General features: G+C 68.0%; 407 protein-coding genes, 7 tRNA genes and 1 pseudogene (2 of these 415 cut by a window edge). 218 read left to right on the forward strand and 197 right to left on the reverse strand.

Annotated elements, in window-relative coordinates:
- From RXV79_RS07155 to RXV79_RS07205, 11 genes are all read right to left on the reverse strand, one after another.
- Nucleotides 1-2,609, reverse strand: partial view of a protein kinase domain-containing protein gene (locus RXV79_RS07155; RefSeq protein WP_316702710.1) — the start only. The gene continues 3,364 nt to the left of window position 1, outside the view; only the first 2,609 of its 5,973 coding nucleotides appear in the window; it begins with the start codon at nt 2,607-2,609; the stop codon falls past the left edge of the window.
- A gap of 212 nt (nt 2,610-2,821) precedes the next feature.
- Nucleotides 2,822-3,670: a glycoside hydrolase family 16 protein gene (locus tag RXV79_RS07160; RefSeq protein ID WP_316702711.1), complete on the reverse strand. Its 849-nt coding sequence runs from the start codon at nt 3,668-3,670 to the stop codon at nt 2,822-2,824.
- A 28-nt stretch (nt 3,671-3,698) separates the two neighbouring features.
- Entirely contained in the window at nt 3,699-4,397 is a 699-nt protein-coding gene (locus RXV79_RS07165; protein WP_316702712.1) for a family 16 glycosylhydrolase, read from the reverse strand.
- 67 nt (nt 4,398-4,464) lie between these two features.
- Entirely contained in the window at nt 4,465-5,139 is a 675-nt protein-coding gene (locus RXV79_RS07170) for a hypothetical protein (protein WP_316702713.1), read from the reverse strand.
- Between the two features lie 113 nt (nt 5,140-5,252).
- Nucleotides 5,253-6,068, reverse strand: coding sequence for a hypothetical protein (locus RXV79_RS07175; protein WP_316702714.1), 816 nt, complete (start codon nt 6,066-6,068; stop codon nt 5,253-5,255).
- Between the two features lies 1 nt (nt 6,069).
- Entirely contained in the window at nt 6,070-6,996 is a 927-nt protein-coding gene (locus RXV79_RS07180) for an AraC family transcriptional regulator (protein WP_316702716.1), read from the reverse strand.
- Between the two features lie 39 nt (nt 6,997-7,035).
- Complete coding sequence (locus RXV79_RS07185) at nt 7,036-8,124, reverse strand: ABC transporter ATP-binding protein (protein WP_316702717.1); 1,089 nt, start codon at nt 8,122-8,124, stop codon at nt 7,036-7,038.
- A 25-nt stretch (nt 8,125-8,149) separates the two neighbouring features.
- Nucleotides 8,150-9,046, reverse strand: a complete 897-nt coding sequence (locus RXV79_RS07190) for a carbohydrate ABC transporter permease (RefSeq protein WP_316702718.1) — start codon at nt 9,044-9,046, stop codon at nt 8,150-8,152.
- Between the two features lie 6 nt (nt 9,047-9,052).
- Nucleotides 9,053-10,081, reverse strand: coding sequence for a carbohydrate ABC transporter permease (locus tag RXV79_RS07195; RefSeq protein ID WP_316702719.1), 1,029 nt, complete (start codon nt 10,079-10,081; stop codon nt 9,053-9,055).
- A 43-nt stretch (nt 10,082-10,124) separates the two neighbouring features.
- On the reverse strand, nt 10,125-11,369 hold the full coding sequence (locus RXV79_RS07200; RefSeq protein ID WP_316702720.1) for an ABC transporter substrate-binding protein: 1,245 nt from the start codon (nt 11,367-11,369) through the stop codon (nt 10,125-10,127).
- 160 nt (nt 11,370-11,529) lie between these two features.
- Nucleotides 11,530-12,597: a LacI family DNA-binding transcriptional regulator gene (locus RXV79_RS07205; protein WP_316702721.1), complete on the reverse strand. Its 1,068-nt coding sequence runs from the start codon at nt 12,595-12,597 to the stop codon at nt 11,530-11,532.
- A gap of 158 nt (nt 12,598-12,755) precedes the next feature.
- On the opposite strand from RXV79_RS07205, the gene RXV79_RS07210 reads away from it, so the two are divergent.
- From RXV79_RS07210 to RXV79_RS07245, 8 genes are all read left to right on the forward strand, one after another.
- A complete protein-coding gene (locus tag RXV79_RS07210) occupies nt 12,756-14,147 on the forward strand; it encodes a GH1 family beta-glucosidase (RefSeq protein ID WP_316702722.1) in 1,392 nt (463 codons plus the stop codon).
- Between the two features lie 11 nt (nt 14,148-14,158).
- Nucleotides 14,159-15,463 carry a GH39 family glycosyl hydrolase gene (locus RXV79_RS07215; RefSeq protein WP_316702723.1) on the forward strand — a complete coding sequence of 435 codons (1,305 nt, stop codon included), beginning with the start codon at nt 14,159-14,161 and terminating at the stop codon, nt 15,461-15,463.
- A 41-nt stretch (nt 15,464-15,504) separates the two neighbouring features.
- A complete protein-coding gene (locus RXV79_RS07220; RefSeq protein WP_316702724.1) occupies nt 15,505-16,197 on the forward strand; it encodes a hypothetical protein in 693 nt (230 codons plus the stop codon).
- Nucleotides 16,198-16,608: 411 nt separating this feature from the next.
- Nucleotides 16,609-18,327, forward strand: coding sequence for a flagellar biosynthesis GTPase FlhF (gene flhF, locus RXV79_RS07225; RefSeq protein ID WP_316702725.1), 1,719 nt, complete (start codon nt 16,609-16,611; stop codon nt 18,325-18,327).
- Between the two features lie 17 nt (nt 18,328-18,344).
- Entirely contained in the window at nt 18,345-19,130 is a 786-nt protein-coding gene (locus RXV79_RS07230; RefSeq protein ID WP_316702726.1) for a MinD/ParA family ATP-binding protein, read from the forward strand.
- A 19-nt stretch (nt 19,131-19,149) separates the two neighbouring features.
- Nucleotides 19,150-19,863, forward strand: a complete 714-nt coding sequence (locus RXV79_RS07235; RefSeq protein ID WP_296721832.1) for an RNA polymerase sigma factor FliA — start codon at nt 19,150-19,152, stop codon at nt 19,861-19,863.
- 11 nt (nt 19,864-19,874) lie between these two features.
- Nucleotides 19,875-21,245 (forward strand): methyl-accepting chemotaxis protein, encoded by a 1,371-nt coding sequence (locus tag RXV79_RS07240; RefSeq protein ID WP_316702727.1) that lies wholly within the window; start codon nt 19,875-19,877, stop codon nt 21,243-21,245.
- A gap of 94 nt (nt 21,246-21,339) precedes the next feature.
- Entirely contained in the window at nt 21,340-22,086 is a 747-nt protein-coding gene (locus tag RXV79_RS07245) for a class I SAM-dependent methyltransferase (protein WP_316702728.1), read from the forward strand.
- 13 nt (nt 22,087-22,099) lie between these two features.
- Here the strand turns inward: RXV79_RS07245 and RXV79_RS07250 are convergent, their stop codons facing one another.
- Both RXV79_RS07250 and RXV79_RS07255 read right to left on the reverse strand, forming a co-directional pair.
- Complete coding sequence (locus RXV79_RS07250) at nt 22,100-24,004, reverse strand: hypothetical protein (RefSeq protein WP_316702729.1); 1,905 nt, start codon at nt 24,002-24,004, stop codon at nt 22,100-22,102.
- A 96-nt stretch (nt 24,005-24,100) separates the two neighbouring features.
- Nucleotides 24,101-24,226 carry a hypothetical protein gene (locus tag RXV79_RS07255; protein ID WP_316702730.1) on the reverse strand — a complete coding sequence of 42 codons (126 nt, stop codon included), beginning with the start codon at nt 24,224-24,226 and terminating at the stop codon, nt 24,101-24,103.
- Between the two features lie 407 nt (nt 24,227-24,633).
- On the opposite strand from RXV79_RS07255, the gene RXV79_RS07260 reads away from it, so the two are divergent.
- The gene (locus RXV79_RS07260) at nt 24,634-25,284 is read left to right on the forward strand and encodes a YdeI/OmpD-associated family protein (protein WP_316702731.1); all 651 of its coding nucleotides are present in this window, start codon (nt 24,634-24,636) and stop codon (nt 25,282-25,284) included.
- On the opposite strand, the gene RXV79_RS07265 is transcribed toward RXV79_RS07260, so the two are convergent.
- Nucleotides 25,217-25,585 (reverse strand): MerR family transcriptional regulator, encoded by a 369-nt coding sequence (locus tag RXV79_RS07265; RefSeq protein WP_316702732.1) that lies wholly within the window; start codon nt 25,583-25,585, stop codon nt 25,217-25,219. The genes RXV79_RS07260 and RXV79_RS07265 overlap by 68 nt on opposite strands.
- Before the next feature lie 66 nt (nt 25,586-25,651).
- On the opposite strand from RXV79_RS07265, the gene RXV79_RS07270 reads away from it, so the two are divergent.
- Nucleotides 25,652-26,107, forward strand: a complete 456-nt coding sequence (locus tag RXV79_RS07270) for an SRPBCC family protein (RefSeq protein WP_316702733.1) — start codon at nt 25,652-25,654, stop codon at nt 26,105-26,107.
- 65 nt (nt 26,108-26,172) lie between these two features.
- Nucleotides 26,173-27,102 carry a GGDEF domain-containing protein gene (locus RXV79_RS07275; protein WP_316702734.1) on the forward strand — a complete coding sequence of 310 codons (930 nt, stop codon included), beginning with the start codon at nt 26,173-26,175 and terminating at the stop codon, nt 27,100-27,102.
- 19 nt (nt 27,103-27,121) lie between these two features.
- Here RXV79_RS07275 and RXV79_RS07280 read toward each other — a convergent pair whose 3' ends face one another.
- From RXV79_RS07280 to RXV79_RS07320, 9 genes are all read right to left on the reverse strand, one after another.
- Nucleotides 27,122-28,102: a Bug family tripartite tricarboxylate transporter substrate binding protein gene (locus RXV79_RS07280; protein ID WP_316702735.1), complete on the reverse strand. Its 981-nt coding sequence runs from the start codon at nt 28,100-28,102 to the stop codon at nt 27,122-27,124.
- Between the two features lie 66 nt (nt 28,103-28,168).
- Nucleotides 28,169-28,657: a nucleoside deaminase gene (locus tag RXV79_RS07285; RefSeq protein WP_316702736.1), complete on the reverse strand. Its 489-nt coding sequence runs from the start codon at nt 28,655-28,657 to the stop codon at nt 28,169-28,171.
- A gap of 15 nt (nt 28,658-28,672) precedes the next feature.
- Nucleotides 28,673-29,758, reverse strand: a complete 1,086-nt coding sequence (locus tag RXV79_RS07290; protein ID WP_316702737.1) for an ABC transporter ATP-binding protein — start codon at nt 29,756-29,758, stop codon at nt 28,673-28,675.
- Nucleotides 29,755-30,555 (reverse strand): ABC transporter permease, encoded by an 801-nt coding sequence (locus RXV79_RS07295; RefSeq protein ID WP_316702738.1) that lies wholly within the window; start codon nt 30,553-30,555, stop codon nt 29,755-29,757. The genes RXV79_RS07290 and RXV79_RS07295 overlap by 4 nt, the downstream gene beginning before the upstream one ends.
- Nucleotides 30,555-31,472 (reverse strand): ABC transporter permease, encoded by a 918-nt coding sequence (locus tag RXV79_RS07300; RefSeq protein WP_316702739.1) that lies wholly within the window; start codon nt 31,470-31,472, stop codon nt 30,555-30,557. The genes RXV79_RS07295 and RXV79_RS07300 overlap by 1 nt, the downstream gene beginning before the upstream one ends.
- A 15-nt stretch (nt 31,473-31,487) precedes the next feature.
- Nucleotides 31,488-32,642, reverse strand: a complete 1,155-nt coding sequence (locus RXV79_RS07305; protein ID WP_316702740.1) for an ABC transporter substrate-binding protein — start codon at nt 32,640-32,642, stop codon at nt 31,488-31,490.
- A 76-nt stretch (nt 32,643-32,718) separates the two neighbouring features.
- On the reverse strand, nt 32,719-34,212 hold the full coding sequence (locus tag RXV79_RS07310) for an amidohydrolase family protein (RefSeq protein WP_316702741.1): 1,494 nt from the start codon (nt 34,210-34,212) through the stop codon (nt 32,719-32,721).
- Between the two features lie 4 nt (nt 34,213-34,216).
- Nucleotides 34,217-35,326: a BMP family ABC transporter substrate-binding protein gene (locus RXV79_RS07315; RefSeq protein ID WP_316702742.1), complete on the reverse strand. Its 1,110-nt coding sequence runs from the start codon at nt 35,324-35,326 to the stop codon at nt 34,217-34,219.
- 97 nt (nt 35,327-35,423) lie between these two features.
- Complete coding sequence (locus RXV79_RS07320) at nt 35,424-36,146, reverse strand: GntR family transcriptional regulator (protein ID WP_316702743.1); 723 nt, start codon at nt 36,144-36,146, stop codon at nt 35,424-35,426.
- A gap of 203 nt (nt 36,147-36,349) precedes the next feature.
- On the opposite strand from RXV79_RS07320, the gene RXV79_RS07325 reads away from it, so the two are divergent.
- The gene (locus RXV79_RS07325) at nt 36,350-37,450 is read left to right on the forward strand and encodes an urea carboxylase-associated family protein (RefSeq protein WP_316702744.1); all 1,101 of its coding nucleotides are present in this window, start codon (nt 36,350-36,352) and stop codon (nt 37,448-37,450) included.
- Nucleotides 37,451-37,459: 9 nt separating this feature from the next.
- Here RXV79_RS07325 and RXV79_RS07330 read toward each other — a convergent pair whose 3' ends face one another.
- The 3 genes from RXV79_RS07330 to RXV79_RS07340 are packed head-to-tail and all read right to left on the reverse strand — an operon-like array spanning nt 37,460 to nt 39,623.
- Nucleotides 37,460-38,110 carry a flavin reductase family protein gene (locus tag RXV79_RS07330; RefSeq protein ID WP_316702745.1) on the reverse strand — a complete coding sequence of 217 codons (651 nt, stop codon included), beginning with the start codon at nt 38,108-38,110 and terminating at the stop codon, nt 37,460-37,462.
- A complete protein-coding gene (locus tag RXV79_RS07335) occupies nt 38,107-39,048 on the reverse strand; it encodes a polysaccharide deacetylase family protein (protein WP_316702746.1) in 942 nt (313 codons plus the stop codon). The genes RXV79_RS07330 and RXV79_RS07335 overlap by 4 nt, the downstream gene beginning before the upstream one ends.
- A gap of 53 nt (nt 39,049-39,101) precedes the next feature.
- Nucleotides 39,102-39,623, reverse strand: a complete 522-nt coding sequence (locus RXV79_RS07340; protein ID WP_316702747.1) for a DUF1993 domain-containing protein — start codon at nt 39,621-39,623, stop codon at nt 39,102-39,104.
- A gap of 127 nt (nt 39,624-39,750) precedes the next feature.
- On the opposite strand from RXV79_RS07340, the gene RXV79_RS07345 reads away from it, so the two are divergent.
- Nucleotides 39,751-40,218 carry a hypothetical protein gene (locus tag RXV79_RS07345; RefSeq protein ID WP_316702748.1) on the forward strand — a complete coding sequence of 156 codons (468 nt, stop codon included), beginning with the start codon at nt 39,751-39,753 and terminating at the stop codon, nt 40,216-40,218.
- 25 nt (nt 40,219-40,243) lie between these two features.
- On the opposite strand, the gene RXV79_RS07350 is transcribed toward RXV79_RS07345, so the two are convergent.
- Nucleotides 40,244-41,350 carry a DUF2855 family protein gene (locus RXV79_RS07350; RefSeq protein WP_316702749.1) on the reverse strand — a complete coding sequence of 369 codons (1,107 nt, stop codon included), beginning with the start codon at nt 41,348-41,350 and terminating at the stop codon, nt 40,244-40,246.
- Nucleotides 41,351-41,429: 79 nt separating this feature from the next.
- On the opposite strand from RXV79_RS07350, the gene RXV79_RS07355 reads away from it, so the two are divergent.
- From RXV79_RS07355 to RXV79_RS07365, 3 genes are all read left to right on the forward strand, one after another.
- Nucleotides 41,430-42,080 (forward strand): TetR/AcrR family transcriptional regulator, encoded by a 651-nt coding sequence (locus RXV79_RS07355; RefSeq protein ID WP_316702750.1) that lies wholly within the window; start codon nt 41,430-41,432, stop codon nt 42,078-42,080.
- Nucleotides 42,077-42,385, forward strand: coding sequence for an NIPSNAP family protein (locus RXV79_RS07360; RefSeq protein ID WP_316702751.1), 309 nt, complete (start codon nt 42,077-42,079; stop codon nt 42,383-42,385). The genes RXV79_RS07355 and RXV79_RS07360 overlap by 4 nt, the downstream gene beginning before the upstream one ends.
- Before the next feature lie 117 nt (nt 42,386-42,502).
- Nucleotides 42,503-42,799 (forward strand): hypothetical protein, encoded by a 297-nt coding sequence (locus tag RXV79_RS07365; protein ID WP_316702752.1) that lies wholly within the window; start codon nt 42,503-42,505, stop codon nt 42,797-42,799.
- Between the two features lie 56 nt (nt 42,800-42,855).
- On the opposite strand, the gene RXV79_RS07370 is transcribed toward RXV79_RS07365, so the two are convergent.
- The 3 genes from RXV79_RS07370 to RXV79_RS07380 form a co-directional block, all read right to left on the reverse strand.
- Nucleotides 42,856-43,983 (reverse strand): GGDEF domain-containing protein, encoded by a 1,128-nt coding sequence (locus tag RXV79_RS07370; RefSeq protein WP_316702753.1) that lies wholly within the window; start codon nt 43,981-43,983, stop codon nt 42,856-42,858.
- 148 nt (nt 43,984-44,131) lie between these two features.
- The gene (locus RXV79_RS07375; RefSeq protein ID WP_316702754.1) at nt 44,132-45,604 is read right to left on the reverse strand and encodes an ATP-binding protein; all 1,473 of its coding nucleotides are present in this window, start codon (nt 45,602-45,604) and stop codon (nt 44,132-44,134) included.
- Entirely contained in the window at nt 45,601-46,263 is a 663-nt protein-coding gene (locus RXV79_RS07380) for a response regulator transcription factor (RefSeq protein ID WP_257825397.1), read from the reverse strand. The genes RXV79_RS07375 and RXV79_RS07380 overlap by 4 nt, the downstream gene beginning before the upstream one ends.
- Before the next feature lie 113 nt (nt 46,264-46,376).
- Here RXV79_RS07380 and RXV79_RS07385 point away from each other — a divergent pair, with 113 nt between their 5' ends.
- Entirely contained in the window at nt 46,377-46,817 is a 441-nt protein-coding gene (locus RXV79_RS07385) for a hypothetical protein (protein ID WP_316702755.1), read from the forward strand.
- A complete protein-coding gene (locus RXV79_RS07390) occupies nt 46,814-47,002 on the forward strand; it encodes a hypothetical protein (protein ID WP_316702756.1) in 189 nt (62 codons plus the stop codon). The genes RXV79_RS07385 and RXV79_RS07390 overlap by 4 nt, the downstream gene beginning before the upstream one ends.
- Here RXV79_RS07390 and RXV79_RS07395 read toward each other — a convergent pair.
- From RXV79_RS07395 to flgA, 4 genes are all read right to left on the reverse strand, one after another.
- The gene (locus RXV79_RS07395) at nt 46,951-47,499 is read right to left on the reverse strand and encodes a methyltransferase family protein (protein WP_316702757.1); all 549 of its coding nucleotides are present in this window, start codon (nt 47,497-47,499) and stop codon (nt 46,951-46,953) included. The genes RXV79_RS07390 and RXV79_RS07395 overlap by 52 nt on opposite strands.
- Before the next feature lie 60 nt (nt 47,500-47,559).
- Complete coding sequence (locus tag RXV79_RS07400) at nt 47,560-47,946, reverse strand: hypothetical protein (RefSeq protein ID WP_316702758.1); 387 nt, start codon at nt 47,944-47,946, stop codon at nt 47,560-47,562.
- Between the two features lie 62 nt (nt 47,947-48,008).
- Nucleotides 48,009-48,320 carry a flagellar biosynthesis anti-sigma factor FlgM gene (flgM, locus tag RXV79_RS07405; protein WP_316702759.1) on the reverse strand — a complete coding sequence of 104 codons (312 nt, stop codon included), beginning with the start codon at nt 48,318-48,320 and terminating at the stop codon, nt 48,009-48,011.
- Between the two features lie 114 nt (nt 48,321-48,434).
- The gene (flgA, locus tag RXV79_RS07410) at nt 48,435-49,145 is read right to left on the reverse strand and encodes a flagellar basal body P-ring formation chaperone FlgA (RefSeq protein WP_316702760.1); all 711 of its coding nucleotides are present in this window, start codon (nt 49,143-49,145) and stop codon (nt 48,435-48,437) included.
- A gap of 137 nt (nt 49,146-49,282) precedes the next feature.
- Here flgA and flgB point away from each other — a divergent pair, with 137 nt between their 5' ends.
- The 14 genes from flgB (at nt 49,283) to RXV79_RS07480 (ending at nt 65,820) form a co-directional block, all read left to right on the forward strand.
- Complete coding sequence (flgB, locus tag RXV79_RS07415; RefSeq protein WP_316702761.1) at nt 49,283-49,690, forward strand: flagellar basal body rod protein FlgB; 408 nt, start codon at nt 49,283-49,285, stop codon at nt 49,688-49,690.
- An 18-nt stretch (nt 49,691-49,708) separates the two neighbouring features.
- Entirely contained in the window at nt 49,709-50,131 is a 423-nt protein-coding gene (flgC, locus tag RXV79_RS07420) for a flagellar basal body rod protein FlgC (protein WP_316702762.1), read from the forward strand.
- A 32-nt stretch (nt 50,132-50,163) separates the two neighbouring features.
- The gene (locus RXV79_RS07425; RefSeq protein WP_316702763.1) at nt 50,164-50,811 is read left to right on the forward strand and encodes a flagellar hook assembly protein FlgD; all 648 of its coding nucleotides are present in this window, start codon (nt 50,164-50,166) and stop codon (nt 50,809-50,811) included.
- Nucleotides 50,812-50,820: 9 nt separating this feature from the next.
- On the forward strand, nt 50,821-52,080 hold the full coding sequence (flgE, locus tag RXV79_RS07430; RefSeq protein ID WP_316702764.1) for a flagellar hook protein FlgE: 1,260 nt from the start codon (nt 50,821-50,823) through the stop codon (nt 52,078-52,080).
- Between the two features lie 25 nt (nt 52,081-52,105).
- Entirely contained in the window at nt 52,106-52,840 is a 735-nt protein-coding gene (flgF, locus tag RXV79_RS07435; protein ID WP_316702765.1) for a flagellar basal-body rod protein FlgF, read from the forward strand.
- Nucleotides 52,841-52,855: 15 nt separating this feature from the next.
- Nucleotides 52,856-53,638 carry a flagellar basal-body rod protein FlgG gene (flgG, locus tag RXV79_RS07440; RefSeq protein WP_316702766.1) on the forward strand — a complete coding sequence of 261 codons (783 nt, stop codon included), beginning with the start codon at nt 52,856-52,858 and terminating at the stop codon, nt 53,636-53,638.
- Nucleotides 53,639-53,643: 5 nt separating this feature from the next.
- The gene (locus RXV79_RS07445; protein ID WP_316702767.1) at nt 53,644-54,318 is read left to right on the forward strand and encodes a flagellar basal body L-ring protein FlgH; all 675 of its coding nucleotides are present in this window, start codon (nt 53,644-53,646) and stop codon (nt 54,316-54,318) included.
- A gap of 114 nt (nt 54,319-54,432) precedes the next feature.
- The gene (locus RXV79_RS07450) at nt 54,433-55,512 is read left to right on the forward strand and encodes a flagellar basal body P-ring protein FlgI (RefSeq protein WP_316704012.1); all 1,080 of its coding nucleotides are present in this window, start codon (nt 54,433-54,435) and stop codon (nt 55,510-55,512) included.
- A gap of 1 nt (nt 55,513) precedes the next feature.
- Nucleotides 55,514-56,395 carry a flagellar assembly peptidoglycan hydrolase FlgJ gene (gene flgJ, locus RXV79_RS07455; protein ID WP_316702768.1) on the forward strand — a complete coding sequence of 294 codons (882 nt, stop codon included), beginning with the start codon at nt 55,514-55,516 and terminating at the stop codon, nt 56,393-56,395.
- Nucleotides 56,396-56,408: 13 nt separating this feature from the next.
- The gene (flgK, locus tag RXV79_RS07460; RefSeq protein ID WP_316702769.1) at nt 56,409-58,376 is read left to right on the forward strand and encodes a flagellar hook-associated protein FlgK; all 1,968 of its coding nucleotides are present in this window, start codon (nt 56,409-56,411) and stop codon (nt 58,374-58,376) included.
- A 31-nt stretch (nt 58,377-58,407) separates the two neighbouring features.
- Complete coding sequence (flgL, locus tag RXV79_RS07465) at nt 58,408-59,604, forward strand: flagellar hook-associated protein FlgL (protein WP_316702770.1); 1,197 nt, start codon at nt 58,408-58,410, stop codon at nt 59,602-59,604.
- Nucleotides 59,605-59,619: 15 nt separating this feature from the next.
- Nucleotides 59,620-60,828, forward strand: a complete 1,209-nt coding sequence (locus RXV79_RS07470) for an EAL and HDOD domain-containing protein (RefSeq protein WP_316702771.1) — start codon at nt 59,620-59,622, stop codon at nt 60,826-60,828.
- 676 nt (nt 60,829-61,504) lie between these two features.
- Nucleotides 61,505-65,125 carry a PAS domain S-box protein gene (locus RXV79_RS07475; RefSeq protein WP_316702772.1) on the forward strand — a complete coding sequence of 1,207 codons (3,621 nt, stop codon included), beginning with the start codon at nt 61,505-61,507 and terminating at the stop codon, nt 65,123-65,125.
- A gap of 122 nt (nt 65,126-65,247) precedes the next feature.
- Complete coding sequence (locus tag RXV79_RS07480; protein WP_316702773.1) at nt 65,248-65,820, forward strand: response regulator; 573 nt, start codon at nt 65,248-65,250, stop codon at nt 65,818-65,820.
- Nucleotides 65,821-65,936: 116 nt separating this feature from the next.
- On the opposite strand, the gene RXV79_RS07485 is transcribed toward RXV79_RS07480, so the two are convergent.
- The gene (locus RXV79_RS07485; protein WP_316702774.1) at nt 65,937-67,085 is read right to left on the reverse strand and encodes a sensor histidine kinase; all 1,149 of its coding nucleotides are present in this window, start codon (nt 67,083-67,085) and stop codon (nt 65,937-65,939) included.
- Between the two features lie 136 nt (nt 67,086-67,221).
- On the opposite strand from RXV79_RS07485, the gene RXV79_RS07490 reads away from it, so the two are divergent.
- From RXV79_RS07490 to RXV79_RS07505, 4 genes are read left to right on the forward strand one after another with little or no spacing between them, the layout of a single operon-like run.
- Nucleotides 67,222-69,822: a PAS domain-containing hybrid sensor histidine kinase/response regulator gene (locus RXV79_RS07490; protein WP_316702775.1), complete on the forward strand. Its 2,601-nt coding sequence runs from the start codon at nt 67,222-67,224 to the stop codon at nt 69,820-69,822.
- A 4-nt stretch (nt 69,823-69,826) separates the two neighbouring features.
- Nucleotides 69,827-72,103, forward strand: coding sequence for a putative bifunctional diguanylate cyclase/phosphodiesterase (locus tag RXV79_RS07495; RefSeq protein ID WP_316702776.1), 2,277 nt, complete (start codon nt 69,827-69,829; stop codon nt 72,101-72,103).
- A 25-nt stretch (nt 72,104-72,128) separates the two neighbouring features.
- Nucleotides 72,129-73,820 (forward strand): sensor domain-containing diguanylate cyclase, encoded by a 1,692-nt coding sequence (locus RXV79_RS07500; protein ID WP_316702777.1) that lies wholly within the window; start codon nt 72,129-72,131, stop codon nt 73,818-73,820.
- A 52-nt stretch (nt 73,821-73,872) separates the two neighbouring features.
- A complete protein-coding gene (locus RXV79_RS07505) occupies nt 73,873-74,475 on the forward strand; it encodes a hypothetical protein (protein WP_316702778.1) in 603 nt (200 codons plus the stop codon).
- A 6-nt stretch (nt 74,476-74,481) separates the two neighbouring features.
- Here the strand turns inward: RXV79_RS07505 and RXV79_RS07510 are convergent.
- A tRNA-Ser gene (locus RXV79_RS07510) sits at nt 74,482-74,571 on the reverse strand.
- 22 nt (nt 74,572-74,593) lie between these two features.
- Complete coding sequence (locus RXV79_RS07515) at nt 74,594-75,415, reverse strand: symmetrical bis(5'-nucleosyl)-tetraphosphatase (RefSeq protein ID WP_316702779.1); 822 nt, start codon at nt 75,413-75,415, stop codon at nt 74,594-74,596.
- 84 nt (nt 75,416-75,499) lie between these two features.
- Between RXV79_RS07515 and RXV79_RS07520 the strand changes: the two genes are divergently transcribed.
- The 3 genes from RXV79_RS07520 (at nt 75,500) to RXV79_RS07530 (ending at nt 78,939) form a co-directional block, all read left to right on the forward strand.
- Nucleotides 75,500-76,801: a hemolysin family protein gene (locus RXV79_RS07520; RefSeq protein ID WP_316702780.1), complete on the forward strand. Its 1,302-nt coding sequence runs from the start codon at nt 75,500-75,502 to the stop codon at nt 76,799-76,801.
- Between the two features lie 33 nt (nt 76,802-76,834).
- A complete protein-coding gene (locus RXV79_RS07525; RefSeq protein ID WP_316702781.1) occupies nt 76,835-78,556 on the forward strand; it encodes a tetratricopeptide repeat-containing diguanylate cyclase in 1,722 nt (573 codons plus the stop codon).
- A gap of 107 nt (nt 78,557-78,663) precedes the next feature.
- On the forward strand, nt 78,664-78,939 hold the full coding sequence (locus RXV79_RS07530) for a hypothetical protein (protein ID WP_316702782.1): 276 nt from the start codon (nt 78,664-78,666) through the stop codon (nt 78,937-78,939).
- Between the two features lie 9 nt (nt 78,940-78,948).
- On the opposite strand, the gene RXV79_RS07535 is transcribed toward RXV79_RS07530, so the two are convergent.
- Both RXV79_RS07535 and RXV79_RS07540 read right to left on the reverse strand, forming a co-directional pair.
- A complete protein-coding gene (locus tag RXV79_RS07535; protein WP_316702783.1) occupies nt 78,949-79,350 on the reverse strand; it encodes a VanZ family protein in 402 nt (133 codons plus the stop codon).
- Nucleotides 79,351-79,409: 59 nt separating this feature from the next.
- A tRNA-Thr gene (locus RXV79_RS07540) sits at nt 79,410-79,485 on the reverse strand.
- 44 nt (nt 79,486-79,529) lie between these two features.
- Here RXV79_RS07540 and RXV79_RS07545 point away from each other — a divergent pair.
- The gene (locus RXV79_RS07545; RefSeq protein WP_316702785.1) at nt 79,530-79,811 is read left to right on the forward strand and encodes a DUF4212 domain-containing protein; all 282 of its coding nucleotides are present in this window, start codon (nt 79,530-79,532) and stop codon (nt 79,809-79,811) included.
- Between the two features lie 19 nt (nt 79,812-79,830).
- Here RXV79_RS07545 and RXV79_RS07550 read toward each other — a convergent pair whose 3' ends face one another.
- The 5 genes from RXV79_RS07550 to RXV79_RS07570 all read right to left on the reverse strand — a co-directional run bounded on the left by RXV79_RS07550 (nt 79,831) and on the right by RXV79_RS07570 (nt 86,341).
- A complete protein-coding gene (locus tag RXV79_RS07550) occupies nt 79,831-80,502 on the reverse strand; it encodes a histidine phosphatase family protein (protein ID WP_316702786.1) in 672 nt (223 codons plus the stop codon).
- A 2-nt stretch (nt 80,503-80,504) separates the two neighbouring features.
- Nucleotides 80,505-81,524 (reverse strand): class 1 fructose-bisphosphatase, encoded by a 1,020-nt coding sequence (locus RXV79_RS07555; protein ID WP_316702787.1) that lies wholly within the window; start codon nt 81,522-81,524, stop codon nt 80,505-80,507.
- Nucleotides 81,521-84,220, reverse strand: a complete 2,700-nt coding sequence (pepN, locus tag RXV79_RS07560; RefSeq protein WP_316702788.1) for an aminopeptidase N — start codon at nt 84,218-84,220, stop codon at nt 81,521-81,523. Before pepN ends, RXV79_RS07555 begins: the two co-directional genes overlap by 4 nt.
- A 35-nt stretch (nt 84,221-84,255) precedes the next feature.
- Nucleotides 84,256-85,360 (reverse strand): peptide chain release factor 2 gene (gene prfB, locus RXV79_RS07565; RefSeq protein ID WP_316702789.1). Its coding sequence is split into 2 segments (ribosomal slippage): nt 84,256-85,278 and nt 85,280-85,360, totalling 1,104 coding nucleotides; the frame shifts between segments, so codons are not numbered across the junction.
- 51 nt (nt 85,361-85,411) lie between these two features.
- Nucleotides 85,412-86,341 carry an alpha/beta fold hydrolase gene (locus RXV79_RS07570; protein WP_316702790.1) on the reverse strand — a complete coding sequence of 310 codons (930 nt, stop codon included), beginning with the start codon at nt 86,339-86,341 and terminating at the stop codon, nt 85,412-85,414.
- A 154-nt stretch (nt 86,342-86,495) separates the two neighbouring features.
- Between RXV79_RS07570 and RXV79_RS07575 the strand changes: the two genes are divergently transcribed.
- The 4 genes from RXV79_RS07575 to RXV79_RS07590 all read left to right on the forward strand — a co-directional run bounded on the left by RXV79_RS07575 (nt 86,496) and on the right by RXV79_RS07590 (nt 89,997).
- Nucleotides 86,496-86,735, forward strand: coding sequence for a hypothetical protein (locus tag RXV79_RS07575; protein WP_316702792.1), 240 nt, complete (start codon nt 86,496-86,498; stop codon nt 86,733-86,735).
- A gap of 72 nt (nt 86,736-86,807) precedes the next feature.
- Nucleotides 86,808-87,419, forward strand: a complete 612-nt coding sequence (locus RXV79_RS07580; RefSeq protein ID WP_316702793.1) for a hypothetical protein — start codon at nt 86,808-86,810, stop codon at nt 87,417-87,419.
- Nucleotides 87,416-89,620: a toll/interleukin-1 receptor domain-containing protein gene (locus tag RXV79_RS07585; RefSeq protein WP_316702794.1), complete on the forward strand. Its 2,205-nt coding sequence runs from the start codon at nt 87,416-87,418 to the stop codon at nt 89,618-89,620. The genes RXV79_RS07580 and RXV79_RS07585 overlap by 4 nt, the downstream gene beginning before the upstream one ends.
- Nucleotides 89,617-89,997: a hypothetical protein gene (locus tag RXV79_RS07590; RefSeq protein ID WP_316702795.1), complete on the forward strand. Its 381-nt coding sequence runs from the start codon at nt 89,617-89,619 to the stop codon at nt 89,995-89,997. The genes RXV79_RS07585 and RXV79_RS07590 overlap by 4 nt, the downstream gene beginning before the upstream one ends.
- Before the next feature lie 24 nt (nt 89,998-90,021).
- Here the strand turns inward: RXV79_RS07590 and RXV79_RS07595 are convergent, their stop codons facing one another.
- Nucleotides 90,022-92,307, reverse strand: a complete 2,286-nt coding sequence (locus RXV79_RS07595) for an ATP-binding protein (protein WP_316702796.1) — start codon at nt 92,305-92,307, stop codon at nt 90,022-90,024.
- A gap of 57 nt (nt 92,308-92,364) precedes the next feature.
- Between RXV79_RS07595 and RXV79_RS07600 the strand changes: the two genes are divergently transcribed.
- Nucleotides 92,365-93,252, forward strand: a complete 888-nt coding sequence (locus RXV79_RS07600) for an alpha/beta hydrolase (protein ID WP_316702797.1) — start codon at nt 92,365-92,367, stop codon at nt 93,250-93,252.
- A 51-nt stretch (nt 93,253-93,303) separates the two neighbouring features.
- On the forward strand, nt 93,304-93,819 hold the full coding sequence (locus tag RXV79_RS07605; protein WP_316702798.1) for a GNAT family N-acetyltransferase: 516 nt from the start codon (nt 93,304-93,306) through the stop codon (nt 93,817-93,819).
- Nucleotides 93,820-93,821: 2 nt separating this feature from the next.
- Here RXV79_RS07605 and RXV79_RS07610 read toward each other — a convergent pair whose 3' ends face one another.
- The gene (locus tag RXV79_RS07610; RefSeq protein ID WP_316702799.1) at nt 93,822-95,525 is read right to left on the reverse strand and encodes an acetate--CoA ligase; all 1,704 of its coding nucleotides are present in this window, start codon (nt 95,523-95,525) and stop codon (nt 93,822-93,824) included.
- A gap of 117 nt (nt 95,526-95,642) precedes the next feature.
- Between RXV79_RS07610 and RXV79_RS07615 the strand changes: the two genes are divergently transcribed.
- The 5 genes from RXV79_RS07615 to RXV79_RS07635 all read left to right on the forward strand — a co-directional run bounded on the left by RXV79_RS07615 (nt 95,643) and on the right by RXV79_RS07635 (nt 99,503).
- Nucleotides 95,643-96,764 carry an HD-GYP domain-containing protein gene (locus tag RXV79_RS07615; protein ID WP_316702800.1) on the forward strand — a complete coding sequence of 374 codons (1,122 nt, stop codon included), beginning with the start codon at nt 95,643-95,645 and terminating at the stop codon, nt 96,762-96,764.
- Nucleotides 96,765-96,837: 73 nt separating this feature from the next.
- Entirely contained in the window at nt 96,838-97,896 is a 1,059-nt protein-coding gene (locus RXV79_RS07620; RefSeq protein WP_316702801.1) for an aldo/keto reductase, read from the forward strand.
- Nucleotides 97,897-97,951: 55 nt separating this feature from the next.
- Nucleotides 97,952-98,443 (forward strand): Cys-tRNA(Pro) deacylase, encoded by a 492-nt coding sequence (ybaK, locus tag RXV79_RS07625; RefSeq protein ID WP_316702803.1) that lies wholly within the window; start codon nt 97,952-97,954, stop codon nt 98,441-98,443.
- Nucleotides 98,444-98,487: 44 nt separating this feature from the next.
- The gene (gene plsY / locus RXV79_RS07630; protein ID WP_316702804.1) at nt 98,488-99,147 is read left to right on the forward strand and encodes a glycerol-3-phosphate 1-O-acyltransferase PlsY; all 660 of its coding nucleotides are present in this window, start codon (nt 98,488-98,490) and stop codon (nt 99,145-99,147) included.
- A complete protein-coding gene (locus RXV79_RS07635) occupies nt 99,144-99,503 on the forward strand; it encodes a RidA family protein (RefSeq protein ID WP_316702806.1) in 360 nt (119 codons plus the stop codon). Before plsY ends, RXV79_RS07635 begins: the two co-directional genes overlap by 4 nt.
- Here RXV79_RS07635 and RXV79_RS07640 read toward each other — a convergent pair.
- The 6 genes from RXV79_RS07640 to RXV79_RS07665 all read right to left on the reverse strand — a co-directional run bounded on the left by RXV79_RS07640 (nt 99,500) and on the right by RXV79_RS07665 (nt 106,183).
- Nucleotides 99,500-100,129, reverse strand: a complete 630-nt coding sequence (locus tag RXV79_RS07640) for an L-threonylcarbamoyladenylate synthase (RefSeq protein ID WP_316702807.1) — start codon at nt 100,127-100,129, stop codon at nt 99,500-99,502. The genes RXV79_RS07635 and RXV79_RS07640 overlap by 4 nt on opposite strands.
- Before the next feature lie 84 nt (nt 100,130-100,213).
- Complete coding sequence (locus tag RXV79_RS07645) at nt 100,214-101,179, reverse strand: DMT family transporter (protein WP_316702808.1); 966 nt, start codon at nt 101,177-101,179, stop codon at nt 100,214-100,216.
- Nucleotides 101,176-102,030 carry a 3',5'-nucleoside bisphosphate phosphatase gene (locus tag RXV79_RS07650; RefSeq protein ID WP_316702809.1) on the reverse strand — a complete coding sequence of 285 codons (855 nt, stop codon included), beginning with the start codon at nt 102,028-102,030 and terminating at the stop codon, nt 101,176-101,178. Before RXV79_RS07650 ends, RXV79_RS07645 begins: the two co-directional genes overlap by 4 nt.
- Nucleotides 102,031-102,106: 76 nt before the next feature.
- On the reverse strand, nt 102,107-103,414 hold the full coding sequence (locus tag RXV79_RS07655; protein ID WP_316702810.1) for a PQQ-dependent sugar dehydrogenase: 1,308 nt from the start codon (nt 103,412-103,414) through the stop codon (nt 102,107-102,109).
- 124 nt (nt 103,415-103,538) lie between these two features.
- On the reverse strand, nt 103,539-105,263 hold the full coding sequence (recJ, locus tag RXV79_RS07660) for a single-stranded-DNA-specific exonuclease RecJ (protein WP_316702811.1): 1,725 nt from the start codon (nt 105,261-105,263) through the stop codon (nt 103,539-103,541).
- Entirely contained in the window at nt 105,260-106,183 is a 924-nt protein-coding gene (locus tag RXV79_RS07665) for a hypothetical protein (protein WP_316702812.1), read from the reverse strand. The genes recJ and RXV79_RS07665 overlap by 4 nt, the downstream gene beginning before the upstream one ends.
- An 86-nt stretch (nt 106,184-106,269) precedes the next feature.
- Here RXV79_RS07665 and RXV79_RS07670 point away from each other — a divergent pair, with 86 nt between their 5' ends.
- Genes RXV79_RS07670 through sixA form a run of 4 tightly spaced genes read left to right on the forward strand, consistent with a single transcriptional unit; the run spans nt 106,270 to nt 110,721 of the window.
- Nucleotides 106,270-107,133, forward strand: a complete 864-nt coding sequence (locus RXV79_RS07670; RefSeq protein ID WP_316702814.1) for a UDP-2,3-diacylglucosamine diphosphatase — start codon at nt 106,270-106,272, stop codon at nt 107,131-107,133.
- On the forward strand, nt 107,130-108,197 hold the full coding sequence (locus tag RXV79_RS07675) for a glycosyltransferase family 4 protein (RefSeq protein WP_316702815.1): 1,068 nt from the start codon (nt 107,130-107,132) through the stop codon (nt 108,195-108,197). The genes RXV79_RS07670 and RXV79_RS07675 overlap by 4 nt, the downstream gene beginning before the upstream one ends.
- Nucleotides 108,194-110,254, forward strand: coding sequence for a polyphosphate kinase 1 (gene ppk1, locus RXV79_RS07680; RefSeq protein ID WP_316702816.1), 2,061 nt, complete (start codon nt 108,194-108,196; stop codon nt 110,252-110,254). Before RXV79_RS07675 ends, ppk1 begins: the two co-directional genes overlap by 4 nt.
- 5 nt (nt 110,255-110,259) lie before the next feature.
- Nucleotides 110,260-110,721 (forward strand): phosphohistidine phosphatase SixA, encoded by a 462-nt coding sequence (sixA, locus tag RXV79_RS07685; protein WP_316702817.1) that lies wholly within the window; start codon nt 110,260-110,262, stop codon nt 110,719-110,721.
- A 4-nt stretch (nt 110,722-110,725) separates the two neighbouring features.
- On the opposite strand, the gene RXV79_RS07690 is transcribed toward sixA, so the two are convergent.
- The 3 genes from RXV79_RS07690 to RXV79_RS07700 form a co-directional block, all read right to left on the reverse strand.
- Nucleotides 110,726-111,097 carry a hypothetical protein gene (locus RXV79_RS07690; RefSeq protein WP_316702818.1) on the reverse strand — a complete coding sequence of 124 codons (372 nt, stop codon included), beginning with the start codon at nt 111,095-111,097 and terminating at the stop codon, nt 110,726-110,728.
- 69 nt (nt 111,098-111,166) lie between these two features.
- Nucleotides 111,167-112,675, reverse strand: a complete 1,509-nt coding sequence (locus tag RXV79_RS07695; protein ID WP_316702819.1) for a Ppx/GppA phosphatase family protein — start codon at nt 112,673-112,675, stop codon at nt 111,167-111,169.
- Between the two features lie 31 nt (nt 112,676-112,706).
- Nucleotides 112,707-115,103, reverse strand: coding sequence for a putative bifunctional diguanylate cyclase/phosphodiesterase (locus tag RXV79_RS07700; protein WP_316702820.1), 2,397 nt, complete (start codon nt 115,101-115,103; stop codon nt 112,707-112,709).
- A gap of 221 nt (nt 115,104-115,324) precedes the next feature.
- Here RXV79_RS07700 and RXV79_RS07705 point away from each other — a divergent pair, with 221 nt between their 5' ends.
- Both RXV79_RS07705 and RXV79_RS07710 read left to right on the forward strand, forming a co-directional pair.
- Nucleotides 115,325-116,197 carry a dienelactone hydrolase family protein gene (locus tag RXV79_RS07705; protein ID WP_316702821.1) on the forward strand — a complete coding sequence of 291 codons (873 nt, stop codon included), beginning with the start codon at nt 115,325-115,327 and terminating at the stop codon, nt 116,195-116,197.
- A 58-nt stretch (nt 116,198-116,255) separates the two neighbouring features.
- The gene (locus RXV79_RS07710) at nt 116,256-117,032 is read left to right on the forward strand and encodes a ZIP family metal transporter (RefSeq protein WP_316702822.1); all 777 of its coding nucleotides are present in this window, start codon (nt 116,256-116,258) and stop codon (nt 117,030-117,032) included.
- A 13-nt stretch (nt 117,033-117,045) separates the two neighbouring features.
- On the opposite strand, the gene RXV79_RS07715 is transcribed toward RXV79_RS07710, so the two are convergent.
- From RXV79_RS07715 to RXV79_RS07730, 4 genes are all read right to left on the reverse strand, one after another.
- Nucleotides 117,046-117,480: a universal stress protein gene (locus RXV79_RS07715; protein ID WP_296721546.1), complete on the reverse strand. Its 435-nt coding sequence runs from the start codon at nt 117,478-117,480 to the stop codon at nt 117,046-117,048.
- Between the two features lie 99 nt (nt 117,481-117,579).
- The gene (locus tag RXV79_RS07720) at nt 117,580-118,422 is read right to left on the reverse strand and encodes a sulfurtransferase (RefSeq protein ID WP_316702823.1); all 843 of its coding nucleotides are present in this window, start codon (nt 118,420-118,422) and stop codon (nt 117,580-117,582) included.
- A 4-nt stretch (nt 118,423-118,426) separates the two neighbouring features.
- Entirely contained in the window at nt 118,427-119,329 is a 903-nt protein-coding gene (locus RXV79_RS07725; RefSeq protein ID WP_316702824.1) for a DMT family transporter, read from the reverse strand.
- Entirely contained in the window at nt 119,329-120,456 is a 1,128-nt protein-coding gene (locus tag RXV79_RS07730) for an aromatic ring-hydroxylating oxygenase subunit alpha (protein ID WP_316702825.1), read from the reverse strand. Before RXV79_RS07730 ends, RXV79_RS07725 begins: the two co-directional genes overlap by 1 nt.
- 262 nt (nt 120,457-120,718) lie before the next feature.
- Here RXV79_RS07730 and RXV79_RS07735 point away from each other — a divergent pair, with 262 nt between their 5' ends.
- From RXV79_RS07735 to RXV79_RS07770, 8 genes are all read left to right on the forward strand, one after another.
- Nucleotides 120,719-120,961, forward strand: a complete 243-nt coding sequence (locus RXV79_RS07735; RefSeq protein WP_316704014.1) for an exodeoxyribonuclease VII small subunit — start codon at nt 120,719-120,721, stop codon at nt 120,959-120,961.
- Entirely contained in the window at nt 120,958-121,848 is an 891-nt protein-coding gene (locus RXV79_RS07740) for a polyprenyl synthetase family protein (RefSeq protein ID WP_316702827.1), read from the forward strand. Before RXV79_RS07735 ends, RXV79_RS07740 begins: the two co-directional genes overlap by 4 nt.
- Nucleotide 121,849: 1 nt before the next feature.
- On the forward strand, nt 121,850-123,739 hold the full coding sequence (gene dxs / locus RXV79_RS07745; protein WP_316702828.1) for a 1-deoxy-D-xylulose-5-phosphate synthase: 1,890 nt from the start codon (nt 121,850-121,852) through the stop codon (nt 123,737-123,739).
- 112 nt (nt 123,740-123,851) lie between these two features.
- Complete coding sequence (folE2, locus tag RXV79_RS07750; RefSeq protein ID WP_316702829.1) at nt 123,852-124,664, forward strand: GTP cyclohydrolase FolE2; 813 nt, start codon at nt 123,852-123,854, stop codon at nt 124,662-124,664.
- A 122-nt stretch (nt 124,665-124,786) separates the two neighbouring features.
- Nucleotides 124,787-126,043 (forward strand): lipoprotein-releasing ABC transporter permease subunit, encoded by a 1,257-nt coding sequence (locus tag RXV79_RS07755; protein WP_316702830.1) that lies wholly within the window; start codon nt 124,787-124,789, stop codon nt 126,041-126,043.
- Nucleotides 126,036-126,713 (forward strand): ABC transporter ATP-binding protein, encoded by a 678-nt coding sequence (locus tag RXV79_RS07760; RefSeq protein ID WP_316702831.1) that lies wholly within the window; start codon nt 126,036-126,038, stop codon nt 126,711-126,713. Before RXV79_RS07755 ends, RXV79_RS07760 begins: the two co-directional genes overlap by 8 nt.
- 91 nt (nt 126,714-126,804) lie before the next feature.
- Nucleotides 126,805-129,027 carry an ATP-binding protein gene (locus RXV79_RS07765; RefSeq protein WP_316702832.1) on the forward strand — a complete coding sequence of 741 codons (2,223 nt, stop codon included), beginning with the start codon at nt 126,805-126,807 and terminating at the stop codon, nt 129,025-129,027.
- Nucleotides 129,024-129,392, forward strand: coding sequence for a response regulator (locus RXV79_RS07770; protein WP_316702833.1), 369 nt, complete (start codon nt 129,024-129,026; stop codon nt 129,390-129,392). Before RXV79_RS07765 ends, RXV79_RS07770 begins: the two co-directional genes overlap by 4 nt.
- Nucleotides 129,393-129,401: 9 nt before the next feature.
- Here RXV79_RS07770 and RXV79_RS07775 read toward each other — a convergent pair whose 3' ends face one another.
- From RXV79_RS07775 to RXV79_RS07790, 4 genes are read right to left on the reverse strand one after another with little or no spacing between them, the layout of a single operon-like run.
- Nucleotides 129,402-130,430 (reverse strand): VWA domain-containing protein, encoded by a 1,029-nt coding sequence (locus RXV79_RS07775; protein ID WP_316702834.1) that lies wholly within the window; start codon nt 130,428-130,430, stop codon nt 129,402-129,404.
- Nucleotides 130,411-131,388: a DUF58 domain-containing protein gene (locus tag RXV79_RS07780; protein WP_316702835.1), complete on the reverse strand. Its 978-nt coding sequence runs from the start codon at nt 131,386-131,388 to the stop codon at nt 130,411-130,413. Before RXV79_RS07780 ends, RXV79_RS07775 begins: the two co-directional genes overlap by 20 nt.
- Nucleotides 131,351-132,361, reverse strand: coding sequence for an AAA family ATPase (locus RXV79_RS07785; protein ID WP_316702836.1), 1,011 nt, complete (start codon nt 132,359-132,361; stop codon nt 131,351-131,353). The genes RXV79_RS07780 and RXV79_RS07785 overlap by 38 nt, the downstream gene beginning before the upstream one ends.
- A gap of 12 nt (nt 132,362-132,373) precedes the next feature.
- Nucleotides 132,374-133,342, reverse strand: a complete 969-nt coding sequence (locus RXV79_RS07790) for a S1C family serine protease (RefSeq protein WP_316702837.1) — start codon at nt 133,340-133,342, stop codon at nt 132,374-132,376.
- Nucleotides 133,343-133,484: 142 nt separating this feature from the next.
- On the opposite strand from RXV79_RS07790, the gene RXV79_RS07795 reads away from it, so the two are divergent.
- From RXV79_RS07795 to RXV79_RS07835, 9 genes are all read left to right on the forward strand, one after another.
- Complete coding sequence (locus tag RXV79_RS07795; protein WP_316702839.1) at nt 133,485-134,300, forward strand: TatD family hydrolase; 816 nt, start codon at nt 133,485-133,487, stop codon at nt 134,298-134,300.
- A gap of 7 nt (nt 134,301-134,307) precedes the next feature.
- Nucleotides 134,308-134,826: a DNA-deoxyinosine glycosylase gene (locus RXV79_RS07800; protein WP_316702840.1), complete on the forward strand. Its 519-nt coding sequence runs from the start codon at nt 134,308-134,310 to the stop codon at nt 134,824-134,826.
- 2 nt (nt 134,827-134,828) lie between these two features.
- Nucleotides 134,829-135,608: a spermine/spermidine synthase domain-containing protein gene (locus tag RXV79_RS07805; RefSeq protein ID WP_316702841.1), complete on the forward strand. Its 780-nt coding sequence runs from the start codon at nt 134,829-134,831 to the stop codon at nt 135,606-135,608.
- Entirely contained in the window at nt 135,605-137,416 is a 1,812-nt protein-coding gene (locus RXV79_RS07810; RefSeq protein WP_316702842.1) for a type IV pilus assembly ATPase TfpB, read from the forward strand. The genes RXV79_RS07805 and RXV79_RS07810 overlap by 4 nt, the downstream gene beginning before the upstream one ends.
- 140 nt (nt 137,417-137,556) lie before the next feature.
- Nucleotides 137,557-138,021: a tripartite tricarboxylate transporter TctB family protein gene (locus RXV79_RS07815; RefSeq protein WP_316702843.1), complete on the forward strand. Its 465-nt coding sequence runs from the start codon at nt 137,557-137,559 to the stop codon at nt 138,019-138,021.
- Between the two features lie 37 nt (nt 138,022-138,058).
- Nucleotides 138,059-139,564: a tripartite tricarboxylate transporter permease gene (locus RXV79_RS07820; RefSeq protein WP_316702844.1), complete on the forward strand. Its 1,506-nt coding sequence runs from the start codon at nt 138,059-138,061 to the stop codon at nt 139,562-139,564.
- Nucleotides 139,565-139,678: 114 nt separating this feature from the next.
- The gene (locus RXV79_RS07825) at nt 139,679-141,298 is read left to right on the forward strand and encodes a gamma-glutamyltransferase family protein (RefSeq protein WP_316702845.1); all 1,620 of its coding nucleotides are present in this window, start codon (nt 139,679-139,681) and stop codon (nt 141,296-141,298) included.
- A gap of 2 nt (nt 141,299-141,300) precedes the next feature.
- Nucleotides 141,301-142,212: a DMT family transporter gene (locus RXV79_RS07830; protein ID WP_316702846.1), complete on the forward strand. Its 912-nt coding sequence runs from the start codon at nt 141,301-141,303 to the stop codon at nt 142,210-142,212.
- 4 nt (nt 142,213-142,216) lie between these two features.
- A complete protein-coding gene (locus RXV79_RS07835) occupies nt 142,217-142,996 on the forward strand; it encodes an SDR family oxidoreductase (RefSeq protein ID WP_316702847.1) in 780 nt (259 codons plus the stop codon).
- 288 nt (nt 142,997-143,284) lie between these two features.
- Here the strand turns inward: RXV79_RS07835 and RXV79_RS07840 are convergent, their stop codons facing one another.
- Nucleotides 143,285-144,208, reverse strand: a complete 924-nt coding sequence (locus tag RXV79_RS07840) for a DMT family transporter (RefSeq protein WP_316702849.1) — start codon at nt 144,206-144,208, stop codon at nt 143,285-143,287.
- A gap of 150 nt (nt 144,209-144,358) precedes the next feature.
- On the opposite strand from RXV79_RS07840, the gene RXV79_RS07845 reads away from it, so the two are divergent.
- On the forward strand, nt 144,359-144,769 hold the full coding sequence (locus RXV79_RS07845; RefSeq protein WP_316702851.1) for a BLUF domain-containing protein: 411 nt from the start codon (nt 144,359-144,361) through the stop codon (nt 144,767-144,769).
- A gap of 25 nt (nt 144,770-144,794) precedes the next feature.
- Here RXV79_RS07845 and RXV79_RS07850 read toward each other — a convergent pair whose 3' ends face one another.
- Nucleotides 144,795-145,412 (reverse strand): winged helix-turn-helix domain-containing protein, encoded by a 618-nt coding sequence (locus RXV79_RS07850; RefSeq protein WP_316702853.1) that lies wholly within the window; start codon nt 145,410-145,412, stop codon nt 144,795-144,797.
- Nucleotides 145,413-145,689: 277 nt separating this feature from the next.
- Between RXV79_RS07850 and RXV79_RS07855 the strand changes: the two genes are divergently transcribed.
- Complete coding sequence (locus RXV79_RS07855) at nt 145,690-147,261, forward strand: methyl-accepting chemotaxis protein (RefSeq protein WP_316702855.1); 1,572 nt, start codon at nt 145,690-145,692, stop codon at nt 147,259-147,261.
- Nucleotides 147,262-147,278: 17 nt separating this feature from the next.
- On the opposite strand, the gene RXV79_RS07860 is transcribed toward RXV79_RS07855, so the two are convergent.
- The 12 genes from RXV79_RS07860 to RXV79_RS07915 all read right to left on the reverse strand — a co-directional run bounded on the left by RXV79_RS07860 (nt 147,279) and on the right by RXV79_RS07915 (nt 160,759).
- Nucleotides 147,279-148,388, reverse strand: a complete 1,110-nt coding sequence (locus RXV79_RS07860) for a BMP family ABC transporter substrate-binding protein (RefSeq protein ID WP_316702858.1) — start codon at nt 148,386-148,388, stop codon at nt 147,279-147,281.
- A 133-nt stretch (nt 148,389-148,521) separates the two neighbouring features.
- Nucleotides 148,522-149,145 carry a serine O-acetyltransferase gene (locus tag RXV79_RS07865; RefSeq protein ID WP_316702859.1) on the reverse strand — a complete coding sequence of 208 codons (624 nt, stop codon included), beginning with the start codon at nt 149,143-149,145 and terminating at the stop codon, nt 148,522-148,524.
- A gap of 70 nt (nt 149,146-149,215) precedes the next feature.
- Nucleotides 149,216-150,262 carry an adenosine deaminase gene (locus RXV79_RS07870; protein ID WP_316702860.1) on the reverse strand — a complete coding sequence of 349 codons (1,047 nt, stop codon included), beginning with the start codon at nt 150,260-150,262 and terminating at the stop codon, nt 149,216-149,218.
- The gene (locus RXV79_RS07875) at nt 150,262-151,254 is read right to left on the reverse strand and encodes an aromatic ring-hydroxylating dioxygenase subunit alpha (protein WP_316704017.1); all 993 of its coding nucleotides are present in this window, start codon (nt 151,252-151,254) and stop codon (nt 150,262-150,264) included. Before RXV79_RS07875 ends, RXV79_RS07870 begins: the two co-directional genes overlap by 1 nt.
- 55 nt (nt 151,255-151,309) lie before the next feature.
- A complete protein-coding gene (locus tag RXV79_RS07880; protein WP_316702861.1) occupies nt 151,310-152,470 on the reverse strand; it encodes a BMP family ABC transporter substrate-binding protein in 1,161 nt (386 codons plus the stop codon).
- 70 nt (nt 152,471-152,540) lie between these two features.
- Nucleotides 152,541-153,461, reverse strand: coding sequence for an ABC transporter permease (locus RXV79_RS07885; RefSeq protein ID WP_316702862.1), 921 nt, complete (start codon nt 153,459-153,461; stop codon nt 152,541-152,543).
- A complete protein-coding gene (locus RXV79_RS07890; protein WP_316702863.1) occupies nt 153,461-154,540 on the reverse strand; it encodes an ABC transporter permease in 1,080 nt (359 codons plus the stop codon). The genes RXV79_RS07885 and RXV79_RS07890 overlap by 1 nt, the downstream gene beginning before the upstream one ends.
- A complete protein-coding gene (locus RXV79_RS07895) occupies nt 154,527-156,053 on the reverse strand; it encodes an ABC transporter ATP-binding protein (protein WP_316702864.1) in 1,527 nt (508 codons plus the stop codon). Before RXV79_RS07895 ends, RXV79_RS07890 begins: the two co-directional genes overlap by 14 nt.
- A gap of 2 nt (nt 156,054-156,055) precedes the next feature.
- Nucleotides 156,056-157,282, reverse strand: coding sequence for a M20 family metallopeptidase (locus RXV79_RS07900; RefSeq protein WP_316702865.1), 1,227 nt, complete (start codon nt 157,280-157,282; stop codon nt 156,056-156,058).
- Nucleotides 157,279-159,042, reverse strand: a complete 1,764-nt coding sequence (gene uraD / locus RXV79_RS07905) for a 2-oxo-4-hydroxy-4-carboxy-5-ureidoimidazoline decarboxylase (protein WP_316702866.1) — start codon at nt 159,040-159,042, stop codon at nt 157,279-157,281. The genes RXV79_RS07900 and uraD overlap by 4 nt, the downstream gene beginning before the upstream one ends.
- Nucleotides 159,039-159,971: an allantoinase PuuE gene (gene puuE, locus RXV79_RS07910; RefSeq protein WP_316702867.1), complete on the reverse strand. Its 933-nt coding sequence runs from the start codon at nt 159,969-159,971 to the stop codon at nt 159,039-159,041. Before puuE ends, uraD begins: the two co-directional genes overlap by 4 nt.
- Nucleotides 159,968-160,759 (reverse strand): GntR family transcriptional regulator, encoded by a 792-nt coding sequence (locus RXV79_RS07915; RefSeq protein ID WP_316702868.1) that lies wholly within the window; start codon nt 160,757-160,759, stop codon nt 159,968-159,970. Before RXV79_RS07915 ends, puuE begins: the two co-directional genes overlap by 4 nt.
- An 80-nt stretch (nt 160,760-160,839) precedes the next feature.
- Between RXV79_RS07915 and uraH the strand changes: the two genes are divergently transcribed.
- Both uraH and RXV79_RS07925 read left to right on the forward strand, forming a co-directional pair.
- The gene (gene uraH, locus RXV79_RS07920; protein WP_316704020.1) at nt 160,840-161,193 is read left to right on the forward strand and encodes a hydroxyisourate hydrolase; all 354 of its coding nucleotides are present in this window, start codon (nt 160,840-160,842) and stop codon (nt 161,191-161,193) included.
- A gap of 3 nt (nt 161,194-161,196) precedes the next feature.
- On the forward strand, nt 161,197-162,393 hold the full coding sequence (locus RXV79_RS07925; protein ID WP_316702869.1) for a urate hydroxylase PuuD: 1,197 nt from the start codon (nt 161,197-161,199) through the stop codon (nt 162,391-162,393).
- On the opposite strand, the gene murB is transcribed toward RXV79_RS07925, so the two are convergent.
- Entirely contained in the window at nt 162,390-163,406 is a 1,017-nt protein-coding gene (gene murB / locus RXV79_RS07930; protein WP_316702870.1) for a UDP-N-acetylmuramate dehydrogenase, read from the reverse strand. The two genes, RXV79_RS07925 and murB, sit on opposite strands and share 4 nt — an antisense overlap.
- A 40-nt stretch (nt 163,407-163,446) precedes the next feature.
- Between murB and RXV79_RS07935 the strand changes: the two genes are divergently transcribed.
- Both RXV79_RS07935 and RXV79_RS07940 read left to right on the forward strand, forming a co-directional pair.
- Complete coding sequence (locus RXV79_RS07935; protein WP_316702871.1) at nt 163,447-163,935, forward strand: YajQ family cyclic di-GMP-binding protein; 489 nt, start codon at nt 163,447-163,449, stop codon at nt 163,933-163,935.
- A 1-nt stretch (nt 163,936) separates the two neighbouring features.
- Entirely contained in the window at nt 163,937-164,578 is a 642-nt protein-coding gene (locus tag RXV79_RS07940; RefSeq protein ID WP_316704023.1) for a retropepsin-like aspartic protease family protein, read from the forward strand.
- Between the two features lie 15 nt (nt 164,579-164,593).
- Here RXV79_RS07940 and xth read toward each other — a convergent pair whose 3' ends face one another.
- Nucleotides 164,594-165,370 carry an exodeoxyribonuclease III gene (gene xth / locus RXV79_RS07945; protein ID WP_316702872.1) on the reverse strand — a complete coding sequence of 259 codons (777 nt, stop codon included), beginning with the start codon at nt 165,368-165,370 and terminating at the stop codon, nt 164,594-164,596.
- Nucleotides 165,371-165,450: 80 nt separating this feature from the next.
- Between xth and RXV79_RS07950 the strand changes: the two genes are divergently transcribed.
- From RXV79_RS07950 to lspA, 6 genes are all read left to right on the forward strand, one after another.
- Nucleotides 165,451-165,771, forward strand: a complete 321-nt coding sequence (locus RXV79_RS07950) for a hypothetical protein (RefSeq protein WP_316702875.1) — start codon at nt 165,451-165,453, stop codon at nt 165,769-165,771.
- 81 nt (nt 165,772-165,852) lie between these two features.
- A complete protein-coding gene (locus RXV79_RS07955) occupies nt 165,853-167,235 on the forward strand; it encodes an alpha/beta fold hydrolase (RefSeq protein ID WP_316702877.1) in 1,383 nt (460 codons plus the stop codon).
- Nucleotides 167,236-167,237: 2 nt separating this feature from the next.
- Nucleotides 167,238-167,927, forward strand: a complete 690-nt coding sequence (locus tag RXV79_RS07960; RefSeq protein ID WP_316702878.1) for a pseudouridine synthase — start codon at nt 167,238-167,240, stop codon at nt 167,925-167,927.
- A gap of 65 nt (nt 167,928-167,992) precedes the next feature.
- Nucleotides 167,993-168,988 carry a bifunctional riboflavin kinase/FAD synthetase gene (locus RXV79_RS07965; RefSeq protein ID WP_316702879.1) on the forward strand — a complete coding sequence of 332 codons (996 nt, stop codon included), beginning with the start codon at nt 167,993-167,995 and terminating at the stop codon, nt 168,986-168,988.
- An 88-nt stretch (nt 168,989-169,076) separates the two neighbouring features.
- Entirely contained in the window at nt 169,077-171,920 is a 2,844-nt protein-coding gene (gene ileS, locus RXV79_RS07970; RefSeq protein ID WP_316702880.1) for an isoleucine--tRNA ligase, read from the forward strand.
- 2 nt (nt 171,921-171,922) lie between these two features.
- A complete protein-coding gene (gene lspA, locus RXV79_RS07975) occupies nt 171,923-172,411 on the forward strand; it encodes a signal peptidase II (protein ID WP_316702881.1) in 489 nt (162 codons plus the stop codon).
- A gap of 6 nt (nt 172,412-172,417) precedes the next feature.
- Here lspA and RXV79_RS07980 read toward each other — a convergent pair whose 3' ends face one another.
- The 5 genes from RXV79_RS07980 to RXV79_RS08000 are packed head-to-tail and all read right to left on the reverse strand — an operon-like array spanning nt 172,418 to nt 178,072.
- Nucleotides 172,418-172,729 (reverse strand): pyrimidine/purine nucleoside phosphorylase, encoded by a 312-nt coding sequence (locus RXV79_RS07980; protein ID WP_316702882.1) that lies wholly within the window; start codon nt 172,727-172,729, stop codon nt 172,418-172,420.
- 56 nt (nt 172,730-172,785) lie between these two features.
- The gene (locus tag RXV79_RS07985) at nt 172,786-174,555 is read right to left on the reverse strand and encodes a carboxylesterase/lipase family protein (protein ID WP_316702883.1); all 1,770 of its coding nucleotides are present in this window, start codon (nt 174,553-174,555) and stop codon (nt 172,786-172,788) included.
- Nucleotides 174,552-175,526 (reverse strand): Bug family tripartite tricarboxylate transporter substrate binding protein, encoded by a 975-nt coding sequence (locus tag RXV79_RS07990; RefSeq protein WP_316702884.1) that lies wholly within the window; start codon nt 175,524-175,526, stop codon nt 174,552-174,554. The genes RXV79_RS07985 and RXV79_RS07990 overlap by 4 nt, the downstream gene beginning before the upstream one ends.
- A 54-nt stretch (nt 175,527-175,580) precedes the next feature.
- Nucleotides 175,581-176,837: a DUF1254 domain-containing protein gene (locus RXV79_RS07995; protein WP_316702885.1), complete on the reverse strand. Its 1,257-nt coding sequence runs from the start codon at nt 176,835-176,837 to the stop codon at nt 175,581-175,583.
- A gap of 29 nt (nt 176,838-176,866) precedes the next feature.
- Nucleotides 176,867-178,072, reverse strand: coding sequence for a CaiB/BaiF CoA transferase family protein (locus tag RXV79_RS08000; RefSeq protein ID WP_316702886.1), 1,206 nt, complete (start codon nt 178,070-178,072; stop codon nt 176,867-176,869).
- Nucleotides 178,073-178,224: 152 nt separating this feature from the next.
- On the opposite strand from RXV79_RS08000, the gene RXV79_RS08005 reads away from it, so the two are divergent.
- A complete protein-coding gene (locus RXV79_RS08005; protein ID WP_316702887.1) occupies nt 178,225-179,193 on the forward strand; it encodes a LysR family transcriptional regulator in 969 nt (322 codons plus the stop codon).
- On the opposite strand, the gene RXV79_RS08010 is transcribed toward RXV79_RS08005, so the two are convergent.
- On the reverse strand, nt 179,185-181,503 hold the full coding sequence (locus RXV79_RS08010) for a PQQ-dependent sugar dehydrogenase (protein WP_316702888.1): 2,319 nt from the start codon (nt 181,501-181,503) through the stop codon (nt 179,185-179,187). The genes RXV79_RS08005 and RXV79_RS08010 overlap by 9 nt on opposite strands.
- Before the next feature lie 167 nt (nt 181,504-181,670).
- Here RXV79_RS08010 and RXV79_RS08015 point away from each other — a divergent pair, with 167 nt between their 5' ends.
- Nucleotides 181,671-183,380 (forward strand): long-chain fatty acid--CoA ligase, encoded by a 1,710-nt coding sequence (locus RXV79_RS08015; protein ID WP_316702889.1) that lies wholly within the window; start codon nt 181,671-181,673, stop codon nt 183,378-183,380.
- A 79-nt stretch (nt 183,381-183,459) separates the two neighbouring features.
- On the opposite strand, the gene RXV79_RS08020 is transcribed toward RXV79_RS08015, so the two are convergent.
- The 5 genes from RXV79_RS08020 to RXV79_RS08040 all read right to left on the reverse strand — a co-directional run bounded on the left by RXV79_RS08020 (nt 183,460) and on the right by RXV79_RS08040 (nt 188,951).
- Nucleotides 183,460-185,112: a carboxylesterase/lipase family protein gene (locus RXV79_RS08020; protein WP_316702891.1), complete on the reverse strand. Its 1,653-nt coding sequence runs from the start codon at nt 185,110-185,112 to the stop codon at nt 183,460-183,462.
- A 280-nt stretch (nt 185,113-185,392) separates the two neighbouring features.
- The gene (locus RXV79_RS08025) at nt 185,393-185,968 is read right to left on the reverse strand and encodes a DUF924 family protein (protein WP_316702892.1); all 576 of its coding nucleotides are present in this window, start codon (nt 185,966-185,968) and stop codon (nt 185,393-185,395) included.
- Between the two features lie 2 nt (nt 185,969-185,970).
- Nucleotides 185,971-188,091, reverse strand: a complete 2,121-nt coding sequence (locus tag RXV79_RS08030; RefSeq protein ID WP_413816669.1) for a prolyl oligopeptidase family serine peptidase — start codon at nt 188,089-188,091, stop codon at nt 185,971-185,973.
- Nucleotides 188,088-188,375, reverse strand: a complete 288-nt coding sequence (locus tag RXV79_RS08035) for a GNAT family N-acetyltransferase (RefSeq protein ID WP_316702894.1) — start codon at nt 188,373-188,375, stop codon at nt 188,088-188,090. Before RXV79_RS08035 ends, RXV79_RS08030 begins: the two co-directional genes overlap by 4 nt.
- Nucleotides 188,376-188,399: 24 nt before the next feature.
- On the reverse strand, nt 188,400-188,951 hold the full coding sequence (locus tag RXV79_RS08040) for a YaeQ family protein (protein ID WP_316702895.1): 552 nt from the start codon (nt 188,949-188,951) through the stop codon (nt 188,400-188,402).
- Nucleotides 188,952-189,050: 99 nt separating this feature from the next.
- Here RXV79_RS08040 and RXV79_RS08045 point away from each other — a divergent pair, with 99 nt between their 5' ends.
- Nucleotides 189,051-189,422, forward strand: a complete 372-nt coding sequence (locus tag RXV79_RS08045; RefSeq protein ID WP_413816670.1) for a hypothetical protein — start codon at nt 189,051-189,053, stop codon at nt 189,420-189,422.
- On the opposite strand, the gene RXV79_RS08050 is transcribed toward RXV79_RS08045, so the two are convergent.
- On the reverse strand, nt 189,413-190,234 hold the full coding sequence (locus RXV79_RS08050) for an acyl-CoA thioesterase (protein ID WP_316702897.1): 822 nt from the start codon (nt 190,232-190,234) through the stop codon (nt 189,413-189,415). The genes RXV79_RS08045 and RXV79_RS08050 overlap by 10 nt on opposite strands.
- A gap of 159 nt (nt 190,235-190,393) precedes the next feature.
- Here RXV79_RS08050 and RXV79_RS08055 point away from each other — a divergent pair, with 159 nt between their 5' ends.
- A complete protein-coding gene (locus RXV79_RS08055; protein ID WP_316702898.1) occupies nt 190,394-192,466 on the forward strand; it encodes a M3 family metallopeptidase in 2,073 nt (690 codons plus the stop codon).
- On the opposite strand, the gene RXV79_RS08060 is transcribed toward RXV79_RS08055, so the two are convergent.
- From RXV79_RS08060 to RXV79_RS08080, 5 genes are all read right to left on the reverse strand, one after another.
- Nucleotides 192,467-192,979, reverse strand: coding sequence for a protease complex subunit PrcB family protein (locus RXV79_RS08060; RefSeq protein WP_316702899.1), 513 nt, complete (start codon nt 192,977-192,979; stop codon nt 192,467-192,469).
- Entirely contained in the window at nt 192,976-195,606 is a 2,631-nt protein-coding gene (locus RXV79_RS08065; RefSeq protein ID WP_316702901.1) for a S8 family serine peptidase, read from the reverse strand. The genes RXV79_RS08060 and RXV79_RS08065 overlap by 4 nt, the downstream gene beginning before the upstream one ends.
- A gap of 88 nt (nt 195,607-195,694) precedes the next feature.
- Entirely contained in the window at nt 195,695-198,736 is a 3,042-nt protein-coding gene (locus tag RXV79_RS08070; protein WP_316702902.1) for a PAS domain-containing protein, read from the reverse strand.
- A 78-nt stretch (nt 198,737-198,814) separates the two neighbouring features.
- Entirely contained in the window at nt 198,815-199,855 is a 1,041-nt protein-coding gene (locus tag RXV79_RS08075) for an NADP-dependent oxidoreductase (protein WP_316702904.1), read from the reverse strand.
- 142 nt (nt 199,856-199,997) lie between these two features.
- Nucleotides 199,998-200,210 (reverse strand): cold-shock protein, encoded by a 213-nt coding sequence (locus tag RXV79_RS08080; protein ID WP_296721360.1) that lies wholly within the window; start codon nt 200,208-200,210, stop codon nt 199,998-200,000.
- A gap of 200 nt (nt 200,211-200,410) precedes the next feature.
- On the opposite strand from RXV79_RS08080, the gene RXV79_RS08085 reads away from it, so the two are divergent.
- Both RXV79_RS08085 and RXV79_RS08090 read left to right on the forward strand, forming a co-directional pair.
- Nucleotides 200,411-201,412, forward strand: a complete 1,002-nt coding sequence (locus RXV79_RS08085) for an LLM class flavin-dependent oxidoreductase (protein ID WP_316702907.1) — start codon at nt 200,411-200,413, stop codon at nt 201,410-201,412.
- A gap of 34 nt (nt 201,413-201,446) precedes the next feature.
- Nucleotides 201,447-201,728, forward strand: coding sequence for an RNA-binding S4 domain-containing protein (locus RXV79_RS08090; protein WP_316702908.1), 282 nt, complete (start codon nt 201,447-201,449; stop codon nt 201,726-201,728).
- 33 nt (nt 201,729-201,761) lie between these two features.
- Here RXV79_RS08090 and RXV79_RS08095 read toward each other — a convergent pair whose 3' ends face one another.
- The 5 genes from RXV79_RS08095 to RXV79_RS08115 form a co-directional block, all read right to left on the reverse strand.
- Nucleotides 201,762-202,280: an outer membrane beta-barrel protein gene (locus RXV79_RS08095; protein WP_296721353.1), complete on the reverse strand. Its 519-nt coding sequence runs from the start codon at nt 202,278-202,280 to the stop codon at nt 201,762-201,764.
- Nucleotides 202,281-202,441: 161 nt separating this feature from the next.
- Nucleotides 202,442-202,696: a VF530 family protein gene (locus tag RXV79_RS08100; RefSeq protein ID WP_316702909.1), complete on the reverse strand. Its 255-nt coding sequence runs from the start codon at nt 202,694-202,696 to the stop codon at nt 202,442-202,444.
- Nucleotides 202,693-203,187 carry a cupin domain-containing protein gene (locus RXV79_RS08105; RefSeq protein WP_316702910.1) on the reverse strand — a complete coding sequence of 165 codons (495 nt, stop codon included), beginning with the start codon at nt 203,185-203,187 and terminating at the stop codon, nt 202,693-202,695. Before RXV79_RS08105 ends, RXV79_RS08100 begins: the two co-directional genes overlap by 4 nt.
- 5 nt (nt 203,188-203,192) lie before the next feature.
- Nucleotides 203,193-203,807: a PAQR family membrane homeostasis protein TrhA gene (trhA, locus tag RXV79_RS08110; RefSeq protein WP_316702911.1), complete on the reverse strand. Its 615-nt coding sequence runs from the start codon at nt 203,805-203,807 to the stop codon at nt 203,193-203,195.
- 18 nt (nt 203,808-203,825) lie between these two features.
- Nucleotides 203,826-205,127, reverse strand: a complete 1,302-nt coding sequence (locus tag RXV79_RS08115) for a GNAT family N-acetyltransferase (RefSeq protein ID WP_316702912.1) — start codon at nt 205,125-205,127, stop codon at nt 203,826-203,828.
- Between the two features lie 38 nt (nt 205,128-205,165).
- On the opposite strand from RXV79_RS08115, the gene RXV79_RS08120 reads away from it, so the two are divergent.
- The 3 genes from RXV79_RS08120 (at nt 205,166) to rsgA (ending at nt 207,588) form a co-directional block, all read left to right on the forward strand.
- Nucleotides 205,166-205,903 (forward strand): 2OG-Fe dioxygenase family protein, encoded by a 738-nt coding sequence (locus tag RXV79_RS08120; RefSeq protein WP_413816671.1) that lies wholly within the window; start codon nt 205,166-205,168, stop codon nt 205,901-205,903.
- A 37-nt stretch (nt 205,904-205,940) separates the two neighbouring features.
- The gene (locus RXV79_RS08125) at nt 205,941-206,225 is read left to right on the forward strand and encodes a hypothetical protein (protein WP_316702913.1); all 285 of its coding nucleotides are present in this window, start codon (nt 205,941-205,943) and stop codon (nt 206,223-206,225) included.
- A gap of 274 nt (nt 206,226-206,499) precedes the next feature.
- Nucleotides 206,500-207,588: a ribosome small subunit-dependent GTPase A gene (gene rsgA, locus RXV79_RS08130; RefSeq protein ID WP_316702914.1), complete on the forward strand. Its 1,089-nt coding sequence runs from the start codon at nt 206,500-206,502 to the stop codon at nt 207,586-207,588.
- A gap of 108 nt (nt 207,589-207,696) precedes the next feature.
- On the opposite strand, the gene RXV79_RS08135 is transcribed toward rsgA, so the two are convergent.
- The 7 genes from RXV79_RS08135 to RXV79_RS08165 all read right to left on the reverse strand — a co-directional run bounded on the left by RXV79_RS08135 (nt 207,697) and on the right by RXV79_RS08165 (nt 218,287).
- Nucleotides 207,697-209,382 (reverse strand): sensor domain-containing diguanylate cyclase, encoded by a 1,686-nt coding sequence (locus tag RXV79_RS08135; RefSeq protein ID WP_316702915.1) that lies wholly within the window; start codon nt 209,380-209,382, stop codon nt 207,697-207,699.
- 122 nt (nt 209,383-209,504) lie between these two features.
- Nucleotides 209,505-212,672, reverse strand: a complete 3,168-nt coding sequence (locus tag RXV79_RS08140) for an NAD(P)-binding protein (protein WP_316702916.1) — start codon at nt 212,670-212,672, stop codon at nt 209,505-209,507.
- Nucleotides 212,673-212,775: 103 nt separating this feature from the next.
- Nucleotides 212,776-214,008, reverse strand: coding sequence for an MFS transporter (locus RXV79_RS08145; protein ID WP_316702918.1), 1,233 nt, complete (start codon nt 214,006-214,008; stop codon nt 212,776-212,778).
- The gene (locus RXV79_RS08150; protein WP_316702919.1) at nt 214,008-214,631 is read right to left on the reverse strand and encodes an RluA family pseudouridine synthase; all 624 of its coding nucleotides are present in this window, start codon (nt 214,629-214,631) and stop codon (nt 214,008-214,010) included. The genes RXV79_RS08145 and RXV79_RS08150 overlap by 1 nt, the downstream gene beginning before the upstream one ends.
- A 58-nt stretch (nt 214,632-214,689) precedes the next feature.
- On the reverse strand, nt 214,690-216,144 hold the full coding sequence (locus RXV79_RS08155; RefSeq protein WP_316702922.1) for a cytochrome P450: 1,455 nt from the start codon (nt 216,142-216,144) through the stop codon (nt 214,690-214,692).
- Between the two features lie 78 nt (nt 216,145-216,222).
- Nucleotides 216,223-216,405 (reverse strand): hypothetical protein, encoded by a 183-nt coding sequence (locus RXV79_RS08160; RefSeq protein ID WP_316702923.1) that lies wholly within the window; start codon nt 216,403-216,405, stop codon nt 216,223-216,225.
- A 109-nt stretch (nt 216,406-216,514) separates the two neighbouring features.
- Nucleotides 216,515-218,287 carry a serine/threonine protein kinase gene (locus RXV79_RS08165; RefSeq protein ID WP_316702924.1) on the reverse strand — a complete coding sequence of 591 codons (1,773 nt, stop codon included), beginning with the start codon at nt 218,285-218,287 and terminating at the stop codon, nt 216,515-216,517.
- 160 nt (nt 218,288-218,447) lie between these two features.
- Between RXV79_RS08165 and RXV79_RS08170 the strand changes: the two genes are divergently transcribed.
- The 3 genes from RXV79_RS08170 to RXV79_RS08180 all read left to right on the forward strand — a co-directional run bounded on the left by RXV79_RS08170 (nt 218,448) and on the right by RXV79_RS08180 (nt 220,227).
- Nucleotides 218,448-218,846 (forward strand): VOC family protein, encoded by a 399-nt coding sequence (locus tag RXV79_RS08170; RefSeq protein ID WP_296721325.1) that lies wholly within the window; start codon nt 218,448-218,450, stop codon nt 218,844-218,846.
- A 50-nt stretch (nt 218,847-218,896) separates the two neighbouring features.
- Nucleotides 218,897-219,196: a flagellar basal body rod protein FlgC gene (locus RXV79_RS08175; protein ID WP_316702925.1), complete on the forward strand. Its 300-nt coding sequence runs from the start codon at nt 218,897-218,899 to the stop codon at nt 219,194-219,196.
- A 113-nt stretch (nt 219,197-219,309) separates the two neighbouring features.
- Nucleotides 219,310-220,227: a DUF808 domain-containing protein gene (locus tag RXV79_RS08180; RefSeq protein ID WP_316702926.1), complete on the forward strand. Its 918-nt coding sequence runs from the start codon at nt 219,310-219,312 to the stop codon at nt 220,225-220,227.
- Between the two features lie 13 nt (nt 220,228-220,240).
- Here RXV79_RS08180 and RXV79_RS08185 read toward each other — a convergent pair whose 3' ends face one another.
- Nucleotides 220,241-222,586 (reverse strand): penicillin-binding protein 1A, encoded by a 2,346-nt coding sequence (locus RXV79_RS08185; protein ID WP_316702927.1) that lies wholly within the window; start codon nt 222,584-222,586, stop codon nt 220,241-220,243.
- A gap of 70 nt (nt 222,587-222,656) precedes the next feature.
- Here RXV79_RS08185 and RXV79_RS08190 point away from each other — a divergent pair, with 70 nt between their 5' ends.
- Complete coding sequence (locus tag RXV79_RS08190; RefSeq protein WP_316702928.1) at nt 222,657-224,531, forward strand: ABC transporter ATP-binding protein; 1,875 nt, start codon at nt 222,657-222,659, stop codon at nt 224,529-224,531.
- A gap of 15 nt (nt 224,532-224,546) precedes the next feature.
- On the opposite strand, the gene RXV79_RS08195 is transcribed toward RXV79_RS08190, so the two are convergent.
- The 3 genes from RXV79_RS08195 to RXV79_RS08205 form a co-directional block, all read right to left on the reverse strand.
- Nucleotides 224,547-224,933 carry a response regulator gene (locus RXV79_RS08195; protein WP_316702929.1) on the reverse strand — a complete coding sequence of 129 codons (387 nt, stop codon included), beginning with the start codon at nt 224,931-224,933 and terminating at the stop codon, nt 224,547-224,549.
- A 13-nt stretch (nt 224,934-224,946) separates the two neighbouring features.
- Complete coding sequence (locus tag RXV79_RS08200) at nt 224,947-227,718, reverse strand: PAS domain S-box protein (protein ID WP_316702930.1); 2,772 nt, start codon at nt 227,716-227,718, stop codon at nt 224,947-224,949.
- 229 nt (nt 227,719-227,947) lie between these two features.
- The gene (locus RXV79_RS08205) at nt 227,948-228,484 is read right to left on the reverse strand and encodes a methylated-DNA--[protein]-cysteine S-methyltransferase (RefSeq protein WP_316702931.1); all 537 of its coding nucleotides are present in this window, start codon (nt 228,482-228,484) and stop codon (nt 227,948-227,950) included.
- 58 nt (nt 228,485-228,542) lie between these two features.
- Here RXV79_RS08205 and RXV79_RS08210 point away from each other — a divergent pair, with 58 nt between their 5' ends.
- A complete protein-coding gene (locus RXV79_RS08210; RefSeq protein ID WP_413816691.1) occupies nt 228,543-229,511 on the forward strand; it encodes a tRNA dihydrouridine synthase in 969 nt (322 codons plus the stop codon).
- A 23-nt stretch (nt 229,512-229,534) separates the two neighbouring features.
- Complete coding sequence (locus RXV79_RS08215) at nt 229,535-231,229, forward strand: ankyrin repeat domain-containing protein (RefSeq protein ID WP_316702933.1); 1,695 nt, start codon at nt 229,535-229,537, stop codon at nt 231,227-231,229.
- 12 nt (nt 231,230-231,241) lie between these two features.
- Here the strand turns inward: RXV79_RS08215 and RXV79_RS08220 are convergent, their stop codons facing one another.
- Genes RXV79_RS08220 through RXV79_RS08230 form a run of 3 tightly spaced genes read right to left on the reverse strand, consistent with a single transcriptional unit; the run spans nt 231,242 to nt 234,422 of the window.
- Nucleotides 231,242-231,877, reverse strand: coding sequence for a DsbA family protein (locus RXV79_RS08220; protein WP_316702934.1), 636 nt, complete (start codon nt 231,875-231,877; stop codon nt 231,242-231,244).
- A gap of 29 nt (nt 231,878-231,906) precedes the next feature.
- Complete coding sequence (locus RXV79_RS08225; RefSeq protein ID WP_316702935.1) at nt 231,907-233,442, reverse strand: hypothetical protein; 1,536 nt, start codon at nt 233,440-233,442, stop codon at nt 231,907-231,909.
- On the reverse strand, nt 233,427-234,422 hold the full coding sequence (locus RXV79_RS08230) for a hypothetical protein (protein WP_316702936.1): 996 nt from the start codon (nt 234,420-234,422) through the stop codon (nt 233,427-233,429). Before RXV79_RS08230 ends, RXV79_RS08225 begins: the two co-directional genes overlap by 16 nt.
- A gap of 140 nt (nt 234,423-234,562) precedes the next feature.
- On the opposite strand from RXV79_RS08230, the gene RXV79_RS08235 reads away from it, so the two are divergent.
- From RXV79_RS08235 to RXV79_RS08255, 5 genes are all read left to right on the forward strand, one after another.
- A complete protein-coding gene (locus RXV79_RS08235) occupies nt 234,563-235,552 on the forward strand; it encodes a Bug family tripartite tricarboxylate transporter substrate binding protein (protein ID WP_316702937.1) in 990 nt (329 codons plus the stop codon).
- Between the two features lie 82 nt (nt 235,553-235,634).
- Nucleotides 235,635-236,795 (forward strand): MFS transporter, encoded by a 1,161-nt coding sequence (locus tag RXV79_RS08240; protein WP_316702938.1) that lies wholly within the window; start codon nt 235,635-235,637, stop codon nt 236,793-236,795.
- A gap of 50 nt (nt 236,796-236,845) precedes the next feature.
- Entirely contained in the window at nt 236,846-237,076 is a 231-nt protein-coding gene (locus tag RXV79_RS08245; RefSeq protein ID WP_316702939.1) for a hypothetical protein, read from the forward strand.
- Between the two features lie 32 nt (nt 237,077-237,108).
- On the forward strand, nt 237,109-238,446 hold the full coding sequence (locus RXV79_RS08250; RefSeq protein WP_316702940.1) for a CaiB/BaiF CoA transferase family protein: 1,338 nt from the start codon (nt 237,109-237,111) through the stop codon (nt 238,444-238,446).
- An 89-nt stretch (nt 238,447-238,535) separates the two neighbouring features.
- Nucleotides 238,536-239,495, forward strand: a complete 960-nt coding sequence (locus tag RXV79_RS08255) for a hypothetical protein (RefSeq protein ID WP_316702941.1) — start codon at nt 238,536-238,538, stop codon at nt 239,493-239,495.
- Nucleotides 239,496-239,498: 3 nt separating this feature from the next.
- Here the strand turns inward: RXV79_RS08255 and aqpZ are convergent, their stop codons facing one another.
- The gene (gene aqpZ / locus RXV79_RS08260) at nt 239,499-240,224 is read right to left on the reverse strand and encodes an aquaporin Z (RefSeq protein WP_316702942.1); all 726 of its coding nucleotides are present in this window, start codon (nt 240,222-240,224) and stop codon (nt 239,499-239,501) included.
- A gap of 311 nt (nt 240,225-240,535) precedes the next feature.
- Between aqpZ and RXV79_RS08265 the strand changes: the two genes are divergently transcribed.
- Nucleotides 240,536-240,745 (forward strand): hypothetical protein, encoded by a 210-nt coding sequence (locus RXV79_RS08265; protein WP_316702943.1) that lies wholly within the window; start codon nt 240,536-240,538, stop codon nt 240,743-240,745.
- Nucleotides 240,746-240,781: 36 nt separating this feature from the next.
- Here RXV79_RS08265 and RXV79_RS08270 read toward each other — a convergent pair whose 3' ends face one another.
- Nucleotides 240,782-241,267, reverse strand: a complete 486-nt coding sequence (locus RXV79_RS08270; protein ID WP_316702944.1) for a hemerythrin domain-containing protein — start codon at nt 241,265-241,267, stop codon at nt 240,782-240,784.
- A 93-nt stretch (nt 241,268-241,360) separates the two neighbouring features.
- Between RXV79_RS08270 and ylqF the strand changes: the two genes are divergently transcribed.
- On the forward strand, nt 241,361-242,299 hold the full coding sequence (gene ylqF / locus RXV79_RS08275; RefSeq protein ID WP_316702945.1) for a ribosome biogenesis GTPase YlqF: 939 nt from the start codon (nt 241,361-241,363) through the stop codon (nt 242,297-242,299).
- Here ylqF and RXV79_RS08280 read toward each other — a convergent pair.
- Both RXV79_RS08280 and RXV79_RS08285 read right to left on the reverse strand, forming a co-directional pair.
- Nucleotides 242,296-242,823 (reverse strand): hypothetical protein, encoded by a 528-nt coding sequence (locus tag RXV79_RS08280; RefSeq protein ID WP_316702946.1) that lies wholly within the window; start codon nt 242,821-242,823, stop codon nt 242,296-242,298. The genes ylqF and RXV79_RS08280 overlap by 4 nt on opposite strands.
- Nucleotides 242,820-244,613: a glutamine--tRNA ligase/YqeY domain fusion protein gene (locus RXV79_RS08285; protein ID WP_316702947.1), complete on the reverse strand. Its 1,794-nt coding sequence runs from the start codon at nt 244,611-244,613 to the stop codon at nt 242,820-242,822. Before RXV79_RS08285 ends, RXV79_RS08280 begins: the two co-directional genes overlap by 4 nt.
- 192 nt (nt 244,614-244,805) lie before the next feature.
- Between RXV79_RS08285 and RXV79_RS08290 the strand changes: the two genes are divergently transcribed.
- On the forward strand, nt 244,806-245,126 hold the full coding sequence (locus RXV79_RS08290) for a hypothetical protein (protein ID WP_316702948.1): 321 nt from the start codon (nt 244,806-244,808) through the stop codon (nt 245,124-245,126).
- Nucleotides 245,127-245,252: 126 nt separating this feature from the next.
- Nucleotides 245,253-245,660: a hypothetical protein gene (locus RXV79_RS08295; protein WP_316702949.1), complete on the forward strand. Its 408-nt coding sequence runs from the start codon at nt 245,253-245,255 to the stop codon at nt 245,658-245,660.
- A gap of 47 nt (nt 245,661-245,707) precedes the next feature.
- Here RXV79_RS08295 and RXV79_RS08300 read toward each other — a convergent pair whose 3' ends face one another.
- From RXV79_RS08300 to RXV79_RS08315, 4 genes are read right to left on the reverse strand one after another with little or no spacing between them, the layout of a single operon-like run.
- On the reverse strand, nt 245,708-246,007 hold the full coding sequence (locus RXV79_RS08300) for a 2TM domain-containing protein (protein ID WP_316702950.1): 300 nt from the start codon (nt 246,005-246,007) through the stop codon (nt 245,708-245,710).
- Between the two features lies 1 nt (nt 246,008).
- Nucleotides 246,009-246,812 carry a LytR/AlgR family response regulator transcription factor gene (locus RXV79_RS08305; protein WP_316702951.1) on the reverse strand — a complete coding sequence of 268 codons (804 nt, stop codon included), beginning with the start codon at nt 246,810-246,812 and terminating at the stop codon, nt 246,009-246,011.
- A 5-nt stretch (nt 246,813-246,817) separates the two neighbouring features.
- On the reverse strand, nt 246,818-247,876 hold the full coding sequence (locus RXV79_RS08310) for a sensor histidine kinase (protein ID WP_316702952.1): 1,059 nt from the start codon (nt 247,874-247,876) through the stop codon (nt 246,818-246,820).
- 25 nt (nt 247,877-247,901) lie between these two features.
- A complete protein-coding gene (locus RXV79_RS08315) occupies nt 247,902-248,423 on the reverse strand; it encodes a DUF6622 family protein (RefSeq protein ID WP_316702953.1) in 522 nt (173 codons plus the stop codon).
- Between the two features lie 169 nt (nt 248,424-248,592).
- Between RXV79_RS08315 and RXV79_RS08320 the strand changes: the two genes are divergently transcribed.
- Nucleotides 248,593-250,224, forward strand: a complete 1,632-nt coding sequence (locus tag RXV79_RS08320; RefSeq protein WP_316702954.1) for a M14 family metallopeptidase — start codon at nt 248,593-248,595, stop codon at nt 250,222-250,224.
- Nucleotides 250,225-250,251: 27 nt separating this feature from the next.
- Here RXV79_RS08320 and RXV79_RS08325 read toward each other — a convergent pair whose 3' ends face one another.
- On the reverse strand, nt 250,252-251,814 hold the full coding sequence (locus RXV79_RS08325) for a helicase HerA-like domain-containing protein (RefSeq protein ID WP_316702955.1): 1,563 nt from the start codon (nt 251,812-251,814) through the stop codon (nt 250,252-250,254).
- A gap of 110 nt (nt 251,815-251,924) precedes the next feature.
- On the opposite strand from RXV79_RS08325, the gene RXV79_RS08330 reads away from it, so the two are divergent.
- The 15 genes and pseudogenes from RXV79_RS08330 to RXV79_RS08400 all read left to right on the forward strand — a co-directional run bounded on the left by RXV79_RS08330 (nt 251,925) and on the right by RXV79_RS08400 (nt 263,403).
- Entirely contained in the window at nt 251,925-252,650 is a 726-nt protein-coding gene (locus RXV79_RS08330; protein WP_316702956.1) for a YebC/PmpR family DNA-binding transcriptional regulator, read from the forward strand.
- Entirely contained in the window at nt 252,647-253,927 is a 1,281-nt protein-coding gene (gene purD, locus RXV79_RS08335) for a phosphoribosylamine--glycine ligase (RefSeq protein WP_316702957.1), read from the forward strand. Before RXV79_RS08330 ends, purD begins: the two co-directional genes overlap by 4 nt.
- Entirely contained in the window at nt 253,927-254,529 is a 603-nt protein-coding gene (locus RXV79_RS08340) for a 1-acyl-sn-glycerol-3-phosphate acyltransferase (RefSeq protein ID WP_316702958.1), read from the forward strand. The genes purD and RXV79_RS08340 overlap by 1 nt, the downstream gene beginning before the upstream one ends.
- Nucleotides 254,526-255,440, forward strand: a complete 915-nt coding sequence (gene hemF, locus RXV79_RS08345) for an oxygen-dependent coproporphyrinogen oxidase (RefSeq protein ID WP_316702959.1) — start codon at nt 254,526-254,528, stop codon at nt 255,438-255,440. The genes RXV79_RS08340 and hemF overlap by 4 nt, the downstream gene beginning before the upstream one ends.
- Before the next feature lie 85 nt (nt 255,441-255,525).
- Nucleotides 255,526-256,119: a nicotinate-nucleotide adenylyltransferase gene (nadD, locus tag RXV79_RS08350; protein WP_316702960.1), complete on the forward strand. Its 594-nt coding sequence runs from the start codon at nt 255,526-255,528 to the stop codon at nt 256,117-256,119.
- Nucleotides 256,079-256,785, forward strand: a pseudogene (gene rsfS / locus RXV79_RS08355) (ribosome silencing factor). Before nadD ends, rsfS begins: the two are co-directional and overlap by 41 nt.
- Nucleotides 256,782-257,249, forward strand: coding sequence for a 23S rRNA (pseudouridine(1915)-N(3))-methyltransferase RlmH (gene rlmH, locus RXV79_RS08360; RefSeq protein WP_316702962.1), 468 nt, complete (start codon nt 256,782-256,784; stop codon nt 257,247-257,249). Before rsfS ends, rlmH begins: the two are co-directional and overlap by 4 nt.
- Nucleotides 257,246-257,851 carry a Maf family protein gene (locus RXV79_RS08365; protein WP_316702964.1) on the forward strand — a complete coding sequence of 202 codons (606 nt, stop codon included), beginning with the start codon at nt 257,246-257,248 and terminating at the stop codon, nt 257,849-257,851. The genes rlmH and RXV79_RS08365 overlap by 4 nt, the downstream gene beginning before the upstream one ends.
- A 38-nt stretch (nt 257,852-257,889) precedes the next feature.
- The gene (rng, locus tag RXV79_RS08370) at nt 257,890-259,374 is read left to right on the forward strand and encodes a ribonuclease G (protein WP_316702965.1); all 1,485 of its coding nucleotides are present in this window, start codon (nt 257,890-257,892) and stop codon (nt 259,372-259,374) included.
- Between the two features lie 53 nt (nt 259,375-259,427).
- Complete coding sequence (locus RXV79_RS08375; RefSeq protein WP_316702966.1) at nt 259,428-260,345, forward strand: glycosyltransferase family 2 protein; 918 nt, start codon at nt 259,428-259,430, stop codon at nt 260,343-260,345.
- Nucleotides 260,346-260,348: 3 nt separating this feature from the next.
- Nucleotides 260,349-260,987: a PI-PLC domain-containing protein gene (locus RXV79_RS08380; RefSeq protein ID WP_316702967.1), complete on the forward strand. Its 639-nt coding sequence runs from the start codon at nt 260,349-260,351 to the stop codon at nt 260,985-260,987.
- Nucleotides 260,974-261,609 (forward strand): HAD family hydrolase, encoded by a 636-nt coding sequence (locus RXV79_RS08385; protein ID WP_316702968.1) that lies wholly within the window; start codon nt 260,974-260,976, stop codon nt 261,607-261,609. The genes RXV79_RS08380 and RXV79_RS08385 overlap by 14 nt, the downstream gene beginning before the upstream one ends.
- Nucleotides 261,606-262,349, forward strand: coding sequence for a glycosyltransferase family 2 protein (locus RXV79_RS08390; RefSeq protein ID WP_316702969.1), 744 nt, complete (start codon nt 261,606-261,608; stop codon nt 262,347-262,349). The genes RXV79_RS08385 and RXV79_RS08390 overlap by 4 nt, the downstream gene beginning before the upstream one ends.
- On the forward strand, nt 262,346-262,675 hold the full coding sequence (locus RXV79_RS08395; RefSeq protein WP_316702970.1) for a hypothetical protein: 330 nt from the start codon (nt 262,346-262,348) through the stop codon (nt 262,673-262,675). Before RXV79_RS08390 ends, RXV79_RS08395 begins: the two co-directional genes overlap by 4 nt.
- Nucleotides 262,672-263,403 (forward strand): glycosyltransferase family 2 protein, encoded by a 732-nt coding sequence (locus tag RXV79_RS08400; RefSeq protein ID WP_316702971.1) that lies wholly within the window; start codon nt 262,672-262,674, stop codon nt 263,401-263,403. Before RXV79_RS08395 ends, RXV79_RS08400 begins: the two co-directional genes overlap by 4 nt.
- Here the strand turns inward: RXV79_RS08400 and RXV79_RS08405 are convergent.
- From RXV79_RS08405 to RXV79_RS08420, 4 genes are all read right to left on the reverse strand, one after another.
- The gene (locus RXV79_RS08405) at nt 263,383-264,345 is read right to left on the reverse strand and encodes a hypothetical protein (RefSeq protein WP_316702972.1); all 963 of its coding nucleotides are present in this window, start codon (nt 264,343-264,345) and stop codon (nt 263,383-263,385) included. The two genes, RXV79_RS08400 and RXV79_RS08405, sit on opposite strands and share 21 nt — an antisense overlap.
- A complete protein-coding gene (locus tag RXV79_RS08410; protein WP_316702973.1) occupies nt 264,345-264,980 on the reverse strand; it encodes an SGNH/GDSL hydrolase family protein in 636 nt (211 codons plus the stop codon). The genes RXV79_RS08405 and RXV79_RS08410 overlap by 1 nt, the downstream gene beginning before the upstream one ends.
- Before the next feature lie 146 nt (nt 264,981-265,126).
- Entirely contained in the window at nt 265,127-266,104 is a 978-nt protein-coding gene (locus tag RXV79_RS08415) for a glycosyltransferase family 10 domain-containing protein (protein ID WP_316702974.1), read from the reverse strand.
- A 75-nt stretch (nt 266,105-266,179) separates the two neighbouring features.
- Nucleotides 266,180-267,073 (reverse strand): alpha-1,2-fucosyltransferase, encoded by an 894-nt coding sequence (locus RXV79_RS08420; protein WP_316702975.1) that lies wholly within the window; start codon nt 267,071-267,073, stop codon nt 266,180-266,182.
- Between the two features lie 158 nt (nt 267,074-267,231).
- Here RXV79_RS08420 and RXV79_RS08425 point away from each other — a divergent pair, with 158 nt between their 5' ends.
- Entirely contained in the window at nt 267,232-268,356 is a 1,125-nt protein-coding gene (locus tag RXV79_RS08425) for a glycosyltransferase family 9 protein (protein WP_316702976.1), read from the forward strand.
- A gap of 23 nt (nt 268,357-268,379) precedes the next feature.
- Nucleotides 268,380-269,144, forward strand: a complete 765-nt coding sequence (locus tag RXV79_RS08430) for a DUF268 domain-containing protein (protein ID WP_316702977.1) — start codon at nt 268,380-268,382, stop codon at nt 269,142-269,144.
- On the opposite strand, the gene RXV79_RS08435 is transcribed toward RXV79_RS08430, so the two are convergent.
- A complete protein-coding gene (locus tag RXV79_RS08435; RefSeq protein ID WP_316702979.1) occupies nt 269,134-270,039 on the reverse strand; it encodes a DUF6492 family protein in 906 nt (301 codons plus the stop codon). The genes RXV79_RS08430 and RXV79_RS08435 overlap by 11 nt on opposite strands.
- 86 nt (nt 270,040-270,125) lie before the next feature.
- On the opposite strand from RXV79_RS08435, the gene RXV79_RS08440 reads away from it, so the two are divergent.
- Entirely contained in the window at nt 270,126-271,487 is a 1,362-nt protein-coding gene (locus RXV79_RS08440; protein ID WP_316702980.1) for a glycosyltransferase family A protein, read from the forward strand.
- Nucleotides 271,488-271,497: 10 nt separating this feature from the next.
- Here RXV79_RS08440 and RXV79_RS08445 read toward each other — a convergent pair whose 3' ends face one another.
- Nucleotides 271,498-272,805: a glycosyltransferase family protein gene (locus RXV79_RS08445; protein ID WP_316702981.1), complete on the reverse strand. Its 1,308-nt coding sequence runs from the start codon at nt 272,803-272,805 to the stop codon at nt 271,498-271,500.
- Nucleotides 272,806-272,807: 2 nt separating this feature from the next.
- Entirely contained in the window at nt 272,808-274,547 is a 1,740-nt protein-coding gene (gene msbA, locus RXV79_RS08450; protein WP_316702983.1) for a lipid A export permease/ATP-binding protein MsbA, read from the reverse strand.
- Between the two features lie 76 nt (nt 274,548-274,623).
- On the opposite strand from msbA, the gene RXV79_RS08455 reads away from it, so the two are divergent.
- The 7 genes from RXV79_RS08455 (at nt 274,624) to RXV79_RS08485 (ending at nt 279,189) form a co-directional block, all read left to right on the forward strand.
- Nucleotides 274,624-275,394: a glycosyltransferase family 2 protein gene (locus RXV79_RS08455; protein WP_316704029.1), complete on the forward strand. Its 771-nt coding sequence runs from the start codon at nt 274,624-274,626 to the stop codon at nt 275,392-275,394.
- 28 nt (nt 275,395-275,422) lie between these two features.
- Nucleotides 275,423-276,706 (forward strand): Tol-Pal system beta propeller repeat protein TolB, encoded by a 1,284-nt coding sequence (tolB, locus tag RXV79_RS08460; protein ID WP_316702984.1) that lies wholly within the window; start codon nt 275,423-275,425, stop codon nt 276,704-276,706.
- Between the two features lie 78 nt (nt 276,707-276,784).
- Entirely contained in the window at nt 276,785-277,327 is a 543-nt protein-coding gene (pal, locus tag RXV79_RS08465; RefSeq protein WP_316702985.1) for a peptidoglycan-associated lipoprotein Pal, read from the forward strand.
- Nucleotides 277,328-277,335: 8 nt separating this feature from the next.
- Nucleotides 277,336-278,148 (forward strand): tol-pal system protein YbgF, encoded by an 813-nt coding sequence (gene ybgF, locus RXV79_RS08470; protein WP_316702986.1) that lies wholly within the window; start codon nt 277,336-277,338, stop codon nt 278,146-278,148.
- A 25-nt stretch (nt 278,149-278,173) separates the two neighbouring features.
- The gene (locus RXV79_RS08475; RefSeq protein ID WP_316702987.1) at nt 278,174-278,974 is read left to right on the forward strand and encodes a tRNA threonylcarbamoyladenosine dehydratase; all 801 of its coding nucleotides are present in this window, start codon (nt 278,174-278,176) and stop codon (nt 278,972-278,974) included.
- A gap of 38 nt (nt 278,975-279,012) precedes the next feature.
- Nucleotides 279,013-279,088 (forward strand) — tRNA-Lys (locus tag RXV79_RS08480).
- A gap of 25 nt (nt 279,089-279,113) precedes the next feature.
- A tRNA-Lys gene (locus RXV79_RS08485) sits at nt 279,114-279,189 on the forward strand.
- A 62-nt stretch (nt 279,190-279,251) separates the two neighbouring features.
- Here RXV79_RS08485 and RXV79_RS08490 read toward each other — a convergent pair.
- Nucleotides 279,252-280,214 (reverse strand): sodium-dependent bicarbonate transport family permease, encoded by a 963-nt coding sequence (locus RXV79_RS08490; RefSeq protein WP_316704032.1) that lies wholly within the window; start codon nt 280,212-280,214, stop codon nt 279,252-279,254.
- 87 nt (nt 280,215-280,301) lie between these two features.
- Between RXV79_RS08490 and RXV79_RS08495 the strand changes: the two genes are divergently transcribed.
- Together RXV79_RS08495 and RXV79_RS08500 are read left to right on the forward strand one after the other, a co-directional pair.
- Nucleotides 280,302-281,237 (forward strand): LysR family transcriptional regulator, encoded by a 936-nt coding sequence (locus tag RXV79_RS08495; protein ID WP_316702988.1) that lies wholly within the window; start codon nt 280,302-280,304, stop codon nt 281,235-281,237.
- Nucleotides 281,234-282,781 carry a cryptochrome/photolyase family protein gene (locus tag RXV79_RS08500; RefSeq protein WP_316702989.1) on the forward strand — a complete coding sequence of 516 codons (1,548 nt, stop codon included), beginning with the start codon at nt 281,234-281,236 and terminating at the stop codon, nt 282,779-282,781. Before RXV79_RS08495 ends, RXV79_RS08500 begins: the two co-directional genes overlap by 4 nt.
- On the opposite strand, the gene RXV79_RS08505 is transcribed toward RXV79_RS08500, so the two are convergent.
- On the reverse strand, nt 282,765-283,172 hold the full coding sequence (locus RXV79_RS08505; protein ID WP_316702990.1) for a BLUF domain-containing protein: 408 nt from the start codon (nt 283,170-283,172) through the stop codon (nt 282,765-282,767). The genes RXV79_RS08500 and RXV79_RS08505 overlap by 17 nt on opposite strands.
- Nucleotides 283,173-283,334: 162 nt before the next feature.
- Between RXV79_RS08505 and ppsA the strand changes: the two genes are divergently transcribed.
- On the forward strand, nt 283,335-285,752 hold the full coding sequence (ppsA, locus tag RXV79_RS08510; protein WP_316702991.1) for a phosphoenolpyruvate synthase: 2,418 nt from the start codon (nt 283,335-283,337) through the stop codon (nt 285,750-285,752).
- On the opposite strand, the gene RXV79_RS08515 is transcribed toward ppsA, so the two are convergent.
- Nucleotides 285,730-286,716 carry a GlxA family transcriptional regulator gene (locus RXV79_RS08515; RefSeq protein ID WP_316702992.1) on the reverse strand — a complete coding sequence of 329 codons (987 nt, stop codon included), beginning with the start codon at nt 286,714-286,716 and terminating at the stop codon, nt 285,730-285,732. The two genes, ppsA and RXV79_RS08515, sit on opposite strands and share 23 nt — an antisense overlap.
- A gap of 85 nt (nt 286,717-286,801) precedes the next feature.
- Here RXV79_RS08515 and RXV79_RS08520 point away from each other — a divergent pair, with 85 nt between their 5' ends.
- A complete protein-coding gene (locus tag RXV79_RS08520; RefSeq protein ID WP_316702993.1) occupies nt 286,802-287,596 on the forward strand; it encodes an MBL fold metallo-hydrolase in 795 nt (264 codons plus the stop codon).
- On the opposite strand, the gene RXV79_RS08525 is transcribed toward RXV79_RS08520, so the two are convergent.
- The 9 genes from RXV79_RS08525 to RXV79_RS08565 form a co-directional block, all read right to left on the reverse strand.
- Nucleotides 287,574-288,341: a LuxR C-terminal-related transcriptional regulator gene (locus RXV79_RS08525; protein WP_316702994.1), complete on the reverse strand. Its 768-nt coding sequence runs from the start codon at nt 288,339-288,341 to the stop codon at nt 287,574-287,576. The genes RXV79_RS08520 and RXV79_RS08525 overlap by 23 nt on opposite strands.
- Before the next feature lie 52 nt (nt 288,342-288,393).
- Nucleotides 288,394-289,593, reverse strand: coding sequence for an ABC transporter substrate-binding protein (locus tag RXV79_RS08530; RefSeq protein ID WP_316702995.1), 1,200 nt, complete (start codon nt 289,591-289,593; stop codon nt 288,394-288,396).
- Nucleotides 289,594-289,846: 253 nt separating this feature from the next.
- A complete protein-coding gene (locus RXV79_RS08535) occupies nt 289,847-290,470 on the reverse strand; it encodes a response regulator transcription factor (RefSeq protein ID WP_316702996.1) in 624 nt (207 codons plus the stop codon).
- Nucleotides 290,471-290,472: 2 nt separating this feature from the next.
- Nucleotides 290,473-291,858, reverse strand: a complete 1,386-nt coding sequence (locus tag RXV79_RS08540; RefSeq protein WP_316702997.1) for a cache domain-containing protein — start codon at nt 291,856-291,858, stop codon at nt 290,473-290,475.
- Nucleotides 291,859-291,931: 73 nt separating this feature from the next.
- Entirely contained in the window at nt 291,932-293,578 is a 1,647-nt protein-coding gene (locus RXV79_RS08545; RefSeq protein ID WP_316702998.1) for a methyl-accepting chemotaxis protein, read from the reverse strand.
- Between the two features lie 35 nt (nt 293,579-293,613).
- Nucleotides 293,614-294,075, reverse strand: a complete 462-nt coding sequence (locus tag RXV79_RS08550) for a cache domain-containing protein (protein WP_316702999.1) — start codon at nt 294,073-294,075, stop codon at nt 293,614-293,616.
- 159 nt (nt 294,076-294,234) lie between these two features.
- Complete coding sequence (locus tag RXV79_RS08555) at nt 294,235-294,777, reverse strand: RBBP9/YdeN family alpha/beta hydrolase (protein ID WP_316703000.1); 543 nt, start codon at nt 294,775-294,777, stop codon at nt 294,235-294,237.
- Nucleotides 294,778-294,848: 71 nt separating this feature from the next.
- Nucleotides 294,849-295,523 carry a response regulator transcription factor gene (locus RXV79_RS08560; protein WP_316703001.1) on the reverse strand — a complete coding sequence of 225 codons (675 nt, stop codon included), beginning with the start codon at nt 295,521-295,523 and terminating at the stop codon, nt 294,849-294,851.
- Between the two features lie 76 nt (nt 295,524-295,599).
- The gene (locus RXV79_RS08565) at nt 295,600-295,983 is read right to left on the reverse strand and encodes a tautomerase family protein (RefSeq protein ID WP_316703002.1); all 384 of its coding nucleotides are present in this window, start codon (nt 295,981-295,983) and stop codon (nt 295,600-295,602) included.
- 101 nt (nt 295,984-296,084) lie between these two features.
- Here RXV79_RS08565 and RXV79_RS08570 point away from each other — a divergent pair, with 101 nt between their 5' ends.
- Nucleotides 296,085-296,945, forward strand: coding sequence for a LysR family transcriptional regulator (locus tag RXV79_RS08570; RefSeq protein ID WP_316703003.1), 861 nt, complete (start codon nt 296,085-296,087; stop codon nt 296,943-296,945).
- Between the two features lie 33 nt (nt 296,946-296,978).
- Here RXV79_RS08570 and ppc read toward each other — a convergent pair whose 3' ends face one another.
- The 4 genes from ppc to RXV79_RS08590 form a co-directional block, all read right to left on the reverse strand.
- Nucleotides 296,979-299,741: a phosphoenolpyruvate carboxylase gene (ppc, locus tag RXV79_RS08575; protein ID WP_316703004.1), complete on the reverse strand. Its 2,763-nt coding sequence runs from the start codon at nt 299,739-299,741 to the stop codon at nt 296,979-296,981.
- Nucleotides 299,742-299,993: 252 nt separating this feature from the next.
- On the reverse strand, nt 299,994-300,404 hold the full coding sequence (locus RXV79_RS08580) for a response regulator (RefSeq protein WP_316703006.1): 411 nt from the start codon (nt 300,402-300,404) through the stop codon (nt 299,994-299,996).
- 100 nt (nt 300,405-300,504) lie between these two features.
- On the reverse strand, nt 300,505-300,972 hold the full coding sequence (locus RXV79_RS08585) for a cache domain-containing protein (protein WP_316703007.1): 468 nt from the start codon (nt 300,970-300,972) through the stop codon (nt 300,505-300,507).
- Nucleotides 300,969-301,448: a cache domain-containing protein gene (locus RXV79_RS08590; RefSeq protein ID WP_316703009.1), complete on the reverse strand. Its 480-nt coding sequence runs from the start codon at nt 301,446-301,448 to the stop codon at nt 300,969-300,971. Before RXV79_RS08590 ends, RXV79_RS08585 begins: the two co-directional genes overlap by 4 nt.
- A 140-nt stretch (nt 301,449-301,588) precedes the next feature.
- On the opposite strand from RXV79_RS08590, the gene RXV79_RS08595 reads away from it, so the two are divergent.
- The 5 genes from RXV79_RS08595 to RXV79_RS08615 all read left to right on the forward strand — a co-directional run bounded on the left by RXV79_RS08595 (nt 301,589) and on the right by RXV79_RS08615 (nt 306,982).
- Nucleotides 301,589-302,992 carry a GGDEF domain-containing protein gene (locus RXV79_RS08595; protein ID WP_316703010.1) on the forward strand — a complete coding sequence of 468 codons (1,404 nt, stop codon included), beginning with the start codon at nt 301,589-301,591 and terminating at the stop codon, nt 302,990-302,992.
- A 200-nt stretch (nt 302,993-303,192) separates the two neighbouring features.
- Nucleotides 303,193-304,275, forward strand: a complete 1,083-nt coding sequence (locus RXV79_RS08600; protein ID WP_316703011.1) for a TRAP transporter substrate-binding protein — start codon at nt 303,193-303,195, stop codon at nt 304,273-304,275.
- A gap of 85 nt (nt 304,276-304,360) precedes the next feature.
- Nucleotides 304,361-304,900: a TRAP transporter small permease subunit gene (locus RXV79_RS08605; protein ID WP_316703012.1), complete on the forward strand. Its 540-nt coding sequence runs from the start codon at nt 304,361-304,363 to the stop codon at nt 304,898-304,900.
- Between the two features lie 42 nt (nt 304,901-304,942).
- Entirely contained in the window at nt 304,943-306,424 is a 1,482-nt protein-coding gene (locus RXV79_RS08610) for a TRAP transporter large permease (protein ID WP_316703013.1), read from the forward strand.
- A gap of 39 nt (nt 306,425-306,463) precedes the next feature.
- Nucleotides 306,464-306,982, forward strand: coding sequence for a hypothetical protein (locus RXV79_RS08615; protein ID WP_316703014.1), 519 nt, complete (start codon nt 306,464-306,466; stop codon nt 306,980-306,982).
- A 27-nt stretch (nt 306,983-307,009) separates the two neighbouring features.
- On the opposite strand, the gene RXV79_RS08620 is transcribed toward RXV79_RS08615, so the two are convergent.
- The gene (locus RXV79_RS08620; RefSeq protein WP_316703015.1) at nt 307,010-307,486 is read right to left on the reverse strand and encodes a hypothetical protein; all 477 of its coding nucleotides are present in this window, start codon (nt 307,484-307,486) and stop codon (nt 307,010-307,012) included.
- 448 nt (nt 307,487-307,934) lie between these two features.
- Here RXV79_RS08620 and RXV79_RS08625 point away from each other — a divergent pair, with 448 nt between their 5' ends.
- The 4 genes from RXV79_RS08625 to RXV79_RS08640 all read left to right on the forward strand — a co-directional run bounded on the left by RXV79_RS08625 (nt 307,935) and on the right by RXV79_RS08640 (nt 309,728).
- Nucleotides 307,935-308,345 carry a DUF4279 domain-containing protein gene (locus tag RXV79_RS08625; protein ID WP_316703016.1) on the forward strand — a complete coding sequence of 137 codons (411 nt, stop codon included), beginning with the start codon at nt 307,935-307,937 and terminating at the stop codon, nt 308,343-308,345.
- Entirely contained in the window at nt 308,338-308,847 is a 510-nt protein-coding gene (locus RXV79_RS08630; RefSeq protein WP_316703017.1) for a hypothetical protein, read from the forward strand. The genes RXV79_RS08625 and RXV79_RS08630 overlap by 8 nt, the downstream gene beginning before the upstream one ends.
- Nucleotides 308,840-309,112, forward strand: a complete 273-nt coding sequence (locus RXV79_RS08635; RefSeq protein WP_316703018.1) for a hypothetical protein — start codon at nt 308,840-308,842, stop codon at nt 309,110-309,112. Before RXV79_RS08630 ends, RXV79_RS08635 begins: the two co-directional genes overlap by 8 nt.
- Nucleotides 309,113-309,257: 145 nt before the next feature.
- The gene (locus RXV79_RS08640; RefSeq protein WP_316703019.1) at nt 309,258-309,728 is read left to right on the forward strand and encodes a DUF3592 domain-containing protein; all 471 of its coding nucleotides are present in this window, start codon (nt 309,258-309,260) and stop codon (nt 309,726-309,728) included.
- 12 nt (nt 309,729-309,740) lie between these two features.
- Here RXV79_RS08640 and RXV79_RS08645 read toward each other — a convergent pair whose 3' ends face one another.
- Nucleotides 309,741-310,301, reverse strand: coding sequence for a DUF4865 family protein (locus RXV79_RS08645; RefSeq protein WP_316703020.1), 561 nt, complete (start codon nt 310,299-310,301; stop codon nt 309,741-309,743).
- Between the two features lie 116 nt (nt 310,302-310,417).
- Between RXV79_RS08645 and RXV79_RS08650 the strand changes: the two genes are divergently transcribed.
- Nucleotides 310,418-311,314, forward strand: a complete 897-nt coding sequence (locus tag RXV79_RS08650) for a LysR substrate-binding domain-containing protein (RefSeq protein ID WP_316703021.1) — start codon at nt 310,418-310,420, stop codon at nt 311,312-311,314.
- Nucleotides 311,315-311,349: 35 nt separating this feature from the next.
- Here the strand turns inward: RXV79_RS08650 and RXV79_RS08655 are convergent, their stop codons facing one another.
- Both RXV79_RS08655 and RXV79_RS08660 read right to left on the reverse strand, forming a co-directional pair.
- A complete protein-coding gene (locus RXV79_RS08655; protein WP_316703022.1) occupies nt 311,350-312,138 on the reverse strand; it encodes an SDR family NAD(P)-dependent oxidoreductase in 789 nt (262 codons plus the stop codon).
- Between the two features lie 17 nt (nt 312,139-312,155).
- Nucleotides 312,156-312,668, reverse strand: coding sequence for a DUF4142 domain-containing protein (locus RXV79_RS08660; RefSeq protein WP_316703023.1), 513 nt, complete (start codon nt 312,666-312,668; stop codon nt 312,156-312,158).
- 276 nt (nt 312,669-312,944) lie between these two features.
- Here RXV79_RS08660 and RXV79_RS08665 point away from each other — a divergent pair, with 276 nt between their 5' ends.
- The gene (locus RXV79_RS08665) at nt 312,945-313,886 is read left to right on the forward strand and encodes a hypothetical protein (protein WP_316703024.1); all 942 of its coding nucleotides are present in this window, start codon (nt 312,945-312,947) and stop codon (nt 313,884-313,886) included.
- Nucleotides 313,887-313,936: 50 nt separating this feature from the next.
- On the opposite strand, the gene RXV79_RS08670 is transcribed toward RXV79_RS08665, so the two are convergent.
- Nucleotides 313,937-315,103 (reverse strand): MFS transporter, encoded by a 1,167-nt coding sequence (locus RXV79_RS08670; RefSeq protein ID WP_316703025.1) that lies wholly within the window; start codon nt 315,101-315,103, stop codon nt 313,937-313,939.
- 94 nt (nt 315,104-315,197) lie between these two features.
- Between RXV79_RS08670 and RXV79_RS08675 the strand changes: the two genes are divergently transcribed.
- Complete coding sequence (locus tag RXV79_RS08675; RefSeq protein ID WP_316703026.1) at nt 315,198-316,229, forward strand: endonuclease/exonuclease/phosphatase family protein; 1,032 nt, start codon at nt 315,198-315,200, stop codon at nt 316,227-316,229.
- 6 nt (nt 316,230-316,235) lie between these two features.
- Here the strand turns inward: RXV79_RS08675 and RXV79_RS08680 are convergent, their stop codons facing one another.
- Nucleotides 316,236-318,662, reverse strand: a complete 2,427-nt coding sequence (locus RXV79_RS08680) for a catalase (RefSeq protein WP_413816692.1) — start codon at nt 318,660-318,662, stop codon at nt 316,236-316,238.
- A gap of 196 nt (nt 318,663-318,858) precedes the next feature.
- On the opposite strand from RXV79_RS08680, the gene RXV79_RS08685 reads away from it, so the two are divergent.
- The 4 genes from RXV79_RS08685 (at nt 318,859) to RXV79_RS08700 (ending at nt 322,622) form a co-directional block, all read left to right on the forward strand.
- Entirely contained in the window at nt 318,859-319,821 is a 963-nt protein-coding gene (locus tag RXV79_RS08685) for a UDP-glucuronic acid decarboxylase family protein (protein ID WP_316703028.1), read from the forward strand.
- A 251-nt stretch (nt 319,822-320,072) separates the two neighbouring features.
- The gene (locus tag RXV79_RS08690; protein ID WP_316703029.1) at nt 320,073-321,671 is read left to right on the forward strand and encodes a methyl-accepting chemotaxis protein; all 1,599 of its coding nucleotides are present in this window, start codon (nt 320,073-320,075) and stop codon (nt 321,669-321,671) included.
- Between the two features lie 92 nt (nt 321,672-321,763).
- Complete coding sequence (locus RXV79_RS08695; protein WP_316703031.1) at nt 321,764-322,258, forward strand: hypothetical protein; 495 nt, start codon at nt 321,764-321,766, stop codon at nt 322,256-322,258.
- A gap of 7 nt (nt 322,259-322,265) precedes the next feature.
- Nucleotides 322,266-322,622, forward strand: a complete 357-nt coding sequence (locus tag RXV79_RS08700; protein WP_316703032.1) for an ArsC family reductase — start codon at nt 322,266-322,268, stop codon at nt 322,620-322,622.
- Between the two features lie 204 nt (nt 322,623-322,826).
- Here the strand turns inward: RXV79_RS08700 and RXV79_RS08705 are convergent, their stop codons facing one another.
- The gene (locus RXV79_RS08705) at nt 322,827-323,978 is read right to left on the reverse strand and encodes a DNA alkylation repair protein (protein WP_316703033.1); all 1,152 of its coding nucleotides are present in this window, start codon (nt 323,976-323,978) and stop codon (nt 322,827-322,829) included.
- Between the two features lie 13 nt (nt 323,979-323,991).
- Nucleotides 323,992-326,715, reverse strand: a complete 2,724-nt coding sequence (acnA, locus tag RXV79_RS08710; RefSeq protein ID WP_316703034.1) for an aconitate hydratase AcnA — start codon at nt 326,713-326,715, stop codon at nt 323,992-323,994.
- Between the two features lie 152 nt (nt 326,716-326,867).
- On the opposite strand from acnA, the gene RXV79_RS08715 reads away from it, so the two are divergent.
- Nucleotides 326,868-327,347 (forward strand): helix-turn-helix domain-containing protein, encoded by a 480-nt coding sequence (locus tag RXV79_RS08715; RefSeq protein WP_316703035.1) that lies wholly within the window; start codon nt 326,868-326,870, stop codon nt 327,345-327,347.
- Nucleotides 327,340-328,044 (forward strand): nucleotidyl transferase AbiEii/AbiGii toxin family protein, encoded by a 705-nt coding sequence (locus RXV79_RS08720; protein WP_316703036.1) that lies wholly within the window; start codon nt 327,340-327,342, stop codon nt 328,042-328,044. Before RXV79_RS08715 ends, RXV79_RS08720 begins: the two co-directional genes overlap by 8 nt.
- On the opposite strand, the gene RXV79_RS08725 is transcribed toward RXV79_RS08720, so the two are convergent.
- Genes RXV79_RS08725 through RXV79_RS08735 form a run of 3 tightly spaced genes read right to left on the reverse strand, consistent with a single transcriptional unit; the run spans nt 328,013 to nt 330,986 of the window.
- Nucleotides 328,013-329,515, reverse strand: a complete 1,503-nt coding sequence (locus RXV79_RS08725; RefSeq protein ID WP_316703037.1) for a tripartite tricarboxylate transporter permease — start codon at nt 329,513-329,515, stop codon at nt 328,013-328,015. The two genes, RXV79_RS08720 and RXV79_RS08725, sit on opposite strands and share 32 nt — an antisense overlap.
- The gene (locus tag RXV79_RS08730) at nt 329,515-330,027 is read right to left on the reverse strand and encodes a tripartite tricarboxylate transporter TctB family protein (RefSeq protein WP_316703038.1); all 513 of its coding nucleotides are present in this window, start codon (nt 330,025-330,027) and stop codon (nt 329,515-329,517) included. Before RXV79_RS08730 ends, RXV79_RS08725 begins: the two co-directional genes overlap by 1 nt.
- A complete protein-coding gene (locus RXV79_RS08735; RefSeq protein ID WP_316703039.1) occupies nt 330,024-330,986 on the reverse strand; it encodes a Bug family tripartite tricarboxylate transporter substrate binding protein in 963 nt (320 codons plus the stop codon). Before RXV79_RS08735 ends, RXV79_RS08730 begins: the two co-directional genes overlap by 4 nt.
- A gap of 193 nt (nt 330,987-331,179) precedes the next feature.
- Between RXV79_RS08735 and RXV79_RS08740 the strand changes: the two genes are divergently transcribed.
- From RXV79_RS08740 to RXV79_RS08790, 11 genes are all read left to right on the forward strand, one after another.
- On the forward strand, nt 331,180-333,051 hold the full coding sequence (locus tag RXV79_RS08740; protein WP_316703040.1) for an O-linked N-acetylglucosamine transferase, SPINDLY family protein: 1,872 nt from the start codon (nt 331,180-331,182) through the stop codon (nt 333,049-333,051).
- A gap of 138 nt (nt 333,052-333,189) precedes the next feature.
- A complete protein-coding gene (locus RXV79_RS08745) occupies nt 333,190-335,457 on the forward strand; it encodes a type I secretion system permease/ATPase (RefSeq protein ID WP_316703041.1) in 2,268 nt (755 codons plus the stop codon).
- Nucleotides 335,458-335,472: 15 nt separating this feature from the next.
- Nucleotides 335,473-336,699 (forward strand): HlyD family type I secretion periplasmic adaptor subunit, encoded by a 1,227-nt coding sequence (locus tag RXV79_RS08750; protein WP_316703042.1) that lies wholly within the window; start codon nt 335,473-335,475, stop codon nt 336,697-336,699.
- Nucleotides 336,700-336,813: 114 nt separating this feature from the next.
- Nucleotides 336,814-338,160: a TolC family protein gene (locus tag RXV79_RS08755; protein WP_316703043.1), complete on the forward strand. Its 1,347-nt coding sequence runs from the start codon at nt 336,814-336,816 to the stop codon at nt 338,158-338,160.
- A 37-nt stretch (nt 338,161-338,197) separates the two neighbouring features.
- Nucleotides 338,198-339,121, forward strand: coding sequence for a WxcM-like domain-containing protein (locus tag RXV79_RS08760; protein ID WP_316703044.1), 924 nt, complete (start codon nt 338,198-338,200; stop codon nt 339,119-339,121).
- 75 nt (nt 339,122-339,196) lie between these two features.
- Nucleotides 339,197-339,691: an N-acetyltransferase gene (locus RXV79_RS08765; RefSeq protein ID WP_316703045.1), complete on the forward strand. Its 495-nt coding sequence runs from the start codon at nt 339,197-339,199 to the stop codon at nt 339,689-339,691.
- Nucleotides 339,692-339,698: 7 nt separating this feature from the next.
- A complete protein-coding gene (locus tag RXV79_RS08770; protein ID WP_316703046.1) occupies nt 339,699-340,829 on the forward strand; it encodes a DegT/DnrJ/EryC1/StrS family aminotransferase in 1,131 nt (376 codons plus the stop codon).
- A 14-nt stretch (nt 340,830-340,843) separates the two neighbouring features.
- The gene (locus RXV79_RS08775; protein WP_316703047.1) at nt 340,844-341,806 is read left to right on the forward strand and encodes a glycosyltransferase; all 963 of its coding nucleotides are present in this window, start codon (nt 340,844-340,846) and stop codon (nt 341,804-341,806) included.
- A 5-nt stretch (nt 341,807-341,811) separates the two neighbouring features.
- The gene (locus RXV79_RS08780) at nt 341,812-342,492 is read left to right on the forward strand and encodes an acyltransferase (RefSeq protein ID WP_316703048.1); all 681 of its coding nucleotides are present in this window, start codon (nt 341,812-341,814) and stop codon (nt 342,490-342,492) included.
- A complete protein-coding gene (locus tag RXV79_RS08785) occupies nt 342,489-343,844 on the forward strand; it encodes a methyltransferase domain-containing protein (RefSeq protein ID WP_316703049.1) in 1,356 nt (451 codons plus the stop codon). The genes RXV79_RS08780 and RXV79_RS08785 overlap by 4 nt, the downstream gene beginning before the upstream one ends.
- Before the next feature lie 63 nt (nt 343,845-343,907).
- Nucleotides 343,908-345,062, forward strand: a complete 1,155-nt coding sequence (locus RXV79_RS08790) for a sensor histidine kinase (protein WP_316703050.1) — start codon at nt 343,908-343,910, stop codon at nt 345,060-345,062.
- 6 nt (nt 345,063-345,068) lie between these two features.
- On the opposite strand, the gene RXV79_RS08795 is transcribed toward RXV79_RS08790, so the two are convergent.
- The 4 genes from RXV79_RS08795 to RXV79_RS08810 all read right to left on the reverse strand — a co-directional run bounded on the left by RXV79_RS08795 (nt 345,069) and on the right by RXV79_RS08810 (nt 347,941).
- Nucleotides 345,069-345,338 carry a CrpP-related protein gene (locus RXV79_RS08795; RefSeq protein WP_316703051.1) on the reverse strand — a complete coding sequence of 90 codons (270 nt, stop codon included), beginning with the start codon at nt 345,336-345,338 and terminating at the stop codon, nt 345,069-345,071.
- A 134-nt stretch (nt 345,339-345,472) separates the two neighbouring features.
- Complete coding sequence (locus tag RXV79_RS08800; protein ID WP_316703053.1) at nt 345,473-346,039, reverse strand: hypothetical protein; 567 nt, start codon at nt 346,037-346,039, stop codon at nt 345,473-345,475.
- A gap of 226 nt (nt 346,040-346,265) precedes the next feature.
- The gene (locus RXV79_RS08805) at nt 346,266-347,582 is read right to left on the reverse strand and encodes a type II toxin-antitoxin system HipA family toxin (RefSeq protein WP_316703054.1); all 1,317 of its coding nucleotides are present in this window, start codon (nt 347,580-347,582) and stop codon (nt 346,266-346,268) included.
- Nucleotides 347,579-347,941 (reverse strand): XRE family transcriptional regulator, encoded by a 363-nt coding sequence (locus RXV79_RS08810; RefSeq protein ID WP_316703055.1) that lies wholly within the window; start codon nt 347,939-347,941, stop codon nt 347,579-347,581. Before RXV79_RS08810 ends, RXV79_RS08805 begins: the two co-directional genes overlap by 4 nt.
- A gap of 120 nt (nt 347,942-348,061) precedes the next feature.
- Between RXV79_RS08810 and arsA the strand changes: the two genes are divergently transcribed.
- Nucleotides 348,062-350,095 carry an arsenical pump-driving ATPase gene (arsA, locus tag RXV79_RS08815; protein WP_316703056.1) on the forward strand — a complete coding sequence of 678 codons (2,034 nt, stop codon included), beginning with the start codon at nt 348,062-348,064 and terminating at the stop codon, nt 350,093-350,095.
- Here the strand turns inward: arsA and RXV79_RS08820 are convergent.
- The 5 genes from RXV79_RS08820 to serC form a co-directional block, all read right to left on the reverse strand.
- The gene (locus RXV79_RS08820; protein ID WP_316703057.1) at nt 350,079-350,804 is read right to left on the reverse strand and encodes a hypothetical protein; all 726 of its coding nucleotides are present in this window, start codon (nt 350,802-350,804) and stop codon (nt 350,079-350,081) included. The genes arsA and RXV79_RS08820 overlap by 17 nt on opposite strands.
- A gap of 1 nt (nt 350,805) precedes the next feature.
- A complete protein-coding gene (locus RXV79_RS08825) occupies nt 350,806-351,615 on the reverse strand; it encodes a glycosyltransferase family 2 protein (protein ID WP_316703058.1) in 810 nt (269 codons plus the stop codon).
- A gap of 133 nt (nt 351,616-351,748) precedes the next feature.
- On the reverse strand, nt 351,749-357,532 hold the full coding sequence (locus tag RXV79_RS08830) for a heme utilization protein (protein ID WP_316703059.1): 5,784 nt from the start codon (nt 357,530-357,532) through the stop codon (nt 351,749-351,751).
- A 147-nt stretch (nt 357,533-357,679) separates the two neighbouring features.
- Complete coding sequence (locus RXV79_RS08835) at nt 357,680-365,983, reverse strand: hypothetical protein (protein WP_316703060.1); 8,304 nt, start codon at nt 365,981-365,983, stop codon at nt 357,680-357,682.
- A 361-nt stretch (nt 365,984-366,344) separates the two neighbouring features.
- On the reverse strand, nt 366,345-367,427 hold the full coding sequence (serC, locus tag RXV79_RS08840) for a 3-phosphoserine/phosphohydroxythreonine transaminase (RefSeq protein ID WP_316703061.1): 1,083 nt from the start codon (nt 367,425-367,427) through the stop codon (nt 366,345-366,347).
- Nucleotides 367,428-367,834: 407 nt separating this feature from the next.
- Between serC and sbcB the strand changes: the two genes are divergently transcribed.
- From sbcB to RXV79_RS08855, 3 genes are all read left to right on the forward strand, one after another.
- A complete protein-coding gene (sbcB, locus tag RXV79_RS08845; protein ID WP_316703062.1) occupies nt 367,835-369,268 on the forward strand; it encodes an exodeoxyribonuclease I in 1,434 nt (477 codons plus the stop codon).
- An 18-nt stretch (nt 369,269-369,286) separates the two neighbouring features.
- The gene (locus RXV79_RS08850; RefSeq protein ID WP_316703063.1) at nt 369,287-369,985 is read left to right on the forward strand and encodes a porin family protein; all 699 of its coding nucleotides are present in this window, start codon (nt 369,287-369,289) and stop codon (nt 369,983-369,985) included.
- Between the two features lie 144 nt (nt 369,986-370,129).
- A complete protein-coding gene (locus tag RXV79_RS08855; RefSeq protein ID WP_316703064.1) occupies nt 370,130-371,884 on the forward strand; it encodes a S8 family serine peptidase in 1,755 nt (584 codons plus the stop codon).
- A 73-nt stretch (nt 371,885-371,957) separates the two neighbouring features.
- Here RXV79_RS08855 and acnB read toward each other — a convergent pair whose 3' ends face one another.
- From acnB to RXV79_RS08875, 4 genes are all read right to left on the reverse strand, one after another.
- Complete coding sequence (acnB, locus tag RXV79_RS08860; protein ID WP_316703065.1) at nt 371,958-374,552, reverse strand: bifunctional aconitate hydratase 2/2-methylisocitrate dehydratase; 2,595 nt, start codon at nt 374,550-374,552, stop codon at nt 371,958-371,960.
- Nucleotides 374,553-374,672: 120 nt separating this feature from the next.
- The gene (locus tag RXV79_RS08865) at nt 374,673-375,116 is read right to left on the reverse strand and encodes a hypothetical protein (protein WP_316703066.1); all 444 of its coding nucleotides are present in this window, start codon (nt 375,114-375,116) and stop codon (nt 374,673-374,675) included.
- A gap of 310 nt (nt 375,117-375,426) precedes the next feature.
- Nucleotides 375,427-376,434 (reverse strand): HpcH/HpaI aldolase/citrate lyase family protein, encoded by a 1,008-nt coding sequence (locus RXV79_RS08870; RefSeq protein WP_316703067.1) that lies wholly within the window; start codon nt 376,432-376,434, stop codon nt 375,427-375,429.
- A gap of 67 nt (nt 376,435-376,501) precedes the next feature.
- Nucleotides 376,502-377,488 carry a malate dehydrogenase gene (locus RXV79_RS08875; protein ID WP_316703068.1) on the reverse strand — a complete coding sequence of 329 codons (987 nt, stop codon included), beginning with the start codon at nt 377,486-377,488 and terminating at the stop codon, nt 376,502-376,504.
- Between the two features lie 187 nt (nt 377,489-377,675).
- On the opposite strand from RXV79_RS08875, the gene RXV79_RS08880 reads away from it, so the two are divergent.
- The 25 genes from RXV79_RS08880 (at nt 377,676) to RXV79_RS09000 (ending at nt 401,421) form a co-directional block, all read left to right on the forward strand.
- Nucleotides 377,676-378,449, forward strand: a complete 774-nt coding sequence (locus RXV79_RS08880) for a GntR family transcriptional regulator (protein ID WP_316703069.1) — start codon at nt 377,676-377,678, stop codon at nt 378,447-378,449.
- A gap of 104 nt (nt 378,450-378,553) precedes the next feature.
- Entirely contained in the window at nt 378,554-378,976 is a 423-nt protein-coding gene (gene sdhC, locus RXV79_RS08885; protein ID WP_316703070.1) for a succinate dehydrogenase, cytochrome b556 subunit, read from the forward strand.
- Between the two features lie 8 nt (nt 378,977-378,984).
- Nucleotides 378,985-379,350, forward strand: coding sequence for a succinate dehydrogenase, hydrophobic membrane anchor protein (gene sdhD / locus RXV79_RS08890; RefSeq protein ID WP_316703071.1), 366 nt, complete (start codon nt 378,985-378,987; stop codon nt 379,348-379,350).
- 65 nt (nt 379,351-379,415) lie between these two features.
- Nucleotides 379,416-381,143: a succinate dehydrogenase flavoprotein subunit gene (gene sdhA / locus RXV79_RS08895; protein ID WP_316704034.1), complete on the forward strand. Its 1,728-nt coding sequence runs from the start codon at nt 379,416-379,418 to the stop codon at nt 381,141-381,143.
- Between the two features lie 19 nt (nt 381,144-381,162).
- Nucleotides 381,163-381,867 (forward strand): succinate dehydrogenase iron-sulfur subunit, encoded by a 705-nt coding sequence (locus RXV79_RS08900; protein ID WP_316703072.1) that lies wholly within the window; start codon nt 381,163-381,165, stop codon nt 381,865-381,867.
- Nucleotides 381,868-381,883: 16 nt separating this feature from the next.
- Nucleotides 381,884-382,168: an FAD assembly factor SdhE gene (locus RXV79_RS08905; RefSeq protein WP_316703073.1), complete on the forward strand. Its 285-nt coding sequence runs from the start codon at nt 381,884-381,886 to the stop codon at nt 382,166-382,168.
- Nucleotides 382,169-382,205: 37 nt separating this feature from the next.
- A complete protein-coding gene (gene gltA, locus RXV79_RS08910) occupies nt 382,206-383,519 on the forward strand; it encodes a citrate synthase (protein ID WP_316703074.1) in 1,314 nt (437 codons plus the stop codon).
- Nucleotides 383,520-383,628: 109 nt separating this feature from the next.
- A complete protein-coding gene (gene leuC, locus RXV79_RS08915; RefSeq protein ID WP_316703075.1) occupies nt 383,629-385,038 on the forward strand; it encodes a 3-isopropylmalate dehydratase large subunit in 1,410 nt (469 codons plus the stop codon).
- Nucleotides 385,039-385,049: 11 nt separating this feature from the next.
- Nucleotides 385,050-385,694: a 3-isopropylmalate dehydratase small subunit gene (gene leuD / locus RXV79_RS08920; protein ID WP_316703076.1), complete on the forward strand. Its 645-nt coding sequence runs from the start codon at nt 385,050-385,052 to the stop codon at nt 385,692-385,694.
- 16 nt (nt 385,695-385,710) lie between these two features.
- Nucleotides 385,711-386,790: a 3-isopropylmalate dehydrogenase gene (gene leuB, locus RXV79_RS08925; protein ID WP_316703077.1), complete on the forward strand. Its 1,080-nt coding sequence runs from the start codon at nt 385,711-385,713 to the stop codon at nt 386,788-386,790.
- 52 nt (nt 386,791-386,842) lie between these two features.
- Nucleotides 386,843-387,976: an aspartate-semialdehyde dehydrogenase gene (gene asd / locus RXV79_RS08930; RefSeq protein WP_316703078.1), complete on the forward strand. Its 1,134-nt coding sequence runs from the start codon at nt 386,843-386,845 to the stop codon at nt 387,974-387,976.
- Nucleotides 387,977-388,282: 306 nt separating this feature from the next.
- On the forward strand, nt 388,283-390,919 hold the full coding sequence (locus RXV79_RS08935) for a motility hub landmark protein FimV (protein ID WP_316703079.1): 2,637 nt from the start codon (nt 388,283-388,285) through the stop codon (nt 390,917-390,919).
- A 46-nt stretch (nt 390,920-390,965) separates the two neighbouring features.
- On the forward strand, nt 390,966-391,754 hold the full coding sequence (truA, locus tag RXV79_RS08940) for a tRNA pseudouridine(38-40) synthase TruA (RefSeq protein ID WP_316703080.1): 789 nt from the start codon (nt 390,966-390,968) through the stop codon (nt 391,752-391,754).
- A gap of 7 nt (nt 391,755-391,761) precedes the next feature.
- Nucleotides 391,762-392,409 carry a phosphoribosylanthranilate isomerase gene (locus RXV79_RS08945; RefSeq protein WP_316703081.1) on the forward strand — a complete coding sequence of 216 codons (648 nt, stop codon included), beginning with the start codon at nt 391,762-391,764 and terminating at the stop codon, nt 392,407-392,409.
- A gap of 14 nt (nt 392,410-392,423) precedes the next feature.
- Nucleotides 392,424-393,668 carry a tryptophan synthase subunit beta gene (gene trpB, locus RXV79_RS08950; RefSeq protein WP_316703083.1) on the forward strand — a complete coding sequence of 415 codons (1,245 nt, stop codon included), beginning with the start codon at nt 392,424-392,426 and terminating at the stop codon, nt 393,666-393,668.
- The gene (gene trpA, locus RXV79_RS08955; RefSeq protein WP_316703085.1) at nt 393,665-394,492 is read left to right on the forward strand and encodes a tryptophan synthase subunit alpha; all 828 of its coding nucleotides are present in this window, start codon (nt 393,665-393,667) and stop codon (nt 394,490-394,492) included. Before trpB ends, trpA begins: the two co-directional genes overlap by 4 nt.
- Nucleotides 394,489-395,361, forward strand: a complete 873-nt coding sequence (gene accD / locus RXV79_RS08960; RefSeq protein WP_316703087.1) for an acetyl-CoA carboxylase, carboxyltransferase subunit beta — start codon at nt 394,489-394,491, stop codon at nt 395,359-395,361. The genes trpA and accD overlap by 4 nt, the downstream gene beginning before the upstream one ends.
- Nucleotides 395,362-395,430: 69 nt before the next feature.
- Nucleotides 395,431-396,732: a bifunctional tetrahydrofolate synthase/dihydrofolate synthase gene (gene folC, locus RXV79_RS08965; protein WP_316703089.1), complete on the forward strand. Its 1,302-nt coding sequence runs from the start codon at nt 395,431-395,433 to the stop codon at nt 396,730-396,732.
- A gap of 69 nt (nt 396,733-396,801) precedes the next feature.
- The gene (locus RXV79_RS08970; protein ID WP_316703091.1) at nt 396,802-397,566 is read left to right on the forward strand and encodes an SPOR domain-containing protein; all 765 of its coding nucleotides are present in this window, start codon (nt 396,802-396,804) and stop codon (nt 397,564-397,566) included.
- Between the two features lie 11 nt (nt 397,567-397,577).
- Nucleotides 397,578-398,096, forward strand: coding sequence for a CvpA family protein (locus tag RXV79_RS08975; protein WP_316703092.1), 519 nt, complete (start codon nt 397,578-397,580; stop codon nt 398,094-398,096).
- 19 nt (nt 398,097-398,115) lie between these two features.
- Complete coding sequence (gene purF / locus RXV79_RS08980; RefSeq protein ID WP_316703093.1) at nt 398,116-399,639, forward strand: amidophosphoribosyltransferase; 1,524 nt, start codon at nt 398,116-398,118, stop codon at nt 399,637-399,639.
- A gap of 7 nt (nt 399,640-399,646) precedes the next feature.
- Nucleotides 399,647-401,038 (forward strand): glutamate--tRNA ligase, encoded by a 1,392-nt coding sequence (gltX, locus tag RXV79_RS08985; RefSeq protein ID WP_316703094.1) that lies wholly within the window; start codon nt 399,647-399,649, stop codon nt 401,036-401,038.
- Nucleotides 401,039-401,100: 62 nt separating this feature from the next.
- Nucleotides 401,101-401,176, forward strand: a tRNA-Ala gene (locus RXV79_RS08990).
- A 54-nt stretch (nt 401,177-401,230) separates the two neighbouring features.
- A tRNA-Glu gene (locus RXV79_RS08995) sits at nt 401,231-401,306 on the forward strand.
- Between the two features lie 38 nt (nt 401,307-401,344).
- Nucleotides 401,345-401,421, forward strand: a tRNA-Asp gene (locus RXV79_RS09000).
- Between the two features lie 339 nt (nt 401,422-401,760).
- Here the strand turns inward: RXV79_RS09000 and RXV79_RS09005 are convergent.
- The 7 genes from RXV79_RS09005 to RXV79_RS09035 form a co-directional block, all read right to left on the reverse strand.
- A complete protein-coding gene (locus tag RXV79_RS09005) occupies nt 401,761-402,843 on the reverse strand; it encodes a TRAP transporter substrate-binding protein (RefSeq protein ID WP_316703095.1) in 1,083 nt (360 codons plus the stop codon).
- Between the two features lie 529 nt (nt 402,844-403,372).
- Nucleotides 403,373-404,599, reverse strand: coding sequence for an NAD(P)-binding domain-containing protein (locus tag RXV79_RS09010; RefSeq protein WP_316703096.1), 1,227 nt, complete (start codon nt 404,597-404,599; stop codon nt 403,373-403,375).
- 32 nt (nt 404,600-404,631) lie between these two features.
- A complete protein-coding gene (locus RXV79_RS09015) occupies nt 404,632-405,582 on the reverse strand; it encodes a Bug family tripartite tricarboxylate transporter substrate binding protein (RefSeq protein ID WP_316703097.1) in 951 nt (316 codons plus the stop codon).
- 147 nt (nt 405,583-405,729) lie between these two features.
- The gene (locus RXV79_RS09020) at nt 405,730-406,803 is read right to left on the reverse strand and encodes an alpha/beta fold hydrolase (protein WP_316703098.1); all 1,074 of its coding nucleotides are present in this window, start codon (nt 406,801-406,803) and stop codon (nt 405,730-405,732) included.
- A 113-nt stretch (nt 406,804-406,916) separates the two neighbouring features.
- A complete protein-coding gene (locus tag RXV79_RS09025; protein WP_316703099.1) occupies nt 406,917-408,425 on the reverse strand; it encodes a carotenoid oxygenase family protein in 1,509 nt (502 codons plus the stop codon).
- A 15-nt stretch (nt 408,426-408,440) separates the two neighbouring features.
- Entirely contained in the window at nt 408,441-408,890 is a 450-nt protein-coding gene (locus tag RXV79_RS09030; protein WP_316703100.1) for a DUF2141 domain-containing protein, read from the reverse strand.
- Nucleotides 408,891-409,084: 194 nt separating this feature from the next.
- A complete protein-coding gene (locus RXV79_RS09035) occupies nt 409,085-409,933 on the reverse strand; it encodes a LysR family transcriptional regulator (protein WP_316703101.1) in 849 nt (282 codons plus the stop codon).
- 102 nt (nt 409,934-410,035) lie between these two features.
- Here RXV79_RS09035 and RXV79_RS09040 point away from each other — a divergent pair, with 102 nt between their 5' ends.
- Nucleotides 410,036-410,323 (forward strand): DUF1330 domain-containing protein, encoded by a 288-nt coding sequence (locus RXV79_RS09040; RefSeq protein ID WP_316703102.1) that lies wholly within the window; start codon nt 410,036-410,038, stop codon nt 410,321-410,323.
- 138 nt (nt 410,324-410,461) lie between these two features.
- On the opposite strand, the gene RXV79_RS09045 is transcribed toward RXV79_RS09040, so the two are convergent.
- Complete coding sequence (locus RXV79_RS09045) at nt 410,462-412,426, reverse strand: helix-turn-helix domain-containing protein (protein ID WP_316703103.1); 1,965 nt, start codon at nt 412,424-412,426, stop codon at nt 410,462-410,464.
- A gap of 252 nt (nt 412,427-412,678) precedes the next feature.
- Here RXV79_RS09045 and RXV79_RS09050 point away from each other — a divergent pair, with 252 nt between their 5' ends.
- Genes RXV79_RS09050 through RXV79_RS09095 form a run of 10 tightly spaced genes read left to right on the forward strand, consistent with a single transcriptional unit; the run spans nt 412,679 to nt 424,507 of the window.
- Entirely contained in the window at nt 412,679-416,053 is a 3,375-nt protein-coding gene (locus RXV79_RS09050; protein WP_316703104.1) for a tannase/feruloyl esterase family alpha/beta hydrolase, read from the forward strand.
- A gap of 18 nt (nt 416,054-416,071) precedes the next feature.
- Nucleotides 416,072-416,860, forward strand: coding sequence for an SDR family oxidoreductase (locus RXV79_RS09055; RefSeq protein WP_316703105.1), 789 nt, complete (start codon nt 416,072-416,074; stop codon nt 416,858-416,860).
- Nucleotides 416,861-416,906: 46 nt separating this feature from the next.
- Nucleotides 416,907-418,163: a branched-chain amino acid ABC transporter substrate-binding protein gene (locus RXV79_RS09060; RefSeq protein ID WP_316703106.1), complete on the forward strand. Its 1,257-nt coding sequence runs from the start codon at nt 416,907-416,909 to the stop codon at nt 418,161-418,163.
- Nucleotides 418,163-419,104: a branched-chain amino acid ABC transporter permease gene (locus RXV79_RS09065; RefSeq protein ID WP_316703107.1), complete on the forward strand. Its 942-nt coding sequence runs from the start codon at nt 418,163-418,165 to the stop codon at nt 419,102-419,104. The genes RXV79_RS09060 and RXV79_RS09065 overlap by 1 nt, the downstream gene beginning before the upstream one ends.
- Nucleotides 419,101-420,372, forward strand: a complete 1,272-nt coding sequence (locus RXV79_RS09070; RefSeq protein ID WP_316703108.1) for a branched-chain amino acid ABC transporter permease — start codon at nt 419,101-419,103, stop codon at nt 420,370-420,372. The genes RXV79_RS09065 and RXV79_RS09070 overlap by 4 nt, the downstream gene beginning before the upstream one ends.
- Nucleotides 420,369-421,124 (forward strand): ABC transporter ATP-binding protein, encoded by a 756-nt coding sequence (locus tag RXV79_RS09075; protein ID WP_316703109.1) that lies wholly within the window; start codon nt 420,369-420,371, stop codon nt 421,122-421,124. Before RXV79_RS09070 ends, RXV79_RS09075 begins: the two co-directional genes overlap by 4 nt.
- Entirely contained in the window at nt 421,121-421,843 is a 723-nt protein-coding gene (locus tag RXV79_RS09080; protein WP_316703110.1) for an ABC transporter ATP-binding protein, read from the forward strand. Before RXV79_RS09075 ends, RXV79_RS09080 begins: the two co-directional genes overlap by 4 nt.
- A gap of 24 nt (nt 421,844-421,867) precedes the next feature.
- Nucleotides 421,868-422,800, forward strand: coding sequence for a 3,5-dioxohexanoate:acetyl-CoA acetone transferase (locus RXV79_RS09085; protein WP_316703111.1), 933 nt, complete (start codon nt 421,868-421,870; stop codon nt 422,798-422,800).
- A gap of 34 nt (nt 422,801-422,834) precedes the next feature.
- Nucleotides 422,835-423,737 carry an SDR family NAD(P)-dependent oxidoreductase gene (locus tag RXV79_RS09090; RefSeq protein ID WP_316703112.1) on the forward strand — a complete coding sequence of 301 codons (903 nt, stop codon included), beginning with the start codon at nt 422,835-422,837 and terminating at the stop codon, nt 423,735-423,737.
- On the forward strand, nt 423,734-424,507 hold the full coding sequence (locus RXV79_RS09095; protein ID WP_316703113.1) for an SDR family NAD(P)-dependent oxidoreductase: 774 nt from the start codon (nt 423,734-423,736) through the stop codon (nt 424,505-424,507). Before RXV79_RS09090 ends, RXV79_RS09095 begins: the two co-directional genes overlap by 4 nt.
- Before the next feature lie 53 nt (nt 424,508-424,560).
- Here the strand turns inward: RXV79_RS09095 and RXV79_RS09100 are convergent, their stop codons facing one another.
- Together RXV79_RS09100 and RXV79_RS09105 are read right to left on the reverse strand one after the other, a co-directional pair.
- On the reverse strand, nt 424,561-425,529 hold the full coding sequence (locus RXV79_RS09100) for a ProQ/FINO family protein (RefSeq protein WP_316703114.1): 969 nt from the start codon (nt 425,527-425,529) through the stop codon (nt 424,561-424,563).
- Between the two features lie 80 nt (nt 425,530-425,609).
- Nucleotides 425,610-426,521, reverse strand: a complete 912-nt coding sequence (locus tag RXV79_RS09105) for a LysR family transcriptional regulator (RefSeq protein WP_316703115.1) — start codon at nt 426,519-426,521, stop codon at nt 425,610-425,612.
- A 133-nt stretch (nt 426,522-426,654) separates the two neighbouring features.
- Between RXV79_RS09105 and RXV79_RS09110 the strand changes: the two genes are divergently transcribed.
- Complete coding sequence (locus RXV79_RS09110) at nt 426,655-427,329, forward strand: type 1 glutamine amidotransferase domain-containing protein (RefSeq protein WP_316703116.1); 675 nt, start codon at nt 426,655-426,657, stop codon at nt 427,327-427,329.
- Nucleotides 427,330-427,360: 31 nt separating this feature from the next.
- Here the strand turns inward: RXV79_RS09110 and RXV79_RS09115 are convergent, their stop codons facing one another.
- The 5 genes from RXV79_RS09115 to RXV79_RS09135 all read right to left on the reverse strand — a co-directional run bounded on the left by RXV79_RS09115 (nt 427,361) and on the right by RXV79_RS09135 (nt 432,975).
- On the reverse strand, nt 427,361-427,690 hold the full coding sequence (locus RXV79_RS09115) for a hypothetical protein (RefSeq protein WP_316703117.1): 330 nt from the start codon (nt 427,688-427,690) through the stop codon (nt 427,361-427,363).
- A gap of 170 nt (nt 427,691-427,860) precedes the next feature.
- On the reverse strand, nt 427,861-428,925 hold the full coding sequence (locus tag RXV79_RS09120) for a hypothetical protein (protein WP_316703118.1): 1,065 nt from the start codon (nt 428,923-428,925) through the stop codon (nt 427,861-427,863).
- 90 nt (nt 428,926-429,015) lie between these two features.
- Entirely contained in the window at nt 429,016-431,082 is a 2,067-nt protein-coding gene (locus RXV79_RS09125; protein WP_316703119.1) for a MalT transcriptional regulator family protein, read from the reverse strand.
- Between the two features lie 82 nt (nt 431,083-431,164).
- Complete coding sequence (gene aac(3), locus RXV79_RS09130) at nt 431,165-431,992, reverse strand: aminoglycoside 3-N-acetyltransferase (protein WP_316704037.1); 828 nt, start codon at nt 431,990-431,992, stop codon at nt 431,165-431,167.
- A 68-nt stretch (nt 431,993-432,060) separates the two neighbouring features.
- A complete protein-coding gene (locus RXV79_RS09135; RefSeq protein ID WP_316703120.1) occupies nt 432,061-432,975 on the reverse strand; it encodes a c-type cytochrome in 915 nt (304 codons plus the stop codon).
- Nucleotides 432,976-433,398: 423 nt separating this feature from the next.
- Between RXV79_RS09135 and RXV79_RS09140 the strand changes: the two genes are divergently transcribed.
- The 4 genes from RXV79_RS09140 (at nt 433,399) to RXV79_RS09155 (ending at nt 436,641) form a co-directional block, all read left to right on the forward strand.
- Nucleotides 433,399-434,403, forward strand: coding sequence for a sensor histidine kinase (locus RXV79_RS09140; RefSeq protein WP_316703121.1), 1,005 nt, complete (start codon nt 433,399-433,401; stop codon nt 434,401-434,403).
- Entirely contained in the window at nt 434,400-435,152 is a 753-nt protein-coding gene (locus RXV79_RS09145) for a LytR/AlgR family response regulator transcription factor (RefSeq protein ID WP_316703122.1), read from the forward strand. Before RXV79_RS09140 ends, RXV79_RS09145 begins: the two co-directional genes overlap by 4 nt.
- 112 nt (nt 435,153-435,264) lie before the next feature.
- Nucleotides 435,265-436,041: an aspartate/glutamate racemase family protein gene (locus RXV79_RS09150; protein WP_316703123.1), complete on the forward strand. Its 777-nt coding sequence runs from the start codon at nt 435,265-435,267 to the stop codon at nt 436,039-436,041.
- Nucleotides 436,042-436,053: 12 nt separating this feature from the next.
- Nucleotides 436,054-436,641: a DinB family protein gene (locus tag RXV79_RS09155; protein ID WP_316703124.1), complete on the forward strand. Its 588-nt coding sequence runs from the start codon at nt 436,054-436,056 to the stop codon at nt 436,639-436,641.
- 26 nt (nt 436,642-436,667) lie between these two features.
- On the opposite strand, the gene RXV79_RS09160 is transcribed toward RXV79_RS09155, so the two are convergent.
- The 6 genes from RXV79_RS09160 to RXV79_RS09185 form a co-directional block, all read right to left on the reverse strand.
- Complete coding sequence (locus RXV79_RS09160; protein ID WP_316703125.1) at nt 436,668-437,210, reverse strand: GFA family protein; 543 nt, start codon at nt 437,208-437,210, stop codon at nt 436,668-436,670.
- Nucleotides 437,210-438,889, reverse strand: a complete 1,680-nt coding sequence (locus RXV79_RS09165) for an AMP-binding protein (protein ID WP_316703126.1) — start codon at nt 438,887-438,889, stop codon at nt 437,210-437,212. Before RXV79_RS09165 ends, RXV79_RS09160 begins: the two co-directional genes overlap by 1 nt.
- 68 nt (nt 438,890-438,957) lie before the next feature.
- Nucleotides 438,958-439,395: an ester cyclase gene (locus RXV79_RS09170; RefSeq protein ID WP_316703127.1), complete on the reverse strand. Its 438-nt coding sequence runs from the start codon at nt 439,393-439,395 to the stop codon at nt 438,958-438,960.
- Between the two features lie 139 nt (nt 439,396-439,534).
- The gene (locus RXV79_RS09175; protein ID WP_316703128.1) at nt 439,535-440,194 is read right to left on the reverse strand and encodes a TetR/AcrR family transcriptional regulator; all 660 of its coding nucleotides are present in this window, start codon (nt 440,192-440,194) and stop codon (nt 439,535-439,537) included.
- Between the two features lie 108 nt (nt 440,195-440,302).
- Nucleotides 440,303-441,202, reverse strand: coding sequence for a YihY/virulence factor BrkB family protein (locus RXV79_RS09180; RefSeq protein ID WP_316703129.1), 900 nt, complete (start codon nt 441,200-441,202; stop codon nt 440,303-440,305).
- 48 nt (nt 441,203-441,250) lie between these two features.
- Entirely contained in the window at nt 441,251-441,961 is a 711-nt protein-coding gene (locus RXV79_RS09185; protein ID WP_413816672.1) for an SOS response-associated peptidase, read from the reverse strand.
- A gap of 75 nt (nt 441,962-442,036) precedes the next feature.
- Here RXV79_RS09185 and RXV79_RS09190 point away from each other — a divergent pair, with 75 nt between their 5' ends.
- Entirely contained in the window at nt 442,037-442,264 is a 228-nt protein-coding gene (locus RXV79_RS09190; RefSeq protein WP_316703131.1) for a hypothetical protein, read from the forward strand.
- Between the two features lie 8 nt (nt 442,265-442,272).
- Here RXV79_RS09190 and RXV79_RS09195 read toward each other — a convergent pair whose 3' ends face one another.
- Together RXV79_RS09195 and RXV79_RS09200 are read right to left on the reverse strand one after the other, a co-directional pair.
- Nucleotides 442,273-442,728 (reverse strand): MerR family transcriptional regulator, encoded by a 456-nt coding sequence (locus RXV79_RS09195; protein WP_316703132.1) that lies wholly within the window; start codon nt 442,726-442,728, stop codon nt 442,273-442,275.
- Nucleotides 442,729-442,741: 13 nt separating this feature from the next.
- Nucleotides 442,742-443,053 carry an LPXTG cell wall anchor domain-containing protein gene (locus RXV79_RS09200; protein WP_316703133.1) on the reverse strand — a complete coding sequence of 104 codons (312 nt, stop codon included), beginning with the start codon at nt 443,051-443,053 and terminating at the stop codon, nt 442,742-442,744.
- A gap of 120 nt (nt 443,054-443,173) precedes the next feature.
- Between RXV79_RS09200 and RXV79_RS09205 the strand changes: the two genes are divergently transcribed.
- The gene (locus RXV79_RS09205) at nt 443,174-444,541 is read left to right on the forward strand and encodes an MBL fold metallo-hydrolase (RefSeq protein WP_316703134.1); all 1,368 of its coding nucleotides are present in this window, start codon (nt 443,174-443,176) and stop codon (nt 444,539-444,541) included.
- 85 nt (nt 444,542-444,626) lie between these two features.
- Here RXV79_RS09205 and RXV79_RS09210 read toward each other — a convergent pair whose 3' ends face one another.
- The 3 genes from RXV79_RS09210 to RXV79_RS09220 are packed head-to-tail and all read right to left on the reverse strand — an operon-like array spanning nt 444,627 to nt 448,961.
- On the reverse strand, nt 444,627-445,841 hold the full coding sequence (locus RXV79_RS09210) for an efflux RND transporter periplasmic adaptor subunit (protein WP_316703135.1): 1,215 nt from the start codon (nt 445,839-445,841) through the stop codon (nt 444,627-444,629).
- A 2-nt stretch (nt 445,842-445,843) separates the two neighbouring features.
- On the reverse strand, nt 445,844-448,219 hold the full coding sequence (locus RXV79_RS09215) for an ABC transporter permease (protein ID WP_316703136.1): 2,376 nt from the start codon (nt 448,217-448,219) through the stop codon (nt 445,844-445,846).
- 7 nt (nt 448,220-448,226) lie between these two features.
- Nucleotides 448,227-448,961 (reverse strand): ABC transporter ATP-binding protein, encoded by a 735-nt coding sequence (locus RXV79_RS09220; RefSeq protein ID WP_316703137.1) that lies wholly within the window; start codon nt 448,959-448,961, stop codon nt 448,227-448,229.
- A gap of 103 nt (nt 448,962-449,064) precedes the next feature.
- Here RXV79_RS09220 and RXV79_RS09225 point away from each other — a divergent pair, with 103 nt between their 5' ends.
- Nucleotides 449,065-451,571 carry the 5' portion of a cation-translocating P-type ATPase gene (locus RXV79_RS09225; protein ID WP_316703138.1) on the forward strand. The gene runs 16 nt beyond the window's last position, so the window shows 2,507 of its 2,523 coding nt (coding positions 1-2,507); its start codon is at nt 449,065-449,067; the stop codon falls past the right edge of the window.

Here is a 451,571-nt window from a genome sequence, read left to right on the forward strand (position 1 = left end):
ATCAGCTTGGTCCACGCGACGATGCGCGGGTCGCTGATCTCGGGCTTCTCGAAATCGTGCGCCTTGTCTTCGCTGCGGTACCACATCGTCAGGCGCTTCACGCCTTCGCCGATGTCGGGGCGCACGTCGTCGGGCTTGGGCAAGCCCAGGCGTGCGAGCAGGTCCAGGCTGAGCATCAGCCCGTCCTTGTTGCGCAGGCGGTTCATGAGGCCGTAGGACTGGATGCGCACCGGCTCCAGCAGCTCCACCGGGTCGGGCGCGGTGGCGCTCAGCTCGGCATACACCGCATCGGTGTCGTCCAGGCGGCCTTGTTCGAAGAGCGCGCGGTGGTGCTCGCGTTTCAGGTGGAACATCTGGCCCGCATCGGTGGGCGTGGCGAAGGGGCCGAGCGCGGCGATGGCCGCGGCGAGGTAGCGCTCGGCCATCGGGCTCTTGTCGCTGCGCACACGCTCGGCGGCGTGATCGAAGAGTCGCGCGACGTCGCGTGCTTCGACTTCGTTCGTGAAGCGGGCCTCGGCGGCAAGGTACTGCTCGGCCACGCGTGCTTCCAGCTCGGGGTGGGCATCGCGCTTCGCGGCGAGCCGGCGTGCGATCTGCAGGTGCAGGGTGCGCACGGCCTCGGCCGAAAGGGCGGCAAGCGTGGCCTGGCGCACGGCGTCGCTCGCCAGGCGCAGGCGCGGCGGCTCCATGCCGTCGCCGATGAGAACGCCGTCGTCGAGCGCGGCGACCACGCGGGACGCGAGCGCGGCAGGGGGCAGGTCGGCGGCCCAGGCCAGCACGTGGCCGGCGGTGTCGCTGCCGAGGCAGGCGAGGGTCTGCAGCAGCGAGAGCGTGTCGGCCGGCATCGCGTGCAGGCGGCGCTTGAGCTCGGCTGCGCTGGCACCGCCCACGTGGCGGCGCAGGGCTTTCGCGTCCCAGCGCCAGGAGCCGCGCGACTGCTGCAGCAGGCCGTCGTGGCGCAGGGAGTTGAGCACGGCGAGCGTGTCGCCGGGGTTGTTGAGCGTGCGCTCGCCGATCACGGCGGCGAGGCGGCTGGCCTCGTCTTTTGGCAGGCGCAGCACCGCGCCCACGAACTCGGTGGCGGCGCTCTTGTTGAGCCCGTCGAGCTGCAGCCGCTCGGGCGAGCTGCGCAGCTTGCCGAAGCGTTGCAGCAGGCCGTGCAACGCGTGCGCGTCGTCGAGCTCGGCTTCGTTGAAGGCGCACACCACCATCAGGCCGGCGATCGGCTGCTGCGCGGAGACCACCGCATCGAGGATGCGGCCCGAGCCGCGCGGCGACCACTGCACGTCGTCGTACACCAGCACCAGCGGGCGCTCGGGGCGGGCCACGGCGCGCAGCAGGGCGAGGGCGGCGTCGATGCCGCGCGATTCGGCTTCGGCCGTGTCGGCGATATCGAGGGCCGGGTGTTCGCCCAGCAGCATCTGGAATTCGGGCAGCTGCGTGAGCGCCACGCCCAGGTTGGCGCCGAGCGCTTCGAGGATGCGCGCCTTGTGCTGCGCCAGGCGCTCGGCCGGCTCGGCCAGCAGCTGGCGGCCTAGGGCCTGGAAGCCATCGAACAGGGCGCCAGGTGCATCGCGGCGTGACGCGTCGGACGCGCTGAACACCGCCCAGCCATGCGCCGCCGCGACGAGCGGGCGCAGCTCGGCCAGCAGCGCCGTCTTGCCGCTGCCGGCCGGGCCCGAGACCATCACACAGGCGCTGCCGCCGCGGCCCACGCGCGCCACGGCATTGCGCAGCGATTCGATCTGCGAATCGCGGCCGAGCAGCCTGGCCGGTGCCTTGAGGCGGGTGCCGAAGTCGGACTGGCCGAGGGCGAACGTGGCCGACGGTTCGTCGACGATGCGCTCCAGGTCCTGCAGCAGGCCTTCGGCGCTCTGGTAGCGGCGGTCGGGTTCCTTTTCCAGCAGGCGCATCACGAGGTCGGACACGATCTTCGGCACGGCGGCGTTCACCACGGCCGGCGCCTCGGGCACCACCACCAGGTGGGCGTGCACCAGCTCCAGCAGGTCGCTGCTCTCGAAAGGCTTGCGGCCGGCGAGCAGCTCGTAGAGCGTGATGCCGAGGGAATAGAGGTCGGAGCGCTGGTCGGGCCGGTTGGCGGTGCGGCCGGTCTGCTCGGGCGACATATAAGAGAGCGTGCCGGCGATGCCGCCTTGTGCATCGTCGGCCTCCTGCTCGTCGCCGACGCCAGCGGCGATGTTGAAGTCGATCAGCGTGGGCTGATGCGTCTGCGGGTGGATCAGCAGGTTGGCCGGGCCGATGTCGCGGTGGATCACGCCCGCCTTGTGCACCTCCGCCAGCGTGCGCACCACGCCCACCGCATACGCCAGCACCTGCGGCACGGCCAGTGGGTGCTCACGGAGGTGTTCCGCCAGCGAGACCCCGCCCTTGTCTTCCAGCACCAGCGTGTGCGCCTCGGCGCTCACCGGCGCGATCTTCGCGACACCGGCCACGTGGGCCAGGCGCTTGAGCATGCCGATCTCGTGCGCCAGGCGTTTGATGGCCTGGGTGCCGATCGCCTGCTTGACGACGACGGCATGGCCGTCGATGGTGCGCCGGGTGACGCGCGCGTGGTCGTTGCTGTAGAGAACCGGGTCTGAGTGCGTCATGTCGCGTCCTGGGGTTCCGTGAAATTCGTCGCAGCGCATGCAGGGAGCAGCGTGCGCGCGGGTGTTCGGCCTCAGGAGCTATCGACGGTTGTGCCGGTTTGTTGAGTAAGGGAAGGACCTGAGCGCCCATCGAGCGGGGCTCGATGTGCGCAGTAATGGGCAGGGGCGTGGTACGCCGCCGAGGCGGGACATGCGGCGCGGGGCCGCAGGGGTCAGCGCTGGTACACGCGGACGTAGTCGATTTCCATGCGCACCGGGAAGGCCGCGTCGTCGGGTGTGCCCCCCAGGATGCCGCCGACCGCGACGTTGAGCAGCAGGTGCTGCGGGTGGTCGAACGGCCAGCTGCCGTAGCCGGCCCCGATGGGCTTGGCGTAGGTGAAGTAGGCAACGTCGTCGACACCCCAGGTGACGGCCTCGGGCGTCCAGCGCACCTGGTAGCGGTGGAAGGTGTTGCAGGTGTCAGCCACGTTGGTGTGCGAGCCGCGGCCGTTCGGCCCGTTGAAGTCGCGCATGTGGGCGGTGCCGAGGATGCGGCCGGGCTGCCAGCCGGTCTGCTCCATGATGTCGATCTCGCCGTCGTCAGGCCAGGTGCCGCGATCGCCGAGCATCCAGATCGCCGGCCACGCGCCCATCGCGCAGGGCAGTTTGGCGCGCACCTCGAAGAAGCCGTAGGTCCACGAGGCGAGGCCGCGGGTGAGCAGCCGCGCCGAGGTGTAGTTCTGCCCGCCGAAGTCGGGTGCCGACGAGAGCCGCTCGCGCCGCGCGGTGATGATCAGCGAGCCGCCCTCCACGCGGGCGTTCTCGGCACGGGCCGCCGAGTAGTACTGCAGCTCGTTGTTGTACCAGCCGTCGCGGTTGCGGTGGGTGTCGTAGCCCCACTTCGCCGGGTCGGGCAGGCCGGGGGTGTCGAACTCGTCGCTCCACACGAGGCGGTAGCCCTCGGGCAGGCCACCGGCGACTGGCGCGGGTGCGGGCGCGGCGGAGACCGAGCCCGTCCCACCGCCACAACCCGCCGCCGCGACGGCCGACAACCAGATGCCCGAGGCGAGCGCTGCTTTCATCTTGATCCTTTGCACGGTGGGAACGGGTTCAGTCGCTCACGCGCACCCAGTCGTAGTAGGCCGCGCCGCCGCCGCCGTAGTACGTGCCGACGAAGTTGACCGCCCCGGCCGAGTTGTTGCCCACCCAGTGGTTCATCATGAGCCGCATCGGCGTGCTGATGCTCGTGTTGACACGGCGGAACTCGCGCTCGGTGCCGTTGGCCTCGACATGGAACCAGCGCACGTAGCTCGGGCGCCATTCGAAGCCGATGGTGCGCCAGCCGGTGGCCACCGAGAACTGCTGGTAGTTCTGGCGACCGTTGGTCCACACGTTGGTGTGCAGCGTGCGCCCGCTGTTGATGAACTCGATGTCGATCTCGAAGTGGCTCGAGGTGCCGGCCGTGCCGGTGTAGAGGAAGAACGAGGTGTTGGACCCGGCGATGGTGCTCGGCTGCAGGCGCGTCACGAACTTGCCGTAGGTGAACGATTGCCAGGTGCGCACCTCGGCGCACTTCACGTTCGAGCGGTTGCTGCTGTTGACGTTGGCCACGAGCGAACCCCCGCTGCGCCACACCTCGCTGTAGGCGAAGGTGCAGCCGAAGATGTCGCCGTTGGCCCAGCTCGCGGTTTCCCACGCGCCGCCGGCACCACCGCTGCCGTCGAAGCCCTCGAAGAAGTTGGCGGCGAAGGCTGGGGCGGTGGTGCTGGCCGCAACGACGAGCGCCACGGTGCGCAAAAGTTTGTTCATGGGTTTGTCTCCTGTCTGGAATGGAAGCCGGGGCTGTGTCGCCCCGTGCTGAGGTGCCCGCGTGGGATCAGGGCTCCAACGAGATCGAGCCGACGGCGAGGTCGTGGGCGCCGGCCGTCGAGGCCGCGTTGACCACGTCGACCGCCAGCAGGCCCGCGCGCACCGTGTTGAGCGTGGTGCCGCTGCTGCAATGGCCGGGCAGCGGGAAGCGGGTGCTGTTGAGGTCGATCACGAGCTCGCTTAGCGTCGAGCTGACCACCGCTTCGGCGGTGGCGGTGCAGCCGTCGGCCGAGACCGGTGTGGGTTGCAGCTTGATGAGCAGCAGCGCATCGGTGCTGCTTCGCAGCTGGATGCGCATGCGCGAATAGCCGCTGGCGTTGAACGCGGTGTTGTTGGGCGCGTAGAGGCGCAGCGCTGCGCCGGCATAACTCTGTGCGGAGGCAAGCGTAGCGCCGTAGCTCACGGCGCTGGCGGCGAAGGCTGGCGTCCCGGCGGTCTGCGCCGCGCCGTTCTCGGCGTACTGGTAGGTTTCGATGCCACCGGCCTGCGCCGTGGTGGTGGCGTCGGTGGGGGTGGCGAAGGCGGTGGCCGGTGTGGGGGCCGGCGCGGGGCCGGGTGCCGGTGCGGGCGCGGGGGCCGAGGCGGGCGCGTCGTCGTCACCGCCACCGCAGGCCGCCAGCAGCGCGGCGCTGAAGAGCACCGCCATCGTTCGCGAAGCCCGGCGTTTCGAGATCATGTCCACGGTCGTCTCCTGTGTTGTCGTGACGTGTCCATGGTGGGCTGCGCGTGGCCCTCGTGCCGGTGGCGGCTTGCGGCGGTGCTGACCGATCTTGCGATCCTGAGGCCGCGGCGGCCTCAGTGGCACATCATCAAGCCGTAGCGTGGATTGCGCTCGCAGACGACCTGGACCGCGCGGCTGGCGGGCGCCGGGGGCGAGGGCTTGCGCGCTGCGGCGGGTGGCGCATTACGCAGCGTGGGGGTCGATCCCGCAGTCGCAGTCGCAGCCACGACGGGAGCGGGGGCAGGCGGCGGGGCGGTGGTCACCGGTTCGGACGCGGTCGCCGCGATGAACTCCATGCGCCCCACCTGGAAGCGCACGGGCTCGACCGAGGGTTCGTTGGCCGTGACCTCCACCCGCGCGACGGCCGGCAGGGTCTGCGCGATGCTGGCGCCCCGTTCGCCGCAGAAGGACTCGGGGCCGAAGGCCGAGAGCGGAATGAGGTAGTCGCTGAGCTGCGTGCCCACGCGCATCATCATCACCGGGTAGCAGCCCGCGTTCTGGATCTTGAGATCGGTGCCCTTGAGCCGGATGCGCAGCACGCGCGGCGTGGCCGAGGCGAGGCGGATGCGCAGGTGCTCGTAGGCCGACAGGTCGACCGGCACGCCGCGCGCATCGCCGCCCACCTCGATGCCGAGCGTGGCCCACTGGCTGGCGTTCGCCGTGGAGAGCCGGCCTTCGACCTGCACCACCGCATCGGCCACTTGCACCGACGCGATCGAGGCATCACCGCTCCGCTCGGACATTGCGAGTTGCTGCACCGGCGCCCCCAGGTGGCTCTGCATCGGCTCCTTGAAGTCGGCCCACAGGAGGGGCGTGTCGGGCGCGGCATGGGCGGCGTGCGCGAAGGCGACGGCACACGCCGCCAGCTTGGCGGCAGTCAGGCGTCTCATGTCAGAGCGGGCGCGGTTGCACCGGCATGCACAGCTCGCAGCGCACGAACGGGATGCCCGGCACGCCCGCGCGCGGCTCGTAGCGCTCGAAGAAGTGGCCTTCGCCCATGCTGAAGGGTGAGTGCGGCAGCCATTCGTCGAGCAGCGTGCGCCAGCCCAGCGCGATGTCGCTGGAGGGGCCGTCGAAGGGCAGGGTCGCGATCCAGCGTTCGCCGACACGGTGGCGCGGCAGGCGAACACCCGGGTCGCGCCAGCCCGGCGGAAGCTCCACGCAGGCGTCCATGCGGCAGTTCTGCGTGCCGGCGATGGCCGGGTCGTCCAGGCCGATGAAGGCGAGGGGCTGGTCACCGAGCCCCAGGCTGTGCACGACCGGAAGGAAACGCTCCCAGAGTTCGTAGGCGGCGCGGCGGTAGTCACCCCGGGCGCGCATGAAGAGGTAATCGGCGGGCTCCTGCCGGCGCACTTCGACCGCCGGCGGCGGCGCGGTGCCGCGGTCGTGGACCGGGGTGTGCCAGTTGAGCCACCCGCCGCTGCGCCACGCGCTGGGCGTCATGCCGAAGTGCTCGCGGAAGGCGCGTGCGAAGGCTTCGGGCGAGGCGAAGCCGCAGTTGAGCGCGATGAAGGTGATCTTCTCGTCGGGGCAGTGGCGCAGGCGGCCGGCGGCGCTCTCGAGCCGGCGGCGGCGCACGAAGGCCTTGAGCGTCTCGCCCGTCCACGAGAGGAAGAGGCGGTGGAAGTGGAAGGGCGAGATGGCCGCCAGCCGAGCGAGCGTCTCGAGCCGCAGGTCGTCGGCCAGGTGGGCATCGACGTGGTCGAGCACGGCCTCGATGCGGTGCACGTGGTGGCCGGGCACCGGTGGCATGGGCGCCGTGCCGCCGTGCGGCGGGCGGGGTGCTGAGGTCAGAGGGGCTGATGCAAGGGTGGACATCGACATTCCTCCTGTGGCGGAAACGGTTCGGCAGGCGGGTCAGCGTGCGTTGACCACCCGCCCCTGCGGATCGAACACATGGCACTGCTCGGGGTCGGCCTGCAGCCAGACGGCATCGCCCGCCGACAGCGCCGCATGCGAGGCGGGCAGCTTGACGGTGGCGATGTCTTCGCGGCCGGCGAGGCGGGCGTAGGCGATGTCGCAGTCGCCCAGGTGCTCGACCTGGTCGACCGTGGCGCGCAGGCCGGCATCGCGCGGGGCAAGGCGGAAGTGCTCGGGCCGCACGCCCAGCGTCACCTCGCGCGGGTTGCCGGTGAGCGAGGTGCCGGGCAGGTGCAGCGAACCGGCTTCGCCGAGCGACAGGTGCACGCCGTCGTTCATCGCCGTGGCGGTGGCGGCGATGAGGCTCATGCGCGGCGAGCCGAGGAAGCTGGCGACGAACTGCGTGGCCGGGTCGCGGTAGAGGTCCATCGGACGGCCGACCTGCTCGATGCGCCCGCCGTTGAAGACCGCAATGCGTGTGCCGAGCGTCATCGCCTCGACCTGGTCGTGCGTCACGTAGACCATGGTCGTGCCGAGCTCGCGGTGCAGGCGCGCGAGCTCCATGCGCATCTGCACGCGCAGGGCTGCGTCGAGGTTGGACAGCGGCTCGTCAAAGAGAAACACCTTCGGGTGCCGCACGATGGCGCGGCCGATCGCCACACGCTGGCGCTGGCCGCCCGAGAGCTCCTTGGGCTTGCGCTGCAGCAGCGGCACGATCTGCAGGATCTCGGCCGCACGCTGCACCGCCTGCGCGCGCTCGGCCTTGCCGAGCTTCGTGAACTTGAGCGCGAAGCCGATGTTCTCGGCCACCGTCATGTGCGGGTAGAGCGCGTAGTTCTGGAACACCATTGCCACGCCACGGTGCACGGGCGAGAGGTCCTGCGCCTCCTGGTCACCCACGAGGATGCGGCCGGCGTCGATCTCTTCCAGCCCGGCGATACAGCGCAAGAGGGTGGTCTTGCCGCAGCCCGAGGGGCCGACGAAGACCATGAATTCGCCGGAGGCGATCTCGAGGTCGATGCCGTGGAGGACGCGAGGGCCCGAGGCGTACTGCTTCTCGATGCCGATGAGGCTCATGGAGGTCATGGTGACGACTTCTTTTCTGTGGTGGTCAGCCCTTGACGGCGCCTGCGGTCAGGCCCTCGATCAAACGGCGGGAATAGAGGATGAAGAGCACCAAGAGCGGCAGCACGGTCACCGCCGAGCCGGCGCTGATGGCACCCCAGGGCGTCTGCCCAGTGCCCTGCAGCGAGCGCAGCACGAGCGGCGCGGTGAACATCTCCATGTCGCTCATCACCAGCAGCGCACCGACGAAGTTGTTGTACGAGCCGATGAAGGTCACGAGGCCCAGCGTGCCCATGGCCGGGCCGATGAGCGGCAGCACCACGCGCCAGTAGATGCCGAACTCGCCGCAGCCGTCCATGCGCGCCGCTTCCACCAGCTCGCGCGGCACGGCCGAGCCGATGTACTGGCGCATGAGGAAGATGCCGAAGGCCGAGCAGGCGCCGGGGATGATGAGGGCGCGCGTGCTGTTGAGCCAGCCCAGCTCCTTCATCATCAGCACGTAGGGAATCATGCCCACGAAGGCCGGCAGCAGCATGGTGGCCATGAGCGCGGCGAAGAGCTTGTCGCGCCCGCGGAACTCGTACATCGAGAAGCCGTAGCCACCAAGCGAGCAGAGGAAGAGGTTGAGCACGGTGGACGCGGTGGCGATCCACAGCGACAGCCCCACGCTGCGCCAGAACATCGGGCGCTGCGCGACGAGCTCGTTCAGGTTGTCGAAGAGCGCATCGCCGAACCAGAGGGGCGGCGGCACCGAGAGGATGTCGGTGTTGGTGTGCGTCGCGAAGACGAACATGAAATAGAACGGCGCCAGCATGATCAGCGCGCCGACGAGCACCAGCGCGTGCGGCAGCCACTGCGACGGCGCAAAGCGGCCCGGCTTGCGGCGCTGCCGCGGAGCCGGCGCGACGCTGGCCGCGGGAAGGGAAGAGGCGAGGGTGGACATACCTTTTCAGTCCTTGCGGCCGAGGTAGCGGTTGTTGAGCCAGGTGAGCGCGGCGATCACCATGAACATGAGCCAGGCGACGGCCGAGGCGGTGCCGAAGTCACCGTCGGTGAGACCGACCTTGTACATCTGCATCGCCACCGTCTCGGCCACCTGGCCGACGCCACCGCTGCCGCCGGTGAGCACGAAGGGCTCTTCGAAGAGCTGCAGGTTGCCGATGATGGTGAGCGTGATGGCGAAGAGCATCATGGGTCGCAGGAGCGGCAGCGTGATGTAGCGGAACTGCTGCCAGGTGCCCGCGCCATCGACGGTCGCGGCTTCATAAAGATCCTTCGGGATCGTCTGCAGCGCCGACAGGTACAGCACCGTGTTCCAGCCGACGAAGCGCCACCACACGATGAAGGCGACGATAGGGCGGGTGTACTCCGGCCGGCCCCAGTCGATGTTCTCGGTGGGGAAGAGCCAGGCGAGCGGGTGCACGCCCATCACCTGCCACTGGCCGAGGCCGGTGAGCACCTGGTTGATCACACCGAAGTCGCGCGAGAAGAGCGATGAGAAGACGAGCGTGATCGCCACCGTGTTGGTGATGTACGGCAGGAAGTACATCGAGATCACCGGGTTGCGCACCCGGCGGAACTGCGTGTGGATGAAGTAGGCGAGCGGGATCGCCACCAGGTGCTGCGGCACGCCAGCGGCGATGCCGAGCCAGAAGGTGTTGGCCATCGCGCGCCAGAAGTCGCGCGCGTAGAGCTCGGCCCAGAAGCCCGTGCTGAAGACGCTGCCCCAGGGCAGGCCATCGAGCTGCAGCACGAAGAGGTAGTTGCCCCATCCTTCCCACTTCATGCCCGACAGGCCCGCCGCGATCTCCCAGCGGAAGAACGAGGCGTAGGCCGAGAACAGCAGCGGAAAGAGCCCGAAGCCCAGGAAGAGGATGAAGAACGGCGCGACGAAGACGTAGGGCATCCAGTGCCACGGCTTGAGGCGCCGCCTGCGGCGAGGCGCCGGCGGTGGTGCGACGGGGAGGACGGCGGACATGGGAAGGACGCGGGGCCTGCTGAGGGGTTGGAGCCTCGCCACCTCAGCGGCGGATGCGGCGCTCGATGGCCTTGCGGGCATCGGCCAGCGCGAGCTTCACGTCCTTGCCCTGTTCGAGCACCTTGTCGAACTCGGCGGTGATGACCTCGGCGGCCACCGGGTCCAGGCGGTCCACATCGACGGCGGGGATCTTCTGGGCGGTGGCCTTCCACTGCTGGCGGGCGCGGGTGTTGCCGAGGAATTCGACCGGCTGGTCGACGAAGGGGTCGTTGGTGGCTTCGATCAGCGCGGGGAAGGCGTCGAGGTCACGGAAGGCGGCGATCTGCACCTCGCGGTTGGTCGTCATGAACTTCACGAACTCCCAGGCCAGCGCCTTGTTCTTCGCACCCTTGGGAATGGCGTAGTACGAGCCGCCCCACGAGGCGTTCACGCCACCGGGCAGGCTGGCCGAGCGCCAGTTGCCGCGCGTGTCGGGCGCGATCCAGTTCTTCAGGTGGCCAGCGAGCCAGGCGCCCATCATCTCGGTGGCCACGGTGCCGCGGCGGAAGCCTTCGCTCCACTCGTTGCTCCAGGCGCCGATCTTGGCGTCGATGCCGGCAGCGCGGGCGCGCTTGGCGGTCTCGAAGGCCGTCACGAAGCGCGGCGACTCGACCAGCACCGCACCCTTGTCGTCGAAGTAGATGCCTTCGCCGTCCTTCAGGCCCGAGCGCAGGATGATGTCCTTGATGGCCGCGGCGTGCGGGATGAGGTAGGTGCCGCTCTTGGCCTTGAGCTTCTGGCCGGCGTCGATGAAGGAGTCCCACGACTTGGTGAGGTCGGCCTCGGTGATGCCGGCCTTGTCCATGAGGTCCTTGCGGTAGAAAAGTGCGCCCGGGCCGATGTCGGCCGGCAAGGCTGCACGCACGCCGCTGCGGCTCGTGCCCTGCGCGGCGGCGAACTTGAAGAAGCGGTCGGTGAGGGCGTTGGCGTTGTAGGGCGGCTTGGCGAGGTCTTCGAGCCCGCCGCCCTCGGCGAACTTGGCCACGAAGCCGATCTCCAGGCCCATCACGTCGGGCAGGTTGGCGCCGGTGGCGAGCGCGGTCGTCATCGCGTTGTGGTGGTCGCCGTAGCCGAGCGAGATCAGCTTCACCTCCACGTCGGGCCGGGCCTTCTTGAAGAGGGGGATGGCGGCCTGCACCGAGCGGTCGAGGTCCTTGAACGACGAGACGGTGAGCACCGTCTGGGCATGAAGGGCCAGCGAGGCCAGGCCGAGGGTGGCCGCGAGGCCGAGGCGTGTGACGAATTTCATGGGGTCTCCGAGTCGTTGCGAGGCGCGCAGGTGCAGCATTCATGCAAGCGCTTGCACAGCAGTGTAGAAGTCGCCTTCGCGGCATGTCACTGCGGACGAACCCCGTGCGAAACCGCAAGATTTGGCAGGCGGCGCTGGCTCGGGCCGGGTAGGGCCGGCGTCAGGTCGAACGGCGGGAGGTGGCCTTCTGACGCGTGGCGGCCGAAGTGGCCTTGGCCGACTGCATCGGCAGCGCACGTGTGGACTCACGCACCACCAGCTCGAGCCGCGCCATCGGGCCACGGGGTGGCTTGCGCCCGTCGATGAGGGCGACCACTGCATTGGCCGCTTCGCGCCCCAGCTCGCGCAGCGGCTGCTTCACCGAGGTGAGCGGCGGCACGCAGTAGGCCGAGTGGGCCACGTCGTCGAAGCCAACCACCGACACGTCGTCGGGCACGCGCAACTGGCGGCGATGCAACGCGAGCATCGCGCCGTAGGCCGAGTCGTCGTTGGCGCAGAAGACGGCCGAGAAGGGCAGGCCGCGGTCGAGCAGCAGCGTCATCGCGCTCAGGCCGCCCGCCTCGACGTAGTTGCCCGGCGCCACGAGCCGCGGGTCGAAGGCGATGCCGGCCGACTGGAGGGCGTGGCGATAGGTGGTGAAACGCTGGTCGGCGTCGGCGCGCCCCGTGGGGCCGCCGATGTAGGCGATGCGCCGGTGGCCGAGTTCCAGCAAATGCTCCATGGCCAGCTGCGCGCCCAGGCCATGGTCGAAGGCCAGCGAATGCACGAAGCGCGAATTCACCTGGCGGCCCACCACCACCATGGGCACGGTCTGCGCGTGGCGGTCGAGGGTGGCGTCGTCGATGCCGGGGTGGATGAGGATGAGCCCGTCCACACGCCGCCCCTCCATCGAAGCCAGGCGCTTGGCCTCGTCGTCGCGCTCCCAGTGGGTGCTCGCGAAGATGGCGTCGTACTCGTGGCCGATGAGGCCGTCTTCCACGCCGCGCATGGCCTCGTTGAAGAACGAGCTCACGATCTCCTGCGTGAGCACGCCCACGGTGAGGGTGCGGCCACGGGCGAGCCCGCGCGCCACCAGGTTGGGCCGGTAGTTGAGGCGCTGGATGCTCTGCTCGATGGCGGCGGCCTTCTCGTCGGCCACGAAGTGCGTGCCGTTCAGGTGGCGCGAGACGGTGCTCGTGGAGACGCCGGCCAGGCGTGCCACTTCTTCCAGCGTGATCTTGGAGGCCATGGTTGCCGCGTGTGGAGGACGTTTTCATGATAGCGCTTGCTTGAGCACTCGTAGAACGGGTGTTCTACCTGGGCCACATCGCTTCCCCTGATACGGTTCGCAAGAATGGCAAGGTGGCGGCGTTGCAAGCGCTTGCACGGCTGGGTATCGTCACGGGCATGCAACCCGACCATTTCAGATTCCCGCCAGGCTTCCTGTGGGGGGCCGCCACCTCCGCCTACCAGATCGAAGGCAGCCCCGATGCCGACGGCCGCACGCCCAGCATCTGGGACACCTTCGCCAAGACCGCCGGCCGCGTCGCCAACGGCGACACCGGCGACCGTGCCTGCGACTCCTACCGCCGCGTCGAGGAAGACGTGGCCCTGCTGAGCCAGCTCGGCGTGCAGGCGTATCGCTTCTCGATCTCGTGGTCGCGCGTCATGCCCACGGGGCGCGGGCCGCTCAACCCGGCCGGCGTCGACTACTACCGCCGCCTCGTGCGCTTGCTGCGCGAGGCCGGTATCCAGCCCATGGCCACGCTCTACCACTGGGACCTGCCGCAGGCCCTGCAGGACGAGGGCGGCTGGACCTCGCGCCGCTGCGCACACGACTTCGCGAGCTACGCCCGCGCGATGTTCGAGGCGCTCGGAGACGAGGTGCCCGTGTGGTTCACCATCAACGAGCCGTGGTGCGCGTCGTTCCTGTCTTACGCCTTCGGTCTGCACGCCCCAGGCGAGCGCGATCTCGCGCGCGCCGTGACGGTGGCCCACCACCTGCTGCTCGCGCACGGCCTGGCGGTGAAGGAGTTCCGGCGCGGCGAGTTCGCCGGCCGCATCGGCATTGCCCCCAACGTGGAATGGCACGAGCCCTACACCAGCCACCCAGCCGACGTGGCCGCGTGCGAACGGGGCCTCGCCTGGTTCAACCGCTGGTTCCTCGACCCGCTGTACCGCGGGCGCTACCCCGCCGAGATGCTCGCGGGCTACGCCGCGCTCGGCATCCACCCGCCGGTGGAAGACGGCGACATGGCCACCATCGCCCAGCCGACCGACCTGCTCGGCATCAACTACTACTCGGGCTGCTACTCGCGCGAAGCGCTGCCCGCCGAGCCGCCGCACGAGGAGGTGGCGCGCCAGATCCACCAGTTGCGCCGCCTCGAGTCGGTCGACGTGCCCGGCTTCAAGAAGACGGACATCGACTGGAACGTCTACGCCGACGGCTTCTACAAGGTGCTCTCGTGGATCCGCGAGGAATACGGCAACCCGCCGATCGTGATCACCGAAAACGGCGCCTGCGACAACACCGGCCCCGATGCCAACGGCGTGGTCGACGACGCCGCGCGCATCGAGTACTTCCGCCGCCACGTCATCGCGCTCGACCGCGCAGTGCGCGCCGGCAGCGACCTGCGCGGCTACATGGCCTGGTCGCTGATGGACAACTTCGAGTGGGCCTACGGCTACGACATGCGCTTCGGCCTCGTGCACGTCGACTTCGACACGCTGGCGCGCACGCCGAAGGAGAGTTTCCATTGGTACCGCCGGCTGATCCAGGAAGGCGGGTGCGTCGCATGAAGGCGAAAGACATGATGAAACGAATGGTGGTGTGGGCGGCCGGTGCGGCACTCCTGTGCGGATGTGCGGCGCCCCCGCCGCAGGCGGCCAAGGTGGACGCGCGCGTCACCGTGAACGCTGACCAGGCCGGCCCCGCGGTCAACCCGGCCGTGACCCGCGGCTACAACTTCGGCAACTGGATGTCGATGGTCGACCACGGCGAGGCGCTCGCGCTCACGCCGGCGGCGTCGCTGCGCTTCCCGGGCGGCAACATCGGCGACGAGCAGGACATGGACGCCGCGACGCTGGACGCCTTCCGCTCGCTGCTCACGCTGGTGAAGGGCTCGCCCGAGCTCGTGATCCAGACGCGTGTGTTCGCCGGGCGCGTGGACCGTGTGCCCGCCAACCGCCCCGAAGACGCGGCCTCGGCGGTGCGCATGGCCCGCGAGCGCGGGCTCCAGGTGCGGCACTGGGAGATCGGCAACGAGCCCGATCTCTACGCCGTCACGCGCGGCGACAAGAGCTGGACGCCCGATCGCTACTGCGAGGTCTTCCGCGCGCAGGCCAAGGCGGTGAAGGTGGTGGATCCGCAGATCAAGGTGGTGGGGCCGGCCGTCTCGGGCATCCACGCGGCGCCGATGCGCTTCCTCGAGCGCTTCGTCGAGCTGTGCGGCGACGTGGTCGACGTGGTCTCGTATCACATCTACCCGACCGAAGGCGACGGCAGCGAAGACGCGGCGCTCGCAAGCGTGGCGCAGGTCGATGCGACCCTTCGCTCGGTGCGCGCCACGCTGCGCGACCCGCGCCGCAACCCGCTCGGCCACACCCGCGAGCTGCCGATCGCGGTGACCGAATACGGCCTGTCGTGGAAGACCGACCGGCCGCGTTTCCTGGCCGACATGCCCGCGGGCCTGTGGGCCGCCGAAACCGCGCTGCGCCTGGCCCGGCAAGGCGTGGACATGGCGCACTACTTCGCCTACCAGGGCACCGGCTTCCACGGCCTGCTCGACAACGCGGGCGTGCCGAGGCCCACCTACTACGCCTTCCGCCTGCTCAATGGCCTGGAGGGGCGCTTCGTGCAGGCCGAGTCGAACGACAGCCGGCTCTGGTCGCACGGCGTGCGCGACGGCAACACGATGCAGGTGCTGCTCCTCAACACCCAGACCGCGCCGCTGCGCGTGGGGCTCGACGTGAGCGGCTGGCAGGTGCAGCAGGCGAAGTACTTCGATGCCGCCATCGTGGAAGGCGAGGCCGACTTCGGCACCTTGCCAGCCGGCCGCGAGCTCACGCTGCCGGCCCGCTCGATGACGGTGGTGAAGCTGCAACGCGCGCCTTGAGGCCCCCACACACTAGATACAACCAGAAGGAGACAAACGACATGAGCACCTCCAGCACGCGCCTTCGCGCGCGTGGCAGCATCGCCCTGGCCGCGATCGCCCTCGTCACCGGCTGTGCCACCGCAGACGCCCCAGGTTCCGGCACCGGCGCCAAGGCCGCCAAGCCCGCTTCTGCCGACGCGACAGCGGCCATGCTGGTGTTCGCCGTGCCGGCGCCCGCCGGCGCCACGGCGCAGGGCGGCCTGCACGAGACCTTCGCCTATTCGGAAAAGGAAGGCGATGCCCGCGTCGACGATGTGAAGGTCACGGACGGCGTGGCCCGCATCACCGGCACGGTATGGCCGCAGAAGGGCAGCACCTGGGCCGGCATCGGCTTCCTCGCCACGCCGGGGCCGGCCGGCAAGACGAGCGACCTCACCGCGCAGCGCCAGCTGCGGCTGCAGCTCGCCTCGCCCACGGCCACCCAGCTGCGCTTGCGCGTGCTCGGCGATGACCCGGCCACGCGTGCGTCGGGCTGCTACCCGGTGGCCACCGTGGCCGTCGGCGCGGCGCTGCGCGAAGTGGCGGTGCCACTGTCGGCCTTCCGCCCCGAAGGTTATTGCGAAGCCCGCGGCAAGCTGATCGCGAGCGTGCTGCCCGCCGTGGCCGCCATCGAGGTCAGCGACCCCACGCTGAGCGGCAGCGCGCGCCGCACGGTCGACTTCAGCGTCGGCCGCATCGCGATCGGGCCCTGAGAGGCTTTTCCGTTTCACCCGCTCTGTTTCCAGAGCGTTCCGGCCGCCCAGGCTGGAAAAGTGTGCCGTAGTGCGCATCGCGTGATGCGCACCCGGCCGGTCGCCCGACCGGCCGTTGGCGAAGGGGGCATTCACCCCCGTTTCGTGTGACCCCGGTCTGGCCGGAATTGGGCGGCTTCCGCCCCTTTCATTCCGCTCAAGTCCGAGAGGCGTCCCGGAACAATGGCTTGGCGAATAACCAGGTCGCGCCGTGCACATGACTGTCTTTCAACGCTCCTTCCGATTGCCCTCCGGATCACCCCAAATGACCGGGTTTCGGTGCGCTGATCGCCAGACCACCACGGCACACCCTCTTACACACTTGATGCAATGCCAGGCCCCTTGTTCGGGCCCGGCGAAGCGGAGCAACCCATGAACGTCAAACGCTTTACTGCGCGGACCTCGCGCGACGCCCTGACCCTGGTGCGCCAGGCTTTCGGCGAAGACGCCGTGGTGTTGTCGACCAAGCCCTGCCCCGAAGGCGTGGAAGTGCTGGCCATGGCGCCGGAGAGCGTGCAGCAGATCGAGCGCCTGTCGGCCACGTCGGTCGCCGCCCGCACGGCCGCTGCGCAGCAGCCCGCCGCCCGCCCCGCCGCCAAGCCCACGCCGAAGGCCACACCGGCCCAGGCCGCCGCGCCGAAGCAACAAGCCCCCGTGATGAACGACGACGTGCAGGACGATGTGGCCCGCCTGTCGATGAGCACGCTCTCGTTCCAGGACTACGTGCGCGAGCGCATGCTCAAGCGCCGCCAGGCCGCGATCAATGCACAAGGCCGTGGCCAGGAGCCCGGCTTCGAAGACTCGCGCCAGGACTTCGCCGATTCCCGCCAGGATTTCGCGAACTCTCGCCAGGGCTTCATGGATTCGCGGCAGGACATCGAGCCCGACCTGCCGAGCGCGCTCGAGCAGCGCCTGGCCGCCCGCAGCAGCGTGCCGCAGCCGCCCAAGGCTGCGCCCAACCTCGCCATCGTCACCCCGCCCGCCCAGCCGCGCAGCCAGATGCGCGAGCCGCCGGTGCTGCGTGAAGAAGTGCGTGCCGCGCAACAACAGCAAGCCATGCCCCAGCCGGTGATGCAGCAGCCGGTGGCCGTGCCGTCGCTCGCCGACACGCAAAGCGCCGTCAACCTGGCTGCCGCCCGCCGCGAGCAGCAGGACATGATGAACGAGCTGCGCTCGATGAAGGGCCTGATCGAAGACCGCTTCGGCGCGCTCGCCTTCATGGAGAAGATGCAGCGCCACCCGCAGCAGGCCCAACTGATCCAGAAGCTGCTCGACTGCGGCTTCTCGCCCGCACTCACCCGCAAGCTCGTCGAGAGCCTGCCCACCGACGTGGCCGACGAGACCTCCTGGGCCGCCAACGTGCTGGAGCGCAACCTCATCACCGGCGAAGCCGAGCACGCGCTCGAAGACCAGGGCGGCGTGTTCGCCCTCATCGGCTCCACCGGCGTCGGCAAGACCACGAGTGCCGCCAAGATCGCTGCCGCCTTCGCCTCCAAGCACGGCGCCAACAACCTCGGCCTGATCACGCTCGACGCGTATCGCGTGGGCGCCCATGAACAACTGCGCGCCTACGGCCGCATCCTCGGCGTGCCGGTGCACACCGCCCACGACCGCGCTTCGCTCGAAGACCTGTTGGAACTCCTCGCCTCCAAGAAGATGGTGCTGATCGACACCGCCGGCATGGCCCAGCGCGACACCCGCACCCGCGAGCTGCTCGAGATGCTGGCGCACCGCTCCATCCAGAAGCTGCTCGTCATCAACGCCGCCGCGCAGGGCGAGACGATCGAAGACGTGATGATTTCGTACCACGCGGCCACCTGCCGCGGTCTGATCCTGTCGAAGATGGACGAAGCCGTGAAGCTCGCCCCCGCGCTCGACGCACTGATCCGCCACAAGTTGAAGGTGGTGGGCGTGGCCAACGGCCAGCGTGTGCCCGAAGACTGGCACCGCCTCTCGGCCCATGCGCTCGTGCACCGCGCGCTGCGCGCCAACGTGAACCCGGCCTACCGCGTGGAAGCGTCAGACGTGAACCTGATCTTCACCGCCCGCCAGCAGGCACAGCGCCCGCGCCCCTCTTCTCTCCACGCCTGATCTTCTCGCGCCGCCTCATGTACGACGCCTACGATTCTTCCTTCCCCACCGACCAGGCCGCCGGCCTGCGGCAGATGTTTGCGCATGCCCGCGTGCGCTTCGTGCCGGTGGTGGCCAACCCGCACGTCGCCTTCGGCGGCGTGATGCTCGAGCGGCTGTGCACCGCCTTCGGCGAACACGGCGCGCACGTGCTGGTGATCGATGCCTCCGACCGCGCCCCGGCGCCGAAGGAGCTGGCGGCACTGCTCGACCTCGCCGAATGCGTGGAGACGCTGTCGACGCAGGTCTCGTACCTCGCGGCCCGCGGCCTGCCGGTGCGTTGTGTCGACGCCACCGGCTCCACCGCGAGCTTCCTGCATGCCGTGGCCGACGCCGCGCCCCACGCCGACGTGGTGCTGGTGCACGCCACCGAAGCCGACCTCTGCCGCATGTTCGCCCGCAGCGAAGCGCGTCCGCTGCTGCTGGCCGACGACCGGCCCTCGGCCGTGACCCACGCCTACGCCGCGATGAAGCTGCTCAACCAGCGCGCGGGCCTCGTGGTGTTCGACCTGCTGCTGAGCGCCTCGCCCAACTCGCCGCGCGCCGAGCGCATCGCCATCCAGCTGGCGACCTGTGCCGATGACTTCCTCGGGGCCGTGCTGCGCGACTGGCTGCAGATCGACCCCGCCTCAGATGCCCGCGAAGCGCCCACCAGTGCGCTGCGCCGCTGGGCCCGCGACGTGCTGATGCAGGCGCCCGGCGCCCACGTCGGTGCCCGTGGCCTGCATACCGCGCAACACCAAGCGCAACACGTCCTGAATTGACCGCTCGGAGCCGAGAACCATGTACACCGCCAAAGGCCAACTCGACGTCAACTCGATGCTCAAGCAGTACAGCCCGCTGGTGCGCCGCCTGGCCCACCAGATGATTGCCAAGCTGCCGGCCAACGTCGAGCTCGACGACCTGATCCAGGTCGGCATGATCGGGCTCACCGACGCACTCAGCCGCTTCGACGCGGCGCAGGGCGTGCAGTTCGAAACCTTCGCCACGCAGCGCATCCGCGGCGCCATGCTCGACGAGCTGCGCGGCAACGACTACCTCTCTCGCGGCGTGCGCAAGCAGCAGCGCAGCATCGAAAGCGCCGTGCACAAGCTCGAGCAGAAGCTCGGCCGTGCGCCGGCCGAGAGCGAGATCGCCCGCGAGATGGGTGTCACGCTCACCGAATACCAGGAGCTGCTCGGCAAGGTGCGCGGCACCCAGCTCGTGTACCTGGAAGACATGTCGGGCGACGACGGCGACAACGACTACCTCGACCGCCACGTGGCCGACGAGAGCTTCAACCCGCTCGCCCAGTTGCAAGACCAGCGCATGCGCGAAGCCCTGGTCGAAGGCATCAAGAACCTGCCCGAGCGCGAGCAGTACGTGATGAGCATGTACTACGAGCACGACATGAACCTGAAGGAAATCGCGGCGGTGCTCAAGGTCACCGAGTCGCGTGTGTGCCAACTGCACAGCCAGTCGATCGCACGGCTGCGCGTGAAACTGCGCGAGTGGTGAGCGGGGTGTAGATGTTCCAGGTCTTCAGGTCGGCGCGCGCCGACAAGCCAATGGCGGCACCCACCGCCGAGCCCGCCGTCGACACCACGGGTGTCGACCTGCGGGCTGCGGTGCATTCGATCAGCAAGCAGGCGTCGAGCATGGGCCGCGAGGCGGCCGAAGTGCGCGGCCAGCTCGACGACACCACCAAGGGCGCCGAGCGCCAGGCCAAGGCCGTGGCGGCGCTGGCCGAGCAGGTGAGAAGCGTCACCCAGGCCCAGGAACAGATCGGCGGCGTGGCCGCCGGCAGCCGAGATGCGATGGCGCGTGCGCGCCAGGCCGTCGAAGGCGTGGGCGAAGAAGTGGTCGGCATCGTCGACACGCTGCGCCAGGTGGCCAATGCCGCCGGCGAGATCACCCAGATCGCCTTGCAGACGCGGCTGGTGGCGTTCAACGCCTCGGTCGAGGCCAAGCGGGCCGGCGATGCGGGCCGTGGCTTCGGCGTGGTGGCCGACGCGGTGCGCGAGCTGGCGGGCAAGGTGGAGAGTTCGTCGAAGGCGATCATGAGCACGGTGGGCGAGCTCGACTCGCGCATCGACGCGCTGGCACGCGAGATCCGTTCGCAGGCGTCCGCCAAGGCGGGCTCGGCAGACGAGGGTGCTTTCCAGCGCGCCCTGGCCGACCTGGAGACGGGTGTGGGCAGCATCACCACCGCCGCCCAGCACAGCCGCGAGGTCTGCACCGGACTCAATGCGCAGATGGCCGAGATCGAGGGCGAGATGCGCAAGAGCGTCACCGCCCTGCAGTCGACGCTCGTGCGCAGCGAGTCCTTCCTCAAGGTCTCGGAGCACATGATCGAGGTCGTGGCCGAGTGCGGCATCGAGACCGAAGACACGCCCTTCATCGCACTCGCGAAAGAAGCCGCCGGCCAGGTCTCGAAGCTGCTCGAAGACGCGGTGCGCACCGGCACCATCGGCGAGGCCGACCTCTTCGACGAGCACTACCAAGCGATCCCCAACACCAACCCGCAGCAGCACACCACGCGCTTCATCGCGCTGGCCGACCGGCTCTTCCCGCAGGTGCAGGAGCGCGTGCTGCAGGCCGACAAGAAGATCGTCTTCTGCATCTCGGTCGACCGCAACGGCTACGTGGCCACGCACAACAAGGTCTACTGCAACCCGCAGCGCGGCGACCTGGTGTGGGACACCGCCAACAGCCGCTACCGCCGCATCTTCAACGACCGCACCGGCCTCGCGTCGGCGCGCAATCAGCGCCCGTTCCTCCTGCAGACCTACCGGCGCGACATGGGCGGCGGCAAGTTCGTGCTGCTGAAGGAATGCGCGGCGCCGATCACGGTGAACGGCAAGCACTGGGGCGGCTTGCGCCTCGCCTTCAACTTCTAGAGATGGAGCCCCTCGTCCGCCGGGTACGTCGACCGATCCCCCACGGGGATGCGGGCCGGCTTGGGAGCGGCCCGGCGCTCGGCCCGCTCTGACCATGTGGCCGCTGCCTGCACTGCTCGTCTGGGCGCTGTGCTGGGGCCTCTTCCTCGGCCTGCGCGCGCTCGATGCGCGTGACTGGGCCGCGCTTCTCCTCGCGACCGCCGCAGGCGCCGTCTTGAGCCTGCTGAGCGTGCGCCGCTGGCGGCGTGTCTTCATCGCGCTCGGCTTCCCGCTCTCGGTGCTGGCCTCGGGCATTGCAGGCAGCATTCCCGCCTGGGGCTGGCTGCTGCCGCTGCTGGCACTCTTCGCGCTGTACCCCCTGCACACCTGGCGCGATGCGCCGATGTTCCCCACGCCCAGCGGCGCGCTGCAGGGCCTCTCGCGCACCGTGTGGCTCGATGGCGAAACACCGCGTGTCGTGGATGCCGGCTGCGGCATGGGCGATGCGCTGCGCGAGCTGCACACGCAGTTCCCGCAAGCCCGGCTCGAAGGCCTGGAGTGGAGCTGGGCGCTGCGCCTGGCCTGCGCCCTGCGCTGCAAGTGGCTGCGCGTGCCGGCGCGCGTGAAGCGCGCCGACATCTGGAAGGCCGACTGGACACCCTACGCGATGGTCTACCTCTTCCAGCGCCCCGAGAGCATGCCGCGCGCGGTGCGCAAGGCGGCGCGCGAGCTGCGCTGCGGGGCCTGGATGGCAAGCCTCGAGTTCGAGGCGTCCGACCTGCAGCCGACCGCGGTGCACGAGTGCGCCGATGGGCGCAAGCTGTGGCTCTACCAGGCGCCGTTCAAGGAACGCGTGGCCTGACGAGCCGCATGTGTCACCTCCCGGCGTTGAGGTCGCGGTGCAGCCTCGCCGGATCGACACGGCTCAAGCCGTGGCCCTTCAAGGTGTACGACACTGCATGCGACTCCCGCTGCATCGGCGCGATCGGCGCGGGCTCCCACCGATAGTCGAAAGCGCTCGGCGCGTATCCATGTTCGAGCCGGTCGGGGTTGGCCGCCGGAAACGAGAAGTAGGCCTTGATGGCGCCATCGTTTCCATTCTTCGGGTTCGACTGCAACCAGGCCGAGCGGTTGGAGTGGAAGACGATGTAGAAGCCGAAGAGGCGGTCTGCTTCGAGCTTCTTCGAGGTCTCCCGCTGCTGATATGAACCGACGCGCGGGCCGTCGCCGCCCACCGGCTCGAAGACCGGCGCCACACGCTCTGGCGCTAATGCCGCCGCGGCGTAACCCGCGTCGCCGGGCAGCAGCCCGTTGACACGCCCCAGCGCGTCGTCCACGGCGTAAAGGCCCAGCTCGCTGTCGAGGCTGGCGCGTTGGCTCGCATCCGGCGCGCTCACGGCCACCGAGAACCGCATGCGGGTCTGCGTCCCGGCGCGCCCCGGCACACGCACGGCGAAGTCGTAGCCGACCACGCCGGTGCGCATCAGGAACAAGTCGCCGCGCGTGTTCACTAGCGCAGAGAAGTGGTCGGAGGTGTAGATGTGCTGGATGTCGCTCACGCCAGACATGGGGAAGGGCGGGACGTACTCCTGCCGCGTGGCCTGGGGCGCAGCGTCGCGCGGAGGCGGCCGGCTCTTGTCCGGGATCCCGAGCTGCCCGGATTGGTTGTCGCCCCAGCCCCACACGGTGCCGTCGCGCTTCAGCGCAATCGAGTGGTAGCCCGCGGCGGCAATGTCCACGATCTGCTCGACGCCAGGCACCTGCACCGGCTCGGTCACGAAAGTGCCGACCTTGAGCGTCTCACTTGGGCGCAAGGCCTCGGCCGAGAACCGAAGCGGGACCCCGAGGCGGCCGCCAGACGAGTCCCCCCATGCCCAGACCGCACCTTCCTTGTCGAGCGCGATGCTGTGGTTCTTGCCGGCGGCAATCTTGACGATGTTGACCAGGCCGGGCACGCGCGACGGCTCCGGGTTGAAGAAGTCCGGCTGGCGAGGCAACTGGCTGGACCATTCCCACACCCCCCCGTCCTGCACCTGCTTGCGAAAGAGAAGTGCGGTGTTGTTCGCCCCCCATTGCCACACCGTGCCGTCGCGTGTCAGTGCCAATGCGTGACGCATGCCGGCCGCGATGGCCGTCACCTCCGTCAGGCCCGCCACAGGCCGCGTCAATGGTAACCACTGGTTGTTCAGGTTGTCGTCCTGCGTGCCCAACTGGCCGAAGTCATTGCCGCCGTAGCCCCACACCGAGCCATCGCGGCGCAACACCAACCGGAAGTTGCTGCCGCTGGCGAGCGCGACGCCGTCGTCGATCTGCACGCGGTCTGGGGTGTCTTCCGACCATCGCCCTGGACTGGCAGTGCCCGTCACCGGGTCGAAATGCTGGTTGCGCGTCAAGCGGCCGTCGGACCAGAGGATGTCCTGCTGATGCGAGCTGCGGGGCGACGCCACCAGCGCAACAGCCGTTGCCGGCAACGCGGGCCCCTGCAGGTCGGCGCTGAGCCCCATGCGCAGGCCGAGCGCTTCCTTGGGGGACAGCAGCCGGCCGTTCTCGAGCAGAAAAGCAGACCCGAACAGGCCGCGGATCATGGGCAGACGGGCGTAGGGAGCCACGGCTTCGACCTGCGGCGGGTCACGGCGCTCCATCGACTCGCGGTTGAAAGCGGCCAGGCCGTCTTCGCAGACCAGGCCTAGCCAGCATTCATTCCGGGCCTTGAATGATGCGGCGCCGACGAGGACCGCCAGGGCCACGAATGCCGCAGCCCACCAGGGCCACCTCTTCACGCGCTTTGCAATGAGTTTCGCCTCGGTGCTCATCATGCCTCCCTGTCGTCTTTTGAATGGTGAACATGATGGCAGAGCGGCGAGGCGCGGCCGTCGTCAGGCAAACGCGATGAGCAACAGCGTGGCGAGGACGTAGGGCATCAGCGCGCTGCAGGCACCGAAGGCGAGGTTCGAGAAGAGGGTGCGCTCGGTGGCGCGAGGGGTGTTCGGAAGTGAGTTCATGGTTCGTGCTTCAGTGGATCGTGAAAACATCACGCGAACGCCGCAGCCTCGGCACAGGGCCGATGGACGACAGGGCTCGCAGGAAGGGCGACGCGAATGCGCCTGGGGTCGAAACGACCCTAACGATCGGGAACGCTGAAGCACAGGCGCCGGGCGAAACGACGGCGCAGGACGTCGATGCGATCGAGCGGCAGCTCGGCACCGAGGAGATGACAGCGGGGAACGGAAGGCTGGAGTTGCCTTGCGTCTCGCCCGCCGTGAAGGGCGGGTGTCAACATGGGGTTTCTCCGTTCAAGAGAGGCCCGCATCGCGCGGGCTGACAGCACTCTAACCCGACGGCGAAAACGCTGCTGGCGTGGGGACTTCCTGACGCCCGCTGACAAGCTGTCTCGCGGCAAACTCGCCGGATGAGCGCCACCAGAACCGCCCCTTCGTCCGCTTCATCCGCCACCTTGTTCAAGACTGCCAAAGCCTTCGAGCTTTGGCTCAAGAAGAACCACGCGTCCTCCGACGGCCTCTGGCTCAAGATCGCCAAACGCGGTGCCAGCCAACCCAGCGTGAGCTACGCCGAAGCGGTGGAGATCGCGCTGTGCTGGGGCTGGATCGACGGCCAGAAGAAGGGCTTCGACGACCAGCACTTCCTGCAGCGCTTCACCCCACGGCGCGCGCGTAGCGTCTGGTCGAAGATCAACGTCGACAAGGTCGCGGCGCTCATCGAGGCGGGCCGCATGCAGGCACCTGGCTTGGCCCAGGTCGAGGCCGCCAAGGCCGATGGACGCTGGGCAAGAGCCTATGACGGGGCGCGCACGTCCGAGGTGCCCGCGGACCTCTTGTCAGCGCTGAAAGCTGCGCCGAAGGCCAAGGCGTTCTTCGCCACGATCGACGCCGCCAATCGCTACGCGGTGCTGTGGCGCATCCAGACGGCGCTGAAGCCCGAGACGCGTGCCAAGCGCATTGCCCAGCTGGTGGAGATGCTGGAGCGCGGAGAGACTATCCACGCCCGTGCTTCCTCGCACGCTCCTCGAGCCGCGCCTGCTCCACCCGGAGCAAGCGGCTGACCTGGCGCAGCTCGCGGATCTGCCTTTCCACGTCTTCGCGCTTGGCGGCGAGCAGCTTCGCGCCGCCCCGGCAATCGATGCCCTGCGACCGCATGCCTTCGAGCACGCTGCTGATCTCGTCGAGCGAGAAGCCCAGCGCCTGCATGGCGCTCAGCAGCTTGAGTTCCCGCACCAGCGACGACGGGTAGTCGCGGTAGTTGTTGGGGCCGCGTGGCACGAAGCCCAGCAGCCCCCGGCGCTCGTAGTAGCGGATCGCGTCGCGGCCGAGGCCGGTCTGGGCTTCGAGTTCCTTGATTTCCAAGATAGTGCTTGACTGTGGACCTGGGTCCACACTTTAGCCTTCGGCTCACTTTCACAGGAGCCGTGCATGTACCTTCTCGCCCAAGCCGCTGTCGTCGTCGAGTGCCCGCAACGTGTCGCATTCGACTACGCCGCGAATCTTGTGAACTTCCCGGCGTGGTTTCCGGGCGTGCTGCGTATGACCACCACCGACGGGTTGCCGTTTGACACCGTCGGCAAGCAGTACCGCGAAGAGTTCGCGCAACCGATGCGCGGGCGCGGCGTCGTCGCCATACGGGTGGTGGAGGTTGAGCCGGGCACGAGGATCGTGACGGAGGGCACGCTCGCGAGCGTGCTGCCGCGCATGGAGATCGTGTGTCGGCAGACGGCGCCTGGGGCGTGCGAGGTGGTCTGGCGGATGTTCAGCCGGCGCACCACCGGCTGGTCGCGCTTCATCGTGCTGCCGCTGGCGCGGCGCCTGATGACGCGGCGCGCACGCCAGGGTTTGCAGGTGCTCAAGCAACACCTGGAAGATGCCCGCTAAACGCACGCGTGTTCAGCGAGGGAGGGCCGCTATGCTTGTGGCGTCGTACCTCCGGGCCCTTCACCATGCTTCCCAGCGAACCCGATAGCGCCGTCTACCGGACCTTGCTCGAATCCACCCGCGCCATTCCGTGGAAGATCGATTGGGCGACCATGACCTTCGCCTACATCGGCCCGCAGATCGAGCCGCTGCTCGGCTGGGCACCGTCGAGCTGGGTGAGCGTGGACGATTGGGCCTCGCGCATGCACCCCGACGACCGCGACCGTGTCGTCAACTTCTGCGTCTCGCAGTCGCAGGCCGGCGTGGACCACGAGGCCGACTACCGCGCGCTCACCGCCACCGGCGACTACGTGTGGATCCGCGACGTGGTGCACGTGGTGCGCAAGGAGACGGGCGAGGTCGACTCGCTCATCGGCTTCATGTTCGACATCACCGAGCGCAAGAAGACCGAGGAGAAGCTCCTGAGCCTGCAGCGCGAGCTGGAGGCACTCTCGTTCCTCGACAGCCTCACCGGTGTGGCCAACCGCCGCAAGTTCGACGCGGTGCTCGCCATCGAATGGGAAGAAGCCCGCCGCAACACGCAGCCGCTCTCGCTGATCATGTTCGACGTCGACTTCTTCAAGCGCTACAACGACCACCACGGCCACATGGAGGGCGACGAGTGCCTGCGGCGCATCGCGCAGGCGCTGTCCACGGCCGCCAACCGGCCGCGCGATTTTCTGGCGCGCTACGGCGGCGAAGAGTTCGTGCTGGTGCTGCCCGCGAGCGACGAAGCCGCGGCCGCAGCCGTGGCCGAGCGTTGCCGGCAGGCGATCTTCAAGGCGCAGATCCCGCACGGCAACTCGCCGCTCGGCCAGCTGGTGACGGTGAGCATGGGCGTGGGCACGGTGATCCCCGCGGCCGGGCAGGAGTCGCCGCCCTTCGTCGACCTGGTGGACCGGCGGCTCTACCGCGCCAAGCAGGGCGGGCGCAACCGGATCGTCTCGACGGCCTGAGGCCGCGGCCCCGCGCCCGTCAGGCGATCACCTCGACCTTGGCGCGCCGGGCCACGCGGGTCCAGGTGTCGATCTGCGAGCGGATGAGCGTGGTGAAGTCATCGCCGAGCACCGGCGTCTTGCGCGGCAGCGTTTGCAGCTCTTCCAGGCGGGCCATCACGTCGGGCTTGGCCAGGATCTCGGGCATGAGCGCCTTGAGGCGCTGCGCGATCGGCGCGGGCAGGTTCTTCGGCGCCGAGAGTCCCAGCCACTGCGAGCCGGTCATCGAGGGGTAGCCCAGTTCGGCAAACGTGGGGATGCTCGGCAGTGCCGGCAGGCGCGCGGGGGTCGAGACAGCCAGCGCGCGAAGCGAGCCGGCTTTGAGCTGCGCCACGTTGGTGGTGATGGGGTCGAAGAGGCCGTCGATCTGGCCGCTCAACAGGTCTTGCATCGCGGGGGCGCTGCCCTGGTAGGGCACGTGGTCGTGCTCGGGCGCCTGCCCGTCGATCTTGAGCAACTCGCCGAAGAGGTGGTTGGCCGAGCCCACGCCCGAGGTGCCGTAGCGCACAGGCTTGGTCTTGGCCATCGTCACGTATTGCCCGAGGCTTTGCACGGGCGAAGCGCCACGCACCAGTAGCACCATCGGCGCCTCCACCAGCATGGCGAGGTGGGAGAAATCGGCCACCGGGTCGAAGGGCATCACGTTGCGTGTGGCGGCGGCGTAGATGTGCACCGAGGCGTGGCTCACGAGCAGGGTGTAGCCATCGGCTGGCTGCTTGGCCACGTAGTCGGTGCCGATGAGGCCGCCGGCACCGGGCCGGTTCTCGACGACCACCGATTGCCCGAGGGCCTGAGACAGGTGCGGCGCCATCAGCCGGGCCACCGTGTCGACCAGCCCGCCCGGCGGGAACTGCGCGATGAGCCGCACCGGCCCGCGCGCGGGCCATGCGCTCTGGGCACCCACCCAGGCCGGTGACGACAGGGCCGCGGCACCGGCGGCGAGAACGAGACGACGCTTCATGGAGAGGCTCCTATTCGAGTGACCAGACGCGCGGGTCGCTCGCAGGGAGCGTGCCAATCTGCGCGCTCAGCTGCGGCGCGCGGCCCACTGCTTGAGGATGTCGATGGCCTCGGCGTCGAGCGCCTGCGTGGCGGGCATGCGCCGCGCCTCGATCGTGGCGCCAGCCTCGCGGCGCAATGCGTCGGTGTCGATGGGCGGGCGGGCACTCGCGGGCAGCGCGCCGATGGCGGCGTGCGACTGTTCGAGCGATGCACCGTAGTAAAGAGCCGAGATGCCAACGATGCCCATGGCGCACACGCACAGTGCGCAGGGCTCGCACGAGGTGTAGAGCTCGCAGCCGTCGAGCTGCAGGGTGCCCAGGCGCTGGCAGGCGTCGCGGATGGCTTCGACCTCGCCGTGAGCGGTCGGGTCCCACTTGGCGCGGGCGTGGTTGAAGCCTTCGCCGACGACCTGGCCGTCTTTCACGATCACCGCGCCGAAGGGCTCGGTGCCGGGCTGGTCGAGCGCCTGGGCCGAGAGCGCCAGCGCGCGTTGCATGAAGGCTTCGGTGTACATCGTGTGGTGCTCCGGTCAGGTGGCCTGGGGCAGCAGCCAGGTCTGTTGAGGGTCCCAGCTGAGGTTGACCCGCTGGCCGGGGGCGAGGTTGAGCGACTCGATCTCGTGCTGCTGCTTCTGCACGCGAAACTCCTGGCCATCGCCCAGCTCGATGAAGACGGTCTGCGTGGAGCCCACGAACTCCAGACCGAGCACGGTGCCGGCGATGCCCGCCGCGCCCGGTGCTTCGCCCGGCTGCAAGGCCACACGGTCGGCCGCGATCACGAAGCTCGCGGGCGTGCCGAGTGGCCAGCCTTGCGGCGCTTTGACCGGGAATCGGCCGAGTGGCCCCTCCACGGTGATGAACTCGCCGTCGTGGGCCTTCGCCTGCCCCGTCACCAGGTTGTTGGTGCCGATGAAGTTGGCGACGAAGGCATTGGCGGGCGCGCGGTACACGTCCTGCGGCTTGCCGGCCTGCTGGATGAGCCCGTCGGCCATCACCACGATGCGGTCGGCCAGCGCGAAGGCTTCGGACTGTGCATGCGTCACGTAGACGAAGGTGATGCGCAGCTCGCGGTGCAGCCGCGCCAGCTCGGTCTGCATGCGCACGCGCAGGTGGGCGTCGAGCGCGCTGAGTGGCTCGTCGAGCAGCAGGATGGAGGGCTCGGTGACGAGCGCACGGGCGATGGCCACACGCTGGCGCTGGCCGCCCGAGAGCTGCGACACGTGTCGGTCGGCCATGCCCGCGAGGCCCAGGCGGTCGAGCCATTCGAGGGCGCGCTTCTTGCGCACGTCGGCCCCCATCTTCTTCATGCGCAGCGGGAAGGCTACGTTCTCGGCCACGGTGAGGAAGGGAAAGAGCGCGAGGCTCTGCCACACCATCGGCGTGTCGCGCTGGAAGGCGGGGATGCCGCGCATGCTCTTGCCGCCGATGAAGATCTCGCCGGCGCTCGGCTCGTCGAGGCCGGCGATCATGCGCAGCGTGGTCGACTTGCCGCAACCCGACGGGCCCATGATGGCGATGAACTCGCCGGCCGCGATGTCGAGGTCGATGCCGCGCACCGCGTGGTGGCCGGGAAACTTCTTCTCCACGCCCTGGAGCGAAACGAAGGCAAAGCTCATGCAGCGTTTTCCTTGGCGACCTTGACGCCCACGAAGCGCTGAGCCACCAGCACCAGCGTGATGCTGATGACCAGCACCACGGTGCCGATCGCGTTGATCTTCGGGTTCACCTGGCCTTGCAGCAGGTTCAAGATGCGCACCGGCAGCGTCTCATGCACGCCGCCGACGAACCAGGCGATGAGGAACTCGTCGAACGACACCGCCGCCGACAGGAAGAACGAGGCGATGAGCGCCGGCCGGCAGAAGGGCACCACGATGCGCAGCAAGGCGGTGGCGGGCGAGGCGCCCAGGTTCCACGCCGCCTGCTCGAGATCCTTGCCCATCTCGCCGAGCCGCAGCCCGATGATGGCCATCGAGAACGAGGTGGCCAGCGCCACATGGCAGGCGGTGATGGTCTCGATGCGGCCGAAGAGGCCGATACGCGAGAGAAACGCGAGCATCGCCATGCCGAGGATGGTGGCCGGCACCGCCGGGGGCAGGGCGACGAGCAGCGCGAAGCCGGTCTTGCCGCGGAAGCGGTAGCGGTGGTCGACGTAGGCCGCCGCGAAGCCGAGCACGGTCGACAGCACCGCCGTGCCGAGGCCCACCCACAGGCTGTTGAGGAAGGCGTCGCGCACCATCTCGTCTTCGAAGATGGCGCGGTGCCATTCGAGGCTGAAGCCGCCCCACGGGATGGCCGGGAAGCGGTTGGCGTCGAACGAGAAGATGACGATGACGAGCATCGGCGCCGCGATGAAGGCGAAGAGTGCGGCGACGAAGGCGTACTGCAGCGTGCGCGAGAGTCGGGTCAGGTTCATCAATGGCCTTTTCCTGTTCCCCGTGATCCCAGCCAGCGGCCCAGCCCGAACACTGCGGCCAGCACCCCCAGCATCGCCACGCCCACCACCGACGCACGTGGCCACTGCGAGCCCGACTTCACCGTGTCGACCACCAGGATCGACAGCGTGGGCGGCTTGCTGCCCGTCATGAAGAGCGGGCTGATGTAGTCGCCGAAGGCCAGCAGGAAGGTCGTGGTGGCGGCCAGCAGCAGGGCGGGGCGGATGGCGGGCAGCATCACGTGCGCGATCACGCGGCTGCGGCGGCAACCGAGGTTCTCGGCGGCCTCGATCAGCGTGCGGTCGATGCCCGACAAGGCGAAGACGAGGATCAGCACCGCGATCGGCAGCGTGAGCGTGAGCAGGCCGATCTGCAGCGAGAAGGCGCCGCCCAGCATCGGCAGCGCCTCGATGCCCACCCGGCCCAGCAGGTTGTTGATGAGCCCCTCGGGGCTGAGCACGATCTGCCAGGCGTAGATGCGCAGCATGTAGCTCGAGAAGATGGGCACGATGAGCGCGGCCACTGCCAAGTCGCGCAGCCGGGCTGGCAGGCGGAAGGCGATGGTGTAGGCGGCCGGAAAGGCGATCACGAGCGCGAGCAGCGTGGTCACGCACGAGAGCGTCAGCGTGTGCACCAGGGCCCGCTGGAACGGGCTCGACAGCAGCACACGCTCCCAGTTGTCGAGCACGAAAGCCGGTTCCAGCCGGAACGACTTCACCTGCCAGAAGGTGATGACGATGAGGAAGACGAGCGGCGCCGCGAAGAAGACCGCCTGCCACAGGAAGATCGGCAGGCCGAGCACCGCGGGCAGCACACGCTGTGATCCGGCGGTGCGGGCGCGGTGCGATGCCGGCTCGGCCGCTGCCGTGGGCACGTTCTGCAAGACGATGTCGTTCACGGTGCGCGGCTCACGTCACAGGCTCTTGAACTGGCTCCACAGGTCGTTCCAGTCCTCGATGGACTGCTGCTTGGGCAGCTGGCGCAACTGGATCTTCTTGGCCTTGTACTCGTCCATCACGTTGGGGCCCTTGAGCTCCATGCGCAGCAACTTGGCTTCTTGCGGCTTGGTGTCGTTGAGCAGCTTCCACGCGGGCATCGACGGGATGCTCTTGCGGTTGTCGACCTTGGTCGCCATGGCCACCTGCGCGCGCGGGGTCAGCGAGTACTGGATGAACTTGCGCGCGAGGTCGCGTTTGCTCGTGCCCTTCACGATGGAGAGCGATTCGGTGTACTGCAGGCCGCCTTCTTCCGGGATGATGGTGTCGACCGGCACGCCGCTCGTGCGAAGCCCCAGCGTGATCCACTCGCCGATGCCCGGGATGAGCTGCGCGCGGCCGTTGGTCATCGACGAGAAGATGTCGGCGATGGTGTAGAAGCCCGAGGCCTGCGGCTTGAGCGAGAACATCTTCTTCTTCAGCGCCTCGAACTTGGCCTTGTCCAGGTCGAAGGGCGGACGGTTGCCATTCGACAGGCTGATGCAGCCCATCGACGGCAGGTACCAGTCGAAGAAGCCGACCTTGCCCTTGGCCTTCTCGCTCCACATCACCGAGTACGACGAGACTTCCTTCGGCGTGAAGGCTTTGGTGTTGTACGACAGGCCGAGGTAACCGAAGTCGAGCATCACGCCGTAGAGCTTGCCGTCGAACCAGTGCAGCGGGAACTTCTGGAACTCGGGCCAGAGGTCCTTCAGCGGGTAGTCGGCCGGGTCGAGCGGCTCGATGAAGTCGGCCGCCTTGAGCAGGTGCATGTACTCGGCATCGGCGAGCACCACGTCGAAGGTGCCCGGAGGCGACTGGTTCACCACCGCCATCATCTGGTCGCCGCCCACGTACTCCTTGATGCGGATCTTCACGCCGTACTGCTTCTCGAACTCGCCGACGATGGACGGGTCGGCATTGCCCGGCCACGAGAGGTAGTTCAGCACCTTGGGGTCGGCGGCGTCGGCGCTGTTCCAGAGGGCGGCGGTGCCGAGCGTGCTGGCGGCGAGGCCGGCCTTCAGGACGCCACGGCGGCTGAGGTCGGTGGCGGGGGGCATCACGATGGGCTTGTGATCGGCGGGCTTCGACATGGGCGGTCCTTGCAGTGGTGCATGCAATGGCATGCGGGTTTGAAAACGCATCAACCGTGCCAAGGCACGGCGTGAATCAGAGCCCCAGGGGCCCGCCATAACGGTGCAGGTGGAAGGGCTCGCGGCACAGGCCCATGCAGAAGCTCCCCACCGCACGCTCGAGCGCCTGTGCGAGGTGCTTGCCTTCGGCGTTGGCCTCGGCCACCTCGTCACGCGCCACCTGGGCGTCTCGCGCGAGCTTCGCCATGTCGCAGTCGGCATGCCGCCCGCCGCGCACCACGAGCTTCCCGCCCACCATCACGTCGCGCACGCCGGTGGCGTCTTCCGTCAGCACGACCTGGTTCACCGGGTCGTTCATCGGGATCCAGTTGATCGAGTGAAGGTCGAGGAACACGATGTCGGCGAGACAGCCCACGGCAATGCGCCCGGCCTTCTCGAATCCCGTCGCACGCGCGCCGCCTTGCGTGGCCGCGGTGAAGACCTCGGGCGCGCTCAGCCACCGTTCGTAGTCGGGTGTGCGCACGTTCGACACCATCGAGGCATAGCGCATCGCCTCGTACATGTTCTGGTTGTCGGCGCACAGGGCGCCGTCGGTGCCGAGCGCGAGGTTCACGCCGAGCTCGAGCATGCGGCGCGAGTCGGCGATGCCGGCACCCAGCCGCATGTTGCTGCCGGCGTTGTGCGAGACGGACGCGCCCTTGGCGGCCAGGCGGCGCATGTCGTCGTCGTCGAGCCACACACCGTGCGCCACGGTGAAGTTGGGGCCCAGCATGCCGAGCTCGTCGAAGTGCGCGGTGAGCGACTTGCCCCAGCGCTTCAGCGCGGCCACCGCCTGCACCTTCGATTCGGCGACGTGCGATTGCGTCTGCGCGCCGTATTCGGTGGCGAGCTTCACGCAGCCGAGCGTCAGCTCGTCGGAGCAGTGCAGCGGGATGGTCGGCGCGATGCCGAGCTTCACCTGCGCCGGGTCGTGCGGCCAGTGCTTGAGCGCCTCTTCCATGCTGCGCAGGATGGCGCCGGTGTCGCCGCCGCTCGCGTCGACCTGTGCCTTGTGCGAGGCGGGCAGCGCGTCGTAGAGGCCGGGGATGGCCTTGTAGAACGACACGTCCTGCAGCATCGGGGCCACCACCGCGCGCATGCCGGCGTCGACATAGGCCTGGCCGATGGCGTAGAGATCGTCGACGGTTGCGAGCGGGAAGCCGAAGGTGAGGTCGTAGGCGGTGGTGCAGCCCTTCTGCAGCATCTCGACCGCACCGATGTAGGTGTTGAGGTACTTGTGGTGGCGCGTCTGGTTGGCCGCCCATTCGCCCGAGCCGCTGAGCAGCAGCTCCAGCGTCCAGCGGTCGTGCGTGGCCTTGCTGAGGTTGGTGCTGCCGTGCGTGTGGCCGTTGACGAGGCCGGCGTGCATCAGCGTGCCGCTGGCGTCGAACACCTCGGCCTCGGCCGGTGCGGCCATGCCGGGCGCACCGAGGCTCGTGATGACGCCGCCGGTGACCAGCAGGTCGGTGAGTGGAGCGCTGCGTGAGGTGGCGTCGAGCAGGCGCCCGCCGCGGATGACGGTGGTCGTCATGGCGTCAGGTCAGCGAGCCCACCACACCCTCGACCAGGAAGTCCATGCGGTCGAGGAAGGGGTCGTAGTTGCCGTAGGCCTTGTCGATGACGAGCTTGCCGGTGTTGCTCTTGATCGGCCCGGCGAAGATCGGCTTGCCGGCCTTCATGTCGGCCATGGCGGCGGTGGCCGCATTGCGCGCCTTGTCGGTCGCGCCTGCGCCGAAGGGGGTGCTCGCGACCATGTCCTTGTCATAACCGCCGAAGAAGGTGTTGGGCAGCTTCTCACCCTTGGCGATGGCGGCGGCAAAGGCCTTGTAGACCGTCTCCCACTTGTTCTCGGCGCCGGTGATGAAACCCTTGGGCGCGAGGTTGGCCTGCGAGGCGTTGTGGCCGAGCGTCTTGGCCCCCAGCTTCTCGGCAGCCTCGACGATGATCTTCGGGCTGTCGACGTGGCAGGCGATCACGTCGCAGCCGCTGCCCACGAGCGAGTTGGTGGCCTCGGCTTCGCGCACGGGCATCGACCAGTCGCCCGTCATCACGAGTTGCACCGTGGCATTGGGGTTGACCTTGCGCACCCCCATCGTGAAGGCGTTGATGTTGCGCAGCACGATGGGGATGGGCTTCGCGGCCACGTAGCCGATCTTGTTGGACTTGGTCGAGAGACCGGCGGCGATGCCGTTGACGTAGTGCGCCTGGTCCAGGAAGCAGAAGTAGCCGCCGAGGTTCATCGGGTGCTTGTCGGCCGACCACAGCGAGGTGGGGTGGCGGAACTCCACCTTCGGGTTGCGCTTGGCCATGTCGATCATGAAGGGGTCGAAGTAGCCGAACGAGGTGCCGAAGACAAGCGAGGCGCCGTCGGACTTGACCATCGCTTCGAGCGTCTTGCGCACAGCCACGGTCTCGGGCACGTTCTCTTCTTCCACCACCTTCACGCCGGGCACGGCCTTCAAGGCCTTGGCCGCGACGGCGTGCGCCTGGTTCCAGCCGTAGTCGTCGCGTGGGCCGACGTAGATCAGGCCGACGGTGACGGGCTTCTGCGCCAGGGCCTGCGGCGCCAGCGCGGCCAACGTTGCGCCTGCGGTGGTGGTGGACAGGAACCGGCGGCGGTTCCAGGAAGTCGAGAACGCGGACATGGAGGGCTCCTTCGCCAGATGCGGGCTGCGCCGGTTGCGCGAGCCGCATGAATGCAAAGGCCATGCCGCGTTTGCGGCGGGTGCTTCTGGCGCTTGGTCAGGCCTTGCGGCGCGAGGGGCGCACGGCGGGCTTGGCGCCCGGTGCGTAGCGGCCGAGGATCTGGCCGAGGTCGGCGTCGTCCGTCACGGGGGTGCTGTTGAGCACACGCGCTTCGAGCTCGCCGAGGTGCGAGGCCATCAGCCGTCTTGCTGCGCGCAGGTCGCCCTTGCGGAAGGCGTCGATCAGCGCGCGGTGCTCGGTGATGCCGCACTCGGGCGAATGCGGCCGGCCATGCACGGCTAGGATGAGTGAGCAGCGCGACACCACCTCGTCGACGTAACGCTCCAGCACCGGGTTGCCCACCAGCTGCGCCAGTCGCACGTGGAACTCGCCCGCCAGCCGCGCGCAGGCCGGCGCCTGCTGCTCGCGCGCGGCCTGCTCTTCGAGCCGCACGTGTTCTTCCAGTGCCTGCCCGATGAAGGGCGACCAGCGTTCGATGACGAGCCGCACCACCTCCTGCTCCAGGCAGCGCCGCACCTCGAAGACGCTGCGCGCCTCTTCCAGGCTGGGCCGCGCCACCGTGGCCGTGCGGTTGTGCTGCGCATCGACCAGCCCCTCGGCCGCCAGCCGCGCCAGCGCCTCGCGGACCAGCGTGCGGCTCACCTGGAAGTGCGTGCCGAGCGCGTCTTCCGGGAGCTTGGTGCCGGGCTGGAGCGCCTGCTCGATGATGGCCTGCTTCAGCGCGGTGTAGGCAACGTCGGCCTTGTTGGGTGTCGTCATATCTGTATACGGGACAGTTTTAGGAAGTATACGAAGGGGCCTGATCAGGAGGGCGATCTTGACAATTGCGCCCTCACCAACCGGGAGCGCTCCACCCCAGATTGGCGCATCTTCGCACCAGTCGGCAGCAAGCATGTGAAGCGCTTGCGTATGCGAAACGTCTTGCGTATCGTATACAGATTGCATCTATCGAGAGATCGTCAATGACGGCCCGCACGGTCACGATGACCCTGAACCAGCAGCAGCTCGAGCTGCTGCTGCGCACGATCGACCAGGGCGCCGCGCCCGACCTTGCGGCGCTGGCCAAGCGCGCCTTGCGCGAGCACGGCCTGCCGGCAGCACCCAAGGCGGCTCCGGCTGCATGGCAGCCATTGAGCGAGACCCGTGAGTTGCTCCACGAGCTGGTGCTGGAGCCCGGCACCGGCAAGGCGCTGGAGGTGCTGAAGGGCCAGGTGATCCGCATCGAGCAGGTCGAGGGCAACCAGTGCGCCGACTTCAACTGCTTCAACCTGCACGACTACCGCGAGTTCATGCACACCGGCCGTACGCGCACCGTCCACGGCCTCAACCCCGGGCCGGGTGACCTGCTGTGGTCGGCCCCGCCGCGCGAGCGCGCGATGATGCTGATCCTGGAAGACACCGTGCGCTGCAACGACGTGATGTTCCCCCGCTGCAGCGCCTACCTCTACGAGTCGGCCTACGGCTTTGCGGCCCACACCAACTGCCACGACATCCAGGCCGAGGCGCAGCGCGAATACGGCCTCACGCCCGACGACGTGCACGATTCCTTCAACCTCTTCATGCGCACTGAAGTCCACAGCGGCCGTGGCCACATCCACCGGCAGGACTCGAAGCCCGGCGACCATGTGGACCTGCTGGCGCTGATGGACGTGCTGGCCGTGCCCAACGTGTGCGGCGCCGACATCATGCGCACGAGCAACTTCGCGCTGAAGCCGCTGAAGGTGTCGATTTTCCAGGCCACGCCGGCCGACCTGGCGAGGGTGCCCCACATCCCGCAGCTGAAGAGCCAGCGCACGCCGGCCGACTTTCGTCAGCCGCAGATCAAGGCCGATCGCGAGCTCAAGCGTGACCCGGCGTACCGGCCGATGTTCACCAACGTGCCGCTGCGTTCGCAATGCTGGGACATCCCGCTCGATGCCGACGACTGCGACCGCCTGCAGGCGACCGGCCTGCACACGATCTATGGCGAAGGCAACGACGGCGACGTGTTGCGCGACGTGATCTTCAGCTGGTGGGAGTCGCGCTTCCTCGGCGCGGCCGGGGCGGGTGCACCAGCCATCTGAGCTGCGCGTTCAAAGCGTGTCGATTGGGCCGCCGTGCGCGTCGCCGCCGGCCTCGGGCGCCGGCTGGTTGAGCGCGAAGCGCTCGCGCGTGCCGGTGTAGAAGCTCGCGCCGAAGCGGCCCACGGGGAAGTACTCGGAGAGTTGCACGCGCCAGCGCTCGGTGTCGATCAGCCCCTCGCGGGCGTGCAGCCACAGCACGCGGCCGATGAAGATCTGCCGGCTCTCGGTTTCCAAGGTCTCCCACAGCTTGCACTCGAAGGCCACCGGCGCTTCGGCGATGCGCGGCGGCGCCACGCTGCGCGACGGCAGCGTCGTGAGGCCGACCTTTTCGAGCTCGCTCACGTTGCGCGGGTGGCGCTCGCCGCAGTGGTGCATCTGCCCGGCGATGGCCTCGTCGGCGATGTGCACCACGAACTCTCCGCTGCGCGCGATGTGCGCGGCGGTGTCCTTCAGCTCGCCGTCGCTCAGGCGGTTGATGCTCACCATCACGATCGGGGGCTCCTCGCCCAGCATGTTGAACATGCTGAAGGGCGCCGCGTTGACCACGCCGTCTTCGCTGAGGGTGGTGATGAGCGCGATCGGCCGCGGCACGATCAGGCTGGCCATCAGCTTGTAGCGCTCGTAGGCGCCGATGGCGGAGAAATCGACTTCGGTGGTCATGGCATGGCTTTCGGGAACATCTCGCCCATGGCATCGGCCGCATCGCAGATGGCACCTGGCGTCGTGAACCACACATCGCCGTCATCGCGGGAGGCCACGAGGTGCTGCAAGGCGCGGCGCAGGTGGCGCAGGCGGTAGGGCTGGCCGACCAGGTAGGGGTGCAAGGCGATGCCCATCACCAGTGGCTGCGTGGCCGCCTGCTCGCGCATCTCGTCGAAGTTGTCGACGATCATCTGCGCGAAGTCCTTCGCGTCGAGGTGGCGGCCGACGATCATCGGGATGTCGTTCAGCTCTTGCGGATACGGAATGGACCACAGCGGCCCGTGCGTCGTGCGCAGGCGGGTCGGCTGGTCGTCGTGGCACCAGTTGAGCGTGTAGCGGTAGCCGTGTTCGGCCATCAGGTCCGGTGTGTGAAGGCTCTCCGAGATCCAGGGCGAGAGCCAGCCTGCCGGTGCAGCGCCTGACTTCTCTCGCATCTCATCGCGGCAATGCGCGATGAGCCGAGATTCCTCGTCACGCGCCATGCCACCTTGCCGCTCGCTGTTGGTGTGCCCGTGGGCGACCAGCTCATCGCCGCGGGCCACGCAGGCAGCGACCAGTTCCGGCGCGTGCGCGTAGAGCGAGGTGTTGATGAGCGCGGCGGCAGGCAGCGCCAGGCTGTCGAAGAGGTCGAGGCAGCGCCACGCGCCGACGCGATTGCCATAGTCGCGCCAGCTGTGGTTCAGCACGTCGGGGTGCGGCAGGGGCAGCCCGATGCAGGCGCCGGGGCCGTCGGCGAAGGCGAAGTGCTCGATGTTGAGCGCGAGGTACACCGCCAGGCGGCTGCCGTTGGGCCAGCGGCCGGCGGGGCGCTGGCGGATGCCGCTGTAGTCGAAGCGCTCGTGGCTTGGCACAGGCCGCGGCTCGGCTGCGGCGGGTGGGCTTGTCGTATCGGTCATGGGCGCTTCGTCCGCAAGGCCTGTGCCAAGCCGGCGCGGCGCGCCTGCCGATGTCAGCCCTTGACCCGCAACTCGCCCAGGAAGTCTTTCTTGCCGATGGCGAGCCCACGGGCGCGCAGCAGGTCGTAGGCCGTGACGGCGTGGAAGTAGAAGTTGGGCAGGGCGTAGGACATCAGGTAGCCCTCGGCCAGGAACTCGCGGTGCACGCCCTTGAACTCGAAGTGCACGTCCTTGCCGACGAGGCTGTCGACCTCGGCGGGCGTGAGCGCGGCCAGGCCCTGGCGTGCCGCGTCGAGCTTCTCGAGCAGGCCGGCGAAGGTCTTGGGCGGCGCTTCGAGGCTCGGCGTGGCAAACCCTTCCCGCACCGCGTTGAGGGCACCCCACGAATGCTCGGCGGCCGATTTGACCTGGTAGGTGAAGGGCAGCATGTCGGGCGCGAGGCGCGCCGCGATGATCTCGCGCTCGGCCACGCCGTGCTCGGCGCAGTGGGCCTCGGCCTTGCGCACGAGGTGGGTCACGGAGCCGAGCACCTGGAGCATGGGTTGCACGGTGGCGGCGTGGAGCGAGAAGGTCATCGAGGACTCCGGTGGTCTGGAAGGAGCCGCGAGTCTGCCGGCCGGCGGTGCGCCCAGCAATCGTGGAGGCGACACGGGGAGCGCCGTTTGCTGGTGGCGAAAGGTCATCCCCAAGAGGAGAAGCCCGATGAAGTTGCCGAGCCTGTTGTCTTCCGCCCTGATCGGCGCCGTCGCCAGCGCCCGATCCATGACACCCATGGGCACGCTCGCGGCGGCGCGGCTGGCCGGTCGCCAGACGCCCGGGCAGCTCTACCTGCTGGACCATCCCGTGGTCAAGCTCGGCGGCCTTGCCCTCGGCGCGGGCGAGCTGCTCGGCGACAAGATGAAGACCGCGCCCGACCGCACCGTGTTCCTCGGCCTGCTCGCCCGCGTGATGAGTGCCGGCATCGCCGGCGCGGCGTTGGCTCCGCGGGGGCGCGAGCGCGCCGGCGCGGCCGTGGCGGTGGCCACTGCCGTGCCGCTCGCCTACCTGACGCTCGGTGTGCGCAAGCGCGCGATGGCGCGCATCGGCCAGACGCGCAGCGGCCTCATCGAAGACGCGCTCATCGTCGCGGCGGGCGCCGCGATGGTGGCGCTGTCGACCCGGCAGCGTTGACGGGCCTCGCAGGTGCCTGCGGGCGTCAGCCCAGCACCACCACGTGCCCGTCCTTCGGGTCGATGTGGCCGGCCACCAGGGCGTCGACCAGGTCCTGCCCGGCGCCGAAGCCCTTGTGTTCCTTCACGCCCATCCACGGCTTGCTCGCATCGCTCACGCGGCGGATGAAGGCGAGCTGCGCTTCGTTGAACTTGCGCGTGACCTCGGCAGCGCCCCAATCGGCGTTGCGCTTCTTGATCTGGTAGGGCGCGAAGTAGGGCTGCGGTTTTGGGCCCGGCACTTCGGGGGCGTTGCCCAGGTGGTCGTGCGACTGGGCCGAGCCGGCGTAGCAGCTGTAGGTGAGCGAGGCGCCGAAGTGCTCGTGCATGCGGCGGCGCAGCTCGTTGTCGCCGGCGAAGTCGACATAGATCGTGGGGATCGTCTTGTCGAGCGATTCAAGCGCCTTGTAGTCCACCGTGCGGTGGTAGCAGCCGAGGCCCTCGACGAAGCCGGTGTTGCCGCTGGAGGTGAGGCCGACGAGGCTCAGGTTCTTCAGGTCCTGGAAGCAGAACACGGTGCCGTAGGCCGTCTTGCTGGAGGCGCTGGAGACGACGATCTGCTTCGCGCCGAAGAAGCTGTTGTCTTCGAGGAAGTCGGCCAGCATGAACGACGTGATGAAGAGCGGGCGCGTCAGCATCTGGTAGTTCTCGTCGGCGGCGCGGTAGGCGGCGTCGGTCGTCACGCGCTGGTACTGGTTGTAGGCCGAGGTGAGCTCCAGGCGGTGCGGCGCGCCGTCGTAGAAGCCGCGCTCGCTCACGCGCACGGGCTGCATGACGACGTGGCTCGCGATGGGCCAGAAGCCATAGAAGCGCTCGCCGACGGCGAGGCCCTCGACGGTCGTCTCCACGATCTCGGCGAAGCCCCAGGCCGGCATGTGGAACCAGGCATCGTCGCCGGTGGGGTAGAAGCTCCAGTAGCGCAGGTGCGGCACCTCGCCGAAGGCGGCGTAGGTGATGTTGTTCGACGTCACGGCCACGCGGTCGATCTTGAGCAGCGCTTCGCCGGGCTGGAGGGTGGGAATGGGCTTCTCGACCACGCGGGTGCGGCCGAGGTTCTTCTTGTCGCTTTGCAGCTGGGTGAGGGTGCTGGTCATGGCCGTCTCCTGGCGTCTCGTATGGGATAGCCAAAACTGTAGGAGGGCTCGACACTGTGCGGGTTCGGAAACCGCCCGCATGAGCTCACCCCGCGCCACGCCCCCCGCCGACCCCAAGGCCAAGCCCCTGAAACGGCCGACGCAAGCCCGCGCCAAGGTCACGGTGCAGGCCATCTTCGATGCCTTTGTTCGGATTTGGCAGCGCGATGGCTGGGCCCGGCTCACCACCCGCGCGGTGGCGCTGGAGGCCGGCATTGCAGTGGGCACGCTGTACGACTACTTCCCGAGCAAGGCGGCGCTGCAATCGGGCTACGTGCGCCACTGCATCGAGGCGCTGATCCACGCCGTCGACGCGCAGGCGGTGCAGCCGTCATCGCTCACCTGGCGCGAGCGCCTGCACGTGCTGGTGGAGCTTGCCTGCGGCGTGAGCGCCGAGCCGCCGTCATGGTTCCACCCCGACATGCTGGCCATCGAGCCGCAGGTGGCCGAACCCAAGCACCAGCGGCGCGCGCACGAGGAGCTGTGCGCGATGTGGCAGCGTGTGTTCGACGCCTGCGCCGACCTGCCGCGGCGCCCCTCGCCCGAGACGGTGCAGGCGCTGCACCTCGCGGTGTGGGGCGGGCGCCGCTATGCCATGCTCGTGCGGCTCGACGACGCGCAAATGCGCCACTGGGCCGCCGAGATGGAGCATCTGTGCCAGCTCGCCGTTCTCAACCAGGAAACGCCATGATCACCGTCTACCTGCGCTACGTCATCGACCCGTACAAGCTCAAGGAGTTCGAGCACTACAGCAAGCTCTGGATTCCACTGATCGAGAAGTTCGGCGGCACCTACCACGGCTGTTTCCTGCCCTCGGAAGGGGCCAACAACATCGCGGTAACGCTGTTCTCCTTCCCCTCGCTGGCCGAATACGAGCAGTACCGCAAGAAGTCGTTCAAGGATGCGGATTGCCAGGTGGCCTTCCAGTACGCCAACGACACGCGCTGCTTCCTGAGCTACGAGCGCAGCTTCATGCGCCCCGTGTTCAAGGCCTGAGCGCCAGCCCGGCAGCAGCTTGCGGTGCAGGCCTACACGCGCTGTTGGCCGCTTCTGATCGAAGGCCCGCGCGGTGCTGCCCAGAATGCGATCACCCTAGCTCGTAAGGAGACTCGCATGAACGCAAACACCTTGTTGGCCGGTCTTGTGGCGGCTGCTTCCGTCGGCCTCGCTGGCTGCGATGTGCAGAAGACCCAGGAAGGCGATGTGACGCTTCCGAAGTACGAAGTGGCCAAGAAGCAGGACGGCGACGTCACGCTGCCGAAGTACGACGTGACCGCGCCCGACGTGAAGGTCACGCAGAAGGAAACCGAGGTCACCGTGCCCAAGATCAAGACCGAGAAGGAAACGATCACGGTGCCGTCTGTCGATGTGAAGACCGGCCAAGAGAAGGCCGCTGAGCAAGGCAAGTAATCCACCGCACACCGTGCGGCCACCACCGGTCGGCCGCATGGTGTGAGCGTGACGCGTTACTTCTCGATCCGGTTGCGCCCGTTTCGCTTCGCGGCGTAACAGAGCTGGTCAGCCAGCTCCAGCGTGTGCGCGACCGCATCGTCTTTCGCGTGCTGCGCAACACCGGCCGAGAAGGTGATGGTGAGCCCCTCCGGCGGGGGCGATGAAGGCTGAGCCTCCAGCATCGCTTTCAGCCGCTGCAGGCCATTCACGCCGTCGGGTAGGGAGGTGGCGGGCATGAGCACCACGAACTCCTCGCCGCCCCATCGTCCGACGATGTCGGACGCGCGCATGAAGGTTTTCGCCTGCGTCGCAAACCACTTGAGCACTGCATCGCCCGTGGCGTGGCCGTGGGTGTCGTTGATCCGCTTGAAGTTGTCGAGGTCGATCAGTGCCACGCACCAGGGCACTTGCGATCGCTGAGAGCGCAGGCCTTCGGCGTCGAGTGCCTGTTGCAGGAATCGGCGGTTGGGCAGGCCGGTCAGCTCGTCCAGCGTCGCCAGTTGCTCGATGCGCGCGAGGGCCTGCTGAAGGTCCTGCTTCTGGGTCCGGATGCGCTCGCGCATCCGGTTCACTCGCATGGTGTTGATGACGATGCCCACGACGATCAGCACGAGGAAGATGAAAAGCAGCAGATCGTCGGCGGCCTGGTAGCGGACAGGGTCGACCAGGCATTGCCGGACCATCGTCACCGCGAAGACCAGGATGGAGTACGCCGCGCAATAGACGGCAGGGCGGGAGTCGATGCCGAAGATGCCGAACGAGAGGGCCAGCGCCTGCATCAAGGTGACCACCGCGTGCGAGGTGCCGGCCAGCGTGTAGGCCCAGGCCGCGACGGTGCTGGCGAGCAGCATCTGCGGCAAGGTCAGCGAGGGGTCGTGCAACTTCTCGGTGACGCGTGTCTGGATCAGCACGAGCGGAATCGAAAAGCCGATCACCGAGACGATCGTCCAGGCCCAGAGCCCATCGCGGTCGACGGTGCCCAGCCACGCCCCCGTGTGCATGGCGGCCACGCCTGCGAGCAGCAGGGACAGTGCCAGCAGCGCCTGGGCGACTCGGGCGCGTTGGGAATGGGAAGTAGACGTGGGCGTGTTGTCGCCAGCGTCGCCGGGCGGCTCATCGCGCCAGGCGTGGTCGTTTGCCATGGGTACTGCCGGGGTGGACAAACGAAAGCGTCTGACCGTGTATGCCTGAGGGGGCGTTCAGTCTACGTCGCACACCTCTCGCATGGGGGTGTGGTCCTGCGGATTTGTCCTCAAACCGAAGCCTGCCGCCGCGTCCGGAGCGTGGCCCTCAGGACGGCTGGGCCGGCGGAACGACCGCCGGGAACGGACCGGCCTTCGCACCCGCTGCGGCCACACCCGGCTGCGCCGCGCTCGTCGCATCATTGGCCGCCGCACCGAAGCGCAGCGTGACGCCGAAGCCGCGGCCGTCGAGGCCGGTGCCGGTTTCCAGCGCTGCGTCGTGCAGGCTCGCGATGCGCGACACCAGCGACAGGCCGATGCCGCTGCCGCGGCCGGGCGTGCCGGGCACGCGGTAGAAGCGGTCGAAGATGCGGCCGTGCTCTTGCTCGGGCACGCCGGGGCCGTCGTCGCGCACGCTCAGCACGACATGGCGCTGGCCGTGCATCTCCTGCTCGCGGCACACCACTTCCACGCGGGCCCCCGCGCCGGCATAGCGCAGCGCGTTGTCGATCAGGTTGCGCATCAGCACGCCCACCGTGTCGACGTCGACCCGCGCGTGGCAGGGTTCGGCGCGCAACTGCAGGCGCTGGCTGGCGGCCTGTGCGGTGCCGTCGTAGTCGCGCACCACCAGCGAGACGATCTCGTGCAGCGGCACCGGCGGGCGCCCGCCCGGGTGTTCGATGGCATCGAGGCGGGCCAGGTCGAGCAGCTGCTCGGTGAGGCGCGCGGTGCGCTCGATGCCGCTGATGAGCGGCGCGAGCGAGGCGTGGCTTTCTTCGAGCGTGCTGGCCGACTTCACCAGCTGCGCCTGCGCCATCAGCGCCGCCAGCGGCGTGCGCAGTTCGTGCGCTGCATCGGCGAGGAAGCGGCGTTCGCCCTGCAGCGCGGTTTCGAGCCGCAGCAGCTGCGCGTTGAAGGCTTCGACCAGCGGTTTCACCTCGGTGGGCAGGTCGTGCACTTCGAGCGGGGTGAGGTCGAGCGGGCCGCGCTCCTCGATCGCCTGGCGGGCCGCCTGCACCGGCGCGACCGACCAGCAGATGATGGTCCACGTCACGCCCGCGAGCAGTGCCATCAGCAGGAGGATGGTGCCGATGCTGTAGCCCAGCCACAACTTGATGAGGCTCAGCAGCTGCGGCTGCGACTTGCCCACCTGCACCTGCAGGCGGCCGCTCGCGTCGTTGATGGTGTACACGCGCCATTCCACGCCTTTGACCTCCACGCCGTGGAAGGCCTCGGGCTGGTCGAAGCTGAGAGGCGCCCACGGTTCGAGCGGGGAATTGGACGAGCGCAGCACCGAGCGGCCGTCGCGTGTCCACACCTGGAAGCTCAGCAGCTGCGGCTGCACGTGCACCTGCGAAGGCAGCTGGAACGCGGGCTCGCTGGAGCCGCCCGGGTGAAGCGCCGGCATCGACATCAGGATCTGCTGGCCCACGGCCTGCATCGACGCGTCCCAGCGGTTGTTCTGCTGGCTCGACATCAGCATCGCCTGCACCGCGAACCACGCGCCCCAGAAGCCCAGGCTTGCGACCATCAGGCCGATGAGCAGGCGCACGCGCATGGAGCTGGTCTTGAAGATCTTCATGGCGCGGAGTTGAGTTTGTAGCCGTGGCCGTGCACGGTGACGATGAGGTCGTCGCCGAGCTTCTTGCGCAGCTGGTGCACGTAGACGGCAACGGTGTTGCTTTCGATCGAGCTCTCGCCGCCGTAGACGGCTTCTTCGAGCTGCTGGCGGGTGACGATGCGGCCCTGCCGCTCCATCATCGCGAGCAGCGTGCGGTACTCATGCAGGCTCAGGCTCACCGGCTCGTCGTCGCGCGTGACGCTGCGGGTGGCCGGGTCGAGGCGGATGTTGCGGGCGGTCAGCACCGGGGCCACGCGGCCTTGCGCACGGCGCAGCACGGCACGCAGGCGGGCGGCCAGCTCGTCGGGCTGGAACGGCTTGACGAGGTAGTCGTCGGCCCCGGCGTCGAGGCCGGCGATGCGGTCGCTCAACTGATCGCGCGCGGTGAGGATGATCACCGGCGTGGTGTCGTAGCGCTCGCGCACGCCGCGCAGCACGGTCAGGCCCGAGCCACCGGGCAGGTTGAGGTCGAGCAGCACGGCGGAATAGGCATGGTCGGACAGCGCGAGGCGCGCGGCCGGCGTGTCGGGTGCGTGGTCCACCTTGTAGCCGGCGCGGGTGAGCCCCGTGACCAGGGCCTCGGCCAGCATGGCGTCGTCTTCGACCAGGAGGAGTTGCATGACCCGGGAATATGAAGGCTTGTTTAAGCGAGACCGCAGTGTGCCTGGGGTGGCATTAACAACTTTTTAAACCGTGACGTCCAGCATGAGGGGTATCGACACGGGAGATCCACATGAACGCCACGAGCACCACCAGCGAGCTTGCCCCACAAGGGACGTATGCGCCGGTTCATTTCCGCGAATGTTTCATCGACGAACTGGCCCGAGCCGCCTGGCGCGACCCGGTGCAGTACCGGCGCGAGATGCTGCCGGCTGGCTCGAAGCTGCGCACCGTGCTCGACGAGGCCGCCAAGGTCTCGGGCTGGAGCCGGCCGCAGTCGCCCGACATGGCGCACGGCGTGGCCCTGTCGGCTGCACGCGGTGCGGTGGCGGCGCATGTGGCCGAGGTGCGGGTCGACGAGGCCGGCGAATGTCACCTGGAGCGGGTGGTGATCGTGCTCGATGGCCGCCCCGAGGCCGCCGCCGAGCTGGCCCGCGACGGCGTGGCGCCCGCCGTGGCCAACGCGCTCGCGGTGCTCAGGGCACGAGCCATCGACGACGAGGTGCCGGCATGACGACGGCTGCACGCAAGGTGTTCTCGTTCGCCACCATGATGGTGCTGGCCCAGCGCCGGCACGAGGCGCGCATGGCAGGTGAAGCGCCGCCGACCGACCCCGCGCAACGCGAGCGGGCGATGCGGCACACGCTTCAGAAGATGAACGGCACGAAGCGCTTGCTCGTGCGCATGTACCCGGCGTAAGCCTCGCCGAAGTGCGCGAGGCACTCGGCCTCGTCGCGCAGCGCGGTGATGAAGAGCGCGATGCTGGCCACCGCCGTGAGGATCGCCGTCGCCGCGTTGACGTCCTTCAGGAACGCGCCCCAGGCGAGGTAGAGCAGTGCGGCGTACATCGGGTGTCGGATGTAGCGGAAGACGCCGCTCGTGACGAGCGAAGACGTCTTCTCGAACGCGAAGAGCTCGGCGTCGGCGCGCTGCTCGCTCGGCCGGCCGATGCGTTTGAGCATCTGCACCGCATGGATGGCAAGCGTGATCGACGCGGCGAGCAGCGCCCACGAGACGAGCTGGCGCGGCGAGAACGGGTCGACCGTCCACATCGGGAAGTTGAGGATCACCAGGCCCAGCATGCATTCCCACGCGATGAAGCGCCAGAAGCCGTGCGAGCGCGGGTTGCGCAGCGCGTGGCGCGAGACGTAGGTGAAAAACGCGGTGCCTGCGATGAAGAGGATCAGTTCGGTCATGCCAGAAATGCAAAGCGGCCCTCGAGGGGCCGCAGTGTCGCATTGAGCGCCTTGCCCGAATCAGGCTTGGATCGCGCCCCCGCGCAGTGCACTGGCGGTGCCGGAGGCGGAGTACACCCCGGCCGAGCGGTCGCGCGGCATCAGCACGTCCATCGCGCGGTCGAGCGCGGCGGTGGCGCGGGCCAGCGATTCGCGCTGCGAGGCGACGAGGCCGCTTGCCAGCTTCAGGCGCTCGCGCAGCGGTGAGGGCACCGGGCCGCTGCGGGCGGCGCGGGCGAAGTGGTCGACCGCGCGAGCGAGCGCGCGGTGCAGCTCGGTGGCGTGATGGTCGATGCCCACGCTGTCGTGGGCGCGCAGCGATTCACCCAGGGCGGCGAGGTGGGTTTCCACCGCGGCCAGCGTGGTTTCGAGTTCGTCAGGGCCCGCTTGGTGGGCCGTCGTGTTCATGGTCGTGTTCACCGGATCGTGTGGACCGATTGCAGGCGCGCTCTTGTGGAGCGCGGGGTTCGTCAGTGTTGGGCCTTGCCCAGCACTTCGTGTGCGTTGGCGATCAGCCGGTCGGCGATCTTCTCGGCGTTGATCTCGAACTTGCCGTCGCTGATGGCCTGCGCGATGCGGGCCACCTTGTCGGCATCGAAATCGGCCGTGGCGCCGCCTTGCAGCAGCGACGATGCGGCGTTCGACAGTTCGACCTTGGCGCTCGGGTCGGCGGCGGCGTTGTGCGCGCCGGCTTCCTGGGCCTTGGTCTCGGCAGGCTGGTTGCGCACCGGGGCGACTGGGGCGGTCGAGCCGGGTTTGTCTGCGGGATTGCCGATCTTCATCTTGGACTCCTTGGGCCTGTCAAAGACCCAAACCTTTCAACATGGACGGTGTATCGGCCCGCCCGCCGCTGACTTTAGGTTTTTCTTCGCGATTCTGAGTGCCCGCTCGAATTTTCACAATGTGATCTCCAGCAGGCGGTCTGCCACGGGAAAACCTGACACCACCCGCCCGTTATCGGTACGAACACGCGCCGGTTGACCCTCCATTCCGGCGGTGATCGCTTCACCGGCGCCGGCCACGGAGAAGTCGCTCCCGACCACGCGGATGCGCACCTTGTCGCCGGCCGTGAACCACTGCCGCGGCTTGAGGCTCGTCTGCCGCAGGCTCTGGCCAGGGGTGACGGCCTTCGCGAGCGTGCGGCCGAGCAGCTGGGCCGCATCGGTGATCGCGGGTTGGAACAGGTCTTCAGCCAGGTTGACCTCGGCTTGACGGAAATCTTCTGCGGCCAGCACATGGCCCACCGGCAGCATGGCGGTTGAGACCAGCCCGGGGCCATAGACGTTCACCATGAGCGGCAGGTAGACGTTCCAGTTCGTGACGCCTTTCACGCAACGCAGGCCCACGCGCGTCTTGCCGAAGAGGCGGGCGCCTTGCGGCAGGTAGGGCTGCACCTCGTCGCAGGCGGCCAGGCGCAGGCGCGGGTCGAGCTGGCCGGCCACGACCTCATGGCGGCCGACGCCGGCCTTCTTCAATTCAGCGAGGGCGAAACGCTGCCCCACGGCCACCCAGGCTTCGGTGGACGACTGGGCGTGCGCCACCGCCCCGCCGGCGATCAGCCAGGCGAAGACGAAAAGGCGCAGCAGAGGCAAGAGGGTCTTGTCCACGCTGCCAATGTAGGCCGCGATGGGCCCGGGCGAGAGTCGGAATTGAAGGCCAAACGACGGTCTATTCGCGCTTATGTTTTGAAACACGCTGCCCACAATCCCTTCACATCGCCCACATGGGTTTGCGGGACAGCACCATGCTGAACAAACTGACGAGCACGCTCGATTTCCACGGCCAGGCGCTGACCCTGCGCTCGGAGCGCCAGCGCCTGATCGCCAGCAACATCGCCAACGCCGACACGCCCAACTACGTGGCGCGTGACCTCGACTTCGCCTCGGCGCTGAAGCAGGCCACCGGCGCGCAGCAGGGTGCAGCGCTCAACGCCACGCAACCGGGCCACCTCGCGCTCGGCGGCACTGACGCCGCCGTGCAGGGCAACCTGGTGTACGCCACCCCCAGCCAGACCAACCTCGACCGCAACACGGTCGACATGGACCGCGAACGCGCCAATTTCGCCGACAACTCGGTGCGCTACGAAGCCACGCTGCGCTTCATCAACGGCAACGTGCGCACGATGCTCGACGCGATCCGCGGCGGGCAGTGAGCCAGTTAAGGAGCTGACATGAGCATGTTCCAGATCTTCAATGTGAGTGGCAGCGCGGTGAGCGCGCAGTCGCAGCGCCTGAACGTCGTCGCCTCCAACCTCGCCAACGCCGACACCGTGGCCGGCCCCGATGGCCAGGCCTACAAGGCGCGCCAGGTCACCTTCCAGACCGAGCTGATGGGCCAGCCCGGCATGCCCGGCGCGGGTGCCGCGGCCGGCGTCAAGGTGAGCACCATCAGCGAAGACCAGACCCCCGGCCGCCGCGTGCACGACCCCAAGCACCCGAGCGCCGATGCCGAGGGCTATGTGACCTACAGCAACGTGAACGCGGTGGAGGAGATGGTCAACATGATCTCGGCCTCGCGCTCGTACCAGAACAACGTCGAAGTCATGAACACGGCCAAGACGCTGCTGCTCAAGACGCTGCAGATGGGCCAGTGACGGCTCCCTGAAACGAGACAAAAGGAACCCCCATGGCCGTCTCCAACGTCCAGTCCGCCTACGACAAGCTCAACGCCAAGAGCGGCGTGCAGACCGCCAACGAGGCGGGGGCTGCAGACCGCTTCCTCAAGCTGCTCGTGGCGCAGATGCAGAACCAGGACCCGCTGTCGCCGATGGACAACGCGCAGGTCACGAGCCAGATGGCGCAGATCCAGTCGGTCACCGGCATCGAGAACCTCAACAAGACCGTGCAGGGCCTGTCGGGCCAGTTCATGCAGATGCAGGCGCTGCAGGGCACGCAGCTCATCGGCCGCGACGTCATCGTGCCGGGCAACAAGCTCCTGATCGAGAACGGCAAGGCCGAAGCGGGCTTCGAGCTCAACACCGCGGCCGACAGCGTGAAGGTCGAGGTGCTCGGCCCGAGCGGCCATGTGCTCGATACGCTGAACCTCGGCGCCCAGTCGGCCGGCGCCCATGAATTCACCTGGAACGCCGGCACCAACGCCACCGCGACTGGCGTCACCTTCCGCGTGACCGCGATGAGCGGCAGCACCAAGCTCGACACCACCCCCTTGATGCACGACACCGTGTCGGCCATCAACACCTCGGGCGACAGCCTCACCCTCGAACTGAAGAACTTCGGCAACGTGGCCTACAACCAGGTCAAGGCCTTCAACTAAGGAATCACCATGAGCTTCCAGCAAGGACTTTCCGGCCTGAACGCCGCGAGCAAGAACCTCGAGGTCATCGGCAACAACGTCGCCAACGCCAACACCTTCGGTGCCAAGGCCTCGCGTGCCGAGTTCGGCGACATGTACGCCTCGGCGCTGGCCGGCAGCGGCAACGCCATCGGCATCGGCGTGAACCTGCAGGCGGTCACGCAGCAGTTCAGCCAGGGCAACATCACCACCACCGCCAACGCGCTGGACCTGGCCATCAACGGCAGCGGCTTCTTCGAGGTGCGCTCCAACGGCCAGACGCAGTACACCCGCAACGGCCAGTTCCAGATCAACAAGGACGGCTTCATCGTCACCAACCAGGGCGCCCAGCTGCTCGGCTACCCGGCCGACGGCAATGGCGTGATCCAGCCGGGCGTGGCTGGCCCGCTGCAGCTGCCCACCGCCGGCATCGAGCCGCAGGCGACGACCGAGATCAACATGGAGTTCAACCTCGACTCGCGCGCCGGCACCACGCTGCCCGCCACGACGCCGATGATCAACTTCAGCGATGCGCAGACCTACAACAACGCAACCTCGCTGCAGGTCTTCGACCAGCGCGGCCAGGACGTGGCGCTGACCTACTACTTCCAGAAGGCCGGCACCGACACCTGGAACGTCTTCGTGACGGCCAACGGCACCTCGGTCTCGGTCGACGGCGCGGGCGACCCGGCACCCGTCACCACCATGACCTTCCCGACGAGCGGCGGGGCCCCCACCGCGCCCACCGGCCCAATCACGCTCGACATTCCTGCCTCGACCAACGCGGCCGGCGCGCAGACGCTTGCCATCTCCGGCATCCAGCTCGACCTGACGAGCGCCACGCAATACGGCGCCGGTTTCGGCGTCACCAACCTCACGCAGGACGGCTACGCGCCGGGCCAGCTCTCGGGCCTGTCGATCGAGTCCGACGGCATCGTGATGGCCACCTATTCCAACGGCCAGTCGAAGCCCGCTGGCCAGATCGAGATCTCGACCTTCCGCAACACGCAAGGCCTGCGCCCCCTGGGCGGCAACCTCTGGGCGCGCACCTACGAGTCGGGCGACCCGATCGTGGGCACGCCTGGCCAGGGCAACCTGGGCGTGCTGCAGGCCGGCGCGCTGGAAGACTCGAACGTCGACCTGACCGCCGAGCTCGTGAACATGATCACCGCGCAGCGCGTGTACCAGGCGAATGCACAGTCCATCAAGACGACGGACCAGATCCTGCAGACGCTGGTGAACCTGCGCTGATCGTTAACCTGATCCGGGGGCCGTCATGGACCGCATGATTTACCTGTCGATGTCTGGCGCCAAAGCCATGATGCAGCGCCAGGACACGCTGGCGAACAACCTCGCCAACGTCTCCACGCCGGGCTTTCGCGCCGAGCTGCAGGCCTTCCGCGCCGTGCCGGTGCAAGGCAGCGGCGCGAGCACGCGGGTCTACACGCTGGAGACGACACCCGGCTTCGACGCCACCCCCGGCGTCATCACCAACACCGGCCGCAACCTCGATGTGGCGGTCAAGGGCAACAGCTGGTTGAGCGTGCAAGCGCTCGACGGCACCGAGGCCTACACCCGCGGCGGCGCGCTCGATCTCACGTCCGAAGGCGCGCTCGTCACCCGCAGCGGCCTGCCGGTGATGGGCGACGGCGGCCCGATCCAGGTGCCGGCCAACAGCGAGATCAGCATCGCGCCCGACGGCACGATCAGCGCCAAGAACGGCGCCACCGGCAAGACCACCGCGGTGGGCAAGCTCAAGCTCGTGACGCCCACCGACGAGACGCCGCTCGAGCGCGGGGCCGATGGCCTCTTCCGCGCCCCCGAAGGCGACCTGCCGGCCGATGCCACAGCCCGCGTGCAAGACGGCGCGCTCGAGGGGTCGAACGTGAGCGCGGTCGAGACGATGGTCTCGATGATCACCGCCGCCCGCCAGTTCGAGGCCCAGATGAAGATGTTGCAGACCGCCGAGGGCGACGAGAAAGCCGCCGCTCAGTTGCTCTCGATGAGCTGATAGGAGTACCCAGCCATGATGCGTTCCCTGTGGATTTCGAAGACCGGCATGGAGGCCCAGCAGACCCAGCTGGACCACATCTCGCACAACCTCGCCAACAGCGCGACCAACGGCTACAAGAAGTCGCACGCGGTGTTCGAAGACCTGATGTACCAGAACCTGCGCCAGGCGGGCGCCAACAGCAGCGAGCAGACCACGCTGCCCACCGGCCTGCAGGTCGGCCTCGGCACCCGCGCGGTTGCCAGCAGCCGCAGCTTCAGCCAGGGCAACCTGCAGCAGAGCAGCAACCCGCTCGACGTGGCGGTGCGCGGCGCCGGCTTCTTCGAAGTGCAGATGCCCGACGGCACCACCGGCTACACGCGCGATGGCTCGTTCCAGGTCAACGCGCAGGGCCAGCTCGTCACCAACAACGGCTACCTCGTGCAGCCCGGTATCACCGTGCCGCAAAACGCCCTGAGCGTGTCGATCGCGGCCGACGGCACCGTGACCGCGAGCATCCCCAACCAGACGCAGCCGCAGAGCCTCGGCACGCTGCAGCTCGTGAACTTCGTGAACCCGGCCGGCCTCGAGCCCAAGGGCCAGAACCTCTACACCGAGACCGCGGCGTCGGGCACACCCACCGCCGGCACGCCGGGCCAGAACGGCCTGGGCGCGCTGCAGCAGGGCTTCGTCGAGACCTCGAACGTGAACGTCGTGGAAGAGCTGATCGGCATGATCCAGACGCAGCGTGCCTACGAGCTCAACTCCAAGGCCATCCAGACCTCCGACCAGATGCTGCAGCGTCTCGCGCAGCTGTGAACCTCATGAGACTCGCCCTCATTGCCGCAACCGCCTGCCTCGTGCTCGCCGGCTGCGAAACCCCGTACCTGCTGCCCAAGGTCGAGGTGGCCGGCTCGGCCACCCGCCTGCGCCCGCAGCCGGTGCCCACGCCGCCGCCCAACAACGGCTCGATCTACCAGGCGGCGGCCTACCGGCCGCTGTTCGAAGACCACCGCGCGCGCCTGGTGGGCGACACGCTCACCGTGCAGATCGTGGAAAAAGTCGCGGCCAGCCAGAAGAGCACCAGCTCCATCGACAAGACCGGGAGCATCGGCGGCGGTGTCTCGGCCCTTCCGGGCGTGCATGCCAAGGCCTTTGCGCGTGCCGCCGTCGAAGGAAGCTCCACCAACACCTTCGAAGGCAAGGGCAGCACCGAGAACACCAACGATTTCTCGGGCGTGATCACGAGCACCGTGATCGATGTCATGCCCAACGGCCACCTCGTGGTGGCGGGCGAGAAGCAGATTGGCGTGAACCAGAACGTCGACGTGCTGCGCTTCTCGGGCCAGGTCGACCCGCGTTCCATCCAGCCGGGCAACAGCGTGCAGTCGACGCAGATCGCCAACGTGCGCATCGAGCACCGGGGCCGCGGCGCGCAGGCCGACGTCAACGGAATAGGGTGGCTCGGGCGCTTCTTTTTGAACGTTATGCCGTTCTAAAGAATTTCAGAATCGGTGACAGGAGTTCCTGTCACCATGCCTACCACCCGCGAACAACTTCCGAAATCGCCGTTTGAGGCGCTGATCAAGGCCCTGATCGGCCTGACGGTCCTCATGGCCAGCGCGGCGCTCTGGTGGCCCGCCACGGCCCACGCCACCCGCATCAAGGAAGTCGCGTCCATCCAGGGCGTGCGTAGCAACCAGCTGGTCGGCTACGGCCTCGTCGTCGGCCTCGACGGCACCGGCGACCAGACCACCTCCGCCCCTTTCACCGCGCAAAGCCTTTCGGCGATGCTGCAGCAGATGGGCGTGACGATTCCCGCGGGCACGAGCCTGCAGGTGAAGAACGTGGCGGCCGTGATGGTCACCGCACAACTCCCCGCCTTCGCACAACCCGGCCAGACGCTCGACGTGGCCGTCTCCTCGCTCGGCAACGCCAAGTCGCTGCGCGGCGGCACGCTCATCATCACGCCGCTCAAGGGTGCCGACGGCCAGGTCTACGCGCTCGCGCAAGGCAACCTCATCGTCGGTGGGGCCGGTGCGTCGGCGGCGGGCTCCAAGGTGCAGATCAACCACCTGAGCGCCGGCCGCATTCCCGAAGGCGCGACGGTGGAACGCTCGGTGCCCACGCCGCTCAACCAGGGCCGCTCGCTGCAGCTCGACCTCAACGCGAGCGACTTCACCACCGCCCGCGAAGTCGCCCGCGCCATCAACGCGAAGATGGGCGACGGCACCGCGCAGGCGGTGAACGGCCGCGTGGTCAAGGTCAACATGCCCGAGTCGCAGGACATGCGCGTGGGCTTTCTCGCCGACATCGAGAACTTGCCGCTCGAACTCGCGGCCCCCTCGGCCAAGATCGTGATCAACGCCCGCACCGGCTCGGTGGTGATGAACCAGGCCGTGTCGCTCGGTGCCTGCGCGGTCGCGCACGGCAACCTGTCGGTGACCATCAACACCACGCCGGTGGTGAGCCAGCCGGCGCCGTTTTCCAAGGGCGAGACGGTCAAGGCCGAGAAGGCCGACATCACCATCAAGCAGGAGCCGGGCGCGCTGATCCAGATGCCCGCGAGCGCCAAGCTCGCCGATGTGGTGAAGGCGCTGAGTGCGCTGGGTGCCACGCCTCAGGATCTGCTCGCGATTCTTCAGGCGATGAAGACCGCCGGCGCACTTCAAGCCGAAATCGAAGTGATCTGACATGGGCGTCAACAACAACCTCCAGATCGGCGATGCCCGCGGCATCGCCAACCTGCGCAACACCGCCAACACCGACCCCAAGGCGGCGATCCGTGAAGCGGCCAAGCAGTTCGAAGGCATCTTCATGCAGCAGCTCATGAAGAGCATGCGCGATGCCCAGATGAGTTCAGGGATGCTCGACAACTCGGGCACCAAGCTCGGCACCGAAATGCTCGACCAGCAGTTCGCCACCCAGATGACGGGCGTGCGCGGGGGGCTGTCCGACATCATCGCCCGGCAGCTCGAGCGCCAGCTCGGCGAGCCGCTGGCCAACATCGCGGCCGATGCGGCCAAGGCCTCGGTCGAGCGCAGCAACGCCACCAAGGAAGCGCCTGCCACTTCGGCCTCGCTGCAGGGACTGCAGGGCAAGGAGCGGCAGATGGGTTTCCTCAAGCTGCACGGCGACGCCGCCAAGGCCGCCGAAGCGGCCACCGGCATCCCCGCGAACTTCATGGTGGCGCAGGCCGCGCACGAGTCGGGCTGGGGCCGCCACGAGATCAAGCATGGCGACGGCTCCACCTCGTTCAACGTATTCGGCATCAAGGCCGGCGCCAACTGGAAGGGCCCCGTCGCCGAGGTGACGACCACCGAATACATCAACGGGCAGCCGCACAAGGTGAAGGCGAAATTCCGCGCCTACGGCAGCTACGAAGAGGCCTTCACCGACTACGCGAAGCTGATGAAGAACAACCCCCGCTACTCGAAGGTGGTGGACAAGGCTTCATCGGCGCAAGGCTTCGCCCAGGGCTTGCAGAAGGCCGGCTACGCCACCGACCCCGCGTATGCCGACAAGCTGACCCGCATGATCAACACCACGCTGCGACTGCAGCGTGCGATGGCCTGAAGGAGAGAGCGACATGGGCGCATCAACCTTGATGGGCATCGGCACCCGCGCAATGGCGGCGAACTTCGCCGCGCTGCAGACCGTCGGCAACAACATTGCGAATGCCAACACGCAGGGCTATTCGCGGCAGGAAGTCCAGCTCGAGACCGCCAAGGGCCAGTACACCGGCGCCGGCTTCTTCGGCCAGGGCGTGAACGTGGCGACCGTGGTGCGCTCGTACGACCGCTTCCTCACCACGCAGGCCGCCACCACCAATTCGATCGCCGAAGCCGATGCGGCCCGGCTCGACCAGCTCACCCAGCTGGAGAACGTGATGCCCCTCGGCGAGGCCGGTCTCGGCCACGCCGCGCGCCAGATGCTCGACGCCTTCGTCGACGTGGCCAACAACCCGCAGGACGCCTCGGCCCGCCAGGTCGTCGTGACCCGCGCACGCGAACTCGCGGCGCGTTTCCAGTCGGCCGGCGACCAGCTCAACACGCTGCAGACCGGCGTGTCGCAAGACCTGCGCTCCAACATCGACTCGGTCAACTCGCTTGCCCGGCGCGTGGCCGACCTCAACCGCCAGATCTCCGCGCTCAACGGCGCCGGCCACACGCCGAACGACCTGCTCGACCAGCGCGACCAGCTCGTGAGCGAGATCAGCGGCTACATCAACGTGACCACCATCGAGGCCAACGACGGCTCGATGGGCCTCTTCATCGGTGGCGGCCAGTCGTTGGTACTGGGCAGCAACACCAACACCCTCATCGCCGCGCCCGACCAGTTCGACCCGGCCAAGACCCAGCTCGCCCTGCAGGAGGGCGGCGTCTCGCGTCTGGTGCCCAACAACGCCATCGCCGGCGGGCGCATCGCCGGGCTGGTGCGCTTCCAGAACGAAGACCTCACCGCCGCGCGCAACCTGCTCGGGCAGATGGCGGTGGCGATCAGCGGCGCGGTCAACCAGCAGCAGTCGCTCGGCCTCGACGGCGGCCAGCCCGCGCGTGCCGGCGACCCGCTCTTCTCGGTGGGCGCGCCGCGCACGCTCGCGTCGACCGAAAACGTGGGCGACGCGACCTTCAGCCTCGCGGTGAGCGATTTCACCCACGTGCAGGCGAGCGACTACGAGCTGCGCTTCGACGGCACCAACTACTCGCTCACGCGCCTGTCCGACGGCTCGGCCGTGCAGGGCAGCCCCTTCGATGCGGCCACGCTCGCCGCCGGGGTGCAGGTCGAAGGCATGACGCTGCAGATGACCGCCGGCACCGCCTCGGCGGGCGACCGTTTCCTGCTGCAAGCCGTGGGCACCGCTGCGCCCAACATGCGCTCGGTGATGACCGACCCGCGCGGCATCGCTGCCGCCTCGGCGGTGACGAGCAGCTTCTCGACCAACAACACCGGCACCGCCCGCATGGCCGCGCTCGGTGTGGTGGATGCCGCGGCGTACGACGCGACGCAGTCGGTGCGCATCACCTTCAACAACGACACCGGCGACTACAACTACGACATGCTCGATGCGAGCAATGCCGTGGTCGCGAGCGGCACCGGCACCTGGACGGCCGGCAACCCCATCCTGCTCAACGGCTTCTCGCTCTCGCTGAGCGGCGTGCCGCGCTCGGGCGACGTGATCGACGTCGGCCCGACCACCGCGCCGGGCGCCAACAACGGCAATGCCAACGCCTTCGTGGCGCTCGGCAGCTCGGCCTTCATCGGCGCAACGACGCTCTCCAACGGCACGCTGGTGCCGGGGCGCAACATCACCGATGCGTATGCCAGCGCGCTCTCCGACATCGGCGTGCGCGTGCAGAGCGCGCGCTCGTCGGTCAACGTCTCCAGCGCGATGGCGCAGACCGCCGAAGCCGCGCGCGCCAACAAGGCCGGCGTCAACCTCGACGAAGAGGCCGCGCGACTGATCCAGTTCCAGCAGAGCTACCAGGCCGCCGCCAAGATGCTGCAGGTGGCCACGTCCGTCTTCGACACGCTGCTCGAGATGACGGGTGGCTGAACGATTTCGACTTGACTGAGGCACCCCCACCATGCGCGTCAGCACTGCCAACTCCTTCGATGCATCCGTCGACTCGCTGGTCAAGCGACAGACGGCGCTTGCCACCGCGCAGGAGCAGCTCACCACCGGCAAGCGTGTCAACCGCGCGAGCGACGACCCGGCCGCGGCCGCCCGCGCCGAGCGCGCGCTGGCCGCCGAGGTGCACACCGACGCCGTGCAACGCGCGGTGAACGCCAGCCAGAACGCGATGCAGCTCTCGGAAAGCGCGCTCGGCGATGCCGGTGACCTGCTGCAGCAGATCCGCGAGGCGATGGTGGCGGCCGGCAACGGCAGCTACAGCGACCAGGAGCGCCGCGCCCAGGCCGACAAGATCGCCGGCCTGCGCACCCAACTGCTGGCCGTGGCCAACCGGCAGGACGGCTCGGGCTCCTATCTCTTTGGCGGCCAGTCCCCCGACCACGCGCCGTTTCTCGACGGTGCCGGTGGCGTGACCTACCAGGGCACCTCGGGCCAGCTCGACGCCGCCTCCGGTGACCCGCTGCCGCTGAGCGTGGACGGCCGCGCCGCATGGATCAGCGGGCGCACCGGCAACGGCGTCTTCACCACCGCCCCGGCCACCGCCAACACCGGCCAGGCCTGGGTCGACACCGGCCGTGTCACCGACCCGAGCCAGCTCACTGGCGACAGCTACAGCATCGTCTTCGCGGTGTCGGGTGGCGTGACGACGTATTCGGTCTTGCAGAACGGCGGCCCCACTGCCCTCGCGGGGGTGCCCTACGTGTCGGGCCGCGCGATCGAGATCGACGGCCTGTCGGCCACCGTGACCGGCGTGCCGGCCGACACCGACACCTTCGACCTCGCGCCGGCCACCTCCGACCTCAACATCTTCGACCAGATCGATGCGGCCGTGGCGGCGCTCAACACGCCGCTGCGCACGCCCGCGCAGATCGCCCAGACGAACTCGACCTACCTCGCCGCCGTGGATTCGGCGATGGCGCAGATGCAATCGGTGCGCGCGCAGGTGGGCGAGACGCTTGGCCGCATCGACAGCGCGACCGGCCGGCTCGACGATCTGCGACTTGCTGCACAGACCGACCGTTCCAATGCCGAAGGTCTTGACATGGTGAGGGCGATTTCAGACTTCCAGAACAAGCAAACGGGCTACGATGCAGCGCTCAAGAGCTACTCGCTGGTGCAGAAGATGTCGCTCTTCAACTACATCACCTGATCGCAGGACAGCCGCGTGAACGACTCCACCATCCTGGGCCAGGTGGCCCTCGGCTACTCCCCCTTCATCGACCGCAGCCGCGCCGTCTCGGCCACGCGCCTGACCATCGTGCCGCTGAAGCCCGATGCGACGCCCGACGTGGCGCAGCTGCTGCACGCCGTGGGCGGCGTGTGGCCGGCCGATGGCGGCAAGGCCACGCTCAACGTGGTGAGCGAGAGCCTGCTGCAAGACCTGCTGCGCGCCTCGCCTTCACCCAACCTGATGGTCGAGGTGCCGGCCTTCATGGCCGTCGACCCGACCAACATCGTCGCCCTGCAGAACCTGCACGCCGCCGGCACCACGCTGCTCATCAAGGGCCGCCCTTTGAGCGAGCTGCCGCGCGAGGTGCTGCCTTGCTTCACCTACTCGATCATCGACCTGGCCGACGACCGCCGTATCAATGAAGCCGGGTCCGCGCCGCCGGTCGGCGTGATTCGCAACATTCCCCACGTGCAGTCGGGCGTGCGCACGCTCGCCGAGATGGAAGCGAGCTTCACGCGCGGCGCCGCCGCGGTGCTGGGCTGGCCCATCGACGACGCCATCGAGCAGGCGCAGGCCAAGGGCGGCAAGCAGCCGGCCACCGAGATGCAGGTGATCGTCGAGCTGATCCAGCGTGTCGACAAGCAGGAGCCCATCGAGAAGCTCGAAGGCACGCTCAAGCGCGACCCCTCCCTCGCCTTCAAGCTGATGCGCTACATCAACTCGCCGGCCTTCGGGCTGCGGGTGGAGATCAGCTCGTTCCGGCACGCGATCATGATGCTCGGGTATCAGCGGCTGAAGCGCTGGCTGGCGCTCTTGCTCGCCACCGCCGGTCAAGACTCGAACATGAAGCCGGTGATGTTTGCGGCGGTGCGGCGCGGGCTCCTGATGGAAGAGCTGGTGCGTTCGTCGGGTGACGAGGAGATGCGCAATGAGATGTTCATCTGCGGCGTGTTTTCTTTGCTCGATCGGATGTTCAAGCAGCCGTTCTCGGAGTTGTTGAAGACGATTCCGGTGCCGGAGCGCGTGTATCAGGCTCTGGTGGATGGGTCGGGGCCGTATCAGCCTTACTTTGCGTTGGTGCAGGCGGTGGAGAACGAGTCGCTGTATGACTTCCGGTCTTCTGCTGAGACCTTGATGCTCAGTGTTTCTGAGATCAATCGGTGTGTGTTGTCGGCGTTGACGGCGGCTTCGCAGGTCGAGTAGTTCTCGCTGCGTAGGCAGCTTGCCGGGATTTCGCCCCGGCGGGCGACCTTCTTTTCTTTGCTTGCCCAAAGAAAAGAAGGCAAAAGAAAGGGCACCCCGTTCGCTCGGTCCGCCTAGGGCGGACTGCTCTGCGCTGCTCGGTCTTGGGGTGTCGGGCAGAACTCGCTACGCGCTCTGCGAGCGCTGCGCTCAGACAGCTGCCCGAAGTCAGATGACGAAGCGTGCTTCGCACGCCACCCCAAGCCCTGCGCTGCTCGACGGCTTTCAAGGGCCCCGGGATACCCTCGCCAGCTTCGCTGGCCTCGTACTCTCGGCTCGCTTCGCCTCGTGCTTGAGGGTGGGGCGCAAGGCGCTCCCACCTTGGAGGCGATGCGAAGCGAGCCGTAGGGCTACCCGTGGGTGGTGTCGAGGAGCGCAGGGCTTGAGGGGGCGCGCGTCAGCGCGCTTCGTCATCTGACTTCGGGCAGCTGTTTGAGCGCAGCGGCCACCGGCCGCGTAGCGAGTTCTGCCCGACCCCTCAAGACCGAGCACCGCAGAGCAGTCCGGCCTTCGGCCGGACCGCCACCGTCGGGTCGCCTTTCTTTGCCTACTTTCTTTGGCGAAGCAAAGAAAGTAGGTCGGCCGCCGGGCCGAGACCCGGCATGCCGCCACGCAGTGCATGCGTAAACTGCATCGCATGTTCGACCCCAAGGCCCTGCGTCACTTCCTGGATTCCCTGCCCGACGCAGTCCTCGTCGTCGACCGAAGCGCCCGCATCTACCACGCCAACGCCGCCGCGCAGCGTTGGCTCCACATCAACGCCGGCAGCCCCCTCCAATCCACCCAGGCGCACCTGGGCGCAGCACTCGTCCAGTCGACGCTGCAGGTCTTGAGCAAAGGCGTGCCGCGGCTCCACGCTTCAGCCCCGGCTTTCCCCGACCACGTCACCCTGGCCGACGGCACCCGCTGCGCCGTGTCGCTCACGCCGCTCGAAAGCGAACGCTGGGCGCTGCGGATCGCACGCGAAACGCCTGCTCGGGCCGATGACGACACACAGCACGCATCGATGCCGCTGGAGCTGATGCAACTCTTCTGGGAGTCGCCATTCCCGGCCGCCGTGCAAGACGAGAACTTCCGCCTGCTGCAGGTGAACCAGGCCTATGCCGACTTCCTCGGCTACACCCCCGAGCAGCTCGTCGGCCGCGACCCGGTCGACCTGCAGCCGCAGGAAGACCGCGAGCTCAACCTCGCCTACCGCGCGCAGGCCGACTTCTTCTCCGAACCCGGCAAGCCCGCGCAACTCGTGGAGCGCCGGCTCCTGCACGCCGACGGGCGCGAGCGCTGGTGCCGCGCCACCTGGCGCCGCTGGGTCGATGAAGCGGGGCGCACACGCTACCTCTCGATCCTCCAGGACAACACCGCCGAACACGTGGCGCGCGAGCGGGCCGACCGGACGAGCCGCGAGCTTGATGACTGGTTCGACCTGAGCCCGGTGGGCATGGTGCTCTTCGACGAGCAAGGGCTGCTGGTGCGCACGAACCCCGCCTTCGAAGCGCTGGCCGTGCAGGTGCCGGTGCTGATGTCGGAGGCCGAGCCGGCGGTGCAGCAACTGCTGTGCTGGGTGGGCGGGCAGCCGCTCGCGTCGCTGCAGCCGGGTGCGAGCCCCGTCGAGTCGCAGGCCGTCCTCGCGCAGCCTGACGGCAGCGTGCGAACCCTGCGCTCCGCCGTGCGCTGCTATCGCACGGCGAGCGGCCAGCTGCGCTTCATGGCGGTGGTGGAAGACCGCAGCGCCGAAGAGGAACGCGACCTCGCGCAGATGCAGATCGGGGCGCTGATGGACACGGCCGGCGTCGGCCTCGCCACCTTTCAGGAGTCGGGCGGCTGGGTGCAGCACGGCAGCGCCCTGGCGCCATCGGGCGGTGGCGATTCGGCGGCGGCTGCGTTGCAGTCGATCCGCCGCGAGGTGGTACTGCCCGAGTCGCTGCCCGAATACGAGCGGCTGCAGCACGCGCTGCGTCACGGCGAGCGCACCGAGGTGCGTTATGCGATCCGCCACCCCGAGCTCGGGTTGCGCTGGCTGCAGACGCGGGTGGAGCCGGCGACGCTCGCCTCGGGCAAGCGCACCACCTCGGTCGTGACGCTCGACGTCACCGAGCAGCACCAGTCGCACCAGCGCAGCGACACGCTGCTGCGCGAGATGACCACCATCCTCGAGAACACCACGGCCGGCATGGCCTACCTGCGCAGCGGCGTGCTGGTGCGTTGCAACAGCCGCTTCGAGGCGCTGCTCGGCGTGCGCGCGGGGCAGGTGGTGGGCTTCGGGCTGACCGAGCTCTTCGCGAGCCAGCCCGATGCGCCGCGGCTCGTGCACGAGATCGAGGCGGCACTGGCCGCCGACAGCGTGTACGAGGCCGAACTCTCGTTCCAACTGCATGGACAACCCACGCAGTGGTGCGCGTTGACCGTGCGCCGCGCGGGCCCCGCGGGCGATGCGTCGGAGGCGATCGCGGTGCTGTCCGACATCACCCGTCTCAAGGCGCAGCAGATCGAGCTGGAGGCGCTGGCGCGCGACCGCGAGCTGATGTTCAGCCTGTCGGAGGTGGGCATCGCATTCATTCGCGATGACCGGGTGCAGCGCGCCAACCAGGCGATGTGCCAGCTCATGGGGCTCGATGCGAGCACGATGAACGGCCTGCCGACCTCGGCGCTGTATCCCAACGAAGAAGAGTTCCTGCGCCTGCGCGCCATCACCCGCGCATCGATGGCCAAGACCGGCCGGTGGAAGGGCGAGCGCCAGCTGCGGCGGCATGACGGCAGCCTGGTGTGGGTGCAGGTCAGCACCCGCCAGATCAACGACGACAACCCTGACGAGGGCCTGATCGCGTCGTATGTCAACGTCGACGACCGGCACCGCGCGCAGCAGGCGGTGGCGCTGCAGGCCGAGCGCACGCGCGCCATCCTCGACTCCGTGCTGGTGGGCATCGTCACCGTGGGGCCGGGCGGCATCGAGTGGATGAACCGCTCGGCGCGCCGCATGTTTGGTGGCGATCTGGCGGATTTCATCGGGCAGCCGATGAGCACCGTGGCGATGCCGGGCGACGAGCACCCGTTCCGCCAGACGCAGTACCTGCACGAGCTGGTGGAAGGCCAGGCCGAGACCTTCGAATGCAAGGTCAAGGCGCGCGACGGCCGCGAGTTCTGGGTGGTGGGCAACGCAGTGGTGACGGGCCGCGAGTCGACCGGCCGGCAGCTCACCTACGCGCTGCTCGACATCGAGCGGCGCCGACAGGCCGAGGCGCGCACGGCCGAAGTGCAGGCCTCGCTGCAGCGGGTGATCGAAGCGGCACCCTTGGCCATCTCGCTCTTCGACGCGCAGACGCTGCGCATCGTGCAGGTCAACCAGACCGCGGCGCAGAGCATCGGCCTCGCGCCCGACCAGCTGATCGGCCGCACGCCGGAAGAGCTCTTCGAGCCCACGCTGGCCGAGCGCTACCGCGCCGACATGACGCTCGCGTTGTCCACACGCGCGCTCACGCAGCGCGAGTACCGCATCGAGACCGATGGCGAAGCGCGCCTGTGGGATGCCCGCTACCTGCCGATGGCCTCGGCCGATGCGTCGACAGACCAGTTGCTGCTCGTGGCCACCGACGTGACCGAGCAGCGTGCCGCGCAGGAAGCGAGGCTCGAGGCCGCCATCGCGCAGCGCGAGATGCTGGTGAAGGAAGTGCACCACCGCATCAAGAACAACCTGCAGGGCGTGGCTGGCCTCTTGCAGCAGATCGGCGCGCGCAAGCCCGAGATGGCCCCGGCCATCAGCGAGGTCGTGGGCCAGGTGCAGGCTATCGCGCAGGTCTACGGCCTGCAGGTGGGGGCGACCGGGCCGCTGCGGGTGAAGAGCGTGCTGGAGGCGATCACGGGCTCGGTGCAGCGCACCTTCGGCCGCACGATCCGCCTCACGGTGGACGGCCCGGCCCATCTGTGGGCGTTGCCCGAGGCCGAGAGCATCCCGATCGCGCTCACGATCAACGAGCTGCTGACCAACGCGGTGAAGCACAGCATGGCGATCGACGACCCCTCGGCCGTGCACTGCAGCCTGGTCTGCAGCGAGGCCCGGGTGCAGATCGGCATTGCGAACCGCGGGCAGTTGCCCGCGGGCTTCAACCTCGCGCGCTTTCCGGGCGGCGTGTCGGGCCTCGGCCTCGTGCGTGCGCTGCTGCCGCGGCGCAGTGCCACGCTCACGGTGGAGCAGCAAGGCGATGATGTGCTCGCGACCATCGTGCTCGTGCCGCCCGGCGTGACGCGCATCGAGCCGGCCTGAGCCTGCGCCCGGGTGCCGGCTTCAGCTGCTTACACCGTGTGCCCCGCGGCGCAGGGCTTTCAGCCACAATTCACGCCAGTCGTGTGGGGCTTGGCGTGACGGCAAAAAAAGGAAAAATTCTCGTGGTCGACGACGACCGGCTCGTGCTGGCGACGCTCACCCACGGCCTCGCAGAAGCCGGCTACGAGATCATCGACGCCGACAACGGCGACGACGCCATCCTCCTCGCACGCGAGCACCGGCCCGATCTCGCGCTGCTCGACATCCGCATGGAAGGCAAGAGCGGCTTCGACGTGGCCGCCTACCTGCGCGAGTACTGCCAGATCCCGTTCATGTTCCTCTCGGCCTTCTCCGACGAGCAGACGGTCGCGCAGGTGAAGGCACTCGGTGCGGTGGCCTACCTCGTGAAGCCGCTCGACATCCACCAGATCGTGCCGGCCGTCGAAGCGGCGTTCCACCAGCTGGCCAAGCGCTCGCCCGAAGGCGGCGCGGGGCACAAGCCGAATGCGGATGAAGCCTTGTCGCAGCCCATCGCCATGGCGGTGGGCGTGCTGATGCACCGCTATTCGCTCTCGCGCAGCGCGGCGCTCGAGCGTTTGCAAAAGCTCGCCGCGAGCGAGTCGCGGCCGCTGCAGGTGCAGGCCGAGCGTCTGCTCGATGCGGTCGAGTTGCTTTCCAAGCCTGCGGAAGGCTGAGCCGCAACGACCGCGCGAAAGCGAAGCGCTTCGCAAATCTAGCAACGCCCGCGGATCCGGCTGTGCCGGTCCGCTGGGTGGCGCCCCTTGGGGGCAGGAGCGAAGCGACTGGGGGGCTAACCCCCAATCCAGAACACGAAGCGCGCGCCGCGGTCGACTTCACCTTCGGCCCAGATGTCGCCGCCATGCCGGCGCATGATGCGCCGCACCGAGGCCAACCCGACGCCGGTGCCCTGGAAATCCGTCGCGCTGTGCAGGCGCTGGAACACACCGAAGAGCCGGTCCGCGAAGCGCATGTCGAAGCCCGCGCCGTTGTCGCGCACCGCAAACGCCGGCCGGCCTTCGTGCTCGGTGCGCTCGACCCAGATGCGCGGCTCGCGGCACTTGGCGGTGTATTTCCACGCATTGCCGAGCAGGTTCTCGAGCGCCACGCGCAGCAGCGTGGCGTCGCCCTGCACCTGCAGGCCGGGCTCGACCATCACCACCACCTGCCGCTCGGGCGACTGGCGGCGCAGGTCGTCGACGATGTAGCCGATGAGCTGCGACAGGTTGACCGGCTGGCGCGTGAGCGGGCGTGTCGACAGCTGCGACAGCGCCAGCAGCGCGTCGATCATGCTGTTCATGCGCGCCGCGGCGCCGAGCACGCGGTCGAGGTGGTCGTTGCCGATGCGGTCGAGCAGGCGGCCGTAGTCTTCCTTCAGGATCTTGGTGAAACCCTCGACCACGCGAATCGGCGCGCGCAGGTCGTGAGAGACGGTGTAGCTGAAGGATTCCTGGTCTTGCAGGTCTTGCGCGCTCGGGGTGGCGGGGGGCGCGGTGGCGTCTGCGGGCAGGCTCGCGGTGCCCACATGGCCGGCGTACTGGCCCTCGGCATCGAGCATCGGCACGCCGCGCAGCACCAGGCCGGCGTGGCTGGCGAGCGAGGCCGTCACGCCCTCGAAGGCAGCGTGCGACATCAGGCGCGGGCGCAGGCTGCCGTCGTTCGACTGGAACACGTCCCACAGCAGCGGGCGGTCGTCGAGGGAAGGCCAGTTGGCCGGCTTGGCCGAGGCCGGCGGGCGCAGTTGCGTCACGCGGTGTTGTGGGTCGGTGCGCCACTGCCAGAGGTCGAGCGACTGCACCAGTGCGTGCTCGCGTGCACGGGCGGCCTGCAACTCACGCTCGAGGGCCCGTTGCCGTTGCTGCGCCTTGACCGACCAACCCACGGCCGCCGCGGCAGCCACCAGGGCGAGCAAGGCCAACACGGCGAGCAGCACGGAGGTCATCGCAAAGATTGTAAGGACTGACCTAGCGGCCGGGCTCGGTGTGAACACGAGTCCGTCGTGCGGTTCAAGTCGACTCACGCCTTGCCGAAAACACGTCAATCCCTGAAAAGGCCTTGAAGTCTCCGTTCCCCGACCCATGCCCCCGCTGAATGCTCGTTGGTTGCTGCTGGGCCTGGCCGCGTTTGCCGCCGCGGTCTCGCTCGCCGAAGCGGCGGAGCTTGCGCGCTGGTTCGCGCTGTTTTCGGTGGCGTCGCTGGGCGCGGCCATGCTGTTGCCGCGGGTGCCGGTGGGCTCGGCCGAGGGGTTCGCCGATTCGGTGGTGCGCGACAGCAGCTTTGCGCCGACGACCACGCTGCCCGACATCGAGCCCGGCCGTGACTACTTCCACACTTTGGTGGAAAACATGCCGGCGAGCCTCTACGTCTTCAGCGTCGACGCCGACCGCCGGGTGCTGAACATCAACACCCACGCCGAGCGCGAGTTCGACGTGCGCCGCAGCGACGTGGTGGGCAAGACGCTCAAGGAAGCGCTCGGCCGCCGCGTGGCGGCGCTCGCCGAGCCGGCGATGGCCGAGGCGCTCGCACGCCAGGGCGCCGTCGAGCATTCCTTCGTGTTGACCGACAAGCAGCACGGCGGCCGGCGGGTGGTCGGGGCGCGCTACTTCGCGCTGCGCGATGCGCAGGGCCAGCCCACGCTGCTCATCGCCCTCGCACGCGACGTGACGCAGGCCCGCGAGGCCGAAACCGAGTTGCAGCGCGCGCGTGATGCCGCGGAGCACGCGAGTCAGGCCAAGAGCCAGTTCCTGGCCAGCATGAGCCACGAGATCCGCACGCCGATGAACGGCATCCTGGGCATGACCGAGCTGCTGCTGGGCACGAAGCTCTCGGACAAGCAGCGCCGCTTCGTGCAGTCGGTGTACCGCTCGGGCGAGTCGCTGCTGGAGATCATCAACGACATCCTCGACTTCTCGAAGATCGAGGCCGGCAAGCTGGAACTGGCCGAGATCGACTTTTCGCTGCGCGGCGTGGTCGAGGACACGCTGGAGCTCCTGGCCCCGCGTGCCCACGAGAAAGGCCTGGAGCTGAGCTTCCGCGAGGAACCCGGCCTGCCGCAGGTGGTGCGCGGCGACCCGCTGCGGCTGCGCCAGATCCTCACCAACCTGGTGGCCAATGCCATCAAGTTCACCGAGCACGGCGAGGTGGTCGTCACGCTGGCGGTCGCACCGGGCCAGCCTGCGGGGCGCCTCGTCTTCGGCGTGCACGACACCGGCATCGGCATCGAGGCCGAGGCCATTCCCAAGCTCTTCAACTCCTTCACGCAGGGCAGCGTGGGCATGGCCCGCCGCTATGGCGGCACGGGCCTGGGCCTGTCGATCTCGCGCCAGCTGGTCGAGCTGATGGGTGGCCAGATCGAAGTGCGCAGCCAGCCGGGGCTGGGCTCGCATTTCACCTTCGTGCTGCCGCTGCCCGAGGTGCAGGCCGACCCGGCCACGCTGGGGCAAGACCTGCTCACGATGCCGCGCCTGCGCATCCTGGTGGTCGAAGACAACGAGACCAACCGCATCGTGCTCGACAACATGCTCACCGCCTGGGGCATGGAAGTGGTGCTGGCCGGAGACGGCCGCCACGGGCTCGACATCCTGCAGGGCAAGACCGGCATCGACCCGAATTTCGACCTGGCGCTCGTGGACATGCAGATGCCCCGGCTCGACGGCATGGGCATGGCGCTGGCGCTGCAGGCCTCGGGGCTCCACCCGCACATGAAGATGGTCATGCTCTCGTCGGTGTCTACCCCGGACGATGTGCGGGCCGCGCATCAGGCGGGTTTTCACCGATTCGTGCCCAAGCCCGTGCGTAAAGCCGAACTCCGCCAGGCCATTCTGGGGATTTCTGCCACGATTTCAGACGCCGACCGATTGACGCCGCGTCTTTCCGCACACATCCTTGTGGTGGAAGACAACGTGGTGAACCAGGAAGTGATCGGGCAGATGCTGCGGTCACTCGGGTGCCGGGTGCACTTGAGCTCCGGCGCCTTGGCCGGGCTGCGCGCAATGTGCGAAAAGCAGTTCGACCTGGTGCTGATGGACATCCAGATGCCGGGCATGGACGGCGTGGAGGCGCTCAACTGGTTTCGGCGCGGGACGGCCGGGCGATTCAATTTCCTCACATCAGCGGATACTCCGATCATTGCAGTCACGGCCAATGCCCTGGGTGGCGACGAAGAACGCTTCCTCGGGCTAGGCTTCGATGACTACCTGTCCAAACCCTTTCGCCAGAGCCAACTGCTTGCCATGCTGACTCGACACCTGCGCCCCGCGGCACCTGCTGGATCCAGCGACGGTGGCATGCCTGCTCCGTCAGCCTCAACCAGTGCGGCGGCGAGCGAGGGCGGCGTGCTTGACGCCGGAGCCCTGGAGCGCCTGCGCGAACTCGACCCGAGCGGTGAAAACCACCTGATGGAGCGGGTGGTCAGCGCCTTCGAAAGCTCGGTCGGCCGCCTGATGCCGCAGCTCGAAGACGCGCTCAATGGCAACGAGCTCGGGGGTATTCGGCACGTGGCCCACACGCTAAAGTCGTCTTCCGCCAGCATCGGAGCGATGAAGCTTTCCAGAATGTGCTCGGACCTCGAAACCAGGGCCCGCAACGAACAATCCGACGGCATGGCCGAACGCATCGCGCAGCTGCAGGCGGAGGTCGAGATCGTCCGCGTGGCGCTGAAAAGCGTGCTGGGTGCCTGAGCCCATGACGACACTGCCCAGCTCCGCCCTGGCCGATGACGACATGCTCGTCCAGCCCAAGGTGCTGCTGGTCGACGACGACGAAGTCAATCTTCTGCTCACCGCCATCGCCCTGCGCGAGCGCGGCTTCTCCATCACCGAGGCCACGAGCGGCGAGCGTGCCATCCAGCTCTTGGCCGACTGGCTGCCCGACGTGGTGGTGCTCGATGCCCTGATGCCCGGGCTCGACGGCTTCCAGACCTGCGCCGAGTTGCGCAACCTGCCGGGCTTCGAATCGCTGCCGGTGCTGATGCTCACCGGCCTCGACGACGACGCCTCCATCACCCGCGCCTACGAGGCGGGCGCCACCGACTTCTTCGTCAAATCCACCCAGTGGAGCCTGCTCGCAGGCCGCCTGCGCTATTTGCTGCGCTCCTCGCGCACGCGGCTGGAGCTGGAGCGATCCAAGGCCAAGCTGGCCCGCGCCCAGGACCTGGCCCGCATGGGCAGCTTCGACTGGCGCGTGGGGCAGGGCAGCCCGGTGTTCTCGATCGAGGGCCTGCGCGTCTTCGGCATGGGTCCGGGTGACCAGGTGAGCATGCGCGGCTTGCTGCGCATGATCCCGAACGAAAACCGCGAAGGCTTCATGCTCGTGCTGCACGACGTCTTCCGTCACAGCTCGGTGCTGGCCACCGACCTGCCGGTGGTGCTGCCCGACGGGCGCCAGCAGCGCATCATCCACATCGAAGCAGAGCCTGAGTTCAACGAGCACGGCAACCTGTCGGGCTACACCGGCATCGTGCAGGACGTGACCGACCGGCGCATGGCCGAAGACAAGATCCGGCACCTGGCGAACTTCGACGCGCTCACCGGCCTGCCCAATCGCCGCCAGCTGATCTGGCGCGCCGAACGGGCGCTGGAGCACGCACGCCGCCTCAACCACCCCGTCGCGCTGCTGCTGATTGACCTTGACCGCTTCAAGGTCATCAACGACACCCTGGGCCACGGCGCGGGCGACGAGCTGCTGATGGAAGTCTCGCGCCGGCTGCGCTCGTGCGTGCGCCACTCCGACCAGGTGATGGAAACCTCGGTCGAGTCGATGGGTTCACGCTCGCACCGTTCGCTCGAAGCCGTGGGACGCCTGGGTGGCGATGAATTCGTGGCGCTTTTGCCCGAGGTGTCTGACGAGGCCGACGCCGAGCGTGTGGCCGACCGCATCCTCGACGTGATGCGCGAGCCCATCTTCGTGGGCGGCCAGGAGTGTTTCGTCACCGCCTCGGTGGGGATTGCGATGTTCCCGCGCGATGGCGCGACGGTCGCCGACCTCATGCGCAACTCCGACGTGGCGATGTACTCGGTCAAGGCGCAGGGCCGCAACGCCGCGCTGCTCTATCGCCCGGCGCTGGCCGGCAAGGGCCGCGAGAAGCTGGAGCTGGAGAGCGCGCTGCACAAGGCCATCGAGCGCAACGAGCTGGTGCTGCACTACCAGCCCAAGGTCGACGTTCGCGGCGCCAAGATGGTGGGCGTGGAAGCGCTGATGCGCTGGCAGCGCGGCAGCATGCTGGTGCCGCCGGGCGACTTCATCCCGCTGGCTGAAGAAACCGGCCTCATCATTCCGCTCAGCGAATGGGCAATCCGCGAGGCAGCACGCCAGGCGCGGCTGTGGCAAGACAGCTTCGGCTTCGCCGACTCCATCGCGGTCAACCTGCCCAACCGCTTGTTCGAGCGCACCGACCTCGTGGAACACATCCACCAGGCCGTCACCAGCTACGGCGTGCCGCACCACGCGATCGAACTCGAGATCACCGAGACGGGCCTGATGAAGGACCTGCAGAACGTGATCCCGTCGTTGCACCGGCTCAACGAGATCGGCGTCGAGATCTCGATCGACGATTTCGGCACCGGCTACTCGTCGCTTGCGTACCTCACCACATTGCCGATCAGCGAGCTGAAGATCGACCGCTCCTTCGTGCGCGATCTCGGCATGACGCCGCAAAGCTCGGCCGTGGTCACCGCCATCATCGCGCTGGCCCGCTCGCTCGGCCTGCGCGTGATTGCCGAGGGCGTGGAAAACATGCGCCAGATGGAAGTGCTGCACCGCCTCGGCTGCGTGGTGATGCAGGGCTTCCTTTTCAGCAAGGCCCAGCCGCCCGACGTGCTGGAGCAGTGGCTCGAGCAGACCGTGCTGCCGCGCAAGGCGCCGTGGATCGTCAACGCCGACGAATCCACCGCGGCCGAGTCGCTGCGGGCGGCGATCGAGGCACGTTCGCGCTTCGGCACGCCGCAGGGCGGCAACGTCTGAGCTTTCTCTTTCCCGTTTGATGGACATGACCAATCCGCCGCGCGCCGAGGCCGTGCCGGCCGCGCTCGCCAAAGCGGCGCTGCGCCGGCTGGTGATGGACAAGCAGGAGCCCACGCCCGAGAACTACGCGCGTGCCTACCACCAGGAAGCTGGCACCACGCCGCCCGCCGGGCCGCCGGCCGCGGGCACCGTGGGCGAGAAGGAAGAGTCGGCCGCGCAGGCCGATGCGCTCGCCAAGCTCATCGAGCGGGTGGTGCGCGGTGTGCAGCGCGGCGGCCGCCAGTGGACCACCGCCCGCAAGAAAGACAGCCTGCAGCGTGTGCTCTCCAGCTCGCGCAGCGACGTCAACCGCCTGCAGCAGCGCCTGAACCAGCTGATCAACGGCTGGGAGAGCGACACCATCGATGGTGCCGTCGACCCCGAAGCGGCGGCGATGGAGGTCGAACAGCCGTGGTCTGACCCGACGCAGCCCGCGCCGCTGGTGGAGCTGCCAAGCGGTGCACCGGCCGCGGCGTCCGACAGCACGCCCATCTGGCACGACGTGATGCAGGCCCTGAGTGGCACCTTGCAGCAGGCGCTGCCGGCGCCCCCCGCGCCGAGCGCAGAGCTGTCGGATGAACTCGCCGCCCTCGTGCGGCGCATCCGCGAGCGTGGCCCGACCGTCGGGCAGAGCGACGAGCTCGACCAGCTCTGCAAGCGCGCCACGCGCGCCCTGGCCCACCGTCAGCACCTGATCGAGCAGCTCGGCACCTTGTGCGGCGAGCTCACCGCGAGCCTCGTCGAGCTGGCCGAAGACCAGAGCTGGGCCCAAGGCCAGAGCGAAGCCATGCGCGACGAGATCGGCCAGGGCCTCACCTCGCGCAGCGTGAAGTCGGTGAGCGAGCTGCTGCACCACACGCGCGAGCACCAGAAGCAGCTGCGCATAGAGCGGACCAAGGCGCAAGACCAGCTCAAGCAGCTCATCACCCGCATGCTGGCCGAGCTGGGTGAACTCGGCTCGCAGACCGGCCGCTTCCACGAGAACATCGGCCGCTATGCCGACGTGATCGAGCGCGCCGACTCGCTGGAAAGCCTGGCCGGCGTGGTGCGCGAGATGGTGGAGGAAAGCCGCACCGTGCAGTCGCTGGTGAAGGTCGCGCAAGGCAAGCTGCAATACGAACACGAGCGGGCCACCGATCTTTCGGAGCGTGTGGTCGAGCTCGAGACCGAGCTGCGCCGCCTGTCGGAAGAAGTGTCGACCGACCAGCTCACCAAGATCGCCAACCGGCGCGGCCTCTTGCAGGCGTTCGACGCCGAGCGTGCGCGCCAGGGCCGCGATGGCTCCACGCTGTCGATCGGCCTGCTCGACATCGACAACTTCAAGAAGCTCAATGACGAACTCGGCCACAACGCGGGTGACGTGGCGCTCAAGTCGCTCGCCGAGGTGGTGAGCAAGACCCTGCGCCCCACCGACATGGTGGCCCGCTACGGCGGCGAGGAGTTCGTGGTGCTGCTGCCCAACACGCCGGTGAACGAAGGCGAGCAGATCCTGACGCGTTTGCAGCGTTCCTTGTCCGGTGGGCTCTTCATGCACGAAGACAAGCGCATCTTCGTCACCTTCTCGGCGGGCGTGACGGCCTATCGGCCGGGCGAGCGCATCGAGGTGGCGCTCGAGCGCGCCGACGAGGCCTTGTACGAGGCCAAGCGCACCGGCAAGAACCGCACCTGCATCAACTAGAGGGCTTTGGCAGCCACGGCATGATCGAGTCTCCGACCCGAAGGAGAACATCATGCGTGCTGTCCTGATTCCGCTTGCGGGCCTTGCGGTCCTCGCAGGCTGCGCGACCAACCCGCTCGACGCGCAGTGGGCCGACCCGCAGCTCACCGCCAATGCGCCGTTGAAAGGCGCCCGCGTGCTCGTGGTCTGCGAAGCGCAGGACGAGGTGCTGCGCCGCATCTGCCAGGACAGCGTGGGGGCCGAGCTGACCAAAGTCGGCGTGTCGCCCGTGGCGGCGCCCGACGTGGGGGCCAGCACCTCGGCACCCGGTGGGCCCGCGCCCTATGTGAGCGCGGCGCGGGCGGCCAATGCGAAGGCAGTGCTCGTGACCTCGATCGCGCCGGGCGCAAGCGTCGCGCGGTCCGGCTTCACGGTCGGGCTGGGCGTGGGTGGTTTCGGCGGCGGCGTGGGGGGCGGGGTCGGCGTCTCGGCCCCGATCGGCGGCACGCGGGTGGCCACCAGCTACGCCGCCAACGCCTCGCTCACGGATGTGGCGAGCGGCCGGCTCATGTGGACGGCCCGCGCCAGCGAGCCTGCTTCGGAGGTCACGAGCGCCCAGGTGGCGAACTTGGCGAAGAAGGTGGTGGAGGGGGCGGGCCAGTCGAAGTTGTACTGAACTGACTGGCGGAAGCGGTGAGATTCGAACTCACGGATGGGTTCCCCCATCGCTGGTTTTCAAGACCAGTGCCTTAAACCGCTCGGCCACGCTTCCCGAAAGAAGACCGCGATTGTAGTCAGCCAGGCTTCTGTGCCTGCTCGCACTCGACCTGAATCACCTCGCGCGTGTCGCCATCGAGCCGCACCGCGGTGAGTTGTCCGCCCCACACGCAGCCGGTGTCGAGCGCCAGCAGGTCGGGCCGGTTGACGAGGCCGAGCGTGGACCAATGGCCGAAGGCGATGGGCACGCCCTCGGTCTGGCGGCCTGGGGCGTCGAACCAGGGGTAGAGCCCGGGCGGGGCATCGGCCGAGCCGTCCTTGGTGTCGAAGTCGAGCGTGCCGTCGGCTTCGACGAAGCGGATGCGCGTGAGCGTGTTGACGGCGAAGCGCAAGCGGTCGTCGCCCTGCAGTGCGTCGTCCCAGCGGGCGGGCCGGTTGCCGTACATGACCTGCAGGAAGTCGTGCAGGTCTTGTGACCGCAGGCGGGCCTCGACTTCGCCGGCAAGCTGCAGCGTGGTGGCAAGGCTCCACTGCGGCACGACGCCGGCGTGCACCATCAGCCAGCCGCGGGCGTGCGCCGCCATGCGTTGCTGGCGCAACCAGGTGACGAGGGCGTCGCGGTCGGGGGCGGCCAGCAGGTCGTCGAGCGTGTCCTGGCGGCCGGTGCGCCGCACGCCGTGTGCCACCGCGAGGAAGTGGAGGTCATGATTTCCTAGCAGGCAGGTGGCCGAGGGGCCCAAGGCCTGCAGTCGGCGCAGCGTCTGCAGGGAGGCTGGCCCCCGGTTGACGAGATCGCCCAGCACATAGGCGTGGTCGCGGGAGGGGGTGAAGCCGACTTCGGCGAGCAGCCGGTCGAGGGCGTCGCAGCAGCCTTGCAGGTCGCCAATCAGGTAGTCCATGTCGGCATTTTCGCCGGGGAGAAGAACGACTCTGCTACGCTTTGCCGCTTGTTCAACAGCCGCGTTCCGGGTGAGGCCCGGTGCATGGACATCGCGCTACTCGTCTTCCTGATCCTTCTCAACGGGTTGTTTGCCATGTCGGAAATGGCGCTCACTGCCAGCCGGCGGGCGCGCTTGCAGGTGATGGTGGAAACCGGCGACAAGGGCGCCCAGGTGGCGATGGACCTCCACGAGAACCCGACGAAATTCCTGTCGACCGTGCAGATCGGCATCACCTCCATCGGCGTGCTGAACGGCATCGTGGGCGAGGGGGCGTTCTCCGAGCCGCTGGGCCGCTGGCTGACCGAAAGCTTCAGCGTGAGCCCGCGCGCGGCCGGCTTGTCGGCCACGGCGCTGGTGGTGGTCATCATCACCTTCCTCACCATCATCTTCGGCGAGCTCGTGCCCAAGCGCCTGGGGCAGATGTACCCCGAGGCCGTGGCGCGGCTGGTGGCCTACCCGATGGAGTGGCTCTCGCTGATCGCGCGGCCGTTCGTGAAGGTGCTGTCGTGGTGCACCGAGGCCACGCTGCGCCTGCTGGGCATTCGAGGGGGGCCTGCCCGCTCCGTCACGGAAGAAGAGATCGCGGCCCAGCTCGAAGAGGGGCTGGATGCCGGCGTGATCGAAGCGCAGGAGCACCAGATGGTGCGCAACGTGTTCCGCCTCGACGACCGCACCGTCGGCTCGATGATGATCCCGCGCACCGACATCGCCTGGCTCGACGCCACCGCCTCGGCCGACGAGGTGCGCCGCGCCATCGAGACGCAGGAACACTCGCGCTACCCGGTATGCCGCGGCGGGCTGACCGACGTGCTGGGCGTGGTGTCGGCGCAGACGCTCCTTCAGCAGCAGTTGCTCGGCCAGCCGCTGACGCTCACCGACAAGCTGCAGCCGCCCGTCTTCGTGCCCGAGACGCTGACCGGCATGGAGCTCCTGGAGCAGTTCCGCGTGTCGAGCGCGCAGCTGGTGTTCGTCGTCGACGAATACGGCGAGGTGCAGGGCGTGATCACCGTGCGCGACGTGCTGGAGGCCATCACCGGCGAGTTCACCACCCCCGCGGCCGACAATGCCTGGGCGGTGAGGCGCCATGACGGCAGCTGGCTCTTCGACGGTCTGATCCCCGTGCCCGAGCTGAAAGACCGGCTCGACCTGAAAGAGCTGCCGGAAGAAGACCGTGGCCGCTACAACACCCTGGCCGGCATGGTGATGCTGCTCCTGGGCCGCCTGCCGCAGACGGCCGATGCGGTGGAATGGGAGGGCTGGCGCTTCGAGGTGGTCGACCTCGATGGCAAACGGGTCGACAAGGTGCTGGCCACCGCACTGCAGGCCAGCGACGTGTCGGCCTGAAGCTGGTGGCCGACGCTTGCAGCATTGCCCGGCATGAAGAACCCGCAATCGCCTTACGCGACGCCGCCGCTCGACGAGCTGCTGCGCCAGGCTGAAGACGCCGCCGGGCGCGACGAGCACGCCCGCGGCATCGAGCTGGCGCTGCGGGCCGAGGCGCTTGCGCGCGAAGCGCACGACAAGGTCAGCCTCACCCGCGCGCTGCGCCTCCTGGTGATGTTCAACAGCCGCGAAGGCCTGGCCGAGCAGGCCATCGCGGCGGGCCAGGCGGTGCTGCCCATGCTGCGCGAGGCCGGCGACGACGCTGCGCGCGCCGACGTGCTGTGCGACATGGCCATGGCCTTCCTCGACCTCGGCCTCAACCAGGAAGCGCTCGACCATGTGAGCGAAAGCGTGGAGGCAGCGCGAGCCTGTGGCGACGCCCGGCTGCTGTGCCTCGCCTACAACCGCATCGGCCTCGCCAAGGCGCACCTGGGGCGCTTCGAGGAGGCCGAGCGCTTCCTTGCCGAATCGCTCGCGATGGCGCGCGAGATGGGCAGCGAGGAGGAAACCTACCGCGCGCTCACCAACCTCGGCGTGGTGGCCTCCGATGCGTTCGATGCCTGCGAGTCGCGCGCCGACGTCGCCGGCGCCCGCGAGGCCATCGACCGCGCCAAGCGCCATGGCGAAGAGGCGCTGATCCTCGCGCGCACCTCGGGCAACGCCTATCGAGAGGCGCTGACGCTGTCCAACCTCGGCCGCTACCTCGGCGTGAGCGGGCAGGACAAGGCGGCGTTCGTGCTGCTCGACCGCGCCCGCGCGCTGGCGCTGGAGCACGGCCACCGTTCGCTGGGCCTGGCCTGCGAGGGCAACCGGGCCGAGCTGCTGGTGCGGCTGGGGCGGCATGACGACGCCATCGCCATCCTCAACGAAGCGCTGGGTGGCGCGCAGGAGCTGTACGCCAACTCGATGGTGCAGGACATGCACCGCCACCTCTACCTCGCACACAAGGCGCGGGGCGACTTCGCCGAAGCGCTGGCGCACCACGAGCGCTACCACGCGCTCACGCGCGAGCAGCTCGAGCAGCGCAACGACGCGCAGTCGCGCCTCATGATGAACCGGCTCGAGCTCGACCAAGCCCGCTTCGGCGCCGAGCGCTCGCGCATGGAGGCCGAGTTGCAGCGCGTGCGCGCCGAGCAGATGGCCGCCGAAGCCGAACGCCTGCAGGCGCAGACCCGCGAGCTTCGCCGCTACGTGCTGGCCGACCCGCTCACCGGCCTCGGCAACCGGCGCCAGGTCGAGCGCGAGCTGCCCCGCCTGTTGCAGCACAGCGCCCGCACCGGCGAGCCGATCGCCGCCGCGATGCTCGACCTCGACCACTTCAAGCGCGTGAACGACCAACACGGCCACGCGGTCGGCGACGCGGTGCTCACGGCCACTGCCGATCTTTTCCGTGCCCGCGTGCGCGGTGGCGACCTCATCGCCCGCATGGGCGGCGAGGAGTTCCTCATCGTATTCGCCCACGCCTCTGCCGCCTGGGCCCGCGAGGCCTGCGAGCGGCTGCGCCAGGCGGTGCAAGACCACGACTGGGCCGGGGTGTCACCGGGTCTTGCAGTCACCGTCAGCATCGGCCTGTGCGTGCGCGCAGCGCCGGTCGAAGCGACCCAGCTCATCGAGCAGGCCGATGCGGCCTTGTACGAGGCCAAGAAGGGCGGCCGCAACCGGGTCGTGGTGGCCGACTCCTACGACCCCGGCGCGCCGCAGCAGAGGCTTCTTTGAACGACGGGAATGCGGTCGGCGTGAATTGAGCCGCATCCAGCCCGTTACTTGGTGTCAAGCCGGCGCCGATTGGGACGAAAAATCGGGTTCAGCCTGGAGAGCCCCACATGTCCGCCCACACCGCCGCCGAAATGAACGCCATCACCTTCCGCGAAGGGCTGCTGGCGCCCGAGCCCATGCCGCGCTTCGTCGCCTTGCATGCGCTGGAAGAGGAGATCGAGCACTCGCAGGGCAGCGATGCCGCTCTGGCGAGCGCCGCAGCCCGTTTCGTCGAGCGCGGCATCCCGTACTACAACGTGCAGGACCCGCACTACCAGGCGTGGGTCAGCAAGGCCGTGTCGTACTGGGAAAAGCTGCACGGCGGCGCGGCGCGCGCCAGCTGAGGCGCAGGCTCAGCGCCGTGAGGTCACGGCGCTGCGCAGCGGCAGCGTGACCAGCACGCCCGCCGCGATGCCGACACTGTCGGCCAGAAGATCCGCCCACTCGCAGCTGCGCCCTGGCACGAAGGCCTGCACCACCTCGATGCCCGCGCCGAAGGCGAGCAGGCCCACGATGACGAGCCACACGCCGCGCCCGGGCCGCGGGAACGCCAGGCAGGCGGTGAAGGTCAGCGCGAGAAACGCCAGCGAGTGATTCGCCTTGTCCCACCACGCAGTCGCCAGTTGTGGCGGTGTGGGGGTGAACGCGAGATAGCACACCACGCCCACCAGCAGCGCAAGCAGCAGCTGCCAGCCACGGTTCGCCTGGAGGATGCGGGTCAGGGCCCGAAGGCGAAGGGGAGCAAGTGAACTCATGGGCCAGAAACCAGAAAGCCAACGGCCGCTGGCGCGGGACGTTGGCTTCAGGGAAAAGATGGTGCCGGTGAAGAGAGTCGAACTCCCGACCTTCGCATTACGAATGCGCTGCTCTACCAACTGAGCTACACCGGCGTGAAGCGCGCGATTATAGCGGGCTCTCGTGCCATCATCGGGCCGTGTGCGCACAAGAGGGCCGCCCGATGGAGCCGAGCGACAAACATCACGCCTACTGGCGAGCCAACCTGCGGGTCACCGGCCTGCTGGTGTTCGTGTGGTTCTTCGTGACCTTCGTGATCGGCTGGTTCGCGCGCGACCTCGACTTCAACTTCTTCGGCTGGCCGTTCAGCTTCTGGGTAGCGGCGCAGGGCGCGCTCGTCGTCTACGTGCTGATCATCGGCTTCTACGCCTGGTACATGGGCCGGCTCGACCGCCGGCACGGCGTGGCTGACGAGGAGTAGCCACGACGAGTGGCCTGCCTCAGGCGTAGGTGATCCAGGACTGGTGCTCGGCGCTGTCGAGGTGCGGCAGCGTGTTGTAGGTCACCAGCGAATGCCGCTTCGGCGTGAAGGTGAGTTCGCTGACCGAGCTGTTGCGGATGCGCAGGTTGATTTCGATCATCGCGTTCAGCGGCGCACCCAGTGTGTGGGCGACGATGGTCGAGATCGGCCCGCCGCTCGACACCACCAGCACGTTCTTGCCGTAGTGCGTGGCGCGCACGTGGTCGAGCGCGCTCGTGATGCCGCTCACGAAATCGGCATGGCTGATCATGCCCTCGGGCTTGGTCTTGCCCTCGATCCACGCCGCCAGGCCTTCGCGCAACAGGCGGAAGTGCTCGCGCACCAGTTCGGGGGTGGTGGGGCGCTCCAGGGGCTCCGGGTGGATCGCCTGCACCACCGCTTTGCTGTCGTACTCGTTGAGGCCAGGCCAGGAGAGCGGGTCGATGGGCGTCTGCAGGCCCTCGGCGATGCAGGCGAGCGACTGCTTCTGCCGCTCCAGCGTGCCGACCAGCGCCGCATCGAACTTGACGCCCTTGTTCCGGAAGTACTCCCCCAGCCGCACGCACTGGCGCATGCCGAGGTCGCTCAGCTGGTCGTAGTTGTCGGCGCCGAATGAGGCCTGGCCGTGGCGAACGAGGTAGACGGTCCCCATGTTCAGGCGCTCGCGCCTTCGTTGTGGTACGACGTGATGCGCTCGACCTCGTTCTTCGAGCCCAGCACCACGCTCACGCGCTCGTGCAGCTTGCCCGGCTCGATGTCGAGGATGCGCTGCTTGCAGTTCGTGGCCGCCCCACCCGCCTGTTCCACCAGGAAGCCCATCGGGTTCGCTTCGTACATCAGGCGCAGCTTGCCCGGCTTCTCGGGCTCGCGCTGGTCCCACGGGTACATGAAGACGCCACCGCGGGTGAGGATGCGGTGCACGTCGGCCACCATGCTGGCGATCCAGCGCATGTTGAAGTCCTTGCCACGCGGGCCGGTCTTGCCGGCCAGGCATTCGTCGATGTAGCGCTTCATGGGCGGCGCCCAGTGGCGCATGTTGCTCATGTTGATCGCGAATTCCTTGGTGTCTTCCGGGATCTTCACGTCTTCGGCGGTCAGCACCCACGAGCCCTGCTCGCGGTCGAGCGTGAACATCGCCACGCCATCGCCCACGGTGAGCACGAGCGTGGTCTGCGGGCCGTACACGCAGTAGCCGGCGGCGACCTGCTGCTTGCCGGCCTGCAGGAAATCTTTCTCGCTCACGCCTTCATGGTCGCCGGGCTTCTTGAGCACCGAGAAGATGGTGCCGATGCTCACGTTGACGTCGATGTTCGACGAGCCGTCGAGCGGATCGAACAGCAGCAGGTATTCGCCCTGCGGGTAGCGGTTGGGCACCACGTAGATGCCTTCCATCTCTTCGCTGGCCATCGCGGCGAGCGCGCCGCCCCATTCGTTGGCCTCGATCAGCACCTCGTTGGCGATGATGTCGAGCTTCTTCTGCACCTCGCCCTGCACGTTCTCGCTCGTGGCCGAGCCGAGCACGTCGCCAAGCGCGCCCTTGTTGACGCTGATGCTGATGCGCTTGCAGGCGCGGGCCACGACCTCGAGCAGCAGGCGCAGCTCGCCCGGAATGTGGCCGTGCTGGCGCTGCTGCTCGACGAGGTATTGCGTGAGGCTGACTCGCTTCTGGCTCATGGTGTCGTGGTTTCCTGTTGAAGGGCGCGATTGACGATCTCGGCGACGTCGCTCGACAGATCGGGTTTGGCGGCCACGCGGCGCAGCGCTTCGGCGGCGGCCGAGCGGTAGGGCTCGGCCAGCTGCGTCCAGCGGTCCATCACGCGCGCGAGGCGGGCGGCGAGCTGCGGGTTGATGCTGTCGAGTTCCAGGATGCGCTCGGCCCAGAACACGTAGCCCGCCGCATCGGCGCGGTGGAAGGCGGCCGGGTTGTTCATGCACAGCGCGGCGATCAGGCTGCGGGCGCGATTCGGGTTCTTGAGCGAGAAATCGGGGTGCTTGAGCAGGATCTTGGCGCGCTCGAACACGCGGCCATCCTTCTCCGGCGCCGTGACTTGCAGCGCGAACCACTTGTCGATGACGAGGGCCTCGTCCTTGAACAGGGTGTGGAAGCGCTGCAGCGCCAGCTCGGCCAGCTCCGAGTGCGCGTGCACGAGGGCGACGAGGGAACCGAGGCGGTCGGTCATGTTGCCGGCGTCCTTGAAGCGCTCGTAGGCGCGGCCCGGCCACACGGCGTCGTGGCGGGCCACCGCATCGCGGCACAGCATCGCGAGCGACAGGTTGGCGAGCGCACGGCGGCCCGAGGAGACCGGGTCGGGCGAGTAGCCACCCTTGACCTGGTGCGCCTCGTAGGCCCACTCCCAATCGGCGCGCAAGGCCTGCGCCAGTTGCAGCAGCATGCCTTCGCGCACGGCATGGATGCGCTGCGGGTCGACGGTCGTCAACTGCTCGGCCACATAGCCTTCGCTCGGCAGCGTGAGCGCCAGGTCCTTGAAGGCGGCGTCGAGCCCGGGGTGGCGCAGCACCGAGCGCATGGCCTCGATGAAGGCGTCGTCGAGCTGCGCCGGGCCGGTGCCGTTCACGCCGGCCAGCAGGCGATTGAGCGCGAGGCGCTGGCCGGCTTCCCAGCGATTGAAGGCGTCGGAGTCGTGCTGAAGCAGCGTCAGCAGGTCGGCGTCCGCCAGATGGTCGTTGAGCACCACGGGCGCCGAGAACCCGCGCAGCAGCGAAGGCACCGGCTCCTGGTCGACGTTGACGAAGGTGAAGAAGCTGCGTGCTTCGTTGAGGACCAGCACGCGCTCGGTGCCGACCGGGGCGGCTTCGCCTTCCAGTTGCAGCGGCAGCGCGCTGCCGTCGCGGCCCACGAGGCCCATTGCGAGCGGGATCACATAGGCCTGCTTCACCGGCTGTCTGGGCGAGGGCAGGGCGGTTTGCTCGATGCCGAGGGTGTAGGTGCGGGTCGGTGCGTCGTAGCGGCCCCGTGCGGTGACCCGCGGCGTGCCGGCCTGGCTGTACCAGCGCTTGAACTGCGGCAGGAGCGTGGCGAGCGGGCTGTCGGGGTTGGCATCGGCGATGGCCTGGGCGAAGTCGTCGCAGGTCACGGCCTGGCCGTCGTGGCGCTCGAAGTATTTCGTGATGCCACGGGCGAAGCCGTCACGGCCCACCAGGGTCTGCATCATGCGCACCACCTCCGAGCCCTTCTCGTAGACAGTGGCGGTGTAGAAGTTGTTGATCTCGACGTAGCTGTCGGGCCGCACGGGGTGGGCCATGCTGCCGGCGTCTTCTGGGAACTGCACCTGGCGCAGCGTGCGCACGTCCTCGATGCGCTTCACCGCGCGCGCGGTGGGCGTGCCGGCCATGTCCATGCTGAACTCCTGGTCGCGGAAGACCGTGAGGCCCTCCTTCAGGCTCAGCTGGAACCAGTCGCGGCAGGTGATCCGGTTGCCGGTCCAGTTGTGGAAGTACTCGTGGCCGACCACGCTCTCGATGCCGGCGTAGTCCACATCGGTAGCAGTCGCCGGGTTGGCCAGAACGTACTTCGTGTTGAAGATGTTCAGGCCCTTGTTCTCCATCGCGCCCATGTTGAAGTCGCCCACGGCGACGATCATGAAGCGCTCCAGATCCAGGGGCAGGCCGAAGCGGGCTTCGTCCCACACGACAGACGCGATCAGCGAGTTCATCGCGTGCTCGGTCTTCTCGAGATCGCCGCGGCGCACGTGCACTTGCAGCAGGTGCTCCTTGCCCGAGCGCGTGCGGATCAGCTGCTCGCGTGTAACGAGGTCGGCCGCGACCAGCGCGAAGAGGTAGCTCGGCTTCGGGAACGGGTCGTGCCACTTCGCGTAGTGCCGCGGGCCATACACGCCGGCCATCATCTCGCCCTGCTCGACGAGGTTGCCGTTGGAGAGCAGCACGGGGTACTGCTTCTTCGCGGCGCGCAGCGTCACCGTGTAGACCGCCATCACGTCCGGCCGGTCGAGGAAATAGGTGATGCGGCGGAAGCCCTCCGCCTCGCATTGTGTGAAGAACCCGCCACCCGAGGTGTAGAGGCCCGAGAGCTGCGTGTTCTTCTCCGGGCAGCAGGTGTTGCGGATCTCCAGCGTGAAGGGCGCGTCGGGCAGCGAGTCGATCACCAGCATGCCGTCTTCGTGCCGGAACGACACCGACTCGTTGTTGACGAGCACCCGCGTGAGCGTGATGTCTTCGCCGTGCAGGCGCAGCGGCTGCGGCGGCAGGGCCGCGTTGCGCTCGACCTGCATGCGGTTGATGACCATCGTCTTGACCGGGTCGAGGTCGAAGGTCAGGTCGACCGTGCGGATCCAGTACGCGGGTGGCGCGTAGTCTTCGCGGCGGATCAGGGGGGCGGTGCCTTCACGCATTCGGTGGTCTCCGTTGTTCTGTCAAACGCCTTGCGTCACACGCCCTGTTTCAGGCTCGCTTCGATGAACGCGTCGAGGTCACCGTCCAGCACCTTCTGGGTGTTGGAGATCTCGACGTTGGTGCGCAGGTCCTTGATGCGGCTCTGGTCGAGCACGTAAGAGCGGATCTGGTGGCCCCAGCCCACGTCGGTCTTGGTGTCTTCGAGCTTCTGCTGCTCTTCCTGGCGCTTGCGCATCTCGTGGTCGTACAGGCGCGAGCGCAGGCGCTTCCACGCCACGTCGCGGTTGCTGTGCTGGCTGCGGCCGTCCTGGCACTGCACCACGATGCCGGTCGGGATGTGCGTGAGCCGCACCGCCGAGTCGGTCTTGTTGATGTGCTGGCCGCCGGCGCCGCTGGCGCGGAAGGTGTCGGTGCGCACGTCGGACGGGTTGATCTCGATCTCGATCGAGTCGTCGATCTCGGGGTAGACGAAGAGCGACGCGAAGCTCGTGTGCCGGCCGCCGGCCGAGTCGAACGGGCTCTTGCGCACCAGGCGGTGCACGCCGGTCTCGGTGCGCAGCAGGCCGAAGGCGTAGTCGCCCTCCACCTTGATGGTGGCGCTCTTGATGCCGGCGATGTCGCCCGGCGTCTCGTCTTCCATCGTCGTCTTGAAACCCTTGCGCTCGCAGTACTTCAAGTACTGGCGCAGCAGCATGCTCGCCCAGTCGCAGGCCTCGGTGCCGCCGGCGCCGGCCTGGATGTCGATGAAGCAGTTGCTCGGGTCGGCCGGGTTGTTGAACATCCGGCGGAATTCAAGCTGCTTGACGGTCTCTTCGAGCTTGGCCGTCTCGGCTTCGATGGCCTGAAGCGAGCCTTCGTCGCCCTCGGCCTTGGCCATGTCGTACAGCTCGGTGTTGTCGGCCAGGTTGGTGGTGAGGTGGTTGATCGTCTCGACCACCTGCTCCAGCGTGCGCTTCTCGCGCCCCAGCTCCTGCGCGCGCTTGGGGTCGTCCCAGACCTTGGGGTTCTCCAGTGCGGCGTTGACTTCGTTCAGTCGCAGTGCTTTGCGATCGTAGTCAAAGATACCCCCGAAGGTCGACCGTGCGGCGGCTCAGGTCGGCCAGGGAGTTGCCAATGGCATTGATGTGTTCGACGTCCATGATTCGGGCCTTATTTTCTGAAGCCCGCAATTGTGTCACGCCAGGAAATGCTTACCCTGCGAGGAAGGCCTCCAGATGTCGGGCCAATGCCTCGGGCTGGTCGTGGTGAAGCATGTGGCCGGCGGGGGAGAGCACGGCCTTGGTGACGGGTGAGGGCACCACTTTCAGCCGCTCGTGGAACTCGTCCTTCGTGTAGCGGCCGTTCCACCATTTGCCGGCGTCCGTCTGGTCGCCTTCCACCCACAGCAGCGGGGCGCTGATCTGCGCCCAGCAGGCCACGACCTCGTCGCGCTGATACAGCAGCGGGTTGCTGCGCTTGTGCGCCGGGTCGCCGAGGATCTGCCAGAGGCCATTCTCATCCTGCTTCGACCAGTGGCCGGCCAGCCAGTGCGCGCGGTCGCTGCGCAGCAGCGGGTTGGTCTTCTGCAGCCGGGCCGCGACGGCCGCCTGGCTGGCGTAGGGGCGGATCTCGACCGGCTGCTTCAGCTCGTCTAGCCAGGCCGCGTAGCGCTTGGGCGCCATCTTGGGCACGGTGGCCGGCATGCCGAAGCCTTCAAGGTTGACCAGCCGGCGGATGCGCGCGGGGCGCACGCCGCCATAGAGCATGACCACGTTGCCACCCATGCTGTGGCCCACGAGGTCGATCTGCTCCAGCCCGGGGAAGGGCTTGAGCACCGCGTCGACGATGCCGTCGAGGTCGCCCAGGTAGTCGGCGAACCAGTAGCTGTCTTCGTTCGGTGTCTCGGTGAGGCCGAAGCCGCGCCAGTCGGCGGCCACGATGTAGCGGTCGTCCGAGAGCGCGTCGACCACGAACTGGAACGAGGCGCCCACGTCCATCCAGCCATGCATCATCACCAGTGGCGGGCGCTCGGGGCTGACGGTCTTGGGGTCGCCCCAGTGGCGCAGGTGGTACTTCAGGCCCCGGATGGGGAGGAACTCGCTGCGGCTCGCACGCCGCGCCACATAGGCGGTATCGGTCATGCGGTTCATCTTAGGCCGCGGCCCTGGTGGGCGCTGTCGAAGCCGTGACAGACACGGCCGCGGAGGCTTTTCAGGACTTTTCAGGCCGGCTTCAAGACGCCGTGCCCGCCACGGCCGACAGTGCGGGCATCTCACCCAAGCCCCAGAGGTTGCGATGTTCAACACCCAGTACGAGCGCCCGGCCGTGGTGCTGCTGTCGGCCATGTGGGGCCTGGCGGCGGTGCTTGCGATCGCGGCCTTCACCGTTTCGGCCTTCGCCGCCACCGAGGCCTTGCCTGTGGCGCCGACCTTGCACATCGTGCGCCTGGCCCATGCCGAAAGTGTGGAAAGCGTCACAAGACCCTCTATGCTTCGGGAGCCGCGGCACGCCATCAGCAAACACAAGCTCGACTGACTGCGGCAGGGAGGCTCCTTGTTGCCGCAACACGCGACCCGGGGTTTGAACATCGGTGTGACGGGGCATCGCTTGAACCGCATTTCGCAACGCCAGCTCGACCGGCTCACGCCGCAGGTGCAGCCCTTGCTCGCGCATGTCGCGCAAAAGGCGCGGGCCTCGGGTGCCGCCTCGCTGACGCTGGTGTGCGGTCTGGCCGAAGGCGCCGACCGGCACGTGGCGCGGCTGGCGCTCGACGAAGGCTACGGTCTGCATGCGGTGTTGCCCTTCGACCGGGACCTGTACGCGCGTGACTTCCCCGCGGCGGCGTCCCGTCGTGAATTCGACGCCTTGCTGCGCAGCGCCGAGCATGTCACCGAGTTGCCCGGCCGGCCGGGGTTCAACGCGCAGGCGTATCACCGCGCAGCGCAGGCCCTGCTCGACCGTTCCGACCTGCTGATTGCCTTGTGGGACGGCCGCCCCGCCCAGGGCCGCGGCGGCACCGCCGAGGTGGTGAACGGGGCCTGCGCGCGCCGCATGCCCGTCGTCCACGTGTCGACACGGGAGCACGCCGCGCCGATGCTGATCTGGCAACGCCAAGGCCGCCCTGCGCGCGGGCGCAATGCGTATGACGCCGCGCCGTCCCGTCGCTGCGGGCCGGTGCAGGTGGCCGCGGCGGTGTCTCACGTCATGAGAGCGCCGTGAGCCTCAAGCTCGTATCGCCCGCCGAACCGGCAACGCCAGGCGCTGCCGAGCCAACGAGCGAGTACCGCTATTGGGCTTTCCTTAGCTACAGCCACCACGACAAGGCGATCGCGAAGCGGCTGCAGAAGCAGCTCGAGACCTACCGTGTGCCCAAGCGCTTGGTCGGGCGCGAGACCTCGCACGGTGTTGTGCCACCGCGTGTGTCGCCGGTGTTCCGTGACCGCGATGAGTTGCACGCGGGCAGCGACCTCAAGGCGAGCGTGCATGAGGCCTTGTCGCACAGCCGCTGGTTGATCGTTGTCTGCACTCCCGACTCGGCGCGTTCGCCCTGGGTCAACCGGGAAATCGTCGAGTTCAAGAAGCTGCACGGCGAGCGGCGTGTGCTCGCGCTGATTGCGCGCGGCGAACCGTTTACAAGCGACATGGCCGGGCGGGAGGCGGAGGAGTGTTTTCCACCGGCGCTGCGGCGGGCGTTGACGGACGAAGGCAAGGCCGAGGGTGAGCCGCTGGAGCCGATTGCGGCGGACATGCGCAAGCACGGGGATGGCCCGCATCGATCGATGCTGAAGCTGCTGGCCGGCATGCTGGGCGTGCCGTTCGACGACCTGGTGCGGCGGGACCTGCAGCGCCGTGTGCGTTGGCTCTCGGTTCTGGCTGCGTCTTCGGCCCTGGGCGTTGTCGTGTTCGCCTGCCTCGCAGTGGTTGCCGTGCAGGCGCGCAACGAGGCGCAGTATCAGCGCCAGCAGGCCGAGGGCTTGATCGAGTTCATGCTGGGCGATTTGCGCAAGAAGCTTGAGCCCGTGGGCCGTCTCGAAGTGCTTGACTCGGTCGGCGAGAAGACCCTTGGGTATTACGGCGGACAGGACGCCGCTGCATTGGACGCAAACGCACTTGGGCACAGGTCGAGGGCGATGCACCTCATCGGTGAGATCCGGGACCTGCGTGGGCAGCCGGCGGAGGCACAGAGGGCCTTTGAGCAAGCCGCAGAGACAACCGCGTTGCTGCTGAACAAGGCCCCTAACGACGGGCAACGCATCTTCGATCACGCGCAGAGCGTCTACTGGGTGGGTTACGCAGCGTGGAAGCGCGCGGACGGACGCAATGCTGAAGCGCGATTTCTAGAGTATCTGGGGCTTGCGCAGCGGTTGACGCAGATCGATCCGGCCAATCCGGCGTGGCTGGCGGAGGGCGCGCATGCCCGGATCAATCTGGGCGTGGTCCAGCTCGGGATGGGGCGCGCCAACGCAGCGGTGACAACATTCCAAGAGGCCGGCGAACTCTTTGGCGCACTCCTGCCGCGCAGACCCGAACTCGGGCTGGACTTGGCCAACAGCCATGGTTGGTTGGCGAAGTCATACGCCGCTCAGGGGGCACACGACAAGGCACTCGAGTGGCTTCGCCGGCGGATCGATGTGCTGCGCGCGGTGCCCGACTCCGGCCGGAGCAGGACGGTTCAACGCGAGATCATGCTCGCGCATCTCGAAATTGCGCATCAGGAGCTGTCGCTCGGTCGCCTGTCCCAATCCGCTGCCAACGTGGCCTTGGCGGTTGGCATGGCGGATGAGTTGGTGAAGACCGATGCCGACAACTTCAGCTGGCAGCTCGATGCCTGTGTCGCCAAGCTGCATCAAGTGGAGATTGCACTCCTTCAGCGTCAGCTGGACCAAGCGGTGCGCGAGTCCCCCACGATCAGTGGCTGCATCGAAAAGGTTGGAGCAGGTGACTCCACAGGCGTTTGGGACACTGTGCTACTCAAGGCGAGAGCGTTTACTGTTCTGCTAGCCCTGCCTGAAGACCGGCGCCGCGCGGAGTCTGCTGCTCGTCTGCGTGAGTTCCTGGCCACGTCCGCCGTGACCGTGCAGAAAGACATGTTGGATCGGGCCAGTTTGGACGCCGGCTTGGCCGCCGCCTACATTGCGCTTGGCGATCACGACTTGAAGGTCTCGGGCAGCGACGCACGTGCCTCTTGGAACGCAGCGGTCCGGCTGTTGGAGCCTCACGCTGCTACCGGCGACGGTTTCGTGCTCACGACTTTGGCCCAAGCCAGATTGAGGCTGAACGATGCGGAAGGTGCGCGCCGGTTGGTCGCACGCATCGAGCCCACGATTTATCGTCACCCCGCCTTTGCCGAACTTCTCAATCAACTGCACGCCGCGCGGGGGACGGGCGGCTTGTCAGTACCACTCGGAGCTAAGAAATGATCAGGAACAAGTACTCGAACAAATCGGTTGTCGTGCGCGTCATTGCGTTCAGAAAGAAGGAGGGCTCGCCGGTGGAGGTCAAGGTCACGCCGGATGTGCTGGACATGGAGTTGTTCGACAAGGGGCCAAAGGTCATCACGTGGAAACTCGACACCGTTGGCTTCCGCTTTGCGCCCGAGGGCGCAATCGAGATCACGTCACCCGGTGCGGAGAAAGTGTTCGGGCGGCCGGTCGTCTCCAAGGAAGGCCGGGTTGTCAAGGTGACCAATGAGAACAACGATGGTCGCGCCTATGCCTACAACGTCCGCGTTCTCGATGAAGAGACTCAAGAGGTGACGGTCCTCGATCCGTCCATCGGCAACCGTCGGCCGTACTGAAAAAGAGAAGCGCGAGGGGCTGTCTCAGGTGAACGCCGAGAGCTCTTTCTCCACCACGTCAGCCTGAGTCGTGTCGCCTTTGGTGCGAAGCGCGGCCAGCAGCGCCGTCAGCGCGCTTCTCAATGCGCCGGGTGACCGCCTGTGGCGCAAGAGGTCGATGGCTTGTTGCGCCCGCGCTTGCGCCTCGTCAACCAAGCCCAGTTCCAGATCCAGCGAAGACAGTAGCAGCATGGCCCGAACGCGGCCGCGTTCGTCGCCGGCCTGCGTGCGAAGGGCCAACTCTGCCTCGCGGGCGCTTCGGCTCGCCTGCAGGTTGCCGTGGGCTCGGGCCACATCGGCGCGTGCCCGCTGGCCCCACGCGCGTTCGCGTGCTGGCCATTCGGGGCTTTCGATCGACATGGCCTCGGCGAGCGCCGCATCGGCTGCTGGGTCGGCCTCTCGGTACATCCCTGCGAGCCCGGTGAGCTCGGCGTAGAGACCGTGCATGTCGCCCAGTTGCCGATACAACGCTTGGGCGCGAGCCGCTGCCATGCGAGCGCGCTCAGGGTCGGTGGCGTTCCATGCCCACTGCGCGGCTCTCCACCACTGAGCCGCAACAGGTGCAGGGATATCGTCCGACACGAGCTGTTCACTTTCCTCGTGCCAACGGCGTGCCTCGTCGTAGAGCGATAGGTGATGCCACAGCGGCGCTGCGGCTCCGACGAGCGACACCAGCGTCAAAGCGTCGCGCTGTGAGCTGGCGAAAACAAGGGCCGCACGCAGGTTGTCCAACTCGGGTTCATAGACTCTCAACCAGTCGGCATCTGTCATCTGCAGCCAGTCGGTCGACGCAGTATTGAAGAAGCGTCGCATGGCATCGGCATGGCGCTGGTGCGGTAAGCGTGCTGCGGCCGATGGTGTCGACATCGCATAGGCGCGTGCGGTTTCACTCAACTGATAGCGGGGCGTTTGACCTCCGCTCACGCTGAGGAGCGAGTGCTCCGCCAACGTGGCCAGCGCATCGATCAGAGTCCACTCGTCGAGTTGGTCGCCTGTGAGTACTTGAATGGCAAGTGGGAGTGTGAATCCTCCTGCGAACACGCCTAGCTGCTGGAAGAGCCGCTGTTCACCCTCGGGCAGCAAGGCCAGGCTCCACTCCAGCGCCGCCTGCAGCGTCTGCTGCCGCGTGGGGGCCGAGCGGCTGCCGCCGGCGAGCAGCTTGAAGCGGTCATCGAGACGCTCTGCCACACCGCCTGCGCCCAGCAGCGGCACGCGCGAGGCCGCCAGCTCCAGCGCGAGTGGCAATCCGTCGAGCCGGCGGCAGATCTCGATCACATGCGCAACGTTGTCGCCACCGAGCACGAAGCGCCGGTCGGCGGCGCGGGCGCGTTCGGTGAAGAGGGCGATGGCGCCGAAGGAGGCCGCGGTTTCTGCATCGGTGCCCGGCGGTGGCACGGCAAGAGCTTCGAGTCTGAGGATCTGTTCGCCGTGCACCCGCAGCGGACTCTGGCTCGTCACCAGCAGGCGAAGGCCCGGCGCGTGGGTCAGCAGGGCCTGGACGACGGGGGCGAGGGACTCCACCAGATGCTCGGCGTTGTCGATCACCAGCAGCAGCTGCATGGGTTTGAGCGCTGACACGAGCGCGGCGTGTGGGTCGCCGCCGGGTGCCAGTTGCAGGTCGAGGGCTTGCGCGATGCTGCCAGCGATCAGCCGCCCGTCGGTCAGCGACGCCAGCTCCACCCACGCGCAGCCGTCGGCCCACGCCTGAGCGCGGGCCTGGGCGGCGCAGCGGGCGAGTGTGGTCTTGCCGATGCCGCCGGGGCCAACCACCGTCACGAGAGGGTGGTGGTCGAGCAGCTCGAGCAGGGCATCGAGGTCGGCCTCGCGCCCGAGCAGTGCGGGGGGGCGCGGCGTAAGGGGGGCTCGCACCGAGGGCGCAGAGGGTGTTGTGGGCTCATCCCCCACCAACGTGAACCGATACCCCCGCCCCGGCACCGTCGAAATCGCCTTCGGCCCCAGCACCTTGCGCAGCGTCGACACCTGTACCTGCAGGTTGTTCTCTTCCACCACCAGCCCGGGCCACACCAGATCGAGCAGCTCGTTCTTCGACACCACCCGGTCTCGATGCTCGATGAGAGCCAGCAGCAGATCGAACGCCCGTGCGCCCAATGCCGCGGGCTGCCCGTCGACGAGCAACTCGCGCTGTGCGGGTCGCACTTCGATGCGGTCAAAGCGGTGTACGGCAGAAGGCTGATGTGCCACGTGGGTCTCCTGCCCGGAATTTAAGCGATGAACCCCAAATTCAGAACGCTTCAGATCCTTCAATGACATGAGGCGGCGGCGAGTCCAACACTGGACACTCCATCACCGCTGTTCCAGGGGCTCGACATGAACACCACCACCTTGCTGCATGGATCGATGGCCGCTGCGGCGGCCGAGGGCTTGCGCTGGTGGAAACGGGTGCATCGCGAGTCGGTGCCGGCGCCCGCGCTGTTGGGCGCGCTGCAGTGCCGCGAGGTCGATTTCCCTTCGCGCGACGGGCGGGCGCGCATCGCCGCCACGCTCTTGCACGGCGGGGCCGACGCCTGCGCGGCGGTGGTGCTGGTGGTGGGCCAGGTCGGCTCGTGGGGCAGCGACGCCCGCGTCGAAGGCCGCAGCCTGCATGTGCGCACGCTGGCGCAGGCGCTGCGCTCGCGCGGCATCACGGTGCTCGTCACGCGGCTGCGTGGGCACGGCGAGTCGGAGCGGCACGACGTGCTGGGTGCCGTCGATTACCTCCTGGCGCAGGGCCATGAACCGGGGAACATCGGGGTCATCGGCGCCTCGCTCGGCGCCTGCGCCGCGCTGATGGCGGCGGCCGAAGAGCCGGCGATCGCCGCGGTGGTGGCCGACAGCCCGAGGCGCGACCTGCGCGGCGAAGCGCGCTGCCCGGCCGAGGTGCTGATGCCGCTCGCCCGCTGGGTCGGCCGGCTGCTCTCGGGGGTCGATCTCGGGCGCCGGCCGTGGCTGGGCGACCTCGCCTCCCTGCGCAACCGCGCCGTGATGGTGGTGCACGGCCGGGGTGACCGCCAAGTGCCCGCCACGATGGGGCAGGCGGTGGCCGAGGCCTGCGCCGCGCAGCTGTGGCTCACCGCGAGCGGCTCGCACGCCGGCACGCTGCACGAGGCGCTGCCGCTCTACATCACTCGCGTGGTCGACTTCTTCTGCCAGCACCTGCCGGTGCAGCCGCGCGAGCCTTTGCTGGTGCCGGCGCAACCCCTCGAAGCAACGGCCTGATCAGGCCCTTATGCGATGTGGGGGCGTGCGCGGGCTGACAGAATCGGCGGCATGTCCTCCCAACCTGCTTCTGAAACCGTCGGCTCTCCCAACGTGGTGCTGCGCGCCGCCGAGCTCCGCGACGTGCAATCCATCGTGGGCCTGATCCGCGAACTGGCCGAATTCGAACAACTCACCCACCTGCTGCAGGTCACGCCCGAGAAACTGCGCCCGCACCTCTTCGGCGAGAAGCCGGTGGCCGAGGCGATGGTGGCCGAACTCGGCGGCGAGGTGGTGGCCTTCGCGCTCTACTTCACCAACTTCTCGACCTTCCTCGCGCAGCCGGGGCTCTACCTCGAAGACCTGTACGTGCGGCCGGTGCACCGAGGCAATGGCATCGGCGAAGCCATGCTCACACGGCTGGCCAAGCTGGCGGTCGACCGCGGATATGGCCGCTTCGAGTGGTGCGTGCTCGACTGGAACGAAAACGCCATCCGCTTCTACGAACGCATGGGCGCCACCGTGATGCCCGACTGGCGACTGTCCCGTGTCACGGGCGAGGCGCTCGCCGCACTGGCCTCACGCTGACGTCACGCTGCGCCGGCTTTCACGCTGGCGGCCTCACGCTCCCGCAGCACCTTGCGCTGCACCTTGCCGGTGGTCGTCATCGGCAGGGCGTCGATGAACTCGATCTCCTTCGGGTACTCATAGGGCGCGAGCTTGCCGCGCACGTGGGCCTGCAGCTGCTCGATGAGGGCATCGGTGCCGGCGTGGCCCGCGGCGAGCACGACGAAGGCCTTCACCACCGCCCCTCGCTCGGCATCGGGCTTGGGCACCACCGCTGCATTGGCCACGGCCGGGTGCTTGACCAGGCAGTTCTCGATCTCGCTCGGCCCGATGCGGTAGCCCGCGGCCTTGAAGACGTCGTCGCTGCGGCCCTGGTACCAGAGGTGGCCGTCTTCATCCATCACCGCGGTGTCGCCGGTGCGGCACCATGAGTCGGCCGGGTCGCCGGTGAATTTGGCGCGGGTGGCCTCGTCGTTGCGCCAATAGCCGAGGAAGAAGATGGGGTCGGGCTGGCCGTGCACGTCGTGCCGGTGGATCGCCACGTCGCCCGGCGTGCCGCGCGGGCATTCGCGGCCCTCGTCGTCGATCACTGCGATGCGGTGGCCGGGGTAGGGCCGGCCCATGCTGCCGGGCTTGGCCGGCCAGGCGCTGTGCGGCGCGCCGGTCGTGTCGACGAACCACCCGCAGTTGCCCACCACGTAGTTCATCTCGGTCTGGCCGAACATCTCGTTGACGGTGATGCCGAGCTGCTGCTCGCAGTAACCGAACACCGCATCGCCCACCGCCTCGCCGGCGCTCATGATCGCGCGCAGCCTGAGCGTGTAGCGCTCGCGTGGCGCGGGCACCGCCTTCATCATCGCCTTCAGTGCAGTGGGGAAGAGGAAGGTGTTGGTCACGCCGTAGCGCGCCATCAGCTCGAAGGCTTTCTCGGGCGAGAAGCGGCCTTGATACGCCACGATGGGGTGGCCGAAGTAGAGCGTGGGCAAGAGCGCATCCATGAGCCCGCCGGTCCAGGCCCAGTCGGCGGGCGACCAGAACACGTCGCCCCGCTGCGGAAACCAGTTCTGGCTGCAGACGAAGCCCGGCAGGTTGCCGATCAGCGCGCGGTGCGGGATGAGCGCGCCCTTGGGTGGCCCGGTGGTGCCGCTGGTGTAGATGAGCACGGCCGCGTCGTCGGCCTTCGTCACCACCGGCTGGAAGTGCGCGGGCTCGCGGGCGAGCAGCATCGTCCAGTCGTGATCGCCCTGGCCTTGGGCGCCGCCGACCGCCACCACGTTCTGTAACTGCGGGCACTCTGCGCGGGCCGCCAGCAGGTTGGCGATGGCGCTCTCGTCCACCAGCGCGAGCTTGGCCTCGCTGTGCTGCAGACGGTAGGCGAGCGCCTCGGGGCCGAAGAGCATCGACAGCGGCATTGCCACGGCGCCCAATTGATAGATTGCGATGTGCGCCACCGCTGTCTCCACGCGCTGCGGCATCACGATCGCGACCCGGTCACCGGCCTCCACCCCCAGGCGTTGCAGTGCGTGGCTCAGGCGGTTGGCTTGGGCCTGCAAGCTGCCGTAGGTGCAGGCGAGCGTCTGCCCGTTCTCGTGCTCGTAGAGGATTGCGGTGGCCTCGGGCGTTTCGCGGGCCCAGCGGCCGCAGCACACGTCGGCGATGTTGAAGTGCGGCGGCACCTTCCAGCGGAAGCCGGCGTGCAGGCGGTCGTAAGCCGAGGCCAGGGTCATGCGGTGTCCTTGATGGGTGACGGGCCAGCATAGAGCGTGAGGTCCGGCACGAAAGCCCGAGCGCGCTCAGGGATTTCCCCCGGGAGATGCTGCACCGCACCCGCCGAAAACGAAGAAATGCCGTACCAGCCTTTGTCCGCCGTCAAGAACCGCATCCGCCTCGGTGGGCCGGTGCCGTTCAACATCCGCGGGCAGGACCATCGCCTGTTGCTGGCGCGCGGGCAGATCATCCGCGACGAAGAGCAGCTCGAGGCGCTGTTCGAGCGCGAGGCGCTGGTCGACACCGACGAGCTGAAGAGCGTGCGCTCCGAGGTGCTCGAAGCGCCCGTCGAGACGCTGCCCGGCCTGTGGAGGGGCTGCATTGACCGTGTGGGCCGCACGCTCAAGACCCCCACGCTGCCCGAGTTTGCGAAGGCGCTGGAAGAGGCCGCCGAGCCGGTGCTGGCGCTCGTCGAGCGCGACCCCGACCTCGCCATCTTCCAGGTGGTGCGGCAGGAGGCCGCGGGCAAGAACCCCTACGGCGTCTCGCACTCGGTGCACACCGCGATCGCCAGCTACCTGGTGGCGCAGCGGCTGGGCTGGGACAAGGCCGCCGTCGAGCGTGTCTTCAAGGCCGCGCTGACGATGAACCTCGCGATGCTCGAGCTGCAGGGCCGCCTGGCCACGCAGGTCACGCCGCCCACGGCCGCGCAGCGCGAGCTCATCCACGACCACCCGACGCGCAGTGCCGAGATGCTCGAAGCCTCGGGCGTGGCCGACGCCGACTGGCTCGCCGCCGTGCGCAACCACCATGAAATCGCCGGAGGGCACGGCTACCCGCGCGCCTGCCAGGAGGTCGACGACATGGCCTCGCTGCTGCGCCGCGTCGACATGTACACCGCCAAGCTGAGCCCGCGCATCACGCGCAAGGCGATGCCGGCCAACCAAGCCGGGCGCGACCTCTTCATCAAGGACGCGCAGCACCCCATGGCGGCAGCGGTCATCAAGGAGTTCGGCGTCTACCCGCCGGGCTGCTTCGTGCAGCTCGAGTGCGGCGAAGTCGGCGTGGTCATCAAGCGGGGCGCCAATGCCAACACGCCGGTCGTCGCATCGCTCACCGGGCGCAACGGCGATGCGCTGCTGGAGCCGGCCCGCCGATTGACCGACCACCGCGGCTTCGCCGTCGTGGGCGTGGTGCCCGAGAGCGCGCTGCGCGTGCGGGTGTCGCCCGAGAAACTGGTGGTGCTGGCCACACGTTGAACGCAGGCGCTGGCCTGCAGGAACCACGTGATTGCGGCACACTGCCGGGCTCCACCGGCAGCCCCTCTCTTCCATGCAGCGCATTCCCCTCGGTCGCAGCGACTTGCTCGTCACCCCCATCTGCCTCGGCACCATGACCTTCGGTCAGCAGGTCGACGAAGCACTCGCCCATTCCCTGCTCGACCAGGCCATCGGCCGCGGCATCAATTTCATCGACACCGCCGAGATGTACGCCGTGCCCGCGCGGCGCGAGACCTACGGCGCCACCGAACGCATCATCGGCACCTGGCTCGCCTCGCGCCCCGGCATGCGCGAGAAGATCGTGCTGGCCACCAAGGTCGCCGGCCCGGCGCGCGGCATGGACTGGATCCGCAACGGCTCGCCCGACCTGAGCCCGGCCGACATCACGCAGGCCTGCGACGACAGCCTGAAGCGACTGCAGACGGAGGTGATCGACCTCTACCAGATCCACTGGCCCAACCGCAACACGCCGATGTTCGGCGGCCTCTACTTCGACCCGAAGCACGACAAGCCGCAGACCTCCATCCACGACCAGCTCGAAGCGCTGGGCAAGCTGGTGAAGGCGGGCAAGGTGAGGCACATTGGCCTCTCGAACGAGACGCCCTGGGGTGTGGCCGAGTTCGTGCGGCTCGCGGAGCGGCACAACCTGCCGCGCGTGGTGACGGTGCAGAACCCGTACGCGCTCACCAGCCGCGCGCTCGACAACGGGCTCGATGAGACGCTCTACCGCTACGGTGTCTCGCTGCTCGCCTACTCACCGCTCGCCTTCGGCGCGCTCACCGGCAAGTACGACGCGTCCGGCTTCACCGGGCCGGTAGAGAAGGGCCGTCTGGCCGCGTTCGAGTCCTCGCGCAAGCAGCGCTGGGGGCGGCCCGAGGCGCTGGAGGCGGCGCGTCTCTACAACGCGCTGGCGAAGGCGCATGGCCTCACGCCGACGCAACTCGCACTGGCCTTCTGCTACCGCTCGCGCCGCGTCGCGAGCACGATCATCGGCGTGACGAACTCGCAGCAGCTGGTGGAAGACCTCGACGCGTGGGATGTGCAGCTGTCACCCGAGCTGCTGGCCGAGATCGACGCCATCCGCTGGAAGCACCGTGACCCGGCCCAATAGGCCTGCGCAATAAGAGACAAGACACGCGCTGCGCCAGCGGGACAATCCGCCCACCATGGCCAAGAAAGATCACGTCTCCGAAACCCCCGCCACCCAGCTGCTCAAGCAGCACAAGGTGGCCTACACCGAGCACGTCTACGACTACGTGGACCACGGCGGCACCACCGAGTCGGCCCGACAGCTCGGTGTGGACGAGCACCACGTCGTGAAGACGCTGGTGATGGAAGACGAGGCCGCCAAGCCACTCATCGTGCTGATGCACGGCGACCGCCAGGTCAGCACCAAGAACCTCGCGCGCCAGATCGGCACCAAGAAGGTCAGCCCCTGCAAGCCCGAAGTGGCGCAGCGCCACAGCGGCTACATGGTGGGCGGCACCTCGCCCTTCGGCACCAAGAAGGCGATGCCGATCTACGTGGAAAGCACGGTGCTCGCGCTGCCGCGCATCTACATCAACGGTGGGCGGCGTGGGTACCTTGTCGGCCTTTCGCCACAGGTGCTGACCGAGGTGCTGAACGCGAAGCCGGTGCAGTGCGCGGGTGCAGAATAGCCGCTGCAATCCCGCCACAACCCAGCACTACAACAGCTCGCTCGATGGAGACTCTGTATTCCGCCGCCGCGGTGGTCGCGGCCTATTTGATCGGCTCGCTCTCGTTCGCCGTGATCGTCAGCAAATTGATGGGCCTGTCGGACCCGCGCAGCTACGGCTCGGGCAACCCCGGCGCCACCAACGTGCTGCGCTCGGGCAACAAGGCGGCGGCGATCCTCACGCTGGTGTTCGACGTGCTCAAGGGCTATGTGCCGGTGCTGCTGGTGCTGATCTATGGCGCGCGATTCGGCCTCGGCAATGGCACGGTGGCGATGGTGGGCCTGGCGGCCTTTGTCGGGCACCTGTGGCCGGTGTTCTTCAAGTTCAAAGGCGGCAAGGGCGTGGCGACCGCCGCGGGCGTGCTGCTCGCCTTCAACCCCTGGCTCGGTGCGGCCACGCTGCTCACCTTCGTCATCATCGTGGCCTTCTTCCGCTACGTGTCGCTCGGCTCCATCGTCGCGGCGGTGTTCGCACCGTTCTACCAGTTGCTGATCTGGGACGCGGGTGTGATCGCCGGCGCCATCACCGTGATGAGTCTGCTGCTCGTGTGGCGCCACAGCGCCAACATCCAGAAGCTGCTCGCCGGCAAGGAAAGCAAGCTCGGGCAGAAGGCCGCCGGGGCCACGCCAAACGCCAAGCCTCACTCCACAGGACACAAGACATGACCCACGCTGTACGCCGCTTCCACGTGGGCGACCGTCTCTCCGAGATGGCCATCCACAACGGCACCGTCTACCTCGCCGGCCAGGTGCCCGACGACGCGACGCAAGACATCAAGGGCCAGACGCGCCAGGTGCTCGCGATGGTCGACAAGCTGCTCGCCGAGGCGCGCACCGACAGCGCCCACATCCTGATGGCGCAGATCTTCCTCGCCGACATGGCCGACTTCGCCGGCATGAACGAGGTATGGGACGACTGGGTGGCCCCCGGCGACGCCCCACCGCGCGCCACGGTCCAGGCGAAGCTCGCCAAGCCCGAGTGGAAGATCGAAATCGTGGTGACCGCGGCGCTCAAGGTCTAGGCCGACAAACCCAGCTTCGCCGGGTCGCCGCGCCCGAGGCGCACCAATACCGGCTCGTCGCCCGTCAGGTCGACCACCGTCGTCGGCGCCATCGGGCAGGCGCCCGCATCCAGCACGATCTCGACCTGGCCGCGGAAGCGCTCGCGGATCTCTTCCGGGTCGTTCAACGGCTCGGTCTCGCCGGGCGGGATGAGTGTGGTCGACAGCAGCGGCTGGCCGAAGACGTCGAGCAGCTCCTGGAGCATCTTGTGCTCCGGCACGCGCAGGCCGATGGTGCGGCGCGAGGGGTGTGACACACGGCGTGGCACTTCCTTCGTCGCTTCCAGCAGGAAGGTGTAGGGCCCGGGCGTGGCGTGCTTGAGCAGGCGGTACTGCTTGTTGTCGACGCGGGCGTAGCTCGCCAGCTCCGAGAGGTCGCGGCACAGCAGCGTGAGATGGTGCTTGTCGTCGACCTCGCGAATGCGACGCAGCTTCTCGGCCGCGGCCTTGTCGTCGAGGTGGCAGACGAGCGCGTAGCTCGAATCGGTGGGCACTGCGGCCACGCCGCCGCCATGCAGGATGTCGGCGGCCTGCTTCAGGAGCCGCGCCTGCGGGTTCTCGGGGTGGACTTCGATGACGCGGGGCATGGCGGTCAGTGGCGCACGGCCGCCCGAAGCGACTGAGCGCCCCCTCGGGGGGCAGGAGCGAAGCGACGTGGGGGCTTGTTCATGTCAATCGGGGGTGAGCGCCGAATCGGCCGGCGCGATGCGCTGAGCTGCGGCGCTCTCGCGCAGGTTGAGCCACACCGAGGTGGCGCCGCACACACCCACCACCGCGATGCCCACGAAGGCCCAGCCATCGGGCACGTGGTTGAACACGAGATAGCCCGCGACGCTCGCAAAGCCGAGCTGCAGGAAGGTGAAGGGCATGAGCGTGGCCATCGGCGCCATGCCCACTGCGAGGATGAGGCACAGGTGCCCCACCGTGCCCGCCACGCCCACGAGCATCAGCAGAGCCCAGATCGACGGTGGCGCGTTGCGCACGGCGTCCCAGGCGCTGGCGGGTTGGAAGGCGAGGATCGCGCCCACCACGAGCGCGCCCACGAGGCCGGTGTAGAAGTGCGTGGTCAGCGGGTGTTCCAGGTTCGACAGGCGGCGCGTGAGCAGCTGGAAGCCGGCGTAGACGAGCGCCATCGTCAGCGGAATGAGCGCCACCCAGCCGAAGATCCCGGCGCCAGGCCGCACCACGATCAGCGCGCCGGCAAAGCCGCCGGCCACCAGCGCCAGGCGCAGCGGCGACACCTTCTCGTGCAGGAAGATCGCCGCCAGCACCGTCACCAGCACCGGCGACAGCATGCCCACCGCGGTGAATTCGGCCACCGGCATGTTGCGGATGCCGAGAAAGAGCAGCGCACTCGTCGCCAGCAGCAGCGTGCCGCGCAAGAGCTGGAAGCGTGGGTGCGCGGTGCGAAAGAGGTTGCTGCCGCCGCGCAGCAGGCGCAGCGCCAGCCAGCCGCCCATCAGCAGCGCCTGCACGGCATAACGCGCGAAGAGACCCACGATGATCGGCAGCACCTGCCCGAGGTACTTGGCGGTGGTGTCGAGCGTGACGAACCACAGGCCCATCACGAGGATGAGGCCGATGCCCGCCAGCGGACGGTGACGCACCGCGGGCAGATGCGCGGCGACGGCGCTCACGGGTATTGCACGCGCGAGCCGAGCGCGTCCCACACCGGGGTCAGACGGGCCGGCAAGGCGGGCAGCGTGCCGAGGTCGATGTGGCTCTCATCGGGGCTGTGGAAATCGGAGCCCCGCGAGGCGAGCAGGCCGTGCGCCAGCGCGAGGTCGGCGTAGATGCCGTACTCGGCCGGCGTGTGGCTACCGGTCACGACTTCGAGCGCCTGGCCGCCGTGCTGCTTGAATTCATGGAAGAGCGCGTCTTCCTGGACTGGCGTGAGCTTGTAGCGGCCCGGGTGCGCGATGACGGCGATGCCGCCCGCCTGCGTGATCCAGCGCACGGCGTCGGAGAGCGAGGCCCAGCGGTGCGGCACGAAGCCGGGTTTGTCTTCGACGAGAAAGCGGCGGAACACCTCGCTGGTGTCGGCGCACACACCGGTCTCGACGAGGAAGCGGGCGAAGTGCGTGCGCGAGATCAGCTCAGGGTTGCCGACGTATTTCAGCGCACCCTCGAAGGCATCGGCGATGCCGACCGCTGCCAGGCCGGCGGCCATCTCGCGGGCTCGCTCTTCGCGGCCGCCACGCGTGGCACGCAGGCCGGCGGCGAGCGCCGGGTCGTCTGCATCGAAGCCGAGGCCGACGATGTGGACGGTGGTCTCGGCGAAGGTGATCGAGATCTCGGTGCCGGTGAGGTAGGCCATGCCGTTGGCATGGGCGGCGGCACGGGCTCGCTGCTGGCCGGCGATTTCATCGTGGTCGGTGAGAGCCCAGAGGTCGACCCCGTTGGCCGCGGCCCGAGCGGCGAGCGCCTCGGGCTCGAGCGTGCCGTCGGACACGATGGAATGGCAGTGCAGGTCGGCGTTGCGGATCACCTGCGAATTGTAGGGAGGCCCTCCCGGCGTCGCGCCGGCAGGGGCTTGGCAGTGCGCGTCAGCGGGCGATCAGCGGTCAGCGGCTGATGCGGTACAGCCAGCCGTCGTCGGTGGTGAAGTAGATCCAGCCGTCGGGGCCCTGCCGCACGCAGCGTACTCGCTCACCCTCCCAGATGCGCTCGCGGGCGGTGACGGTGTTGCCGCTGAGGGTCATGCGCCAGAGTGCCTGGCCGGCTTGTGAAGCGACGAGCAGGTTGCCCTGCCATTCCGGGAAGCCCGCACCGTCGTAGAACGCCATCGCGCTCCACGCAATGGAGTTGTACGGCGGCGTGTTGCCGGGGCCCGGCCACCAGGTCACCGGCTCGGTGTAGCTGGGCGCGTGGGTGCCGCCGCCGATCATGCAGGTGGAGGTGGTGGCGCCGTAGTCGCAGCCATAGCTGACGTTGGGCCAGCCGTAGTTCTGGCCGGCGCGCGCGATGTTGATCTCGTCGCCCCCCTGCGGGCCGTGCTCGCTGATCCACAGCTCGCCGGTGCCCGGGTGGATGGCCGCGCCCTGCGGGTTGCGGTGGCCGTAGCTCCAGATGCCCGGGCGAGCGCCGGCGCCCATGTCGGGGTTGTTGCCGGGGATGCTGCCGTCGCGGTTGATGCGCACCACCTTGCCAAGTGTGGTGGTGAGGTCTTGCGCGAGGTTGGACGACTGCTTCTCGCCGAGCGTGATGAAGAGCGTCTTGTCGCGTCCGAAGGCGAGGCGCGAGCCGTAGTGGGCCGGAACGCCGGTCTTCGGGAACTGGCGGAAGAGCGGGGTGGGAGGCTTGTCGAGGAACTGGTTGTTCACCAGGTCGAGGCGGCCCCGCGTGACCGCCGTGCCGAGCATGTTGCGGTCGGGCTCGGCGTAGGAGATGTAGACCCAGTCGGACCCAGGCGTCGTGTAATCGGGGTCGAGTGCGATGTCGAGCAAGCCCCCCTGGCTCTCGGTGTCGACCGTGGGAATGCCCGAGAAGCCGGTGACGAAGCTTCGGTAGTCGGCGCTGAACACCGCGAGCTGGCCGGCCTTGAGCGTGACGACCATGCGCCCGTTGGGGAGGAAGACGAAGCCCCACGGGGTGGCCGGGAGCTGGGCGCCGGCGTTGAGTCGGGTGACCTGCACGCCCGGTGCGGGCGGTGGCGGTGGGGGCGGCGGAGGGGGCGTGTTCCCGCCGCCACCGCTTCCACCGCCGGGGGGAGGTGCCGGTGGCACGTTGGGCGGGGCCGGCGAGTCGCCCCCACCGCAACTCACCAGCGGCACGCTGATGGCGGCGCACAGGGCGGTCAGTCTGGCCAGGCTGGCGCGGCGCTGCAGGTCGATGGCGCTTGCCGAGTTTTCCTGAGAAGGTGGGCGTTTCATGTTTGGATCCCGTGCCGTTTTCCGAGGCACCAAACAGGTTAGTCCGCCCGGCGCCGCCTTGCCGGCAACCGAATGCAACCTTGTGACGCGAGTGGTAATCGGTGGCGGCAAACCCGAGCGGCAATCAGCGTGCCGCTTCCACGATCATCTGCAGACGCTGCTGGCCGTTGTATTCGTCGATGCGCAGCTGGTAGGCCAGCGTCACGCGGTCGGGCAGGGGCTCGCTGTGGCCGAACCAGATCGCATCGCGTAGCGCGCCGGCATGCCGCACGGCCAGTTTCAAGTGCTTCTCGCCGACGAGGCGCTGCGAGACGATCTCGACCTCGTCGCTGAAGAGCGGCGCCTCGAAGGCCTGGCCCCAGACCTGCGCGTCGAGCGATCGCACGGTGTCGAGGTTGAAGTATTCGACCGGCAAGGGGCCGTCGGTCATCAGCGTGCGCGAGAGCGTGGCGGCGTCGAGCCACTCGGTGGCCACGCGCTGGAAGGCGTCGACGAAGGTCGTGAAGTCTTGCTCGGCGAGCGTCGCCCCCGCGGCCATCGCGTGGCCGCCGAACTTCTTCAGCACGCCGGGGTGGCGCTTGCTGACGAGGTCGAGCGCGTCGCGCAGGTGAAAGCCGTTGATCGAGCGGCCCGAGCCCTTGAGCAGCCCGTCCTGCCCCATCGCGAAGACGAAGGTGGGGCGGTGCACGCGGTCTTTCAGGCGCGAGGCCACGATCCCCACCACGCCTTCGTGGAAGTCGGGGTCGTAGATCGCAAGCGCCGGTGGTGCATCGCCTGCGGGCATCAGCCGCGCGAGCATCGCCTCGGCCTGTTCGCGCATGCCGGCTTCCACGTCGCGACGCTCGCGGTTGATGGTGTCGAGCAGCTGGGCCAGCTCGGTGGCTCGGGCCGGGTCGTCGGTGAGCAGGCATTCGATGCCGAGCGACATGTCGGACAGGCGCCCCGCCGCGTTGATGCGCGGCCCGAGTGCAAAGCCGAAATCGAAGCCGGTGGCGCGGGAGGCGTCGCGCCCCGCGGCCTTGAAGAGCGCGGCCACGCCGGGCTGCATGCGGCCCGCGCGGATGCGCTTTAAGCCCTGGGCGACGAGCCGCCGGTTGTTCGCGTCGAGCTTCACCACATCGGCCACGGTGCCGAGGGCCACGAGGTCGAGCAGCGCATCGAGCCGCGGCTGCGTCTCGGCGGTGAACGCGCCGCGCGCACGCAGTTCGCTGCGAAGCGCCAGCAGCACGTAGAACATCACGCCCACGCCCGCGAGGTTCTTGCTCGGGAAGCCGCAGTCGGGCTGGTTGGGGTTCACGATCACCGTGGCTGGCGGCAGCTGCACCTGGCCGTCGGCATCCTTGGCGGGCAGGTGGTGGTCGGTCACCACCACGTCGAGGCCCAGGCGGCGCGCGTGCTCCACGCCCGCGAGGCTGGCAATGCCGTTGTCGACCGTCAGCAGCACCTGCGGCTGCTTCTGCAGGGCCAGGTCGACGATGGCCGGCGTGAGGCCGTAGCCGTGCACGGCCCGATCGGGCACCACGTGGCACAGCGTGCCGGGCTCGGCGCCGAGGAGCGCGAGGCCACGCAGGGCCACGGCGCAGGCGGTGGCGCCGTCGCAGTCGTAGTCGGCCACGATGCAGATGCGGCGCCGTGCGGCGATGGCATCGGCGAGAAAACTTGCCGCCGCCTGCGTGCCCAGGAGCTGGGTGGGCGCCACGAGGCTGGCCAGCGCATCGTCGATCTCGTCGGGGCTGCGCACGCCACGCGCGGCGTACAGGCGCGCGAGCAGCGGGTGCACACCCGCCTGTTCGAGGGCCCACACGGTGCGGGGCGGCACCTCGCGCAGGCGCAGGGTGGGCGTGCTCACAGGGCCTCCAGCAGGGGCCCCACGGCGGGCGTGGGCGACTTCAGGCGCGACCAGAGCGTCAGCGGCTGCGGCTCGAAGCGCTGGGCGCGGCGTTCGCCACAGAGCGTGAGCGTGACCGGCTGGCCATCGCGTGCGGCCGCGAGGGCTTCCTGCACGGGGCCTTGGTCGAGTGCGCGCCAGGCGTCGGCCCAGGCGGCCCAGTCGGACCCGAGCGCCGGGCCGCGCAGGCCGTCGGCCACCTGCGGCACGGGCGAGGTTTCCGCCTGCGCCCGCCCACAACCGCTGAGCCAGAACGAATTGACCGGCAATGCGCCGAGGCCCACGCGGTGGTCGTTCAGCGGGTGCTGGTACAGCAGCATCTGCACTTCGTTCTGCAGACGGCGGATGAACCGGGCCTGTGGCGACGTGGGCAGCCACAGGTCGATGTTGCGGCCGATCACGCGGTCGAGGCTGGCGCTGGGCAGTGCAGCGAGCGACTCGTGCGCTGCGTACCAGCGCATCGGCGCACCCCAGGCCATCTCCCAGCCTTCGGTCTCGAAGAGCGGCTTCACCGCTTCGAAGAGCGTGTGCGACTCCTGGGCGCTCAGGTGCAGGTTGGCCGGGTCGGGCAGCGTGACGTGATCGGTGCCCACATGCCAGTGCACCGGCGTGAGCAGGCCCCAGGCCTTGTTGCCGATGGTGACACCGTCGCGAGCGGCCTGGCGTGCCGCCCAGGGGAAGCTGCCGTCGTCGGCCGCCCAGCCCAACGCCTGCGCGTGGGCCAGTTCGTGGGGCGGGGTGAGGCTGTATTCGTCGCTGCCGAGGCTTTCGGTGGGGCGCAGGCGGCCCAGCAGGCGGCTCAGATGGGGCAGCTTCAGGCTGCGCAGCGCCGCGATGCCGCGCTCGGAATGCGGCGCGGCGTAAGGGATCAGCAAATGCATCCGCGGATTATCCGGCGCGGGGCGGTCATGCATTCTTCACAGCCACGCCACGGCACGGTCATTCATCACGCGGACCATGTGGGTCCATGCAACGTGACGCAGCATTCCTTCAAGCATGGGCCCCGGCCGCCGCCGACCTCCCGGGGGATGACGCTCCCCGCGAGCACAAGCGCCACTACCGCAGCGTGTGGATCTCCGACCTGCACCTGGGCACGCCCGGCTGCCAGGCCATGGCGCTGCTCGACTTCCTGAAGCATGTGGAGTGCGAGACGCTCTTTCTCGTGGGCGACATCGTCGACGGCTGGCAGCTGCGCCGCAGCTGGTACTGGCCGCAGGCCCACAACGACGTGGTGCAAAAGCTCCTGCGCAAGGCCCGCAAGGGCACACGGGTGATCTTCATCCCCGGCAACCACGACGAATTCGCGCGCAAGTACGTCGGCCACAACTTTGGCGGCATCGACGTGGCCGAGGAGTGGGTGCACGAGACGGCCGACGGCCGGAAGCTCTGGGTCATGCACGGCGACTACTTCGACGGCGTGATCCAGTGCGCCAAGTGGCTGGCGCATGTGGGCGATTCGCTCTACGAATTCACGCTCAAGCTCAACCGCCACCTCAACTCGCTGCGGGCGCGCATGGGGCTGCCGTACTGGAGCCTGTCGAAGTACCTGAAGCTCAAGGTCAAACGCGCGGTGAGCTTCATCGGCGACTTCGAGAACGCCGTGGCACGCGAGGCGAGGCGGCGAGGCGTGCAGGGTGTCGTGTGCGGGCACATCCACCATGCCGAGCTGCGCGAGATCGATGGCATCACCTACGCCAACGATGGCGACTGGGTCGAGAGCCTCACCGCGCTGGCCGAGCAGGCCGACGGCCGGCTGGAGATCGTCGACTGGGCCGAGCAGATGCGCTCGCGCCACTTGGCGCCGGTGGTGGTGGCCGAGGTCGCCGCATGAAGATCGCCCTCGTCACCGACGCCTGGCGGCCGCAGGTCAATGGCGTGGTGACCACGCTGGTCGAGCTGGAAGAGGGCTTGTCTGCCCTGGGGCACGAGGTGGTGCTGGTCGAGCCCACGGGGTTCAAGCGCTTCCCCTGCCCGGGTTATCGCGAGATCGAGCTGGCCTGGCGGCCGGGCCGCAAGGTGGCGCAGATGCTCGATGAAGCGCAGGCCGATGCCATCCACATCGCGACCGAAGGGCCGCTCGGCTCGGCGGCACGGGCGCATTGCCTGAAGCGCGGCTGGGCGTTCACGACCGCCTTCCACACCCGCTTTCCCGACATCCTCGCGAAGGCACTGCACATCCCCGAGCGCTGGGGCTACGCCTGGTTCCGCCGCTTCCACGCGCCGTCCAGCGGGATCATGGTGCCCACCGCCGGCATGCTCGACATCCTGCGCGGGCATGGGTTCTCGCCGCTCAAGGCGTGGTCGCACGGAGTGGACCTGAGCCTCTTCAAGCCGCTCGAGGGGGCCGACCTCGGCCTGCCGCGGCCGGTCTTTCTCTACGTGGGCCGGGTCAGCTACGAGAAGAACCTCGAGGCCTTCCTGAAGCTCGACCTGCCGGGTTCGAAGCTCGTCTACGGCGTCGGCCCGCTCGAAGAAGCGCTCAAGCGCAAGTACTCCGATGTCCACTGGCGCGGAGTGGTGCCCCGGCCCGAGCTGGTGAAGATCTACAGCGCCGCCGATGCGTTCGTGTTCCCGAGCTGCTCGGAGACCTTCGGTTTGGTGATGCTGGAGGCGATGGCCTGCGGCACGCCGGTGGCCGCCTTCCCGGTGCCCGGCCCGCTCGACGTGGTCGACCCGCAGCACGACGAACACGATGGTGGCGTGTTGCACGACGATCTGCGCGTGGCGGCGCTTGCCGCGCTCCAGATCCCGCGCGAGGCGGCCCGCCGGCGGGCGATGCAATTCGACTGGGCCGAGGTGTGTCATCAATTCGTCAGCCATCTCGTGCCGAGCTGTCATGCGAGCGCCGAGGCTGTCACCAAATCGTCGCAAAACCTTCATAGACTGGTCTCATGACCCCGGTGCCCACGACAAGAACGCTTGCACTGCTCAACCGCGAAAGCTCCATCCTCGCCTTCAACCGCCGGGTGCTGGCCCAGGCGCGGCGGGACGACGTGCCGCTGCTGGAGCGGCTGCGCTACATCTGCATCGTGTCGTCCAACATGGACGAGTTCTTCGAGGTGCGTTTCGCCGACTACATCGAGGCGGCGCGCCAGCCGGGGGCCGGGGTGTCCAACCGCGACCTCGAGGTGGTGGCCATGGATGCGCACCGCCTGATCGACGACCAGTACCGCTGCTTCAACGACGAGGTCATGCCGGCGCTGGAGCGCGAGGGCATCCGCATCCTGAACCACGGTGACCGCAACGAGGCGCAGCGCCGCTGGGTCGACAACTTCTTCCAGCGCCAGGTGCGCCCGCTGCTCGTGCCGGTGGGGCTCGACCCGTCGCACCCCTTTCCACAGGTGGCCAACAAGTCGCTCAACTTCATCGTGCGCCTGGGTGGCCAGGACGCCTTCGGCCGCGAGAACAGCATCGCCATCGTCAAGGTGCCGCGCGTGCTGCCGCGGGTGATCCGACTGCCCGACGAGATCGCCGGCGGCGGCCAGAGCTTCGTGCTGCTCACGAGCGTGATCCGTGCGCACCTGGCCGAGCTCTTCCCGGGTCGCGAGGTGGAGGCGTTTTCGCAGTTCCGGCTCACGCGAGATTCCGACCTCGCGGTCGACGAGGAAGACGTGGTCAACCTGCGCCAGGCCCTGCGCTCGGGCCTCACCACCCGCCACTTCGGCCAGGCCATCCGGCTGGAGGTGGTCAACACCTGCCCGCCGGAGCTGTCGGCGTTCTTGCTCGCGCAGTTCGCCTTGCCCGAGGCCGCGCTGTACCACGTGAACGGCCCGGTGAACCTGGTGCGGCTCAACGCGCTGATCGACGCGGCCGACGCGCCGCACCTGCGTTTCCCGCCGCATGAGGCCTCGTGGCCGCGGCGGCTGTCGCGTGACGAATCCATCTTCAAGCACCTGAGCGAAGTTGGCGACGTGCTGATGCACCACCCCTACCAGTCCTTCGAGCCGGTGGTGCAGTTCCTGCGCGAGGCGGTCGAAGACCCCGACGTGCTCGCCATCAAGCAGACCATCTACCGCACCGGCAGCGAGTCGCCGCTGATGGACCTCTTGATCGAAGCTGCACGCCGCGGCAAGGAAGTGATGGCGGTGGTGGAGCTGAAGGCCCGCTTCGACGAAGAGGCCAACATCAACTGGGCCGAGCGGCTGGAGGCCGTGGGCGCGCAGGTGGTCTACGGCATCGTGGGCCTCAAGACCCACGCCAAGCTGCTGCTCGTGACGCGCCGCGAAGGCAACCGCCTGCGCCGCTACACGCACCTGTCGACCGGCAACTACAACCCCAAGACCGCGCGGCTCTACACCGACGTGGGCTACCTCACGGCCGACCCGGAGTTGACGTCGGACGCCGACGCCGTCTTCCAGCAGCTCGCAAGCCTCGGCAAGACCCGCCCGATGAAGCAGCTGCTGCAGGCGCCGTTCACCTTGCACAAGCAGATGCTCAGGCTGGTGGAGCAGGTGGCGCAGGCGGCGCGCGAGGGCAAGCCGGCACGCATCGTCGCCAAGGTCAATGCGCTCACCGACGTGCCGTTGATCGACGCGCTCATCACGGCCGGCCAGGCTGGGGCGAGCATCGACCTCATCGTGCGCGGCGCCTGCATGCTGCCGCCGGGCATTCCGGGTGTCACCGACCGCATCCGCGTGCGCTCGGTGGTGGGCCGGCTGCTGGAGCATTCACGGGTCCTGTACTTCCGCTGGGGCACGGGCGACGACGATGAAGCGCTCTACCTGTCGAGCGCCGACTGGATGAGCCGCAACATGTTCCGCCGCATCGAGGTGGCGTGGCCGGTGCGCGACGCCAAGATGCGCCAGCGCGTCATCGACGAGTGCCTGGTGCCCTACCTGCATGATCGGCAAGACGCCTGGGAACTCCGCGCAGACGGTGAGTACGAACGGGTGGGCCCCGACGGCCCGAGCGCCCAGCGCGCCCTGATGGAACGTTACGCAGCGGGAGGCTGAGACCGATGGACCTGATCTTGTGGCGGCATGCCGAAGCGGTGCCCGAGCGCGAAGGCCTGGCCGACGTTGATCGCCCACTCACACCGAAAGGCGAGCGCCAGGCCCAGCGCATGGCCGAGTGGCTGAACCACCGGCTGGCGCATTCCACACGCATCCTCGTGAGCCCGGCCCTGCGCACGCAGCAGACGGCCAAGGCGCTCGACCGCAGCTTCAAGACGGTGAAGGCCATCGCACCCGATGCCTCGGCCACCGCGGTGCTCTCCGCCGCACGCTGGCCCGAGTCCAACGAGCCGGTGCTGATCGTCGGCCATCAGCCGACGCTGGGCCACGTGGCGGCCCTGCTGCTGGGCGAAGTCGCGCAGACTTGGGTCATCAAGAAGGGCGCCGTCTGGTGGCTGCGCAGCCGCGAGCGCGAGACGGGCAGCCAGGTGGTGCTGCAGGCGGTGCAGTCACCCGACTGCCTTTGAGCTGTCACGACGGCTCGAACATCACGAGCCTGCAGTCGCTGGAGCCCGTGTTCTCGACGACGTGGCCTGGGATGGGCGACTGCACCAGCGCGAACCCGGCAGCCGGCAGTGCGTCGCGGTAGCTGCCGTCGGGTGCGTGCACGCGCAGGCGGCAATCGGTGAGGTAGTACACGGCGCTCGCCGGGTGGGCGTGCAGAACGTCCTTCTGCCCAGGCTTCCAGGTGACGGCGATCACCTTGTACTGCTCGTTCTGGGCGATGACCTTGTAGACGTCGGGTGAAGCCTCGAACGAACGCGGGAGTTGCTGCGCGCTTGCGGCGGCGGCCAGGCACAGGCCGGCGCAGATGGCGGCGAGGCACTTGATCGAATGCGGCATGGTTCCTGCCCTCTGTGTGGTGGAGGGCCCCAGGCTAGGCCGGGCCGGCCGCAAAGGCCTTGCGTTAGCTCAAGCCCGGATCTGCAGCCGTATCGCCCCGCTGCGCTCCCACACCGCCGCTTCTTCATGGAGCAGGAACAGGGTGCGCGGGTGTGCCGCCGCCCACTCGGGCTTAACCGCGACTTCGGCCTGCGTGCCGTGTCGCTGCAGGTGCAGGGCCTCCAGTTCCACGCCCACGCGGGCATGGCACAGGATGATCGCCAGGCGCAGGCACAGGGCCTGCCATGCAAAGCTCTCCTGCCCGAGTTGCGTTTCCACTTTGCGCAAGCCGCCACGTTGCGCCAGCACCAGGTCGGCGAGGCGGCGCTGCTGAGATTGCGAGAAGCCGGCCGCGTCGACGTGGCCCAGCAGGTAGGCGCTGTGGCGGTGGTGGTCATGGTGCGAGACCACCATGCCCAGCTCGTGCAGAGCGGCAGCCCACCCGAGTTCGCGGGCCAGTGCCGGGTCGGCGCTCGGGGCCACCGCCGCGTGCAGGGCGAGCGCCACGTCTGCCACGCGCCGCGCCTGCGGCACGTCGACCTCGAAGCGCCGCTGCAGTTCGGCCACCGAAACGTCGCGCACGTCATGGCCGAGCGTGGGGCCGGCCGTGGCGCCCAGCCGCTCGTCGAGGTCGTAGATCACGCCTTGCCGCAGGGCGCCGCGGGCGGGCTGCAGCTCTGCAATGTCGAAGTGGGTGGCGAGGGTGTAGAGGATGGACAGCCCGCCGCCGATGACGGCGCGGCGGTCTTCCTTCATGCCGGGCAGGTTGAGCTTGTCGACGCGGCCGGCGCGCAGGCATTGCTCCATGCACCAGCGCAGGCCATAGGGCGTGATCACGCCATCGGTGATGCCGTTGGCCTCGAGCAGCTGCGACACGGCCCCTGCGGTGCCCGAGGAGCCGAGGGCTTCCTTCCAGTGCCGCGAGGCGAAGGGCACGAGCGCTTCTTCCAGCTCGGCCCCAGCCGCCACCTGCGCGGCGCGGAAGGCGCTTTCGGTGAAGCGCCCGTCGCCGAAGTAGCGCATCGACAGGCTCACGCTGCCGACCTGGAATGACTCGGCGCGCAAGGGTGCGCGGCCCTGGCCGAGGATCATCTCGGTGGAGCGCCCGCCGATGTCGATGACGAGCCGCCAGTCGTCCGACGGTTGCAGCCGTGCCACGCCGGCGAAGATGAGGCGGGCTTCTTCGCGGCCCGAGATCACCTCGATCGGCTGGCCGAGCGCCGCATGGGCCCGCACGAGGAAGGCATCGCGGTTGCGTGCTTCACGCAAGGTCTGCGTGGCAACGGCCCGGATGCGCTCGGCCGGGATGCCGGCAAGCCGCTTCGCAAAACGCTGCAGGCACGCGAGGCCGCGCTGCATAGCGTCTTCGGTCAGCAGGCCGTTTTCGTCGAGCCCGGCGCCCAGGCGCACGGTCTCCTTCAGGTAGTCGATGCGCTTGTAGCGGCCGGGGCTCACCTGGGCCAGCTCCAGGCGGAAGCTGTTGGAGCCCATGTCGATGGCCGCGAGCACGCCGGGTTGCGGCGGGAGCGAGTCAGTCATGCCCGCGATTGTGCGGGCACCGGTGTGACATTCAGGCCACGTGGCGATCGCTTTGTGCGGCAGGTGCGGGCTCGGGTGCCTCGCTGCGGGCGCGCAGGAAATCGAGCACGTCGTCGTTGCGGATCGGCGGCGAGATCAGGAAGCCCTGCACCGAGCCGCAGTGGTGCTCGCGCAGCACCTCGACGGCGCGTTCGTCTTCCACGCCTTCGGCGAGGGTCTCCATGCGCAGCGCGTTGGCCATCTCGATGGTGGCGCGCACGATGGCGCGCGCGTCGGGGCGGGTGACGATCTCGCGCACGAAGCTGCGGTCGATCTTCAGCTGGTCGAACGGGAAGCGGCGCAGGTAGGCGAGCGAGGAGTAGCCGGTGCCGAAGTCGTCGAGCGCGATGCGCACGCCCAGCTCGCGCAAGGCATGCAGCTTGGCGAGGGTGATGTGGCTGTCGCCCATCAGCACCGACTCGGTGATCTCGATCTCCAGGCGCTCGGGCGGCAGGCCGCTCGTGGCCAGCGCGTGGGCCACGTCGGCTCGCAGGTCGCGGGCCATCACCTGCAGCGGCGAGAGGTTGACGGCCACGCGCACCCGGTCGGGCCAGGCGCGCGCCTCCTTGCAGGCCTGGTGCAGCACCCACTTGCCGATGTCGTGGATCATCCCGGCCTCTTCGGCCACGGGGATGAACTCCTGCGGCGGCACTTCGCCCAGCTCGGGGTGCGTCCAGCGTACGAGGGCCTCGAAGGCGCTCACGCGGTTGTCGTCGAGACGGATCTGCGGCTGGAAGACAAGGCGCAGCTGCTGGCCGGGGATGGCCTGTCGCAACGCGCGCTCCAGCCCGAGTCGCTTGACCACGCGCGCTTCCATGCTCTCGGTGTAGAAGCTGAACTGGCCACGCCCGGCGGCCTTGGCGGCGTAGAGGGCGAGGTCGGCGTGCTTGAGCAGCACATCGGCCTCGAGCCCGTCGCGCGGGGCGAGGGCGATGCCCAGGCTCGCACCGAGCGGCACGGTCACGCCGCCGATCTCGCAGGGTTTGCTCAGCGCATACAGCACGCGGCCGGCGACCAGCGCCACCTCGTCGGGCGAGTTGATCTCGCGCACGATGAGGCCGAACTCGTCGCCCCCCAGGCGCGCCACGATGTCGCCGGTGCGGCGCGAGGCTTCGAGGCGCTGGCCGACCACGCGCAGCAGCATGTCGCCCATGTCGTGGCCGAGGGCGTCGTTCACGGTCTTGAAGCCGTCGAGGTCGAGGCACAGCACCGCGCATTGCTCGCCGGTCTGGCGCACGCTGTCGAGCGCGTTGTCGAGTTCGATGCGGAAGCGGTGGCGGTTGCTGAGGTTGGTGACGGCGTCGAAGTGGGCCAGCTGCCACACGTGTTGCTGCGCCTCGCGTGCCGCGGTGACGTTGGCGACCACGCCGCGCCAGCCGCCGCCGTCCACTGGCTTGGCGGTGAGGGACCACCACACCGTGCGCTGCGCGAGCCACACCGGCAGCTCGATGTGGCCGAAGGGCGTGCCGTCTTCCAGGTGCTTGGCGAGCTTCTTGAGCGCGGCGGCGCCTTCGGCCGCGCTGCCGATGGGCAGGCGGCGCTGGCGGCGCGCCAGCACGTCGACCAGCAGCCGGCCTTCGAGGGCGCTCTGCGAGCGGCTGAAAAGCCGCGCCATGCGGCGCGAGACGCGCACGAGGCGGCCCTCGGCGTCGACTTCCCACAGCACGTCGGCTGCGTTCTGCTCGAAGTCGCGCAGCAGCAGGCCGATGGTCTCGCGGTGCTCTTCGGCGCGCAGCTCGGCCACCATGCGGGCCTTGAACATGCGCGACCACGACAGCACGCCGTAGAGCATCACCAGCAGATAGGCCAGCAGCAGCACGGCCAGCGTGCCGGCCGCGTCGGAGCGCAGCTGGCCGAGCGCCACCCCGGCGCCCACCGCCACCAGCAGCGGGAAGGCCGTGCCGGCGCGGCGGATCGGTGCGAGCGCCGTGGCGCCCGCGCAGACGATGCCGACCGTGATGGCGGTGAGCACGAGGAACTGCGAGGGCGACGCCACCGTGGTGAAGAAGGGCAGGGGCACGCCCCACAGCAGGCCCAGCACCGTGGCGTGAAGCGTGACGCGGTCGGTGGCCCGGCGCGACGCCTGCGCGGGCGTCGGTGACGCACGACCGCGCCACCACGCGCGTGCGCCCCAGCACACCGCGAGCAGCACCAGGGCGGCCCAGCCGAGCAGGGCCGGGAGCGGGGCGGTGTCGCGGAAGGTCCAGCACAGGGTGCTCGCGCCGACGAGGTTGGACACCACCACCACCGGCGTGAGTGTGAGCACCGCCTGCACCTGCATCGCGCGCAGGCGGCCGCGCAGGTCCTTTGCCGGCGAGCCGGCCAGCTCGGACGCCTCCGCCTCGGTCGGAGGCGCGCTGTCGACGACGGAGACCAGGGTTTCTCGCACGGTGTGACGGGCAGGGCAATGCAGCGAATGGGCGAGGATTGCCGCTGCCGCGGGCCCGCGCAAGGGCGCGGGCGCACGAGCCACAGCCGCCGCGCGAAAAGTGCCGCATTTCGAGGCGGGGCGCGGCGCCCCCGCAGACGCGGGGTGTGACCCTCGCTGTGCACTGTTTCACGCCGCTTCCTAGAATCGCGCGCTCCTTCCACCCCCCTTCGGAGACCCGCATGCTCAGCAAGGACCTGGACAGCCTCACCCCCAGCCGCGACTTCAACCGCCGCGGCTTCATGCAGACGGCCGTGGGCAGCGGCTTCGCCGCCGCCGTGCTGCCGGTGACCGCACAGACGATCAAGACCGACACCGCCGGCCTGACCGCAGGCGAGGTGACCATCCCCGTGGGCGACTTCAAGATGCCCGCCTACCGCGCAGCGCCGGCCGGCAAGACGGGGTTGCCGGTGATCCTCGTGGTGTCGGAGATCTTCGGCGTGCACGAGCACATCGCCGACGTGGCGCGCCGCTTCGCCAAGCTCGGCTACCTCGCCATCGCACCGGAACTCTTCGTGCGCCAGGGCGATGCCAAGTCGTACACCGAGATCGCCAGGCTGATGAGCGAGGTGATCGCCAAGACACCCGACGAGCAGGTGATGCGCGACCTCGACGCCACCGTCGCCTGGGCCCAGGGCCAAGGCGGCGACACGGCGAAGCTTGGCATCACCGGCTTCTGCTGGGGCGGGCGCATCACCTGGCTCTACACCGCGCACAACCCCGCCGTGAAGGCCGGCGTGGCCTGGTATGGCCGCCTCGTGGGCAACAGCACGCCGCTCACGCCCACGCACCCGATCGAGGTGGCGGGCAAGCTCCACGGCCCGGTGCTGGGCCTCTATGGCGGCGCCGACACGGGCATCCCGGTTGACACGGTTGATAAGATGAAAACCGCCTTGAGCCAGGGCAGTGCTGCGGCGAAGAAGTCGGAGTTCGTGGTCTACCCCGACACGCCGCATGCTTTCCACGCCGACTACCGGCCGAGCTACCGCAAGGAAGCCGCCGAAGACGGATGGAAGCGCGCGGTGGCGTGGTTCAAGGCAAACGGGGTGGCCTGAAACCCGCTTTGCTCCAGACCGCAAGCCGCGCACGGTGCGCGGCTTTTTTTGTGATCCGATGACGCTCCTCTACATCCTCGCGGCCACGCTCGCCGGCGGCCTGCTCTCGGTGCTGATCGCCGCCAGCCTCACGGTGGGCGTGCTCAGCCGCGTGGTGCACCACCTGGTGAGCCTGTCGGCGGGCGTGCTGCTGGCCACCGCCCTGCTCAACGTGCTGCCCGAGGCCTTCGAGAGCAAGGCGAGCCCGCAGGCGCTCTTTGCCACGCTGCTGGCGGGCCTGATCTTCTTCTTCCTGCTGGAGAAGGCCGAGCTCTACCGCCACAGCCACCACCACGAGGGCGACGGGCACCACCACCATCACCACTTCGACCAACAGCAGGCCGGCCGCGGCGGCTGGAGCGTGCTGCTGGGCGACAGCATCCACAACTTCTGCGACGGCGTGATCATCGCGGCCGCCTTCCTCACCGACACACAGGTGGGCATCGTCACCGCGCTGGCGATCATCGCCCACGAGATTCCTCAGGAGGTCGGCGACTACATCGTGCTGCTCAATGCGGGCCTGAGCCGCTCGAAGGCGCTGCTCTACAACGCGATGTCAGGCCTCGCGGCGGTGGCGGGCGGGGTGCTCGGCTACTTCATCGTCGGCCCGTGGGTCGACCTGTTCCCGTATCTGCTCGTGGTGGCGTCGAGCAGCTTCATCTACGTGGCGGTGGCCGACCTCATCCCGCAACTGCAGCACCGCCTGTCGATGCGCGACACCCTCGCCCAGCTGGCGTGGCTGGCGGTGGGCATGGTGACGATCGCGCTGGTGGTGAAGGGGCTGCATCACCACTGACGCCCAAGGGAACTCAGCGCACCACCAAGACGGGGATGTTGGTGTGTGTCAGTACCTTCTGTGTCTCGCTGCCCAGCAGCAACGCCGTCACGCCGCGGCGGCCGTGCGAGGCCATCACGATCAGGTCGCACTCGTGGCGCTTGGCGTGGTCGATGATGGCTTCCCAGGGGTGCAGGGCTTCAACCGTCTGTGCGTCGCACTGCAGGCCACTCAGCTCGGCGGTGTCTCGCACTTCCTTCACCCGCGCGGCGGCGATGCGCTCCTGCGCGTCGAAGAACTCCTGCGGTGGCGTGGGCTGCATCTCGGAGATCGCGCTGTAGGGGAAGGGTTCCTTCACGCTCAGGGTGTACAGCTTCGCGTTGACGGACTTGGCCAGCGCCACCGCGGAGGCCAGGGCCTTCTTGGTGATGTCCGAGCCGTCGGTGGGAACCAGGATGCGCTTGAACATGATCAGCTCCAGTGGCGAACGGAGGCGTTCGGCGCGAACTTATCCCCGCCGCGGAGGGCGGTCAACCGTGCTGAGCTGCGAGCTGGCGTAGGTCAACGCCTACGGGGCGGCGCCTTGCACCATCGGGCGGGACGGGTCGCTGCACCACTCGCTCCACGAGCCGGCGTACAGGCGTGAACGGCCGAAGCCGGCCACTTCCATCGCGAGCAGGTTGTGGCAGGCGGTGACGCCGGAGCCGCACAGGTGCACCACCGGGCGGTCGTCGGTGACGAGGGCGTCGAACTCGCGCCGGAGCTGGTCGGCGGGCTTGAAGCGGCCGTCGGGCTGGAGGTTGTCCTTGAAGAAGCGGTTCAGCGCGCCGGGGATGTGGCCGGCGACGGGGTCGAGCGGCTCCACGTCGCCGCGGTATCGCTCGGGCGCGCGGGCATCGAGCATCAGCACCTCGCCGAGGCGGGGTTGCAGCTGGGCGGCGTCGATGCGGGGCATTGCCGGAGGGAGGTCGGGGTACGGGGCTGCGGGCTGCGCGGCGTTGGTGTCGGCCGTCACCGCGCCACCGGCGGCTTGCCACGCCGGCAGGCCGCCATCGAGCACCGCCATCTCGTCATGGCCCATCCAGCGCAGCACCCACCAGGCGCGCACGGCGAACATGCCGCCCTGGCGGTCGTAGGCGACGACCGGGGTACCGGGGGTGATGCCCACGCTGCCCATCCACCCGGCATAGGCCGTGCGGTCGCGCAGCGGGTGGCGGCCGTTGCGGCCGGTCTTGGCGGCCGACAGATCGCGGTCGAGGTGGGCGTAGCGGGCGCCCGGCAGGTGGGCTTCGGCGTAAGCCCGCTCGCCGGCTGAGGTGTCGGCGAGGTCGAAGCTGCAATCGAGCAGCACGGTGTCTTGGCGGCGGGCGAGCAGTTCCTGCAGGTCGGCGGCGCTGATCAACGGGTGCATGGGCTCAGCTTTCGGTGGGGGTGGTGGTGTCCTTGAACGCGGTGCGGCTGCGCAGCAGCGTAGCGCCGAGGCCTGAAGCGACGATGAAGCACATGCCCAGCACCGCCATCCAGGTGATCTTGTCGTGGAAGAGCAGCGCGCCGTAGATGAACGAGAAGGCGATGCCGAGGTACTGCAGGCTCGCGTTGACGAGCGGCCGACCCACGCCGTAGGCGCGCGTCATCATCATCTGCGCCACGGTGGCGAGCACGCCCACGGCGAGCAGCAGTGCGGGGCCTTGCCAGGTGGTGTGGGTCGTCAACCCGCCGCTTGCGAGCGTGGTGACGAGGCCCAGCAGCATGCCGCCGAGCGAGAAGTAGAAGACGATGCGGTACACCGGTTCGCCTGCGCGGCCGAGCGCCGTGACCTGCAGGTAGGCGGTGGCCGCGAGCACGCCCGACATCAGCCCGATCAGGCCGTGCCAAAGCTGGTTCTGCTCGATGGTCGGTCGCAGGATCAGCGCCACGCCGATGAATCCCAGCAGCACGGTGGCGACCAGCCGGCCGTCGACCTTCGAGGTGCCCAGCATCACCGCCCCGCCGATGAGGAAAAGCGCCATCCACACCGACGACATGTAGTTGAGCGTCATGGCCGTGGCCAGCGGCAGGTTGCCGATGGCGTAGAACCAGAGGCCCAGCGCAAAGACGCCGCTCACGCTGCGCCAGAAGTGCATCGCCGGTACCGCGGTGCGCAGCGTGCCGCCCTGGCGTCTGGCGACGAGAAACAGCACGACGGCGCCGACCATGCCGCGGTAGAAGACGATTTCCGCCGTGCCGTAGAGCTCGGATGCGAGCTTCACGCACACGCTCATGGTGGCGAAGAGGAAGGACGCCAGCACCATCAGCGCCGGCGCGGAGAGTCCTCGCATCAAGCTTTGAAGTTCATCGTGCGCCGGTACCAGGCATGGAACTCTTCCATTCCGTCTTCCATCGGCGACTGGTAGGGGCCGGTTTCGTTGTCGCCGCGTTCCCACAGCGCCTTGCGGCCCGCGTCCATGCGCAGCGCGATCTCGTCGTCCTCGACGCAGGTTTCCAGGTAGGCGGCCTGCTGGGCTTCGACGAACTCGCGCTCGAAGGCGGTGATCTCCTCGGGGTAGAAGAACTCGACCACGTTGAGCGTCTTCTGCGGGCCCTTGGGGTAGAGCGTGGACACGACGAGCACGTGCGGGTACCACTCGACCATGATGTTCGGGTAGTAGGTGAGCCAGATCGCGCCCTGCTTCGGGGGCTGTCCGTCGCGGAACTTGAGCACTGCCTCGTGCCACTTGAGGTAGGTGGCCGAGCCGGCCTTGGCGAAGCCCTTGTTCACGCCCACCGTCTGCACCGAGTGGTGGCGGCCGAACTCCCACGCCAGGTCGTCGCAGGTCACGAACTGCGAGAGGCCGGGGTGGAAGGGGCCGACGTGGTAGTCCTCGAGGTATACCTCGATGAAGGTCTTCCAGTTGTAGTCGCACTCGTGCATGTGCACCTTGTCGAGCACGTAGCCGCTGAAGTCGAGGTCGGCGCGGGGGCCGAGTTGCGACAGCTCGGCGGCGATGTCGCGGCCGTTGTCCTCGAACACCATGCCGTTCCACGTCCGCGTCTTGTAGCGGTTGAGGTGCAGGCAGGGGTCCTGCTGGAAATGCGGGGCGCCGATGAGCTGGCCCTTGAGGTCGTAAGTCCAGCGGTGCAGCGGGCAGACGATGTTGGCCCCGGTGTGGCCGCGGCCTTTCATCATCACCGCCTGGCGGTGGCGGCAGACGTTGGAGATCAGCTCCACGCCCTGGGCGGTGCGCACCAGGGCGCGGCCTTCGCCTTCCTGCGGCAGGGCGTAGTGGTCGCCGACCTCCGGCACGGCGAGTTCGTGCCCGAGGTAGCGCGGGCCGTGCTGGAAGATCAGCTCCAACTCGCGGCGATGCAGGTCGTCGTCGAAGTAGGCGGAGACGGGGAGCTGGAGGCGGGGTTGCTCCAGGCGAGAGGGTCCCAGAGCGGGGAGAGCAAGGCTCAGGTCAGACATGATCCCGAGGTTTCCTTTTGACCGATGGTGAACGTGCCACCCAGGGCCGCAAGCCTCGGGTGGGGCTCATCGCTGCGCACGGCGCGGACGGGTTGGGTGCTTGCCTGACCCGGTCATTCAGCGAGGGACGCGGATTGTACCCAGCCATGTCGATGGCCCTTTTGGGGGTACGTGGTTGACCTGCATCACCTCTGGCGCTAGGCGTTTGCCGGGGCACGGCCGGGGGTGCCGGCTGACTACAATCCCGGCTTTGCGCACCAAGATGGCCAAGACCCCTCCCACCCCGCCTGCCAGCCCGGCGCCTGCGACTTACGAAGATGCCTTGGCCGAGCTGGAAGCCCTGGTGGCGGCCATGGAAGGCGGGCAGCTCCCGCTCGATGCCCTGTTGCAGAACTACCGCCGTGGCGCCGACCTGCTCAATTACTGCCGCGAGCGGCTCGATGCGGTCGAGCAGCAGGTGAAAGTGCTCGAAGAGGGCCAACTCAAGCCGTGGAAGAACGAATGATCGCGGTTGATTTCGAATCGTGGTGCCGCGCCCAACTGGACACGGTCGAATCCGCCCTGTCGGCCTGGGTGCCGCTGCAGGCGCCTGCCGGCCTCGGCCAGGCCATGCGCTATGGCGTGCTCGACGGCGGCAAGCGCCTGCGCCCCTTGCTGGTGCTGGCCGCAGCCGAAGCGGTGAACGGCAGCGATGGCGAGGCGGCCCTGCGCGCTGCATGCGCCGTGGAGCTGATCCACGCCTACTCACTGATCCACGACGACATGCCCTGCATGGACAACGACGTGCTGCGCCGTGGCAAGCCCACCGTGCACGTGCAGTTCGGCGAAGCCCAGGCCATGCTGGCCGGTGACGCCATGCAGGCGCTGGCCTTCGAGGTGCTGACGCCGGAGCAGGGCGTGCCGGCCGTGTTGCAGGCCCGCCTGTGCGCCTTGCTGGCGCGCTCGGCCGGCCACGCCGGCATGGCCGGCGGCCAGGCCATCGACCTCGCCAGCATCGGCGTCACGCTCGACGAACAATCGCTGCGCGACATGCACCACCGCAAGACCGGCGCCCTGCTGCAGGGCAGCGTGCTGATGGGGGCGGCCTGCGGCCAAGCCAGCCCCGCGGCGTGGCTGGCGCTCGCCGACTATGGCGACGCGATCGGCCTGGCCTTTCAGGTGGTCGACGACATCCTCGACGTGACCCAGGCGTCTGAAACCCTGGGCAAGACCGCTGGCAAAGACCAGCACGCGAACAAACCCACCTACGTGTCGGTGCTGGGCCTCGATGCGGCCCGGCAGCACGCCCGCGAGTTGCGCGAGAAGGCGCTCGCGGCGCTGTCACGCAGCCACCTGCCAGACGTGCAGCGGCTGACCGACCTCGCCAACAAAGTGGTGGACAGGGACTGCTGACATGACAACCAACCACGCACTGCTCAACACGATCCAGAGCCCGGCCGACCTGCGCAAGCTGTCGCGCGTCGAGCTGAAGCAGCTCGCCGTCGAGTTGCGCGACTTCGTGCTGCAAAGCGTGTCGCAGACCGGCGGGCACCTGTCGTCGAACCTGGGCACCGTGGAACTCACCATTGCCTTGCACCACGTCTTCAACACCCCGCACGACCGCATCGTGTGGGACGTGGGCCACCAGACCTACCCGCACAAGATCCTCACCGGCCGGCGCGATCGCATGTCGACGCTGCGCCAGTACGGCGGGCTGTCGGGATTCCCGCGCCGCGACGAGAGCGAATACGACACCTTCGGCACCGCACATTCGTCGACCTCGATCTCGGCCGCGCTCGGCATGGCGGTGGCGGCGCAGATGCGTGGCGAAGACCGCCGCTCGGTCGCCGTGATCGGCGACGGCGCGATGACCGCCGGCATGGCCTTCGAGGCACTCAACAACGCCGGTGTGGCCGGCGCCAACATGCTCGTGGTGCTGAACGACAACGACATGTCGATCTCGCCGCCCGTGGGGGCGCTCAACCGCTACCTCGCGCGGCTCATGAGCGGCAAGTTCTACGCCGCCGCACGCGACACCGCCAAGACGGTGCTGAAGAACGCACCGCCGCTCTTCGAGCTGGCCCGCCGCTTCGAGGAGCACGCCAAGGGCATGGTCGTGCCCGGCACGATCTTCGAGGAATTCGGCTTCACCTATTTCGGCCCGATCGACGGCCACGACCTCGACTCGCTGATCCCCACCCTCGAGAACCTGCGCGACATGAAGGGGCCCTTGTTCCTCCACGTCGTGACCAAGAAGGGCATGGGCTACAAGCTGGCCGAGGCCGACCCGGTGGCCTACCACGGCCCGAGCAAGTTCAACCCGGCCGAGGGCCTGAAGAAGCCCGCCACGCCGCCGAAGCCGACCTTCACGCAGGTGTTCGGGCAATGGCTGTGCGACATGGCCGCCGCCGACGAGCGGCTGGTGGGCATCACGCCGGCCATGCGCGAGGGCTCGGGCATGGTCGAGTTCGAGCAGCGCTTCCCCAAGCGCTACCACGACGTGGGCATCGCCGAGCAGCACGCCGTCACCTTCGCCGCGGGCCTGGCCTGCGAAGGCATGAAGCCGGTGGTCGCCATCTACTCGACCTTCCTGCAGCGCGCCTACGACCAGCTCATCCACGACGTGGCCCTGCAGAACCTGCCCGTCGTCTTCGCGCTCGACCGCGCGGGCCTGGTCGGAGCCGACGGCGCCACCCACGCGGGTGCCTACGACATCTCGTACCTGCGCTGCATTCCCAACATGAGCGTGCTGACGCCAGCCGACGAAAACGAGACCCGCCAGCTGCTCACCAGCGCCTTCAAGCAGGACCACCCCACCGCCGTGCGCTACCCGCGTGGCTCGGGAGCCGGCGTGGCAGTGCAGCCGACGCTCGACACTCTGCCCTGGGGCCAGGGCGAAGTGCGTCGCCGCGGTGAGCGCATCGCGATCCTTGCCTTCGGCACGCTGCTCCACCCGGCACTGGCGGCGGCGGAGAACCTCAACGCCACGGTGGCGAACATGCGTTTCGTGAAGCCGCTCGATGTCGCTCTCGTGACTGAACTTGCGCGCAGCCATGATGCAATCGTGACCGTGGAAGAGGGCTGCCTGATGGGTGGCGCCGGCAGTGCCGTTCAAGAGGCCCTGCAGGCCGCACGCATCGAAGTGCCCGTTCTCAGTCTGGGCTTGCCCGATGAATTCATCGAGCATGGTGACCCCGCCAAGCTTCTCAGCTTGTGTGGCCTGGACGCCGCAGGCATCGAGCAATCGATCTTGAAGCGCTTCGGCGCCCGTCCTGCGTTGTTGCGGCCCGCCGTCAATCGTTAAGAAGTCCGCGCCGCCGGGAGCCCCCGCGGCGGCAGGGCGACGGAATTGCTGTCATCCTCGCGGGTCTGAGTCAGTCAGACCGCGCGAATGAGGCGGCTGAGAGGTTTTTGGTATGAATCACATGACAGACGCGAAGAGCGCCTTGATGAAAGACGCGCTCCACATTCCCGACACGCAAAGCGAGCGCGACGAGCGCCATCTGGCCATCCAACGCGTCGGCGTGAAGGATGTGCGCTTTCCCATGACGCTGAGCATGGGCAAGACGCCCCAGCCCACCATCGGCGTGTGGGACATGGACGTTGCCCTGCCTGCCGAGCAGAAGGGTACGCACATGTCGCGCTTCGTGGCCTGGCTCGACACGCTCAACGAGCCGCTCGACCCCGCCACCCTGCGCCGCCATTTCGACGCGATGCTGCAGAAGCTGCACGCGACCGAAGGCCGTGTCGAGGTGCGCTTCCCGTTCTTCATCCGCAAGCGGGCGCCGGTGTCGGGCCTGGAAAGCCTGCTCGACTACCAGGGCAGCTGGATCGCCGAATGCCGCAACGGCCAGACCATCGTGTGGTCGCAGGTGCTGGTGCCGGTGAAGTCGCTGTGCCCATGCTCGAAGGAGATCTCCGACTACGGCGCGCACAACCAGCGCTCGCACGTCACCATCCGCGCCGAGCTGCTCGGCGACGTGGCCTGGGGTGAGCTGGTGCGTTTTGCCGAAGAGTCGGCCTCCAGCGAAATCTGGCCGATGCTCAAGCGGGCCGATGAAAAGTGGATCACCGAGCGCGCCTACGAGAACCCCAAGTTCGTCGAAGACCTGGTGCGCGACGTGGCCCTGCGGCTCAATGCCGACAAGCGCATCGGCCGCTACTCGGTGGACGTCGAGAACTTCGAGTCCATCCACAACCACTCAGCCTACGCCCGGATCGAGCGCTGACGCGCGCGCGGTGGGTCAGAGCCCGCCGCGAGGGCCGGCGTGACCCCAGCCATGCCGGCAAGCCGTGCCAGTCGCGGGTACCGCAGCGCCTGTGCAAGGCCCTCGGGTAGCATCCGCGCACCATGAATTGGCCCTATGAACTGCAAATCGGCTGGCGCTACACGCGCGCTGGCCGTGCCGGTCGTCGCAACGGCTTCATCTCCTTCATCTCCGGCGTGTCGATGCTCGGCATCGCACTCGGCGTGGCCGCGCTCATCATCGTGCTGTCGGTGATGAACGGCTTCCAGAAGGAAGTGCGCGACCGCATGCTGTCGGTGGTGGCGCACATCGAGGTGCTCGAAGGGCAGGGTGCTGGGCTGCCCGATTGGCGCGCCACGGCCGCCAAGGCGCGCGAGAACCCACAGGTGGTGGGCGCGGCGCCCTTTGTGGCAGCGCAGGCGCTGATCGCCCGCGGCGACGAGATGCGCGGCGCCGTGGTGCGCGGCATCTCGCCCGACGAAGAGGCCACCGTCACCGACCTCGCCGCGCAGCTCAAAGACACCACGCTTGCCCGTCTCGTGCCGGGCCAGTGGGGCATCGTGCTCGGCAGCGAGCTGGCCCGCCAGCTCGGCGTGCGTGCCGGCGACAACGTCACCATCCTGGCGCCCGGCGGCCAGGTCACACCGGCCGGCGTGGTGCCGCGGCTCAAGCAGATGACGGTGGTCGGCACCTTCGACTCCGGACACTACGAATACGACAGCACGCTTGCACTCATCCACCTCGACGACGCGCAGCGCCTCTTCCGCGTCGAAGGCCCGACCGGCGTGCAGCTGCGCTTGAAAGACCTGCACGAAGCGCCCACCGTGGCCTATGAGCTGAGTGCCGCGATGGGCTCGCAGGTCTACGTGCGCGACTGGACGCGCACCAACCGGAACTGGTTCGCCGCAGTGCAACTCGAGAAGCGCCTGATGTTCATCATCCTCACGCTGATCGTCGCGGTGGCGGCCTTCAACCTCGTGTCCACGCTCGTGATGACGGTGACCGACAAGCGCGCCGACATCGCCATCCTGCGCACGCTCGGCGCCAGCCCGCGCTCGATCATGGGTGTCTTCATGGTGCAGGGCGCCGCCTCGGGCGTGATCGGCACGCTGGCCGGCGTGGTGCTCGGGCTCCTCGTGGCCTTCAACGTGGGCACCATCGTGCCGTTCATCGAGCGCCTGCTGCACACGAGCTTCCTCCCCGGCAGCGTCTACCTCATCAGCCAGATGCCCAGCGAGCCGCAATCGGCCGACATCGTGCCCATCACCCTCATCTCCCTGGCGCTGGCCTTCGTGGCCACGCTCTACCCGAGCTGGCGCGCAAGCCGCGTGCAACCCGCAGAGGCCCTGCGCTATGAGTGAGATCGTGATCGAGGCCCGCGGCCTGCACAAGCGTTTCACCGAAGGGGGGCTCGACGTGGCCGTGCTGCAAGGCGTCGACCTCACCGTGCAGCGCGGCGAGACGCTCGCGATCGTCGGCGCCTCCGGCTCCGGCAAGAGCACGCTGCTGCACCTGCTGGGCGGGCTCGAGCTGCCCACGCAAGGCCAGGTGAAGCTCGCCGGGCGCGACTTCGCCAGCATGAGCGCCAGCGAGCAGGGCGTGTGGCGCAACCAGCACCTCGGTTTCGTCTACCAGTTCCACCACCTGCTGCCCGAATTCACCGCGCTCGACAACGTGGCGATGCCGCTGCGCATCCGCCGCATGGCCAAGGCCGAGGCGCGCGAGCAGGCGCGTGCGGTGCTGGCCCAGGTGGGCCTGGCCGAGCGTGTGGACCACCGACCCTCGCAGCTCTCGGGCGGCGAGCGGCAGCGGGTGGCGATCGCCCGCGCGCTGGCCGGCCACCCGGCCTGCCTGCTGGCCGACGAGCCCACCGGCAACCTCGACCGGCGCACCGCCGATACGGTGTTCGAGCTGATGCTCGGCCTCACGCGCGATCGAGGCATGGCGCTCGTGATGGTCTCGCACGACGAAGCGCTCGCTGCGCGCTGCAGCCGCGCGCTCCACCTCACGTTGGGCCGGCTGGCGGGGTGATCCTGCTACCGGGGGGCGCGCGCGACAAGCTGGCCCCGCATCGCTAGACTGGGTCAGGCGCTTTTCGCCGCCCCCTCGTGGACCCCCCATCGTGTCGCCCCTCCGCCCGCGTCCGGTTCGTGCGCTGACCCGCCGGCTCGTGTTTGCGGCCATCGTGCCGGGGTGGGTGCTGGCGCTGGTGATGGTGTGGTCGGCCTACCAGCGCGAGCGCGACAACCGCCTGGAGGCGATGCTGCAGACCGCCCGCGCGATGGCCTACCAGGCCGACCGCGAGCTGGGCACCAGCATCGGCGTGCTGCAGGCGCTCGCCACCTCGACCCGCATCGACGAAGGAGATGACCGCGGCTTCCACGAGCGTGCGAGCGACGTGCTCAAGCTCAGCGGCGGCGACAACATCGTGCTCTTCGACACCGCGCTGCAGGGGCGGGTCAGCGTCGCCCACCCCTTTGGCACCCCTTTGCCCAAGTTGGAGCGCGACCGCTTTCCCACCGTGCTGGCGAGCCTGCAGCCGGCCGTGTCGGATCTCTTCATCGGCCAAATGTCGCGCCAGCCGCAGGTCGCGGTGGCAGTGCCGGTCGTGCGCGAAGGCCGTGCCATCGCCCGACTGGAGATGGTCTTCAAGCCCGCGCGCTTCCAGCAGATCATCGATCGCCAGGGGTTCGATCCGGAGTGGACGGTGGGCATCCTCGATGGTGCGAGCCAGATCGTCGCCCGCAACCGCGACGCGGCCCGGCACATCGGCCAGCCGGTCGCTCCGGTGGTGCAGGAGCAGCTCAGCCGGCGCGACGAAGGCATCTTCCAGGGCCACACCAGCGACGGCATCGACACCATCGCGTGCTTCACGCGGTCGGGCACGTATGGCTGGTCGGTGGCGATCGGCATGCCCGTCAGGGTGCTGCATGCGGAGCTGGCGCGCCGGCTCGGGCTCGTGTTCGGCGCCGGCGTGCTGCTGCTCGTGCTCGGCTGGTGGCTCGCGAGCTTCATGGCACGCCGCATCGCCGAGCCGGTGCAAGCGCTGGTGGGCCCGGCGCTCGCGATCGGCCGCGGCGAGCCGGCGATGCCCGCTGCGAGTGAGCTCACCGAAGCCAACGATGTGGCGCATGCCCTGTCGCAGGCGCAGGCCTTGCTGCAGCAGCGTGAAGATGCCCGCCTGCGGGCCGAGGCGGCGCGTGTCGAGAGCGAATCGCTGCTGCGCCTGGCGCTCGATGCGAGCGAGATCGGCGACTGGGACATGGACCTGCGCAGCGGCGAGATCCAGCACTCCGCTCGCCACGACCGCTCGTTCGGCCACGCCGAGCCGCTCGCGCGCTGGACGCTCGACGACTTCTGGCGCCAGGTGCACCCCGACGACCGCGCCCGCGTGGCCGCGCACATGGACGAGACCCTGCGCACCCGCGCGCCGCGCTGGCGACAGGAGTTCCGCGTGATCTGGCCCGACGGCAGCGTGCACTGGCTGGCCACGAGCGGCATGCTGGTCGTGGAAGACGGCGAGCCGGCGCGGCTGCTCGGCATGGTGATCGACATCACCGACCGGGTCGAAGCCGAAGCGTTGCGCGTGCAGCGCGTGCAGCTGGAAGCCGAAAACCGCCAGGTGGTGGAGGCGAGCCGCGTCAAGAGCGAGTTCCTCGCCAACATGTCGCACGAGTTGCGCACGCCGCTCAACGCGGTGATCGGCTTTGCCGACATCCTGCGCTCGCCGCTTCTGCCGGCCGACTCGCCCAAGCGCGATGAGTACCTCGGCCACATCGCCAACGGCGGGCGCCACCTGCTCGAACTCATCAACGACGTGCTCGACCTCGCCAAGGTCGAGGCCGGCAAGCTCCAGCTCACCCCATTGCCGCTCGACCTGCCGGGCCTGGTGGGCGAGGTGACGGGCATGCTGCAGGCTGAAGCCGAGCGCAAGCGCATCGTCGTCGAGGTGCAGCTCGACCCGTCGCTCGACGATCTCGTGCTCGACCCGGCCCGGCTCAAGCAGGTGCTCTATAACTTCCTGTCGAACGCGATCAAGTTCACCGGCCCCGGCGGGCGGGTGCAACTGCGCGCGGTGGCCGAAGACGAGTCGTGGTGGCGCATCGAGGTCGAAGACAATGGCGTGGGCATCGCCGCGGCCGACCAGGCTCGGCTCTTCATGCCCTTCCAGCAGGTGCACACCGGCCTCGCCAAGACCCACGGCGGCACCGGCCTCGGGCTGGCCCTCACGCGCCGGCTCGCCGAGCTGCAGGGCGGCAGTGTGGGGCTGCGCAGCGAACCCGGCGTGGGCAGCGTCTTCCATGTGCGCCTGCCCCGGCGCGCTGCGCCCGGAGCGTTGCCATGACCGCGCCGCTGGTGCTGATCGTCGACGACAACCCGGTCAACCTGGAGCTGGCCTCGATGGTGCTGTGCAGCGCCGGCCTGCAGGTCGCCACCGCCGATGGCGCCGAGGCTGCCCTGCGGGCCCTTGCACACACGCGGCCCGACCTCGTGCTGCTCGATATTCAGATGCCTCACGTCGACGGCCTTGCGCTCCTCGGCCAGCTGAGGGCCGACCCTGCGACGGCCGATCTCGTGGTCGTCGCCTTCACCGCCTATGCGATGAAGGGCGACCGCGAGCGCCTGCTCGCCGCCGGGTGCGACGGCTACATCAGCAAGCCCATCGAGATGGCTACCTTCGCCGAGCAGGTGCGTGCGCTGCTGCGCTAGGGCCTGCGCTCAGGCCACGCGCCCGAACCACCACACCGACAGCGCGGCCGACAGCAGCACCATCAGCGCTGCGGCGGCGGCGAAAAACGCGGTGATCTCGGTTTCCTTCTTCTCGACGACGAGCCGCGAGCTGAGCGACTGGTAGACCTTCTTCAGGTCGTCGGCCGTGCCGGCGTAGAAGTATTCGGCGCGGGTGAGGTTGGACACGCCCTTGAGCGTCTCCTCGTCGAGCCGCACGCGCATCGACCAGCCTTCGAAGCCGATGGTCTCGCCTTCCTTGGTGCCGATGCCCACCGAGTAGACCTTCACCCCGCGGTCGGCCGCCATCTTGGCGGCGTCCATCGGGTCAGGGCCGGTGGTGCGCTGGCCGTCGGTCAGGAGCACGATGGCGGCCGACGAGAACGACCCCGGTGGCACCGGCGTGAACTCCTTCGGCGGCTTGTCGCCGGGGCCGATGGGCATGTTGCGCGCGCCGGTGATCTGCGAGAGATCGATGCCCGCCTCGGGGAAGATGGTGGCGAGCGAGAGCACGATGCCACTGCCGATGGCGGTGCCGCGCTGCAGCTGGAAGCGGTCGATGGCGGCTTCGATGTCTTCGCGGTTGAGCGTGGGCGGCTGCACCACGGCGGCGGTGCCGGCGAACGACACGACGCCCACCCGCACGCTGCGCGGCAGGTCTTTCAGGAAAGCCTTCGCGGCATCTTGTGCAGCCACGAGACGGTTGGGCTGAACGTCGGTCGCCCGCATGCTGCCCGAGACGTCCATCGCGAGGATGATGGTCTCCTGCTGCAGCGGCAGCGTCACCACCGCGCGCGGGCGTGCGGCGGCAACGAGCAGTGTCGCAAGGGCCAGCAGCATCAGCACCGGCGGCACGTGCCGGCGCCAGCCCTGGCCCTTGCCGGCCACCTGCTTCACGAGTGCCAGGTTGGCGAAAGTGAGCATCACCTTCTTGCGGCGGTGGAGCAGCCACCAATAGAGCAGCACGAGCAGCGGCAGTGCCGCCAACGACCACAGGAACTCAGGCCACACGAAGCTCATCACGCCCTCCGGTGGTGTTGCGTTTCAAATGGGCCGGCAGCCCGGCCCCCGAGTTGAGCCGCATGCGCTGCTTGCGCAGCTCGACGAAGCGCAAGAGCGTGGCGAGCAGGTCTTCATCGGTGGCCAGCTCCAGCGTGTCGACGCCCGCACGCGCCAGCGATTCGCGCAACGCGGTCTCCTGCCGTTCGGCGCCTTTCTCGTAGCGCGAGCGGAAGCCGGGGTCGTTGGTGTCGACCATGAACTGTTCGCCCGTCTCGGCGTCTTGCAGCGTGACCATGCCGAGGTCGGGCAGGGCCATCTCGAGCGGGTCGTACAGGCGCACCGCCAGTACCTCGTGGCGCAGGCTGAGTTGCGCGAGCGCCTGGTCCCAGCCCGGGGCGCTGAGGAAGTCCGACACGACGAACACCGTCGAGCGCCGTGGCATGAGCGGTGCGGCGCGTTGCAGCAAGTCCCTCAGCTGCGTGGTGGTCTTGGCAGGCTTGGCCCGGTGCTGCTGCATGCGCTGCAGCAGGTGCAGCACGTGGGTGCGGGTGCCGCGTGCCGGCAGCACTTCGTCGAGTGTGTCGCCGTAGAGCATGGCGCCCACGCGGTTGCCGTGCCGCGTGAAGAGCCGCGCGAGCGTGGCCACGAACTCGGCCGACACGCTGCGCTTGCTGCGCGCCGAGCCGAAGTCGACGCTGCCCGAGAGGTCGAGCAGGAACCAGGCGGTGAGCTCGCGGTCTTCGGTGAACTCGCGCACGTAGGGCTGCTGCAGCCGCGCCGTCACGTTCCAGTCGATGTGGCGCACGTCGTCGTGGTGCTGGTACTCGCGCAGGTCGGCAAGGTCGAGCCCCGCACCGCGGAAGAGCGTGCGGTAATCGCCCTGCAGCACGCCATCGAGACGGCGGATCACCGTCCACTCGAGGCGCCGCAGGATGGCGTCAGGCGCTGCCTGATTCGGATTGGGTCGGGCGTCCATGCATGGGTTTGTCGGGTTTGGGCAGCTTGGCCGTGATGCGCTGGATCAACTGGTCGGCGCTCATGCCGTCGGCCAGCGCTTCGTAGCTCAGCACCAGGCGGTGGCGCAGCACGTCGCCCACGAGGTCGGCCACGTCTTCGGGCAGCGCGTAGCTGCGGCCGCGCAGCATCGCCAGTGCGCGGGCGCCTTCGATGAGGCCGATGGTGGCGCGCGGGCTGGCGCCGAAGCTGATGTACTTGGCGAGGTCTTGCAGGCCGTGCCGCGCCGGGGTGCGCGTGGCGCCGACGATCTTCACCGCGTACTGCGTGAGCGAGGGGTCGACGTAGATCTTGCGGCACTCGTGCTGCAGCTCGGCCAGCTGGCCGGTGCTTGCGATCGGGCTCACGGTGACCGGGTCGCCCGTCACCCGTTCGACGATCACGAACTCTTCTTCCTCGGTTGGGTAGTCGACCACCACCTTCATCATGAAGCGGTCGACCTGCGCCTCGGGCAGCGGGTAGGTGCCTTCGGTCTCGATCGGGTTTTGCGTGGCCATCACGAGGAAGGGCGAAGGCACCTTGTGCGTCTCGCCGGCGATGGTGACCTGGCGCTCCTGCATCACTTCGAGCAGCGCGCTCTGCACCTTGGCGGGCGCACGGTTGATCTCGTCGGCCAGCAGCAGGTTGGCGAACACCGGGCCGAGCGAGGTGGCGAACTCGCCCGTCTTCTGGTTGTAGATGCGCGTGCCCACCAGGTCGGCGGGCACCAGATCGGGCGTGAACTGGATGCGCTTGAAGCTGCCGCGCAGGGCGGTGGCGAGCGTCTTCACCGTGAGCGTCTTGGCCAGGCCCGGCACGCCTTCCACCAGCAGGTGGCCCTGCGCGAGCATGGCCACCATCACACGTTCGAGGAAACGATCCTGGCCGACGACGACACGCTTCACCTCATAGAGGATCTGCTCCATCAAGGTGGCAGTCTTCGCGTGTTCAGTCATGGTGGCGTTTCCTCAGAACGGTGGCATTCCCGCGGCCGCAGCCGCGTTCTCGATGGGCACGGCAAACCCGATGCCGATGAAGGTGCGCTGCTCCGACGGGTTGAGGATGGCGGTCACGATGCCCACCACGCTGCCGTCCATCGTGACCAGCGGCCCGCCCGAGTTGCCGGGGTTGGCGGCGGCGTCGAACTGGATCAGGTTGGTCAGCTTGCGCTGACCTTGAGGCGAGCGGAACTCGCGCCGAAGGCCCGACACCACGCCGCCCGACACCGACGGCCCGATGCCGAACGGGAAGCCCACCGCGATCACCTCGTCGCCCGGTTGCAGGTCGGCAGTGGAGCGCATGGTCGCGGCGACCAGGTCGTCGGGAATGCTGCGGGCGCGCAGCACGGCGAGGTCGTGCTCGGGCTGCACGCCGATGAGCGAGGCGTCGGACTCGCTGCCGTCGGCAAAGGTCACCTTTAGCCGCTTGGAGCCGGCCACCACGTGCAGGTTGGTGAGGATGGTGCCGTTGTCGACGATCACCACGCCGGTGCCGATGGCATGGTTGGGCACGGGCGGGCCGTTCTCGGTCTTCTTCTTGGTGCTCTTGCCGCCCGGTGCCGCCTGGGGCGCGGGAGCATCGTCGGGCCCGTCGTCGCCTTCCACCCGCACCACGGATGGGGCGATGGCGGCATGGGCTTTGGCGTAGGCCGAGGGCAGGGGCTCTTTCTCGAGCGAGCGGCGCACCGAGGCATCGATGTCTTTCTGGGTGAGGGCGGCGCTGCCGGGGGCGAAGGCCCGCTGGCCGAAGGCGCCCAGCACCACCAGCAGCACGCCCACCGTGGCCCAGGCCAGGCGCTCGCGCCATGCCGATCGCTTGCGTGGCGCCACTGGCGCGGCGGCGGAGGCGCTCATGTCGGGTGCGGGCCGCACCGCAGCGGCGGTCGCGGGCGGCGACGGTTGTCGCGGCGAGCGGCTGTAGAGCGGAGCCTTTCTCATGCCTGCCACCTCCAGGTGTTCACGGGAGACTGCTGGATTCCAAACACCGCCGCCTCCTGCAGGCCGTTGCAGACCGTGTCGGCGACATGCACACCGTATCACGCCGCGGGCGTCCGTGCATGCTCAAGGCATCATCCGGGGCATGCGCTGGATCGACACCCACTGCCACCTCGATGCCCCCGAGTTCGACCCCGACCGCGACGGCGTCGTCGCGCGCGCCCATGCGGCGGGCGTGGCGCTGCAGGTGCTGCCGGCGGTGGCGGTGTCGAACTTCGAGACGGTGCGCCACCTTGCCCACCGGCACGGCCTGGCCTATGCGCTCGGCATCCACCCCTTGTGCGTGAACGACGCCGCGGAATCCGACCTCGCGGCGCTGCATGACGCGCTGCAGCGCCACCGCGACGACCCGCGCCTGGTGGCCGTGGGCGAGATCGGGCTCGACCATTTCGTGCCGGGCCTCGACCAGGCGAAGGCCCGGCATTTCTACGTGGAGCAACTCAAGCTCGCCCATGCCGCCGGCCTGCCGGTGCTGCTGCACGTGCGCCGCTCGGCCGACGCCTTGCTCAAGCAGTTGCGCCGCATTCCGGTGCGTGGCATCGCACACGCGTTCAATGGCAGCGAGCAGCAGGCGCAGGTCTTCATCGACCTCGGCTTCAAGCTGGGCTTTGGCGGGGCGATGACCTTCGACCGTGCGCTGCAGATCCGCCGCCTCGCCGAGACCGTGCCCGCCGAAAGCCTGGTGCTGGAGACAGACGCTCCCGACATCCCCCCGCATTGGCTTTACCGCACCGCCGCCGAGCGTGCGGCCGGCGAGACCTCGCGCAACGAGCCGGCGCAGCTGCCGCGCATCGCGCAGACCCTGGCCGACCTGCGCGGCTGGACGCCCGCCCAGGTGGCCGACATCACCTGGCGCAACGCACAAGTCGCACTGCCCCGGCTGGCCGCTCTGGCAGACTGACGGGCCCATGCCCCTTGCCCCCACTGCCGACACCGACCTGCTGCGCGGCCTGCCCCCCGTCATCGACCACCGCACACGCCTGCTCGTGCTGGGCAGCTTCCCGAGCGTCGCCTCGCTCGCCGCGGGTCAGTACTACGCCCACCCGCGCAACCACTTCTGGCCGTTGCTCTCTGCCGTGTGGGGGCTGGACCTTCGGGCACTGGCCTACCCGAAGCGCCTGCAAGAAGCGCTGAAGCGCGGCCTGGGCATCTGGGACGTCTACGCCCACTGCCGCCGCGAGGGCAGCCTCGACAGTGCGATCCGCGATGCCGAGTTCAACGACCTTGCAGGCTTGAAGGCCCAAGCACCGCAGCTGCAGGCCGTCGCCCACAACGGCGGCGAGTCCGCCCGCGCGATGCGCTTCACCGCCACGCTCGGCGTGCGCGTGCAGCGCCTGCCGTCCACCAGCCCCGCCAACGCCTCCTGGAGCTTCGAGCGCAAGCTGGCCGCATGGCGCGACGCGTTCGAGGCCCACGGCATTGCATGACCATGAAGAAGAACTCCAAGACGCAACCCGACATGGCCCCGGCCACGATCTCCGAATTCGAAGGGGTGCGCTACCTGCACCTCGGCACGCCCTGGGTGCAGGGCGCCATGCGCGTGCGCAAGCCGCACGCGCTCGAACTCGAATACGTGCAGCGCATGATGGTGTGGATGCTGTTTCGCAACCCCGCCTACGTGAGCAAGGCACATGCAGTGCAGCTCGGCCTCGGCTCGGCGTCGATCACGCGCTTCTGCCACCGCAACCTGCGCATGAAGACGACGGCGGTCGAACTCAACCCAACCGTGATCACCGCCTGCCGCATGTGGTTCAACCTGCCGGCCGACGACAAGAAGCTCACCGTGCTCAACCAGGACGCGGCCGTCTACGTGGCCGACGCGGCGCACATCGGCACCGCCGACGTGCTCAACGTCGACCTCTACGACCACGATGCCGCAAGCCCCGTGCTCGACGATCAGTCGTTCTACGACGCCTGCTACCGCCTGCTGGCAGACGAGGGGGTGATGACGGTCAACCTCTTCGGGCGAGACGCGAGCTTCGAGCGCAGCGCCGCGCGCATCGCCCAGGCGTTCGACGGCGACCCCGTGCTCAGCCTGCGGCCCACCAAGGAGGGCAACACGGTGGTCGTCGGCCTCAAGGGCATGGCCATGCCCGACCGCGACACGCTTGCCGCACGGGCGGAAACCATTGAAACTCTGACCGCATTGCCGGCCCGCAAGTGGCTGCGCATGATGCGCGCACTGCCTTCGCCTGAAGATCCCACATGAGCACTGCTCCCACCCAGACCGCCAAGCCCACCAAGCCTGTCAAACCCGTGTCGCACCCGGCGGGCCGGCTCGACTGGCGGCGCCTGCTGCGCTGGCTGCACGAAGACGGCGTCATCAGCTCGGCGATGCACGAGCAGACGGCGCAGCGCTTCGCCGCGGGCGACAGCGTGCAGCACCCGCTGGTGCGGCTGGCCAATGCGCAGCTGCTGCATGCGAAGAGTGGCAAGCCGCTCGACCTCGATCTGCTCACCGAGTGGCTGGCCGGCCACATCGGCATGCCCTATGTGCGCATCGACCCGCTGAAAGTCGACGTGGGGCGTGTGTCCGACGTGATGTCGATCACCTACGCCGAGCGGCGGCGTGCGCTGCCGCTTCAGTTCGGCTTGAACGAGGTGACGGTCGCGACCAGCGAGCCCTTCGACCTGGCCTGGGTGCCCGAGATCGAGGCGCACACCAAGAAGTCGCTCAAGCTGGTGGTGGCCAACCCCAGCGACATCGCCAAGTTCACGACCGAGTTCTACACGCTGCAGCGCTCGGTGCGCGCGGCCATCAAGACGGGCGAGACCTCGGCTGCCGCGAGCTTCGAGCAGCTGGTAGAGCTCGGCAAGACCAACAAGCAGCTCGACGCCAACGACCAGGGCGTGGTGCAGGTGGTCGACTGGCTGTGGCAATACGCCTTCGACCAGCGTGCGAGCGACATTCACCTGGAGCCGCGCCGCGAGCTGAGCGTGATCCGCTTCCGCATCGACGGCGTGATGCACACCGTCTACCAGCTGCCGCCGGGCGTGATGAACGCGATGGTCGCGCGCATCAAGCTGCTCGGCCGCATGGACGTGGTGGAAAAGCGCCGCCCGCTCGACGGCCGCATCAAGACGCGCAACCCGCAGGGCGACGAAGTGGAAATGCGCCTGTCGACCATCCCCACCGCCTTCGGCGAGAAGCTGGTGATGCGGATCTTCGACCCCGACACCACCGTCAAGAACCTCGATGCGCTCGGCTTCGGCACGCACGACGCGCAGCGATGGGAGCAGCTGGTCTCACGCCCGCACGGCATCATCCTCGTGACCGGCCCCACCGGCTCGGGCAAGACGACCACGCTTTACTCCACGCTGCGGCGCCTCGCCACCGACGAGGTCAACGTCTGCACCGTCGAAGACCCGATCGAAATGATCCAGCCGGCGCTCAACCAGACGCAGGTGCAGCCGGCGATCGACCTCAACTTCTCCGAAGGCCTGCGAGCGCTGATGCGCCAGGACCCGGACATCATCATGGTCGGCGAAATCCGCGACCTCGAGACCGCCGAGATGGCGATCCAGGCCGCGCTCACCGGCCACCTCGTCTTCAGCACGCTGCACACCAACGACTCGGCCTCGGCCATCACCCGCCTCACCGACCTCGGCGTGCCGCCGTACCTGATCGGTGCCACGGTGATCGGCGTGCTGGCGCAGCGGCTGGTGCGCACCTTGTGCGTGAGCTGCAAGCAGCCCGACCCTCACACCACCGCCGAAGCGATCGACGAAGTCATCAAGCCCTGGCGCATCAACGGCCGTGTCTCGGCCTACAAGCCGGTGGGCTGCCTCGAATGCCGCATGACGGGGTTCCGCGGCCGGGCCGGCCTCTACGAGCTGCTGAGCGTGAGCGAGGCGGCCGGCGCTTTCATCCACCCGACCCCCGACATCTCCAAGCTGCGCAAGCAGTCGTTGACGGAAGGACTGCGACCCCTGCGCCTGGCCGGTGCGATGAAGGTGGCCGAAGGCGTCACCACGCTGGAAGAAGTGCTGCGCTCCACGCCCGCGTGGGAGGCGTGACGCAGCACCGATGAACGTGCACCGAGCCGCGCTGTGTTCCACTCAGCGAGACACCTAGCTCGGTACGTGTAAACCACACACGGGCGCGGGGGTCTGGCTACCTAGAATCCCCCGCGAGTCATTAGCCGAGGAGCAAGGCCTTGAAAATCAAAAGCGAACGGGACTTCTGGTCCGGTCTCATGTTCCTCGTGGTCGGCATCGTGTTTGCCGTCGGGGCCACCAACTACAGCATGGGCACGTCGGCCCGCCCGGGGCCGGGTTACTTCCCGCTGCTGCTGAGCATCATCCTCGCCATCCTCGGCGCGATCGTGCTCTTCAAGAGCCTCACCATCGAGACCGAAGGCGGCGACCCCATCGGCAAGATCGCGTGGCGCCCGCTGCTCATCACCGTCGGCTCCATCGTGCTCTTCGGCGTGCTGCTGCCGCGCCTGGGCATGATCATCACGATCCCCATCCTCATCGTCGCGGTGAGCTTCGCGGGCGACGAATTCAAGTGGCGCGGCGTGCTCATCGCCGCGGTGGTGCTGACCTTCTTCTCGTGGGTGATCTTCGTGTGGGGGCTGAAGCTCACCATTCCGATGTGGCCTTCGTTCCTCGGGTCTTGAGACCCCGTCAGACGCACTACTACAAATCGAGACGACCATGGAACTGATCAACAACCTGATGCTGGGTTTCGGCGTGGCCTTCACGCTGCAGAACCTGGCCTATGCCTTCTTCGGTTGCATCCTGGGCACGCTGATCGGCGTGCTGCCCGGCCTTGGCCCGGTGGCGACCATCGCGATGCTGCTGCCGTCGATCTACGCGCTCGACGCCACGCCCGCGCTCATCATGCTGGCCGGCATCTACTACGGCGCGCAGTACGGTGGCTCGACCACCGCCATCCTGATCAACGTGCCGGGCGAATCGTCGTCGGTCGTGACCGCGATCGACGGCTACCAGATGGCCCGCCAGGGCCGTGCCGGCTCTGCGTTGGCGGCGGCGGGCCTGGGCTCGTTCTTTGCCGGTTGCGTGGGCACGGTCATCATCGCGGCCTTCGCGCCGCCGCTCACCGAGCTGGCCTTCAAGTTCGGCCCGCAGGAGTATTTCTCGCTGATGGTGCTGGGCCTCATCGGCGCCGTGGTGCTGGCCTCGGGCTCGTTGCTCAAGGCCATCTCGATGATCATCCTCGGCCTCACGATGGCGCAGATCAACACCGACGTGATCTCCGGCACCGCGCGCTACAGCTTCGACATCCCCGAGCTGACCGACGGCATCGGCTTCGTCGTGATCGCGATGGGCCTTTTCGGCTTCGGCGAAATCATCGCCAACCTCGGCCAGCCCGCCGAGCACCGCGAGGTGTTCACGAAGGAAGTGAAAGGCCTGTGGCCCACGCGTGACGACTTCAAGCAGGCCTGGCCTGCGGTGCTGCGTGGCACGGCGCTCGGCTCCGTGCTGGGTGTGCTGCCAGGCGGGGGAGCGCTGCTGTCGTCGTTCGCCGCCTACACGCTCGAGAAAAAGATCGCTGGCGACACCGGCCGCTTCGGCAAGGGTGACATCCGCGGCGTGGCGGGCCCCGAGTCGGCCAACAACGCCGGCGCGCAGACCTCGTTCATTCCGATGCTCACGCTGGGCATCCCGCCCAATGCGGTGATGGCGCTGATGGTGGGCGCGATGACGATCAAGGGCATCCAGCCCGGGCCGCAGGTGATGACGAGCAACCCGCAGCTCTTCTGGGGCCTGATCGCCTCGATGTGGATCGGTAACCTGATGCTGGTGGTGCTCAACCTGCCGCTGATCGGCATCTGGATCAAGCTGCTGACGGTGCCCTACCGCTTCCTGTTCCCCGCGATCACGCTTTTCTGCTGCATCGGCGTGTACACCCTCAACAACAACAACTTCGACGTCTACATGACGGCGATCTTCGCGGTGATCGGCTACCTGTTCTACAAGCTGAGCTGTGAGGGTGCACCGTTGCTGCTGGGCTTCATCCTCGGGCCGATGATGGAAGAGAACCTGCGGCGTGCGCTGCTGCTCTCGCGTGGCGACTGGAGCACCTTCGTCGTGCGCCCGCTGTCGGCTGGCCTGCTGATCGCCGCGGTGCTGCTGGTGGTGATCGTGATGCTGCCGTCGATCAAGAAGAAGCGCGAAGAGGCCTTCGTCGAAGACTGACCGCTGGCCGTCTCGCACCGACAAGCCGCCTCTCAGGGCGGCTTGTTTGTTTTGGAGGCGACACGTCTCACCGAATCGGACTAACCTTCGGGCTCCCGAGATCGAGGATTACGCATGACGCACGCATTCGACTGGACCACCGGCTACCCCACTCAGCGCCTGCCCGTCTTCGGGCGCAATGTCGTCTCCACCTCGCACCCGGTCGCGGCGCAGGCGGGGCTTCGCATGCTGATGAAAGGGGGCAACGCGGTCGATGCGGCCATCGCCGCGGCGGCGGCCATGACGATCGTCGAGCCGGTGAGCAACGGGCTCGGCTCCGACTCCTTCTGCATCCTCTGGGACGGGCAGCAGCTGCACGGCCTCAACGCCTCGGGCCGCGCCCCGCAGGCCTGGACGCGCGGCTACTTCAAGGCCAAGTACGGCGACGACGCGAAGAGCCCGCCGCAGCGCGGCTGGGACAGCGTCACCGTGCCCGGGGCGGTGGCCTCGTGGGTGGCCTTGAGCGAGCGCTTCGGCAAGCTGCCCTTCGGCGACCTGCTCGAGCCCGCCATCGAGATCGCCGAGCGCGGTTATGCGGTGCCGGTGGTGGTGCAGCAGAAGTGGGCCGCGGCCACGCCGCTGCTGGCCGAGCTGCCCGGCTTCGCACAGAGCTTCATGCCGCATGGCCGCGCGCCCGAGGTGGGGGAGTTGTTCCGCTTCCCCGGTGCAGCGAAGTCGCTGCGCCTCATCGCGCAGAGCAAGGGCGCGGCGTACTACGGTGGCGAGATCGCCGAAGCCGCGGCGCGCCATGCGCGCGAGCACGGCGGCTCGATCACGGTCGAAGACTTCGCCGGCTACAAGCCCGAGTGGGTCACGCCCATCGGCAAGACCTATGGCAGCCACACGCTGCACGAGATCCCGCCGAACGGGCAGGGCATCGCGGCCCTCATTGCACTCGGCATCCTCTCGCACTTCGACCTCACGTCGATGAAGGTCGATGGGGTGGACTCGCAGCACCTGCAGATCGAAGCGATGAAGCTCGCCTTCGCCGACGTCTACCGCTACGTGGCCGAACCAGCGAGCATGGAGGTCACGGCCGAGCAGCTGCTCGACGATGCGTATCTCGCCTCGCGCGCCAGGCTCATCGACATGAAGCGCGCGCAGGACTTCGGCGCGGGCAACCCGGTGAAGGGCGGCACCATCTACCTCACCGCGGCCGACGAGCGCGGCATGATGGTGAGCTTCATCCAGAGCAACTTCCAGGGCTTCGGCTCGGGCGTGGTGGTGCCGGGCTACGGCCTGTCGATGCAGAACCGCGGTCACGCCTTCAGCCTCGATGCGAAGAGCGCCAACGTGGTGTCGCCGGGCAAGCGGCCCTTCCACACCATCATTCCCGCCTTCCTCACGAAAGACGGCCAGCCGGTGATGAGCTTCGGCGTGATGGGCGCCAACATGCAGCCGCAAGGCCATATGCAGACGCTCGTGCGCATGCTCGACTACCGCCAGCAACCGCAGGCCGCCTGCGATGCGCCGCGCTGGCGCTTCAACGCGGGCCTGGAGATCAATGTCGAGAGCGCGATGAACCCGGCCACCGTGCAAGGCCTCGCCGAGCGCGGGCACCAGATGGAGGTCATCAACGACTCCTACCAGGACTTCGGCGCCGGCCAGTTCATCTGGCGACTGGGCGACCCGGCAGTGGAAGGGTATGTGGCGGCGAGCGACCCGCGGCGTGACGGGCAGGCGGTGGTGTACTGAGCATGACCTCGGGCTCGCTTGCGGCGGCTGCGCCGCACAAGGCCCTGTGGCCGGGTTTCGTCTTCGCCGCACTCGGCGCCATCGCGTTCTCGGGCAAGGCCATCATCGTCAAGCTCGCGTACCGCTACGGGGTGGATGCGGTCACGCTCATCATGTACCGCATGCTGTTCGCGCTGCCGATGTTCCTGCTGCTGTCGTGGTGGTCGGGGCGCGGCAAGGCGGCGCTCACGCGGCGCGACTGGCTGGCCGTCACGGGCCTGGGCTTCAGCGGCTACTACCTCGCAAGCTTTCTCGACTTCGCCGGCCTGCAGTACATCACCGCGAGCCTGGAGCGGCTCATCCTGTACCTCAACCCGACGCTGGTGCTCTTTCTCGGCGTGGTGCTCTTCAAGCAGAAGGTGACGCGGCGGCAGCTCATCTCGCTGGCGGTGAGCTACTGCGGCGTGCTGCTCGTCTTCGGGCATGAGGTCACGCTCTTGGGCAGCAACGTGGCGCTGGGCGCCGCGCTCGTCTTCGGCAGCATGGTGAGTTATGCGCTCTACCTCGTCTACAGCGGCGAGGAGGTCAAGCGCCTGGGCGCGCTGCGCCTCACCGGCCTCGCGACCTCGATCGCTTGCGTGCTGTGCATCGCGCAGTTCTTCATCCTGCGGCCGGTGAGCGCGATGGCGGTGGCGCCCGAGGTGATCTGGCTCAGCGTGCTCAACGCGGTGGCCTGCACCTTCTGCCCGGTGCTGCTGGTGATGCTGGCCATCGAGCGCATCGGTGCATCGATGGCCACGCAGGTGGGCATGTTCGGGCCGTTGTCGACGATCCTGATGGGTGTGGTGATCCTGGGTGAGCCGTTCACCGCCTGGATCGCGGCCGGTACGGTTCTGGTTCTTGCGGGCATCTGGTTGCTCGCCAAATGGAGGTAGTCACATGGATCTCGGTATTGAAGGCAAGTGGGCGCTGGTGTGTGCGGCCAGCAAGGGCCTGGGCAAGGGTTGCGCGCAGGCGCTGGTGAAGGAGGGCGTGAACGTCGTCATCACCGCGCGCGGGGCCGAGGCGCTGGAGGCCACGGCGGCCGAGCTGCGGGCGCTGAAGGGCGGCGAGGTGCGCGCGGTCGCCGGCGACATCACCACGCCTGAAGGCCGCGCCGCAGCGCTCGCCGCCTGCCCGCAGGTCGACATCCTCGTCAACAACGCAGGCGGCCCGCCGCCCGGCGACTTCCGCGACTGGGACCGCGACGCCTGGATCAAGGCGCTCGACGCCAACATGCTCACGCCCATCGAGCTGATGAAGGCGGTGGTCGACCCGATGATGTCGCGCGGCTTCGGCCGCATCGTCAACATCACCTCGGCGGCGGTGAAGGCGCCGATCGACATCCTCGGTTTGTCGAATGGCGCTCGCTCGGGCTTGACGGGCTTCACGGCGGGCCTCGCGCGCAAGACGGTGGCGAAAGGGGTGACCATCAACGGCCTCCTGCCGGGCCCCTTCGACACCGACCGCCTGCGTGTGACGATGGCCGGGGCTGCAAAGGCCGGTGGCGTGAGCATCGACGCGATCGCCGATCAGCGCCGCAAGCAGAACCCGTCTGGACGCTTCGGCACGCCGGAAGAGTTTGGTGCGATGTGCGCCTTCCTCTGCAGCGTGCATGGGGGATTCATCACGGGGCAGAACATCCTGATGGATGGGGGCGCTTACCCGGGGACGTTCTGACCGTCGGCGGGTTCGGAGCGACGCATCGGCCACGGGGTGAGGGGCTCCGTTCATGTCCCTTGTTGATGAACGCTCCCGCGTTCATCAATTCATTCCTTTACTTCACTGCGCCCCTCACCCCGTGGCCGATGCTCGAACCGGTGGTGGCATGCGGCATGTCACCGGCCGTGCCGGCGCGCGGAGCTGGGGTGTCGCATGGAGCGAAGTAAAGGAGGAGCAAAAGATCGCGGGAGCGACCTTTTGCGGGGGACATGAGCGGAGTGCGACACCCCAGCTCCGCGTGCTCGCTCAGACCGAAGATCGCCGCGAATTCACCACGATCCCCGCACCGATCAGCACGAACGCCGCCACGTGATACCAGCGCGGCGCTTCGCCCAGCCACAGTGCCGACATCAGGGCCGCAAACACCGGCGTGAGGTTGCTGAAGAACGCCGCAATTGCCGGCCCGACGGTCGACACGCCTTCCCCCCAGAAGCGATAGGCGAGCAGCGACGGCCCGATGGCCACATACGCCAGCGCCAGAACGACCATCGGCGACCAGTGGATCTGCGCCGGGCTCACCACGGCTTCGACTCCCGCGGCGCCCGCCGCCCACGCCGTACCGAAGATCATCTGCACCACGAGCAACTCGGCCCAGCCCCAGTCGGGCCGTGCCTCGCCGCGCATGTGGGCGGGTGGGCGCGCCAGCAGCCAGCTGTACCAGGCCCAGAGCGCGATGGCCACGAGCATCAGCAAGTCGCCGGGCAACAGATGCAGGTCGAGCAGCACCTTCAGGTCACCGCGCGAGATCACAAGGGCCACACCCGCGAGTGACAAAACGGCGCCGACGATCTGCGGGCGTGTGGGGTGCTCGCGGTAAAAGAGGATGCCGAAGAGCAGCATCCACAGCGGCATGCTCGACAGGATCAGCGTGACGTTGATCGGCGTGGAGGTCTGCAGCGCCAGGTACTGCAGCGAGTTGTAGGTGCCCACGCCGAGCACACCGATGAGCGCGAGGTAGGGCCAGCGTTCGCGGATGTCTTGCGGCCGCCGCCACAGCCGCGTGGCGAAGGGCAGCAGCAGCACGAGGGCGATCGCCCAGCGCATCGCACTCAACGCCATTGGCGGCACGGTGCCCACGAGCGCCCGGCCGACGACGGCGTTGCCGGCCCACAGCAGGGGCGGCAAGGTGAGATAGAAGGCAACGCGCGGGGTGATGGGGTGCTGGGACATCCCGCGAGTGTCTCAGGGCTTGCGGCTGCGGGTGGCGGGTGTACCCACACGCGGAAATGGCGCGGTTTGGCAGGGTAGTTCGACCTGCCGGCGACGCGCGTGATCCGCTACGCTTGCGGCACTGCGCAGCGATCCGGCTGAGCCCGACCCATGCACACCTCCGACCCGCTCAGCCTTTCGCACGTTTTCTACGTCAGCCGCTCGCTGGCGACGCCGATCGAGGTCGACAGGATCCTTCGGTGTGCGCGCGAGCAAAACAGCCACCGAGGCGTCACGGGTTCACTGCTGTTCACCGGAGGCCACTTCGCACAGCTGCTGGAGGGCACGCCAGCAGCCGTGGCCGACACGATGGCCATCATCGGCGCCGACCGGCGGCATACGGCCGTGAAGCGTCTCGCCGAAGGCGATCTGAGCCAGCGCCGCTTCGGGGCCTGGAGCATGGCATTCGCCGAGGCGCCGGGGGCCGACGACCTCATCGAGCAACTGCTCTCGTCGGCCGAAGTGCCTCCGGAGCGCGCGCAGCGCCTGATGAGGCTGATGTTCGAGACGGCGCCCCTCTAGGGCCTGCTCGCAAGGCACCCGGGCTCTACGAGCCTCGCACGAGCGGCGCTCGAAACTCGTAGCCCACCCGCGCCACGGCGTGCACGGGCACGAATGCCTGGCCGGCCTGCTCGATGCGCTTTCGCAAGCGGTACAGGGTGGCATGCAGGGCGTTCTCGGTGGAGGCAGGCGCCGCATCGGGGCCCCAGAGGCGCTCGATCAAGGTGCGGCGCTCGACTTTGGCACCCTCCGCGTCTGCAAAGCAGCGCACGATCGCGAGATCGCTCTCGCTGAGGGTGATCTCGGTGCCATCGGGGGCCTGAAGCACGCCGCGCGATTCCAGCAAGGTCCAGGGATTTGGAGCGGCGCCAGGTGCTCCCGCTGCCGTCGACTGCAGCCGACGCCACACGGCGGCCACACCGGCCGACAGGTGATCGGCCGGCGCATCCGCCTTCAGCACCATGTCGGCTCCAGACTCCAGCGCCTGCACGAACTCTGACCCTTCTTCGCCGCCCAGCGCCACGATGCCGGCGACGCTGCGCCGGCGGATGAGCCGCACGAGGTCGATGCCTCGCACGCCCTGCTGCGCCAGTTCGACGACGTACAGGTCGAAGTCGTATGCGTTTGCGGAGAGCAGGAAGTCGTCACTGTCTTGGAAACGCACGATCTTTTCCGCCAGGGAACGAGGCGGGTCCCGCCTCTGGCCAATCCAGGCGAACGACGGGCTGCGCGGGTGGAGTTGTGGCTTCAAAAGCTGCAGTTGGTCTACCGATTTAGACAGAGGATATGTCAGTTCTGATGGGTTTTGGCGAGTGGGGAAAACGAAATATATCGAAGTAGACAGAGTGAAACAAGTCACGCAGGATAAGTTATGACGCATATGTAAATCAGTTCTGATGAGTTATCGTCGCTGCAATCCTTCAACAAGCAACGAGCGACTCATGAACATCAACGACCTGACCGTGCGCACCCGGCTCGGCATGGCCTTCGGCGGATTGGCGGCCATCGTCCTGCTGGTCTCCTGGCTGTCACTCCACGCGCTCGGAGACTCGAACCAGCGCTTCGCGCGCTATGTGGAAGGCATCAATGCACGCGCCAACCTGGTGGCCCAGGTGCGCGGCGCGGTCGACCGGCGTGCCATCGCGGCGCGCAATCTGGTGCTGGTGAAGAGCCCGAGCGAGCTGGCCGAAGAAAAGGCCGAGGTGGCCCGCGCGCACGAGGAGGTGCAGACGGGCCTCACGCAGCTCACCCAACTCTCGTCGGGCGACACCGACGCGTCCGCACGGGCCGCCAGCCTGATCGCAGAGATCGCGCGCGTCGAACGCGCCTATGGCCCGGTGGCATTGGCCATCGTCGAGCTCGCGTTGAGCCAGAAGAATGAGCAGGCCATCGCGAAGATGAACGAGGAGTGCCGGCCCTTGTTGGCTGCGTTGCTCAAGGCCACGAGCGACTTCGACAACTACACCCGGGCGCAGGCGCAGCAGCTGGTCACCGAAGGTGCGGCGCAGTACGCGCGTCAGCGCAACCTGCTCGTCCTCGGGTGCGTGCTGGCCTTCCTCGCCGCAGCGCTGGCCGGTGTGTGGATCACCCGCAGCCTCACACGCTCGCTGGGCGCCGAGCCCGGCGCGCTGGGCTTGATCGCGCAGCGCGTGACCAGCGGAGACCTCAGCCCCATCGCCCACGCCGAGCGTGCGCCCGCCGGCAGCGTGCTGGCCTCGCTCGCGGCCATGCAGGGGAGCCTCTCGCACATCGTGGGCCAGGTGCGCAGCGCCTCGGACTCCATCGCGACCGGCTCCTCAGAGATCGCCGCTGGCAACGCCGACCTGAGCCAGCGGACCGAAGAGCAGGCGAGCAACCTGCAGCAGACGGCGGCATCGATGGAGCAGCTCACCGGCACCGTCAAGAACACGGCCGAGACCGCGCAGCAGGCGAACCAGCTGGCCAGCGAAGCCTCCGCCGCGGCCACTCAAGGGGGCCGGGCTGTGGACCAGGTGGTGGCGACGATGCAGGACATCTCCGGCGCGTCGAAGCGGATCGCCGACATCATCGGCGTCATCGACGGGATCGCATTCCAGACCAACATCCTGGCCTTGAACGCGGCCGTGGAGGCTGCCCGCGCGGGCGAGCAGGGCCGGGGCTTCGCCGTCGTGGCCAGCGAAGTGCGCTCGCTGGCGCAACGCTCGGCCAACGCCGCGAAGGAAATCAAGACGCTGATCGGCGACAGCGTCGAGAAGGTCGAGGCAGGCTCACGCCAGGTCCACGAGGCGGGCCAGTCGATGAGCGCGATCGTCGGCCAGATCAACCACGTGAGCCGGTTCATCGAGCAGATCTCGCGCGCCACCTACGAGCAGACGAGCGGCATCGGCCAGGTGGGTGATGCCGTGAACCAGCTCGACCAGGTGACGCAGCAGAATGCTGCGCTCGTCGAAGAGAGCGCGGCGGCTGCGGAGAGCCTGCGCCATCAGGCCGCGCGCATGGCCGAGATGGTGGGCTTCTTCAAGCTTTCGGCCTGAGCCGCGGGCCTCGGGCCTCAGGGCTTGGGCAGGTTGCCCGTCACCCCGTCGACAAACCAGTTCATCTTGGCGAGCGAGGCATCGTCGAGCACGCCGCGCTCCTGCCGCACGGCGCCGGCGCTGTCGACGAGGCGCCCGGCGAAGGGGTGGAGCTTGCCTTTCACGATGTCGGCCTCGCGTGCCTTCACCAGGGCGACCACGTCGGCCGGGATCGAAGGCGAGAAAGGCGCGAAGGCGATGAAGCCGTCCTTCATGCCGCCCCACACCGGGGTGGCCTGCCACGTGCCTTTGCGCACGGCCTCGGCCACGCGCGTGTAGTACGCGCCCCACTGGTGGGTGATCGCGGTGAGCTGTGCATCGGGGGCGTGGCGGCTCATGTCGCTCTGGTAGGCGATCACGCGCACACCCTTGCTCGCGAAGTGCGCCTGGGCGGTCTGCGGCACGGCGGGCGAGCCGCTGTGGTTGGTCAGCACGTCGGCGCCCTGGTTGATGAGCGAAGTGGCGGCTTCGCGCTCGCGCGGCGGATCGAACCAGGTGTTGAGCCACACCACCTTGACCTGTGCCTTGGGGTTGACCGCGCGCATGCCCAGCGCGAAGGCGTTGATGCCCTGCACGACCTCGGGCACGGGAAAGCCGGCCACGTAGCCCGCGATGCCGCTCTTGCTCGTCTTGCCGGCCAGCAGCCCGGCCAGGTAGCGAGCTTCGTAGAAGCGTGCGTTGTAGGTGTTGAGGTTCTTCGCGGTCTTGAAGCCGCCGGCGTGTTCGAACACCACATCGGGGTGATCGGCGGCCACGCGCAGGGCCGGCTCGAGGTAGCCGAAGCTCGTGGCGAAGATGAGCTTGTGGCCTTGGGCCACGAGGTCGCGCATCACGCGCTCGGAGTCGGCGCCTTCGGCCACGGCTTCGACGGCGGTGGTGCTCACCTGTGCGCCAAGCGCCTTTTCCATCGCGAGGCGGCCGAGGTTGTGCTGGTAGGTCCAGCCGGCGTCGCCGATCGGGCTCACGTAGACAAAGCCGACCTTCAGCGGGGCGGGCGCCTTGGGCGCGGTCGTCTGTGCGGTGGCGGTGGTGGCTGCAATGGCAGCGAGCATCGCGGCCATGAGGCCGCGGGCGAGGTTTTGAAGCATGGTGTTCCTCTACATGGCCCCGGATGAAAGCGACAACGCCTGCGGGGGCACGCAGGCGGTTCGAGGCGCGGATTGTCGCAGACCCTCCCGGGGCTACGGTCGCGCAGCCCGGCAGGCGCCGGGCGGTGAGGGGTCAGACGGGCGGGGTGTCGGCTCCGAGCGAGCTGCGGGCCACGGCGGCCAGCGGCCGCACCTTGGCTTCGGCCGCGGCGCGTGCGGCGGCGCGGCGCTTGGCCAGTTCGCCCTCCTGCTCGCGCGGTACGCGCGGCTGGATCTTGGCCGGCACGCCGACCGCGATGGAGTTCGACGGCACGTCGGTGATGACCACCGCGTTGGCGCCGATCAGCACGTTGTCGCCGATGGTGATGGGCCCGAGGATCTTGGCCCCGGCGCCGATGTCCACGTTGTTGCCGATCACCGGCGCCACCGGCTCGTCGGTGTGGCGCAGGCCCACGCACACGTCGTGGCGCAGACGGCAGTTGTCGCCGAACTTCGCGTAGCCGCTGACGATGATGCCGCCGAAGTGGTCGATGACGAAGTTGCGGCCGACCTCCACTTCACACGGCAGGTCGATGCCGGTGAGGATCTGCACGAACTTGTAGGCGATCTTGTAGAGCAGCGACAGCGGCTTGCGGATCAAGGCCGGCTTGATGCCATAGCGCCAGCGCCCGAAGCGGTAGACGAGCATGACCCAGAAGCCCTGCTCCCACCAGCGGCCTCGGTAATTGCGCAAGTCTGCGCGGATGTGTTCGAACATGGTGGCGAAGGTTAGGGCCGCCCGATGACAGCCGTCTGTAGGACGGCGCCGCCTTCTTCACTGGCGCCCTCTAGGAGAAAACCCCGGCGAGCTGCTGCCGCCAGGCCTGTTTGTCGACCGCTGGCGCAAAGCTGGCGTCGATGCTGTTGAGCGCGAGTTGGTAGGCCTCCCGCGCACCCAGCGCAGGCAGTGAGTCGAAAGTCTCGAGAAAGTTCTGGTTGATGTAACCGCCGAAATACGCCGGGTCGTCGGAGTTGACGGTGACGCACAGTCCGGCGTCGAGCAGGCTCGCGAGGTTGTGCTGGTCCAGCGTCTTGAACACACACAGTTTCACATTCGAGAGCGGGCACACGGTCAGCGGCACCTGCTCGGCCGCGAGGCGCTGCACGAGCTTCGGGTCTTCGACGCAGCGCACGCCGTGGTCGATGCGCTCGACCTTGAGCACGTCGAGCGCGTTCCAGATGTACTCGGCCGGGCCTTCCTCGCCCGCATGGGCGACGAGGCGCAGGCCCAGCTCGCGGCACTTGGCATAGACGCGGGCGAACTTCTCGGGCGGGTTGCCCCGCTCGCCGCTGTCGAGGCCAACGCCGACGAAATGCGAACGCCAGGGCAGGGCGTCTTCGAGCGTCGCGAACGCAGCCTCTTCGCTCAGGTGGCGCAGGAAACACATGATGAGCAGCGAGCTCACGCCGAGTTCGCGCTTCGCCGTCTCGCAGGCGCGCGTGAGGCCCTTGACGACGGTCTCGAAACTCACGCCGCGCTCGGTGTGGGTCTGCGGGTCGAAGAAGAGTTCGGCGTGCACGACGTTGTCGGCCTTGGCGCGGCGGAAGTAGGCCATGGCCATGTCGAAGAAGTCTTCTTCCTTCAGCAGCACGCTCGCCCCGGCGTAGTAGATGTCAAGGAAGCTCTGCAGATCGGTGAAGGCATAGGCCTTTCGCAGCGCCTCGACGCTCGGGTAGGCGAGCTTCACGCCATTGCGTTGCGCGAGCTGGAAGATGAGCTCGGGCTCGAGCGAGCCTTCGATGTGCAGGTGCAGCTCGGTCTTGGGCATCGTGCGCAGCAGCTCGGGCAGGCGCTCGCGCGGGATCTTGCTGAAGTCAGGTGTCGCGGTGGTCATCAGCACACTCCAAAGGTGATGCCGCGGTCGGTGAGGAAGCGGCGGTAGGCGGCGGAACTGCGGTCGGCAGCGCAATGCACTTCGCCACCGTGTCCAGGGCCAAGAGACAGCGGCAGGCGCTTGGGGCTTTGCGATTCGAGCACGGGCTGGTCCTGCTGGAAGATGGTGTCTTGAAACGCCCGCAGCTGCGCGTCGTCCGAATCGAAATCGGTCACCGCGAGGCGGAACCACACGCGGCTGCGCTCGGGGTCGACCGGGCACACGAAGAGGCCGATCACGTCTTGATAGCCGGCCTGGGCCTGCGGCACCTTGGTGAGCTGCGCGCTGTAGGGGCCGGTGAGTTCGTAGCGGTATTCGACCTCGCTGCCTTGTGTCGACAGCCGGTTGCTCTGCGGCTGCCACGCGGTGCAGCCGTGGGCGATGAAGCCCTGCGGCGTGGCCTCGATGCGGTAGTCGGCGAGCGTGGCGTGGCCGCGGTCGCCGAGCCAGCCGTCGTGCACGAAGCCGAAGTGCGCGAGATCGAGGAAGTTCTCGACGATGCGCGGTGCGCTGGACTGCACCTCATACGGGCCGCAGAGCAGCTTGCGCAGACGCGGGTCGACTTCGGCGTCGAAGGCCGGAAGCGTGGTGTCGGCGGCTTGCAGGCGCAGCCAGACGAGGCCGTGCCGCTCCTGGATCTCGTGCGTGCACACCGCGTGGGTAGCCGGTGGCGTGAACGCAGGCAGCGCCGGGATGTGGCGGCACTGGCCGGTGGCGTCGAACTGCCAGCCGTGATACGGGCACTCGAGCCGCGAGCCCGCCTCGCCGTGCAGCACACGCCCCAGCGACAGGCGCGTGCCGCGGTGCGGGCAACGGTCGGGGAAGGCCCGGGCCGTGCCGCTCGCATCGCGCCATAGCGCGAAGTCCTGCGAGAGCAGGCGCACGGGCAGCGGCACGTCGGCCACGATCGAAGCGCTCGCCGCCACGGGGTGCCAGAGGGTCGATTCGTTCATCTTGAGCGAAGAAGGCCGCACGGTGGCGGCCTTCGTCATGGCTTGGGCCGTGCGCTTACTTCGCGCCGGGCACCTTGCCTTCGACGCCCTTCACATAGAAGTTCACGCCGCTCAGGAACTTGTCGTCGGCGGTCTCGTCTTTCTTGACCACTTCCTTGCCGTCCTGGCCGAGGATCGGGCCCTTCCAGATCGCAAAGCTGCCGTCTTTCAAGCCGGACTTCACCGTCTCGACCTTGGTCTTGATCTCGGCGGGCACCTTGTCGGAGATCGACACGATGTCGATCGCGCCTTCCTTCACACCCCACCACACCGCGCCGGTCGCCCAGGTGCCTTCGAGCGCATCCTTGGTGGCCTTGATGTAGTACGGGGCCCAGTTGATGATCGACGAGGCCAGGTGCGCTTCAGGCGAGTACGACGACATGTCGCTGTCCCAGCCGAAGGCGTACTTGCCGGCCTTGCCGGCCGTCTTGAGCACGGCGGACGAGTCGGTGTTCTGGAACAGCACGTCAGCACCGCCGTTGAGCAGCGATTGCGCGGCCTCGGTTTCCTTCGGCGGGTCGAACCACTTGTTGACCCAGACCACCTTGGTCTTGATCTTCGGGTTCACCGACTGCGCACCGAGCGTGAAGCTGTTGATGTTGCGGATCACCTCGGGGATGGGCACCGAGCCCACCACGCCGAGCGTGTTGGTCTTGGTCATCGCGCCCGCGATGATGCCGGCCATGTAGGCGCCTTCGTAGGTGCGGCTGTCGTAGGTCCGCATGTTCTCGGCCGTCTTGAAGCCGGTGGCGTGCTCGAACTTCACGTCCTTCGCTTCGGGGGCCACCTTGAGCATGGAGTCCATGTAGCCGAAGGTGGTGCCGAAGATGAGCTTGTTGCCCTGGCCGATCATGTCGCGGAACACACGCTCGGCGTCGGCGGCCTCGGGCACGTTTTCGACGAAGCTCGTCTGCACCCGGTCGCCGAATTCCTTCTCGATGGCCTTGCGGCCGTTGTCGTGCGCGAAGGTCCAGCCGCCGTCGCCCACCGGGCCGATGTAGGCGAAGGCGATCTTCAGCGGGGCCGGCTTGGCCGGGGCCGAGGCGGCCACCGGGGCGGAAGCGGCCGGTGCGGGAGCAGCCTCTTCCTTCTTGCTGCAACCCACCAGCGCCGCGGCGCCTGCGAGGGTGCTCCAGCCTGCGATCTTCAGCAGGGCACGTTTCGAGAGTCGTGTCATGTCATCTCCAGATGAAAGGTCGGCGCTTGTGGCGCACGCAATGAGGTGGGTGCAACAGCACCTCGGATTATCAACTCCCAGGAAAGAACGGCTTGCCCAGCGAGGCCGGCATGTTCACGCGGATCCAGGTGGCGTTGCGCGAGATCAGCACCAGCACGACGATGGTGGCAAGGTAGGGCAGCATGGTCAGCAACTGGCTCGAGATCTGCACGCCTTCGCCTTGCAGGTGAAATTGCAGCATCGTCACACCGCCGAACAGGTAGGCACCGAGCAATACCCGTGCCGGGCGCCAGGTGGCGAAGGTGGTGAGCGCGAGCGCGATCCAGCCCTTGCCGGCCACCATGCCCTCGACCCAGAGGGGCGTGTAGACGGTCGAGATGTAGGCGCCCGAGATGCCGCAGAGTGCACCGCCCACCATCACCGCCAGCAGGCGGATGCGCCGCACCGGGTAGCCGAGGGCATGCGCCGACTCGGGCGACTCGCCCACGGCCCGCAGCACGAGCCCTGCGCGCGAGCGGTAGAGAAACCAGGCGAGGGCGATCGTGAGCGCGATGGCGATGTAGACCATCGCATGCTGGCGGAAGAGGGCCGGCCCGATGAACGGGATGTCGCCCAGCACCGGGATGTGCAGCGGCGGCCGCTCGGGCAGCCGCTCCTGTGTGTAGCGGATGCCGATGAAGGCCGAGAAGCCGGTGCCGAAGAGGCTGAGCGCGAGGCCCGTGGCGTATTGGTTGGTGTTGAGCCAGATCACGAGCAGGCCGAACACCGCCGCCAGCAGCGCCCCGGCGAGTGCGCCGGCCCCCAGGCCCACCCACGGGCTGCCTGTGTGCACCGCCGCGGCGAAGCCGGCGATGGCGGCCACGAGCATCATGCCCTCGGCCCCGAGGTTGACGATGCCCGAGCGCTCGTTGATGAGCAGGCCGAGCGCGGCGAAGGCGATCACGGTGCCCGCGTTGAGCGTGGCGGCGATGAGCAGGGCGAAGGCATCCATCAGGCGGCTCGCGCAGTGGCGTGGCGCGCAACCCAGCGCACGCGGTAGTGGATGAGCGTGTCGCAGGCCAGCAGCGTGAAGAGCAGCAGCCCCTGGAATACACCCGTCAGTGATTTGGGCAACCCCAGGCGCGACTGCGCGAGCTCACCGCCGATGTAGAACATGCTCATGAGGATGGCCGAGAACACGATGCCCACCGGGTGCAGCCGCCCGACGAAGGCCACGATGATGGCCGCGAAACCGTAGCCCGCCGGCACGTGCGGCGTGAGCTGCCCGAGCGGGCCCGCCGCTTCGAGCGCACCGGCCAGCCCCGCCATGCCGCCCGAGAGCAGCAGAGCCGTCCACAGCGCCTTGCGCGACGAGAAGCCGGCGTAGCGAGCGGCGGCTGGGGCGAGACCGCCCACCTGCAGCTGGTAGCCCGCGTAGCTGCGGAAGAGGAAGAGCCAGAAGAGGGCCACGCAGGCGAGTGCGATGAGCAAGCCGATGTTCACGCGAAACCCGGTGGCGAGCTTCGGGATCTGCGTGACCGCGAGGAAGTTGATCGTCTGCGGGAAGTTGTAGCCGTTCGGGTCTTTCCAGGGCCCGTAGACGAGGTAGCTCAGCACCATGTCGGCCACGTAGACGAGCATCAGGCTCACGAGGATCTCGCTCGCATTCGCCTTGTCGCGCAAGAAGGCCACGATGCCGGCCCACAGCATGCCGCCCAGCACGCCGGCCAGCAGGATGGCGACGACGATCAAGCGGCTCGTGTCCTTGCCGGCCATCATGGCCACGCCGCTCGCGAAGATCGCACCGAAGATGAACTGGCCCTCGGCGCCGATGTTCCACACGTTGGAGCGGAAACACACCGCGAGGCCGAGCGCGATCAGCAGCAGCGGCGTGGCCTTCATCGCGAGTTCGGTGAGCGCGTAGACGCTCTTGACCGGCTCCACGAAGAAGGCCTGAAGGCCGCGCAGCGGGTCCTTGCCCAGCAGGGCGAAGAGCACGACGCCGATGAGCACCGTGATGGCCAGCGCCAAGAGCGGCGACAGCACCGACATCATCCGGCTCGGCTCGGGCCGGGTCTCAAGCTTCAGCATGGGCGCTCTCTTCGGTGGGCTCTTTCGTCCAGAGGCCCGACATCCAGGCGCCGATCTGGGGAATGGTGGCGTCGCGCGTGGCGATGGAGGGTGACATGCGGCCCTGGGCGATGACGAGCAGCCGGTCGCTGATCTCGAAGAGCTCGTCGAGCTCCTCGCTCACCACGAGCAGCGCGCAGCCGGCGTCGCGCAGCGTGAGCAGCTCACCGCGGATCTGCGCGGCGGCGCCCACGTCCACGCCCCAGGTGGGTTGCGAGACGATGAGGAGCTTCGGCTTCGCATCGATCTCGCGGCCGACGAGGAACTTCTGCAGGTTGCCGCCTGAGAGACTCTTGGCCGCCGCATCGGGCCCGCCGGCCTTGACGTTGAAACGCTGGATGAGCGACTGCGCCAGCGCCCGCACCTGCCCCGTGCGCAGCCAGCCGCCGCGCCCCACCGCCTCGGTGCGCGTGAGCAGCGTGTTCTGCGCGAGCGAGAGCGTGGGCACGGCGCCGCGGCCGAGGCGTTCTTCCGGCACGAAGTGCAGGCCCGCCGCGCGGCGCACCTGCGGGGGCTTGTGCGCGATGGGCTGGCCGAAGAGCTGGATGCTCGCGGCGGCGGCGCGTGTGTCTTCGCCGGAGAGCGCGGCCATCAGCTCCTGCTGCCCGTTGCCCGAGACGCCGGCGATGCCGACGATCTCGCCAGCGCGCACCTCGAAGCCGATGCCGTGCAGGCTCATGCCGAACTGGTCGAGCTTGGGCAGCGTGAGCTCGCGCACCGCGAGCACCACCTCGCCAGGCGTGCGCGGCTCGTGCTTGAGTTGCGGCGGCTCGGCACCGATCATGAGGCGCGAAAGGCTGGCGTTGGTCTCCTGCGTCGGGTCGACCTCGCCGGTGACCCGGCCCGCGCGCAGCACCGTGCAGTGGTGGCACAGCGCGCGGATCTCGTCGAGCTTGTGGCTGATGTAGAGGATGCTGCAGCCTTCGCTCGCGAGCTTGCGCAGGGTGACGAAGAGCGTCTCGACCGCCTGGGGCGTGAGCACCGAGGTCGGCTCGTCGAGGATCAGCAGCTTCGGGTGCGTCATCAGCGCCCGCACGATCTCGACGCGCTGGCGTTCGCCGACCGAGAGCGTGTGCACGGGGCGCAGCGGCTCCACGTCGAGGCCGTAGTCTTTCGAGACCTTCGTGATGCGCTCGGTGACCTCGGCCAGCGTGAGCGACTTGTCGAGACCGAGCCACACGTTCTCTGCCGCCGTGAGCGTGTCGAAGAGGCTGAAGTGCTGGAACACCATGCTGATGCCCAGCGCCCGCGCTTCGGCCGGCGTGCGCACCTGCACCGGCTCACCGTTCCAGCGGATCTCGCCTTCGTCGGGCCGCACCGCGCCGTAGATCATCTTCATCAGCGTGGACTTGCCCGCACCGTTTTCCCCCAGCACGGCGTGGATCTCGCCCGGCTTCACGCGCAGGCTCACCTGATCGTTGGCCTTGACGGCGGGGTAGCTCTTGCTGAGCTTGAGAAGTTCCAGGCGAAGCATGGTCAGCGGAGAAGGTCGTAGAGGGTGCGGGCCACGACTTTCGTGGCGCGGCGCAGGTCTTCCAGCACCAGGTGCTCGTCGGCCCGCTTCGCATTGGACTCCAGCACGGTACGCGGCCCCGCGCCGTAGATGACAGCGGGGATGCCCTGGGCACAGTAGAGGCGCACGTCGGTGTAGAGCGGTGTGCCCATTGCCGGGATGGCTTCGCCGAACACCGCTTGCGCGTTCTTCTGCAAGGCTTCGACGAGCGGCTGGTTGCCCGGCAGGGGCTTCAATGAATGCGCCAACAGCAGGCGTTTGATGTCGACCGTGATGCCCGGGCATGCGGCCGCGGCATCGGCGATCACCTGGCGGATGCTGGCTTCCACGGCCGCCGGGTCTTCCTCGGGGATCATGCGCCGGTCGAGCTTCAGCACCACCTTGCCCGGCACGACGTTGGTGTTGGTGCCGCCCTCGATGCGGCCGACGTTGAGGTAGGGGTGGGTGATGCCCGGCACCTTCGACGTGGTTTGTTGGTAGAGCGTGTTCTGCGCATAGAGCGCGTTGAGGATCGCGACCGCACCCTGCAGCGCATCGACGCCGGTCGTGGGAATGGCCGCGTGCGCCATCTTGCCGTGCACCGTGACTTCCATCTGCAGGCAGCCGTTGTGCGCGGTGACCACTTCGTAGCTGAAGCCGGCGGCGATGAGGTAGTCGGGTTTCGTGAGCTGGTGCTTGAGCAGCCAGCCCGGGCCGAGCTCGCCGCCGAATTCCTCGTCGTAGGTGAAGTGCAGCTCCACGCCGCCCTTGAGGGGCGCGCCCAGCGATTCGAGGGCGCGCACGGCGAAGGTGAAGGTGGCGAAGTCGCTCTTGCTCACCGCCGCGGCGCGGCCGTAGAGCTTGCCGTCTTCGACCTCGCCGCCATACGGGTCGTGCACCCAGCCTTCGCCAGGGGGCACCACATCGCCGTGGGCGTTGAGCGCGATGGTTTTCCCTTCGCCGTAGGGGCGGCGCACGATCAGGTTGGTGATCGATTGAAGGCCGTAGGCGCGCACCTCGTCTTCCGGCACGGGGTGGCGCTCGGCTTCCATGTCGAAGGCCAGCAGCAGCTCGGCGGTGCGCTCGGCGTGCGGCGCGTTGTTGCCGGGTGGCGTGTCGGTGGGCACCTGCACCAGTGATTGCAGGAAGCGCACCTCTTCGTTGAAGTGCTCGTCGACCCAGGCGTCGAGGTCGTGGTGGCGGCTGTTCATGGACGTTCCTCCGCCAATTGGTTCAGCAGGGTCTGGAAGGCTTCGACGCAGAGCTGCGCGTCGTCGCTCGTGATCGTCTCCAGCGGGTTGTGGCTGATGCCGGAGTTGCCACCGCGCAGGAAGAGCATGGCCTGCGGCATCACCTCGTGCAGCTTCATCGCATCGTGACCGGCGCCGCTGGGCATGCGGTGAACCGGCAGGCCGAGCGACTCGACGGCGCGTTCCCAACGCCGGTGCCAATCGGGGGCGCTGGGCGCGGCCGGGGCGCGCAACGTTTCCTCCAGCCTGCAGTGCAGACCCCGGCGCTGGGTGATGGCGCGGATCTCGGCGAGCACGTCGTGCACCATCGCATCGCGCACCTCGTCGGTGGTGGCGCGGATGTCGAGGCTGAACTTGCAGCGGCCCGGCACCACGTTGATCGAGCCCGAGGGCACTTCCAGCATGCCGACCGTACCCACCAGGTGCGGCACCTGGGCGGCACGCTTTTCCACGTAGAGCAGCAGCTCGGCCACGGCCGCGGCGGCATCGCGGCGCCGGTCCATCGGCGTGGTGCCGGCGTGGCTCGCGGTGCCGACCATCTCGCCGAGCATGCGCACACTGCCGTTGATGGACGTCACCACGCCCAGCGGCAGGTCGATCTCGTTGAGCACCGGCCCCTGCTCGATGTGCACCTCGACGAAGCCGAGGTAGCGCGAGGGGTGGCGCTGCATCCACGAGATTCGTTTGGGGTCGAGGCCGGCCGTGGCCATCGCGTCGCGCATCGCGATGCCGTCGGCGTCGCGTTGGTCGAGCCAGCTTGGGTCGAAGTGGCCGATGACGGCGCCCGAGCCAAGGAAGGTGGCCTTGTAGCGCTGGCCTTCCTCTTCGGCGAAGGCGATCAGCTCGATGTCGAATGGCAGGCGCTTGTGCTGGCGGTGCAGCTCGCGCACGCACACCATCGGCACGAAGATGCCCAGGCGGCCGTCGTACTTGCCGCCGTTGCGCACGGTGTCGAAGTGGCTGCCGGTCAGCAGGCGCGGGGCCTCTTCCTGCGTGCCGTGGTACACACCGACCACATTGCCCACGGCGTCGATCTCGACTTCGTCGAAGCCGCAATCGCGCATCCAGTAGGCGAGCTGCTTCTGGCAGGCGATGTGGGCCGGGGTGAGGTAGGTGACGGTGAGCGCGTCTTCCACGTCGCTGTGCTGCGCGAGGAGCTCGGCGCAGTCCCACACCTGGTTGCCGAGCGTGGGCTCGACGCCGAATCTGTCGTTCAGCCGCAGCTCGGCGATGCGATGGATGTTGCGCAGGCACTCGGCGCGCTCGAAGTCGGCGTGGCCTTCGAGCCGGCGCGCGAAGGTGGCGATGATCTGCTGCCGCGTGAGCCCGGTTCCGCGCGGGCCGCGCACCGCGAGGATGAAAGGCCAGCCGAACTTGGCGTGGTACTCGGCGTTGAGGCGCTGCAGCGCGGCCAGCTCTTCGGGCGAGCAGGCCTTGAGGCCCGCGGTGTGTTGCTCGTGGCTGGATTCGGCCGTGAGCTGGCCTTGTTCGGCGAGCTTGCCGGCCAGTTCGGGGTGGGCCTGGATGAGGGCGAGTTGCTGGGCGGGCTCGGCTTCCCGCACCGTCTGCGCCATGGCGTGCTTCAGCGCCGCGAGGCTCTTGAATGGTCGCTGCGCGAGTGCCTTCTCCGCGATCCACGGCGAGTGCTCGTAGATGCCTGCGAGCATCTGCAGCGCCTCTTCGGGCGCCGCGGTGTTGAGTTGATCCAGCGTGAGGTTCATGCCGGCGCCGGGTGGGTCTGTTTCCAATGCCGCGCGATGTCGATGCGTCGGCACACCCACACCTTGTCGTGGGCGAGCACATGGTCGAGAAAGCGCTGCAGCGAGCCGATGCGCCCGGGCTTGCCCAGCAGGCGGCAGTGCATGCCGATGCTCATCATCTTGGGCGCGGAGTCACCCTCGGCATACAGCGCGTCGAAGCTGTCGCGCAGGTAGGTGAAGAAATGGTCGCCGGTGTTGAAGCCCTGCGTCTGCACGAAGCGCATGTCGTTGCAGTCGAGCGAGTAGGGCACCACGAGGCGCTGCTCGACGCTGCCGTCGCTCTTGGTGACCGGCATCCAGAACGGCAGGTCGTCGCCGTAGTAGTCGCTGTCGTATTCATAGCCGCCGTGCTCGGCCACCAGCCGGCGCGTGTTGGGGCTGTCGCGGCCGGTGTACCAGCCGAGCGGCCACGCACCGCCGGTCATCTCTTTCAGGACCTGCGTGCCGAGCTCCATGTGGCGGCGCTCAGTGGCCTCGGGAAGGTTTTGATAGTGGATCCAGCGCAGGCCGTGGTTGGCGATCTCGTAGCCGTTGTCCATGAAGCACGAGAGCAGCTCCGGGTAGCGCTGCATCGCCATGCCGACCGCGAAGATGGTCATCGGCAGCTTGCGTTTTTCGAACTCGCGCAGGATGCGCCACACGCCCACGCGCGAGCCGTATTCGTACATCGACTCGATGGTCATGTGCCGGCTCTCGTAGGCCTGCGCGGTGATCAGCTCGGAGAGGAAGGTCTCGGAGGTGGGGTCGCCGTGCAGCGGGTTGTTCTCGCCGCCCTCTTCGTAGTTGAGGACGAACTGCACGGCGATCCTCGCGCCGTTGGGCCATTGGGCGTGGGGCGGGTTGCGGCCGTAGCCTTTGAGGTCGCGTGGATAGGTCTGTTCGCTGGTCATGGGGTGTCTCCGGCATGCAGCACCGACGGCAAGTCTGGCACCCGGGGGTTCAGGCGCAGGTTGCGCTCGACATTGTGCAGATGGCTTTGCATGAGCTTGACGGCGGCGCGGGCATCGCGCGCGGCGAGCGCATCGACGATGGCCACGTGCTCTGCAAAGGAGTGTTCGGCCGAATGGGCGGACTGGTACATCAAGGAGATCAGCGAACTGCGTGACACCAGCTCTCGCAAGATGTCGGCCAGCGCCTCGTTGCCGAGCATGCGCGCCAGCACGACATGGAAGTCGGCCAGCAGGTGCGTGCGGCCCGGCACGTCGGTGCGCTGCACGGCGGCTTCTTCGTCGCGCAGGTGCTGGCGCAGTTGTGCGATCTGCGGCTCGCTCAACTCGGCGGCGGCGCGCTTGATCATCGCGGCCTCGAGCATCTGCCGCACTTCGAACACCTGGCGCGCTTCTTCCTCGCTCGGCTGGGCGACGCGCGCGCCACGTGCCTGCGTGAGCGTCACGAGCTTGTCGCGGCTCAACTGGTGCAAGGCTTGCCGCACGATGGTGCGCGAGACCTTGAAGATGTCGGCGATCTTCTGCTCGGCGAGCTTGGTGCCCGGCATGAGGCGCCGCTCGACGATGGCGGCGGTGATGGCCTCGGCGATGCGGCGGGTGGTGTCTTGCAACTCGGCCTCGGCCACGGCGGGCCTGCGCTTGCTGCCTAAGGCGGCCTGCTTCTTGCCTGCAGCTGCCTTGCCTCGGGCCACCGGGCGGATGGCAGTCAGGTTGGCAGGGGAGCGCGGCATATGCGAGTGACTAGGCGGTGTGCTGCAAACTGTATACACTTTTCCGCGTCTTGCAACCTGCATTCCAACCCGAGGCCGACATGGGCAAGCTCACCACCCACGTGCTCGACACCATGAACGGCTGCCCCGCGGCCGGCATGCTGGTGGCGCTCTACCGCATGGACGGCGGGCAGCCAACGCTGCTCAAACAGCTGGCGCTCAACCACGACGGCCGCGCCGATGCGCCATTGCTCGATGACACGACGTTCAAGACCGGCACCTATCGCCTCGTCTTCGAGGTGGCCGCCTATTTCCGCGGCCGTGGGGTGATCCTGCCCGAGCCGCCCTTCGTCGACGCCGTGCCCATCGACTTCGGCCTCGCGAACCCCTTGCAGCACTACCACGTGCCGCTGCTGGCGAGCCCCTGGGCCTATTCCACCTACCGCGGAAGCTGAGGCGTGGATTACTCACACCTGCTCGACTGGCTCAACCTGCTGCTGCGCTGGGCGCACGTGATCACCGGCGTGGCCTGGATCGGGGCCTCGTTCTACTTCGTGGCGCTCGACAACAGCCTCACGCCGCCCGCCGACGCGAAGGAGCGGGAGAAGGGCATCGGCGGTGAACTGTGGGCCGTGCACGGCGGCGGCTTCTACCACCAGCAGAAGTACCCGGTGTCGCCCGCCGTGCTGCCCGAGCGGCTGCACTGGTCGATGTGGGAGAGCTACTCGACCTGGCTCACCGGCTTTGCGCTCTTCACGGTGCTCTACCTCTTCAACGCGAGCACCTTCCTCATCGACAAGAGCGTGCACGACTGGTCGCCGGCCGCCGCCGTCAGCGCGGCCCTCGGCTTCTTCGTCGGCTTCTGGCTCATCTACGACGGCATTTGCCGAGTCTTCGGCCAGCGCAAGAACGGTGACGCGATCGTCGGCATGCTGGTGTTCGTGTTCGTGGTCTTTGCGTCATGGCTGTCGTGCCAGCTCTTCGCCGGGCGCGCCGCCTTCCTGCTGGTGGGCGCGATGCTCGCGACGACCATGAGTGGCAACGTGTTCTTCTGGATCATTCCCGGCCAGCGCAAGGTGGTGGCCGCCCTGCGCGCGGGGCAGCCGGTCGATCCGGTCCACGGCAAGCGCGGCAAGCAGCGCAGCGTGCACAACACCTACTTCACGCTGCCGGTGCTGTTCACGATGATCAGCAACCACTACGGCTTTCTCTACGCCGGCCAGAACAACTGGGTGGTGCTGGTGGTGATGATGCTGGCTGGCGCGCTGATCCGCCAGTCGTTCGTGCAGCGGCACAAGGCGCATGCCACGGGGCAGCCAGTGCCCTGGTGGTACGCGATGGTGGGTGTGGTGCTGCTGGCCGGGGTGTTCAGCGCCACGATGCCGAGCGTGCAGGCGCCTTCGGCAGAGGCCACCCCGGTTTCGTTTGCCGAGGTGCAGAAGGTGGTGGGCGAGCGCTGCGTGATGTGCCACAGCGAGCAGGTGGTCAACAAGGCCATCCAGCTGCACACGCCCGAGCTGATCGAGCGCAACGCGCAGGCGGTCTACCAGCAGGCCGTGGTGCTCAAGCTCATGCCGCTCAACAACGCCACGCAGATGACCGATGCGGAGCGGGCGCTGATCAAGCGCTGGTACGAAGCCCGCACCAAGCCTTAGACGACCACCGGCTCCGGCTCGAGCCGGATGCCGAAGCGCCCGTACACGCTCTCCTGGATGGCCCGGGCGAGCGTCATCACCTCCGAGCCGATGGCGCCGCCGCGGTTGACGAGCACCAGCGCCTGCTTTTCATAGACGCCTGCGCGGCCGACGGTTTTGCCCTTCCAGCCACACGCATCGATCATCCAGCCGGCGGCCAGTTTCATCGTGCCGTCGGGCATGGGGTAGTGCACGATCTCCGGGTCGCGGCCGATGATGTCGCGGCACTGCTCGGGCGTGACCACCGGGTTCTTGAAGAAGCTGCCAGCGTTGCCCACCACCGCCGGGTCGGGCAGCTTGGCACGGCGGATGCCGATGATCCACTCGTAGACCTGCTGCGGCGTGGGGCGGCCGATGCCGGTGTCGTTCATCTTGCGCTCGATCTCCAGGTAGCCGAGCACCGGCTGCCAGGGCTTGGGCAGGCGGAAGCGCACCCGCGTGATGAGCACCCGGCCGGCGAGCGAATGCTTGAACTCGCTGTCGCGGTAGCCGAACTTGCACATCTCGGCACCGAGGGTGACGGTGCGGCCGGTGAGCAGGTCCACGCCTTCGAGCGAGTCGAAGCGGTCTTTCAGCTCGATGCCATAGGCGCCGATGTTCTGCACCGGCGAGGCGCCCACCGTGCCGGGGATGAGCGCCAGGTTCTCCAGCCCCGGGCAGCCCTGGGCGAGCGTCCAGGTGACGAAGTCATGCCAGTTCTCGCCGGCCCCGGCTTCGACGATCCAGGCGTTGGCCCGCTCTTCGACAATGCGCCGGCCCATCACCTCGACCTTGAGCACCACCTGGGGCATGTCGCGCGTGAGCACGATGTTGCTGCCGCCGCCGAGGATGAACTTCGGGGCCGTGCCGAGTTCGGCATGGTCGACCACGCGGCGCACGTCGGCGTCTGCGGTGATGCGCACCAACGTCTGGGCCACGGCCGGCAGGCCAAAACTGTTGTACGGTTTCAGGCTCACGCCCGATTCGATTTGCATGGCAGAATTTTCGCCGATCCAGCCTTGAAAAGACCTTGATATGCCAAGCTTCGACGCCGTTTTGGAACCCAACCTCGTGGAGGTGCGCAATGCGGTCGATCAAACGGCCAAGGAAATCGGCACGCGTTTCGATTTCAAGGGCTCGTCGGCCAAGGTCGAATTGAAGGAAGAAGAACTCACGGTCTACGCCGACAGCGACTTCCAGATCAACCAGGTGCTCGACATTCTCGTGGCCAAGCTGACCAAGCGCAGCGTGGACATCCGCTTCCTCGACCGCAGCGCCAAGATCGAGAAGATCGGTGGCGACAAGGTGAAACAGAAGATCGTGGTCAAGAGCGGCATCGATTCCGACACGGCAAAAAAGATCCAGACCCTCATCAAACAGAGCAAGATGAAGGTTCAGGCTGCGATCCAGGGCGACACCGTCCGGGTGACCGGCGGCAAGCGCGATGACCTCCAGGCCGCCATGGCGCTCATCCGCAAGGAGATCGCCGATGCGCCGTTGTCGTTCAACAATTTCCGTGACTGAGATGTGCCGCTGGTTCGCGGCCCTGGCCGTGCTGGGCGCCGCAAGCCTGTGCTCGGCCCAGACCGTGTCGATGAGCGGTCGCCTGGGCGACAAGGCGCTCCTGATGATCGATGGCAGCCCCCGCACGGTGGCCGTCGGCACGACGGTGCAGGGCGTGAAACTCGTGTCGATCTCGGCCGATGGCGCGATGGTCGAGCTCGGTGGCAAACGCCACACGGTGCCGATGGGCGGAACGCCCGTGAGCCTGGGCGCAGGCGGCGGGGGCAGCGATGGCGGTACGCGCGTGGTCCTCACCGCGGGTTCGGGTGGGCATTTCATGACCACCGGCGCGATCAACGGCAAGGCCGTGGAATTCATGGTCGACACCGGGGCCACGACCGTGGCCTTGAGTGCGGCCGATGCTGAACGCATCGGCCTCAAGTACAAGGACGGTCAGCGCGGCATGGCCAGCACGGCCGGCGGCATGGTGCCGGTCTACCGGGTGAACCTCACCTCGGTGCGTGTCGGGGAGGTCACGGTCTATGGAGTCGACGCCACCGTGGTGCAGGCCCAGATGCCTTTCGTGCTGCTGGGCAACAGCTTCCTTGGCCGTTTCCAGATGACCCGCGTGAACGACATGCTCACGCTGGAAAAGAGGCCCTGAGGCCCCCCGCGCCGCTCAGCCCAGCTTCACCCACACCGGCGCGTGGTCGCTGGCCTTCTCCTTGCCGCGGGTTTCGCGGTCGACGTTGGCGTCCTGCAGGCGTTTCGCGAGGTCCGGCGAGAGCAGCAGGTGGTCGATGCGGAAGCCCGCGTTGCGCTGCCAGCGCTGGCGCATGTAGTCCCAGAAGGTGTAGACCGCTTCATCGGGGCGCACCTGGCGGATTGCGTCGGTCCAGCCCTGGTCGAGCATCTTGAAGTACGCCGCGCGGCTCTCGGGTTGGGTGAGCGCGTCCTTCGTCCACGAGGCAGGCGAGTAGATGTCTTTCTTCTCGTCGGTCGGGATCACGTTGTAGTCGCCGCACAGCACGGTGGGCTTGCCCTCGGCGAGCAGCGTGGCCGAATGTTCGATCAAGCGGTCGAACCACTTCAGCTTGTAGTCGAACTTCGGGCCCGGTTGCGGGTTGCCGTTGGGCAGGTAGAGACAGCCGATCACGACACCGTTGACCTCGGCTTCGATGTAGCGGCTGTGGCTGTCGTCGGGGTCGCCGGGCAGGCCGCGGCGGCGCTCCACCGGCTTCGTGCCCTTGGCCAGGATGGCCACGCCGTTAAACGACTTCTGGCCGTGCCAGATGGCTTCATAGCCCGCCTCGCGCAGCGCCTCGGCCGGGAATTTCTCGTCGGGCGTCTTCAGCTCCTGCAGGCAGGCCACGTCGGGCGAGGTCTCGGCCAGCCATTCCAGCAGCCGGGGCTGGCGCGCGTTCATGCCGTTGATGTTGAAGGTGGCGATCTTCATGGGCGACGACGTGTTTGGGGTGTGAAAGAGGGCGCATTGTGGCCTCTTGAAGCAGCCCTGCTCGCCACCATGTCGGAGTCATGAATGCTGTCACCCGCACCCTCCCCGAGAGTTTCCGCGTTCTGCTGACCCTGGCCCAGCTGCTGGAGCGCATGGAACGCAAGCTCGTCCCCATGGCCGCCGACCAGTACCGCTCGGTGGTCGACCACCTGTCGAAAGAGCTGGCCGAGGTGCCGCCCGGCGACGACCTCGACTTCATGCTGAAGACCTTCCCCGCCACGGCCGAGCTGTACGAGAACCTGCAGTACGCCCACGCGGGCCTGTGCCGCTCGTCGCTCGACGCCTCGCTGGCCGCCGAGCTGAAGGCGAAGGACGCGCTGAAGCGGTTGGCCGCGGCCTGAACGCGGCGCCTGAGCTGTAGTACAAACCCGCCAACGCTGGCGGGCGTGATGTGCTGTCTCCGCTGGCGACAGGAGACACCCATGACCACCACACGCCGCCGCCTGCTGCACACGCTGGCCGCCCTCGTGCCCACCACGCTGATCGCAGCCTGCGCCATGTCGCCCGCCGTCCCCGAGCCGTTCCCGCCCATCGTCTTCGTGCACGGCAACGGCGACACCGCTGCGTTGTGGCACACCACGCTGTGGCGCTTCGAGTCGAACGGGTGGCCTCGCGAGCGGCTGCATGCGGTCGACTTCCCCTACCCGCAGGCCCGCGACCGCGATGACAAGCCGCAGCCCGCCCGCAGCTCCACCGCCGACCAGATGCAGCAGCTGTCGGCCGAGGTCGACAAGGTGCTCGCCGCCACCGGCGCCCGCAAGGTGGTGCTCGTGGGCAACTCGCGCGGCGGCTACGCCATCCGCAACTACGTCGCCAACGGCGGCGGTGCGGCCAAGGTGTCGCACGTGGTGCTCGGTGGCACGCCCAACCACGGCGTGCAGGCCAACCCGGCCGCGAACCCGACCAACGAGTTCAATGGCGCCGGCCCCTTCCTGACCGCGCTCAATGCCGCCAAGCCGCCGAAAGGCGAAGAGGTGACGGCCGGCGTGCAGTGGATGACGTTGCGCTCCGACCGCAACGACAAATACGCCCAGCCCGACGGCGCCTGGCTCGGCATGCCCGGCAAGCCGACGCAGGTCACCTTCGAGGGCCCGGCGCTGCGGGGCGCGCAGAACGTGGTGCTGCCGGGTGTCGACCACCGCGAGACCTCGTTCAGCCCGCAGGCGTTTGCCGAGACCTACCGTTTCATCACCGGGCGCGCGCCGGCCGTGACCACGATCACGCCCGAGGCGCGTGTGGTGCTCGCGGGCAAGGTCTCGGGCTATGGCGTGGACAACCAGCAGGGGCGCGAGCCGAGCAACCTGCCGCTGGCCGGCGCCACCGTCGAGGTGCATGCGACCGACCCCGCCACCGGCGCGCGGGTCGGTGAGCCACTGCTGCGCCAGACCGTGGGCGCTGACGGCCGCTACGGCCCGGTGGTGACGGATGCGAAGACCCCGCTGGAGTTCGTCGTCAGCGCTCCGGGGTATGCGATGACGCACATCTACCGTGCGCCGTTCGCCCGCTCGTCCGAGATCGTGCATGTGCGGGCGGAGCGGCCAGCCGCGCCCGATGCCCGGGCCCTGTCGATCGTGACGCTGACCCGCCCGCGCGGCTACTTCGGCGTGCCGCGCGACCGCATCAGCCTCGACGGGCAGAGCCCGCCTGCGGGCATTCCCACTGGCGTGGCGGGTGTGTCGACGGCCCGCGTGGCGGTGACCGATTCGCCGCGGCGCACTGTGGTGGGCGAGTTCAACGGTGAGCGCATTGCGGGCCAGGCCTGGCCGCTCGCCGAGAACCACGTGGTGCTGCTGGAGTTGCACTGACCTTGAAACTCGCGCAGATCCTTTTCAGCCAGGGTTTCGGGGCCCGGCGTGAATGCGAAGGCCTGGTCGCCACCGGCCATGTGCGCATCGGCGGCGAGGTGCACGACGACCCGTTCGAAGACCTGAAGCCCGAGGGCCTCGTCTTCAGCGTGCGCGGCGAACCGTGGGCGTACCACGAGAAGGCGCTCCTGATGATGCACAAGCCGGCCGGCGTGGAGTGCTCGCAGAAGCCGAAGCACCACATGAGCGTCTACAGCCTGCTGCCGGCGCCGCTGCGAAAGCGCGACGTGCAGAGCATCGGCCGGCTCGACGAAGACACGACGGGCCTGCTGCTCTTCACCGACGACGGCGCGCTGATCCACCGCTTCACCTCGCCCAAGAAGCACGTGCCCAAGGTCTATGAAGTGACTTGCAAGCACCCGGTGACGCCCGAGCAGGTGCAGCGGCTGCTCGAGGGCGTGAAGCTGGTCGACGACCACGCCACCGTGCAGGCCGCTGCCGCCGAGGCCACCGGCGAAACCACGCTGCGCCTCACCCTCACCGAAGGCAAGTACCACCAGGTCAAGCGCATGCTGGCCGCGGTGGGCAACCGGGTCGAGGGCCTGCACCGCAGCGCCTTCGGCAAGCTCGTGCTGCCGGCCGACCTCGCGCCCGGCCAGTGGCGCTGGCTGCCGGGCCCCGAAGTGATCTGATGCGTGTCAGATTGCCTCGCGCAGGCGACAGCGCCACGGCGCGCGCCGCCCGATAATCCCGGCCCATGCAAGTTTTTCGTGGCATCCACCACCCCGAGATCGCCCCGGCCTGTGCGCTGACCATCGGCAATTTCGACGGCGTCCACCGCGGCCACCAGGCCATGCTCGCGCTGCTGCGCTCCGAGGCCCAGCACCGCGGGCTGCCCTCGTGCGTGATGACCTTCGAGCCGCACCCGCGCGACTATTTCGCGCACCTGGCGGGCAAGCCGGAGCTGGCGCCCTCGCGCATCGCCACGCTGCGCGACAAGCTCTCCGAGCTGGAGCGTTGCGGTGTCGACCAGGTCGTGGTGCTGCGCTTCGACAAGGCGCTGGCCTCGCAGCCCGCCCAATCCTTCATCGACGACATGCTGGTGCGTGGCCTCGGCGCCCGCTACGTGCTCGTCGGCGACGACTTTCGCTTCGGCGCCAAGCGTGCCGGTGACTACGCGATGCTCGATGCGGCCGGCGGCACGCACGGCTTTGACGTCGCCCGCATGAACAGCTACGAGGTTCATGGCCTGCGCGTCTCTAGCTCCGCGGTGCGAGAGGCGCTCGCGGCCGGCGACATGGCCAAGGCCGCCGAGCTGCTCGGCCGCCCCTACTGCATCAGCGGCCATGTCGTGCATGGCAAGAAGCTCGGGCGCGACCTGGGCTTTCGCACGCTCAATGTGCGGTTCCGCCACCCCAAGCCCGCGGCGATGGGCATCTTTGCCGTGCTGGTGCATGGCCTGGCCGAGGAGCCCGTGGCCGGCGTCGCCAGCCTGGGCGTGCGCCCGACGGTCGATGACAGCGGCCGTGTGCTGCTCGAGACCCATTGTTTCGACTGGCCCCAGCACCTCGGCCTCGAGGGGGGCTACGGTAAGATCGTCCGGGTGGAACTGCTGCACAAAATCCGTGATGAAGCGCGCTACGACGGGCTCGAAACCCTGACGGCCGCCATTCAGCAGGACGCGCGCGACGCGCAGGATTTCCTCGCCGCCCACGCGGCCCAACGTCGCCAGACCACGCGCGACCGAATTTAAAGCTCGCCCCTCCACCGCGAGCCCCGGCCTGCACTCGCTGGCCGGCCTTGAACTCCCCCGAGGCACGCCCCCGTTGCGTGCAAGCGCCATGACCGACAAGACTTCCGCCACCGACTACCGGGCCACGCTCAACCTGCCCGACACCCCGTTCCCCATGCGGGGCGACCTGCCCAAGCGCGAGCCCGGCTGGGTGAAGGAATGGGAGCAGCAGGGCATCTACAAGCGGCTGCGCGAGGCGCGCCACGGCAAGCCCAAATTCATCCTGCACGACGGCCCGCCCTATGCGAACGGCCAGCTGCACATGGGCCACGCGGTCAACAAGATCCTGAAGGACATGATCACCAAGGCGCGTCAGCTCAAAGGGTTCGACGCGCTTTACGTGCCCGGCTGGGACTGCCACGGCCTGCCGATCGAGAACCAGATCGAGAAGACCTTCGGCCGCGGCCTGCCGCGCGACGAGGTGCAGGCCAAGAGCCGCGCCTACGCCACCGAGCAGATCGCGCAGCAGATGGTCGACTTCAAGCGCCTGGGTGTGCTGGGCGACTGGGAGCACCCGTATCGCACGATGGACTTCGGCAACGAGGCCGGCGAGGTGCGGGCGCTGAAGCGCGTAATGGAGCGCGGCTTCGTCTACCGCGGGCTGAAGCCGGTGTACTGGTGCTTCGACTGCGGCTCGTCACTCGCCGAGTTCGAGATCGAGTACGCCGACAAGAAGTCGCAAACGGTCGACGTCGCCTTCCTTGCCGCCGAGCCGCAGAAGCTCGCCGCCGCCTTCGGCCTGCCGTCGCTGCAGAAAGACGCCTTCGCCGTCATCTGGACCACGACCGCCTGGACGATCCCCGCCAACCAGGCGCTCAATGTCGGCCCGGCGATCGACTACGCGCTGGTCGACACCGGCGATCGCCTGCTGGTGCTCGCCACGGCGCTGGTCGACAAATGCCTGGAGCGCTACGGCCTCACCGGCCAGGTGATCGCCACCGCCAAGGGTGCAGCGCTGGAAGGCCTGAACTTCCGCCACCCGCTCGCCCATGTGCACGCCGGCTACGACCGCCTCTCGCCCGTGTACGCCGCCGACTACGCCACCGATGCCGACGGCACCGGCATCGTGCACTCGTCGCCTGCCTATGGCGTGGACGACTTCAACTCGTGCCGTGCACATGGTCTCGCGGTCGACGACATCCTGAACCCGGTTCAGGGCAATGGCGTCTACGAAGCCGCGCTGCCGCTCTTCGGCGGCCAGCACATCTGGAAGGCGGCGCCGCTGGTGGCCGATGCCCTGCGCGATGCCGGGCGCCTGCTGGCCTCGTCGAACCTTGTGCACAGCTACCCGCACTGCTGGCGTCACAAGACGCCGGTGATCTACCGCGCCGCCGCCCAGTGGTTCGTGCGCATGGACGAAGGCGAGGGCGTGTTCACGAAAGACAAGGCGCCCAAGACCCTGCGCCAGACCGCGCTCGAAGCGATCGACCAGACCGGCTTCTACCCTGAGAACGGCCGCGCCCGCCTGCGCGACATGATCGCCAACCGGCCCGACTGGTGCATCAGCCGCCAGCGCAGCTGGGGCGTGCCGCTGCCCTTCTTCCTGCACAAGGACTCGGGCGAGCTGCACCCGAACACGATGGCCTTCATCGACCGCGCGGCGGCGCTGATCGAGCAGGGCGGCATCGAAGCCTGGTCCAAGCTCGACCCGGCCGAGTGGCTGGGCGTCGAGGCCGCCAGCTACACCAAGAGCGCCGACATCCTCGACGTGTGGTTCGACTCCGGCTCCACCTTCTTCCACGTGCTGCGCGGCAGCCATGAAGGCGGCCGGCACGAGACCGGCCCCGAGGCCGACCTCTACCTCGAAGGCCACGACCAGCACCGCGGCTGGTTCCACTCGTCGCTGCTCATCGCCTGTGCGCTCGAAGGGCGAGCGCCGTACCGCGGCCTGCTGACCCACGGCTTCACCGTCGACAGCCAGGGCCGCAAGATGAGCAAGAGCCTCAAGAACGGCATCGAGCCGCAAGAGGTGAGCAGCAAGCTTGGCGCCGAGATCATCCGACTCTGGGTGGCCGCGAGTGACTACTCGGGCGACATAGCCGGCGACGACAAGATCCTCGCGCGGGTGGTCGACGCCTACCGCCGCATCCGCAACACGCTGCGCTTCCTGCTGGCCAACACCAGCGACTTCGATCCGAAGAAGGACGCGGTGCCGCTGGCCGAGATGCTGGAGATCGACCGCTACGCATTGGCGCGTGCGGCAGCCTTCCAGCAAGAGGTGCTCGCGCACTACGAGGTCTACGAATTCCACCCGGTGGTGGCCAAGCTGCAGGTCTACTGCAGCGAAGACCTGGGCGCGTTCTACCTCGACGTGCTGAAGGACCGCCTCTACACCACCGCGCCAAAGTCGCATGCCCGCCGCAGCGCGCAGACCGCGCTCTGGCACATCACCCACGCGATGCTGCGCTGGATGGCACCCTTCCTGAGCTTCACGGCGGAAGAGGCGTGGAAGGTGTTCGCACCGGGCCAGTCGCCGTCGATCTTCACCGAGGTGTACAGCGATGTCTCGGCTTGGGCCGACGAGGCGCTGGTGGCGAAGTGGAACCGCATCCACGAAGTGCGCGACCTCGCCAACAAGGAAATCGAAGCGGTGCGCACCGAAGGCAAGGTGGGCTCGTCGCTGCAGGCCGTGCTCGACATCACGGCGGCCGCTGAAGACTTCGCCCTGCTGGCCTCGCTCGGCGACGACCTGAAGTTCGTGACCATCACCTCGGTGGCACGCTTGCTCGAAGGGGCCGGCCTGTCGATCAAGGTGACGCCGTCGACCGCCACCAAGTGCGAGCGCTGCTGGCACTACCGCGACGATGTCGGCCACGATCCCGCCCATCCCACGATCTGCGGCCGCTGCACGAGCAACCTCTTCGGCGCGGGCGAACCGCGCAAGGTGGCCTGACGATGGCGAACCAGAAGGCCAACCTGCTGCCGTGGCTGGCAATCGCCGTGGTGGTGATCGTGCTCGACCAGATCACCAAGACGCTGATCCTGCAGCACTACCAATACGGCGACAGCACCTACATCACGTCGTTCTTCAACATCGTGCGGGCGCACAACACGGGCGCGGCGTTCTCGTTCCTGGCGGGCGCTTCGGGCTGGCAGCGCTGGTTCTTCATCGGCCTGGGCATCGCCGCCGCCATCTTCATCATCTGGATGCTGCGCTCGCACGGTCACCAGAAGATGTTTGCGTGGGCGCTGTCGCTGATCCTGGGCGGTGCGGTCGGCAACGTGGTCGACCGCATGCTGCACGGCTACGTGGTCGACTTCATCCAGGTGCACTGGGGCGCGACGTACTACTTCCCGTCGTTCAACGTGGCCGACAGCGCGATCACCGCTGGTGCCGCGCTGCTCATCCTCGACGAACTGCTCAGGGTTCGCCGAGGGCGTTGAGTCACTTCAACCGAAGTGGCAGATGTAGTGCAGCGTCTGCGTCACTTCGATGTCGAAGTGCGACTTGCCCGGCACGTTGAACGACTGGCCGGCCGAATACGGCAGCCAGTTGTCGCTGCCGGCGTACTTCACGCGGCACACGCCTTCCACCAGTTCCATCACCTCCGGCTCGCCGGTGTTGAAGCGCAGCGACGAGGGCAGGATCACGCCCACGCTCTTCTTGGTGCCGTCGGCCAGCGTGATGCTGTGCGAGACGCACTTCCCGTCGAAATAGACATTGGCGCGGGTGGTGATGGTGGCGTCGATCTTGTCGGTCATGCTGGGGGCCTCAAAAAAGGCGCCATTCTAGGGACCGGCCTGGGCCGCCCGCGCCGCTAACGCGGCGCGCCGCGGGCCTCGATCCGGGCCGCACTCGCATCGGCATCGAAGACGATTCGCCCGGGCCATTGCGGCCAGTTCGTGCCCAGCGCCGCGTCGTTGGGGTCGCCCTGGCGTGCAAAGGCGCCCAGGCTGCGCTGCATCACCTTCGACAGCGCCACGCGCCCGGCGCTGTTGTGTCGCGTGAACGAGATGCGCGAGTAGAGCGAAGGCCCGAAGTTGCCGAAGACGAAGGGCAGGTCGAAGGTGTGGGCCGCGCCGAAGAGGGTGTCGAACGGCGTGGGCAGTTCGTCCCACTCGAATTCGTAGTCCCACACCTGGGGCTGCTGCGAGCGCACGGCGTCGAGCACGTCGTCGCGGATGGCCGAGAACCACAGGCGGTCGAGTTCGCGGGCACGGGCGTCGTACCCAGTGGTGGGCGTCGAGGCGGGCAGGTAGGCCTTGGGGATCCACTGCTCGACGCTCGTCTGCGGGGCCGCTTCGGCGTCATACCGCGAGGCCAGCGCGAACACCGCGGCATCGTCCAGCAGGCGGCCGCTGGTGCCGCCCAGGTCGGGCCGCAGGGCGAAGAGCTGCGGGAAGAGCTTCGTCTCGTCGCGTGTGTGGCCGGCCAGCACCGGCACGCGCATGTAGCGCCCGGCGCGGATCGCGGCGATCGGGTCCGGTGCCACGACCCAGCCATCCGCGATGGGGTTGGAAGCCGCCATGCCCCGCGCCGAAAGCCGTGTGCGCACCACGCCCAGCACCGCATCGGCCGAACGCTCCCGCAGCCACGCCGCCATCTCGGCCGCGCCGCGCTCGGCGGCCAGCGTGCGGGCCGCAGCTTCGTTCGCGGCGCGGCCGTCGGCCACCAGCGACTCCAGCAGCAGCGCTTCACCGCGCGTGGCCCACACCGCCTTCGGCAGCACGCCCGGGATGGCGCCCTTCGGCAGCGTGGCCGCCGTCGAGATGCCGCCGCTCAGCGCCACGACGCGGTGGAACAAGGGCTTGGCCCGCTCCACCAGCATCGGCGACGACAGCAGCGCGTAGACGTTCACGGCACCGGCCGACTGGCCCATCAGCGTGACGCGGCTTGCGTCGCCCCCGAAGGCCTGGATGTTCGATGCCACGAACTCGAGGGCCTTCACGATGTCGAGCAGCGCGAAGTTGCCCGAGTCTTCTTCTCGCTGGCCGGTCTTCAGCGCCGCCGCGTCGAGGAAACCGAAGACACCGAGCCGGTAGTTCACCGACACGACGACCACGTCTTGCGAGCGCGCCAGCGCTGCACCGTCGTATACGGGGTCGGCGGTGTAGCCGGTGATGTTGCTGCCTCCGTGCACGAAGACGATCACCGGGCGCGGCGCCGCCGGGTGCGAGGCGGGCGTCCAGATGTTGAGGTAGAGGCAGTCTTCCGAGCCGAGCGTCTTGCCGAGCGTGCTGCCGATGGTTTCGTCGTAGCGGTTGTTCAGGCCCGGGCCGTAGAGCCTGCCGGTCTGCACGCAGGCGGGCGCAAAGGCGGTGGCCGCGCGCGGCGCGGACCAGCGCTCGGGGTTCATCGGCGCGCGCCAGCGCAATGCGCCGACCGGCGGGCGCGCATAGGGCACGCCCTTCCAGTGCCAGCTGCCGCTGGCGGCCGAATCGTCGGTGCCGACGACGGGGCCCCACGCGGTGTCTCGATGCAGGTTGGAGGTTCCAGCCGGCACCGAGGTGCAGCCCCCCACTGCCGCCGCGGCTGCGACGACGCCGATGCAGCGTAGGGCTGCATTCCAGACGGTGCGCATCTTCATTCGGCGGTGATGTTGGCGGCCTTGATGACCTGGGCCCACTTGCGCGTTTCGCTCTGGATGAACGAGGCAAACGCAGCCGGCGTGCCGCCGCGCGGCTGCAAGCCCACGGCTTCGGCCTTCTTGCGAATCTCGGCATCGGCCAGCACGGCATTGGTTTCCGCGTTGAGCCGCTGCACGATCGCCGCCGGCGTGCCGGCCGGCACCATGAGGCCGTACCACCCGTAGCCCACCACGCTTGGCAGCCCCGATTCGCGCAGCGTCGGCGCCTGCGGGTAGAGCGGCGTGCGCTCCTCGTTGGCCACCGCCAGCACGCGCAGCTTGCCGGCCTGCACATGGGGCACCGCGGTCGAGATGGCGGTCAGGGTGGCGTCGAGACGTCCGGCCAGCAGGTCGGTGTAGGCCGGCGCGTCGCCACGGAACTGCGCCACCACGCCCTTCGTGCCCGAGGCGCGCATCAGCAGCTCGGCGGTGAGGTGCGGTGCGGAGCCGTTGCCGGGCGAGCCGAAGGTGAAGCCCTTGGGGTTGGACTTTCCGTATTCGATGAACTCGGCCACCGTCTTGTACGGGGCGCTCGCGTTGACGATCAGGAAGAGCGGTGCGATGGCCGTGCTCACCACCGCCTCGAAGCTCTTGTGGGCGTCGTACGGCAGCTTCGGGTAGAGCGCCTCGCCGATGGCGATGGGCGCGGCCGCGTGCAGCACGGTATAGCCGTCGGGGGCGGCGCGCGCCACGTACTCGTTGGCGATGCGCGTGCCGGCACCGGCCTTGTTTTCCACGGTGAAGGTCTGGCCGAGGCGCGCCGCCAGCGCTTCGCCGAGCAGGCGCGTGAGGATGTCGTTGGAGCCGCCGGCGCCATAGGGCGCCACCAGGTTGATCGGCCGGCTGGGCCAGGCCTGAGCGAAGGCGCTGGCCTGGGCGAGCCCCAGCGCGGCAAGGCTGCTTCCCATCAGGGTGCGGCGGGTGATCGGCATGGCGTGTCTCCTGGTGTGATCTGTCTTGGCGTCAGCGTGGGGTGGTGGGGCGGCTCAGCCGAGCCTTCGCAGCGGCGGGTATCGGTATTGGAACGACAGGTGCTCGGCCGCAGGCTGGTACAGGCGCAGCACCACGTAGAAAGCCTCGGCGGGTGGTGCCGGCAGCCAGTTGTGACCCGGCCCGGGGTCGGTCGCCTGCACGCGGATCGCCAGGCTGCCGTCGGCCTCTCTTCGCAGGCCCGGGGTGCGGTCGCCGATGGAGTAGCGCCCGATCGGGTTGGCGACGAAGAGGCAATCGCTGCGGCGATACATCGTGAGCGACCAGAAGGCCCCCACGTGCGGCCCGGCGTCGGGCGCGAAGCGCAGCTCGTAGGCGTGCGAGCCGTCGAGCGTGCGCCCGTCTGCATCGACCTCCGCCGTGGGGTACATCGCCTCTTCGATGCCGAGGGCGCCGATGAGGTTGCGTGCCACGCGGGCTCGCGTCAGCACGTCCTGGCCCCAGTGTGTGCGCACGGCCACCGGCAGCGCCCAGCCGCCGCCCAGGTCATGCGGCTGGTCCTGCTGGCGCAGCTCGTCGAACACCTGCGGCAGCAGTGCGGCGACAGCGTCTGGCGCCAGAGGCCACGCGAGCGACTCGTCCGCCGCGGGCGGGTTGCGCCGCAGCGCCGCCTCGACCGTCGAGAGGTACAGGCTCGCCGAGGGCGCGTCGACCACCCGGCCGTCGAGTGCGGTGTCGAAGCGCAGGGCGGCGTCACTGCCATCGGGTCGCGACATCCTGAACTCGGCCTGCAGCGCGCGCACCGCTTCGAGGTCGGCGGGGCGGTCGTCCACCAGCGTGCGGCCGATGAGCCACACGTCGTCACCCGGCGCGGCGATGACCTGCGACACGCCACCGGCCGGCATCGGGCCAGGCCCGGCGGGCCCATGCACCAGCGTGCGCTGGCGGCGGTTGCCGGTGGTGCGGCGGCCGACGTAGGCGAACGGGTTCGTCCAGGCGTCGAGCAGCCCGAGCGTCCAGTAGCGGTCGCCCATGTCGGGTGTGTCGATCACGACCGGGCCCTGCGAGAGGTCGAGCCATGCGTTGCTGTAGACGGTGTCGTTGTTCGGGCTCACCACCTCGCGGTCGTCGGGCCCGAGCTTGCGGTGGGTGTGGGTGAACTGGTTGACCCAGCGCAGCGTCGAGTCGCGGTCGGGTGACGCAAAGCCGAGCGTCGGGTGGCGCCGGGCCGTGGTGGCGGCGCGCATGCGCATCATCTCGTAGAGCGGCAGCGTGCGGATCAGCGCATCGCGAACGTGGTGGGTGTCGGTCATGGGCGCGGGCATGGTGGGTGTGAAGTCCTTCAGGCGACGACGCCGTCTCGGCGCAAGGCGGCGATCTCGTCAAGGCTGTAGCCGGCCTCGGCCAGCACGGCGTCGCCATCGGCGCCGCAGGCCGGTGCGGCGGGCGGCGACGGTCGCGGCGCGTCGTCGATGCGATAGGGCAGGGCGAGCGCCTGGTAGCGCGTGCCGTCGGCGCCGACGGCCTCGACGACGAGCCCGCTCGCCGCGAGGTCGGGGCTGTGCAGCACCTGGTTGTAGCTGCGCACGGCGCCGGCGACGATCTGCTGGCCGGACAGCAGCGCCACGCATTGCTCGCTGCTGAAGCCGGACAGGCAGTCGCGCAGCACCGCACGCAGCGCCTCGCGGTGCGCCACGCGCTGCGCGTTGCTCGCAAAGCGCGGGTCGCGCGCGAGTTCTTCGCGGCCGAGCACGCGGCAGAAGCGCTGCCAGTGTTCTTCGGCATAGGCCGAGAGCACGATGTAGCCGTCGCGCGTGGGCACCACCTCGGCGGCCGGCGCGTTGTGCGGCTGGCCGTCGCCGATGCGTTGCGGCTCGGGGGCGCCGCCGAGGTAGTCGGCCCAGGTCGTCGCCTGCAGGTGCAGCGCCACTTCCAGGAGCGAAGTTTCGAGCGTCGCGCCGCGGCCGGTCTTCTCGCGGCCGTACAGCGCGGCCAGCACCGCCTGCGCGCCGAGCTGCGCCGCGGCCGCGTCGATGATGGGCACGCCCACCTTCTGAGGCGGCCGGTCGGGCTCGCCGGTCACCGACATGAGGCCGCTCTCGGCCTGCGCGGCGATGTCGTAGCCGGGGCGCTCGCTCGAGGGCCCGCGGCTGCCGAAGCCGGAGATGGTGAGGTACACGATGCGCGGAAAGCGCTCGCGCACGTGGCGCGGGCCGAGGCCGAGCTTGTCGATCGCGCCGGGGCGCAGGTTCTGGATCACCACGTCGGCGTGCGCGATGAGGCGCAAGGCGGCTTCGCGCCCGGCCTCGCGCTTGAGGTCGAGCGCGATGGAGCGCTTGCCGCGGTTGTAGGCCCGCACCATCGATTCACCGTAGCGCCCGATGTGGCGCGCCTGGTCGCCGGCAAGCGGCTCGACCTTGATCACGTCGGCGCCGAGCTCGGCCAGCGTCATGGCGGCGCCGGGGCCTGCGATGTACTGGCCGAGGTCGATGACGCGCACCCCCGCGAGTGGTCGGGCCGGGCCGGGCGATGCAGGCGTCGCAGGCATGGTGTGGCTTGTCTCCGGTTTCTCTTGTGTTCGCGTGGCACCGCGAGGGCCCGCTGTGCAAGCACGATAGAGGAATCGGCGATTGCTCGGAAGTCGATAATCCTGATGACGTGATCACGTTGAGTGATCACGCGAAACAAGGCAAATCCTGGATGAGCAAAGGCTTCGACTACCTCGTGCGGCGCCTGCGCCTGCGGCACCTCGAACTGCTGGTGGTGCTGGCCGAAACCGGCACCATGCGCGGCGCCGCGGCGCGCCTTCATCTCAGCCAGCCGGCGATCAGCAAGATGCTGGTCGAGGCCGAGGAGGCGCTGGGCGCGCCGCTCTTCGAGCGCAGCCGCCAGGGTGTGCACACCACGCCCATCGGCACGGCGGCCGTGCACCGTGCGCGCGTGGTGCTGGGGGAGCTCTCGCATGCGCACGACGAAGCCGAGGCCATGCGCAGCGGCGCGAGTGCCGTGCTGCGCGTGGGCACGTTTTCGGTCACCGCGGCCGTGCCGGCGGCGGTGGTGACGCTGCGCCAGCGCCTGCCGCAGGCGTCGGTTCGCCTGCACGAGGGCCGGGTGAGCGAGCTGATCCAGCGGCTGCTCGATGGCGAACTCGATTGCGTGTTCGGTGCCGTCACGACCGAGCTGCTGACAAGCGACCTGCTGCGCAACCTGCAGTCCGAAGTGCTGGTGGAAGACCGCCTGTGCGTGCTCGGCTCGGCGTCGAACCCGACGGCCCGGCGCCGGCGCCTGGGCTGGGTCGATCTTCAGGCGGCCGACTGGGTGGCGCCGCCGCGGCAGACGCTGGTGCGCCAGGCGTTCATGACGGCATTTCTCAACGAAGGCGTCGACCCGCCGGAGCCGGTGATCGAAGCGATGTCGTCGGTGACGGTGGGCGCGGTGCTGCGCCTCGACCCGGCCCTGCTCGGTGCAGTGCGCTTCGAGCACGCACGCGACGAGGTCGCGCGCGGCGGCGTGGTGCTGGTGCCGGTGGCGCCGGCCATCGCCTTGCCGCCGCTCGGCCTCTTCACCCGTCGCGGCAGCGTCGACCAGACGCTCGCGGTGCAGGAGTTCGCCAAGGCCCTGCGCGAACTGCGCGGCGGCAGCAGCGCGAGGGCCGGCCGCTCAAAGTGAGGGCGCGATGCGCGTGATGCCCTGGCGTGTCAGCACGTAGAGCGCACCGTCCTGGCCCACCAGCATGTCGACAGGGTTGCCGTTGACGGTGGCGAAGGCGTAGGCGGCGTTGCCGTTGGCCGGGTCGAGCCGCCCCACGGTGTTGGCCACGTAGTCGCTGAAGAAGTAGTTGCGCCGGTACGCGGCCGGGAAGGTGCCGCCGGCGGCGGGGTAGAAGCTACCGCCGGCGATCGACTGGCCGAGGAAGAAGCCGCCCGGGCCCGAGCCGGGCGGGCTCGTGGCGTCGTGGCGGTAGGCGAAGAGCGGGGCGGTCACGCCGGCCGCGTTGGTCGGGCCTTCGGTGGCGGGCCAGCCGTAGTCGGCTCCCGGCGCACCGAGGTTGATCTCTTCCCAGGCGCCTGCGCCCACGTCGTTGATGAAGATGCGGCCGGTGCCGGGCTCCACCGCGAAGGTGAAGGGGTTGCGCAGGCCGCTCGCCCAGATGGCGCGGGCCACGCCGCGCTGGCTGTCGAAGTACGGGTTGTCGTTGGGGATGCTGCCGTCGGGGTTGATGCGCAGCAGCTTGCCGAAGGGTGTCGACAGGTCGGGCGAGTGGCTGGAGTCGGCGTTGTCGCCCACGCCGATGTAGAGCTTGCCGTCGGCGCCGAAGTGGATGGCGCCGCCGTTGTGGTTGGTGGCGTTCGACAGCTCGGGCAGGTCGAGCAGGCGGTCTTCCGAGCCGATGACGAGGTCGTTGTACGGGAAGCGCGCCACGCGGTTCCGGGCGCGCCCGTCCGGGCGTGTGTAGTGCACGTAGAGGTAGCCGGGTGACGGGAAGCCGGGCGGAAGCGCAATGCCGATCAGCCCGCGCTCGCCGCTCGAATCGACCGCCAGGTTGACCACCGGCAGCAGCTGGAACTGGCCCTGCGCGTTGGCGATGCGGATGCGGCCGTCCTGCTCGGCGATGAAGAACCGGCCGTCGGCCGCCTGTGCGAAGGCGGTGGCGTTGTCGAGGCCGCCGATCCAGTTCTCCTGCCGGGTGAAGCCTTGCGGCACGGCGGCGCCGCTCACGACCTGCACCGTGGCGCTGCTCCAGGCCGAGACGTTGCCGGCCGCATCGCGCGCCCGGGCGCGCACGACGTGCTGGCCGGGCGGGTAGGCCGAGGTGTCCCACGAGGCGCTGTAGGGCGCGAGGGTGTCGTCGCCGCCGAGCGCCACGCCGTCGACCTGGAACTCGACCGCGGCCACGCCGACGTTGTCGGCGGCAGTGGCGCTCACGCTCACGGTGCCGCTCAACGACACGGCAAGGTGGGCGGGGCTCGTCAGGGCGACGGTGGGGGGCACGCCGTCCGGCCCGGTGTTGTCGATCACCGTCACGGTGACCGTGGCGCTGGTGGTGCTGTCGCCGGCGTTGTCGGTGGCGCGCGCGGTGAGCGCGTGGGTGCCTGCGGTGGTGGGCGTCCACGCCCATTCGAACGGCGCGCTCGTGTCTTCGCCGAGCAGGGTGCTGCCGTCGAAGAACTGCACGCGCGAGACGCTGCCGTCGGCATCGGCTGCCGCCGCCGACAGCGCGACAGGCGTGCCTACCACACCGCTGCCGGCGGCGGCGAGGCTCACCGTGGGCGGCGCGTTGTTGGCCGGGCCGTCATCGGTGAACGTGGCGGTGTAGGTGGTGTTGGCGGTGGGCGTGCCGATGGTGTGCGTGGCACCGCCGCCGTCGCTCCAGCCGGCGAAGGTGTAGCGGCGGCCGTTGGCCACCTGCGTGGCTGCCCCGAGGTCGCGCTCCACACCCTGCACGCCGGTGACCGTGTGCGGGGCGGTGACGGGCTGGCCGTCGAGGGTGAGTTGCAGGCCGGCCGGCTGCGTGGCGAGCGTGATCTCGGCGGTCTGCGGGCGCACGTCACGCGTGACTTCGGTGGCGCGGCCGCCGCTGTCGACCGCGCGCACGTGCACGCGGTAGAAGACATTGGCCGACACCTCCGTGCGCGTGGGCGTGTCGAACGTACCGCTTCCTCCATTCGTGACCGGCTGCGCCGGGTGGCTGTGGGTGTCGTGATGCAGGTCGATCCACCAGGTGAGGCGGTTCGCCGCGAGGGCCCCGTCTTCGCGGTCGGTGGCCGTGGCGGTGACGGTGATGTCGTCGCCCGCGCGGTAGGTTGCGTCGGCCGCCGGGCTCGCGAGGGTGATGACGGGGGCCTGGTTGCCGCTGGGAGGCGTGACGGGATCGTCGCCGCCGCCGCAGGCGATCAGCGACGCGGCGGCGAGGCCGCAGGCGAGCGGCGTGAAGAGGCGGGCGCGCACGGTGCGCAGGAAGATCGAGCCGGTGTTCATGGAATGCTCCTCGACGGGCGCCGTCGTGGCATGACGGCGCGCGAGGGAAGGGCAACCCTCATGCCGCGCTAGGGTTTGTCCGTAGGCGCCGCGACCCTTCTGCACTGCCATGCTTCGGGCCATACCGTTCGCTCGAAACCTCTTTTTCTTCGTCTCAAGGAGTCCCTGTGTCTGAAGCCGCAACCCGCCCCCACGAACGCATCTGGCCGCGCCGCCTGCCGCGTGAGTTGGTCGTCCCGGCCACCTCGCTGTGGTTCAACCTCTTCGTGACCGCGCAGCGCTTTCCCGAGAAGGCGGCGACCATCTTCTTCGGCAAGCCGATGAGCTACCAGCAGCTGCACGACGACGCCGACCATCTGGCTGGCTGGCTGCAGAGCGTGGGCGTGAAGGCCGGCGACCGCGTGCTGCTCTACATGCAGAACTGCCCGCAGTTCCTCGCGGCGTTCTTCGGCATCCTGCGCGCCAACGCGGTGGTCGTGCCCGTCAACCCGATGAACAAGGCCGACGAACTCGGCCACTACATCACCGACCCCGAGGCGAAGGTCGCGATCTGCGGAGCCGATCTGGCCGCCATCGTCGAGACGGCCAACGCGGCGCTTCCGGCCGACAAGCGGCTGGCGCAGGTGCTCGTGACGCGCTATTCGGATGCGATGTCCGCGCCCGGCGCCATCGACCCGGCCGATGCGCCGGCCGCGCCGGTCGAGGCATGGCTGCGCAGCGAGCCGGTGCTGCCGGCGGCAGGCCAGGGCAGCGCCACCTACCTGATGTGGAACGACATGCTCGCGCGCCAGCTGAAGCCCGGGCCGCATACCGCCAAGCCCGACGACCTGGCCGTGCTGCCCTATACCTCGGGCACGACCGGCAACCCCAAGGGCTGCATGCACACCCACCGCACGGTGATGCACAACAGCTGCGGCATCCAGTGGGCGCACGGCGGGCCGGAGGCGGTGGCGCTCGGCGTGGTGCCGATGTTCCACATTACCGGCATGGTCGGCATGTCGGCTGGCGTTTTTGCCGGCTCGACCGTGGTCATGGTGCCGCGCTGGGACCGCGAGCTCGTCGGCCGCCTGATCTCGCGCTACAAGGTCACGCACTGGACCTGCATCCCGACGATGGTCATCGACCTCTTCGGCAGCCCCAACTACAAGAGCTTCGACCTCTCCAGCCTCAAGTTCATGAACGGTGGCGGGGCTTCGATGCCCGCGGCCATCGCCGACCGGCTGGAGAAGGAATTCGGCATCGTCTTCGCCGAAGGCTATGGCCTCACCGAAACCTCGGCCGCGACGCACGGCAACCCGCCCGAGCGCGCCAAGCCGCAATGCCTGGGCATCCCGATCTTCGGTGTCGACTCGCGTGTGGTCGACCCGACCTCGCTCAAGGAACTGCCGCCCGGCGAGGTGGGCGAGATCATCAGCCACGGCCCGCAGGTGTTCAAAGGCTACTGGCGCCAGCCCGATGCGACCGCGGCGGTCTTCGTCGAGTTCGAAGGCAAGCCCTTCTTCCGCACCGGCGACCTCGGCCGCATGGACGAGGAAGGCTACTTCTTCATCACCGACCGCCTGAAACGCATGATCAACGCCAGCGGCTTCAAGGTGTGGCCGGCGGAAGTGGAGATGCTGCTCTACAAGCACCCTGCGGTGCAGGAGGCCTGCATCATCAGCGCGAAAGACGCCTATCGTGGCGAGACGGTCAAGGCCGTCGTCGTGCTGCGCGCAGAGGCCAAGGACAAGACCACGCCGGAAGACATCATGGCCTGGTCGCGCGACCACATGGCGGCCTACAAGGTGCCGAAGATCGTGCAGTTCGTCGACAGCCTGCCCAAGTCGGGCTCGGGCAAGGTCATGTGGCGCCTGCTGCAGGACCAGGAAGCCAAGTAGCGCCTGGCATGCCGGCCGACGGGTCGGCCAATGAAAAAAGGGCCGGCATTCGCCGGCCCTTTTGCTTCCTCGAGATGCCTTACGGCGTCGGGGTGAACGGCACCATGCCGTTCCAGGCCGTGCAGTTGTGAGCCGTCGCGAAATTGGTCGCGAGCGGCCCCACACCGTTGGTACCGATGTCCAAGCCTTGGTAGCTGTCGTTCGCCTGGGTGTAGGCCGCCCAGGTCGGCACGCCTGCGCCGTTCGGGTCGCCGTTCTTCGCGAAGTTGGCCCAGTACTTCACCATGGTGTCCGACAGCGCCTGTTGCGCGGCGTTGAAGGATGCGGTGCCGGCCATGTTGAAGATGTACTGGAGCTCCGACGTGTGCGGCGCACCGAGGTCCAGGGTCGCGCGGTGCGGCAGCACCGAGGGTGCCGTGCGGTCACGGAACTCGTACGCGTACACCGCACGATGTTGCTGCAGCTCAAGGGCGGCGATGCGTCCATTGCAGGCAAAGATCATGTCGGTGCCGAGCGCGCCATAGGCGAGCGTGGCGCTTCCGCCGTAGTTCGCCGCCGGGTAGAACCCGTTGACCATCGCCGTGGCCGTGGGGCCTGCCGCCGGGTTCAGTGCACCGCCGAGCAGTGCCGTCACCTTGGCGATGTGGTCGGCGTCGCTCGTGAGCACCTGGGTCATCGGCGGGGTCGCAGTCAGCTCGTCGAGCGCGGCGAAGAGACGCCACTCGTCGCGCGTGGTGCCTTCGATCATCGGCACACGGTTGTGGGTGCCTGCGGCGATGGTCGTGCGCACGTCCTGCGTCAGCACCACGCCGTCGCGCGAGGGCACCGGGCCGCTGGGGTAGGGCGTCATCTGGGCGCCCAGCAGCACGCTCACCGGCAGGTTGCGCATGCAAGTGAGGTCGCTGCAGGCAGGCACCGTGGTGCCGGTGGCGGTGGAGCGGATGGTGGCAGCGGTCGTCACGACGCTCGCGCCCTTGGCCTGTGCCACGGCAAGGCTGTCTTGAGCTGCGCCGAACGGGTAGGCCGCGCTCATGGCGATGGCCTTGTGGAAGAGACCCGCCGAGCCCGCCGATGCCACGTGCGAGTGAACGCTGAAGCCGCCCGCCGATTCGCCCGCGATGGTGATGTTGTCGCGGTTGCCGCCGAAGTTGGCGATGTTCGCGCGCACCCAGCGCAGGGCCGCCTGCTGGTCCATCAGACCATAGTTGCCCGAGGTGCCGCCTTGCTCGGCCGACAGCAGGGCATGCGACATGAACCCGAGCGCGCCCAGCCGATAGTTCAGGGTGACGACAACCAGGCCCTGGTTGACGAGCTTGGTCGGGTCGTAGCCGTCGGACAGGCCGAGGTAGAACGCGCCGCCGTGGATCCAGACGAACACGGGGTAGTTGCCCGGCGCCTTGGGCGTGTAGACGTTCAGGTAGAGGCAGTCTTCGTTGGTCGAGGCGCTGCCAAAGGGCGATGCGGCCTGCGGACAATGCGGAGCGAAGCTCTTGGCGTCGCGCACGCCGCTCCAGTTGGCCGGGGCGGCCGGGGCGGCCCAGCGGCGGGCGCCGACCGGGGGCGCGGCGTAGGGGATGCCCTTGTAGCTGATGGTGTTGCCACTGATCGAGCCACGGACGACGCCGTTGGCGGTGGTGGCTTCGACGTCGTCAGACCCGCCGCCGCAGGCGACCAGGCCGGTCGCCATCGCGAGCCCGGCGAGGGCGGTGGTCCAGAAGGATTTCGTGTTCAAGAGACTGCTCCAAGTTGTTGCACGTGCGTGCAGTTTTTAAGTGTGCCTGCGCCTGACCCTCCTCACGAGTCGGAAAAGCGATGGGCGGATTTAGCAAGTCGGTACAAGTGCGCCGGGCGGCAGTCGTGCTGGAAACGCGGGCCGGCCGGTGCCAGCCTTCATGGCGGGAGAGCCATAAAAAGACGGTCGTGCAGAATAAGTGTGAGCGAGCGCCGAGGCCCCCGCCTTGGGGAAAACCAGCGTTTGTGACCCAGCCCCCCCATCAGGGCGGGAAGACGGCTCAGAACGATGAGCCTGGCTGGCTCAGGAACGCGGTCTCTTCCGGGGTGGAAGGGCGCCCGAGGATGGCGTTGCGGTGGGGAAAGCGGCCGAAGCGCGCCACGATGGCGTGGTGGCGCTCGGCGTAGTCGAGCCAGCCCGCTCCCGCCTCGGGCGCTTCGCGTGCAAGGTCTCCGAAGAGCTGCACCGAGGTGTCTTGGGCGGCCAGGTCTTCAGCGTGCTCGAAGGGCAGGTAGACGAACACCCGCTGCACCGGCGCGAGGGCGGTGTGCTGCCCTCGCTCGACCATCGCCCGTGCGGCAGCCAACGCCAGCGGGTCGCCGGCAAAGGCCTTGGGCGTGTTGCGGAAGACGTTGCGGGGGAATTGGTCGAGCAGGATGACGCGGGCGAGCGCCGTGGCCGGCTCGGCGGCCCAGGCGGCGAGGCCGTCTTGCAGCGCAGTCTCGATCAGCGCTGCGAAGCGGCGCTCGATCTCGCGGTCGAAGGCATCGCTCTTGCGAAACCACTCCGGCCGGTCGGCGTAGGGCGGGCCGTCACCGAACCAGAACTGCAGCACCTCGGCGGCTTTGGTGTCCATCGTCAGCGCCCGAGCTGCTGCCAGAGGTAGCTGTATTCGAGCGCCTGCAGGTGCGCACGCTGCTCGTTGTCGGCCGCACCGCCGTGGCCACCTTCGATGTTCTCGTAGTAGAGGATGTCGTGGCCCTGCTCCAGCATGCGAGCCGCCATCTTGCGGGCGTGGCCGGGGTGCACGCGGTCGTCGCGCGTCGAGGTGGTGAAGAGCACGCGCGGGTACTTCACGCCGGGCTTCACGTTCTGGTAGGGGCTGTACCTGGAGATGTAGGCCCACTCGTCGGGCAGGTCGGGGTTGCCGTATTCGGCCATCCACGAGGCGCCGGCCAGCAGCGTGTGGTAGCGGCGCATGTCGAGCAGCGGCACCTGGCACACCACCGCGTTGAAGAGATCCGGCCGCTGGGTGACGGTGGCGCCCACCAGCAGGCCACCGTTGCTGCCACCCATGATGCCGAGGTGCTTCGGCGACGTGATCTGGTGCTGGACGAGGTCTTCAGCCACCGCGATGAAGTCGTCGTAGCTGCGCTGCTTGTTCGCCTTCACCGCGGCCTGGTGCCAGGCCGGGCCGTACTCGCCACCGCCGCGGATGTTGGCCACCACCAGCACACCGCCACGGCGGTACCACGCGCGGCCGAATCCGCCCGAGTACCAGGGCTTGAGCGAGATCTCGAAGCCGCCGTAGCCGTAGAGCAGCGTCGGGTTCGCGCCGTCGGGCTTGGCGTCTTTCGGCCAGACGACGAAGTAGGGCACCTTGGTGCCGTCTTTCGAGGTGGCGAAGCGCTGCTCGGCGCGCATGCCGGTGCCGTCGAAGAGCGCGCCGCGGCTCTTGAGCAGTTCGCGCTTGTCGTCGGCCGTGCTGCCGAGGTAGAGCGAATCGGGCGTGAGGAAGTCGGTGTAGCTCAGCCAGTAGGCCTCGGCGAGCGGGTCATCCTTGATCAGCGGGTCGTGCAGCGCGCTCACACCCAGCGAGCCGGGGTAGGGCGCGTTGACCTCGCGCCGGGTGAAGAGGTCTCCGCTCTTGTGCCACTGCTCCAGCTTGCCGGCCACGTTGTCGATGATGTTGAGCAGCACGTGGCTCTTCGTCGCCGTGTAGCCCGAGAGCGAGCGGGTGGCGGTCGGCGTGAAGAGCGCGGCGAGCTTGCGTTGGCCTTGCAGGTAGGCCGATGCGTTGGTGTGCAGCAGCGAGCCGGCGGGGAAGCGCTGCTCGCCCACCGTCATGTCGCTGCGCAGGTGCAGCAGCAGCGTGTCGCGCATGAAGGCGGGGCTCGCGTCGCTCGGGATGTCGAGCGGCACGAGCTTGTCGCCCTGCAGGAGGAAGACCTTGCTGTTGTAGAAATCGAGCGAGCGGTAGAACACCGTGCGCTCGAAGCCGGGCGTCGGGTCGACGCTCACGTGCACGGCCACGTCTTTCGCCTCGCCTTCGAACACCGTCGTCGCCTCGCTCAGCGGCGTGCCGCGCTTCCAGCGCTTGATGACGCGCGGGTAGCCCGAGTCGGTCATCGAGCCGGGGCCGAAATTGGTGGCGACGTAGATCGTGCTCTCGTCGATCCAGTCGACGTCGCCCTTCGACTCGGGCAGCGTGAACCCATCTTTCACGAACTCACGCCGGGCCGCATCGAACTCGCGCACGACCTTCGCATCGGCCCCGCCACGCGAGAGGGAGATCAGGCAATGGCGGTAGCTCGGCCCCAGGCAGACGGCGCCGCCCCAAACCCAGTTCTCGTTTTCGGCCGCGCCGAGGGCGTCGAGGTCGAGCACCGTCTCCCACTTCGGCGATGCGTTGCGGTAGTCGGCGAGCGTGGTGCGGCGCCAGAGGCCGCGCTTGTTGCGCTCGTCCTGCCAGAAGTTGTAGAGCCAGTCGCCGCGGCGGGTGACGCTCGGGATGCGGTCTTTCGCGTTCAGCACCTCGAGCAGTTGCGAGCGCGTCTGCTCGAAGTCGGGTTGTGCCATCAGCACCTTCTGCGACACCGCGTTGCGCTCGCGCACCCAATCGAGCGCCTTGTCGCCCTGCACGTCTTCCAGCCAGAGGTAAGGGTCGGTGCTGTCGGGCAAGGCTGGGGTTTGCGGCATGGCGGAGACGCTCGAAAGGAAAAGAAGTGGCGCGGCGACGAAGCTGGCGAGGCGCTTCATATGCGCAGGTCGTGCGACTCGGGGTGCTTCTCCATGTAGGCACGCATGTAGGGGCACTGCGGATCGATCTTGAGCTGGTGCTCGCGGGCGTGCGCCATCGCAAAGCGGGCGAGGGCGCCGGCGATGCCACGGCCTTCGAGGGACTTCGGCACCACGGTGTGCGTGAGGCGCATCACCGAGGGGCTCGGCATCGTGTACTCGGCGATCGCGAACTGGCCTTCGACGGCGACCTCGAAGCGATGCTGGGCGGGGTTGTGCGAGACGGTGTAGGCGGTGTCGGTCATGGTGGACCGATTATTGGCGCTTCCTCAGCCGTACAGCTTCTGCGGGGTGATCTCGATGCTCTGCGTGCCGTCGCCCACCCACACGGTGCCGTCCTGCACCGTCACCTGCAGCTGCATGGTGCGCTGCGCGAGCGTGGCCAGCTGCTGGCTCTGCTCGGCCGGCACCTGCCACACCGTCACGTTGCTGGTGCGGGTGATCTTGGTGGCGATGCCGCTCCACCAGATCGGCGTGCTGCTCGTGTAGCTGTAGACCGCCATGCGCTCGGCGCGTGGGGCCGACTTCATCACGCGCTTGTCGTCGGGCTGGCCGAGGTCGATCCACTGCACGATCTGGCCGGTGAGGTCTTTCTGCCAGAGGCTGGGCTCGTCGGTGTCCCACAGGTCTTTCGCGAATTCGAGCTTGCCCTGGTGGTCGTCGGCCGGCACGTTGAGCGCGAAGGCCAGCAGGCGGATCATCATGCGCTCGTCGGTTTCCGACGGGTGGCGCGCGATGGTCACGTTGTGGTCGCCGTAGATGTTGCGATCCATGTCGGCGAGCTGGATCTGCGCCTTGTAGATCGTTGCCTTGAGGGCCATGCGTTTGTACCAAGGAAAGGAGGCGGGGATTAGACCACCGCCGACGCGGCGAGAATGGCGGCCCCTGAACTGGGCCATGCCCGAGCGGAGACCTGCGCCATGAGCCTGAAGAAATTCGACCTCGCCAAGAACCTGGGCCTCAAAGTGGCCGGCCGCATGAGGGCGGCCGGCGTGCCCGACCGCTTCGCGCAGGGCGCCGCCGAGGCGCTCGACAAGCGCGAGCGGCGGGCCCGCGACGCGGCACTCGGCCTCGTGCCCTTTGCCTGCAAGCTGCCGAGCGATCTCGTGAAGCGCATCAACGAGCGCAGCACCGCGCACGAAGGCGGCGTCAACGGCTTGCTGGCCGAGCTGCTGTCTCAGGCGCTCGACGGCGGCGGCGAGAAGCCGGCCGAAAAGCCGGCCGCGAAAAAAGCGCCGGCCAAGAAGGCCGCCGCCAAGAAAGCGGCGCCGAAAGACGACGCTCAGCCGTAGATCGCGGCCACCTGGTAGCCCAGCGCGGCCAGTTCGCCGCCCGGCGCCCACAGCTTCGTGATCTGGTTGACGTAGCCGCCGCCGGAGGCGAGCACGTCGGTGTCCACGCGCCACCAGCCATCGGCCGCGGGGGCTTGCGCGAGCGGGCGCAGCTCCAGTTCCCACGACACCGAGCTGGCTGGCGTGGGCTGGGTGAAGTTGCTGATGACCGGCGTGGGCGGCACGTCGGCCAGCAGCACCGTCAGCAGCTCGAGGTCGATGGGCGTCGGCTCGCCCTTCAGGCGCAGGTGGATCTTGCTCACCTCGCTGTGCTGGCCCGAGAAAGGCGCCACGCCTTCGACGAAGCGCATGTCCATGTGCTGCGTGAAGTTCGGGGCGCCGCCGCGCAGCGCGCGCTCGGGCGTGTCTTCCGGCGAGCGCGCCACCGGCGGGCGCTCGGGTGACTTCACCGGCACGATGGTCTCGCGGTCGATGCCGAAGACACCGAGCAGCAGCGCCGACACCTGGCCCTGCTGTCTCACGAGGGCCTGCACCTGGCGGATGTTCTTGCCTTCGCGCAGCAGCGTGACGTTGACATGCATCTCCCCCAGCCCCACGGGGCCGATGAAGCTCGTCTGCAGGGCGCGCAGCTTGACGGCCTCGGGCCAGGCGCTGCCGGCCACGTCGCGCATCGCCTGCACGGCCAGTGTGGAGATCAGCCCGCCGAACGAGGTGCGGCCTTGCAACCAGTCGCCGGGGATGTCGAATCGAACGTCATGCCCGTCGCGCAGGCGGCCGGCGAGGATGGTGGACAGGGGTGTGAGACTGCTCATGGAACGTGGCGTGTGAAGTCGCGAACGATGATAGGAGTGCAGGGGCATTCCCGCTGGCGCGGGCGCGACAGCCGCTGACAAGGACATCACGCTCGACCCGCAGCGCTGTGGAGGCGGCTCCCTAGAATCGACCGCACCTTCTGCCATGCGAGACGCGCCATGACCTCCAACCCTTTGGTGCAACCCTGGACCACGCCGCACGCGCTGCCACCGTTTGCCGAGGTTCGTGCCGACCATTTCAAGCCGGCGTTCGACGCGGCGCTGGCAGAGCAACGGGCCGAGGTCGACGCGATCGCGGCCAACCCCGCCGCGCCGACCTTCGACAACACCATTGCCGCGCTCGACCGCAGCGGCCGGCTGCTGGCGCGCGTGGAGTCGCTCTTCCACAACCTCGCGGCGAGCGAGACCTCGCCCGAGCTGCAGGCCGTGGAGCGCGAGATGGCCGTGCCGCTCGCCGCGCACGGCAGCGCGATCTACATGAACGCGATGCTCTTCAAGCGCGTGGATGCGCTGCATGCGCAGCGCGAGACGCTCGGCCTCAGCGCCGAGCAGAAGCGCCTGGTCGAGCGCATTCACCTCGACTTCGTGCGTGCAGGGGCCAAGCTCGGCGCTGACGAGCAGAAGCGCTACGCCCAGGTCATGCAGCGGCTGGCCGAGTTGCACACGCGCTTCGGGCAAAACGTGCTGGCCGACGAATCGTCGTTCCGCCTGGTCTTGCGCGACGAGCGCGACCTCGCTGGCCTGCCCGGCTTCGTGCGTGCCGCCGCCCGCCAGGCCGCCGCCGAGCGCGGCATGGCCGACGCGCACGTGATCACGCTCTCGCGTTCCCACATCGTGCCCTTCCTCACCTTCAGCCAGCGGCGCGACCTGCGCGAAGAGGCCTGGCGCGCGTGGGTGAGCCGCGGCGAGCACGAGGGCCCGCACGACAACCGGCCGGTGGCGCGCGAGATCATGACGCTGCGGCACGAGCAGGCGCGCCTGCACGGCTACGCCTGCTATGCCGACTACGTGCTCGCCGACACCATGGCCGGCACCCGCTCGGCGGTGAACGAACTCCTGGACAAGGTGTGGGCCCCGGCCGCCCAGCGTGCGGCCGAGGAACTGCGCGACCTGGTGGCACTGGCCGCGGCGCACGGCGAGCCGACACAGGTCGAGGCGTGGGACTGGCGCTACCTCGCCGAGAAGCTGCGCCAGCAGCGCTACGACGTCGACGAGGCGGCGGTGAAACCCTACTTCCCGCTGGATCGCATGGTCGAGGCCGCCTTCGATTGCGCAAGCCGCCTCTTCGGCCTGCGCTTCGTGCCGCGCGCCGACCTCCGCGCCTATCACCCCGACGTGAAGGTGTACGAAGTGTTCCAGGGTGACGAGCTCATCGGCGTGTTCCTTCACGACAACTTCGCGCGGCCCACCAAGCGCAGCGGGGCGTGGATGTCGCTGTACCGCCAGCAGTCGCGTGGCGCCGACGGCACGCGAGTCATCCCCATCGTGGCGAACAACAACAACTTCGCGAAGGGCGCGCCGGGGGAGCCCACGCTCTTGAGCGTCGACGATGCGCGTACGCTCTTCCACGAGTTCGGCCATGGGTTGCATGGGCTGCTGTCGAACGTGGGGTACGAACGCCTCTCCGGCACCAACGTGCTGCGGGATTTCGTGGAGCTGCCGTCGCAGCTCTTCGAGCATTGGCTCGGCGAGCGCGAGGTGCTCCGGCGCCACGCGCGGCACCACGCCACGGGCGAGCCGATCCCCGAGGAGCTGGTGAAGCGCATCGAGGCGGCCAACAAGTTCAACCAAGGCTACGAGACGCTGCGCTACCTCGCTTCGGCGAAGGTCGACATGGCGATCCATTCGCGCAGCGACGCCGAGGGCCCCGACATCGTGGCCTTCGAGCGCGCGGAGGTGGAGCGCATGGGCCTTCCGGCGGCGGTGGGCATGAACCACCGCCTGCCGCACTTCCTGCACCTCTTCGCCGGCTCGGGCTATGCGGCGGGCTACTACGTCTACCTGTGGGCCGAGGTGCTCGACGCCGACGGCTACGACGCCTTCACCGAAGCCGGCAACCCGTTCGATGCGAAGGTGGCGCAGCGCCTGCGCGAGTGCATCTATTCGAGCGGCAACAGCCGCGAGCCGCGCGAGGCCTACCGCGCCTTCCGCGGGCGCGATCCGCAGGTGCAGCCCATGCTGCGCGAGCGCGGGCTGCTGGAAGGCTTGCTGGAAGACGTGCGGCCGGCCTGATCAGCGCAGCGGCTGGGCCGAGCCCATGCGCTCGCGGCCTTGCGCATCGAGCACCGCCACGCTGCCGTAGTCGCCGCGCGGCACCGCGAGGATCACGCAGGGCTGCGCGACCATCGCGGCATACATGCGGCCCGGCTCGGGCGTGGCCCACACGGTGTCGATGACCAGGCGGCGGGCCACGCCTTCGACGCGTGTGCCGAGCACGCCCAGGCGATACCCGGCATTCGGCTGCTGGCCCATGGAGAGTCGCAGCACCAGCGAGCGGTCGAAGTCGACGGTGGGCAGGGCTGGGGGGTCACCGACGATGCGGCCCGCGATGGCCTGCCGCAGGACGGCTGCGTCGGCGATGCGTTCGACCAAGGGCGCGTCGGCACCGCATTGAGAGCCCACGTACAACACCTGGTCGGGCAGCGGGTCGGGGCGGGCCGGCGCCTGCGCCTGGCAGGCGCCGAGCAGCATGCCGGCGCTGAGCACGGCAAGGGTGGGCCGACGGGGGCTCGCGGGTTGACTCATAGCGCGGGGGCTTTCATGCGTGGAAGACCCGTGGTGGAGGCGTTTCGCGCCAGAGGGTTCCAACGGTCTTGGCCGGCCGCACCGATGGAGGTCACGAAGCCGGCGCTGAAATCGAGCCCGCCGCGGCTGCCGCTGATCGTCACGCGCACCGGGTCGTCGAGCGTCAGGTAGGCGCCGCAGGCTTCGCCCACGTCGCAGATGCGGTCGTCGTTGTTGGGGTCGCTGCCGGCCAGCACGTAGTAGGTGCCGGCCGCCACGTTGGTGAACTGGTAGTTGTAGACGCCATTGGTCGCGCGCACACGCACCTGCGCCACGCCGGCCAGGGTGTCGGGGTTCACCAGCTGGACGTAGAGCTCGCCGAGGTTGGGCCTCGGGCTCGCACCGCCACCGGCCGTGACCTGCAGCACCACCGGCATGCTCACCGTGTTGGCGTTCGACACGAACTGGAGGCTCGCGTTGTAGGCGCCGGGCGTGAGCCCAGTGCGGTTCACCGTCACGGTGTAGGTGCCCAGGCCGTTGGCCGCAGCGGGCGGCGTGACCGTGAGCCAGGGGCTGGCAGGCGTGACGTTGACCGCGGTCACGTTCAGGGCCTCGGTGCCGTTGTTGGTGAGCACCAGGGTCTGCGCGGTGATGCCGGGCGCGAAGTTGAGCGTGCCCGGCGTCGCCACCAGCAGCGCGGGCGTGGGGGCGGTGCCGTTCTGAGCGGCCTGAACCGCCTTGAGCGCATCGATGAGGCCGTGGCCGAACTGGTCGTCGCGCCCTCCGGGGCCGAGCTCGGTGGTCAGGCGGCCGGCCACGAGCAGCCGGTCGATGTCGTCGGGCGTGAGGGCCGGGTTCACCGACTTCATCAGCGCCAGCACGCCCGCCACGTGCGGCGCCGCCATCGAAGTGCCCGAGAGCAGGCCGTAGCTGTAGGCGATGGTGCCCGAGCGGTCGTCGCCGATGGTGCTGGCGACGGCGTCTTCGTAGCCGTCGCCGTTCACGTCGCCGCTGTCGCCGCCGGGGGCCGCCACGTCGATGCGCGAGCCGTAGTTGGAGTAGCTCGCGAGCGTCTTGCGGATGCTCACCGCGCTCACCGAGATCACGCCGTCATACGAGGCCGGGTACGACAGCTGCGAGGTGCTCTCGTTGCCGGCCGCCGCCACGATGATCACGCCGGCCGCGCGGGCTTGCGTGTAGACCTCCTGCGCGGCCTGCGTCGGGGCGCCACCGCCGAGGCTCAAGTTGATGATGTCGGCGCGGCGGGCGGGCAGTGTGCCCGAGCCGTTGGGCAGACCCGCGGCGTAGAGCACGGCCTGCAGGATGTCGAACGAAGTGCCGCCATTCACGCCCAGGGCCCGCAGCGGCATGATGCGCGCGTTCCACGCCACGCCCGCCACGCCGCGCGTGGTGTTGCTCGATGCGGCCACGGTGCCCGCCACGTGCGTGCCGTGGAAGGAGCTCGAGCCGCCCGGCGTGGTGTTGTCGCCCGGGTCGTTGGGGTCGTTGTCTGGGCCGTTGCCGTCGTTGGCGCGGGCCGGGTCGGTGATGAAGTCGTAGCCGGGCACGAGCTGGCCGGCGAGGTCGGGATGCCCGGTGAGCACGCCGGTGTCGATCACGGCCACGATCACCGAGTTGCTGCCGGTGGTGATGTCCCACGCGGCGGGCAGGTTGATGAGCGGGTAATGCCACTGCAGCCGGTAGTACTGGTCGGCAGGCGTGGCATAGGCGCGCTGGATGTAGTTGGGCTCGGCCGAGAGCACCGCGGGGTCGGCGCGCAGCTGCTTGATGGCCTGCAGCGTGGCGGCCTTGAGCTCGGCGTGCGAGAGCGCGGCGTTGCGGTCAGCGGCCAGCGCGGAGACCCGCCCGCCGCTGCGCGACTGCAGGAGATGGCTGCGCGGGCTGTCGAGCTTCGCCAGCCAGGCGCCTTCGGTGGGGCCGGCCACTTTCGACAGGGCGTGCACAGAGAGCGGGCTGGCGGCACTGCGCTTGCCGGCCCGCTCGACCTGCGCGGGCTGGCGCCAGCGCACGATCACCTCGCCCGGCACGAAATCGGCGCTACGCAACAAGCCGCCACCCTGGCCATGGACGGCCTCCTGGCCGACGGCGAGCACGTAGTTGCCGGCGCCCTGGTAGGCGTAGGCCTCGACGTAGTAGCGCCCGGTGGCGGGAATGGTGAGCGCCTCGAAGCGGCCAGTGTCTTCCGAGACCTCGATCTCGTTCTGGTTCTCGTCGTAGAGATAGAGGTCGATGTCGCCGGCCTGCGGGTCGCCGACAACGAGCGAGACGGTCTGGCCGGCCACCGCGTCGACGCGGAAGAAGTCGCTGCGGTCACCGGCTGCGCGCGAGCGCCCGCTGGCGCCCTGGCCCGCCTCGTTGACGTAGCCCGCGAGGCTCACCGGGTTGGGCAGGGCCTGGGCGGTGGCGAAGCTGTCGTTCGCCGTGTAAGGAGCGTTTTCGTCGTTGACGTCGCTGTCGACGAGCGTGTTGTCGGCCACGCGGATCTGGCCCGAAACCTGGAACGTGCCGGCCGGTGGTGGCGGGGGTGGCGAGCCTCCCCCATCGTCACCACCGCCGCCGCAGGCGGCAACGAGTGTGGCCGCGAAAGCGGCAGCGGCAAGACGCGCAACGCGCGATGACAGCGACATGACAACCTCCTGAGCTTTTTTTGGGATCGCAGCGATGCTGTGTCGCTGCGGCCCGCATGCTCACCCAGGTTGCGGGCTCATGCAGGTGTCATTGGTCATGCCCGCGTGGCGAGCCGGGGAAACGCTCGTCCAGTGCGGAGAGGAAGTTCGCGAAGTCGATGGGCTTCGTCCAGTAGTCGGCGAAACCCGCGTGGCGCGCGCGGGCGATGTCGTCGGGCATGGCGTTGGCCGACAGCGCGATGCACGGCGTGTGCGAGGTGGCGGCCTGCTGGCGCAAGTGGCGCAGCACCTCGAAGCCGTCGATGTCGGGCAGTTGGATGTCGATGAGGATGAGGTCGGGCTGCAACTGCGCGGCCGCAGCGACCCCCGCCATGCCGGTGGGGGCCGATGCAAGCGTGAGCCCCGGGCGCATGCGGACCAGCTCCTCGACCAAGAGCACGTTGACGGGGTTGTCTTCGATGTAGAGCACGCTGCCGCGGCGCGTGAGCGTGGCGGGAGGTGCGGTCGGCGTGCTGGGCGACGAGCCAGGCCCCACGGGCAGTGCCACATCCGCCGCATCCCGGGCGCGCGGCAGCCGCACCGAGAAGGTCGAGCCCTCGCCGGCCTGGCTTTCGACCTCGACTTCACCCTGCATGCGCTTGGCCAGCGCCTTCACCACGGCGAGGCCGATGCCGGTGCCTTCGATGCCTTCGCGCTCGCGCCCGAGCCGGTTGAATGGCTCGAAGAGGTGCGCAAGCTGGTCGCGGGTCATCCCGAGGCCGGTGTCGTGCACGCGCAGCTGCACGTGGTCGCGCTCGACCACGCTCGTCACCGTCACCCGGCCCTGCGGGCGGTTGTACTTGATCGCATTGCTCAAGAGGTTGATGAGCATCTGGCGCAGCCGCGTGCGGTCACCAATCACCGTGCCTTCGAGTTCGCCGGTGTGCAGCGTGATGCCGTGGTTGCGCGACAGCGTCTCGACCAGCGGCAGCGCCTCGCGCAGCACCTCGTGCAGGCGCACCGGCTGCAGGTCGAGGCGCAGCTGCTCGCTCTCGAGGCTGGAGAGGTCGAGCACATCGTCGATCAGCGCGAGCAGGTGTTCACCGGCCGACTGGATGTGCGAGACCTTGCCGCGCGCCTGCGAGGTCAGCCCGTCCTTGCCGATCAGCAGCAGCTGCGCGAAGCCGAGCACCGCGTTGAGCGGCGTGCGCAACTCGTGGCTCATGCGGGAGAGGAATTCCGATTTGGCCCGGCTCTCGCGCAGCGCCAGCTCGTGTTCGCGCTGGCGCACTTCGGCGTTCTTGCTCTCGGTCACGTCCCAGTTGATGCCGATGCGCCTGGTGCTGCGGCCGCTCGCGTCGGGAGCCGGCGTCGAGCGCGAGGCAAGCCAGCGCACGCTGCCGTCGGGCCGGATCACGCGGAACTCGTAGGACGTGGGCCCGGCGTTGCGGGCGGCGTCGCGCAGGGCGGCCTTCACGAGCTCGACGTCGTCGGGGTGGGTCATGGCGAACCGCTGCTCGGAGTTGAGCGCCGTGGGTTGGGGTTCCATGCCGCGCAGGTGGAACATGGCCTCGTCCCACATGGCCTCGCCGGTCTCGACGTTCCACTCCCAGGTGCCCATGCCGACGCTGCGCGCCGCGAACGCCACACGTTCGTTGACGCTGCGCAGCGCCGTCTCGGCGAGCACGCGCTCGGTCACGTCGAGCGTGACGCCGAAGACCATCGGCACGCCGTCGCGTCGCTCGCGGCGCACGCGGTGCACCAGCCAGCGCACCTCGCCGTCGGGCCGCACGATGCGGCCTTCGTGCTCCACCGAGCTGGCGTCGGCCGAGGGCGCCATGCGGGCCGAGCGAAACGCGTCGCGGTCGTCGGGGTGCACGATCTCGTTGATCCACTCTTCGCGTGTCGGCCCGCCCAGGTGCTGGGGGCGGCCGGTGATGCGGAACATCTGCTCGTTCCAGTTGGCACGCGGGCTGTCGGGGGTTCGGCTCCACACGCCCACGCCGGCCGCGCTCACGGCCGTCTGGAGCAGGTCGGCGCGTTCGCTGGCTTCGCGCAGCTGCTCGACCTGGGCGCTGATGTCGAGGCCCACGCCGATGAACTCGACCGGCTCGCCCTTGTCGTTGCGGCGCACCGCGCGGCGGGTGAGGATGTGCGCCCAGCTGCCGTCGGTGCGGCGGTAGCGGGCCTGCACGTCGACAGGCTCTTCACTGCGCAGCGATTGTTCGACCGAGGCGACGATGCCGGGCAGGTCGTCGGGGTGGATCAGGGCGCGCAGCTCGGTGCGCGAGATGCCCTCGGGTCGCGGCTCGAAGCCGAGGATGCGAAAGCCGAGGTCGTTGTAGAAGAAGCGGTCGGAGGCGAGGTCGTGCCGCCAGACGGAGATGTTGGCCGCCTCCACCGCGAGCTTGAGGTGGGTGTTGGTCTTGTCGTAGGCATCGGCGAGGCGGTAGACCTCGGTGTCGTCGACGATCAGGCCGATCGCGCGATCGGGCACGCCCGTGGGCGAGGTCTTCACCTCCCATTGCGAATGCACGCGGCGCACCGTGCCGTCGGGCAGCAGGACGCGGTAGTGGTGCTCGTAGCGGCCCGCGGCGCGGGTGGAGGCGAGGTAGCTTGCCGACAGGCGGTCATCGGGGTGGATGCGCTGCGCGGCCTCGTCGAACGACGGTGTGCCATCGCCTTCGGGCAGGCCGAAGAGACGGAACATGTGACGGTCCCAGCGGCCCGCGCCGCTGGGGATGTCGCGCTCCCAGACGGCCAGGCGGCCGAACTCCTGCGTCATGTCGAGCAGCTCGGCCTGGTGGCGGGCTTCGTCGGCGAGGCGTTGCAGCTCGGTGGTGTCGACGAGGCGCAGCAGCCAGGTCGCGGGCGGCAGCGATTCCTCGGCACCCAGCCGGCGCAAGGTGACCTTGCCGTGGCGCTGCTCGCCGGAAGGAGCCTGCCAGCTCAGGGGCCGTTCTTGCTCAGGGGAATGCCCCGCCAGAAGCTGGGGCCAGTCCGGGCCGGTGACCCGTGCAAAGGCAGCGTTAGCCCAGACGACTCGGCCCTGATCGTCGAGCAGGGCCAGCGCATCGCTGCTGGCGTCCAGCACCGCGGCCCAGCCCGGGGCGAGGCTGAGCGACAGCAGCGGGGCCGGAGGGGGATGCATGGGAGGGCAGTCTAGTCCCGACACTGCCCGGCGTGGGGTGCGTTTTCGAGGGAGGCCCGCCCAGGGCGGGCCGTGGGTTCACTCGGTGGCGACCTGCAGCACGAGCTTGCCGAAGTTCTCGCCACTGAAGAGCTTGAGCAGCGTCGCCGGGAAGGCATCGACGCCGCCCGTCATTACGTCCTCCTTGCTCTTCATCTTGCCGGTCTTGAGGTAGCCGGCCATCTCGGCGATGGCCACCGGGTAGCGGTCGACGTAGTCGAAGACGACCATGCCTTCCATGCGCGCGCGGTTGACCAGCAGCGACATGTAGTTCGCCGGCCCCTGCACGGGCGTGGTGTTGTTGTACTGGCTGATCGCGCCGCAGATCACGATGCGTGCGCCGCGGGTGATGCGGGTGAGCACGGTGTCGAGGATCTCGCCGCCGACGTTGTCGAAGTAGATGTCGACGCCTTTGGGGCAGGCGTCGCGCAGCTGTTCCTTCAGCTTGCCGGCCTTGTAGTCGATGCAGGCGTCGAAGCCCAGCTCCTTGACCACCCAGTCGCACTTGGCCGGGCCCCCGGCGATGCCCACCACCCGCAGGCCGCGGATCTTGGCGAGCTGGCCCACCGTCTGGCCCACAGCGCCGGCCGCGCCCGAGACGACGAGCGTCTCGCCGGCTTTGGGCTGGCCCACGTCGATCAGGCCGAAGTAGGCCGTCATGCCGGGCATGCCGAGCACGTTGAGCCATTGCGTGGCGCTGCCCACGCGCAGGTCGACCTTGACCAGCCCGGCCCGCTTGAACTCGCTCTCGGGGATGTTGGCGTACTCCTGCACGCCGAGGCTCGCGTACACGTGGTCGCCGACCGCATAGCCCGGGTTCTTCGAGGCGACCACCACGCCCACGCCGCCGGCCCGCATCACCTCGCCGATGCCCACCGGGGGGATGTAGCTCTTGCCTTCGTTCATCCAGCCGCGCATGGCGGGGTCGAGCGAGAGCACCAGGGTCTTGACCAGCACGCCCCCCTCGGACGGCTCGGCCACCGGCTCGGAGGTGTGGCTCCAGTCGCTCGGCTTGGTGTTGCCCACGGGGCGGGCGGCGAGGCGGACCTGATGATTGGTGAGGGCGGTGAGGGCAGGCATGGCAATCTCCGGTTGGATGAGAGGCGCCATGCTAGTGCGCTGCCGGGACGATGTTGTCGCCCAGATGTCAGCCTAGGGGTGAAATGAAAAACGCGGCCGAAGCCGCGTTTTCAGATGGCCTGGCGCCAGAGGCGCCGGACCCTCAAGCCAGCACGCGAATGTTCGCGGCTTGCAGGCCCTTCTGGCCCTGCTTGACTTCAAATTCGACGCGCTGGTTTTCCAGCAGGGTCTTGAAGCCGTTGCCCTGGATGTCACGGAAGTGGGCGAAGAGGTCGGCGCCGCCTGCATCTTGAGCGATGAAGCCGTAGCCCTTGCTTTCGTTGAACCACTTCACGGTTCCGGTTTGAGTCGTCATGGACGATTCCTATCTTTCTTTGAACAAGTTATTCATGCGCAGCAACATGCTCCGCACGCAGAGACACTCAAGAAACGTACTCGGGGGGTTCTGACGGAACCGGACTGGAACCAGGCCGGCATTCGAAAAAATCTCTCGCAACCACTGTCTTGCGTATACCTGTAGGCTGAATATACCTCAGGCATCGCGACACTTTTCCCATGAAGCTCTCTGTTCTTGACCAATCCGTCTCATTGAGCGGCAGCAGCGAAGACGCCGCCATCCGCGACACGCTCGCGCTGGCCGAGCATGTGGAGGCGCTGGGCTACCACCGCTTCTGGCTGAGCGAGCACCACAGCCTGCCCACCATCGTGGGCAGCGCGCCCGAAATCCTGATGGCGGCGATTGCCGCCCGCACAAGCCGCATCCGCATCGGCAGTGCAGGGGTGATGCTGCCGCACTACTCGGCGCTCAAAGTGAGCGAGCAGTTCCGCGTGCTTGAGGCGCTGGCGCCCGGGCGCATCGACCTCGGCGTGGGGCGCGCCCCGGGCGGCGACATGCGCACCGCGCAGGCGCTCAACCCGCACACCTACGGCACGGCCGAGCACTTCCCGGAGCAGATTCGCGAGCTGCAGGCGTGGACGACGGGGCAGCCGCATCGCGGCGTCGTCGCCCATCCGCGCGGGCCGCATGCCCCCGAGGTGTGGGTGCTGGGCAGTTCCGACTACGGCGCGCAGCTCGCCGCGCACATGGGGCTGCCGTATGCCTACGCGTATTTCTTCGTCGACGGGCAGGGCGTCGAGCAGGCGCTCGACCTCTACCGAAGGCTCTACCAGCCGAGCGAGCGCCACCCGCAGGCGCAGGCCACGATCTGCGTGTGGGCCTTGGCGGCCGACACCGAAGAAGAGGCCGTGCACCACGCACTGAGCCGCGAGCGCTGGCGTGTCGACCGCGGGCGCGGCGTGCTGGGCCCGCTGCAGTCGCCCGAGGCGGTGGCCGCGCGCGGGTTCACGGTGGAGGAGCTCGAACGTGTGGTCGAGCCGATGCGCCAGCGTGCCTTCGTCGGCACGGCCGCGCAGGTCAAGCGCAAGCTGGAGGCCCTCGCCGCAGAACTCTCGCTCGACGAGATCGTCATCAACACCTGGGCGCACGACCCGGCGGTGCGCCGCACCTCCTATAGCCTGTTGGCAGAGGCCTTCGGTTTGGCGGACACTCGCCGATAAACGCAGACATAGATCAACAGACAGGGAAGGACCGATGCGACAGATCGAATTCGAGCTGCACGGCGACTACATCACGCTCGATGCGCTGCTCAAGGTCACCGGGCTCGCGCACAGCGGTGGGGCCGGCAAGGCGATGGTGGCCGGCGGCAAGGTGCAGGTCGACGGTCAACAGGAGTTGCGCAAGACCTGCAAGATCCGCGCAGGGCAGGAGGTGAGCGTGATGGGGGCGCGGGTGCGGGTGCACGCGCCCACGCTGCCGGCGCCGCTCGATGGCATTGAGCGCCCTCACGAACCGAAGCCCGACCGCCGCGGCTGAAGCCGTCGGCAGCGGGCCCGGTCGTTCAACGCATCAGAAGCGGTAGGTTGCGCCGACGCTCACCATGTCGGACTTCGGCCCACCGAGCACGTCGAACTTGTAGCGCTCGTACTCGGCACGCACGCCGAGGTTCTGCGTCACGTTGTACTGCAGGCCCAGGCCACCCTTCCACGAGGTGCCGTCGCGGCTGTCGCCACCGCCGGCATTCACGCGGCCCTGGAACAGACCGGCGCGTGCCAGGCCCACCCACTGCGGCGTGAACGGCACCTTCAGCACGCCGTCGACGAAGCCGCCGTCGGCATCGAGGCCGCCGAAGTCACCGAAGTTGACGTAGCCGAGTTCGAGCGCGATGTTCGGCGTGAAGTCGTAGCCGACGAAGGCCTTGGCGCCGACCTTGTTCTTGTCGGTCACGTCGAAATCGCCGCCTTTCCACTTCGACTGGCCCACGTTGCCACCGATGTAGAGGCCCGAATTGGCCACTTGTGCCTGGGCTGCCGAAACCGCGCAGACGCCTGCAATGCATGCCGCCAGAAGTTGTTTGTTCAAGTTCATTTAAGGTTTCCTTTCGCGTAGTCGTTCAACACGATGAACCGTGGTCATCGGTGGCTGAATGGTGGGTGAAAGGGCCACAAACGCAGATCGGACGAGCGTGCGCGCAGGCGTCGGCCTCTACAGGGTTTGCCTGTAGGAGATGCCCCACGCGCGGGGCGGGGTCAGCGGCGCGGTGGGCGGCTGGCGCGGGCCTGCTCGCGCAGCATGAAGAGGTAGAGGCTCTCCACCTTCTCGCGCGCCCAGGGTGTCTTGCGCAGGAAGCGCAGGCTCGACGAGATGCTGGGGTCGCTCGTGAAGCAGCGGATGTTGATCTGCTCGCCAAGCCCCGGCCAGCCGAAATGCGCCACCAGCGCGTTCAGCATCTGCTCGAGCGTGATGCCATGCAGCGGGTTGCGCGGTTGCGCAGGTGCATTCATCGGCTCGGCCCTCCGGCCAGGCGCAGCAGGGTCTTGTCGACGCGAGCAAGCGCGGCCATGAACGCCGCATCGTCGCGCCCGAAGGTGAAGTCGACGAACTCGAAGCCAGGGCCCACCGTGGCGCCCACATACGCGTAGGCCCCGAGTGGCCCCGCGGCCTGCCACCAGCCGGCGGGCACCACGTGTCGCGGGGCTTGGGTGGCGCTGGCCGGGGCGAGCGTCACCTGCTCGACGCGGTCAAGCGTGGGCGGCACGCACCAGAGCTTGAGCGGGTCGCCTTCGAGCAGGTGCCAGGCTTCGTCGGACGCGACGCGGTGCCACGCGCTGAATTCGCCCGCCTGCAAGAGGAAGTCGATGCTCGTGAGCGCGCTGCGGCGCGGGCGGCCGTCATCGGGGCTCACGCCTAGCGGCGAGCGGAAGAACTCGCGGTAATGCCCGCCTTCGGGGTGAGGCTGCAGCCGCAGTTGCTCGATCAGCGCTTGCGCTCGCATCGCGTTCAGGCCACGTACAGCAGCACGGCGCAGTAGTGCGACACGGTGCCGCCCAGCACGAAGAGGTGCCACACGCCGTGGGCGTGTTTCCAGCGCTCGTCGTTGGCGTAGAAGACGATGCCGATGGTGTAGAGCAGGCCTCCGGCCACGAGCCACGCCAGGCCGGCATTGGGCAGCTCGCGCACCAGCGGCACCGCCGCCACCACCCCCATCCAGCCCATCGCCACGTAGAGCGGCACCGAGGGCACCCGCTCGCGGCCGATGCACAGCTCCTTCACGATGCCGATGATGGCCAGCCCCCACACGGTGCCGAAGAGCGCCCAGCCCCACGGCCCGCGCAGCGTGACGAGCGTGAAAGGCGTGTAGGTGCCGGCGATCAGCAGGTAGATCGCGCAGTGGTCGAACTTGACGAGCACCCGCTTGGCCGCACCCTTGACGCTGTGGTACAGCGTGGAAGCGCCATAGAGCAGCACCATGCTGGCGGCAAAGATGGAAAAGCTCACCACCTGCCACGCATCGCCGCGCAAGGCGGCCTGCGCGATGAGCCAGGCCGAGCCGCCCACGGCGAGCAAGAGGCCGGCGAGGTGGGTGTAGCTGTTGAATCGTTCTCCGTGGTACATGCGAATGAAACTCCGTAATCAGGCGGTGGCCTTGAACGGGCTGCGCTCGGGCGGCTCGTCGTGGCTCGCGGTGCGCGTCAACGCACTCACGATCCAATTGAGCGCCGACACGCGGTGGCGCACGGCGCAGGCGAGTGGCTCGGGCTTGCAGCCCATCTTGGCCTTGGGTTCGAGGGCGGCGCGGCCGAGCGAGAGCCGGCGTGCACCGAAGGAAATCGCGTCTTCGACCGTGGACTGCAGGAGCGCCAGGTAGATCGGTGCATCGGCATTGGCCGTGCGGTCGTAGCCGATGTAATAGCCGAGTGCGGTGTCGCCGTCGTTGACGCTGGTCACGAAGCCCAGCCATTTCCCGTCGCGCTCGGCCACGCGGCAGACGAAACGCTCGCCCAGCGCCTGTGCCATCGCGCCCAGGTAGCCCGGCGTGAGCGAGGCCAGGCGCAGGCCTTGCGCCTGGTGCACCTGCTTGTAGAGATCGTGCAACTCCGCCTGGCGGGCCAGCATTTCGTCGAGCGTGGCCAAGCGCAGCGTGATGCCGGCGGCGGCGCAGTCCTTCAACAGCTTCTTTGCGCTGCTGCGGTAGCTGGAGGTGAGGTTGGCGAGGTAGTCGTCGTAACTCTTCCAGCCGGGTTGCAGCGTGAGCACCATGTCGGGCTCGGTCTCGACGCTGCGGTAGCCGAGCAGGCGCAGCGATTCGCGCGTGGGCTCACGGTCGGCGAGAAAATCCTTCACCATCACCACGTCGGACTCACCCAGCAGCTTGTCGGCCCGGCGCAGGCGGTACATCGCTTCGCCCACGCCATGCCAGAGCTGCGCTTCATCGACATCGGCGGCGAACGCCACCGAGCGCGCACCCCACACGAGCAGGTTGCCGCAGACGAGCAAGTGCTCCTGCAGACCGGCGAGCGGCTTGTCGACCAATCGCTTGCTGCTGGGCTTGCGCAAGCTGTCGCCACTCACGCTGACGCGCTGGAACAGCATCGCGGCCACCGGACGGCCTTCGTCGAGCGCCAGCACGTAGCGTGGCTGCACGTTGCTCGGCGCATGCGCTTCGAGCACGCGGAGGTAGTCGCGCGAGAGGAAAACGGTCTGCGCGGCCAGCGCGTCCCAATGCAGCGGGTTGAGCGCATCGATGCGATCGGCCAGCGCGAAGTGCAGGCCCGAGACCTGCCGGCGTGCCGCATGGCGCTTCTTCAGCGTGGCGGGGCTCGCGACCGTGGGTTTGAGCTTCTTGAGCGTGCTGCCGGTGCGCTTGAGCGAATCGATCGCGCCTTTGAGCTGCTTCAAGGATGGCTTCAACGAAGGCTTGGGAGAGGTCGGCATGGCCCGCAATCTAACCCAAGGCTGGCATCATTCCGCACATGACGCAGATGCTTCCGCCTCCTTACGTTCCCGTGAGCGAACTCACGCCCGTGCTGCGCACGGCGGGCCATGCGGCCGTGAGCCCTTCGGGCCTGTGCGAGCTGGCGGGTGTCGCCCTCGGCGACCTGCAAGCGCTCGCGCCGAGCTGGAACGACCTGCCGCCCGATGCCTACCTGCGCGACGGTGGCCGCTACCGCCGCCGCCGCCATTCGTGCTTCGTGCTCGAGGGCGATCTCGTCACGCAGGCGCCACACCGTGCGCATTGGCAGCCGGTCGAATACAACGCGCTGCACGGCGGCCTGGAGCGCTGGTTCGAGCCGATGGACCCGACGGTCGTCGCCGGCGATGCGTGGCCGCGCCTTCTGCGCAGCCTGGGGGCGGTGTGTTCGTCGATCAAGGGGGCGCGGCCGTGGTTCGTGGAGGCGCACCAGTTCCGCATCGACACCACCGACGGCATCGGCCGGCCCACGCCCGAGGGCGCGCACCGCGATGGCGTCGACTTCGTCGCGGTGATCCTCGTCGGCCGCGCCGGCATCAAGGGCGGCGAGACGCGCGTGTTCGAGGCGCAGGGAGCAAGCGGCATCCGCTTCACGATGAGTGAGCCGTGGACGCTGCTGCTGCTCGACGACGAGCGGGTGATCCACGAGAGCACGCCGATCCAGCCGCTCGAGGCCGGTGGGCACCGCGACACGCTGGTGCTGACCTTCCGCGCAGGCGGCTTCCAGGGGCCAGCTTGAGATAATCCGCGCTCTGCAGTTCACTCGAAAGTTCGTCTTGTCCAGATTGTTGTCTGCGCTCTTGCGCCTGGTGCTGGTGGCGGTGGGGTTGGTCTTCGGACTGCTCGCCGTGTTGTTCGGCCTGGTGCTCGCCTTCTGGCTCATCGTGTGGAGCTTGCTGCGCGGGCGCAAACCACAGGTGAAGCGCTTTCGCATGCACCCGTCGCAGCCGTTCGGCGGCGGCATGGGCGGGCGGCGCGCTCCGGCGGGCGACGTGGTCGACATCGAAGCGCGCGAAGTGCCCGACACGCCGCCGCAACAATTGAATCGCGACCGCGGTTGACGCGCCTTCCGCGGGCGTGCCAGACTTCGCGCCCCATCCACCCACTCGAAGGAGACCACCATGACACACGCTGACATTGCCCTCCTGTGGGTCGCCGCCACGCACGCTGCTGCCTGAGCCGTACCGGTCGTTCTCTGATCCCGTTCGAGATCTGACCTGTCGCCGCAGCGCCTGCGAGCTGCTGCCGACGACCCTTCCATTCAATCGTTGCCGCCTGTGGCCTCGGGCCTCGGGCTGGCGTTCGCATGCCTGACGATGGAAGACAGATCTCATCATGATCGACCTCAATGTCGAGCCGCTGCGCTCGATCGGTTTGACCCCGGCGATGGCCCAGGCGGCTCTCGCTTTTTCCTCCGCTTCTGACGACACGCCGCCGCATCGCCTCGTGCGGGTGACCGAAGTGCACCGCGAGACACTCGTCGTGCACGACGGCAAGCAAGAGACGAGCGTGCGCGCCATGCCGCGCCTCGCGCGCGAGTTGGCCGAGGCCGGCTCCGCGCTGGCGGTGGGCGACTGGGTGCTGCTGGCGCCCGATGCCCACGGCGAGCCCTGGGTGCACGAGCGCGTCACGCCGCTCACGCACATCGCCCGGCGCGACGCCGACGGCCGGCGCCACCCGGTGGTGAGCAACGTCGACACCGCCCTGCTCGTGATGGGCCTCGACGACGACTACAACCCGCGGCGGCTCGAGCGTTTCCTGACGCTGGTGCAGACCCAGGGCGTGACGCCCGTGGTCGTGCTGACCAAGGCGGATGCCGTGCCGCCCGAGCGCGTGGAGCAGGCGCTCGCCGAGCTGCGAGCGCGGCTGCCGCGCGGGCTGGAGATGCTCGCGCTCGACGGGCGCGACGCTTCGAACGCACATCGCCTCGCCCCCTGGCTCGGCACAGGCCAGACGCTGGTGCTGCTCGGCTCCTCGGGCGCCGGCAAGTCGACGCTGACCAATGCGCTGCTCGGCTCGGCGGTGCAAGACACCGGCGCCGTGCGCGAGCACGACAGCCGCGGCAAGCACACCACCACCTCGCGCTCGTTGCACCGCCTGCCGGGCGGCTCCTGCGTGATCGACACGCCCGGCGTGCGCACGCTACGGCCCGATGTCGACGAGGCCTCGCTCGACGTCGTGTTCGGCGACATCGCCGCGCTCGCGCCGCACTGCCGCTTCCGCGATTGCCAGCATGGCGCCGAGCCCGGCTGCGCGGTGCGGGAAGGCGTGCCGCCCGACCGCTTGCGCAACTACCAGAAGCTGCAACGCGAGTTGCGGCGCGACACGCTCACCGCGCTCGAGCGGCAGGCGCAGCTGTCGCAATGGAAGACGCTGATGCGCGCCGGCCGCCAGCGCGGCAAGCAGAAGCGGGGCGGCGAATGAAACGCGCCGGCAACGCCCGGCGCACAGAGCAACGCCCAAGGGACGGGTTTCCCGGCCCAATGGGTGGCGCCCCTCGGGGGCAGGAGCGCCAGCGACTGGGGGGCCTTTTCAGGCGGGTTGTGTGCGCTTGGCAGTCTTGTGCAGGTACATGCGCGCATCCGCGTGCATGAGCAGCTGCGAGCCCGAGTTGATCTCGGAGCCGAAGGCGATGCCGTAGCTGATGCCCGCGTCGGGGTAGCCCGCCTCGTGGAGCTTGCGCTCGACGACGACAAGGGTGTGGCGCACCAGGTCTTCCTGGTGGCGCTCACCCAGCACCGCGAACTCGTCGCCCCCGAGTCGAAACACGGTCATGCCTTCTTCCTTCACCACGCTCAGGGCCTGGGCGAACTCGCGCAGCAGGCTGTCGCCGTGTGCGTGGCCGCGCTCGTCGTTGATGCGCTTCAGGCCATCGAGGTCGATCATCACCAGCATCACCCGCTGCGACGCCGTCGGGTCGCTGGGCACATGCGTCATGTTGGTGAGCGTGCGATCGAAGGCGTGGCGGTTGCCGATGCCGGTGAGCGAGTCGGTGCTGGCCTGGGTGAGCGCATCGTTGAGCTGCGCCATGTAGGCGTCTTTCTCGCGGCCGAGCAGGCGGATCTTGTCCGCCAGCGCGAAGGCGAGCAGCACTGCATCGGTGGTGGCGCCGAGCAGCGTGAAGAGCTCGATGTTGCGCATCACGCTCGGCACCAGGCCGAAGTTGGCCGGCAGGATGAGGATGGCCGGCAGCAGCAGCGCGAAGAAGGCGGCGAGGAAATAACGCGCCGGCAGGAACCCCTGGCCGAGGCGGATCATGCCGGCCACGAGCGCCGTGGTCAGCGTGACCGAGATCACCGCGGTGGCGAGCAGGTGGGCATAGGCCACCGAGATGAAGCACACCGGCGTGATCGCGAGCGTCACGTACATGTTGCCGCGTGCCACCCAGGCCAGGCGCGGCGCGTGTTCCTTCAAGCGCAGGAACTCGAGGAAGAACATGGTGTTGAACACCGCGCCGAGCATGAAGGCGACGTAATGCCAACCGAGCCCCCGCCAGCCCAGCCAGTCGGAGCCCACGTGCAGCGTCAGCGCCCAGGAGGGGGTGGCCACCAGCAGGTAGAGCGCGTAGTACAGCATCGCCCTGTCGCGCACGCCGAAGTAGACGAAGAGGTTGTAGAGCGCGAGCACGAGCATGGCGCCGAGCGCGCACAGCGTGAGCACGTTCTCGGCGACCACGGTCTTGCGGTAGCCCGCCTCGCTGGCGACATAGACGCTCGGGTAGCGCGCGAAGTAGCGGCTCTCGATGCGAAGCAGCACCTGGGCCACTGCGCCTGGCGGCAACTCGACGTTGCCACCGTAATGCATCATGTAGGCACCGCTCGAGTTGTAGCCGGTGGTGAACGACTGCACCGGCTTGCCCTCGGTGTAGACGCGCACCTCGATGCGCTCCATCAGCGTGCCGGTCGGGTCGACCACCCAGCGTGTCTGCAAGGTGTCGTTCTGCACGGTGGCAAAGAACCAGTAGCTGCCGCCAAAGAGGCTCACGCGCTCGGCCTGCTTGTGCTTGGCCAGCCAGGCCGGCAACTCCTTGGCGGAGGCAGGCGGCGCGTCGTCTTGTGCGAGATAGAGCTGGCCTCGCGACGAGATCTCGACCTCGACGTCGGCGTTCAGCGAGATGGGCGTCGGTTGGGCTTGGGCAAGGGTGCCGAAGAGTGCAGCCGCCAGGAGCGCGAAGGCGATGAACAGCTCGTGCAGCGCACGGCGCAATGGGTGTGACAACCCGGGCATTGCGGCGACCCCTCCGTTCCTTTGGGTGGCCTGGAATGTAACAAAAGCACAGCCTTTTGCGACATGAAGCGCGGCGCTTCGTGCGCAAGTCCGCGCTTTTCAGGGCGCAGTTGTCACAAGTCCTTCTCGCCCACGATCACCTCGGGGTAACCGCTGATGGCACGCGAGGTCTGCATGCCCGCCATCACCGCCGCTTCCACGCAGCCGGCGTTGATGCCGGTGCGGATCCAGTCGCCGGTCACGTAGAAGTTGGCGAAGCCGGTGTTGTCGGTGAGCAGACGGTGCTTGGTGCTGTTGACCACCGAGAGCACGTAGCGCTCCGACGGGTCGACGTTGGCACGCCAGTACTGGCTGTCGAAGCGCTTCTCGCCCACGCCGCCGCTCATGTCGACGAGCGTGGACCAGTCGAAGTCCTGCACCGTCGCGACTGCGGGCCACAGCGCGTGGATCTGGTGCTTGAGCTGGCGGATCGCACCGAGCTTCACCTCGGCGGCCATGCGCGCGGGGTAGGCGTGGTCGCTGAACGGTGGGTAGACCTTCACTGGCAGCGCGCTGCAGAAGTACGAGACGTTCTTCGGCTGGTAAGGCTGGGGCCAGTCTTCGCGTGGCAGGGTCTGGTCCATCGGGCCCCAGGTGTCGAAGGGCTCGGTGAAGGCGGTGAGCACGGGCGACTCGTCGTCGCGGCCGTAGTACGCCCAGCCGAGCTGGTGCATGTCCTTGTTCAACCACACCTGGTAGGCCTGGGTGGCGACCGTCTTCACGTTGGCGCAGGCCGATTGCATGGTGAGGCTCTGCGCCACCATCTGCGGGCAGATGAGCTGCAGGCTGTCTTGCGCGATGCCGAACACGATCTCGTCGAAGTCGACGCCGCGCTGCAGCGTGAGGGTGGGCAGCGGCTTGCGAAAGGTCTGCTGGTACAGCTCGGGCCAGTTGCTCCAGTTCGATTCGAGGTTGACCTTGCCCTGCTGCAGCAGCGCGGCCTGCGCCTTGTCGAGCAGCTCGTACTTGGGCGTGCTGGGCCAGCAGGCGAGGCCTTTCACCGGCACCAGCGGGTCGTAGTCGCCGCCGGGCACCCCTGCCGCCAATTCAACCTGCTTCGTGATGCGGATCTGCCCGGCGAGGTTGGTGCCGGGCTCTGGCACGATCTCCTCGACCTTGTGGAAGAACTTGAACTTCACGCCGCGCCGCTTGAGCACTTCGTAGAAGGGCGTGAACACCGTGTCGCCCATGCCGGCCTGCATCTTCCACATGATGCCGCCCTGGTAGGCGCAGGTCATGCGGAAGATGCCGCGCAGCATGGTGCCGGCTTCGATGTTGGGGCGGTCGTAGTCGCCGTCTTCGTAGGCGAAGACGAGGTCGTAGAGGCCGCGTACCGGCGCCGAGTCGACGCTGATCTTCTCGTTGGCGCCGTGCTTGATGAACCAGTCGCGCAGGTCGATGTCGTTGATGACGTCGAAGCCGTGCACGAACACGCCGTCTTCCAACATGCCGATCAGCGAGGCGAGGGCGAGGTCGATGCAGATGTAGAGGTGGCGCAGGTCGTCGGCCGCGTTGCTGTCTTCGGCATCCGCGCCGTAGCGCTCCTGCAGGGCGGCGCGCACGCCCTTGAGCGTGGCCGCCTGCAAGGCGTGGTCGTGGGCGTCTTGCCCATCGAGCCCGGGCAGGCCCTGCACGAAGGCCCAGGCGGCTTCGAACACGCTGTGCACGTCGGAGGCGATGGTCTCGACCTTGCGCTCGATGCGCTCGGCGATGGCCTCGAGCCAGCCGCCGGCCGTCTCGGCGACCGCGACGGTGGTGGTCGCCGTGGTCGTCACCTTCAGCGTGCCGTGCTTCGCGTCGAGTTCGGAGAGCCACATCTTCACCCACTCGTACATGGTGAGGGCGATGTCCCAGAGCGTCACGTCTTCGTCGCTGTGGCCGGGCACGCCGGGCATGAGGGGCGTGTCGATCAGCCACTGGCGCCAGCGCTTGTCGATCAGCTCGCTCAGGCAGAAGGAGTGCTGCGGCTTGAAGGCGTCTTGCCAGGTGGCGAGCGGCGCGCCGGGCGGGCGGTCGAGCAGGCCATAGGCCTTCTGGATGGTGCGGAAGGCGTTCTGGTAGAAGCCGAACCAGATGTGCAGCCCGTGCTCCTCGATGCGCTGGCCGATCTGCGCGTTGCGCCCGCTCGCACCCTTGCCACCCAGTCGCCAGCCCATCTGGTAGACGGTGATGTCGTACTGGTTCTCCCAGCCGGGCTGGTCGGTCAGGTAGAAGGCGGCCGTCATTGCCGACACGCCGCCGCCGAGGATGGCGATCTTCTTCGGCTTCACCACCGAGTTGTCGTGGATCACCTCACCCGGCGTCACCTCGAAGTCGAAGCTGATGTGGAAGGGCAGGATGCCCGGCTGCGCGCCGAGCTGCAGGCCGAGCGACTCGTGGAGCGGGAAGCTCGCGAACTCGTGCAGCGTGACCTCGTAGTCGTCGTCGTAGACCTCGACCGCGTGCACCGCGTTGACCTTGGCCGGCGCCGAGACGATGGCCTGGTAGACCGCCTTGACGCCCGACGCATCGGGAAACTGCTTGAGGAAGATCTGCTCGCAGCCCGGGCTGCGCAGCATGCCGGCGATCTGCGCCCAGGCTTCCTTGTCCATCTCGAGCATGGCCGGCAGGTTGGCGGCGAAGAGCTCGATGCCTTCTTCAATGAGCTCGAGCAGCCCGCCGAGCTTGCGTACGCCGTGGCGGTGGGTCGTGGCGTCGACCTCGATCAGCGGATGCAGGCTGAGCTTCGAGTCGGGCGAGAAGGGCTGGAAGCCCTCGGCCGAAAGCGACAGATGCCTCGCCGGCTGGCCCGGCTCGGGCATCTCGTACTGGCACTGGTACTTGGGGTAGCCGAAGAGCTCGCGCCCGTTGATGAGCGCCATACAGCTGTCGACGAAGATGTGGCAGGGGTACGAGAAGATGCGGCTGATCTTGTCGCTGCCCTTGTCGATCTGGCCCACCATCACCCAGGTGATGATGTCGACCTCTTCGCCCCAGCCCTTCACTTCGTCGCTGGGCCAGGTGGAGAACGCCTTGTGCACCTTGGTGAAGGTGAGCATCACGAAGGGCGAGAACACCTGGAAGCGCATCTCGCCGCCGGCCACGGCGGTGAGCGTCGAGTCGACGGTGGCCTGCAGCTTGGCGAGATCGCCCTTGACGAAGAACCCGTACATCTCGGAGTTCTTCAACTGAAGCGGCGGGTGCATCAGCACCGAGCCGGCCGGGTAGAGAAAGTTGGGACGATTGGCGTTCGATGCCGTCATGGGACCCTCCTCCGTGCCGCGATGAGCGCGGAGTATCTGCCCCGTATCGTTCGTGTACGTTTGTGAAAACCCGGTGCTTTGCCCCGCAGTTCGAGCGATCGGCTCAGGCGCGCTCGGTCAGGCGCTCACGCCGCGCGAGGTCGGGAAAGAGCTTGAACCAAAGCCCGGCGATGAAGAGGGTGCCCGCGCCGCCAAGCAGCACCGAGCCCACCGGCCCGAGCACGGCGGCCGTCGCGCCCGACTCGAACTCGCCGAGCTGGTTCGACGCGCCGATGAAGATCGAGTTGACCGCCGCCACGCGCCCGCGCATCGCATCGGGTGTCTCCAGCTGCACGAGAGACTGGCGGATCACCACGCTCACCATGTCGGCCGCGCCGCTCACCCACAGCGCCACGAGCGAGAGCACGAACGAGGTCGACACGCCGAAGACCATCGTCGCGAGGCCATACACCGCCACCGCCGCGAACATCACATGCCCCACGCGGCGCGAGATCGGCCAGCGCGTGAGCACGAGCGACATGCACAAGGCCCCGGCCGCCGGTGCCCCACGCAAGAGGCCCAGGCCCCAGGGGCCCACGTGCAGCACGTCTTTCGCAAACATCGGCAGCAGTGCGGTGGCACCGCCCAGCAGCACCGCGAAGAGATCGAGCGAGATCGCCCCCAGCACCACCGGCCGTTGCCAGATGAACTGGAAGCCCGCCAGCACCGTGCGCAGCGACACCGGCTCCTTGGGGGGCGGCACGTGCGGGTGGCCAATGCGCAAGAAGAGCACGCCCGCCGCGATGAAACACGCGGCGCAGGTGGCGTAGACCACGTCGGCCCCGGCCACGTAGACGAAGCCTCCGAGCGCAGGGCCGCCGACGATGGCCGCCTGCATGCCGGCCGAGCTGAAGGCCAGCGCCCGCGGCAGCGCGCTGGCCGGCACGAGCGACGGCACCAGCGCCTGCTGCGCCGGCATCTGGAAGGCCTTGGCCGTGCCGACGGCGACCGACAGCACCAGCAGCAGCCAACGGCTCGCCCAGTGGCCGTGCGTGGCCAGCATCAGCACGATGGCCACCACCGTCTGCGCCGCCATCGCGAGCGCGAGGATGCGGCTGCGGTCGTGCCGGTCGGCCACGTGCCCGGCCACCAGCGTGAGCAGCAGCGCCGGCAGGAACTGCAGCAGGCCGACGAGGCCGAGGTCCCAGGCGCTGCCGGTCAGGTCGTACATCTGCCAGCCCAGGGCCACCATCAGCATCTGGTTGCCGGTGGTGCCGGCCAGCCGCGCGTACCAGAAGCGCATGAAGGCGGGCAGGGTGCGCAAGGGCGCGCGTTCGGGCGGGAGAGGCGTGGACATCAGAAGGGCAGGGGGCTCTCGAACGACAGGGGCTTGCCGCTCACCGGGTGGGCGAAGGCCAGTGTGTGGGCGTGCAGCAGCAGCCGCGGCGACTGCGCGGCCACCTCGGGCGGCGCATAGAGCGCATCGCCCACGATGGGGTGGCCGAGCGCCAGCAGGTGCACGCGCAGCTGGTGCGAGCGGCCGGTGAGCGGCGTGAGCGCCACGCGGGTGCGGCCATGCAGGCGCTCGATCACACGGTAGCGGGTGACGGACGGTTTGCCGAGCGCGTGGTCGACCTTCTGCAGCGGCCGGTTGGGCCAGTCGGCGATGAGCGGCAGGTCGATCTCGCCGTCGTCGTCGGCCACCTCGCCGGCCACCACGGCCACGTAGCCCTTGGCCACGCCGCGCTGCGCGAAGGCCGTGCCGAGTGCGCTCTGCGCGGCCTTGTGGCGGGCGAAGACGAGCAGGCCCGAGGTCGCCATGTCGAGCCGGTGCACCACCAGTGCATCGGGCAGCTCGGCTTGCACGCGCGAGGCCATGCAGTCGTGCAACTCGGCGGGCCGGCCGGGCACCGAAGGCAGGCCCGCGGGCTTGTCGACGACGACCAGGGCATCGTCCAGGAAGAGGGGCAGCGGGCTCACGCGCGGCGGAGATGGATGGGGCGGGTCGTGCCCGCCGGGGCCGGTATTGTCCGCGCGCTCAGCGGGTGCGCGGCTTCAGGCGCATCTGCAGGCCCACCGGCGCCATCGAGAACGCCATCTTCTCGGCGGGCTCGCTGCCATCGGGCGTGCCGACCTCGTCGATCTCGAAGCTCGCGAGCAGCATGGCCGCGGCCATCTTGATCTCGAGCATGGCGAGGTAGCGCCCCGGGCACACACGCGGCCCCGCGCCGAAGGGCATGGCCACACGCTTGGGCGAGGTGGGTGTGAGGGCGGGGTCGGCATGGTCGAGCCAGCGCGACGGGTTGAACGCCAGCGGGTCGGGGAAGTGCTGCGGGCTCACGGTGTCGTGCCGCATCACGCACCACACGAAGGTGTTCTTTGGCACCTGCACGTCGCCGAGCGTCGTGTCATGCAGCGCTTCGAGCACCAGGAAGGGCGCCACCGGCTTCAGCCGCATCGTCTCTGAGGCGCAGGCCTCGAGGTAGTCGAGCGAGGCCATCTGCTCGGGCGTGAACGCATCCGGGTCGGGCGCCACGCGCTGCACCTCGTCGACCGCGCGGCGCAGGGCCTCGGGGTTGCGCTTGAGCAGCCAGATCATCCAGGCGAGCGTGTTGGCGGTGGTGTCTTCACCGGCCAGCAGCATGGTGACGACGTTGCCGGCCACGTGCTCGTCGGTCACTCCGCTGCCGCCTTCGTCGGCGGCGGCGATCATGCCTTCGAGCAGGTTGCTCGGCTGCGTGCGCAACACGGGGTTGGCGGCCATGCGCGCACGTGCCTGGGCGATGAAGCCGGCAATGGCCACGTTGATCGCGGCCACGCTGCGGTCGAGCTCGCGGTCGCGCGGCAGGCGCAGGACGCGCCAGTACGGGATGCGCGCAAAGATGCGGCGAAAGAGCGCGGGGAAGATCTTGTCGAGGTGACGCTGGATCACCTCTTCGTCGGATTCCAGCGTGTTGATGTCGCTGCCGAAGGCAAGGCCGGCCACGCCGTCAACGGTGTAGCGCATCAGGTCTTCCTGCAGCGCGATGGCACGGCCGGCGTTCATCGCCTTCTCCCAGCGCCCGCGCAGCCGCAGCACCACGCGCTGCAGCGACGGGAAATACGCCCGCACGTGGCCGGGCGCGAAGCTCGCCATCACCATGCGCCGCTGGTCGCGCCAGGCCTGGCCTTCTGCGCCGAAGACGCCGGGCTTCAGGCCCATCTCGCTGCCGACGATGGAGGTGCGGATGGTGCGGCGAAAGCCGTCGGGCCGGTCTTTCAGCGCATGCGCGATCACCTCGTGGTCGGTGATGACGAGTGCGCGCATCTTGCCCAGGCGCACGCGGAAGAAAGGGCCGTAGTCGCGTGCCCAGCGCTCCACGTCCTGGTGGATGCGCGCGAGCCTGATCTGGTGCGCGTTGCCCAGCAGCGGCAGGCCAGGTGGCCCGGGCAGGTCGTCGATGCGACGAAGGGCGGCCGACGATGCGGGAGGCGAAGCGGTGGTGGTGTTCATCGGCAGGCCCTGGGCGCGAACGCGATGACGTGCATTCTGCACGCCACCCCGCCCGCCCTGGGCCTGCAGGGCCGGGCCTCAGCGGCGCCAGTCGCGATCGCGGTCGCGGTGGTAATACGGCGGCGGGCCCGAATACCCCGGCTGCACAACGATGGCACGGTGACGGTGCGGCACCGGCACCACGACGCACGCGCTCAGCACCTGCGACGCGAGCACCACGGTCAGCACGCCCAGCACGCGGCGCTTGGTCGACTTCTGCATGTCTTCACTCCTGGGCGCCAGACGAGGCCCCCACGAGCTGTTCAACGGCAGCCCGACCGGCGCTGTTGACGCCTTTACGTTGCTGCGAGGTAAAGCCCCGCGCCTGGGCTCAGAGTTCGCCGCGGCGCTCCATCTCGATGCACTGTGGATGGTTGTTGAACTTCCAGCGTTTGCACTGCTGCTGCATGCAATAGACGAGCGCGAAGTTGGCGCGGCTGCCGCAGGCGGCGCGCGGCGTGGCCGGCTCGGGCGGCAAGGCCGCGGTGGCTTTCGGTGGCGGCTTGCGTGCGGGCGCCGGCGGCTCGGGCTTGGCGGGGGCCTCCTGGGTCGCTTCCTCGGGTGGGTCGTCGGTCGTCTCGGCGGCCTGTGCGTTCTCCGCCGGGGGAAGGGTGGGCGGCACGCGAGGCGCTGCGGCCTTGGCGACACGCGCGGGCTGGGTGGGCGCGGCTCTCGTGGGCGCAGGCTTGGCCGGCGCGGGTTTGGCCGCGGGCTCGGGTGCCGGTTGAGGCGCGGGGGCGGCCGCCGCAGACGCCGCCTGGGCCACGACGGTAGCAGACGCCGCGCCACCGGCCACCGGCGCCACGCCGGATGCCGCCACGTCGGGCCCGGCGGCGGTGGGTTCGGTGGGCAGCGGCACCACGGCACTCGCGCCTTCCGCCACGGGGCGGGGCACGTTCGCGATGACGGCGGGGGGCAGGTCGCTCACGGTGATGTTGGCAAACGAGGGCTGGCGCTGCAGCCACGTCCAGCCTGCAGCGGCGAGGCCGATCACGGCGATCGAGGCGACCCACACCGGCGTGCGGCTCCGCGTGGGGCGCGGGGGCGCATCCATCGGCTCGGCGGCGAAGAGCGGCTCGGCGACCATCCCGGAGGGCATCCCGGGCGACACGCCCGAGGCCGGCGCGTGGCGCGGCGGTGCGGGCTCTGGAGGCGCAGGCTCCTGCGGAGCCGCGCGGTCGAGCAGCAGCGAGAACTCGGCCGCACCGCGAGGCCGGTCGCGCGGGCGCACGGCCAGCGCCTTGTCGATGGCGGCGAGGAAGGTCGCGCTGTAGCCGAGCCCCGGGAACTGCTGCGCACGCGCGGCCACCGTCTCGGCCAGCGGGCGCTGCGGGTCTTCCAGCGCGCGCACCGTGGCCCGTGCGGGGGGCACCCCGGCAATGGCGAAGTGCAGCACGCCGGCCAGCGCATAGATGTCGCTCCACGGGCCCTGCTGCAGGTTGATCGATTCGCTGTACTGCTCGATCGGCGCGTAGGCCGGGTTGAGCAGGGCGGTGAGCGGCATGGTCTTGTCGGTGGCCAGGCGGCTCGCCACCCCGAAGTCGAGCAACACCGGGCGGCCGTCGCCAAGCATGAGGATGTTGTCGGGCGAGATGTCGAGGTGCAGGCAGTTGGCGTTGTGCAGCGTGCTGAGCGCGCTCAAGAGCGGTGCCAGCATCGAGCGCAGCCAGGCCTCGTCGGGCGGGCCCTTCATCTCGGCGAGCACCTTCGCGAGCGTGCGCCCTTCGTAGTAGGGCATCACCATGTAGGCGCTGCGGTTTTCCTCCCAGAAGGTGAGCACGCGCGCGAGCGACGGGTGGTCGAAGCGCGCCAGCATCTTGGCTTCATTGAGGAAGGCCTTCATGCCCGCGCCATAGGAGGCCGGGTCGGCGCCGGGCCGGATCCAGACTTGCCCGTCGTCGCAGCGCATCGCGAGCTCGGCCGGGAAATATTCCTTGATCGCGACCTGCCGCTGCAGCGACGAGTCGAGCGCCAGGTAAACGATGCCGAAGCCACCCCGGCCCAGCACCTCGAGGATCTGGTAGCCCCCGAGGCGTGTGCCCGCGGGCAGTGCGTCATGCATCGTCACGGGGTCGAACTGTTGCGTCGTAGGTCCGAAATCCATGGAGGGTTCTTGCTTCTCGGGCATCTGGCTCCCCTTGGGCAAACAACGTGCCGGTGGCAGGGTTATAGGCCGCCGTCCCCCTCGTTCGAGGCGTCACCTGCGCGACAGCAACACGGTGATACCTTATGACTCCCCCACACAACACACAAGGAAGAGACAAATGGGCGTTCAACTCGCCAAGCAATCGATCGACCTGGGCATCGTCACCACCAACGGCCCGGCGATGCTCGCCTTCTACCGCGACGTGCTCGGCTTCAAGTACCTGCGCGAGATGCCCAGCGCCGGTGGCGTGATGCACCAGATGCTATGCGGCGACAGCATGATCAAGCTGGTGGTGCTGCCCCAGGTACCGCTCACCGCCGCCCCGGGCGGCATCCAGGGTGCGGCGGGCTACCGCTACTGGACGATGACCGTCACCAACATCACCGAGATCGTGCAGGCCTGCGTCGACGCCGGTGCCAAGGTGGCGGTGAAGGAGCGCGAGCTGCGCCCGGGCGTGAAGATCGCCATCGTCGAGGACCCGGACGGCAACTGGGTCGAGTTCCTCGCCCTGGGCTGAAAAAGTCCTCAAGTCGCCGTTGGGATGGCCGATAACAGGGTCGAAGCACCATGAGCGCCATCTCCTCCATCGCGATCTCCGGCATGAACGCCGCGACCACCCAGCTGGGTGTTGCGGCGCACAACGTTGCCAACGCGGTCACGCCGGCGTTCCGCCGCCAGCAGGTGCTGCAGCAGTCGCAGGCCAATGGCGGTGTCTCCACGCAGATCACCCGGGCCAGCGAGCCCGGCAGCAACCTCGCTGCCGATCTGGTGCAGCAGAAGGTCGCGCTGTACAGCTTCAAGGCCAACCTGCGCACGGTGCAGGTCGAGCACGAGATGCTCGGGTCGCTGATCGACCTCAAGGCCTGACCGACGCCTGATCTACCCGCTGAAGTGAGGGGCCCCCGGCGGGCCTCGCGTACCATGCGCGGCGCCGCAACGGCCCGTTGCGGCTCAACCCTCATCTGCTGCCGCACACCACCATGGCCTCCAGCCTGCTTGCCCTGCTCGACGACATCGCGACCGTTCTCGACGATGTGGCCGTTCTCACCAAGGTCGCCGCGAAGAAGACCACCGGCGTGCTCGGCGACGACCTTGCGCTGAACGCGCAGCAGGTCACCGGTGTGAGCGCCGAGCGCGAGATTCCGGTGGTGTGGGCGGTGGCCAAGGGCTCGATGCTCAACAAGGCCATCCTGGTGCCGCTGGCGCTGGCCATCAGCGCGTTTGCGCCATGGGCGGTGACGCCGCTGCTGATGATCGGCGGCCTCTTCCTCTGCTTCGAAGGCGTGGAAAAGCTGGCCCACAAATTCCTGCACAGCAAGGGCGAAGACGAAGCCCATCGCGCCGACCTGGTGAAGGCGCTGTCGGACCCCGCCGTCGACCTCGTGGCGATCGAGAAGGACAAGATCAAGGGCGCCATCCGCACCGACTTCATCCTCTCGGCCGAGATCATCGCGATCACGCTCGGTGCGGCGCAAGGCACCAGCCTCCTGGTGCAGTTCAGCGTGCTGGCCGGCATCGCGATCATCATGACCATCGGCGTCTATGGCCTGGTGGCCGGCATCGTGAAGCTCGACGACCTGGGGCTGTACCTCACCCGCAAGGCGAGCAGCGCGGCGCAAAGCATCGGCGCCGGCATCCTGCGGGCAGCGCCCTACCTGATGAAGCTCCTGAGCATTGCCGGCACCGCGGCGATGTTTCTCGTCGGCGGCGGCATCCTCACGCACGGCGTGCCGGTGCTGCACCATGCGATCGACGACATCGCCAAGGGTGCGGGCGGCATTGGCGGCGTGCTGGTGTCGGCGCTGCTCGATGCGGTGGTGGGCATCATCGCCGGCGCCGTGACGCTCGTGGTCGTGAACCTGCTCCAGAAGTTGCGCGGCAAGAAGGCGCACGCCTGAACCGAGCCCGGCCTCAGGGCCGGTTCAGCTTGGCCTCGGGCGGCTCGAGGTCGATGAGGTCACCGTTGCGCGCGCGACTCGGCGTGCCGCCGGTCGGCAGGGCAGGCAGCACCGAGGTTTCATCGAAGCCGATGCTCTGGCGCTGGCCGCCGTCGGCCCATTCGCTGTACACCCACTCGCCGTCGTGCTGCACCAGGCCCTCTGGGGCGGCGGGCTCCTGCACCGGCACGCCCTGCAGCGCCTGGCGCATGAAGTTGATCCACACCGGCAAGGCCAGGCCACCACCCGACTCGCGTGAGCCCAGGCTGCGCGGCGTGTCGTGGCCCATCCACACCACCGTGACCACCGTGGGCTGGTAGCCGGCGAACCAGGCGTCGACCGCTTCATTGGTGGTGCCGGTCTTGCCGTAGAGGTCGGTGCGCTGCAGCTGCGCCTGCGCGCGCGCGGCCGTGCCGCTGCGCGTGACCTCCTGCAGCAAGCTGCCGGTGAGCCAGGCGTTGCGCGCGGGGATGGCGCGCTTGTCTTCGTCGAGCGGGGCGGGCGGAGCTTCGAAGAGTGTCTTGCCCTGCGCGTCGGCGATCTTTTCGATCACCACTGGCTGCACCGGAAAGCCGCCATTGGCGAGCACCGAGTAGGCACCCGCGAGTTGCAGCGGCGTGGTCGCGCCCGAGCCGAGCGCGAGCGTGAGGTCGGACGGATGCTTGCTGGCCTCGAAGCCGAAGCGGCTGGCCCAGGTGCGTGCCACGTCGGGCCCGAGCAACTGCACCAGGCGGATGGTGACGAGGTTCTTCGAACGGGCGAGCGCTTCGCGCAGCGTGATCGGGCCGTCGTACTGGTCGTCCGAATTCTTCGGGTCCCAGGCGGGGGCGGTGCTGTTGGGATCGGCAGGCAGCGGGGCGTCGTTGACCTGCGTGCTGGGCATCACGCCGTGCTCCAGCGCGGCGGAATACAGGAAGGGCTTGAAGCTCGAGCCCGGTTGACGCCACGCCTGAGTGGCGTGGTTGAACTGTGCGCGGCCGAAGTCGAAGCCGCCGACCAGGGCCCGCACATGGCCCGTCTGCGGCGCCATCGCCACCAGCGCGCCTTGCACCTCCGGCCACTGCGCGATCGACCAGCGCTTGCCCACCTGCATCACGCGGATCACCGAGCCGCGGCGGATGCGCAGGTCGTCGTTCGCGCGTGGCGAGAGCGCCGGCTGCGCCATGCGCAGGCCTTCACCCTGAAGGCGCACCACCTCGCCACTGGCGAGCGTGGCCACCACCAACCTCGGGCTGGCTTCGCTGACCAGCGCCACGCGCAGGTCGTCGTCGTCGCGGTGGTCCGACAGCGCTTCGGCCACCGCCGGGTCGTCGGCGGCCACGCCGTCGGGCAGGTCCTCCTCGTCTTCCGGGCCTCGGTAGGGCTGGCGGCGGTCGTAGTCGAGCACGCCGCGGCGCAAGGCCTGCCAGGCGGCCTGCTGGTCGGCGGCGCGCAGCGTGGTGGTGACCTTCAGGCCCATCGTGTAGCTGGCTTCGCCGTACTGTGCATACACCGTCTGGCGCACCATCTCCGCCACGTATTCGGCGCGCACGGCGTAGTCTTCGCCGCCCTTGTGCACCTGCACCTTCTCGGCGAGGGCCTTGTCGTGCTGGGCCTGCGTGATGGCACCGGTCTCCAGCATGCGCGCGAGCACCTGCACCTGGCGCTTTCTCGCGCGCTCGAAGTTGGTTGCCGGGTTGGCATAGCGCGGGTTCTGCGGCACGCCGGCCAGCATGGCACTCTCGGCCACCGTGAGCTGCGTGAGCGGCTTGCCGAAGTACGACTGCGACGCGGCCTCGAAACCGTAGGCCCGCTGGCCCATGTAGATCTGGTTGAGATACAGCTCGAGGATCTGATCTTTCGACAGGTGCTGCTCGATCTTCACCGCCAGCAGCGCCTCGCGCAGCTTGCGCGCATACGACTTCTTCTTCGACAGGTAGAAGGTGCGCGCCACCTGCTGCGTGATGGTCGAGCCGCCCTGGCTGCGCGAGGCGCGCCAGAGGTTCTTCACCGCCGCGCGCAGCGTGCCCTTCACGCTCACGCCACCGTGCTCGCGAAAACCCGCGTCTTCGATGGCGAGCACGGCGTCCTGGACGAGCCTCGGGGTGTGGGCGATGGGCAGGTAGTAGCGCCGCTCGGTGCCGAACTCGCCGATCTCCACCCCGTCGTGCGTGAACACCCGCAGCGGCTGGCGCGGCTGGTAGTCGGTGAGCATGGTGAGCTCGGGCAACTGCTGGTACAGCACCGTGAGCGTGGCCGCCCCGACGAGCGCGCAGGCCGCGATGGCACCGCCCGCGACGAGGGCGATGCGCTTGAGAAGAGTCTTGCGGGCAGGGGACATGGTTGCGGGCCATTATCGGAAAGACACTTCCGCTAACCTTGCGCCCTTCCACCGAATGCAAGGGGCTTTCTTGTTCCGCTTTTTCGAGCGCCTCGTGCCGCCGTTTCCGCAGGCCGAGCCGATCACCCCGCCGAGCAGCTTTGCGGCGTTTCTCTGGGCCTGCACGAAAGGGCTGCGGCCGTATCTCTTCGCGATGATGCTGCTGTCGGCCAGCATCGGCGCCTTCGAGGCCTGGCTCTTCGCGATGATGGGCGCCATCGTCGACTGGCTCGCCCAGGTCGCGCCTGCACAGCTGTGGGCGCAAGAGGGCGAGCGGCTGCTGATGCTGTCGGCCGTGCTCGCGGGCAGCATCGTGCTGGTGTGGTTCCAGACGGCGCTCAAGCACCTCGCGCTCGGCGGCCACTTCCCGATGCTGCTGCGCTGGAATTTCCACCGGCTGATGCTCGGCCAGAGCATGGGCTTCTACCAGGACGAATTCGCCGGCCGCGTGGCCACCAAGGTGATGCAGACGGCCCTGGCCGTGCGCGATGCGTGGTTCATCGCCTGTGACCTGCTTGTCTTCGTGGTCATCTACTTCGTGACGCTGCTCGCGGTGATGGGCAGCTTCGCGATGTGGATGCTCGCGCCGATCGTGGGCTGGCTCGCGCTGTATGCGCTGGCGCTTGCGTACTACGTGCCGCGGCTCGGCCGCGTCGCCCAGGAGCAGGCCGATGCCCGCTCGCTGATGACCGGGCGCATCACCGATGCCTACACCAACATCGCCACCGTCAAGCTCTTCTCGCACGCGGGCCGCGAGGCGGGCTACGCACGCAGCGCGATGCAGGAGTTCCTGGAGACGGTGAAGGTGCAGATGCGCCTCGTCGCCTCGTTCGAGACGGTGAACCACACGCTCTCGGTGCTGCTCATCCTGGGCACGGCGGGTGCCTCGCTCTGGCTGTGGACGCGAGGCGAGGTCGGTGTGGGGGCGGTCGCCGCCGCTACCGCGATGGCGCTGCGGCTCAACGGCATCTCGCACTGGGTGATGTGGGAGATGGCCACGCTCTTCGAGCACGTGGGCACGGTGCAGGACGGCATGACCACGCTCTCGCGCCACCGTACGGTGGTCGACGCGCCGGGCGCGGTGCCGCTTTCGGTGGCGCGCGGCGAGCTGCGCTTCGAGAAGGTCGGCTTCGCCTACGGCAGCGGCCCGCAGGCGCGCAAGGTGGTCGACGGCCTCTCGCTGCACATCCGCCCCGGCGAGAAGATCGGGCTCGTGGGCCGCTCGGGCGCCGGCAAGTCGACGGTCGTCAACCTCCTGCTGCGCTTCTACGACGTGAGCGAGGGCCGCATCCTCATCGACGGGCAGGACATCGCCAAGGTCACGCAGGACAGCCTGCGCGCGCAGATCGGCATGGTCACGCAGGACACCTCGCTCCTGCACCGCTCGGTGCGCGACAACATCCTCTACGGCCGCCCCGACGCCGGTGACGACGCGATGCTGGCGGCGGCCCGGCGCGCCGAGGCGCACGAGTTCATCGAAACCCTGGCCGATGCGAAAGGCCGGCGCGGGTACGACGCCCACGTGGGCGAGCGCGGCGTGAAGCTCTCGGGCGGCCAGCGCCAGCGCATCGCCATCGCGCGGGTGATGCTGAAAGACGCGCCCATCCTGCTGCTCGACGAGGCCACGAGCGCGCTCGACTCCGAGGTCGAGACCGCCATCCAGGCGAGCCTCTACAAGCTGATGGAAGGCAAGACGGTGGTGGCCATCGCGCACCGCCTGTCGACCATCGCAGCGATGGATCGCCTCATCGTGCTCGACAAGGGCCGCGTGGTGGAAGAAGGCGACCACCGCAGCCTGCTCGCGCAGGGCGGCCTCTACGCGCGGCTCTGGGCCCACCAGAGCGGGGGTTTCCTCGGCGAGGACGTGGACGACAAGGCCGACGACGAAGCCGCGGTGCCGGCGTAGCGCGCCCCGCCGGTCTCAGCCGGCGAGCGTCAGCAGGCGCCGCGCGTCGTCGTCGCTCAGCGGTTTGACCACATAGCCCTGAACGCAAACGTGGGCCGTGCAGCGCAGCCGGTCGGACGACTCGGGCGAACTCGTCAGCATCACCACCGGCACCATGCGCTCGGGATGCGCCTGCTGGCCCTCGTAGGCGCGCAGGAAGGCGAAGCCGTCCATCTCGGGCATGTTGAGGTCGAGCAGCACCAGCGACACCGGCGGCTGCCGGGTGTCGGCCAGGCGCGCGAGGGCGGCCGCCGCGGTGTCGTAGCAGCTCACCTGGCGCGCGATGCCGCGGGCGCGCAGCACCACCTCGGTGTAGACGAGGTCGGCATCGTTGTCGTCGACCACCATCACGAGTTCGAGCATTCGCGCGCTCCTTTCAGCGGGCCGGCAGGATGACCGTGACCTGCGTGCCTTCGCCGGGCGAGGACACGATCTCGATGCTGCCATCGAGCACCATCGCGATCCGCTTGCAGGTGGCGAGGCCAAGCCCCGTGCCTTCATACACCTGCCGGCGGTGCAGGCGGCGGAAAGGCTCGAAGAGCGTTGGGATGTCGTCGGCGGCGATGCCGATGCCCCGGTCGGCCACGGTCACGAGCACCCGCTCGACCTCGCGCCGGGCGCTCACGTGCACTTTCGGCGGCACGCCGGGCGGGGTGAACTTGAGCGCGTTGGACACCAGGTTCTGGAACAGCAGCACGAGCAGACTGCGCCGCCCTTTCACGAGCGGCATGGGCTCGCAGACCACTTCGCCGCCGCTGGTGGTGATCTGCGCGTGCAGCAGGCTCCGCACCTCTTCCAGCACCTCGTCGAGCTGGTGCGTGTCGTCGGGTTCGATCGCCTCGGCTTCCAGGCGCACGAAGCGCAGCAGGTCGTCGAGCATGGTGCGCAGGCGGTCGGCGCCGCGGCGCACGAAGCCGAAATACTGGTCGGCCGGGGGTGCCAGCGGGCTCGTCTCCTCGATCAGGCGCACGAACTGCGCGATGCTGTTGAGCGGCTCGCGCATGTCGTGCGAGGTCACCCGCACGAACTGCTCGAGCGATTCGTTGCTGCGCTGCAGCTGCTCCACCGTGTGGGCCAGCTCGTCGCGCGAGTGCACGAGTTCGTCCACGTCGTGCGCGGTGAACACCACCGCGTCGATCAGGCCCTGCTCGTTGTAGACCGGGTGGTAGCTGGCATCGAAGACGCGCGTGGCCCGCCCCGGCAGTGCGTGGGCGGTGCGCACCTTGACCGGCTGGCCGTCGAGCGCGTGGTGCAGCTTGGGGCGGATCACGTCGTGGAAGAAGCTGTCGCCGTAGAGGGCCGACACCGTGCGGCCGGTGGCACCGCCCGGCGGCAACTGCCAGGCCTCTTCGAAGGCGCGGTTGGCCAGCAGGATGCGGCCGGCCTCGTCGAGCACCACCATGATGTCGTCGCTGATGGAGGTCATGGCCGCGAGGTTGCGCGCCTGGCGCTCCACGGTGCCCTCCATCTTCACGCGGGCGGTGAAGTCCTGCGAGAGCGAATAGAAGCCGGCCACGCTGCCGTCTTCGCGCCGCTTGGGCACGAGCACCGTCTCGACGTGGCGCACGTTGCCTCGCAGCGACGGGATGTGCTCGATGATGCGCACCGTCTCGCCGCGACGCACCGCGGCATACGACACCTGGCGGCGTGCATAGCGCTCGGGGCTCAGCACCTCGCGGATGCGCCGGCCGACGATTTGCTCGGCCGGCTGGCCGAACCAGCGCGCGAGTTCAGCGTTGACGAACTGCATGCGCTCGTCTTCGTCGACGTAGGTGATGCCGGCCGGCACGTTGTCGGCGATCTCGCGCACGCGCTGCTCGCTCTGGCGTGCCTGCTCGAGCGCCTTGCGGGTCTCGGCTTCGAGGCGGCGGCGCTCGGTGATGTCGCGCGAGGCGCAGAAGATCAGCTCTTCGCCATTGACGAGCGTGGTGGTGGTGCTCACCTCGACGTCGATCTCGGACCCGTCGGCGCGCCGGTGGCGGGTCTTGAAGCGCTGGTCGCCCTGCGTCGTGCTGCACCACTGCACGGCCACTTCGGGCGCGGCCGTTTCCCAGCCGGTCACGTCCATGCCCACCATCTGCTCGCGCTCGTAGCCCAGCATGGCGGCGAAGGCGTCGCTGAATTCGAGCAGGCGGCCCTTGCGGTCGACCACGTGGATGCCGTCGCTCGCGGTGCGCATGAAGGCCTTGTAGCGGTCGGCCTCGCGCAGGCGCTGCTCGCCGAGGCGCACCTCGCCGCGCCAGGCGTGCACCAGCAGCCACGACGAGATCGACACCGCCAGCAGCGTGACGCCCGCGAGGCCGAGCGTCGTCCACAGCAGCTTGCGCCACTCGCGCGTCATCTCGTCGACCGACAGGCCCGCCACCAGCACGAAGGGGTAGGGGCCGACTGCCGCGTAGGTGTTGCGGCGCTCGATGCCGTCGACGCCGCTCGGCGCCATGTAGTTGCCCCCCTGCGGCTGTCTCGCCACCATGTCGCGCAGTTGCGCCGAGGCCACCCGGCTCGCGGCCTCGTCGAGTGGCACCGCGGGGTTGCGCGCCACGAGCTGCAGGCCGGCCGTGCGCAGGCTCAGCTCGCTCTGCCGGCCGAGCTGCACGCTCGTGAGCAAGTCCTGGAAGCGCTCGGTGGCCACGGTGGCGTAGACGATGCCCGCAAAGCGGCCGTCGGACTGGTCGATGCGCCGGGCGAACACCACCACCCAGTTGCCGCTCAGGCGGCTCGTCAACGGCTCCGAGACGATCAGGTTCCAGTGGTCCGCCTGGGCCTTGCGGAAGTATTCCCGGTCGCCCACGTACACGCGCTGGGACGGCGCGTCGCCGTCGCCGAAGCGCACGTTGCCGTGTTCATCGGTCACCCGCAAGGCCTCGATGTGCGGCAGCAGGCTGCGGCTGCCTTGCATCAGCTTTCGCAGCTCGGCCGGGGTGCCGCTGCCGGTGGGCTCGCTGTCGAGACTGAGGATGGCTGCACGCAGCAGCAGATCGATCTGGTCGATCTCGCTTTCGAACGACCGGCGCAGCGTCTGCGTGATGTTGGACGCCGTGGCGCTGGTGCGGTCGAGCTGCGCCTGGCGGTTGTTGACGAGTGACGTGGCCGTGAGCGTGGAGATCAGCACCACGGCGAGGACATTGGCGCCAATGAAGCCGCGCACCAGCCACAGGGGTGCCGGGGAGCCAGGGGCCGACGTTCCGGGTGACAGTGCGCCCAGGGACAGTCGGCTCCAGAGGGGCGCCGGTTTCATTGCTCTTGATGGGTATGCGCGCCGGGCAGCGCTGCCTCAGGAGTGTGCAACTCCGCGCGCATCGCCGGCAAGGATCTACCCCCTTGCGGCCACGCCCCTCCCGGGATTAGTGCCGACAATATTTGACGTTAGCTTCTGCTCAAAACAGACCCGGCTGGGAGCCGATTTCCGCACGCTCGATCAACAAAATCCGCAGCTTGGTCGAGACGCCTCCTCCTGCGGAGAAACCGCCCGACGCGCCCCGGGCCGCGAGCACCCGGTGGCACGGCATGATCACCGCATGCGGGTTCGCGCCCAGGGCCTGGCCCACGGCGCGCGAGAGCGACACGTCGCCCAGCTCGGTGGCGATGTCGCCGTAGGTGCGCGTCTGGCCCGCCAGGATCTCGCGGGTGATGGCGTAGACGCGGCGGTTGAAGTCGGGGATGCCCGTCTGGTCGAGCAGCACGTCGCGCAGGTCGACGCTCTGGCCCTCGAGCAGCGCCTGCACCCGCTCGATCACGTCTTGCACCCCGGCCGGCGGCGTGGCTTGCGGCAGCGGCCCACCGCGGCGGGCCATGCGGCGCAAGGTGGCCTCGTCGTCGGGCTCGGGCAGCTGGAAGGCAAGGATGCCCAGCGGCCCCCAGGCGATGCCGCAGCGGCCGATGGCGGTGTCGAAGACGGTGCAGGCGGTGTCCATCAGGTGACTGTGCCAGCTTCGTAAACTCCGGCCTCATGACGATCCTGCTGACATGACGATGCTGCTGCTGGCCCCGATGGAGGGGCTGCTCGACCACACCCTGCGCGACATCCTCACGCGGGTGGGCGGCATCGACCGCTGCGTGTCGGAGTTCATCCGCGTGACGGGCACGCTGCTGCCCGAGAAGGCCTTCTACCGCGTGGTGCCCGAGCTGCGCCATGGCGGGCGCACGCATGCCGGCGTGCCCGTGCGCGCGCAGCTCATGGGCTCCGACCCGGTGTGCCTGGCGGAGAACGCAGCGCGCCTGGCCTCGCTCGGCCCGGCCGGCATCGACATCAACTTCGGCTGCCCCGCCAAGGTGGTTAACCGCCACGGCGGCGGTGCCGCGCTGCTGCAAGACCCGTCGCAGCTCACCGGCATCATGGCCGCGGTGCGCCGCGCGGTGCCGGCGCAGGTGCCGGTGTCGGCCAAGATGCGGCTCGGCTTCCACGACGCCTCGCGGGCCCTGGAATGCGCGCTCGCGCTGCAGGACGGCGGTGCCGAAGAGCTGGTGGTGCACGCCCGCACCCGTGCCGACGGCTACCGCCCTCCCGCCCACTGGGACCGCATCCCCGAGATCCGCGAGGCGCTGCACATCCCCGTGGTGGCCAACGGCGAGATCTGGACGGCGGCCGATGCGCAGCGCTGCCGCGAGGTGTCGGGCTGCGAGCACCTGATGCTCGGGCGCGGCATGGTGAGCGACCCGGGGCTCGCCTGGGCCATCGCATCACCGGGGCGCAGGCCCGTCGGCTGGGCCGACCTGCAGCCGCTGCTGAAGGCGTTCTGGGACCTCGTCTGTGCCCATGTGGTGCCGCGCCACCAGGCCGGTCGCCTGAAGCAGTGGCTCAACTACCTGCGGCGGCGTTTCCCCGAGGCGGAGGCCGCGTACATGGAGCTGCGCGTGGTCAACGACCCGCGCCGCATCAACGCCTGGCTGCAGGCGAGGGCGCCCGTTGCGGCGCCGGCCCGTGAAGCCGCGTTGGGATAGTCCACAAAAAGGGAGGGATCACGATGACGAATTGGAGATGGCGGCTGCGCGCCGCGGCGGCCTTGCTCGGCCTTTGCATCGCCGGCGGGGCGATTGCCCAGCAGCCGGCCTGGAGCGACGGCGAGCGCGCCCTGCTCGGCGCCGCCTGGCAGCACACGGCGGGCGCCAATGCGTTCGAGTACCGGCTGGTGGTGTTCGAGACCGAGGTGCAGGCGCGGCAGGCCCGGCTCTCCAAATGGGGCGAGGGCACGCGCTACAAGGCCTACGACCTGCGCGCCGACAGCCTGGTCGACGTCGACCCCGGCCTGCGGGTGGCGCTCGCGCAGCTCTACACGCCGCAGCGGCGCAGCCCGCCGGTGCGCTGGGTGCGTAAATCAGGGGCCACGCACTGGGCGGTGCTGGAGCTCGTCAAACGCGGCCCGGTGCAGGCGCCGCGCAACGCGGCCGAGTTCGACGAACGGGCGAAGCGCTGGCTGGCTCAGGGCCATCTGCCGGCGCTGGCCGAGCTGGGCACGAACCCCGAGCACAAGGCCCGTGCCGCCTTCTGGTTCGCGCGCACGCCCGAGGCGGTGAAGGCGGTGCCGGCCGAGCTGGACCCGAACGTGTCGTTTGGCAGCGAGATGACGCCGCTGACCCAGAACGTGCTGGGTGGCCGGGTGTCGACCGCCGAGGCGCTGCTCGTGCGCGGGGCCGACCCCAACCGTTGCGGCTTCTGGGGTTGCCCGCTGCACGTGGCCTTTGCGATCGAAGACGCGGGCGTGAGCGCCCAGGCGGTGCAACTGCTGCTTGCGGCCGGTGCCAAGCCCGGCCAGAACGACCCTCGCTTCGAGGCGTCGCGCGACGTGCCGCTCAACGACGCGATCCGCACACGGCGGGCCGATGCGGTGAAGACGCTGCTCGATGCCGGCGCCTCGCCCGACGGCGCGCCGGGCGTGGAGGTCACGCCGCTGGTGGCCGCCGTGATGGCGCAGGACCGCGCCCTGATGCAACTGCTGCTCGACCGCGGCGCGAGCCCGCTGCCGCACGACGACCGTGGGAAAGACCGCCTGAACCGGCACCTCACCATCGTCGGCATGGCGGTGGAGAAGGGTGACAAGGACCTCCTCGCGTGGAGCGAACGGCTGATGATGGAGGCGGCGCTCAAGGCCCCGCGCTACCGCTGGGACGCCCATTTCGAGCAGGACGGCCGGCGCATCCCCATCGTCGACGGCGCCGAGGTGGCGCTGAAGGCTGCGCCCTTCAAGCTCGTGATGACGCTGCCACCGCCCGCCCACGAATACGGCCTGTCGATCGCCGCCTCGTATTCGCCGAGCCTCGCCGACGAGGTGCGCCGGCCCGACCGCGGCAACGGCATCTTCATCTCCACCCGCAGCGGCGCGATGCACGCGCCGCCCCACGAGGAGTCCTACGAACTCTTCGTCTACGACACCCGACCTGCCGATGCCAAGCCCGACGACACCTGGGGCGGCAACATGCACCTGAGCGTCAACGAGCACCGCCGCGACTTCCACGAAATCCGCGAAGCCCGGCATGAGCATGTGCGCGAGTTCCGCGCGGTGGCGCGGATCGAGGAGAAGAGCGACGCCGACGTGAAGAGCGTGCCGCTCACCGCGCTCAAGGGCCGGCGCATCACCTTCGCCATCGGCGGCTTCCTGCCGACCGAGGAATGGGTGGGCCGGCTGGTGGCGCCGAGGGTGGTGACGCTGGTGCTGCGCTGAGGGGCGCCGCCCTCAGCCGTGGGCCTGGGTGGCCGCGGCGAGCTGCTGGCGCAACGCGTCGATCGGCAGGTAGCCCTGCGCCACCAGGTGCAGGTGGTCGCCATGTTCGGCGATCAGCGCCGGGAAGCCGCGGATGCCCCACTGCTGGGTGATCGCGAAGTCCTCTTTCGTGGCCTCGCGCATTTCTTCCGACGCAAAGGCGCGTGCGAAATCGGCGCGGGCGATGCCGAGCGACTCGGCCACATCGGCCAGCACTTCGGGCTGCACCACGTTCTTGCCTTCGGCATAGAAGGCATGCTGCACGGCCTTCAGGTAGCGCCACACGAGCTTCGGCCAGTACTTGCGCACCGTGACCACGGCGCGCGCGGCCGGCTCGGTGTCGTACACGAAGCCCGGCCGGTGCAGGGCGGTGTGCGGGGCTTGCGCAAACGGCTGGCCGCTCGCTTCGGCCACGTGCTTCCAGTGGCCGGCGAGCTCGTTGGCGCGTTCGGGTGGGGTGGGTTCGGTCGTGAAGGGGCGCAGGCCGCCCATCACCAGGGCCAGTTGCAAGGGGGCGAATTCGCCGGGGGTGGCGAGCAGCTCGTCCAGGGGCTTGGAGAAGCCATAGCACCAGGAACACATGGGGTCGACGACGTAGATGAGGTTCATGCGCCGATGCTAAGCCCGGCGCGCTGATCTCACCGGCCGCAGGCGCGTATCTCCTTCACGGTGACCTGCAGTTGCGCGAGCGGGCAGGCGGGCTTGGGCTCGATCTTGTAGGTGTCGCCCATGAAGCAGTCGGTCGCGATGCCGAGGAAGGTCTTGCCCACGCCATCGATGTAGTTCGCGTGGCCCTCGCAGCGGGCGCGGTAGTGCAGGTCAACGCAGTCGACCTTCTCCGGCTTGATCTTCGGCAGCAGGCCGACCACGTAGTACTGGCCTTCGCCCCCCGGGCAGGTGCGGGCCTTGAGCTGGGTGCCGCGGGCGAGGGCGACCAGGTACTCGCGTTTGGCCTGTTCCTCGGCTTCCTGCTCGGCCTTCCGGGCGGCCTCGGCCTCCGCTTTCTTGCGGGCGCGTTCGGCGGCGGCCAGTTCGGCCTTCTCGTTCTCCTTGGCTGCCTTCTCGCGGGCTTCCTTGTCCCGGGCCTGCCGGTCTTTCTCGGCCTGGGCCGCCTTGGCCACCTTCTCCGTCTCTTGCTGCTGGGAGGCGGCGCGGTACTCGGCCACCGTCATCTTGGGCGGGGCCGTGCGACCGGCCTGCTGCAGCATGGCGGTGAGTTCGGCGTCGCTCGACTTGCCGATGCGCTTGGCCAGCACCGGGTCGGTCTTGGCGCGCTCGCGCAGCTCGCCCACCATCTTCTGGTTGGCGGCCGGAGCGCTCTGCTTGCTGGCGAGCGTGTCGCCGAGGGCGTTCACGGTGCCGGTGCTGCCGCCGCTGCTGCGCGAGGCAACCTTGGCCACGCCCACCACCGCGGCCACGCCGAGCGCGGTGGCGAAGAGCGTGTTCCAGCTTTCGCGCGATTCGCGCTCGCGGGCCAGCTTGGCGGCCTCCTCGGCGTTGACCCGCTCCAGGTCGCGGCGCAGGTCGTCCTGCAACTTGGCGATGTAGTCGGGCCGGGCGCGGTGGAAGACGACCGGCAGGTACGACGGGTACTCGCCGGCCCGCACGTCGTGGCTGGTCCAGTCGCTGATGTAGAGGCCGCTCGTCACCTCGTCGGCGTCTTCGTCGATGCGCGTGCCCTGGAAGATGTAGTAGCCGCCCGTCACCGTGCCGGCGCCGACGATGCCCGGCACGAAGTCGAACTCGCCTTCATAGGCTACGCCGCGTGCGTCGGTGTAGCGGCCCTGGGCGTAGCGCGCCACGTGGCTGCGGTCGAAGGGGTTCCAGGTCTTGGCGAAGCTGCCGGTGTAGACGCTCGGGTCGCGCAGCACGTCGTCCTTGCTGCCGCGCGGCACCGTGCCTTTGACGGGGTAGCCAGCGGCATCGACCGTGAGTTCGAAGGTCTGGTCGGGGAAGGCGGTGTAGACGACGCTGTAGGTGCCCGCCGTGAAGTCGGACTTCACCCAAGGGCCCGTGTAGGTGGCGAAGCTGAAGCGCACGCTGCCCTCGCCATTGGCGCAGTTGCCGCTCACGCAGCTGCCGCCGCGTTGCCGGGCCGGCGCGGCGTGCAGCGGCGGCAGGGCGAGGCTCGCGCTCAGCAGCACGAGCGCGGCGCGGGTCAGTCCACGTCGCATGCGGCGCTCTTGATCTGCTCGCCTTCGTCGTAGCAGGTCTCGCTGGCGGGAATGCGCAGCGGATCCGACGAATACGGTGACTTGATCTCGTAGGCGTAGCCGATCGAGCGGCCGTGCATGACCTCACCCTTGAAATTCATCTCGTTGATTTTGGTGGGGCCGTTGTAGGTGACGAGCTTCCAGCGCTCGCCCTTGAGCGGCACGCTTTGCGTCACGCTCTGCGTGATCGAGACGTAGGTGCCGAACATCGGCTTGGGCGCCTCGGTGCGCATGTAGCTGATGCCCACGTTGCGCGGCGGCATGTTGGTGTCGCCCAGCACGAAGCTGCCGAAGAGCGACTTGATGGTGATGCTGCTCGGCTTCGACGAGCGGTGCTCGCCGTGGAAGGTGGCGGTGTAGACGAGCCCCACCGGCTTGCCGCCCTGCGCCACGAAGCGCTTGAGCACGCGCTGCGGAATGCGGGTCTCGTTGTCGAGCACGGTCGACACCGAGGTGTACTCGGCGAGCAGCTCCACCTCGCCCTGGAGCGCGCCTTTCACGCACTCGCCCTTGAGCAGGTGCACCCGCGCGTCTTCCACGCCTGGCGGCTTCAGCGTGCCGCGCTTCATGCCGGCGGCGCGCTCCTGCTTGGCGTAGGCGGCCAGGACCTTGGGGTCGCGCGCGTCGGGGATGCCGGCGAGCTTGTCGCGCGCAGGCTGGGGCGGCACGCAGGGCCAGGGCAGGGCGCCCGCGGTGCTGGGCAGGTAGGCCCCGGGGTTGGCGAGCCAGCGCTGGTACTCGCCGTTGATGCGGCCCAGCATGGCGGCGTAGACGGGGTCGTCGAGGCGGGGCATGGGCGGCAGCACGTCGCTCTTGGACGGCGTGGCCACGGCCGCGGGCGGCGGCGCGGCCTGGCTGCCGGTGCCGCGGCTGCCGCAGCCGCCCACCAGAAAGGTCACGGAGAGGGCGGCGAGCGTGAGATAGCGAGGGTGTGCGTTCATCGGGCCATCGTGTCAGCGCGCTCTGGCCCCCGGCATCGGTCGAATGGCCGAGGCGGCGCGCCGAGGTGTGGCGCAATTCGCGTTCGCTGCGGGTGCACGGCTATGCTGCGGGCTCCGCCGACCTTGCCGCAGACAGCGCCATGAACCTTCGCCACCCCCTTGCCCGCCGCGCCGCGCTCGGGCTCTTGTCTGCCTGTGCACTTGCCGCCGCATCGCCCGCCACCTGGGCGCAGGGCTGGCCCACGAAGCCGGTGCGCATCGTCGTGCCCTACGCGCCTGGCGGCACCAGCGATGCGGCCGCGCGCCTGCTGGCCGAGCGCCTCGGGCCGGTGCTCGGGCAGACGGTGGTGGTGGAAAACCGTGCCGGCGCGAGCGGCACCACCGGCATCGACGCGATGGCCAGGTCGACCGACGGCCACACCTTCGCCTTCGCCGCGATCAGCCCGCTCACGCTCAACCCGCACCTGCAGAAGGTGCCCTACGACCCGCTGAAGGATGTGATGCCAGTGGCGGCGGTGATGTACTCGCCGATCTACTTCGTGGCGACTCCGGCGTTCACCGGCAAGACCTTCGCCGACGCCCTCGCGCAGGCCAAGGCGAAACCGGGCGCCCTCAACGTCGCGACCTCGGGCATGGGCAGCGTAGGCCACCTGATGCTCGAGCACATCGGCAAGAAGGCCGGCGTGAAGTTCAACCACATCCCCTACAAGGGCAGCGGCCAGGTCATCAACGATGCGGCGGGCGGGCAATTCGAGCTCTTCACCACCAACCCGAGCCCGGCCGTCAACGGGCTCATCGCGCAAGGCAAGCTGCGCGTGCTGGCAGTGGCGGCAGCGCACCGGCTGCCGGCGTTTCCGGACGCGCCGACCTTCACCGAGCTGGGCCATCCCGATGCCAATCTGAGTTCCGTCTTCGGTGTCTTCGCACCGGCGCGCACGCCGTCGGACGTGCAGAAGCGCTTGAACACCGAAGTCAACAAGGTGCTGGCGGACAAGGACGTTCAAGAGCGGCTGTCAAAGCTCGACAACATCGTGAGCCCGGCGTCCGTCGAACAGTTCAGCACGCAGGTTCAGCGTGAGTACGAGGCGAATGCGCGCGTGATCAAAGAAGCGGGAATCAAACTCGAATGAGGGCCGCCGCGCCGGGCCGCCCCAAGCAAGGCCCGACCCGCTTGGAGGGTCGCCTGCCGTACTCGGCAGGCGGGGAGTCGTCATGACCGTTGGCGTCTACCTCGCCGTCGTCCAGTTTTTCTTCGCGCTGTGCTGGACGGTCTATGTGGCCTACCTGCCGCAGCTGGCGGCGCAGGTGGGCATTCCCAAGTCGGCGGTGATCTGGATCCTGATGCTGGACCAGCTCATCTTCGTGCTGAGCGACTACGCCTTCGGTGTGGCGAGCGACCGCGCGGCCAAGGTGGTGGGTCGGCTCGGGCGGCTGGTGGTGGCGGTCACGCTGCTGTCGTGCGCGGCCTTCCTCGCGCTGCCGCTGGTGGCGCCTTCGGGCTCGGCGCCCCTCTTCCTCGTGCTGGTCGTGCTGTGGTCCATCACCTCCTCGGCGTTGCGCGCGCCGCCGCTCACGCTCGTGGGCCGGCATGCGGCGCGGCCGCAGCTGCCGTGGCTCGTGGCCCTGTCGGTGTTCGGGCTGGGCGTGGCGAACGCGATCGCGCCCTACCTCACGCTGCAGCTGCGCGAGGTCGACCCGCGCGGCCCCTTCCTGCTCGCGAGCGTGGCGCTGGCGCTCGTGACCTGGGGCATCGTCGCGGCCGAGCGCAAGCTGGTGCATCACGGGGCGGCCAAGGCAGCGTCGCCCGCGCCGGTGGAACTGCCGGCCATCCGCGGCTTCCTGGCGGCGGCGGTGCTCGCGGCGGTCGCCTTCCAGGTGCACAGCTTTCTCAACAGCGCGCCGCTCTACCTGCGCTTCGCGGCGCCCGACCAACTGGCCTGGCTGGCGCCGGTGTTCTGGGTCGGCTTCAACCTTGCGCTGCTGCCCGCCGGGGCGCTCGCCAAACGTGTGGGCGCCTGGCGGGTGATGGCGGCGGCGGCCCTGCTGGCGGGCTTCGCCACCTGGGCGGCCGGGCAGGCGCCGAGCTTGAACGCGCTGATCGTGGCGCAAGGCCTGGCCGGGGCCGGCTGGGGCTTCCTGCTGATGAGCGCCTTCGCCACCGCGCTGGCGCTCGGGCACACCGGGCGCGAGGGGCAGCTCGGTGGGGCGCTCTCGTCGGTGCTGGCGCTGGCGGCGCTGTCACGCATGGCGGTGCTGGCCGGTGGCTGGCACAAGACACCCGAGGTACAGGCGCTCCTGGCCTGGGCGCCCGCAGCCGGCTGGGTGGCAGCAGGGGCCGTTCTGTGGTGGGCGACACGCCGCCGCGTCGCATGAGCTAGTCTCACAGCTTCCCGCTTTCACGTTCCCCACCAGGAGGAGGTGCCTTGAAGACCTTCCAGATCGAGCTTCAGAAGATCAAGTCGATGAGCAACAGCAACCAGACCGGGCTCATCGAAGCGCGCGTCGATGCGCTCGTCACGCCGAAGAACATGCGTGGCGAAGAGGAAGCCACCACCACGCTGAGCTTCGACGAAGCCACCGCGCGCGTGCTGATGCTCCTGCTCAAGCAGCAACTGGCCGAGTTCGACGGCCGCAAGGCCAAGAGCCGGCGCTAGCCCCCGCCCGAAAAGAACACACGGAGACACCCATGAACACGCTGCTGCACGGGGTCACCGTGCTGGATTTCTCGGAGTACATCGCCGGCCCCTACTGCGGCTTCCTGCTGGCCGACCTGGGCGCGCGCGTCATCAAGATCGAGCCGCCCGACGGCGCGGAAGAGCGGCGCATGGGCGGCTCGATGCGGCGCTATGGCGGCAACACGCGCATGTCGCTCGCGATGAACCGCGGCAAGGAAAGCCTGTCCATCGACCTGCAGCAGCCCGAAGGGCGCGAGATCGTCTACAAGCTCGTGCGGGACGCCGACGTGGTGGTGCAGAACTTCGTGCCCGGCGCGGCCGAGAAACTCGGCATCGATTACGAGACGCTCGCGAAGATCAACAAGCGCATCGTGTTCCTGAGCAGCACGGCGTTTGGTGAAGTCGGCCCGTACCGCAAGCGCAAGGGCTTCGACATCATTGCGCACGCGGCGTCTGGCGTGATGTCGCACTACGCCGACGAAGACGGCGCGCCGCGCGGGCCGGGCGGCATCGCCTACATCGACATCGGCACCGGCATGCTCAATGCGCTCGGCATCGTGAGCGCGCTGTACCACCGCAACGTGTCGGGCGAGGGGCAGAAGATCGAGACGTCGCTCTTCAGCACCGGCATGGCGCTGCAGGCAATGAGCCTCCTGCACATCGACGGGCTCGACGCCGAGCAGCACGCGCAGGAAAAGCACATCCTCAAGACCGCCCTCGGCGAGGGCAAGAAGCACACGCAGATCATCGACCAGTTCGCCGAGATGCGATTGCGAAAGGACCTGCCGCAGACCACACGGCCCATCGAGGTGCCCGACTGCCTGCACCGTCCGACGGACCGGCAGGTCTACCCTTACTACCGCGTCTACCCGACGGGCGATGGCTACCTCGGCATCGCCGCGCTCAACCGCAAGCTGCGCGACAAGCTCTGCGCGGCCATCGGCGTGGTCGACGACGACGTGGCGGTCGACACCGGCGACGTGAGCGACGAGGTCTACTTCCGCCAGAAGCAGATGATGAAGACCATCGAGGCGCGCCTGCGCGAGCATGGCAACGCACACTGGATGCCGCTGCTCGAGGCGGCCGGCGTGCCTTGTGGCCCCGTCAACTACCGCGCCGACCTCTACACCGACCCGCAGGCCGAGGCGCTGGGCCTGATCTGGGAGCTGCACAACCGCGATCTGGGCTCTTACAAGGCCTCGGGCCACCCCATCCGGTTCAGCAAGACGCCGGTGCAGCCTGGGCGGGGGGCGCCTTCGCTCGGCGAGCACACCGAGGCGGTGCTGGCGCAGGCCGGCTATGCGCCCAGCGACGTCGAGCGGCTGAAGGCCAGCCGGATCGTCCGCTAGGCGCCCGCCCGATGTGCGGCGGCCCCGTCTGCATGGCCGGGCACCGCCCGAGTGCGCTCGGGTGACAATGGCCGTCGAGCGATACCCCCATGCCCACCCTCAGCCCCGTCAAGACTGCCCTCGGACAGGATGAACTGCGCCACCGCACGCGTGGCCTGGGGCAGCGTTACCGCACCGTGCTGTTGCTGGTCGACGGGCGGCGCTCGCTGGGCGACGTGCTGGCGATGGCGCTGAAGGCTGGCGCGCAAACCACCCACTTCCAGGAACTCGTGGAGATGGGCCTGGTGGAGGTGCCCACCGAGATGGCCGCGGCCGAGCCGGTGGAAACCGAACCCGGTGCGCTCGACACCCCCCGGCTCACGAGCGTCGACCTCGACGTCTTCCCCGAGCCGGCGCTGACCCCGATGGCCGAGCTGCTGCCCGACGAGGAGGACAGCCGGCCGGCCCCGCTGTCGCCCACACCGCCGCCGGCCGCGCCCGCCCAGGCCTTGGTCGAGCCCCAGCTGCCCAGACGGGTGTTCGAAGACCCGCCGACGCAGGAGAACCGCGAGGTCGTGCTGGGCTCGTCGCAGGGCCTGCCGATGATCGACGTGGGTGGCATCGCCGCGGCGCCGGCCGAGGCTCCCCCGGCCCCTGCGGCGGCCGCCAGCCGCTACGTGCAGGCGCCCGCCGTCGTGCTCAATGAAGCACCCCGCACACCCGAGTGGGTGCAGGGCGTGCGCGAAACCCCATTCAAGACCGCCGACCATGCCCGCCCCGCGCCGCGCATGACCGAAGAGGAGCGCCTGCAGTACGTGCGCGACCTGCTGCTCGACACCCTGCGCCGCGATTCGCTGCTTTTCGCCACCTTTTCGGTGGGCCGTGTGCGCGCCGCGACCACGCACAAGGAGCTGATCAAGCTCGTGTGGGAGATCGAGCGCGACCGCGCCCACCCCCGCCGCAACCGTGACCAGCTGCTCAACTTGCAGCGCGCCCGCGAGCTGCTCGGCATGGGCAACACCCTGGTGGCTGGCGACAGCCAGCCGGGTGCGCCGTCGTCCGAGTACTGAGCCTCAGCTCGTCGCCGGTCGCCCGATCACGTCGGGCTCGGCATCTGCTTCGAAGAGCATGCGGTACACCCCGCCGCCCACCAGCGCGCCGACGAGGGGTGCCACCCAGAAGAGCCACAGCTGCTGCAGCGCCCAGCCGCCCACGAAGAGCGCCGGCCCGGTGCTGCGCGCCGGGTTCACCGAGGTGTTGGTCACCGGGATGCTGATGAGGTGGATGAGCGTGAGCGCCAGGCCGATCGCCAGGCCCGCGAAGCCCACCGGCGCGCGCTTGTGCGTGCTGCCGAGGATGACGAGCAGGAACATCGCCGTCATCACCACCTCGCACACCAGCCCCGCCACCATCGAATACTTGCCCGGCGAGTGTTCGGCGTAGCCGTTGGAGGCAAGGCCGCCGGCCAGGTCGAAGCCCGGGGCGCCGCTCGCGATGACGAGCAGCACGCCGGCCCCGGCAATGCCCCCGGCCACCTGCGCCACCACGTAGGGAAGGATGCTGCCGCCCGGGAAGCGGCCCCCGGCCCACAGGCCCACCGTCACGGCGGGGTTGAAGTGGCCCCCGGAGATGGGTCCGAGGGCGTAGGCCCCGGTCACCACCGTCAGCCCGAATGCGAGCGACACCCCGAGGAGACCGATGCCCACCTGCGGAAAGGCTGCAGCCAGCACGGCGCTGCCGCAGCCTCCCAACACCAGCCAGAACGTGCCCACCGCTTCAGCCAAGAGCTTTGAAAGCATCGGAATCCTCCTCCGGGGGTTGATGACCCACGGGATGCTAGGCATCCGTGATGACGGTCACAAGCACCACGTTTCGCAGGGGCCGCCGCGCTTGACGAAAGGCGCTGTCTCGACAGTCCACGCAGTTCCCACGCAAATGAGGGGCCCCCGATTGGTCGTAAGTCACATGAAACCTGTCGGATCAATTCCTACAGTTCTCTCATCCAGTTTGGGACGAGATGCCGAGACACCCACCTAAGGACGTCGAAGCGGTCAACGCCTAATCTTCAGCCACGTTGATACCAACGGTAGAGCAGCAGGAGTTCGTTGCCATGAATACCGATTTCGCAAAACCCGCCTACGAGTTGCGCTTCCAGTCCCTGTTCCAGGAGGGCCGCGCGCTGACCTTTCCGTGTGATGCCGGTGGGCAGGTGGCCCTCGATTCGCTCAGCGAACGGGCCCGCCACAACTACCTGTATGCCCGCGCGGTGGTCGGGCGTGAATTCGCCGCCCCGGCGGTGCAGCTGAGCGATCTCCACTGACGACCAAGGCGCCTGCGAGGCGCCTTTTTGTTGTCTTCACGTTCCGGTGCTGCAGGCGAGCCCGCCGCAGCCTTCGATGAGTGTCTCGGGCAAGGCCTGCGGCACGAGCAGCGCCCCGGTCGCCGGGTCGTAGCCCACGCGGCGCAGGTGCAGCGCCAGCGCCGCATCCATGCTCTGCGCATGCTGCGGGAACCACTCCCCGAGTTCCTTCGTCAGCTTGCGCAGCAGCGCCGGGCCGTATTCGCCGCTGTCCACCAGCCGTGCGGCTTCGCGCAGCGTGTCGAGCACCACCTTGTGCTGCGTGGTGTGGCAGTTGCCCGAGGCGAAGCGCGTGGCGGCCATCCAGCGGTCTTCCTGGCCGAAGTGGTCCTCGGTGTGGTCGATCAGGTCTTGCCAGCACTGCGGCAGGGCTGCGTCGCTGGCCTGCTCGGCCATCGCCAGCAGCGTGACGAACTCGCGGTGGGTGTCGTCCATCGAGGGAACGTCGAGGGCGAGGGCGTCGCTCCATTCAAGCGTGGGCATGTTCGTCGGCATGTTGTCGGTTGAAGCGTGCAGGCTAGTGGCGGCGGGCGGCGCTGTCCTTGTTCCACCGCAAGGCGAGGCGACAATCGCCGCATGCCCATCCAATGGTTCCCCGGCCACATGCACCTCACGCGCCAGGCGATCGCCGAGCGCATCAAGCAGATCGACGTGGTGATGGAGTTGCTCGACGCCCGCCTGCCCGGGTCGAGCGCCAACCCGCTGCTGGCCGAACTCACCGGCCACAAGCCGCGGCTGAAGATCCTCAACAAGCAGGACGTGGCCGACCCGGTGCGCACCGAGGCCTGGCTCGCCTGGTACAACGCCCAGCCCGAGACGCGGGCGCTGGCGCTCGATGCCTCGGAGACGGCGCCCGCGCAGCGCCTCATCGATGCGGCCCGCTCGCTCGCGCCGCACCGCCACGGCATGGACAAACCGCTGCGCGTGCTCGTCTGCGGCATTCCCAACGTCGGCAAGTCGACGCTCATCAACACGCTGATGGGCAAGCGCGCCACCAAGACGGGCGACGAGGCCGGCGTGACCAAGGTCGAGCAGCGCGTGGCCCTCGCGAAAGACGCCTACCTCTTCGACACGCCCGGCATGCTGTGGCCGCGCATCATCGTCGAGCAGAGCGGCTACAACCTGGCGGCCAGTGGCGCGGTCGGGCGCAATGCGTATGACGAGCAGGAAGTGGCGCTGGAACTGCTCGCCTACCTGCAGCGGCACTATGCCGACCGCCTGGTCGAGCGCTACAAGCTCGACGACGCCAGCGTCGCACTGCCCGACGAGGCCTTGCTCACCGAGATCGGCCGCAAGCGCGGGGCCTTGCAAAGCGGCGGGCGCGTCGACCTGCAGAAGGCGGCCGAGGTGCTGATCAACGATTTCCGCTCGGCCAACCTCGGGCGCATGACGATCGAGACCCCCGAGGAATACGAAGCCTGGCTCGCCGCGGGGCAGGCAGCGGACGCGGAACGCGCCGAGCGCAAGGCCGAACGCACGGCGCAGAAGCGCCAGCGGCGCCCGACGGGGCGCTAGCGAAGCGCCTGCAGCGCGGCGCGGATCGCCGGGTCGGCCAGCAGCGCCATCGTCGTGCGCTTCAGCTCGGCCGCGTCGATCTGGTCGGGCGGCGTGTGCTTGCTCTGGTGCTCGATCGCGTCGAGCTGTGCCGTCAGGCGCGCGTCGTCCACATGCACGGACGCGGTGTAGAGCAGTGCCATCAGGTCGTGCAAGCCGCGCATGCGCTCGTAGGCGCCGAACATCTGCCGTGCCGTGTCGGCCGAATCGCGCCAGTCCTGGCCGGGGAAGAGCTGCTGCGAGACACGCTGCCCGGCGCCGTGGCAGTCGAACACCGTGCAGCCTCGAAACCCGCGGTCGACGAGATCGGCGTGGATGCCGCACTTGAAATCGCCGCACAGGTGCGGGCAGGGCGTGTGGGCCGGCTTGTCGAAGCCGAAGCCCTGCTGCGCATCGAAGGGCGGCACCACGCAGCACAGGCCGGTGCAGGCCGCGCAGTCGGCCCTCAAGTGGGCCGGCAGCACCGCTCGCCGGCCGGTGGTCATTTGCTCCAGGTGTCCTTGAGCGTGGTGGCGCGGTTGAACACCGGCTTGGCGGCCGTGTGGTCATGCCGGTCGGCCACGAAGTAGCCGTGACGCTCGAACTGGAACTTGTCGTCGGGCGTCGCTGCGGCAAGCCCGGGTTCCAGGTACGCGGTGACGACCTTCTTGCTGTTCGGGTTCAACACCGAGAGGAAGTCGCGGCCGCCCGCATCGGGCTGGGCCTCGGTGAAAAGGCGGTCGTAGAGCCGCACCTCGGCGGCGATGCCGGTGGCGACGCTCACCCAGGTGATGACGCCCTTGACCTTCACGGCCTCGGCGCCGGGCGTGCCGCTCTTGGTGTCGGGCACGAGCTTGGCGAGCACGGCGGTGATCTCACCCTGCGCGTTCTTCTCGCAGCCGGTGCACTCGATCACGTAGCCGTACTTCAGGCGCGCCTTGTTGCCGGGGTAGAGGCGGTGATAGCCCTTCGGCGGTGTTTCCATGAAGTCTTCGCGCTCGATCCAGACTTCGTTCGTCAACACGAACTGGCGCTGGCCACGGTCCGGGTGCGCCGGGTGCACGGGGGCGTGGCAGGGCTCCTGGTGCGACTCGCTGCCGAAGATCTCGGTGAAGTTCACGAGCTTGAGCTTGAGCGGGTCGAGTACCGCACAAGCACGCGGGGCCTTGGGGTCGAGGTCGTCGCGCAGGGCGATCTCGAGCGAGCTGTAGTCGATCCAGCCACCGGCCTTGCTGACGCCGCTGCGCTCGGCCATCAGCTGCAGGCTTTCGGGCGTGTAGCCGCGGCGGCGCAGGCCGACGATGGTCGGCATGCGCGGGTCGTCCCAGCCGTTCACGTGGCCCTCGTCGACCAGCTGCTTGAGCTTGCGCTTGCTGGTGATGATGTAGGTGAGGTTGAGGCGGGCGAATTCGTACTGGTGCGGGCGCGGTTGCGCCAGCAGGCCCAGCTCGCAGAGCTTGTCGAGCAGCCAGTCGTAGAAGGGGCGCTGGTCTTCGAACTCGAGCGTGCAGATGCTGTGGGTGATGTTCTCCAGCGCGTCTTCGATCGGGTGCGCGTAGGTGTACATCGGGTAGATGCACCAGGTGTCGCCGGTGTTGTGGTGCGTGGCGCGCTTGATGCGGTAGAGGGCCGGGTCGCGCAGGTTGATGTTGGGCGAGGCCATGTCGATCTTGGCGCGCAGCACGGCGGCGCCGTCGGCGAGCTTGCCGTCGCGCATCTCGCGGAAGCGGGCGAGGTTCTCGGCCGGTGTGCGGGTGCGGAAGGGGCTGTCGGTGCCGGGCGTGCCGAAGTCGCCGCGGTTGGCGCGCATCTGCTCGGCCGTCTGCTCGTCCACGTAGGCGAGGCCGGCGTTGATGAGCGCTTCGGCCGCGCGGTACATGAAGTCGAAGTAGTTGCTGGCGTAGAAGAGGTGGCTCGTGCCACCCACGTTCCAGTCGAAGCCGAGCCACTTCACCGCGTCGAGGATGGAGTCGACGTACTCCTGTTCCTCTTTCTCCGGGTTCGTGTCGTCGAACCGCATGTGGCAGATGCCGCCATAGTCGCGCGCCAGGCCGAAGTTCAGGCAGATGCTCTTGGCGTGGCCGATGTGCAGGTAGCCATTGGGCTCGGGCGGGAAGCGGGTGCGGATCTTCGCCGGGTCCAGAGGGCCGGCGGCATGGTGCTTCGCATCACCCGGCGTGCTGGCGAAATGCCGGTTCGCATAGGTGCCCTGCGCCAGGTCACGCTCGATGATCTGCCGCAGGAAGTTGCTGGGCTTGTGTTCATCGGCGGGGGCATTACGGGCAGGGTCGCTCATGCAGGGCGTTTCGAAGTGGTGTTCAGAGTGGAAAAAGCGAAAGACGATTGTAGTCGGCGCTCCCTTCTGAAGCCCTTGTCTGGTGCGGGCGTGAAGGTTTGCACGCTGGTGCAATTTGCGTGGCGGCCCGCCCCCGCGGCTGGAGGGGCGCAGGGCCTGTCGTGGCGGAAGGTGCTTCGAAACAATCTCCGCATGACTTCTTCGACCCCGCCCGACCCTTCGCCATCGCACCCCCAGCGCCAACCGCAGGCCCAGGCCCTGAGCGCCGATGCGCATGCCTGGCTTGCCGGGCTGCCGCCGCGCTACCAGCCGCTCGCCACCGCGCGCCAGCACCCGCACATCGTGAACCGACTCTGCGAGCTGTGGCCGACGCCGGCCGCGCTGCCGGCTTACATGAAGGAACTGGTGCTGAGCAGCCGGCCGGCGCGGCGCGAAGGGTTCGCCTTCGAGGTGCTGACCGAGCTGGCCGACCTGCAGTCGCTCGTCGACGACATGCAGCAGGCTCCGCGCTGACGCGGTGCCGCGCGCGCTTTACGTGCGTTAACACGCCTTTACCTTCACCGTGTGAACGGGCGGCCGCCGCCATCCGTTGTGGGAGCAAGCCGGCCGCTTGGCGCCGGTCTCACAAGGAGAGAACACATGTTCAACCGCAAGTCCGCTTTCGCTGCCCTCGTTGCGCTGGGCGCCCTGGCTGCCGGCAGCAGCGCCCATGCGGGCAACGTGCAGTGGTCCGTGGCCGTGAACCTGCCGGTGCCGGTGCCCGTCGTGGTAGGTGCGCCGGTCTATCACGCACCGGCCCCGGTGTACTACCCGCCGGCGCCGGTGTATTACCCGCCTGCCCCGGTGGTGGTCTACCGCCCCGCACCGCCCCCGGCCGTGGTGTATCGCCCGGTGCCGGTGGCCGACTACCGCGGCTGGGACCACCGCCATCACCACCATCGTCATCATGGCCACCGCCACGATGACCACCGCGGTGGCTACGGCTACGGCGATCGCGACGACCGCGGCCCCCGCTGGGAGCCGGGCCCGCGCCAGCGTCACCATTGAGCCAGCGCCACCACTGAACTCGAAGGGCCGCAGATGCGGCCCTTTCTTCATGGTTTGTCGGACTCGCCGCGCTCGCGGCGCATGCGCTCGATCTCCTGCCGCAACATGCGCTCGCGCATGCCCTCACCCTGCAGCGTGGCGAAGGTGAAGAGGCCGTGGATCACGAGGCCGATGGCCCAGCCCCAGATGAAGAAGGGCTTGGTCCGGGCGCCGACGAGAAACGCGATTCCGAAGCCCAGGTGCACCAGCACGAAGACCATCGCGTGCGTGTAGAAGCCGATCTTGCGGCGCACGCGGCGCAAGGCGCGTGCCTCAAGGCTGTCGGAAGGGAGGTCGGATCGGCTCATTTCACAGTGCCTTGAAGAGGTGCGCATAGAGGCGGCTCACCGCGAGCTTGTCGGCGTGCTCTCGCAGGCTCAGCGTGAGCTTGCCGCTCTCGTCGCGCACGGCGGTGGCCACCGCATCGGCTCTCACCACCGTGCCGCGGTGGATCTGCCAGAAGCGCTGCGGGTCGAGCTGCGGCAGCAGTTCGCGCAGCGACAGGCGGATGAGGTGCTCGTGGTCGGCGGTGACGACGCGCACGTATTTGTCGGCCGCTTCGAAGTACAGCACCTCGTCGACCTTCACCATGTGGATGGTGCTGCCGACGCCGGCCTGGATCACGCTCAGGCGCGGGGCGGCGGGGGCGGCGGGCGCTTGCGCCAGCAGGCCGCGCAGCTGGGCGACGGCCGCATCGAGCTCGTTGCCCTGCACCGGGGCCTGCGCGCGCTGGCGCAGGGCGTCTTGCAGGCGCGAGCAGGTCTGTGCGAGGCGCTCGGCCGTGGCGGGCTTGAGCACGTAGTCGAAGGCGGCGCGCTCGAAGGCTTCGATCGCGTATTCGTCATGCGCCGTCACGAAGACGAGCAGCGGGAACGGGCTGCCGTCGGGCCAGTCTTCGGCCAGCGCATGCGCGGCTTCGAGCCCGCTCAGGCCGGGCATGCGGATGTCGAGGAAGAGCACCTGAGGGCGCAGGGCCAGCGCCTGCTGCACGGCGGCGTCGCCATTGCCGACGCTGGCCACGATCTCGAGTTCGGGCCATTGCCGGGCCAGCTCGGCCTTGAGGTGCGCGGCCAGCAGGGGCTCGTCTTCGGCGATGAGGGCGGTGGCGTTCATGAAGATCAGGCGGTTTGGTTGAGGGGGATGCGAACAGTGGCCAGCACGCCACCTTCGTCGCCATCGGCCGGTGCGAGGGTGAAGCTCGCCGCGTCGCCGTAGAGGGTGGCCAGGCGCTCGTGCACCTGGCTCACGCCGAAATGCGTGCCGTCGTTGGCGACCGTCGAGATGCCCACGCCGGTGTCGCGCACGGTGAGCACCAGGTCGGCGCCCTCGCATGCCGCGCGCACGACCAGCCGGCCGCCATCGATCTTGGGCTCCAGGCCGTGCTTGATCGCGTTTTCCACCAGTGGCTGCAGCAGCAGCGTGGGCACGGCGAGTTCGCTCAAGGCTTCGGGCAGGCTGATCTCGGTGACGAGGCGCTCGCCCATGCGGATCTTCATCAGCGCGAGGTAGTCGTTGAGCCGCGCGAACTCGGCCGACAGCGGGTGCAGCATGCCGCGCGAGGCGGTGAGCGTGGAGCGCATGAAGGCGACCAGGTGGTCGAGCATCTCCTGCGCGCGTGGCGGGTCGAGCGCGATCAGCACGCGCAGGTTGGCCAGCGTGTTGAAGAGCATGTGCGGCTCGAGCTGCGACGACAGCAGCTGCAGCTGTGCCTGGCTTGCGTCTCGCTGCGCGGTGGCGGCGAGCTGCTCCAACGACGCGCCGCGGCCGCGCGCGTGGAAGAAGAACGTGATGACGGCGCTCATCGTGAACGCGAGGAAGAGGTAGCCGAGCGTCTGCCGGGGCTGGCGCAGCATCAGGTCCCAGGTCGAGAAGCCGCTGAACGCATCGCCGATGAGGGTGCCCATCGTGTACCCGACGAGGATGCCGCCCACCAGCAGCAGGTAGCGCCGCCAACCCACCGGCCAGTTGCTGCGCGGATCGCGCTTGAAGGCGTGGCGGGCGCATTCGATGGTGATCCAGATCGACAGGCCGATGGCCTGCGCATAGACCATCTGGGCCACCATGTTGTCGTTGCGAAGCGCCAGGCCCAGCCCGATCACCACGTTGAAGACGACGACGACCAGCCCGCGGGTCAGCACCGTTCCGAAGTGTTCAGCGTAGGGCTTGGTCGTGTTCATGGCCGAAGCAGTCTACTGGTGAGGATCAGGCCAGGGCGAGGGCAGGGGCCACCTTCGCGCTGCGCAGCACCCGCAGCGCACGGCCGACGAAGAGGCTCGACAGCAGCCCGTAGACGGCCGGAACGGCGAGGTCGAAAGTGGTGTTCTGCTTGAGCGCGGGGTCGAGCACCATCATCACCGAGGTGACGTAGCGCACGCCGAACACCGCCCAGATGGTGAGCAGCGGCCAGAGGCTGCCGGCGACCGCAAAGCGGCCGTCGCCCAGCGCCCTCACGCCGCGCGGGGCGATGAGCCAGTGCTGCGCGGCCAGCGAGAGCGCGAGGCCTGTGGCCCAGGCGAGCAGCACCGGCGCGTTGAAGCCGAAGGTGTTGGCGGCGCCCCAGACGGAAAAGAAGGTCCAGCCGAGCGAGATGCCGATGACGCGGGCGGCGCTCAGCTCCTGGTCGAAGGCCTGGCGCAGGCCCATGAAGGTGACGAACGCGAGCAAACCCCAGACCCAGATCGGGGTGTGCACGATGACTTGGCCGATGAGTTGAAGAATGGACATGGTCGTCTCCTGGGGGTGGGGCGGTGTTGCGATGGGGTGAACTGTCGCGGCGCCACCCGGGCCGTGCGAGCCCCATGCGACGAAGCGGCGGCGGGCGGCGCGAAATGCGGCTCTTGAGGCGCCAGTGGCTGGCTATAGTCATCGCCCCGCCCGAGCCCAGGAGACCCGAATGCCCTTCGTTGCTGCCAGCCCTAGCCTTCGACGGGCCGCCTTCCTGGTCGCCGCGGCCGGCCTGGCGGCCTGCACAACGCTCCCGGAGCCGCCGCCCGCGGTGCCCGTCTTCGGCCCGGTGCGGCCCCCGGTGGTTGCTTCCAGCCCGGCCCCGGCGCCTACCACCGCCGCCCCGGCACCAACGCCCGCCCCGTCCGGGCTCGCGAGCCGCTTCCCCGAGCCGTCGGTCAACTACCGCACGCCGGCCTTCCAACTGGGCCACGGCGCGTTCACCAGTGCGGCCGAGGCGCAGAGGCTGCTGCAGGGCCTGGCGCGCGACCACGCCGCGGTGGTGCGGGTGCTCAAGGTGGGTGAAGACGCGAGCGGCGCGGCGCTCGAGGCGCTGCTCTTCAGCCGCTCGGCGCAGGCCACCCCCGACTCGATCCGCGCCAGCGGCCGCGCCACCGTCGTGTTGCACGGCCCGCAGCGCGCCGACGCGCCGGCTGCCACCGAGGCCTTGCTCGTCGTGGCGCAGGAGTTGGCGCGGGGTCGGTTGCAGTCCGTGCTCGACAAGGCCAACGTGATCGTCTGGCCGCTGGTGCCGGCGCCCGGCACGGCGTTCGACGGTGACCACCTGCTCCTCAAGACGCCGCAAACTCAAGCGCTGGCGCGCCTCGTGCGCGAGTACCAGCCGGCCGTGGTGGCCGAGGTGGCGGAGTACCTGCCGTCGACCGAGTTCTCGCTGCGGTTTTCGGCGGTGGAGCGGCACGACGCCATGCTGCAGTACGCCGCAGCCGGCAACCTCGCCCCCTTCGTCACCAAGGCCGCGGAAGAGTGGTTTCGCCAGCCGATGCTGGCCGCCCTGCAGCAGCAGGGCCTCGCCGCGGAGTGGCACTACGGCGTGGCACAGGGGGCCGTGGAGCGCCGCTTGGCGATGGGCAGCCCACTGCCCGACAACAGCCGCAACGTGCAGGGCTTGAAGAACGCGGTGAGCCTCACCATCGAATCGCGCGGCGAGGCGTCGGGCGGCCGGGTGTACTTCAAGCGCCGCGTGCACACGCTGGTCACGGCGCTCGGCTCGGTGCTGGAGAGCGCTGGCGAGCGCAGCAGCGACCTGCTGAAGATCCGCCAATACGTCGACGCCGAGATCAGCGCCCAGGCCTGCAAGGGCACCGTCGTCGTCGAAGCCGGGCTGAGCCCTGGCGAACACACGTTGCAGATGCTCGATGCCGGCACCGGCGCGGAGAAGTCGTCCACCGTCGCGTGGGACTCGGCCCTGGCCCTGCGCGAGCTGCAGGTGCGCCCCCGCCCCTGCGGCTACTGGCTCGATGCCAGCGAGTCGGTGGCGGTGGCGCGCCTGCGCCTGCTGGGCGTGCGCGTCGAGCAGGTGCTGTCGAAAGGGGTGGTGCAGGGCGACACCTTCGTCGAGACGGCGGCCAACCCGCGCGAGGTGAAGACGGTCTCGGCCCTGCTCGACCTCGCGCCGGGCGGCTACTACGTGCCGCTGAGCCAGCCGCTCGCGCACGTGGCGGTGGCGGCGCTGGAGCCCGACACCGCCTTCAGCTACTGGGCCGGCGGCCTCGTGACGGGCGTGAACAAGACGGCGCGCGTGATGGCCTGGCCCGGCGTGAAGACGTCGCAGGTGCCCTGAGGCCGCTGCGCGGGAGCGCCTTGCGCTTCAACGGCGGCGCGAGCCGCTGCCGCCGAACAAGCTGCCCAGCACGCCGCGAATGATCTCGCGGCCCACCGTCGAGCCGATGGTGCGGGCGGCCGACTTGCCGAGCGTCTGCACGATGCCGTCGTGCTGGCCACCGCGCGGGCCGGTGCGGCCGAAGAGGATGTCGTTCAGTCCACCGCTCAGCAGGCCGCCATCTTCCTGGGCCGGCGCACCTTTGCCGGTCTTGGTGGTGGCCTGCCCGGGGCTGGCGGTGGGGGCCGCCTCGGCACCGGCCACGGCGCGGCCCTTGAGCTTCTCGTAGGCCGACTCGCGGTCGACTGCCTTCTCGTACACGCCCGCCACCAGCGAGCCGGCGATCAGCGCCTTGCGCTGCTCGGGCGTGATCGGGCCGATCTGGCTGCCGGGCGGTATGACGAACACCCGCTCGGTGACACTCGGGCGGCCCTTGGCATCCAGAAAGCTCACCAGCGCTTCGCCCACCGCCAGCTCGGTGATGGCGGTCTCGATGTCGAGGCCGGGGTTGGCGCGCATGGTGCTCGCCGCCGACTTCACCGCCTTCTGGTCGCGGGGCGTGAAGGCGCGCAGCGCGTGCTGCACGCGGTTGCCGAGCTGGGCCAGCACGGTGTCGGGGATGTCGAGCGGGTTCTGGGTCACGAAATACACGCCCACGCCCTTCGAGCGCACGAGGCGCACCACGAGCTCGATGCGCTCGACGAGCGCGGTGGGTGCGTCCTTGAAGAGCAGGTGCGCTTCGTCGAAGAAGAAGACGAGCTTGGGCTTGTCGAGGTCGCCCACTTCGGGCAGCTGCTCGAAGAGCTCGGACAGCATCCACAGCAGGAAGGTGGCGTAGAGGCGCGGCGCGTTCATCAGCTTGTCGGCCGAGAGCACGTTGACGACCCCCTTGCCATCGACCGTCTGCATGAAGTCGCCGATGTTGAGCATGGGCTCGCCGAAGAACTTGTCGCCGCCTTGCTCCTCGATCTGCAGCAGGCCGCGCTGAATGGCCCCCACGCTCGCGGCGCTCACGTTGCCGTATTCGGTGGTGAACTGCGAGGCGTTTTCGCCCACGTGCTGCAACATCGCGCGCAGGTCTTTCAGGTCGAGCAGCAAGAGGCCCGAGTCGTCGGCGATCTTGAAGACGAGGTTGAGCACGCCGGCCTGGGTTTCGTTGAGGGCCAGCATGCGCGCCAGCAGCAGCGGGCCCATGTCGCTCACGGTGGCGCGCACCGGGTGGCCCTGCTCGCCGAACACGTCCCACAGCGTGGCGGGGCAGGCCAGCGGCTCGGGGGTGTCGAGGCCGCGCTCCTTCAGCACCGCGGCGAGCTTGTCGCCGATCTTGCCGGCCTGGGTGATGCCGGTGAGGTCACCCTTCACGTCGGCCATGAAGACCGGCACGCCGATCTTGCTGAAATGCTCGGCCAGGTTTTGCAGGGTGATGGTCTTGCCCGTGCCGGTGGCGCCGGTGATGAGGCCGTGGCGGTTGGCCAGCGCTGGCAGGAGAAAACACTCGATCGTCTTGTCTTGAGAGATGACGTGCTTGGCGATCAGGATGGGCTCGGCCATGAACATTGCTCCAGAGAAGGGAGGGCGCACCGCTAAAATTGCAGTCTATCCCCCAGAACCACATTTCCGGGCGGCTGCGCGCGACGCCAGCCCCCGCAGCAGGAGCCTTCATGGCCGGACATTCCAAATGGGCCAACATCCAGCACCGCAAAGGCCGCCAAGACGAGAAGCGCGGCAAGGTCTGGACCCGCATCATCCGTGAAATCATGGTGGCGGCCCGCCAGGGCGGCGGCGACCCCAACATGAACCCACGCCTGCGGCTGGCCATCGACAAGGCCAAGGCCGCCAACATGCCGGCCGACACGATCAAGAAGAACGTCGACAAGGCGACCGGCAACCTCGAAGGCGTGCACTACGAGGAGGTCCGCTATGAGGGCTACGGCATTGGCGGCGCGGCCGTCATCGTCGACTGCATGACCGACAACCGCGTGCGCACCGTCGCTGAAGTGCGGCATGCGTTCAGCAAGTACGGCGGCAACCTCGGCACCGAAGGCTCGGTGGCCTTCCAGTTCAAGCATTGCGGTCAGTTGTTGTTCGCCCCCGGCACGAGTGAAGACAAGGTGATGGAAGTGGCCCTCGAAGCCGGTGCCGACGATGTGGTGACCCACGACGACGGCTCGCTCGAAGTGCTCAGCTCGCCGCATGACTTCGAAGCGGTGAAGAAGGCCCTGGAGGCCGCCGGCCTCAAGCCCGAGCTCGCCGAGGTGACGATGCGCGCCGAAAACACGATCGACCTCACCGGCGAAGACGCCCAGCGCATGCAGAAGCTGCTCGACGTGCTGGAAGACCTCGACGATGCGCAAGAGGTCTATCACAACGCGGTGATCCACGAATGAAGGTCCTCGTGATCGGCTCCGGCGGCCGTGAACACGCCATCGCCTGGAAGCTCGCGCAGTCGCCCAAGCTGCAGACCGTCTACGTGGCGCCCGGCAACGGGGGCACGGCGCTCAGCCCGCACCTGAAGAACGTCGCCATCACCGACATCAAGGCACTGGCCGACTTTGCGGTCAGCGAGAAGATCGCGCTCACGGTCGTCGGCCCCGAAGTGCCGCTCGCGGCCGGTGTGGTCGACGAGTTCCGCTCGCGCGGCCTGCGCATCTTCGGCCCGACCAAGGCCGCGGCGCAACTCGAAAGCTCGAAGGCCTTCTCGAAGGACTTCATGAAGCGGCACGGCATCCCGACCGCCGCCTACGAGACCTTTGCCGACCTCCAGGCGGCGCATGCCTACGTCGACAAGATGGGCGCGCCCATCGTCGTGAAGGCCGACGGCCTCGCGGCCGGCAAGGGCGTGGTCGTGGCCACCACGCTCGAAGAGGCGCATCAAGCGGTTGACTGGATGCTGGCTGACAACAGACTCGGCGTGCAGCACAACGAAGGCGGTGCTCGTGTCGTCATCGAGCAGTTCCTGCAAGGAGAGGAAGCCAGCTTCATCGTGCTGTGCGACGGCAAGAACGTGCTGCCGCTCGCCACCAGCCAGGACCACAAGCGCCTGCAAGACAACGACGAAGGCCCCAACACCGGTGGCATGGGCACCTACTCGCCGGCGCCGGTCGTGACGCCCAACGTGCACGCGAAAGCGATGCACGAGATCATCCTGCCGACCATCGAAGGCATGGCGAAAGACGGCATTCCCTTCACCGGCTTCCTCTACGCGGGGCTCATGATCGACGGGCACGGCGTGCCGCGCACGCTCGAGTTCAACACCCGCCTGGGCGACCCCGAGACGCAGCCGATCATGATGCGTCTGAAGAGCGATCTCTTCGACGTGCTGATGGCCGGCACCGACGGCATGCTCGACCAGGTCGAACTGCAGTGGGACCGCCGAGCCGCGCTGTGCGTGGTGATGGCCGCGGCCGGCTACCCGCTCGACCCGCGCAAGGGCGACGCGATCACCGGGCTGCCGGCCGAGACGCCCGATGCGATGGTGTTCCATGCCGGCACCGCCTTGAAGGACGGCGCGCCGGTGACCTCGGGTGGCCGCGTGCTGGGCGTCACCGCGCTCGGCGACTCGGTCAAGATGGCGCAGCACCGGGCCTACGAGGTGCTGGGCGGCATTCGCTTCGATGGCGCGCAGTTCCGGCGCGACATCGGCCACCGGGCCATCAAGCGCTGATGCTCATCCCAGAGCGGCCGGTGCAGCTTCGCGGCAGCGCGTTGGCTCTGGGGCTGATGCGCCTGCTGGGCTGGAAGCTGGTCTTCCAGGGGCTGCCGGCACGGCAGGGCGTGATCGTGGTGTACCCGCACACCTCGAACTGGGACTTTCTCTTCGGCCTGCTGGCCAAGTGGTCCATCGGCATCCAGGTGTCGTTCTTCGGCAAGGACAGCCTGTTCAAGTTTCCGCTGATCAGCCACTGGATGCGTTGGGTCGGGGGCCTGGCGGTCGACCGACATGCGCCCCAGGGCATCGTCGGGCAGATGGGCGCGGCACTGGCTCAGGCGAAGGCGCAAGGCCGCTTCATGTGGCTTGCGCTCGCCCCGGAGGGCACGCGCAGCTACCGTGATGCCTGGCGCTCGGGCTTCTATCACGTGACGCTCGCGGCCGGTGTGCCGCTGGGTTTGGCAGCACTGGACTACGCTCGGCGCGAGGTGCGGCTCGACACCTTTGTCATGCTGAGCGGCGACGAGGCGGCCGACATGGCGCAGATCGCATCCGTTCTCGGGCGGGCCACCGGCAAGCGGCCCGCACTGGCCGCCCCCATTCGATTGAAGCCATGAACACACAAGACGTCCGCACCTACCTGCTCGCGCTGCAGGACCGCATCCTCGGCGCGATGGAGGCCGAGAGCGGCGACCGCTTCGTGAGCGACAGCTGGACACGCCCGCCCGGCGAGCGCCTGCAGGGTGATGGCCTGTCGCGGCTGGTCGAAGGCGGCTCGTTGCTGGAGCGGGGTGGCTGCAACTTCTCGCACGTGAAGGGCGGCGCCATGCCGCCCTCGGCCACCGCCCATCGGCCCGAGCTCGCCGGCGCGCCTTTCGAGGCGATGGGCGTATCGCTGGTCTTCCACCCTCGCAACCCGTACGTGCCCACCGTGCACATGAACGTGCGCATGTTCGCAGCGCTGCCTGCCGGCCGTGAGCCGGTGGTCTGGTTCGGCGGCGGCATGGACCTCACGCCGTACTACGGCTTCGAGGAAGACGCGCGCCACTTCCACCGCGTGAACCGCGACGCACTCGCGCCTTTCGGCGACGACAAGTACCCGCGCTTCAAGCAGTGGTGCGACGAGTACTTTTTTCTCAAGCACCGCAACGAGCCGCGTGGCATCGGCGGCGTGTTCTTCGACGACTACGCGGAGGGTGGGTTCGAGCAGAGCTTCGCGCTCATGCGTGCGGTGGGCGATGCCTTCACCGCGGCCTACATGCCCATCGTGCAGCGTCGCAAGGCCCTGGCCTACGGCGAGCGCGAGCGTGACTTCCAGACCTACCGCCGTGGCCGCTATGTCGAGTTCAACCTCGTGTTCGACCGCGGCACCTTGTTCGGCCTCCAATCGGGCGGGCGCACCGAGAGCATCCTGATGTCGATGCCGCCGGTCGTGACCTGGCGCTACAACTGGTCACCCGAGCCGGGCACGCCCGAGGCGAAGCTCTACAGCGATTTCCTGCGGCCCCGCGATTGGGCCGTGGAATGAAGCGGGCCGAGCGCAGGGCCGCTCCCAAGCCGGCCCGCATCCCCTCGGGGGATCGCCCGACGTACTCGTTGGGCGAGGGGTTGTCATGAAGCGGATCGGTCTCTTCGGCGGAACCTTCGACCCGGTGCACCTGGCGCATGTCGCGCTCGCACGCGAAGCGCTGACAGCGCTGGCGCTCGACGAGCTGCGTTGGATCCCCGCCGGTCAACCATGGCAGAAAGCTCGCCAGCTGGCCGCGCCGCAGCACCGCGAGGCGATGGTGCGGCTGGCCATCGAGGGTGAGCCGCGTTTCACGCTCGACCGGAGCGAACTCAAGCGCCAGGGGCCGAGCTACACGCTCGACACCGTGCGGGAGCTGCAGGCCAAGGAGCCAGGGAACGAATGGTTCCTCATCCTCGGCCAGGACCAGTACGCCGGCCTGCACACCTGGCGCGACTGGCGCGAGCTGCTCGGCCGCGTGACGCTTGCCATCGCCAACCGGCCGGGCGTGACGCCCGAGCCTCATCCCGACGTCCGCAAGGTGGAGCACCAGATGGTGCCGCTGCCGATGATGGACATTTCATCCACCGCGATCCGCGCCCACGTGGCGCGGGGCGAGGGGGTCACCGATCTGGTGCCTCCCGCGGTCGCACGCTATATTGACCAGAACGACCTCTACCGAGGCACCCCCAGGAGCTGAATGGACATCCGTAAACTGCAACGCGCCATCGTCGATGGACTGGAAGACGTGAAGGCCCAAGGCATTCAGGTCTTCGACACCGAGCACCTTTCTGCGCTTTTCGAGCGCGTGATCATTGCCTCGGGCACGTCGAACCGACAAACCAAGGCGTTGGCCGCGAGCGTGCGAGATGCCGTCAAGTCCAAGGGCTTCCCGGTGCCGCGGACCGAGGGCGAAGACAACGGCGAATGGATCATCGTCGACTGCGGCTCGGCCGTGGTCCACGTGATGCAGCCGGCCATTCGCGAGTACTACCACCTCGAGGAGATCTGGGGAGGCAAGCCCGTCAAGCTCAAGATCGAGAGCGGGCCGGTGAAGCTCGTGAAGGCGTCGGACGACGCGGCGCCTGCTTCGAAGAAGGCCGCAGCCAAGAAGGCGGCACCGGCGAAGAAGTCGGCGCCGGCCAAGGCTCCGGCCGCCAAGAAGGCTGCGGGCAAGACGGCTGCCAAGAAAGCGCCGGCCAAGAAGCCCGTCACCGGCAAGGCGGCCGTGACCCGCGTGGTCGGCGTGAAGAAGGCGGCCTCGGCGAAGAAGACCGCCACCAGCAAGCCGGCCGCGAAGAAGGTTGCGGCCAAGAAGCCTGCCGCCAAGAAGGCCGCGCCGAAGAAGACGTCGTCGCGCGCGTGAAGCTCTTCCTGGTCGCCGTCGGCCAGCGCCAGCCCGCGTGGGCCGACACGGCCTACGACGATTTCGCGAAGCGCTTCCCGCCCGAGATGCGGCTGGAACTGAAGGCGGTGAAGGCCGAGGCGCGCGGCAGCAAGACCGCCGCGCAGCTGATGGCGGCCGAGGCCTCCCGCATCGAAGCGGCGCTGCCGAAGGGCGTGCGCCGCATCGTGCTCGACGAGCGTGGCGACCGTGTCACCACCGTGCAGCTCGCCTCCCGCATGGAGGGTTGGCAGCGCGATGGGCGCGACGCCGCGATCCTCATCGGCGGGCCGGATGGCCTCGACCCCGCGCTCAAGCAGACCGCTGACGAGACCTTGCGCCTGTCGGACCTCACCTTGCCGCATGCCTTCGTGCGCGTGCTCGTCGCCGAGGCGCTCTACCGAGCCTGGACGGTGATGGTCAACCACCCCTACCACCGCGAATGACGCATTCGTTCATCTACCTCGCCTCGCAGAGCCCACGCCGTCGCCAGCTGCTGGAACAGATTGGTGTGCGCCATGAGCTGCTGCTGCCAGGGGCCGAAGAAGATGCCGAAGCGCTGGAAGCGGAGTGCGATGGCGAGCTGCCGCGGGACTACGTCGAGCGCGTGACACGCGCCAAGCTTGCTGCGGCGGTCAAGCGCCTGAAGGCGAGGGGGCTGCCGGCCGCGCCGGTCCTCTGCTCCGACACCACCGTGGCCCTCGGGCGCCGAATCCTCGGCAAGCCGGCCGATGCCGCCGATGCGGCGAACACGCTGGGCCTGCTGTCCGGCCAGACGCACCGGGTGATCACCGCGGTAGCGGTCGCCACGGGCCGCGGTTCATCGCTGGCGGTCAGCGTCTCTCACGTCCGCTTCGCTGAACTCACCCCCGCGCAGATCGATGCCTACGTCGCCAGCAAGGAACCCTTCGGCAAGGCCGGCGCCTATGCGATCCAGAGTGCGGCTGCGGCCTGGATCTCCCATATCGACGGAAGCTACTCCGGTATCATGGGTTTGCCTCTGTACGAGACGGCACAACTGCTGAGACAAGCGCGCGTCCGGTTCTGAAGGACGCCCGTCGTTCGACGACAAGAGACCCGTCCTCCATGCAAGACATCCTCATCAACTGGGCGCCCCAGGAGACCCGCGTTGCGGTGGTCGAAAACGGCGCGGTGCAAGACCTCTACGTCGAGCGCACGCTGGAGCGGGGCCTGGTGGGCAACATCTACGCCGGGCGAGTGGCCCGCGTGCTGCCCGGCATGCAAAGCGCCTTCATCGACATCGGCCTGGAGCGCGCGGCCTTCCTGCACGTGGCCGACGTGCACGTGAACGGTGGCAATGGCAACCGCAACGATTCGGCACCGCCCACGCCCATCGAGCGCCTGGTCTTCGAAGGCCAGACGCTGATGGTGCAGGTCATCAAGGACCCGATCGGCACCAAGGGCGCGCGCCTGTCGACGCAGATCAGCATCGCCGGCCGCATGCTCGTCTTCCTGCCGCAGGACGACCACATCGGCATCTCGCAGAAGATCGGCTCGCACGAGTTGCGCGAGCAGCTGCGCACCCGCATGAACACGCTCGCCGGCAAGCCCGAAGACGGCAGCCCCTACAACGGCGGTGGCTTCATCCTGCGTACCAACGCCGAAGACGCGACCGACGAAGAGCTGGGAGACGACATCGCCTACCTGCGCAAGACCTGGGGCGCAATCCGCGAGAAAAGCTTCAAGTCGCCCGCCGGCACCCTGCTGCATCAGGACCTGAGCCTCGTCGAGCGCGTGCTGCGTGACCTGACCAACGACAGCACGCAGTCGATCCGCATCGACTCGCGCATGCAGTACGACCAGCTCGTGGCCTTCGGCACCGAGTTCACGCCTGGGTCGGTGAGCAAGCTCGTGCACTACAAAGGCGAGCGGCCCATCTTCGATCTCTACAACATCGACGAAGAGATCGAACGTGCGCTCGCACGCCGCGTCGACCTCAAATCCGGTGGTTACCTGATCATCGACCAGACCGAGGCGCTGACGACCATCGACGTCAACACCGGCGGCTACGTGGGCGCACGCAACTTCGACGACACGATCTTCAAGACGAATCTCGAAGCCACGCAAGCCATCGCCCGCCAGCTGCGCCTGCGCAACCTCGGCGGCATCATCATCATCGACTTCATCGACATGACGCGCGAAGAGCACCAGTCGCAGGTGCTCGGCGAGCTGCGCAAGCAACTGGCCCGCGACCGCACCAAGATCACGGTGAGCGGCTTCACCCAGCTGGGCCTCGTGGAGATGACGCGCAAGCGCACGCGCGAGTCGCTGGCCCACATGCTCTGCGAGCCGTGTCCCACCTGCGAAGGCAAGGGCCAGGTGAAGACACCGCGCAGCGTGTGCTACGACATCCTGCGCGAGATCTTGCGCGAGGCGCGGCAGTTCAACCCTCGCGAGTTTCGCGTGGTCGCAGCGCCGGCCGTGGTGGAGATGCTGCTGGATGAGGAGAGCCAGCACCTCGCGGGCCTGTCGGACTTCATCGGCAAGCCGATTTCGTTGACGGCGGAGACGAGCGGGTCGCCCGAGGCGTATGACATCGTCTTGATGTGAGTGTGCGAGAGATGTCCGCGACTTCTCCTGCTGTGCCAATCGTCTCGGTCACGATGCCGGCACACAACGCTTCGGCTTACCTCGCCGAGGCGATGCGCAGCGTGCTCACCCAGACGCTGCAGGCCCTCGAACTGATCGTGGTCGACGACGGATCCACCGACGACACCCCCCGAATCGCGCAATCGTTTTCTGATCCCAGGGTGGTCTATATCCGTTTTGACCAGAATCGCGGCGTGGCCGCTGCGCGCAATGCCGCGGTGGAGCGAGCCACTGGCGCGTATATCGCGGTGCTCGACGCAGACGACATTGCGGAGCCCGAGCGTCTGGAAATGCAGGTTGCACTGTTGCAGCGAAGTGGTTCCGACATTTGTGCTGCTGAACACGTGGTGTGGAACGTGTCGACGGGCCGCCGCAAGCGTGGCAAGCAGTACCACCGAGACGCGGACATCAAGGCGTTGCTGACCGTTTATTCGCCGCTGTGCAACTCGACCGTCATGGCGCGCGCCGAGGTTCTGAAGACTCACCGCTACGACCTCACGGTGCGACTTGCGGAGGACTACCAGCTCTGGGGCCGCCTGGCACTTGCCGGCTACAAGTTCGTGGCATCCGATCGAGCCTTGGTGACATACCGCGTGCACCCGTCTCAAATGACCAGCGATGGCAAGGGTACCCATGCGGCCTTCGAAGTCGCCCGGCAGCAGTATGTGCGGGGCTTGCGGCTGGGTTTGCCCGATGACTTCGTCCCCAGTCAGATGCCTTGGAAGCAGCGCCTGCGCGTTGCTCCAGAGTTTCTGGCCCGATTGAATGCCCGCGTTGGTGAGATTTCTATCGCGGCAAGCTATGAGATTTACGCGAGATTCCAGTTTCGGGGTAACGGTCTGATGACGCCGTTGACCCGCTTGGAACGAGTCGTCGCCGCCTTGTGGGCTCGATGGCGGGCTCGGCGAAGCGGCCTTGTGGCTCAGGAGTAAGTTGTGATTGTTCTGTCTCATCGAGGGTATTGGCTACGGCCAGAAGAAAAAAATCATGAGATCGCCTTCGAGCGCAGCTTCTCGATGGGTTTTGGCACCGAGACGGACATCCGTGACCACAACAGTCGCCTTGTCATCTCGCATGACATGCCGACACAAGACGCCATGCCCTTGGAGCACTTCCTGGACATCTACACCCGCTTTCAGCGCCCGCTACCCCTGGCTCTGAATATCAAAGCGGACGGCCTCCAAGCCGAACTGAAGCGTCAGCTGGCTGAGTACCAGGTGGAGTCCTACTTCGTTTTCGACATGGCCGTGCCCGATGGTCTGCTCTATGCACGCCATGGGCTGCGCACGTACACCCGTCAGAGCGAATACGAGACGGCGCCGCCGTATTACGAGCTCGCAGACGGAGTGTGGCTCGACGAATTCAATGGGCACTGGCTGAGCGATGCCCACATTGAGAAACACTTGCAGCAAGGCAAATCCGTGTGCATCGTGTCCCCGGAGCTGCATCGCAGAAGTCATACACAGGAGTGGCTTCACTACCGACAACTTGAGGCCCGAATCGGCAAGGACCGCCTAATGCTGTGCACCGACCTCCCCACCCAGGCTCGGGAGTTTTTCGATGACCCAAATTAAAGCCGTCATCTTCGACATGGACGGTGTCCTTGTCGAAGCCAAGGACTGGCACTATGAAGCGCTCAACAAGGCGCTCGGCTTGTTTGGCATGGAGATCAGCCGCTACGATCATTTGGTGACCTATGACGGGCTCCCCACAAAGAAGAAGCTGGCAATGCTGAGTGCCGAGCGTGGCCTCCCCGTCGAGCTGCATGACTTCATTGCTGACATGAAGCAGCAGTACACCATGGAGATCATCTATTCGCATTGTCGGCCGCGCTTCTATCACGAGTACGCACTGTCCCGCCTGAAGCAAGAGGGCTACCGTCTTGCAGTGGCCTCGAATTCCATTCGCCACACCGTTCAAACCATGATGGAACGCGCGGCTCTCATGGACTACCTGGAGTTCTATCTTTCCAACCAGGATGTCGTTGTGGGGAAGCCGGACCCGGAGATCTATACCAAGGCCATCCAGACCATGGGGCTCAGGCCTGAGGAGTGCCTGGTGGTGGAAGACAACGAAAAGGGCATCCAGGCCGCCCGCGCAAGCGGAGCTTGGCTGATGGAGGTGGCCGAAGTCGAGGAAGTGAACTACCACAACATCATGAAGCACATCATGCACATCGAAGGACGTACAGCATGATCAACGTGCTCATTCCCATGGCCGGGAAAAGCCAGTTCTTTTCAGAAAGCGAATTTCCCTTTCCCAAGCCGCTCATCGAAATTGGCCCCAAGACGATGATTGAGCACGTCATCGCCAACTTGTCGACGGTGGACGCCGACGTGCAGTTCATCTTCGTGCTCAGCAGCGCGGATTGCCGCAAGTTCCATCTGGACAGCACCCTCAACATCATCACTGACCATCAATGCAAGATCGTCTTGCTTGACAGCGAGACACGGGGAGCGGCCTGCAGTGCGCTGATGGCCATCCGTCACATCGCCCATGAAACCCCGTTGATCATCGCCAATGCCGATCAATTGTTTGACGATCGATTGGACAGTCTGCTGAAGCCGCTGATGGACGCGGACGCCGGAGTGTTGACGTTCGAGTCGGTTCATCCGCGCTGGTCGTATGTGCGACTCGATGATGAGGGGCGGGTGGTGGAGACCGCAGAGAAGCGTCCTATCAGCCGTCGTGCCATAGCCGGCCTCTACTACTTTCGAACTGGCCGCGATTTCGTCACGTCGGCCATGCGCATGATCCAGAAAGATGCTGCGGTCAATGGCAGCTTCTACATCGCGCCAGCCCTGAACGAAATGATCCTGAGGGGGCAGACCATCAAAGCTGTGAATGTCGACCCGCAGCGCTATCACACGTTCTACACACCGCAGAAGATCAAGGAATACGAAGCCCAACAACAACGCCAAGGGGCATCACGTTGAAAGTCGCGAAACTGCAGGACATGGTGAAGGGGTGGTTCGTGGGCAACTTCGAACCAACCCTCATCCAGACCAATGACGTCGAAGTGGCCGTCAAGGAATACAAGAGGGGTGACTACGAAGCCCGCCACCATCACAAGCTGTCAACGGAGATCACCGTCATCGCGGTGGGCCGGGTGCGAATGAATGGCGTCGAATACGGCCGCGGCGACATCGTGGTGATCGAGCCCAACGAGGCGACGGATTTCGAAGTGCTGGAAGACACCGTCACCACGGTGGTGAAGTACCCGGGTGCCAACGACGACAAGTACATGGGAGAGCCCAAGTGATCAACATCGTCATCCCCATGGCCGGGATGGGCAGTCGCTTTGCAAGCGCGGGCTATGCGAAACCCAAGCCTTTCATTGATGTAGATCGCAAGCCGATGATCGTACGGGTGCTGGAAAACCTGGCCCACCCCGGTGCGCGCTACATCCTGATCGCCCGCAAGGAGCACTTGGAGGCCGAAGCAGAACTCGTACGGCAGATCGAGCAGGAGTTCAACGCGGTCTTCATTGCCCTCGATCAATTGACTGAGGGCACGGCTTGTACCGTCCTGTATGCGCGGAAGTTCATCAACAACGACGATGCGCTGCTGATTGCGAATTCGGATCAGCTCGTCGACATGCGCATCGGCGACTTCATAGACGACTGCGCCCGTCGACAGTTGGATGGGTCCATCCTGACTTTCCTGGACGAGCGACGCGACCCGAAGTGGTCGTTCGCGCGAATCGACGACCAAGGGCTTGTCGTTGAAGTTCAGGAGAAAAGGGCGATCTCCGAATACGCCACTGTCGGCATCTACCTGTACCAGCGTGGCCGAGATTTCGTGGATGCAGCGGTCGACATGTTCATCGCACGGGACCGGGTCAACCAGGAGTACTACACCTGCCCGACCTACAACTACGCCATACGGGCCGGCCTGCGTATTGGCCTCTACAACATTGACGTGCAGCAAATGCACGGTCTCGGAACGCCCGAGGATCTGAACGCCTATCTACGCAGCGTCCAGGCTTGATATTGGATGCGCCGCACGATAGGCCGCATACCACTCCTGCTCGCAACGCAACTCGCGACGCGAAACCCAGCGCGTCAGGTGCTTGCGTCGCATTTTTTGAATCCAAGTCGTTTCAGGGTAGCCCCAGTCCGCGACCACGGGTTTCCCGTTTCGCCAAGTGTGTTCTGTCCACCAGGGAAATTGCAGCGCTTGGGTGATCGACCGGAATTGGCCGGCGGCACTGCCGAACCAGCAGATTCCCAAGCGCATGTGGTCAATCAGGTACATGCACTCCTTCGCCATTGACGGGTGGGTCCAGTGCCGTCCTGTGGCGGCCTGCAGGCGCTCTTTGAAAAGCGCATAGAGCTCGCTCTCGGCGCAATAGAGCGTTGCCACGTCAGGGTGGCTCGTCATCCACTCCGTGCCGTGTTCCTTCAGCATCCCTGGCGGCACGTTCATCGGTTGGCTGTAGTCGAATCCATCGTCGTCCCACAGCAGGCGCATGAGTTCGATACGGGCAAAAGCGAACAGATCCGGAATGGAAGAAAACCAATCCTGCCGGACCGAGAGATTGCGAAATGCGCAGGTCACCAGTCGTGAAGTGAGCCCCTTCGGCACGCGCTCAGCCGACCACGCCAGAAGCTGAGAGACATCCAGCCGGGTCGGCAACATGTCGGTTCGCCACTTGAGCACATGCGTCGCCCCAAGGGCCTCGGCATGCCGGATACCGACTGCCGTGCTGCGACGCTGGTAATTTCGGTGGGTGTAGCCAGGCGCCTGAGGCTTGGGACTCTGCACCACTGCCCAGCGCCCTCGCGGAAGGGTCTCCAGGGCCTCGCCCTCCCACGTCGACAGCACCACTTCGTCGAACAATCCGCTCAAGCAAAGCAGCACTTCGGCAGTGCCCTGCCGAATGTTCCCTTGCACTACCGCGCATGTTTTGACGGGTGCGCCGACTGTCATCAGAAATACCTTCGCAGCCTTGGATGGTTGCCGATCATTTCAGCGAAGGTGTCGTATGTCGCTTGGTTGTAGTGATATGGAAAATCCTCCAGCCCCGGCTCAAGCACTTCAGGGCGTTGAACGACTGTGCTTGGAACGCTGAACGCGAAAAGATGATCGTGGCGCTGTTCGCAGCTCTGCACCACGTCTCGGATATGCCGAGCCCGTTGTTGAAATTTCTCTCGGGTTTCCAGCGCATCTGGAAAATGCAGATAGACCACTGGAACCCCCGGCCAGCGTGTCGCTATTCGCTTGAGCATTTCGTCGTATGCCGCATCGAGTGCGGAAAGATCCATCGGGCCGAGGCTCTCGAATTCATCGGAAAACGCCTCGGTATGCGCTAGATCCAGGTAGTTGCAGCAGAAGGTCCAACCACCAACCTTGTGGCGAAAAGTCTGATCGGTCAACTCCGAGAACGAATCGATGAAGACGATCTCCGGGGGGAAAGTCGGGCACAGGTCGGCTTGCTGGTCGACCGTCGGCGCGATGTGTTCGCGCGCCAGATGAGGCTTGACCAACTCAGGCTGACAGCGTCGCGCCGGGGCGTCCCATACGTCCAGAAGATAGTCCACGCGGCCCTTTTGAATGTTGTGCATCTTGTACCTGCGCCCCAATGCATTCAACACCGCAGTCCCGAGGCACGCGTAACGCCCAACCCCCTTGAGCCTCGTCAGTCTGTTCCACCACATCGCCTGCTCCCGGGACCGGCGTCCCTATCGTTTCCCATCCGTCGATCAGCGAATTATCGGCCGGTGCGCTTGAGCCCAAGCACCTGCCTCAGCCTGCGAACCAGGCGGCGACTCCATCGGGCGTCTTTTACCTCCTGGTTCGTCCACAAGCGCTCGGGAGACGTCAGCCTCTGCGGGGCTTGGGCCTCTGCCGACTCCAATCGACGGTAGGTCCGCTCCAGCAAGCCAAACACATTGTGTTCCCACAAGACCCGACGTTTGGCTTCGGCCACCGCCGAAGCACGCTGGCGATCGAGGTCACTTTTCAGGACCTCTCGGATGCGGGCAATCGACTCGGCGGGTTTGCTCACATCAATCGACAACCAGCTTCCTTCTGGAAAATAGTCCGAAAGGTTGGGGCAGCCCGCATAGATCGGGAAGCACTGTCTCAGGAAAGGGTCAGCCAGCTTCTCCGTCCAATAGTCCGGGTGGGAGGAGTTCTCCAATGCAATGTGATAGCGATACGCCGCCAAGGCATCGTCCTTGTCCGCTACCTCTTGGAACCCACGGCCGTAGATGTCGACCAAGTCGCCCAGCTCTTCCTTGAGTCGCAGAATGAAGTCCAAGCGCTGCCGATGTCCGGCGGTCACCGACTTGGTCGACGACACAACGGAACACAGCTTCGTCTTGAGGGGTAGGTCGGCAGCCAGTTCTTCAAAGCCCAGAACCGGAACATAGGAGTTCTGCGGCCCATTGAAATCGAACCGCACGCCGGCGAACCAGTTCATCCCCACCTGTGTGTGGATCACGCCAGGATGACGGATGCAGCGCTGCGTCGTGATGACGTGGCCAAACTGAGCCAGATAGGCTGGTTGGTATCGATGGAAACTCTCTGGCTCACCCGTGATCAGGATGCGTCGCGCCCGAGGGACGTGGGTCATCAGTTCTGGAGTCGACCATCCGTCATAGACAACCAGCCACTCGACCTCGAAATCCGGCGCGCAGTCGAGTGCGTACTGTGTGTTCTCCCAATGGCCCGATGTCCCGGGCATCTGGCGCCACCAGGGCCAAGCCGGTCCTGAACTGCTGACAAATTGAACGTGGCGTCTCATACGCAAACGAAGTCATCAATCGCCACAGTCCAGGGTTTCCCAACTGGGCGGCAACAGGTCGTCAAGCACGAGTGATTCGGACTTCAGCCAGCAGCGGGGAGCTACGACCATTTGCCCGTGCCGATCGGCCAACCAGGCGCCCCACCAGCTAAGGCTGCTGTTTGCGATCACGTGGTGATGGCATCGCTGCATGAGGCCCAGTTCTGCGATGACTGCAGTATCGCCTGAGGCGTTCGCAACATACTCCGAGGGCAGGTCGGTGTGCAGGTGCTCGCGTACCCATGCGATGTCGTCGGAGAAGAAGAACAGGTGCGGGTCCTTGACTCGGCCGCGCACGAGTTCCAAGGCTCGCCGGTAGTAGTCCAATGGCAAGGCTCCGTGCACTTTGGCCGCGGACGCCGAATGCACATAGTCGCCGCGACGCACATGAACCATCACCGATTGACACCCCTCGATGCGAGTTGCGATGTCGGCGTAGTGAGAGTCCACCACGGTCGATGGCCTCAGGTCTTCCAGCAGATGCGGGCGTGCTTCCTCAAAGTACCGAAACGACTGCCAGTAGCCTACGAGGTAGGCCAGACGGCTTCGGTCAGCCAGCGTCTGCAGGCGCTTGTCGAAGCGGAAGGGTTGTTTCTCGTTGATGGTTCTCACGGGGCGTCTGATCGCCTGCCACAGATTGGCCGCGGGCTCTGCGAGGTGTTCGGGGTCGCCGTCAGAATGGACGAAGCTCACCGGCAGGTGAAAATGCGAGAGCAGGGGCACTCTCGGTGTCTCGCCGTCCTGGATATTGCGAAACCAGGAGAGGTCGGCCAAAACCGGCCTGTCGAGGTGCAACCCTAGTTGGCGCGCCGTGGCGTACTGGAAGAGTTGGTTTCCCAGGCCACCGAAGAGCTTGGTGACGATCGTCATGACTGACTGTGGTTTATGGAGTGATCAATAGTGGCGGTGTGTACCTTTGTCGATAACCCTCGCTTCGCGCGTCATCGCTCCAAGCAGCCCACCAAGCTGGCAGCCTGTCAGTATGCCGCCCCTGTGGCGGGCTGGCATCGCCCCTGGCCGCCGGTCGCATGAAGGATCCTCGCAACGTCCTGGTGATCGCCACACGGCAGATCGGCGATGTGCTTCTGACGGCGCCGCTGATCGCTGCCGCGCGGCAACGTTGGCCCGATGCGTCGATCGATGTTCTTGGGTTCGCCGGGACGCTGGGCATGCTGAAGGGCAACCCGGATATCCGAGGTTTCGTGGAAGTCCCCTCGGGCAGCGGCTGGCGGGCGGCATGGCCGTTCGTTCGCAGGCTTTGGCGTCGCTACGACTTGGCGCTCATCACGCAACAGAGCGATCGGGCCCACCTCTATGGCTGGGTGGCAGCCAGGGTGCGCAGCGGCCTGGTGCCCGGGCGCGCGGCAATCTCCTGGTGGAAGCGGTGCTTGCTGACCCATGCAGTGCGCATCGACGACGAGACGACCCCGACGGTCGTCGAGAAGCTCAAGCTGCTTGAGCCATGGCGCGCGCTCCCGCCCGAGGTGAACGTGGCCGCACCACCCGAGGTTGCGTTGCCGCTGGATCTGGACGCCCTGCTGGGCGATGCTCCGATCGTGGTCCATGTGCCGTCCATGTGGCGCTACAAGCAATGGCCCATCGCCAAGTACATCGAGTTCGTGGGCGAACTGTTGGCGCGTGGGCATCAGGTGGTATTGACCGGCAGCAAGTCGGAAACCGACCAGGCGCAGATCGCGGAGGTGCGCGCGCTCGGTTCGCCACCTCAGGTCATTGACGTTTCCGGCCAGCTCAACTTGAACCAGGTGGGCACGCTTTTGCGCCGCGCCGCGCTGTACGTCGGCCCCGACACCTCCATCACCCACCTCGCTGCGGCCTGTGGCACGCCGGTGGTGGCACTGTTCGGCCCTACCAACCCCATCCGGTGGGGGCCGTGGCCGCAGGGGCATGCGGCGAGTTCACCGTATTTACGGGCACAGCCGAGGCAGTCTTCGCGCAGGGTCATCCTCCTACAGGCGGAGCAGGCATGTGTCGCCTGCGGCCATGCGGGGTGCGAAGATCACCATCACAGCCGCAGCCTCTGCCTCGAGGCGCTGCCGGTGCAACGGGTGCTCGACGAATGCCTCGCAGAATTGCGCATGCGGCCGGGCAAAGACCAACGAGAAGGCGACCTGGGCGCCTCCAGACTCAAATGAATGCATCACTTGCCACGCCTCTGATGAAGCTCAAGGCCTTCTTGCTGGTCCTCTTCGGCGCCTACCCCCGACGCACGTCAACGCTGCGCTACCTGCCGCTCTACCTTCAACAGAAGGCGGCCTTCGTGGCGGCTGGTGGCGAGATCGCGCATGAGCACGCCATCTTCGAGGACTACGCCGACCAAGCCGGCACGGCGCGGGGCCACTACTTCCATCAAGACCTGCTGGTGGCCGGCTTCGTGCACACCGCGAAACCGCTGCGCCATATCGACGTTGGCAGTCGCATTGATGGGTTTGTGGCTCACGTGGCGGCGTTCAGGCCCATCGAGGTCATCGACATCAGGCCGCTGAGCATGACGAAGCACCAGAACATCTGTTATGTGCAGGGCAACCTCATGGATCTGGACCCCGGCCTTCACGAGGTCTGCGACTCCCTGAGCTGCCTGCACGCGATTGAGCACTTTGGCCTGGGGCGGTATGGCGATCCGGTCGATCCGTTGGGGCATCGCAGGGGGTTCGACAACCTCGTCCGCATGCTCAAGGGCGGTGGGCACTTGTACGTGAGCTTTCCGATCGGACGCAGCGCGGTGCACTTCAACGCGCACCGCGTATTTGACCCGACCGAAGTGCTGGGGTGGGCCGGCGATCGCCTCGAATTGCTCAGGTTCGACTACGTCGACGACGCGGGGGATTTGCATCTCGATCAGTCTCTTGCGACGCCGCCGCGCCTGGACTACGGCTGCGGCATCTACAGCTTTCGCAAGCGCCCTGCGGCCGCTAACGCCTGAACTGTCGTAGCCAGCGTTTGACGCGCCGCACGGCGCGGGAGCTGGCACTGCGGGCGCCGGCCTCGTCCATCTCGTACTGCCAGTTCGATTGGTAGACGGCGCCGATGAAGCGCTCGACGAGGTTGGCCTCCGTCTCGCCCAGTCGGCGCAGCGCATTGAAATGCCAGTCGTGGTGGTAGACGCGAAAGAGCGGCTCGATGGGCGAGAGCGGAATGCTCCGGTAAGCCAGCAACGACTCGCCGTACCAGCGCAGCTCGGAGGGCATCTGCTCGATGGCGTCCCAGAGCGTCTGGTTCTTCGGCGCGAGGCGCTGCTCGTACAGGTCGCTCCACACCTTGGCCGACCAGGGCACGGGCGTGGGGCCGAAGTCGTAGTCGGGGCCGGTGCGGCCGAAGATCGCCTTCAGCTGCGCGCTCTCCCGGCGAAAGTCCGCCTCGACCTTGGGGTAGCCGCGCGACGAGGCCAGCTGGCGGTATTCCTTCGACTCGTGCATATGGCTGTAGGGGTGGCCTTCGGGCGCCAGGAAATCGGCCCGACCGAAGGGGCGCAGGAACACGGTGTCGGCGTCGGTGCAGAGGTAGGCGTCGCAGCCAAGCAGGCGCCAGGCTTCCGACTTGACGACCTGCTGCGCCTTGCTGCCTGGGGTGGTCTTGTAGCGGGCCAGCAAGCCGTGATCGGCGGCCTTGGGGTGGGCAGCGACCACAGCCTCGTCGGTGACGAACTCGCAGGCACCAGCCGGGAGCGTGCTGCGGAAGAGCGCCAGATCGTCGCTCGGCACGATCAGCACCACGGGCAGCTGCTCGCGGTTGTGCGGCGCGAGGCTCGCCAGCAGGCGTTGCGCGCGGCGCAGGTCACCGCGGTAGGTCTTGCAGACAATGGGAAAGTCGAGGGCCATGCAATGGGCGCGTTCGCGGGCGGAGCCGCGATTGTGGCCGAGGCCCCGCCCCTAGAATCCCCGGCCAGTTTCCGCGAACCCAGCCGATGTCCTACCTCCTGCCTTCACGCCTGACCGTGGTTGCCCAAGCCGGCGGCGTGCTGGAGCGCTTCTGGGCCGCCTACAGTGCCGGCCCGCACGCGGTGCAGGAGTTGCCGGCCAGGTTGACCTCGATCGCCGCAGGCGCCTCCTCTGAGGACGTCGTGCGCGAGGCGTTTGCGCAAGCCGAGGGCGTGGTGCTGCTGCTGACCGACATCGAGGATGCACAGCGCCTGGCCGTGCAGCTCAAGCTGCGCCGCCGCCAGCCCAGCATCGTGATGCGCTGGTGGGACCGCCCGGCGAACCTCAAGCCCACCTACCGCGACCGATTGGTGTTCAACCGCTACACCGGCGTCAACTTCATGACGAGCCGGGCCGATCTCGAAGCCAACGTGCGCCCACCCAAGGGCGGCCTGGTGGTCGACAACCCGGTGCTGCTCGACCAACCCGCAGCGCTCGGCGAAGACTCGTGGCACAAGACCATGCGCCACACGCTGCTGGCCCTCACGCAGCCCACGCGCACTGACATCTTCGGCCTCGCCAAGCGCAACCACGGCGCGATCAAGCTCACGCTGGCCACGCACTTCTATTGCAACCAGGACAACATCGACACCGTCACGAGCTGGCTGCGCGACTTCACCACGCTGCCGGCCGAGGTGCTGGACCAGATCCAGTTCGTGATCGTCGACGACGGCTCACCGCTGAAGTACGACATTCCCGACGTCGACCTGAACCTCACCTGGGTGCGCATCGACCAGGACATCCGCTGGAACCAGGCCGGCGCGCGCAACGCCGCGATGCTGCACGCCCGCGCCGAAAACGTGGTGATCACCGATGTGGACCATGCCTTCCCGGAGCACACGGTGCGCTGGCTGCTGGCCCACCCGATCAAGCGCCGCCGCTTCTACAAGTTCTGGCGCAAGATGCCCGACGGCTCGCTGATCAAGGGCCACCCCAACATCTTCTACCTGGCGCGCTCGCGCTTCTTCCAGCTCTTCGGCACCGATGAAGAGTTCGCCGGGGCCTATGGCGCGGAAGACTATCGCTTCGTCAAGAACTTCAAGAACCACGGCACGGTGCAGTCGCACCTGCCAAAGGCCGTGTTCTGCATCGAGCGCCAGCTCGACCGCGAGAAGTCGTACCACTCGCTGGTGCGTGACCTGAGCTTCAACACCGGGGTGGACACGCGCAAGCGCCTGGAGATCGACCACTTCGGCGCCAACTACGGCCACAGCCGCCACAACTACAACTTCACGCAGACGGTGCTGCTCGACCGCATGCGCACGCCCACTCGCATGCCACCGCTCGACCGCGGCTGGCGCCAGCGCTGGTGGCTGCGGCAGTTCGAGAGCCTGCTCTGCTCGCGTTAGTGAGGCGAGGCTAGAGCTTCGAGATCCCGGAGATCTTGGCGACCTCGACCACCGACAGGATCTCGTCGACCGCATCGGCGGTGCTGATGGGCGGCACGGTGACGGTGGGAAGCCTTCCGGCCTGCCAGCGCAGGATCAACTCACGCAAGGCGGCGGCGCCGGCCACGGTGTTGGTCGCTGGGGCGCACCAGCCTTGGTGCTCGCGCACGAGGCGATCGAGCTGCGGGTTGAGGTGGGTGTAGGCGAGCACGGGCCGGCGGGCCCAGAAGTAGTCGTAGAGCTTGGACGGGATGTACTGCTCGCACTCGTCGCCCTCGCCATGCATCAGCAACAGGGCGTCGACCTGTTGCATGCGCTGCACGACACGCTCGCGGCCTGAGAGACCCGTCGCGGGGTCATGCTCCAGGCGGCCCATCGGGATCACCACGTCGTCGAGCTTGTGCTGCTCGATCAGCTTCTGGGCAGGGCCGTCGACCGCACCGCCATAGACCTCCAGGCGCAGCAGCGGCCGCCATTGGGGCTCGTGCGCCAGCAGGTGGTTCAGCGCGCGGATGAAGGGCACGAGGCTGCGGCTGTCCGACAGCGAGCCGAAGTGGCCGAGCACGCACACCGGCCCGGGCGTGTAGGTGGCCGGCCGCAGCGGCGGCTCGGCGCCGGGCATCACCACGATGCCGCGCTCGCGCAGCACCGGGTGGCGCGCCTGCGCGGCGGCGAGCGCGCCTTCGGTGAACCACCACGCGAGGTCGGCGTGCTGGCAGATGAGGCCTTCGAGCCGGGCCTGGAAACGCTCGTCGCGGTTGGCCGGCGCCCGGCCGGGGAACACCATCGGGTCGTGGACTTCGACGATCCACTTCGCCCCGCACCAGCGCTTGAGCCACCAGCCGGCCAAGTGGGCGGAATACGCCCCGCCGCTCGAATACACGAGGTCGATGTCGCCACGGCGCAGCATCCAGGCCCCGCGCACAAAGGCTGGTAGCGCCCATGACCACTGGTTGCGCAGTCCGATCAGCAGCTTCTCGAGCACCATGAACGGCGCGAGCACGAGGCTGATCAGCAGCATCAGCACACGGTAGGCAATGCCCCGGCCGAGATGGCGGGCCAGCAGGTGGCGCAGATCGAAGCGCAGTGCCGATGGCCCCCAGGGCAGCAGGCGGTGGTGCTCGTAGCGCTTGTCCTGCTCGCCGGTGATGGCACTCAGGATCACCGGCTCGATGCCGGCCTGGACCAGATAGCGCAGCTTGTCGGTGACGGTGAGGCTCGCGGCCCGCCCGTCCATGTTGAACGCGTGCGAGAGGATCAGCCAGCGCTGGCGACGCATCGTCAAAACTTGAACTGCAGCGCGTGCAAGCGGGCGAAGAGGCCTGCTTGGGCCAACAGCTCTTGGCGCGTGCCCAGTTCGACGAGTCGGCCTTGATTGAGTACGGCGATGCGATCGGCCTTCTCGATGGTCGAGAGGCGGTGCGCCACGACAATGGTCGTGCGCCCCTCCATCAGCCGCTCCAGTGCCTGCTGCACCAAGTGTTCGCTCGCACTGTCGAGCGCCGAGGTGGCTTCGTCGAGGATCAGCACAGGTGCGTCTTTGTAGATCGCGCGGGCGATTGCGAGGCGCTGACGCTGGCCGCCCGAGAGCTGGTTGCCGTTGTGGCCGACGCGTGCCATCACGCCTTCGGGTTGCTCTTCAGCGAAATCGAGCAGGTTTGCCGAGGCAAGTGCGCTTCTCACGCGGTCCAGGTCAATGGGATGGCTACCTATCCCCACGTTGGCGGCGATGGTGTCGTTGAAGAGCACCACGTCCTGGCTCACCAGCGCGAATTGGCGGCGCAGCGAGGTCAGCTCCCAGTCGCGCAATGGCACGCCGTCGAGGCGGATTTCACCCTCGGTGGGGTCGAGGAAGCGAGGCAGCAGATTGACGAGCGTCGATTTGCCGGCACCGGATGGGCCGACCAAGGCCAGCTTTTCGCCAGCGCGCACTTGCAGCGTGAGTCCGCTCAATGCCACGGCGTCTTCGTTGTAGCGCAGCGAGACGTCGCGGAACTCGAGTTCGCCGCGCGCGCGCGCGGCAGTGTGCGTGCCAGTTTCCTCGACAGGCACCTTGTGCATGAGGTCAAGGCCGCGTTGGATCGCGGTGAGCCCCCGCGTCACCGGGCCAGCCACGTCGGCGAGGTGGCGCAACGGCGAGATGAGCATCAGCATGGCGGTGATAAACGCGACGAAGCCACCCACCGTCGCTCCCTGTGTGTTGCTCTGCCACAGCGCGACCACGATGACGGCGGAGAGGGCGAAGGCCGAGATCAGCTGGGTCACCGGCGTGATGGCTGACGAGGCCACCGTCCCCTTGAGCGAGAGTTGGCGCATCCGGGTGCTGGCCGTGTTGAAGCGCTGCTCCTGTGCCGCCTTGGCGTCGTGCAGACGCACGATTCGCCAGGCGAGCGTGTTCTCTTCCATCACGTAGGCAATCTCGTCGGCGGCGCCTTGAGTGGCCAGGCTGATGCGGTGCATGCGACGGCTGAAGTAGCGCACCGTCACGGCTACAGGGGGAAGCAGCACCGCAATGAAGAGCGTGAGTTGCCAGTTGATCCACAACAGGTAGATCAGAAGCGCAACGGCGGTGAAGCTGTCTTTGATCAGCGTCTGTGCGGCGCCCACCAGGGTCTGCGTACCGTTTTGCACCTCGTACACCACGGTGTTGATGAGGCTGCTGGCCGTCTGCTGCGAGAAGAGCGACGCTTGCGACAAAAGCACGTGCTCGAACATGTCGCGCCGCATCTTCAGCGTGGCTTCGTTCGAGGCCCAGGAGAGCGCGTAGTTGACCAGGAAACCTGAGATGCCGCGGGTCAGGAAGAGCCCGATGATGACCGCGGGCACCGCCCAGAGGGGCACTTTGCCTTGCTGGGTAAAGCCGCCGTCCAGCAGCGGTTTCATCATCGCCGCAAGCGCTGGCTCGGTGGCCGCACCAATCGAAGCCCCCACCGCCGCCAGCACGAACGCGAGTTTGGTGCCGGCAAAGTAGGGCGCGACGCGCGCGAGGCGCTGCCGCAGGTTCTGGGTGGGTTGGGTCATAGGAAGCGCGGATTATCCAATGCGCCTGCCTACAATCCCCGCCACCTCGAAGGAGCGCCTGCCCCACATGCCCGAGATCGCGCTGTCCGTCATCCTCATCACCCGCAACGAAAGCCGCAACATCGCCGCGTGCTTGAAGAGCGTGGCCTTTGCCGACGAGTGGATCGTCGTGGATTCGGGCAGCGCGGACGACACGGCAGACATCGCACGCAGCCTGGGCGCGCAGGTCATCACCACCGCCGACTGGCCCGGCTTCGGCCAGCAGAAGAACCGCGCGCTCGATGCCGCCCGCGGCCGCTGGGTGCTGAGTCTCGATGCCGACGAGCGCGTGAGCCCTGAGCTCGCCCAGCGCATCCGCGAGGTCGTGACGAAGGACGGCCCGGCCGAGGGATACGAGCTTTCACGTATCTCCCGCTTCTGCGGACAGTGGATCCGCCACGGCGACTGGTACCCCGACCGCGTGCTGCGCGTCTTCCGCCGCGGCCGTGCGCGCTTTACCGACGACCTGGTGCACGAGCGTCTCGTCGTGCAAGGCAAGGTCGAGCGGCTCAAGGGCGACCTGCTGCACGACACCATGCCCTCGCTCGACGACGCGCTCGACAAGATGAACCGCTACAGCAGCGGCCGGGCGCTCGACAAGGTCAAGGCTGGCAAGCGTGGCAGCCTTTTTGCTGCAGTGACCCACGGGTGGTGGGCGTTCATGCGCTGCTACTTCCTCAAGCGCGGCTTTCTCGATGGCCGCCTCGGCCTCGTGCTCGCGATTTACCAGGCGGAAGGTACTTATTACAGGTACCTCAAGATGGATTTGCTCGCACGCCAGGCCGGCAAATCCATTGAACCAATATGAATTACGAGGATCAGGACAATCCATGCCGATGAATCGACGACTGTTTGCAGCCTCTTCTGGCCTCCTGCTCGCCGCCCCGGCGCTGGCCCAGTTCCGGGTCGAGATTTCGGGTGTGGGTGCGACCCAGCTGCCGATCGCGATCGCCCGCTTCCGCGATGAAGATCGCACAACGCAGTCCGTGTCGGCGGTGATCAAGGCCGACCTGGAGCGCTCAGGCCTCTTCCGCGCAGTCAAGACCGACCAGGTCATCGACGAGTCCGCGAAGCCCAATCTCGGCGATTGGCGTGGCCAGTCGGCCGACCAATCGGCCGATGCGCTCCTGGCCGGCTCGGTGACTCGCCTGGCCGACGGTCGCTTCGACGTGCGCTACAAGCTCTGGGACGTGGTCAAAGGCAAGGAGCTCGTATTTGCCAACGTCACGGCCGGGCCCGCCGAGCTGCGCCTGGCCGCCCACCGGATTGCCGACGTGGTCTATGAAAAGCTGACCGGCGAGAAGGGGGTGTTCTCGACCTTCATTGCCTACGTCACGCGCTCGGGCAAGCGTTACGCACTGCGCGTGGACCACGCCGACGGCGCGGGTGGCGAGGTCGCCCTGCAGAGCAGCGAAGCGATCATTTCGCCGTCCTGGTCGCCCGACGGGCAGGAGCTGGCCTACGTGACCTTCCAGGACGAGCGCAAGGCCGCCGTGTTCGCCCAGAACATCGTCACCGGCGCGCGCCGCAAGCTTGCGAGCTTCCCGGGCTCGAACAGCGCGCCGAGCTGGTCGCCCGACGGCAAGTCCCTCGTGGTCACGCTCAGCCGCGACGGCGGCTCGCAGCTCTACATCATCGGCCGCAACGGCGAGAGCCCGCGGCGCCTGACCAACAGCCAGGCGATCGACACCGAAGGCACATTCACGCCCGATGGCAAGCAGATCTATTTCGTGAGTGACCGCAGCGGCGGCCCGCAGATCTACCGCATGTCTGCCGGAGGCGGCGCGGCCGAGCGCGTGAGCTTTACCGGCAGCTACAACATCAGCCCGGCCATCAGCCCCGATGGCCGCTACCTCGCCTATATTTCCCGCCAGAACGGCGCCTTCAAGCTCTACGTGGGCGAGATCGGCAAGCTCGGCAACGCGCAAGCCATCACCGACACCAGCGACGATGAAAGTCCGAGCTTTGCGCCCAACAGCAAGCTCATCATCTACGCCACCCGGGCCAACGGCCGCGACACGCTGATGACGACCACCCTCGACGGCAAGATCAAGGGCGCTCTCGATGCCAACCGCTTCCCCGACGTGCGTGAACCAGCGTGGGGCCCGTTCGTTCGCTGATATCTTTTTCTTGCGCTGACCAAGCGCCTTTCAGACCAGCCGTACAGGCAGCTCATCCCGACCATCAGGAGAATCACCATGAACATGTCCCGCCTCGCTCTCATCGTCGCCGTGTCTTCAGCCGTCTTCGCCGGCTGCGCGTCGAACGTGCCGCTGGACAACAAGGCCGCGCCGGTGGAGTCGCGTACACCTGGCGCTGCGGGGGCCAACAACGGCTCGTCGTCGGCCAACGGCACCAACTCCGGCCGCGTCGCCAGCGTCGACCTGACCAAGAATGCGCCGCCTGCCGCCGAAGTCGGCCGCATCGTCTACTTCGACTACGACAGCTTCGTGATCAAGGATGAGTTCCGCCCCGTCATCGAAGGCCAGGCCAAGATGCTTGCGGCGAACAAGTCGAAGAAGCTCACCATCGAAGGCCACACCGACGAGCGCGGCGGCAGCGAGTACAACCTGGCGCTCGGCCAGAAGCGCGCCGAGTCGGTGGCCAAGTCCCTGAAGCTGCTCGGCGTGACCGATGCGCAGATCGAAGCCGTGAGCTTCGGCAAGGAGCGCCCGGCCGACCAGGGCCATGACGAAGCGGCGTGGGCGAAGAACCGCCGCGCAGAGCTGTCCAGCCGCTGAGCGTGGCCATGAATCGGCCCCTGACGATGCGAGGGCGGCCTGCTGTTTGGGCCTTGCTGCTGGCGCTTGCGGCGCCGGCGGCCCATGCCGGCCTCTTCGACGACGACGAGGCGCGCAAGGCCATCCTCGACATGCGGCAGCGCCAGGAGCAGGGCGACGCCAAGTTGCGCGCGGCGATGGCCGAGAACCAGGCCCAGCTGCTGGAGCAGATCAGCCAGCTCCGGCGCAGCCTGCTCGACCTCAACAACCAGCTCGAAACCGTGCGTGCCGAGATGGCGCGCATGCGCGGGCAAGACGAGCAGCTGCAGCGCGACGTCACCGAACTGCAGCGTGTGCAGGGCGACCTCCAGAAGGCACAAAAGGATGTGCAGCAGGGCGTCGAAGACCGCATCCGCAAGCTGGAGCCGGTGAAGGTCTCGGTCGACGGCCGCGAATTCCTGGTCGACCCGGAAGAGCGCCGCCAGTACGAAGACGCGATGGCGCTGTTGCGCAAGAGCGAGTTCGCCGCGGCCTCGGCGGCCTTCGCGGCCTTCGCCAAGCGCTACCCGGCGAGCGGCTACATGCCCTCGTTGCAGTTCTGGCGCGGCAACGCGCAGTACGCGATGCGCGAGTACCGCGAGGCGATCAATAGCTTCCGCGCGCTGCTGTCGACCGCGCCCGATCACGTTCGGGCACCCGAGTCGCTGCTGGCCATTGCCAACTGCCAGATGGAGCTGAAAGACAACAAGGGCGCGCGCCGCACCATCGACGAGCTGGTGAAGGCGTACCCGAAGTCCGAGGCCGCACAGGCGGGCAAGGAGCGCCTGGCGTCCCTGCGCTGAGGCTCGCGCTCCCCGTGGATCTCTCTTGAACGCGCCGCTCGACCTGCTGGCCCCCGACCTCGAACGTCGCTTTGGCGGCTTGCGGCGCCTGCATGGCGATGCGGGCTACAAGGCGCTGCGTTCGGCGCGGGTCGGCCTTGTGGGCCTGGGGGGCGTGGGCTCCTGGGCCGTCGAAGCGCTGGCGCGCAGTGGCGTGGCGCAGCTCACGCTCTTCGACATGGACCATGTCGCGGAGTCCAACATCAACCGCCAGGTGCAGGCACGCGGCGAAACGCTGGGCCAGCACAAGGGCGAGGCGCTGCGTGCGCGCATTGCCGACATCCACCCGGGTTGCGACGTGCAGGTGGTCGATGACTTCGTGACCGCCGCCAATTGGCCTTCACTGCTGCCGCGCGAGATCGACGTGCTCATCGATGCATGCGATCAGGTGCAAGCCAAGATGGCGATGGCCGTGTGGGCGCGTGAAGGGCGGCACGACTTCGTGTGCGTCGGCGCGGCCGGAGGCAAGCAGAAGCCACAGCTGGTGGAAGTCGACGACATCTCCCGTGCCACGCACGATCCGCTGCTGGCCTCGATGCGCCAGCGGCTGCGCAAGCAGCACGGTGCGCCGCGCGATCGTGCGATGGGTGTGCGCTGCGTGTTCTCGCGCGAAGCCGTGATGTCGCCTGCCGATGCCTTCTGCGACGTCGGGGATGACGCGGGCGGAGCCAAGGTCGACGGCAGCCTCAATTGCCATGGGTATGGCTCGAGTGTTGTCGTTACCGCAACGTTCGGTTTGGTCGCCGCCTCAGAAGCGCTACAATGCGTGCTTCGCCGGTTGGCTTGAAGCAACTTCGCAAAGCCCGTTATACTCATGGGCTTGCCGGGTTGTTAGCTCAGTCGGTAGAGCAGCGGACTTTTAATCCGTTGGTCGCAGGTTCAAGTCCTGCACAACCCACCAGTTCCTCCGGGAACACAGAACGAGCGGGCTCTTAGCTCAGTTGGTAGAGCAGCGGACTCTTAATCCGTTGGTCGTAGGTTCGAATCCTACAGGGCCCACCAAAATTCAAGCACTTAGCACGCGAAAGCGGCTAAGTGCTTTTTGCTTTGTGAGCCCCGCGGTTTCACAGGACCCGTTCCGCGATGGAGACGAAGAGGGGAATGCCCAGAAGGATGTTGAAGGGGAAGGTCAACCCGAGCGACATGCCGAAGTAGAGCGAGGGGTTCGCTTCCGGGATCGCCTGCCGCACCACGGCAGGCACCGCGATGTAAGAAGCGCTGGCTGCCAGCACCATCAGAAGCGCCCCGTTGCCCGCCGACAGGCCCACCGCTGCCGCCAGCGCGAGTGCCAGGCCGGCGTGAACCAGCGGCCCGACGAGCGCGTAGCCCACCAGCCAGGGCGAGCGGCCCTTCAGTGCGCCGATGTTGCGCGCCGCAAGAAGGCCCATGTCGAGCAGGAAGAACGCGAGCATTCCCTTGAACAGGTCGCCGGAGAACGGCTGCATGGACTTTTGACCTGCTTCGCCTGTGATCAGACCGATCACCATGGCGCCCAGCAGCAGCAGTTGCGCACCGTCGGTGAACGACTCGTGAAGCACCTTGCGCAGGCCCACCTTGTGCGTGCCATGCGCTGTGCCTTCCTTTTGACGCGCCATGTTCGCCAGCACGACGGCCATCACGATCGCGGGGGACTCCATCAAGGCCATGGCCGCCGCCATGTGCCCGCCGTAGGCCAACTGGTGCGTCTCCAGGTACTGCACCGCCGTGATGAAGGTGACGGCACTGACCGATCCGTAGGTGGCCGAGACCGCCGCGGCGTCGAAACGCGAAAGGCATCGCTTCAAGACCAGGTAGCCCATCGCCGGCACGACCAGTGCCAGCACGACTGCGCAGGCCAGGCTCACCGCGACCTCGGCGTCCAGCCCTGACTTCGCCAGTGCGAAGCCTCCTTTCAGGCCGAGGGCCATCAGCAGGTACAACGAAAGAAAGCGTGCAATCGCAGGCGGAATTTCCAGGTTGGATCGGACGGTGCCGGCAAGGAGCCCGAAGACGAAGAAGAGGATGGCGGGGTCGAGGAAGTTTTGCATGGCGGGGGCGAATGCTCGGTGAACCGGCCATGACCGACAAGTGATATGTTCGGATGCAAAACATCGGGGAAGTCGATGAAACACGGAATGCCTCCTGGCCTTCGACAGGCGCCTCGCGCGAGCCTCGTCCAGCTGCGCAGCCTCGAAGCGGTGGTGCGGCTGGGTGGCGTGGTGCGCGCGGCGCAGTCGCTTCATCTGGCGCAGCCGACGGTCTCCACGCAACTGAAGGAGCTGTCGGCGGCCCTCGGCCTCGTGCTCTTCGAACAGCGTGGAAGAGGCCTCGTACCAACCGCCATCGGCCAGCGCCTCGCCGAAGCGGTGCGGGCAATGGGTGCGATCTGGCAGGAATTCGAGGACGACGCGGCCGCGCTGCAGGGCCTGAAGCGCGGGCGCCTGCGCATCGCCGCGGTGACCACCACCGAATACTTCCTGCCCGACCTGCTGGGCCCTTTCGCGCGCCAGTACCCCGGCATCCAGATCGAGCTCGCCGTCGAGAACCGCGCGGCCGTCGTGGCGCGGCTCGAGCGTGGCGATGACGAGCTGGCCGCCATGATGCGTCCGCCGGATCACCTGCCGCTGACCCGCTGGCCGTTTCTCGAGAACCCGCTCGTGGTGATCGCGCCGAGCGACCACCCGCTCGCGCGGCGCCGGCGGCTCAAGCTGTCAGACTTGGTCGCTGAACCCTTGCTCACGCGCGAGTCGGGGTCGGGAACCCGCGCCACGGCAGAAGAAGCGTTCGCGCGCAACAGCGTGTCCTGGGAGCCGCGCATGGCGCTTGGCAGCAACGAGGCGATCAAGCACGCGGTGCGCGCAGGGCTGGGGCTCGCCGTGCTGTCGCGTCATGCCTTGGCGTCGAACCCGGCGTCGGAAGGACTCACGATCCTGCCGGTGACGGGCTTCCCGCTGCGAGGCCGCTGGCATCTCGTGTGGCGACATGATCGCGCGCTCTCGCTGCCGGCGAGGACCTTTGTCGACGATCTCAGGAATCGGCTGCGCGTTCGAGCGCGCCCCGACGCACCATGACGCCTTTGCGAACACTGGTCCTGGTTCTCGGTGACCAGCTCGACCTCGACGCCGCCGCCTTCGATGGTTTCGACCCCGCGCAAGACGCGGTGTGGATGGCCGAGGCCGCCGAAGAGTCGACCCATGTCTGGTCGAGCAAGCAGCGCATTGCGCTGTTCCTTGCCGCGATGCGGCACTTCGCCGAAGCATTGCGGGCGGCTGGCCGCCCTTTGCACTACCGGCGCCTGGACGACCCCGGCAATCTGGGCACTCTCGCGGCCGAACTTCAAGCGTCACTCGCGTCGCTTTCCCCACAGCGGGTCGTGATGACGGCACCGGGCGACTGGCGCGTCTGGCAGTCCCTGAAGGCCGTGGTCGAGCGGGCCGGGCTGGTGCTCGACGTCCGCGAAGACCGCCACTTCTTCGCGACCGTGCGCGAGTTCGCCGCCCATGCCAAGAATCGCAAGTCGCTGCGGCTGGAGTACTTTTATCGTGAACTGCGGCAGCGCCACGGGGTGTTGATGGAAGACGGCGGCCCCGTCGGTGGACGCTGGAATTTCGACGCCGACAACCGCGAGGCCTTCGGCTCCGAAGGGCCGGGCCTCGTGCCGCCGCGCGCGACCTTCGCGCCCGACGCGGTCACGCGTGAAGTGCTGGCACTGGTCGAGACCCGCTTCGCCCAGCACCCCGGTTCGCTGGCGAGCTTTGCCTGGCCGGTGACCCGCGCGCAAGCCTTGACGGCATTGCAGGCTTTCATCGAAGAGCGGCTGCCGCTCTTCGGCCGCTACGAAGACGCGATGTGGCCCGGCGAACCTTGGCTGTACCACTCGCAGCTCTCTGCGGCGCTGAACCTGAAGCTGCTGACGGCCCGCGAAGTCGTGCACGCTGCCGAAGCCGCTTACCGCGCGGGCCACGCGCCACTGGAAAGCGCCGAAGGGTTCATCCGGCAGATCCTGGGGTGGCGTGAATACGTGCGCGGCATCTACTGGACGCAGATGCCCGGCTACCTCGAACGCAATGCGCTCGACGCCCGCCACGACCTCCCCGCGTGGTACTGGACCGGCGACACCGACATGGCCTGCCTGCGCGATGCCCTCACGCAGACCCTCGCACACGGCTACGCCCACCACATCCAGCGCCTCATGGTCATCGGCCTGTTCACGCTGCTGCTGGGGGTGCGGCCCCAGCAGGTGCATGCGTGGTACCTGTCGGTCTACGTGGATGCTGTGGAGTGGGTGGAGCTGCCCAACACGCTCGGCATGAGCCAGTACGGTGACGGCGGCCTGATGGCCAGCAAGCCCTACGTCGCCACCGGCAAGTACATCCAGCGCATGGGCAACAGCTGCGCCGGGTGCCGCTACGACCCGGCGCAACGTATCGGCGAACGAGCCTGTCCCTACACCACGCTGTACTGGGACTTCCTCCTGCGCCACGAGAAGCTGCTCGCCGGCAACACACGCATGGCCATGCAGCTCAAGAACCTGGCGCGGCTGAACGACGCCGACCGGGCGGCGGTGCGGCAGCGCGCCGAGGAGATTCGCGCTGCTGCTACAGCGGCCCCATGACGGTGTCGGGGTGGATCGCCGCCATGAACCCGAGGCACTCGTCTGCGGTGGCCGAAGGGCTGGCGTGGAGTGCGGCGAGCTGGTCGGCCAGATCGAGGTTGTACAGACAGCCCATCGACCAATCGTCGTACATGCGGGTGGCCTCGCGATCCACCAGCATGTGAATGCCGCGGTGGCGGCGGTCTGCCTTGATCCGTCCGATGGTGTTCTCGATCTCGGTGGGGTCTCCCTCGAGGATCTGCACGAAGTGCCGCCCAGAAAAGAGCAGGCACCCGGTGATGTTGTCGCGCAGGTTCCGATAGCGGGAGATGTCGAGGATGCTGCGGACATCCAGCGTGCCCAGCCCGGCCACAGCCTCGCTGATGTAGAAGACCTGGCGGCAGCGATCCATCTGATGGCACGTCAGCATTGCAAGAGACGACGCAAGTTTCTTGACAGGATGTTTGCACGTCGCCCCACGCGGCGCCGATGTAGAGATACGGAACTCCGGCTAGTGGCACTACGCACGAGGTATCCACGTCGCGCCGCCGCGAGATGTCACATACGATTTCGCATGGACTTCTCAACGTCGCGCCCGCCCATTTCTTCCGCCCTCGTCGTTCCGCTCGAGTTCCTGAGGATGACCGACGTCGAGTCGGTTGGCGGCAAGAACGCCTCCCTCGGCGAGATGATCAGCCAGCTGGCGGCCTCGGGCGTGCGGGTGCCCGGCGGCTTTGCCACCACGGCCCACGCCTTCCGGCGCTTCCTGGCGCACAACGGCCTGGCCGAGCGCATCAGCCAGCGCCTGGCCACCCTCAACACCGAAGACGTACGCGCGCTCGCCGAAGCCGGCGCCGAGATCCGCCGCTGGGTCGAAGACACCCCGTTCCCGGCCGACCTGCAAGACGCCATCACCACCGAGTTCGCCAAGCTCACCGCCGGCAACCCGGGGGCGTCCTTCGCCGTGCGCTCCTCGGCCACCGCCGAAGACCTGCCCGACGCCAGCTTCGCCGGCCAGCAGGAGACCTTCCTCAACGTCGTCGGCATCGACGACGTGCTGCACAAGATGAAAGAGGTCTTCGCCAGCCTCTACAACGACCGCGCCATCAGCTACCGCGTCCACAAGGGCTTCGCCCACACCGACGTGGCCCTCTCCGCCGGCGTGCAGCGCATGGTCCGCTCCGACCTGGGGGCGGCCGGCGTCATGTTCACCATCGACACCGAAAGCGGCTTCAAGGACGTCGTCTTCATCACCTCCAGCTACGGCCTCGGCGAAACCGTGGTGCAAGGCGCCGTCAACCCCGACGAGTTCTACGTCCACAAGCCCGCGCTCAAGAACGGCAAGCAGGCCATCATCCGGCGCAACCTCGGCTCCAAGCTCATCAAGATGGAGTTCGCCAGCCCCGAGGAGAAGAAGGCCTCCGGCAAGCTCGTCAAGACGGTGGACACCGCCACCGAGCAGCGCAACCGCTACTCCTTGACCGACACCGACGTCACCGAACTCGCCCAATACGCCCTCATCATCGAGCAGCACTACGGCCGCCCGATGGACATCGAATGGGGCAAGGATGGCAGCGACGGCCAGCTCTACATCCTGCAGGCCCGCCCCGAGACGGTGAAGAGCCAGCAAGAAGGCAAGGCCGAGCAGCGCTACAAGCTCAAAGGCACCGGCACCGTGCTCGCCGAAGGCCGCGCCATCGGCCAGAAGATCGGCACCGGCCCCGTGCGCATCGTGCACAGCCTGGCCGAGATGGACAGCGTGCAGCCCGGTGACGTGCTCGTCACCGACATGACCGACCCCAACTGGGAGCCGGTGATGAAGCGGGCGAGTGCCATCGTCACCAACCGCGGCGGGCGCACCTGCCACGCCGCCATCATCGCCCGCGAACTCGGCATCCCCGCCGTGGTGGGCTGCGGCGACGCCACCGACACCCTCAAAGACGGCGCCCTCGTCACGGTCGCCTGCTCCGAGGGCGACACCGGCTACATCTACGACGGCCTGCTCGAGACCGAGATCACCGAGGTCGACCGCGGCGAGCTGCCGTACTGCCCCATCAAGATCATGATGAACGTGGGCAACCCCCAGCTCGCCTTCGACTTCGCCCAGATGCCCAACTCCGGCGTCGGCCTCGCCCGCCTCGAGTTCATCATCAACAACAACATCGGCGTGCACCCCAAGGCCATCCTCGACTACCCCAACATCGACATCGACCTCAAGAAGGCGGTCGAGTCGGTGGCCCGTGGCCACGCCTCGCCGCGCGCCTTCTACGTCGACAAGCTCACCGAAGGCGTGGCCACCATCGCGGCCGCCTTCTGGCCCAAGCCGGTGATCGTGCGCCTGTCCGACTTCAAGTCCAACGAGTACAGGAAGCTCATCGGCGGCAGCCGCTACGAGCCCGAAGAAGAAAACCCCATGCTCGGCTTCCGCGGCGCCTCGCGCTACGTGAGCGACGGGTTCGGCGACGCCTTCTCGATGGAGTGCGAGGCCCTGAAACGTGTGCGCAACGACATGGGCCTGACCAATGTCGAGATCATGGTGCCCTTCGTCAGAACGCTCGGCCAGGCCAAGCGCGTGACCGAGATGCTGGCCGAGAAGGGCCTGAAGCGCGGGCACGAGGGCCTGCGCATCATCATGATGTGCGAGATCCCGAGCAACGCCGTGCTGGCCGACCAGTTCCTCGAATTCTTCGACGGCATGTCGATCGGCTCGAACGACCTGACCCAGCTGACCCTCGGCCTGGACCGCGACTCGGGCATGGAGATCCTGGCGGCCGACTTCGACGAGCGCGACCCGGCCGTGAAGGCGCTGATCTCGCGGGCCATCACGGCGTGCCGCGCGGTGGGCAAGTACGTGGGCATCTGCGGCCAGGGGCCCAGCGACCATGCGGACTTCGCCGACTGGCTCGCGGCTGAGGGCATTGGGTCGATCTCTCTGAACCCGGACTCGGTGGTGGAGACGTGGAAGCGTCTCAGCTTGCGCCGAGCTTGCTGAAGGTCTGCCGGTACTGCGCGGGCGTGAGGCCCGTCAGCTCCTTGAACATGCGGCTCATCGCCGACTCGCTGCTGAACCCGAGTTCACCCGAGATCGACGAGGCAGGCGCTTTCGTGTGCACCAGGCGTTCGCTCACCTGATGAAGCTTGATCGTTCGCACATGGCTCGCCACCGAGACGCCGGTCAGGGCCTTCGTCTTGCGGGCGAGGGTCCGCTCCGTGGTGTTCAGCGCTTCGGCGAGCCTGGCCACCGTCAGCTCCGTGGCGGAGAGGGCGTGAACCGTGGCGTACAGGCTTCGGATCAGCGGGTCCGAGCGCTCCATCAGATTGAGTACCCTGAACACATCGTGCGAGCGCTCGGGGCGCGGCAGCACCAGCAGCTTCTTGAGGTTGCCGTAGGCGTCGGGGCTCAGCTCTTCCTCGATGAGGTGTTGCGCGATCTCGAGGTAGCCGTTGGCGCCGGCCGCCGTGGCCGCGCTGCGGCTCCAGACGCAGGTGCGTTCGGTCTGCCATTGCACGTCGGCAAAGTCGCGGCGCATTGCTTCTGCGAGCCACCAGGTCACGGTGGCGCTTGAGCCGTTCAGGCGCCGAGCGGCCGCGACGAACGCGACTCCGGTGCAGTAGCTCCATGCGCCGACGGACCTTGGCATCTCACGCAGCGTGCGGATGAGCGTCTGGTTTTGCTTCGCGACCTCTCGCACCTGGGTGCTCGATTCGGCCAGGAAGCCGGGAACGAGCAGTGCGTCGACCCGCGCATCGGGGATCGCGTGCGTGGCCTTGAGCACCTGCCCGTGCGTGCACTCGACCGGCCCTGCTTGAGCGGCGATGAAAGCCGTTTCGAAGACTGGCTGGCCGGCCAGCCGATTGGCGCTGTGCAGAAGGTCGGCAAAGGCAAAGAGCCCTGCGGGCGTGCAGCCTGGGTAGAGAACCAGACCGACTCTGATGGGGCGACGACCCGATGGCATGGCAGATTTTGATCGCGTTGTGTCGGGCCTCGCCATTCTATGAACGGGCGGCTCGCGTCACCATGGCGTCGCTAAAGGAGAAGCCATGAAGATCACCCAACTGCGCAATGCAAGCGCCATCATTCAACTCGGCGGCCACCACATCCTGATCGACCCGATGCTGGCCCCCATGGGTGCACTGCCACCGCTGAAGCTTTTCGGACGAAGGGAGCGCAACCCGGTGGTCGAGCTGCCGGTGAATGCGGAAGCGGCGCTCGCCGCCGTGACGCATTGCCTCATCACGCACTGTCAGAAAGGCCACTTCGACCATCTCGACCGGGCAGGCAAGAGCTGGCTGCGCAAGCGCAACGTGCCCGTCATCTGCACGCCGCACGACACGGCCCATCTTCGCCAGCGTGGGCTCAACGTCCAGCCCTTGCGCGATGTCGCACCCGGCGAGGCGCAGCCTTTTCTCGGCGGCACGATCCGCACCGTGAGGTGCACGCATGGCACGGGCGTGATCGGCCGCCTGATGGAGCACGGCGTCGGGTACTTCATCGAATTCCCGGGCGAGCCTTCGCTTTACATTGCCGGAGACACCATCCTCACCGACGAGGTGAGGCACTTCGTCGAGAAGTTCCAGCCCGCAGTCGCCCTGGTGCCGGCGGGCGGTGCGAAGTTCGACGTCGGTCACGAGGTCATCATGGGCGTGGCCGACGTGGTCGAGTTCGTCGGCTTGTGGCGCGGCACGACGGTGGCCAACCACCTCGAGGCGCTCACCCATTGCCCCGCCACGCGCTCGGCACTGCGCGCTGCGGCCGACGCGGCAGGCGTGGGCCACAGGCTCATCATTCCGGCCGATGGCGAAGCCGTCGAGTTCATCGAAGCACGGGCGGCGTAACGGCATTCGACGCGCCCGTGCCGCATTCATGCAGTCCGTAGGCGTCTCGGAACGAGCCGCCGACCCGCGGCCAATGCAGGTTCTCCACCGCGAACTTGATCAGCTCGCCGCGGCTCGCGATGCGCAGCCTCTTGCGCAGGTCTTCGTAGTGCTTCTCGACGGTTCGATTGCTGATGCGCAACATGACCGAGATCCGCTTGCTGGACCAACCCAACGCGAGGGCAGTGAGGACCTGGCTCTGCCGAAACGTCAGGCAGGGCTTGGCAGCGGGCGCCACCGGCGACCGCGCACGGAGCGCCTTGCTGAGGAAGATGCTGCCGCGGCTGGCCAGCATCACGGCGCTGAAGAGTTCGTGCGCTGAGTCCTGCTTCAACACACACCCGCGCACGCCGGCCATCAGCAGCTCGTGGACGAGCTCCATGTCGGCAAAGGCAATGAACATCAGCAGCGCGACCCGTGGATGCCGGGTCGCGAGGTCTTGCACGTAGGCCACGCGGTTGCCCACACCGACCAGCACATCGAGCAGAACCACGTCGGGGTGAAGCGCTTGCAGTTGCCTGTCGAGAGCCCCCGCGTCGTCGGCCATTCCGACGAGCTCGATGTTCCAGTGAGGCGACAGGCACGCCGCGACGCCTTCGCGGATCACCGGATGCCTGTCGGCGACGACGAGTCGAACAGGGCCTTGCTTCATGCATGCGCTTGCGTCACGGCCCGCGATTCTGTGGAGCTTGCCGCCCCGCGGCATCCGCGGAAGCGCTCAGGTGGTCGTGCGTGGCAATGCGGAGGCACTGCGTTGCTCAAGCGTCCTTCTTGCGGCGGATGAAGCCGGCCCGCTTGGCGTCTTCCGGGTAGAAGAATTCGATCTGGCCCTTCTTCCAGACGCCGAGGAACAGCATGTTCTCGGTGAAGGCTTCATGGTCGTCGTCCGTGAACGGCCGGTTGTAGGTCGTCACCACGCCCTTGTAGGGTCGCCCGAGCCGGCCGAGCGCCGCCTTGAGTTTTGCACCGTCGGTGTCGCCCTTGGTGATGAACATCGCCCTGAGCATGAGGTTGACGGCGTCGTAGCTTTGGGCGGCGGCCATCAGCGAGCCGATGCGGGTTTCGCTGGAGTGCTTGTAGTAGCGGGCGATGAAGGAGGCACGATGCTCGTTGAGGGTGTTGTGAATGATGGTCTGGACCATCATCGTGCCCTCGAGTGCACCGGCTCCGGCGTTCTCGAGCACGCTGCGGAACGACAGCGGCCAGGGCGCGAAGTACGGGATGTTGTGGCCGGCTTCCTGGCGGCTCTTCACCGCGACGGCCTGCTCGGGGCCCACCGCGTAGGAGATGATGGCGTCGGCTCGAGCCGCCTTGGCAGCACGCATTTCCTCGACGAGGCTCTTCACGCCGAGCGGAAACCTCGCCACGTAGACGGGCTCCAGCTTGCGCTTGGCCAGCTCGGCTTTCAGGTCGCGAAGCCCGCCGTCGCCGTAGCCAGTGCGGTCGGCAAAGATCGCCACCCGCGTCCACTGGCGGCGGTCGACGACTTCGCTCACCAGGAACTTCGCATTGGTGTGATCGGGCGGCGCCACGCGGAAGATGTAGCTGTCTCGCGCCGGGTACTTGGTGGTGACGGCAGTGCCCTGCGAGCACGGCACCATCAGCACGTGCTTGGCGCTCTGGAAGACCTCCAGCGAGCGCATGGCCACGCCGGTGTTGCAGAAGCCGACGGTGAAATCGACCTTCTCCTTGTGAACCAGCTCCTGCGACACCTTGAAACCCGCTTCCGGGTCGCCCATGTCGTCGCGTGCGACCAGCTCGAACTTGCGGCCCATGTAGCCGCCAACCTCGTTGATCTCGTTCACCGCCAGCTCGGCGCCGAAGCGCGCGCTGTTGCCGAAGTCGCTCGACCCGCCGGTGAGCGGCGCGATGAAGCCGATGCGCACGGTCTGGGCCGCAGCCCAACTGCTCATGGCGCAAAGCGCCACCGCAGCCAAGTATCGGATGTGGGAATGCATGCTTGTCTCCGTCTGGTAGTACATGAACTGCAACTCGGTCCTCTCGGGAACCTCGCTTGACACTTTCTCCACCTGGCCGCTTGTGCGGCTCTGGAGCCGTTCGAGGGGACTCGCGCGACTCTGAGATTCAGTATCAGTAACAGGTCATTTCTTCACCACTGCGGGAGCACGCAGAGCCGCTCCGTAGGACCACGCAAACCGGCCTCGGCCGCGTGGACTACTTCTCGCTTCGAGCAACCGTTACAGATCGACGTCACAGGCGAAATCGCTCGACGGCGAACTTGATCAGCTCCGCCTGCCCATCGATGTTGAGCTTGCGCTTGATGCTTTGCCGATGCGATTCGACGGTGCGCACGCTGATGTCGAGCTGCTTGGCGATGTGCTTGCTCGACAGCCCGCGCGCCAGCAGCGAGAGGATCTCCTGCTCGCGCATCGACAGGCAACGCTCGGGGCTCTTCGGTGAGAAGAGGCCGTTCGCGATCGATGGGCTGAAGAAAGTGCCGCCCGCCGCCACCGACTGGATGGCACTCACGATCTGCGCCGACGGCGAGTCCTTGAGCACGTAGCCGCGCGCGCCGGCTTGCATGGCCTGCGCCACGTACTCCGGGTTGTCGTACATGCTCAGGATGAGCACCGACACATCGGGATGGCGTTGCGAAACGATCCTGGTGAGCTCGATTCCGTTCACCGCCTTCATGCCGATGTCCATCAGCACGATGTCGGGTTGGTCTGCGGCCAGCATCGCCAGGGTGGCTTCGGCGTCTTCGGCTTCGGCAACGACTTCGAACTCGGCGACGGTCGATAGCCGTGCCTTCAGGCCTTCGCGCACCAGCGGGTGGTCGTCGACGATGCACAGCCTGATCAGCGGGGTGTTCATTCTCAGTATGTCTCCACGGTTTCTCTCATTCGATCCAGCACCTCCAGCGGCATGCGCGCATCGACGACGGTGAAACCCGGCCTCGATGAGATGTCGCATTGCCCACCGACGGACTGAAGCCGTTCACGCATGTTGCGCAGACCGATGCCGTTGCTCGGATGCTGCTGGACCGCATTGGTGTCGAAGCCGGTTCCGTCGTCGCGTATCGACAGGCGCACGCCCCCGTCGGAAAACTCCAGGAGGACTTCCAGGTGCGTGGCAAACGCGTGCTTGCTCGCGTTGGTCATGGCCTCCTGCGCCACGCGGAAGAGCACCGTCTTCGCGTCGACCGGCAGCTCGAACGGCTCACCTTCCACCACCATCGAGCACGCCATGCCCCCGAGGTGGTTGAACTCGTCGACGAGGTGGCGCAACGCCGCCACCACGCCCAGGGTGTCGAGCATCGGCGGGCGCAGCCGGTGCGAGATGCGGCGAACTTCGTTCAGCGCGTCGTTGAGCCGCCCGACCGCCTTCGAGAATGGCCGTGGCGGCGTGGTGCCCTCGGCCTCGAGCTGGTCGATGCCCGATTCGACGAGCAGCTTCACCGACACGAGGGTCTGGCTGGTCCCGTCGTGCAACTCGCGGGACAGGTGGGCCCGCTCGTCTTCCTGCGACTGGACGACCTGGTGCGTCAGCAGGCGCAGCTTGCCGTAGGCGATCTTGTGTTCGCTGAGGTTCAGGATCATTCCGCAGATGCCGATCACCGCCACACCCAGCAAGGCGATGCCGGTGATCAGCAACAGGGTCTCCGCCACCGAGTTGGTCACCTGGCGGTCGATCTCGGCCAAGGTGCCTTCGATGTCGTCGAGATAGAGGCCGGTGCCGAACATCCACTCCCAGCGCTCCAGGCCGACCACGTAGCCGAGCTTGGGCGCCACCTGCTTCGAGGACGGCTTCTCCCACATGTAGCGCACGAAGCCGCCGCCGCTCTTCGACTTGGCGATCAGCTCCTGGATGACCAGCAGCCCGTTCGGGTCTCGGAGCTGCCACAGGTTCTTGCCGATCAGCTCGCGCTGGCGAGCGTGCATGAGACTGATGCCCCGCACGTCATACAGAAAGAAGTAGCCGTCCTTGCCATAGTCCATGGCGGCCAGCAGCCGCATGGCTTCCTGCTTGACCTCTTCGTCATTGCGGCCCGACTCATACAAGGGCTGGATCGTGCTGAGCGCGAGCTCGACGTAGTGGCGTAGCTCGTTCTGCTTGGTCTGCATGTAAGCCTGCTCGACCAGGCTGCGCTGCCGTTGCGCGAGCTCCCGTTCCTGATGGCGGACGGTGAGCGCGATGAGCAGGATCGTCGCGATCAACGGGATGACGGCGAGCAGGACGATCTTCGTCTTGAGAGGCATCATCTGCTTCACAGTGCATCCTCGTGTTCGCGTCAACCGCGGGGTCGCCCTTGCGCTTGGCCTGACGCGTGGGCGTTCAGGCGCTGACCCGGTCCTCTTGGGCCACTTGCATGTCGTGCGGGGTCGTGCCCGCGCGTTCACTCGCCGCAAGGGCAGGGGTCGCTGCGCCCTCGACGTGGAAAGCGGAGACGGCGGTCAGCAGCCGGCGGCTCTGGGTCTTGAGCGAGTCGGCCGCATGGCTTGCGGCCTGGACCATCACCCCGTTCTGCTGGGTCGCGTGGTCGAGTTCGCTGATGGCGGTGCTGATCAGTTCGATCCCCGCGGCCTGCTCGGCGCTCGCCGAGGAGATCTCCTTGACCACCACCGACACGCGTTCGATCGAGTGGACGATCCGGCCCATGGCACCGCCCGCCGTGCGCACCTTCTCGGCCCCTGCGCCGATCTGGGCCACCGAGCTGGTGATAAGTTCGCGGATCTCCTTGGCTGCTTTCGCGCTGCGTTGCGCGAGCGTGCGCACCTCGTCGGCCACCACGGCGAAGCCTCGCCCGAGATCGCCGGCCCGTGCGGCCTCGACCGACGCATTGAGCGCCAGGATGTTCGTCTGGAAAGCGATGCTGTCGATCACGCCGACGATCTCGCTGATCTGGCGCGACTGGGCGCTGATCCCTTCCATGCTGGCGACGGCTTCCTCGACGATCCCGCCGCCGCTGCGCGCATAGCCGGACGCCTCTTGCGCCAGGGTGTCCGCCTCTTTCGCATTGGCTGCGCTCATCTGCACCGAGGCGGTGATCTGCTCGATCGATGCCGCGGTCTGCGCGAGGGCCGATCCGGCCTGCTCGGTGCGCGAGGCGAGATTGCGGTTGCCCGTCGCGATCTCGTCCGACACCGAGTCGATGTCTGCCGCCGCCGAGTTGATGTCGCGGACGATCACGCCGAGCGATTGCGTGACCTCGCACAAGGCCAGCAGCAGGCGGCCGGTCTCATCGCTTGCCGGGTCGACACGCGGTGTCTCGAGCTGGCCACGCGCCACGGCCGAGGCGATGCCTGCTGCCTGGAGCAAGGGGCCCACGATGAGCCGCCAGCACCACCAGGTGGCCAGTGCAGAGAGCGCCACGGCGACCAGCAGGGTGATGATCGTCACGGCCTGGTGGCGGATCGCCAGGGTCTCGGCCTCGTCGACCACGGTCTTCACCAGGCTGCGCTGCTCCTGCACGAGTTCGCCGATGTGCGCGTGCAATCTTCCGTAGCTCGATTCGGAGATGGTGATGAAGCCCGACGCGGCCCCGAGCCCCGTCGATTTGATGTCGAGCGTGTCTGCTGCGCTCTTGCGGTACTTGGCGTACTCCGCGGCGATGTTCTTCCAGGTGTCCTTGTCACGCGACGACCACACCGCGCTCGACTGCTGCGCGTCGATGAGGCCGCCGAGGTCGACGAAGTCCTGTGCGATCTGCTTGTCCAGCGTGGCGATGGTCGCGGCTTTGACGCCCGCACCCTCCCACACCAGACTCTGGTTGACCTTCGCGTTGAGGCTCGAGATGCGCTTCTCGACGTCACCGGCGATCGACAGGCCGGGAATGCGCGACTGGTTGATGTCGCGCAGCGTTCTGGAGCCGCTCAGGCTTCCCCACAGACTCACTGCAGCGACGACGATCAGGCACAGGATCGCAAAGACCGGCGCCACCGCCACCTTGGTCCCGATGCTTGCGTTTCTCAGCAGTTTCATGTCGGCACCGCAGGAGTCGAAGAGGGTTCAGGCGGTCAGCGGTAGGTGCCGACGCCCACCCATCCATCGAAGTTGGAGAGCTTGCGCACGTAGGTCGACTTGTCTTCGAGCTTCTTGGTCTGCGGGTGCGGCCAGGAGTAGTCGACCCAGCCTTCGCCCTTGGTCGTGGCCATCTTCGTCAGCTCCGCCACCACCATCACGCCGTTCGGGTCCTTCATCTCGATCAGGTTCTTGCCGATGAGCTTCTCGTTGGCGCCATGGCCGACCACGGTGCCCTTGTTGTCGTAGGCCATCACGTACAGGTCCTTCTTCTTCCACGTGGGGTCGGAGGTGAAGTCCTTGAAGGCCTTTTCGGGGCCGACCTTCTTCACGTGATCGACCGCCGCGTCGACCATGGCCTTGGCCTCGTCCTTGGTCCCGGAGGTCTGTGCTTGCACGCCCGACACCATGAACCCGACTGCCACCATGGCGGCGCAGAAGAAACGCTTGCTGTTCATATCCATCTCCTTAGTAAGTACGAGCGACAACATTTCCCATATCGGCGGTCCAACAGTACGCTTGACCGACCGATTGCGAAATTCAGTAGAAGTACGGGGCTGCTTGTGGCCCTGGGCGTGAATTGCACACGGTTTGGATGTGAGGCCGAGCCGACGTACCTATTGCGTTAGTGCCGGGGCCGCGAGGTTCCACAGCAGGTTGAGGCCTTCGTCCCAGGTCTGCCTGCACTTGGGCGTGGTGCTGTGCGAGATGCTGCCCACGACCACCATCGTCGCGTCCCAGTCCTCGGCGTACCCCAGGGCATGCTCATAGTCGCCGTCTTCTTCCGACGCCACGAGCAGTGTTCGAAACGGAAGTACGTTGCGAGGCACTGGCGTGAATCCGGCGAGTCGTCTGGGCTGCTGGGTGCGCGAGTTGAGGTCAGGAACCGACACCAGCATCGCGGCTTCGACAGGGCGGGATGTTTGAGCGGCCCAATGTGCCACCGCGAGGCACCCCAGCCCGTGCGCCACCAGGGTGGTGTGCGGCCCCGCGCTTGCCACGGCGTCGTCGATTCCTCGCACCCACTTCCTGCAGGAGGCATCGGCCGCGTCGTACTGCGCGAATCGCATCAGATCGGGATAGTTGGACTTCCAATGCGTCAACCAGTGGCGGCGGTCGGTTCCGCCGATGTCGGGCACGATGACGATGCTTGCAGCCATGACAGTTCCGCGAGCGACACACGGCCGAAGTTGCGAATGGCGCAGAGTGTCGGGATCGGCGACACATGGTGCTACCGTCTGACTACGCAGCTCAGATCAGCGACAGCACGTACTGGTTTTACCTTGCGGCTACCGGCGGCGCGCTCCACGGCGTACTTGATCAGTTCGCCATTGCTTCTGAGTCGCAACTTTCTCTTCACGTTCGTGCGGTGCGACTCGACCGTGCGCACGCTGAGGTTCAGCCGGTCGGCTATGGTCTTGCTGGGCAGACCCTGGCCCACGAAAACCATGACTTCGCGTTCGCGTGCCGTGAGCTCTGCCGTCACCTCGTCGCCGCGCAACTTCCGGAACACCACGCCCTGGCCGAAGTACGTGCCGCCGCTGCGCACGGTCGAGATCGCGACCGACAGCTCCTGCGCCGGGGAGTCCTTGAGCATGTAGCCGCGGGTGCCCGCGGCAAGCGATCGCTGGATGTCGGCAGCGGGGGCGTCCCATCCGAGCACGAGCACCAGCGCCGGCGCGACGTGGTCGACGAACGCCGCGAGGTCGTCTTCGACACCCCAGTCGCTGTCGATGTCCACGAGGACGATGTCGGTGGCGCCCATCGGCTGGTCCATCGCCTCCTTCAGGTCGTTGGCTTCGCCGGAGACGCTCAGCCCGGGCATGAAGCCGAGGCGTGCCTTGAGGCCGTCGCGGATCAGCGGGCTGGTGTCGACGACGAACACGCGCGTGGGTGAATCATTCATGGTGCATCTCCTGAGAGTGCGTTTCGGAACAGTGCCCGACTGGCCGGGTGTGTGGAATGCAGGAGCGGTGCGCGGGTCAGACGTGCAGGAAGCGCCCGCCGCCAAACGCCCAGTTCTCCCACTGCGTTTCCTTGAAATAGATCATCACGCGCTCCGTATCCAGGCCGGGGTCACGCTCCAGCGAGTCGATGATGTCGGCCACGATCTTTCGCTTCACCTTCACGCTACGTTCGACGGCGAGCAGCACTTCGATGAGGATGAAGTCGCCGTCTCGCGGCGTTGTCAGGTCCGGGTAGCTCGGGTCGAAGCGGAAGTCGTCTTCGCTGAGTTCGAGGATCCGGTGGAATCGGTCGGTTTCGGGGACGCCCGAAGACACGAGCGCATCGTGCACTGCAGCAAGAACGGAGGTCTTGAACTTCGAGTCCTTGCCGCGCAACATCGTGACCGTGACGAGTGGCATGTGCCTCTCCTGGGAGAAAGATGTTTCATCGTGCCTTGCGCACGTCTTCCGGAAAAGCAGGAAAATCCGTCGACATCTTTCGGAACCGCAGGACGATCCTCATGCGCGCGCTCGACATCGATCAGTTGCGGACCTTCGTCGCCATCTGCGACTACGGCAGTCTCTCGGCGGCCGCACCCCACCTCTGTCTGTCGACCTCTGCCGTCAGCGAGCAGATGGGCAAGCTCGAGCAGCGCCTGAGCCAGTCCCTGCTGACCCGAGGTAAGACGGGGGCGACGCCTACCGCTCACGGGCGCAGGCTGCTGCGCCACGCACGCGACCTGCTGGCGCTCAGCGAGGCGGCCGTGCGAGACCTCACGGGCGAGTCGCTCGAAGGGGAGGTGTGCCTCGCGCTCACCGACTATTTCCGCCCCGCCTCGGTGACGCAGCTGTTGCAGCGTCTGCGTGTCGACTATCCCGGCCTGCGACTCAACGTCATGGTCGCCAAGAGCGCATGGATCGATGCGAGCGAGCCGTCGCCCGAGTTCGACATCGGGCTGGCGATGCGGCTTGCGCCGACGCGCCCCGCTTCGGCAGGCGAATCGACCCTGCTTCGGCGTGAGCGGCTCTTCTGGGTCGGTGCAGACCGCAATGCCGGCCGCGAGCGACCGCTGCCCGTGCTGGCACTGCCCGCCGGCTGCGCACTTCAGGCCCTCACGGTGCGCACCTTGGAGCGCCACCGTGTGTCCTACCGGCTGGCCCACTCCGCCTCCGGCGTCACGGGGCTTCAACTGGCCGTTGCGGCTGGCCTGGGCGTGGCGTGCCTGAACGAGTCCAGCATCGGGCCGGGCCTCGTCCGGCTGGGCACCGCGTCGGGGTTGCCGCCGATGCAGGAGGTCGAATTCCACCTGCTGCCGCCGCGGCGTGGCGAGGCGCCTGTCGTCAGCAAGGTGCGAGACACGCTGCGCGAACTCTTTCGGTAGTCGGTGCGAGGCCGCCCGAAGCCTCTGCGCGTGTTATCCCGAGTTCCGCAACCCCGCCGCCACCCCGTTGATGGAGATGTGGATGCCGCGCTTCACCCGCTCGATGGCCGGGTCGTCATCGCGCTGCTGCCGATAGCGGCGCATCAGCTCCACCTGCAGGTGATTGAGCGGGTCGAGATACGGGAAGCGATGCTCGATCGAGCGCGCAAGCGACGGGTTCGTGGCCAGCCGCTTCTTCTCCCCGGTGATGAGCGAGAGCGCCTCCGAGGTGGCCCGCCATTCGGCCTCGATCGCCGCGAAGATCTTCTTGCCCAGCCGCCTGTCTTCCACCAACTCGACGTAGCGCGCCGCGATCGCCAGATCCGTCTTCGCCAGCACCATGTCCAGGTTCGACAACAGCGTGCGGAAAAACGGCCACTGCTTGTGCATGCGCTGCAACAGCAGCAGCCGCTCCCGGCGTTCCTTTGCATTCGAGCCCAGGAACGCATTGATCGCCGAGCCGAAGCCACACCAGCCCGGCAGCGCCACCCGGCACTGCCCCCAGCTGAAGCTCCAGGGGATCGCCCGCAGGTCCTCGATCGCCCGTGTCGCCTTGCGCGAGGCCGGGCGCGAGCCGATGTTCAGCTCCGCGATCTCGCGGATCGGCGTGGCCGCGAAGAAGTAATCCGTGAAACCCGGCGTCTCGTACACCAGCTTGCGGTAGGCCGCCATGCTCGCCGTGCTGATCGCATCGGCCGCCTCCAGGAAGGCCTTGGTGGCCGGCTTGGTCGGGTGCAGCAGCGTCGCCTCCAGCGTGGCCGCCACCAGCGTCTCCAGGTTGCGCAACCCGATCTCCGGGTTCGCGTACTTCGAGTTGATCACCTCCCCCTGCTCGGTCAGGCGGATCTGCCCGTTCACCGTGCCCGGCGGCTGCGCCAGGATCGCCTGGAAGCTCGGGCCGCCGCCACGCCCCACCGTGCCCCCGCGACCGTGGAAGAGCCGCAGCACGATGCCGTGCGCCATCTTCAGCTCATCGAAGAGCTTCACCAGCGCCGTCTCCGCCCGGTACAGCTCCCAGTTGCTCGTGAAAAACCCCCCGTCCTTGTTGCTGTCGCTGTAGCCCAGCATCACGTCCTGCTCGCGGCCCGAGCGCACCATCATCTGCGCGATGCCCGGCAGCGCGTAGTACTCGCGCATGATCGGGCCGGCGCGGCGCAGGTCGCCGATGGTCTCGAAGAGCGGTGAGACGATGAGGTCGCAGGTGGCGCCACCCTTGTCATCTTGGTCCAGCGTGCCGCGCAAGAGGCCTGCCTCCTTCTGCAGCAGCAGCACCTCCAGCAGGTCGCTCACGTCCTCGGTGTGCGAGATGATGTAGTGGCGCAGCGCCTCGCGGCCATAGGCCCGGCGCATCCGAAGCGCCGCCTCGAAGATCGCCACCTCGCCCTGCGTGTGCTCCGAATACTCCGCCCCGTGCACGCGCAGCGGCCGGGCGTCGTTCAAGAGCCGCACCAGCAGCTCGCGGCGCGCCGCCTCGTCGAGGGCGGAGTAGTCCGCCTCGAGGCGCGCCACGCGCAGCAGCTCGGCCACCACCGCCTCGTGCTTGTCCGAGCTCTGGCGCAGGTCCACGGTCGCCAGGTGGAAGCCGAACACCTGCACCGCGCGCATCAGCGGCTTCAGGCGCGGGGCGATCAAGGCCTGCGCATGGTGCGAGCGCAAGGACGCTTCGATCACCTGCAGGTTCTGCAGGAACTCGTCGCTGCTCCCATACGGCGACTGCGGCGCCACCGCGTGGCGCAGCGCCTCGGTGCCGGTGAGTTCGTGCAGCGTGGCCGCCAGGCGGGCGTACATGCCGATCAAGGCACGCCGATAGGGTTCGTCCTCGCGGTGCGCGCCCTGGTCGGGCGAGGCGGCGGCCAGCGCCTGCATCTCGGGCGTGACGGGTGAGAGCAGGGCCGAGATCGACAGTTCGGCCCCCAGCTCGTGCACCTCGGTCAGGTAGTAGCGCAGTGCCGTCTCGCTCTGGCGGCGCAGCGCCATCTGCAGCGTCTCGGCCGTCACGTTGGGGTTGCCGTCGCGGTCGCCGCCGATCCAGTTGCCCATGCGGAAGAAGGGTGCGATGGGGTGGCCAGGCAGGGCCTCTTCCAGCTCGCGGTACAGGCGCGGGATCTGGCGCAGGAAGGTGCTCTGGTAGTAGCTGAGCGCGTTCTCGATCTCGTCGGCCACCGTGAGCTTGGTGTAGCGCAGCATGCGGGTCTGCCACAGCTGGGTGACACGCGCGCGCAGGAGCGCCTCGTTCTGCTCGAGCTCGCGGGTGGTGGCGAGCTTGTCGCGCTGGCTCACCAGTTCGGCGATGGCCCGCTCGGCGTCGAGGATGCTCTTGCGCTGCACTTCGGTCGGGTGGGCGGTGAGCACGGGGGAGATGTGCGCGTGCGCGAGGGTCCTGGCGATCTCGGTGGCGCGGATGTCGGCGTCGGCCAGGCGCGACAGGCTCATGGCGAGCGAGCCTTCCTGCAGGTGGCCGGCGCGCTCGTGGTGCTCGCGGCGGCGCACGTGGTGGCGGTCTTCGGCGATGTTGGCCAGGTGGCTGAAGTAGCTGAAGGCCCGGATGACGCTCACGGTCTGGTCGGCCGAGAGGTTCTTGAGCAGGCGGTCGAGGGCCTTGCCGGCCTGCGCGTCGTGCTTGAGGCGGTAGGCCACCGACAGGCGGCGCACGTGCTCGATGAGCTCGAACGCCGCCTTGCCCTCCTGCTCGCGGATCACGTCGCCCAGGATGCGGCCGAGGAGGCGGATGTCGGTGACGAGACTGTCGGGTGGCATGCCTGTTGACTCAACGCGAGACAAGACAAAACGCGCGGGCCAGACTGCGCCCGCGCAAATGACCGCCTTGTGGCGGCCAGGCTCTATATGACGCGCCCTCAAACCTTGGGAACTTCTCCAAGATCGCGTCGAGACGATTGTTGGATGACAGGCCCTCTGCCAGCTACCGAAGTGCCGCGAGACGCGGCACCGTGCGACTACGCAAGGTGAATCCCGAGGTCGCGCGCGTGCGCGTCGGCCACCGTGCGTGCTTCACGCGCGCCGCCACCGCACCAGCAGCAGCGCGAGACTCTTCAGCTGCAGCGGGCCCACGTGCACATGGTTGATGCCGGAATCGAGCAGCCCTTGGCGCACACCTTCCGCGTGGCTCTGTGCCATGCCGATGATGGGCACCGGCCGCCGATGGCGTGTGCCCTCACGGGCGCGGATCTGGCGTGCCGTGTGCGTGCCCTGGTGCGCCGCTTCGCGGCAGTCCAGCAGCACGAGCGAGAAGTCGTCGTTGCAGGCGGCGTCCACCGCGCACTGCGTTCCGTCGACGCGGACGACCTCGCACGAGAGCGCCGACAGCGCGCGCTGGGCCCAGTGGGCGTGGGTGTCGTCGCGAACGGCCATCAGGACGCGTGGCCGCGGCGTGTTCGGAATGGGAGTGGCGGTCAGATTCATGCGCCCGGGAGTCTGCGTGGCGCATCGGGGTTCGCGCATCCGCGGCTCCGCGATGCGCAGGCCCGCAGCAATACCTAGGCTGGCAGCGGGCCGCGGCGTGCTAGCGCGGCAGCCCGTAGACCCCGCCGCACACGACGGTGTCTTCCAGGCTCTCGCAGTACACCCGCTTGGGCTCGATCTTGCCGGTCGTGGGGTGGGTGTACTTGTACTCCTGCCAGAACTTGCCCTTCGCACTGGCGAGCTGGAAGCGCTCCTGGATGAAGAGCTTGCCGTCGATGTCTCGCAAGTCGCCGAGCGTCTTGCCGACCATGTTGGGGTTGGCGCCGTGTGCGCGCACCACACCGTCGAGGCCCCACACCGTGATGTAGAGGTCGTCTCGTACGAAGCCACCGCGTGGGTCAGTGATCGCGGCGTAGGCCTTGTCGCGCCCGTCGCGGCGAACGGTCGCGAGCGCCTTCTTGACCATCGCCACCGCTTGTGCCGGTGTGGCACGGCGCGGCTCGGCGTCGGCCTGTCCGCAGGCGAGGGTGGCCGTCAGCGCGGCCGCGGCAAACAGGAGTGGCTTCATGGTGTGCTCGGTGCTTGTCGATAGACGCCGACGCCGACGAACCCATCGAAGTTGTGCAGCTGCCGCACGAACGAGGCCTTGGGCTCGACCTTCTTCGTCTGCGGGTGGGGCCATTCGTATTCCACCCAGCCGCCGCCGGCCGCCGCGACATCGCGCAGGCTGCGGATGAGGAACTTGCCGTTCGGGTCGCGCATCTCGAGCAGGTTCTTGCCCACGAGCCGGTCGTTGATGCCGTGGCTCACGCTGACGCCCGCCATCGTGTACGCGAACACGTAGAGGTCCTTGCGTCGCCAGGCGGGGTTGGATTTGTCCGAGAAGTCACGAAACGCCTGGGTCGGGCCGACCTTGCGCGCGTGCTCCACCGCAGCATCGACGAGGGCGAGGGCTTCTTCGCGCGTGCCGCGTTCCTCGGCGAGCGCCGGCCACCCCGAGACGAGCAGCAGGATGGGCAGCAGCAGGCGCAACACGATGTTCATCGTCGGGTTTTCGGCCGCTGCGCGTGCGACTTGAGAGCGCAAACCATCACGGAGGCGCCATGTCCGTGCTTAAAGCTTTCGTCGCCGTGCGCCGACATCACGTCGAGGGCGGAAGTGTTCCGATGCGCCCTGGAGTTGTGATGCTTGGCTTGATCCGAAACGCGTCGTTCCGACTGAAGGTGATTCTGGCGCCGCTGTGTGCGGTCGCCTGCCTGTTGGCCGTGGGCTTCATTGGCTACACGGCCAACAACAGCCTGAGCGGCTCGCTGGTCGATCTCGGCGAGGTGAGGGTGCCGAAGATCGTCCGCGCGGCGGAACTCGATCAGCAACTGCGCTCGATCCACATCCTGGTGAACCAGAGCCTGGCGTGGGAGGGGGCGGGGTTCAAGGCCGCCAACATCGATGAACTTGATCGCAGCATCGTCCGCCAGATGGTGGCCTACGAAAAGCTGCTGGGCGACACGCTGCGCGATGACAGGCTCGATGCCGTCGAGCGCCAGCAGTTGCAGATCATGTCGGTGGAGTTCGGCAAGTACCGCAAGAGCGCCACCGAGGCCCTCGAGATCAAGACCGGCATGCTCGGCAATGCCGTCTTCTACATGACCACGATGGACGGCACCTTCAAGCGCCTGCATGCGGCGATCGCCGACCTCATCGGCCACGAAGGCGCGCTCTCGCGCGAGGCGGTGGTGGAGGCCCGGGACCTTGCCGCAAGCAACCTGCGGCGCATCGCGGCGGCGCTCGCCCTCGCGCTGGGTGCGGCGGTGGCGACGGCCTGGTTGATGGCCAGCGCCGTGCATGCGGACTTCCGCGAGAAGAACCAGGCGCTGGTGCAGGCCTACCGCGCCATCGAAGAGGCCAGCCTGACCGACCCGCTGACGGGCCTGCGCAACCGCCGCTTCCTGGAGCAGCAGCTCGATGCCGACATCAGCCTGTGCCACCGTCGCTACAACGAATGGCTGAAGGCGCCCGATGAAGCGTCGATGCCGGTCGACGCCGACATGGCCTTCTTCCTCATCGACATCGATCACTTCAAGGCGCTCAACGACACCTACGGCCACGCCGCGGGCGACAAGGTGCTGATGGACATGCGGGGGCGGCTGCAGGAGATCTTCCGCGAGTCCGACTACCTCGTGCGATGGGGCGGCGAAGAGTTTCTGGTGGTGGCCCGGCACACGAACCGGGCAGAGGCGGAGCGGCTCGCCGAGCGCATCCGCGTGTCGGTGGGCGGGCATCCGTTCGAGCTGGCGCCGGGTGTGTCGGTCACGAAGACCTGCTCGGTCGGCTTCGCCTGTCTTCCGTTCCTGCCGCGCGAGCCCGAAGCGCTGAACTGGCTCAAGATCGTGGAGATCGCCGACCAGGCGCTCTACATGGCCAAGCGCGATGGGCGGGACAGGTGGTTCGGTCTTCTCGCCACGCCGAACACGCGCTTCGACGATGTGAATCGTTGGTTGCTGAGCGACCCGAAGGAAGCGGCCATCAAGGCCGGGATGAGCATCGCTCGCCGTGAGGTGGGTGCGCAGTCTGCGTTGGCGCAGGCCTGATTCGGCGCACTCGGTGCCCGCCGCGCGGTGGGCAAGGGAAAACGAGTACGCGTTGTTGCGACGGCTCCGAACGTGATCGTGCAGATGTCGAAAAGACGCTGCTCCAGCACAGTCACGTCCACAGATTCGCACGAGAGAAGAGCACCCGCGGCATCGTCGATGCACGTGCTCCCGGTGTGGGTCCCAACCAGGAGATATCGATGGAACGACGTGGGTTCATTCGTCATGCTGGCTTGGCCGGCGTGTTGGCTGCCGGTGCTGCGCCGGCCGTGGTCCAGGCGCAGGCTGCCGTGCGCTGGCGCCTGGCTTCGAGCTTTCCGAAATCGCTCGACACGCTCTACGGGACGGCTGAAGTGCTGTCCAAGAAGGTCTCCGAGATGACGGGCGGCAAGTTCCAGATCTCGGTGCACGCCGCAGGCGAGTTGATGCCCGCCTTCGGTGTGGTGGATGGTGTGCAGAACGCCGCCGTCGAGATGGCGCACTCGGCCGGCTACTACCACTTCGGCAAGGACGAGACCTTCGCCCTCGGTGCGGCCATTCCGTTCGGCCTCAATTCCCGCCAGCAGAGCGCGTGGATGTACGAGGGCAACGGCATGAAGCTCATGCGCGAGTTCTATCGCAACTACAACATCGTCAACCTGCCGGGCGGCAACACCGGCGCGCAGATGGGTGGCTGGTTCCGCAAGGAGATCAAGTCGCTGGCCGATCTGAAGGGCCTGAAGATGCGCATCTCGGGCTTTGCCGGCCGCATCATCGAGAAGCACGGTGCCGTGCCTCAAAGCCTGCCGGGCGGCGACATCTACCCCGCCCTGGAGAAAGGCACGATCGACGCCGCCGAATGGGTCGGCCCCTATGACGACCAGAAGCTCGGCTTCAACAAGGTTGCGCCGCACTACTACTACCCCGGTTGGTGGGAAGGTGGCCTGCACTGCGACTTCTACATCAACTCCAAGGCCTACGATGGGCTGTCGGCCGAATACAAGGCCGTGCTCGAAGCGGCGTCGTCGCATGCGCACGTGGACATGCAGGCCAAGTACGACGTGCGCAACCCCACCGCGCTGAAGCAGCTCGTGGGCGCCGGCACCAAGCTCAACCGCTTCCCGAAGGACCTGCTCGAGGCCTGCTTCAAGACCTCGATGGAGTACTACGCCGAGCTGTCGAGCAAGAACCCGAACTGGAAGAAGGTCTACGAGGACTACGCCAGGTTCCGCGGTGACCAGGTGCTCTGGTTCCGCTTCGCCGAAGCGGGCTTCGACGACTTCATGCAAGCCCAGAAGTTCTGAGCACCTGTTGCCCAGCCGAGGGGGGGCCTCGCTCGCGAGGCCCTTTTCACTCAGGGCCCCGATCCGAGCAGTTCGTGAGGTATTTGTGTCTGCACTCCTGAAACTGGCGCATCTGATCGATGCGCTCAACGACCGCTTCGCGAGTTTCGCCAAGTGGTCCATCCTGGCGTCGTGCCTGATCAGCGCCACGAACGCGGCGGTGCGCTACGGCTTCGACTACAGCTCGAACGCCTTCCTCGAAATCCAGTGGTACCTCTTCGCCGCCTGCGTGATGCTGGGCACGGCGCAGGTGCTGCGCGTCAACGAGCACGTGCGCGTCGACGTGATCTACGGCAAGTTGCCTGCGCGCGTGTGCGTCGGCATCGACCTCTTCGGCCTCATCTTCTTCCTGATGCCGGTGATGGCGCTGATGCTGTATTTCTCGTTTCCGCTGTTCATGCAGATGTACCGGACGGGCGAGATGTCGGGCAGCGCCGGTGGCCTGATCCGCTGGCCCGCCATGCTCACCTTGCCGCTGGGCTTCGCCATGGTGCTTCTTCAGGGCCTCGCCGAGATCATCAAGCGCATCGGCTGGCTCGCACACAAATATGAGATGGACATGCACTACGAGAGGCCGCTGCAATGAACTCGCCGACTCAACCTGCCAACGTGAGCCGGAGCTGCTGACATGACGATGGAAAACTTCGCACCCGTGATGTTCGCGGGGCTGATCGTCATCATGCTGATCGGCTTCCCCGTCGCGTTCTCGCTGTCGGCGCTGGGCCTCTTGTGCGGCTTCTACGCCATCTACATGGGCTGGTTCCCGCCGGAGTTCATGTCGGCCCTGCCGCTCAACGTGTTCGGCATCCTGTCGAACGAGCTGCTGCTGGCGATCCCGTTCTTCACGCTGATGGGGGCCATCCTCGAAAAGTGCGGCCTCGCCGAAGACATGCTCGACTCAATGGGCCAACTCTTCGGCCCGGTGCGCGGCGGCCTCGGCTACTCGGTGATCATCGTCGGCTTCATCCTCGGCGCGATCACCGGCACCGTGGCGGGCCAGGTGATCGCGATGGCGATGATCTCGCTGCCGGTGATGATGCGCTACGGCTACAACATGCGCTACGCGACGGGTGTGCTGGCCGCCTCGGGCACCATCACGCAGCTCGTGCCGCCGTCGCTCGTGCTCGTGGTGCTGGCCGACCAGCTCGGTGCATCGGTGGGCGACATGTACAAGGGCGCCTGGGGACCGTCGATCCTGCAGGTGCTGCTCTTTGCCTTCTACACCTTCTTGCTGTCGCGCATCAAGCCGGGCCATGTGCCGGGCGTTCCAAAGGAGGCGCGCACGCTCTCGGGCGTGAAGCTCTGGGCCAAATGCCTGCGCGGCATCATCCCCTCGGCCATCCTCATCTTTGCCGTGTTGGGCAGCATGGGCGGCCTGCCGGGCATCAACACGGCCGTGTGCACGCCGACCGAGGCCGGTGCGATGGGCGCGGTCGGGGCGCTGATCCTGGCGGCGATCCACCGGCGGCTGGACTGGGAGCTGATCAAGGGCGCGATGACGGGCACCATGCGCATCACCGCGATGGTCGTGTTCATCCTCATCGGCTCGCGTGTGTTCTCGCTGGTGTTCCAGGGTGTGGAAGGTGGCAAGTGGATCGAGCACATGCTGTCCGACCTGCCCGGCGGCCAGATCGGCTTCCTGCTCGCGGTCAACATCTTCATCTTCTTCCTGGCCTTCTTCCTCGACTTCTTCGAGATCGCCTTCATCATCCTGCCGCTCCTCGGCCCGGTGGCCGACAAGCTCGGCATCAACATGGTGTGGTTCGGCGTGCTGCTGTGCGTGAACATGCAGACGAGCTTCATGCACCCGCCCTTCGGCTTTGCGCTCTTCTACCTGCGTGGCATCTCCGACACGCTCTTCAAGAACGGGGCCTTGCCGCGCAAGGTGCTGTCGAGCGACATCTACCTGGGGTCGATCCCCTGGGTGATCCTGCAGCTGATGCTGGTGGTGATCGTGATCTTCTTCCCCCAGACGGTGACGGTCTTCCTCGACAAGGAAAAGAAGATCGACATCGACAAGGTGACGATCGAGGCACCCACCGATGCGGGCTACGGGAAGGACAGAAGCATCGACGACCTCTTCCAAAGCGTGGGCGAGCCGAAGAAGTAGCCCTGACGAACGCCCGCAACCGGGCCCCAAGGAGTGCACATGACAAACGCCGTCTCTGTCAGCCGCGTCGCCTGGACCGATGCATTCCCTTGGAAACCGAGCGACCTGGCCATGCTGATGCCGCAGACATTGGTCGAACACGACGCTTGCACGACGCCGGAGGCTGCCGTGCGCAGCCTGCAGGCGGCGTATCGGCGGCGGGATCTGGACGCCGCGGTGCGGTGCCAGGATTTCCGCTCCGAGGCGCTCCTGAAGTTGCGTCGCCATGGCGCGGCATTCGATGACGAGGCCCTCGACCGCGAGGCGCATGCACTGGAGGTCTCGTTTCGTAGGGCCACCGTCGAGAACTGGCCCGACTTCGAAGACGTGACGTCCACCGTCACGTCGGTCGAGCCGATGTTCGGCGAGTTCTACATCGGGGTGGAGGCGGGTTCGGTGGGGCGCAGTGCGTATGCGCGCACGCTCTATCTGTCATGCATCGCAGGGCGCTGGAGCGTGCTCGGGTCGATGTACCGGCCATGCACCTACGCCGAGGGGAGCCGCCAGGCGGGTGCCTAGCGGCAGCGCCGCGTCGCGGCGCGGGCGTCAGCGGCGTTGCGCTGCCTCCTGCGATCTGAGGTGCGGTGCCATGGCGTAGCGCGCGAAGGCCTTGATCACCTCGCTGTCGGCGGCGTGAACGAGCGTCACGAGACCGGCGCCTCCACGCACCACGAGGCGTGGGGCAATGATCCATGCGAACCACGGCACGTAGATCAGCTTGGCTTGTGTCACATCGGACCACAGCACGCGCTTCGACCAGATCCAGGTCTGGCTGATGGCGACGGCGTCGACGCGCGTTCGGCTCACGATGACCCAGTAGTTGAAGAGGAGCAGCGTGGCGAGGCCCGCGATCACGAGCAGCTTCGAGGTGAGCGACGCTTGTTGCAGGACCGGGCTGTCCAGGGCCAGGTAGCCGGCGATGAAGACGGAAGCCGTCATCGCTGAGAGCAGCCAGCAGACGAAGAGCGGAAAGGCCCGGCCTTCGGCGCTGGGCGGGAGTTCGGAGTCTTGAGGGTCATCCATGTCAATGTTCCTGCTTGAACTCCGGTGCGCGGAAGCTTCGGCAAAGCCGCACGTCGATCGGAGCGGGCGGGGCGGACTTGCCCCGCTGACATGCTGATCGAACGCCCCGGCACCGTCATCTGCGGGAGTGCGTTCGGTACGCCAGCACGAATGCGTACTCGTTTTCCCGGACCATCTCGTCGTGGGCGCGCGCCCCGCAGCACCACGAGCCCGCTCACGTGCTTTCACGGAACGCGACTCCGCAATGACACAGTGGTTCGCAAACCGGGCGCGTGGAACACTGAGGTTTGCTGTCTCACGCTAAGCAGTCCTCAGATCCGTATGACGTCCGGGTCTCCTGTCCTGCTGCCGGGTCGACCAGGCCGGCCGACGGGATGGTTCACGCGGGCCGCTGGCCCGCGTTTTTTTTAACTGTCTCCCGCGCCATTCACATCTGCGTGCAACGCCCATGACCTGTTTGCTTCGCGTCAGCAGCCAAAACGTCGACGTCGACACCTTGCTGGTCGACGCCCACGCCCAGCCGCTGAGCGTCTGGCGCAAGGGCGACAGGCGCTTTCCGAGATCGACCCCGAGTTCCACGAACGGCGTGAGCTTCCTGATGAGCAATGCCGAGTTCTGTCAGTTCATGGCCCAGCGGGAAGACGTGCTCACGTTCCTGCATGAGAACGCGGCCTGGCTGCGCCGGCTCGGCTCGCTGCACGGTGTGGAGATCGTGGCCGACTTCGGCGTCGAGACCCACCCGCCGCATTGGGACTCGTTTGTCTTCGAGCCCGTGCTGCTGGCGGCGCTGAGCGAAGCGGGTGCGTCGCTGGAGCTTTCGGTGTACCCCGCGCCTCCAGGTCCGGCGGACCATGCGTGACCGCGCGAGGACGGTGGGGGCGGCCGACGCACCGCCCACGGCCTCGCAGTGGGGGCTCTTCATGGTCATCGTGTGCGGCGTGTTGCCGCTCGTCGCAGACATCTGCATCCATCTGTACCACGAGCACCGGGCCGGGAGTTACTCGCTGACGCAGGCTCGGCTCATGTCTCTCGTGCCGCCGCTCAAGCCGCATCGTTCTCGGGCATTCGGGCCGCCCGGCGAGCAGCGAGAAGGCGTCTTGCAGCTGGAACGGGGCGGTCGCACGCGCGAGGTCTGGTTCTACTTCACGCGGGTGAAGCAGTCGAAGGTCGACGGCCTCTACAGAGTGGGTGATCTGGTGCCGGTGTGGGCGTCCGATGACGACGTGCTCTTGAAGCCGCCCGAGCGGGTCGAGCTGTTCGGCTGGTTTCCGTACCTGCACCTGGGCGTGGCCATCCCGGCGACGATGGCGTGGCTCTTCTTCTGCGTGATCAGGGCTGAACGCCGGAGGCTCCATGGATGACCTGGCGACGGCCCTGGCGATTGCCTTTGCGATCCCCCTGTCGCTGCTGGTGGGCGTGTGTGCGTGGCTGGTGTGCTACCGGATGACCAGCACCGCGGCGGCGGGCACCGTGACCTTCGTCAGCGTTCGCCTGTGGATCGACGACGACACCGCGCCTGCCGATCGTTACTTCGCGCCAGCGTGCGTTATGCCGCACAGGGGGTGGAGCACATCATCGAGCGCTGGGGGCCTCATGTGGTCGCGCCACCGATCGGCCGCCCGGTGACGATCCGGTATTGCAATGCCGAGCCGAGCCGGGCGGTGGTCTGGGAGAACTTCACCCGCGGCCGCGTCGCGTTGCTCTTGATCGCCTTCGGGATCTGCGCGGCGGCCGAGGGCCTGGCGCTCCGAAGCCTGCTGGGTTAGGCGGCATGCGGCGCAGCATTCTGCCCACCGGCGTGCAGCTCGCGGTTCTGCTGTTCCTCGGGTTCGTCGGCCTGAACTTCTGCCTCGGGGCCTTCGACTACTACAAGGCCCGCCGATCGGGTGACTGGCCGCAGGTCGACGGCAGAGTCGTGCGATCGGGTGTGGTGGCCGGTTGCCGGCGTGGCGGCAGCTTCGCGCCTGAGGTGCGCTACACCTACCCGGGGGGAGGCCGCACCCACACCGGAAATCGCTGGCGCTTCGGCAGCGCGCCTTGTGGTGATGAGGCGTCGGCACGTGCGATCGCTGCAAGCCACCCCGTGGGCGGCGTGGTCAGGGTGAGCGTCAATCCGGACGACGCGTCGGAGTCGGTGCTCCGGCCCGGAGAGGTGCAGCCCTACGCCTGGCTCGGTTTTGCCGTGCAGGCATTGATGTTCGCAGCGGGTGCGATGTTCATCGTCCGGTCGCCGCATGCTTGAAAGAACTGCCGCTCACCTGGAGGGCGGCACTCCCACCGACACATGCCCGACGGCATACGCCTCTCCCTCGATGGCGGTGGCAGGGATGGCGCGCCACAGCTGCAGGCGCACGAGCGACCAGGTGTTGGGGTCGAGCGCGACCACGGCGGCGAGCGCCCCGCGGGCGCGCTCGCCGTCGGCGCGTGAGATCTCGGTGCTGAGCAACACGGCGGGCGCGCTGCCCACCGGGACCACCACCGACTGCATGGTGGCCACCCGGGCCTCGCGGAGCAGGGGCGTGAGCGCCGCGTGGAGCGTCATCCAGCTGCGCACGGGCGGCCGCCCGAAATCGGCCATGAAGGCCGAGAAGCTCGGGCCGAGCAGAAAGCTGCGCATCGCCGCTTCGTCGTGCCAGAGGTAGAAGGGCGCGTAGCGGTTCTCCGGGCCGTGCTCGGCTCGCACGGCGTAGAGCCATGCCTTGAAGCTCAGGCCCTCCATGTCGTCCAGCATGTGCCCTTTGTCGGCGATGCGCCGGCGAATGAGGTCCATGTCGAACGCTGCGGGCAACGTGACCGCGTACTGCATCGAGCGCATCGCTCACCTCCGGAAACCAGGGGGATCAAGGCCAGTGAAGTCTCACGATAGGGGTGCGGAACCGTTTTGAAAATCTGATAATTCAAAACGGACAGTTCGACAAAGAGAGACGATCCATGCGCCCTCCAGCCTTCGATCTCGACGTGCTCCGCACCCTGGTGGCGGGGGTGGAACTGGGCAGCTTCGCCAAGGCCGCCGACCGGCTCGGCCGCTCGACGGCGGCCGTGAGCGCACAACTCAAGAAACTGGAGATGCAGGTCGGGGTGCCCGTGCTGCGCAAGTCGGGGCGTGGCATGGCGCTCACGCCCACTGGCGAGATGCTGCTCGGCTATGCGCGCCGCCTGCTCGAACTCAACGACGAAGCCCATCAGGTGCTGCGTGGCACTGAACTGCTGGGGCAGGTGCGGCTCGGAATGCAGGAAGACTTCGGCGAGGGCGTGCTGGCCCACGTGCTGGCCGGCTTTGCGCGGGCGCACCCGCGCGTGCGCGTGGAGGCACAGCTCGCCCGCAATGCGCAGCTGCTCGTGCAACTCGAGCGGAGACGGCTCGACCTGGCCCTCGCGTGGAACGGCGGCGCGCGCATGCCCCTCAGTCGCCGTCTCGGCCGTGTTGCGTTGCGCTGGATCGGTGCGGGCAGCGCCGCCGAGGCGAGACCCTCACCCGAAGAGCCGCTGCCGCTCGCGGTGCTGGAGTCGCCTTGCATGATGCGAGACGCGGCCATCGCCGCCTTGAACCGCGCCTGCATCCCCTGGCGCATTGCCTTCTCGAGCCCGAGCCTGGCCGGCGTGTGGGCTGCCGTCGACGCGGGCCTGGGCGTGACCGTCAGGACCGCCTTCGGTGTGCCGCCTGTGTTGCGTCTCCTCGAAGGGCTGCCTGCCCTGCCGTCGATCGGGCTCGACCTCCACCGCTGCGAAGACACCCCGGCGCCGGTGGTGCAGCGGCTCGAGACACTCATCTCGGCGCATCTGCGCGAGGTGATGGCAGGCTGGCCGCAGCGGGCACCCGTGCGCTGACGCTCCCCTGGCGCCGCTCGGCCGGCCTGCGCCGATCAATGCCGCGCCGACCCCGGCTCGGCCATCTTGCGGTGGCGCTGCGCGAGCACCTCGTCGGGCGTGACATTGGCCATCAAGGCCTGCAGCTTGTTCTTCCAGCCGGCCACGACATCGCTCTCGCCGTCCATCATGGCCTCGAAGCCGGCCTTGGCCACGTCGGCGGGGCTGGCCTTCGGGCCGGTGGCCACCTCGGTGTCCATCATGTCGGCGCGCTCGAAGAACTCGGTGTCGGTCGGCCCTGGCATCAGGCAGGTGACGGTGACGCCCGAGTCCTTCAGCTCGTCGCGCAGCGCGTAGCAGAAGGAATCGATGAAGGCCTTGGTGCCGTTGTAGACGGCCTGGAAGCTCCCCGGCATGCGCCCGGCGATCGAACCGGTGACGAGGATGCGACCACGGCCCTGAGAGCGCATGCGCCGGCCCACCTGGTGCAGCAGGTCGAGCGTGCCGCTCACGTTGGTGTTGATCACATGGCGGATGTTGGCGAAGTCCTGGTCGAGGAAGGCGCGGCCGAGGCCGTGGCCCGCGTTGGCGAGCAACGCGTCGACCGGCTGCGAGCCGATGCGCTCGACCAGCGCGGCCACACCGGCCGGTGTGGCGAGGTCGACGGTCAGCGTGCTCACCGAGACGCCCAGGTCGCGCAGTGCCGCCGCGGTCTCTTCCAGCGGCCCCTGGTCGGCGGCGATGAGCAGGTCGAAGCCGTTGCGGGCGCATTCGAAGGCGAGTTCGCGGCCGATGCCTGAAGAGGCGCCGGTCACGACGGCGAGAGATCGTTGCGTGGTGTCCATGTGCGGCTCCTTCGCGCTCACTTGCGAGCGCCGCTCTCGAGCGCGCGCGCCATCTCGAGGTGGTGGTTGAGGCCGGGCAGCGTCTTCTGCGCGAAGGCCTTGACCTCGGCGTCGGTCGCGCTCTTGGCGGCTTCTTCGAAGAGCTTGATCGTCTCTTCGTGTGCCTTCACGCCGAAGTTCTTGGCGTAGCGCTCGTCGAACTTCGCGTCGTCGCCCGCGCTGATCATCTTGAGTTCGCCCTTCTGCTTCATCGAAGGCCCGTCCGGCAGCGACACCTTCTTCGCCGCCGCCAGCTGCTTGAGCTCGTCGGAGGTCTTGGTGTGGTCGGCCACCATCTTCTCGGCGAAGGCCTTCACGTCGCTGCGCTGCGCCTTCTGCAGCGCGAGCTTGCTCGCCTCGATTTCCGCGGCGCCGTTTTGTGCCGCCTGTTTCATGAAGTCGGCGTCGGACCGGGCGCTCGCGGCCGTGGCCGCCATCAGGCCCAGTGCCGCCATGCCTGCACAGACGGCCATTCGAGAGATCTTGATCATGGGGAACTCCTTTGCGGATGCGTGGATGTCGATGCACGCGGCAACGCGTGTTCCGGCTGCGCTCGCGTGCCGGCCGGCGCTCGTGAGGCCCGCAATTGCCGGCTTCGCAAATTTTGCGGAAGTTCGCGGCGGCGCGAGCCTGAAAGCCCCGCGTGGAGCACGCTGTGCCGCACCCGCATTCGGCACCTCGCTTGCCTGTCTGGATGACGGCGCGACCGCGGCTCAAGCGGTGCCCGCCGAGCTCACGAATGCACCTACGAAATGAAAGGAAGCGACATGACTCAGCGTGACTATCAGAACCGCCAGGACGGCGGGTATGGCAGCGACGACTACGGCAGCGGCCGTCAAGGCGCACAACAAGGCGGTCAGCGCAGCGAATCGGGCAGCAACTACGGCGACTTCCGTCGGCAGGGCAGCAGCCAGCACGAGCAGCGCTCCGAACGCGGGCCGCAGTCGGGTGACTACTACACCGGCGGTGGACGCCAGTTCGACCCGGGCCGGCAGCAAGGCAGCGGCTCCGACTACGGCATGGGCGGCGGCTACGGCCAGCAAGGCGGTGGCTATGGTGGGTATGGCGGCGAATATGGTGGCGATTTCGGTCGCGACATCGGCGGCGGCTCGCAGGGCTACGGCGGCCAGGGCTACGGCCGGCAGGACTCCTTCCGCGGTGGCAGTGGCGGCAGTGGCGGCGGTTATGGATCGCAGCGCGATTTCGGGCGCCAGGGCGGCGAGGGCTACGGCCAGCGCTACGGCTCGCAGGGCAGCTATGGCCGCGACAGCGGCATGCAGCCGGGCTATGGCTCTATGGGCTTCGGTTCGCAGGGCTATGAAGGGTCGCAAGGCTACGGTGGCCAGCAAGGCTATGGCCAGCGCGAGTGGGGCCAGCATGCCGACTGGGGCCACTATGGCGGCCAGGCTGGCCAGGGTGGCCGCGAGCAACACCATGACCCCGACTACCACCAGTGGCGCAGCGAGCAGTTGCGCAACCTCGACAACGACTACCAGTCGTGGCGGCAGGAGCGCTACAAGAAGTTCTCCGACGAGTTCAACACATGGCGCAGCGGCCGCCAAGGCTCGCAGTCGGGCGCAGGCCCGCAAGGCGGGGGCAGCAGCACCACCGGCCTGAGCGGCGCCAGCACCACCTCGCCCACGACCTCGACGTCGACCGGCATCGAGTCGAGCGGCTCGTCGTCGGGCACGTCCGGCAAGAGCAAGTAACCAAGCACGCCCTCACGGCAACGCCCCGCCTCGCGCGGGGCGTTCTGCATTCAGCGCCGGTCGGCTCGCAAGGTCATCAGCGCGATGAAGGCGACGAGGCCGAGCGCCGTCGAGAGCCACAGGCTGGCCGCGCCCCAGTGGTCGAGCGCGAGGCCGAAGGCAAACGGCGCGAAGGCCTGCGCCACCCGCCCCGGCAGCATCAGCCAGCCCTGGCGCGCGCCGTAGCCCTGCGGCCCGAAGAAGACCAGCGGCAGCGTGCCCTTGGCAATGGTGAGGATGCCGTTGCCCGCGCCGTGCAGCACCGCAAACACCGGCGCCAGCGCCGGCCCCGTGAAGAGCAGCGCCACCGCGCCGATGGGGTGGGCGAGGTTGGCCAGCCGCGTGGAAAGCAAGGGGTGCACACGCCGCAGCACGCCGAACTCGAGCAGCCGCCCGGCCACCTGCGCCGGCCCGACGAGCGCGCCCACCGCCACGGCCACGGCGAGGCTCGCCCCCAGCGCCTGCATCAGCCGCGGCAGGTGCGCCGCCATCGCGGTGCTGGTGAACCAGGCCACCGCGAACACGAACGACAGCACCACGCTCACGAGCATCGGGTGCTGGGGTTGGATGTCGTCTTGCGTCGCCACGGGCTGCGCGGGCGCCGGTGCGGCGGCGATTGCCGCGCGCACCTTCGGCAAGGCCGCGTTGAGCGGCAGCCCGAGCACGAGGTGCAAGGCGGCCCAGCCGAAACACGCGCCGCGCCAGCCGTAGGCCGTCTCCATCCACGCGGTGAGCGGCCAGCCGACGGTGCTGGCAAAACCGCCGAAGAGCGTGATGCCGGTGATCGCATTGCGCGAGTCGTGGCCGTAGAGCCGCACGAGCGTGGCGAACGCCGCTTCGTAGAGCCCGGTGCCCATCGCGAGGCCGAGCACCAGCCAGCCTGCAAAGAGTGTCCATGGCCCTTGCGCCAGCCCGAGCCCGGCCAGGCCCGCGGCGAAGAGCAGGTTGGTGCCCATGAGCAGCTGCCGGCCGCCGTGGCGGTCGATCGTGCGGCCGGCCCACGGCCCCACGAAGGCCGAGACCACGAGTGCCAGCGAGAACGCGAGGAAGACCGTCGGCTCGCGCAGGCCCATGTCGCGCGCCATGGGCGCGGCGAGCAGGGCGGCGATGTAGTACGACGAGGCCCAGGCCAGGGTCTGGGCGGTTCCGAGCACGGTGACGACGAACGGCTTCTTCATGGGGCCGGCCGAATATAGAGGAGTAGGGATTGCGCGCCTGTCACATGCGTCGCCTACTGTGCCGTACACCCCACGCTCACCCACGGAGGCCGCCATGAACCTGAAAGAGCTGAGCATCGCCACCTTCAACCTCTACAACCTCAACGAGCCGGGCCGCCCGCTCTACACCGACCGCGACGGCTGGACCGAAGCCGAGTACGAACGCAAGATCGCCTGGACGGTGCGGCAGCTCACCATCCTCAAGTCCGACGTGTTCGGTTTCCAGGAGCTGTGGCACGCCGAGTCGATGAAGCGCGCGCTCCTGGCCGCCGGCCTCGATGCCGACTACGACCTCGTGGTGCCACCCGAGGCCGATGGCCGCAAGATCGTCTGCGCCGCCATCGTGCGCAAGGGGCTCCTGAGCAGCGTGCCCGAGTGGATCGAGCACTTCCCCGAGAACTTCGTGCTGCGCTCGCACGGCGACGACCCGCAGACGCCGCTCATCGACGTCACCATCCGCGGTTTCTCACGCCCGGTGGCGCACTTCACCATCAAGCCACGCGAAGACGGGCCCGACGTGCACCTCTATGTGTGCCACCTGAAGTCGAAGGGCCCGACCAAGCTCTTCAACGAAGGCTGGTACCGCGACGACCGCGACACCTACGCCAAGCACGCCACCGCCATCGGCGCGGCCATCTCGACCATCCGGCGCACGGCCGAGGCGGCGGCGCTGCGCTTCATGCTCACCGAGCAGATGAAGGGCAACGACACGCCGGTGATGGTGCTGGGTGACATCAACGACGGCCACTTCAGCAACACCACCAACATCCTCACCGAGCAGCCACGCTACCTCGTGGGCGACTCCATCGGCGGCGGCGACATCGCCCTCTACAGCACGCAGACACTGCAGGAATACCGCGACACCCGCGACGTGTACTACACGCACGTGCACGAGGGCATCCGCGAGTCGCTCGACCACATCATGGTGAGCGAGCAGTTCTACGACCACAGCCGCAAGCGCCTGTGGCTCTTCGATGGGCTGGTGGTCAACAACGACCACCTCAACTTCGACGACCACAAGGCCGACGGCACGAACGACCACGGGGTCATTCGTGCCGTCTTCAAGTACAAGCCACAGCGGGCTTGAGCTCGCTCACACGCGAGGTGGGTCGGTCTCGCGCTCGTAGTGGCGGTGCTTCGCAAGCGCGGCGAAGAAGCCTTCGACGTTGACCTCCGCGCCCGCCGCCGCGGCGTCCATCGGCTCGCCGAGCACGATGCCCGGGTCTTGCCCGCCATCGGGCAACTGCACGTCGATGCCGGCCTTCGCGACGATGGCGCTTGCATGCCCGAGCACCAGCATCGGCTTGCAGTGGCGGTACTGGTCTTTCACGAACTCGACGACCTGGCCCTGCTCGGCGAGCGAGAGCGCGGCCTGCTCGCCATCGGGCAGGACCACCGCGTCCCACGTGACCGACGGGGCCGCTTCGAGCGACACCTCCACATGCAGCGGCTCCTGGCTGAGCGGCGTGACGACCCCCAGCCGCACGCCCACGAAACGCGGCGCCGCACCGGCGGCGGCCAGCACCTTGTGCACCGTGCGCAGCCGCACGTCTTCCACGCCATCGGCGACGAGCAGCGCCACGCGTCGGCCCTTGATGCCTGCCTCGCCGGGGCGCGAAAGCAGCGAGAGCGCAGGCGACTTCTCCACCTCCGGTTTGACGTCAATGGGCAGCGCCTTCGGTTGCGGCGGCGGCACCGGCATGCCCAGGCCTTCGGCCACGCGCGTGGCGAGCTCCGTGTCGACGTTCGCCAGCACCGACAGCACCCGCTCGCGCACTGCGGGCGTCTGCACGCGCGTCAGCTCGAAGCGATAGGCGCCCACGATGTGCGCCTGCTCCACGGGCGTCTGGCTCTTCCAAAAGAGCGTGGCCTGCGAATAGTGGTCGGCGAACTTTTCGGGCTTGCCGCGCACCTTGTCTTCGGCCACCGGCTGCGGGAAGGACACGAAGCCCGCCTTGCCCGTCTGGAACGGGCAGCCGCCGCCCAGCGAGTTGGGCTCGTAGTTCACGCGCCCCCGGTGGATGGCCTGGCGGTGCAGGCCGTCGCGCTGGTTGTTGTGCACCTGCGCCACCGACGCATTGATCGGGATCTCGTGGAAATTGGGGCCGCCCAGACGTGTGAGCTGCGTGTCCACATAGGAGTGGATGCGCCCTTGCAGGAGCGGGTCGTTGCTGAAGTCGATGCCGGGCACGACATGCGCGGTGCAGAAGGCCACCTGCTCGGTCTCGGCGAAGAAGTTGTCGGGGTTGCGGTTGAGCACCATGCGGCCCACGGTGCGCAGCGGCACCAGCTCCTCGGGCACGAGCTTGGTGGGGTCGAGCACGTCGAAGCTGAAGCCTTCGGCCTGCACGTCGCTGAAGATCTGCACGCCCAGCTCCCACTCCGGGAAGTTGCCGGACTCGATGGCTTCCCAGAGGTCGCGGCGGTGGTAGTCGGGGTCGGCGCCGCCGAGCTTGGCGGCTTCGTCCCACACCAACGAGTGCGTGCCGGCCACGGGCGTCCAGTGGAACTTGCAGAAGACCGATTCGCCGGCCGCGTTCACCAGCCGGAAGGTGTGCACGCCGAAGCCCTGCATGGTGCGGTAGCTGCGCGGGATGGCGCGGTCGCTCATCACCCACATCAGCATGTGCGCCGATTCGGGCATCAGCGAGACGAAGTCCCAGAAGGTGTCGTGCGCGCTGCTCGCCTGCGGCATCTGGTGGTGCGGCTCGGGCTTGAGCGCGTGCACGAGGTCGGGGAACTTCATCGCGTCTTGAATGAAGAAGACGGGGATGTTGTTGCCCACCAGGTCCCAGTTGCCCTGGTCGGTGTAGAACTTGACGGCGAAGCCGCGCACGTCGCGCGCGGTGTCGATGGAGCCTCGCTCGCCGGCCACGGTGGAGAAGCGCACGAAGACCGGGGTTCTTTTGCCGGTTTCGGCAAAAGGTGCGGCAGTCGTGTGCTCGGTGAGCGCCTCGGTGCACTCGAAGTAGCCATGCGCGGCCGAGCCGCGCGCGTGCACCACCCGCTCGGGGATGCGCTCGTGGTCGAAGTGCGTGATCTTCTCGCGCAGGATGAAGTCTTCCAGCAGCGTGGGCCCGCGCAGGCCGGCCTTCAGCGAATTCTGGTTGTCGCCCACCGGCACGCCGTGGTTGGTGGTGAGCGCCTGGCCGCCGCTGTCGACGCGCATGCGGTCCAGCGGCCCGTTGGTCGGGTTGAAGCCCGGCCGCACGCTGCCGTCACCCGTCTTCGGCGACGCGGTGTCTTCGTTGACGGTGCTGCTGCGCACGATCTCGTCGGGCGCCGGCTGGCACGGCCCGGCCTGTGGTGTGTGGCCATTGGCGAGGCCGTGTTCGGCGGGCTTGAGCGGGTTCGCGGGCATCGCCTTCGCGAGCGCCTGCGTGCCGGCGTAGCGCGTGCCGAGCATCTGCTGCGCGGGCGTGGCGAGGGCCTGGGCGTTGTCTTCCGTGAAGCTCGCGGTCGACGGGCCGGAAAGCGTGCTCAGCACCGTGCCCACGGCCTCTTGTGGCTCGACTGGCATCGCCTGGCTAACGTCGGGCTTTGCGGCGGTGGGAGTGCCGGGCTTGCGGGATTGCTTCGATTTGGATGTGGCCATGCGACCTGCTTGTGAAAGGAGTGGTGATGTGGGCATTCGGCAAGGCCTGTTCCTGTGTGCGCGCCAGGGCGGTACAGGGCTTGCCGATGGCTCACCTTCCAACCTTCATCAAGGAGCGACCATGTCCGACCTCGTGGTGGTGACCGGCGGCGCCGGCTTTCTGGGCAGCAATCTGTGCGACCGGTTGCTCGCGATGGGCCGGCGCGTGGTGGCGCTCGATGACCTGTCGACCGGCGACGAGGCCCACGTGAGCCATCTCGCCGCGAACCCCAACTTCGAACTGCACCGCCACGACGTGACGCAGGTGTGGCCGCAGCGGCTCGAAGGCCCTTCCCGCATCTTCAACCTCGCCTGCCCGGCCAGCCCCGCCTACTACCAGCAGCACCCGGTGCGCACCACGCTCACCAGCGCCATCGGCATGTGGCGCGTGCTCGAGGCGGCGCTGCACAGCGGCTCGCGTGTGCTGCAAGGCTCCACCAGCGAGGTCTATGGCGACCCCGAGGTGCACCCGCAAAAGGAGAGCTACCACGGCCTCGTGAACCCCATCGGCCCACGCTCCTGCTACGACGAAGGCAAGCGTGTGGCCGAGGCGATGTGCTTCGCCTACCACCGCGAGCGCGGCCTGCCCGTGCGCCTGGTGCGCATCTTCAACAGCTACGGCCCGCGCCTGCGCGCCGGAGACGGCCGCGTGGTGAGCAACTTCATCGTGCAGGCTCTTCAAGGCGAGCCGCTCACGCTGTATGGCAAGGGTGAGCAGACACGCAGCTTCTGCTACGTCGACGACACCGTCGACGGCCTGCTGCGCATGATGGAGGCCGACATCGAAGGCCCGGTCAACATCGGCAACCCGACCGAGCACACCGTGCAGGAGCTGGCCGAGCTGGTGCTGCGCCTGACCGGCAGCCGCTCGAAGATCGAATACCACCCGCTGCCGGCCGACGACCCGCGCCGCCGCAGGCCCGACATCACGCTCGCGTCCACGAAGCTCGGCTGGGTGCCGCGTGTCTCGCTGGAAGACGGCCTGCGCGAGACCATCGCGCACTTTCGCCGCCAACTCGGGCTCGCCGACCGGCTGGCGGCATAGCGCCGTTCGCGCCGCCGCTGGCGGCGAACAGGGGCGTTTTTCACGCCCTGTTCTGCGCTTGGGCTCCAAGGCAGACCGATACCGTGGCTTCTGCAACACGCGGTGAGCGTCTGCGTTCAAGTCGACAGGTGGTTGGCCGACATTGCCGATGCAGGCTGCGCGTGGGAGCTTTGCGCTCCGAATGAGCACGCGCGTGCCAAAGCAGGGGGTTTCAGAACATCACAACAGCGGTGAAACCGGAGACACACGACATGAGCCAGATGCCGACGGAGTATGTGATCGACGATGGCGACCTGCTCGTCCTCGTGGGTGACCAGGCCAGCAACATCGTCTATGCCAACCCCGCCTATTGCAAGGCGAGCGGCTACGACTGGCGTGAGCTGAAGGGCACCAAGGCGGCGCTGATGATGCACCCCGCCAACCCGCCGCAGATCCTGAAGGACATGGGCGCCACGATGCGCCTGACCCGCCAGCCCTGGACCGGCATCATCAAGAACCGCCGCAAGACCGGCGAGTACTACTGGCTGCGCCTGAACCTCGCGCCCATCTTCCACGAGGGCAAGTTCATGGGCAGCCTGATGGTGCACAGCAAACCCGCACCGGGCGAAGTGGCGGCCATCGAGCCGCTCTACAAGCGCATGCTCGACGGCCAGCACAAGGACCTGAACCTTCGCCACGGGCGTGTCTACCGCAGCAACCTCATCGGCAAGCTCGGCCTCTGGGTGCGCGAGATGGGCCTGAAGGCGCGCCTCTGGGGCGCGCTCGGCGCGCTCGACCTGGCGATCGCCGGCGCCTTGTGGGCCGCGGGCGCGAACCCGGCCTCGTGGGCGTTCTGGGCGAGCCTCGGCGTGGTGGTCGCCGCCACCGGCGCGGCCGGCGCCTACCTCTTCCATTCGATCGTGAAGCCGCTGCGCAGCACGGTGAGCCTGGCAAGCCGCATCGCCGCGGGCGACCTGAGCGCGCAGGTGTCGAGCACCCGCAGCGACGAGATCGGCGCCGTGCTGCGCGCGCTCACGCAGATGAACATCAACCTGCGCGCCACCGTGAGCGACGTGCGCGAAGGCATCGGCCTCATGACCCGCGCCACCGCCGAGATTGCCTCGGGCACGCAAGACCTCTCGGCCCGCACCGAAAGCCAGGCGAGCAACCTGCAGGAAACGGCCTCGTCGATGGAGGAGATGAACGCCACCGTGCGCAACAACTCCGACGTGGCCCGCCAGGCGAGCGACGTAGCGGCCGGCGCCAGCCGCGCGGCCGAGACCGGCGGCTCCGCGGTGGGCGAGGTCGTTGCCACGATGGACGGCATCTCGCGCTCGTCCAAGCAGATCGCCGACATCATCGGCGTGATCGACAGCATCGCCTTCCAGACCAACATCCTCGCGCTCAATGCCGCGGTCGAAGCCGCGCGGGCCGGCGAGCAGGGACGCGGCTTCGCCGTGGTGGCGAGTGAAGTGCGCAGCCTTGCGCAGCGCAGCGCGCAGTCGGCGAAAGAGATCCGCGCGCTCATCTCGGAGAGCGTCGACCAGATCGACACCGGCGCCAGGCTCGTCAACGCGGCCGGCAGCACCATCAACGACGTGGTGGCTCAGGTGCGCCGCGTCAACGAGCTGGTCAACCACATCGCCGGGGCCTCGCACGAGCAGTCGTCGGGCATCGAGCAGATCAACCAGGCCGTGACCACGCTCGACCACATGACGCAGCAGAACGCGGCGCTGGTGGAGCAGAGCACCGCCTCGGCCGAGCACCTGCGCGAGCAGGCGGCGCGCATGGCCGAGGCGATGAGCGTCTTCAAGCTCTCGGCGGCCGATGCCGCGTCGATCAACAAGACGGCCGAAAAAGCGGTGATCTGAGGCGCTCGAAATACACCCTGCTCCATGCGGGGTTGCAGGCGCTTTTTACGATGGTGTGCTCGCGGCCACGACGCCGCTGTGAAAGGCAGCCCATGAAGACCCTCTTTGCCGCCACGACCCTCCTGGCCCTCGCGGCCTGCACCAGCTACGGGCCGCAGTCGATCGCGCCGGGCACGCCGGTGGACGCGGTGCGCCAGTCGCTCGGGGTGCCCACGGGCGAGTTCGCCCGGCCCGATGGTGGGCGCCGCCTCGAATACGCGCGCGGCCCGTTCGGGCGCCACACCTACATGCTCGACTTCGATGCCGCTGGAAAACTCCTGCGCTGGGAGCAGGTGCTGACCGAGGCGAACTTCAACACCATCCAGCCCGGCATGTCGGGCGCCGAGGTGCAGGCCCTGATCGGCCATTCGTTCGACCAACGCATGGTGGGCGTGGCCGAGCGCCGCCAGACCGTCTGGGCCTACCGCTACGAGACGCCGTTCTGCCAGTACTTCCAGGTGGGCATCGATTCGCACGGCAAGGTGATGGACACCTCGTATGGCCCCGACCCGCTGTGCGAGACGCGGGAGACGTCCGACGCGCTATAAACGGCCGATGAATTCCATCACCCTCTACGGCATTCCCAACTGCGACACCGTGAAGAAAGCGCGCGCCTGGCTGGCGGCGCGCGAGGCCACGGTGAACTTCCACGACTTCAAGAAACAAGGTGTGCCCGAAGCACACCTGGCGCAGTGGCTCCCGGCAGTCGGCTGGGAGAAGCTCGTGAACCGCCAGGGCACCACCTGGCGCAAGCTGCCGCCCGAGCAGCAGGCCGCAGTGACCGATGCCACGTCGGCCCGCGCCTTGATGCTGCGCGAGCCGAGCGTCATCAAGCGCCCGGTGGTCGAGTGGGCCGACGGCAAAGTGACGGTCGGGTTCTCCGACGCGCTCTTTGCCGAGCGCCTTGGTTGATCAGAAGACCAGCCAGAGCAGCAGGATCACGGGAATGGGCACGCCGATGGCCCAGAGCAGGATGGATTTCATGGGAGTCTCCTGTTAACCGTTGAGGTGCTTGCAGGTTAGGCGCAGGCGCTTGCGCCGCGTACCGGACAGCGCCTTTGAAGCGCAGGGGACAGCGCAGCCAAGCCGCGTCGGAGTGATCCGACGTGCGTGTTGCTAGGTGCGCAGCTCGAAGCCCGCTTCCGCCACGGCGGCCCCGTTCACCAGCACCTCGATGCGGTGCGGGCCCGGGTAGTAGACGCGCGTGGTGATGGGCCTGAGCGAATGCTGCTTGCGGAACTCGCGCCGCTCGCCGGCCGCCAGTTCCACCACCCAGCCCTTGAACACCTTGGGCGAGGTGTCGCCGTTGGCCTTCACGTGGTGCACGGCGTAGTCGATGGCCAGGCGTTGCGGCTTGCGCGCGGTGGACTGCAGCGTCAGCGCGAGCTGGAGGCTATCGCCCACCGTTGCGCGGCGAGACGACAGCGCCACGCTCGCTTCGCCCTTGAACCTGTCGCCCACGCCGAAGGCTTTCAGCACCCCGGCGTGCCCCTTCTTCACCAGCGTGCGGCTCGCGTGCCTCAGCAGCGCCAGGCGCGCCGGCGTGGCCGTGGGCAGGTGCTCCTGCAGCCAGGCTTCGATCAGGTAGGGGTGGTCTTTGGCGATGTCGTTCAGGTGGTTGGCGACGCTACGTCGCACGTAGGGGCTGGCGTCGTCCATCAGGCGGCGCAGCAAGGGCAGGGTGGGCGAGGGGTCGTCGACCAGGGGCTTGAGCACCATGCCCCAGGGCAGGCGAGGGCGGCTGCCTTCGCTCACCAAGCGGCGCACGTGCGGGCTCGCGTCGGTGCTCCAGCGCTGGAGTGTGTCGAACGACAGGGCGGGCTCCGCGAGGATGAACGGGCGGATGGCCCACTCGGCGGTGAAGCGCTGCGTCATCGCATGCAGGGCCTGCAGGGCGCGTGGGGCCTTGTCCTTCCCGTGCCGGGCCACATACTCGGTGAGCGGCCACACGGCCCAGCCGGCGAGGCCGTCGTCTCGGGCGCCGCTGGGGCTGTCGAGCGTGGCGTCGTCGATCTCGCCCATCGACGCGAGCGCGCCTTCCATCACCGTGGCGGCGCTGTCGAAGTCGCTGGGAAGCGTCTTCTCGAGCGCGGTGCAGAGGTGCTGCGCGCGGGCCTTCATCTCCAGGGCTTCCAGCCCGCTCAGGGCGAGCGAGCGGAAGCGTTTCGCGTTGAAGGCCGCACCGGTTTCAGCGCCCGCACGTTGCAGGTGGCTCGCCATCGCGGCGGCCACCTGCGGTCCGAGCAGGTTCTTGAACGGCTCCGGCATCAGTCCAAAGAGATCAGGCCGCAGCGAGCAACTGCCGCAGCACGAACGGCAGGATGCCGCCGTGCTTGTAGTAGTCGACCTCGATCGGCGTGTCGATGCGCAGCGTGACGCGCACGTCGCGCTTGCCGCCGTCCTTGCTGCAGATCACGAGCGTGGCGTCCTGCTGGGGCTTGATCTCGGTGCCGAGCAGCACGTCGAAGGTCTCGTCGCCCTTGATGCCCAGCGTCTGCCAGGAGTCGTCGCCCTTGAACTGCAGCGGCAGCACGCCCATGCCCACGAGGTTCGCCCGGTGGATGCGCTCGTAGCTGCGTGCGACCACGGCCTTGATGCCGAGCAACGCCGTGCCCTTGGCGGCCCAGTCGCGCGAGGAGCCGGTGCCGTATTCCTCGCCCGCGAAGACGATGGTGGGCACGCCGTTCTCCATGTACTTCATGGCCGCGTCGTAGATGAACTTCTTGCTGCCGTCCATGTAGATCGTGAGCCCGCCTTCCTCGCGGCTGCCATCGGGCAGCGGCGGGATCATCAGGTTCTTGATGCGCACGTTGGCGAAGGTGCCGCGCACCATCACGTCGTGGTGGCCGCGGCGCGAGCCGTAGGAGTTGAAGTCGGCCTTGGAGACGCCATGCGCCTTCAACCAGTGGCCTGCGGGCGATTGCTCCTTGATCGAGCCGGCCGGCGAGATGTGGTCGGTGGTGATCGAGTCGCCGAAAAGCGCCATTGCCCGCGCGCCCTTGATGCCCATGTTGGCCATGCCGGGGGTGAGGTGGAACTCGTCGAAGAACGGCGGCCGGGCGATGTAGGTGCTGCGCGGCCAGGTGTAGGTCTCGCCCCGCACGCCCTCGATGCGCTCCCACAGCTTGCCGGGGTTGCTCTTGACCTGCGCGTAGTTCTCGCGGAATGCCTTGCCGTCCATCGCGAGCTTCATCAGCGCGCCGATCTCGTCGCTGGTCGGCCAGATGTCGCCGAGGTAGACGTCGCGGCCGTTCGTGCCTTGGCCCACCGGCTCGGTCATGAGGTCGCGCGTCACGTTGCCGGCGATCGCGTAGGCGACGACGAGCGGCGGCGAAGCGAGGAAGTTGGCCTTGAGGTTGGGGTGGATGCGTGCCTCGAAGTTGCGGTTGCCCGAGAGCACGGCCGCGCACACGAGGTCGTTCTTGTAGATGACTTCGTTGAGCTCTGCCGTGAGGTCGCCCGCGTTGCCGATGCAGGTGGTGCAGCCGTAGCCGGCGAGCGTGAAGCCGAGCTTGTCGAGGTAGGGCGTGAGGCCGGCCTTGTCGAGGTAGGTCGTGACCACCCGCGAGCCCGGGGCCAGCGAGGTCTTCACATGCGGCTTGACGGTGAGACCGGCTTCCACCGCCTTCTTGGCCAGCAGGCCCGCGGCGAGCAGCACGGCCGGGTTCGACGTGTTGGTGCAGGAGGTGATGGCGGCGATCAGCACGTCGCCGTTCTTGATGGGGATGCCGCTCTTGGTGGTGTAGGTCTGGTGCAGTTTCTCGGGCGGCTGGTTGAAGCCGTTGGCCGAGACGGGCTTGGAGAAGAGCTCGGTGAATTCGCGCTTGAGGTTGCCGAGCTCGATGCGGTCCTGCGGGCGCTTGGGGCCGGCGAGCGACGGCGCCACGGTGCCGAGGTCGAGCGAGACTTCCTTCGAGTAGCGGATCTCGCCGCGCCGCGGGATGCCGAACATCTTCTGGGCCTTGAAGTAGGCCTCGAGCATCTCGATCTCGTCTTTCGTGCGGCCGGTGCCGCGCATGTAGTCGAGCGTGCGCGCATCGACCGGGAAGAAGCCCATGGTCGCGCCGTATTCGGGCGCCATGTTGGCAATGGTGGCGCGGTCGGGGAGCGTGAGGCTCTCGGTGCCCTCGCCGTAGAACTCGACGAACTTTCCGACGACTTTTTCGCGGCGCAGGATCTCGGTGACGGTGAGCACCAGGTCGGTGGCGGTCACGCCTTCGCGCAGGCGGCCGGTGAGCTCGAAGCCCACCACGTCGGGCGTGAGGAAGTAGACGGGCTGGTCGAGCATGGCCGCTTCGGCCTCGATGCCGCCCACGCCCCAGCCGACCACGCCGATGCCGTTGATCATGGTCGTGTGGCTGTCGGTGCCCACGAGCGAATCGGGGTACACCACGCCGCCCTTCTCGAACACGCCGCGGGCCAGGTACTCCAGGTTCACCTGGTGCACGATGCCGAAGCCGGGCGGGACCACGCCGAAGGTCTCGAAGGCCTGCATGCCCCACTTCATGAACTCGTAGCGCTCCTTGTTGCGCTCGAACTCGAGTTTCATGTTGAGGTCGATCGCGTCCTTGGTGCCGTAGTAGTCGACCATCACCGAGTGGTCGACGACGAGATCGACCGGGCACAGCGGCTCGATGGTGCGCGGGTTCTTGCCCTTCTCGACGGCCACGTTGCGCATGGCGGCCAGGTCGGCCAGGAGCGGAACGCCGGTGAAGTCTTGCAGCACCACGCGCGCCACGACGAAGGGGATCTCGTCGACGCGCTCGGCGTTGGGCGCCCAGTTCGCCACCCGCGCCACGTGGTCGGCGGTGACCTTCTTGCCGTCGCAGTTGCGCAGCACCGACTCCAGCACGATGCGCATCGAGACGGGCAGCTTGGCGACGTTGGGGTAGGTCTTCGCCAGCTCGGGCAGCGAGAAGTAACTCGCGCTGCGCCCGGAGGCGGTCTTCACGGTCTTGAGCGTGTTGGCGAAGGCGTGATCTGCTGGCTTCTTGGCGGTGGCCATGGCGATGCTCCTGTGGGTGAGGGAGGGGGAGAGCCTTTGATTGTGCCGCTGCTGTTTGACCTCGGGGTGGCAAGGCCACTGATCGGCGAGGTTCAGCAAAAAGTTTCTCATTGTGGACGGAATGCGCGGATCTGCATAAAATGAGAAACACTATGCCAGCCCGTGCACCCACCCCCGACCTCGCGGCCACCGCCCGCCTCGGTGCGCTCGGGCTCGACATCCGCGCCCGCCGCAAGGCGCTGGGGGTCAGCGCCCAGGCGGCTGCCGCGGCAGCCGGCATGTCGCGCGTGACGTGGCACCGCATCGAGGGCGGCGAGCCCTCGGTGACGATGGGCGCCTACCTCAACGCCCTGGGCGCACTCGGCCTGGAGTTCCGGGTAGGCGACGTGGCGGTGGTGCCCGTCAAGGCGGCGGCGATGGCCGTGCCGAAGCGCATCCGCCTGGCCGACTACCCGCAACTCAAGCGGCTGGCCTGGCATGCGCCCGGGCTCACCGAGCTGACGCCCGCCGAGGCGCTGAGTCTCTACGAGCGCCACTGGCGTCACCTCGACCGCGAAGCGCTCGATGCGAAGGAGCAGGCGCTGCTGGAGGCGCTCACGCAGCAGGAAGCGAAGGGGCGCCTGCTTGTTTGAGCGCCCCCACCACCGCCGCATCGCGACCGTGCTGGAATCGCTCGATGCACCCTTGCTGCTGACGCACCGCTGCCTCTTCGGGGGCGGCACGGCGGTGGCCCTTCGCTATGGCGAGTACCGCGAGTCGGTGGATGTGGACTTCCTGGTGTCCGACGTGGCGGGCTACCGCGAGCTGCGCCAACGCTTGACCGGCCCCAGAGGACTGCAGGCGCTGGTGCGCGACGGCGCGTCGTTGCAGGCGCTTCGCGAAGTGCGTGCCGATCAATACGGCCTGAGAACCATGCTGAAGGTCGACGATGCCGAGATCAAGTTCGAGATCGTGCTCGAAGGCCGCATCGAACTCGACCCGCCGGGGCCGGAAGATCTGCTCAGTGGCGTGGCCACCTTGACGCGCCTCGACATGGCCACGACCAAGCTGCTGGCCAACTCTGATCGCTGGGCCGATGACCTCGTGTTCAGCCGCGACTTGATCGATCTCGCCATGATGCAGCCCAAGGGAAAGCTGCTGAAGCTCGCCATCGCCAAGGCCCAGGCGGCCTACGGCGAGAGTGTGGAGCGCGACCTGGCCAAGGCCGTCGACCACCTGCTCGGCCGCGAAGGCCGGCTCGAGCGCTGCATGAGTGCCATGCAGATCTGCGTGCCGCGTGCGCTGCTGTGGAAGCGCATCAAGGCGTTGCGGCCAGCCGGCGCCGCCTGAACAAGCGCACCACCCCCGGCAGGCACAGCACCAGCACCACCATCGCCAACAGGGCGGCGCACATCGGGCGTTCGAGGAACACCGTCCAACGCCCCTCGCCGATGGCCAGGCCGTTGCGCAGGTGGGCTTCGGCGAGCGGCCCGAGGATCATGCCGACGATGACGGGTGCGGCTGGAAAGTCGAAGCGGCGCATCAGCACGCCGGCCAGGCCCACGCCCCACATCAGCACGAGGTCGAACGCGCTCTGGCGCATGCCGTACACGCCCACCGTCGCGAAGACGAGGATGCCGGCGTAGAGCTGCGGGCGCGGGATCTTCAGGAGCTTCACCCACAGGCCCACCAGCGGCAGGTTGAGCACCAGCAGCATCACGTTGCCGATGTAGAGCGAGGCGAGCAGCGCCCACACCAGCGCCGACGACGTCTGGAAGAGCTGCGGCCCGGCCTGGATGCCGTAGTTCTGGAAGGCGGTGAGCAGCACGGCGGCGGTGGTCGAGGTGGGAATGCCGAGCGTGAGCAGCGGCACGAGCGTGGCCGTCACCGAGGCGTTGTTGGCGGCCTCCGGCCCAGCCACGCCTTCGATGGCGCCGGTGGTGCCGAACTCTTCCGGGTGCTTCGACAGCTTGCGCTCGGTGGCGTAGCTGAGGAAGGTGGGAATCTCGGCGCCGCCGGCCGGCACCGCGCCGAACGGGAAGCCGATGGCCGTGCCGCGCAGCCACGCCGGCCAGGAGCGGCGCCATTCGCTGCGCGTCATGTGGACCTTGCCCGTGCGGTTGAGCGTCGACGCGCTGCGTCCCTCGTAGAGCGCGGTGTAGAGCGTCTCGCCGACGGCGAAGAGGCCCACCGCCACCAGCACCACCTCGATGCCGTCGAGGAACTCGGGAATGCCACCCACGTAGCGTGCCTGGCCAGTGAGCTGGTCTTGCCCCACCAGACCGACGGCCAGGCCGATGAAGAGCGATGTCATGCCGCGCAGGCGGCTGCGGCCGAGCACCGCGCTCACCGTGGTGAAGGCCAGCAGCATCAGGCAGAAATACTCGGGCGGCCCGAGCTTCACCGCGAACTCGGCCACGGGCGGCGCGAAGAGCGTGACCAGCACGGTGGCGAGCGTGCCGGCGACGAACGAGCCGATGGCCGAGGTGGCGAGCGCCGCGCCGGCCCGGCCGTTCTTGGCCATCTTGAAGCCTTCGAGCGCGGTGACCATCGTGGCCGTCTCGCCCGGCGTGTTGAGCAGGATGGAGGTGGTGGAGCCGCCGTACATCGCCCCGTAGTAGATGCCGGCGAAGAAGATCATCGAGGCGGTGGGCTCCACCTGGGCGGTGATGGGCAGCAGCATCGCCACCGTCACCGCAGGCCCGAGGCCGGGCAGCACGCCGATGGCCGTGCCGAGCGCGCAGCCGAGGAAGGACCACAGCAGGTTGATCGGCGTGGCGGCCGAGGCGAAGCCGGCGAGGAGCTGGTTCCAGGTGTCCATCAGATCCACCCGCTTTGCGTGAGTGCCGGGAGCGTGAGGCCCAGCAGTTTGCGGAAGAGCCAGAACACTGGCGCCGAGATCGCAAGGCCGATCGCGGCATCGACGAGGGTCTGCCCCGCGTCGCCGCCCGGCTTGCCCTCCGAACCGCGAAGCCCGCGCACCGCCAGCACGAAGCCCAGTGCGCAAGCCAACACGAAGCCGATGGTCGTGATGAGTGCCGCGATCTCCAGCACGCCGGCCGAGACCCAGGCGAAGGCCTTCCAGTCGCCGCGCCCGGCACCCGAGGGCACCTCCACCTCGCGATAGCCGCCATGCGTGGCGTGCCAGCAGAGCAGGGCGCCGCACAGCGCGAGCACCGCGCTCACCACCCACGGCAGGAAGTTGGGGCCGACGCCCTGGTAACCCGCTGTTGACGGGATGAACCACGCGCCGGCCGCCATCACGGCGGCGACCGCGAGGGTGCCGAGCCCCACCAGCAGTTGCAGGCGGGGCGAGGTGGCCGAGGTGCTCACGACACCATGCCGGCTTTGGTCATGGTCTCGCGCAGGCTCGCGAATTCCTTCTTCACGAACGCGTCGAACTCGGCGCCGCTCAGCACGGCGGGGGTCCACTGGTTCTTCTCCAGCGCCTCGGCCCAGGCCTTCGACTGCAGGGCCTTCAGCACCATCTCGGTGATCGCCTTGCGCTGCTCGGGCGTGATGCCAGGGCCGGCGTACACGCCGCGCCAGTTGCCGATCTCCACATTCAGGCCCTGCTCCTTCAGCGTGGGGATGTCGATGCCCTTCACGCGGCTTGGCGCGGTGATGCCGATGGGCAGCATCTTCTTCGCCTCGATGTACTGCTGGAACTCGCTGAAGCCGCTGCCGCCCACCGTCACGTTGCCGCCGAGAATGGCCGCCACCGCTTCACCGCCCCCACGGAAGGCCACGTAGTTGATCTTCGCCGGGTCGACACCCGCTTCGCGCGCGATCATGGCCGCGGCGATGTGCTCGGTGGAGCCGCGCGAGCCACCGCCCCATTTCACGCTGCCCGGGTCTTTCTTGAGCTGCGCCACCACGTCGGCCATGGTCTTGAGCGGCGAACTGGCCGGCAGCACGAACACGCCGTATTCGGTGGTCAGGCGGGCGATGGGCGTCATCGTGTCGAGCGTCACCGGCGGCTTGCCGCTGATGATGCCGCCGAGCATCACCGCGCCCATCACCATCAGCGCGTTCGGGTCACCCTTGCCCATGTTGGCGAACTGCGCGAGGCCCAGGGCGCCCGCCGCGCCGCCCTTGTTTTCAAAGGTGACGCTGCCGGCCACCCCGGCGTCCTGCAAGGCCTTGCCGAGGGCCCGGCCGGTGAGGTCCCACCCGCCGCCGGGGTTGGCGGGGATCAGGATCTTGAGGTTGGCGGCGGCCTGGGCCGAAGAGGGCAGCAGGCCCGCGGCAGCAAGTGCAGCCAGGCCGTGGAGGAAGGTGTCGCGGCGCATGTCGTCTCCTTTGTGGTGGGGCTCGGCGCGCAGGCGCACGCCGGCTCGTTGTGCGCCGAGCTTACCCGCGCCACGGGTCTTGCGGGCGAGAGGCCCGGTAGGCGGAATAGACGCCGGATTCACCCGCATTCGCCCCGATCGCCGCGAGGGCCGCTGCCCACAATGGTGCGACCCCACTTTGCCCATCGTCCCCATGAAAAAGTCGACCGCGAAGCCTCCGCTGGTGGCGGCGAGCCCGGCAGCCGCCGTCGTCGCCGTTGACGCGCCTTCGGAACTCGACCGCGAGCTGGCGCTGGCACGCTCCGGCACCATGGGGCTGGGCGACCTGATGAACCGCAGCCAGCTGCTCGCGCAAGACGGCAAGGCCGACGCCGCCGCCGAGCTCTACGAAGCCTGGATTGCCCACACCGTCTCGCCGCTGCTGCACGTGGCCTGTTTCAACTGGGGCACGCTGCTCGGCAATCTCAACCGCATGCCCGAGGCGGAGCGCGCCTACCAGCGTGCGCTGGCCCTGAGCCCCGGCTTCCACCAGGCACGGCTGAACCTCGGCCACCAGCTCGAACGCCAGGGCCGCCCGGCCGAAGCCCTTGCCGAATGGCAGAAGGTGGCCGACCAGCCCGGCGTGGAAGAAGAGCTGCTGCTGCACGCCCTCAACAACATGGCGCGCCTGCTGGAAACGCAGCGCCGCTACGACGAAGCGCTGGCCTGCATGGTCAGGAGCCTCGAGTTCAAGGCCACGCAGAACGACGTGATCCAGCACTACGTGCACCTGCGCCAGAAGATGTGCGCCTGGCCGGTCTACCAGCCGGTGGGCGACGTGACGCTCAACCGCCTGCTGATGGGCACCTCGGCGCTCGCCATGCTCGGCGAGAGCGACGACCCAGCGCTGCAACTGCTCGCCGCGCAGCGCTTCGTGAACGAGCGCCTGCCCCGCCAGCAGCCCGAGCCCTTCCACAAGAGCGGGCCCCGGCGCGAGGGCAAGATCCGCATCGGCTACCTCTCGGGCGACCTGCACATGCACGCCGTGGGCTTGCTGTCGGTCGAGCTGCTGGAGCTGCACGACCGCGAGCGCTTCGAGGTCTACGCCTTCTCATGGAGCCGCGACGACGGCTCGCCGCTGCGCGCACGCATCCGCGCCGCGATCGACCACTACGTGCCCATCGGCGGGCTCGACGACGCCACCGCCGCGCGCGTGATCGCGCAGCACGGCATCGACGTGCTCGTCGACCTGCAAGGCCTCACCAGCGGCGCGCGCCCGGCCATCGTGGGCATGCGGCCGGCGCCGATCCAGGTGAGCTACCTGGGCCTGCCCGGCACCTGCGCGCTGCCCGGGGTCGACTGGATCCTGGCTGACCGTTTCGTGATGCCGCCCGAGCTGCTGCCGTACATGACGGAAAAGCCGATCTACGTGCCCAGCTGCTACCAGGTGAGCGACCGCAAGCGCGAGGTCGGCCCCACGCCGAAGCGCGCCGACTACGGCCTGCCCGAAGACGCCTTCGTCTTCTGCTCGTTCAACAACACCTTCAAGTTCACGCCGGCCCTCTTCAAGAGCTGGATGCGCATGCTGCAGCAGGTACCGAAAAGCGTGCTGTGGCTGCTGGCCGACAACGAATGGGCGCTCGAGAACCTGCGGCGCGAGGCCGATGCCCACGGCATCGCCCGCGACCGGCTGATCCTCGCGCCGCGCGTGCAACCGCCCGAGTACCTGGCGCGCTTCCAGCTGGCCGACCTGATGCTCGACACCTTCCCCTACAACGCCGGCACCACCGCCAGCGATGCGCTCTGGATGGGCCTGCCCATCGTCACGTATTCCGGCCGCAGCTACATCTCGCGCATGGCCGGCAGCCTGCTCACCGCGGTCGGCTTGCCCGACCTCGTGACCTTCACGCTTGCCGACTACGAAAAGCTCGCTGTGCAGCTGGGCAACAACCCGCTGCGGGTGGCGTCGTACAAGCGTTACCTGAACGAGCAGGGCCGGCAGTCGAAGCTTTTCGACGTGCCCCAGCTCGTGCGTGACATCGAGCACGAATTCGAGCGGTTGGCGCTGGAACACCGCGCCACCTGAGCCACACGGCCCGGAAGGGCCGAATAGTGCGGCAAACATCGCGCTATTGAGCCCATTGCGCGGGCGCCGGCCGCTCAGAATGAAGCGGACTCACTCTGTCTCACAGATCGCCTGCGCGTTTCGCGCTGGCACCCCTTCATGAGCGCCCGCCAGGAACCTTTCATCGCTGCGCCCGCAGGCTCGTTGCACGCCGACGATGCCCTGGCGCAGGCGATCGTCTGGCTGTGCAAGCACCACGGGCGCGAGCGCTCGGCCGAGTCGCTGCTGGCCAACACGCCGGTGGAAGGTGCGCTCGGGCCCGACCAGGCGGTGCGCATCATGCGCGAGGCAGGCTTCAACGCCGGCCTCGTCCAGAAGCGCATCTCCGACATCCACGCGCTGCTGCTGCCGGCGGTGCTGCTGCTGAAGAACGGCGACGCCGCCATCGTGGTGGCCCGCCACGCCGCCGAGAAGGGCGCCGACACCTACGACGTGGTGATGCCCGGCCCCGACAGCCACGCCTGCAAGGCCACCGAAGCCGAGCTGTCGGGTGAATACACCGGCTTCGCCTTCGTCGCCTCGCCCAAGCCGCAGGCCGCCTCGGGCGCCGCGCAGGAATTGCTGCTGCTCGACCCCGACCGCCACTGGCTCTGGGGCACGCTGCGCCGCTTCATCCCGTATTACCGCTCCGCGCTGCTGGCCGCCGCGCTGAGCAACGTGCTCATGCTCGCGAGCGGCCTCGTCACCTCGGTCGTCTTCGACAAGGTGCTGCCGCACCAGGCCTTCATCACCCTCTGGGCGCTGGCCATCGGCGGCTTCATCGCGCTCGCGTTCGACCTCATCGCGCGCCAGCTGCGCAGCCACCTGATCGACCGCGCCGGCAAGAAGGCCGACCTCATCATCGGCTCGCTGCTCTTTCGCCAGACGCTGGGCGTGCGCATGGAACACCGCCCCGAATCGGCCGGCTCCTACGCCCACCATCTCGCCCAGATCGAGACCGTGCGCGACTTCTTCGCCGGAGCCACGCTGTCGGCCCTGAGCGACCTGCCGTTCATCGTGATCTTCGTCGCCATGACCTTCGTGATCGGCGGCCCGCTCGGCTGGGTGCTGATGGCGGCCATCCCGCTGATCCTCGGCACCGCGTGGATGATCCAGGCGTCGCTGCGGCGCTCGATGAGCGCCAACATGACGCACCAGGCCGACCTGCAGGGCCTGCTCGTCGAAGCGGTCGAAGGGCTGGAAGACGTGAAGGTCGTGGGCGCGCAGGGTCGTTTCCTGCGCCGCTACGAGGAAGCCACCGCCGCCGCGGCCGACACCGCGCTGCGCGCACGCGCGCTCGGCGGCCTCACCAACAACATCTCGGCCATGTCGCAGCAGCTCATCACCCTCGTGATGCTGGTGGTGGGCGTGTACCTCATCGCCGACGGCCAGATCTCGAGCGGCGCCCTCATCGGCGCCATCATGTTCGCCGGCCGCGCGGTCGGCCCGCTGGGCAGCGTGGTGGGCCTGGCCACCCGCTACCAGGGCGCGCGTGCCGCGATGGTGGCGCTCGACCGCATGATGCAGCTGCCCACCGAGCGTGTGCCCGGTGCCAACTACGTGGCCCACCACGACGTGACCGGCCGCATCGCGCTGCGCGACCTGAGCTTCGCCTACCCGCCCACCTCCGAAGGCGCCACTGCGCCGAAGGTGCTGAAGGGCGTCACGCTCAAGTTCAACCCGGGCGAGCGCGTGGCGATCCTCGGGCGCATCGGCAGCGGCAAGTCGACCGTGCTGCGCCTGCTCGCGGGCCTCTACCAGCCGACCGAAGGGCTGGTGGAAGTCGATGGCATCGACCTGCGCCAGATCGACCCGGCCGACTTCCGCGCGAAGGTCGGCTTCGTGTCGCAGGAGCCGCGACTCTTCAAGGGCACCCTTCGCGAAAACGTCTTGATGGGCCGTGCCTCGGTCGACGCCACGCGGCTCGCCGAGGTGGCGCGCGTGACCGGCCTCGACCGTCTCATCGCCTCGCATCCGCAAGGCTGGGAGCTGGAGGTCGGCGAAATGGGCTGCCTGCTCTCGGGCGGCCAGCGGCAGCTCGTCGCGCTGGCACGCTGCCTCGTCACGCAGCCGCAGATCCTCTTGATGGACGAGCCCACGAGCTCGATGGACGCGCAGAGCGAAACCCTCTTCCTGCGCCAGCTCAACGAAGCGCTGGGCACGCGCACGGTGGTGATGGTCACGCACCGCCCGGCCGTGCTCGACCTCGCGCAGCGGGTGATCGTGGTCGACGGCGGCAAGGTCGTGCTCGACGGGCCGAAGGCCCAGGTGCTGGCGGCGCTGTCGGGTGCCAAGCCGGCCGCCACGGCCACGCCGGAATCGACAACTTCTCCCAACGTGCACCTGCACCCGTCGACCCAGCCCGTGCAGCGGCAGGCCTCCGTCTAGTCGATCGCAGCAGACATGGCCTTCTGGAAACGCAAACCCAAGGAGCCCCAAGGCGCTGAGATGGCCTACGTGGCCGACGTGCGTGCCGCGATGGTGGTCGACGCCATGCCCGGCACCACCTGGGCGCTCTACCTCATGGCCGCCGTGGTCACCGCCGCTATCGTGTGGGCGACGTTTGCCAAGGTCGACGAGGTGACGCGGGCCGAAGGCCGCGTGGTGCCCGAAGGCCGCGAGCAGGTGATCGCGAGCCTGGAAGGCGGCATCCTGCGCGAGCTGCACGTGCGCGAAGGCACGCAGGTCTTCGAGGGGCAGGAGCTGGCGCAGCTCGACCCCACGCGATTCGAATCGCAGCAGAACGAAGGCGAGGCCAAGCGTGTGGCGCTCCTCGGCACCATCGCGCGTCTCACCGCTGAAGCAAGCGGCCGCCCGCTCAAGTTCCCCGAGGAAGTGCGCAAGCTGGATGGTGTGGTCGCCGGCGAGACCGACGCCTTCAACGCCCGCAAGCTCGCACTCGACGAAGCGCTCAACACCAATGCGCGGAACGTGGCGCTGCTGATGAAGGAGCTGGGCGTTTCGGAGGCGATGGCTGCAAAGGGCCTCATGAGCGAGGTGGAGGTGATGCGCCTGCGCCGCCAGGTCAATGACCTGCAGCTCAACGCCCGCGAGCGGGTCAACAAATTCCGGCAAGACGCCAGCACCGACCTCGTGCGCGTGCAGACCGAACTCTCGCTGCTCGAAGAGCAGATGGCCGGCCGCGCCGACGTGCTGCGCCGCACCGTGCTCACCTCGCCCGTGCGGGGCCTGGTGAAGAACATCCGCGTCAACACCATCGGTGGCGTGGTGTCGCCGGGTGCGCCCATCATGGAGATCGTGCCCATCGGCTCGCGGGTGCTGGTGGAGGCCCGGCTGAAGCCGAAGGACGTGGGCTTCGTGCGCGTGGGCCAGAAGGCCGAGGTCAAGCTCGCCGCCTACGACTACACCACCTACGGCGGCCTGCACGGCAAGATTGAATACATCAGCCCCGATGCGCTTGGCGACGCCGACAAGGGCACGCCCGATTCCACCTACTACCGCGTGACGATGCGCACCGACCGCTCCACGCTGAAAGAGAAGAACGGCAAGCCGCTGCCCATCCTGCCGGGCATGACGGCGATGGTGGAGGTGCGCACCGGCGAGCGCTCGGTGCTGAGCTTCATCCTGCGGCCGATGATGAAGTCACAAGAGGCCTTCAGAGAACGCTGATCCGGGGTGAATTGGGGGCCATTTCCCCCTGCTTTCCACCCATCGAGACGAGCCCATCCGCGGTGTACTGAGGGGAATGCTGCCCCGTAGTACGCAGCCCCCGTGGAGCCCGTCTTGATCAAACCCACCGCCCAACACCTGCTGCCGGCCTTCGCTGCCGTGCTGGCGCTCCTGGCCGTGATGCCGGCCGATGCGAACTGCATCGACGAAGGCTCGGCCGAGGCCCGCACCGACGCGAGCCCGCTCAGCGAGCGTGTCGACCCCAAGACCGCGCGCGACAACCTACTCTCGATGGTCGACCAGGCCATGCAACGCAGCCAGGCCATCGGCGCGAGCCGCCTGCTGGCCGAAGCCGCCGCCATCGACGTGAGCGAAACCCGCGCTGCCCGCTTCCCCCAGGTGAACCTGGGCGGCACCGTTGGCGCCGTGCGCACCGAAGTCGGTGGCGTGCAGGAAGAAAGCGGCAAGCAAGGCCGTGCCACGCTCAGCATGAGCGTGCCGCTCTTCGATGGCGGCCGCATCTCCGATCTCACCGACTGGCGCAAGAGCCTCGCCGAAGCCGCCCGCCTGGGCGAAGTCAACACGCAGGAGCAAGTGGCGCTGCAGACCGTCTCGCTCGCCATCGAGCGCAGCCGCTACAACCTGCAGGCGCAGGTCTACCAGCAATACGCCCGCAAGATGAGCTGCCTGGTCGAGGCCTTGCAGACCATCGTGCGCGCCGACCGTGGCCGCACCAGCGAGCTGGTGCAGGCGCAGAAGAACCAGAAGCAGGCCGAGCTGTCGTTCTCGCAGACGCAGGCCACCGTGCGCCAGATCGAGACGCGCCTGAAGCGCTTCGTGGGCGACACGCTACCGCCCACGCAAGGCATGTCGTCGCTGCTCTTGAGCGTGCCGTCGCTGCCCGACGTGCTGGCCCAGGCCGAAGCCTCCGCCGACATCGCCCAACTCGCCGCCCAGGCCGAAGCCGCCAAGTACTACGCCGAGTCGGTGAAGGCCCAGCGCTGGCCGCAGGTCAACGCCGTGGTGAGCGGCACCACCATCCGCGGCACCGGCAACGGCACACAGTGGTCGGGCGGCGTGAACGTCAACATCCCGATCATGAATCCGCCCGTGGGCTACGCGATCGATTCGTCGCAGAAGCGCGCCCAGGCGGCCCGCCTGCAGCGCGAAGATGCGCTCCAGGCCCGCCGCTTCCGCATGACCGAGGTGCACGACCAGGCGCTGTCGGCCTTCGACCGAGCCCGCCAGGTGGTCGAAGTGCTGCGCGACAGCGACCGCGTGCGCAACTTCACGCTGCAGCAGTGGCAGCAGCTCGGCCGCCGTTCGCTGTTCGACGTGATGTCGTCCGAGGGCGAGCACTACAACCTGCGCGTGCAGTACGTCAACGCGCTCTACGATGGCCAGCAGTCCAACGCGCTGCTGTGGTCGCTGGGCCTGGGCGTGCGTGCCCAGCTCAAGTGAGCCGGCCACCGAATTCGAGACACGAGGACGAAACGTCATGGGCCTGATGACCGATGCCGAGCGCGAACTGCTCGCCGCCACCGCCTTGCGCGCCCGTGAGCACCGCTTCAGCGTGGTCGACGAGAGCGCGAGTGTGGGCTCGGGCACCACGCTCGGCCCGCATGTCTTCATCGATGCGCAGGTCGTCGTGGGCGAGGGCTGCACCGTCGAAAGCGGTGCGCACCTGTGCCGCGGCACGGTGGTCGAAGACGGGGTGCACATCGGTGCCCATGCCGCCTTCGCGGGCGCGCCCGGCAACGCGCAGCCCCCGGCCGTCGTCAAGGCCGGCGCCTGGATCGGCGCCAACACCAGCATCCTGGCTGGCGTGACCATCGGCGCCAAGGCCATCGTGCGCCCGGGCGCCGTGGTCTCACGCTCGGTGCCGCCCGGCGCCATCGTCGAAGGCAACCCGGCCAACATCATCGGCTACGTGGATGCGGCCCCGGGCCCCGGCACGGCGCCGCAGCATGGCGGCCCGCGCGGCGGCGCCCGCATCGAAGACACGGCCGTGAAGGGCGTCACGGTGCACCACTTCCCGGTGATCCCCGACCTGCGCGGCAGCCTGACGGTCGGCGAGTTCGACCGCCAGGTGCCGTTCACCCCCAAGCGTTATTTCATGGTGTTCGGCGTGCCCAGCCGCGAGATCCGCGGCGAGCATGCGCACCACCAGTGCCACCAGTTCCTGATCTGCGTGCGCGGCAGCTGCGCCGTGATGGCCGACGACGGCGAGCACAAGGTCGAAGTGCTGCTCGACTCGCCCGACCGCGGCATCTACCTGCCGCCCATGACCTGGGGCGTGCAGTACAAGTACTCCGCCGACGCGATGCTGCTGGTGTTTGCCTCCGACTACTACGACAACGCGGACTACATCCGCGACTACGCCGACTTCATCCGCATCAGCGCCGCCAAGAAGGCCGCCTGAACGCGGGGAAGTGGGGGGCAAATCCCCTCGCTTTCCGGCCATCAGCGCCCACTCACCTGCGGTGTACTGAGGGGCATGAGCAGCCCCTCGTCCCACGACAACGCGCCTTTCATCCACCGGCTGGCCGATTGCCAGAGCACGGCCATCGGCCCGGGCTCCAAGGTGTGGCAGTTCACGGTCGTGCTGCCCGGCGCGCGCATCGGCGCCAACTGCAACATCAACAGCCACTGCTTCGTCGAGAACGACGTCACGATCGGTGACGACGTGACCGTGAAGTGCGGCAACTACCTCTGGGACGGCATCACCCTCGAAGACAAGGTCTTCGTCGGCCCCAACGTCACCTTCTCCAACGACCGCTATCCACGCAGCAAGCAGTACCCCGAGGCCTTCGACCGCACGGTCGTGAAGAAGGGCGCCTCGATCGGTGCGGGTGCCGTCATCCTGCCCGGCCTCGTGATCGGGGCGGGCGCGCTGATCGGCGCCGGGGCCGTGGTCGTGAAGGACGTGCCGCCGAATTCGGTGGTGCGCGGCGACTACGCCCGCAATGTCTACCTCGCCAAGAAGAGCTGAGCCCACCATGACCCACCCGAGCGTTCCCTTCCTCGACCTCAAGGCCGTGCAGATGACGCAGCGCGACGAGTTGCGCGCCGCGTTCGACCGCGTGCTCGATTCCGGCTGGTACATCCTCGGCCAGGAGGTTGCGCAGTTTGAGGCCGAATACGCCGCCTGGTGCGGTGCCGCGCATTGCATCGGCGTGGCCAACGGGCTCGACGCGCTCACGCTCGCGCTGCGCGCGATGGGCGTGGAAGCCGGCGACGAGGTCATCGTGCCGTCGAACACCTACATCGCCACCTGGCTGGCCGTGAGCCACATCGGTGCCGTGCCGGTGCCGGTGGAGCCCGATCCGCTCACCTTCAACCTCGACCCCGCGCGCATCGAAGCGGCGATCACGCCCAAGACCAAGGTGATCCTCCCGGTGCACCTCTACGGCCAGGCGGCCGAGATGGCGCCCATCCTCGCGGTGGCGCGCCAGCATGGCCTGCGTGTGCTCGAAGACGGTGCCCAGGCGCACGGTGCAAGGGTCCAGGGCCAGCGCGTCGGTGCGCACGGCGACGCAGTGGCGTGGAGCTTCTACCCCGGCAAGAACCTCGGCGCTTTGGGCGACGGCGGTGCCGTGACGACCAGCGACCCACAGATCGCCGAGCGGCTGCGCGTGCTGCGCAACTACGGCTCGCGCGTGAAGTACCACAACGAAGTCATCGGCTACAACTCGCGGCTCGACGAGCTGCAGGCCGCGCTGCTGCGCGCCAAGCTGCCGGCGCTGCAAGGCCAGAACGAGCGCCGCGCGGCCATCGCGCAGCGCTACCTGCAAGGCCTTGCGGGCCTCGGCCTTTCTTTGCCCTTCGTGCCGCCGGGCCACGAGCCGGTGTGGCACCTCTTCGTGGTGCGCCACCCGAGGCGAGACGAGCTGGCCCAGGGCCTGGCCGCGCTCGGCGTGCACACGATGATCCATTACCCGGTGGCGCCGCACCTGCAGCCTGCCTATGCCTCGCTCGGCATGAAGGCCGGCAGCCTGCCGATCTCGGAGGCCATGCATGCACAGGTGCTGAGCCTGCCCATCGGCCCCACGCAGACCGACGCGCAGACCGACCAGGTGATCGCCGCCGTGCGCGAGGTCGCGCACCGCCTGCACAAGCTCGCTGCCTGAACCAGGCCTCGCGCATGCAGATCACCACGCTCATCCCGGCCTACAAAGAGGCCTACCTGCCCGAGCTGCTGCAGTGCCTGCGCTCGCAGTCGCACAAGGCCGGCAAGATCATCTTCTCCGACGACAGCCCGGGTGGCATCTACCGCGCCACGCTGTTCAGTGACGAGCTGGCGCCGCTGCGCCAGGGGCTCGAAATCGAATGCGTCGAAGGCCCGCGCAAGGGCGGCGGCTACGCCAACATGCTGCACCTCTTGAAGGTGTGGAACGCCCGCACCGAGCTGCTGCACCTGCTGCTCGACGACGACGTGATCTACCCCGAGTTCTACGAGCGCCACCTGATTGCGCATGCGTCGGTGAAGCTGAGCTGCTCGGTGAGCCGCCGCTGGTCGGCCGACGAGCAGGGCCGCCCGCTCAAGAGCGACCTGCCGCTGCCGCCCGCCGTGGCGCGCCACCCCAACCGCCTGCTCACGCTCGATGCCGGCGTGGTGTTTGCCACCACCGCCATCGAAGGCAAGAACTGGCTGGGCGAGTTCTCCAACGCCGTCTTCCATGCCGACACGCTGCCCGCGCTGCTCCACCCGAGCTTCGGCACCGTGTCGTATGCGGGCCTGTGGGACCTGGGCGCCTTCATGGCTGCAAGCCTCGTCGGGCCGGTGGGCTACGTTCATGAGCACCTGGGCTACTTCCGCACCGGGCCGGCGGGCAATTCGTCGAAGTTCTTCGGCCCCTACATGAAGAGCGCCTTCCTCGGCTACGTGGCGCTCGTGATGGGCGGTGCCGAGATCGGCCGCTACACGCCCGAGCAGGCGCGCGCCGCCTATGGCCGCCTGGGCCCGGTGCTCGCGCAGTACTACGGCAGCCAGGACGACATGAAGCCCTTCATCGCGCTGATGCCGGCGCTCGCGCAAGGCGATGCGCTCGCCGAGGCCAGCTTCCGCGAGCTGTGGAAGGCCTTCCTGCGCACGCACGACTTCTGACGCGCATGAAGACGCTTTTCGAACGCCTCGCGGCGCGCATGCAGAAGCTGAGCCCGCCCGACCTCGAGTCGATGGTGCGCGGCTTCCTCATCCAGTATTTCTTCCACATCTCCGACCGCCAGCGCATCGAGGTGGTGGGCGAGGGCCGCAAGAGCATCAACCTGCTCACGCCCACGCAGTTCAAGGGCCACGGCCGCATCGTGCTGTCGAACACCGCGGTCTTCGGCGTGCCGCGCTCGCCGGGCCACCATGGCTGCAGCTACATCGAGTCGCGCACGCCGACCTCGCTGATCCAGATCGGCGCCGGCACCGTGTTCAACAACCGTGCGTTCATCCTCTCCGAAGGCGCGAGCGTGACCTTCGGCGAGCGTGTGCTCGTGGGCCCCGAGCTGCACGTGGCCGACAGCAACTCGCACCAGCTCGACGTGCCCAACCGCGCCAAGCCCGATGACAACCCGCGCCCAGTGGTGATCGGCGACGACGTCTTCATCGGCTCGCGCGTGACGGTCCTCAAGGGCGTGCGCATCGGCCGCGGTTGCATCGTCTCGGCCGGCGCGGTGGTCACCTCCAACTTCGTCGCGCCCGACTACAGCGTGGTCGCCGGCAACCCGGCGCGCATCGTGGGGCGCGTGCCCGGCGCGCCGGAAGAAACATCGTCTCCCGCAACCCAGGAACTGGCTGCATGAACCCGCATGACATCCCCGTCGTCGCCGTCTCGTACAACTCGCCCGAGCTGCTGCTGGGCTTGCTGAGCTCGTTCCGCAAGTTCTACCCACGCAACCCCATCCACATCGTCGACGGTTCCGAGGCCGCGCACCTGGCCAAGATCCGCGAGGTGGTGGCCGGCTTCGAGGGCGTGCAGCTGCACGCGATGGAATACAACATCCACCACGGCCCCGGCATGGCCTGGGCGATCCAGAACCTGAATCTCACGGGCCCGGTGCTCTTCATGGACACCGACGTGCTGGTCATCCGCGAAGGCTTCATCGAAGCGCTGATGGCCGAGCTGCAACCCGGCGACTACGGTGCCGGTGGCGTGGCGTATGTCAACCGCGATGGCTTCGACATCGACTACGCCTACGGCGCCGTGGCCTACCTGCACCCGCCGTGCATGCTGTGCAACGTGGAGGTGATGCGCGAATGGCCCATGCCCATCAAGCACGGCGCCCCGATGGTGGCACCCATGCTCGCGCTGCACGATGCCGGCAAGTCCGGTCTCCTGAAGAACCTGCCCTGGTGCGCGAACGACGTGCTCATGGGCACCAAGAAGGTCTACATCGACCACATCGGCAAGGGCACCAGCACCGCCACCGGCAGCTACAACCTCGACGAGTGGATGGCCGAGATGGCCGAGAAGCGCAAGCGTGAGGCGGCCGACATGGCCGCCCGCGCCGGCTCGTACAACCCCGACCTGCTGAAGCTCATGCCCACGGGTGCGAAGGTGCTCGAAGTGGGCTGCAGCACCGGCGTGCTCGCCGCAGCCTATCAAGCCCAGCATGGCAAGACCGACTACTGGGGCATCGAGTTCGACCCCAAGGCCGCCGAGGTGGCGCGCCGCCACTGCACCCAGGTGATGGCGCTCGACGTCGAAGGCATGAGCGACAAGGAACTGGGCGAACTCGCGAGCCGCGACTGCTGGGTCTTCGGCGACGTGCTCGAACACCTGCGCGACCCGTGGCGCCTGCTCGCCCGCATCCGCAAGGTGCTGCCGCCCGGCGGCTGCGTGGTGGCGAGCGTGCCCAACGCGCAGCACTGGAGCCTGCAGGCGAAGCTCGCGATCGGCGACTTCCGCTACACCGACGGCGGCCTGATGGACCGGACCCACCTGCGCTGGTTCACCCGCCAGACGCTGCTCGAGATGTTCATCAACGCCGGCTACAAGATGGAAGCCGGCGTGCCGCGCATCTTCAACGAGCCCGGCCGCGAAAAGGTGCTGCCGGTCATCCGCGCGATGGCGCAGGTGACGGGGCAGTCGCCCGACCAGGCGGTGGCCGATGCGCTGCCCTTGCAGTACGTGGTGAGGTTTTCGGCGGCTTGACGGCCTGGCAGAGGCCGGGGGGAGACTCCGGTGGATGCACCCTGCGCAGGTGCACAATGGCCAATGCGCCTTTCAAAGTTCATCACCGAGAACCTGGACGTCATCCTGGTGGACTGGGTCGCGTTTGCGAGGGTGCAGTTGCCGGCTGCCGCAAACCTGGACGAAGTGGCATTGCTCGATCATGGGCGACTGATCCTGCAAGAGATCGCTGCCGACATGCGCCGGCCTCAGGACGATGAGGAGCGGCAGGCGAAGTCCGAGGGCAACAGTGCCGCTGCGTCAGAGTCCCCGGGCGTGCCGTCACGCAGCCACGCACGGCAACGGGAAAAGCAGGGTTTCGAAGTCGAGCAACTCGTCGCCGAGTACAGGGTTCTGCGCGCGACGGTACTTCGCCTATGGGCGGCCGCGTCGACCGATGCGCAGCGCCAGGACCTGGAGGACGTCACCCGCTTCAACGAGGCCGTCGACCAGGCGATAGCGGAGTCGCTGCAGGTATTCCTGGCGGAAGTCGACAGGTCGCGCGATCTCTTTCTCGGCGTCTTGGGTCATGACCTGCGAGGGCCGCTGAGCACGATTGCCGGGTGCGCCACGCTGGACATTCGAAGCCGACCTGATGATTCACGGCACGCTGCCATCATCTTGCGCAGCGTCCGACAGATGAAGGCGCTGCTTGACGATCTTGTCGAGTACACCAGGCATCGGCTCGGATCAGGGTTGGCCATCGACCCATCGAGCCTGCAGATCGACGAGTTCGCACGCAACACGCTTGACGAGATCAGGGCCATCAGCCCGGAGCGCACACTTCAACTGGAAACATGGGGCGACATGATGGGCGAATGGGACTCGCGTCGTTTGCACCAGGCCCTGTCGAACCTGGTCTTCAATGCCATGAAGTACGGCGAGCGGAACACTCCCATCCGCATTGCCATCGACGGGTCGCACGACGTGGAGGTGGTCGTTGCCGTCAAGAACACCGGGAAGGCGATTCCGCCCGAACGGCTGCCAACGCTCTTTGACCCGCTCGTTCGTGCTGCAGACGATGCCGGAGGCGCAGATTCACAGCTCGCCGGGGCGAATCTGGGGCTCGGGCTCTATGTCGTGAAAGAGATCGCCACGGCACACGGTGGCCGCGTCGAAGTGACCTCGACCGACGCGATGACGTGCTTCGAGCTGAGGCTTCCGCGAATCTGCGCGCGAACGAGCAACCCCGCCAGGTGAGTTCGTTCAGTCGTGTTCGTCGTCTCGCCCTTGGCCCGCCGGTGGGCGGCTTTGTTCGATCGCTTCGGACTGCTGGTCGTATCCAGCCTGCCATGCATCGCGCCGGGCGCGCCACTCTTCCACGGACTCGCCGGTGGACGGCGGCGTGTTTTCGGTCGCATCCATCGGATTCACGGGTGGGCTGTCGCCGCGCGCGGCGGATTTCGCGCCCTGGCGTGACAACTCGGCCGTCTCGCGGCGTCTGCGCTTTGGATGGGCCGGACTCCGCGGGGTCATGAGCTCTACTGCCTTTGCAGGGCATCCTACTCTTCGCGCTGCGCTGCGCTGCAGGCCCAGCCTCTGTCGAGGGGAGGGACTCTCCAGGATCGAGTCCCTGGTCGGAAGGCTCTCGACGGGTTCAGCGCCGCACCTCACCCTCTAACCGCCACCAGCAACACCACCATTCCCACTGCCAGCGTCCCGACGATCCCCCACTGCGCGAAGCGCACGAGAAACGCCTTGCGCTCCACCGCCTGCGCGATGTTCTTGAGCGACACCTTCCAGTGCTTCATGCGCGCCGCGTGGTAGCCGAGCAGTTTCTCTTTGGACACCTCCTCGGCAGGCAGTTGCAGCAGATCGTCGACTTCCTGGATCTGGTCGTGCGCCGCGAAGGGCACGCTCACGGGCACGACGCGTGAGGCGTAGAAGCCGAGGGCCATGCAGGCGAGCGTCATGCAGATGGTGAGCACGCCGAGCGCGATCACCAGCCCGGAGGAGGCGGCCACCAGGCCGCCCAGGCGGCCCGAATTGGTGAGCGTGACGATCGCGGCGAGGATCACGCCGCCCATGGTGACGACCGCCTGCGCCTTGGCGTCGAGTGCGTTGAAGGTCTTGCCGTAGTCGTCGTACTGCTTGGCGGCGTTGTCGCAGGCCGCCACGCTGGCGGTGATGAGGATGTCGAGGCGCCGCTCTTCGCTTGTCTTCTCGGTTGTGGTCATCGGTGTGCTCCTCGCTTGGCAGCGGCTTTCTTCGTGGCCGGCTTGCGAGGGCGCGTGTGCGTGCCGGCCGGCTTGGTCTGGTCGCTGTCAGGCTGGTGCTGCCAGCAGTAGTTGGTGGGGAACTGCGCGTCTCGCACGCAGCGTGTGCCCGATGTGGTGATCCGAATGCACCGGCTGGCCATGTGCGCTGCCTCCTCGATCTGCCGTGTTAAGAGCCCTGCCGAATCTACCGCCGGCCGAATGGCCCCGGCTTCTTGCGCCGGGCCGTGGCAGCCTGGAACCCTGCGGGGTCGAACCGACGTCGCTGCGCGAGCAGCTCATCGCCGTCGATGCGCTCCGCCAGGCTCTCGATGTCTCTTGCGCTCACACCCACCTGCGCGAAATGCGCGCGCCAGGTGTCGACCACCGCGATCACGGCCATCACCTCCGCCGCGGCCTCCGCCGGCAACAGGCCGAACGCATCGCACTGCGACATCGCGTTGGCCAGCGTCGAGTCGCGGCCCTGCGCGCCGCAGATGAACTCCTGGTAGCCCTGGCCCGAGTTGGAGGGCAGGAGGTCGTACGCCGGCGCGAGCCGCAGGCGGCCGTTGGCGAACGGGTTCACGACGAGCAGGGAATGGTTTTTCTCGTGGTCGTCGGTGTTGTCGACGAGGATGTTGAACACCATGCGGCGAAACAGCTCGCGTGCGTCCTGCGTGTTGGCGCCCTCGTCTGTGACGCCGATGCGGCGCAGGATGCGCGCCAGCGCCGGGTAGCCCATCTCGGGCTCGCTGCCCGCCGCGGTGGCCGCGCGGATGGCGGTGCCGGCCGAGAGGCTGTGGATGCGTCGCCCGGGCGCGCGGTCGAAGCGGCGGATGGCGACCGCGTTGGCGCCGGTGAGCGGGATGAGCCGTGTCTCGGCCACCGTGATGCCCGCCTGCGTCGCCAGCCGCATCGTGGCGTGCTCGATGAGCGGTGAGTCGATGGGCTCGTGGTTGAAGAACTTGACGACCCACTGCTCGCCGCCGATGTCGATCAGCGCCTTGGGCTTGGCGCCGCCGAGCGGGCTGCCGCCGCCCGCGATGATGCGCGCCTCGACGGTGCTGAGCGGCTCCGAGGCTTCGATCTTCGCGACCACCTCGCTGAGCTGTTGCGCATCTTCGAGACGGGGCAGCGGGCCGCCCGGCCGCGGCGCGTATTGCGTCGCCGAAGTCGAGACGCCGAGCGCACCGAAGCGGTCGTCGCCCGCGTAGTAAAGGTATTCGAGCAGCGACAGGCGCTTGGGCTTGTCGACGAAGCGGATCACCTTCTCGCCCCAGCGGTCGGGGCGCGCATCGTCGACGGCACCCACCGCACGCTGAGCGTCGCCCGCGAGCCGGCCGGGGGGCAGGAACTCGGTGTCGACGAGGGGCAGGTCTTCGCTCAGGGCAAAGCCGTGGGCAAGCCAATCCTTGGCGTAGCGCAGCGAGACACCTTTGCCGGCCGAGACGAGCTTCAGCTCGCCCACGTGGCGCGGCGCGGCAGGGTCGCCCAGGTACCAGAGGTGGAGGGCGTCGAACTTCATCGCTTCGCCCTCGAAGCGCGAGCCTCGGCCGAGGCCTGGGCGCGCGCGCGGCCGAGTTCGATGGCCTCGCGCACGTCCATCTCGATGGCGCCTTGGTCGTGCTCGGGCGCGGCGAGCCGGCCCAGCTCGCCATCACGCTGGATGAGCCAGAGCGCGGTGGCCACGATGCCGATGCCGACCGAAGGGTCGCCGGCTTCGAGCCGCTGCAGGGTGGGCACCGTGATGCCCAGACGCTGCGCCCAGGAGCGCAGCGATTCCTTGCGGCGCAGGCGCGCCACCGCGAGGTCGGCGCCGAGCTTTTCGATGGCGCCGGCCGTCGAGGGTGGCAGCTGCAGGAGCGCGCGGGTGGTCTTTGGCATACAAATAGATTATATCAACATAGGCAATCTTGTAAATATCTATAGATACAAAGTGGGTGCGATCGCCTGTGGGTGACCTGCGTCAAGGGCGCGCCAAGCTGCGCGCGCACAGTTGACAGGATGACCCATCCACTTGAAATCAAAGTGCTCGGATCGGGCTGCAGCAAGTGCCGCAGCACGGTTGGCCTCATCGAACGTACCGCTGCAGACGCTGGCATCGAGATCGACCTGACGAAGGTCGAGACGCCCGAGGAGATCAGGCGTTACGGCGTGCACGCCACGCCCGCCGTCGTGATCGCCAGTGAGGTGGTGCACAGCGGCGGCATCCCGTCGCACGAGGCGGTGCAGGCCTGGTTCAGGCGTGCGGCGGTCGGCTTCCTGCAGCGGCCGACGCGACATCTCTTCTTCACCGGCAAGGGGGGCGTCGGCAAGACCTCGTTGTCGACCGCCGCAGCGTTGACGCTGGCCGATGCCGGCAAAAAAGTGCTGCTCGTGAGCACCGATGCGGCGTCGAACCTCGACGAGATGCTGGGCATCGAGTTGCGCAACACGCCGGTGCCGGTGCCCGGTGCGGCGGGCCTGTCGGTGCTCAACATCGACCCCGACGCCGCGGCCGAGTCATATCGCCAGCGTGTGCTGGCCCAGATGGCGCACGGCACACCGGACGAAGAGCTTGCGAAGGTGCGCGAGCAGCTGTCGGGCGCGTGCACGACCGAGATCGCGTCGTTCGACGAGTTCTCGTCGCTGTTGTCCGATGGCGCCGAAGGCTGGGACCACATCGTCTTCGACACCGCGCCCACCGGCCACACCCTGCGGCTGCTGAGCCTGCCGAAGGCTTGGACCGGCTTCCTCGCGGGCAACGACCGGGGCGCGTCGTGCCTCGGGCCGCACTCGGGGCTGAAGATGCAGGAGGCACGCTTCAATGCCGCGCTCGCCGCCTTGAGCGACCCGGCGCTGACCACCGTGATCCTGGTGACCCGGCCGGATCGCGGCGCCATCAACGAGGCGGCGCGCACGTCGCTGGAGTTGCACGAACTCGGCCTCGACAACCAGCGCCTCGCGGTCAACGGGGTGTTCCACGCGATCGACCGGCGCGACGCCGTGGCGTGTGCCATCGAAGACCTGGGCCGTCGCGCCCTCGATGCGATGCCCGAGGCGCTGCGCCGATTGCCGCTCGATCAAGTGCCGCTGCGCGCCTTCGACATGGTGGGCCTGCCGGCCTTGCGTGCCTTGCTGATGCCCAGCCACGCAGCGCTGGCGGCGCCCGCGCTGGTGGAAGACCGCTCGCTCGCGCTGCCCGACCTGGGCGCGCTCGCCGATGAGCTGGCCGCCTCGGAGCGGGGCGTGGTCATGGTGATGGGCAAGGGCGGGGTCGGCAAGACGACCATCGCAGCGGCCTTGGCGATCGGCCTGGTGCAGCGGGGCAAGACCGTGCACCTCAGCACCACCGACCCGGCTGCGCACCTCGCCAGCACGCTCGAAGGCGAGCTGCCGGGCCTCAAGGTCAGCCGCATCGACCCGAAGGTGGAGACCCAGCGCTACATCGACAAGATCATGGCGGCCAGGTCACCCCAGCTCGACGCGCAGGAGCAGGCCTTGCTGCTGGAAGACCTGCAGTCGCCCTGCACCGAGGAGGTGGCGGTCTTCCACGCGTTCTCGCGCCTCGTGGCCGAAGGCCGCAGCGCGTTCGTCGTGCTCGACACCGCCCCCACCGGGCACTCGATGCTGCTGATGGATGCCACGGGTGCCTACCACCGCCAGATGACGCGGGAGTTCGAAGGCCATGGCGCCACCCGCGTGGTGACGCCGTTGATGCGGCTGCAGGACGCGGCGTACACGAAGATCGTGCTGGTGACGCTGCCCGAAGTGACGCCGGTGTCGCAAGCCGCGGCGCTGCAGGAGGACCTGCGGCGCGCCAGCATCGAACCCTATGCCTGGGTGCTCAACAAGAGCCTCTCGGGTGCCGGCACGCACGACCCGCTGCTCAGTGCCCGGCTGGCGCAGGAGCGCCGGCAGATCGACCGCATCTCGGCCGGCCTGGCCCAGCGCTTGTACGCGCTGCCTTGGCTGCCGGTGCCGCCCGCAGGGCTTGCGGCACTCTCGAAGCTGGTCGACGCCGAGGGGGCGCGCGAGCCCGTCAGCGGTACTGCGTGAAGCTCGGTGCGATCTCGTCGTGCAGGATGCGCTCGTGCATCTGCAGCACCAACGGGTGGAAGACGTTGCCGAGCATCTCGGTCCACGCAATGGGGTACTGCGAGCGCTCGCCGCCTTCGAACATCACGCCGGTCTGGTCTTGCGGGTGACGGGCCGGGTGCGTGCGCAGGGCGTCGAGCTTGGCGTCGAGCAGCGCGTGCGTGGCGGCGAGCCACGCGGTGGTGAAGGGCGAGTGCTTGCGGTAGATGAACGCGCACAGGCCGATCAGCTTCTGGTAGTTGGCGCGCAGCTCGTCGCCCATCGGGCCGGGCACCGGGGCCACGCCGCGCGGGCTGATCTCGGTGTAGCCGAGGCCGTCGTGCCCGGGGTGGGCCTGCAGCCTCTCGAAGAAGCCGCGCCAGGGTCGCAGCGTCTGCTTGATGTCGGTGTAGCCGCCGCCGTAGTGGTGCATGAAATACGTGCGCAGGTAGTCGGCGCGGTGCGTGGCACTCAGGAACTCGTAGGCAGGGTGGAAGGGCTGGTCGGGGTGCTGCCAGTCCATCAGGTTGCCGGGCGTCACGCAGACCACCGGCACGCCGATGCGCATGGTCACCGAGAGCAGCGCCATCGCGCGCTGGGGCGAGAGCGCGTTGGTGCCGGCCCAGCTGCAGAAGACGATCTGGTCGCGCAGGCCGTCGAGGTTGCGCAGGTACTCGTCGCGGCTGCGCATGTCAGAACCATTCCAGCGGCAGCGCGAGGCCGGCCGACTTCAAGAGCTCCTGCCGCTGCGCCTTGAGTTCCGGCGTGGGCGCGGGCCAGCGTTTGTAGACGTGCAGGAAGTCGAGCACCACCGAGGTGTCGTTGGCCGCTTCGCTGTTGCCGCGGCGCGTGCCGGGGTTCACGTAGTCCTTGTGCACCACGGCTTCGCCGCCGGCGTAGTGCACGGGCAGGTGGCGGGCGCACACGGCGAGCAGGAAGTCCCAGTCCTCCTGCGACTTCAGGTGCGGGTCGACCTCGCAGCCTTCGAGCGCCTGGCGGTGGAAGACGAGCGCGTTGTTGGGAATGAAGTTCTTCGCGTAGAGCGAGTCCACCGCCTGCGTGCCGAGCGCGATGCGGGCACGGCCTTGCGGCACCACCGGGGCCTTGGAGCGGTCTTCGGTGAGGATGTCGAAGTCGGAAAAGAGCACGCGCACGCCGTTGGGCGCCTGCAGGCGGGCATGGGCGAGCGCCGTGACCAGGTGTCCGGGGCCGTAGGTGTCGTCGTCGTCGAGGAAGGTCACCCATTCGCCGCGGGCAAGCTGCAGCGCGAGGTTGCGGCTGCGGGCGGGGCCGGGGGCGCCGCTTCGTTTCACGAAGACGTCTTGCGGGCGCAGCTGCCGGGCGCAGACGGCGGCCGTCTCGGCGTCGAGCGCGTCGGCGACCACGATGGTCTCGAAGTCCTGGAAGCTCTGCTCGCGCAGCGAGCGCAGCGCACGGTCGAGCAGCGCGGCGCGCAGGTGCGTGGTGACGATGACGGAGAAGACGGGGTGGGGCGTAGACATGCGCAGCGGCTGGCCTCAGGCCACGAGCGTGGGCCTCTGAACTTGGGGTGTGCGTCGATGCTAGGCGCGATGCCGTGCCGCCCATCGCCCGAACAGGCGGCGCAATTGGCGCCTGTTGCCGCGATCCCCGGGGTCAGATCAGCGGGTTGGACGAGCCGTCGACCAGGCCCGGGTACGACATCGGCGCCGCCGACACGGTGCCGGTGCTGGCGGTGCGCACCTCGCCGTCTTGCAGCAGGTTCTCGGGCGGGGCCGAGAGCAGATCGCCGAGCTGAAGGTCGGCACTCTTGTCCTTGGCCAGCCACACGTCGGCCATCGCGTGCTGCGCACCGTCGCCGGTGGTGTAGCTCGACACGAGCCCCAGCAGGTTGCCGTTGTCCACGGTGGTGCCGGCCACGGCGTCGAGGTTGAGCGAGACGATCCCGAGTTCGGCCAGGCCGTGCAGCTCGCCGGCATCGGCCTTGCCGTCCTGGTTGGTGTCGACCCAGACCTTCAGCTCGCCGAAGCGGGCATCGGCCGCGGTGAGGCGGCCATCGTGGTTGCTGTCTTCGAAGCGCATGGCCTCGAAGCCGTTGCCGGCGCGGCGGCCGTCGGCGCCGCGCGTGCCGGTGCCGAAGAGTTCGCTGCCGTCGTTGATCTGGCCGTCGTGGTTGCGGTCCATCACCAGGAGGCCGTCGGTGGCCGAGGCCCAGCCCACGCGGTGGGTGGTGCCGGTCGCGTTGAGGTCGAAGTTCACGCCGTCGGCGGCGGCCGTGGTGCGCACGCCGTTGCCGTCGAGGTCGAGCACGATGGGGGTGGCGGCGAAGAGCGCGTCGAGCTGCGCGTTCGACATCGCGTTGATGTCTTCCTGCTCGAAGGCACCGATCTGGTCGCTCGTCATCGCGGCGATGTCGGCCGTCTCCAGGCCCACGATCTGCGTGGTGGTCATCGCGATGATCTGGGCCGGCGTGAGCGCGGCCACCGCCTGGCTGCTCAGTGCGGCGATCTGCTGGCTGCCGAGCGTGGCCATGTGCTCGGGCGCGAAGGCCACCACCTGGTCGGGTTGCAGCGCGTGGATGGCGGCGGTGGTCATCGCGCGCAGGTCCTGCGTCTCGAGCCCGTAGATCTGCGTCTGCGAGAGGCCCACCACCTGCGCGCTCGTGAGCGCGGCGAATTGCTGGGTGCCGAAGCCGTTGAGGTCGGTGTTGGACAGCGCGCCGATCTGGTCGCTGTTGAACGAGGCGATCTGCTGCGTGGTGAAGGCGGCGAAGTGCTGCGACTCCAGCGCGTCGATCTGCACCGGCGAGAACGCGCGCAGCGCGGTGGTGGAGAGCGCGCGCACGTCGGCCGTCTCCAGGTGGGCGATCTGCTCGAGCGTGAGCGCGGCGATCTGCTGCGTGCCCAGGCGGCTGAACTGCAGCGTGCTCAGGGCGTTGAGGTCTTGCGTCTCCAGCGTGGCGATCTGCCACGGCGTGAGCGCGTTGACCTGCGCGGAAGTGAGCGAGACGATCTGCTGCGTGGACAGCGCCCCCAGGCTCTCGGGCGCGAGGCTCTCGATCTGGCTGGTGGTGAGCGCCACGATCTGCCCGGTGCTGAGGGCGGCGATGTGGTCGCTCGTGAGCCAGGCGAGCTGGTCGGGTGCCATCGCACGCAGCGCGGTGGTGGTGATGGCCCGCAGGTCCTGCGTCTCCAGGTTGGCGATCTGGCCGCCGGTGAGGCCGGCGACCTGCGCGCTCGTGAGCGAGGCGAACTGTTGGGTGCCGAAGCCGTTGAGGTCGGGGCTCGAGAGCGCGCCGATCTGGTCGGAGGTGAACGACGCGATCTGCTGCGTGGTGAGCGCGGCGAAATGCTGCGAGCCGAGCGCGTCGATCTGCTCGGGCGAGAAGGCCCGCAGCGCGCCGGTGGTGAGCGCGGCCACGTCGGCCGTCTCCAGGCTGGCCACCTGGTCGAGCGTGAGCGAGGCGATCTGCTGCGTGCCGAGTGCGCGGAACTGCGTCGTGCTGAGCGCGTTCAGGTCCTGCGTCTCCAGCGTGACGATCTGCCACGGGGTGAGCGCGTTGAGCTGCGTGGTCGTGAGCGAGGCGATCTGAAGCGTCGAGAGGGCCGCCAGCGCCTCGGGTGCGAGGCTCTCGACCTGGCTGGTGGTGAGCGAGGCGATCTGCGCGGTGCCGAGCGCCTGCAGCAGGTCGCTCGTGAGGGCGGCCAGCTGCTCGGGCGCGAGTGCGCGCAGCGCGGTGGTGGTGAGCGCGCGCAGGTCTTGCGTCTCGAGGTTCAGGAGCTGGTCGGCGGTGAGGCCCGTGACCTGCGTGCTCGTGAGCGAGGCGAACTGCTGCGTGCCGAAGCCGTTGAGGTCGCTCACCGACAGGGCGCCGATCTGCCCCGCGCTGAACGAGGCGATCTGGGTGGTGGTGAGTGCGCCGAAGTGCTGCGAGCCCAACGCATCGAGCTGCTCGGGCGAGAGTGCCTGCAGCGCGGTGGTCGACAAGGCCGCCACGTCGGCTGTCTCCAGGTTGGCGACCTGGTCGAGCGTGAGCGCGGCGATCTGCTGCGTGCCGAGTGCGCGGAATTGCAGCGTGCTCAGCGCGTTGAGGTCTTGCGTTTCGAGTGCGGCCACCTGCCCGGGCGTGAGGGCGGCCAGCTGGCTGCTGGTGAGCGAGACGATCTGCTGCGTGGAGAGCGCGCCCAGCGTCTCGGGCGGCAGGCCGGCGATCTGCGCGGTGGTGAGCTGCGCGATCTGCGAGGTGGCGAGCGAGGCGAGGTGGTCGCTCGTGAAGGCGGCGAGCTGGTCGGGCGTGAGCGCGCGCAGGGCGACCGAGCTCAAGGCGCGCAGGTCGGCGGTCTCGAGCAGCGCGATCTGCTCGACGCGCAGCGCGGCGGCTTGCGCGCTCGTGAGCACCGCGAAGTGCGCGGTCTGCAGCGCGTTGAGGTCTTCGTTGGTGAGGTAGGAGACCTGCTCGGTGGTGAGTGCGGCCACCTGGGCGGTGCCGAACGACGCGTAGTGCTGCGAGCCCAGGGCTTCGAGTTGCCAGATGCTGAGCGCCTGCAAGGCGGCGCTGCCGAGGGCGCGCAGGTCGGCCGTCTCCAGCTGGCCCATCTGGTCGAGCGAGAGGGCGGAGATCTGGGCGGTGCCGAGCGCGGCGAACTGTGCGCTGCCCAGCGCGTTGAGGTCTTGCGTCTCCATCAGCGCCAGCTGCAGCGGCGTGAGGCTGGCGGCCTGGGCGGTGGTGAGCGCGGCGATCTGCGCCGTGCCGAAGGAGTTGAGCTGCTCGGGCGCGAGGCCGGCCACCTGGGCGGTGTTGAGCGCGGCGACCTGGGCGGTGCCGAGCGCGGCGAGATGGTCGGAATTGAGCACCGAGAGCTGGTCGGTCGAGAGCGCGCGCAACGCGGTGCTGCTGAGCGCGGCCACGTCGGCGGTTTCAAGGCCGGCGACCTGCTCGAAGGTGAGTGCCGAGGCCTGCGCCGTGCCGAAGGTGGCGAAGTGCTCGGTGCCCATCGCGTTGAGGTCTTCGCCCGACAGCGCGGCGATCTGGTCGGTGCGCAGCGCATTGGCCTGGGCGGTGGACAGGCTCGCGAAGTGCTGCGTGCCCAGCGCGTCGAGCTGCTCGGGCGAGAAGGCGCGCAGCGCCGCGCTGCTGAGGGCGCGCAGGTCAGCCGTCTCCAGCGCGGCCACCTGCTCCAGCGTGAACGCCGAGGCTTGCGCTGTGTTGAAGGCGGCGAACTGCTCGGTGCCCAGCGAGTTGAGCACGTCGGTCGACATGGCGGCGATCTGCGCGCCGCTGAACGAGGCCACCTGTGCGGTGGAAAACGCCGCGAAGTGCTGGCTGCCCAGCGCCTGGAACTGCTCGGGCGTCATCGACTGCAGCGCGGCCGGGCTCAAGGCGCGCAGGTCGGCCGTCTCGAGCTGTGCCACCTGGTCGGTGGTGAGTGCGGCGATCTGGTGCGTGCCCAGCGCCTGGAACTGCGCGGTCGAGAAGGCGTTGAGGTCTTGCGTCTCGAGCGCGGCGATCTGCTCCGGCGTGAGCGCGGCCACCTGGGCGGTGCTGAAGAGCGGCATCTGCGCGGTGGTGAAGGCGGCCAGGTCTTCGCTGGAGAGGCTCGCGATCTGCGCGGTGCTGAGGGCGCCGAGCTGCGTGCTCGTGAGCGCGGGGAAGTGGTCGGAGCCGAGGGCGCCCAGCTGGTCGGACGACCACGCGCGCAGGCCGGCGGTGCCGATGGCGCGCAGGTCGGCCGTCTCCAGCATCGAGATCTGCTCGGTGGTGAGGGCGGCGATCTGCGCCGAGGTGAAGGCGGCGAAGTGCTGTGGCAGGAAGGAGTTGAGGTCGCGTGTGGACATCGCCGCGAGCTGCTCGGGCGTGAACGCGAGCCCCGCCGAGAGCGACACACGCTGCAACGCCGTGAGTGCGGCCAGCTGCTCGGCCGTCATCGCGCTCAGCACGGCGGTGGGCAGCGCGTTGAGGTCTTCGGTCGAGATGGTGGGGATCTGGTCGGTGGTGAGCGCGACGATCTGCGTGCTGGTGATGGCGGCGAACTGCGTCGTGGTCAGCGCGTCGAGGTCGGCCGTGTCGAGGTGGGCGAGCTGGTCGGTGGTGAGCGCGCGCACCTGGCTGGTGGTGAGCGCGACGATCTGGCCGCTGGTCAACGCATTGAGCTGCGCGCTGCCAATCCCCTGCAGCGTGGCGGTGCCGATGGCGCGCAGGTCGATGGTCTCGATGGCAGCGATCTGGTCGCTGTTGAACCCATTGATCTGCGTGGCCGAGAGCCCGGCGAACTGCGCGGTGGTGAGGAGGCGCACGTCGGCCGTCTCGAGCCCCGCGAGCTGCTGCGGGGTGAGCGCGTTGAGCTGGTCGCTCGTGAACGAGGCGATGTGCGCGGTGGTGAGCGCGGCCATCTGGTCGGAGCTGAGCGTTTGCAGCATGTCGCTCGACAGCGCCCGCAGGTCCACCGTTTCCAGCACGGCGATCTGGTGCGAGCCGAGCGCGGCCACCTGGTCGACGGTGAGCGAGGCGACCTGCGCGGTGGTGAGCGCCACCACGTCCTGCGTGGCGAGTTCGGCGATCTGCGTGGTGGTGAGCGCGCGCACCTGCCCGGTGGTGATCTGGGCGATCTGCGCGGTGCTGAAGGCCGCCATCTGGTCGGAGTTGAGCCCCGCCAGCGCGTCGACCGAGATGGCGCGCAGGTCGGCCGATTCGAGCGTGGCGAGCTGGTCGGTGCGCAGGGCCGCGACCTGGGCCAGGTTGAGGGCTGCGAACTGGGCAGTCCCCAGCGCCCGCAGGTCCTGCGTTTCGAGGGCGGCAATGCTGTCGAGCGTGAGCGAGGCCACCTGGGCCGGGGTGAGGGCAGCGAACTGCGCGGTCGTGAAGGCGTTGAGCTCGTCGGTGTCGAGCACGCGCAGCTGCTGCGTGGTGAGCTGCGACACCTGGCCCGTGGTGAGCGCGGCGAGCTGGGCGGTGGAGAGCTGCGCGATCATGGCCGTGCTGATCGACGGGATCACGTCGGTCGACAGGCCCACGATGCGCGAGGTGGCCAGGAGCGCGATCTGTTCGGTGGTGAAGGCGTTGATCTGCGCGCTGTTGTAGGCGCGCAGGTCGGCCGACTCGAGTGCGCGGAAGTCTGCCGTCTCGAGCGCGGCGATCTGCACCGGCGTGATGGCGCTCGCCTGGGTGACGGTGAAGAGCGCGAACTGGGAGGCGGTGAGGGCGTTGAGCTGGTCGGTGCTCATCGCCGCGATCTGCGACGGCGTGAGCGCGCGCACCTGCTCATCGGTCAGGGCGTATTGCGACCCGCCGTTGTTGCCGTTGTTCCCGCCGTTGTTGCCATTGCCGTTGCCGCCACCGTTGTTCGGGGTGGCAAAGGAGTTGTCGGACGAGAACCAGTCGCCGAAACGGATCTTCAGCTTGCTGAGCAGCGCCGTCCCGGTCAACCACTTGAAGAGCTTCATGTCAGGGCCTTCGCGCCATTTTCATGACATGACCCCACGGTTGATCGGGGGAAACGGGCGCTATCCACGGCCCATCTGTGGCCGTGGCAACCGACGGGCCGCAGCAACCGCCCCGGGGGAGGAGGTTGCTGCGCCACGGTCGTTGCGTCAGATCAGCGGCGTGTTGTTGTCGGCGTCCGGCAGCAGGCGGTTGTCGATCGCCCCGGTCGAAGCGGCAGGTGCCGCGGCGGCCGGTGCGGCAGCCGTGCTGCCCGGCAACACCTCGCTCGGCGCGCTGGCGAGCAGCTCGTCAAGCTTCGGTGCGTCCTTCGAGAACCACACGTCGGCCATGTCGTGCGTGCTGCCGTCGGCCTTGCTGTAGCTGGACGTGATGCCCAGGAGGTTGCCGTTGTCGACCGCGGTGCCGGTCACGCCGTGCAGGTCGAGCGACACGATGCCGAAGTCAGCCAGGCCGTGCAACTCGCCGGCGTCGGTCTTGCCGTCGGAGTTGGCGTCGACCCAGACACGCAGCTTGTCGAAGTTGGCGTCGCTCGCGTTGAGCACGCCGTCTCCGTTGCTGTCTTCCAGCTTCATGGCCTCGTAACCGTTGCCGGCGCGGGTGCCATCGGCGCGCTTCGTGGCCACACCGAAGAGTTCGGTGCCGTCATTGATCGAGCCGTCGCCGTTGCGGTCCATCGCGAGCAGGCCGTCGGTGGCGGAAGCCCAGCCCACGCGGTTGGCCGTGTTGCCCGTGCCGTTCAGGTCGAAGTGGACACCGTTGGCCGCAGCCAGGGTGCTCACGCCGTTGCCGTCGAGGTCGAGCACGATCGGCGAGGCCGCGAAGAACGCGTCGAGCTGCGCCGCCGACATCTGGCCGATGTCATCGGTGGCGAAGGCCGCGACTTGCGTCATGTCCATCGCTGCGATGTCCTGCGTCTGCAGGCCGGCGACCTGGTCGGTGGTCAGGGCCACGATCTGGTCGGTCGTCAGCGCCGTGATCTGCGCCGTGGTGAAGGCGGAGATCTGCGCGTTGGTCAGCGCGGCGAAGGCGTCGGTGCTGATCGCGGCGATCTGGTCGCTGTCGAGCGCCTGGATGCCTGCCGTGGTGATCGAACGGATGTCGTTCGTCTCCAGGGCGTTCATCTGCTCGGTCGTCAACGCATGGATCTGGGCCGTGCTGAGCACCATGAACTGCGAGGTGCTCAGTGCGTTCAGGTCGTCGGTGTCGAGGCCGGCGATCTGCTGCGTGGTCAGCTGGTTGACCATGCCGCCGAGCTGCTGCATCTGCGTCGAGGTCAGCGCGCCGAGCTGCTCATCGGTCAGCGAGCGCAGCGAGGCGACCGTCAGGGCGCGGATGTCCTGCGTGTCGAGCGACGGGATCTGGTCGCTCGTCAGGCCGGCCACCTGGTCGGTGGTGAGCGCGGCGTAGTGCGCCGTGCTCATCGCCACCAGGTCCTCGGTGGTCATGGTGCCGATCTGCGCGGAGCTCAGGGCATGCACCTGGGCCGTCGTCATCGCGGCGAACTGGTCGCTGGTGAAGGCGTTGAGGTCGTTGCTGTTGAGCGCACCGATCTGCTGCGTGGCGAGCGTGGACACCTGTTGCGTCGTCAGGGCCCCGATCTGGTCGGAGTTGAGCGCCGCGAACTGGTCGCTGCCGAGTGCACGCAGGCCAGCCGAGGAGATCGCACGCAGGTCGTTGGTTTCGAGCGCGGCGAGCTGGTCGGTCGAGAGCGCATGCACCTGGTCGGAGTTCATCGCCGCGAACTGGGCGGAGCCGAGTGCGTTGAGCTTGTCCGTGGTCAGGGCATTGATCTGCTGCGTGGTGAACGCACCGACCTGGGCGGTGGTGAGCGCACCGAGCTGGTCGCTCGTCAGGGCGTTGAGCTGGTCAGACTTGAACGACTGGATCGACGCGGTGCCGATGGCGCGCAGGTCGTTGGTTTCCAGCGCGACCATGTGGTCGGTGCTGAAGGCCCCGAGCTGGGCGCTCGTCAGGCGGCCGACCTGGGCGGTCGACAGCGCGGCGACGTCGGCCGTCTCCATCGTGGAGATCTGCGCGGTCGTCAGCGCCACGATCTGCGCCGTGCTCAGGCGCGAGATCTGGTCGGTGTTGAACGCGTTCAGGTCATCGCTGTTGAGCGTGTGGATCTGGTCGGTCGTGAGCGACATCACCTGCGTGCTGGTGAGCGCGCCGATGTGGTCGGAGCTGAGCGCTGCCAGCTGGTCGCTGCCGAGGGCGCGCAGGCCGGCGGTGCTGAGGGCACGCAGGTCGTTCGTCTCGAGGGCACCGAGCTGGTCGCTGTTGAGACCCACCACCTGGGCGCTCGAGAGCGTCGCGAAGTGCTGGGTGCCCAGAGCGTTCAGGTCCTCGGTGGTCATCGTGCCGAGCTGCGCCGAGGTCAGAGCCGAGGTCTGGGCCGTCGTGAGGGCGCCGATCTGGTCGCTGCTCAGCGCGCCGAGCTGGTCGCTGTTCAGGCCACGGATGGTGTTGCTCGAGATGGCACGGAGGTCGTTGGTCTCGATGGCACCGATGTGGTCGCTGTTGAAGGCACCGATCTGGGCGCTCGACAGGTTGGCCACTTGCGCAGTGGTCAGGGCCACGACGTCAGCCGTCTCCATGGTGGAGATCTGGCTGGTCGACAGGGCACCGATCTGCGTGGTCGTCAGACGCGGGATCTGGTCGCTGGTCAGCGCGTTCAGGTCGTCGCTGTTGAGGCTCTGGACCTGCTGCGTCGTGAGCGACACCACCTGGGCCGAGGTGAGGGCACCGATGTGATCCGAGTTCAGCGCGGCCAGTTGGTCGCTGCCGAGCGCGCGGATCGCCGCGCTGCTCAGGGCACGCAGGTCGTTGGTCTGCAGACCGCCGAGCTGGTCGCTGTTGAGGCCCACCACCTGGGCGCTCGAGAGCGTGGCGAAGTGCTGGGTGCCGAGGGCGTTGAGGTCCTCAGTGGTCATCGAGCCGAGCTGAGCCGAGGTCAGTGCGGCCGACTGAGCGGTCGTCAATGCGCCGATCTGGTCGCTGTTGAGGGCGGCCAGCTGGTCGCTGTTGAGGCCACGGATCGTGTTGCTCGAGATCGCACGCAGGTCGTTGGTCTCGATGGCGCCGATGTGGTCGCTGTTGAAGGCGCCGATCTGGGCGCTCGTCAGGTTGGCGACCTGGGCGGTGCTCAGGGCGACGACGTCAGCCGTTTCCATGGTGGAGATCTGGCTGGTCGACAGGGCCCCGATCTGCGTGGTGGTCAGGCGCGGGATCTGGTCGCTGGTGAGCGCGTTCAGGTCATCGCTGTTGAGGCTGCGGATCTGCTGCGTGGTCAGCGACACGACTTGCGCCGAGGTCAGCGCGCCGATGTGGTCGGACGTGAGGGCGGCCAGCTGGTCGCTGCCGAGTGCACGGATCGCGGCGCTGCTCAGGGCACGCAGGTCGTTGGTCTGCAGGCCGCCGAGCTGGTCGCTGTTGAGGCCCACCACCTGGCTGCTCGAGAGCGTCGCGAAGTGCTGGGTACCCAGGGCGTTCAGGTCCTCGGTGGTCATCGTGCCGAGCTGAGCCGAGGTCAGTGCGGCAGTCTGGGCGGTGGTCAGGGCACCGATCTGGTCGCTGTTGAGGGCGGCCAGCTGGTCGCTGTTGAGACCACGGATGGTGTTGGTCGAGATCGCACGCAGGTCGTTGGTCTCGATGGCACCGATGTGGTCGCTGTTGAAGGCACCGATCTGGGCGCTCGACAGGTTGGCCACTTGCGCGGTGGTCAGGGCCACCACGTCGGCGGTCGCCATGGTGGAGATCTGGCTGGTCGACAGGGCGCCGATCTGCGTGGTCGTCAGGCGCGGGATCTGGTCGCTCGTCAGCGCATTCAGGTCATCGCTGTTGAGGCTCTGGACCTGCTGCGTCGTGAGCGACACCACCTGGGCCGAGGTGAGGGCGCCGATGTGGTCGGAGTTCAGCGCGGCGAGCTGGTCGCTGCCGAGCGCGCGGATCGCGGCGCTGCTCAGGGCACGCAGGTCGTTGGTCTGCAGACCGCCGAGCTGGTCGCTGGTCAGGCCGGCGACTTGCACGCTGGTGAGCGTGGCGAAGTGCTGGGTGCCCAGGGCGTTCAGGTCCTCGGTGGTCATCGTGCCGATCTGCGCCGAGGTCAGCGCAGCCGACTGTGCAGTGGTCAGCGCGCCGATCTGGTCGCTGTTGAGGGCGGCCAGCTGGTCGCTGTTGAGACCGCGGATGGTGTTGGTCGAGATCGCACGCAGGTCGTTGGTTTCGATCGCACCGATGTGGTCGCTGTTGAAGGCACCGATCTGGGCGCTCGTCAGGTTGGCGACCTGGGCGGTGCTCAGGGCCACGACGTCAGCCGTCTCCATGGTGGAGATCTGGGCGGTCGACAGGGCGCCGATCTGCGTGGTCGTCAGACGCGGGATCTGGTCGCTGGTGAGGGCGTTCAGGTCGTCGCTGTTGAGGCTCTGGATCTGCTGGGTGGTCAGCGAGACGACCTGGGCCGAGGTGAGGGCGCCGATGTGGTCGGAGGTCAGGGCGGCGAGCTGGTCGCTGCTCAGCGCACGGATCGCGGCGCTGCTCAGGGCGCGCAGGTCGTTGGTCTGCAGGCCGCCGAGCTGGTCACTGGTCAGGCCGGCGACTTGCACGCTGGTGAGCGTGGCGAAGTGCTGGGTGCCCAGGGCGTTCAGGTCTTCGGTGGCGAGCCAGCCGAGTTGCTGCGAGTTCATCGCAACGGTCTGCGCGGTGGTCAGCGCACCCATCTGGTCGGTGCTGAGGGCGATCAGCTGGTCGCTGGTCAGGCCCTGCATCGACAGGGTGGCGATGGCACGCAGGTCGTTGGTTTCGATGGCACCGATGTGGTCGGTGTTGAACGCGCCGACTTGCGAGCTTGCCAGGCGGTTGACCTGGGCGGTGCTCAGGGCCACGACGTCGGCCGTCTCCATGGTGGAGATCTGGGCCGTGGTCAGGGCGCCGATCTGGGCGGTCGTCAGGCGCGGGATCTGGTCGCTGGTCAGTGCATTCAGGTCATCGCTGTTGAGGCTCTGGACCTGCTGCGTGGTGAGCGAGACGATCTGCGCCGAGGTCAGCGCGCCGATGTGGTCGGAGTTCAGCGCGGCGAGCTGGTCGCTGCCGAGTGCGCGCACGGCGTTGCTGCCGAGGGCACGCAGGTCGTTGGTCTCGAGTGCGCCGAGCTGGTCGCTGTTGAGGCCCACCACCTGGGCGCTCGAGAGCGTCGCGAAGTGCTGGGTGCCCAGGGCGTTGAGGTCGTTGGTGGCCAGGGTGGCGATCTGCTGCGAGGTGAGGGCCGAGGTCTGGGCCGTCGTGAGTGCGCCGATCTGGTCGCTATTGAGCGCGCCGAGCTGGTCGCTGTTCAGGCCACGGATGGTGTTGCTCGAGATCGCACGGAGGTCGTTGGTCTCGATGGCACCGATGTGGTCGCTGTTGAAGGCGCCGATCTGGTCGCTCGTGAGGTTGGCCACTTGCGCGGTGGTCAGGGCCACGACGTCGGCCGTCTCCATGGTGGAGATCTGGCTGGTCGACAAGGCGCCGATCTGCGTGGTCGTCAGACGCGGGATCTGGTCGCTGGTGAGCGCGTTCAGGTCGTCGCTGTTGAGGCTGCGGATCTGCTGCGTGGTGAGCGACACGACTTGCGCCGAGGTCAGCGCGCCAACGTGATCGGACGTGAGGGCCGCGAGCTGGTCGCTGCCGAGCGCACGGATCGCGCCGCTGCTCAGGGCGCGCAGGTCGTTGGTCTGCAGGCCGCCGAGCTGGTCGCTGTTGAGGCCGGCGACTTGCACGCTGGTGAGCGTGGCGAAGTTCTGGGTGCCCAGGGCGTTCAGGTCCTCGGTGGTCATCGAGCCGAGCTGAGCCGAGGTCAGGGCGGCGGTCTGGGCGGTGGTCAGGGCGCCGATCTGGTCGCTGTTGAGGGCGGCCAGCTGGTCGCTGTTCAAGCCACGGATCGTGTTGCTCGAGATCGCACGGAGGTCGTTGGTCTCGATGGCGCCGATGTGGTCGCTGTTGAAGGCGCCGATCTGGGCGCTCGACAGGCTGGCCACTTGTGCGGTGGTCAAGGCCACCACGTCGGCGGTCGCCATGGTGGAGATCTGGCTCGTCGACAGGGCGCCGATCTGCGTGGTCGTCAGACGCGGGATCTGGTCGCTGGTGAGGGCGTTCAGGTCATCGCTGTTGAGGCTGCGGATCTGGTCGGTCGTCAGCGAGACCACTTGCGCCGAGGTCAGGGCACCGATGTGGTCGGAGTTCAGCGCCGCCAGCTGATCGCTGTCGAGCGCACGGATCGCCGCGCTGCTCAGGGCACGCAGGTCGTTCGTCTCCAGGGCGCCGAGCTGGTCGCTGTTGAAGCCGGCGACCTGGGCGCTCGAGAGCGTCGCGAAGTGCTGGGTGCCCAGGGCATTCAGGTCGTTGGAGGCCAGGCCGGCGATCTGCTGCGAGGTCAGGGCAGAGGTCTGGGCCGTCGTGAGCGCGCCCATCTGGTCGCTGTTGAGCGCGCCAAGCTGGTCGCTGTTCAGGCCACGGATGGTCGCGGTCGAGATCGCCCGCAGGTCGTTGGTCTCGATGGCGCCGATGTGGTCGCTGTTGAAGGCACCGATCTGGTCGCTGCTCAGGCGGGCGACTTGCGCGGTGGTCAGGGCCACGACGTCAGCCGTCTCCATGGTGGAGATCTGGGCGGTCGAGAGGGCGCCGATCTGCGTGGTCGTCAGACGCGGGATCTGGTCGCTGGTGAGGGCGTTCAGGTCGTCGCTGTTGAGGCCTTGAACCTGCTGCGTCGTGAGCGAGACGACCTGGGCCGAGGTGAGGGCACCGATGTGATCCGAGTTCAGGGCGGCCAGTTGGTCGCTGCCAAGTGCGCGGATCGCGGCGCTGCTCAGGGCGCGCAGGTCATTGGTCTGCAGGCCGCCGAGCTGGTCGCTGTTGAGGCCCACCACCTGGGCGCTGGACAGGCCCGCGAAGTGCTGGGTGCCCAGGGCGTTCAGGTCCTCGGTGGTCATCGAGCCAAGCTGCGCCGAGGTGAGAGCGGCCGTCTGGGCGGTGGTGAGGGCGCCGATCTGGTCGCTGTTGAGGGCGGCCAGCTGGTCGCTGTTCAAGCCACGGATGGTGTTGCTCGAGATCGCGCGGAGGTCGTTGGTCTCGATGGCGCCGATGTGGTCGCTGTTGAAGGCGCCGATCTGGGCGCTCGTCAGGTTGGCGACCTGGGCGGTGCTCAGGGCCACGACGTCAGCCGTCTCCATGGTGGAGATCTGGCTGGTCGAAAGGGCACCGATCTGCGTGGTCGTCAGACGGGGGATCTGGTCGCTGGTCAGCGCGTTCAGGTCGTCGCTGTTGAGGCTCTGAACCTGTTGGGTGGTCAGCGAGACGACCTGTGCCGAGGTGAGGGCGCCGATGTGGTCGGAGGTCAGGGCGGCCAGTTGGTCGCTGCCGAGCGCGCGGATCGCGGCGCTGCTCAGGGCACGCAGGTCATTGGTCTGCAGGCCGCCGAGCTGGTCGCTGTTGAGGCCCACCACTTGGGCGCTGGACAAGCCGGCGAAGTGGTGCGTGCCGAGGGCGTTCAAGTCCTCGGTGGTCATCGTGCCGAGCTGCGCCGAGGTGAGCGCGGCGGTCTGGGCGGTGGTGAGCGAGCCGATCTGGTCGCTGTTCAGCGCACCGAGCTGGTCGCTGTTGAGACCGCGGATGGTGTTGGTCGAGATCGCACGCAGGTCGTTGGTCTCGATGGCACCGATTTGGTCGCTGTTGAAGGCGCCGATCTGGGCGCTCGTCAGGTTGGCCACTTGCGCGGTGCTCAGCGCCACGACGTCGGCCGTCTGCATCGTCGAGATCTGGTCGGTCGTCAGGGCGCCGATCTGGGCCGTGGTCAGGCGCGGGATCTGGTCGCTGGTGAGCGCATTCAGGTCATCGCTGTTGAGGCTGCGGATCTGGTCGGTGGTGAGCGACACCACTTGCGCCGAGGTCAGGGCACCGATGTGGTCGGAGTTCAGTGCGGCCAGCTGATCGCTGTTGAGCGCGCGGATGCCGGCGGTCGTGAGGGCGCGCAGGTCGTTGGTTTCGAGCGCACCGAGCTGATCGCTGTTGAGCGCGGCGACCTGCTGCGTCGACAGGGTCGCAAAGTGCTGCGTGCCCAGGGCGTTCAGGTCCTCGGTGGTCATGGTCGAGACCTGGGTGCTCGTCAGGTTGGCCACCTGCAAGGTGGTCAGGCCCTGCACCTGGTCGCTGCCGAGCGCATTGAGCTGGTCGCTGTCGAGCGCACGCATCACCTGCGTGGTCATCGCGCGCAGGTCCTGCGTCTGGAACGCGATCATGTGGCTGCTGCTCAAGCCGGGGACACCCGCCGTCGAGATCGCCGCAATCTGCGCCGTCGTCAGCGCCGCAATCTGGTCGCTGTTGAACGCTGCCCAGTCTTCGGTCGTCAGACCGGCGATCGTCCTGCTCGATAGGCCGGAGATCTGTGCGGTGCTGAGGGCTGCGATGATGGTGGCCATGTGGATTCCTTGTTCGGTTGTCCGTCTGCGACTTGGAGCTGGGCGTTTGGGCCTGCTGTTGTCCTGTTAGGGCGGGATTGCGGTCACGTCTCTCGGAAGATCGGAGACCAGGGCATTCGGTTGAATGCGATGCCCACAGAACCTCGTTCCCTTCCCATTCCGTCGGAATATCGGTGGCCTGGGACTTGGACTTAAGGTGGATTTGCGGCACTTCGGCCGCGTTGTTCCCCATGCACGGCCGTGCTCGCAGCTGCGGCTGCGACATTCGTCACGAATTCGAGCGAGGACGAAAAAAAGGGCCTCGCCGCTGCCGGCGAGGCCCTTGTTCGTTGGCGCTCTCTATATGGAGCAGCGCGAGCGGTCAGCCGTGGTGGGCCGCGAACTCCTTCATGTAGTCGGCCAGCGCCTGCACGCCCTCGATGGGCATGGCGTTGTAGATCGAGGCGCGGATGCCGCCCACCGAGCTGTGGCCCTTCAACTGCACCATCCCTCGCTCCTTGGCGCCCTGGAGGAAGGCAGTCGTGAGCTCTTCAGTGGGCAAGGTGAAGGGCACGTTCATCAGCGAACGGTCGCTGCGCGCCACCGGGCTCGTGTAGAAGGGCGTGGCATCGAGCAGGTCGTACAGCAGCGCGGCCTTCTTGCGGTTGTGCGCTTCCATCGCGGCGAGGCCACCTTGTTTCTTCAGCCACTGGTACACCAGGCCCGCGATGTAGATCGCGTAGGTGGGTGGCGTGTTGAGCATGGAGTCGTTGTCGGCCTGCTGCTTGAAGTCGAAGGCATTGGGTGTGATGGGGAGCGCACGGCCGAGCAGGTCGTCGCGGACGAGCACGAGGGTCATGCCCGAGGGGCCCATGTTCTTCTGCGCGCCGGCGAAGATGAGGCCGTAGCGGCTCACGTCGATGGGGCGCGAGAGGATGTCGGAGGACATGTCGGCCACGAGCGGCACGCTGCCGGTGTCGGGCACCCAGTGGTATTGCACGCCGCCGATGGTCTCGTTGCTGCAGATGTGCACGTAGGCGGCGTCGGGGTCGAGCTTCCAGGTGTCGCGCGGCGGAATGCAGGTGTAGTGCTGCGGCTCGCTGGTGGCCACCTCGTTGGCCTTCGCATACTTCTTCGCTTCCTTCAGCGACTTGCTGGCCCAGGAGCCGGTGTTGACGACGTCGATGCTCTTCTTGTTGCCGAGCAGGTTCATGGGGATGATGCCGTTCATGCCGACACCGCCGCCTTGCAGGAAGAGGATCTTGTAGTTGCTCGGGAGGTTCAGCAGCTCGGCAAGGTCGGCCTTGGCCTGGGCCAGGATCGACATGAACTCCTTGCCGCGGTGGCTCATCTCCATCACCGACATGCCCGAGCCATGCCAGTCGAGCATCTCGTCGGCGGCCTGGCGGAGCACGGATTCGGGGAGGACGGCGGGGCCGGCGCTGAAGTTGTAGGCGCGAGTCATGTCTTCGAATGCTTTCTGGGGGGCTGGATAGCTTAGCTGATGGTGTTCAACGTGCTGCGATACAGATTCTGAGGTTTTGCGGGGGCACAGACGACGGAGCGGCACATCGGGCCTGGGGTGAGGGGCTCCGTTCATGTCCCTCCTCGATGAACGCTCCCGCGTTCATCGATTCCTTCCTTTACTTCACTGCGCCCCTCACCCCAGGCCCGATGTGCGAGAGACGCACTGCCCCATCGTGAAAGGGCTGGGTGGTGCTGGCGCGGGGAGTGGGGGTGTCGCACGGAGCGAAGTAAAGGAGGAGACGAAGGCCGCGGGAGCGGGCTTCGTCGGGGGACATGAGCGGAGTGCGACACCCCCACTCCCCGCGCTCGCTCAGAACCCAACCCGCCCTGTTAGATTCCAAGCCCATGAGCGACATGAGCTTCTTTTGGCACGACTACGAAACCTTCGGTCGTGTGCCGCGCCGCGACCGGCCTTCCCAGTTTGCCGGTGTGCGCACCGACGCCGACCTGAACGAGATCGGCGAGCCGGTGATGGTCTATTGCAAGCCCACGCCAGACTACCTGCCCGACCCCGAGTCGTGCCTGCTCACGGGCATCCTGCCGCAGGTGTGCCTGGCCGAAGGCCTGCCCGAGCATGCGTTTGCCGACCTGATCGAGAAGCAGCTGGCGACGCCCGGCACCATCGGCGTGGGCTACAACTCGATCCGCTTCGACGACGAGGTGACGCGCCACCTCTTCTGGCGCAACCTCATCGACCCCTATGCCCGCGAGTGGCAGAACGAATGCGGGCGGTGGGACCTGCTCGATGTGGTGCGCATCACCTGGGCGCTGCGGCCCGAGGGCATCGAGTGGCCGAAGCACGACGACGGTCGGCCCTCGTTCAAGCTCGAGCACCTCACCAAGGCGAATGGCTTGCTGCACGAAGCGGCGCACGATGCGCTCTCCGACGTGCGCGCCACGATTGCGGTGGCCAGGTTGATCAAGACGCGCCAGCCCAAGCTCTGGGACTTCTGCCTGCGCCTGCGCCGCAAAGACGAAGTGATCCGCGAGATGGGCGTGGGCAAGCCCTTTCTGCACGTCTCGGGCATGTACGGTGTGGAGCGTGGTTGCATGGCGCTCGTGTGGCCGCTCGCGCCCCACCCGACCAACAAGAACGAAGTCATCGTGTGGGACCTGGCGTCGGACCCGACCGAACTCTTCGAGCTCGATGTCGAGACCATGCGCCAGCGCATGTTCAGCCGCAGCGACGACCTCCCCGAAGGCGTGGCGCGGCTGCCGATCAAGACCATCCACATCAACAAGTCGCCCATCGTGGTGGGCAACCTCAAGACGCTGAGCGACGCCGCCGCGGCGAAGTGGGGCGTGGACATCGCGCTCGGCCTGCGCCACGCCGAGCTGTGTGCGCAGAAGGGCCAGTTGCTTGCCGGCATGTGGCCCGCGGTGTTCGAGCGGCCCGCGCCCGAAGGCAAGCCCGATGTCGATGAAGACCTCTACGGCGGCTTCGTCGGCAACGACGACCGCCGCACGCTGCAGCGCCTGCGCGGCCTGACGCCCGAGCAGCTGGCCGAGAAGCGCCCGGCGTTTGCCGACAAGCGGCTCGACGAGATCCTCTTCCGCTACCGGGCGCGCAACTTCCCGCACACCCTGACCGAGGCCGAGCAAGCGCAATGGCAGGAGCACTGCGCGCACAAGCTGCACGACGGCGCGGGCGGGGCGCTCACACTCGAAGCCTTCTTCGAGCGCATCGACCAGCTCGAGCCTGAGGCCGACGAGCGCGGCCAGGAGATCCTGGGCGCACTGGTGGACTACGCGACCGAGATCGCGCCCGAGCGCGCTTGACCCTGACGGAGGTCTCTCATGCGGCGACACATTCCCCTGACCCTCGGCCTCGCGCTGGCGATCACTCTCGCCGGCTGCGGCAGTGTGCAGAACGTGCCCATCCGCGACCGCGACTCACCCGCTGGCAGCGTGCGCGCCACCTTCCATGGCAAGACGGGCGCGCGGCCTTCGGGGCCCGGCATCGAGGTGGGCTACGAGCACTACACCGCGAAAGACGCGCAGACGCTCGCGTTGGGCGAATCGGTCGTGCTCGACAACGCCAGCTTCGTCGGCCCGCAAACCTTGCAGCACAAGGCGCAGATGCAGTACGGCTACGTGGCCTACAACCACCGGCTGCGCTTTGGCGAGCATTTCGAGCTGGAGCCCTTCGTCGGCGTGGCGCGTGTGCATTTCAAGCTGCGCACCACGCCCGGCAGCGGCAGCACGGTCACGAGCTTGAGCGACCGGCGCACCGGCGCCATCGGCGGCGTGACGCCGCGCTGGCGCTTCAACGACTGGCTGGCGGTGGAAGGGCGTCTGAGCTACCTCAACGCGTCGGCCTGGGCCTCGGGGGCGACCTACGAAGCGGCGGTGGTCTTCAGCCCGGCGCCGCAGGTGGCCTTGCGGTTCGGGTATTCCGACCGGCGCCACGAGATCGAGCCGGTGTTGTCGGGCGCGGTGTCGGAGGTGACCGTGCGCGCGCGCGGGCCGATGGCCACGCTGCAGTTCGACTTCTGAACGACGGCCTTTCGGCAGGCTTGTACCGAACGGCTCAGTTGAGCCCAACCGCGGGTATTCCATATCTGCACGTGCGTGCATAAATCTCAACATCCGCGTCCATCCCGCTGAATCCACGGCGAGGACGCTTGTTGAGGAGACACCATGCACAAGACCCGAGCCCTGCGGCCGCTGCTGAGCGCGCTCGCGCTGGCTGCCCTGTCATCCGCCACCTTCGCCGGCAGTGCCGACCCGGCGTCTGCCCCGCCCGAGCTGCCGACTGATCGGCTGATCGTCAAATACCGCAGCGAGGCGAGCAGCACCGTGCTGGCCCGCGCAAAAGACGCTGCCACCCGCCGTGGCCACCGCCTGGAGCTGCTGCGCCGCGGCGGCCTGGGCACGCACGTGATGCGGCTCGAGCGACACCTGCCGCTCGCCGACATGCGCCAACTCGCTCGCGAGATCGCCGCGACCGATGCCAACGTCGAATACGCCGAGCCCGACCGCATCCTGCAGGCGATGGCCACGCCCAACGACACGCAGTACGGCCAGCAATGGCACTACTACGAAGCACGCGGCGGCATCAACCTGCCGGCCGCATGGGACCTCACCAACGGCAGCGGCGTGACCGTCGCCGTCATCGACACCGGCTACCGCCCGCACGCCGACCTGGCCGCCAACATCGTGGGCGGCTACGACATGATCAAGGACACCGGCGGCAGCAACGACGGCAACGCCCGCGACACCGACGCCCGCGACCCCGGCGACTACGCCACCTACGGCCAGTGCGGCCTCTTCTCGCCCTCGCACAACAGCAGCTGGCATGGCACGCACGTGGCGGGCACCATCGCTGCCGTCACCAACAACGGCAACGGCGTCTCGGGCATCGCCTACGGTGCGAAGGTCGTGCCGGTGCGAGTGCTCGGCGCTTGCGGCGGCTACACCTCCGACATCGCCGACGGCATCATCTGGGCCTCGGGCGGCAGCGTCTCGGGTTCGCCGGCCAACCCCAACCCGGCACGCGTGATCAACATGTCGCTTGGCGGCAGCGGCTCGTGCGACAGCACCTCGCAGAATGCGATCAACTCGGCGCGCAGCCGGGGCACGGTGGTGGTGGTGGCGGCGGGCAACAGCAATGCCAACGCCTCGGGCTTCTCGCCCGCGAGCTGCTCGGGCGTGATCGCGGTCGCCGCGACCAACCGCAACGGCGGTCGGGCCTCGTATTCGAACTACGGCGCGATCGTGTCGGTGGCCGCGCCGGGGGGCGACACCGCCTCGGGTTCGGCCAACGGCATCCTCTCGACGCTCAACAGCGGCACCCGCGGACCGGGCAACGACAACTACGCGTACTACCAGGGCACCTCGATGGCCGCGCCGCACGTGGCGGGCGTGGCGGCGCTGGTGCTGTCGCGCAACCCCTCGCTCACACCTGACCAGGTGGCCTCGATCCTCAAGAGCACGGCGCGGGCGTTCCCGGCCACCTGCTCGCAGTGCGGCACCGGCATCGTCGACGCCTATGCGGCGGTGGTGGCGGCCGGGGGTGGCACCACGCCGCCGCCCACCAACACGGTGGCCGAGATTGAGTCGAACAACACCGGCTCGACCGCGCAACTGGTGCGCGAGGGCTACACCGTCACTGGCTCGATTTCCAGCAGCAGTGACGTCGACTACTACCGCGTGAACATCAACCCCGGCAGCACGCTCGGCGTGCGCCTCACGCCGGTGAGCACGGCGAACTACGACGTCTACATCTACAACAGTGCCGGTACGCAGCTGGCCAGCAGCACCCTCGGCACCGGCCAAGTCGACAGCACCTCGGTGCGCAACAACGGCACGACCGTGGCGACCTATTACGTGCGCGTGCGCTACGTGAGCGGCACCACTGGCTCGGGTGGCACGTATTCGCTGGCGCTCGACTGATTGCTTTCAGTCAGCGCCAACAAAAAGGCCCGCGGTGTGAGCCGCGGGCCTTTTGCCATTCAGCGCTGAACGATCAGACCGTCGTCACCGTCTTCGCCGTCTCGACGTACTCGTCGATCTGGTTGAAGTTGAGGTAGCGGTACACGCTCGCCTTGTCGGCGTCGATGATGCCCATCTCTTTCAGGTACTCGGCAGGCGAGGGCAGCTTGCCCAGGCGCGAGGCGATGGCGGCCAGCTCGGCCGAGCCGAGGAACACGTTGGTGTTCTTGCCCAGGCGGTTGGGAAAGTTGCGGGTCGAGGTGGAGATCACCGTCGCACCTTCACGCACCTGCGCCTGGTTGCCCATGCACAGCGAGCAGCCCGGCATCTCGGTGCGCGCACCGGCGGTGCCGAAGGCGGCGTAGTGGCCTTCCTTGATCAGCTCGTCCTGGTCCATCTTGGTCGGCGGGGCGACCCACAGCTTGACCGGGATGTCGCGCTGGCCGCCGAGCAGCTTGGCCGCGGCACGGAAGTGGCCGATGTTGGTCATGCACGAGCCGATGAAGGCTTCGTCGATCTTGGTGCCTTGCACTTCCGACAGGAACTTGGCGTCGTCCGGGTCGTTCGGGCAGCAGACGATCGGCTCCTTGATGTCGGCCAGGTCGATCTCGATGATGGCGGCGTACTCGGCGTCCTTGTCGGCTTCGAGCAGCTGCGGGTTGGCGAGCCAGGCTTCGACCTTCTCGATGCGGCGCTGCAGGGTGCGGGCGTCGGCATAACCGTTGGCGATCATGTTCTTCATCAGAACCACGTTCGACTTCAGGTACTCGGCGACCGGCTCCTTGTTGAGCTTGATCGTGCAACCGGCGGCCGAGCGCTCGGCGGAGGCGTCGGAGAGCTCGAATGCTTGCTCGACCTTCAGGTCGGGCAGGCCTTCGATCTCGAGCACGCGGCCCGAGAAGATGTTCTTCTTGCCGGCCTTGGCAACCGTCAGCAGGCCTTGCTTGATCGCGTAGAGCGGGATGGCATGCACGAGGTCACGCAGGGTGACGCCCGGCTGCAGGGTGCCCTTGAAGCGCACCAGCACCGATTCGGGCATGTCGAGCGGCATCACGCCGGTGGCCGCGGCGAAGGCCACGAGGCCCGAGCCGGCGGGGAAGGAGATGCCGATCGGGAAGCGGGTGTGCGAGTCGCCGCCGGTGCCCACGGTGTCGGGCAGCAGCAGGCGGTTGAGCCAGCTGTGGATCACGCCGTCGCCCGGGCGCAGGGCCACGCCGCCACGGTTGCTGATGAAGGCCGGCAGCTCGCGGTGCATCTTCACGTCGACCGGCTTCGGGTAGGCCGCGGTGTGGCAGAAGGACTGCATCACCATGTCGGCACTGAAGCCGAGGCAGGCGAGGTCTTTCAGCTCGTCGCGGGTCATCGGGCCGGTGGTGTCTTGCGAGCCAACGGTGGTCATCTTGGGCTCGCAATACGTACCGGGGCGCACGCCCTGGCCTTCGGGCAGGCCGCAGGCGCGGCCGACCATCTTCTGCGCGAGCGTGAAGCCCTTGGTGCTGGCGGCAGGCGCCGTCGGCAGGCGGAACACGGTGGAGGCGGGCAGGCCGAGGAACTCGCGCGCGTTGGCGGTCAGCGAGCGGCCGATGATGAGGTTGATGCGGCCGCCGGCGCGCACTTCGTCGAGCAGCACGTCGCTCTTGAGCGCGAAGGTGGCGACCGTGGCGCCGTTCTTCTCGAGCTTGCCGTCATACGGGTAGACGTCGATCACGTCGCCCATCTCGAGCTTCGACACGTCGACCTCGATCGGCAGCGCGCCGGAGTCTTCTTGCGTGTTGAAGAAGATCGGGGCGATCTTGCCGCCGAGGGTGACGCCACCGAAGCGCTTGTTCGGCACGAAGGGGATGTCTTCGCCCGTGGCCCAGATCACCGAGTTGGTGGCCGACTTGCGCGAAGAGCCGGTGCCGACCACGTCGCCCACGTAGGCCACGAGGTTGCCCTTCTTCTTCAGGTCTTCGATGAACTGCATCGGGCCGCGCTTGCCGTCTTCCTCGGGCTTGAAGGCCGCATCGGGGCGGGTGTTCTTCAGCATCGCGAGGTAGTGCAGCGGGATGTCGGGGCGGCTCCACGCATCGGGAGCCGGCGACAGGTCGTCGGTGTTGGTCTCGCCGGGCACCTTGAAGACGGTGACGGTGATCTTCTTCGCGACTTCGGGGCGCGAGGTGAACCACTCGGCGTTGGCCCACGACTGGATGACTTCCTTCGCCTTGGCGTTGCCAGCCTTTGCCTTGGTGGCGACATCGTTGAAGAAGTCGAACATCAGCAGCGTCTTCTTCAGCGCATCGGCGGCGACAGACGCGACGTCAGCGTGGTCGAGCAGGTCAACCAGCGGCTGCACGTTGTAGCCGCCGACCATGGTGCCGAGCAGCTCGGTGGCCTTGGCCTTGGAGATGAGCGCGACCGTCACGTCGCCATGGGCGACGGCGGAGAGGAAGGAGGCCTTGACCTTGGCCGCGTCGTCCACGCCCGGAGGCACGCGGTGGGTCAAGAGGTCCAGCAGGAATTCGCCTTCGCCGGCCGGGGGGGCCTTGAGCAGCTCGATGACCTCGGCCGTCTGCTGGGCGGTCAGGGGCAGCGGCGGAATGCCGAGCGCGGCGCGGTCAGCAACATGTTGGCGATAGGCTTGAAGCATGGAGTTCTCCGGGTGGTGCAAAGCAAGGGAAAGGGGAAGCAAGATTCCTGCGCGCGGGGCGAACAGGAACTTGCCATGCGGTCATGTGGTTTGCGTGCGCACCCGGAGAAGCTCGTCGAATCACGACTTCGACGCCTCCATGGCGGCACGCTGCTTCTCGTGCACACAAGCGTCGACCAGGCGCTGGCCGATCTTGGTGTCCATCAGCATCGACTTGTTGGCGATCTGCAGCAGGAGCGTGCGGCCCTTGACGTCTTCCAGGCGCAGCGCGCCGGTGGACGAGACGCTGGGCTTCATGGTCCAGGTGTCCTTCTTGAACTTGACGTCGACGTAGCCCGGGTACTTGGCATTCATCGAGACGTCGATGGTCTGCTTGAAGTCGCATTCGTAGACGCCGAAGTGCGTGCGCTCGGCGGCTTCGAGCTGGGCCTGGTCGGCCGGGGGCAGCGGCTTCTCTGCCGGAGCGGCCTTTTTCGCAGCGGGCTTGGCGGCCGTCTGGGCCATGGCGGCGCCGCCAGCGAGGGCGAAAGAAACGGCAACGGCAAGTGCGATGCGAGAGGTCATGGATTCACTCCTGGGGTTGAGGGAGCACGAATTGTGAAGGGCCGCTCACATCGGCTTCCCAGGGCGGAATCCCTGATTGAAACAATTTGCAGGGCTGCATCGCGACGCGTCGCGCACCTGCGGTGCGCGCTGCCTCCGGCTGGTGCGGAAGGCAGCGCAAACGCGGTTCGGGTCGGCGTGTCTGAAGTCACGAACGCGGCATGTGCCGCCGCCCCACGGACGCCACCTGCCGTGCTAGCGCCGCGCGTGAGCGGCGCTGTCTCGCTGAAACATTTGTTCGCCAACCCGGCGAGCGCAGGTGTGAAGGAGTTCACGCCGCCGCTCCCGGGGTGTCAGCAAAAAACACCTCTTCGACCTGCGCCGGCAAGGCTTGGCCGGTCTGCCGTGCACGCTCCAGCACATGCCAGAAGTAGCGGAAGCTCGCGCGGTCGTGCAGGGTCTGGTGGTGGCTGATAGGGGCCCAGTCGGCGGCCTGCGCGGCCATCAGGATCTCGATGGCCTGGTCGGTCTCGGCAACCGTGGGCGCGAAGCTTTCGACGATGGGCAGGATCTGGTCGGGGTGGATGCTCCACATGCGCAAGTAGCCAAGTTGGCGCGAAGCCTTCTTGGCGGCGTCGCGCAGCAGGTCGAGCTTCTTGAACTCGGTGACGACGCAGTGCGACGGGGTCTTGTTGTACGCGTGGCAGGCAGCCGAGATCTCGAGCTTGGCGCGCAGCACCAGCGGGTGCTCGAACTGGCCCTGTGCGCTCATCCCCGCCTGGGGGATGGCGCCGCGGTGGGCCGAGACGAAGTCCATCAACCCGAACGACAGGGAGTCGATGCGCGGATGCGCGGCGATGCGCTGCACGTCGCGCAGGCCGCCGTGGGTTTCGATCAGCACGTGCACCGGCAGCAGGCGCTTGTGGCCGTGTTCGACCATCGCGCGGTCGATCGCGGCGACGGCCGTCTGGGCCTGATCGAAGCTTTCGATCTTGGGCACCATCAGGTAGGCCAGCTGCGAGCCCGCGCGCTTGACGAGGGTGGCCACGTCGGCGTCGAAGCTCGGGTGATCGACCGGGTGCACGCGTGCGCCCACGCGCCCGTGCAGGTTGAGCGCCGAGCTTGCCATCTCGGCGACGAGCTGCGCATGCTCGGCCTCGCCACCCACCGGGGCACCGTCTTCGCAATCGAGCGTGACGTCGAAGATCGGGCCGAGTTCGGCCTGCAGCTGCAGGCTCTTTCGCATGCGCGCCTCGACACCGCAATAGTGGTCGCAGACGGGCAGCACCGGCGCGCTTTCATGCGCGTCGAAGAGTGCGAGGCGGGGATGGAGGGCCATTCAGGTCAGGGCGAAAAAAAGGCCAGCAGCGTGATGCACCGGCCTTTGTTCTCTGCGCGTCGGGCGATCAGAGCAGGTGCTTCACGCCGTCCTGCTCTTCCTGCAGTTCCTTGAGCGTCAGGTTGATGCGCTCCTGGCTGAAGGCGTCGATCGGCAGGCCTTCGACGATCTTGTACTTGCCGTTCTCGGTGGTGACCGGGTAGCCGAACATCACGTCCTTCGGGATGCCGTATTCGCCGTTCGACGGGATGCCCATCGTGACCCACTTGCCGTTGGTGCCCAGGGCCCAGTCGCGCATGTGGTCGATGGCGGCGTTGGCAGCCGAAGCAGCCGACGACAGGCCGCGGGCTTCGATGATGGCGGCGCCGCGCTTGCCGACGGTGGGCAGGAAGGTGTCCTTGTTCCACACGTCGTCGTTGATCATCTCCTTGACCGACTTGCCGTCGATGGTGGCGAAGCGGTAGTCGGCGTACATCGTCGGCGAGTGGTTGCCCCACACGGCCAGCTTCTCGATCGACGAGACCGGCTTGCCGGTCTTGGCGGCGATCTGCGAGGCGGCGCGGTTGTGGTCGAGGCGCAGCATGGCGGTGAAGTTCTCACGCGGCAGGCTGGGGGCGCTCTTCATCGCGATGTAGGCATTGGTGTTGGCGGGGTTGCCAACGACCAGCACCTTGACGTTGCGCGAAGCCACCTTGTCGAGAGCCTTGCCCTGGGCAGTGAAGATCTGGGCGTTGGCAGCGAGCAGGTCTTTGCGCTCCATGCCGGGGCCGCGGGGGCGGGCGCCGACGAGCAGGGCGTAGTCGGTGTCCTTGAAGGCGGTCATCGCGTCGCCGTGGGCTTCCATGCCGGCCAGCAGCGGGAAGGCGCAGTCGTCGAGTTCCATCATCACGCCCTTGAGCGCCTTCTGGGCCTTCTCGTCGGGGATCTCCAGCAGTTGCAGGATGACCGGCTGGTCCTTGCCCAGCATCTCGCCCGAGGCGATACGGAACAGCAGGGCATAGCCGATCTGGCCAGCAGCGCCGGTGACGGCAACACGGACGGGTTTCTTGCTCATGGAAGGCTCCGGAAGGTTCAGGGGAATGGTGGGAATTCGGGCCGCGGCGGGCGCTTTTCTGGTGAGCCGGGGAGTGTAGGCGAGTCTAGGTGGCAACCCGGGGTGTGTCAACGCTCTTATGTCTTATATAAGACATCTTTCAAATGGGCGTGGACGCAAACCGGGCGCCTGTGTTGCAATTCCGGACATGGCCACGTCGACGTCCGCCCCTGTTGCTGTCCGCCCTGCGGAAGGCGAGGCCGACGGCCCGGCGTTCAGCCCCCTCTACCAGCAGATCAAGTCGCTCCTGACCCGCAGCCTTCAGAGCGGCGAGTGGAAGCCGGGCGAGGCCATCCCGAGCGAGATGGAGCTGGCGGCCCGCTTCAAGGTGAGCCAGGGCACGGTGCGCAAGGCCATCGACGCCTTGGCCGACGAAAACCTCGTGGTGCGGCGCCAGGGCAAGGGGACTTTCGTGGCCACGCACGCCGAGGAGAAGATCCAGTACCGCTTCCTGCGGCTGATGCCCGACGATGGCCAGCCCGGTGGCGCGCAGCGGCGCTTCATCGACTGCCGCCGCATGCGTGCGCCAGCCGACGTGGCCCGTGCGCTCGAGTTGAAGGCGGGCGACATGGCCGTGCAGGTGCGTCGCGTTCTGCACTTCCACGGCTCGCCGGTGGTGCTGGACGACATCTGGCTCAACGGCACCCTCTTCAAGGGCCTCACCGCCGAACGCCTGAGCGAATACCAGGGGCCGATGTATGGCCTCTTCGAGACGGAATTCGGCGTGCGCATGATCCGCGCCGAAGAGCAGTTGCGTGCGGTGGCCGCCGATGCCGGCGCCGCCGAGCTGTTGCAAGTCCCGCTGGGCGCACCCTTGCTCAGCGTGGAGCGGCTGTCGCGCACCTATGGCGACAAGCCGGTGGAGCTGCGCCGTGGGCTGTACAACACCCAGGCGCATTACTACCGGAATGAATTGAGCTAGGACCGAAGGCAGGGCGATCCGCGACGCAGAAATCATGCCGCTTGGGTGAAACCCTGCTGCGTTGCAATAAACTCCGAAAGTTTCTACAGGATTACAGGTTGGGTATGGCAGAGACCACAGCGAAGCAAAGACCCGGCGCCAACATGCGCCTCATCGAAGCCACGCAGTACCGGCTTCCCCCGGCGGCCGTGGTGTCGATCCTTCATCGCGTGAGCGGCATTCTGATGTTCGTGCTGCTGCCGTTCGTCATCTGGCTGCTCGACAAGAGCCTCACCTCCGAAGTGAGCTACAGCGCGTTCACGAGCGTCTTCGTGAGCGGCTTGTGGGTCTTCCCGGCCATCCTCGTCAAGCTCGTTGTGCTGGCCCTGATCTGGGCTTACCTGCACCACTTCATCGCCGGCCTGCGCCATCTGTGGATGGACGCCACGCACTCGGTGTCGAAGGAATTCGGCCGCAGTTCCGCGCTCGTGACGCTGGGCGTGAGCATCGTGCTCACACTGGCCCTCGGTTTCAAGCTCTTTTTCTGATCAAGAACATGACGACTCCGAACTACGGTTCCAAGCGCACGGTGGTCGGTGCGCACTATGGCTTGCGCGACTGGCTCGCGCAGCGCGTCACCGCCGTGCTGATGGCGCTCTTCACGCTGGTGTTGATCGTCCAGGTGCTGCTGCCGGGCCGCATGGGCTACGACAAGTGGGCCGGCATCTTCTCCAGCCAGTGGATGAAGTTCCTGACCTTCGTGACCATCGTCGCGTTGGCCTACCACGTGTGGGTGGGCATCCGTGACGTGCTGATGGACTACGTGAAGCCTGTGGGCGTGAAGCTCGCGTTGCAAGTGGCCACACTGGTGTGGCTGGTGGGCTGTGCCGGCTGGGCCATCCAAGTGCTGTGGAGACTGTGAACGTGAGCGCATCGATTGCAAAGAGAAAGTTCGACGTCGTGATCGTCGGGGCCGGTGGCTCCGGCATGCGCGCGTCGCTGCAGCTGGCCCAGGCCGGCCTGAACGTGGCCGTGCTGTCCAAGGTCTTCCCGACCCGCTCGCACACCGTCGCCGCGCAAGGCGGCATCGGCGCCTCGCTCGGCAACATGAGCGAAGACAACTGGCACTACCACTTCTTCGACACGGTGAAGGGCTCCGACTGGCTCGGCGACCAGGACGCCATCGAGTTCATGTGCCGTGAAGCGCCGAAGGTCGTCTACGAGCTCGAGCACTTTGGCATGCCGTTCGACCGCAACCCCGACGGCACCATCTACCAGCGCCCGTTCGGCGGCCACACCGCCAACTACGGAGAGAAGCCCGTGCAGCGCGCCTGCGCCGCGGCCGATCGCACCGGCCACGCGATGCTGCACACGCTTTACCAGCAGAACGTCAAGGCCCGCACCCACTTCTTCGTGGAGTGGATGGCGCTCGACCTGATCCGCGACGCCGAGGGCGACGTGGTGGGCGTCACCGCGCTCGAGATGGAAACCGGCGACCTGCACATCCTGGAAGCCAAGACCGTGCTGCTCGCCACGGGCGGAGCAGGGCGCATCTTCGCGGCCAGCACCAATGCCTTCATCAACACCGGCGACGGCCTGGGCATGGCGGCGCGCGCCGGCATCCCGCTGGAAGACATGGAGTTCTGGCAGTTCCACCCGACCGGCGTGGCCGGCGCGGGCGTGCTGCTGACCGAAGGTTGCCGCGGGGAAGGCGCGATCCTGCGCAACAGCAACGGCGAGCGCTTCATGGAGCGTTATGCCCCGACGCTGAAGGACCTGGCACCGCGCGACTTCGTCTCGCGCTGCATGGACCAGGAGATCAAGGAAGGCCGCGGCTGTGGTCCCAACAAGGACTACGTGGTGCTCGACATGACCCATCTGGGCGCCGAGACCATCATGAAGCGCCTGCCGTCGGTCTTCGAGATCGGCCACAACTTCGCCAACGTCGACATCACCAAGGAACCGATCCCGGTGGTGCCGACCATCCACTACCAGATGGGCGGCATCCCGACCAACATTCACGGCCAGGTCGTGGTGCCGAAGGATGGCAACCCCAACGCGGTGGTCAACGGCCTGTACGCGGTGGGCGAATGCTCCTGCGTGAGCGTGCACGGCGCCAACCGGCTCGGCACCAACTCGCTCCTCGACCTGCTGGTGTTCGGCCGCGCGGCCGGCAACCACATCGTCGAGAGCGGCCTCAAGGCCAAGTCGCACAAGCCGCTGCCGGCCGATGCGGCCGACTACACGCGCTCGCGCCTGTCCAAGTTCGAAAGCAGCACCTCCGGCGAATACGCCCAGGACGTCGCCAACGACATCCGCGCGGCCATGCAGCAGCATGCCGGGGTGTTCCGCACCCAGTCGTCGATGGACGAGGGTGTCGTGAAGATCAAGGCCATCGCCGAGCGTGTGAAGGGCATCCACCTGGCCGACAAGTCCAAGGTGTTCAACACCGCCCGCATCGAGGCGCTGGAAGTCGAGAACCTGATCGAGGCGGCGCTGGCCACCATGGTCTCGGCCGCTGCCCGCAAGGAGAGCCGCGGCGCCCACACCGTGAACGACTACGGTGACTCCACCGAATTCCCGAACGGCCGCAACGACAAGGTGTGGATGAAGCACACCCTCTGGTATTCGGATGGCAACCGCCTCGACTACAAGCCGGTGAACCTGAAGCCGCTCACCGCCGAATCGATCCCGCCCAAGGTCCGCTCGTTCTGAGCCCGCCGCAGGAACAGACATGACGAAGAGAACTTTCCAGATCTACCGCTACGACCCCGACACCGACGCAAAGCCGCGCATGCAGACGATCGAGGTCGAACTCGACGGCTCCGAGCGCATGCTGCTCGACGCGCTGATGAAGCTGAAGGCAGTCGACCCGTCGTTGAGCTTCCGCCGCTCGTGCCGCGAAGGCGTGTGCGGGTCCGACGCGATGAACATCAATGGCAAGAACGGCCTGGCCTGCCTGACCAACATGCGCACGCTGCCGGATGTCGTGATCCTTAAGCCGCTGCCCGGCCTGCCGGTCATCCGTGACCTGATCGTCGACATGACGCAGTTCTTCACCCAGTACAACTCGATCAAGCCGTACCTGGTGAACGACACCATGCCGCCCGAGAAGGAGCGCCTGCAGTCGCCGGAAGAGCGCGAAGAGCTCAACGGCCTCTATGAGTGCATCCTGTGCGCGAGCTGCTCCACCAGTTGCCCGAGTTTCTGGTGGAACCCCGACAAGTTCGTGGGCCCGGCCGGCCTGCTGCAGGCCTACCGCTTCATCGCCGACAGCCGCGACCAGGCCACAGGCGAGCGTCTCGACAACCTTGAAGACCCGTACCGCCTGTTCCGCTGCCACACCATCATGAACTGCGTCGACGTCTGCCCCAAGGGCCTGAACCCGACCAAGGCGATCGGCAAGATCAAGGAATTGATGGTTCGCCGCGCCGTTTGATCCACACTGATCCGACATGCAGACCCTGATCGACGAACGGGCCCTCTCCAAGCTGCGCTGGCGCTGCCGCCGCGGCTTGCTGGAGAACGACCTCTTCGTCGAGCGCTTCTTCAAGCGCCAAGGGGCGGCCATCACCGAAGGGCAGGCCCAGGGCTTGCTCGCGCTGATGGACCTATCGGACAACGACCTGCTGGACCTGCTGCTGGCCCGCAAGGAGCCCGAAGGCGAGTTGCAGCGAGATGAAGTATTCGAAGTGCTCAGGCTGATGCGTGCCCCAACGCAAGGCATTGGCAACCACTGAGCCGTGTGATTTCCAAGACTCTCAAGAAGGAACGCCCATGACCCCCTCCGACGTGAAAGCCACCCTGTCGTTCTCGGACGGCAGCCCCGCCATGGACCTGCCCGTCTACAAGGGCACCGTCGGGCCGGATGTGATCGACATCCGCAAGCTCTACGCCCAGACCGGCAAGTTCACCTACGACCCGGGCTTCCTGTCGACGGCCTCCTGCCAGTCGAACATCACTTACATCGACGGTGACAAGGGCGAGCTGCTGTACCGCGGCTACCCCATCGAGCAACTGGCCACCAACTGCGACTACCTCGAGACCTGCTATCTGCTGCTGAAGGGCGAACTGCCCAACGCCACGCAGAAGGACGACTTCGTGAAGACGGTGACCCGTCACACGATGGTCAACGAGCAGATGCAGTTCTTCCTGCGCGGCTTCCGCCGTGACGCCCACCCGATGGCCGTCATGACGGGCTTGGTGGGCGCGCTGTCGGCCTTCTATCACGACAGCACCGACATCAATAACCCGCAGCACCGCGAGATCGCGGCGATCCGCCTGATCGCCAAGATGCCGACGCTCGTAGCCATGGCCTACAAGTACGGTATCGGCCAGCCTTACATCTACCCGCGCAACGACCTCTCGTACGCCGGCAACTTCATGCGCATGATGTTCGCTACCCCGTGCGAAGAGTACGAGCCGAACGACGTGCTCGTGCGCGCGATGGACCGCATCTTCATCCTGCACGCCGACCACGAGCAGAACGCCTCGACCTCGACCGTGCGTCTGTGCGGCTCGTCTGGCACCAACCCGTTCGCCGCCATCGCGGCCGGCGTGGCCTGCCTGTGGGGCCCCGCCCACGGCGGCGCCAACGAAGCGGCGCTCAACATGCTGGAAGACGTGCAGAAGATGGGCGGCGTCGAGAAGATCGGCGAGTTCATCAAGCAGGTGAAGGACAAGAACTCCGGCATCAAGCTGATGGGCTTCGGCCACCGGGTCTACAAGAACTACGACCCGCGCGCCAAGCTGATGCGCGAGACCTGCCACGAAGTGCTGGGGGCCCTGGGCCTGCAGAACGACCCGCTGTTCAAGCTGGCCATGGCGCTCGAGAAGATCGCGCTGGAAGACGAATACTTCGTCGCCCGCAAGCTCTACCCGAACGTCGACTTCTACTCCGGCATCGTGCAGCGCGCGATCGGCATTCCGGTGAGCCTCTTCACCGCGATCTTTGCGCTGGCCCGCACGGTCGGCTGGATCGCCCAGCTGAACGAGATGATTTCGGACCCCGAGTACAAGATCGGCCGTCCGCGTCAGCTATTCGCCGGTGCCACTTCGCGCGACGTCAAACCCATTGCACAGCGCGCCTAACGCCGGAAAAGCGCTCGCTTTGCACGCAGACCCCGGCCTTAGCGCCGGGGTTTTTGCATCTGAACGCCTAAAATCTCACTCTTTTCGCCCGAACGCCAACTAGGTAGCCATGGGACGCACGCTGTACGACAAGATCTGGGACGAGCACGTCGTCCACACCGAGGAAGACGGCACCGCCGTCCTCTACATCGACCGCCATCTCGTGCATGAAGTGACGAGCCCGCAGGCGTTCGAGGGCCTGGACCTGGCCAACCGCAAGGTCTGGCGCATCTCGGCCAACCTGGCGGTCAGCGACCACAACGTGCCGACCACCGACCGCTCGCACGGCATCGCCGACCCGATCTCGCGCCTGCAGGTCGAGACGCTCGACAAAAACTGCGACCGTGTCGGCATCACGCAGTTCAAGATGAACGACAAGCGCCAGGGCATCGTCCACGTGATCGGCCCGGAGCAGGGCGCCACGCTGCCGGGCATGACGGTCGTCTGCGGTGATTCCCACACCTCCACGCACGGTGCCTTCGGCGCGCTGGCGCACGGCATCGGCACCAGCGAAGTCGAGCACGTGCTGGCCACGCAGACGCTTCTTGCGCGCAAGGCGAAGAACCTGCTCATCAAGGTGGAAGGCACGCTGCCCAAGGGTTGCGGCGCCAAGGACATCGTGCTGGCCATCATCGGCAAGATCGGCACGGCCGGCGGCACGGGTTACACGATTGAGTTCGCAGGCTCCGCCATCCGTGCGCTCAGCATGGAAGGCCGCATGACGGTGTGCAACATGGCCATCGAGGCGGGTGCGCGCGCCGGCCTAATCGCCGTCGACGACACGACCATCAACTACGTGCAGGGCCGCCCGTTCTCACCCACCGGCGTGGTGCTGGAGCAGGCGATTGCCTACTGGCGCACGCTGCATTCCGATGCCGATGCGAAGTTCGACCGTGTGGTCGAGCTGGACGCCAGCGAGATCCGCCCGCAGGTCACCTGGGGCACCTCGCCGGAGATGGTGCTGTCGATCGAAGACCGCGTGCCCGATCCCGACCGCGAGAAGGACGCGAACAAGCGCGGCGCGATAGAACGTGCGCTGACCTACATGGCGCTCGAGCCCAACAAGCCGATCGCCGACATCCGCATCGACAAGGTCTTCATCGGCTCGTGCACCAACTCGCGCATCGAAGACATGCGCGAAGCGGCGGCCGTGGTGAAGCGCCTGGGCAAGCGCATCGCGTCGAACGTGAAGCTTGCGCTCGTGGTGCCGGGTTCGGGCCTCGTGAAGGAACAGGCCGAAAAGGAAGGGCTGGACAAGGTCTTCACCGCCGCCGGCTTCGAATGGCGCGAGCCGGGCTGCTCGATGTGCTTGGCCATGAACGCCGACCGGCTGGAGCCGGGCGAGCGCTGCGCGTCCACCTCCAACCGAAACTTCGAAGGGCGCCAGGGCGCGGGTGGCCGCACCCACCTCGTGAGCCCGGCGATGGCCGCCGCGGCCGCGATCGAAGGCCACTTCGTCGACGTGCGTCGCATCGCTTAAGGACCGAGACCATGCAAGCCTTCAAGCTCCACAAGGGTCTCGTCGCTCCGCTCGACCGCGAGAACGTCGACACCGACGCGATCATTCCGAAGCAGTTCCTGAAGTCGATCAAGAAGTCGGGCTTCGGTCCGAACCTCTTCGACGAATGGCGCTATCTGGACCATGGGGAGCCGGGTCAGGACCCAAGCACCCGCAAGCCGAACCCCGACTTCGTGCTGAATCAGCCGCGTTACCAGGGGGCCTCGATCCTGCTGACGCGTCAGAACTTCGGCTGCGGCTCGTCGCGTGAGCATGCGCCGTGGGCGCTCGACCAGTACGGCTTCCGCGCCATCCTCGCGCCGAGCTACGCCGACATCTTCTTCAACAACAGCTTCAAGAACGGCCTCTTGCCGATCGTGCTGCCCGAGTCGGCGATCAACCAGCTCTTCGACGAGGTGAACGCCTTCGTCGGCTACCAGCTCACGATCGACCTGGAGCGCCAGGTCGTGGCCAAGCCCGATGGCGCTGAGATTCCGTTCGAGATCGCCTCGTTTCGCAAGTACTGCCTCATCAACGGCTTCGATGACATCGGCCTCACGCTGCGCCATGCCGACAAGATCAAGGCGTTCGAGGCCGAGCGCCTGCTGACCAAGCCTTGGCTCGCCAAGACCATCTGACCCTGACGACGACAACATGAAGATCGCGATCCTGCCCGGCGACGGCATCGGCACCGAAATCGTGGCCGAGGCCCTGAAGGCGCTTGCCTGCCTCGACCTCAAGTTCGAGATGGAAGAGGCCAAGGTCGGCGGTGCGGCCTACGAGGCACACGGCCACCCGTTGCCGGAGCACACGCTGAAGCTGGCCAAGGAGGCCGACGCGGTGCTGTTCGGCGCCGTAGGCGACTGGAAGTACGACAAGCTCGACCGGCCGCTGAGACCCGAGCAGGCCATCCTCGGACTGCGCAAGAACCTCGAGCTCTTCGCCAACTTCCGCCCCGCGATCTGCTACGAAGAGCTGACGCATGCGTCCTCGCTCAAGCCCGAAATCGTGGCGGGCCTGGACATTCTCATCATCCGTGAGCTCACCGGCGACATCTACTTCGGCCAGCCGCGCGGCCGCCGCTCGTCGCCCGATGGCGCGTTCAAGGGCGCCGACGAAGCCTTCGACACCATGCGCTACTCGCGCCCGGAGATCGAGCGCATCGCACACGTCGCCTTCCAGGCCGCACGCAAGCGCAACAAGAAGGTGCTGAGCGTCGACAAGGCCAACGTGCTGGAAACCTTCCAGTTCTGGCGTGACGTGGTGACCGAGGTGCATGCCCAGTACCCCGACGTGGAGCTGGAGCACATGTACGTCGACAACGCCGCGATGCAGCTCGTGAAGCAGCCGAAGCGCCTCGACGTGATCGTCACCGGCAACATGTTCGGCGACATCCTGAGCGATGAAGCGGCGATGCTCACGGGCTCGATCGGCATGCTGCCCTCGGCCTCGCTCAATGCGAAGAACCAGGGCCTGTACGAGCCCAGCCATGGCTCGGCACCCGACATCGCGGGCAAGGGGATCGCGAACCCGCTCGCCACGATTCTTTCGGCCGCGATGATGCTGCGCTTCAGCCTGAACCAGGAAGGCGCAGCGCAGCGCATCGAGGCTGCCGTCAAGGCGGTGCTGGCGAAAGGCCTGCGCACCGCCGATATTTACAGCGCCGGCACCACCAAGGTCGGCACCAAGGAGATGGGCGACGCTGTGGTCGCCCATCTGAAAGCGCAGGGCTGATCCCTGTCCCGCGTTTTCAGATCAAACACTTTCACAGACGATAGGAATCAAGATGGCTACGAGATTGGTCGGCCTGGTGGGCTGGCGAGGCATGGTGGGTTCGGTCCTGATGGACCGCATGCAGGCGGAGAACGACTTCGCGCTGATCGAGCCGGTGTTCTTCAGCACCAGCAACGTCGGCGGCAAGGCGCCTGCGCAAGCGAAGAACGAGACCACGCTCCAAGACGGCTTCAACATCGACGCGCTCAAGCGCTGCGACATCATCATCACCGCCCAGGGCGGTGACTACACCACTGAGGTCTACCCGAAGCTGCGCGCCGCCGGCTGGAACGGCCACTGGATCGACGCCGCCTCCACGCTGCGCATGAAGGATGACGCGGTCATCATCCTCGACCCGGTCAACATGCCGGTGATCAAGAACTCACTCGCCAAGGGCGGCAAGAACTGGATCGGCGGCAACTGCACCGTGAGTTGCATGCTGATGGGCGTGGGCGCGCTGTACAAGGCCGGCCTCGTCGAGTGGATGAGCACGCAGACCTACCAGGCCGCATCGGGCGGCGGTGCGCAGCACATGCGCGAGTTGCTCACGCAGTACGGCACGCTCAACGCCGAAGTGAAGGCTCTGCTCGACGACCCGAAGAGCGCCATCCTCGAGATCGACCGCAAGGTCATCGCCAAGCAGCGCAGCCTGACCGAAGCCGAGACGGCCAACTTCGGCGTGCCGCTCGGCGGCAGCCTGATTCCCTGGATCGACAAGGACCTGGGCAACGGCATGTCCAAGGAAGAGTGGAAGGGCATGGCCGAGACCAACAAGATCATGGGCATGGGCGAAGGCTTCGGCACGCCCGCGGTGCCGGTCGATGGCTTCTGTGTGCGTGTGGGCGCGATGCGCTGCCACAGCCAGGCCCTGACCTTCAAGCTGAAGAAGGATGTGCCGCTCGCCGACATCGAGCAGATGATCGCCAACGACAACGCCTGGGTGAAATATGTGCCCAACACCCGCGAAGACACGTTGCGTGATCTCACGCCGGTGGCGGTGACTGGCACGATGACCATTCCGGTCGGCCGCGTGCGCAAGCTCGCGATGGGGCCGGAGTACCTCGGCGCCTTCACCATCGGCGACCAGCTCTTGTGGGGCGCTGCCGAGCCGCTGCGCCGCATGCTGCGCATCCTGCTCGACGCGTGACCAGATGGACGCAGGCCCTTGTCCCGCGTTGCGGAACCGCCACAAGGACCTGCTCCTGAACCCTTTGATCGGCTTTGCCGGCGAATGTCAGGCAAAGCATGAGCTTGTCTTTGTATCTCGTTGATGTTATTGTGATTTCTACCTTTATCGGTTGAAAGCGCCCTAAAAGCCCGTGGCTCGCGTCAACAACAACTCCGAAAGCAGTGGGGCTCGCTCGGTTCCACCCCCTTCCTACTGGGAGACGCCTTGAAAAGAAACTCGCTGTACACAGGGCGATTCGCTCTGACCGGAGCGGCCTTCGCCGCGATGTGCCTCATTGCCTCGAACGCGCAAGCGCTCGGCTTGGGGCGCCTGAACGTGCAGTCGGCGTTGGGCGAAACCCTGAAGGCCGAGATCGAGGTGACGAGCCTCACGCCCGAGGAGGCGTCGAACTTCAACGTTCGCGTGGCGCCGCCCGAGTCGTACCGCGCCGCAGGCGTCGACTACAACGCCGTGCTTCCTGGCACGCAGGTCGTGCTGCAGCGCCGGCCCGACGGGCGCTCGGTGCTCACGCTGTCGAGCGACCGCGCGGTGCAGGAGCCCTTCGTGGATGTGATCCTCGAGATCACCTGGTCCACCGGCCGCTTGGTGCGCGAGTACACCTTGCTGCTGGACCCGCCGTCCACACGCGTGGCGGCAGCCCCGGTGCCCCCGGCCGCGCCCACGACGGCCCCGGTCATCACGCCGGCTCCTGCGGCGCCTGCCACTGCTCCCTCGTCCGAGCCAGTGCGCCGCACATCGCCGACGCCGCGCGCCACGGCGCCGGCACCGTCGGCCGAGCCCGCTGAACCTCGCAAACCTGCCGTCGCCCGCGCCCCCGCCGCAGCAGTGCCGTCCGGCGAAGCGCTTGGTGTCGACGAGTACAAGGTAAAGCCGGGCGACACCCTCTCGCGCATTGCGGGTCGCACGCAACGACCGGGTGTCTCGCTCGACCAGATGCTGGCCTCGTTGTACCAGGCCAACCCCGACGCGTTCGTCAACAGCAACATGAACCGGCTGAAGTCGGGCGTGGTGCTGAGCGTGCCGTCTGCCGACAGCGCAAAGGCCATCACCCCGGCCGAAGCTCGCCAGATGATCCAGGCGCAGAGCGCCGACTTCGGAACCTACCGTCAGCGTCTCGCCTCGGCGGCGCCCGCCGCACCCGCCGACGCGCCGTCGCGTCAGGCGGGTGGCAAGGTGCAGTCGTCGGTCGAAGACCGCAAGGCTTCTGCGGCGCCCACGCCTGACAAGCTCACGCTCAGCAAGGGCACGGCCGGCAAGGCATCGGGCCCTGAAGATCGCCTGTCTAAAGAGCGCGAGAAGAAGGACGCCAGCGCGCGCGTGGCCGAACTCTCGAAGAACGTCGAGGAACTGAGGAAGCTGTCGAGCGCTTCGGCAGCAGCCGGTGGCAAGGCACCTGCACCGGCGCCTGCTGTGACGGCTCAAGCGCCTGCGGTGAAGCCTCCGGTGGCTCTGCCGACTCCGCCCGTGGCGCCGGCCAAGCCGGTTGCGCCGCCCCCGCCGCCGCCTCCACCTCCCCCCCCGCCGCCTCCACCGCCGCCGCCCCCGGTTGCACCGCCGCCACCCGCTCCGGCTCCTGCTCCCGCGGTCGTCGCAGCGCCGGCCTCCGCACCCGAGGTAACAGCGTCGGCTCCAGCCGTGGTGGCCGCGGCATCTGCTGCGAGTGTGGCTGCGGCCAGCGCGCCGATGGTGGCTGCGTCGCGCCCCACACCTCGCCCGCCCGTGGCCGCCCCGGCTGCTGAGCCGCAGGGGCTGTTCGCATCGCTGCTCGAAGACAACCCACTGGTGCTGGCCGCAGGTGCTGCGCTCATCGCGCTGCTGGCTGGCTTCGGCATCTACCGCTTCACCAAGCGCGCGAAGAAGGACAGCGGCGAGACCTCGTTCCTCGAAAGCCGCCTGCAGCCTGACTCGTTCTTCGGCGCCAGCGGTGGCCAGCGCATCGACACACGCGATGCGGGTGGCGCCTCGTCGTCGATGAGCTACTCGCTGAGCCAACTCGACGCCATCGGTGACGTAGACCCGGTCGCCGAGGCCGACGTCTACCTCGCCTATGGCCGCGACCTGCAGGCCGAGGAAATCCTCAAGGAGGCGATGCGCGCGAGCCCCGAGCGCCTGGCCATCCGCACCAAGTTGCTGGAGGTCTACGCCAAGCGCCGTGACACCAAGGGCTTCGAGCTCCTGGCCACGCAGCTCTACGGTTTGACTGGCGGCCAGGGCGAGGATTGGAGCAAGGCCCAGGAAATCGGCCTGCAGATCGACCCCGAGAATCCGCTCTACCAGCCGGGTGGCAAGCCCGCCGCGGTGGAAGGTGAAGGTCGTCCGTCTGCCGAGCTGCTGGGTGCGAGCACGATGCCGCAGTCGGTGCTGCCGTCGCCCTCGGAGTTCGGCGCCAGCGGAAATTCGGGCAGCGGTTTCGACACCACGGGTGGTGGCGGGCTCGACCTCGATCTCGACCTGGGAGGGGCTGCCGAGGCCGCTCCCGCGCCGGCCGCGCGTCTCGATGAGCGCACGCAGCCCGTGCCCGTGCCGCCGCCGGCCCCGGCCGCGGCGCCGGCCTTCGACGCCATGAGCTTCAACCTGCCCCCGGTGCCCGCGCCGCCTCCTGCCCCGGCTTCGCAGTCGATGGACTTCGACCTCGGCAGCATCTCGCTCGACCTCGGCGACGAGAGCACGATTGCCCAGCCCAAGGCCGCACAACCCGCTGGTGACGATTTCGCCACCATCGACCTTGGCGAACCCGCTGACGACGGCGCCGACCCGATCGCACGGAAGCTCGAACTGGCGGAGGAGTTCCGCCAGATCGGCGACATGGAAGGTGCGCGCGATCTGCTGCAGGAAGTGGTGGCCAAGTCCAGCGGCGCGGTGAAGAACCGTGCCCAGGCCATGCTCAACGAACTGGGTTGATCCGTTCGAGAGGGCGTGCCGCTTTGCAGTGGCACGCTGACGTGACATGAGGCTGGCTCTGGGCGTTGCGTACCGGGGCCAGGCCTATGCCGGGTGGCAAAGCCAGCCGGGCGGGAACACGGTGCAAGACCACCTCGAATCGGCGCTGTCGCAGTTCGCGGCCGTGTCGATTCGCACTTTGTGCGCGGGCCGCACCGATGCGGGCGTGCACGGGCTCAACCAGGTCGTGCACCTGGACGCTCCGGTCGATCGCGAGCAGTTCTCCTGGGTCCGCGGGACCAACCGCTACCTGCCTCCCGACATCGCGGTGCAGTGGTGTCGCGCGGTCGGCGACGATTTCCACGCCCGCAACAGCGCGCGGGGCCGGCGTTATGCCTACGTGCTGCTCGAATCGCCGGTGCGGCCTGCCATTGAGCAGGGCGCCGCTGGGTGGGTGTTCCGGCCGCTGCAAGCGGAGTCCATGCGAGAAGCGGCGCAGGTGCTGATCGGTGAACACGACTTCAGCAGCTTCCGATCGGCCGAATGCCAGGCGGCGTCGCCGGTCAAGGAGCTTCGATCGATCGACATCACCCGGCGCGGTGCCTATTGGCGCTTCGACTTCGACGGTTCAGCCTTTCTTCACCACATGGTGCGCAACATCATGGGCTGCCTGATCGCCGTCGGTTCGGGCCAGCGCCCGGCAGACTGGATGAGCGACGTGCTTGCGGCGCGCTCGCGCGACGCTGCGGCGCCCACCTTTGCCGCCGCGGGCTTGTACTTCGTCGGGCCGTACTACGATGCCACTCTCGACCTCCCGGCCCACACGCCGGCGATCGACTGGCTTCCTCACGCTTGAGCCACGCATGAGCACTCGCACCCGAATCAAGATCTGCGGCCTGACCCGCGAAGCCGACCTCGACGCTGCCGTCGCAGCGGGCGCCGACGCCGTCGGCTTCGTGCTGTATGCCAAGAGCCCGCGCCATGTGAGCACCGACCGCGCAGCGGCTCTCGCCGCCCGTTTGCCGCCCTTCGTCACGCCGGTGGTCTTGCTCGTCAATGCGGCGCCAGACGAGATCGAGCGGGCGGTAGAGGCCATCCCCAACCTCATGCTGCAGTTCCACGGCGACGAAACCCCGGGCCAATGCCGCGAAGCCGGCAGGCCTTTCCTGCGGGCGGCGCGCATGGCGCCAGGCTTCGATTTGTTAGACTTCGCAGCCCAGTATCCCCACGCCCAAGGCCTGTTGCTCGACGCCCATGTCGAAGGCTATGGCGGCAGCGGAAAGGTTTTCGATTGGTCTCAAATTCCACCAAACGTGCCCCGTCCAGTCGTTTTGTCTGGTGGGTTGCATGCCGGAAATGTGGCCCAAGGGATTCTTCAGGTACGGCCCTCGGCCGTTGACGTCAGTTCCGGCGTCGAGGCTGCCAAAGGCATCAAGGATGCCGCGGCGATACGCCGGTTTTGCGAGGCCGTCCGCGATGCGGATGCGCGCATCGCAGACTCAGCCACCTGAAAGCGAGACACATCATGTTGAAGTACGACCAGCCCGATGCCCGCGGGCATTTCGGACCCTATGGCGGCACCTTCGTCGCCGAAACCCTGATCCACGCGCTCGACGAACTCAACGCCGCCTATGAAGCGGCGCGCAAGGACCCGGCATTCATCGCCGAGTTCGAATACGAGCTCAAGCACTTCGTCGGCCGCCCGAGCCCGGTCTACCACGCGGCCCGCCTGAGCCGCGAACTCGGTGGCGCGCAGATCTACCTCAAGCGCGAAGACCTGAACCACACCGGTGCGCACAAGGTCAACAACACCATTGGGCAGGCCTTGCTCGCCCGGCGCATGGGCAAGCCGCGTGTGATCGCCGAGACAGGCGCCGGCCAGCACGGCGTGGCCACGGCCACCATCTGCGCACGCTACGGCATGGAATGCGTGGTCTACATGGGCAGCGAGGACGTGAAGCGCCAGTCGCCCAACGTGTACCGCATGCACCTGCTCGGCGCCCGCGTGGTGCCGGTCGAAAGCGGCTCCAAGACCTTGAAAGATGCGCTCAACGAAGCGATGCGCGACTGGGTCACCAACATCGAAAACACGTTCTACATCATCGGCACCGTGGCCGGCCCGCACCCGTATCCGGCGATGGTCCGCGACTTCCAGCGTGTGATCGGCGACGAATGCCTGGTGCAGATGCCCGAGATGGCAGGCCGCCAGCCCGACGCGGTGATCGCAGCCGTCGGCGGCGGCTCCAATGCGATGGGCATCTTCTACCCCTACATCCCGCACGAGGAAACGCGGCTGATCGGCGTCGAAGCCGCAGGGCAGGGGCTCGACTCGGGCAAGCACTCGGCCAGCCTGTCGAAGGGCTCGCCCGGCGTCCTCCACGGCAACCGCACCTACCTCCTGCAAGATGACAACGGCCAGATCACCGAGACGCACTCCATCTCGGCCGGCCTCGACTACCCCGGCGTCGGCCCCGAGCATGCGTACCTGAAGGACATCGGCCGTGCCGAGTACGTCGGTATCACCGATGAGGAAGCGCTCCAGGCCTTCCACCGCCTGTGCCGCACCGAAGGCATCATCCCGGCGCTTGAGTCGTCGCACGCCGTGGCGCAGGCCATCAAGATGGCGCCGACGATGCAGCCGGACCAGCACCTTCTCGTGAACCTCTCTGGGCGTGGCGACAAGGACATCGGCACGGTGGCCGACCTCTCCGGCGCCGAATACTTCGACCGCCCCTCGCAGGCCGGTCGCACGGTGAAGGGGGCCAAATGAGCCGCATCCAGAGCGTGTTCGCCGCGCTGAAGGCGCAAGGCCGCAAGGCGCTGATCCCCTACGTGATGGCAGGCGACCCGTACCCCGATGCCACCGTCGAGGTGTTGCTCGCGATGGCCAAGGCGGGCGCCGACGTCATCGAATTCGGCGTGCCGTTCTCCGACCCGATGGCCGACGGTCCGGTGATCCAGGCGGCGGGTGAGCGTGCCTTGGCCAAGGGCATCGGCCTGCCACAGGTGCTCGAGTTCGTGCGCCAGTTCCGCCGCAGCAACGACACCACGCCCATCGTGCTGATGGGCTACGCCAACCCGATCGAACGCTACAACCAGCGCCTGGGCGAGGGCGCCTTCGTGCGTGACGTCAAGGCGGCAGGCGTCGACGGCGTGCTGGTGGTCGACTACCCGCCCGAGGAATGCGAAGCCTTCGCCGCGCAGATGCGGGCCGCCGAGCTCGACCCGATCTTCCTGCTCGCGCCCACCTCCACCGAAGCGCGCATCAAGGACGTCGCCCGCATCGCCACCGGCTTCGTCTACTACGTGTCGCTGAAGGGCGTGACCGGTTCCGGCGCGATCGACACGCGCTCCGTTGCCGACAACCTGCCCCGCATCCGTGAGCATGTGAAAGTGCCCGTCGGCGTGGGTTTCGGTATACGAGACGCCGAGACGGCCAAGGTGGTCGGAGCCGTTTCGGATGCCGTCGTGATCGGCGCCCGCATCGTGAGCCTGCTTGAAACTCAAACGCGCGACAATGTCGCTTCTGCCGGCGCGGCGTTCATCGCCGAAATCCGCGCGGCCCTCGATTCCCTGAAAGGAGTTCCCGCATGAGTTGGCTTGAAAAACTGCTGCCTCCGAAGATCCAGCAGACCGACCCGGCCGAGCGGCGCACCGTCCCCGAAGGTTTGTGGATCAAGTGCCCCTCGTGTGAGACGGTGCTCTACAAGAACGACCTCGAGCAAAACCTCAACGTCTGCCCCAAGTGCGCCCACCACCACCGCATCGGTGCCCGTGCGCGCCTCAACGCCTTCCTCGACGGTGAAGGCCGCTACGAGATCGGCCAGGAAGTGGTGCCGGTCGACGCGCTCAAGTTCAAGGATAGCAAGCGTTACCCCGAGCGCCTCAAGCAGGCGATGGAAACCACCGGCGAGACCGATGCGCTCGTGGTGATGGGCGGCGCGCTGCACACCATTCCCGTGGTGGCAGCCTGCTTCGAGTTCGACTTCATGGGCGGCTCGATGGGCTCGGTGGTCGGCGAGCGCTTCGTGCGTGGCGTCGAGATGGCCGTCGAGCAGAAGGTGCCCTTCATCAGCTTCACCGCCACCGGCGGTGCGCGCATGCAGGAAGGCTTGTTGAGCCTGATGCAGATGGCGAAGACCAACGCCGCCCTCACGCACCTCGCGAAGAGCAAGCTGCCGTACATCAGCGTGCTGTGTGACCCGACGATGGGTGGCGTGTCGGCCAGCTTCGCGTTCATGGGTGACATGGTGATCGCCGAACCGAAGGCGCTGATCGGCTTTGCCGGCCCGCGTGTGATTGCCGACACCGTGCGCGAGAAGCTGCCGGAGGGCTTCCAGCGTGCCGAGTTCCTGATGCAGACCGGCGCCATCGACGCCATCGTCGACCGACGCGAGTTGCGTGGCGTGATCGCCAAGTCGATTGCGATGCTGCAGCGGCAAAGCGCCGACGCGGTGGCCTGAGCGTCCAAGCGTCACAACGACAAGGGCGGCCTCGGCCGCCCTTGTGCATTCCAAACCTTCCTTCATCCCATGACCCTGCCCACCACGCTGGCCGAATGGCTCGACCACTGCGAGCGACTGCACCCCAAGAACATCGACATGGGCCTCGCGCGCAGCGAGGAGATGAAGCGCCGCCTCGCGCTCGAGTTCAAGGTGCCGGTCATCACCGTTGCGGGGACGAACGGCAAAGGCTCCACCTGCACGATGATCGAGTCGATCGGCCTGCACGCGGGCTACAAGGTCGGTCTCTACATCAAGCCGCACTTCGTGCACTTCGAGGAACGCTGCCGCGTGAACGGGTCGATGGTGTCGGCAGACGATCTGCTGCCGCATTTCGAAGCGGTGGAAAAGGCCCGCGGTGACATGCCGCTGACCTATTTCGAGTTCACGAGCCTCGCCATCTTCCGGCTGCTTTCGATGGCCGAGCTCGACCTGGTGATCCTCGAGGTCGGCCTGGGTGGCCGGCTCGACACGGTGAACGTGATCGACACTGATTGCGCCGTCATCACGAGCATCGCACTCGACCACATGGAATACCTCGGCCCCGACCGCGAGGCGATCGGCCGCGAGAAGGCCGCGATCATGCGGCCGGGCAAGCCGGCGATCTTCAGCGACCCGGTGCCACCGGCCAGCGTGGGCGAGTACGCGAAGAGCATCGGTGCCGACCTGTGGCAGATCGGTGTCGACTTCAACTTCGCTGGCGACAAGCAGCAATGGGGTTGGGCCGGCCGTGGGCGTCGTTACGCGGGGCTCGCGTATCCATCGCTCCGCGGTGCCAACCAGTTGCTGAACGCATCGGGTGCCATCGCCGCATTCGAAGCCTTGCGCGATCGTTTGCCGATCAACGCGCAGGCCATTCGCAGTGGCTTGGCCACGCTCGAGTTGCCGGGCCGCTTCCAGATCGTGCCGGGCCAGCCCACGCTGGTGCTCGACGTGGCCCACAACCCGCATGCGGTGGGCGCACTTTTCGAGAATCTCGACCAGATGGGCTTCTTCCCGCGCACCCACGCGGTGTTCGGTGTGATGGCCGACAAGGACATGGCGGCCATCCTCACGCGCATGGCGCCGTTGGTCGACCGCTGGTACTTCTGCGACCTGCCGATTCCGCGCGCAGCCCCTGCGCAGCAGCTCGCTGACCTGTACCGTGCGCTGGCGCTCAAGGGCCCGGGCCCGGTCACGACGTCCATGCATGCGAACCCGTCGGAGGCGTTGCGTGCGGCCGTCGCCGCAGCAGACCCCACTGATAGAATCGTGGCCTTCGGCTCGTTCTACACCGTGGGCGGCGTGCTCAAAGATGGCCTGCCTCGGTTGTCTGCCAAGCACCTCAGCTGATCTGCATCCGTCAGGCCCTCGTGGCCTCCGAAGCTCGACCTCCATCGAGCCACTTCGAACCAGCACTGCATGGGTCTGCTGTCATTTCTGAAGCGCAAGTCTGGTGAACCCACCGCGAGGCCGGTGGGTGTGCCCGAGTCGACCGATTCGGTGCAACAAGCCCGCACACGGGCGCGCCAACGGCTCGTCGGGGCGGTGGTCCTCGTGGCCGCGGGGGTGATCGGGTTCCCGTTGCTCTTCGAGACGCAGCCGCGGCCCTTGCCGGGCGACACGCCGATCGAGATCGCTCGCAACGGCGGCACATCCGCCGCAGCACCGACACGCACCACGCCGGCCCCTCGGGCGACAACTGCGTTGCCGCCGCCTGCCGTCATCACCGAGACGCCGGCAGAAGCGGGCCGTGAGGTGGCTGCGGCCTCCGCAGTGCCGCCGCCAGTTCCTGCGCCCCAGCCTGAACCGAAGCCCGAGCCCAAGCCGGTGGAGCCGAAGCCGGCTCCGGAGCCCAAACCAGCACCCAAGCCGGAAGCCAAGCCCGCGGAAAGCGCCCGCGCACAGGCGCTGCTCGAGGGCAAGGCGGCGGCCCCCAAGCCCGCCACTGCGGCCGATGGCCGTTTCATCGTGCAGGTCGGCGCCTTCTCCGAAGTCACGGCCGCGCGTGAAGCCCGCCAGAAGGTCGAAAAGCTCGGCCTCAAGACTTACACGCAAGTGGTCGAGACCTCCAGCGGCAAGCGCATCCGCGTGCGTGTCGGGCCGTTCGCCACGCGCGACGAAGCGGAGAAAGCGTCCGCCAGGATCAAGTCGGCCGGACTTGGCTCGGCGGTCTACACCCTCTGACACCACAGGCCATGCAATGGGTGGATCTCGCCATGCTGGGCATCCTGGCGATCTCGGTGATCGTGGGGTTGGTGCGGGGCTTCGTGTTCGAGGTGCTGTCGCTCGTGGGCTGGCTCGTGGCCTATCTGGTGGCGCGCTGGTTCGCGGTCGACGTGGCGGTGCACATTCCCATCGGCAAGCCGGGCGCGGCCACCAATCATGCGGTGGGCTTCGTGCTCCTGTTCATCGCGGCGCTGCTGCTGTGGGCCATTGCCTCGCGCTTGCTGCGCTTCCTGATCCATGCGTCGCCGTTGAGCATTCCCGACCGTGGGCTGGGCGCCGCCTTCGGCCTCTTGCGCGGCCTGGTGCTGCTCATGGCGGCGGCGACCGTGATCACCGTCACGCCCCTGGCGAAAACACCTGCCTGGCGGGCCTCGCGAGGTGCACAGTGGCTGCATTCGGCCGTGGACGGCTTGCGTCCACTGCTTCCGTCCCAACTTTCGAACCATCTCCCGAACCACGTGCCAGCCTCGTCGGGCAGGTCACGTTGACTCCCAAGGATTTCTGATCATGTGCGGCATCGTCGGTGTCATCTCCAAGAGCCCGGTCAACCAGCTGATCTATGACGCGCTGCTGCTGCTGCAGCACCGTGGGCAAGACGCCGCCGGCATCGTCACGATGCAGGGCACCAAGTGCTTCATGCACAAGGCGCGCGGCATGGTGCGCGACGTGTTCCGCACCCGCAACATGCGGGCGTTGCCAGGCCCGGTGGGCCTCGGCCAGGTGCGCTACCCGACGGCGGGCAACGCCTACAGCGAAGAAGAAGCGCAGCCCTTCTACGTGAATGCGCCCTTCGGCATCGTGCTCGTGCACAACGGCAACCTGACCAACGCCCTGGCGCTGAAGGAGGAGCTCTTCGCCATCGACCGCCGCCACATCAACACCACCAGCGACACCGAGGTGCTGATCAACGTGCTGGCCCATGAGCTGGAGCGCGCCGCACGCAATCTGCCGCTCACGCCTGATGAGATCTTCAAGGCCGTGAGTGCGGTTCACAAGCGCATCAAGGGTTCGTATGCGGTGGTGGCGTTGATCGCCGGGCATGGCCTCCTGGCCTTCCGCGACCCATTTGGCATCCGCCCGCTGGTCTTCGGCGAGAGCGTGACGGCCGATGGCCGCGAAGTGATGGTCGCGAGCGAATCGGTCGCCATCGAAGGCACCGGGCATACCGTTACGCGCGATGTGGCCCCCGGCGAGGCGATCTTCATCGACCTCGAAGGCCAGGTGCATGCGAAGCAGTGCGCCGATGCGCCCACGCTCAACCCCTGCATGTTCGAGTTCGTCTACCTCGCGCGGCCCGATTCGGTGATGGATGGCATCTCGGTCTACCAGGCCCGCCTCAACATGGGCGAGACGCTGGCACAGCGTGTGATTTCCACCATCAGGCCTAACGAGATCGATGTGGTGATCCCGATTCCGGAGTCGAGCCGTCCTTCGGCGATGCAATTGGCACAGAAGCTCGGCAAGCCCTACCGCGAAGGTTTCGTGAAGAACCGCTACGTGGGCCGCACCTTCATCATGCCGGGGCAGGGCATGCGCAAGAAGTCGGTGCGCCAGAAGCTCAACACCATCGGCATGGAGTTCAAGGGCCGCAACGTGCTGCTGGTCGACGACTCCATCGTGCGCGGCACCACCTCGAAGGAGATTGTGCAGATGGCGCGCGATGCCGGCGCCCGCAAGGTCTACATGGCCTCGGCCGCACCGCCGGTGCGCTTCCCCAACGTGTACGGCATAGACATGCCGACGAAGGAAGAGCTGATCGCCCACAACCGCAGCATCGAAGAGATTCGCGAGTTCATTGGCGCCGATGCGCTGATCTACCAGGACGTGGATGCGATGAAGAAGGTCGTGGGTGCGCTCAACGGCAAGCTCAGCGGCTTCGAGGCTTCCTGCTTCGATGGCCACTACGTGACGGGTGATGTGTCCAGCGCCGATTTCGATGCGATGGCCGCACAGCGCTCGTCGCAACCTGAAGAAGAAGAGGGCAACGACCGCACGCGGCTGGCCCTGCAAAGCGCTAACGAGCGCTCGTGAACGACGCATGACCCAAAAGATCCGCACCCGCATCGCCCCGTCGCCCACCGGCTTCCTGCACCTGGGCACGGCCCGCACCGCGCTCTATTCATGGGGCTACGCACGCCATCACGGCGGGGAGTTCGTCTTGCGCATCGAAGACACCGATGTCGCACGCTCCACGCAAGATTCGGTCGACCAGATCCTCGCTTCGATGAAGTGGCTGGGCCTCGAATACGACGAGGGCCCGGTCTACCAGATGCAGCGGCTCGACCGCTATCGCGAAGTCGTCGACCAGCTGATCGCGAAGGGCCGCGCCTATCGCTGCTACACCACGCCCGCCGAGCTTGATGCGATGCGCGAGGCTCAGAAGGCCCGTGGCGAGAAGACCCACTACGACGGCCGCTGGCGCCCCGAGCCTGGCAAGGTGCTGCCCACACCGCCGGCCGGTGTGCAGCCCGTGATCCGCTTCGCCAACCCCAAGGATGGCGCCGTCACCTGGGACGACCTCTGCAAAGGTCCGATCACCATCTCGAACCACGAGATCGACGACCTCATCATCATGCGCGCCGACGGTGTGCCCACCTACAACTTCGCCGTGGTGGTCGACGACTGGGACATGCAGATCAGCCACGTGTTCCGCGGCGACGAGCACGTCAACAACACGCCCTGGCAAATCAACATCTTCAATGCGCTGGGCGCGCCGCTGCCGCGGTTTGGCCACGTGCCGGTGATCCTCGGCGACGACGGGCAGAAGCTCTCGAAGCGCCGCGGTGCGGTCAGCGTCACCGCCTACGAGGAAGCGGGCTTCCTGCCCGAAGGCATGCTCAACTACCTTGCGCGCCTCGGCTGGAGCCACGGCGACGAAGAGCTCTTCACGCGCGAGCAGTTCATTGCCTGGTTCGACGGCTCGCACCTGTCGAAGAGCCCCGCGCAATGGGATGCAGCCAAGTTGGCTTGGGTCAATGCGCACTACATCAAGACCATCGACGAGCAGCGCCTGGCATCGCTCGTGGTCGATCAACTGAAGCGCCGTGGCATCGACTCCTCGGTGGCGTCCGTCGCTCGAACCGTGCCACTCTTCAAAGACCGCTGTAGCACCACCGTCGAGCTCGCTGATTGGGTGGCGATGTACTTCGCCGATGTGTCTCCCACTTCGGAAGACCTGTCAGCCCATGTCACCGACGTGGTGAAGCCAGCGCTCCCGACGCTGCGTGCCAAGCTCGAAGCCGCCGAGTGGGTCAAGCCCGCCATCGGGGCTGCGATCAAGGAAACGCTGGCGGCCCACAGCCTCAAGATGCCGCAGCTGGCGCATGCGGTGCGCGTGCTCGTGTGCGGGCGCGCTCAGACGCCTTCGCTCGACGCTGTCCTGGAACTGTTCTCCAAAGAGACCGTTCTTTCGCGTTTGCAGGTCGCTTGAAATTCTGTCTATAATCGCGGTCTCGCTTGAACAGTGTGACTCGTTGAAGTAGTTCAAACAACGGGGGTATAGCTCAGCTGGGAGAGCGCTTGCATGGCATGCAAGAGGTCAGCGGTTCGATCCCGCTTACCTCCACCAAAAACGGTGGCGCACAGTTCAAGAGATTCTCGAAAGAGGATCGCGAAGGATTAAGTCCCCTTCGTCTAGAGGCCTAGGACACCACCCTTTCACGGTGATTACAGGGGTTCGAATCCCCTAGGGGACGCCAAGTTTGATGGCGCTTGTGCAGAGATGCAGAAGCCATCTGGAGTGGTAGTTCAGTTGGTTAGAATACCGGCCTGTCACGCCGGGGGTCGCGGGTTCGAGCCCCGTCCACTCCGCCAGACAAATCAACGGGTTAGCTTGGAAACGAGCTAACCCGTTTTTCTTTGCCTGCGTCGCTTGGCAACTCTGTGTCGATCGCATTCCCATGGGCGACATGGGGCACAAAAGTCTTCATTCTTCCAGGCCTCTCTCGACGAGATTGGCCAAGTTTCGGGCTTTCAGTGATCGCTTGGCACGACTGTGTCGACAAGCGTCAGTTAGCGCCTTTAAGCACCGCTGAAGTGTCTGTGGCGACGAGTCCTGCCGGCGCATAGGAGCGCTCTAGCGCAAGAGAGGCCGCCCGAAGGCGGCCTCTATCGGCGCGACCCCGGGGGCCCAGGGCCGGGCAGTGCTGCAGTTCAGAACTTAAGCGCGGCCATGTAGCTGTCGAAGCGGAACTCCGAAAAGCGGGCCCACAGCAACTGGTCGCGCTGGAAGGCGCGCATGTCTTGGTGGATCTTCTTGAACTCGGGTGACTTCGCTTCGTGGGCGGCGAACACCTCCATGGAGGCCTTGAAGCCGGCATCCATGAGTTCCTTCGAAAAGGCCTTCAGCTGGGTCTTCGCGGTCACCAGGCGCTTCAGGGCGACGGGGTTCAGCGCGTCGTACTTGGCGGTCATGTCGCGTGCCGCGACCTTGGTGGCGGCATCGACGATCGCCTTGTTCTCGGCGGACAGCGCGGCGTAGGCCTTGGTGTTGATGAAGAACTCGAGCTCGGCGCCGCCTTCCCACCAGCCGGGGTAGTAGTAGAACGGGGCAACCTTGTTGAAACCGAGCTTCTCGTCGTCGTAGGGTCCGACGAACTCGGTGGCGTCCAGCGCGCCTTTCTCCAGGGCCTGGTAGACCTCGCCGGCCGGCATGTTCTGCGCGACCACGCCCAGCTTCTGCATGGCTTCGCCGAACAGGCCGCCGCCCATGCGCATCTTCAGGCCCTTGAGGTTGGCGACGGTCTTGATCTCCTTGCGGAACCAGCCGCCCATCTGGGTGCCGGTGTTGCCCGCGCTGGCGCTCTTGATGTTGTACTGCGCGTAGAACGCATCCATCAGCTTGCGGCCGTTGCCGTGCTCCATCCAGGCGTCCATCTGGCGCGCGTTCAGGCCGAAAGGCACGGCGCAGCCGAGGGCGAAGATGGAGTTCTTGCCGGTGAAGTAGTAGGGCGCGGTCTGCGCCATTTCGATGGTGCCGCTCTGGATGCTGTCGACCACGCCGAACGCGGGCACCAGCTCGCCGGCGGCGTGCACCGACACTTCGAACTTGCCGCCGGACAGTTCCTTCACCGTGCGCGAGAAGGTCTCGGCACTGCCGAAGATCGTGTCGAGCGATTTGGGGAAGGACGAAGCGAGGCGCCAGCGCAAGGCTGCTTGCGCGTGCACGGCGGGGGCGATGCCCGTGGCGAGCACGCCGGCGATGCCAGCGCGCTGGAGGGCGGAACGACGATCCATGTAGAAAGACTCCTGGGGAATGCTCGGGAGAGCGTGGAAGTGAGCCGAAGATGGTAATGCCGCCAACAGCGCAAGCTGTCAGGCGGCTGGCTTCACGGCGGAGGTGATGCGGAGACCTCCCGACACGGGAAAAGTTCCCGTCGAGTCAGAGCTTCTGCCACTGCAGGCAGCGGTGGGCGGCAACAACGGTGACGTAGCTCGATTCGTTGGAGTACGAAATGCGTAGCCCGCGCTAGACGGCACCGATCGATGCAGGCTTTTGGAATACGAATCCGCCGCAAACCCGCATGGATGCTCGCTCCGTCCTCCGGCCATGCGGTTGATGAGCCCGCGCGCTGGATGGACTACTCCTGGTAGCCGATCAGAAGCCGGTGCCGTTGCTGGACGCGCCATCGAGCGCTGACGGCGTTGCACTTCAATCATGAGGCGGCCCGTAAGACTAACGACTGATATGAGCGGCAACTTGTGGGCGGTAGGCGCGATGGCTCCCAAGCTTGCGCTGTGGACCGATTGAAGAGGCGGCGCGCCACTAGACGCCTCGGCGACGGTCCAGGATGTGGCTCGCAAGGTATGCGGCGTCCTCACCGACACCCCAGAGAAACGCGGATTTCACCTTGTGGAGGCGCGGCAGGCCGAGGAAGTACAGGCCAGGCGTCGGGCTCAGGCCGCGGCTGTGGACGGGGTGGCCGTGCGTGTTGAAGGGCGCACAGTGGATCCACCCGAAGTCGGGCTGGTAACCGACGGCCCAGATGATCGAGGTGATCCCGGTGGCTGCGAGGTCGATCACGCCGGGCTGCACCGCCCGCTCCATTGGACCGGTCGCCTGCGGTGCGGCCGGCGCTCTTGGTGCTGCCAAGTGATGACGCTGAACATGCGCGTCGACCGACCGACAGAAGTGTTCGAAGCCTGCGTCGCCCTTGGCCAGGTTCTCTTCCAGGTCGGAGACGAAGCGCAAGCGGGTGCCCTCGACCGCCCCGAGGCTGCCCAGCAGCGTCGCCCCTCTGCGTTGCAGGTCGCGCAGGTCGGCATCGTGGCCGCCGTCGATGCCTGTCAGCAGGGGCGGCGGCATGCTGCGAGGAACGTTGCCCACCACCTGGTCCGCCGTGCCCAGCGCTTCCTGCCACCAACCGAAGTCCTGTCCTCGGTAGCGGCGCGGGACGCGGAGGTGGCGTCCGACTGAGAGGTAAACCCGTCGCCCGTTCCTGACGAGGTCTTCGGCGATCTGCCAGCCGGATCCACCCGAACCCACCACCAGGACCGCTCCCGGCGGCAACTGCTGCGCCCTGGTGTAGCAGTTGGCGGTGATCTGCCACGTAGCCGCCGGCAGCGACTGGGAAAGCGCCGGGACGATGGGTCGCTGATACGGGCCCGTCGCCACCACCACATGGAGCGCTTCGAGGCTCAGCGAATCGGCTTCGACCCGCAGGTGGCCCGAAGGCGACTGGTACAGGCCCGTGACGCGCACGCCGCAGCGCACCGGGGGCATCGTCCGCCGGGCGTACTCTTCGAGGAACTCCACGATGCCGTCTCTCGGCATGAAGTCGTCCGGTCGAGGCCCCTCATAGGCGAAACCAGGCAGCCGAAGCATCCAGTTGGGGAACTGGAACACCAGCGAGTCCCAGCGTTCGCTGCGCCAGCGCTCTGCGATCCGCGCGCGTTCGAGGACCAGGTGTTCGATTCCCAGTCGGCTCAAGTGGTAACTCATGCACAAGCCGGCCTGACCCGCACCGATGACCACGGCCTCGACACGTTCCACGAAGCACCCGCAGGATGACGTGGTTGAAGGGCCTATTCGGGCTTGAGCCCGGCCTCGCGGGCCGCCTGGGCCCAGTCGGCCAGCTGCCCTTTCAGGAAGGTGCTGAACTCTGCCGGCGTGGATCCCGACGGTTCAACGCCCTGCAGCTGAAGCTGTTCCCTCACGTCGGGCCGCTTGAGGATGGTGTTCACCTCGCGGGAGATCAGCTCGACGCGTTCCACCGGCATCCTGGCCGGGCCGAACAGGCCTCCCCAGATCAGCACCGACAACTGCGGCATGCCGGCCTCCGCGGCTGTCGGCACATCGGGCAGCAGTGCGCTGCGGGTGGGCAGGAGCGTGGCCAAAGCGCGGAGCTTGCCCTGCTTGACCAGCGGCGCAACGACGGCACCGCTTGCGAACATCAAATGCACACGCCCATCGACAAGATCGGGAACGGCCAACGGTTCGCCCTTGTAGGGCACATGGACCATCTGAACCTTGGCCGCGGACGCCAGCTGCGCGGCCGCCAGCACCCCGTTGACGTTGCCGGACGCGTAGTTCAGCTTGCCGGGGTGGGCCCGGGCATGTTCGATGAGCTGGCCGAGCGTCTGTGCGGGCGTGTCGGGATGCACCACGAGGAAGAAGGCGAAGCGCACGACGGGGGTGATCGCCACGAAGTCATTCAGCGGGTCGTAGGGCGGGCTCTTGCGCAGGGTGGGAACGCCAAGCATCTGCGTGTTGCCGGCGAACAGGAGCGTCTGGCCATCTGCGGGAGATCTGGCGGCTTGTTCCGCAGCGATGGCGCCATCGGCGCCGGTGCGGTTGTCGACCACCACCGGTTGGCCCAAGGCCTTGGACAGCGGGGCGGCAATGATGCGAGCGACGCTGTCTGCGGCGGCCCCGGGTGGGAAGGGCATGACGATCCGTACGGGCGTCTGTGCCAGGGCCGCCATGCCGAGGCAGCAGCCGCTCACCAAGGTGCACGCGAGAAGCAAGGGTTTCATGTTGGCCTCCATGGAATGTGTGGTCGCCATGCTCTCCCTGTGCGATCGACCCGTCACGAGGCTGGCGTCCCGCGGCGTTGCGGCGTTCGTCGCGGCCGCGCGGAAATCCGGGACCGGTGTCCCGCTTCCTCTCACACGCTCAGTCGCTCAGTCGCCGAGCCCGGCCTTGCGAGCGACCACCACAGCCTGCGCCCGGCTGCGGACAGAGAGCTTGTCGAAGATGTGCGACACGGTGTTGCGCACGGTCTTCTCCGAGATCGCCAGCTGGCCTGCGATGCCCGTGTTGTCGAGTCCGCGTGCGACGAGATCCAGGACTTCGCGTTCTCGTCGTGTCAGGCAGGCCAGCGCTTCCCGGTCCGATGGGCCCTGGTGTTTCGGCAGGAAGCTCCTGAACTCTTCGATCATCTGGGTGAATGCAGGCTCGCCCTCGATCGGCATGTAGTTGCCGGCCTCGAGCTGGACGAATCGTGCCTGGGGGAGGGAAGAGGCGACGAAGCGCGCTTCTTCAACCGGCGCCAAGGCCGCGCCCCGCACGTGGAGCACCAGCGCCGGGCAGGTGACACGCGGCAGCAGGGCGGACACGTCAGACTCACCCGTCGCCATCACGGTGCGGGCCGCCAGCGGCGCGGGGGCGGCGACGCGGAACAGCTCGTTCAACTCGGCGATCTGCTCCGGGGAGGCGCGGGGAAACATCTGCGTGGTCTCGACCTGCCGGAATGCCGGGCTCTCCGCATCCCAGCCGAGCTCGACGAGCTTGACGAAGGCCTTGAATCGTTCCTTCTCGGCGTGCGTGGCGCTCGGGCGAAGGAGTGTTCCCCGGGCGATGGGTGCCGACAGGACGAGGTGGCTGACGCGGTCCGGATGGCGTGCCGCGTAGGCGATCGCCGTGAGCGAGCCGGCCGACGTGGCGCCCCACAAGGCGAACCGCGCCAGCTTCGCATGCCGCACGACAGAATCCAGGTCGGCGATGAATGTCTCGAGCGACACCTCGCCTCCGCCCTCGGACAAGCCGAACCCGCGCGGGTTGTAGCGGTAGAGCGTGCAGTGCTTGCTCAGTTCGTGAAAGGTCGGCCCGAGGATCGCGGTGCGCCAGTCGCGCTCGACGTTGGACATCCACGTCGCCGCCCGGACCAGCGGGTATCCGTGCCCCGACACGGCGTACGCGATGCTCGGCGCATCGGACGCCTTGGCGAACCGAATGTCCTGGGAGAACGCAGCCATGCATCGAGCGCTGGAGTGGAATCACGATTCTGCACTCTTCGACCAAGCGGCCAAGGTCAGGCAGGCCATTCGACGGCATCGCCGTGGCACAGCAAGGCCGACCCGACGTTCTGTCAGGACTGCGTGAAGGTCGCGTGCAGGCCCAAGGGCAGCGCGTAGGGCAGCTTCGCTAGCGCGACCGGGCCGTCGGACAGGTGATCGGCCCGAAAGCAGGCCAGCACCGTGCAGCGTTGCTTCAGGTCGAGCGCAGTGCCCAGCACCCAGCCCGCCCCGCCAGGCGCGGTGCCGGGCTCCGGAATGAACAGGTGCTCCTCCACCATGTGGTCCGCGCCGTACGAGTACATGTCCGTGTGGCCAGTCTCCACCGCCGTGCGCGCGACTGCGCTGAAGCCTGGGTGGGTGGCTTGGCTCTGCGAGGCATGCAGAAGGTGGCAGTGCCTTCGCCCCGTCAGCCGTGGATCGATGCGGGGGAACTCCGCCTGCACCTTCAACAACTCCTGCGAAGCTTTCCCACGGGCGGGGTCGAGCCGGGCGATCGCGATGTGGTACTCCGGGCGCGGCGACATCTGGCCGCGCATCAGTGCACGGTCGGTGCCGTACAGGACGCCTGGCGTCGCGGCATGCACGTAGTCGACCCGGATGATGCCCTGCGCGTCCTCCCACGCGTTGCCCAGGTGGAACATGAAGCCGGCCGGCAGCTCCAGCCACTGCTGGCGCGAGAGGTCCGCCTTGTCGACCACCAGCACGCGCATGCCGAGCTCGGGCCGCCAGCGATGGCTGTCGACGAAGCTGTGGCCTTCGTGCATGCGGCTGCGCTCCAGCACCAGTGGCGGCATCAGGAACACCAGGTGTCGCTCGGTGATGGCGAAATCGTGCACGTACGAGGTGTGGGGCGTGCGCACGGGCTGCGCGCGCCGAAGCTTCGCGTCCGGCCCGATCTCGTACAGCACCAGCATGTCCGAGAGGGCGCTGACACCGAAGTTCCACACGGTGCCGTCGGAGTCCACGCGCGGGTGAGCCGAAAACGGCACGCCACGGGTCTCCTGGCTCCACACCTTGGCGCCGCGTGTTTCCAGCGTCACCGGATCGATGGCGAAGGCAGAGCCACCCTCCCACAGGGCCAGCAGTTCACCGTTGACGGAGAGCACGCTGGTGTTGGCTGCGTTGAACGCATCGGGGCCCGTCACCTGCTGCAGGCCCGGCCACTTGGAACCAAAGCCCTCCAGCAGCCGCTTGCCAGCCGCCTTTTCCGCCACGAACTTCGGCGTGCGCACGACCTTGCCGCTGTGGGCGACGCCTGTTGCCGTGATGGCGTAGCGCTGAACCATGCCGTCGCCGTCGAACCAGTGCTGGTAGCGCTGGCCGCCCATGTCATGGATGGCCGGGCCATTGCGGAAGAGCACACCCTGCACGGCGGCCGGAAAGCGGCCGGTCACCTGGGCGGACGCGCCGCCGAAGTCCCCGGCGGGGGTGCGATAGCCGAGCGTCCAGGGCAGCGCGGCTTCGGCTTTCAGGAAGTCAGCCATCCAGGGATCGGCGGCGGCCTCGGCAAAGAGGGGCGGCGCGAAGGCCGCGCCGGCCGCGTAGGCGCTGGCGAGGCGTAGGAGATTGCGTCTTTGCATGTTGGGCTCCTTGGCTCAGCGCAGCTGGACGGTGATGGCTGCATCGGCCGTCAGGTCGATGACGGCCTTGTCGAAGGCCGGCGCAGCAGCGACGCCGAAAGCGTCGTTGCTGAAGCCGAGTGCTTCCACCGGCGAACCCGTCAGGTTGAAGTCGAGCTTGCCGTTGGTGTTCTCGTCGTGGAAGGTGGTGATCGCATAGCGGCCGGCCGGGAGATTGCGAAAGACGACGGTCACGGCTTCGACATCTGCTGGCGCCATTTGGACGCCAGCGTGCTTGCCAGGCTTGAGGAACGTCTCAGGACCGTCGTACAGGGCTACCAGCACGAGGCCTTGCGCCGAGCGCGCGCCCTTGACAGTGACAGCCAGATCCGCCGCGTGCACTTGCGCCAGCGCGCTGGTGGTGGCGAGGATGCAGGTCGCGAGCCAGCGGGCCGCGGCGCGTGAGGTAGGTTGAATTGCAGACACGAGCTTGCTCCAAAGAATGAGGGATGACGGGTCCACGGAAGAAGGACATGCCGTCGAGGAAGCAAACTGTGGCCGCCAGGGCCGGATGGCGCGAGACGAACGAGATGGAATGCAGCACGACGTCGCGAAGCGGCGCGCTGCTGGTGCGAATCGCAGCCGGCCCCGATCAGGACCTTGGCGCCAAGCCCGGACGCTTACGCTGCCTCGCGCAGGGCCGTCTGCAGCGCGCCAATCTTCACGGGCATGGTGCCCTTGGGCCACACGAGGAACGTCTTGAACGCCGCATACCGACCCGGCAGTCGCTGCACGAACAGCAAGTCCCTGTGAGGGAACACGTCCAGCACGATCTTGGGAACGATGGACACGCCCATGCCGGCCGAGACACATGCCAGCAGCGCGTGGTAGGAGCCGATCTCCGACGTCTGGCCCACACGCAGGCTGCGCTCGGCCGCCAATTGCTCAAGGCGTTGCCGATGCGGGCAGCCCTGCTCGAAAACCACCAGGTCCACCTCGGTGGCTCTGACCAACCTCACCTTGCGTGACGAGACGAGCACCAGCGGTTCGGAGAATGCCACCTCCGCGCAGAACGGCCTCATGTCTGGCTGCTCCGTGACGAACGCGCAGTCAAGCGACCCATCGAGCACGGCCGCTGCGAGCTCGCCCGGATTGCCCGTGCGCAAGGCAACGTTCAGCAGAGGGTGGGTGCTCGCAAGATGGTGCAGTGCCTTCGGCAGGCGCGCGGCGGCGGTGCTTTCCATCGCACCGACACGAAGCTGCCCGCTGGGAACATTCGGCGCCGCAGCCTCGCGCGCTTCCTGCGCTAAAGCCAGCAGGCGACGCGCATACGGCAGCAGGTTTTGCCCGGCCTCGGCCAGGACCACGCGGCGGCCGCGCCGTGTGAAGAGCTGCGCTCCGAGCTTCTCCTCCAGCTGCCTGATGCGCGTCGTGACGTTGGATTGCACGCGGTGGAGCCGGTCGGCCGCTTTGGACACGCCGCCCGCATCGACCACGGCGACAAAGATGCGCAGGTCTGACAGTTCCATCCTCGCCCCTTTATCTCGAATCAAGATGGACAGCCACAAGATTATTCATTATTCGGCGGCGGCGACCGGGCCTACGCTGTGCTCCTTGTTTCAGGAGAAGTGATGGCAAAGGGCTACTGGATCGTTCGTGTCTCCGTGCACGATGCAGACAACTATCCGGCGTATCTCGCTGCGGCCAAGCCGGCGTTCGAGAAATACGGCGCACGGTTCCTCGTTCGGGGCGGGGCATGCAAGGGCATGGAGGGCGTCACCCGCGAGCGCAACGTCGTCGTCGAATTCGCGGACTTCGCGACCGCGCAAGCCTGCTACGACTCACCAGAGTACCGGGCAGCGAGGGCCTTGCGGCAGCAGTACGCCGAAGCCGACTTCCTGATCGCCGAAGGAGCCTGAATGCAGCCGGGCCGACTCGGGATGCGGAGCACGGCGCCAGCGGCGAGCAGCCGGCATCGTGCTGCTCGGCCAGAACCCGCCGTCCACCACCGGGTCACTGCGAGCGGGCGCCCGACTACCGGGCACCGCCCCGGCCGGTCACGCCGGCGAGCCCAGGTCCCAGAGCCGCAGCGCGATGTGGAGCTCGAGCGCGCGGGTGGCGCTGCCCCAGTGGCCGATCAGGTCTTCGAGGGTCGCCAGGCGCTGGCGCACCGTGTTGACGTGGATGCCGAGCTTCTGCGCCGTCGTCTTGGCGTTCTGGTTGCAGTCGAAGTAACACAGCAGCGTTGCGGCGAGCTCGGTGCCGCGCTTGCGGTCGTGCGAGGTCACGGCGCCGATCGTTGCGTCGAGAAATGTCTGCAGGCTCGCGCGGTCGTGCGTTTCGAAGAGGGTCGAGTACAGGGCCAGTTCGTTCTGTCCGATCACGTGGCCCTGCACGCCCATGCGCCCGAGCACGCCCAGCGCGCGGCGCAACGTCGCGTACACCGCCGGGATCTCCGCCACCGCCGAGATCGGCCGTGACACCACGCCGCGGTGCACGGCCGCCATCTCGCTGCGGGCCCATTGGGTGGCGAGCAGGCGCAGCTCGGGCGCACGGCTTGCAGTGCACAGCATCACGAGCACGCCGTCGATGTCGTCGACCAGCACGTCGTCCTGCGGCGGGAAGGCGCGGAAGCGGCGCGCCGCGTAGCCCGCGCTCGGGCTGTCCATCTCGATCAGCAGCAAGGCGAGCGGCTGCGCGAGGTCGACGCCCAGGCGCGCGGCGCGGTCGGCCATCAGCGCGGCTTCGTCCTGGCGGGGTGATACCAGCGCGCGCAGCAGCGCGGCGACAGCGCGGCTCTTGTTCGCCTCCATGCGCTCCTGCGACAGCAGCACGATGCCGATGACGCTGGAGCTGCGCTCGAGCGTGCGCACGGCGACCTCTTCGAGTTCGCCGCGGTGGAAGAGGGCGACCGAGCCGAGGATGTCGTCGCCGCCGATCACGGGCATCACGCGGCAGCGTTCGTCGCCCACCTCGTAGGCCTGCACGGAGCGCCCCGTCTGCCGGCTCAGGCGCAAGGCGCGCGCGACGTCGGTGCTGTGCTCGCCGTGCGGCGCGTAGCGCTGGGCCGCATCGCCCACATACGACTCGGCACTGCCTCGGGCGATGACCTGGGCGGCTTCGTCCAGCACCAGCAGGCTTCCGCCGAGCAGCTGCGCCACCGCGCCACACAACGTGGAGAGCGAGGCCCCGCGTGACAACAGCGAGGTCATCTGCTCGTGGGCATCGGCGGCCGCCTGGATGCTGCGCAGGTGCCGCTCGAGTTCGGCGCGTGCGGCATCGGCCTTCGCCAGTGCATCGCTCGCGCGCTCGAAGTCGCGTGCGTTGCGCAGCGCGACGGCGGCATGCGTGGCAAGCGTGCACAGGATCGAGATGCTCTGCGCGGTGTGCACCCGGTGGTAGCGGTCGGCCACGAAGAGCAGGCCAATCACCTCGCCGTCCCAGATCAGCGGCACGCCCACCAGCGCGGTGATGCCTTCGTCGCGGAAGGTGTCGTCGAGCCGGCCGTCGTGCGGGAAGCGCCGGTCGTGCAGGTAGTCGGGTGTGGTGAAGGGCAGGCGCGTGCTCATCACGACGCTCACCACCCCGCGGTCGCTGCGCGCGGCCATGTCGGTCACGCTGCGCGAGAGCGCACCTTCGGCCACCACCACATGGAACTCGCCGCGTTCGGCGTCGTGGGTCGTGAGCCACGCCAGGTCGGAGCCGAGCAGGTTGCGCGCCTTCGAGACGATCGCTCGCAGCAGGCTGGTGTGGTTGAGGCGGCTCGACAGGTCCTGTGCCGACTCGATCACCGCGAGCATGCCCTGCTCACGCTGCTGCAGCAGCTCGAGACGGTTGCGCACCGCCATCGCCATGCGCACGAGCTCGGTCTGGGCCGACTTGCCCGGCGTGCCCTCGGGCAGCGCCTCCGTCTGCGCCAGGACCTGCGCGAAGACCTCGGCCGATGCATCCTGATGCAGCAGCTGCACCAGCCGGCCATCGAGCGGCTCGACACATTCGGGAGTGAGGGCTGCGGCGTCCATCGTTCGATCTCGGCCGCAGAGGCTAGCAGAGGCATGGCGCCATGGCGCGCCGATACGGCCAAAACCTTCTTCGGGTTTTCGCGGTGGCCCGCGCGCACATCGCGCACCGGCTGCGTATGTGTCGCTCACACATTGAGCCGGCCACGCCCCGAGCCGAGACTGCGTCGCGTGCCGACAGCCCGTGGACCGTGTGTGCGTCTGCGCAAGAGAGCACCGCTGGGTCGCCCCAGCCACACAAGACCAGGAGACACCATGAGACCCCACTATCAAGCGCTTCGCCTCGCGTTCGCCACGATTGCCGTCACCGCCCTCAGTGCCTGCGGCGGTGGAGACGGCGACGCCTCGGCCCCGCCGCCGCCCGCGCCGCTGGCGTGCACGGCGCTCGCGGGCATGACGATCCCCGCCGCCGCCATCGGCCTGCCCACCACGGGCGGCACGGTGACCACGGCCACCGTGGTGGCGGCCTCCGGCACGGGGGCAAGTGCGGTGCCCGAGCACTGCCTCGTGAATGGCCAGATCGCACCGGTCGACTCGGCGGCCCAGGCCATCCAGTTCCGCGTCGCATTGCCGACCGTCTGGAACGGCAAGGCCATGATGTACGGCGGCGGCGGCTTCGACGGCAGCATTCCCAACGTCGTCGGCAACGTGCCCGCCGGCTCGCCCAACCAGGCGCTGCCGATCGGGCGCGGCTATGCCGTGTTTGCCAGCAATGGCGGCCATCAGGCCGGCGCCCTCGGCTCGCTCGACGGCACCTTCCTGCTCAACGAGGAGATGCTGCGCAACTGGGCCGGCGAGGCGCTGAAGAAGACGCGCGATGCGTCGGCCTTCCTGATCAGGGCGCGCTACGGCGTGTCGACCATCCAGCAGTCGTACTTCGCGGGCGGCTCCACCGGCGGCCGCGAGGCGCTCGAAGTCGCCACGCGCTGGCCCGACGACTGGACCGGCATCATCGCGTGGTACCCGGCGTGGAAGCAGATGTCGGCCATGCTCGCCGGCCACCGCGCCAGCCGGGCGCTCGCCCAGCCCGGCGCCTACCCCAGCACGCCGAAGCGCAAGCTGATCCAGGACGCAGCGCTCGAAGCCTGCGACGGCCTCGATGGCCTGGCCGACGGCCTCATCAGCAACCAGAACCGCTGCAACGCCGTCTTCGACCCGTCGACCGCCACGCTCAACGGCACACCGCTGCGCTGCCCCGACGGTGCGGACACCGGCGACACCTGCCTGTCGGACGTGCAGATCGCCACGCTGAAGGCGATGAACGCCTCGACGCGCTTCAACTTCACGCTGGCCAGCGGCGAGACCGGCTACCCCGGCTACAACGTGTGGGGCGCCGACCTCGGCATCACGAGCAACCCGAGCCCGCTGCAGCCGACGATCACCTTCCTCAACCTCAACACCTCGCAGCCGGTGCATCCGATGCCGGCCACGGCGCCCTACATCAGCCGGCAGCTCGACGCGATGATCCGCTACGGCGTCACCCGCGATCTCGGCTACGACTCGCTCTCGCTCGACCCCGAGAACCCCGGCCCCTGGGGCCCGCGCCTGAGCGAGCTGTCGACCCTGCTCGACGTGCCGGTCGACCTCGACGCCTTCGCGGCCAAGGGCGGCAAGCTGTTGCTCGCGCACGGCCTGTCGGACGTGCTCGTCAGCTCGCGCGGCACCGAGGAGTACTACCAGCGCCTGCAGGCCCGCATGGGCCCGGCCGAGGTCGACAAGTTCGTGCGCTATTACGAAGCGCCGGGCTACGGCCACGCCTTGAGCACCTCGTTCAACGTCGCGTGGGACTCGCTCACCGCGCTCGAGAACTGGGTGGAGCAGGGCACCGTGCCGCCGCTGCAGGTGATGGGCGACACCGCCTCGGGCAGCATCGCCCGCACCCGGCCGCTGTGCGAGTACCCCAAGTGGGCGCGCTACAACGGCAGCGGTGACGTGAATGCCGCGGCCTCGTTCACCTGCGTGCCCTACGAAGACGTGCCGCCCACCCAGCGCAGCACAACCCTGGGCACGGTGATCGGCAGCGACCTGTCGGCCACCAGCGGCACCTACGCCTGGAAGGGCATCCCCTACGCCAAGGCGCCCGTCGGCGACCTGCGCTGGCGCGCGCCGGCCGAGGCCGATGCGTGGACCACGCCGCGCTACACCCAGACCTTCGGCAACGCCTGCAGCTCCGCCGGGCGGCTCTACGGGCCGGGCCTCAACAACCGATACGACGCGACCATCGGCACGTCGCTCGGCCAGACCGTGGGCTCGGAAGACTGCCTCTACCTGAACGTGTGGCGCCCGGCGAGTGCCGCCACCAACTTGCCGGTGATCGTGTGGGTGCACGGCGGCAGCAACATCACCGGCTACACCGCCGACCCGATGTACGACGGCGCCAACCTCGCACGCACGGCCAATGCCGTGGTGGTGTCGGTGAACTACCGGCTCGGCCTGCTCGGCTTCTTCAACCTCGGGCAGCTCAAGAGCGGCACCAACGCGCTCGACGACTCCGGCAACTTCGCCATCCTCGACATCATCAAGGCGCTGCAGTTCGTCAACCGCAACGTCGCGAGCTTCGGCGGCAACGCCGGCAACGTCACGCTGATGGGCCAGTCGGCCGGCGCGGTGAACGTGTTCGCGGTGATGACTTCGCCGCTCGTCGCGGCCGCCAACCCGGCGCTCGTGCACAAGTGGCTGCCGATCAGCGGCGGGCTCTCGCCGGCGAGCGAGCTGCCGGCCGGCAGCATCGCGACCATGGCTGCGCCGTCTGACTTCCGCGGCCAGGCCGACTACTTCCTCGCCCGCCTCGTGATCGCCGATGGCCTCGCGACCGACATCCCGTCGGCCTCGGCCTACATCGCGGGCCAGACCGCCGAGCAGATCGCCACCTATGTGCGGGCCAAGAGCGCCGACACCATCTGGCAGACGGTCGTGACCCAGCTCGCCCCCATCGGCGCCGGCGGCTCCGGCCCCATCGGCGACGGCAACGTCGTGCCGCTGAACCCGATCGCCGCCATCCGTGCCGGCCAGTACGCGAGGGGCCCGGTGCTCATGGGCAACACGCGCGACGAGGGCAAGCTCTTCCCCACCTTGCTGCCGCTCGTGGGCGGTGCGGTGGGGCGCCTCATCAACGACGCGACGGTGTTCTCGATCGCCTACGGCTACCAGCCCAACGCTGCGCCGCAGACGACGCTGGAGCAGTGGATCCCGGCGTCGTACCTGCCGGTCACCACGCCGACGACGGGCTGGAACGCGCGCACCGAGCAGCTCAACCGCATCTTCTTCCTCAACAGCCGCGACAGCATGATCGCCGCGCTGCAGACGCAGCAGAGCAACATCTGGCACTACCGCTTCGACTGGGACGAACTGCCCACGCCGTTCAACGACATCTTCGGCGCGGCGCACGCGTTCGACCTGCCGTTCGCGTTCGGCAACTTCGGGCCGTCGCTCTACGCCGGCATCTCGTACACCACCGCCAACCGCCCGGGCCGCCTTGCGCTGTCGGACGCCATGATGCGCAGCATCGGCGCCTTCGCTCGCAACGGCGACCCGAACAACGCCGCACTCGGCGTCACCTGGCCGGTCTGGCCGGCATCGCTGCGCTTCGATGCCACGGCCACGGCCAAGGCCATCTCCGTGCAGCCCTGAGCCCCAAGGAACTGGTCCATGTCGATCGTTGAATCACTGCGGCCGTGTGCCGGCCTGCGCGTCCTCGTCACCGCGGGGGCGAGCGGGATCGGCGCGTCGATCGCACGCGCCTTCCACGATGCCGGCTCGCAGGTGCATGTGTGCGACATCGACCGTGCGGCGCTCGACCGCCTCGTGGTCGCCGCACCCGGCATCACCGGCAGCATGGCCGATGCGTCCGTCGCCACCGATGTCGACCTCGTCTTCGACGACGTGCAGGGCACGCTCGGCGGGCTGGACGTGCTGGTCAACAACGCCGGCATCGCCGGCCCCACGGGCCCGATCGAGGGCATCGACGCGGGCGAGTGGGAACGCACGATCGCCGTCAACCTCAACAGCCAGTACTACTTCGCCCGCCGCGCGGTGCCGCTGCTCAAGCGCTCGGAAGTGCCGAGCCTGATCGCGATGGGCTCGGTGGCGGGGCGCCTGGGCTACGCCTACCGCACGCCCTACGCGTCGAGCAAGTGGGCGATCGTGGGCATGACCAAGTCGCTGGCCATCGAGTTGGGGCCGCAGGGCATTCGTGTCAACGCGATCCTGCCCGGCACGGTGGAAGGCGATCGCATGCGTGGGGTGATCGCAGCGCGTGCTGCCGCCACCGGCGTGAGCGTCGACGCGATGCGCGAGCAGTACCTCAACAAGATCTCGTTGCGCCGCATGGTGACGGCCGACGACGTGGCGGCCCTGGCGCTGTTCCTCTGCTCACCCGCGGCCCGCAACCTGACCGGCCAGGCGATCAGCGTGGACGGCAACCTCGAGTACCTCTGACGGCGTCTGACCTCTGACATCGATTCCACAAACCAAGGAGACAAACATGCGTGATTCCCTCTGCACCACGGCGCGCCGCGCGCTGCCCGTGCTGGCGACGCTGACCACCCTGAGCGGCCTCGCCCAGGCCGCGCCGGTGAAGATCGGCCTGCTCGAAACCCTCTCGGGCCCGCAGGCCTCGACGGGCCAGTCGTTCCGTTCGGGCGTGAAGTACGCCATCGACAAGATGAATGCCGCCGGCGGCTGGAACGGGCAGCCGGTGCAACTGATCGAGTACGACAACCAGGGCGGCCCGGCGGGCGCGTCCGACAAGCTCAAGGCTGCCATTGCCGACGGCGTGCAGATCGTCGTGCAAGGCGCCTCGTCGGCCATCGGCGGCCAGATCACCGAAGACGTGCGCAAGCACAACCTGCGCAACCCCGGCAAGGAGATCGTCTACGTCAACGTGGGCGCCGAAGCGATGGAGCTGACCGGCGAAAAGTGCAACTTCCACCACTTCCGCTTCACCGGCAATGCGCAGGTGCGCACCAAGGCGCTCGTGGCCGGCATGAAGCAGGCCGGCACGCTCGGCAGCAAGGTCTACGCGATCAACCAGAACTACTCCTGGGGCCAGGACATGGAGCGAGCCATCGGCGACAACGCGGCCGCCGGCGGCTACCAGGTGGTCGAGAAGACGCTGCACGACACCAACAAGATCCAGGACTTCTCGCCCTACGTCTCGAAGATCGTGGCGAGCGGCGCCGAGACCGTGATCACGGGCAACTGGTCGAACGACCTCTTGCTGCTGATGAAGGCCTCCAAGGCCGCGGGCCTGAAGGCACGCTTCGGCACGGTCTTCCTCGACCAGCCGGGCAACGTCGCCAACGCCGGCGACACCGCGCTCGGCCACTTCATCGCCCATGCCTTCAACCCCGAGGCGGGCGGCGCTGAGAGCACGCGTTTCGTCGACGACTTCAAGGCCAAGACCGGGCATGTGCCGACCTTCGTCGAGCCGCAGGCCGCCTTCGGCCTGGAGATGGTGGCCGCAGCGCTCAAGGCGACCAAGCCGCAAGGCGATGCGCTCAACGTCAACGCCTTCGCCAAGACGCTGGAGGCCACGCGCATCCGCACGCCCATGGGCGAGGTGAGCATGCGCGCGGCCGACCACCAGGTGCTGATGCCGTTCGTCGTCTCGATGGTGAGCAAGGACGCCAAGTACAAGGCCGACGGCACCGACATGGGCTTCAAGCCGGTCAAGGTGTTCACGGCGGAAGAGGCGGCGGGGCCGGTGCAAGCCAACTGCAAGATGCAGCGACCCGACTGATGGACACGATCGTTTTTGCGCTGCTCAACGGCGTCATCCACGGCCTGCTGCTGTTCATGGTGTCGGCCGGGCTGACGCTGGTCTTCGGCATGATGGGCGTGCTGAACTTCGCGCACGCGTCGTTCTACATGCTCGGGGCGTACTTCGCGTACACGCTGCAGGGCATCGTCGGCTTCGGCCCCGCGGTCGTGCTCGCGGCGCTGCTGGCCGGCGCAGTGGGCGTGGGCGTCGAGCGCTGGTTCCTGCGGCGCGTGCACCACCACGGCCACGCGCACGAACTGCTGCTCACCTTCGGGCTGTCGTTCATCATCGCCGAGACGATCAAGCTGCTGTTCGGCAACCACCCGGTCGACTACCGGGTGCCGGCCTCGCTCGACTTCGCGGCCTTCTCGCTCGGCAGCCAGCAGTACCCCATGTACCGGCTGCTGATGGGCGGGGTGGCGATCGCGATGTTTGCCGCGCTCTGGGCGCTCTTGACGCGCACGCGGGTCGGCATCGTGGTGCGTGCCGCCATCTACCGCCCACGCATGGCCGAGGCGCTCGGCCACAACGTGCAGCTCGTCTTCATGGGGGTGTTCGGCGTGGGGGCGGCGCTCGCGGGGCTCGCAGGAGCCGTCGCGGGCGCCTTCTACACCACCAACCCCAACATGGCGCTCGAAGTCGGCGTGATGGTGTTCGTGATCGTGGTCGTCGGCGGGCTGGGCTCGCTGGGCGGCGCGATGCTGGCGTCGCTGCTGATCGGCGTCATCACCTCGCTGGCGGTGGGCGTGGACCGCAGCATCGCCGACCTGCTCGCGTTCCTGGGTGCACGTTCATGGGCTGAAGGCATCGGCGGGCTGCTGACGCTGAAGGTGTCGAGCCTGGCGGCAACGATCCCGTTTGCGCTGATGCTCTTCGTGCTGCTGGTGCGGCCTCGCGGCCTGATGGGGGAGGAGGCATGAGCCGTTCGTGGACGCTCCTGCTGCTGGGCGGCGGCGTGGCGCTGCTCGCTGCGCTGCCCGCGCTCCTGAGTGCGGGGCTGCTGAATGCCTCGATCCAGATGCTGATCGCCGCGCTGTTCGCCTGCGCCTACAGCCTGCTCGCAGGCCGTGCGGGCCTGCTGTCGTTCGGGCACGCCGCCTACTTCGGCGTTGGCGCGTTCGCCACCGTGCATGCGATGAAGGCGCTCGGCGGCAACGGGCTGCTGCCCACGCCGCTGCTGCCGCTGGTGGGCGCCTTGGCGGGCCTGGTGGTGGGCTTCGTCGCCGGCTGGTTCGCGACGAAGCGCAGCGGCACCACCTTCGCGATGATCACGCTGGCCGTGGCCGAGCTGTTGCATTCGCTTGCGCCGCAGCTCAAGGGCTGGTTCGGCGGCGAGTCGGGCATTTCGGCGATGCGCATGCCGGCCTGGGGACTCACCTTCGGCTCGACGGTGGAGGTCTACTACCTCACGCTCGCCTGGGTGCTGCTGTCGCTCGCGCTGCTGCATTTCCATGGCCGCACGCCGCTCGGGCGCCTCACGCTCGCGCTGCGCGAGAACGGCCACCGCCTCAAGTTCCTCGGCTACGACGCCCACGGCGTGGGGCTGTCGGCCTTCGTGGTCTCGTCGATGTTCGCCGGCATCGCCGGTGGCCTGCAGGCGATCAACAACGAGGCCGCCAACTACGTCGTCTTCGATGCCAGCGTCTCGGCCGCGGTGGTGCTCAACAGCTACATCGGCGGCGTCGGCAGCTTCCTCGGCCCGGCGCTGGGCGCGGCGCTGATGACCTTCTTCGGCTACGCGGTCTCGGACGCGACGCGTTCCTGGCTGCTCTACCAGGGCATGCTCTTCGTGCTGGTGATGATGTTCGTGCCGGTGGGCCTGACCGGCCTGTTCGGCGCCGCGGCGCGCTTGAAGGCACGGCGTGGTTGGCGCCTCGCGGTGTCGGTCTCTGCCCTTGCCGTGGTGGCGACGCTGTGCGCGGCGGCGGGCGTGGTCTTCGTCGTTGAGATGCTGCAGCGCCTGTGCTCGCACGACTACCGCGCGCTCGCCGCGATGGGCGGAAGCTGGCCGCCCATCGCGCTCTTCGGTCGAAGCTGGGCGCCCGGGTCGGTCGCGACCTGGCTCGTGCCCGCGCCGCTGGCCGTGGCCGGCCTCCTGGGCTGGGCGGCGCGCCGTGCCCTGGTGGCGCCTCCCGTGCAGCCGCCCGAGGCCGCAGCCGCCGTCGACCGGCAGGAGGCGTTGACATGAGCGACATCGTCCTGAGCCTGCGCGGCGTGCGCAAGTCGTACGGCGCGAGCGAGATCATCCGCGGCGTCGACCTCGACCTGCGGGCCGGCGAACGCCACGCGCTGATCGGCCCGAACGGCGCCGGCAAGTCCACGCTCTTCCACCTGATCTCGGGCAACACCGCACCGAGCGCCGGCGAGATCGTCTTCGGTGGCCAGCGCATCGACGGCTGGTCGCCGCAGCGCATCGCCCGTGCGGGGCTCGCGCGCTCGTTCCAGATCACCAACATCTTCCCCAAGCTCACCGTGTTCGAGAACATCCGCCTCGCGGTGCTGCGCCGCCACCACCTGCAGTACGCCTTCTGGCGCGTGCTCGACCGCGCGACGGCGGTGCGCGAAGACACCGAGCGCCTGCTCGAACGTGTGCGCCTGCAGGCGTATGCGACGTCGCTGGCCGGCGAGATGACCTATTCGGCGCAACGCTCGCTCGAGCTCGCGATGACGCTCGCCTGCGACCCGCAGGTGGTGCTGCTCGACGAGCCCATGGCCGGCATGTCGAGCGAGGAGACCGCCTACACCGCCGAGCTCATCCGCGAGACCACGGCGGGGCGGGCGCTGCTGATCGTCGAGCACGACATGAGCGTGGTCTTCGACCTCGGCGAGCGCGTCAGCGTGCTGGTGTACGGCGAGCTCATCGCCACCGGCACGCCCGACGAGATCCGCGCCCATGCCGGTGTGCGCGAGGCCTACCTGGGCGAGGAGGTGGCGGCATGAACGCGGCCGACGACGTGCTGCTCCAGGTCGACGACCTGCACGCCCACTACGGCAAGAGCCACGTGCTGCGCGGCGTGACGCTCAACGTGCGGCGCGGCGAGGTGGTGAGCCTGCTCGGCCGCAACGGCTCGGGCCGCTCCACCACGCTCAAGGCCATGATGGGCCTCGTGCCGCCGAGCGCAGGCCGGGTGCAGCTCGGCACGCGCGCGCTCGCGGGCGCCAAGCCGAACACCATCTGCCGCGCAGGCCTCGCCTACGTGCCCGAGGAGCGCGAGGTCTTCGCCAACCTCACGGTCGACGAGAACCTGCGCATGGGCGAGCAGCCGCCGGTCGAGGGCGCGCAGCGCTGGAGCATCGAGCAGATGTTCGACTACTTCCCGCGCCTCAAGGAGCGCCGCCGCACCAAGGCCGGCAGCCTCTCGGGCGGCGAGCAGCAGATGCTGACCATCTGCCGCTCGCTGCTGGGCAACCCGCTGGCCATCCTCATCGACGAGCCCACCGAGGGGCTGGCGCCCAAGATCGTGGCGCAGGTCGGCGAATGCATCCGCGACATGCAGCGCCGCGGCGTCTCGGTGCTGCTGGTCGAGCAGAAGCTCGCCATCGCGCTCAAGGTCTCCTCACGCGTGTGCGTGATGGGGCACGGCCGCATCGTCTTCGAAGGCAGCCCGCAGCAACTGGAGGCCGACGACGCGCTGCTGCAGCAGTGGCTCGCGGTCTGATCCCCACACCACAGGAACCCTCTCATGTCCGACAAGGTCATCATCAGCTGCGCCGTCACCGGCTCGGTGCACACGCCGACGATGTCGCCCTACCTGCCGCTCACCCCCGACCAGATCGCCGAGCAGGCCATCGAGGCCGCCCAGGCCGGCGCCGCCATCCTGCACCTTCACGCACGCGACCCGAGCGACGGCCGGCCCACGCCCGACCCGGCGGTGTTCGACCAGTTCGTGCCGCGCATCAAGGCCGCCACCGATGCGGTGATCAACATCACCACCGGCGGCAGCACGCGCATGACGCTCGACGAGCGGCTCGCCTACCCGTTGCGCGCGCAGCCCGAGATGTGCTCGCTCAACATGGGCTCGATGAACTTCTCCATCCACCCCGTGGCGCGCAAGATCTCCGAGTGGCAGCACGCCTGGGAGCAGCCCTACGTCGAGGGCATGGAAGACCTGATCTTCCGCAACACCTTCCGCGACATCAAGCACATCCTGCGCGTGCTCGGCGACGAGTGCGGCACGCGCTTCGAGTTCGAGTGCTACGACGTCGGCCACCTCTACAACCTGGCGCACTTCGTCGACGAAGGCCTGGTGCGCGGGCCGCTCTTCATCCAGAACATCTTCGGCATCCTCGGCGGCCTCGGGCCCGACCCGGAGAACCTGGTCACGATGCGCAGCACCGCCGACCGCCTGTTCGGCCGCGACGGCTACCGCTTCTCGGTGCTCGGCGCCGGGCGCCACCAGATGCCGCTGCTCACGATGGCGGCGGTGATGGGCGGCAACGTGCGCGTCGGCCTCGAAGACAGCCTCTACCTGGGCCGCGGGCAGCTCGCGCGTTCGTGCGCCGAGCAGGTGCGCAAGATCCGCCGCATCCTGGAAGAGCTGTCGCTGGAAGTGGCGACGCCGGATGAAGCGCGCGAGATGCTGGGCCTGAAGGGCCGCGAGGCGGTGGCGTTCTGACCACGACGAACTGACAACGACGAAAGAGGAAACGATGACGAAGCGATTGAAGGGCCGGGTGGCCATCGTGACGGGTGCCGGTGGCGGCCTGGGCCGCACGCACGCGCTGGAGCTGGCGCGCCACGGCGCACGCGTGGTGGTGAACGACCTGGCCGGCGCCGACGCGGGCGCGGCGGCGCACCGCGTGGCCGACGAGATCCGTGGCCATGGCGGCGAGGCGCTGGTGTGCCTGGGCGACGTGACGCGCGACGACGAGATGGAGGCGATGGCGGCGCAGGCGGTCGCGGCATGGGGCCGCATCGACATCCTGGTCAACAACGCCGGCATCCTGCGCGACAGGAGCTTCGCCAAGATGTCGCTCGACGACTTCCGCCGCGTGCTCGACGTGCACGTGATGGGTGCGGTGCACTGCACCCGCGCCGTGTGGGCGCGCATGCAGGCGCAGGCCTACGGCCGCATCGTGATGACGACCTCGTCGAGTGGCCTGTACGGCAACTTCGGCCAGGCCAACTACGGCGCGGCGAAGATGGCGTTGGTCGGGCTGATGCAGACGCTCGCGCTCGAAGGCGCGAAGTACAACGTGCGCGTCAACTGCCTTGCGCCGAGTGCCGCCACGGCGATGACCGCTGGCGTGCTGCCGCCCGAGGCACTCGCACGCCTCACGCCGGAGAGCGTGAGCCCGGGGCTGATCCCGCTGGTCGACGAGAACGCCCCCACGCGCATGATCCTGCTGGCCGGGGCGGGAAGCTTCGAGTCTGCGCACATCACGATGACGCGCGGCGTCTACATCGGCGACGACGCCCATGCCGGCGATCGGCTGTGTGCGCAGCTCGCGCTGCTGCAGGACCGCCACGGCGAGACCGTGCCCGCCTCGGGCTGGGAGCAGTACAAGCTCGAACTCGCCAAAGCCGACGCGGTAGAGGGAGAACCGGCGTGACGACGCTCACCGGCAAGGTCGCGCTGGTGACGGGCGCCAGCTCGGGCCTCGGCGAGGCCACTGCGCTGCACTTCGCGCAGGAAGGCGCCAAGGTCGTCGTGGTGGCCCGGCGCGTCGACCAGGGCACGCGCGTCGTGCAGCGCATCGAGGCCGCGGGCGGCGAGGCGCTCTTCGTGCAGGCCGACGTGAGCCGCGCCGGTGACGCCGAGCGCATGGTGGCGGCCACGCTCGAACGCTTCGGCCGCCTCGACTGCGCCGTCAACAACGCCGGCATCGCCGGCCCGCGCTTCACGCCCATCGCCGACGTCACCGAAGCCCAGTGGGACGAGGTCATGGGCGTGAACCTGAAGGGCGTGTGGCTGTGCATGAAGCACGAGATCCCGGCCCTGCTCGCCAGCGGCGGCGGCGCCATCGTCAACGTGGCGTCGATCTACGGGCTCAAGCCGAGCGACATCGGCCACGCGTCGTACTCGACCAGCAAGTTCGGCGTCGTCGGCCTCACCCAATCGGCCGCGTCCGACTACGGCCAGATGGGCCTGCGCATCAACGCGATCGCACCGGGTTTCACGCGCTCCGAGATGGTCGACCCCGAGCGCCCGGGTGCCGCCGAGCGCTACCGGGCGCTGACCGCGCGCCACAGCGGCATGAACCGGCTTGGCCGCGCGGAGGAGCCGGCCAACGCCATTGTCTGGCTGTGCTCGGAGGCGGCGAGCTACGTGAACGGCGCCGTGCTCGCCGTCGACGGCGGAGGCGCGACGCGCATGTATTGATGCGCGCCGTGCCGGCGGGCCAGAGGTGCGTCGAACGCACCCCGCCGCAGCCCTCAGCGCGAGCCGCGCTCCTTCTTCGCCAGGGTCAGAAGCTCGTCCAGGGCTTCCTCGCGCAGCCCCTTCAAGGCTGCAAAGTTCGCCTTCGACAAGGGGCTCTGCTCAAAGCTGCGCAGCAACAAGGCACGCTGGTGGCGAGCCGCGGCCTCGGCCGCCTGCTCGGGGTCCAGCGGCAGCGCCGGCGCGGCTGAGGAATCTCGTTCATGCGCAGGAGCGGGTCGCTGATCGGGCCGAGGCTTGTGCGGGCGCTGTGGCGCACCCGACTCCGCATCGCCGGGCCGGCCGGGCCCTCGTCGTGCGGCGGCTTGGGGCGGTCGGGGGCGCCGTGGCGCCTGGCCGGGTTGCGAAGGCCGCGCGGAGCGGTCTGCGCGATCGGATGCGCCGGGTGGTGCCGAGCGCGGGCCCCGAGGGGCAGCGCGCTCGCCGGCTGCTGGCGAAGCGGTCTGCGACACCTCGGCCTGCTGGGAAGGCAGCGGCGGTCGGGCGTCGCGCCGCGAAGCGCGGGCTGCTTCGCGCCCTGCTTGTTTCTTTGCTTCGACGATGGCCCGGCGCCGCTCGAGTTCCACGCCTGCAGCGTCGCGGTGCTCGGCCGCGATGTCGCCGGCCGGCTGGCCATCGAGGTCCGTGCGTGTTGCTCCCTCTGCCACCAGGGCCCGCAGGTAGGCAGTCCCGGTGGTGTGGCGCTGCAGGAAGATCGAGAGGGCCTTCTTGGTGAAGACTCCGGGCGCCCGCTCATGGATGTCGGCCTGGATGCGAAGCTTGATCGGCTTGATCACGCCCGCTCCGAACAGCGCCGGAAAGTGCTGGGCCAGCAGGCGCGCGGTCTCGGCCACGTTGGGTTCGGGCCGAGACACAGGCGCGACAGGAGCCTCGGGCGCAGCGGGCGCCGCCTCGGTCGGCGTGGCCGGCGTCGCATGGGCCGTCGGGGCCGGAGCAGTCTCGGGAATTTCGGGGATGTCAGTCATCGGAACGAAGCAGGGCGGTTGCGGGGGGCTGTGTAGCAACCTCGCATTCTCGGCCCTTGCGGGTGGACTGAGCGAAGGGACTACGAGACGGCGTCGGCCAGGTACTGCACGAATGCCCGCACCCGCGCCGACAGGTGCCGGTTTTGCGGATACAGCACATGGAATGGCCTCGACCGGCCGCCGTGGCCCTGCATCACTTCGACGAGCTGGCCCGCCTTCACCGCCTCGCGCACCACGAAGTGGTAGATCTGGAACAGCCCGCCGCCAGCGACGGCCCAGCCGACGCCGGCCAGCACGTCCTCGTGCACGCGCTGGCGACTCTTGAAGCTGAAGTCGATGTCTTCGCCATCGGGCGATCGCAGGATCCAGGGCATCGTCCGGCCGGTACTGGGCAGCACGAACTGGATCAGGTCGTGCTGCCGCAGGTCTTCGAGACTCTTCGGCTTGCCGCGGCGCCGCAGGTAGGCGGGTGATCCGAAGATGCCCACCGTGGCCTCCTCGAGCTTGCGCGAGACCAGCCGCGAGTCGCGTGGCTCACCCAGGCGGATGGCCAGGTCGTAGCCATCCTCGACGAAATCGACGTTGCGGTTGGACACGTTGAGTTCGACCTCCACGCCCGGGTAGGCGGCCATGAAGCCTGGCAGCATCGGCACCACGCGGTGGTGGCCGTACACCGTGCCCACGCTCACGCGCACCAGGCCTTTGGGCCGGGCTTGCTGCCCGGTGATCGCACGCTCGGCTTCGGCGATCTGCTCGAGCGCTTGCTGGCACTGTGCGTGGTAGAGCTCGCCGCTGGCGGTGAGACGCACGAGGCGGGTGGTGCGGTTGAAGAGGCGCACGCCCAGCCGCGCCTCGAGCCGCGCGATGGAGCGGCTCACCGAGGCCGGCGTCAGGCCCAGCGCTTCGGCAGCGCCGGTGAAGCTGCCGAGCTCCGCCGCCTTGCAGAACAGCTCGATGCTGCCCAACTGCACGGGGTCGAAGGTGCGCGTCATTTGTTCAGCCAGGTAATGAACGTAGTTCCATGGGGCCAGTTTATGAGGCACCGGCGAATCAATACAGTCCCTTCCATCGCGCTCCCCCCTGGCGCGGCCACACAGAAGGAAACCCCATGACTCGCGCATCCTGATGATCGTCACCTCCAACGCCCGCATGGGCGACACCGGCAAGCCCACCGGCCTGTGGGCCGAGGAGCTGGCGGTGCCGTACTACGCGCTCGCCGATGCCGGCGTCGAGGTGACGCTGGCCTCCCCGGCGGGAGGCCCCACGCCCATCGACCCGGGCAGCATCAAGCCGGCCGGCCAGAACGACCCGGTGGTCGAGCGCTTTCTCGCCGATGCGGCCTTGCAGGCGCGCATCGCCGCGACACCCAAGGCCTCGGAGTTCGACGGTGCGCAGTTCGACGCCGTCTTCTTCCCCGGGGGCCACGGCACGATGTGGGACCTGCCGGTCGACGCCGGTGTGACCCGCGCCGTCGAACGCGCCTTCGCGGCCAAGAAGCTGATCGCCTCGGTCTGCCACGGGGCGGCCGGCCTGGTGACGGCCCGACGACCCGATGGGCAATCCATCGTCAAGGACCTGCGCGTCAACGGCTTCACCGATGCGGAGGAAGTGGCCGTCGGTCTGGAGAAGGTCGTCCCGTTCATGCTCGAGACGCGCCTGCGCGAACTGGGCGGCCGCTTCGAAGGCACCGGCAACTGGCAGCCGTTCGCCATCCGCGACGGCCAACTGATCACGGGCCAGAACCCGCAGTCATCGCACCTGGTGGCAGAGGAAATGCTGAAGGCGCTGGCGGCGCGCTGAAGGCGACGATCGGCCCGCCGCGCGGCACGAACTACTCGACCTCGGCGAGGATCACTGGGGTTGCCGTGATGTCCTCTTCGGCGAAGCCGGTTCCGCCCGCGGGAAAGAGCGATGTCACGTCGAGCTCTCCGTAGAGATCTGCGCCTGAGGCCGCCCGGGAGTCGACCTCGATCACGTACGACTTCGAGCAGCCCGCAGACGTGACGATGCCGCGCACGCCGAGCAAGAAGAACCCGGCATCGTTGGCGGAGGCCTCGGCGAAGATGGACCCCGACTGAGGCGCCCGGTCGCGGAGCACGACATGACCCACGTGCGGTTGCCCCCGGGGGTCGAGCACCCGGCCCGTGATGTTCATGTTCATGCGCACGGCGGGGTCGCAGTTGCCGCCGCCAGGCTGCGGCTGGGGGGGCACCGGCGGAACTGCGCTCGTGTCGTCGGACGACCCGCCGCACCCACCCACGGTGGTGGCGAGTGCCGTCAGCAACACGGTCAAGACCCCGGCGAGGGGACGCTTCGGGCGAGCAAATGGCTTCATGGTGTCTCGCTCTGGTGGCAGCTGACGCAGGCGATCGGAGAGGCGCGCCCGATCGGCACGTGGGCCGCTGCATCGGGCGGCGCGGCGAAGCGCGCCACGTTGGCGTCCGCGTCACGAATGCGCGCTTCGAGCAGCGCGCGGTGAGGCCAGGTGCCGTAGGCCGGGGAATGCTTCGCGTTGGCGTAGATCCTTCGTGCCAGCGCCACGTCACCGGACTTCACGAGCAGGTCGCCCCATTCAAGGAAGAAGCCTTCGAAGTTGTGCGGCGCGATCGCCGAGTTCCAGCACACCCGGTTCACGCCCTCGCGGGTTTCCAGGCGCATGTAGGGCTTCATGTCGGGGTCGCTTCTCGAGAGCTTGCCTCCGATGCACAGGTCTTGCGCCTGCCACATCGCGTCGATGGCTTGCTGCAGCGTCTTCGATCCTGCGGGAGCGCCGCCGAGATTGCGGGCCAGCACGAACAGGTTGAACTGCGGCCACGCCTGCAAGGCGTCCTGCAGGTCGGCGGCACCCAGCCGTTGCAGGCTGGCGTCACGGTGCATCGCGCCCTCGGCCAGGCGCGCACTGGCGCGGAAGCCCTGGCGGCGTGCGTCCGTGCCGTCGAGCGCGACGCTCTCTTCCAGAAAGCGCCGCGCATTCGCCATGCTCGCCAGCGTCGACGGGTCGGGCCTGCCCTGGCGCGTTGACTCGGACACACGCCACAACTGCGTCATGCCGATGTGCGCCGCGGTCGTCGCATCGCCCGGGTCGCCGAGGTACGCACCATGCAGTGCCACCAGCACGCGGTCGATGGACGCGTAGTCACCCTGGCTCAACGCCGACCACATGAGCTGGCTCGCCGCCTGCGCGGGGAGCGTCCGCGAGGTCGAGGCGCGTTTGGCCGGCGGTGCCTCGGCAGATGGCGCCGTGCCGGCAGCGCCTGGCGACACACAGGCAGACAGGGCGGCAGCGGCCACGGCAAGCGCTGCTTGCAGGACGCGTGCTGGCAACGAGCTGGCAGGGCTGGCGCCCCACTCGAGGGTGCGGCGGCCTGCGGTCGCAACGGCGGCGGATGAGTTCATGGGCATCTCCGGGTGAGGTGATGCCCAAGGATCGGCGCGACCACCGCCGAATTACCAGCCGAATTCGATGTCGAACTCGCTGCCGAAGGCTCAGGCCGTTTCCCGCTCCCACAGGGCCTGCACGACCCGCTCGATGCCCGTGGCGAGCTGGTAGCGGTAGGTTCCGAACGGCAGGCCCAGGCGCTCGGCGGCGAGTTCCTGCGAGCCGGCCGGGCGAAGGTAGGTCAGCTCGAGCGCGCGCCAGAACTTGCCGTCACGTGGCTTGGCGTTCAATCCCTCCGCGGTTTCGGTGAGCAGTCGGCGCAGGGCCTCGACTGCATCTTCCGAATCGCGCCGACTGGTGGTGACCACCGCGGAGGCCGTCAGCGGGTTGGCCACCAGCGCCGTGCGGTCGTTGAAGGTGCGCAGCCCGTCTCGCACCGCCCGGTCGAACTCGGTTCGTGCGAGCCGGGCCACGGCGGGCGCGGCGAACGGTTCTTCCATCGGCGCTTCTCGTCCCAGCTCGCGATCGACCATCACCTCCAGCCACCTCGACATCGGTGACGAACGCCAGTCGTGCCAGTAGCAGCCGAGCGGTATGCCGTCGATCACCTGATCGCAGCCGCTCATGCGAGCGAACCCGATGTGCATCATCATGGGCGCCCAGTGGTCTGGGTGCTCGGTGCAGATCACGAAGGCGCCGAGATTCGGGAGCGTCAGCCACTGATGAAACTGCGACATCTGCAGCGCATTCATCGCGCCCGATGGCTGCAGCAGGCCACCGGAGACGATGTTCCACCGTGCGAGGAGCTGGCGGTCGCCGGCCCGGGGCGCAGCGGCGCCTTGCAGGTTGCGCCACACGGCCGCCATGACCGGATCGCTTTCGCGCTCGTCGTCGCTCAGGGCCGCAAGGTCGATCGACAGCGTTGCCGCCGCCATCTGGCCAGGGCGTTGTCGCACGACCCAGACGCTGCAGGCGCGATGCGTGCACCAGCGCGCCACGTCGGCCTGCTGCGCGGCAGGCAGCTCGGCGCGCGCCAGCTCGAGAAGCAAGGGCATGTCACCCGGCCCGCCACGCTCGAAGTAGACGCTGCCCAGCGCGCGGAAGTCGACGAACGGCTGCATCGCCTGCGCATGGCGGTGGAGGAAGAGGACGTCAAACGTCGCGCCGGCAGCCTGCGTCGGGTCTTTCGCCTTGCGCAGGAGGTGATCCCGCACGGCCACGTGCACGTCGCGGTGGCGTTCCCGGTTGCGCCATTGCAGCTCCTCGTCGATCGCGTCGCGCACGAGGTCGTGAGGGAAGAGCCCGCCCGGGGCGCTCTCGATCACGCTCTGCGAGGCGAGCCAGTCGAACAGCTCATGGGCGCGGGTGGCATCCACTGCGTCGGCGAGCAGTGGCTCCGTGGTCAGCCGTGCATGCGCACAGGTTTCGAGTGCCCGTCGATGCAGGTCGCTCGGAGCCTGCGCGGTGAACCGCTCGGCGAGCTGCCGGACCACGTCACGCGCAAGCTTGTGCGGCACCTCGCCCGACGCTTGCACCACGTCGACCACCAGCGTCATGGCCAGCGGATGACCGTGCGTCAGCTTCACGATCGCGTCGTGATGCTCGACGGGAATGCCGCGGGCGCGGAGATAGTGCGCGCACTCGTCGACATCGAGATTTCGCAGCCCCAGCACGCGAGAGGCTTCACGCCAGAGAGGATCGGTGCGCCACACCGCGTCGGGCGGTGTGCGTGTCCCGATCAGCACGCGCGTCTTCGCGGGCAGCTCGGCAAGAAAGCTCTCACGCAGCCAGCCCACGAGGTGTGCCACGCGCTCGAAGGTGTCGATGACGATCAGGCGAGGTGGCGAGTTGCCGCATGCAGCCAGCGTGGCAGCGAGGTCGCCGTCGTGGTCGGGTGCGGCGAAGGCGCCCGCCAGCGCGCGAGCAAGGCCCGGCACGGACGCCTCCACATCGCGCGCATCGATGCGGACCGAGTCGATGCCGTGCGACGCGGCGAGCAGGCGCGCGCGCTCCAGCAGACCGGTCTTGCCGATGCCGCCCGGCCCGTGGACAAGAAAGACCTGGACGGACGGCGTCTCCGCGGCAAGCGATTCGGCGAGCAGCGCCAGCTCGGGTTCCCGGCCCACGAAGGTCCAGGCGAGGCGCGCTCGCATGCGGTCTGCGAGGCGATCCATGGTGGCGGGATGATAGAGCCGGCGTGGCCGACCTGTTGGTGCAGGGGCGGCTGGTCCAGGTCCTCTCGGACTGTCTCGACGCTCATGGGCTGTACGGGCGTGGTGGAACGGCGAAGCGCACTTCCAGCCATTCCTTGCCGAAGCGGACGAGGTCCTGGGCATCGAGCAGGTAGCACTGCGCAGCGCCGACCCTGCCGCGAAGCGCACGCCCATCGGCCACGTAGGCCTTCGCGATCGTCTCGACCGCATCGGGCTCGCCCTCGCGCGCAAAGCAGTCGAGGATGCCGTTGGAGTCGAGTTCCTCCGCGCGGCACCAGACCTTGCGACCCGCGGCGTCGAGCAGCGGCACCTCGTAGGTCACCCGGCGCTTGTCCGCAAGCTCGGCGATCGCCTCGGCGTAGTGCAGCACCGTCAACGCGTCGAGCGGTGCGCCGAGCGTGAGCACCTTGCCGCCGAAGGACACCAAGCGTTCGAGGGGCGAGCCGGGGCCATAGGCGTCGCCGAGCCTGTGCTCGCCGATCACCTCGTGTGCCCGTGCGCCGACGGCCACCATCGACGCGTCGGGGTGAGCGCTGCGGACAGCGCCCGGTGCCTTGCGCAGGAACTCGTTGAGCAGCCCGAACCCGCGGTAGGTGCCTGCCGTGAGGGGGTCGAATGCGGGCCACTCGGCACGCGCGGCCTCGCTCAGGACCGTGCCGTTGAGCGTCTCCTCATACGGCGAGCGGTCCCAGGAGACATAGGCCATCAGCGTGCCTTCGGGCCCGACCGCGTCGATCAACGCTCGGACCACCTCGGCGGCTCCGCCTTCGACCGGCCCCAGCGCCTTCAGCGACGCGTGAACCATCACGAGATCGCCAGCGCGCAGGCCAAGCCCGCGCAGTTGATGGACGAGGTGCCGCCGGGTCATCACGACAGGAGGATCGTCGCGCCGCGTGTGCGGTGCGAGTTCGGCGGCGGATCGTCGCGAGGTGTCGGGCTTCATCTTCGGTGGCAGCCAGAGTACTCGGACTCGTTGGAAGGGGCGGACGGTGCGGGCGCCCGGATGCACAGGCCAGCGCGGTTCGACCGGACGGATTGTGAACGCATGGTGGAGGCGCTGGAACCCTTTCCCGGCAGGGACTTCAGGTAGCGGTAGATCGCTGACAGCTCGTCGTCGCTCATGAGAGAGAAGGCATCCCAAGGCATCGGGGAAGCGCCGGGGATTTGGGCGCGGGCTCTGAAGAGCGCGATGAAAGACTGCTCGGAGCGCTGGCGGAGCGCGCCGGTTCCAGTGATGTCCGGCACGGAGAAGGTCGCGCCGCCTTCCTCGAGTCGAAGTCCTCCTGAGAACGGCGGTCCCGTCAACCGTCCGGTGAGGGCGCTTCTGGGGGTGTGGCAGCCGCGGCAGTTGGCGACCCGGTTCGCGAGGTAGGCACCGAGGGCTGCGTGGTCCGTCGAGGCATCGCTGGCGCTCGGTGGCGCGTGGACAGGAGTCCCGATGACCCAATGCAGCGCCACGCGGCCCATGAGACCGATCTCCGACGCTCCCGTCTCATGCCGCACGCGCGGCACACTGCGCAGGTAGGCCACGATCGACAGCAGATCCTGGTCCGACATGCCGGTCGTGTCCATCAGGGGCGCGAGTGGTCGGCCCTGGCGGTTGCGGCCTGTGCGCAGCACGCGATACAGCTCGGCATCGGTCCAGGCGCCCAGGCCCGTGCTTGCGTCACCCGTCAGGTTCGCGGCGACGAACGACCCCAGGAGACCCAGATCAAACGTGCGCCCGCCCGACAGGGGTGCGCTGGCGGCCGGGCCGTCTGCGGTACCGGCGTGGCAAGTTGCGCAATGCGCGGGGCCGTGAACGAGGAACCGCCCGCGCTCGACGCTGCCCTGATCGGCGCTGGCCTCGGTCATCGGCTCCCTGCCGCGCTGTGGCGCCAACGAACAGCCGGCCGCAACAGCGAAAACGAAAGACAAGACGATGGGGTGCCATCGCGGTGGATGAAACATGATCGTGGCGTGCTGTGTGCGTCGCCAGCACCGTAGGCAAGGCCCGCTTTGCAGGCGACCACTATTCGGCGAACGACACGGCGCTGGCGGCCAAGCGCTGGCTTCGACGGCCAGTGGCATGTGAGCCATGTCGGGCTCAGTGCCATTGGTGGCCTGGATCGCGGCGCACCGAAGCTGTTCGACGAACTGCCTGTTTCTGTCGGTGAACTGCGGCCTGCGCTCCAGGTCTTGGGCGTAGAGTGCAGACGAGCCATGACGCGAATGTCCCTCTCCGTGACCGAGCCCCCTCCGAGGGAAGGCGAAGACCGCCATGCCTTGCGCAGACCTGTGCTGGTGCTTGCCGCAGTGGCGCTCACCGCGCTCTTCGTCCCGGTGTACCGGCTTCAGGGCCTCACCTGGCCCGAGGCCTCAGTGGCCGCCGCTGCTTTTGCGCTGCCCTGCCTCGGCCTTGGCGTGTTGGCCTGGCACGTTCAGACCCTCGCCTTGCTGGATCGGCACGGCCTGGGAGCGTGGCTGTGGCATGGCCCTCTCGCAGTCATCTTCTCGGGGCTGTGGGTCGCCGCATTCACCTTGGCCGTCCATTTCCTTCGCCCCGGGGAAGCCGACGCCTACCTCGGCGACGCTGCGATCTGGCAGTTCGTCTGGGGCCTGCTGATCTACGCGGCGCTGGCGACCCTCGCGCACGTGCGCAGGCGTCTGCACCATCAGCGCCTCGCGGCAGAGACGGCGGAACTGGCGGCGCTGCGTGCGCAGCTCAACCCGCACTTCCTGTTCAACACCTTGCATTCGCTGACTCAGCTATCGCGCGAGGACCCGGGTGCCACCGCCGAGGCGCTCGAGCGCTTCGGTGGCCTGATGCGTTACGTGCTCCAAGCGGGCAAGCGCCCGAAGCACGAGGTCACGCTCGATGACGAGATCGGCTTCGTGCACGACTATCTCGCGCTGGAACGCCTGCGCTTGGGGGATCGTCTGCGGGTCATCCAGGACATCGACGACGACGCGCTGGACTGCACCGTTCCGCCGCTGCTGCTGCAGCCCCTGGTCGAGAACGCGGTGCGCCACGGCATCGCGCCGCTTCGCCGTGGCGGTACCCTGCGCATCACCGCACGGCTCGTCGACGGGATGCTGAGCCTGCAGGTGCAGGACGACGGTGTCGGGGCGGCCTCGCCGTCGCCGGCGGCGTCGGGTGGACTCGGCCTCATGGCGGTCCGCCGCCAGTTGCACACGCTTGGCGCCTCCAAGACCCGCTTCGAGATCGACACGGTGCCGGGCCATGGCTACAAGGTGAGTCTGACGCTTCCCTCTCGCGTGCCGAGCGAGGCCGCGCCATGATGACGGCGATCGTCGTCGATGACGAACCGCTCGCTCGCCGCGCGCTGGCGACCATGATCGAACGCTCAGACCGAGTGCGCCTCGTGGCACAGGCTGCCGATGGTGCCGCGGCGCTCCCGCTGGTGGAGGAACTCCAACCCGACCTGCTTTTCCTTGACATCGAAATGCCCGAGATGGACGGCCTGACGGTGCTTCGAACCTTGCGGTCGGCGGCATCGCCGCCGTTGCCGATCCTGACCACGGCCTACGACCAGCATGCCATCGCAGCCTTCGAACTCCACGCGCTCGACTACCTGCTGAAACCCTTTGGCCAGACACGGTTCGACGAAGCGGTGCGTCGCGCGGCCGACCTGCTGGACCTGCGGGAACGCGCCGCGGCGGTCGAGCGCGCGCAGTCCGCGCTCGGCGCCACGGGGGTGCCACGGCTGGAGCGCGTGTTCGTGCGCGACGCACGATCGATCCGCCCGGTACCGGTCGCAGATGTGTTGCGGGTGGAAGCGCAGAGCGACTACGCCGCGCTGCACGTGGGCCAGCGCGTGCACCTGGTGGACATGCGCATCACGGATCTCGCGGCCAGGCTGCCTTCGCCGCCGTTCCTGCGCGTCCACCGGTCTCACATCGTCAACCTCGACCATGTGGACCGCATCGAACTGGGTGACGACACGAGGATGACGGTCTTGATGAACGACGGCGGGCGGGTCCCGGTGAGCCGAAGTCGGGCGAGCGAGATTCGCAACTTCGCACGTTGAATGGGCCGAGCGAGCGCTGGGAGAGTCGTCGTGCTGGGCATCATGGCTTTGCAGGTGATCGACTCGACGCGGCGGATCTAGACGTGCCAGGCAGAGCGGATGAGGAAGCAGCATGAAGACAATCGGTGTCGTCGCTCACAGTGCAGAAGGCGCCGGCCTCTGCTTCGTTTCCGCGTGTCGCTACGGCGCAGCCGCTCTTGGCGATCACATGCATCCCACGATCGCGCTCAGCGCGATTCCAATGGCTCTGAGCATGCCGGCATGGTGGAGCGACAAGTACGAAGACATCGTGCCGCACCTTCGGCAGGGCGTGGACATGGTGGCGCGATCAGGGGCGGACTTTTTTGTCTGCCCGGATAACACGGCGCACATCGTGCTGGAGCAAGTGATCGCTCAACTCTCACTCCCCGGCCTTCACATCGCGCACGTCGTCGCGGAGGAGATTCGCCGCAAAGGTTGGTCTCGTGTGGGCTTGCTCGGTACCCGCTGGACCATGACCGGATCTGTCTACCGCAGAGCCCTTGAACGACACGGCGTGCAGATGCTGGTGCCATCGGAGAGCGAGCAAGAGCCACTGAATGCCGCAATCTTCGAGGAGCTCTGCAACTCGCGCTTCGAGCCGGCGACCACCGACCTGTTCATCAAAGCCATCGAGGGTCTGAAGAGAAGCGGGGCAGAGTGCGTCATCCTGGGCTGTACGGAAATCCCACTCATCATCAACGACGGCAACTCGCCGCTCCCCGTGCTCGATTCCACTCGTCTGCTCGCGGCATACGCGGTGGAGGTCGCGTTGCGGGACGACCCATTGCCGCGCGTGGGCTGGCTGTCGCCATCGGGCGACACTGAAGCAGATCGTGCATCAGCTCCTTCCAGCCTCGGTTCATCGTGACCCAGGATGCCCTTGGACTTCTTCTCTGTCATGAACTCAACAAGTCAACGTCGCCTTGGGTTGCTGCTTCGTCAGCTTGACATCGCATGGGCACTGATGAGTCACCACTTGATGGACCTCAGCTCGAAGGAGTGTCATTGGCGCCCCGCGCCTTGCGGCCCGCATGTCCAACTAACGCCGGCAGGCGTGTGGGTGGCCGACTGGCCGAGCCACGAGGGGTACAGCCTTGGTCCTCCAAGCATTGCCTGGACAACCTGGCATGTGATGTTCTGGTGGTCCATGACGATGGACCACTCTTTTGGCCCATCAACACTTGACCGGGCAGAGGTTGCATGGCCAGGCAATGCAGAAGCCGCATGCGCCGAGATCCGGCGCCTGCACACGATGTGGAGGGAAAAGGTTGAAGGACTGTCCGAAAACGACCTCACCTCGTCCGAGAGGACGAAGTGGCCAATCGAAAACCGGCCCTTCGCAGACGTGGTTGCGTGGGTGAACATTGAACTGACCAAGAATGCAGCGGAGATCGGCTTCGCGCGATTTCTCTACGCGACCACGAACAATGGCGCCGGTCAACCCGCCGATCGCGTCGGCCCGAACTGATCGCTACCCCGGGGAGGTCAGGGCACTCACGTGTTTCGTCGGCTGAGGAGCATCGGAATCCAGGCCGCGATGAGCTTGGCCATGAACTTCAGCGGGTAGCCCGGATAGCTGGGCAGGTCACGCGCGAACTCATGGCTCGCCTGCCTGAACTTCGTGCAGATCAGCATCTCAAGCGGCGGAGCCGGAGTCGAGAACCTGGCTTGGTAGATCGGTACCCAATGACGACCGTCGTTGAATTTCATGTACATGGCTGAGTTGCAGCAGCTCGCCACCATCCTGCTCGACGCTGACTCTCCTCTGATCTTGCAGCCCTTCAACAGCTCAGCGCCGGCAGACCAGCGAACGCGATCCTTTCGGTACAGGATGTAGGGCGTCCCGCCGTCGGGCTCCAGCACTGGCGCTGCGTTCGGCAAGGCTTCGATCTGCCGCGATCCCTCCTGGCAATCGTCGCAGTAGCAGACGACACCTGCAATCGGGGTGCCGTGTACTCGCAGCTTCACACTGCCGCAAGAGCATGACGCCGTGAGGTCGGAAGGAACCGGCCAGGTGGGCGGGGCGAGCCGGGGCATCAGGCTCGCTCCCGCAGTTCGCGGCGGAGTATCTTGCCCACGTTGGACTTCGGCAGTTCGTCTTTGAACACGATCACTTTGGGCCGCTTGTACGCGGTGAGCTGCTCGGCGCAGAAAGCCGCCAGTTGGCGCTCCGCGAGGGCAGGGTCCTTGCGCACCACGAAGAGCTTCACCGCTTCGCCCGTCTTCTCGTCCGGAACGCCCACCGCTGCGCACTCCAGCACGCCCGGGTGACTCGACACCACGCCCTCGATTTCGGTTGGAAACACGTTGAATCCACTGACGAGGATCATGTCTTTCTTGCGATCCACGATGCGGATGAAGCCTCGCTCGTCCATGGTCCCGATGTCGCCGGTCTTGAGGTAGCCATCGTGCGTCATGGCCTGCGCCGTCTCGTCGGGGCGCTGCCAGTAACCAGCCATCACCTGCGGTCCCTTGATTGCAATCTCTCCGGCGGCTCCAGTCGGGACGCTTCGACCCTGTTCATCGATCAGTCGGATGGCGACGTTCGGCAGAGGCAGACCCACGGTCCCGGTGAACGCGACCATGTCCGTCGGGTTGCAGGTGACGCCCGAACAGGTTTCGGTGAGACCGTAGCCTTCGACGATCGGGCAGCCCGTCGCTTGCAGCCAGCGACTCGCGACGACTTCCTGGACTGCGGTGCCGCCGCCGTTGGTGATCACGAGTTCGCTGAAGTACAGTGTGCGGAACGTGGGCTGCTGCAGCAGTCCGTTGAACAGCGTGTTGACTCCCGGGAAGATGTGAAGCCGGTGTGGCTTGAGCGTCTCGATGGTCTTCGTCAAGTCGCGCGGGTTGGCGATCAACAGGTTGCACGCACCCGTTCGCAAGCCAAGCAGGCCGCAGGTGATGAATGCGAACACGTGATACAGCGGGAGCGCACAGACGATCGTCAGCTGACCGGTGATGTTGCGGCGCTTCAGGCCGGGCTGCATCCATGCCTCGCTGGTCAGCAGGTTGGCGATGATCGTGCCGTGAAGCAGCATCGCCCCCTTGCTGACGCCGGTTGTTCCGCCGGTGTACTGGAGGACTGCCAGGTCGCTCGGCCCGAGGTCGACCGGCAGCAGGGCCGCTTGACGGCCTTCCCTCAGTGCCCGGCTGAACGGAATGAAGCCGGGCAGCTTCCATGGCGGCACCAGCTTCTTGTCCCGCCGCACGACATGGTTCACGAGCGTGCGCTTCCAAAGCGGTTGCAGGTCGCCCATCGTCGCGACGACAACCAGCTTCACCGGGACGCGGTCGATGACCTGCTGCAGCGTGGCGGCGAAGTTCTCCAGGATGACGATGGCGCAGCTGCCGCTGTCACGGAGCTGATGCTCGAGTTCCCGTGGCGTGTACAGCGGGTTGACGTTGACCACCACGAACCCGGCGCGAAGCACGGCAGCTGTCGCCACGGGATAGGCCAGGACGTTGGGCATCATCAGCGCGACCCGGTCGCCCCGCTGAAGCCCCTGCGTCTGGAGCCAAGCGCCGAGATCGCGGGACAGTCGGCCCAGCTCGCCAAAGCTCAACTTGGTGCCCATGCCCAGGTAGGCGCAGGCACTTTCGTGTAGCGCGAAGCTCTCCTCCATCAGTGCGGGTACCGACGCATAGCGATTCACATCCACCGTTGCGGTGACGCCAGGCGGGTATTGCTCGATCCAGGGCGCGTCGTCGTTCATCCGAAGAATCCTCTTTCCTGCGGCGCGCTCGATGCGGCCTGGTTGTGCCTTGGCAGAAGCTTGGCCCGTCACCTGGGCCCCGGTAGCAGCCCGAGCTGTCCCATGATGGCGAGGCTGTCCATCAGGTTCCACGTTTCGACGATGAGGCCGTCTTGGTCGAAGCGATGCAGATCCCAGAAGGTCGTGTCGATCCGCTTGTTCGTGGGTTGCACGCCGAAGACAGTGGCCGTGTGCGTCGCGGTCGTGCGGCTTCGCCCCATCACCCAGTCACCCTGCGCGACGGCATGCTCGACCACGATCTGGATGTCGGGCCAGGACTCGCGGGAGCCGGCCAGGAAGGCTCTGATCTGATCCCTGCCCCTGGGGCTCGGCCTGGACATGATCTGGTGGTCGGCGGCATAGAAGGCCAGGCACGCGTCGAGGTCACCGCGATTGAATGCCTCCTTGGCCTGCAGGTACCTGGACCTGTTCCGGTCCGCAACTTCCAAAGCATCGAGAGTCTGCACGCCTGCTCCTTGTCATGACGGAGGTCGCAGAAAGCGACCCGGAGTCGGTATTATCCAGACTCTGAGTCGGTAAAGCAAGGTTGGGTCGGAACCGCCAAGCGGTGGCGCTTGGCGCAGGCGATGGGACGCTTACGGGCGACTACGACGCCCGCGATCCCTTTCCCTTCGACGCTGCATCCAGCGCTCGAGGCCGTCTCGGCGAAGAGGCGCCTGCCCCTTGCAGCCCTGTCAGCAGGAGTTCGAACGATGCGCAGTGCTCTCGGATCAGCGTCGCTGGATCCTCGGACATGCCGCTGGACAACGCCGCTTCGGTGATGGCGCCCAGCATCAGGCGCGTTGCCGACGCCACCTGAGCCGCCCCCGCGTCGTCGGGCATCAGGCTGATCACGCCTGCACGCACCACGTCCGCGAAGTGCTTGTCATCGATCTCCCGCCACCGCTTCCATCCGAGGACCATCGGCCCGTCGATCAGCAGAATCTGGCGCACGCTCTTGTGGGTCGCACCTTCGAGGTAGTCGAAGATGTTCCTGGCCAGGGCAAGGGGAAGGGGCGCGGCCGGGGCGCTTTGGGCACGTTTGGCAACGAGCACGGCAAGCTGTGCCTGTATGCCGTCGAGCACCTGCTCAAACACTTCCTGCTTCGAGTTGAAGTGGTGATAGAACGCGCCCTTGGCGTAGCCGGCGCGTTGTGCGATTTGATCGATGCTGACTTCGGCGTAGCCGTGGCGGGCGAAGAGCGCGCGTGCAGCGTCCAGGATGGCCTTGGTGGTGGCTGCGCTTCGATCTGCTTGTTGAACCACGGCTTGTCCTCGTCTCGATCTTGTAGATGATACGAACGTCCGCACTGTCTCCATCGAGTGGTGGTGGCAAGCATCTCTCCTGGGGCGCCAGGCGCGGGCGTCCCCCGATCAGTCGGTATGCAAAGTCGCCGATGGCGGCGGTGGATCGCCATCCGCGAGGCGCTCGTACTCGGAGATGACCTGCGCCCCGAACAACAGCAGACCGGCGGCAATCTCCAGGCTCAGCAGCACGACGATCGCCGTCGTCAGCGAGCCGTAGACGACGCTCACCTGCGACAGGCCGGCGAAATACCAGACGAGAAGGTGTCGCGTCACCTCCCACAGCAACGCGGCGGTGGTGGCGCCGATCAGCGCGTGGCGCCATGCCAGACGGCCCACGGGCATGACGAGATACACCGACGTCAACAGGATCACTTCACCTGCGAACCCGAGCAGGTACAGGAGCAAGCCGGAAATCCCCTTCAGCGACCACACGCGCCCGAGGAGTTCGATCGACTCTTCCCCCACGACCTGCAGACTCCCGGCCACGAGGGTCACGAGCAACAGGCCGATGCCCAAGGTGAGGATGTAGCCGTACGGCAGCAGCGCCGAGATGAGGAAGTGCCTGCGGCGGGTGGCCACGCGGTGCAGGAAGATGACCGACATCGCGTTCTCCAGCACCGTGAACGCGAGCGAACTGAAGAACAGCATGGTCGCGAGCAGCACCCAGCCAATGAACTCACGATGTTCGAGGAAGTTCGCGAGTTCGGCCACGATGGCACGCGACTGACCCGGGGTGAGCCACTCGAGGTACCGGCCGATGGTGACCAGCAAGTCGGCTTGGTCGATGACATGGGACAACGCGATGACGATCAGGATCAACAGCGGCACGATCGACAAGAGCGCGTAGTAGGCGACGGCGCCAGCGAGTAGCAAACCTTGATTGGCGCGGAACCCGCGAACGCACCGCAAGAGGAAGCGTCCCGGATGGGCCAGGACGTGGCGGGCGGGGGCGGAAACGAGGGGCATGTTGCACGGTAGCGCATGTGCGCTGTCCAGTCTTGGTTCCCCTGTGCGCTAGAACAGCTCGTCCTGCGGTGGCGGCGGTGGGGCAGTCTTCACGCCGCGCGCCAGCGGCGCCGCTTCGATCTTCAGCGGCCCCATCCACAGCTTGAAGAACTGCGGCGCCTCGTCCACCGTGCAAGTCAGCCAACGCATGTAGTCCTCGGGCGCGAGGACCACGACCATGCGCTTTTCCTCGCCCGGCTCGTGAAAGAGTTGCATCACCGGGTGGCCGTCCGCATTCACGGTCAACATGGCGAACGTGAACACCTCTCGACCGTCATCGCCGCGCCAGCGGCTATAGATGCCGGCGATGCCCATGGGCACGTCCCCCTCCTGGGCGATGCGCCAGCGCTCCGACTTGCCAGGCTTCCCGGCCGCGCCGAAATAGCGCGGCTCATAGATCGCCTCAGCAGGAACGATGCAGCGCTGCCCATTCGCCCACGCCCTCTTGAAGCTGGTGAGGGCATGGACGGTCTCGCTGCGCGCGTTGTAGGTCCTGCGTCCGTACTTGACCTCGGCCCACGGGCCGGGGCGCAGCCCAAATGCACCTTGCTCGGCGACCATGGCGGGCCTGCCGCCTTCCTGGCCCTCGACCTGCAAACGGATGAAAGGCGCTTCCCCGAGGGGGAACACGTCGCGCTCATGCAGGTTCGCCGGGATCTCCACCCCGAAGAACGTCAGCATCCGATCCATCCGCGTGACCGGGCGGTAGTTCGAGCACATCCGATAACTCTAGCCCGTCGGCAAAAAAACCCGAGGAGCTCGTGAGGTGAGCCAGTTCGGCGCTAGGGTAGCGCCATGGGCAACCCGAACAGAACTCAGCAGAACGGCCCCTGCAGGACCTGCAACGCCAACGGCGGGCTATGGCATGGCGAGCCGAACACCGTGAACTGCATGCGGCCGATGGACAGCCACCGGCACGTGATGCGGGGCGATCAGGCCACGCGCTGGACGAACCCCTGTTGGCAGCCGGTCACGCAGCCGCTGCCGCTGGACGCGGTGTTGGAGCTGGTGCGGCGCTGCTAGCCCCCGCGCTATCTCGCGCAGCAACCGCCCGCCGCAGAAGCAGCGCCCTCGTGTGCCGCGCCCAGGTCTTCGAGGATCGTGCAGTCGATCGCCGGCCCGCCGGCGCATGCCGATTCGCAGGTGCAGACGAAGGCACTGAGGCTGGCCTCCAGGGCCTGCAGCTCGGCGAGGCGGCTGCGCAGCTGCGCGAGGTGGAGGGCCGCGATGTCGCGCACCTCGTCGCAAGGCCGGTCGGGTTGATCGACGAGGCCGACCAGCTCGCGCACCTGGTCGATCGAAAAGCCGAAGTCGCGGCATCGGCGGATGAACGTGAGGCGGCGAATGGTCCGCTCGTCGTAGTGCCGCTGGCCTGCGTCGGTGCGGTGGGCCGGGGGCAGCAGGCCGATCTCTTCGTAGTAGCGGATGGTCGGCACGGTGCAGCCGGTCTGGCGGGCGACGAGGCCGATGGAGAGTCTTGCGTTCATCGCGCCATCCTAATCACCCGCAACGGCCGGGCGGGCAGGCGCAAGCCTTGCGGCCCGGCTGCTCGTCGACCGGCAGCGCACACGCAGGCGCGGTGAGCCGCGTCTTGCGCCTTCGCCAGAGCACCGCGGCCGCACCCAACGCCGCCAGGCCGAGCAGGGCGAATGCCAGCGGCAGCAACTCGTCGGCGCAGGCGAGCAGTGCCGACCCCACTGCGGCGAGGCTCGCGGAGCCTGCCGCCAGCGTGGCAGCCCCTCCGAGAAGTGGCACCGCACAGCAGGCGGCGCAAGCGGCTCCCACGCCGAGCGCGGCTTTCCAAGATTTCATGTCGTGTTTCCGAAGCCTGGGCACAACGCCCACGCCGCCACGGTAGGACCTCAAGCCACTTGAGGGTCAAGCGTTGATCTGTGTCAGACGGGCGCACCGCACCCGCCCCACACTGCGCACATGAAGCTCACATTCCTTGGCGGCACCGGCACCGTGACCGGCTCGAAGTACCTGCTCGAACACGGCGGCCGCAAGCTGATGATTGACTGCGGCCTGTTCCAGGGTCTCAAGCAGCTGCGGCTGCGCAACTGGGAGGCGCTGCCGGTGGACCCGTCGACGGTCGATGCGGTCGTGCTGACGCATGCGCACCTCGACCACAGCGGCTTTCTGCCGCGCTTTTGCGAGGGCGGGTTCTCAGGCCCGGTGTACACGAGCCAGGCCACGCGCGAGCTGTGCGGTCTCCTGCTGCCCGATTCCGGCCGCCTGCTGGAAGAAGAAGCCGAGTACGCCAACCGGCACGGCTTTTCCAAGCACCACCCGGCCTTGCCGCTCTACACCGAAGAGCAGGCCCGGCGGGCGCTCGCGGCCTTGCGCACGGTGGCGCTTGGCCAGCCCTTCGAGCCCATTCCCGGCGTGCAGGTGAGCCTGCGCAAGGCGGGCCACCTGCTCGGTGCGGCGAGCGTGCATGTCGCGTGGGGCGGCCGCTCCATCCTCTTCTCGGGCGACCTCGGGCGCCAGGCCGATCTGCTGATGTTTCCGCCCGACGCGCCCACCCCCTGCGACTGGCTGGTGATGGAGTCGACCTACGGCGACCGCAGCCATGTCGAGACCGATGCGCTGGAGTTGCTGGCCGACGTGATCAACCGCACGGCCGCGCGTGGCGGCGTGGTCGTGGTGCCGTCGTTCGCGGTGGGGCGCGCGCAGGCGCTCATGTACGCGCTTCACCTGCTGCGCGAGCAGCACCGCATCCCCGACATCCCGGTGTTCCTCAACAGCCCGATGGCGACCGACGCCACGCGCATCTACGAGGCGCACCATGCCGAACACCGGCTGACCGCCGAGCAGTGCGAAGCCCTGCGCCGCACGACCCGCATCGTCACCAGCGTCGACGAGTCGAAGCGCCTCAACACCCTGCGCATGCCGGCTGTGATCATCTCGGCCAGCGGCATGGCTTCGGGCGGGCGCGTGCTGCACCACCTGAAGGCCTATGCGCCCGACCGGCGCAACAGCATCGTCTTCGCCGGCTACCAGGCGGCCGGCACGCGTGGCGCTGCGATGGTGGCGGGCGCCGAGACGGTGAAGATCCACGGGCAGCATGTGCCGGTGCGTGCCGAGGTGGCATGCATCGATTCGATGTCGGCTCACGCCGACCGCAAGGAGCTGCTCGACTGGGCCGCTGCGCTGCCGCGGGCGCCGCGCCATGTGTTCGTGACGCACGGCGAGCCGGTGGCCGCCGACGCGCTGCGCCAGGCGCTCGAAGAGCGCCCGGGGTGGACGTGCTCGGTGCCCGAATACCGCGATTGCGTCGACCTCGACGCGCCGGCGTAAGGCTCAGCGCGCGAGGTGGCCGCCCTCCACCGTGAAGTACGCCCCGCTGCAGAACGTGGAGGCAGCACAGGCGGCCTGGCGGGCGTCACACCGAGCGGGCCTTGACCCGGGCGCCGTCCTTCAGGCCTGCGGGTGGGTAGACGATCACCGTGGCGCCGGGGTCCACGCCTTGCGGCACCCAGGCCATGCTGCCGTTGCGCGCGCCGACCTTCACCCGCAGCAGTCGCGCGTGGCCGTTGTCGAGGCGGAAGACGCCGAAGTCGGCATCGCCGGGCCCTTCGGAGTCCGGCAGCGGGAAGACGGCACTGGCCGGCAGCTGCACCGCCTTGTCGAGCGCGAGCGTCACCACGCGCACGCTCACACGGTAGCCATCGCCGAGGCTTGCCCAGCGGGCTGCGGGGCTCGTGATGTCGATCAGCACCTTCACGCGCTGCTCTTCCACGCCGAGCGCCGAGACCTTGGTGAAGCCCGCGGGCTCCACGCGCCGCACGGTGCCATCGAGTGCGCCCGTGCCGCCCCAGCGCTCCACGAGCACCTGCGCGCCCGGCTGGATGCGCAGGGCGTCGGTGGTCAGCAGTTCGGCCACGATCTCCTGCTGCGAGGTGTCGCCCAGCTCCAGGAGCGGCGCACCCAGCGCCACCGCACCTTCGCTCACTTGCGCCACCCGCAGCACGCGGCCGGCCACCGGCGCGCGCAGGTCGAACGCGCGCCCGTTCTGCTGCGGGCCGCGCACCACGCGCAGCGCGTTGCCGGCCTGCTCGACCTCGTGGTTCGCCACCTGCTGCTCCTGCAGGGCGGCGTCGAGTTCCTTCTGCGCGGCTTCGGCGGCCAGGCGGGTGACTTCGAGCTTGGTGAGCGACACGAAGCCCTGCGTGGCCAGCTGCTCGGTGCGCGCCGCTTCGCTGAGCGCCTGCTTGAGGCCGATGCGCGCACCGTCGGCCCGCGCGCGTGCCCGCTGCACCTGCGCGAGCGCAATGCCCAGTCGTGCCTGCAGGTCGCGCTGCGTGCGGTCGTCGAGCATGGGCGAGAGCACGGGCACGATTTGTGCCACCACCGCGCCGGCTTCGACGCGGTCGCCTTCGCGCAGGCGCATGCGAAGCAGCTGCCCGGCGAGGGGTGCAGCCACCACGTAACGCTCGCGCACGCGCGTCTTGCCGTCTTCGTCGATCGTGGCCTTGAAAGCGGCTTGCGTGACCGTCGCCACCTCGACCTCGAGCGGCCTCGGCGCAAACGCCCACACCACCAACCCCAAAGCCACTGCGGCGCCGCCGCCGGCCACCGCCCATGTCGATCGTTTCATCGTCATTCCCTCGTCTTCAAGGCCGACACCATGTCGAGCCGGTCGATGCGCCGGCGCACGACCCATGCGCTCGCCAGGCCCGCCACCACCACGCACAAGGCCGCCCACGCGTAGGTGCGCGCACGGATCACCACCGGAAAGAAGAACTGGTCGGACTTCAGCATCTCGCCGACCGCATGCGTGAGCGCCCAACCGAGCAGCATGCCCAGCGGCAGCGCGATCGCGATCACGAGCGCCAGCTCGCCCAGCAGCAGCGCCGACACTTCGGCGCGCGTGAAGCCGAGCACACGCAGGCTGGCCATCTCCCAGGCGCGCTCGGCCAAGGCGATGCGCGCGTTGTTGTAGACCACCCCCACCGCGATGATGCTGGCGAAGATGGTGAGGATGGTGCTCATGATGCGCACGTTGCGCGCGCTGATCTCCTGCATGTTGCGCAGCATCGTGGCCTTGCTCCAGGCCCCGGCGATGCGCGGCAGGCTCTTGCTGGCTTCCAGCACCGCCGACTCCGCGCCGCGGTCGATCGAGAGCACGAAGCCGGTCGACAGGTCGCTCTCGCCGAGCACGCGGTTGAGCGAGGGCCGGTCCATGTAGGCGTTCAAGCCCATCATCTCGCGCACCGTGCCGGCCACCACGATGTCGAGCGTGCGGGTGCGGCCTTCGAGCACCTCCATGCGCACCGTGTCGCCTACGCGCAGGCCGAGCTTGTCGGCCAGCCTGTCGGTGAGGAGCAGGCCTCGCCCGTCGAGCAGGGCCTGCCGGCCGTCCACGTCGATCACGCGGTAGAGGTCGGGCCGCGGGGCATAGCCGCGGATCATGCTGCGCTCGCGCCGGTGGCCGTTCACGAACTCCACCTGCACGAAGCGCGACGTTTCCACCGCCCTCACGCCGGGCAGGCGCGCCACCTCCAGGCGCACGGCGTCGTCGACCGGCTCGGTCACCCACACGCTCACGTCGCCGCGCAGGCCGAGGGTGAACTGGGTGTCGACCACCACCTCGATCGCATCGCGCAGGAAGTTGCCCATCACCACGATGGCCACGGCCGCTGCCACACCGCCGATCGACAGCGCCGTGCGCAGAGGCCGGCGCTCCATGTTGCGCAGGATCATCCGCGGCCCCGGGCCCAAGGCGTGCAGGCCCAGCCGTTCGAGCAGCGTGGCGCGGTAGCGGCCGGGGGCGGGCGGGCGCATGGCCTCGGCCGGTGCCAGCCGCACGGTCGCGAGGATGGCGTTGAGCGTGCCCGTCACCGCCGTGGCGACGGTGATGCCCACGCTCACCACCAGCAGCCAGGGCGCGATGCGGTGCTCGAAGCTCGGGAAGTGGAAGAACTCCGCATAGAGCCCGGTGAACATCGTGCCCAGGCGGTCGCCCACGGCAACGCCCAGCAGCAGCCCGAGCATCACGATCACGAGCACGAGTTTCAGGTAGTGCAGGGCGATGCTGCGGTCGGGGTAGCCGAGCGCCTTGAGCGCGGCGATCTGCTCGCGCTGCGTCGAGACCAGCCGCGACACCACCACGTTGAGCAGGAAGGCCGCCACCGCGAGGAAGATGACCGGCAGCACCGTGCCGAGCACCCGCTGCTCCTTGATCTCGTTGTCGAGCATGGCGTGCGAGGTCTGGTGCACCCGGCCATGGGCCGGCTGCCCGCCATAGGGGGCGATGTGCCGCGAGAGCCCATCGATCACCACCTGCTCCGAGGCGCCTGGGGCAAGCTTCACCGCGACGCGGTTGAAGGCGCCGCGCATGTCGTAGGCCGAGGCGAGCACGTCCTTGTCGAGCCAGAAGATGCCGAAGCCGCGCATGTCGGGCATGCCCCAGAGGCCGGCGAAGATGAACTCGGGCGAGAGCGCCGTGCCCACCACCACGAGCGCGCGGCGCCGCCCGTTGATCTGCGCATACACGGCGGAGCCGGGTTGCAGCTGCCGGGCTTGCGCGAAGCCTTCGGACACCAGCACCTCGATGCTGCCGTCACCGCGCTGGCTGCCCGCGCCCTGCGGCCAGCGCCCGCGGCTGAGCGTCACCCGGTTCATGTGCTGCGCATGGCTGGCCTCCAGCCCGATGAGCTGGCCGATGATCGGGTCGACCAGGCCAGGGATCTCGACCCGCACCACCTGCTCGATGGTGGTCTGCACGTCGGCAATGCCCGGCACGTCGTCGCGCAGCACGCCGGCCAGCGACAGCGGCGCGCGCTTCATTCCCGCGAACACGTCGGCGAAGCGCCCGTCGGCGTAGAAGCGGTCGCGCGCCAGCGCCAGCGAGTCCACGGCCGAGAGGCTGGTGAGAAAGCCGCCGATGCCGCTGGCCACCACCAGCGCGATGGTCAGCGCCTGGCTCCACATGAGGCGCAGGTCGCGCAGCAGCTTGCGGTCGAGGGCTTTCATCGCAGCGTCACCACGACAGCTCCGCGGGCGAGAGCTTCTTCTCGTTCACTTCCACGCGCAGCACCCGGCCGTCGCCGAGGTACACCACGCGGTCGGCCATGCCCGCGATGGCCGCGTTGTGGGTGATCACGATGGTGGTCGTCCCGAGTTCGGCATTGATGCGCGCGATGACCTCGAGCACGAGCTTGCCGGTCTGGTAGTCGAGCGCGCCGGTGGGTTCGTCGCACAGCAGCACCTCGGGCCGCTTCACGATGGCCCGTGCGATGGCCACGCGCTGCTGCTCGCCGCCCGAGAGCTGCGCGGGGAAGTGGTCGCGCCGTGGCGTGAGGCCCACCCGGTCGATGGCGTCGTCGACCGTCATCGGGTTCTTCACGATGTCGGTCACGAGGGCAACGTTCTCGCGCACGGTCAGGCTGGGGATCAGGTTGTAGAACTGGAAGACGAAGCCCACGTGTTCGCGCCGGTAGGTGGTGAGCTCGGCGTCGTCGGCGCGGCTCAGGTCTTCGTCGCCGAACATCACCTGGCCGGTGCTCGGCACATCCAGCCCGCCGAGGATGTTGAGCAGGGTCGACTTGCCGCTGCCCGAAGGCCCTAGCAGCACCACGAACTCGCCTCGGGCGATGTCGAGGTCGACCTCGCGCAGCGCGTCCACGCGCGTCTCGCCGCTGCCGTAGGACTTGCCGAGCCCGCGCGTGCGGAAGACGCAGCCGGCTGGGGGCGGCGTGCGCATCGCGTTCGGCATGGGGCGCTCCTGAAAATGGGACCCGACGAGCCTAAGGTGATGCGCTCAGGCGCCGTTGACGCATGTCAACCGATCGGTGCGTGGGGTCTCACACAGTCTCGCCATGACCCACACCGCTGCGCCCGCCAAGGCCCCGCCCGATGTCGACAGCGGCCCCGCCGGCCTGAGTGACGACGAGGCGCACGCGCGGCTGCTGCGCGACGGGCCGAACCGCCTGCCACCGCCCCGGCACCGCAGCCCGCTGGCCGTGGTGGCCTCGGTGGCGGCGCAGCCGATGGTGCTGCTGTTGCTCGCCTGCACGCTGCTGTACGGGCTGCTCGGTGAATTCTTCGATGCGGTGGCGCTCGGCGTGTCGATCTGTGCGGTGATCGGCATCTCGGCCTTCCAGGAGTTGCGCACCCAACGGGTGCTGGAAGCCCTGCACGACCTGGCCAGCCCGCGCAGCAGCGTGCTGCGCGGCGGGGTGGTGCGCCGCATTTCGAGCCAGGAGATTGTGGTGGGCGACCGGCTGCTGGTGGAGGAGGGCGACCGCCTCGCCTGCGATGCGGTGCTGCGCCAATCGCACGGCCTGCGGGTCGACGAATCGCTGCTCACGGGCGAGTCGGTCCCGGTCGACAAGCACCCCGGCGATGCCGACGCCTGCCGGCTGAACGCGGGCACGCTCGTGGTGCAGGGCGATGGCGTGGCCGACGTCACCGCCACCGGGCCGCGCACCGCGCTCGGGCGCATCGGCGGGGCGATCGGTGCGGTCGCACCGCGTCAGAGCCGCTTGCATGCCGAACTCAAGCGCCTCGTGCAGGCGGTGGCCGTCGTGGCGCTCATCACCTGCGTGGTGGCCGCGATGCTCTTCGCCTGGCGCGACGGCTCCTGGTCGGCCGGCCTGCTGGTGGGCCTGACGCTCGCCATGTCCATCGTGCCGGAAGAGTTTGCGGTGGTGTGGACGGTGATGCTCGCGCTCGGCGCCTGGCGCCTCGCGCGGCAGCAGGTGCTGACGCGCCAGCCGCAGGCCATCGAGACCCTGGGCTCGACGACGGTGCTGTGCGTCGACAAGACCGGCACGCTCACCTGCAACCAGATGGAAGTGGTGGGCGCGATGTCGTCGGCCGGCGAGGCCTGCGAGCGCCGGCCGGGCGATGCGCTTCCCGTGGCGCTCGCACCCCTGCTGCACGCGGCGGCGCTGGCGAGCGTGGCCGAAGGGCTCGAGCCGATGGACCGCGCCATCCTGCGCCTCGCGCCGCGCGACGCCGCAGACGCGCGCAAGGTGCTGCAGGCCCGCGAAGGCGTCGCGCCCGGCCGGCCTTACGTGCGGCAGTGCTGGGACCTCGGCGACGCGGGGCCGCTCTGGGTGGCGATCAAGGGCGCGCCCGAAGCGGTGTTCGAGCGCTGCGCCGACGTGCCCGAGGCGCTGCCGCGCCAGGTGCATGCCTGGGCGCAGCGCGGCATGCGCGTGATCGTCGTGGCCGGCGCACCCTGCCGCGATGCCTCGGCGCTGCCGGAGAAGGGCTACACCGTGCAGGGCGTGCTGGCCTTCCGCGACCCGCTGCGCGAGGACGTGCCCGCCACCTTGCGGGTGTGCCGCGAGGCCGGCGTGCGGGTGGTGATGATCACCGGCGATTCCGCCGCCACGGCCCTTGCGATCGCGCGCGACGCAGGCCTCGTGTCGGCGCACGACGAGCGTTCGGCCGCGCCCCCGGTGCTGACCGGCCGCGAGCTCGACCGGGCCAGCGAAGCGCAGCTCGAAGCCCTGGTGGCGCACGTGGCGGTGTACGCCCGCGTCACGCCGGTGCAGAAGCTGCGCATCGTGCAGGCCTTGCAGCGGCGCGGCGAGGTGGTCGCGATGACCGGTGACGGCGTGAACGATGGCCCGGCCCTGCGCGCGGCCGACGTCGGCGTGGCGATGGGGGGCCGCGGCACCGATGTCGCCCGCGAAGCCGCCGCGCTGGTGCTGCTCGACGACCGCTTCACCTCGCTCGTCGACGCGGTGCGTGCAGGGCGGCGCATCTTCGGCAACCTGCAGAAGGCGATCGGCTACCTGCTGGCCGTGCACGTGCCCATCGTCGGGCTCTCGCTGCTGCCGCTCTTCGGCGGGCCCGTGCTGCTGCTGCCGCTTCACGTGGTGCTGTTCGAGCTGATCATCGACCCGGCGTGTTCGCTCGTCTTCGAGGCGGAGCCGGCGCCGAAACAGTCGATGCAGGTGCCGCCTCGCGCCGCCGCGGCCACGCTCGTGACCTGGCCGCTGGTCGCGCGGGCGCTGGCGGTCGGCGGGCTGGCCCTCGGCTTCGCGGCGGCCGTGCAATGGGCGGCACAGCGGGCCGGCGCGACCGACATGCAGTTGCGGCTGGCGGGGGTGGTGTCGGTGGTCATCGGCAACCTGGTCATGCTGCAGTGGTTCCGGTCGGGCGGCGGCGCGTCGCACCACGGCAACCGGGTCTTCCAGTGGCTGCTGCTCGGGGTGTGCGCGCTGGGCGCCGTGGTCGGGCTGGTGCCGCCGGTGGCCGCAGCCTTCGGCCTTCCGGTGTTGCCGGCCCTGCCGGTGCTGCTGACACTCGCCGCGCCGGTAGGGTGGGCCGGCTGGCGGCTGCTCGGGGCACATGCTTCAGGCAGCACGAG

Origin of the sequence: Piscinibacter gummiphilus (genome assembly GCF_032681285.1) — a bacterium.
Classification (GTDB): Bacteria; Pseudomonadota; Gammaproteobacteria; order Burkholderiales; family Burkholderiaceae_C; genus Rhizobacter; species Rhizobacter gummiphilus_A.

Excerpts from the sequence above, each read along its gene's own strand:
- RXV79_RS08760 (WP_316703044.1), top strand. The coding sequence starts at position 338,198 with ATGGGCCTGATGACCGATGCCGAGCGCGAACTGCTCGCCGCCACCGCC.
- RXV79_RS07275 (WP_316702734.1), top strand. The coding sequence starts at position 26,173 with ATGCTTCCCAGCGAACCCGATAGCGCCGTCTACCGGACCTTGCTCGAA.
- RXV79_RS08265 (WP_316702943.1), top strand. The coding sequence starts at position 240,536 with ATGAATACCGATTTCGCAAAACCCGCCTACGAGTTGCGCTTCCAGTCC.
- RXV79_RS07340 (WP_316702747.1), bottom strand. The coding sequence starts at position 39,623 with ATGACCTTCTCGCTCCACGCCGCCACCGTGCAACCCATGCTCCAGGTG.
- RXV79_RS08735 (WP_316703039.1), bottom strand. The coding sequence starts at position 330,986 with ATGCGCCGCGACACCTTCCTCCACGGCCTGGCTGCACTTGCTGCCGCG.
- acnB (WP_316703065.1), bottom strand. The coding sequence starts at position 374,552 with ATGCTTCAAGCCTATCGCCAACATGTTGCTGACCGCGCCGCGCTCGGC.
- RXV79_RS08695 (WP_316703031.1), top strand. The coding sequence starts at position 321,764 with ATGAAGACCCTCTTTGCCGCCACGACCCTCCTGGCCCTCGCGGCCTGC.
- RXV79_RS07830 (WP_316702846.1), top strand. The coding sequence starts at position 141,301 with ATGACCTCGGGCTCGCTTGCGGCGGCTGCGCCGCACAAGGCCCTGTGG.
- RXV79_RS09015 (WP_316703097.1), bottom strand. The coding sequence starts at position 405,582 with ATGAAACCCTTGCTTCTCGCGTGCACCTTGGTGAGCGGCTGCTGCCTC.
- RXV79_RS08330 (WP_316702956.1), top strand. The coding sequence starts at position 251,925 with ATGGCCGGACATTCCAAATGGGCCAACATCCAGCACCGCAAAGGCCGC.
- RXV79_RS09115 (WP_316703117.1), bottom strand. The coding sequence starts at position 427,690 with ATGAACATGAACATCACGGGCCGGGTGCTCGACCCCCGGGGGCAACCG.
- RXV79_RS08560 (WP_316703001.1), bottom strand. The coding sequence starts at position 295,523 with ATGAATGATTCACCCACGCGCGTGTTCGTCGTCGACACCAGCCCGCTG.
- RXV79_RS07590 (WP_316702795.1), top strand. The coding sequence starts at position 89,617 with ATGATCAGGAACAAGTACTCGAACAAATCGGTTGTCGTGCGCGTCATT.
- RXV79_RS07335 (WP_316702746.1), bottom strand. The coding sequence starts at position 39,048 with ATGACCGATACGACAAGCCCACCCGCCGCAGCCGAGCCGCGGCCTGTG.
- RXV79_RS07775 (WP_316702834.1), bottom strand. The coding sequence starts at position 130,430 with ATGAGCTTCGTGTGGCCTGAGTTCCTGTGGTCGTTGGCGGCACTGCCG.
- trpA (WP_316703085.1), top strand. The coding sequence starts at position 393,665 with ATGAGCCGCATCCAGAGCGTGTTCGCCGCGCTGAAGGCGCAAGGCCGC.
- RXV79_RS08160 (WP_316702923.1), bottom strand. The coding sequence starts at position 216,405 with ATGCAGAAGTCGACCAAGCGCCGCGTGCTGGGCGTGCTGACCGTGGTG.
- RXV79_RS07780 (WP_316702835.1), bottom strand. The coding sequence starts at position 131,388 with ATGGACGCCCGACCCAATCCGAATCAGGCAGCGCCTGACGCCATCCTG.
- RXV79_RS07730 (WP_316702825.1), bottom strand. The coding sequence starts at position 120,456 with ATGTCTGACCTGAGCCTTGCTCTCCCCGCTCTGGGACCCTCTCGCCTG.
- RXV79_RS07350 (WP_316702749.1), bottom strand. The coding sequence starts at position 41,350 with ATGACCAGCACCCTCACCCAGCTGCAAAGCGACAAGAAGAACCTCGGC.
- RXV79_RS08770 (WP_316703046.1), top strand. The coding sequence starts at position 339,699 with ATGACCCACCCGAGCGTTCCCTTCCTCGACCTCAAGGCCGTGCAGATG.
- RXV79_RS08095 (WP_296721353.1), bottom strand. The coding sequence starts at position 202,280 with ATGAACTTGAACAAACAACTTCTGGCGGCATGCATTGCAGGCGTCTGC.
- RXV79_RS08170 (WP_296721325.1), top strand. The coding sequence starts at position 218,448 with ATGGGCGTTCAACTCGCCAAGCAATCGATCGACCTGGGCATCGTCACC.
- RXV79_RS08595 (WP_316703010.1), top strand. The coding sequence starts at position 301,589 with ATGCTTGGCTTGATCCGAAACGCGTCGTTCCGACTGAAGGTGATTCTG.
- RXV79_RS07475 (WP_316702772.1), top strand. The coding sequence starts at position 61,505 with ATGTTCGACCCCAAGGCCCTGCGTCACTTCCTGGATTCCCTGCCCGAC.
- ppc (WP_316703004.1), bottom strand. The coding sequence starts at position 299,741 with ATGCCACCCGACAGTCTCGTCACCGACATCCGCCTCCTCGGCCGCATC.
- RXV79_RS08405 (WP_316702972.1), bottom strand. The coding sequence starts at position 264,345 with ATGACAGTCGGCGCACCCGTCAAAACATGCGCGGTAGTGCAAGGGAAC.
- gltA (WP_316703074.1), top strand. The coding sequence starts at position 382,206 with ATGACCCCCTCCGACGTGAAAGCCACCCTGTCGTTCTCGGACGGCAGC.
- RXV79_RS08240 (WP_316702938.1), top strand. The coding sequence starts at position 235,635 with ATGACCGTTGGCGTCTACCTCGCCGTCGTCCAGTTTTTCTTCGCGCTG.
- RXV79_RS08495 (WP_316702988.1), top strand. The coding sequence starts at position 280,302 with ATGCCTCCTGGCCTTCGACAGGCGCCTCGCGCGAGCCTCGTCCAGCTG.
- plsY (WP_316702804.1), top strand. The coding sequence starts at position 98,488 with ATGGAGACTCTGTATTCCGCCGCCGCGGTGGTCGCGGCCTATTTGATC.
- RXV79_RS08085 (WP_316702907.1), top strand. The coding sequence starts at position 200,411 with ATGAAGCTCTCTGTTCTTGACCAATCCGTCTCATTGAGCGGCAGCAGC.
- RXV79_RS08385 (WP_316702968.1), top strand. The coding sequence starts at position 260,974 with ATGACCCAAATTAAAGCCGTCATCTTCGACATGGACGGTGTCCTTGTC.
- RXV79_RS07705 (WP_316702821.1), top strand. The coding sequence starts at position 115,325 with ATGCTCAGCAAGGACCTGGACAGCCTCACCCCCAGCCGCGACTTCAAC.
- RXV79_RS07385 (WP_316702755.1), top strand. The coding sequence starts at position 46,377 with ATGAACGCCACGAGCACCACCAGCGAGCTTGCCCCACAAGGGACGTAT.
- RXV79_RS07845 (WP_316702851.1), top strand. The coding sequence starts at position 144,359 with ATGCACACCTCCGACCCGCTCAGCCTTTCGCACGTTTTCTACGTCAGC.
- RXV79_RS08005 (WP_316702887.1), top strand. The coding sequence starts at position 178,225 with ATGAGCAAAGGCTTCGACTACCTCGTGCGGCGCCTGCGCCTGCGGCAC.
- RXV79_RS08070 (WP_316702902.1), bottom strand. The coding sequence starts at position 198,736 with ATGCATCCCCCTCCGGCCCCGCTGCTGTCGCTCAGCCTCGCCCCGGGC.
- RXV79_RS09180 (WP_316703129.1), bottom strand. The coding sequence starts at position 441,202 with ATGCCCCTCGTTTCCGCCCCCGCCCGCCACGTCCTGGCCCATCCGGGA.
- RXV79_RS08780 (WP_316703048.1), top strand. The coding sequence starts at position 341,812 with ATGAAGACGCTTTTCGAACGCCTCGCGGCGCGCATGCAGAAGCTGAGC.
- RXV79_RS08570 (WP_316703003.1), top strand. The coding sequence starts at position 296,085 with ATGCGCGCGCTCGACATCGATCAGTTGCGGACCTTCGTCGCCATCTGC.
- RXV79_RS08880 (WP_316703069.1), top strand. The coding sequence starts at position 377,676 with ATGGCCACGTCGACGTCCGCCCCTGTTGCTGTCCGCCCTGCGGAAGGC.
- RXV79_RS07185 (WP_316702717.1), bottom strand. The coding sequence starts at position 8,124 with ATGACCTCCATGAGCCTCATCGGCATCGAGAAGCAGTACGCCTCGGGC.
- RXV79_RS09100 (WP_316703114.1), bottom strand. The coding sequence starts at position 425,529 with ATGACTGACATCCCCGAAATTCCCGAGACTGCTCCGGCCCCGACGGCC.
- RXV79_RS07795 (WP_316702839.1), top strand. The coding sequence starts at position 133,485 with ATGCGCTGGATCGACACCCACTGCCACCTCGATGCCCCCGAGTTCGAC.
- leuC (WP_316703075.1), top strand. The coding sequence starts at position 383,629 with ATGGGACGCACGCTGTACGACAAGATCTGGGACGAGCACGTCGTCCAC.
- RXV79_RS07505 (WP_316702778.1), top strand. The coding sequence starts at position 73,873 with ATGCGTGCTGTCCTGATTCCGCTTGCGGGCCTTGCGGTCCTCGCAGGC.
- RXV79_RS09120 (WP_316703118.1), bottom strand. The coding sequence starts at position 428,925 with ATGAACTCATCCGCCGCCGTTGCGACCGCAGGCCGCCGCACCCTCGAG.
- RXV79_RS07165 (WP_316702712.1), bottom strand. The coding sequence starts at position 4,397 with ATGAACAAACTTTTGCGCACCGTGGCGCTCGTCGTTGCGGCCAGCACC.
- RXV79_RS08065 (WP_316702901.1), bottom strand. The coding sequence starts at position 195,606 with ATGTCGCTGTCATCGCGCGTTGCGCGTCTTGCCGCTGCCGCTTTCGCG.
- RXV79_RS08505 (WP_316702990.1), bottom strand. The coding sequence starts at position 283,172 with ATGGATCGCTGCCGCCAGGTCTTCTACATCAGCGAGGCTGTGGCCGGG.
- RXV79_RS08030 (WP_413816669.1), bottom strand. The coding sequence starts at position 188,091 with ATGAAGCGCCTCGCCAGCTTCGTCGCCGCGCCACTTCTTTTCCTTTCG.
- RXV79_RS09070 (WP_316703108.1), top strand. The coding sequence starts at position 419,101 with ATGAGCCGTTCGTGGACGCTCCTGCTGCTGGGCGGCGGCGTGGCGCTG.
- RXV79_RS09135 (WP_316703120.1), bottom strand. The coding sequence starts at position 432,975 with ATGACCGAGGCCAGCGCCGATCAGGGCAGCGTCGAGCGCGGGCGGTTC.
- RXV79_RS07485 (WP_316702774.1), bottom strand. The coding sequence starts at position 67,085 with ATGACCTCCGTGCTGCTCGCCGTGTTGGCCTTGCTCGCCCTGGTGGCT.
- RXV79_RS07280 (WP_316702735.1), bottom strand. The coding sequence starts at position 28,102 with ATGAAGCGTCGTCTCGTTCTCGCCGCCGGTGCCGCGGCCCTGTCGTCA.
- RXV79_RS07235 (WP_296721832.1), top strand. The coding sequence starts at position 19,150 with ATGTACACCGCCAAAGGCCAACTCGACGTCAACTCGATGCTCAAGCAG.
- leuB (WP_316703077.1), top strand. The coding sequence starts at position 385,711 with ATGAAGATCGCGATCCTGCCCGGCGACGGCATCGGCACCGAAATCGTG.
- RXV79_RS08525 (WP_316702994.1), bottom strand. The coding sequence starts at position 288,341 with ATGCCGCGGGGCGGCAAGCTCCACAGAATCGCGGGCCGTGACGCAAGC.
- RXV79_RS07160 (WP_316702711.1), bottom strand. The coding sequence starts at position 3,670 with ATGAAAGCAGCGCTCGCCTCGGGCATCTGGTTGTCGGCCGTCGCGGCG.
- RXV79_RS08805 (WP_316703054.1), bottom strand. The coding sequence starts at position 347,582 with ATGAAGTTCGACGCCCTCCACCTCTGGTACCTGGGCGACCCTGCCGCG.
- RXV79_RS08270 (WP_316702944.1), bottom strand. The coding sequence starts at position 241,267 with ATGCCCACGCTTGAATGGAGCGACGCCCTCGCCCTCGACGTTCCCTCG.
- RXV79_RS08855 (WP_316703064.1), top strand. The coding sequence starts at position 370,130 with ATGCACAAGACCCGAGCCCTGCGGCCGCTGCTGAGCGCGCTCGCGCTG.
- RXV79_RS09160 (WP_316703125.1), bottom strand. The coding sequence starts at position 437,210 with ATGCCCCGGCTCGCCCCGCCCACCTGGCCGGTTCCTTCCGACCTCACG.
- RXV79_RS07240 (WP_316702727.1), top strand. The coding sequence starts at position 19,875 with ATGTTCCAGGTCTTCAGGTCGGCGCGCGCCGACAAGCCAATGGCGGCA.
- RXV79_RS09190 (WP_316703131.1), top strand. The coding sequence starts at position 442,037 with ATGGGCAACCCGAACAGAACTCAGCAGAACGGCCCCTGCAGGACCTGC.
- RXV79_RS08810 (WP_316703055.1), bottom strand. The coding sequence starts at position 347,941 with ATGCCAAAGACCACCCGCGCGCTCCTGCAGCTGCCACCCTCGACGGCC.
- RXV79_RS07220 (WP_316702724.1), top strand. The coding sequence starts at position 15,505 with ATGAGCACCTCCAGCACGCGCCTTCGCGCGCGTGGCAGCATCGCCCTG.
- RXV79_RS07670 (WP_316702814.1), top strand. The coding sequence starts at position 106,270 with ATGCAACGTGACGCAGCATTCCTTCAAGCATGGGCCCCGGCCGCCGCC.
- RXV79_RS08765 (WP_316703045.1), top strand. The coding sequence starts at position 339,197 with ATGAGCAGCCCCTCGTCCCACGACAACGCGCCTTTCATCCACCGGCTG.
- RXV79_RS08420 (WP_316702975.1), bottom strand. The coding sequence starts at position 267,073 with ATGACGATCGTCACCAAGCTCTTCGGTGGCCTGGGAAACCAACTCTTC.
- RXV79_RS09110 (WP_316703116.1), top strand. The coding sequence starts at position 426,655 with ATGATCGTCACCTCCAACGCCCGCATGGGCGACACCGGCAAGCCCACC.
- RXV79_RS08500 (WP_316702989.1), top strand. The coding sequence starts at position 281,234 with ATGACGCCTTTGCGAACACTGGTCCTGGTTCTCGGTGACCAGCTCGAC.
- sixA (WP_316702817.1), top strand. The coding sequence starts at position 110,260 with ATGGACCTGATCTTGTGGCGGCATGCCGAAGCGGTGCCCGAGCGCGAA.
- RXV79_RS07835 (WP_316702847.1), top strand. The coding sequence starts at position 142,217 with ATGGATCTCGGTATTGAAGGCAAGTGGGCGCTGGTGTGTGCGGCCAGC.
- RXV79_RS08580 (WP_316703006.1), bottom strand. The coding sequence starts at position 300,404 with ATGAATCTGACCGCCACTCCCATTCCGAACACGCCGCGGCCACGCGTC.
- RXV79_RS07595 (WP_316702796.1), bottom strand. The coding sequence starts at position 92,307 with ATGTCATTGAAGGATCTGAAGCGTTCTGAATTTGGGGTTCATCGCTTA.
- RXV79_RS07205 (WP_316702721.1), bottom strand. The coding sequence starts at position 12,597 with ATGGCCTCCAAGATCACGCTGGAAGAAGTGGCACGCCTGGCCGGCGTC.
- RXV79_RS09090 (WP_316703112.1), top strand. The coding sequence starts at position 422,835 with ATGACGAAGCGATTGAAGGGCCGGGTGGCCATCGTGACGGGTGCCGGT.
- RXV79_RS07320 (WP_316702743.1), bottom strand. The coding sequence starts at position 36,146 with ATGACGACACCCAACAAGGCCGACGTTGCCTACACCGCGCTGAAGCAG.
- RXV79_RS08105 (WP_316702910.1), bottom strand. The coding sequence starts at position 203,187 with ATGCGAGCGCAAGCGCTGATCGAGCAACTGCGGCTGCAGCCTCACCCC.
- flgJ (WP_316702768.1), top strand. The coding sequence starts at position 55,514 with ATGGGCGTCAACAACAACCTCCAGATCGGCGATGCCCGCGGCATCGCC.
- RXV79_RS07635 (WP_316702806.1), top strand. The coding sequence starts at position 99,144 with ATGACCCACGCTGTACGCCGCTTCCACGTGGGCGACCGTCTCTCCGAG.
- RXV79_RS07575 (WP_316702792.1), top strand. The coding sequence starts at position 86,496 with ATGTTCAACACCCAGTACGAGCGCCCGGCCGTGGTGCTGCTGTCGGCC.
- acnA (WP_316703034.1), bottom strand. The coding sequence starts at position 326,715 with ATGGCCACCGCCAAGAAGCCAGCAGATCACGCCTTCGCCAACACGCTC.
- RXV79_RS07865 (WP_316702859.1), bottom strand. The coding sequence starts at position 149,145 with ATGTTCGAACACATCCGCGCAGACTTGCGCAATTACCGAGGCCGCTGG.
- RXV79_RS09050 (WP_316703104.1), top strand. The coding sequence starts at position 412,679 with ATGAGACCCCACTATCAAGCGCTTCGCCTCGCGTTCGCCACGATTGCC.
- RXV79_RS08415 (WP_316702974.1), bottom strand. The coding sequence starts at position 266,104 with ATGCCCGGGACATCGGGCCATTGGGAGAACACACAGTACGCACTCGAC.
- flhF (WP_316702725.1), top strand. The coding sequence starts at position 16,609 with ATGAACGTCAAACGCTTTACTGCGCGGACCTCGCGCGACGCCCTGACC.
- RXV79_RS09045 (WP_316703103.1), bottom strand. The coding sequence starts at position 412,426 with ATGGACGCCGCAGCCCTCACTCCCGAATGTGTCGAGCCGCTCGATGGC.
- RXV79_RS07820 (WP_316702844.1), top strand. The coding sequence starts at position 138,059 with ATGGAACTGATCAACAACCTGATGCTGGGTTTCGGCGTGGCCTTCACG.
- gltX (WP_316703094.1), top strand. The coding sequence starts at position 399,647 with ATGACCCAAAAGATCCGCACCCGCATCGCCCCGTCGCCCACCGGCTTC.
- RXV79_RS08490 (WP_316704032.1), bottom strand. The coding sequence starts at position 280,214 with ATGCAAAACTTCCTCGACCCCGCCATCCTCTTCTTCGTCTTCGGGCTC.
- RXV79_RS08615 (WP_316703014.1), top strand. The coding sequence starts at position 306,464 with ATGACAAACGCCGTCTCTGTCAGCCGCGTCGCCTGGACCGATGCATTC.
- flgM (WP_316702759.1), bottom strand. The coding sequence starts at position 48,320 with ATGAAGATCGGCAATCCCGCAGACAAACCCGGCTCGACCGCCCCAGTC.
- RXV79_RS08080 (WP_296721360.1), bottom strand. The coding sequence starts at position 200,210 with ATGACGACTCAAACCGGAACCGTGAAGTGGTTCAACGAAAGCAAGGGC.
- RXV79_RS07520 (WP_316702780.1), top strand. The coding sequence starts at position 75,500 with ATGGACATCGCGCTACTCGTCTTCCTGATCCTTCTCAACGGGTTGTTT.
- RXV79_RS07260 (WP_316702731.1), top strand. The coding sequence starts at position 24,634 with ATGAGCGCCACCAGAACCGCCCCTTCGTCCGCTTCATCCGCCACCTTG.
- uraD (WP_316702866.1), bottom strand. The coding sequence starts at position 159,042 with ATGAACCTCACGCTGGATCAACTCAACACCGCGGCGCCCGAAGAGGCG.
- RXV79_RS08690 (WP_316703029.1), top strand. The coding sequence starts at position 320,073 with ATGAGCCAGATGCCGACGGAGTATGTGATCGACGATGGCGACCTGCTC.
- flgG (WP_316702766.1), top strand. The coding sequence starts at position 52,856 with ATGATGCGTTCCCTGTGGATTTCGAAGACCGGCATGGAGGCCCAGCAG.
- RXV79_RS07985 (WP_316702883.1), bottom strand. The coding sequence starts at position 174,555 with ATGAAGATGCGCACCGTCTGGAATGCAGCCCTACGCTGCATCGGCGTC.
- sdhC (WP_316703070.1), top strand. The coding sequence starts at position 378,554 with ATGGCAGAGACCACAGCGAAGCAAAGACCCGGCGCCAACATGCGCCTC.
- RXV79_RS08585 (WP_316703007.1), bottom strand. The coding sequence starts at position 300,972 with ATGAAGCCACTCCTGTTTGCCGCGGCCGCGCTGACGGCCACCCTCGCC.
- RXV79_RS09145 (WP_316703122.1), top strand. The coding sequence starts at position 434,400 with ATGATGACGGCGATCGTCGTCGATGACGAACCGCTCGCTCGCCGCGCG.
- RXV79_RS07940 (WP_316704023.1), top strand. The coding sequence starts at position 163,937 with ATGTGCCGCTGGTTCGCGGCCCTGGCCGTGCTGGGCGCCGCAAGCCTG.
- RXV79_RS08140 (WP_316702916.1), bottom strand. The coding sequence starts at position 212,672 with ATGACGGCATCGAACGCCAATCGTCCCAACTTTCTCTACCCGGCCGGC.
- RXV79_RS07200 (WP_316702720.1), bottom strand. The coding sequence starts at position 11,369 with ATGAAATTCGTCACACGCCTCGGCCTCGCGGCCACCCTCGGCCTGGCC.
- RXV79_RS08285 (WP_316702947.1), bottom strand. The coding sequence starts at position 244,613 with ATGAGCGACCCTGCCCGTAATGCCCCCGCCGATGAACACAAGCCCAGC.
- RXV79_RS08290 (WP_316702948.1), top strand. The coding sequence starts at position 244,806 with ATGACTTCTTCGACCCCGCCCGACCCTTCGCCATCGCACCCCCAGCGC.
- RXV79_RS08320 (WP_316702954.1), top strand. The coding sequence starts at position 248,593 with ATGCCCTTCGTTGCTGCCAGCCCTAGCCTTCGACGGGCCGCCTTCCTG.
- flgF (WP_316702765.1), top strand. The coding sequence starts at position 52,106 with ATGGACCGCATGATTTACCTGTCGATGTCTGGCGCCAAAGCCATGATG.
- RXV79_RS08665 (WP_316703024.1), top strand. The coding sequence starts at position 312,945 with ATGACTCAGCGTGACTATCAGAACCGCCAGGACGGCGGGTATGGCAGC.
- murB (WP_316702870.1), bottom strand. The coding sequence starts at position 163,406 with ATGCAAATCGAATCGGGCGTGAGCCTGAAACCGTACAACAGTTTTGGC.
- RXV79_RS08750 (WP_316703042.1), top strand. The coding sequence starts at position 335,473 with ATGGCCTTCTGGAAACGCAAACCCAAGGAGCCCCAAGGCGCTGAGATG.
- RXV79_RS08430 (WP_316702977.1), top strand. The coding sequence starts at position 268,380 with ATGAAGCTCAAGGCCTTCTTGCTGGTCCTCTTCGGCGCCTACCCCCGA.
- RXV79_RS07840 (WP_316702849.1), bottom strand. The coding sequence starts at position 144,208 with ATGTCCCAGCACCCCATCACCCCGCGCGTTGCCTTCTATCTCACCTTG.
- RXV79_RS08185 (WP_316702927.1), bottom strand. The coding sequence starts at position 222,586 with ATGTCCCCTGCCCGCAAGACTCTTCTCAAGCGCATCGCCCTCGTCGCG.
- RXV79_RS07990 (WP_316702884.1), bottom strand. The coding sequence starts at position 175,526 with ATGCCGATCACCCGCCGCACCCTGATGGGAAGCAGCCTTGCCGCGCTG.
- RXV79_RS08250 (WP_316702940.1), top strand. The coding sequence starts at position 237,109 with ATGAACACGCTGCTGCACGGGGTCACCGTGCTGGATTTCTCGGAGTAC.
- folC (WP_316703089.1), top strand. The coding sequence starts at position 395,431 with ATGACCCTGCCCACCACGCTGGCCGAATGGCTCGACCACTGCGAGCGA.
- serC (WP_316703061.1), bottom strand. The coding sequence starts at position 367,427 with ATGACTCGCGCCTACAACTTCAGCGCCGGCCCCGCCGTCCTCCCCGAA.
- RXV79_RS08535 (WP_316702996.1), bottom strand. The coding sequence starts at position 290,470 with ATGAACACCCCGCTGATCAGGCTGTGCATCGTCGACGACCACCCGCTG.
- RXV79_RS09035 (WP_316703101.1), bottom strand. The coding sequence starts at position 409,933 with ATGGAACTGTCAGACCTGCGCATCTTTGTCGCCGTGGTCGATGCGGGC.
- ppk1 (WP_316702816.1), top strand. The coding sequence starts at position 108,194 with ATGACCCCGGTGCCCACGACAAGAACGCTTGCACTGCTCAACCGCGAA.
- RXV79_RS07450 (WP_316704012.1), top strand. The coding sequence starts at position 54,433 with ATGGCCAGCGCGGCGCTCTGGTGGCCCGCCACGGCCCACGCCACCCGC.
- RXV79_RS09215 (WP_316703136.1), bottom strand. The coding sequence starts at position 448,219 with ATGAAAGCCCTCGACCGCAAGCTGCTGCGCGACCTGCGCCTCATGTGG.
- flgL (WP_316702770.1), top strand. The coding sequence starts at position 58,408 with ATGCGCGTCAGCACTGCCAACTCCTTCGATGCATCCGTCGACTCGCTG.
- RXV79_RS07375 (WP_316702754.1), bottom strand. The coding sequence starts at position 45,604 with ATGAAGATCTTCAAGACCAGCTCCATGCGCGTGCGCCTGCTCATCGGC.
- RXV79_RS07980 (WP_316702882.1), bottom strand. The coding sequence starts at position 172,729 with ATGACCGACAAGATCGACGCCACCATCACCACCCGCGCCAATGTCTAT.
- RXV79_RS07710 (WP_316702822.1), top strand. The coding sequence starts at position 116,256 with ATGACGCTCCTCTACATCCTCGCGGCCACGCTCGCCGGCGGCCTGCTC.
- RXV79_RS08945 (WP_316703081.1), top strand. The coding sequence starts at position 391,762 with ATGAGCACTCGCACCCGAATCAAGATCTGCGGCCTGACCCGCGAAGCC.
- RXV79_RS08795 (WP_316703051.1), bottom strand. The coding sequence starts at position 345,338 with ATGACCCCGCGGAGTCCGGCCCATCCAAAGCGCAGACGCCGCGAGACG.
- RXV79_RS08610 (WP_316703013.1), top strand. The coding sequence starts at position 304,943 with ATGACGATGGAAAACTTCGCACCCGTGATGTTCGCGGGGCTGATCGTC.
- RXV79_RS08790 (WP_316703050.1), top strand. The coding sequence starts at position 343,908 with ATGCGCCTTTCAAAGTTCATCACCGAGAACCTGGACGTCATCCTGGTG.
- RXV79_RS07825 (WP_316702845.1), top strand. The coding sequence starts at position 139,679 with ATGACGCACGCATTCGACTGGACCACCGGCTACCCCACTCAGCGCCTG.
- RXV79_RS07725 (WP_316702824.1), bottom strand. The coding sequence starts at position 119,329 with ATGCGAGGACTCTCCGCGCCGGCGCTGATGGTGCTGGCGTCCTTCCTC.
- RXV79_RS07400 (WP_316702758.1), bottom strand. The coding sequence starts at position 47,946 with ATGAACACGACGGCCCACCAAGCGGGCCCTGACGAACTCGAAACCACG.
- RXV79_RS07620 (WP_316702801.1), top strand. The coding sequence starts at position 96,838 with ATGCAGCGCATTCCCCTCGGTCGCAGCGACTTGCTCGTCACCCCCATC.
- purF (WP_316703093.1), top strand. The coding sequence starts at position 398,116 with ATGTGCGGCATCGTCGGTGTCATCTCCAAGAGCCCGGTCAACCAGCTG.
- RXV79_RS08025 (WP_316702892.1), bottom strand. The coding sequence starts at position 185,968 with ATGGACACCAAAGCCGCCGAGGTGCTGCAGTTCTGGTTCGGTGACGGC.
- RXV79_RS08090 (WP_316702908.1), top strand. The coding sequence starts at position 201,447 with ATGCGACAGATCGAATTCGAGCTGCACGGCGACTACATCACGCTCGAT.
- RXV79_RS08295 (WP_316702949.1), top strand. The coding sequence starts at position 245,253 with ATGTTCAACCGCAAGTCCGCTTTCGCTGCCCTCGTTGCGCTGGGCGCC.
- purD (WP_316702957.1), top strand. The coding sequence starts at position 252,647 with ATGAAGGTCCTCGTGATCGGCTCCGGCGGCCGTGAACACGCCATCGCC.
- RXV79_RS08545 (WP_316702998.1), bottom strand. The coding sequence starts at position 293,578 with ATGAAACTGCTGAGAAACGCAAGCATCGGGACCAAGGTGGCGGTGGCG.
- RXV79_RS08180 (WP_316702926.1), top strand. The coding sequence starts at position 219,310 with ATGGCCTCCAGCCTGCTTGCCCTGCTCGACGACATCGCGACCGTTCTC.
- RXV79_RS07885 (WP_316702862.1), bottom strand. The coding sequence starts at position 153,461 with ATGGATGCCTTCGCCCTGCTCATCGCCGCCACGCTCAACGCGGGCACC.
- RXV79_RS07310 (WP_316702741.1), bottom strand. The coding sequence starts at position 34,212 with ATGACGACCACCGTCATCCGCGGCGGGCGCCTGCTCGACGCCACCTCA.
- arsA (WP_316703056.1), top strand. The coding sequence starts at position 348,062 with ATGACCCATCCACTTGAAATCAAAGTGCTCGGATCGGGCTGCAGCAAG.
- RXV79_RS08800 (WP_316703053.1), bottom strand. The coding sequence starts at position 346,039 with ATGACCACAACCGAGAAGACAAGCGAAGAGCGGCGCCTCGACATCCTC.
- RXV79_RS08010 (WP_316702888.1), bottom strand. The coding sequence starts at position 181,503 with ATGAACACCGGCTCGATCTTCCTGCGCACCGTGCGCGCCCGCCTCTTC.
- RXV79_RS09065 (WP_316703107.1), top strand. The coding sequence starts at position 418,163 with ATGGACACGATCGTTTTTGCGCTGCTCAACGGCGTCATCCACGGCCTG.
- leuD (WP_316703076.1), top strand. The coding sequence starts at position 385,050 with ATGCAAGCCTTCAAGCTCCACAAGGGTCTCGTCGCTCCGCTCGACCGC.
- RXV79_RS08680 (WP_413816692.1), bottom strand. The coding sequence starts at position 318,662 with ATGCCAGTCGAGCCACAAGAGGCCGTGGGCACGGTGCTGAGCACGCTT.
- RXV79_RS07900 (WP_316702865.1), bottom strand. The coding sequence starts at position 157,282 with ATGAACAGCCGCCACCACGACCTCGACGCCTGGGTCGACGAGCACTTC.
- RXV79_RS09105 (WP_316703115.1), bottom strand. The coding sequence starts at position 426,521 with ATGACGCGCACCTTCGACCCCGTGCAGTTGGGCAGCATCGAGCTGTTC.
- RXV79_RS08740 (WP_316703040.1), top strand. The coding sequence starts at position 331,180 with ATGAAAAAGTCGACCGCGAAGCCTCCGCTGGTGGCGGCGAGCCCGGCA.
- RXV79_RS08440 (WP_316702980.1), top strand. The coding sequence starts at position 270,126 with ATGTCCTACCTCCTGCCTTCACGCCTGACCGTGGTTGCCCAAGCCGGC.
- RXV79_RS09040 (WP_316703102.1), top strand. The coding sequence starts at position 410,036 with ATGGCAAAGGGCTACTGGATCGTTCGTGTCTCCGTGCACGATGCAGAC.
- RXV79_RS08550 (WP_316702999.1), bottom strand. The coding sequence starts at position 294,075 with ATGAACAGCAAGCGTTTCTTCTGCGCCGCCATGGTGGCAGTCGGGTTC.
- RXV79_RS07675 (WP_316702815.1), top strand. The coding sequence starts at position 107,130 with ATGAAGATCGCCCTCGTCACCGACGCCTGGCGGCCGCAGGTCAATGGC.
- RXV79_RS07270 (WP_316702733.1), top strand. The coding sequence starts at position 25,652 with ATGTACCTTCTCGCCCAAGCCGCTGTCGTCGTCGAGTGCCCGCAACGT.
- RXV79_RS08685 (WP_316703028.1), top strand. The coding sequence starts at position 318,859 with ATGTCCGACCTCGTGGTGGTGACCGGCGGCGCCGGCTTTCTGGGCAGC.
- RXV79_RS07215 (WP_316702723.1), top strand. The coding sequence starts at position 14,159 with ATGATGAAACGAATGGTGGTGTGGGCGGCCGGTGCGGCACTCCTGTGC.
- RXV79_RS07855 (WP_316702855.1), top strand. The coding sequence starts at position 145,690 with ATGAACATCAACGACCTGACCGTGCGCACCCGGCTCGGCATGGCCTTC.
- uraH (WP_316704020.1), top strand. The coding sequence starts at position 160,840 with ATGGGCAAGCTCACCACCCACGTGCTCGACACCATGAACGGCTGCCCC.
- RXV79_RS08120 (WP_413816671.1), top strand. The coding sequence starts at position 205,166 with ATGACGCAGATGCTTCCGCCTCCTTACGTTCCCGTGAGCGAACTCACG.
- RXV79_RS07305 (WP_316702740.1), bottom strand. The coding sequence starts at position 32,642 with ATGTCGAAGCCCGCCGATCACAAGCCCATCGTGATGCCCCCCGCCACC.
- RXV79_RS08210 (WP_413816691.1), top strand. The coding sequence starts at position 228,543 with ATGCTGCTGCTGGCCCCGATGGAGGGGCTGCTCGACCACACCCTGCGC.
- RXV79_RS08865 (WP_316703066.1), bottom strand. The coding sequence starts at position 375,116 with ATGACCTCTCGCATCGCACTTGCCGTTGCCGTTTCTTTCGCCCTCGCT.
- RXV79_RS09200 (WP_316703133.1), bottom strand. The coding sequence starts at position 443,053 with ATGAAATCTTGGAAAGCCGCGCTCGGCGTGGGAGCCGCTTGCGCCGCC.
- RXV79_RS07380 (WP_257825397.1), bottom strand. The coding sequence starts at position 46,263 with ATGCAACTCCTCCTGGTCGAAGACGACGCCATGCTGGCCGAGGCCCTG.
- RXV79_RS08675 (WP_316703026.1), top strand. The coding sequence starts at position 315,198 with ATGAACCTGAAAGAGCTGAGCATCGCCACCTTCAACCTCTACAACCTC.
- RXV79_RS08635 (WP_316703018.1), top strand. The coding sequence starts at position 308,840 with ATGGATGACCTGGCGACGGCCCTGGCGATTGCCTTTGCGATCCCCCTG.
- RXV79_RS08565 (WP_316703002.1), bottom strand. The coding sequence starts at position 295,983 with ATGCCACTCGTCACGGTCACGATGTTGCGCGGCAAGGACTCGAAGTTC.
- RXV79_RS08165 (WP_316702924.1), bottom strand. The coding sequence starts at position 218,287 with ATGGATTTCGGACCTACGACGCAACAGTTCGACCCCGTGACGATGCAT.
- RXV79_RS09125 (WP_316703119.1), bottom strand. The coding sequence starts at position 431,082 with ATGGATCGCCTCGCAGACCGCATGCGAGCGCGCCTCGCCTGGACCTTC.
- RXV79_RS08225 (WP_316702935.1), bottom strand. The coding sequence starts at position 233,442 with ATGCGACGTGGACTGACCCGCGCCGCGCTCGTGCTGCTGAGCGCGAGC.
- RXV79_RS07360 (WP_316702751.1), top strand. The coding sequence starts at position 42,077 with ATGATCACCGTCTACCTGCGCTACGTCATCGACCCGTACAAGCTCAAG.
- RXV79_RS07870 (WP_316702860.1), bottom strand. The coding sequence starts at position 150,262 with ATGACCACCGCGACACCTGACTTCAGCAAGATCCCGCGCGAGCGCCTG.
- RXV79_RS08305 (WP_316702951.1), bottom strand. The coding sequence starts at position 246,812 with ATGAACGCCACCGCCCTCATCGCCGAAGACGAGCCCCTGCTGGCCGCG.
- RXV79_RS08060 (WP_316702899.1), bottom strand. The coding sequence starts at position 192,979 with ATGAGTCAACCCGCGAGCCCCCGTCGGCCCACCCTTGCCGTGCTCAGC.
- RXV79_RS07325 (WP_316702744.1), top strand. The coding sequence starts at position 36,350 with ATGACGGCCCGCACGGTCACGATGACCCTGAACCAGCAGCAGCTCGAG.
- ybgF (WP_316702986.1), top strand. The coding sequence starts at position 277,336 with ATGAATCGGCCCCTGACGATGCGAGGGCGGCCTGCTGTTTGGGCCTTG.
- RXV79_RS08975 (WP_316703092.1), top strand. The coding sequence starts at position 397,578 with ATGCAATGGGTGGATCTCGCCATGCTGGGCATCCTGGCGATCTCGGTG.
- RXV79_RS07570 (WP_316702790.1), bottom strand. The coding sequence starts at position 86,341 with ATGACCGATACCGCCTATGTGGCGCGGCGTGCGAGCCGCAGCGAGTTC.
- RXV79_RS07915 (WP_316702868.1), bottom strand. The coding sequence starts at position 160,759 with ATGCCGCGCTCCCCTGCCAACCTGACTGCCATCCGCCCGGTGGCCCGA.
- RXV79_RS09185 (WP_413816672.1), bottom strand. The coding sequence starts at position 441,961 with ATGTGCTCGAACTACCGCCCGGTCACGCGGATGGATCGGATGCTGACG.
- RXV79_RS08540 (WP_316702997.1), bottom strand. The coding sequence starts at position 291,858 with ATGATGCCTCTCAAGACGAAGATCGTCCTGCTCGCCGTCATCCCGTTG.
- RXV79_RS07345 (WP_316702748.1), top strand. The coding sequence starts at position 39,751 with ATGAAGTTGCCGAGCCTGTTGTCTTCCGCCCTGATCGGCGCCGTCGCC.
- RXV79_RS09020 (WP_316703098.1), bottom strand. The coding sequence starts at position 406,803 with ATGGCTGCGTTCTCCCAGGACATTCGGTTCGCCAAGGCGTCCGATGCG.
- RXV79_RS07550 (WP_316702786.1), bottom strand. The coding sequence starts at position 80,502 with ATGGGGACCGTCTACCTCGTTCGCCACGGCCAGGCCTCATTCGGCGCC.
- RXV79_RS08655 (WP_316703022.1), bottom strand. The coding sequence starts at position 312,138 with ATGGACACCACGCAACGATCTCTCGCCGTCGTGACCGGCGCCTCTTCA.
- dxs (WP_316702828.1), top strand. The coding sequence starts at position 121,850 with ATGACAACCAACCACGCACTGCTCAACACGATCCAGAGCCCGGCCGAC.
- RXV79_RS07395 (WP_316702757.1), bottom strand. The coding sequence starts at position 47,499 with ATGACCGAACTGATCCTCTTCATCGCAGGCACCGCGTTTTTCACCTAC.
- RXV79_RS07330 (WP_316702745.1), bottom strand. The coding sequence starts at position 38,110 with ATGACCACCGAAGTCGATTTCTCCGCCATCGGCGCCTACGAGCGCTAC.
- RXV79_RS07490 (WP_316702775.1), top strand. The coding sequence starts at position 67,222 with ATGCCCCCGCTGAATGCTCGTTGGTTGCTGCTGGGCCTGGCCGCGTTT.
- RXV79_RS07810 (WP_316702842.1), top strand. The coding sequence starts at position 135,605 with ATGAGCACTGCTCCCACCCAGACCGCCAAGCCCACCAAGCCTGTCAAA.
- RXV79_RS08390 (WP_316702969.1), top strand. The coding sequence starts at position 261,606 with ATGATCAACGTGCTCATTCCCATGGCCGGGAAAAGCCAGTTCTTTTCA.
- RXV79_RS08520 (WP_316702993.1), top strand. The coding sequence starts at position 286,802 with ATGAAGATCACCCAACTGCGCAATGCAAGCGCCATCATTCAACTCGGC.
- RXV79_RS07955 (WP_316702877.1), top strand. The coding sequence starts at position 165,853 with ATGACCACCACACGCCGCCGCCTGCTGCACACGCTGGCCGCCCTCGTG.
- flgB (WP_316702761.1), top strand. The coding sequence starts at position 49,283 with ATGCTGAACAAACTGACGAGCACGCTCGATTTCCACGGCCAGGCGCTG.
- RXV79_RS07880 (WP_316702861.1), bottom strand. The coding sequence starts at position 152,470 with ATGACACGACTCTCGAAACGTGCCCTGCTGAAGATCGCAGGCTGGAGC.
- RXV79_RS07355 (WP_316702750.1), top strand. The coding sequence starts at position 41,430 with ATGAGCTCACCCCGCGCCACGCCCCCCGCCGACCCCAAGGCCAAGCCC.
- RXV79_RS08045 (WP_413816670.1), top strand. The coding sequence starts at position 189,051 with ATGAGCCTGAAGAAATTCGACCTCGCCAAGAACCTGGGCCTCAAAGTG.
- aqpZ (WP_316702942.1), bottom strand. The coding sequence starts at position 240,224 with ATGCTTTCAAAGCTCTTGGCTGAAGCGGTGGGCACGTTCTGGCTGGTG.
- RXV79_RS08365 (WP_316702964.1), top strand. The coding sequence starts at position 257,246 with ATGACGCATTCGTTCATCTACCTCGCCTCGCAGAGCCCACGCCGTCGC.
- nadD (WP_316702960.1), top strand. The coding sequence starts at position 255,526 with ATGAAGCGGATCGGTCTCTTCGGCGGAACCTTCGACCCGGTGCACCTG.
- RXV79_RS07175 (WP_316702714.1), bottom strand. The coding sequence starts at position 6,068 with ATGAGACGCCTGACTGCCGCCAAGCTGGCGGCGTGTGCCGTCGCCTTC.
- RXV79_RS07695 (WP_316702819.1), bottom strand. The coding sequence starts at position 112,675 with ATGACTGACTCGCTCCCGCCGCAACCCGGCGTGCTCGCGGCCATCGAC.
- RXV79_RS08600 (WP_316703011.1), top strand. The coding sequence starts at position 303,193 with ATGGAACGACGTGGGTTCATTCGTCATGCTGGCTTGGCCGGCGTGTTG.
- RXV79_RS08905 (WP_316703073.1), top strand. The coding sequence starts at position 381,884 with ATGCAGACCCTGATCGACGAACGGGCCCTCTCCAAGCTGCGCTGGCGC.
- ylqF (WP_316702945.1), top strand. The coding sequence starts at position 241,361 with ATGCCCATCCAATGGTTCCCCGGCCACATGCACCTCACGCGCCAGGCG.
- RXV79_RS07190 (WP_316702718.1), bottom strand. The coding sequence starts at position 9,046 with ATGTCCACCCTCGCCTCTTCCCTTCCCGCGGCCAGCGTCGCGCCGGCT.
- RXV79_RS08205 (WP_316702931.1), bottom strand. The coding sequence starts at position 228,484 with ATGGACACCGCCTGCACCGTCTTCGACACCGCCATCGGCCGCTGCGGC.
- RXV79_RS08235 (WP_316702937.1), top strand. The coding sequence starts at position 234,563 with ATGAACCTTCGCCACCCCCTTGCCCGCCGCGCCGCGCTCGGGCTCTTG.
- RXV79_RS08660 (WP_316703023.1), bottom strand. The coding sequence starts at position 312,668 with ATGATCAAGATCTCTCGAATGGCCGTCTGTGCAGGCATGGCGGCACTG.
- RXV79_RS08530 (WP_316702995.1), bottom strand. The coding sequence starts at position 289,593 with ATGCATTCCCACATCCGATACTTGGCTGCGGTGGCGCTTTGCGCCATG.
- RXV79_RS08145 (WP_316702918.1), bottom strand. The coding sequence starts at position 214,008 with ATGTCCACGCCTCTCCCGCCCGAACGCGCGCCCTTGCGCACCCTGCCC.
- RXV79_RS08620 (WP_316703015.1), bottom strand. The coding sequence starts at position 307,486 with ATGGATGACCCTCAAGACTCCGAACTCCCGCCCAGCGCCGAAGGCCGG.
- sbcB (WP_316703062.1), top strand. The coding sequence starts at position 367,835 with ATGAGCGACATGAGCTTCTTTTGGCACGACTACGAAACCTTCGGTCGT.
- RXV79_RS08640 (WP_316703019.1), top strand. The coding sequence starts at position 309,258 with ATGCGGCGCAGCATTCTGCCCACCGGCGTGCAGCTCGCGGTTCTGCTG.
- flgK (WP_316702769.1), top strand. The coding sequence starts at position 56,409 with ATGGGCGCATCAACCTTGATGGGCATCGGCACCCGCGCAATGGCGGCG.
- RXV79_RS09205 (WP_316703134.1), top strand. The coding sequence starts at position 443,174 with ATGAAGCTCACATTCCTTGGCGGCACCGGCACCGTGACCGGCTCGAAG.
- asd (WP_316703078.1), top strand. The coding sequence starts at position 386,843 with ATGGCTACGAGATTGGTCGGCCTGGTGGGCTGGCGAGGCATGGTGGGT.
- RXV79_RS08375 (WP_316702966.1), top strand. The coding sequence starts at position 259,428 with ATGCCGGCACACAACGCTTCGGCTTACCTCGCCGAGGCGATGCGCAGC.
- RXV79_RS08775 (WP_316703047.1), top strand. The coding sequence starts at position 340,844 with ATGCAGATCACCACGCTCATCCCGGCCTACAAAGAGGCCTACCTGCCC.
- RXV79_RS09060 (WP_316703106.1), top strand. The coding sequence starts at position 416,907 with ATGCGTGATTCCCTCTGCACCACGGCGCGCCGCGCGCTGCCCGTGCTG.
- RXV79_RS08315 (WP_316702953.1), bottom strand. The coding sequence starts at position 248,423 with ATGTCCATTCTTCAACTCATCGGCCAAGTCATCGTGCACACCCCGATC.
- RXV79_RS07425 (WP_316702763.1), top strand. The coding sequence starts at position 50,164 with ATGGCCGTCTCCAACGTCCAGTCCGCCTACGACAAGCTCAACGCCAAG.
- tolB (WP_316702984.1), top strand. The coding sequence starts at position 275,423 with ATGAATCGACGACTGTTTGCAGCCTCTTCTGGCCTCCTGCTCGCCGCC.
- RXV79_RS07370 (WP_316702753.1), bottom strand. The coding sequence starts at position 43,983 with ATGGCAAACGACCACGCCTGGCGCGATGAGCCGCCCGGCGACGCTGGC.
- RXV79_RS08075 (WP_316702904.1), bottom strand. The coding sequence starts at position 199,855 with ATGCCTGCCCTCACCGCCCTCACCAATCATCAGGTCCGCCTCGCCGCC.
- RXV79_RS07715 (WP_296721546.1), bottom strand. The coding sequence starts at position 117,480 with ATGTTCAAGCGCATCCTGGTTCCCACCGACGGCTCGGACATCACCAAG.
- RXV79_RS08645 (WP_316703020.1), bottom strand. The coding sequence starts at position 310,301 with ATGCGCTCGATGCAGTACGCGGTCACGTTGCCCGCAGCGTTCGACATG.
- ybaK (WP_316702803.1), top strand. The coding sequence starts at position 97,952 with ATGGCCAAGAAAGATCACGTCTCCGAAACCCCCGCCACCCAGCTGCTC.
- trpB (WP_316703083.1), top strand. The coding sequence starts at position 392,424 with ATGTTGAAGTACGACCAGCCCGATGCCCGCGGGCATTTCGGACCCTAT.
- msbA (WP_316702983.1), bottom strand. The coding sequence starts at position 274,547 with ATGACCCAACCCACCCAGAACCTGCGGCAGCGCCTCGCGCGCGTCGCG.
- RXV79_RS08340 (WP_316702958.1), top strand. The coding sequence starts at position 253,927 with ATGCTCATCCCAGAGCGGCCGGTGCAGCTTCGCGGCAGCGCGTTGGCT.
- RXV79_RS08590 (WP_316703009.1), bottom strand. The coding sequence starts at position 301,448 with ATGAACATCGTGTTGCGCCTGCTGCTGCCCATCCTGCTGCTCGTCTCG.
- RXV79_RS08705 (WP_316703033.1), bottom strand. The coding sequence starts at position 323,978 with ATGCCGGAGCCGTTCAAGAACCTGCTCGGACCGCAGGTGGCCGCCGCG.
- RXV79_RS08155 (WP_316702922.1), bottom strand. The coding sequence starts at position 216,144 with ATGAACACCACCACCGCTTCGCCTCCCGCATCGTCGGCCGCCCTTCGT.
- RXV79_RS08115 (WP_316702912.1), bottom strand. The coding sequence starts at position 205,127 with ATGCCGACCTCTCCCAAGCCTTCGTTGAAGCCATCCTTGAAGCAGCTC.
- RXV79_RS07210 (WP_316702722.1), top strand. The coding sequence starts at position 12,756 with ATGCAACCCGACCATTTCAGATTCCCGCCAGGCTTCCTGTGGGGGGCC.
- rsgA (WP_316702914.1), top strand. The coding sequence starts at position 206,500 with ATGATCGACCTCAATGTCGAGCCGCTGCGCTCGATCGGTTTGACCCCG.
- RXV79_RS08870 (WP_316703067.1), bottom strand. The coding sequence starts at position 376,434 with ATGGCCCTCCATCCCCGCCTCGCACTCTTCGACGCGCATGAAAGCGCG.
- RXV79_RS09025 (WP_316703099.1), bottom strand. The coding sequence starts at position 408,425 with ATGCAAAGACGCAATCTCCTACGCCTCGCCAGCGCCTACGCGGCCGGC.
- RXV79_RS07365 (WP_316702752.1), top strand. The coding sequence starts at position 42,503 with ATGAACGCAAACACCTTGTTGGCCGGTCTTGTGGCGGCTGCTTCCGTC.
- RXV79_RS07315 (WP_316702742.1), bottom strand. The coding sequence starts at position 35,326 with ATGTCCGCGTTCTCGACTTCCTGGAACCGCCGCCGGTTCCTGTCCACC.
- flgE (WP_316702764.1), top strand. The coding sequence starts at position 50,821 with ATGAGCTTCCAGCAAGGACTTTCCGGCCTGAACGCCGCGAGCAAGAAC.
- RXV79_RS09075 (WP_316703109.1), top strand. The coding sequence starts at position 420,369 with ATGAGCGACATCGTCCTGAGCCTGCGCGGCGTGCGCAAGTCGTACGGC.
- ppsA (WP_316702991.1), top strand. The coding sequence starts at position 283,335 with ATGGACTTCTCAACGTCGCGCCCGCCCATTTCTTCCGCCCTCGTCGTT.
- RXV79_RS07785 (WP_316702836.1), bottom strand. The coding sequence starts at position 132,361 with ATGACTGAACACGCGAAGACTGCCACCTTGATGGAGCAGATCCTCTAT.
- folE2 (WP_316702829.1), top strand. The coding sequence starts at position 123,852 with ATGAATCACATGACAGACGCGAAGAGCGCCTTGATGAAAGACGCGCTC.
- RXV79_RS08700 (WP_316703032.1), top strand. The coding sequence starts at position 322,266 with ATGAATTCCATCACCCTCTACGGCATTCCCAACTGCGACACCGTGAAG.
- RXV79_RS07640 (WP_316702807.1), bottom strand. The coding sequence starts at position 100,129 with ATGCCCCGCGTCATCGAAGTCCACCCCGAGAACCCGCAGGCGCGGCTC.
- xth (WP_316702872.1), bottom strand. The coding sequence starts at position 165,370 with ATGAAGATCGCCACCTTCAACATCAACGGCATGAACGCGCGCCAGCCC.
- RXV79_RS07950 (WP_316702875.1), top strand. The coding sequence starts at position 165,451 with ATGAATGCTGTCACCCGCACCCTCCCCGAGAGTTTCCGCGTTCTGCTG.
- RXV79_RS08850 (WP_316703063.1), top strand. The coding sequence starts at position 369,287 with ATGCGGCGACACATTCCCCTGACCCTCGGCCTCGCGCTGGCGATCACT.
- RXV79_RS07495 (WP_316702776.1), top strand. The coding sequence starts at position 69,827 with ATGACGACACTGCCCAGCTCCGCCCTGGCCGATGACGACATGCTCGTC.
- RXV79_RS07295 (WP_316702738.1), bottom strand. The coding sequence starts at position 30,555 with ATGAACCTGACCCGACTCTCGCGCACGCTGCAGTACGCCTTCGTCGCC.
- RXV79_RS09150 (WP_316703123.1), top strand. The coding sequence starts at position 435,265 with ATGAAGACAATCGGTGTCGTCGCTCACAGTGCAGAAGGCGCCGGCCTC.
- RXV79_RS07740 (WP_316702827.1), top strand. The coding sequence starts at position 120,958 with ATGATCGCGGTTGATTTCGAATCGTGGTGCCGCGCCCAACTGGACACG.
- RXV79_RS07515 (WP_316702779.1), bottom strand. The coding sequence starts at position 75,415 with ATGGACTACCTGATTGGCGACCTGCAAGGCTGCTGCGACGCCCTCGAC.
- RXV79_RS08055 (WP_316702898.1), top strand. The coding sequence starts at position 190,394 with ATGACCTCCAACCCTTTGGTGCAACCCTGGACCACGCCGCACGCGCTG.
- RXV79_RS08325 (WP_316702955.1), bottom strand. The coding sequence starts at position 251,814 with ATGGCCGAGCCCATCCTGATCGCCAAGCACGTCATCTCTCAAGACAAG.
- flgC (WP_316702762.1), top strand. The coding sequence starts at position 49,709 with ATGAGCATGTTCCAGATCTTCAATGTGAGTGGCAGCGCGGTGAGCGCG.
- RXV79_RS08035 (WP_316702894.1), bottom strand. The coding sequence starts at position 188,375 with ATGACCGACACCGCCTACACCGTCTCGCACAACCCCGCCCAGCATCGC.
- RXV79_RS09055 (WP_316703105.1), top strand. The coding sequence starts at position 416,072 with ATGTCGATCGTTGAATCACTGCGGCCGTGTGCCGGCCTGCGCGTCCTC.
- RXV79_RS08230 (WP_316702936.1), bottom strand. The coding sequence starts at position 234,422 with ATGAACGCACACCCTCGCTATCTCACGCTCGCCGCCCTCTCCGTGACC.
- RXV79_RS07805 (WP_316702841.1), top strand. The coding sequence starts at position 134,829 with ATGAAGAAGAACTCCAAGACGCAACCCGACATGGCCCCGGCCACGATC.
- sdhD (WP_316703071.1), top strand. The coding sequence starts at position 378,985 with ATGACGACTCCGAACTACGGTTCCAAGCGCACGGTGGTCGGTGCGCAC.
- puuE (WP_316702867.1), bottom strand. The coding sequence starts at position 159,971 with ATGACCAGCGAACAGACCTATCCACGCGACCTCAAAGGCTACGGCCGC.
- RXV79_RS07965 (WP_316702879.1), top strand. The coding sequence starts at position 167,993 with ATGCAAGTTTTTCGTGGCATCCACCACCCCGAGATCGCCCCGGCCTGT.
- pal (WP_316702985.1), top strand. The coding sequence starts at position 276,785 with ATGAACATGTCCCGCCTCGCTCTCATCGTCGCCGTGTCTTCAGCCGTC.
- RXV79_RS08650 (WP_316703021.1), top strand. The coding sequence starts at position 310,418 with ATGCGCCCTCCAGCCTTCGATCTCGACGTGCTCCGCACCCTGGTGGCG.
- RXV79_RS08215 (WP_316702933.1), top strand. The coding sequence starts at position 229,535 with ATGACGAATTGGAGATGGCGGCTGCGCGCCGCGGCGGCCTTGCTCGGC.
- ileS (WP_316702880.1), top strand. The coding sequence starts at position 169,077 with ATGACCGACAAGACTTCCGCCACCGACTACCGGGCCACGCTCAACCTG.
- RXV79_RS09080 (WP_316703110.1), top strand. The coding sequence starts at position 421,121 with ATGAACGCGGCCGACGACGTGCTGCTCCAGGTCGACGACCTGCACGCC.
- RXV79_RS07895 (WP_316702864.1), bottom strand. The coding sequence starts at position 156,053 with ATGCTTCGCCTGGAACTTCTCAAGCTCAGCAAGAGCTACCCCGCCGTC.
- RXV79_RS07690 (WP_316702818.1), bottom strand. The coding sequence starts at position 111,097 with ATGCCGCATTCGATCAAGTGCCTCGCCGCCATCTGCGCCGGCCTGTGC.
- sdhA (WP_316704034.1), top strand. The coding sequence starts at position 379,416 with ATGCGCGCGTCGCTGCAGCTGGCCCAGGCCGGCCTGAACGTGGCCGTG.
- RXV79_RS09085 (WP_316703111.1), top strand. The coding sequence starts at position 421,868 with ATGTCCGACAAGGTCATCATCAGCTGCGCCGTCACCGGCTCGGTGCAC.
- RXV79_RS09195 (WP_316703132.1), bottom strand. The coding sequence starts at position 442,728 with ATGAACGCAAGACTCTCCATCGGCCTCGTCGCCCGCCAGACCGGCTGC.
- RXV79_RS07285 (WP_316702736.1), bottom strand. The coding sequence starts at position 28,657 with ATGTACACCGAAGCCTTCATGCAACGCGCGCTGGCGCTCTCGGCCCAG.
- RXV79_RS07760 (WP_316702831.1), top strand. The coding sequence starts at position 126,036 with ATGAGTGAGATCGTGATCGAGGCCCGCGGCCTGCACAAGCGTTTCACC.
- RXV79_RS09005 (WP_316703095.1), bottom strand. The coding sequence starts at position 402,843 with ATGGATCGTCGTTCCGCCCTCCAGCGCGCTGGCATCGCCGGCGTGCTC.
- RXV79_RS08715 (WP_316703035.1), top strand. The coding sequence starts at position 326,868 with ATGCCAGCCCGTGCACCCACCCCCGACCTCGCGGCCACCGCCCGCCTC.
- RXV79_RS07995 (WP_316702885.1), bottom strand. The coding sequence starts at position 176,837 with ATGACCGACACCCACCACGTTCGCGATGCGCTGATCCGCACGCTGCCG.
- hemF (WP_316702959.1), top strand. The coding sequence starts at position 254,526 with ATGAACACACAAGACGTCCGCACCTACCTGCTCGCGCTGCAGGACCGC.
- RXV79_RS07600 (WP_316702797.1), top strand. The coding sequence starts at position 92,365 with ATGAACACCACCACCTTGCTGCATGGATCGATGGCCGCTGCGGCGGCC.
- RXV79_RS07655 (WP_316702810.1), bottom strand. The coding sequence starts at position 103,414 with ATGAAACGCCCACCTTCTCAGGAAAACTCGGCAAGCGCCATCGACCTG.
- RXV79_RS07875 (WP_316704017.1), bottom strand. The coding sequence starts at position 151,254 with ATGAACGAATCGACCCTCTGGCACCCCGTGGCGGCGAGCGCTTCGATC.
- RXV79_RS08670 (WP_316703025.1), bottom strand. The coding sequence starts at position 315,103 with ATGAAGAAGCCGTTCGTCGTCACCGTGCTCGGAACCGCCCAGACCCTG.
- RXV79_RS08515 (WP_316702992.1), bottom strand. The coding sequence starts at position 286,716 with ATGCCATCGGGTCGTCGCCCCATCAGAGTCGGTCTGGTTCTCTACCCA.
- RXV79_RS07605 (WP_316702798.1), top strand. The coding sequence starts at position 93,304 with ATGTCCTCCCAACCTGCTTCTGAAACCGTCGGCTCTCCCAACGTGGTG.
- RXV79_RS07770 (WP_316702833.1), top strand. The coding sequence starts at position 129,024 with ATGACCGCGCCGCTGGTGCTGATCGTCGACGACAACCCGGTCAACCTG.
- RXV79_RS08725 (WP_316703037.1), bottom strand. The coding sequence starts at position 329,515 with ATGGACACCTGGAACCAGCTCCTCGCCGGCTTCGCCTCGGCCGCCACG.
- RXV79_RS08935 (WP_316703079.1), top strand. The coding sequence starts at position 388,283 with ATGTGCCTCATTGCCTCGAACGCGCAAGCGCTCGGCTTGGGGCGCCTG.
- RXV79_RS07445 (WP_316702767.1), top strand. The coding sequence starts at position 53,644 with ATGAGACTCGCCCTCATTGCCGCAACCGCCTGCCTCGTGCTCGCCGGC.
- RXV79_RS08220 (WP_316702934.1), bottom strand. The coding sequence starts at position 231,877 with ATGAACCTCATCTACGTCGTCGACCCCATGTGTTCCTGGTGCTATGGC.
- RXV79_RS07230 (WP_316702726.1), top strand. The coding sequence starts at position 18,345 with ATGTACGACGCCTACGATTCTTCCTTCCCCACCGACCAGGCCGCCGGC.
- RXV79_RS07935 (WP_316702871.1), top strand. The coding sequence starts at position 163,447 with ATGCCAAGCTTCGACGCCGTTTTGGAACCCAACCTCGTGGAGGTGCGC.
- lspA (WP_316702881.1), top strand. The coding sequence starts at position 171,923 with ATGGCGAACCAGAAGGCCAACCTGCTGCCGTGGCTGGCAATCGCCGTG.
- RXV79_RS08630 (WP_316703017.1), top strand. The coding sequence starts at position 308,338 with ATGCGTGACCGCGCGAGGACGGTGGGGGCGGCCGACGCACCGCCCACG.
- RXV79_RS08900 (WP_316703072.1), top strand. The coding sequence starts at position 381,163 with ATGACGAAGAGAACTTTCCAGATCTACCGCTACGACCCCGACACCGAC.
- accD (WP_316703087.1), top strand. The coding sequence starts at position 394,489 with ATGAGTTGGCTTGAAAAACTGCTGCCTCCGAAGATCCAGCAGACCGAC.
- RXV79_RS07610 (WP_316702799.1), bottom strand. The coding sequence starts at position 95,525 with ATGACCCTGGCCTCGGCTTACGACCGCCTGCACGCCGGCTTCCGCTGG.
- RXV79_RS08280 (WP_316702946.1), bottom strand. The coding sequence starts at position 242,823 with ATGACCACCGGCCGGCGAGCGGTGCTGCCGGCCCACTTGAGGGCCGAC.
- RXV79_RS08970 (WP_316703091.1), top strand. The coding sequence starts at position 396,802 with ATGGGTCTGCTGTCATTTCTGAAGCGCAAGTCTGGTGAACCCACCGCG.
- RXV79_RS08820 (WP_316703057.1), bottom strand. The coding sequence starts at position 350,804 with ATGCGCAGCCGCGACGAGTACCTGCGCAACCTCGACGGCCTGCGCGAC.
- RXV79_RS08445 (WP_316702981.1), bottom strand. The coding sequence starts at position 272,805 with ATGCGTCGCCAGCGCTGGCTGATCCTCTCGCACGCGTTCAACATGGAC.
- RXV79_RS07720 (WP_316702823.1), bottom strand. The coding sequence starts at position 118,422 with ATGCACCCGTTGATCAGCGCCGCCGACCTGCAGGAACTGCTCGCCCGC.
- RXV79_RS08100 (WP_316702909.1), bottom strand. The coding sequence starts at position 202,696 with ATGAATGCACCTGCGCAACCGCGCAACCCGCTGCATGGCATCACGCTC.
- RXV79_RS07245 (WP_316702728.1), top strand. The coding sequence starts at position 21,340 with ATGTGGCCGCTGCCTGCACTGCTCGTCTGGGCGCTGTGCTGGGGCCTC.
- RXV79_RS08875 (WP_316703068.1), bottom strand. The coding sequence starts at position 377,488 with ATGAGCAAGAAACCCGTCCGTGTTGCCGTCACCGGCGCTGCTGGCCAG.
- RXV79_RS07290 (WP_316702737.1), bottom strand. The coding sequence starts at position 29,758 with ATGAGCTTTGCCTTCGTTTCGCTCCAGGGCGTGGAGAAGAAGTTTCCC.
- RXV79_RS07790 (WP_316702837.1), bottom strand. The coding sequence starts at position 133,342 with ATGAGAAAGGCTCCGCTCTACAGCCGCTCGCCGCGACAACCGTCGCCG.
- RXV79_RS08830 (WP_316703059.1), bottom strand. The coding sequence starts at position 357,532 with ATGAAGCTCTTCAAGTGGTTGACCGGGACGGCGCTGCTCAGCAAGCTG.
- RXV79_RS07255 (WP_316702730.1), bottom strand. The coding sequence starts at position 24,226 with ATGAACTCACTTCCGAACACCCCTCGCGCCACCGAGCGCACCCTCTTC.
- RXV79_RS08175 (WP_316702925.1), top strand. The coding sequence starts at position 218,897 with ATGAGCGCCATCTCCTCCATCGCGATCTCCGGCATGAACGCCGCGACC.
- RXV79_RS07800 (WP_316702840.1), top strand. The coding sequence starts at position 134,308 with ATGCCCCTTGCCCCCACTGCCGACACCGACCTGCTGCGCGGCCTGCCC.
- RXV79_RS08410 (WP_316702973.1), bottom strand. The coding sequence starts at position 264,980 with ATGCACAACATTCAAAAGGGCCGCGTGGACTATCTTCTGGACGTATGG.
- trhA (WP_316702911.1), bottom strand. The coding sequence starts at position 203,807 with ATGTACCACGGAGAACGATTCAACAGCTACACCCACCTCGCCGGCCTC.
- RXV79_RS07890 (WP_316702863.1), bottom strand. The coding sequence starts at position 154,540 with ATGCTGAAGCTTGAGACCCGGCCCGAGCCGAGCCGGATGATGTCGGTG.
- RXV79_RS07390 (WP_316702756.1), top strand. The coding sequence starts at position 46,814 with ATGACGACGGCTGCACGCAAGGTGTTCTCGTTCGCCACCATGATGGTG.
- RXV79_RS08300 (WP_316702950.1), bottom strand. The coding sequence starts at position 246,007 with ATGAGCCGATCCGACCTCCCTTCCGACAGCCTTGAGGCACGCGCCTTG.
- RXV79_RS07755 (WP_316702830.1), top strand. The coding sequence starts at position 124,787 with ATGAATTGGCCCTATGAACTGCAAATCGGCTGGCGCTACACGCGCGCT.
- RXV79_RS07555 (WP_316702787.1), bottom strand. The coding sequence starts at position 81,524 with ATGAGCCAGAAGCGAGTCAGCCTCACGCAATACCTCGTCGAGCAGCAG.
- RXV79_RS07500 (WP_316702777.1), top strand. The coding sequence starts at position 72,129 with ATGACCAATCCGCCGCGCGCCGAGGCCGTGCCGGCCGCGCTCGCCAAA.
- RXV79_RS07665 (WP_316702812.1), bottom strand. The coding sequence starts at position 106,183 with ATGCATTTGCTGATCCCTTACGCCGCGCCGCATTCCGAGCGCGGCATC.
- RXV79_RS07525 (WP_316702781.1), top strand. The coding sequence starts at position 76,835 with ATGAAGAACCCGCAATCGCCTTACGCGACGCCGCCGCTCGACGAGCTG.
- RXV79_RS08040 (WP_316702895.1), bottom strand. The coding sequence starts at position 188,951 with ATGGCCCTCAAGGCAACGATCTACAAGGCGCAGATCCAGCTCGCCGAC.
- RXV79_RS08825 (WP_316703058.1), bottom strand. The coding sequence starts at position 351,615 with ATGTCTACGCCCCACCCCGTCTTCTCCGTCATCGTCACCACGCACCTG.
- RXV79_RS08785 (WP_316703049.1), top strand. The coding sequence starts at position 342,489 with ATGAACCCGCATGACATCCCCGTCGTCGCCGTCTCGTACAACTCGCCC.
- RXV79_RS08425 (WP_316702976.1), top strand. The coding sequence starts at position 267,232 with ATGAAGGATCCTCGCAACGTCCTGGTGATCGCCACACGGCAGATCGGC.
- RXV79_RS08555 (WP_316703000.1), bottom strand. The coding sequence starts at position 294,777 with ATGGCTGCAAGCATCGTCATCGTGCCCGACATCGGCGGAACCGACCGC.
- RXV79_RS08195 (WP_316702929.1), bottom strand. The coding sequence starts at position 224,933 with ATGCTCGAACTCGTGATGGTGGTCGACGACAACGATGCCGACCTCGTC.
- RXV79_RS09220 (WP_316703137.1), bottom strand. The coding sequence starts at position 448,961 with ATGCCGAACGCGATGCGCACGCCGCCCCCAGCCGGCTGCGTCTTCCGC.
- RXV79_RS08310 (WP_316702952.1), bottom strand. The coding sequence starts at position 247,876 with ATGAACACGACCAAGCCCTACGCTGAACACTTCGGAACGGTGCTGACC.
- RXV79_RS08835 (WP_316703060.1), bottom strand. The coding sequence starts at position 365,983 with ATGGCCACCATCATCGCAGCCCTCAGCACCGCACAGATCTCCGGCCTA.
- RXV79_RS07530 (WP_316702782.1), top strand. The coding sequence starts at position 78,664 with ATGTCCGCCCACACCGCCGCCGAAATGAACGCCATCACCTTCCGCGAA.
- RXV79_RS07615 (WP_316702800.1), top strand. The coding sequence starts at position 95,643 with ATGCCGTACCAGCCTTTGTCCGCCGTCAAGAACCGCATCCGCCTCGGT.
- pepN (WP_316702788.1), bottom strand. The coding sequence starts at position 84,220 with ATGCGTGAAGGCACCGCCCCCCTGATCCGCCGCGAAGACTACGCGCCA.
- truA (WP_316703080.1), top strand. The coding sequence starts at position 390,966 with ATGAGGCTGGCTCTGGGCGTTGCGTACCGGGGCCAGGCCTATGCCGGG.
- RXV79_RS08000 (WP_316702886.1), bottom strand. The coding sequence starts at position 178,072 with ATGCCTGCGACGCCTGCATCGCCCGGCCCGGCCCGACCACTCGCGGGG.
- RXV79_RS08745 (WP_316703041.1), top strand. The coding sequence starts at position 333,190 with ATGAGCGCCCGCCAGGAACCTTTCATCGCTGCGCCCGCAGGCTCGTTG.
- RXV79_RS08255 (WP_316702941.1), top strand. The coding sequence starts at position 238,536 with ATGCCCACCCTCAGCCCCGTCAAGACTGCCCTCGGACAGGATGAACTG.
- RXV79_RS07860 (WP_316702858.1), bottom strand. The coding sequence starts at position 148,388 with ATGCTTCAAAACCTCGCCCGCGGCCTCATGGCCGCGATGCTCGCTGCC.
- RXV79_RS08050 (WP_316702897.1), bottom strand. The coding sequence starts at position 190,234 with ATGAGCAGTCTCACACCCCTGTCCACCATCCTCGCCGGCCGCCTGCGC.
- RXV79_RS07735 (WP_316704014.1), top strand. The coding sequence starts at position 120,719 with ATGGCCAAGACCCCTCCCACCCCGCCTGCCAGCCCGGCGCCTGCGACT.
- RXV79_RS07535 (WP_316702783.1), bottom strand. The coding sequence starts at position 79,350 with ATGAGTTCACTTGCTCCCCTTCGCCTTCGGGCCCTGACCCGCATCCTC.
- RXV79_RS07180 (WP_316702716.1), bottom strand. The coding sequence starts at position 6,996 with ATGTCCACCCTTGCATCAGCCCCTCTGACCTCAGCACCCCGCCCGCCG.
- RXV79_RS09210 (WP_316703135.1), bottom strand. The coding sequence starts at position 445,841 with ATGAAACGATCGACATGGGCGGTGGCCGGCGGCGGCGCCGCAGTGGCT.
- RXV79_RS08625 (WP_316703016.1), top strand. The coding sequence starts at position 307,935 with ATGACCTGTTTGCTTCGCGTCAGCAGCCAAAACGTCGACGTCGACACC.
- rng (WP_316702965.1), top strand. The coding sequence starts at position 257,890 with ATGCAAGACATCCTCATCAACTGGGCGCCCCAGGAGACCCGCGTTGCG.
- RXV79_RS08435 (WP_316702979.1), bottom strand. The coding sequence starts at position 270,039 with ATGGCCCTCGACTTTCCCATTGTCTGCAAGACCTACCGCGGTGACCTG.
- RXV79_RS07195 (WP_316702719.1), bottom strand. The coding sequence starts at position 10,081 with ATGTCCGCCGTCCTCCCCGTCGCACCACCGCCGGCGCCTCGCCGCAGG.
- RXV79_RS09165 (WP_316703126.1), bottom strand. The coding sequence starts at position 438,889 with ATGAACGACGACGCGCCCTGGATCGAGCAATACCCGCCTGGCGTCACC.